364 protein-coding genes, 2 pseudogenes and 2 riboswitches are annotated in these 429984 nt (G+C 72.8%); of the genes and pseudogenes, 201 read left to right on the top strand and 165 right to left on the bottom strand.

The annotated features are described in order from the left end of the window. The 5 genes from IE258_RS25265 to IE258_RS25285 all read right to left on the bottom strand — a co-directional run. Positions 1-1712 (bottom strand): condensation domain-containing protein (locus IE258_RS25265; protein ID WP_189747039.1); only part of this gene is annotated, 1712 nt, incomplete at its 3' end. A 64-nt stretch (positions 1713-1776) separates the two neighbouring features. Beyond that, entirely contained in the window at positions 1777-2049 is a 273-nt protein-coding gene (locus tag IE258_RS25270) for an acyl carrier protein (RefSeq protein ID WP_189747041.1), read from the bottom strand. Between the two features lie 32 nt (positions 2050-2081). Then, on the bottom strand, positions 2082-2981 hold the full coding sequence (locus IE258_RS25275; RefSeq protein WP_189747043.1) for a hypothetical protein: 900 nt from the start codon (positions 2979-2981) through the stop codon (positions 2082-2084). Then, positions 2978-4699, bottom strand: coding sequence for an acyl-CoA dehydrogenase family protein (locus IE258_RS25280; RefSeq protein WP_189747045.1), 1722 nt, complete (start codon positions 4697-4699; stop codon positions 2978-2980). The genes IE258_RS25275 and IE258_RS25280 overlap by 4 nt, the downstream gene beginning before the upstream one ends. Further along, on the bottom strand, positions 4696-6471 hold the full coding sequence (locus IE258_RS25285; RefSeq protein WP_189747047.1) for a fatty acyl-AMP ligase: 1776 nt from the start codon (positions 6469-6471) through the stop codon (positions 4696-4698). The genes IE258_RS25280 and IE258_RS25285 overlap by 4 nt, the downstream gene beginning before the upstream one ends. Positions 6472-6823: 352 nt before the next feature. Between IE258_RS25285 and IE258_RS41335 the strand changes: the two genes are divergently transcribed. The 4 genes from IE258_RS41335 (at position 6824) to IE258_RS25300 (ending at position 10347) form a co-directional block, all read left to right on the top strand. Then, a complete protein-coding gene (locus tag IE258_RS41335; RefSeq protein ID WP_308434204.1) occupies positions 6824-7252 on the top strand; it encodes a cobalamin B12-binding domain-containing protein in 429 nt (142 codons plus the stop codon). Next, positions 7249-8502: a methylaspartate mutase gene (locus IE258_RS25290; RefSeq protein ID WP_229892402.1), complete on the top strand. Its 1254-nt coding sequence runs from the start codon at positions 7249-7251 to the stop codon at positions 8500-8502. The genes IE258_RS41335 and IE258_RS25290 overlap by 4 nt, the downstream gene beginning before the upstream one ends. Continuing rightward, a complete protein-coding gene (locus IE258_RS25295) occupies positions 8499-9335 on the top strand; it encodes an ABC transporter permease (RefSeq protein ID WP_189747051.1) in 837 nt (278 codons plus the stop codon). Before IE258_RS25290 ends, IE258_RS25295 begins: the two co-directional genes overlap by 4 nt. 67 nt (positions 9336-9402) lie before the next feature. After that, the gene (locus tag IE258_RS25300; protein WP_189747053.1) at positions 9403-10347 is read left to right on the top strand and encodes a TauD/TfdA family dioxygenase; all 945 of its coding nucleotides are present in this window, start codon (positions 9403-9405) and stop codon (positions 10345-10347) included. Between the two features lie 62 nt (positions 10348-10409). Here the strand turns inward: IE258_RS25300 and IE258_RS25305 are convergent, their stop codons facing one another. From IE258_RS25305 to IE258_RS25365, 13 genes are all read right to left on the bottom strand, one after another. Next, a complete protein-coding gene (locus IE258_RS25305; protein WP_224326085.1) occupies positions 10410-11324 on the bottom strand; it encodes a GHMP family kinase ATP-binding protein in 915 nt (304 codons plus the stop codon). Positions 11325-11334: 10 nt separating this feature from the next. Further along, on the bottom strand, positions 11335-14559 hold the full coding sequence (locus IE258_RS25310; protein WP_189747055.1) for a non-ribosomal peptide synthetase: 3225 nt from the start codon (positions 14557-14559) through the stop codon (positions 11335-11337). Between the two features lie 47 nt (positions 14560-14606). Next, entirely contained in the window at positions 14607-15881 is a 1275-nt protein-coding gene (locus IE258_RS25315) for an ATP-grasp domain-containing protein (RefSeq protein ID WP_189747058.1), read from the bottom strand. After that, positions 15878-17350: an argininosuccinate lyase gene (gene argH / locus IE258_RS25320; protein WP_189747060.1), complete on the bottom strand. Its 1473-nt coding sequence runs from the start codon at positions 17348-17350 to the stop codon at positions 15878-15880. Before argH ends, IE258_RS25315 begins: the two co-directional genes overlap by 4 nt. Further along, positions 17347-18420, bottom strand: a complete 1074-nt coding sequence (locus IE258_RS25325; RefSeq protein ID WP_189747062.1) for a cysteine synthase family protein — start codon at positions 18418-18420, stop codon at positions 17347-17349. The genes argH and IE258_RS25325 overlap by 4 nt, the downstream gene beginning before the upstream one ends. A gap of 224 nt (positions 18421-18644) precedes the next feature. Next, positions 18645-19598, bottom strand: coding sequence for an ATP-binding cassette domain-containing protein (locus tag IE258_RS25330; RefSeq protein WP_189747064.1), 954 nt, complete (start codon positions 19596-19598; stop codon positions 18645-18647). A gap of 151 nt (positions 19599-19749) precedes the next feature. Further along, positions 19750-20496, bottom strand: a complete 747-nt coding sequence (locus IE258_RS25335; RefSeq protein WP_189747066.1) for a helix-turn-helix transcriptional regulator — start codon at positions 20494-20496, stop codon at positions 19750-19752. A gap of 532 nt (positions 20497-21028) precedes the next feature. Next, positions 21029-21667, bottom strand: coding sequence for an HAD family acid phosphatase (locus IE258_RS25340; RefSeq protein ID WP_189747068.1), 639 nt, complete (start codon positions 21665-21667; stop codon positions 21029-21031). 260 nt (positions 21668-21927) lie between these two features. Next, the gene (locus tag IE258_RS25345; protein WP_189747070.1) at positions 21928-24882 is read right to left on the bottom strand and encodes a CHAT domain-containing protein; all 2955 of its coding nucleotides are present in this window, start codon (positions 24880-24882) and stop codon (positions 21928-21930) included. Positions 24883-24900: 18 nt separating this feature from the next. Continuing rightward, positions 24901-26844, bottom strand: coding sequence for a caspase family protein (locus IE258_RS25350; protein ID WP_189747073.1), 1944 nt, complete (start codon positions 26842-26844; stop codon positions 24901-24903). Between the two features lie 11 nt (positions 26845-26855). Next, complete coding sequence (locus IE258_RS25355; protein ID WP_189747075.1) at positions 26856-27461, bottom strand: nucleotide exchange factor GrpE; 606 nt, start codon at positions 27459-27461, stop codon at positions 26856-26858. Between the two features lie 9 nt (positions 27462-27470). Further along, positions 27471-28625, bottom strand: coding sequence for a tetratricopeptide repeat protein (locus tag IE258_RS25360; protein WP_189747078.1), 1155 nt, complete (start codon positions 28623-28625; stop codon positions 27471-27473). 30 nt (positions 28626-28655) lie between these two features. Beyond that, the gene (locus IE258_RS25365) at positions 28656-30296 is read right to left on the bottom strand and encodes an Hsp70 family protein (RefSeq protein ID WP_189747080.1); all 1641 of its coding nucleotides are present in this window, start codon (positions 30294-30296) and stop codon (positions 28656-28658) included. Positions 30297-30500: 204 nt separating this feature from the next. Between IE258_RS25365 and IE258_RS25370 the strand changes: the two genes are divergently transcribed. Beyond that, positions 30501-31289, top strand: a complete 789-nt coding sequence (locus IE258_RS25370; protein WP_189747082.1) for a cobalt-precorrin-6A reductase — start codon at positions 30501-30503, stop codon at positions 31287-31289. A 113-nt stretch (positions 31290-31402) separates the two neighbouring features. Here IE258_RS25370 and IE258_RS25375 read toward each other — a convergent pair whose 3' ends face one another. Next, a complete protein-coding gene (locus IE258_RS25375; RefSeq protein ID WP_189747084.1) occupies positions 31403-32077 on the bottom strand; it encodes a precorrin-8X methylmutase in 675 nt (224 codons plus the stop codon). A 249-nt stretch (positions 32078-32326) separates the two neighbouring features. Between IE258_RS25375 and IE258_RS25380 the strand changes: the two genes are divergently transcribed. The 3 genes from IE258_RS25380 to IE258_RS25390 all read left to right on the top strand — a co-directional run bounded on the left by IE258_RS25380 (position 32327) and on the right by IE258_RS25390 (position 35627). Then, positions 32327-33379 carry a 2,3-butanediol dehydrogenase gene (locus IE258_RS25380; protein WP_189747086.1) on the top strand — a complete coding sequence of 351 codons (1053 nt, stop codon included), beginning with the start codon at positions 32327-32329 and terminating at the stop codon, positions 33377-33379. Positions 33380-33604: 225 nt separating this feature from the next. Next, positions 33605-34570 (top strand): alpha/beta hydrolase, encoded by a 966-nt coding sequence (locus IE258_RS25385; protein ID WP_189747088.1) that lies wholly within the window; start codon positions 33605-33607, stop codon positions 34568-34570. 52 nt (positions 34571-34622) lie between these two features. After that, positions 34623-35627 carry a hypothetical protein gene (locus IE258_RS25390; protein ID WP_189747090.1) on the top strand — a complete coding sequence of 335 codons (1005 nt, stop codon included), beginning with the start codon at positions 34623-34625 and terminating at the stop codon, positions 35625-35627. Positions 35628-35681: 54 nt separating this feature from the next. On the opposite strand, the gene IE258_RS25395 is transcribed toward IE258_RS25390, so the two are convergent. Both IE258_RS25395 and IE258_RS25400 read right to left on the bottom strand, forming a co-directional pair. Further along, positions 35682-36188: a DinB family protein gene (locus tag IE258_RS25395; protein ID WP_229892403.1), complete on the bottom strand. Its 507-nt coding sequence runs from the start codon at positions 36186-36188 to the stop codon at positions 35682-35684. Positions 36189-36430: 242 nt separating this feature from the next. Further along, complete coding sequence (locus tag IE258_RS25400; protein ID WP_189747093.1) at positions 36431-37864, bottom strand: endo-1,4-beta-xylanase; 1434 nt, start codon at positions 37862-37864, stop codon at positions 36431-36433. 455 nt (positions 37865-38319) lie between these two features. Here IE258_RS25400 and IE258_RS25405 point away from each other — a divergent pair, with 455 nt between their 5' ends. Beyond that, positions 38320-39753, top strand: coding sequence for a non-reducing end alpha-L-arabinofuranosidase family hydrolase (locus tag IE258_RS25405; RefSeq protein ID WP_189747095.1), 1434 nt, complete (start codon positions 38320-38322; stop codon positions 39751-39753). Between the two features lie 87 nt (positions 39754-39840). Here IE258_RS25405 and IE258_RS25410 read toward each other — a convergent pair whose 3' ends face one another. Further along, positions 39841-40236, bottom strand: coding sequence for a RidA family protein (locus IE258_RS25410; protein ID WP_189747097.1), 396 nt, complete (start codon positions 40234-40236; stop codon positions 39841-39843). Positions 40237-40372: 136 nt separating this feature from the next. Here IE258_RS25410 and IE258_RS25415 point away from each other — a divergent pair, with 136 nt between their 5' ends. From IE258_RS25415 to IE258_RS25490, 16 genes are all read left to right on the top strand, one after another. Then, positions 40373-41344, top strand: coding sequence for a helix-turn-helix transcriptional regulator (locus IE258_RS25415; protein WP_189747100.1), 972 nt, complete (start codon positions 40373-40375; stop codon positions 41342-41344). Between the two features lie 64 nt (positions 41345-41408). Continuing rightward, positions 41409-42053, top strand: coding sequence for an RNA polymerase sigma factor (locus tag IE258_RS25420; RefSeq protein ID WP_189747102.1), 645 nt, complete (start codon positions 41409-41411; stop codon positions 42051-42053). Positions 42054-42130: 77 nt separating this feature from the next. Beyond that, positions 42131-42931, top strand: coding sequence for a hypothetical protein (locus IE258_RS25425; protein ID WP_189747104.1), 801 nt, complete (start codon positions 42131-42133; stop codon positions 42929-42931). 119 nt (positions 42932-43050) lie between these two features. Continuing rightward, entirely contained in the window at positions 43051-43710 is a 660-nt protein-coding gene (locus IE258_RS25430) for an RraA family protein (protein ID WP_189747106.1), read from the top strand. Then, positions 43707-44855 carry a pyridoxal phosphate-dependent aminotransferase gene (locus IE258_RS25435; RefSeq protein WP_189747107.1) on the top strand — a complete coding sequence of 383 codons (1149 nt, stop codon included), beginning with the start codon at positions 43707-43709 and terminating at the stop codon, positions 44853-44855. Before IE258_RS25430 ends, IE258_RS25435 begins: the two co-directional genes overlap by 4 nt. 136 nt (positions 44856-44991) lie before the next feature. Next, on the top strand, positions 44992-45609 hold the full coding sequence (locus tag IE258_RS25440; protein WP_189747109.1) for a TetR/AcrR family transcriptional regulator: 618 nt from the start codon (positions 44992-44994) through the stop codon (positions 45607-45609). A 239-nt stretch (positions 45610-45848) separates the two neighbouring features. Further along, the gene (locus tag IE258_RS25445) at positions 45849-46634 is read left to right on the top strand and encodes an alpha/beta fold hydrolase (protein ID WP_229892404.1); all 786 of its coding nucleotides are present in this window, start codon (positions 45849-45851) and stop codon (positions 46632-46634) included. Next, the gene (locus IE258_RS25450) at positions 46627-47817 is read left to right on the top strand and encodes a DUF3500 domain-containing protein (protein WP_189747113.1); all 1191 of its coding nucleotides are present in this window, start codon (positions 46627-46629) and stop codon (positions 47815-47817) included. Before IE258_RS25445 ends, IE258_RS25450 begins: the two co-directional genes overlap by 8 nt. 5 nt (positions 47818-47822) lie before the next feature. Further along, positions 47823-49652 (top strand): gamma-glutamyltransferase family protein, encoded by a 1830-nt coding sequence (locus IE258_RS25455; RefSeq protein ID WP_189747115.1) that lies wholly within the window; start codon positions 47823-47825, stop codon positions 49650-49652. Next, the gene (locus IE258_RS25460; protein WP_189747117.1) at positions 49649-50359 is read left to right on the top strand and encodes a YoaK family protein; all 711 of its coding nucleotides are present in this window, start codon (positions 49649-49651) and stop codon (positions 50357-50359) included. The genes IE258_RS25455 and IE258_RS25460 overlap by 4 nt, the downstream gene beginning before the upstream one ends. 14 nt (positions 50360-50373) lie before the next feature. Next, positions 50374-51771, top strand: coding sequence for an MFS transporter (locus tag IE258_RS25465; RefSeq protein WP_189747119.1), 1398 nt, complete (start codon positions 50374-50376; stop codon positions 51769-51771). Beyond that, the gene (locus tag IE258_RS25470; RefSeq protein ID WP_189747121.1) at positions 51768-52961 is read left to right on the top strand and encodes an FAD-dependent monooxygenase; all 1194 of its coding nucleotides are present in this window, start codon (positions 51768-51770) and stop codon (positions 52959-52961) included. The genes IE258_RS25465 and IE258_RS25470 overlap by 4 nt, the downstream gene beginning before the upstream one ends. A 313-nt stretch (positions 52962-53274) precedes the next feature. Then, positions 53275-55518: an MMPL family transporter gene (locus IE258_RS25475; RefSeq protein ID WP_189747123.1), complete on the top strand. Its 2244-nt coding sequence runs from the start codon at positions 53275-53277 to the stop codon at positions 55516-55518. 35 nt (positions 55519-55553) lie between these two features. Then, positions 55554-57068: a streptophobe family protein gene (locus tag IE258_RS25480; protein WP_189747125.1), complete on the top strand. Its 1515-nt coding sequence runs from the start codon at positions 55554-55556 to the stop codon at positions 57066-57068. Positions 57069-57128: 60 nt separating this feature from the next. Beyond that, entirely contained in the window at positions 57129-57878 is a 750-nt protein-coding gene (locus IE258_RS25485) for a response regulator transcription factor (protein WP_189747127.1), read from the top strand. Positions 57879-57919: 41 nt separating this feature from the next. Continuing rightward, positions 57920-59440, top strand: a complete 1521-nt coding sequence (locus IE258_RS25490) for a sensor histidine kinase (protein WP_189747614.1) — start codon at positions 57920-57922, stop codon at positions 59438-59440. 14 nt (positions 59441-59454) lie between these two features. Here the strand turns inward: IE258_RS25490 and IE258_RS25495 are convergent, their stop codons facing one another. After that, positions 59455-60906, bottom strand: a complete 1452-nt coding sequence (locus IE258_RS25495; RefSeq protein WP_189747129.1) for an MFS transporter — start codon at positions 60904-60906, stop codon at positions 59455-59457. A gap of 143 nt (positions 60907-61049) precedes the next feature. Here IE258_RS25495 and IE258_RS25500 point away from each other — a divergent pair, with 143 nt between their 5' ends. The 4 genes and pseudogenes from IE258_RS25500 (at position 61050) to IE258_RS25515 (ending at position 64871) form a co-directional block, all read left to right on the top strand. Next, complete coding sequence (locus IE258_RS25500; protein WP_189747131.1) at positions 61050-61661, top strand: TetR-like C-terminal domain-containing protein; 612 nt, start codon at positions 61050-61052, stop codon at positions 61659-61661. 249 nt (positions 61662-61910) lie between these two features. Next, positions 61911-62336 (top strand): annotated as a pseudogene (locus IE258_RS25505) (glycosyl hydrolase family 18 protein); the annotation flags it as partial. Between the two features lie 148 nt (positions 62337-62484). Next, a complete protein-coding gene (locus IE258_RS25510; protein ID WP_189747616.1) occupies positions 62485-63132 on the top strand; it encodes a TetR/AcrR family transcriptional regulator in 648 nt (215 codons plus the stop codon). A 134-nt stretch (positions 63133-63266) separates the two neighbouring features. Continuing rightward, positions 63267-64871 (top strand): MFS transporter, encoded by a 1605-nt coding sequence (locus IE258_RS25515; RefSeq protein WP_189747132.1) that lies wholly within the window; start codon positions 63267-63269, stop codon positions 64869-64871. A 16-nt stretch (positions 64872-64887) separates the two neighbouring features. Here the strand turns inward: IE258_RS25515 and IE258_RS25520 are convergent, their stop codons facing one another. The 6 genes from IE258_RS25520 to IE258_RS25545 all read right to left on the bottom strand — a co-directional run bounded on the left by IE258_RS25520 (position 64888) and on the right by IE258_RS25545 (position 69915). Continuing rightward, the gene (locus IE258_RS25520; protein ID WP_189747134.1) at positions 64888-65742 is read right to left on the bottom strand and encodes an ATP-binding cassette domain-containing protein; all 855 of its coding nucleotides are present in this window, start codon (positions 65740-65742) and stop codon (positions 64888-64890) included. Beyond that, positions 65739-66488: a cobalt ECF transporter T component CbiQ gene (gene cbiQ / locus IE258_RS25525; protein ID WP_189747136.1), complete on the bottom strand. Its 750-nt coding sequence runs from the start codon at positions 66486-66488 to the stop codon at positions 65739-65741. The genes IE258_RS25520 and cbiQ overlap by 4 nt, the downstream gene beginning before the upstream one ends. Beyond that, entirely contained in the window at positions 66489-66845 is a 357-nt protein-coding gene (locus tag IE258_RS25530) for an energy-coupling factor ABC transporter substrate-binding protein (RefSeq protein ID WP_189747138.1), read from the bottom strand. Continuing rightward, positions 66842-67540, bottom strand: coding sequence for an energy-coupling factor ABC transporter permease (locus IE258_RS25535; RefSeq protein ID WP_127896784.1), 699 nt, complete (start codon positions 67538-67540; stop codon positions 66842-66844). The genes IE258_RS25530 and IE258_RS25535 overlap by 4 nt, the downstream gene beginning before the upstream one ends. 30 nt (positions 67541-67570) lie before the next feature. Next, positions 67571-67743, bottom strand: a riboswitch (cobalamin riboswitch). 81 nt (positions 67744-67824) lie between these two features. Continuing rightward, a riboswitch (cobalamin riboswitch) is annotated at positions 67825-67931 on the bottom strand. Between the two features lie 65 nt (positions 67932-67996). Then, on the bottom strand, positions 67997-68560 hold the full coding sequence (locus tag IE258_RS25540; protein WP_229892405.1) for a potassium channel family protein: 564 nt from the start codon (positions 68558-68560) through the stop codon (positions 67997-67999). Beyond that, entirely contained in the window at positions 68557-69915 is a 1359-nt protein-coding gene (locus IE258_RS25545; RefSeq protein ID WP_189747140.1) for a chloride channel protein, read from the bottom strand. The genes IE258_RS25540 and IE258_RS25545 overlap by 4 nt, the downstream gene beginning before the upstream one ends. 288 nt (positions 69916-70203) lie before the next feature. Here IE258_RS25545 and IE258_RS25550 point away from each other — a divergent pair, with 288 nt between their 5' ends. Beyond that, on the top strand, positions 70204-70671 hold the full coding sequence (locus IE258_RS25550; protein WP_189747142.1) for a DUF7144 family membrane protein: 468 nt from the start codon (positions 70204-70206) through the stop codon (positions 70669-70671). 95 nt (positions 70672-70766) lie between these two features. Here IE258_RS25550 and IE258_RS25555 read toward each other — a convergent pair whose 3' ends face one another. Beyond that, positions 70767-73910 (bottom strand): FAD-binding and (Fe-S)-binding domain-containing protein, encoded by a 3144-nt coding sequence (locus IE258_RS25555; protein ID WP_189747144.1) that lies wholly within the window; start codon positions 73908-73910, stop codon positions 70767-70769. 220 nt (positions 73911-74130) lie between these two features. Between IE258_RS25555 and IE258_RS25560 the strand changes: the two genes are divergently transcribed. The 7 genes from IE258_RS25560 to IE258_RS25590 all read left to right on the top strand — a co-directional run bounded on the left by IE258_RS25560 (position 74131) and on the right by IE258_RS25590 (position 82115). After that, the gene (locus IE258_RS25560; RefSeq protein ID WP_030864086.1) at positions 74131-74523 is read left to right on the top strand and encodes a cell division protein SepF; all 393 of its coding nucleotides are present in this window, start codon (positions 74131-74133) and stop codon (positions 74521-74523) included. Between the two features lie 95 nt (positions 74524-74618). Beyond that, positions 74619-75809: an AAA family ATPase gene (locus IE258_RS25565; RefSeq protein ID WP_189747146.1), complete on the top strand. Its 1191-nt coding sequence runs from the start codon at positions 74619-74621 to the stop codon at positions 75807-75809. Then, positions 75806-76156, top strand: a complete 351-nt coding sequence (locus IE258_RS25570; RefSeq protein WP_189747148.1) for a nucleotide pyrophosphohydrolase — start codon at positions 75806-75808, stop codon at positions 76154-76156. The genes IE258_RS25565 and IE258_RS25570 overlap by 4 nt, the downstream gene beginning before the upstream one ends. Before the next feature lie 184 nt (positions 76157-76340). Further along, a complete protein-coding gene (locus IE258_RS25575) occupies positions 76341-76811 on the top strand; it encodes a DUF6099 family protein (protein WP_189747150.1) in 471 nt (156 codons plus the stop codon). 81 nt (positions 76812-76892) lie between these two features. Beyond that, positions 76893-77816, top strand: a complete 924-nt coding sequence (locus IE258_RS25580) for an LLM class F420-dependent oxidoreductase (protein WP_159329048.1) — start codon at positions 76893-76895, stop codon at positions 77814-77816. 166 nt (positions 77817-77982) lie between these two features. After that, the gene (locus tag IE258_RS25585; protein WP_189747152.1) at positions 77983-79494 is read left to right on the top strand and encodes a 3' terminal RNA ribose 2'-O-methyltransferase Hen1; all 1512 of its coding nucleotides are present in this window, start codon (positions 77983-77985) and stop codon (positions 79492-79494) included. Next, entirely contained in the window at positions 79491-82115 is a 2625-nt protein-coding gene (locus tag IE258_RS25590) for a polynucleotide kinase-phosphatase (RefSeq protein WP_229892410.1), read from the top strand. The genes IE258_RS25585 and IE258_RS25590 overlap by 4 nt, the downstream gene beginning before the upstream one ends. Before the next feature lie 52 nt (positions 82116-82167). Here IE258_RS25590 and IE258_RS25595 read toward each other — a convergent pair whose 3' ends face one another. After that, complete coding sequence (locus IE258_RS25595; RefSeq protein ID WP_189747154.1) at positions 82168-83463, bottom strand: cation:proton antiporter; 1296 nt, start codon at positions 83461-83463, stop codon at positions 82168-82170. Positions 83464-83688: 225 nt separating this feature from the next. Between IE258_RS25595 and IE258_RS25600 the strand changes: the two genes are divergently transcribed. The 3 genes from IE258_RS25600 to IE258_RS25610 all read left to right on the top strand — a co-directional run bounded on the left by IE258_RS25600 (position 83689) and on the right by IE258_RS25610 (position 87551). Beyond that, on the top strand, positions 83689-84912 hold the full coding sequence (locus IE258_RS25600; RefSeq protein WP_189747156.1) for an arginine deiminase: 1224 nt from the start codon (positions 83689-83691) through the stop codon (positions 84910-84912). A gap of 67 nt (positions 84913-84979) precedes the next feature. Next, positions 84980-85987 carry an ornithine carbamoyltransferase gene (argF, locus tag IE258_RS25605; protein ID WP_189747158.1) on the top strand — a complete coding sequence of 336 codons (1008 nt, stop codon included), beginning with the start codon at positions 84980-84982 and terminating at the stop codon, positions 85985-85987. Between the two features lie 124 nt (positions 85988-86111). Continuing rightward, positions 86112-87551 (top strand): amino acid permease, encoded by a 1440-nt coding sequence (locus tag IE258_RS25610; protein WP_189747160.1) that lies wholly within the window; start codon positions 86112-86114, stop codon positions 87549-87551. On the opposite strand, the gene IE258_RS25615 is transcribed toward IE258_RS25610, so the two are convergent. Next, positions 87511-87948: an ATP-binding protein gene (locus IE258_RS25615; protein ID WP_161378637.1), complete on the bottom strand. Its 438-nt coding sequence runs from the start codon at positions 87946-87948 to the stop codon at positions 87511-87513. The two genes, IE258_RS25610 and IE258_RS25615, sit on opposite strands and share 41 nt — an antisense overlap. A 184-nt stretch (positions 87949-88132) precedes the next feature. Between IE258_RS25615 and IE258_RS25620 the strand changes: the two genes are divergently transcribed. Beyond that, complete coding sequence (locus tag IE258_RS25620; protein ID WP_189747162.1) at positions 88133-88960, top strand: enoyl-CoA hydratase family protein; 828 nt, start codon at positions 88133-88135, stop codon at positions 88958-88960. A gap of 25 nt (positions 88961-88985) precedes the next feature. Continuing rightward, the gene (locus IE258_RS25625; RefSeq protein WP_444545804.1) at positions 88986-91346 is read left to right on the top strand and encodes a bifunctional salicylyl-CoA 5-hydroxylase/oxidoreductase; all 2361 of its coding nucleotides are present in this window, start codon (positions 88986-88988) and stop codon (positions 91344-91346) included. On the opposite strand, the gene IE258_RS25630 is transcribed toward IE258_RS25625, so the two are convergent. The 3 genes from IE258_RS25630 to IE258_RS25640 form a co-directional block, all read right to left on the bottom strand. Continuing rightward, entirely contained in the window at positions 91334-92269 is a 936-nt protein-coding gene (locus tag IE258_RS25630; RefSeq protein WP_189747166.1) for a sulfotransferase family protein, read from the bottom strand. The genes IE258_RS25625 and IE258_RS25630 overlap by 13 nt on opposite strands. An 83-nt stretch (positions 92270-92352) precedes the next feature. Continuing rightward, positions 92353-93207: a PaaX family transcriptional regulator gene (locus IE258_RS25635; RefSeq protein ID WP_189747168.1), complete on the bottom strand. Its 855-nt coding sequence runs from the start codon at positions 93205-93207 to the stop codon at positions 92353-92355. After that, the gene (locus IE258_RS25640) at positions 93204-94901 is read right to left on the bottom strand and encodes an AMP-binding protein (protein ID WP_189747621.1); all 1698 of its coding nucleotides are present in this window, start codon (positions 94899-94901) and stop codon (positions 93204-93206) included. The genes IE258_RS25635 and IE258_RS25640 overlap by 4 nt, the downstream gene beginning before the upstream one ends. 76 nt (positions 94902-94977) lie before the next feature. On the opposite strand from IE258_RS25640, the gene IE258_RS41340 reads away from it, so the two are divergent. The 3 genes from IE258_RS41340 to IE258_RS25660 are packed head-to-tail and all read left to right on the top strand — an operon-like array spanning position 94978 to position 97841. After that, positions 94978-96579, top strand: coding sequence for an acyl-CoA dehydrogenase family protein (locus IE258_RS41340; protein WP_229892413.1), 1602 nt, complete (start codon positions 94978-94980; stop codon positions 96577-96579). Continuing rightward, complete coding sequence (locus tag IE258_RS25655) at positions 96576-96974, top strand: RidA family protein (protein ID WP_189747170.1); 399 nt, start codon at positions 96576-96578, stop codon at positions 96972-96974. The genes IE258_RS41340 and IE258_RS25655 overlap by 4 nt, the downstream gene beginning before the upstream one ends. A 27-nt stretch (positions 96975-97001) precedes the next feature. After that, on the top strand, positions 97002-97841 hold the full coding sequence (locus tag IE258_RS25660; RefSeq protein ID WP_189747172.1) for an alpha/beta fold hydrolase: 840 nt from the start codon (positions 97002-97004) through the stop codon (positions 97839-97841). A gap of 16 nt (positions 97842-97857) precedes the next feature. Here IE258_RS25660 and IE258_RS25665 read toward each other — a convergent pair whose 3' ends face one another. Continuing rightward, positions 97858-98082 carry a DUF5999 family protein gene (locus tag IE258_RS25665; protein WP_189747174.1) on the bottom strand — a complete coding sequence of 75 codons (225 nt, stop codon included), beginning with the start codon at positions 98080-98082 and terminating at the stop codon, positions 97858-97860. 239 nt (positions 98083-98321) lie between these two features. Here IE258_RS25665 and IE258_RS25670 point away from each other — a divergent pair, with 239 nt between their 5' ends. Next, complete coding sequence (locus tag IE258_RS25670) at positions 98322-98765, top strand: DUF6299 family protein (RefSeq protein ID WP_189747176.1); 444 nt, start codon at positions 98322-98324, stop codon at positions 98763-98765. Positions 98766-98878: 113 nt separating this feature from the next. Here the strand turns inward: IE258_RS25670 and IE258_RS25675 are convergent, their stop codons facing one another. Further along, positions 98879-99724, bottom strand: coding sequence for a hypothetical protein (locus tag IE258_RS25675; protein ID WP_189747178.1), 846 nt, complete (start codon positions 99722-99724; stop codon positions 98879-98881). A gap of 554 nt (positions 99725-100278) precedes the next feature. On the opposite strand from IE258_RS25675, the gene IE258_RS25685 reads away from it, so the two are divergent. The 5 genes from IE258_RS25685 (at position 100279) to IE258_RS25705 (ending at position 106291) form a co-directional block, all read left to right on the top strand. Next, on the top strand, positions 100279-100668 hold the full coding sequence (locus IE258_RS25685; RefSeq protein ID WP_189747180.1) for a hypothetical protein: 390 nt from the start codon (positions 100279-100281) through the stop codon (positions 100666-100668). A 50-nt stretch (positions 100669-100718) separates the two neighbouring features. Beyond that, positions 100719-101231: a hypothetical protein gene (locus IE258_RS25690; RefSeq protein WP_189747182.1), complete on the top strand. Its 513-nt coding sequence runs from the start codon at positions 100719-100721 to the stop codon at positions 101229-101231. A gap of 82 nt (positions 101232-101313) precedes the next feature. After that, complete coding sequence (locus IE258_RS25695; RefSeq protein ID WP_189747184.1) at positions 101314-102096, top strand: DsbA family protein; 783 nt, start codon at positions 101314-101316, stop codon at positions 102094-102096. Continuing rightward, positions 102093-102959, top strand: a complete 867-nt coding sequence (locus IE258_RS25700; protein ID WP_189747186.1) for a cytochrome c biogenesis CcdA family protein — start codon at positions 102093-102095, stop codon at positions 102957-102959. Before IE258_RS25695 ends, IE258_RS25700 begins: the two co-directional genes overlap by 4 nt. A gap of 161 nt (positions 102960-103120) precedes the next feature. Continuing rightward, positions 103121-106291, top strand: coding sequence for an amidohydrolase family protein (locus tag IE258_RS25705; RefSeq protein WP_229892415.1), 3171 nt, complete (start codon positions 103121-103123; stop codon positions 106289-106291). Here the strand turns inward: IE258_RS25705 and IE258_RS25710 are convergent. Continuing rightward, entirely contained in the window at positions 106252-106857 is a 606-nt protein-coding gene (locus tag IE258_RS25710) for an N-acetylmuramoyl-L-alanine amidase (protein ID WP_373309928.1), read from the bottom strand. The two genes, IE258_RS25705 and IE258_RS25710, sit on opposite strands and share 40 nt — an antisense overlap. On the opposite strand from IE258_RS25710, the gene IE258_RS25715 reads away from it, so the two are divergent. From IE258_RS25715 to IE258_RS41350, 4 genes are all read left to right on the top strand, one after another. Beyond that, a complete protein-coding gene (locus IE258_RS25715) occupies positions 106856-107368 on the top strand; it encodes an SMI1/KNR4 family protein (protein WP_189747191.1) in 513 nt (170 codons plus the stop codon). The two genes, IE258_RS25710 and IE258_RS25715, sit on opposite strands and share 2 nt — an antisense overlap. Before the next feature lie 243 nt (positions 107369-107611). Further along, on the top strand, positions 107612-108196 hold the full coding sequence (locus tag IE258_RS42085; protein ID WP_373309929.1) for a S26 family signal peptidase: 585 nt from the start codon (positions 107612-107614) through the stop codon (positions 108194-108196). 351 nt (positions 108197-108547) lie between these two features. Further along, positions 108548-109066, top strand: coding sequence for a transglycosylase SLT domain-containing protein (locus IE258_RS25720; RefSeq protein WP_189747193.1), 519 nt, complete (start codon positions 108548-108550; stop codon positions 109064-109066). Between the two features lie 222 nt (positions 109067-109288). Next, on the top strand, positions 109289-111931 hold the full coding sequence (locus IE258_RS41350) for a serine/threonine-protein kinase (RefSeq protein ID WP_268256341.1): 2643 nt from the start codon (positions 109289-109291) through the stop codon (positions 111929-111931). Positions 111932-112108: 177 nt separating this feature from the next. On the opposite strand, the gene IE258_RS25730 is transcribed toward IE258_RS41350, so the two are convergent. Continuing rightward, the gene (locus tag IE258_RS25730; RefSeq protein ID WP_189747195.1) at positions 112109-113638 is read right to left on the bottom strand and encodes a helix-turn-helix domain-containing protein; all 1530 of its coding nucleotides are present in this window, start codon (positions 113636-113638) and stop codon (positions 112109-112111) included. Between the two features lie 86 nt (positions 113639-113724). After that, complete coding sequence (locus tag IE258_RS25735) at positions 113725-113922, bottom strand: DUF4236 domain-containing protein (protein WP_087806664.1); 198 nt, start codon at positions 113920-113922, stop codon at positions 113725-113727. 305 nt (positions 113923-114227) lie between these two features. Here IE258_RS25735 and acnA point away from each other — a divergent pair, with 305 nt between their 5' ends. After that, positions 114228-116945 carry an aconitate hydratase AcnA gene (gene acnA, locus IE258_RS25740; protein WP_308434205.1) on the top strand — a complete coding sequence of 906 codons (2718 nt, stop codon included), beginning with the start codon at positions 114228-114230 and terminating at the stop codon, positions 116943-116945. Between the two features lie 91 nt (positions 116946-117036). Here the strand turns inward: acnA and IE258_RS25745 are convergent, their stop codons facing one another. Then, a complete protein-coding gene (locus IE258_RS25745) occupies positions 117037-117969 on the bottom strand; it encodes an FG-GAP repeat domain-containing protein (protein ID WP_229892416.1) in 933 nt (310 codons plus the stop codon). A gap of 231 nt (positions 117970-118200) precedes the next feature. Beyond that, positions 118201-122007: a GH92 family glycosyl hydrolase gene (locus IE258_RS25750; RefSeq protein WP_189747203.1), complete on the bottom strand. Its 3807-nt coding sequence runs from the start codon at positions 122005-122007 to the stop codon at positions 118201-118203. Between the two features lie 569 nt (positions 122008-122576). On the opposite strand from IE258_RS25750, the gene ngcE reads away from it, so the two are divergent. From ngcE to IE258_RS25785, 7 genes are all read left to right on the top strand, one after another. Then, complete coding sequence (ngcE, locus tag IE258_RS25755) at positions 122577-123989, top strand: N-acetylglucosamine/diacetylchitobiose ABC transporter substrate-binding protein (protein ID WP_159329008.1); 1413 nt, start codon at positions 122577-122579, stop codon at positions 123987-123989. Positions 123990-123996: 7 nt separating this feature from the next. Then, complete coding sequence (locus IE258_RS25760) at positions 123997-125058, top strand: carbohydrate ABC transporter permease (RefSeq protein WP_164274071.1); 1062 nt, start codon at positions 123997-123999, stop codon at positions 125056-125058. Continuing rightward, complete coding sequence (locus tag IE258_RS25765; protein WP_189747205.1) at positions 125055-125963, top strand: carbohydrate ABC transporter permease; 909 nt, start codon at positions 125055-125057, stop codon at positions 125961-125963. Before IE258_RS25760 ends, IE258_RS25765 begins: the two co-directional genes overlap by 4 nt. A 233-nt stretch (positions 125964-126196) precedes the next feature. After that, positions 126197-127408, top strand: coding sequence for an ROK family transcriptional regulator (locus IE258_RS25770; RefSeq protein ID WP_159329005.1), 1212 nt, complete (start codon positions 126197-126199; stop codon positions 127406-127408). Between the two features lie 133 nt (positions 127409-127541). Beyond that, a complete protein-coding gene (locus IE258_RS25775) occupies positions 127542-128645 on the top strand; it encodes an ABC transporter substrate-binding protein (RefSeq protein ID WP_161379994.1) in 1104 nt (367 codons plus the stop codon). A gap of 159 nt (positions 128646-128804) precedes the next feature. Continuing rightward, entirely contained in the window at positions 128805-129596 is a 792-nt protein-coding gene (locus tag IE258_RS25780) for an ATP-binding cassette domain-containing protein (RefSeq protein WP_059298203.1), read from the top strand. After that, positions 129593-130885, top strand: a complete 1293-nt coding sequence (locus tag IE258_RS25785; protein WP_109029762.1) for a sugar ABC transporter permease — start codon at positions 129593-129595, stop codon at positions 130883-130885. The genes IE258_RS25780 and IE258_RS25785 overlap by 4 nt, the downstream gene beginning before the upstream one ends. Positions 130886-130986: 101 nt before the next feature. Here the strand turns inward: IE258_RS25785 and IE258_RS25790 are convergent, their stop codons facing one another. Beyond that, complete coding sequence (locus IE258_RS25790) at positions 130987-132510, bottom strand: chitinase (RefSeq protein ID WP_189747207.1); 1524 nt, start codon at positions 132508-132510, stop codon at positions 130987-130989. A 383-nt stretch (positions 132511-132893) separates the two neighbouring features. On the opposite strand from IE258_RS25790, the gene dxs reads away from it, so the two are divergent. Then, the gene (gene dxs / locus IE258_RS25795; RefSeq protein ID WP_189747209.1) at positions 132894-134822 is read left to right on the top strand and encodes a 1-deoxy-D-xylulose-5-phosphate synthase; all 1929 of its coding nucleotides are present in this window, start codon (positions 132894-132896) and stop codon (positions 134820-134822) included. A 166-nt stretch (positions 134823-134988) separates the two neighbouring features. Further along, positions 134989-136500 carry an amino acid permease gene (locus IE258_RS25800; protein ID WP_189747211.1) on the top strand — a complete coding sequence of 504 codons (1512 nt, stop codon included), beginning with the start codon at positions 134989-134991 and terminating at the stop codon, positions 136498-136500. A gap of 73 nt (positions 136501-136573) precedes the next feature. Here IE258_RS25800 and IE258_RS25805 read toward each other — a convergent pair whose 3' ends face one another. Then, the gene (locus tag IE258_RS25805; RefSeq protein ID WP_189747213.1) at positions 136574-136951 is read right to left on the bottom strand and encodes a PIN domain-containing protein; all 378 of its coding nucleotides are present in this window, start codon (positions 136949-136951) and stop codon (positions 136574-136576) included. Positions 136952-137049: 98 nt separating this feature from the next. Here IE258_RS25805 and IE258_RS25810 point away from each other — a divergent pair, with 98 nt between their 5' ends. Next, complete coding sequence (locus IE258_RS25810; protein WP_189747215.1) at positions 137050-138078, top strand: PLL family lectin; 1029 nt, start codon at positions 137050-137052, stop codon at positions 138076-138078. A gap of 58 nt (positions 138079-138136) precedes the next feature. On the opposite strand, the gene IE258_RS25815 is transcribed toward IE258_RS25810, so the two are convergent. After that, on the bottom strand, positions 138137-139246 hold the full coding sequence (locus IE258_RS25815; RefSeq protein WP_229892417.1) for an LCP family protein: 1110 nt from the start codon (positions 139244-139246) through the stop codon (positions 138137-138139). Between the two features lie 326 nt (positions 139247-139572). On the opposite strand from IE258_RS25815, the gene IE258_RS25820 reads away from it, so the two are divergent. The 5 genes from IE258_RS25820 to IE258_RS25840 all read left to right on the top strand — a co-directional run bounded on the left by IE258_RS25820 (position 139573) and on the right by IE258_RS25840 (position 149751). Continuing rightward, entirely contained in the window at positions 139573-140625 is a 1053-nt protein-coding gene (locus IE258_RS25820; protein WP_229892418.1) for a PLL family lectin, read from the top strand. A 389-nt stretch (positions 140626-141014) separates the two neighbouring features. After that, positions 141015-142712 (top strand): stealth family protein, encoded by a 1698-nt coding sequence (locus IE258_RS25825; protein WP_506417436.1) that lies wholly within the window; start codon positions 141015-141017, stop codon positions 142710-142712. Then, complete coding sequence (locus IE258_RS25830; RefSeq protein ID WP_189747224.1) at positions 142709-145462, top strand: bifunctional glycosyltransferase/CDP-glycerol:glycerophosphate glycerophosphotransferase; 2754 nt, start codon at positions 142709-142711, stop codon at positions 145460-145462. Before IE258_RS25825 ends, IE258_RS25830 begins: the two co-directional genes overlap by 4 nt. Before the next feature lie 21 nt (positions 145463-145483). Then, entirely contained in the window at positions 145484-146959 is a 1476-nt protein-coding gene (locus IE258_RS25835) for a glycosyltransferase family 2 protein (protein WP_189747226.1), read from the top strand. A 50-nt stretch (positions 146960-147009) separates the two neighbouring features. Then, the gene (locus IE258_RS25840; protein WP_189747228.1) at positions 147010-149751 is read left to right on the top strand and encodes a bifunctional glycosyltransferase/CDP-glycerol:glycerophosphate glycerophosphotransferase; all 2742 of its coding nucleotides are present in this window, start codon (positions 147010-147012) and stop codon (positions 149749-149751) included. Positions 149752-149834: 83 nt separating this feature from the next. Here the strand turns inward: IE258_RS25840 and IE258_RS25845 are convergent, their stop codons facing one another. From IE258_RS25845 to IE258_RS25865, 5 genes are all read right to left on the bottom strand, one after another. Continuing rightward, positions 149835-151964: a 3-hydroxyacyl-CoA dehydrogenase NAD-binding domain-containing protein gene (locus IE258_RS25845; RefSeq protein WP_189747230.1), complete on the bottom strand. Its 2130-nt coding sequence runs from the start codon at positions 151962-151964 to the stop codon at positions 149835-149837. Next, on the bottom strand, positions 151961-153178 hold the full coding sequence (locus IE258_RS25850; protein ID WP_159328994.1) for a thiolase family protein: 1218 nt from the start codon (positions 153176-153178) through the stop codon (positions 151961-151963). The genes IE258_RS25845 and IE258_RS25850 overlap by 4 nt, the downstream gene beginning before the upstream one ends. 249 nt (positions 153179-153427) lie before the next feature. Next, positions 153428-154714, bottom strand: coding sequence for a ribonuclease D (locus IE258_RS25855; RefSeq protein WP_189747233.1), 1287 nt, complete (start codon positions 154712-154714; stop codon positions 153428-153430). A 201-nt stretch (positions 154715-154915) separates the two neighbouring features. Further along, positions 154916-155578: a response regulator transcription factor gene (locus tag IE258_RS25860; RefSeq protein WP_003972894.1), complete on the bottom strand. Its 663-nt coding sequence runs from the start codon at positions 155576-155578 to the stop codon at positions 154916-154918. A 292-nt stretch (positions 155579-155870) separates the two neighbouring features. Next, positions 155871-156587: a DUF3000 domain-containing protein gene (locus IE258_RS25865; RefSeq protein ID WP_159328992.1), complete on the bottom strand. Its 717-nt coding sequence runs from the start codon at positions 156585-156587 to the stop codon at positions 155871-155873. A gap of 151 nt (positions 156588-156738) precedes the next feature. Between IE258_RS25865 and hemE the strand changes: the two genes are divergently transcribed. After that, positions 156739-157806 (top strand): uroporphyrinogen decarboxylase, encoded by a 1068-nt coding sequence (gene hemE / locus IE258_RS25870; RefSeq protein WP_189747235.1) that lies wholly within the window; start codon positions 156739-156741, stop codon positions 157804-157806. Positions 157807-157831: 25 nt separating this feature from the next. Here hemE and IE258_RS25875 read toward each other — a convergent pair whose 3' ends face one another. After that, the gene (locus IE258_RS25875; protein ID WP_189747237.1) at positions 157832-159352 is read right to left on the bottom strand and encodes a glycoside hydrolase family 3 protein; all 1521 of its coding nucleotides are present in this window, start codon (positions 159350-159352) and stop codon (positions 157832-157834) included. Positions 159353-159768: 416 nt separating this feature from the next. Between IE258_RS25875 and IE258_RS25880 the strand changes: the two genes are divergently transcribed. From IE258_RS25880 to IE258_RS25900, 5 genes are read left to right on the top strand one after another with little or no spacing between them, the layout of a single operon-like run. Continuing rightward, positions 159769-160845: a phytanoyl-CoA dioxygenase family protein gene (locus IE258_RS25880; protein ID WP_189747239.1), complete on the top strand. Its 1077-nt coding sequence runs from the start codon at positions 159769-159771 to the stop codon at positions 160843-160845. Beyond that, complete coding sequence (locus IE258_RS25885; RefSeq protein ID WP_189747241.1) at positions 160827-162146, top strand: DUF6271 family protein; 1320 nt, start codon at positions 160827-160829, stop codon at positions 162144-162146. The genes IE258_RS25880 and IE258_RS25885 overlap by 19 nt, the downstream gene beginning before the upstream one ends. Beyond that, complete coding sequence (locus IE258_RS25890) at positions 162143-163351, top strand: type III PLP-dependent enzyme domain-containing protein (protein WP_189747243.1); 1209 nt, start codon at positions 162143-162145, stop codon at positions 163349-163351. The genes IE258_RS25885 and IE258_RS25890 overlap by 4 nt, the downstream gene beginning before the upstream one ends. After that, positions 163344-163922 carry a GNAT family N-acetyltransferase gene (locus tag IE258_RS25895; protein ID WP_189747245.1) on the top strand — a complete coding sequence of 193 codons (579 nt, stop codon included), beginning with the start codon at positions 163344-163346 and terminating at the stop codon, positions 163920-163922. Before IE258_RS25890 ends, IE258_RS25895 begins: the two co-directional genes overlap by 8 nt. A gap of 6 nt (positions 163923-163928) precedes the next feature. After that, on the top strand, positions 163929-165179 hold the full coding sequence (locus IE258_RS25900; protein WP_189747247.1) for an MFS transporter: 1251 nt from the start codon (positions 163929-163931) through the stop codon (positions 165177-165179). Between the two features lie 18 nt (positions 165180-165197). Here the strand turns inward: IE258_RS25900 and IE258_RS25905 are convergent, their stop codons facing one another. Beyond that, a complete protein-coding gene (locus IE258_RS25905) occupies positions 165198-166016 on the bottom strand; it encodes a rhomboid family intramembrane serine protease (RefSeq protein ID WP_161378169.1) in 819 nt (272 codons plus the stop codon). A 135-nt stretch (positions 166017-166151) separates the two neighbouring features. Here IE258_RS25905 and IE258_RS25910 point away from each other — a divergent pair, with 135 nt between their 5' ends. Next, positions 166152-166496: a hypothetical protein gene (locus tag IE258_RS25910; RefSeq protein WP_161378170.1), complete on the top strand. Its 345-nt coding sequence runs from the start codon at positions 166152-166154 to the stop codon at positions 166494-166496. 14 nt (positions 166497-166510) lie between these two features. Here the strand turns inward: IE258_RS25910 and IE258_RS25915 are convergent, their stop codons facing one another. Both IE258_RS25915 and IE258_RS25920 read right to left on the bottom strand, forming a co-directional pair. After that, positions 166511-167914 carry an FAD-dependent oxidoreductase gene (locus tag IE258_RS25915; RefSeq protein ID WP_189747249.1) on the bottom strand — a complete coding sequence of 468 codons (1404 nt, stop codon included), beginning with the start codon at positions 167912-167914 and terminating at the stop codon, positions 166511-166513. A gap of 27 nt (positions 167915-167941) precedes the next feature. Continuing rightward, on the bottom strand, positions 167942-168952 hold the full coding sequence (locus IE258_RS25920) for a DUF4349 domain-containing protein (protein ID WP_189747251.1): 1011 nt from the start codon (positions 168950-168952) through the stop codon (positions 167942-167944). Between the two features lie 229 nt (positions 168953-169181). Between IE258_RS25920 and hemG the strand changes: the two genes are divergently transcribed. Continuing rightward, on the top strand, positions 169182-170666 hold the full coding sequence (hemG, locus tag IE258_RS25925) for a protoporphyrinogen oxidase (RefSeq protein WP_189747253.1): 1485 nt from the start codon (positions 169182-169184) through the stop codon (positions 170664-170666). Positions 170667-170670: 4 nt separating this feature from the next. Continuing rightward, positions 170671-171402, top strand: coding sequence for a hydrogen peroxide-dependent heme synthase (hemQ, locus tag IE258_RS25930; protein WP_030404097.1), 732 nt, complete (start codon positions 170671-170673; stop codon positions 171400-171402). Here hemQ and IE258_RS25935 read toward each other — a convergent pair whose 3' ends face one another. From IE258_RS25935 to IE258_RS25950, 4 genes are all read right to left on the bottom strand, one after another. Next, a complete protein-coding gene (locus IE258_RS25935) occupies positions 171403-173004 on the bottom strand; it encodes an alpha/beta hydrolase (protein WP_189747255.1) in 1602 nt (533 codons plus the stop codon). A 120-nt stretch (positions 173005-173124) separates the two neighbouring features. Continuing rightward, a complete protein-coding gene (locus tag IE258_RS25940; protein ID WP_189747257.1) occupies positions 173125-173922 on the bottom strand; it encodes a TIGR04222 domain-containing membrane protein in 798 nt (265 codons plus the stop codon). Positions 173923-174037: 115 nt separating this feature from the next. Further along, positions 174038-175366: an MbnB/TglH/ChrH family RiPP precursor modification enzyme gene (locus IE258_RS25945; protein ID WP_189747259.1), complete on the bottom strand. Its 1329-nt coding sequence runs from the start codon at positions 175364-175366 to the stop codon at positions 174038-174040. A gap of 136 nt (positions 175367-175502) precedes the next feature. Beyond that, positions 175503-176252, bottom strand: a complete 750-nt coding sequence (locus tag IE258_RS25950; RefSeq protein WP_189747262.1) for a peptidyl-tRNA hydrolase — start codon at positions 176250-176252, stop codon at positions 175503-175505. A gap of 44 nt (positions 176253-176296) precedes the next feature. Here IE258_RS25950 and IE258_RS25955 point away from each other — a divergent pair, with 44 nt between their 5' ends. Beyond that, positions 176297-177157 (top strand): ATP-binding cassette domain-containing protein, encoded by an 861-nt coding sequence (locus IE258_RS25955; protein WP_189747263.1) that lies wholly within the window; start codon positions 176297-176299, stop codon positions 177155-177157. Then, positions 177154-177828 carry an ABC transporter gene (locus tag IE258_RS25960; protein WP_189747265.1) on the top strand — a complete coding sequence of 225 codons (675 nt, stop codon included), beginning with the start codon at positions 177154-177156 and terminating at the stop codon, positions 177826-177828. Before IE258_RS25955 ends, IE258_RS25960 begins: the two co-directional genes overlap by 4 nt. Here IE258_RS25960 and IE258_RS25965 read toward each other — a convergent pair. The 9 genes from IE258_RS25965 to zapE all read right to left on the bottom strand — a co-directional run bounded on the left by IE258_RS25965 (position 177820) and on the right by zapE (position 186911). After that, positions 177820-178047 carry a hypothetical protein gene (locus IE258_RS25965; RefSeq protein WP_189747657.1) on the bottom strand — a complete coding sequence of 76 codons (228 nt, stop codon included), beginning with the start codon at positions 178045-178047 and terminating at the stop codon, positions 177820-177822. The two genes, IE258_RS25960 and IE258_RS25965, sit on opposite strands and share 9 nt — an antisense overlap. A 17-nt stretch (positions 178048-178064) precedes the next feature. Beyond that, the gene (locus IE258_RS25970; protein ID WP_189747267.1) at positions 178065-178943 is read right to left on the bottom strand and encodes a polysaccharide deacetylase family protein; all 879 of its coding nucleotides are present in this window, start codon (positions 178941-178943) and stop codon (positions 178065-178067) included. Positions 178944-179029: 86 nt separating this feature from the next. Beyond that, positions 179030-180553: an FAD-dependent oxidoreductase gene (locus IE258_RS25975; protein ID WP_189747269.1), complete on the bottom strand. Its 1524-nt coding sequence runs from the start codon at positions 180551-180553 to the stop codon at positions 179030-179032. A gap of 67 nt (positions 180554-180620) precedes the next feature. Continuing rightward, positions 180621-182003, bottom strand: coding sequence for a PhoX family protein (locus IE258_RS25980; RefSeq protein WP_189747271.1), 1383 nt, complete (start codon positions 182001-182003; stop codon positions 180621-180623). Between the two features lie 89 nt (positions 182004-182092). Then, the gene (locus IE258_RS25985; protein ID WP_087806620.1) at positions 182093-182878 is read right to left on the bottom strand and encodes a slipin family protein; all 786 of its coding nucleotides are present in this window, start codon (positions 182876-182878) and stop codon (positions 182093-182095) included. A gap of 160 nt (positions 182879-183038) precedes the next feature. Beyond that, positions 183039-184529, bottom strand: coding sequence for a SulP family inorganic anion transporter (locus tag IE258_RS25990; protein ID WP_189747273.1), 1491 nt, complete (start codon positions 184527-184529; stop codon positions 183039-183041). A gap of 8 nt (positions 184530-184537) precedes the next feature. Beyond that, on the bottom strand, positions 184538-185119 hold the full coding sequence (locus IE258_RS25995) for a carbonic anhydrase (RefSeq protein WP_159328216.1): 582 nt from the start codon (positions 185117-185119) through the stop codon (positions 184538-184540). An 88-nt stretch (positions 185120-185207) separates the two neighbouring features. Next, positions 185208-185609, bottom strand: a complete 402-nt coding sequence (locus IE258_RS26000) for a hypothetical protein (protein ID WP_189747275.1) — start codon at positions 185607-185609, stop codon at positions 185208-185210. A gap of 189 nt (positions 185610-185798) precedes the next feature. Continuing rightward, positions 185799-186911: a cell division protein ZapE gene (gene zapE, locus IE258_RS26005; protein WP_189747277.1), complete on the bottom strand. Its 1113-nt coding sequence runs from the start codon at positions 186909-186911 to the stop codon at positions 185799-185801. A 176-nt stretch (positions 186912-187087) separates the two neighbouring features. Here zapE and IE258_RS26010 point away from each other — a divergent pair, with 176 nt between their 5' ends. The 8 genes from IE258_RS26010 to IE258_RS26045 all read left to right on the top strand — a co-directional run bounded on the left by IE258_RS26010 (position 187088) and on the right by IE258_RS26045 (position 194248). Further along, positions 187088-187891 carry a pyrimidine reductase family protein gene (locus IE258_RS26010; RefSeq protein WP_189747280.1) on the top strand — a complete coding sequence of 268 codons (804 nt, stop codon included), beginning with the start codon at positions 187088-187090 and terminating at the stop codon, positions 187889-187891. A gap of 216 nt (positions 187892-188107) precedes the next feature. After that, on the top strand, positions 188108-188581 hold the full coding sequence (locus IE258_RS26015; protein WP_189747282.1) for an indole-3-glycerol phosphate synthase: 474 nt from the start codon (positions 188108-188110) through the stop codon (positions 188579-188581). Positions 188582-188644: 63 nt separating this feature from the next. Continuing rightward, entirely contained in the window at positions 188645-190033 is a 1389-nt protein-coding gene (murC, locus tag IE258_RS26020; protein ID WP_189747284.1) for a UDP-N-acetylmuramate--L-alanine ligase, read from the top strand. A gap of 24 nt (positions 190034-190057) precedes the next feature. After that, positions 190058-190465 carry a peptide-methionine (R)-S-oxide reductase MsrB gene (gene msrB, locus IE258_RS26025; protein ID WP_052837422.1) on the top strand — a complete coding sequence of 136 codons (408 nt, stop codon included), beginning with the start codon at positions 190058-190060 and terminating at the stop codon, positions 190463-190465. Between the two features lie 231 nt (positions 190466-190696). Next, complete coding sequence (locus tag IE258_RS26030) at positions 190697-191851, top strand: ABC transporter ATP-binding protein (protein ID WP_189747286.1); 1155 nt, start codon at positions 190697-190699, stop codon at positions 191849-191851. Next, positions 191848-192549 carry an ABC transporter permease gene (locus tag IE258_RS26035; protein ID WP_087806612.1) on the top strand — a complete coding sequence of 234 codons (702 nt, stop codon included), beginning with the start codon at positions 191848-191850 and terminating at the stop codon, positions 192547-192549. The genes IE258_RS26030 and IE258_RS26035 overlap by 4 nt, the downstream gene beginning before the upstream one ends. Then, the gene (locus tag IE258_RS26040) at positions 192546-193211 is read left to right on the top strand and encodes an ABC transporter permease (protein WP_087806611.1); all 666 of its coding nucleotides are present in this window, start codon (positions 192546-192548) and stop codon (positions 193209-193211) included. Before IE258_RS26035 ends, IE258_RS26040 begins: the two co-directional genes overlap by 4 nt. 74 nt (positions 193212-193285) lie before the next feature. Continuing rightward, positions 193286-194248 (top strand): ABC transporter substrate-binding protein, encoded by a 963-nt coding sequence (locus IE258_RS26045; protein WP_189747288.1) that lies wholly within the window; start codon positions 193286-193288, stop codon positions 194246-194248. 39 nt (positions 194249-194287) lie between these two features. Here IE258_RS26045 and IE258_RS26050 read toward each other — a convergent pair whose 3' ends face one another. The 5 genes from IE258_RS26050 to IE258_RS26070 all read right to left on the bottom strand — a co-directional run bounded on the left by IE258_RS26050 (position 194288) and on the right by IE258_RS26070 (position 199453). Continuing rightward, positions 194288-194899 (bottom strand): GTP-binding protein, encoded by a 612-nt coding sequence (locus IE258_RS26050; protein ID WP_164883795.1) that lies wholly within the window; start codon positions 194897-194899, stop codon positions 194288-194290. Further along, positions 194886-195245: a DUF742 domain-containing protein gene (locus IE258_RS26055; RefSeq protein ID WP_189747290.1), complete on the bottom strand. Its 360-nt coding sequence runs from the start codon at positions 195243-195245 to the stop codon at positions 194886-194888. Before IE258_RS26055 ends, IE258_RS26050 begins: the two co-directional genes overlap by 14 nt. A 1-nt stretch (position 195246) precedes the next feature. After that, positions 195247-195666: a roadblock/LC7 domain-containing protein gene (locus tag IE258_RS26060; protein ID WP_003972853.1), complete on the bottom strand. Its 420-nt coding sequence runs from the start codon at positions 195664-195666 to the stop codon at positions 195247-195249. Further along, positions 195663-198368, bottom strand: coding sequence for a sensor histidine kinase (locus tag IE258_RS26065; protein WP_189747293.1), 2706 nt, complete (start codon positions 198366-198368; stop codon positions 195663-195665). Before IE258_RS26065 ends, IE258_RS26060 begins: the two co-directional genes overlap by 4 nt. A 71-nt stretch (positions 198369-198439) precedes the next feature. Next, a complete protein-coding gene (locus IE258_RS26070; RefSeq protein ID WP_189747295.1) occupies positions 198440-199453 on the bottom strand; it encodes a substrate-binding domain-containing protein in 1014 nt (337 codons plus the stop codon). 355 nt (positions 199454-199808) lie between these two features. Here IE258_RS26070 and IE258_RS26075 point away from each other — a divergent pair, with 355 nt between their 5' ends. The 4 genes from IE258_RS26075 (at position 199809) to IE258_RS26090 (ending at position 204795) form a co-directional block, all read left to right on the top strand. Then, positions 199809-200456 (top strand): ScbR family autoregulator-binding transcription factor, encoded by a 648-nt coding sequence (locus IE258_RS26075; RefSeq protein WP_189747297.1) that lies wholly within the window; start codon positions 199809-199811, stop codon positions 200454-200456. 17 nt (positions 200457-200473) lie between these two features. Further along, on the top strand, positions 200474-201691 hold the full coding sequence (locus tag IE258_RS26080) for a damage-control phosphatase ARMT1 family protein (protein WP_189747299.1): 1218 nt from the start codon (positions 200474-200476) through the stop codon (positions 201689-201691). A 191-nt stretch (positions 201692-201882) separates the two neighbouring features. Continuing rightward, a complete protein-coding gene (gene cyc2 / locus IE258_RS26085; protein WP_189747301.1) occupies positions 201883-204093 on the top strand; it encodes a germacradienol/geosmin synthase Cyc2 in 2211 nt (736 codons plus the stop codon). A 75-nt stretch (positions 204094-204168) separates the two neighbouring features. After that, positions 204169-204795: a PDZ domain-containing protein gene (locus IE258_RS26090; RefSeq protein WP_189747303.1), complete on the top strand. Its 627-nt coding sequence runs from the start codon at positions 204169-204171 to the stop codon at positions 204793-204795. A 56-nt stretch (positions 204796-204851) separates the two neighbouring features. Here the strand turns inward: IE258_RS26090 and IE258_RS26095 are convergent, their stop codons facing one another. Then, the gene (locus tag IE258_RS26095) at positions 204852-205607 is read right to left on the bottom strand and encodes a phosphodiesterase (RefSeq protein WP_189747305.1); all 756 of its coding nucleotides are present in this window, start codon (positions 205605-205607) and stop codon (positions 204852-204854) included. 173 nt (positions 205608-205780) lie between these two features. Between IE258_RS26095 and IE258_RS26100 the strand changes: the two genes are divergently transcribed. Further along, positions 205781-206911 carry an aminopeptidase P family protein gene (locus IE258_RS26100; protein WP_189747307.1) on the top strand — a complete coding sequence of 377 codons (1131 nt, stop codon included), beginning with the start codon at positions 205781-205783 and terminating at the stop codon, positions 206909-206911. Between the two features lie 56 nt (positions 206912-206967). Beyond that, complete coding sequence (locus tag IE258_RS26105; RefSeq protein WP_189747309.1) at positions 206968-207912, top strand: aminoglycoside phosphotransferase family protein; 945 nt, start codon at positions 206968-206970, stop codon at positions 207910-207912. An 18-nt stretch (positions 207913-207930) separates the two neighbouring features. Here IE258_RS26105 and treZ read toward each other — a convergent pair whose 3' ends face one another. Next, a complete protein-coding gene (gene treZ / locus IE258_RS26110) occupies positions 207931-209676 on the bottom strand; it encodes a malto-oligosyltrehalose trehalohydrolase (protein WP_189747311.1) in 1746 nt (581 codons plus the stop codon). A 176-nt stretch (positions 209677-209852) separates the two neighbouring features. Here treZ and IE258_RS26115 point away from each other — a divergent pair, with 176 nt between their 5' ends. Both IE258_RS26115 and IE258_RS26120 read left to right on the top strand, forming a co-directional pair. Next, entirely contained in the window at positions 209853-210404 is a 552-nt protein-coding gene (locus IE258_RS26115; protein ID WP_159328198.1) for an FHA domain-containing protein, read from the top strand. Between the two features lie 206 nt (positions 210405-210610). After that, entirely contained in the window at positions 210611-211936 is a 1326-nt protein-coding gene (locus tag IE258_RS26120) for a M14 family zinc carboxypeptidase (protein WP_189747313.1), read from the top strand. 77 nt (positions 211937-212013) lie between these two features. Here the strand turns inward: IE258_RS26120 and treY are convergent, their stop codons facing one another. Both treY and glgX read right to left on the bottom strand, forming a co-directional pair. After that, on the bottom strand, positions 212014-214455 hold the full coding sequence (gene treY, locus IE258_RS26125; RefSeq protein WP_189747315.1) for a malto-oligosyltrehalose synthase: 2442 nt from the start codon (positions 214453-214455) through the stop codon (positions 212014-212016). An 82-nt stretch (positions 214456-214537) separates the two neighbouring features. Further along, positions 214538-216646: a glycogen debranching protein GlgX gene (gene glgX, locus IE258_RS26130; protein ID WP_189747317.1), complete on the bottom strand. Its 2109-nt coding sequence runs from the start codon at positions 216644-216646 to the stop codon at positions 214538-214540. Between the two features lie 365 nt (positions 216647-217011). On the opposite strand from glgX, the gene IE258_RS26135 reads away from it, so the two are divergent. Together IE258_RS26135 and IE258_RS26140 are read left to right on the top strand one after the other, a co-directional pair. Beyond that, positions 217012-218259 carry a DUF5919 domain-containing protein gene (locus IE258_RS26135; RefSeq protein ID WP_127896641.1) on the top strand — a complete coding sequence of 416 codons (1248 nt, stop codon included), beginning with the start codon at positions 217012-217014 and terminating at the stop codon, positions 218257-218259. 115 nt (positions 218260-218374) lie between these two features. Continuing rightward, positions 218375-219106 carry a 3'-5' exonuclease gene (locus IE258_RS26140; RefSeq protein ID WP_164460524.1) on the top strand — a complete coding sequence of 244 codons (732 nt, stop codon included), beginning with the start codon at positions 218375-218377 and terminating at the stop codon, positions 219104-219106. A 48-nt stretch (positions 219107-219154) separates the two neighbouring features. Here the strand turns inward: IE258_RS26140 and IE258_RS26145 are convergent, their stop codons facing one another. Continuing rightward, positions 219155-220021 carry a phosphotransferase enzyme family protein gene (locus tag IE258_RS26145; protein WP_159328192.1) on the bottom strand — a complete coding sequence of 289 codons (867 nt, stop codon included), beginning with the start codon at positions 220019-220021 and terminating at the stop codon, positions 219155-219157. Between the two features lie 151 nt (positions 220022-220172). Between IE258_RS26145 and IE258_RS26150 the strand changes: the two genes are divergently transcribed. The 5 genes from IE258_RS26150 (at position 220173) to IE258_RS26170 (ending at position 225628) form a co-directional block, all read left to right on the top strand. Then, positions 220173-221120, top strand: a complete 948-nt coding sequence (locus IE258_RS26150; RefSeq protein WP_189747319.1) for a carbohydrate ABC transporter permease — start codon at positions 220173-220175, stop codon at positions 221118-221120. Then, a complete protein-coding gene (locus IE258_RS26155) occupies positions 221117-221950 on the top strand; it encodes a carbohydrate ABC transporter permease (RefSeq protein ID WP_189747321.1) in 834 nt (277 codons plus the stop codon). The genes IE258_RS26150 and IE258_RS26155 overlap by 4 nt, the downstream gene beginning before the upstream one ends. Next, complete coding sequence (locus tag IE258_RS26160; RefSeq protein WP_189747322.1) at positions 221950-223242, top strand: ABC transporter substrate-binding protein; 1293 nt, start codon at positions 221950-221952, stop codon at positions 223240-223242. Before IE258_RS26155 ends, IE258_RS26160 begins: the two co-directional genes overlap by 1 nt. A 350-nt stretch (positions 223243-223592) precedes the next feature. Continuing rightward, a complete protein-coding gene (erm(O), locus tag IE258_RS26165; protein ID WP_189747324.1) occupies positions 223593-224375 on the top strand; it encodes a 23S rRNA (adenine(2058)-N(6))-methyltransferase Erm(O) in 783 nt (260 codons plus the stop codon). Next, on the top strand, positions 224372-225628 hold the full coding sequence (locus tag IE258_RS26170) for a glycosyltransferase (RefSeq protein WP_189747326.1): 1257 nt from the start codon (positions 224372-224374) through the stop codon (positions 225626-225628). Before erm(O) ends, IE258_RS26170 begins: the two co-directional genes overlap by 4 nt. Positions 225629-225734: 106 nt before the next feature. On the opposite strand, the gene IE258_RS26175 is transcribed toward IE258_RS26170, so the two are convergent. Further along, on the bottom strand, positions 225735-227999 hold the full coding sequence (locus IE258_RS26175) for an MMPL family transporter (RefSeq protein ID WP_189747328.1): 2265 nt from the start codon (positions 227997-227999) through the stop codon (positions 225735-225737). Positions 228000-228374: 375 nt separating this feature from the next. Here IE258_RS26175 and IE258_RS26180 point away from each other — a divergent pair, with 375 nt between their 5' ends. Next, complete coding sequence (locus tag IE258_RS26180; protein ID WP_159328185.1) at positions 228375-228923, top strand: DUF1697 domain-containing protein; 549 nt, start codon at positions 228375-228377, stop codon at positions 228921-228923. Between the two features lie 24 nt (positions 228924-228947). Here IE258_RS26180 and IE258_RS26185 read toward each other — a convergent pair whose 3' ends face one another. From IE258_RS26185 to IE258_RS26255, 15 genes are all read right to left on the bottom strand, one after another. Next, the gene (locus IE258_RS26185) at positions 228948-229694 is read right to left on the bottom strand and encodes a sirohydrochlorin chelatase (RefSeq protein ID WP_159328184.1); all 747 of its coding nucleotides are present in this window, start codon (positions 229692-229694) and stop codon (positions 228948-228950) included. A gap of 8 nt (positions 229695-229702) precedes the next feature. Further along, positions 229703-230614 (bottom strand): ABC transporter permease, encoded by a 912-nt coding sequence (locus IE258_RS26190; RefSeq protein ID WP_189747330.1) that lies wholly within the window; start codon positions 230612-230614, stop codon positions 229703-229705. Continuing rightward, the gene (locus IE258_RS26195; protein ID WP_159328182.1) at positions 230601-231395 is read right to left on the bottom strand and encodes an ABC transporter ATP-binding protein; all 795 of its coding nucleotides are present in this window, start codon (positions 231393-231395) and stop codon (positions 230601-230603) included. Before IE258_RS26195 ends, IE258_RS26190 begins: the two co-directional genes overlap by 14 nt. 33 nt (positions 231396-231428) lie before the next feature. Then, positions 231429-232532, bottom strand: a complete 1104-nt coding sequence (locus IE258_RS26200; protein ID WP_189747332.1) for an aliphatic sulfonate ABC transporter substrate-binding protein — start codon at positions 232530-232532, stop codon at positions 231429-231431. Between the two features lie 233 nt (positions 232533-232765). Further along, positions 232766-234121 carry a sulfate adenylyltransferase subunit 1 gene (locus tag IE258_RS26210; protein WP_189747334.1) on the bottom strand — a complete coding sequence of 452 codons (1356 nt, stop codon included), beginning with the start codon at positions 234119-234121 and terminating at the stop codon, positions 232766-232768. 2 nt (positions 234122-234123) lie between these two features. Further along, positions 234124-235062 (bottom strand): sulfate adenylyltransferase subunit CysD, encoded by a 939-nt coding sequence (gene cysD / locus IE258_RS26215; RefSeq protein ID WP_189747336.1) that lies wholly within the window; start codon positions 235060-235062, stop codon positions 234124-234126. After that, complete coding sequence (gene cysC, locus IE258_RS26220) at positions 235059-235652, bottom strand: adenylyl-sulfate kinase (protein ID WP_189747338.1); 594 nt, start codon at positions 235650-235652, stop codon at positions 235059-235061. Before cysC ends, cysD begins: the two co-directional genes overlap by 4 nt. Before the next feature lies 1 nt (position 235653). Next, positions 235654-236364 carry a phosphoadenylyl-sulfate reductase gene (locus IE258_RS26225; RefSeq protein ID WP_189747340.1) on the bottom strand — a complete coding sequence of 237 codons (711 nt, stop codon included), beginning with the start codon at positions 236362-236364 and terminating at the stop codon, positions 235654-235656. Continuing rightward, positions 236361-236540, bottom strand: a complete 180-nt coding sequence (locus IE258_RS26230; protein ID WP_159328176.1) for a hypothetical protein — start codon at positions 236538-236540, stop codon at positions 236361-236363. The genes IE258_RS26225 and IE258_RS26230 overlap by 4 nt, the downstream gene beginning before the upstream one ends. After that, entirely contained in the window at positions 236537-238234 is a 1698-nt protein-coding gene (gene sirA / locus IE258_RS26235; protein ID WP_189747342.1) for a sulfite reductase SirA, read from the bottom strand. The genes IE258_RS26230 and sirA overlap by 4 nt, the downstream gene beginning before the upstream one ends. A 150-nt stretch (positions 238235-238384) precedes the next feature. Continuing rightward, positions 238385-238549, bottom strand: a complete 165-nt coding sequence (locus tag IE258_RS42090) for a putative leader peptide (protein ID WP_373309931.1) — start codon at positions 238547-238549, stop codon at positions 238385-238387. Positions 238550-238616: 67 nt separating this feature from the next. Next, positions 238617-239189 (bottom strand): GNAT family N-acetyltransferase, encoded by a 573-nt coding sequence (locus IE258_RS26240; RefSeq protein ID WP_189747344.1) that lies wholly within the window; start codon positions 239187-239189, stop codon positions 238617-238619. Between the two features lie 88 nt (positions 239190-239277). After that, on the bottom strand, positions 239278-240591 hold the full coding sequence (locus tag IE258_RS26245) for a hypothetical protein (protein ID WP_189747623.1): 1314 nt from the start codon (positions 240589-240591) through the stop codon (positions 239278-239280). A gap of 240 nt (positions 240592-240831) precedes the next feature. After that, positions 240832-242121, bottom strand: a complete 1290-nt coding sequence (locus IE258_RS26250; protein ID WP_189747347.1) for a GAF domain-containing protein — start codon at positions 242119-242121, stop codon at positions 240832-240834. 242 nt (positions 242122-242363) lie between these two features. Beyond that, entirely contained in the window at positions 242364-244007 is a 1644-nt protein-coding gene (locus IE258_RS26255; protein WP_189747349.1) for an acyl-CoA dehydrogenase family protein, read from the bottom strand. 100 nt (positions 244008-244107) lie between these two features. On the opposite strand from IE258_RS26255, the gene IE258_RS26260 reads away from it, so the two are divergent. Next, positions 244108-245286, top strand: coding sequence for a YihY/virulence factor BrkB family protein (locus tag IE258_RS26260; protein ID WP_189747351.1), 1179 nt, complete (start codon positions 244108-244110; stop codon positions 245284-245286). A gap of 21 nt (positions 245287-245307) precedes the next feature. On the opposite strand, the gene IE258_RS26265 is transcribed toward IE258_RS26260, so the two are convergent. The 5 genes from IE258_RS26265 to IE258_RS26285 form a co-directional block, all read right to left on the bottom strand. Next, entirely contained in the window at positions 245308-246234 is a 927-nt protein-coding gene (locus IE258_RS26265) for an ROK family protein (protein ID WP_189747353.1), read from the bottom strand. Further along, complete coding sequence (locus IE258_RS26270; RefSeq protein ID WP_189747355.1) at positions 246231-247973, bottom strand: dipeptide ABC transporter ATP-binding protein; 1743 nt, start codon at positions 247971-247973, stop codon at positions 246231-246233. Before IE258_RS26270 ends, IE258_RS26265 begins: the two co-directional genes overlap by 4 nt. Then, complete coding sequence (locus IE258_RS26275; RefSeq protein WP_189747357.1) at positions 247970-248866, bottom strand: ABC transporter permease; 897 nt, start codon at positions 248864-248866, stop codon at positions 247970-247972. Before IE258_RS26275 ends, IE258_RS26270 begins: the two co-directional genes overlap by 4 nt. Then, complete coding sequence (locus IE258_RS26280) at positions 248863-249822, bottom strand: ABC transporter permease (RefSeq protein ID WP_189747358.1); 960 nt, start codon at positions 249820-249822, stop codon at positions 248863-248865. The genes IE258_RS26275 and IE258_RS26280 overlap by 4 nt, the downstream gene beginning before the upstream one ends. 61 nt (positions 249823-249883) lie before the next feature. Then, positions 249884-251692, bottom strand: a complete 1809-nt coding sequence (locus tag IE258_RS26285) for a peptide ABC transporter substrate-binding protein (protein WP_189747359.1) — start codon at positions 251690-251692, stop codon at positions 249884-249886. Positions 251693-251903: 211 nt separating this feature from the next. Between IE258_RS26285 and IE258_RS26290 the strand changes: the two genes are divergently transcribed. From IE258_RS26290 to IE258_RS26315, 6 genes are all read left to right on the top strand, one after another. Next, positions 251904-253124, top strand: coding sequence for an ROK family protein (locus IE258_RS26290; RefSeq protein ID WP_189747361.1), 1221 nt, complete (start codon positions 251904-251906; stop codon positions 253122-253124). 47 nt (positions 253125-253171) lie between these two features. Beyond that, positions 253172-254719, top strand: coding sequence for a M81 family metallopeptidase (locus tag IE258_RS26295; protein WP_189747363.1), 1548 nt, complete (start codon positions 253172-253174; stop codon positions 254717-254719). Continuing rightward, positions 254716-255486, top strand: a complete 771-nt coding sequence (locus IE258_RS26300) for a copper homeostasis protein CutC (RefSeq protein ID WP_189747365.1) — start codon at positions 254716-254718, stop codon at positions 255484-255486. Before IE258_RS26295 ends, IE258_RS26300 begins: the two co-directional genes overlap by 4 nt. Before the next feature lie 132 nt (positions 255487-255618). Beyond that, a complete protein-coding gene (locus IE258_RS26305) occupies positions 255619-257172 on the top strand; it encodes an alpha/beta hydrolase (protein ID WP_189747368.1) in 1554 nt (517 codons plus the stop codon). 69 nt (positions 257173-257241) lie between these two features. Next, positions 257242-258168 carry an AraC family transcriptional regulator gene (locus IE258_RS26310; RefSeq protein ID WP_189747370.1) on the top strand — a complete coding sequence of 309 codons (927 nt, stop codon included), beginning with the start codon at positions 257242-257244 and terminating at the stop codon, positions 258166-258168. Between the two features lie 150 nt (positions 258169-258318). Beyond that, positions 258319-259002, top strand: a complete 684-nt coding sequence (locus tag IE258_RS26315; RefSeq protein WP_189747372.1) for a helix-turn-helix transcriptional regulator — start codon at positions 258319-258321, stop codon at positions 259000-259002. A gap of 24 nt (positions 259003-259026) precedes the next feature. Here the strand turns inward: IE258_RS26315 and IE258_RS26320 are convergent, their stop codons facing one another. Both IE258_RS26320 and IE258_RS26325 read right to left on the bottom strand, forming a co-directional pair. Further along, on the bottom strand, positions 259027-260046 hold the full coding sequence (locus IE258_RS26320) for an alpha/beta fold hydrolase (RefSeq protein ID WP_229892419.1): 1020 nt from the start codon (positions 260044-260046) through the stop codon (positions 259027-259029). 87 nt (positions 260047-260133) lie between these two features. Then, a complete protein-coding gene (locus IE258_RS26325) occupies positions 260134-260538 on the bottom strand; it encodes a VOC family protein (protein WP_189747374.1) in 405 nt (134 codons plus the stop codon). A 123-nt stretch (positions 260539-260661) separates the two neighbouring features. Between IE258_RS26325 and IE258_RS26330 the strand changes: the two genes are divergently transcribed. Beyond that, positions 260662-260991 (top strand): hypothetical protein, encoded by a 330-nt coding sequence (locus IE258_RS26330; RefSeq protein ID WP_189747376.1) that lies wholly within the window; start codon positions 260662-260664, stop codon positions 260989-260991. A gap of 129 nt (positions 260992-261120) precedes the next feature. Here the strand turns inward: IE258_RS26330 and IE258_RS26335 are convergent, their stop codons facing one another. Together IE258_RS26335 and IE258_RS26340 are read right to left on the bottom strand one after the other, a co-directional pair. Then, entirely contained in the window at positions 261121-261450 is a 330-nt protein-coding gene (locus IE258_RS26335; protein ID WP_153177327.1) for a hypothetical protein, read from the bottom strand. Positions 261451-261463: 13 nt separating this feature from the next. Next, complete coding sequence (locus IE258_RS26340) at positions 261464-264145, bottom strand: DNRLRE domain-containing protein (RefSeq protein ID WP_229892420.1); 2682 nt, start codon at positions 264143-264145, stop codon at positions 261464-261466. Between the two features lie 617 nt (positions 264146-264762). Between IE258_RS26340 and IE258_RS26345 the strand changes: the two genes are divergently transcribed. Continuing rightward, a complete protein-coding gene (locus IE258_RS26345) occupies positions 264763-265434 on the top strand; it encodes a hypothetical protein (RefSeq protein ID WP_189747378.1) in 672 nt (223 codons plus the stop codon). 16 nt (positions 265435-265450) lie between these two features. Here the strand turns inward: IE258_RS26345 and IE258_RS26350 are convergent, their stop codons facing one another. Beyond that, entirely contained in the window at positions 265451-266077 is a 627-nt protein-coding gene (locus IE258_RS26350; RefSeq protein ID WP_189747380.1) for a TetR/AcrR family transcriptional regulator, read from the bottom strand. Positions 266078-266142: 65 nt separating this feature from the next. Here IE258_RS26350 and IE258_RS26355 point away from each other — a divergent pair, with 65 nt between their 5' ends. Next, on the top strand, positions 266143-267021 hold the full coding sequence (locus tag IE258_RS26355; protein WP_189747382.1) for an SDR family NAD(P)-dependent oxidoreductase: 879 nt from the start codon (positions 266143-266145) through the stop codon (positions 267019-267021). A 14-nt stretch (positions 267022-267035) separates the two neighbouring features. Here IE258_RS26355 and IE258_RS26360 read toward each other — a convergent pair whose 3' ends face one another. Then, on the bottom strand, positions 267036-267350 hold the full coding sequence (locus IE258_RS26360) for an STAS domain-containing protein (RefSeq protein WP_189747384.1): 315 nt from the start codon (positions 267348-267350) through the stop codon (positions 267036-267038). Between the two features lie 150 nt (positions 267351-267500). Between IE258_RS26360 and IE258_RS26365 the strand changes: the two genes are divergently transcribed. After that, positions 267501-269018, top strand: a complete 1518-nt coding sequence (locus IE258_RS26365) for a carboxylesterase/lipase family protein (protein ID WP_189747386.1) — start codon at positions 267501-267503, stop codon at positions 269016-269018. Here IE258_RS26365 and IE258_RS26370 read toward each other — a convergent pair. Both IE258_RS26370 and IE258_RS26375 read right to left on the bottom strand, forming a co-directional pair. Continuing rightward, on the bottom strand, positions 268963-269145 hold the full coding sequence (locus IE258_RS26370; RefSeq protein ID WP_189747388.1) for a DUF397 domain-containing protein: 183 nt from the start codon (positions 269143-269145) through the stop codon (positions 268963-268965). The two genes, IE258_RS26365 and IE258_RS26370, sit on opposite strands and share 56 nt — an antisense overlap. Further along, positions 269142-269960 carry a helix-turn-helix domain-containing protein gene (locus IE258_RS26375; RefSeq protein ID WP_229892421.1) on the bottom strand — a complete coding sequence of 273 codons (819 nt, stop codon included), beginning with the start codon at positions 269958-269960 and terminating at the stop codon, positions 269142-269144. Before IE258_RS26375 ends, IE258_RS26370 begins: the two co-directional genes overlap by 4 nt. A gap of 112 nt (positions 269961-270072) precedes the next feature. On the opposite strand from IE258_RS26375, the gene IE258_RS26380 reads away from it, so the two are divergent. Then, entirely contained in the window at positions 270073-270489 is a 417-nt protein-coding gene (locus IE258_RS26380) for an ATP-binding protein (protein WP_373309933.1), read from the top strand. Between the two features lie 65 nt (positions 270490-270554). Here the strand turns inward: IE258_RS26380 and dacB are convergent, their stop codons facing one another. The 7 genes from dacB to mmuM form a co-directional block, all read right to left on the bottom strand. Continuing rightward, entirely contained in the window at positions 270555-271910 is a 1356-nt protein-coding gene (dacB, locus tag IE258_RS26385; protein WP_189747393.1) for a D-alanyl-D-alanine carboxypeptidase/D-alanyl-D-alanine endopeptidase, read from the bottom strand. Between the two features lie 192 nt (positions 271911-272102). Then, on the bottom strand, positions 272103-272699 hold the full coding sequence (locus IE258_RS26390) for a hypothetical protein (protein ID WP_189747395.1): 597 nt from the start codon (positions 272697-272699) through the stop codon (positions 272103-272105). Next, positions 272696-274036 (bottom strand): DUF58 domain-containing protein, encoded by a 1341-nt coding sequence (locus IE258_RS26395; protein ID WP_189747397.1) that lies wholly within the window; start codon positions 274034-274036, stop codon positions 272696-272698. Before IE258_RS26395 ends, IE258_RS26390 begins: the two co-directional genes overlap by 4 nt. 68 nt (positions 274037-274104) lie before the next feature. Next, on the bottom strand, positions 274105-275103 hold the full coding sequence (locus IE258_RS26400) for an AAA family ATPase (RefSeq protein ID WP_189747400.1): 999 nt from the start codon (positions 275101-275103) through the stop codon (positions 274105-274107). Next, entirely contained in the window at positions 275100-275885 is a 786-nt protein-coding gene (locus tag IE258_RS26405; protein WP_229892422.1) for a hypothetical protein, read from the bottom strand. Before IE258_RS26405 ends, IE258_RS26400 begins: the two co-directional genes overlap by 4 nt. Then, on the bottom strand, positions 275882-276889 hold the full coding sequence (locus IE258_RS26410) for a DUF4129 domain-containing protein (RefSeq protein WP_229892424.1): 1008 nt from the start codon (positions 276887-276889) through the stop codon (positions 275882-275884). Before IE258_RS26410 ends, IE258_RS26405 begins: the two co-directional genes overlap by 4 nt. A gap of 69 nt (positions 276890-276958) precedes the next feature. Continuing rightward, positions 276959-277873 (bottom strand): homocysteine S-methyltransferase, encoded by a 915-nt coding sequence (gene mmuM / locus IE258_RS26415; protein WP_189747404.1) that lies wholly within the window; start codon positions 277871-277873, stop codon positions 276959-276961. Between the two features lie 163 nt (positions 277874-278036). On the opposite strand from mmuM, the gene IE258_RS26420 reads away from it, so the two are divergent. From IE258_RS26420 to IE258_RS26440, 5 genes are all read left to right on the top strand, one after another. Then, complete coding sequence (locus tag IE258_RS26420; protein WP_189747406.1) at positions 278037-278879, top strand: CPBP family intramembrane glutamic endopeptidase; 843 nt, start codon at positions 278037-278039, stop codon at positions 278877-278879. Continuing rightward, a complete protein-coding gene (locus IE258_RS26425; RefSeq protein WP_189747408.1) occupies positions 278876-280060 on the top strand; it encodes a sensor histidine kinase in 1185 nt (394 codons plus the stop codon). Before IE258_RS26420 ends, IE258_RS26425 begins: the two co-directional genes overlap by 4 nt. Then, a complete protein-coding gene (locus IE258_RS26430) occupies positions 280057-280716 on the top strand; it encodes a response regulator (protein ID WP_189747410.1) in 660 nt (219 codons plus the stop codon). Before IE258_RS26425 ends, IE258_RS26430 begins: the two co-directional genes overlap by 4 nt. 71 nt (positions 280717-280787) lie before the next feature. Beyond that, a complete protein-coding gene (locus tag IE258_RS26435; RefSeq protein WP_189747412.1) occupies positions 280788-281273 on the top strand; it encodes a hypothetical protein in 486 nt (161 codons plus the stop codon). A gap of 2 nt (positions 281274-281275) precedes the next feature. Next, positions 281276-282031 carry an isocitrate lyase/PEP mutase family protein gene (locus IE258_RS26440; RefSeq protein WP_189747632.1) on the top strand — a complete coding sequence of 252 codons (756 nt, stop codon included), beginning with the start codon at positions 281276-281278 and terminating at the stop codon, positions 282029-282031. Positions 282032-282057: 26 nt separating this feature from the next. Here IE258_RS26440 and IE258_RS26445 read toward each other — a convergent pair whose 3' ends face one another. Beyond that, complete coding sequence (locus IE258_RS26445) at positions 282058-282627, bottom strand: TetR/AcrR family transcriptional regulator (protein WP_189747414.1); 570 nt, start codon at positions 282625-282627, stop codon at positions 282058-282060. 151 nt (positions 282628-282778) lie between these two features. Between IE258_RS26445 and IE258_RS26450 the strand changes: the two genes are divergently transcribed. Beyond that, complete coding sequence (locus tag IE258_RS26450; protein WP_189747416.1) at positions 282779-284500, top strand: PHP domain-containing protein; 1722 nt, start codon at positions 282779-282781, stop codon at positions 284498-284500. Next, positions 284497-285021 (top strand): hypothetical protein, encoded by a 525-nt coding sequence (locus tag IE258_RS26455; RefSeq protein WP_189747418.1) that lies wholly within the window; start codon positions 284497-284499, stop codon positions 285019-285021. The genes IE258_RS26450 and IE258_RS26455 overlap by 4 nt, the downstream gene beginning before the upstream one ends. A gap of 34 nt (positions 285022-285055) precedes the next feature. Here IE258_RS26455 and aldO read toward each other — a convergent pair whose 3' ends face one another. Beyond that, positions 285056-286312, bottom strand: a complete 1257-nt coding sequence (aldO, locus tag IE258_RS26460) for an alditol oxidase (RefSeq protein ID WP_189747420.1) — start codon at positions 286310-286312, stop codon at positions 285056-285058. Positions 286313-286418: 106 nt separating this feature from the next. On the opposite strand from aldO, the gene IE258_RS26465 reads away from it, so the two are divergent. The 4 genes from IE258_RS26465 to IE258_RS26480 all read left to right on the top strand — a co-directional run bounded on the left by IE258_RS26465 (position 286419) and on the right by IE258_RS26480 (position 291176). Next, positions 286419-287738 (top strand): radical SAM protein, encoded by a 1320-nt coding sequence (locus IE258_RS26465; RefSeq protein WP_189747422.1) that lies wholly within the window; start codon positions 286419-286421, stop codon positions 287736-287738. Between the two features lie 244 nt (positions 287739-287982). Beyond that, entirely contained in the window at positions 287983-289083 is a 1101-nt protein-coding gene (gene rsgA, locus IE258_RS26470) for a ribosome small subunit-dependent GTPase A (protein WP_189747424.1), read from the top strand. 21 nt (positions 289084-289104) lie between these two features. Further along, complete coding sequence (locus IE258_RS26475) at positions 289105-290607, top strand: DNA-3-methyladenine glycosylase 2 family protein (protein WP_229892426.1); 1503 nt, start codon at positions 289105-289107, stop codon at positions 290605-290607. Next, the gene (locus tag IE258_RS26480) at positions 290604-291176 is read left to right on the top strand and encodes a methylated-DNA--[protein]-cysteine S-methyltransferase (protein WP_189747427.1); all 573 of its coding nucleotides are present in this window, start codon (positions 290604-290606) and stop codon (positions 291174-291176) included. Before IE258_RS26475 ends, IE258_RS26480 begins: the two co-directional genes overlap by 4 nt. On the opposite strand, the gene IE258_RS26485 is transcribed toward IE258_RS26480, so the two are convergent. After that, entirely contained in the window at positions 291139-291621 is a 483-nt protein-coding gene (locus IE258_RS26485; protein ID WP_159328132.1) for a DUF456 domain-containing protein, read from the bottom strand. The two genes, IE258_RS26480 and IE258_RS26485, sit on opposite strands and share 38 nt — an antisense overlap. A 62-nt stretch (positions 291622-291683) precedes the next feature. Further along, positions 291684-292667, bottom strand: coding sequence for a helix-turn-helix transcriptional regulator (locus tag IE258_RS26490; RefSeq protein WP_159328237.1), 984 nt, complete (start codon positions 292665-292667; stop codon positions 291684-291686). Between the two features lie 290 nt (positions 292668-292957). Here IE258_RS26490 and IE258_RS26495 point away from each other — a divergent pair, with 290 nt between their 5' ends. The 3 genes from IE258_RS26495 (at position 292958) to IE258_RS26505 (ending at position 297226) form a co-directional block, all read left to right on the top strand. Then, complete coding sequence (locus tag IE258_RS26495; protein ID WP_189747429.1) at positions 292958-294913, top strand: protein phosphatase 2C domain-containing protein; 1956 nt, start codon at positions 292958-292960, stop codon at positions 294911-294913. 28 nt (positions 294914-294941) lie between these two features. Then, complete coding sequence (locus IE258_RS26500) at positions 294942-296684, top strand: pyruvate dehydrogenase (RefSeq protein ID WP_159328130.1); 1743 nt, start codon at positions 294942-294944, stop codon at positions 296682-296684. Positions 296685-296812: 128 nt separating this feature from the next. Continuing rightward, positions 296813-297226, top strand: a complete 414-nt coding sequence (locus tag IE258_RS26505) for an ATP-binding protein (RefSeq protein ID WP_189747431.1) — start codon at positions 296813-296815, stop codon at positions 297224-297226. Between the two features lie 56 nt (positions 297227-297282). Here the strand turns inward: IE258_RS26505 and IE258_RS26510 are convergent, their stop codons facing one another. Together IE258_RS26510 and IE258_RS26515 are read right to left on the bottom strand one after the other, a co-directional pair. Next, positions 297283-298347, bottom strand: coding sequence for a DUF2637 domain-containing protein (locus IE258_RS26510; protein WP_189747433.1), 1065 nt, complete (start codon positions 298345-298347; stop codon positions 297283-297285). Positions 298348-298603: 256 nt separating this feature from the next. Further along, on the bottom strand, positions 298604-299449 hold the full coding sequence (locus IE258_RS26515) for a (2Fe-2S)-binding protein (protein WP_189747435.1): 846 nt from the start codon (positions 299447-299449) through the stop codon (positions 298604-298606). 168 nt (positions 299450-299617) lie between these two features. Between IE258_RS26515 and IE258_RS26520 the strand changes: the two genes are divergently transcribed. After that, positions 299618-300439 carry a GntR family transcriptional regulator gene (locus IE258_RS26520; protein ID WP_189747437.1) on the top strand — a complete coding sequence of 274 codons (822 nt, stop codon included), beginning with the start codon at positions 299618-299620 and terminating at the stop codon, positions 300437-300439. A 99-nt stretch (positions 300440-300538) separates the two neighbouring features. On the opposite strand, the gene secD is transcribed toward IE258_RS26520, so the two are convergent. The 4 genes from secD to IE258_RS26540 form a co-directional block, all read right to left on the bottom strand. Further along, the gene (gene secD / locus IE258_RS26525) at positions 300539-302956 is read right to left on the bottom strand and encodes a protein translocase subunit SecD (protein ID WP_189747439.1); all 2418 of its coding nucleotides are present in this window, start codon (positions 302954-302956) and stop codon (positions 300539-300541) included. Positions 302957-303035: 79 nt separating this feature from the next. Next, a complete protein-coding gene (locus IE258_RS26530; RefSeq protein WP_189747441.1) occupies positions 303036-303425 on the bottom strand; it encodes a hypothetical protein in 390 nt (129 codons plus the stop codon). A gap of 104 nt (positions 303426-303529) precedes the next feature. Further along, positions 303530-304270: a response regulator gene (locus tag IE258_RS26535; protein WP_229892434.1), complete on the bottom strand. Its 741-nt coding sequence runs from the start codon at positions 304268-304270 to the stop codon at positions 303530-303532. A gap of 8 nt (positions 304271-304278) precedes the next feature. Next, on the bottom strand, positions 304279-305226 hold the full coding sequence (locus IE258_RS26540; RefSeq protein WP_164460474.1) for a HAMP domain-containing sensor histidine kinase: 948 nt from the start codon (positions 305224-305226) through the stop codon (positions 304279-304281). A 343-nt stretch (positions 305227-305569) separates the two neighbouring features. Here IE258_RS26540 and IE258_RS26545 point away from each other — a divergent pair, with 343 nt between their 5' ends. The 4 genes from IE258_RS26545 (at position 305570) to IE258_RS26560 (ending at position 308487) form a co-directional block, all read left to right on the top strand. Continuing rightward, the gene (locus IE258_RS26545) at positions 305570-305896 is read left to right on the top strand and encodes a TraR/DksA family transcriptional regulator (RefSeq protein ID WP_159328123.1); all 327 of its coding nucleotides are present in this window, start codon (positions 305570-305572) and stop codon (positions 305894-305896) included. 58 nt (positions 305897-305954) lie between these two features. Then, entirely contained in the window at positions 305955-306332 is a 378-nt protein-coding gene (locus IE258_RS26550) for a TraR/DksA family transcriptional regulator (protein ID WP_159328122.1), read from the top strand. Continuing rightward, positions 306329-307153, top strand: coding sequence for a rod shape-determining protein (locus IE258_RS26555; RefSeq protein ID WP_189747442.1), 825 nt, complete (start codon positions 306329-306331; stop codon positions 307151-307153). Before IE258_RS26550 ends, IE258_RS26555 begins: the two co-directional genes overlap by 4 nt. Before the next feature lie 689 nt (positions 307154-307842). Continuing rightward, positions 307843-308487 carry an Rv1733c family protein gene (locus tag IE258_RS26560; protein ID WP_189747444.1) on the top strand — a complete coding sequence of 215 codons (645 nt, stop codon included), beginning with the start codon at positions 307843-307845 and terminating at the stop codon, positions 308485-308487. Positions 308488-308509: 22 nt separating this feature from the next. Here the strand turns inward: IE258_RS26560 and IE258_RS26565 are convergent, their stop codons facing one another. Further along, positions 308510-309298, bottom strand: a complete 789-nt coding sequence (locus IE258_RS26565) for a hypothetical protein (protein WP_189747446.1) — start codon at positions 309296-309298, stop codon at positions 308510-308512. A gap of 144 nt (positions 309299-309442) precedes the next feature. Then, positions 309443-311152 carry a PucR family transcriptional regulator gene (locus IE258_RS26570; protein ID WP_189747448.1) on the bottom strand — a complete coding sequence of 570 codons (1710 nt, stop codon included), beginning with the start codon at positions 311150-311152 and terminating at the stop codon, positions 309443-309445. Positions 311153-311440: 288 nt separating this feature from the next. Here IE258_RS26570 and IE258_RS26575 point away from each other — a divergent pair, with 288 nt between their 5' ends. From IE258_RS26575 to IE258_RS26595, 5 genes are all read left to right on the top strand, one after another. Next, the gene (locus tag IE258_RS26575; RefSeq protein ID WP_189747450.1) at positions 311441-312331 is read left to right on the top strand and encodes an FAD binding domain-containing protein; all 891 of its coding nucleotides are present in this window, start codon (positions 311441-311443) and stop codon (positions 312329-312331) included. Beyond that, entirely contained in the window at positions 312331-312924 is a 594-nt protein-coding gene (locus IE258_RS26580; protein WP_189747452.1) for a (2Fe-2S)-binding protein, read from the top strand. Before IE258_RS26575 ends, IE258_RS26580 begins: the two co-directional genes overlap by 1 nt. Continuing rightward, complete coding sequence (locus tag IE258_RS26585) at positions 312921-315305, top strand: xanthine dehydrogenase family protein molybdopterin-binding subunit (RefSeq protein WP_189747454.1); 2385 nt, start codon at positions 312921-312923, stop codon at positions 315303-315305. The genes IE258_RS26580 and IE258_RS26585 overlap by 4 nt, the downstream gene beginning before the upstream one ends. A 241-nt stretch (positions 315306-315546) precedes the next feature. Beyond that, entirely contained in the window at positions 315547-317004 is a 1458-nt protein-coding gene (locus tag IE258_RS26590) for an NCS2 family permease (RefSeq protein ID WP_189747456.1), read from the top strand. A 60-nt stretch (positions 317005-317064) separates the two neighbouring features. Further along, positions 317065-318234: an XdhC family protein gene (locus IE258_RS26595; RefSeq protein WP_189747458.1), complete on the top strand. Its 1170-nt coding sequence runs from the start codon at positions 317065-317067 to the stop codon at positions 318232-318234. Positions 318235-318308: 74 nt separating this feature from the next. On the opposite strand, the gene IE258_RS26600 is transcribed toward IE258_RS26595, so the two are convergent. Beyond that, positions 318309-318779 (bottom strand): hypothetical protein, encoded by a 471-nt coding sequence (locus tag IE258_RS26600; RefSeq protein WP_229892436.1) that lies wholly within the window; start codon positions 318777-318779, stop codon positions 318309-318311. Positions 318780-319075: 296 nt separating this feature from the next. On the opposite strand from IE258_RS26600, the gene IE258_RS26605 reads away from it, so the two are divergent. The 3 genes from IE258_RS26605 to IE258_RS26615 all read left to right on the top strand — a co-directional run bounded on the left by IE258_RS26605 (position 319076) and on the right by IE258_RS26615 (position 321163). Beyond that, entirely contained in the window at positions 319076-319900 is an 825-nt protein-coding gene (locus IE258_RS26605) for an AraC family transcriptional regulator (protein WP_189747462.1), read from the top strand. Positions 319901-319982: 82 nt separating this feature from the next. Next, complete coding sequence (locus IE258_RS26610; RefSeq protein WP_189747464.1) at positions 319983-320447, top strand: cupin domain-containing protein; 465 nt, start codon at positions 319983-319985, stop codon at positions 320445-320447. Further along, positions 320444-321163, top strand: coding sequence for an SGNH/GDSL hydrolase family protein (locus IE258_RS26615; protein ID WP_189747466.1), 720 nt, complete (start codon positions 320444-320446; stop codon positions 321161-321163). The genes IE258_RS26610 and IE258_RS26615 overlap by 4 nt, the downstream gene beginning before the upstream one ends. Before the next feature lie 144 nt (positions 321164-321307). On the opposite strand, the gene IE258_RS26620 is transcribed toward IE258_RS26615, so the two are convergent. The 3 genes from IE258_RS26620 to IE258_RS26630 form a co-directional block, all read right to left on the bottom strand. Then, complete coding sequence (locus tag IE258_RS26620; RefSeq protein WP_189747468.1) at positions 321308-322189, bottom strand: endonuclease/exonuclease/phosphatase family protein; 882 nt, start codon at positions 322187-322189, stop codon at positions 321308-321310. 85 nt (positions 322190-322274) lie between these two features. Continuing rightward, positions 322275-322715, bottom strand: a complete 441-nt coding sequence (locus IE258_RS26625) for an SRPBCC family protein (protein WP_189747470.1) — start codon at positions 322713-322715, stop codon at positions 322275-322277. Between the two features lie 21 nt (positions 322716-322736). Continuing rightward, entirely contained in the window at positions 322737-323567 is an 831-nt protein-coding gene (locus IE258_RS26630; protein ID WP_189747472.1) for a polysaccharide deacetylase family protein, read from the bottom strand. A 130-nt stretch (positions 323568-323697) separates the two neighbouring features. On the opposite strand from IE258_RS26630, the gene IE258_RS26635 reads away from it, so the two are divergent. From IE258_RS26635 to IE258_RS26690, 12 genes are all read left to right on the top strand, one after another. After that, the gene (locus IE258_RS26635) at positions 323698-324690 is read left to right on the top strand and encodes an NAD-dependent epimerase/dehydratase family protein (RefSeq protein ID WP_189747474.1); all 993 of its coding nucleotides are present in this window, start codon (positions 323698-323700) and stop codon (positions 324688-324690) included. Positions 324691-324811: 121 nt separating this feature from the next. Beyond that, positions 324812-326452 (top strand): carbamoyltransferase family protein, encoded by a 1641-nt coding sequence (locus IE258_RS26640; protein ID WP_229892438.1) that lies wholly within the window; start codon positions 324812-324814, stop codon positions 326450-326452. Beyond that, complete coding sequence (locus IE258_RS26645) at positions 326449-327483, top strand: glycosyltransferase family 2 protein (RefSeq protein ID WP_189747476.1); 1035 nt, start codon at positions 326449-326451, stop codon at positions 327481-327483. Before IE258_RS26640 ends, IE258_RS26645 begins: the two co-directional genes overlap by 4 nt. Further along, positions 327480-328475, top strand: a complete 996-nt coding sequence (locus IE258_RS42095) for a D-glycero-alpha-D-manno-heptose-1,7-bisphosphate 7-phosphatase (protein WP_373309934.1) — start codon at positions 327480-327482, stop codon at positions 328473-328475. Before IE258_RS26645 ends, IE258_RS42095 begins: the two co-directional genes overlap by 4 nt. Next, positions 328472-329461: a glycosyltransferase family 9 protein gene (locus IE258_RS26655; protein WP_189747478.1), complete on the top strand. Its 990-nt coding sequence runs from the start codon at positions 328472-328474 to the stop codon at positions 329459-329461. Before IE258_RS42095 ends, IE258_RS26655 begins: the two co-directional genes overlap by 4 nt. Next, the gene (locus tag IE258_RS26660) at positions 329458-330408 is read left to right on the top strand and encodes a glycosyltransferase (protein ID WP_189747480.1); all 951 of its coding nucleotides are present in this window, start codon (positions 329458-329460) and stop codon (positions 330406-330408) included. The genes IE258_RS26655 and IE258_RS26660 overlap by 4 nt, the downstream gene beginning before the upstream one ends. Then, positions 330405-331625: a glycosyltransferase family 4 protein gene (locus tag IE258_RS26665; protein ID WP_189747482.1), complete on the top strand. Its 1221-nt coding sequence runs from the start codon at positions 330405-330407 to the stop codon at positions 331623-331625. Before IE258_RS26660 ends, IE258_RS26665 begins: the two co-directional genes overlap by 4 nt. Next, positions 331622-332275: a D-sedoheptulose-7-phosphate isomerase gene (locus tag IE258_RS26670; RefSeq protein ID WP_189747484.1), complete on the top strand. Its 654-nt coding sequence runs from the start codon at positions 331622-331624 to the stop codon at positions 332273-332275. The genes IE258_RS26665 and IE258_RS26670 overlap by 4 nt, the downstream gene beginning before the upstream one ends. Positions 332276-332283: 8 nt before the next feature. After that, entirely contained in the window at positions 332284-333666 is a 1383-nt protein-coding gene (gene rfaE2, locus IE258_RS26675) for a D-glycero-beta-D-manno-heptose 1-phosphate adenylyltransferase (protein WP_189747486.1), read from the top strand. A gap of 740 nt (positions 333667-334406) precedes the next feature. Continuing rightward, positions 334407-335420, top strand: a complete 1014-nt coding sequence (locus IE258_RS26680; protein WP_229892455.1) for a glycosyltransferase family 9 protein — start codon at positions 334407-334409, stop codon at positions 335418-335420. Further along, positions 335417-336370: a glycosyltransferase family 2 protein gene (locus tag IE258_RS26685; RefSeq protein ID WP_189747488.1), complete on the top strand. Its 954-nt coding sequence runs from the start codon at positions 335417-335419 to the stop codon at positions 336368-336370. Before IE258_RS26680 ends, IE258_RS26685 begins: the two co-directional genes overlap by 4 nt. After that, a complete protein-coding gene (locus IE258_RS26690) occupies positions 336367-337263 on the top strand; it encodes a glycosyltransferase family 2 protein (RefSeq protein ID WP_189747490.1) in 897 nt (298 codons plus the stop codon). The genes IE258_RS26685 and IE258_RS26690 overlap by 4 nt, the downstream gene beginning before the upstream one ends. A gap of 118 nt (positions 337264-337381) precedes the next feature. Here IE258_RS26690 and IE258_RS26695 read toward each other — a convergent pair whose 3' ends face one another. The 4 genes from IE258_RS26695 to IE258_RS26710 form a co-directional block, all read right to left on the bottom strand. Further along, a complete protein-coding gene (locus tag IE258_RS26695) occupies positions 337382-337690 on the bottom strand; it encodes a DUF3040 domain-containing protein (protein ID WP_189747492.1) in 309 nt (102 codons plus the stop codon). A 57-nt stretch (positions 337691-337747) separates the two neighbouring features. Then, positions 337748-338707: a polysaccharide pyruvyl transferase family protein gene (locus IE258_RS41760; RefSeq protein WP_268256343.1), complete on the bottom strand. Its 960-nt coding sequence runs from the start codon at positions 338705-338707 to the stop codon at positions 337748-337750. A gap of 63 nt (positions 338708-338770) precedes the next feature. Further along, positions 338771-340264 (bottom strand): hypothetical protein, encoded by a 1494-nt coding sequence (locus IE258_RS26705; RefSeq protein ID WP_189747494.1) that lies wholly within the window; start codon positions 340262-340264, stop codon positions 338771-338773. Further along, positions 340261-340647 (bottom strand): hypothetical protein, encoded by a 387-nt coding sequence (locus IE258_RS26710; RefSeq protein ID WP_189747496.1) that lies wholly within the window; start codon positions 340645-340647, stop codon positions 340261-340263. The genes IE258_RS26705 and IE258_RS26710 overlap by 4 nt, the downstream gene beginning before the upstream one ends. A gap of 385 nt (positions 340648-341032) precedes the next feature. On the opposite strand from IE258_RS26710, the gene IE258_RS26715 reads away from it, so the two are divergent. Next, positions 341033-344878 carry an nSTAND1 domain-containing NTPase gene (locus IE258_RS26715; protein WP_229892439.1) on the top strand — a complete coding sequence of 1282 codons (3846 nt, stop codon included), beginning with the start codon at positions 341033-341035 and terminating at the stop codon, positions 344876-344878. Between the two features lie 260 nt (positions 344879-345138). On the opposite strand, the gene IE258_RS26720 is transcribed toward IE258_RS26715, so the two are convergent. From IE258_RS26720 to IE258_RS26730, 3 genes are read right to left on the bottom strand one after another with little or no spacing between them, the layout of a single operon-like run. After that, entirely contained in the window at positions 345139-345477 is a 339-nt protein-coding gene (locus IE258_RS26720) for an Asp23/Gls24 family envelope stress response protein (RefSeq protein ID WP_189747500.1), read from the bottom strand. Continuing rightward, positions 345474-346181 (bottom strand): Asp23/Gls24 family envelope stress response protein, encoded by a 708-nt coding sequence (locus IE258_RS26725; protein ID WP_189747502.1) that lies wholly within the window; start codon positions 346179-346181, stop codon positions 345474-345476. Before IE258_RS26725 ends, IE258_RS26720 begins: the two co-directional genes overlap by 4 nt. Beyond that, entirely contained in the window at positions 346172-346714 is a 543-nt protein-coding gene (locus tag IE258_RS26730; protein WP_189747503.1) for an RNA polymerase sigma factor, read from the bottom strand. The genes IE258_RS26725 and IE258_RS26730 overlap by 10 nt, the downstream gene beginning before the upstream one ends. 165 nt (positions 346715-346879) lie before the next feature. Between IE258_RS26730 and IE258_RS26735 the strand changes: the two genes are divergently transcribed. The 5 genes from IE258_RS26735 (at position 346880) to IE258_RS26755 (ending at position 350558) form a co-directional block, all read left to right on the top strand. Then, complete coding sequence (locus tag IE258_RS26735) at positions 346880-347386, top strand: Asp23/Gls24 family envelope stress response protein (RefSeq protein ID WP_127896899.1); 507 nt, start codon at positions 346880-346882, stop codon at positions 347384-347386. Positions 347387-347488: 102 nt separating this feature from the next. Continuing rightward, positions 347489-347674 (top strand): hypothetical protein, encoded by a 186-nt coding sequence (locus IE258_RS26740; protein WP_159329287.1) that lies wholly within the window; start codon positions 347489-347491, stop codon positions 347672-347674. After that, positions 347671-348729 carry a DUF6286 domain-containing Asp23/Gls24 family envelope stress response protein gene (locus IE258_RS26745; RefSeq protein WP_189747505.1) on the top strand — a complete coding sequence of 353 codons (1059 nt, stop codon included), beginning with the start codon at positions 347671-347673 and terminating at the stop codon, positions 348727-348729. The genes IE258_RS26740 and IE258_RS26745 overlap by 4 nt, the downstream gene beginning before the upstream one ends. Beyond that, a complete protein-coding gene (locus tag IE258_RS26750) occupies positions 348726-349307 on the top strand; it encodes a hypothetical protein (RefSeq protein ID WP_189747508.1) in 582 nt (193 codons plus the stop codon). Before IE258_RS26745 ends, IE258_RS26750 begins: the two co-directional genes overlap by 4 nt. A gap of 144 nt (positions 349308-349451) precedes the next feature. Beyond that, a complete protein-coding gene (locus IE258_RS26755; protein WP_189747510.1) occupies positions 349452-350558 on the top strand; it encodes a winged helix DNA-binding domain-containing protein in 1107 nt (368 codons plus the stop codon). Between the two features lie 367 nt (positions 350559-350925). On the opposite strand, the gene IE258_RS26760 is transcribed toward IE258_RS26755, so the two are convergent. Next, entirely contained in the window at positions 350926-353757 is a 2832-nt protein-coding gene (locus IE258_RS26760; protein WP_189747511.1) for an ATP-binding protein, read from the bottom strand. Positions 353758-353975: 218 nt separating this feature from the next. Next, positions 353976-354806 carry a helix-turn-helix transcriptional regulator gene (locus tag IE258_RS26765; protein ID WP_189747513.1) on the bottom strand — a complete coding sequence of 277 codons (831 nt, stop codon included), beginning with the start codon at positions 354804-354806 and terminating at the stop codon, positions 353976-353978. A gap of 124 nt (positions 354807-354930) precedes the next feature. On the opposite strand from IE258_RS26765, the gene ibuL reads away from it, so the two are divergent. Both ibuL and lbuL read left to right on the top strand, forming a co-directional pair. Next, a complete protein-coding gene (gene ibuL, locus IE258_RS26770; RefSeq protein ID WP_189747516.1) occupies positions 354931-356607 on the top strand; it encodes an isobutyrate:CoA ligase IbuL in 1677 nt (558 codons plus the stop codon). Then, complete coding sequence (lbuL, locus tag IE258_RS26775; protein WP_189747517.1) at positions 356604-358241, top strand: linear/branched/unsaturated fatty acid:CoA ligase LbuL; 1638 nt, start codon at positions 356604-356606, stop codon at positions 358239-358241. The genes ibuL and lbuL overlap by 4 nt, the downstream gene beginning before the upstream one ends. 6 nt (positions 358242-358247) lie before the next feature. On the opposite strand, the gene IE258_RS26780 is transcribed toward lbuL, so the two are convergent. The 3 genes from IE258_RS26780 to IE258_RS26790 form a co-directional block, all read right to left on the bottom strand. Continuing rightward, the gene (locus IE258_RS26780) at positions 358248-359285 is read right to left on the bottom strand and encodes a hypothetical protein (protein WP_189747520.1); all 1038 of its coding nucleotides are present in this window, start codon (positions 359283-359285) and stop codon (positions 358248-358250) included. Positions 359286-359316: 31 nt separating this feature from the next. Beyond that, positions 359317-361263, bottom strand: coding sequence for a DNA/RNA non-specific endonuclease (locus tag IE258_RS26785; protein ID WP_229892440.1), 1947 nt, complete (start codon positions 361261-361263; stop codon positions 359317-359319). A gap of 121 nt (positions 361264-361384) precedes the next feature. Beyond that, positions 361385-364744: an ALF repeat-containing protein gene (locus tag IE258_RS26790; protein WP_189747522.1), complete on the bottom strand. Its 3360-nt coding sequence runs from the start codon at positions 364742-364744 to the stop codon at positions 361385-361387. 403 nt (positions 364745-365147) lie between these two features. On the opposite strand from IE258_RS26790, the gene IE258_RS26795 reads away from it, so the two are divergent. Then, positions 365148-365690 (top strand): hypothetical protein, encoded by a 543-nt coding sequence (locus IE258_RS26795; protein ID WP_229892441.1) that lies wholly within the window; start codon positions 365148-365150, stop codon positions 365688-365690. A 47-nt stretch (positions 365691-365737) separates the two neighbouring features. Continuing rightward, the gene (locus tag IE258_RS26800; protein ID WP_189747525.1) at positions 365738-367951 is read left to right on the top strand and encodes a trypsin-like serine protease; all 2214 of its coding nucleotides are present in this window, start codon (positions 365738-365740) and stop codon (positions 367949-367951) included. A gap of 15 nt (positions 367952-367966) precedes the next feature. Here the strand turns inward: IE258_RS26800 and IE258_RS26805 are convergent, their stop codons facing one another. Continuing rightward, entirely contained in the window at positions 367967-368653 is a 687-nt protein-coding gene (locus IE258_RS26805) for a hypothetical protein (protein WP_189747527.1), read from the bottom strand. Positions 368654-368800: 147 nt separating this feature from the next. On the opposite strand from IE258_RS26805, the gene gcl reads away from it, so the two are divergent. Next, a complete protein-coding gene (gene gcl, locus IE258_RS26810; protein WP_189747529.1) occupies positions 368801-370585 on the top strand; it encodes a glyoxylate carboligase in 1785 nt (594 codons plus the stop codon). Positions 370586-370662: 77 nt separating this feature from the next. Here gcl and IE258_RS26815 read toward each other — a convergent pair whose 3' ends face one another. The 5 genes from IE258_RS26815 to IE258_RS26835 form a co-directional block, all read right to left on the bottom strand. Beyond that, positions 370663-371325: a TIGR04222 domain-containing membrane protein gene (locus tag IE258_RS26815; protein ID WP_189747531.1), complete on the bottom strand. Its 663-nt coding sequence runs from the start codon at positions 371323-371325 to the stop codon at positions 370663-370665. A gap of 67 nt (positions 371326-371392) precedes the next feature. After that, positions 371393-371653: a hypothetical protein gene (locus IE258_RS26820; RefSeq protein WP_189747533.1), complete on the bottom strand. Its 261-nt coding sequence runs from the start codon at positions 371651-371653 to the stop codon at positions 371393-371395. A 473-nt stretch (positions 371654-372126) separates the two neighbouring features. Further along, complete coding sequence (locus IE258_RS26825) at positions 372127-373590, bottom strand: catalase (protein ID WP_189747535.1); 1464 nt, start codon at positions 373588-373590, stop codon at positions 372127-372129. A gap of 199 nt (positions 373591-373789) precedes the next feature. Then, on the bottom strand, positions 373790-374680 hold the full coding sequence (locus IE258_RS26830; RefSeq protein ID WP_159329271.1) for a 2-hydroxy-3-oxopropionate reductase: 891 nt from the start codon (positions 374678-374680) through the stop codon (positions 373790-373792). Positions 374681-374727: 47 nt separating this feature from the next. Then, on the bottom strand, positions 374728-375585 hold the full coding sequence (locus IE258_RS26835; RefSeq protein WP_189747537.1) for a TIM barrel protein: 858 nt from the start codon (positions 375583-375585) through the stop codon (positions 374728-374730). Between the two features lie 142 nt (positions 375586-375727). Here IE258_RS26835 and IE258_RS26840 point away from each other — a divergent pair, with 142 nt between their 5' ends. From IE258_RS26840 to IE258_RS26875, 8 genes are all read left to right on the top strand, one after another. After that, positions 375728-375994, top strand: a complete 267-nt coding sequence (locus IE258_RS26840) for a YkoF family thiamine-binding protein (RefSeq protein WP_189747539.1) — start codon at positions 375728-375730, stop codon at positions 375992-375994. Continuing rightward, positions 375991-376359 (top strand): helix-turn-helix domain-containing protein, encoded by a 369-nt coding sequence (locus IE258_RS26845; protein WP_003972719.1) that lies wholly within the window; start codon positions 375991-375993, stop codon positions 376357-376359. Before IE258_RS26840 ends, IE258_RS26845 begins: the two co-directional genes overlap by 4 nt. A gap of 149 nt (positions 376360-376508) precedes the next feature. Next, positions 376509-377024, top strand: a complete 516-nt coding sequence (gene uraD, locus IE258_RS26850; protein ID WP_164270569.1) for a 2-oxo-4-hydroxy-4-carboxy-5-ureidoimidazoline decarboxylase — start codon at positions 376509-376511, stop codon at positions 377022-377024. Beyond that, on the top strand, positions 377021-377422 hold the full coding sequence (uraH, locus tag IE258_RS26855; protein WP_125628173.1) for a hydroxyisourate hydrolase: 402 nt from the start codon (positions 377021-377023) through the stop codon (positions 377420-377422). The genes uraD and uraH overlap by 4 nt, the downstream gene beginning before the upstream one ends. A 7-nt stretch (positions 377423-377429) precedes the next feature. Then, positions 377430-378365: a factor-independent urate hydroxylase gene (gene pucL, locus IE258_RS26860; protein ID WP_159329268.1), complete on the top strand. Its 936-nt coding sequence runs from the start codon at positions 377430-377432 to the stop codon at positions 378363-378365. A 64-nt stretch (positions 378366-378429) separates the two neighbouring features. Continuing rightward, a complete protein-coding gene (locus IE258_RS26865; RefSeq protein ID WP_189747541.1) occupies positions 378430-379845 on the top strand; it encodes a nucleobase:cation symporter-2 family protein in 1416 nt (471 codons plus the stop codon). 72 nt (positions 379846-379917) lie between these two features. Then, positions 379918-381306 (top strand): 8-oxoguanine deaminase, encoded by a 1389-nt coding sequence (locus IE258_RS26870; RefSeq protein ID WP_189747543.1) that lies wholly within the window; start codon positions 379918-379920, stop codon positions 381304-381306. Positions 381307-381612: 306 nt separating this feature from the next. Further along, positions 381613-383001: a nucleobase:cation symporter-2 family protein gene (locus IE258_RS26875; RefSeq protein ID WP_189747545.1), complete on the top strand. Its 1389-nt coding sequence runs from the start codon at positions 381613-381615 to the stop codon at positions 382999-383001. Positions 383002-383146: 145 nt separating this feature from the next. Here IE258_RS26875 and IE258_RS26880 read toward each other — a convergent pair whose 3' ends face one another. Further along, complete coding sequence (locus IE258_RS26880) at positions 383147-384583, bottom strand: MFS transporter (protein WP_229892442.1); 1437 nt, start codon at positions 384581-384583, stop codon at positions 383147-383149. Positions 384584-384683: 100 nt separating this feature from the next. Between IE258_RS26880 and IE258_RS26885 the strand changes: the two genes are divergently transcribed. Further along, a complete protein-coding gene (locus IE258_RS26885; protein WP_189747547.1) occupies positions 384684-385085 on the top strand; it encodes a winged helix-turn-helix transcriptional regulator in 402 nt (133 codons plus the stop codon). A 44-nt stretch (positions 385086-385129) separates the two neighbouring features. Here the strand turns inward: IE258_RS26885 and IE258_RS26890 are convergent, their stop codons facing one another. From IE258_RS26890 to IE258_RS26905, 4 genes are read right to left on the bottom strand one after another with little or no spacing between them, the layout of a single operon-like run. Next, positions 385130-385552 carry an acyl-CoA thioesterase gene (locus tag IE258_RS26890; RefSeq protein ID WP_161380299.1) on the bottom strand — a complete coding sequence of 141 codons (423 nt, stop codon included), beginning with the start codon at positions 385550-385552 and terminating at the stop codon, positions 385130-385132. A gap of 55 nt (positions 385553-385607) precedes the next feature. Further along, positions 385608-386258, bottom strand: a complete 651-nt coding sequence (locus IE258_RS26895; protein WP_189747549.1) for a hypothetical protein — start codon at positions 386256-386258, stop codon at positions 385608-385610. Positions 386259-386305: 47 nt separating this feature from the next. Further along, a complete protein-coding gene (locus IE258_RS26900) occupies positions 386306-386905 on the bottom strand; it encodes a histidine phosphatase family protein (RefSeq protein ID WP_127895538.1) in 600 nt (199 codons plus the stop codon). Positions 386906-386931: 26 nt separating this feature from the next. Continuing rightward, positions 386932-388140, bottom strand: coding sequence for a pyridoxal phosphate-dependent aminotransferase (locus IE258_RS26905; RefSeq protein WP_189747551.1), 1209 nt, complete (start codon positions 388138-388140; stop codon positions 386932-386934). 87 nt (positions 388141-388227) lie between these two features. Between IE258_RS26905 and IE258_RS26910 the strand changes: the two genes are divergently transcribed. Next, positions 388228-388878 (top strand): winged helix-turn-helix transcriptional regulator, encoded by a 651-nt coding sequence (locus IE258_RS26910; RefSeq protein WP_189747553.1) that lies wholly within the window; start codon positions 388228-388230, stop codon positions 388876-388878. Between the two features lie 42 nt (positions 388879-388920). Here IE258_RS26910 and IE258_RS26915 read toward each other — a convergent pair whose 3' ends face one another. From IE258_RS26915 to IE258_RS26925, 3 genes are all read right to left on the bottom strand, one after another. Then, a complete protein-coding gene (locus tag IE258_RS26915) occupies positions 388921-389727 on the bottom strand; it encodes a hypothetical protein (protein ID WP_189747555.1) in 807 nt (268 codons plus the stop codon). Continuing rightward, positions 389727-390992: a VWA domain-containing protein gene (locus IE258_RS26920; RefSeq protein WP_189747556.1), complete on the bottom strand. Its 1266-nt coding sequence runs from the start codon at positions 390990-390992 to the stop codon at positions 389727-389729. The genes IE258_RS26915 and IE258_RS26920 overlap by 1 nt, the downstream gene beginning before the upstream one ends. Positions 390993-391054: 62 nt before the next feature. Beyond that, entirely contained in the window at positions 391055-392581 is a 1527-nt protein-coding gene (locus IE258_RS26925; protein WP_189747558.1) for an IucA/IucC family protein, read from the bottom strand. 138 nt (positions 392582-392719) lie between these two features. Between IE258_RS26925 and IE258_RS26930 the strand changes: the two genes are divergently transcribed. Continuing rightward, a complete protein-coding gene (locus IE258_RS26930; RefSeq protein WP_189747560.1) occupies positions 392720-394249 on the top strand; it encodes an IucA/IucC family protein in 1530 nt (509 codons plus the stop codon). Between the two features lie 67 nt (positions 394250-394316). After that, positions 394317-394931 (top strand): TOPRIM nucleotidyl transferase/hydrolase domain-containing protein, encoded by a 615-nt coding sequence (locus IE258_RS26935; protein WP_189747562.1) that lies wholly within the window; start codon positions 394317-394319, stop codon positions 394929-394931. Positions 394932-394956: 25 nt separating this feature from the next. Here IE258_RS26935 and IE258_RS26940 read toward each other — a convergent pair whose 3' ends face one another. Next, positions 394957-395553 carry a TetR/AcrR family transcriptional regulator gene (locus IE258_RS26940; RefSeq protein WP_229892443.1) on the bottom strand — a complete coding sequence of 199 codons (597 nt, stop codon included), beginning with the start codon at positions 395551-395553 and terminating at the stop codon, positions 394957-394959. A 205-nt stretch (positions 395554-395758) separates the two neighbouring features. Here IE258_RS26940 and IE258_RS26945 point away from each other — a divergent pair, with 205 nt between their 5' ends. From IE258_RS26945 to IE258_RS41360, 3 genes and pseudogenes are all read left to right on the top strand, one after another. Further along, positions 395759-396727: an alpha/beta hydrolase family protein gene (locus IE258_RS26945; protein WP_189747564.1), complete on the top strand. Its 969-nt coding sequence runs from the start codon at positions 395759-395761 to the stop codon at positions 396725-396727. A 64-nt stretch (positions 396728-396791) separates the two neighbouring features. After that, positions 396792-397790 (top strand): SDR family NAD(P)-dependent oxidoreductase, encoded by a 999-nt coding sequence (locus IE258_RS26950; protein WP_189747566.1) that lies wholly within the window; start codon positions 396792-396794, stop codon positions 397788-397790. 90 nt (positions 397791-397880) lie between these two features. Then, positions 397881-398170 (top strand): annotated as a pseudogene (locus tag IE258_RS41360) (maleylpyruvate isomerase mycothiol-dependent enzyme family protein); the annotation flags it as partial. Positions 398171-398186: 16 nt separating this feature from the next. Here IE258_RS41360 and IE258_RS26955 read toward each other — a convergent pair. Continuing rightward, complete coding sequence (locus tag IE258_RS26955; RefSeq protein ID WP_189747568.1) at positions 398187-398588, bottom strand: hypothetical protein; 402 nt, start codon at positions 398586-398588, stop codon at positions 398187-398189. A 303-nt stretch (positions 398589-398891) separates the two neighbouring features. Here IE258_RS26955 and IE258_RS26960 point away from each other — a divergent pair, with 303 nt between their 5' ends. The 9 genes from IE258_RS26960 (at position 398892) to IE258_RS27000 (ending at position 408802) form a co-directional block, all read left to right on the top strand. Further along, positions 398892-399740, top strand: a complete 849-nt coding sequence (locus IE258_RS26960; protein ID WP_189747649.1) for a polyphosphate polymerase domain-containing protein — start codon at positions 398892-398894, stop codon at positions 399738-399740. Continuing rightward, complete coding sequence (locus tag IE258_RS26965) at positions 399737-400414, top strand: DUF4956 domain-containing protein (protein WP_189747571.1); 678 nt, start codon at positions 399737-399739, stop codon at positions 400412-400414. The genes IE258_RS26960 and IE258_RS26965 overlap by 4 nt, the downstream gene beginning before the upstream one ends. Then, entirely contained in the window at positions 400414-402135 is a 1722-nt protein-coding gene (locus tag IE258_RS26970) for a CotH kinase family protein (protein WP_189747573.1), read from the top strand. The genes IE258_RS26965 and IE258_RS26970 overlap by 1 nt, the downstream gene beginning before the upstream one ends. A gap of 104 nt (positions 402136-402239) precedes the next feature. After that, positions 402240-402986, top strand: coding sequence for a response regulator transcription factor (locus tag IE258_RS26975; RefSeq protein ID WP_189747575.1), 747 nt, complete (start codon positions 402240-402242; stop codon positions 402984-402986). An 11-nt stretch (positions 402987-402997) separates the two neighbouring features. Then, positions 402998-404596 carry a sensor histidine kinase gene (locus IE258_RS26980; protein WP_229892444.1) on the top strand — a complete coding sequence of 533 codons (1599 nt, stop codon included), beginning with the start codon at positions 402998-403000 and terminating at the stop codon, positions 404594-404596. Next, positions 404593-405426 carry a fumarylacetoacetate hydrolase family protein gene (locus tag IE258_RS26985; protein WP_189747579.1) on the top strand — a complete coding sequence of 278 codons (834 nt, stop codon included), beginning with the start codon at positions 404593-404595 and terminating at the stop codon, positions 405424-405426. Before IE258_RS26980 ends, IE258_RS26985 begins: the two co-directional genes overlap by 4 nt. A 131-nt stretch (positions 405427-405557) precedes the next feature. Next, positions 405558-406298, top strand: a complete 741-nt coding sequence (locus IE258_RS26990) for a response regulator transcription factor (RefSeq protein WP_189747580.1) — start codon at positions 405558-405560, stop codon at positions 406296-406298. Beyond that, complete coding sequence (locus IE258_RS26995) at positions 406295-407848, top strand: sensor histidine kinase (RefSeq protein ID WP_229892446.1); 1554 nt, start codon at positions 406295-406297, stop codon at positions 407846-407848. The genes IE258_RS26990 and IE258_RS26995 overlap by 4 nt, the downstream gene beginning before the upstream one ends. A 39-nt stretch (positions 407849-407887) precedes the next feature. Further along, positions 407888-408802, top strand: coding sequence for a HipA family kinase (locus IE258_RS27000; RefSeq protein WP_189747582.1), 915 nt, complete (start codon positions 407888-407890; stop codon positions 408800-408802). 67 nt (positions 408803-408869) lie between these two features. Here IE258_RS27000 and aceB read toward each other — a convergent pair whose 3' ends face one another. Both aceB and IE258_RS27010 read right to left on the bottom strand, forming a co-directional pair. Beyond that, positions 408870-410492, bottom strand: a complete 1623-nt coding sequence (gene aceB, locus IE258_RS27005; protein WP_189747584.1) for a malate synthase A — start codon at positions 410490-410492, stop codon at positions 408870-408872. Between the two features lie 184 nt (positions 410493-410676). Beyond that, positions 410677-411324: a nucleotidyltransferase family protein gene (locus IE258_RS27010; protein WP_189747586.1), complete on the bottom strand. Its 648-nt coding sequence runs from the start codon at positions 411322-411324 to the stop codon at positions 410677-410679. A gap of 174 nt (positions 411325-411498) precedes the next feature. On the opposite strand from IE258_RS27010, the gene IE258_RS27015 reads away from it, so the two are divergent. Beyond that, the gene (locus IE258_RS27015; RefSeq protein ID WP_189747588.1) at positions 411499-411813 is read left to right on the top strand and encodes a DUF5955 family protein; all 315 of its coding nucleotides are present in this window, start codon (positions 411499-411501) and stop codon (positions 411811-411813) included. Between the two features lie 25 nt (positions 411814-411838). Here IE258_RS27015 and allR read toward each other — a convergent pair whose 3' ends face one another. Continuing rightward, positions 411839-412660, bottom strand: a complete 822-nt coding sequence (gene allR / locus IE258_RS27020) for an allantoin degradation transcriptional regulator AllR (protein WP_189747590.1) — start codon at positions 412658-412660, stop codon at positions 411839-411841. A 250-nt stretch (positions 412661-412910) separates the two neighbouring features. Between allR and allB the strand changes: the two genes are divergently transcribed. Continuing rightward, the gene (gene allB / locus IE258_RS27025; RefSeq protein ID WP_189747592.1) at positions 412911-414248 is read left to right on the top strand and encodes an allantoinase AllB; all 1338 of its coding nucleotides are present in this window, start codon (positions 412911-412913) and stop codon (positions 414246-414248) included. 64 nt (positions 414249-414312) lie between these two features. After that, positions 414313-415443, top strand: a complete 1131-nt coding sequence (gene alc / locus IE258_RS27030) for an allantoicase (RefSeq protein ID WP_189747594.1) — start codon at positions 414313-414315, stop codon at positions 415441-415443. Positions 415444-415601: 158 nt separating this feature from the next. Here alc and IE258_RS27035 read toward each other — a convergent pair whose 3' ends face one another. Continuing rightward, complete coding sequence (locus tag IE258_RS27035) at positions 415602-416378, bottom strand: SDR family oxidoreductase (protein WP_189747596.1); 777 nt, start codon at positions 416376-416378, stop codon at positions 415602-415604. A 258-nt stretch (positions 416379-416636) separates the two neighbouring features. On the opposite strand from IE258_RS27035, the gene IE258_RS27040 reads away from it, so the two are divergent. Further along, a complete protein-coding gene (locus IE258_RS27040) occupies positions 416637-417446 on the top strand; it encodes a hypothetical protein (RefSeq protein WP_189747598.1) in 810 nt (269 codons plus the stop codon). Positions 417447-417475: 29 nt separating this feature from the next. Next, positions 417476-419350, top strand: a complete 1875-nt coding sequence (locus IE258_RS27045) for a non-ribosomal peptide synthetase (protein ID WP_189747601.1) — start codon at positions 417476-417478, stop codon at positions 419348-419350. A 646-nt stretch (positions 419351-419996) separates the two neighbouring features. On the opposite strand, the gene IE258_RS27050 is transcribed toward IE258_RS27045, so the two are convergent. Both IE258_RS27050 and IE258_RS27055 read right to left on the bottom strand, forming a co-directional pair. Further along, on the bottom strand, positions 419997-421421 hold the full coding sequence (locus tag IE258_RS27050) for an amidase (protein ID WP_189747603.1): 1425 nt from the start codon (positions 421419-421421) through the stop codon (positions 419997-419999). A 16-nt stretch (positions 421422-421437) separates the two neighbouring features. Then, the gene (locus IE258_RS27055) at positions 421438-421713 is read right to left on the bottom strand and encodes a hypothetical protein (RefSeq protein WP_159329222.1); all 276 of its coding nucleotides are present in this window, start codon (positions 421711-421713) and stop codon (positions 421438-421440) included. A 263-nt stretch (positions 421714-421976) separates the two neighbouring features. Here IE258_RS27055 and IE258_RS27060 point away from each other — a divergent pair, with 263 nt between their 5' ends. The 4 genes from IE258_RS27060 to IE258_RS27075 all read left to right on the top strand — a co-directional run bounded on the left by IE258_RS27060 (position 421977) and on the right by IE258_RS27075 (position 425992). Beyond that, on the top strand, positions 421977-423362 hold the full coding sequence (locus IE258_RS27060; protein ID WP_189747653.1) for an NDP-hexose 2,3-dehydratase family protein: 1386 nt from the start codon (positions 421977-421979) through the stop codon (positions 423360-423362). After that, positions 423359-424426 carry an NAD-dependent epimerase/dehydratase family protein gene (locus tag IE258_RS27065; protein ID WP_229892458.1) on the top strand — a complete coding sequence of 356 codons (1068 nt, stop codon included), beginning with the start codon at positions 423359-423361 and terminating at the stop codon, positions 424424-424426. Before IE258_RS27060 ends, IE258_RS27065 begins: the two co-directional genes overlap by 4 nt. A 43-nt stretch (positions 424427-424469) precedes the next feature. Then, positions 424470-425453 (top strand): aldo/keto reductase, encoded by a 984-nt coding sequence (locus tag IE258_RS27070; RefSeq protein WP_189747605.1) that lies wholly within the window; start codon positions 424470-424472, stop codon positions 425451-425453. A 302-nt stretch (positions 425454-425755) separates the two neighbouring features. Beyond that, complete coding sequence (locus IE258_RS27075) at positions 425756-425992, top strand: hypothetical protein (RefSeq protein WP_189747607.1); 237 nt, start codon at positions 425756-425758, stop codon at positions 425990-425992. A gap of 649 nt (positions 425993-426641) precedes the next feature. On the opposite strand, the gene IE258_RS27080 is transcribed toward IE258_RS27075, so the two are convergent. Both IE258_RS27080 and IE258_RS27085 read right to left on the bottom strand, forming a co-directional pair. Then, positions 426642-427394 (bottom strand): thioesterase II family protein, encoded by a 753-nt coding sequence (locus IE258_RS27080; RefSeq protein ID WP_189747609.1) that lies wholly within the window; start codon positions 427392-427394, stop codon positions 426642-426644. 39 nt (positions 427395-427433) lie between these two features. Then, the coding region (locus IE258_RS27085) for an acyltransferase domain-containing protein (protein ID WP_189747611.1) at positions 427434-429984 on the bottom strand (2551 nt) is incomplete at its 5' end.

Consider the following 429984-nt stretch of genomic DNA (forward strand, 5'->3'; position numbering starts at 1 on the left):
TCGATGACGAGGGCGGGCGAGGCGTCGGAGAGGATGTGCGCGACCCGCTCCTGCGGATACTCCGGGTCCACCGGCACATAGGCGGCCCCGGCCTTGGCAACGGCGAGGAGCGCCACGACGAGTTCCACCGAACGCGGCAGCTTCACCGCGACGAACGAACCCCGACCCACCCCCTGACCTTGAAGCCATCCGGCGACCCGCCCCGACCAGGCGTCCAACTCGCCGTAGGTCAGGACCCGGTCACCGCATTCCACCGCCACCGCGTCCGGGGTGCGCTGCGCCTGCTCGGTGAACAGCTCCGGCAACGACGCCCCGCGCAGGCTGCGTGTTGCTCCCTGCCAGCCGGACAGGATCTGCTCCCGCTCGGCGTCCTCCAGCACCTCCACCTCGGACACCCGGGAGTCCTCGTCGCTGTCGGCCACCCACTCCAGGACCCGGACCAACCGGTCGCAGTGAGAGACGAGTTCGTCCTCTCCGTACAGCTCGTGATGGCCGTCCAGTTCGACACGGATGCCGGAGCGCGAGTCGGCTGTGCCGTAAAAGTTGATCTTCAGGTCGTTCACGGGGCCGGTCGAGAGCGGATGGGTCACGGCGGGTGTGGTGCCGAACAGAGGCTCGCCGGCGAAAGCCATGATGTTGACGGTCGGGCCGAGGCGGGCCTGGCCGGCGCCGGAGAGGCCCAGCTCGTGGATGAGCTCCTCGCCGCGGAAGCGCTGGTGACGGACGACGTCGGCCAGGGACCGGGACACCTGTGCGGCCAGTTCGGTGAAGCGGATGTCCGAGGTGAGCCGCACGCGCAGGGGCAGCACGTTGACCATGGCGCTGGGTGTGGTCAGCGACGTACGCCCCGAGCGTCCTGCCAGCGGGATCGAGAACGTGAAGTCGGTGCCGCCCGTCATCCGGTGGAAGAAGGCGGCGGTGGCGGCCAGGGCCAGGGCGGGCCACTGCACTCCGAGGCGGGCGGCCGCCCGGGTGAGGCGTTCGGCCAGCGGGGTGGGCAGGGTGCGGACGTGGCGGCGCAGGCTGTGTGTGCTGCCGGACGCGCGGCCGGCGAGGGAGACCGGCTCGGGCAGGTCGGTGAAGACCTCACGCCAGTGGGCGCGGTCCTTGGTGTGCCGTCGCGAGCCGGCGTAGGCCGCCTCGTCGGCGACGACCCGGTCCAGGGTCGCGAAGCCGGTGGGCGAGGGCTGCTCCCCGGCGAGGAGGGCGGTGTAGAGCGCCGCGACGCGGGTGGCGTACACGGACTGGCCGAAACCGTCGAGGACGGCGTGGTGGTAGCCGTGGAAGTACCAGTGCAGGTCGTCGGCGAGGCTGAGGAGGGCCTGTTCGCTGACGGGGCCGCGCGTCAGGTCGAAGGGCCTGGCCATGCGCGCGTTCATCCACCGGTGGGCGGCTGCCTCCGGGTCGGAGGCAGCGCGCAGGTCGACGAACCGCAGGGGGTGCGGCTCGGCCGGCTCGACGAGCTGGTGGAGGGTCACTTCCGGGCCGCTGTCCGTGTCCCGTTCCTCCTGGGCGAAGCGCGAGCGCAGCGCCTCGGTCTCCTGGACGCCCCGCCGTACCGCTTCGGCGAGAATCTCCGTGTCCACCGGCCCGGCGATCTCGTAGTAGCCACCGCAGTTGTAGAGGGGGCTGTCCGCGTGCAGGTGCTGGGCGACCCAGATGCCGGACTGCGCGGCGGAGACGGGTCGACGGAGCAGACGGGCTTCGGACATGGCGGAGCGGTCCTCTCGATTCTGCGGAAGTGCTGGACTGCGGGGGGAGGAAGGGCCGTGACCGTCAGCCGTTGACGGCGAGTTCGTCGGCCAGGGCCTTGCTCAGCGCGTCGACGGTGGGGTTGTCCCACATGAGAGCCGGGTCCACGGAGATGTCGAAGTGGTCTTCCAGCTCGGCGATGACCGACAGGGCGTACAGCGAGTCGAGCCCGTAGTCGGAGAGCGGCACACTGGGATCGATCGTGTCGACCGGGCGTTCCAGGTGGCTGGCCACGCAGTCGGTGAGCCAGCGGGCGAGGCTGCCGGCGGTGGGGGTCTCGAGGTCGGACTCGGGCATGAAGCTGTCCCTTTCTTGGAAGCGGGGGCGGATCAGGGGCGGTCGGGAATCCGGCGTTCGACCAGGTCGAAGGTGCGGGCACCCTCGTAGCGGCGGATCAGGTCCGCGTACAGGCGCTGCTGGACGTCGCCCGAGGGCTGGGGCGAGCGCCGCGCCGGCGTGGTGAGCACCCGGCCGGGGGCTGCCCGCGCGAGCTCGGGGTCGAGGAGGGCGGCGGCGCAGGGCGCGGTGACCAGCTCGGTCAACGGCAGGGGACCGGGGGCGGGGCGAGGACCGTGTGCCGGGGCGAACAGCTCCCGCTGGGCCCCGTTCAGCAGCAACTGGAAGATGCCGGTTTCCCCCTCTCGGACGTAGAAGCGCGACCCCATCAGGACGGACAGCCGGTCCAGGGCGCCCTGGAGGACGCGCGGGACCAGCCCGAGGACAGCCTGCTCGTGGGCGCCCTCCCGAGCGGGCAGCGCGTCCTCGCCGCGGACCGCGAGCGTGGTCAGGACGTCGCACAGCAGCAGGTCGGCGTGGACTCCCGCGAGCACCTCGCGCAGCTGGGGGATGTCGATGGCGGGCGCCCCGTAGAGCAGGCGGCCCCGCAGATGGCGGACCGTGACGCGGAGTGCCGAGTCGAGGGCTCCGACGCACGCGCCGACGGCCAGGGCCGCGGCCCGCGGCCCGTTGTCGGGCAGGCCCGTGCGGACGGTGCTGCCGAGGCCGGGCGAGCGGCGGTACAGGGCACGCAGCGCGTGCAGCCACGCCTCGGGGGCGGGGTGCGCACTCGCCGTGAGGGCGTCGGGGAGCAGGTCCCCGGTCCGTGGCCGGCCCGTCTCGTGCACGGCCAGGACCGCCGCGAAGCCGCGGGGGTTGGCGGTGTCGTACGGGTCGCCGAGATGCTGTTCGACGGTGTCGGCGAGATCGGTGGAGACGGTGACCGCGGTCATCGGGCCGCACCCTCCAGGGAGTCGAGGAGCGAGGGGACCGTGCCGGGCGCGGACAGCAGCACGTCCGTGAGGGCGTCGAAGACGTCGCGGTCGGCCGCCTCGACGGGTTCGCCGAGGTCGGTCAGGGCCTTCACCAGGCAGGCCCGCAGCCAGGTCTCGTCGACGCGGTCGGGCCGGCTCAGCCACAGGTGGACCGCGGCCGCCGCGGCGAAGCACAGTTCGTACTGCTCGGCGAGCCCGAAGGCGTGGCCGGGCACGGCACGCGGGGAGTAGCGGATGGTCGCCATCCGCTCGTGCAGCCCGTCCGTGGCCCGCCGGATCCCCTCCGCCAGGGTGGCGAGCCCGCCGCTCGCGCCTCCGGACGCCGCCAGGTCGTGGACGCGGTCCACGGCCGACGGCAGGGCGGCGACGACGGAAGCGCCGGTCCCGGAGAGCAGGCTGAGGGCCTCGGGGCGGAAGGGACGCAGCGGGGCGCGGACGTCGGTCGCCTCGGCCAGACCGGTCTCGTCCCGGCGGCCCTTGCGGTAGGCGCGGGCGAGCCGGGGGAACTGGTCGATCAGGGCGTTGCGGTTGACCAGGCTGCTGCCGTCGAAGATGCCGATGATGCGGTGGTCGCGCTCCAGTTTGGCGAAGCGTCCGTGCGGGTCGGCGTCCGTGAGCCCGTAGGGGCCGAGGGTGTGGAGGAGGCGGGCGACGAGGTCGTCGACCTGGGCGGGTACGAACGCCTTGGCGACGGCGGACACGACGCTCATCTCGCCGGTGAGCGCGTGGACGGACCGTGCGGCGACCACCCCGGCGGCCTCCGCGAGCAGCAGACCGGCCACGGCCTCGCCCAACTCCCGGCGTACGTGGGGGACCTGCGCGAGCGGTGTGCCGCGGTCGGCGGTCTCGGCGGCGAACCGGGCGGCCAGTTCCAGGGCGTGGTCTCCCGCGCCCAGGGACATGCCCATGCAGCCCGTGCGGGTCACGTGCAGGGCCTTGAGGATGATCTCGAGCCCCTGGCCGGGCGCCCCGATGAGAGCGTCGTCCGGCAGCATCGCGTCGTGGAAGGCGAGACCGCTGATGTCCGCCCCGCGGATTCCGTACGTGGGAACCTTCGGCAGCGGGGACAAAGCATCGGGAGCGAGCCGCTCCTTGTCGACGAGGAACAGGCTGAAGCCGCGCGGGCCGCCCTCGGGGCTGGTGCGGGCCAGCACCGTGACCAGATCGGCGCGGGTGATGTTGTTGATCAGCCACTTCTCACCGGTGAGCCGCCAGCCGCCGTCCCCGTCCACCCGCTCCGCGGTGACCTCACCGGCCAGCAGGTCGCTGCCGTGGTGCCGTTCGGTCAGCGCGCAGGAGACGACCGCGCCCTCGCGGATCCGACGGCCGAGGCGCGCCGCCCGCCGCGGATCGCCGGCGATCCAGGTGGCGACGGCCCCGAGGTACGTCTTGCCGTGGGCCGCCGCCACGGTCAGGTCCACGCGGGAGACCGCCCGCAGCAGCCGGGTCACCACGCCGAAGTCGTCGAGGGCGCCGCCGTGTTCGGCCGGCACGTAGTAGCGCGGCAGGCCGAAGTCGTCGAGCGCGCGGCAGGCGTCGGCGGGGAACGCCTCCCGTTCGTCCAGGGCGGCGAGCCGCTCGCCGGAGAAGGGCCCGCCGGGTGCGGCCAGTTCGCCGAGGAGGCGGGTCAGTTCCGTGACGGGGGCGGCCACCGCCGCGGCCGGCGTGACCGTCATGCCGGGGCCTGCTCGCGGCTCGCCGCCGTCGGCTGCAGCGTGGGCTGGTAGTCCGCGTACGTCGGCTCCAGTGCGCCGGACCGGAACAGCTCGCGCATCGCCGAACGCTGGATCTTGCCGCTGGTGGTGCGGCGCACACCGCCGGGCCGCAGCAGCAGCACGGCGCCGACCGTGGCACCGAACTCGCGGGCGACGGTGAGCCGCATGTCCGCCGCGAGCTCCCTCAGCCGCTCCTCGTCCTTGATGCCGCGGACCTCGTGCGTGACCACCAGGACGTCGTCCTCACCGGCGCCGGCGGTCCGGGGCACGGCGAAACAGGCCCCGACCAGGTTGCCCAGCTCCGGCCGCTGGACCCGCAGTTCGTGCTCGATGTCCTGCGGGTAGAGGTTGCGGCCGCGCAGGTTGAGGACGTCCTTGATGCGGCCCGTGATGTAGAGGTCGCCCTCGTACAGGGCTCCGAGGTCTCCGGTGCGCAGGTAGCCGCTGTCGCCCTCGGCGGTGGTGGCCCGGAACTCGGCCTCGTTGGTGGCCTCGCGCCCCCAGTACCCGTGTCCCACGACGGGGCCGCGCAGCCACAGCTCCCCGACGGATCCCTCGGGCAGGGTGCGCAGCGTGTCCGGGTCGACGACCAGGACCTCGGCGCCGAGCGGCGGCCCGCAGCTGACCACGTCCCGGCCGGACTCCCCGGCGGCGGGACGGAACTCGTCGCGTTCGAGGGAACCGGCGTCCACGCGCACGCTGCTCGGCGCGATGCCGATCGCACCGGAGACGAAGAGGGTCGCCTCGGCCATGCCGTAGCTGGGGGCGAGCGTCTCGGGGCGCAGCCCGTACTCGGCGAACCGCCGGTGGAAGCGGTCGAGGACGGCGGACCTGACGGGTTCCGAGCCGTCGACGGCGTGCCGCCACCGCGAGAGGTCGAGTCCCTCGGCCTGTGCGTCGGTGACGCGCCGGCTGCACACGTCGTACGCGAAGTCCGGCGCGGCCGAGAAGGTGATGTCGAGCCGGTCGATCATGTGCAGCCACAGGTGGGGGCGCTTGAGGAAGGTGCTGGGGCTCATCAGCACGGTGGCGGAGCCGGTCATCAGCGGCGTCGTCATCAGGCCCATCAGGCCCATGTCGTGGAAGTGGGGGATCCAGCCGCCGCCGCGAGTGGTGTCGTCCAGTCCCAGGGCGTCCGCGATGTTCTCGGCGTTGTGCAGCAGATTGCCGTGGCTGATCATCACGCCCTTGGGATCTCCGGTGGAGCCCGAGGTGTACTGGAGCACGGCGAGGGTGGAATGGCCCGTGGCCGGCATCGTCCAGTCGCCGGGGTTCGGCCCGGCCTCGTCGGTGGCCAGCAGGGGGAGACCGCCGAGACCTTCCTCGGCGCACCAGGTCTCGACGTCGGCGCGGGTCCCGGTGTCGGTCAGGATCGCCGCCGCGCCCGAGTCGTCCGCGATGCGCCGGACCCGGTGCCGCTCGTGCCGGTAGCGGCCGGGCAGCGAGGAGGGGACCGCGACGACACCGGCGTAGAGGCAGCCGAAGAAGGCGACCAGGAAGTCGAGTCCGGCGGGGTACAGCAGCAGGGCACGCTCACCGGGCCCGATCGAGGACCGGTGCAGATGCACGGCCAGACTCCGGGCCCGCCCGTCCAGTTCGGCATAGGTCAGCCACTGCGTCCCGTCCTCCCGGAGGGGATCCGTCACAAAAGCCGCCGCCTCCTTTTCCGGCCGGTTTTCCGCATGCTTCCTCAGCATCGCGGTAACGCTGGGGGCGGTGACGATTCCCGCCATATCCGTGGCCTGCCCTTCGTGGTTGCGAACGGGGTTTTCCGCGCGCCGAATCGGCACTGCCGTGACTTTCTACCGGCTGCCCCAGGGGCGGGGAAGGCGACTGACAGCAAACTGCACCCGCAGCCGGTGGTCCCTTCAGCAACAGGGACAAAACCCCCGTAAGGGCTGGCAGTTCGAGGGTGACGAGGCCAGTACCGGCCAGCCGATCCTCGGCTTCGACCCCGCCCGCCCCAGTAGAGTCGAGGCCGACAGCAATTCCAAAGAACCTTTCAGCCGCTGAGTGCGCCGCGTTTCAGGGTGTTCCTGCCCGGGGCTTACGGCACTCCCCGACTCCGGGATTCCAATGAATTCCATGCCTGGCACTCCTATGCCTACCGTGCTGGTCACCGGCACCTCTTCCGACGCCCACACCTGGAATCTCGTCTACCTCCAGCTCCTGTTGGAGGAATGGGGCCACGAGGTCACCAACCTCGGCCCCTGCGCACCCGACGACCTGGTCATGGGATCGGCCGTCGAGCTCCGCCCGGACCTGATCGTCGTCAGCAGCGTCAACGGCCACGGCCACCAGGACGGCCTCCGGCTGGTCCAGGTCCTGCGCGCCCGCCCGGAACTCGTCGGCACCACCATCGTGATCGGCGGCAAACTCGGGACCGACGGACTGCGCAACGTCGGCCAGGTGCGCCGGCTGCTCGCGGCGGGCTACGACCGGGTCTTCGACGACGGAGACGTGAACGCGTTCCGCGACATGCTGGCCCGGCCCCCTGTCCGAGCGGTGTCGTGACGCAGGCCCCCTTCGGCGAGTTCGTGGCCGGAGCCCGGGCCCGCGGCACGCTCGTCGTCCAGCCCCGCATGGGCTTCAGCGACCCCGGACGGATGCGCCAGGGGCTGGCCCGCACCAGGGCGGCCGACGCCGTCACGGTGGGGACGCTGACCCTGGACAGCTACACCCGGGTACGTGACCTCGATGCCGCCCGCCGGGCCCTGGCCGAGGGGGTCACGCTCAACGGCTACCCGATCTGCACCCACCCGCCCGAAACCACCCGGGGCGTGCTCGACGGCATCCACGACGCCTCCTTCCCCGTCCAGGTCAGGCACGGTTCCCCGCGGCCCGAGCACATCGTCGCGGCGCTGCTCGGTCTCGGCCTGGACGCCACGGAGGGCGGGCCGGTCTCGTACTGCCTGCCCTACAGCCGCACCCCGCTGGCCGAGGCGGTCGTCTGCTGGCGCACGGCCTGCGAGATGCTCGCCGAGCACACCGGAGACGGCAGGGTGCCGCACCTGGAGAGCTTCGGCGGCTGCATGCTCGGGCAGCTGTGCCCGCCGGCCGTTCTGGTCGCGGTGAGCGTCCTGGAGGGCCTCTTCTTCGCCCGCCACGGGCTGCGCAGCGTGTCCCTGAGCTACGCCCAGCAGACCAGTCCGCAACAGGACCTGGAAGCGGTCGCCGCCCTGCAACGGCTCGCCGGGGAACTGCTGGGGCCCATCGACTGGCATGTGGTGCTCTACGCCTACATGGGCGTGTACCCCCTCTCGCGCGGCGGCGGGCTGAACCTCCTGGAGGCGGCCGCGCGGCTCGCGGTGACGTCCGGGGCGTCCCGGCTGATCGTGAAGACGGCCGCCGAGGCGCACCGCATCCCGACCGTCGCCGACAACGTGGAGGCACTGGAGGCCGCCGCGCGCGCCGCGGCCACCGCCACCGCACCGCCCCCCGGCCCGCCCGCCGCGGACTCCGAGGTGTACGCCGAGGCCCGCACCCTGGTCCATGCCGTACTGGACCTGCACGACGACGTGGGCACCGCCCTGCTGACCGCGTTCCGGCGAGGTCTGCTCGACATCCCCTACTGCCTGCACCCCGACAACGCCGGGCGGGCCAGGAGCTTCATCGACCACGACGGACGGCTCCGTTGGGGGGACACCGGCGCGCTGCCCCTCGGCGGGGCGGCCGTGTCCGCCGCGCGCAAGGTCACGTCCGCCGATCTGCTCGCGGCACTGTCCCGTGTGCGACGGGCCTACGACTCCGGAGGAACCGCATGACCAGCACCTCGCCGCCCCCCGCACGGCTCACGGCCGCCCCGGTGCCGACCTGGCAGGGCAGCAGCCTGACGGCGCAGTTGCTGATCCTCACCGGGCGCTCGGTCAGGGCCAACTTCACCCACGTCAAGGTCGTCGTCCTCAGCATGCTCCAGCCGGTGTTCATGCTGCTGCTGCTCAGCCAGGTGTTCGGCGCCATCGTCGACCGGGGGCACCTGCCCGACGGTGTGGCCTACCTGGACTTCCTGCTGCCGGCCCTGCTGGTGACCACCGGCATCGGTCCCGCCGTCGCCTCGGGCATCGGCCTGGTGCGCGACATGGACAACGGAGCGGTGGCCCGCCTGCGCACCCTGCCGATCCACGCCCCGCTGCTGCTGTTCGCCCGCAGCTTCGCCGATCTGCTGCGCACCACCGCCCAGTTGGTCATCCTCGTGGTGGTGGCGGTGGTCTTCCTGGACGCCGACCCGGCCGGCGGACCGTTCGGGCTGCTGGCCGCGGTCCTCTTGACCTGCGTGGTCGTCTGGGCGATGACCTGGATCTTCCTCGCGCTCGGGGCGTGGCTGCGCAACCCCGAGGCCATGCAGAGCGCCGGCTACCTCGTCACCTTCCCGCTGATGTTCGCCTCCAGCGCCTTCGTCCCCAAGGAGCGGCTGCCGGACTGGCTCCAGGTACTGGCGACGGTCAACCCGCTGTCGTACGCCATGGAGGCCAACCGCGCACTCGCCCTCGACCAGCCGCTCGGCGGCCAGGTGTGGTCCGCGCTGGGCGCCGGTGTCCTGGTCGCGACCGTCGGATCGATCACCGCGGTACGGGCGTTCCTGCGCCCGCCCGCCTGAACCGTATCGCCGCGCCCGCAGACCGGCACGGCGCACCCCCTCCGAGAGACGAAAGAGGCATCGCCCCATGCCCGGAACCGGAACAGGTCCGCTCGTCCGCCTCGACGCGACCGAGGCGCCGACCGGCGCCGCCGTCGAGTGGCTCACCGCCCACCGCCCGGAGATCAGAGCGGCGGTCGCCCGCAACGGCGCCGTACTGGTACGCGGACTGCGCCTGGACAGCCGGGCGGCCGCCGCCGCGGCCGTCGGCCGCGTCATCGGCGACCCGCTGATCGAACGCGAGGGGTTCGCACCCCGCGACACCTACGGACAGGGCGTCTACTCCTCCTCGCACTGGCCCGCCGACCAGCCCATGTGCATGCATCACGAGCTCAGTTACGCGTCCTCGGCCCCCCGGCTGGTGGCGTTCGCCTGCCTCACCCCGCCGGCCGACGGCGGCATCACCGCGACCGCCGACAGCCGCGCCGTACTGCGCGACCTGCCGGAGGACCTCGTCGCCCGCTTCGAGCGGCACGGCTGGCGGCTCACCCGCCACTACAACCCCTTCGTGGGGATCGGCTGGCAGGAGGCATTCGGCACCGACGACCCCTCGGAGGTGGACCGCTACTGCGCCGAGCACGGCATCGAGGCGCGCTGGGACGCCGACGGCGCGCTGCACACCGTACAGACCCGCCCGGCCGTGGTGAGACACCCGGAAACGGGTGAGCGGTGCTGGTTCAACCAGATCGCCTTCCTCAACGAGTGGACGATGGCGCCGGAGGTCCGCGAGTTCCTCACGGCGGAGTTCGGCCCCGAAGGGCTGCCCTTCAACACGTTCTGCGGCGACGGCACTCCGCTGGACCGGGCGAGCGTCGACCTGATCAACGACGTGTACGAGAGGCACACCGTCCGCGAGCCGTGGCGCCGGGGCGACCTCCTCGTGGTCGACAACGTCCGCACGGCGCACAGCCGCGAACCCCACCGGGGCGAACGGGAGATCGTGGTCGGCCTCGGCGAACCGTTCCAGCCGTAGCCGAACGACCCGGAAGGGGCCGCACCCGGCGTCACGGGTGCGGCCCCTTCCGGGTGTCCGGGTCAGTGGAAGCTCAGGGTGCGGTACACCGTCACGTTGCCGGCCAGCTCCTGGCAGGCCTGGGCGGCGGCCGTGAGCCGGCCGTGGGAGTGCGGTGCGGAGGTGTCCAGCAGGATTCCCAGCGTGGTGCCGCTGTGCCCGACGACCACGCCCAGACCGCCCACCTCGCGGCAGATCGCGATCATCGGCTCCAGCGACCACTTGTGCCGCAGCACCTGGTTCATCCGGGCACTGGCGGTCGCCACCGCGCCGACCTCGGCCAGGTCCTGCCGGGCGACGGCACCGGTGATCCGGTCCAGGAGCCGGACGTACTCCCGCTCGTCCGCCGCCGTGAACGGCTTGGGGATGCTGTTGAAGTCGACGGTGTCCACCGCGCCGCCCTCGTCGACGCTGACCACCGCCATGGACGGCAGGGAGCCGAGCCGGGCGCGCAGCCGCACACTGCGGTGGTGGAAGGCGACCACCGACGGGTAGAGCACCCCGTCGGTCGGCTCGATCCTGGCGAGGTAGGACTCGATGCGGCGCGGCGGCATGGGCTCGTCCAGGGCGTTGGCGACCGCGCGGGCGGTCGCCACCAGGTCCGCCGAGGAACTGGCCAGACCCTTGCCCTCGGGCAGCGTGCTGTCGATGGTCAGCACACCGCCCGCGGGCCGCCCCGAGTCCTCCATGATCATCGAAGCGAGCCGCAGGGCCTTCTTCTTGTGCGGCGGCCACACCTCCAGCACGTCCGTGTGCGGGGCCACCTCGAAGCGGGCCACCGCCCACCGGGCGACGGGCAGGGTGACCAGGAAGTCACCGTCCGCCTCCGGCAGAACGCCCTGCAGGAGCTCACCGAACGTGCCGAAGGCCGAACTCACCCCGGTGGCGGCCACCCGGCGGTAGTCGGCGGGCAGCGTCCTCGTGTCGATCGTCGTCACCCTGGTCCTCCTAGTCCCGGTGCGTCGGCTTCGGGCAGCAGGCCCGCACCAGTGCGGCGGTGTCCGCCGCTCGTGTGCCGATGAAGTAGTGGCCGCCCTGGCCCAGTTCGTGCAGGGTCACCCGGTCGGAGACGGCCTTCCAGTCGCCGTGGTCCGCCGCGAACCGCGCCGTCGAGGGGTCGTCGTGGGCGACGACGACGTCGACCGGGGCGTCGATGCGGTGACTTGCGGCGTCCTCACGGATCCGGATCAGGTGGCTGTTGGCCGTCAGGACGTCGTGCCGGTAGGCCCGGCCCACGACGTCGGCGCGTTCCGGCTTGAGCTCGTCCAGCTCGACGTACGCGTTGTCCGCGCGCAGCCGGGACAGCAGTGTCTTGTTGTCCGCCTCCGACGCCTCCGCCATCTCCGCGCGCAGCGCCCCGACGTCCTCCAGCAGCAGCGCGCCCACGAAGACGCGCTCGGCCGGACGGCCCGCCTCCTGGAGCAGCCGCGCCGTCTCCAGCGCCGGGGCCGCGCCCGCGCAGTGACCCCACAGCAGTACGGGCGTGGTGACCCGTGCGGCGATCTCGTCCCGGACCCGGCGGGCGATCTCCGGGACGTCGGCCATCGGGTCGTCGCCGCCCGCGAAGTCGTGGCCCGGCAGCTCGACCCCGAGCACGGCGATGCCGTCCCGCTCCAGCTCGGCCGCCAGGGAACGGAAGTTGACGGCGTTGCCCCCGGCGTACGGGAAGCAGACCAGGGTGTGATGGGGGTCCGTGGCGTTGGCCAGCGGCTGCAGCAGGTTCTCCGTCGCGGCCCGTTCCCCGCCCCGTACTCGCTCGTCGAGCGCCCGCCCGAGGTCGGCCAGGACGGGGTGGGCGACCAGGTCCTTCAGGGACAGCGCCCGGTCCAGCTGCACCAGGAGACGTACGGCGGCCAGCGAGGTCCCGCCCAGTTCGAAGAAGTTGTCGTCCCGCCCGATGCGCTCCAACGGCACGCCCAGCACCTGCGCCCACAGCATGGCCAGCCGCTGTTCGGCGGGCGTGCTGGGGGCGGCGTAGGCCGCGCCGCCGTGGCCCAGGGTGCCGGCCAGCCGGATCAGGGCCTTCTTGTCGATCTTGCCGTTCTCGGTGAGCGGCAGCCGGTCCAGCCGGTGGAAGTACGTCGGGACCATGTACTCGGGCACCAGTCCCGCGAGGAAGTCCCGGGCGCGTTCGGTGGTGGGCTCGGCGTCCGGGCCGGCACCGCCGTCCCCGCCGCTGAAGAAGGCCACCAGGTTCCGCTGCCCGTCTCCCGTGCCGTCGATGACGACCGCGGCCTCCCGGACCCCCGCCAGGGCCAGCAGCTTGTTCTCGATCTCGCCGATCTCGATCCGGAAGCCGCGGATCTTCACCTGCTCGTCCCGCCTGCCCAGGTACTCGATCCGCCCCTCGGGCAGCCAGCGCCCGAAGTCGCCCGTGCGGTACATCCGGGTGCCGTCGCGGAACGGGTCGGGCACGAACGCCTCGCGGGTGCGCTCCTCGTCGTTGATGTAACCGCGTCCGACACAGACCCCGGAGAACGCGATCTCCCCGGGCGAGCCGAGCGGCACCAGCGCCAGGTTCTGGTCGAGCACATAGGTGTTGACGTTGCGCAGCGAGCGGCCGACGGTCACGAAGTCGCGGTCCGGCAACCGGTCGAGCACCTCGTGCATGGTGTCGTCGGACACCTCGGTGGCACCGTAGGCGTTGACCAACTTGATTTCCGGGTACAGGGCGAACCACCGCTGGACCAGCTCGTACTTGAGGGCCTCCCCGGTGACGGACACCGTGCGCAGCGCCCCGAGCGGCCGGGGGTGCTGCTCCAGGTGGGTGAGGAGCACCTCCAGGTAGGAGGGGACGATCTGGACGACGGTGACCCCGCCCGTGACGATCTCGTCGAGGAAGCCGGCGACGTCGAGCAGGGCGTCGGTGTCGACGACGCGTACGCTGCCGCCCACCATCAGCGGAGCCGCGAACTGCCACAGGGAGATGTCGAAGCACTGCGAGGCGGTCTGGGTGACGACCTCGGCGGTCCCGTTCGTCATCCCCATGTCGTCGAGCTTCATGTGGAGGTGGTTGAGCATGCCCGCGTGCTCGCACATGGCGCCCTTGGGAGCGCCGGTGGAGCCGGAGGTGAAGTAGATGTAGGCGGCCTGGCCGGGAGCGATCGGCACCCGGGGCGCCGCGTCGGAGACACCGGATGCCTGGATCTCCGGTACGGACAGCACGGCCGGCGCGCGGCCGGTGAGTTCACCCGCCCTCTGAGCCAGACTGGCGCTGCCGGGCTCGGTGAGCACGAACGCGCACTCGCTGCGGCTGAACTGGGCCGCCACACGGTCGGCGGGGAAGTCGGGGCGCACCGGGAGGTAGACGCCGCCGGCCTTGAACACGCCGAGCGCCGCGGCGATCCAGTCGAGGGTGCGGTCCATGACCACGGCGACGACGTCCTCGGTGCGCACCCCGGCGTCCAGCAGCGCGTGGGCGACCCGGTTGGCCCGCCCGTCGAGCTCGCGGTACGTCCAGCGCACCGGGCCGTGCACGGCGGCCACCGCGTCCGGAACCTCGCGCACCCGATCCTCGAAGTGGTCCAGGAAGGTCCGGTCGGTCAGGTCGACGCGTGGGCCCGCGAGGCCGTACAGGTGGGTTTCGACCTCCTCGTCCGACAACAGGCTCCGACCGTGATGGGGCGCGGAGGCGTCCGCCGCGAGGAGTTCCAGCGCCCGCAGGTGGTAGCCCGCCAGCCGGCGGGCGTAACTCTCGTCGAGATGTGCCCGGTCGTACACCAGGCGCAGCGACAGCCCGCCGGAGCCGGCGACGACGGCCGCCCTCAGCACGACACCCTCGCCGAGGCCGACGGCCGTGTCGCCCGTGTCCGCGCGGTCGGCGGGCGCGGTGGCCGTCGGTGAGAGGCCCGACAGGTCGAACACCACCTCGGGACGGCCCTCCGCGCGGGTTGCCGCGGCCGGCGCCGTGCTCGCGAGCGTGACGAGGTCGGCCCAGGAGGAGTCCGTGACGGTCAGGCTCAGCGGCGACTCGGCCCGGCCGGCCGCCGCAACCAGGCCGATGAGCAGATTGGGTTCGGCCACCACCGTCGCCAGGACCCGGGCGTGCGCGGCGAGCAGCACCGCCGGCAGTCCCGCACCGGTGTCGGCGGCGCGCTCCTGAAGCGCCCGGGTGAGTGGGGCGGGCAGCGCCTCCCGGTACTCCGCCGCCCCCTGCTCATCGCTCCCCGGCATGGTCCATCTGGGGATTCTGGTGTACGTCTGCTGAGTGCGGTGCCCGCTCATCGGCCCCCGTTCCCTTTCTCCGGCGTCGCCGGTTCCTCCAGTTCGATCCCGATCAGTCCTGCGGCCTGCTCCGCGCGGGTCGCCGCCTGCGCGGTGCCGGAGCCGGTGGCGACCACACAGCCCAGGCGGTCCTGGAACGAGTGCGTGATGCGCACCTGCCGGCCGACGACCGCGGTGGGCACGGCCACCACCACACCCGGTGCCGCGCCCGCCTCCCGGATCCCGGTCACGGCCTTGACCCGTCCCTCGCCGGCCGCGATCACGAACCGCACGGCGGCGTGGCCGGCCCCGGCTTCCGGGACCGCCGCGCCGGGCGGCGTGTCCAGGCCCGCGGCGCGGGCGATCACGGCGTCCACCAGGTCCGTGCCGGTCGCGGCCCGCACGGCGACGGGAATCATGCCGCCGGCCAGCCTGGGGTTGACCTCGATGACGACGGGGCCGTCGGCGGACCGGCGGATCTCGGTGTGGGCGGCGCCCCAGCCGAGCCCGAGGGCCTTGAGGGCCGCCAGCGCCGTGTCGCCGAGTTCGGCGCTCGCCCCGGCGTCCAGGGGGGCCGGGATGTCGTGGCCCGTCTCCACGAAATGCGGTGCGGGGGCGATGTGCTTGGCGACGACGGTGACGACGTCGCCGTCGAAGGTCTCCACGGAGAACTCCGGCCCGTCGACGGCCGCCTCCACCAGGACGCGGGCCGGCACCGCGTTGCCCCGTTCGTCCGTCGCCCGCTCGAACAGCACGCGGGCCCATTCCTCCGTCTCGGCCCGGTCGCGGCACAGCCGTACGCCGCTGGACCCCGAGCCGCTCACCGGCTTGAGCACCACCGGATGCCCGACGGCGTCGGCCGCCCGCACCGCGGCGGCCACGTCGGAGACCGCCGTCCAGGCGGGCACCGGGACCCCGTGGGCGGCGAGCGCCGCCCGCTGGAGGTCCTTGGACCGGCAGCGGGCGATCGCGTCGCCGTCCGCCGCCGGCAGTCCGAGGCGGGCCGCCGCGCGGGCGGCGTCCGCCACGAAGTACTCGGAGCTGGAGGTGATCCCGGCCAGTCCGGTGCCCTCAGCGAGGCCCCGGCAGGCCGACACCACGGCGTCCAGGTCCGAGGTGTCCAGCTCCAGGGTGTCGACGGCGTCCTCGGTGACGTACGGGTACCGGGCGGGGTCCCGTGTCAGCAGCACGGGCCGCAGGCCCCGAGCGCGTGCGCGCGCGCAGAACTCCCGCCCCGTACCGGTGGTGTTGCTCTCCAGGAAGGCGAACCATCGGACCGCCGTACCGTTCATCGCTCTGCTCCCTCGTCCCTTGCGCCGGTCACGGCCGCGACCGCCGAGTCGAGGGCGCGTTCCGCCCGCGACAGCCGCGCACGGTACCGGGTGAGGACCGCGGTGTGCTCCGCGCAGCGCTCCCGGAGTTCGTGGACGACGTTCTCGCACGCACCCGGGCCGCCGCCTCGGTCGTGCTCGGCGACGAGCTCGGGAAGTGCCGGGATGTCCGCGCTCACGTCGGCCCGCAGGCCCTCCGGCAGCGTGATCTTCGTCAGTTCCGGCTCACCGGCGTCGACCGCCTCCCGCACCGCGGCTCCCACCACGTGGTGCGCGGTGCGGAAGGGAACGCCCTGGCGCACGAGGCGGTTGGCGATCACCGTGGCGGTCACGAAGCCCTCCCGGGCCCGCTGCTCCATCCGCCGTCCGTCCGGCCGGGCGCCGCTCACGAGCACCTGGGCCAGGAGCACGCTGTCGCGCACGGTGGCCAGCGCCGACCAGGCCCCGCCGACCGCCTCGGTGCCCACCTCGATGGAGTTGGTGAACGGTGTGGACTTCATGGCGGCGGCCGAGGCGGTCCACGCTCCGACGGCGGCCGCCGCCTTGGCCTTCACGTGCTCGAGCAGGAAGGCGTTGCGCTTCTGGGGCATGGCGGAACTGCCGCCCACGAGCCGCTCGGGGAACTCCACGAAGCCGAACTCCTGGGTGCTCCACAGCTGGAGGTCGGTGGCGAGGCGGCTCAGGGTGAGTCCCGCCCCGGCGGCCGCCGCGAGGGCGCGCAGCAGCGTGTCCCGGGAGGCCACCGCGTCCATGGCGTGCAGCGGCGGCCCGTCGAATCCGAGCAGTTCCGCCGTGCGGGCCGGGTCGATGGGCAGGTCCGTGCCGGACACGGCACCGGCGCCGAGCGGGCAGTTGCTCCGCTCCGCGACCACGTGCCGCAGCGCGGCGATGTCCCGGTCCAGCGCGGTGGCGATTCCCGCGAGGTAGTAGCCGTACGTGACGGGCATCGCCGGCTGGAAGTGCGTGTAGACCGGCATGACGACGTCGCGGTGGGCGCGGGCGCGGGCCAGCAGCACGGCCTGCAGGCGCAGCAGTTCGCCGAGCAGGTCCGCCAGGTCGTCGCGCAGCCGCATCGCGGTGATGGTGGCCTTGATGTCGTTGCGGGAACGACCCGTGTGCAGCTTGCCCCCGACGTCCGCGCCGAGCCGCTCGATGAGGTGGCTCTCGTACATCAGGTACAGGCCGCGCGGCGCCGGGCGGTCGTACAACTCCCGGAAGCCGTCGGCGCGCAGCGCGGTCACGGCTCTCAGCAGGGCGGCGGCCGCGTCCCGGGGCAGCAGCCCGCACTCGGTGAGCATCACCACGTGCGCGAGGTCGATGACCGAGGTGTGGCCGAGTTCCCGGCGGATGTCGTCCGGGCCCGGTTCGCCGTAGACGACGCGGGCGGTGCGGGCTCCGAGCGTGCGGGTGAGCCGGCCCGTGCCGCTCATGAAAGCACCGGGTCGGGCAGGGACCCGCCGGAGCGCGGCACGGTGCCGTTCACGTCCTCGTACGTGCGACGGCCCCACAGCATCCTGGTCCAGCCGTCGCCGGCGTCGGCCGGCGAGTCGACCAGGGCCGGCTCCTCGGCAGGGTGGGGCAGCAGGTGGCCGTTCTCGGCGAGCCAGGCGTCGTTGTACACCGTCGCCTGGTAGCGGTAGCCCTCGTCGGGGAGCATCACGACGCACAGTCCGTCGGGGTTGCGGTCGGCCCACCACTTGGCGGCCAGGTAGGCGGCACCGCTGGTCGGCCCCTGGAACAGCGCGTGGGTGGCGTGCAGTCGCCTGGTGAAGGCGTACGCCTCCGGCGCCGAGCACCAGTGCACCTCGTCGAAGGTGGAGTGGTCGAGGTTGGCGGGCCACAGGCTGTTGCCGAGGCCGCGCAGGGACCGGGGTCCGTCGGGCTGGCCGAAGAGCACGCTGCGGTGGCTGTCCACGCCGATGGCCTGCGTGTGCGGGGACAGTTCGCGCAGCCCGCCGGCGGTGCCGCACATCGATCCTCCCGAACCGACCGGCCCGACCAGGCAGTCGACGGTGCCGAGGGAACGCGCGATCTGCTCGGCGACCACCCCGTAGGAGCGAGGGTTGTCGGGATTGCTGTACTGCTCGGGGCAGAAGGTGGAGGGGAGTTCCGCGCGGATCTCGGCGAGTCTGCGCAGCCGTGCCTCCTGGTAGCCGCCGACCGGCGCGGGTTCCTGGCAGATCTCGATGGTGGCGCCGAGATCGGTCAGTCTCCGGTACAGGTTGGCGTCGATCGCCGGGTCGCTGACGAGTATCAACTCCCGCTCCATGAGGGCGGACTGCATCGCCAGCGCGAGGCCGAACGTCCCCGAGGTGGTCTCCACGATCACCGTGCCGGCGTCCAGGTCGCCCCGGGAATGCGCGCGCTTGAGGATGTAGCGCGCGGGAAGCAGCTTCATGAGGGAGAAGACCGCGCCGTACAGGTTGGGGCCGAGCCGGACGAGACGCGGCATCATCGTCGCCTCGGTGATCGAGTGGTACGTCGGCGTGGTCGCCGTCATGAAGGGCTCCTGGGGGGTCGAGGCCGTCGATGATCGTGGGGAGTGAAGTGGCCGCCGGCGCCGCGCCGTCCGCGGAACCACCCCCGCACCCGCGAGCTCCACGGCGCGGCGGCCCGCGGGGCTCCGGGCGGGGTGGCGGGGTGCGGACGGACGTCGGTCAGCCTGCTGAGGGTCCACAGATTCACGGGTGCGGCTCGGATTCGAGGTGGGGGAGGCGCGGGGCCTCAGGAAGGGACCGGAACGCCGGCGCGCTCTTCGGCGAGGGCCAGATAGACCTCGTCCAGCGTCGGTTCGGACAGCGAGATTTGGGTGATCTCCACTCCCGCGGTGTCGAAGGCCCGGACTGCGGCGGCCAGCCCGATGGATCCCTCCACGGGGGCGGTGACCGTGCCCGCGGGCTCGCCCGGACCGGGGTCCAGGCCCGCCGCCCGCAGGGCGCTCAACGCGGTCGGCACGCGGCCGGGATCGGCGAGGGTGGCCCGGACGGTGCTGCCGCCCAGACGCTCCTTGAGCTGGGCGACCGAGCCGTCCGCGACGCACCGGCCACGAGCGAGCACCATGACGCGGTCCGCCAGCTGTTCGGCCTCCTCCAGGTACTGGGTGGTCAGCAGCACGGTGGTGCCGGTGCCCACCACCTCGCGGACCAGGTCCCACAGGGCGTTGCGGCTGACGGGGTCGAGCCCGGTGGTCGGCTCGTCCAGGAAGAGCACCTGGGGGTGGCCGACGAAGCTGCTGGCCAGGTCGAGGCGCCGGCGCATGCCTCCCGAGTACGTGCCCGCGGCCCGGTCGGCCGCCTCGGTCAGCGCGAACATGTCCAGCAACTGCTCGGCCCGTGCCGCGGCCTCCCGCTTGCCGGCTCCGAGGAGCCGGGCCACCAGCAGCAGGTTGGCGCGTCCGGTGAGGCTCTCGTCCACCGCCGCGAACTGGCCGGTCAGGCCGATGCGGCGGCGCACCTCCCGGGCCTCTCGCACCACGTCGAATCCGGACACCCGGGCTGTGCCTTTCGTGGGCGGCAGCAGAGTGGCGAGAATACTCACCAGCGTGCTTTTCCCCGCTCCGTTATGACCGAGCAGACAGAGCACCCGCCCTTTTTCCATCTGAAAGCTGATGCCGTCGAGCGCCGGGGTGGCACCGAACGTCCTGCCCAGCTCCATTGCTTCGATCATCACGTCACTCATCGATGCCGTTCCTCGCAGATAGCGGCCGAGACGCCTTTTGGGGAGGCAGGGAGATCCTGCAATCCCGACCGTCCGCGCCACAAGGAGAGCTACAACAAGCTGCCAGCGACCTGAGGTTTTCCGCATTGTCAAAGCTCAGCCTGACAAGTTCTTACCCCGCCAACTGGCCGGTAGCCGCGGGCAGGAGCTCGCCCGAGGGTGAAAGGAGGCCGAGCTCCACCGCGCGTGCACCCGCCTGAAATCTTGAGGTCGCCCCCAGTTCACGGGTGATTTCCGCGACGTTGCGCCGGTAGGTGCGCACCGAAATGCCCAGTTCGCGGGCGGCGGCCTCGTCGGTCCGTCCCGAGCTGAGTGCCTGGAGGATGCGCCGGCCGAGCGCGCTGCGTGAGCGGTCGCTCAGGCGCCGGTGGTCCGCGAGGGCGGCGCTGCCGGACCAGGAGACGGCGAACAGGGTGCGCAGATTGCGCAGGACGGCTGGGGCCCGGACGACCACCGCCTCACGGACGGCGACTCCGTTGCGGATCCACACGGCGCCGACAACGCTGTCGGCGAGCACCACTTCCTGCAACGGAGCCTTGGCCAGGCGCGTTTCGACCCCGGGCGCGTACTTGTCGAGGTGCTCGAGGAAGCGGCGGTCGCGCAGCAGGCCGACCCGGCCGAGCAGCTTGACGCCGACGCCGCGTGCGCTCGCCCGGCCCAGCTGGTCGATCAGTTGGTAGGTCTCGTCCTGGCCCTCTCCGGTGAGGACGACGGCCAGGTGGTGACGGGCGGTGGCGATCATCTGCTCGGTGGCGGCCCCGACGGAATTGTCGTTCGGCTCCAGCGAGGCGACCAGCCGCTCGACGTTGCGGTGGCGGTCGACGGCGATTTCGACGAGTTTCCGCGCTTGTAGCAGCACGCCCTCTATTTCGTCACTCGACGGCCGTGATTCCGTGAATTCTGCAGCGAATTCGAAATCGTTGGCTATCTCGAAATTGACTGAGTTACTTGGCACAGCTCCCCCTGAAGCTTGACCAATAGGAGTTCCCGCCTGCCCAGTTCCGCCGCCTTCGTGGGGCGCGCGGTCCGGGCGCGGGGTCATACCCGTGCAAACAGCCAGAGAGATAACCTAGCGAGACGCCGTACTCGGCCCATGAAGGGGCTTACGACCTGCAGATGCAACACGGCAGACATCCCGCATTTTGAGCTCCATTCCCCCGCTAGGCAGACACAGGCGGCAAACTGGACATCCATCTGAAGGATGGTCAACAGTGGCCTGTGTCGCTCCCGTTACTTCGACGGTACCCAGGACAGCTTCGTAACGTCAAATGCTCCTGTCTGAAACAATTACGGAAAACCGCATTGTGCGGCGGGGGCTGCCTTTGCGCGCCGACGTCACTTCGCGCTAACGCCTCCGGCCCCCCGGGTACGGCGGGGCCGGAGGCGCCCGGTCAGTCCAGGGCCCCGTCGTAGTCGGGCAGCTTGAAGGTCCGCTCCGCGTGGCCGCCCACCAGGTCCGACGTGTTGTTCCCGATGTTGGCGACGATCGTGTACCCGTCGGCCTCGATCTGCGCCCGCTTCGACGTCTTGAACTCGGCCGTGTCACGGAAGAGGTCGCCGATGTTCCGCTGGTACAGACCGGTGATCGGGTACCCGACCGCCTCCAGGTTCGCCTCCGTGACCCACGAGATCAGGTCGGGCCGAGCGGTGACGAAGAATATGGCCGCGCCCCTGCTGTGCGCGTACTGGGCGAGTTCGAGCGTCGGCTTGACGGCCGGCGTCGGCGGCAGCACCTGGAAGTGCGTTTCCAGCGAGGTGTTGTCGATGTCGAGGACGATCGCCGGCTTCTCGCCCGCGCTGTCGTCCAGCCGCTGCTCGACGTAGGGGCGGGCCTCGTCGATCACCTTGCGCACATCGCTCTGCCAGGTGTCGTAGTCCACCTCCGCCGCCGCGGCCCGGGCCTGTACGGTCGTCACCGACCGGCTCTCGTCCGCCGGAGCGGCCACCGCCTGGGCCGCCCCCGTGGCTCCCAGAACGAGCGCGGCCGCGACGGTCGCCGCCGCGCGTCCTCGGAACGCGATGCTGGCCATTCGTCCTCCCTGGTGTTCGCTGCGCGGTGGCCGTCCGGCCCCCGCAAAGCTGAACCTAAAGGCCGATTCAACCGGTTTGACGTGGGCGTGACCGCAACCGGAAGAGGAGTTCCGCACGACCGCCGCCCTGCTCACCAGCACCTGCGACATCGCGCCAAGCAGGCCGAATCGGTGGCAGGTTGCTGCCACCGGGAAACTCCGGTCCGACGGGAGCGCAGGTCGTGGCGCCGCGGGAGCGGTGCGCGGGTGGTGGCCACCGGTCACCAGCCCTGGTGGGTGAAGCCCGCCCAGCCGACCAGGTTGGCGGGGCGGATGTACCGGGCCCGGACAGCGAGGCGGGCCGGCATCTCGGGCGGGACTCGGCGCTGTGGGTCGAGCATCCACAACTGGGCCCGGCGTAGCGCCTGCCCCGGCGGCAGCGACTCGCGTCGCAGGTAGTGGTGGGTCATGTACATCAGCAGCGAGGTCTCCTCGTCCGGCACCGGCCACAGCGTGCCGAGCACCGTGTGCGCGCCTGCCGTCAGAAAGGCCGTGGCCAGGCTGTACGCCTCGTCGTAACCGCGGCTCGAGACGTTGCTCCAGCAGGCCGCGAGGCACACCAGACCGGGAGCGATGCGCCGGACCGCGCCCTCGATCAGCTCCTCCGCGGCCAGACTGCTGCCCCCGGCCAGGTCCAGGTACGCGCTGCGCCGCTCGCCGGGATCGACCCGTGCGTGGCAGGCCAGGTGCAGCACGCCACCGCGCAGGCCCGCCAGCCGTGCGGACACCTCAGCGGCATCAGCGGTGTCCGCGTCGAGATACGTACCGTTCGGGTAGAAGACCCGGTGGATCGCCTCCGCTTCCTCGCCCGCGTACCCGAGATCCCCGGTGGGGTCTCCGATCACCAATGCCGGGCCGCCGGATGCCCCGGCCTCGGGGGGCGTTCGCCCGGCGACCTCGCACAGGGTCCGGGCAGAGGGTGCGTACGAGACCCGCAGGTCCTCCAGCGCGTACCGCCGGCCCGGACCTCCGGCCCGCCAGGCGGCGTGCCACGGTACGGCACCGAGCGCGCCGAGGGGGACGAGGACGACGGACGGAACACGGGGCCGGCCCGGCCGGTCGCCGTGGAAGTCGCCGCTGCCGCGGAACTCCGCCGCCAGCAGAGCCATGACGGACTCCCAGGCCCAGCCGCACAACCGGTCCAGGGCCTCGGCCCCGGGCGGTGGCGGCCCGCCCTGGGGTGTGGCCACCGGGCCCGCGTCCCTGCCCGGACTCCCACCCCCGCGCACGCGCGGGTCGCCGCCCGCTCCGCCGACGGCCTGGTACGCCGTGAGCTCCTGGGCATCGAGGCGCAGGTCCGGCAGCGCGACCGAGCGCAGCGACCCGTCGGCACCGACGATCAGCGCGGCGCCGGGAACCGTCCGGCTCCGCCCCGCCGGCAGCGCCAGTTCCCCCGTCGGCACCAGGTAGACCAGCGCGTCGGCGCCGAGGGTCCGCAGCGCCCGGGTGATCTCGGCAACGGCGGGAGTCCTGAGCAGCCTGTCGCGGTACGGCGATGCGGCCAGCACCTTCAGCACCCGGCGGCGCAGCCGCACATCGGGCCCGTTCGGCCGGGGCACGGACATGGGCTCGAGCCCGCCGAACGGTCCGGGCTCCGGCTCGAGCGGCACCGGCCCGGCCGTGCGCCACTCCTCGGCCAGCCCGTCCTGGCCGAGCTGCCTCAGCATGTCCGGCACGGTGGCGCCGACCTGCGCCGCGTGCAGCATCAAGGCGCGGCCGCTGTCCAGCGCCACAACCGCGTCCTCGAGCTCGCCGTCCAGGACGCACCAGCGGGCGACGTCGAGGCAGGTTTCCTCCATCGCCCTGCTGCCCGCCTCCATGGCGTGACGGGTGCCGGATTGGAGAAGGACGTTCCAGGCGAGGCCGGACAGCGCGGCGAGGCCGATCTCTCGTGCCTCCTTCCCGAGCCGGGCGGCTGCCGCCGTCCGGAACTGGGGCATCATCATCGACCGCGAGCGCAGCGCGTTCGCCAGCAGGGAGCCGACACCGGTCCACATCGGGTGGGCCGGCCCCTCGGCCAGGCGCCGGACCCGACGCAGCAGCGAGATGGCCCGGTCGGTGTGGGCGATGATCTCCCGGCCCGCGGGCGACAGATGGCTGAGCGGCTTGGGCTCCCAGCGGACGAGGCCGGAATGCATGAGATGAGCGATGGCCAGCTGGGCCGCGCACCGCATCCAGTGCTCGCCGCCCTCCTCGCACTGCTCCAGTGCCTCACGGAGCAGACCGATCGCCTCGGCCATCGCTTCCCGGTCCCCGTCGTCCCCGGCCCCGGCGATCATTTCGACTGCAGTCTGCACCAGTGCGTAGGGGTTCGTCGGGTCCGGCCCTTTGCGGGCGTCGAGCCGCGGACGCGGTCCGGGCCAGGACTGGCCAGGCCGCTGGAAGATCAGGTTCCGGAGCATGGTCCGGTTCGCGGCGAGCCACGACTCGGCGCTGCCCCGCCCCGGGTGGTGGCGCGGCAACCGGGCCAGCGCGATCTCCTGCTCGCGGATGTACCGGTCCACTGCCTCCTCGTCCCTGCCGAGGTAGGCCCGGCCGGCGCGGAGGCAGGCGATGTAGCAGGTGAGGTACGCCTGGTCGTCCGGCCGGACGTTCAGGTCCCGCCGGGCCGCCGTCAATTCCTCGATGGAAACGTCGAGTTCGCCCTCGCCACCCCGTAGCCGCGCGTGCTCCGCACGCGCCACCGCGCGGCCGATGCGGAAGGCGGTGGCGGTGGCGGCGGTAGCCCCGTCCGTGGCGGGGAGCAGACTGGTAGCCGCGCCGAGATCCTCGACCGCCTTCTCGAGCAGCTCCGGATCGGCGTTCGTGGCGGCGGTGTCGTGCACCACGACGAGCGCCAGGACCCCCGTGATGTGCGCCTGCCATTGCGGGTCCCGCACGGTCCGCGCCGCCGCAGCCAGCTCCTGCGCCTGCTCAAGGGTGCAACAGGGCCCGCTCTGCCTCATCAGCGGTACGAGCTGAAGCAGATAGCCGGCGAAGCCCGGCCGGCGCGGGTCGGTGCCGGGCATGCTCCGCCAGTGGGCGTAGTAGAGCTCGAAGGCCGCCGCGGCATCGGCCGTGGCCGCGTGCTCCGCGACCAGCGTGCCGAGTTGCCCGATCGCCGTGCTCCACGGCCGGTCGCCGATCACCGCCTTCACGGACCTCATCAGGGACTCGAGGTCGAAGCGATCAGCCATCCGTGACCGCCGCCCTCCTCAGCACCGCGGCACCTCGGTACGCACCTGGACCGTCTGCGTGGCCCACTGCCCCGGCCCGCCCGCTTCCTCCGGATGAGCGTCCCTGCTGCTCCGCGCGGGTGCGTCGAACCGGAGCAGCCCGTCCGCGTGCCGGAGTGCGGTGCCCCGGCTGCCGACGGAGGCGAGTGGGTCCCAGCGGTCGAGATGGAAGGGCACGGTGTTCAACTCGCCCTCGCAGACGATCAGTTTCAGCCAGTCCCGGACGAAGGCGCCGGGCCGCGGCGTCCGGTGCGCCGGCAGGGACAGCTGCACGGGCCGGTTGTCGAGGGCGTACCCGGTGTGGCCCGGCCCGACGAACCGGCCGTCGTCGAAGAGCCCGGTGTGGGAGGCGTAGCTGTCGGTGAGGTCGAGCAGGACGCACCACAGCCGGCGTCCCGTGGTGGCCGGGTGGCGGATCCGTATCGAGACCAGGGGCGGCACGGGGCCGGCGGGCCCGAGGCCGTACCGGCAGGCGATCTCTCCGTCGCCGTCGGGCACCAACGGAGTGTCGCTGCCCCAGGGCGTGATCTCCAGGCGGATCCGTCCCGTCAGCGGGGAGTGAGGTGCCTCGAGGTCGCGGAGCCGGTGCCAGCGTGTCAGATGAACGAGACAGGCCGCGACCCGGTCCGCGTCCTCGGGTCCGTCCAGCGGCAACGGGGCGACGAACGGAGAGCCGTCGCGCCGCAGCACGTGCGCCTGCCCTCCGCGGGCCTCGATCCGGAACAGCAGGGCACTGGCGTCCTGAGGCCGTCCGACGCGTCGCAGCAGCGGGGAGGGCCCGCCACCGGGCCCGGCTTCGGCGATCGCCCGTGTCAGCGCCCGAGCCGCGGCCGGGTCGTCGGGTGCGGTCAGGGTGACCGAGGCGGGCGGCACGGCCAGTGCGGAGAGAGCCACCGGGTAGACCTCCGCCGGCTTCGGTGACCAGCCCACCGGCTCGACGAGGGTGCGCTCCGGGCCCACCGTCGCGGCCCTGACCGTGCGGCCCACGGCGGCCGTCCCCTCAGCAGTCCGCCGGGGCGGGTCCGGCCGGGTCACCCGGAACTCGCTGCCCGGCCCCGGCGGCAGGCCGTGGCCACTCCCGCAGTCGACCTGCCAGCCGTCCCGCCGGTCCTCCCACAACAGGTACGGGCTGGGAACGCGGGCGCCGGCGCCGCCGAGGAAGGGCTGGTCGGCGATTCCGCCCGGTTCCGCGGGCGCCAGCGTCGGCCGCTGGTACGTGCAGGAGACCAGCAGCCGGGACCGTGCGGCGGCGTGCACCTCGCGGTACGTCGCCGTCGGGCCCGCCGCCCTCAGCGCGCCCAACAGGGCGTGGCTGAACAGCCCATGCGCCCTGCCCTTGAACCGCCCCTCGTAGGAGGGCTGGTCGAGCCGGGTGGCGGCGAGCAGCACGTGCCTCGCGGGCCGCTCGGGAATGCGGGCGTCCCGTGCGGCAGCCGCGAACCAGGCGGCGTCGGGGGACGCGCAGCGCGCAGTGAGGTGCCGGCCGCGGGTGGCGCCGCCGGCGTAGCAGCAGTCCAGCACCGCGACCGTGTGGACGCCGCGCGCGGCAACCTCGTCGAGGAGGACGCCGAGGCGCTTGTCGACGAGCAGGCCGTCCACGCATACGAGTGCCTGAAAGCGGCCGGTGGCCTCGATGTCGAGGTGCGCTCGTTCGGTGGCCGGCTGCTCGGTGCCGTGGCCGGAGAACCAGAACAGCGCCGTGTCCCCGGGTCTCGCCCGTCCGAGGCGGTGCCGGATGCCCGACGCGACGGCGCTCACGGTGGCGTCGCCGTTCAGCAGCTTCGTCAGCTCGAGCCGCCCACCGGTGCGTCGTACCAGCAGTTCCTCGGCGGCCTCCACGTCGTTGAGACATCCGGTGAGCGGCGTGCAACGGTCGGCGGGGTAGGCGTTGATACCCGTGAGGAGGGCGTGGACGGTTCCCATCCGGCCGCCGTTCACCGCTCGGTGTGCACGCGGACTTGTTGCGGTCGCACGATGCGCTCGTCCATCCGGTAGCCGTGCCGCACCACTTCGGCGACCCGGCCGTTCTGCTCGGGGGAGAGCGCGGTGATCGTTCCGACGGCTTCCTGCAGGCCGGGGTCGAACGGGCCGGCGGTGACGGGGATGCGGGTCATGCTGTACTTCTCCAGGACACCCAGCAGCTCAGCGGCGACGGAGCCGGCGAAGGCGTCGCCCTGCGCGGCCTGCCGCTCGACCCGGTCGACGACGAGGACGAGATCGTAGAGCAGCGGCTGCACGATACGGCCCTCAGCGGCCCTGCGCGCCTGGTCGAGCTCCGTCAGCAGACCGTCGAGGCTGCGGCGGGCCTCCCGATCGTTCAGCAGCCGACGGCGGAACTGGTCGCCGAGCGCGGCCAGTTCGTCACGCATGCCGTCGACCGCGTCCGCCACGACGGCGAACGGGTCGGGCCCCGGCGCGGTGGCCGGGGGAGCGGGCACGGGGCCGAGCTCGGGCCGCGGGCCGGGCGGCGGTGCCATCGGCTCGGCGAGATGCGGGACGGCCGGGTCCCCCGGCTGGGGCAGTGGCGGCGGAGTGGTCATGAAACTCTCCTAGGTCTGCGGCCGTTGGTGTGGGGGCAGCTCGTTGCAGGTGTGCTGCCAACGCGGCTTGACGCCCATCACGATCGGCAGTCCGAAGAACCCGGCGAGGGGCAGCACGACGAGCGGAGTCGGCAGCACGAGCATCAGCGCCGCGCAGACGCCCATGACCGAGCCCATGCGCTTGTACCAGCGCCAGGTCCTGCCGAGTGCCTCGCTCGCGTGCACCCGGTACGTGGTCAGCTGGTCGCGGAGTACGCCGTCCGAGGCACCGACGGCCAGTCCTTGGTCCACGCAGTGCGTGACCATCGGGGCACTGCCGGCAGCGGCGATGACGTACCGCTCCCGCGCCGGGTGCCAGACCATGGCACTCTCGGCGCGCCGCAACCAGATCCAGCCGATCTGGTTGCGCACGCCGTCGTGGCCGGGCCGCTCCGTCAGGGCTCGTTCGTAGTTGCTGAGCGCCTCGTCGTAGCGTTCGACCCGGTAGAGGCTGTCGGCGGCGGCGATCCGGAGACCGACGTCGGCAGGTGCGAGCTCAACCGCCTTCAGGTGCCAGGGGACGGCTTTGACGTGATCGCCGAGCTGCTCCCACACCTGGGCCGTCAGCGAGTGGGTGAGCGCGTCGTGGGGGAGCAGTGCGAGGGCCCGCTGGAACTCCTGGAGCGCGTCGCTCAGCTGTCCCTGCTTGGCGTGCAGGGCACCGAGCAGACGCCAGGCCTCGCCGTTGCGCTCGTCGTGGTGCACGGCCTGCCGCAGCTCGTACAGAGCGCCTTCGCTGTCACCCCCGTTCATCAGCCTGCGGGCGTGCCCCACCCAATCCCGGACGTGCAGGGTGGGCTGTGGCTGTGGCTGTGGCTGTGGCTGTGGCTGCGGCTGCGATTGGGGTTGGGACTTGGGTGCCGGCACGCGGGCGTGCCGGCGCGCCTGGTCCAGTCTGCGGTCGTAGGCGTGGCGCCGGTCGGTGTCGAGGAGTTCCTTCCGTGCCTCCGAGACCAGCGCGACCTTGTCCTCGGCCTCCCGCCTCCTCTTGGCGTCGGGGGCCCGGCTCGCCCGGCTCGACCAGGTGCGGAAGGCCCGGTCGAGCTGCCGGGAGACCTGGTCCGCACTCGCGGCACGGTCGATGCCGAACTCCGCGTAATAGTCGGGGACGTCGTCGGTCGTCATCGTTGTCGGCTCCGGCGGCAGAGTCGGGACCTAGAGGGTCGGGACGCGGGCGACACGGTCACTGAACTCGCTCAGCTCGGTCTGACTCAGATTGCCGGGGCGTTCGAGCTCGAACTCGCCGAGCCACTTGCCCGTCGTGCCGTCCTTCACCTCGACGTGGATGATGCCGTCGACGTCGTAGGAGTAAACCACCTCGAATGGCGCGCCCTTCGGGTGCTGCGGGATCTCGATGGTGCTTTCCCCGACCGTTTTCACGTACGCCAAGTCCTCGTCGTCGCCCTCGGTCACCTGTACCCGGAACCGTCGCTGCCGGTCGTAGAGGGTCACGAAGATGTCGCTCTTCTTGGCCGGCACGGGCGTGTTGTGCGGAATGATCACCGTGTTGAACTGGTGGTCGTGGTTGTCCAGGTCGGTCGTGACCATGCCGAGGGACTGCGAGGTGACGTCCTTGATGGACCTCACCCTGCCCTTGGTCAGACGGGCCAGACCGTCGCCGGGGGAGGACTCGACGCTCGCTCCGCTGCCGACGTACTTCCGCTTCTCCTGCGCCTCCTCGGCGCGGACCGAGGCGTCCAGCGCGACCAGTGCGGCGCCGAGCGCGACCACCTCGTCCTGGGCGATGCCGCGCTCCGGCTCTCTGCCGGAGAGCCGCTGGATCAGCTTCGGCACCATGGGCATCCGGGTGGAGCCGCCGACGAGCAGGATCCGGTCGATGTCGTCCCAGCCGAGCCGCGCCTCCTCCAGCACGCCCTCCGTGAGGATGCGGGTGCGGTCGAGCAGTTCCGCGGTGATCTCCTCGTACTTCTCGCGGGTCACCCGGATCTGCTCGTGGCGGCCGCCCACGGAGAACATCACGACGGCCTGCGGGGCGTTGGAAAGGGTGCGCTTGGCGATCTCCGCCTTGTCGCGCAGCTCGGCCTGCAGGACGTTGTCCTCGTTGAGGTCGGGACCGCCCGAGGCCATGAACGCGCCGTTGAGGTGGTTCATCATGGCGCCGTCCCAGTCGAAGCCGCCGAGGTTGCGGTCCCCGTCGGTGGCGATCACCGTGTAGTCGCCGTTCTCGACCCGCATGACGGTGACGTCGAAGGTGCCACCGCCCAGGTCGTACACGAGCACCGTGCCGATCCCCGCACCACCGTCCCCGTCCGCCCCGTCCGCCCGGTCCTCCCCGCCGTCGTCCGCGGAGGACTGATCGAGGCCGTAGGCGAGCGCGGCCGCGGTGGGCTCGTTGACGATGCGCAGCACTTCGAGTCCGGCGATCCGCCCGGCGTCCTGCGTCGCCTTGCGCCGGACGTCGTCGAAGTACGCGGGTACGGTGATCACCGCCTGCTCGACGGGCTCGCCCAGCATGAGTTCGGCGTCCTCCTTGAGACGCTTGAGCAGCAGAGCCGAGATCTCCTCGGGCCGGTACGGCGTGCCGGACTCCGAGTGGTAGATCGGGTTGCTCTCCCCCATGTAGCGCTTGGCGAACTGCACCACGTGGTCGGGAGCCGTGGCCGCGGACCGCTTCGCCTGGGATCCGACGACCACGGTGTCGCCCTGGAACATCACTACGGACGGTGTGATGTTCTCGCCCTCCCGGTTGCGGACGATGGACGGAGTTCCCGCCCGGTCCGCGACCGCCACGGCGCAGTACGTCGTCCCGAGGTCTATGCCCACCACACGCGCCACTGCTGAATCCCCCTTCTGCACATGACCCGGCCAACTACGTCATCATGCCCATTCCGAGGCCGCTTGACCGGCGTTCGGCGAGAGCCGGTCAAGGAGCGACGGCGCCGTGGCGCAGACCGGTGTGCTTGAGTTGGGCGCTGCGAGGCCCCTGGCCTCGCAGCTCATGCCTCACTTCCGGAAAGGGATTCCGATGATGGACCTGTCGTGCACGTGCTGATCCTCGGCGGCACCACGGAGGCCCGCCGGGTCGCCGAACGGCTGGCGGCCGAACCGCTGCCCGGGCTGCGGGTGACGAACTCCCTCGCGGGACGGGTCTCCGCACCCAGGACACCGCCCGGCGAGGTGCGCGTCGGCGGCTTCGGAGGCGCCGAGGGCCTCGCCGCCTGGCTCCGCGAGCACACGGTCGACCTGCTCATCGACGCCACTCACCCCTTCGCCGGAACGATCAGCTTCAACGCGGCGCGGGCCGCCGCCACCGCCCGTGTCCCCCTGCTCGCGCTGCGCCGCCCCGGATGGGTGCCGGTCGAGGGAGACGTCTGGCACGAGACCGGCTCCCTGGCGGAAGCCGCCGCCCTGCTGCCTTCCCTCGGACGACGCGTCCTCCTGACCACGGGGCGGCTGGGCCTGGCCGCCTTCGCCGGCCTGGACGACCTCTGGTTCCTCGTCCGGTCCGTGGACCCGCCCGAGGCGCCGTGTCCCGCCCGCACAGAGGTGCTGTTGGAGCGCGGCCCGTTCACCCCCGACGGGGAGCGCGAGCTGCTGCGCCGGCACCGGATCGACGTCCTGGTCACCAAGGACAGCGGCGGCGCGGCCACCGCACCGAAACTGACGGCCGCCCGCGAGGCCGGACTGCCCGTGGTCGTGGTGCGCAGGCCCTCGGTGCCCGAAGGGGTGCCGGTGGTGGCCGGGCCCGACCAGGCGGCGCGGTGGGTACGAGAGGCCCATGCGCGCCACCCGGCCGCGCGACGGTGCGGCCCTCACGTCTCCGGGTAGCGACGGGGCGTCCGGACGACCTCTTCGACCTCGGCCGGGTCCGGCTCCGCCGACGGGGCGTCAGCCACGGCTGACCGGCGCCGGACCCGAGCCCGACTCCGTACCGCCTGCGTTCATTCTTCCTCGCTCGCGATCGCGTTGAGTGCGGCGGCGGCGATGGCGCTGCCCCCGCGACGGCCCCGTACGACCAGGTGTTCCAGGCCGGAGGGGTGGGCGGCGAGCGCGTCCTTGGACTCGGCGGCGCCGACGAAGCCGACGGGTACGCCTATGACGGCGGCCGGGCGGGGCGCCCCTTCCTCGATCATCTCCAGGAGCCGGAACAGGGCGGTGGGCGCGTTGCCGACGGCGACCACGGCGCCCTCCAGCCGGTCCCGCCACAGCTCCAGGGCGGCGGCGCTGCGCGTGGTGCCGAGCTTGGCCGCCAGCTCGGGGACGGCGGGGTCGGACAGGGTGCACAGCACCTCGTTGTCCGCGGGCAGCCGCTTGCGGGTCACGCCGCTGGCCACCATCCGCACGTCGCAGAGGATGGGTGCGCCCGCGCGCAGGGCCTCGCGGGCGCGTCCCACCACCGCGGGGGTGTACGAGAGGTCGCGCACGAGGTCGACCATGCCGCAGGCGTGGATCATCCGGACCGCGACCTGGCTGACGTCCGCGGGCAGCCCCGCGAGGTCCGCTTCCGCGCGGATGGTCGCGAAGGACTGGCGGTAGATGGCCGCGCCGTCCTTCTCGTAGTCGTAGGGGGTCACGGTGCTGTTCTCGCTGCTCTCGGTCGTAGTGGTACGGCTCATGAGGTGATCGTCGCCCAGGCGGTGGCGAGCATACCGACCGTCACATCGGGTGTGTCCCCTGCCGCGACAGGTGAGCGCGCAGCGGTGCGCGCATGGCGGGGCGTGTCGTCGGAATCCGCCGCGTATGGCGGTGACCTGCGAAAGCAGAGCCGTCCGACACTGAGGGCGGCGCCGTCCGACACGGCGGTTCGCGTCGACAGCAGCGAGGGCGATCGGTGGTCCCGGTCGTCTCCGAGGAGGAGTGGGAGCATGAAGGCCGCACGGTTCCACGGCAAGGAAGACCTCCGTATCGAGGAGGTGCCCGAGCCCAGTCCGGGTCCGGGGCAGGTGAAGCTCCGCAACGCCTTCGCCGGCATCTGCGGTTCCGATCTCCACTTCTACTTCTACCCGGAGTCGCTGCCCTTCGACCTGGACCAGCCGCATCCGCTCACCGGTGCCGCGCTGCCGCAGATTCTCGGTCACGAGTTCTCCGGCACCGTCGTCGAGGTGGGGGAGGGCGTGACGGACGTGCAGGTCGGCGACCTCGGTGCCGTCTATCCTCTGGCGGTCTCCTGCGGCGAGTGCGGGGCCTGCCGGAAGGGGCTGCCCTTCTCCTGCCGCCTCATGGGATCACTCGGGTCGAACGTCGAGGGCGGCGGCCTGTCGGAGTTCACCGTCGTCGACGCGTCCAAGCTGCACCTGCTGCCGGACGGCGTGGACCTTCGGGCAGGGGCGCTGGTCGAACCGATGGCGGTGGGCTGGCACGCCGTGTCGCGCAGCGGCGTGCAGGCCGGCGGCAGCGCGCTCGTCGCCGGGGCCGGGCCGGTCGGGATCGGCACCTGGTTCGCGCTCAAGGCCCGCGGTGTGGAGAAGGTGCTGGTGTCCGAGCCGAGTGCGGACCGCCGTGCCGTCATGGCCGCACTGGGCGCCCGGGTCGTCGATCCGGTGCACGAGGACCTCGCGGCCGCCGTCGCCGCGCTCACCGACGGTGACGGAGTGGACATCGCGGTGGACGCCGCGGGAGCGGGCCCGGCGATCACCTCCGCGCTGGCGGCGCTGGTCCCCGGCGGCCGTCTGGTGGTCGTCGCGCTCCACGAGCACCCGATGGACTTCCGGCCCACGCAGCTCATGATGGGCGAGACGGAGATCGTCGGAGCCGTCGGATACCGGCCCGAGGAGTTCGACGCGGTCATCACGGCCATGGCCGACGGGGTGTACGACACCACCGGCTGGGTGCAGGAGCTGCCGCTGGAGGGCATCGGGGACGCCCTCCACGCGCTGCGCGGCGGCGTCGGCGGGAAGGTCCTCCTGAAGGTCCGCTGACCTTCAGGAGGACCTTCCTCGAAACGGTCCGGTACGGACGGCCGCGGGGTCGTCCGTACCGGACCGTGGCATACCGCGGGGTGTGCGCGAACGTGCGCGAACGGCGGGGCACACGGCCCAGGACCGCAGCGTTCGGCGGTTCCCGGTGCGGCTCCCCGCGCAGGACGATGGGCTCACGCCGAGTCCAGGCGGCCCAGAGCAAGCAGTACAGATCATGGAGCCTCTATGCCCGCCAGCCTTCCCCGACCGCCGTTCGACCCAGAGCTCGAGGCCGTCCTCGCGGCACTCGCCGACCAGATTCCGCCGACCCTGACCGCGGACATGATTCCGGACATGCGCATGTCGTCGCCGGCCGAGGTCACCGACGAGACGCTGGAGGCCGACGGCCTCACCCGGCACGACGTGACGATCCCCGGGTACCTGGGTGACGAGATCACAGTCTCGGTGATCGCCCGCGAGGACCACCGGGGACTCGGGCCGGGGGTCTACCACACGCACGGTGGAGGCATGGTCGCCGGCAACCGGTTCTCCGGCCTGAGCCAGGCCCTCCCGTGGGTCGTCGAACACGATGCCGTACTCGTCACGGTCGACTACCGGCTCGCACCCGAGCACCCCGATCCCTACCCGGTCGAGGACTGCTACGCCGGACTGCTGTGGACCGTCGAGCACGCCCGGGACCTGGGCATGGACCCGGACAGGCTGATCATCGCCGGGCAGAGCGCCGGGGGAGGGATCGCCGCCGGCGTCACGCTGCTGGCACGGGACCGGCGGGGACCGCGCCTCGCCGGCCAGGTCCTCATCTACCCGATGCTCGACGACAGGGACCGCACGGTCTCCGTGGCCCAGTTCGAGGGCGTGGGTGTGTGGGACCGCGGGAGCAACCGCATGGGCTGGACCGCGCTCCTCGGCGAGCGACGCGGAACCGACGACGTGTCGATCTACGCCGCCCCCGCCCGCGCCACCGACCTCACGGGGCTGCCGCCCGCGTTCATCGACTGCGGCTCGGCCGAGGTCTTCCGGGACGAGGACGTCGCCTACGCCACGGCCCTGTGGCACGCGGGCGTCCAGGCCGAACTGCACATCTGGCCTGGCGGCTTCCACGGTTTCGACCTGACCGCACCCCACACCGCCCTCGCGCACGCCATGACGGCCGCGCGCAACGCCTGGGTCGCCCGCACACTCGGATCCTGAGGCGAGGTCCCCGGTCCTCGGTAAGCTGGGGAGAAGGTGCGAAGGAGCGCAGGTGCACCAGTTGGTCGGACGACTGAACTCACTCGACCCGCAGGCGGGCGAAACGCTGCGGATCGTGTCGTACTTCGACGTCCTCATCACCCGGGGCGCCGGACTCGACGGACTCCTGCGCGGCGCCGCGGTCCTCTCCGGCACGGTCGCCGGTGCGCAGATCCGGGGGCGCGTGACCCGGCGCGACCCGGACGGACACCCGGTCACCGGCCACGCCGCTGGCCGGCGGCACGGTTCCCGCAGGTCCCACGCCGACTGGGTGGTGTGGCTGGAGCGGGACGGGGAGCCGGGACCCGACGACGAGATGATCGTGGAGCGGCTCGCCCTGGGGGTGGAGCTGCTCGACGCCCGCCGCAGTCCCGAGCGCGGCATCGACGCCGTCGTCGACCGGACCCGCACCGTCGCCGAGCGCACCGCGCTCCTCGCCGAGCGCCGGATCGACCCGGCGGCGCGGGTGCGCGTCCTGGCCACCCCGGCGGACGCCCCCGAGATCGGCGAGGCCCCCTCCGCGATCGTGCCGACCCGGTACGGACTCCTGAGGGCCACCCTCGACCTCGCGGGCACCGTCCGCCGCCCGCCGGAACCTGTCGGGTTCGGAACCCGGGTACGAGCCGACCGGGCCCCCGAGTCCTGGGAGGCGGCGGTCGTCGCGCTCCGGCTGACGGACGCCTCCACACCGGCCGTCGACGCGGCGGACCTGGGAGCGATGCTCCTGCTCGCCCAGACCTACGACCCGGAGCACCCGCACGAGGACGTGCGCGTCCTCGCCCGCCTCGACCAGCGCTCCGCCGACGTGCTCCGCACCCTGGTGGAGGCCGACAGCGTCCGCTCCGCGGCGGCCGAGCTGGGCATGCACCACTCCACCGTGCAGGCCCGCCACGAAGCACTGACCCACACCCTGGGCTACGACCCGCGCAGCACCGTCGGCAGGATGCGCTACATCGCCGCCGCCCTGCTGCTGCGCCTCACCGACCCCGCCACCGCGGCACGCCCCGGGCACGCGTAGCCGGTCCTCACCACCGTTCAGCGGGGAGAGTACCGGGGTGCCTCGTTCACACTGCTAGGTCAGGACCATCCATCGTCGGCCGTCGAGCAGTTCCCGCGCCGCGTCGAGGTGGCCGGCGCGGCAGGCGGTCTCGGTGATGACGTGCAGCACGACGTCCCGCAGGGTGTGAAGGTGCGGCTCGCCGAAGAGGTGGTGGGGCCACCAGACCAGGGGAGCGTCCGCAGCGGTGGTGCTGATGACGGTGTCCGTGTGGGCGGCCTCCGCGCGGTATCGGTCGAGGATCTCACCAGCATGGACCTCTGGCCCCACCTCCCACGCGTCACCGTCATCACCCAGGGACTTGATGACCTCTTCGTCGCCGACGGCCACCGCGCGGAACCAGAACCGCTCGACGTCGAGGGTGGGATGCTGGACGAGGGCGAGGCAGTTCCATCCGGACGGCAGCACGGGTCGGCGCAGCGCATCGCGGTCGAGGCCGTCGAGTATCCCGAGGACGTGGCGGCGCTGCCCCTGCAGGAACGACAGGAGTGCCCTGGTCTCAGTGCTCGGCGCTGTCGTCACGGGGCAATCTCCCAGATGCGGCCGGTGAAGAGGGTGATCGCGCTGATGCCCGTGGGTCATGAGGGGGTGCTGGCCGTTTCTGTTGTCACAGCTACGAAGGATCTACGAGCGGGAGAGCCGGGTACAGAGGCCGGATCGAGCGAACCCCTCGTTCATGGTTGATGGAAAGGGCAGTCCGCTGCTGAGCGCAGTCCGGGTCGCCGTAGGTGCGGTGGCGACCCGGGATCGTGGGCGCTGGCGCGTCAGGTGCGGGTCCAGCGCTGGTTGGCGCCGTTCGAGCAGGAGTAGAGCTGAACCTGGGTGCCGTTGGCGGTGCCGCTCCCGACGGCGTCGAGGCAGAGACCGGACTGGACGCCGACGATGGATCCGTCGGAGTTGAGGCGCCACTTCTGGTTGTCGCCGCCCCAGCAGCTGTAGATCTGGACCTTGGTGCCGTTGCCGCTGCCGGCGGCGTCCAGGCACTTGTCGCCGTAGACCCTCAGCTCGCCGGCGTCGGTGTACGCCCACTGCTGATTGGTGCCGCTGTGGCAGTCCCACAGCTGGAGCTGGGTGCCGTCGGAGGTACTGGCATTGGGCACGTCCAGGCAGCGGCCCGAGCCGACGCCCTTGATCTGTCCCCCGTCCGCAGGGGGCTCCGAGGAGTCGCCGCCGTTGAGTGCGTCGAGGACGGCGGTGTACGCGGCCTTCTTGCTGCCGTCGTTGTTGAACAGCAACGGCGTCTGCTCCGACCGCCAGGAGTCGCTGTCACGCACACCCCAGACCGTGATGCCGAGGCAGCGCGACACGGCCAGGCAGTCGTTGGTCACGTTGGCGTAGGTCGAGGCCGGGGCGCCCTGGATGTCGAGTTCGGTGATGGCCACGTCGACGCCGAGGGCGGCGAAGTTCTGCAGGGTGGTGCGGAAGTTGCTGTCGTAGGGGCTGCCGCTGTTGAAGTGCGACTGGAAGCCGACGCAGTCGATCGGCACGCCGCGCGACTTGAAGTCCCGCACCATGTTGTACATGGCCTGGGTCTTGGCCCAGGTCCAGTTCTCGACGTTGTAGTCGTTGTAGCAGAGCTTGGCGGACGGGTCGGCGGCGCGCGCGGTGCGGAAGGCGACCTCGATCCAGTCGTTGCCGGTGCGTTGCAGGTTGGAGTCCCGCCGGGCTCCCGAACTGCCGTCGGCGAACGCCTCGTTCACGACGTCCCACTGCACGATCTTGCCCTTGTAGTGGGCCATCACACCGTTGATGTGGTCGATCATCGCCTGGCGCAGTGCGCTGCCGCTGAGGCTCTGCATCCAGCCGGGCTGCTGGGAGTGCCAGGCCAGGGTGTGGCCGCGGACCTGCTTGCCGTTCTGCACGGCCCAGTTGTAGACGCGGTCGGCGGCGGAGAAGTTGAACTGACCCCGCTGCGGCTCGGTGGCGTCGATCTTCATCTCGTTCTCGGCCGTCACCATGTTGAACTCGCGTGCCGCGATCGACGTGTACGCCGAGTCGCCGAGCTTGCCCGAGGCGATCGCGGTGCCGAAGTAGCGCCCGCTCTGCGCCGCCGCGGCACCGAGCGTGCTCTCGGCGGCGTGGGCGGGCGGCGGCGCCACCAGTGCGGTGGCCGTGCCGAGGACGCCGACGGCCAGCGCCAGCAGCAGACCGCGCGCCTTCCGGCGGATGTCGGGTCTGGGAAGGGCGTACGAGCCCATGACTGTGCCTCCAAGGTAGGGGTCACGGAGGGACTGGAGCGCAGGGACGTGCCTGGTCCGCAACCCCTGCGGGCCGGGCGGGGGTGCCATCACCGCCGCCCTGCGGACCTGTTCGGTATACCGATCTGCGGCCGGTTTCCCAGACAGGAATGATTGAGCGTTGACGATGCTCGGTCAATACTTCTGCCGAAAAGAATTCAGTCATTGTTCGAAAGTTTCGGCGATGAATGGCCTGGATCTGGCGGGATTCTCCGTGACGTGCAGTGTTGCTCAGGGCCGCTTCTTTGAAAGTTTCGGAGTGAAGGTGATGCGCGCGAGGGGTGTTGACGGCGTTCCCCGGTTCCCTATGATGCGGAGCGCTCGACACCTCGACCGATGTTCGACATTGCGAACGTCCTGCGTCGCTCGCTCTCTTGCCCGGCAAGGAACCACCCACCCGAACTGAGGGAGTTCCCATGCACAGAGGAAGCTTCAGCCGCGGGCACACGTCCGCGGCGCTCGCCGCCGCGGTCGCGGCTCTGGCCGCGTTGGCCGCATTGGCCGCGATGCTCGTCGCCGCCCCGGCCCAGGCAGCCACCAGTGGCGCCCTGCGCGGTGCCGGTTCCGACCGGTGTCTCGATGTGCTGGGCGGCAGCCAGACCGACGGCACGCTCCTGCAGATGTACGACTGCTGGGGCGGTGCCAACCAGCAGTGGACGTCGACGGACACGCTCCAGCTCACCGTGTACGGCAACAAGTGCCTGGACGTTCCGGGGCACGCGACCGCGCCCGGTACGCGGGTGCAGATCTGGTCCTGCTCCGGCGGCGCGAACCAGCAGTGGCGGGTGAACTCCGACGGCACGGTCGTCGGCGTGGAGTCCGGGCTGTGCCTGGAGGCCGCGGGCGCCGGTACGGCCAACGGCACGGCGGTGCGGATCGGAACGTGCGACGGCGGCAGCAACCAGAAGTGGACCGGCCTGACCGGTACGCCGCCGACGGACGGCACGTGCGCGCTGCCGTCGACGTACCGGTGGTCCTCGACGGGCGTCCTGGCGCAGCCGAAGAGCGGGTGGGTCGCGCTGAAGGACTTCACCACGGTGACGCACAACGGCAAGCACCTGGTCTACGGATCGACCTCGTCGGGCTCGTCGTACGGCTCGATGGCGTTCGGCCCCTTCACCAACTGGTCGGACATGGCGTCGGCCGGCCAGAACGCGATGAACCAGGCCGCGGTGGCGCCCACGCTGTTCTACTTCGCGCCCAAGAACATCTGGGTGCTGGCGTACCAGTGGGGTGCGTGGCCCTTCATCTACCGCACGTCGAGCGACCCCACCGACCCCAACGGCTGGTCCGCTCCGCAGCCGCTGTTCACCGGGAGCATCTCCGGCTCCGACACCGGCCCGATCGACCAGACACTGATCGCCGACGGCCAGAACATGTACCTGTTCTTCGCCGGTGACAACGGCAAGATCTACCGGGCGAGCATGCCGATCGGGAACTTCCCGGGCAACTTCGGCTCCTCGTACACGACGATCATGAGCGACACGAAGGCCAACCTGTTCGAGGCCGTCCAGGTCTACAAGGTCCAGGGCCAGAACCAGTACCTCATGATCGTCGAGGCGATGGGCGCGAACGGGCGCTACTTCCGCTCGTTCACGGCCTCCAGTCTGAGCGGCTCGTGGACCCCGCAGGCCGCCAGTGAGGGCAACCCCTTCGCGGGCAAGGCCAACAGCGGTGCCACCTGGACCAACGACATCAGCCACGGCGACCTGGTCCGCGACAACCCCGACCAGACCATGACCGTCGACCCCTGCAACCTGCAGTTTCTCTACCAGGGCAAGTCCCCGAACGCGGGCGGGGACTACAACTCGCTGCCGTGGCGGCCGGGTGTCCTCACCCTGCGGCGCTGACCTTCCACGACGCACCGCGACCGTGACGCGGTGCTGCTTGCGGCACGCCGGCGTCCCCGTCGGGGGCGCCGGCGGAAGCCGTGCGTGTCAGTCGACGGCGGTGCCCTCCAGCTCGACCAGCTGACCGGGAACGGCCAGACGCGTCACGCCGAGCATGGTGGTGGCCGGTGCGACGCCGGCCGCGCCCAGCCTGCCCGCCAGTACGCCGTAGTGCTGGAAGAGCAGGTCGACGTCGGTCGTGTAGACGTTCAGCCGGACGAGGTTCGTCAGCGACATGTCCGCCTCGGCGAGCACCGCCTCGACGTTGTCGACGGCCAGCGCGAGCTGCGCGGCCATGTCGCCGTCGTGCTCGGGCCTGCCTTCCTTGCTCATCGCCGTCTGGCCGGAGAGGTACAGGGTGCGCGCGTGCCCGGAGACGACCTCGCCCTGGTTGAATCCCATCTCGACCGACCACGACACCGGGTTGACCGCATTGCGTTCCATTTGGCCGCCTGCTCCGTTCGGTTGACTGACACCGTGCACGCTCGCGCCCCGGCAACAGCGGGGCTCTCGCGTCGTGTGACGAACCCTGCCAAGAAAACGTGACATCTTCGGTCATGTATTTGGCTAGGGTTTCCCCATGCGCGCCGACCGGTTGGTTTCCCTGGTGCTGTTGCTGCGTCAGCGAGGCCGGACGACCGCGGAGACGCTCGCCCGCGAGCTCGAGGTCTCGACCCGGACGGTGCTGCGTGACATGGAGGCACTCTCCGCGGCGGGGGTCCCGGTCTACGCGGAGCGAGGGCGACACGGCGGGTTCGCGCTGCTGCCGGACTTCCGGACGGCACTCACCGGCCTGAACCACGACGAGGCGCTCGCCCTCGTGGTCGCCGGATCACGGCGCGGTGCGCAGTTGTTCGGTCTGGGATCGGCGCTCGCCTCGGCCGTGCTGAAAGTCGTCGACGCCCTGCCCGACGCGCTGCGTGACACCGCCGCCGGAGCGGCGCAGCGGCTGCTCATCGACCCCGAGACCGATCTCCTCTCGCGCCGGGTGGCCCCCGAGGAGGTCTGCGACTCCATCGCCACCGAGGTCCGGAGCGCGGTGTTCGCCGGGCACAGACTGCGCATCCACTACGAGGCCGTGGGCCGGCCCCCGCAGTGGCGCACGGTGGACCCGGTCGGGCTGGTCACCGTCAGGGACCAGGGCTACCTGCTGGCCAAACGGGGCACCGAGGACCGCACCTACCGACTGAGCCGCATCCTGTCAGCGGAGGAACTCGACGAACCCGCGCGGCGGTCGGACACGGTCGACCTCGACCGGGCCTGGCGCGAACGCAACGTGCGGTTCAGGACCGGCGGTGACAACACCGCCGTGGTGGTGCGCCTGGACCCCGCGCGGCGGGAGGACCTGGTCGCCACCGCCCTGGCGGTCCGCGAGGAGGAGACCGACGAGGACGGCCGGCTCCGGGTGCACGTCGTCTTCCAGGACGCGCGGCACGCCGAATGGGCACTGTGGCAGCACGCCGCGTACGCGGAGGTGGAGGCTCCGCAGTGGCTGCGCACCTCCCTCCACGACCGCGCGGCGCTGATCGCGGCCCGCTACGCGCCACCGTGAGTGAGCGGCCGTTCTCGACGACGTCACCGGGAACCTCCCGCCGGGTGCCGGACACGTACGAGGTATGGAACTGAACGACGCTGGTCCCGCCGTACCGGTCGGCGGGACGTCCGACCGGGAGCTGTGGGCGAGGGCCGTCGACGGCGATCGCGAGGCGTTCGGCCGGATCTTCGACCGTCACGGCAAGGCCGTCTACAACCATTTGTTCCGGCGGACGGCCGACTGGTCCGAGGCCGAGGACCTCACATCGGCGGTGTTCCTGCATGCCTGGCGGCGGCGAACGGAGACGGTGCTCGACCGCGACTCGGCGCTGCCGTGGCTGCTGGGCATCGCCAACGGTCAGTTGTCGAACACCAGGCGGCGGCTGAGACGGGCCGAGGCGTTGCTGCACCGGCTCGTGTCGCACCAGGAGTCGGTCGGCGACCACGCGGACCGGGTCGCCGGCCTGGTCGACGACGAGCGCCGCATGTCGGAGATCCACCGGGCGCTGGCCCGCCTGCCGCGGCACGAACGCGAGGTCGTCGAGCTCTGTGTCTGGTCGGGCCTGGACCAGCAGGCGGCCGCCGCCGTGCTGAAGGTGGCCGTCGGCACCGTCAAGTCCCGGCTGCACCGGGCACGGCGACGGCTGGGGGCCGATCTCGACCAAGCCGCGGCCGCGCCGCCGTTCGGTGCCCACCATCCCGTCAACGCGAAGGAGGTCGCACGATGAATGACGCCCAGGGCATTCCCGCGGCTCCTTGTGATCGTGATCTGCCGAACCACCGGCGGACCCGAGAGGAACTACTGATGAAGATCCGCCCACAGGACAACGGGGCTTCGCTGCGCGGCAGGTGGGGAGTACCGCTCGGGGTCGCCGGCGGAGTGACGGCGGTGAGCCTCGCGGCCGTGGTCGTCCTCGGCGGTACGGGGGACACCGGGCCGGAGGCCGCCGCCCCGGCGCACGGCGGCGGAAGTCCGGCCGCCTCCACCCCGGCACCGAGTCCGAGCGCATCCTCCGCGCCCGGCAGGACGTCGGCCGAGGCGGGCTTCACCATCACCGACGCGACGACGAGCCCGATCGACTCCAGGACCGTCACCAGGGTCCTCTCCTCCTGCCTGGGGCCGCAGGCGTCGCAGTACCAGCCCGTCGTCGCGGTCCGCACGCCCCTCGCCGCGGCGGACGTGGACGGCGTGGTGGTGGCCGTCAACTCCGCAGACCAGTACGTGCAGTGCCAGTCGAAGGGCGACAAGGGCACCAGTCCGGACTCCCCGCCCACCTTCATCAACGACCGCCTGTGGGGCACCGGTCGGGTCGTCGAGTACTTCGACTCCATGATGGTGCCCGCCGGCGAGGGGAGGTACCTCATGCTGGGCGCCGGGCACTACTCGTCCGACGTCGCCAGGATCACCATCAGTTACGGCGACGACCCGAAGCAGTACCCGGCCCGCATGGCGGGCGGAGCCTTCGTCTACGGCGCCGCTCTCACCCCGGACTCGCCCGTCGGCCCGCGCTACCTGGGCCCGAGCCCCTACGTCCACGCCTACGACGCCTCGGGCAAGGAGATCTACAACCAGGCCGAGGACCCGAAGTTCACCGGCGGGGAGTAGGGCGGCCCCTCCTCCAGCAGTCGGACCGGCCCCGGCCATGGGCATTGTGGCCGGGCGCTTCGGCGGCTATGGTCCTTCTTATCTGAGATAGATACCTCATTTAAGAATGGAGTCGCGCCATGTTCATTGCTGCGGCGACGGACGGCGTGTCCGTCGCTCCGAGCTGGGACCGGGCCGCCGGGGCCGAGACGCGCCGCCTGGGCGAGGTGCCGGCCGCCCACGTCGGCGACGCCCTGGCGCGGATGACCGTCATGGACGGCGGCATCCGGCTGCTCACCGAGCCCGCCGTCCTCCTGGGGAACGCCCTCACCGTGGACGTGCGGTCGGGTGACAACCTCGCCGTCCACCGGGCGCTCGACGAAGCCCGGCCGGGCGACGTCCTGGTCGTCAACGGGCACGGGGACACCACCCGCGCCCTGATCGGCGACCTGATCGGCGAGATCATGGTCAACACCGGGGTCACCGGCGCCGTGGTCGACGGCGCGGTCCGCGACGTACAGGCGCTGTCCGGGATGGGTCTGGCCGTCTACGCACGGGCGATCACCCCCGCCGGGCCGTTCAAGGACGGGCCCGGCACCGTCGGAGCCCCGGTGGCGGTCGGCGGCACGGTCGTGGCGCCGGGTGACGTGCTCGTCGGTGACGCCGACGGCGTCGTCGTGGTCCCGCGGCACCGGGTGGCGGAGGTCGCGGCCGCGGTCGACGGCATCGCCGAGAAGGAGGACGCGCTGCGCGGGCGCATCCTCGCCGCGCGTCAGGACCGCGCGGCGGTGGCCCGATGACCGCCGCGCCGCACGCCCCCCGGATCGAGGAACTGCGCCGCCGTTCGCGCCGCCCGGCCCTCGCCCCGGCTCCGCCGGGGGCCGTCTCCCTGGCCATGGGGGAGCCGGACTTCCCCACCCCGCCGACGGTGGTCCAGGCCGCGGTGTCCGCCCTGCGCGAGGGGCACACCCACTACGCCGACCAGAAGGGCCTCGGGGAACTGCGCGCCGCGCTCGCCGCGAGGCTGCCGGCGCGTCCGGGCCGGCCGTGGGGCGCGGACGACGTCCTGGTCACCCACGGTGCCACCGCCGCGCTGGCCGCGGTCGTGCTCGCGACGATCGGCCCCGGCGACCGCGTGGTCGTCCCGGAGCCCGCCTACTCGCTCTACGCCGACCTGGTCGTCCTCGCCGGCGGCACCGTGGACTTCGTGCCGCTCGCCCCGGACCTGCACTGGGACCTGGACGCGTTGGCCGCCGCGCTTCCCGGCGCCGCCATGACGATCTTCTCGAACCCCTCGAACCCGACCGGCATCGTGCACCGCGAGGAGGAGCTGGAGGCCCTCGGCAAGCTCCTCGACGGCACCGACACCCTGGTCGTCAGCGACGAGGCGTACCACCGGCTGGTCTACCCGGGCCACGAGGCGGCCTCGGCGCTGGAGATCGAGTCGCTGCGCGACCGGACGGTCTACGTGCAGACGTTCTCCAAGACGTACGCGATGACCGGCTGGCGGGTCGGGTACCTGACCGGGCCGCGCGAGGTGGTGGACGCGGCGGCGCAGGTGCACCGGACGTGGAACGGCTCGGTGAACACGGCCGCCCAGCACGCGGCCCTGGCCGCCCTCGCCCTGCCCGACGGCGTCGTCGACGCCATGGTCCACCGGTACCGCCGGCGTCGAGAGCTGGTGGTCGCGCGGCTGTCCGGCGTGCCCGGTCTGCACCTGGTGCCTCCGGAAGGGGCGTTCTACGGGTTCCTGCGCTACGACACCGGCGTGCCCTCGGAGGTGGTCGCCCGCGAACTCGCCGAGCGGGAGGTGATCGTCCGCGCCGGTGCCGAGTACGGGCCCTCGGGCGAGGGTCATCTGCGGATCTCGTTCGCGGCCTGTGAGGACGACCTGTGGATCGGCCTGGAGCGGATCGTCCGCTACTTCGGCGATGCGCGCCCCTGAGCGCCCCGTGCGGCACCTCGCACGCCACTGCCCCGCGCGGCACCTCGCAGGCCACCGCCGCGCCCGGCACCTCGGCGGGAGCCGGCACACCGAGGCGATACCCTTTGCCTGCACTTCTGTGAGGCGGAGGAGGCCCGTGACCGACCAGCAGGCCGCCCCGCGCGGGCGGCGCAAGCCGCGCAGCGACACCCGGCGCAACCACCGCCGCCTCCTCCAGGCCGTCGGCGAACTGGCCCGGGAGGCGCCCGACCAGCTCACCATGCAGGCGGTCGCGTCCCGCGCGGAGATCGGCCCGGCCACCGCGTACCGCTACTACTCCTCGGTGGACGACGTGCTGGCCGCCTACGTGCTCAGCGTCGTCGAGGAGCTCCGCGACTTCAGCCTCGCGTCCACCGCACAGGGGCGGCCGCTGTTCGACTCCCTCGTGGACAAGTGGGTGGACCTGCTCGCCGAGCACGGCCCGGCGCTGGTGCAACTGCGGTCCCGGCGGGGCTACCTGGAACGGCTGCACGACGGGAACGAGATCATCGTCGCCCTGCGGGACGCCTGGAGCGAGCCCGTGCGCGGACTGCTCGACGACATCGGCCTGCCCGACGTGATGCACGAACACGCCCTGTTCCTCAGCAACATGCTCTTCGACCCCAGGGAGATCCAGGACCTGCTGCGGGAGACGGGACTGTCCCGCCGCGAGGTCGTCGCCCGGCTGACCGAGGCGTACTGCGGCGCACTGCGCGGGTGGGTGCGGGCGGGCTGACCGCCAGGCCCCGCCGACCCCGCCTCCCCTTCACCTCCGCCTCCCCTTCTCCGCACCCCCTACCGCGGTATCACCCCCGCATTGGCTCCCGGGTATGACGCCCGGCGCGTAGCCGTCCGCCCACTGTGTTCCTCGTCGCCCGGCACCGCCGCACCCGCGTCGGAGTCGCACATTGGGCGGCCCATGAAGCGATAGTTCACTCTCAAATCGGATGACTGTCTCTGTATCGGAGGTCAGTGGTGACCAAGCATCAGCAAGAGACCGTACGAGCGGGCGAACTCGACGTCGGGGTCCTCGACGGCGGCGACGGTGTGCCGCTCGTACTCGTCCACGGTGGTGAGAGCGACCGCACCCAGTTCGCCACGCTCCGGGCGCGACTCGGCGCGGGGATCAGGGCCATCTCGTACGACCAGCGCGACTCCGGGATCACCGTGAACCCTCCGGTCCCCTACACGCCCGCCGTCCTCGCCGACGACCTCGTCGACCTGCTCGACGCGCTGGGGCTCGCGCGTGCGCATCTGCTGGGCACCTCCTTCGGCGGCGCCGTCGTCCAGCACGCGGCGCTGCGGCACCCCGAACGCGTCGCGTCCCTCGTCCTGGTCGCCACCACGCCGAGCTACGCGATGGGCAGCGCGGCCGTCGACGAGCTCCTGGGCATGTCCCACGAGGAACGGCAGGAGTCGGCCCCGGGCTACTTCTTCACGCCCGAGGGGCAGGCCGAGCAGCGCGCCCGGCCGGTGCGGACGCTGACCCGCCGCACACCCGAGCAGAGCCGCCGCCGCCACGACGCCGCCCGCCGGCACGAGATACGGGACGGCCTCGGGGAGATCACCGCGCCCACGCTCATCGTGCACGGCACGGAGGACCGGCTGGCTCCCTACGACGGCGCCCTCCTGATGGAGCGACGCATGCCGAACGCCGAACTGCGGGCGATCGAGGGCGGACGCCACGGGATCGCGGTGGAGTTCGCGGACACCGTCGCCCACCGGGTGCGCGAGTTCCTCGGGGTCAACGGCCATGGCTGACGGCGCCCGCCACGTCGCGGACCGGATGGCCGAGGCGGCCGCGGCGTGGCTGGACTCCCTGGACGCGGCCCAGCGCGGGGTCGCGGTCGGACCGTCGCCCCGCGCGGGCGGGACGGCCGGGACCGGGACCGAGGCCCACGCCGACGCCGACCGCACCCGCTGGTTCTACACGCCCACGGACCACGGCGGACTGACCTTCCACCAGCAGCGACCGGCCCAGCACCGGTTGGCGATGCGGCTGGTCGCGAGCGGGCTGTCGGAGGCCGGGTACGTCACCGTCGCCACCGTGCTCGGCCTGGAGAACGTGCTGGACCACGTCGAGGGCTTCTCGGTGAACTGGGGCAGGGAGCGGACCCGCGACCCCGGCATGTACTACCTGCGCGTCTTCGGGGAGCCGGGCGGGCCGGGGCCGTGGGGATGGCGGTTCGGCGGCCATCACGTCTCGCTCAACAACCTCGTCGTCGACGGACGCGTCGCCGCCACCACCCCCTGCTTCCTGGGCGCCGACCCCGCCGCCTCGCCCCTGCTGGGCGGCTCGACGCTGCGCCCGCTGGGCAGCGCCGAGGACACGGCCCGCGAACTCGTCCGCTCGCTGCGTCCCGAGGCCGCCGCCCGCGCCGTCCTGCTGCCCCGCGCGCCGAACGACGTCGTGGCGGGCAACAGCACCCGCGTCGGCGACCGCGTGATCAGGCGCGGTGAACTCTGGCGCCCCGGCACCCACATCCCCGACCGTGCCGAACAGCCGTCCACCGGACTCGACGGCGCCGACCGGTGGGCACTGGCCCTCACCCTGGCGCCCAAGGGCCTGCCGGGCGCCGAACTGGACGCCGGACAGCGCGAGTTGCTGCGGGCCCTGCTCGCCGCCTACCTCGGCCGCGTCCCGGCCGGGGTCTCCCCGCTGGCCCGCTACGACGACCCCGCCGCGCTGGACGCCGTACACCTCGCCTGGGCCGGCTCCACCGCGCCGGGTGAACCGCACTACTACCGCCTCCAGGGCCCGCGGCTGCTCATCGAGTGGACCAACGTCCACCGCGGCGTCAACCACGCGCACGCCGTGTGGCGGGACCCGGAGACCGACTTCGGCGGCGACGTCCTGGCCGCCCATCATGCCGCGCACCACGCGGCCCATCACGCCGCGCACCAACCCACCCACCAAGCCCTTCACCACGCGAACGGAACGTGACAGACATGTCCGGTCGACCACCGTCACCGACCGAGGTCCCCCCTCACACCACACGCCCCACCCTCCGCGGCTCCTTCGGCATGAGCGCGTCGACGCACTGGCTGGCGACCGCGACCGCCCAGTCCGTACTCGAACGGGGCGGCAACGCCTTCGACGCCGCCGTGGCTGGCGCCTTCGTCCTGCACGTCGCCGAACCCCACCTCAACGGGCCGGGCGGTGACCTCGTCGCCGTGCTCGCGACCGCCGCGGACCCGTCGCCGTACGTGCTGGCCGGACAGGGCCACGCCCCGCGCGGCGCCACCGTCGAGCACTTCCGCGCCGAGGGGCTCGACCACGTGCCCGGCGCGGGAGCGCTCGCCGCCGCCGTCCCCGGCGCCGTCGACTCCTGGCTCTGGCTGCTCGCCGAGTCCGGCACCTGGGAACTCGCCGACGTCCTCGCCTACGCCATCCACTACGCGGAGCACGGCGTGCCCGTCGTACCGCAGCTGGCGCGCGTCCTCGCCACGGTCGAGGACCTCTTCCGCAGCCACTGGCCGACGTCGTACGCGCTGTGGATGCCCGAGGGACGGGTCCCGGCACCGGGCGTGACCCTCGTCAACACCGCTTACGCCCGCACCCTGCGCCGGCTGTGCGGGGCGGGCACCGGGGCACCCGGCGGGACGAGAGCCGCCCGGATCGACGCCGCGCGGCACGCCTGGCGCACCGGGTTCGTGGCGAGGGCCGTCGCGGAGTTCGCGGCCCTGCCGCACCGGCACTCCTCGGGCGGGGACCACGCCGGGGTCATCACCGCCACCGACTTCACCGACTTCCACCCGTCCCTGGAGCCCGCGGTCACCGCCCGGTTCCGGGGCACCACGGTGGCGAAGGCCGGCCTGTGGTCCCAGGGGCCCGTACTGCTCCAGGCCCTCACCATGCTCGACCACTTCGACGACGCGCGGCTCGACCCGTCGACGGCCGAGGGCGTCCACACCCTCACCGAGGCCCTGAAGCTGGCCATGGCCGACCGGGAGGCGTACTACGGGCACCTGGACCCGGCACAGGCGGAGACCGTGCTGCGCCGCCTGCTGTCCCCCCGGTACGGCAAGGAGCGGGCGGGCCTGATCCGCCCGGTCGCCTCGACCGCGTTCCGGCCCGGCCGCATCCCGGACACCGGCATCACCCCGTACATCCCGCCGCTCGTCACCCGCGGGCAGGCCCCACAGGCCGACGGCGTGGGCGAACCCACCGTGCAGCAGACCGGGGAGACCCGGGGCGACACCTGCCACATCGACGTCGTCGACCGCTGGGGGAACATCGTCTCCGCCACCCCGTCGGGAGGGTGGCTCCAGTCCTCGCCCGCCGTGCCGGAGCTGGGCTTCGCGCTCGGCACCCGGCTCCAGATGACCTGGCTGGACCCGGCCGCCCCGTCGCGCCTGGCACCGGGCCGACGGCCCCGTACGACGCTGACGCCGACCCTGCTGCTGCGCGACGGCCGTCCCGTGGCCGCGCTGGGCACACCCGGCGGCGACCAGCAGGACCAGTGGCAGCTGATCTACCTGGTGCGCACGCTGGCGCTGGGCATGGACCCGCAGGAGGCGATCGACGCACCCGCGTTCCACACCACCGCCGTACCGAGTTCGTTCTGGCCGCGGACCTGGACGCCCGGGGGACTGGTCGTCGAGGAACGCGTGGGCGGGGCGGTCGTCGACGAACTGCGCGCACGCGGCCACGACGTGACCGTCTCCGGGCCGTGGAGCCAGGGCCGGCTGTCCGTCGTCACCCGCGATCCGGACAGCGGCGTCCTCCGGGCCGCCGCGAACCCGCGCGGCGCCCAGGGCTACGCGGCCGGACGATGAACGCGCGACGGTACGCGACACCGCCCGCTCTGATGCTGGCCCTCACCTTCGCCACCGGGGTCGTCGACGCCGTCGGCTACCTGCGCCTCGACCAGGTTTTCGCGGGCAACATGACCGGCAACGTGGTCATCCTCGGCATGGCGGCCACGGGCGGCGGTACCGGGCTCCCGGTGCTCGGCCCGGTCCTGGCGCTGGCGTCCTTCCTCGCCGGGGCGGCGACGGCCGGGCGGGTCCTGCGCACCGCGGCCCCCGGCTGGAGCCGCCGGTGCACGGGACTGCTGGGCGGCGTCGGACTGGTCCTGACCGCGACGGCCCTCGGTCTGGCCGTCGCCGGGGCCGACACCTCCGGCGCCCGCGCGGGCATGGCGTCGTCGCTGGCCCTGGCCATGGGGGCGCAGGCGGCGACCGCCCGCCACCTCGCCGTCAAGGACGTCACCACCGTGGTCGTGACCTCCACGCTGACCGGCCTCGCGGCCGACTCCCGCCTGGGCGCGTCCCGCGGCCGGGGCGCCCGGCGCCGGGTCGCCGCCGTCGCGCTCATCGTCGCGGGCGCGGCGGCCGGCGCGGCGCTGTGCCAGGCGCACGAGGGCATCGCGGTGGCGGTGGCGGCCTGCGTCGTGCTGGCCGTGACGGCGCTCGGCGGGACGGCGCCGACCACCAACCCCTCCCGTTCCACCGCTCCTTCGACGGCCCTCGTCCGGCCATGACGGAAAGGACGCCCATGACCACAACCCTGGCTCCCACGGTCCCCATCGGGAAGGCCGCTGTCGGAGCCCTCGGCATACTGGCACTGTCCACCGGTGCCCTGGAGTCGGTGGTGTCACCGACGATCCCGCTCCTGGAACGCGAGCTGGACATGAGCCAGTCCGAGGGGGCGCTGCTCAGCATCGTCCTCCTCATCACCGGCGCGCTCATCACCCCGCTGGCGGGCAAGTTCGGTGACCGCTACGGCGGCAAGAGGGTCCTCGTCCGGCTGATGGCGGTGGTCTCGGTCGGCGGCATGGTGTCCGCCCTTGCTCCGAACCTGCCCGTGCTGCTGGTCGGCCAGGTGCTGCAGGGCGCGATGATCGGCGCGCTGCCCCTGTCGTTCATCGTGGTACGCAAACACCTCCCTGCCGGGGAGTCCAAGGTGGCCATCGGCGTGGTCAGCGGACTCTTCGTCGGCGGGTCGATGGTCGGCATGCTGTCGGCCGGCCCGGTGGCGGAACAGCTCTCCCGGCACTGGATGTTCGCGCTGCCGACGATCGCGGTCATCGGGTCCACCATGCTCGTGAACAGGCTGATGCCGGCCGACCCACCGGGCCGGACGGACGGTGCCGGGATCGACTGGCCCGGTCTGCTGCTCCTGAGCGCGATGCTGGTCACCCTCATGCTCGTGCTCGCGCTGGCGCCCGAAGTCGGTTCGGCACCACTCGTGCTCGCCGCCCTGGTCGTCCTGCTGGCCGTCTTCGTCACCGCATGGGTGCGGGTCGAACGGCGGGCGGCCGCGCCGATGATCGACCTGAACATGCTGGCACGGCCCGCGATATGGAAGGCGTGCGTGCTGACCTTCGTCATCTGCCTCGGCACCACGATGGCGGTCTACCTCGTCCCGCAGCTGCTCGACGAGCGCGGCGACGGCTACGGATTCCGGGCCAGCGCCACCGAGATCGGCTTCTACCTGCTGCCCGGCGCCATCGCCGCGACGCTGGCCGGTCCGCTCGGCGGGATCGGCGACCGGCGCTTCGGCTCGCGCGCCGTGGTCAACACCGGCGTCGTCATGATGGCCGTCGGCCTGCTCGCCGTCGCGGCCGTGCACACCGAGGTCTGGCACCTCGTCGTCGGCAAGGTGCTGATCGCCCTCGCGAACGGCCTGTGCGTCACCGCGATGATGACCAGCACCGCCACCGCCGTCGACCCGGACGACACCGGCATCGCCACCAGCCTGATCCTGGTGAGCCGCGTGCTCGGCTCCGCCGTCGGCGGCCAGCTCGGCGGCGCTCTGCTCACCGCCGGAACCCCCTCCGGGTCGGAGGTCGCGGCCGAATCGGCCTACGTCACCGGCTTCGTCATCGCAGGCATCGTCGTCCTGCTGGCCCTCTTCGTCACCCGCACCATGAGCAAAGGAGTCAAAGCATGACCCGCACCGCACCGAGGCGCACCGTCCTGATCTCCGGGGCCAGCATCGCCGGTCCCGCCCTGGCCTTCTGGCTCAACCGCCACGGATACGAGGTCACCGTGGTGGAGAAGGCCGGGACCCTGCGCAGCGGCGGCTACCCCATCGACGTACGCGGCACCGCCCTCGACGTCGTGGAGCGGATGGGAATCCTGCCGCAACTGCGCGACGCGCACATCGACCTGCGCCGGATCACCTTCCTCGACGGGGACGGCGACGAGGTGACCTCGCTCCACCCGCACGCCGTCACCGGCGGGGTGACCGGACGGGACCTGGAGATACGGCGCGGCGACCTGACCGACGCCCTGTACATGGCGGTCCGGGACGACGTGGAGTTCCTCTTCAACGACTCCGTCGACACCCTCGACCAGAACGAGCACGGAGTCGACGTCACCTTCCACGGCGGCGGCAGTCGCCGGTTCGACCTGGTCTTCGGCGCGGACGGCATGCACTCGCGCACCCGCGAGACGCTGTTCGGCCCCGAGGAGCAGTTCCACCGCCATCTCGGCTACTGCTTCGCCGTGTTCACCATGCCCAACACCCTCGGCCTCTCCCACGAGACGGTGATGTGGAACACCCCGGGCAGGGCGGCGGCCGTCTACGCCGTGGGCGACGACGAGGAGGTCCACGCCTTCCTGAACTTCGCCCGGCCCGACCCGCCCTACGACGCCTTCGGCAACCCGGACGCCCAACGGGCCCTGCTCGCCGACGTCTTCGCCGACGCCGGTTGGGAGGTCCCGGGCATCCTGGGCGCCCTCCACGACGCGGACGACGTGTTCTTCGACGCGGTCGGCCAGATCCGGATGCCGCGCTGGACCAGCGGCCGGGTCGCACTGCTGGGCGACGCCGCGTACGCGCCCTCGTTCCTCACCGGCCAGGGCACCAGCCTCGCCCTCGTCGGCGCCTACATGCTCGCCGGGTCCCTCGCCGGCCGGGACCACGCCGAGGGCTTCGCCGCGTACGAGCACGCCACCCGTGACTTCGTGACCCTGAACCAGGACCTGGTCGGCGAGGGCGGCGCCACCCTCTTCCCGACCACCGCCCAGGCCCTGGACCAGCGCAACGCCCGCCTGCGCGACCTCAGCGCCATGCCCGCCCCGGAACCCCGCCCGGCCCACTCGGCCCTGACGCTGCCGCCCTTCGGCGGCCGCTGACTCCGCTCGGTTCTCCAAGCGCCGTTGCCCGAGCGGAAGGCCCCGGTCACCCCACGAGGGCGGCCGGGGCCGCCCCGACGAACCCGGCCCACGCCGCCCGGCGGGGCGGGCAGGACGGGCTGGGCGGAGTGCGAGGTTCCTGGGAATCCGGCCACACGGGTGCCGGTAATGCCCGTTTCCTCCGCGTAGTGGCCCGTGGTGCACCTGGGGGCTCTCAGGAAGCTCCCAGGATCTCTCCGGGGGCGGTGAGGGAGGGCTGTCAGCGTCGCGCTCAGAACTTCTGTGAGCCTCGACCTGACTTGGGAGCCCTTCCGTGGCGACATTCCTCTCCCGGCTCGGCCGGTTCTCCTTCCGGAGGCGCCGGCTCGTCGCGCTGCTGTGGGTGGCACTGCTCGTGGGTGCGGGGGTGCTCGCCGGGCGCGCCCCGGCCGCGCCGCCGAACGACTTCTCCATGCCCGGCACCGAGGCCCAACAGGCATACGACCTGCTGGAGGAGAGCTTCCCCGAACTGAACGCCGACGGCGCCACCGCCCGTGTGGTGTTCCGCGCCGAGGAAGGCAGGGTCACCGATCCCGAGGCGCGCACGGCGATCGGGGAGACGGTCCGGGCCCTCGGGGACGGTCCGGAAGTCGAACGGGTCACCGATCCCTTCGCCACCCGGTCCGTGAGCGAGGACGGGTCCACCGCCTACGCCCAGGTCTCCTACGGGGTGTCCGCCGCCGAGCTGGAGGAGGACTCCCGCAGCGCGTTGCAGGAGACCGTGGACAAGGCCGCCTCGCCGGACCTTTCCGTCGAGGCGGGCGGCAACGCCGTCGAGGCCAGGGCCGCCGGGCACTCCTCGGAGGCCGTCGGGCTCGCGGTGGCGGCCGTGGTGCTCGTCGTCACGTTCGGATCGCTGCTCGCGGCCGGGCTGCCCCTGCTGACCGCCGTGCTCGGGGTCGGCATCGGCGCGCTGACCATCAAGGCGCTGGCCGCGCCGCTGGGCCTCGGCGCCACCACGACCAGCCTCGCCGTGATGATCGGACTGGCCGTGGGCATCGACTACGCCCTGTTCGTGGTCTCCCGCTACCGGGCCGAACTCGCGCACGGCCGTGACCGGACGGAGGCCGCCGGGCACGCGGTGGGCACCGCGGGATCGGCGGTCGTGTTCGCCGGGCTCACCGTGGTCATCGCCCTGGCGGGGCTGTCCGTGGTGGGCATCCCGATGCTGACCCAGATGGGCCTCGCCGCGGCCGGCACGGTCGTCGTCGCCGTCCTGATCGCCGTCACCCTCGTCCCCGCGCTCCTCGGGCTCTGCGGCCGCCGGATCGGTCCCGCCGCCCGTCCCCGGCGAGGGAAGCGGGCGACCGGCCCGGGCCCGCGGCCGGGCATGGGCGTGCGCTGGGCCCGGTTCGTCGTCCGCCGTCCGGTCGCCGTGCTCCTCGGTGGAACCGCGCTGCTCGGTGTCGTCGCGCTGCCCGCCGCCTCCCTGGAGATGGGCTTGCCCGGGGACGACAGCAAGCCCGTCTCCACCACCCAGCGCCGTGCCTACGACCTGATCGCCGACGGCTTCGGACCGGGCTACAACGGCCCGCTCACCGTGGTCGTCCAGGCCGATGACGCGGGCGACGGCGCGGGCGACGACGGCAGCGTCGTTCAGGCCGCGAAGGACCTCGCCGGGCGGATCGACGGCCGCGAGGACGTCAGCGCCGTCGGACCGCCCCGGCTCAGCGCCTCCGGCGACACCGCCGTACTGAACGTCGTACCGGACGCGTCGCCCAGCAGCACCGAGACCGCCGACCTCGTCCACGAACTGCGTGACCCGGAACTCGCGCGGGCCGGCGACGCGCGGGTGCTCGTCACCGGAACGACCGCGATGAACGCGGACGTCTCGCAGAAGCTGTCCGACGCGCTCCTGCCCTACCTGGCGCTCGTGGTCGGTCTGGCGTTCCTGCTGCTCATCGCCGTCTTCCGGTCCCTGGCCGTCCCGCTCAAGGCGGCCCTCGGCTTCCTGCTGTCGGTGCTGGCCGGGCTTGGCGCGGTGGTCGCCGTCTTCCAGTGGGGGTGGCTGGGGTCCGTGCTCGGCGTCACCGAGCCGGGGCCGATCGTGTCGATCATGCCCATCTTCATGGTCGGCGTCGTCTTCGGCCTCGCCATGGACTACGAGGTGTTCCTGGTGACCCGGATGCGCGAGGCGTACGTCCACGGGCAGTCGCCGAAGGAGTCGGTGGTCAGCGGGTTCGAGCACAGCGCGCGGGTGGTCACCGCCGCCGCCGTGGTCATGGTCTCGGTGTTCGCCGCGTTCCTGGGGTCCGAGGAACAAATCCTCAAGACGATCGGATTCGGGCTCGCGGCCGCCGTTCTCCTCGACGCCTTTGTCGTGCGGATGACGCTCGTCCCCGCCGTACTCGCCCTCCTGGGCCGGAGCGCCTGGCGGCTGCCCCGGTGGCTGGACCGGCTCGTGCCCGACCTCGACGTCGAGGGCGAGCGGCTGACGCGCGCGGCGGACGGGGGCGCGGCCGAGGCGAGCGGAGACGAACCCGTCGGTGCCGCCGCGGGTCCCCTCCCCGGCAAGTGACCTCCCGCTCTCCCCTCGTGCACAGGAGCCCAGCCATGTCCGCACCCACTCCGCGTCCCTCCCTGCCCGCGTGGCGCCACGTCCTGGCAGGCGCCCTGGCCGTCGTGGCCGCCCTCGCCGTCATGGCCGCCACCGCCTGGGCCGCGCTGGCCCTCCTCGGCGCCGGCGGCGCCGCACCGGTCTCCCGGCTGGTGCCGACGCTGCTGAGCCTGGCCGTCGGCGGCGGCGTCACCCTGGAATCGGCCGCCGAGTCCGGGGCCTCCGTGGGCGGGGGAGGGGGACTCGCCGGGCTGCTCGGCGGGGGCGAGGGTGGTCTCAGCATCTCGTTGACCGGGCAGGCGGCGTTGACGCCCCTGACCCTGACCTTCCTGGGCACGGTCGTACTGGCGACGGCGTTCTTCCGGCCGTTGCGCCGCAGGGCGCGGCCCACCCCGGCGATGCTGTGGGCGCGTGGCGGCGGCGCGCTGGTGACCTCGGCGGTGGCGCTGCCGGTGTGCGCGGTCCTGGCGACGGGCACCGCCCGGCTGCCGCAGAGCGTGCAGGACCGGATGGGCGAGCGCGCCGGGTCGGGCGGCGCGGGCGGGCCAGGCGGATTCGGCGGAGGGTTCGGAGGTGGCGGAGGGCTCGGCGGTGGCGGTGGTGGCCTCGCTTCGGGGCTGTCCTCGGTGAGTTTCCGGACCGACGTCGTCGCCACGGTGTTCCTCGGCATCCTGGGAGTGGCCACCGTTCTCGCGGTCGGCTGCCTCGCCGCGCGTCGGACCACCCTGCCACGCCCCCTCGCCCTGAGCGGGCTCCGGACGAAGTGGAACGCCGTCCTGTCCACCCTCACGGGGACCGCGGTCGTGCTGTGCTGCGCTGTCACGGCCGTCGCCGTCCTCGCCGGTGCCGCCGCACTGACCGGCCGGGACCGGGCCGCCGAGGCCGCCGGTGTGCTGCTGCTCGCCGGGCCCAACCTGATCGCCGCCGTGCTCACCGCGGGAACCGGCACCTCGTGGCAGGCCGCGGTCGAGCGACTGCGGCCGGAGGGCGGCGGGATGCTCGGCATGCTCGGCGGCGGACGGCAGGACGGAGCGGCGGGCGGGGACCGGTCCGTGGACCTCGGTCACTGGGCGGGCGCGGGTGTGCCGCTGTGGGCGGCCGGACTGCTGCTCGCGCTGCTCCTGCTGCTCGCCGCCGGATACGTCGCCGCCGCCCGCACGCCGGCCCGCACCCCGCGCCAGGACGCCGACTCCCTCCTGGACCGGCACACGGACACCGCCCTGCGCATGGGCGTCGCGGTCGGCGTCGCGACGTTCGTGCTCCCCTTCCTCGCGCGCGGCTCGGTGCGGATCGGCGTCGGCCTCCTGGGCCGGGAGATGGGCGGCCTCAGCGCCGGGCTCGAGTCCGACACCCGGCTGTCCGCCCTCACGGCGTTCGTCGTGGCCGCCCTCGCCTCGTACGCCGGAAGCCGCCTGTACGGGCGGCGGGCACGGCGCCGTGAACGCCCGGCGGGAAAGGCCCCCGTCCCCGCACCCCGACGGCGCGCCGTCCCGTCCGACTCGGCCTCCTGAGAACCCTGTGATCTCCTGGTGAACCCCCGAGCAGACATCCCGAGAAGGCGAACCACGACCATGGCGGCACCGACACCCCCCTCGCGCCCGGCGGGCCGCACGGACCACCTGCTCGTCGTGGACGACGAGCCCACCGTCCGGGAACTGCTGCGCACCGCCCTGCGCTACGCCGGGTTCGACGTCGACGCGGCCGCCACCGGCGGGGAGGCCCTCGACCTCGCCGCACGGCGCACGCCGGACCTCGTCCTGCTCGACGTGATGCTCCCGGACATGGACGGCTTCGAGGTGATCCGCCGCCTGCGCGCCCAGCCCCGCTCGTCGCAGCCGGGGCGGGGCGGCGACGTCCCGGTCCTCTTCGTCACCGCGCGCGAGGACCGCCAGGACCGGCTGCACGGACTGCGCCTCGGCGGGGACGACTACGTCACCAAACCCTTCGACCTGGAGGAACTGATCGCCCGCATCCACGCCGTACTGCGCCGCACCCGGGGCGAGACGCCGCTCCGCCTCACGGTCGGCGACCTGGTCCTCGAACCCGACAGCCACCACGTCACCCGGGCGGGCCGCACCGTACGGCTCTCACCGACCGAGTTCCGCCTGCTGCACTTCCTGGTCGCCAACGCCGGGCGGACCATGACCAAGGCTCAGATCCTGGACAGCGTCTGGGAGTACGACTTCGGCGGCGACCCCAGCATCGTCGACACCTACATCAGCTATCTGCGCCGCAAGCTCGACGGCGTCGACGCCGACGGGCCCAGACTCATCCACACCGTCCGCGGCGTCGGCTACGTCGTCCGCGAGCCGCGGTCGTGAAGCGGCTCCGCCCGGTGCCGCCCGCGGCGTGGCTGGGCCGGATGTCGCTGCGCACCCGCCTGCTGTGCCTGTCCGTCGCGCTCGTCGCCGTCGGTCTGCTCGGCACCGGCCTGCTCGTCACCACCGCCCTGCACGGCTACCTCCAGGACCGGGTGGACGACCGGCTCGCCCTCACCGGACGGATCGCCTCCCGGCTGTCCCCGCCGTCCGGCACCGACACCCCGCCGGGCGTGCGCGCCCTCGGCGTGCTCGGCGACACCACGGTGACCTATGTGGACGACGCCGGGGCCGCCCGCCGGAGCTTCGACGCGAGCACCGCGCCCCCGGGCGGCGGTCCCGACCTGCCCCGCCTCGGCCGTGCGGCCGTCCTCGAGCACGGCGGCCGGCCCTTCACCGTGCCGGCCCGGGACGGCGAACACGACTGGCGGGTCGTCGCCCTGACCCAGGCCGACCAGGTCTTTCCGCCGCAACTCTCCGGGGCCGGCGGATCCGTCGTCGTGGCCACCTCCATGGAGGAGGTCGACCGCACGATCACCAAGACCCGGAACCTCTCCCTGACCGCGGGCCTCGCCCTGCTCGCGGTCCTGGGCGTCGCGGGCTGGTTCGCGGTGCGCTCCGGGCTGCGCCCCCTCACCCGGATCGAGGAGACCGCGACCGCGATCACGTCCGGCGACTACTCCCACCGCGTCCCCGAACCGGCCGCCCCGCACACCGAGGTGGGACGCCTGACCACCTGCCTCAACCAGATGCTGGACCGGATCGACACGGCCTTCCGGGCCCGTACCGAGGCCGAGGCGAGAACCCGCCGCTTCTTCGCCGACGCCAGCCACGAACTGCGCACGCCGCTCGTCGGTATCAAGGGCTACACCGACCTGCACCGCATGGGAGCCACGCCCACCCGCGAGGACGTCGACCGGACGATGACCCGCATCGCCGAGGAGGCCGAACGCCTCACCCGGCTCGTCGAGGAGATGTTCCTTCTCGCCCGCCTCGACGAGGACGCCGCGGGCGCGGACGGCGGCCCGGACACCGCCCGGGAACCCGCCTTCGCCCTCGACCTCGCGCCCATGGACCTGCGCACCCTGGCCGCCGACGCCCTGCGCGACGTACGCGCCCTGGACCGCACGCGCCCGGTGACCCTGACGGGACCCGGCGGCGGAAAGCCCGCCACCGCCCCCGCCCTCGCCGACGAGGCCCGGCTGCGCCAGGTCGTCACCAACCTGATCGGCAACGCCGTCACCCACACCCCTCCGGGCACCGCCGTCCGCATCGGCGTCGGCACCGCGGGCCGGCACGCCGTCCTGGAGGTCGCCGACGAAGGTCCCGGCCTCACCGCCGCCGAACGCGCCCGCGTCTTCGACCGCTTCTACCGCACCGACGACTCCCGCACCCGCGCCACCGGCGGTTCCGGCCTCGGCCTCGCCATCGCCCACGCCCTGGTCACCGCGCACACCGGCCGCATCACCCTCGACACCGCCCCCGGCCGGGGCTGCACCTTCCGCATCCTGCTGCCCCTGTCCGACGACCCGCCACCGGCCCCGGGCGTCGACCCGACCACCTGACCCACCGCCGGGCGTCACCCGGACGGCCGCTCGGCGCGGCCGCGCAGGAAGAGCGCGGCGACGGCGACGCCGACGAGGACCAGGGCCGTGTTGACGGCGATGGCCGCGGTGACGCCCCGGTGGACGGCGGAGGCGGTGGCCGCCCCCGCGCCGGCGGCGGTGACGACGGCGGACATGACGGGCGTGCCCAGGGTGATGCCGACCTGCTGGGACATCGAGGCCAGGCCGGTGGCCAGTCCCTGCTCGGCGTCCGGCAGCCCACTGGTGGCCGTGACCATGAAGCCCACGATGACCAGCATGTTGCCGACGCCGCCGAAGAAGGTGGCGGGCAGCAGCAGGGCGAGGGACGTCCCGGTCGTCGTACCGAGGAGGAGCAGCACCGCGGTGAAGACCGCCTGGACGAGACCGCCGGCCACGAGAACGGTCACCGTGGACGTCCTGGCGAGCAGCCCGGGGGCGAGCAGACCGCCGACGACGGTGCCCGCGCCGAGTACGCCGAAGGAGACACCGGCCGCGAGGGGGGAGAAACCGAGGGTCTTCTGGAGGTACAGGGTGAGCAGGTAGACCAGTGAGGTCTCGGTGACGAAGGCCAGCAGGCCCAGCAGGTTGCCCCAGGCCACGTTGCGGCGTCGGAGCGTCCCGAGCGGTACCAGCGGCGCGGTCACGGTGCGCTCGATCAGGACGAAGGCGGCCAGGAGGAACACACCCGCGCCCAGGCCGACCAGCGCGTGCGGGTGGGTCCAGCCGTACTCGCCGGCTTGGGTCATGCCGTAGACGAGCCCGAGCAGGCCGAGGGTGACGGTGAGCGCGCCGGGCAGGTCGAGGCCGGAGCGGGCGGCGGGCCTGGACTCCTTGATGACGGCCGGGGCGACGAGCACGACGGCGAGTGCGACGGGCACGTTGACGAAGAACGCCCAGCGCCAGGAGAGCAGGTCGGTCAGGACGCCGCCGAGAATCGCGCCGGTGGTGAAACCGGCCGACATCAGCGCGCCGTTGATGCCGAGCGCCTTCTGCCGCAGGGGCCCTTCGGCGAAGGAGGTGGTCAGCAGGGACAGACCCGCCGGGGTGGCGGCGGCGGTGGCCAGGCCCTGACCGACCCGCGCGGCGAGCAGCACCTCGGGACTGGTGGCGAGGCCGCCGATCAGCGAGGCGACGCCCAGCAGGCCGAGACTGCCGATGAAGATCCTCTTGCGGCCGATCAGGTCGCCGATGCGGCCGAAGAAGAGGGTGAACCCCGCGGCCGACAGGGCGAACGCGGTGGCCACCCACTGCAGGTCGGCGAGCGAGAAGCCGAGCCCGTCGCCGATCGCGGGCAGCGCGACGTTCAGGATCGAGAAGTCGACGGCCAGCATGAACTGGGCGACGAGCAGCACCGCGAGGACGACCTTCGACCGGCCCGTGAGCCGCTGCGGATCGGCCGCCGCCCCGGCGGTGGCCGCGGCGGTGGCGGTGGTGGTGGGTGGCATGGCGTTCCCTTTCGAAACACTAATGGGTCTGGGGTTCCATTACGACTTGGAAGGTAGCACGGTGGAGTCGGTAAAGGAACCACGGTTCCGATAAGGTGGCGTCCTGACGTCCCGACGCCGTGCGGGAAGAGGAAGGAGTCGTCATGCCGGACCCGGCAGCCCCAGGAACCCTCCGCCCCGGAGGGCGCACCGCCCGTATCCGCGAGGCCGTCCTCCGGGCGGCGGGCGACGCGCTCGCCGCCGACGGTTTCGACGCGCTCGACCTGGGGGAGATCGCCCGCCGCGCGGGCGTCGGCAAGACGACGGTCTACCGTCGCTGGGGAACGCCGGGCGGTCTCGCCGCCGACCTGCTGGCCGACATGGCGGACCAGTCGCTGCCCCGTGCCGACACGGGCGCGCTGGAGGGCGACCTCCGGGCGAACGCGCGCCTCGTCGTCAAGACGCTCAACGACCCCCGCCAAGGCCGCCTCTTCAAGGCGCTGATCGCGGCCTCCCTCTGCGACGAACAGGCGGCCGAGGCCCTGCACCGCTTCTACGCCGTACGCGTCGGCGAATGGGCCGGCTGTGTGCGGGACGCCGTGGCGCGGGGCGAGGTCCCGGACGGCACCGACCCGCACGGTGTCGTCGCGGCCGTCTCCGCTCCGCTCTACTACGCGCTGCTCAACACGGGGCGGCCCGTCACCGAGGCCGACGCCGACCGTGCGGCCCGCGCGGTGAGCACCGCCGCCCGCGCGGGTGTGTGGGTCACGGCCTGACCGGACGCGAGCCCGGGCCGGCCGGGCGGGCGGCCGATCCGTGGGTACCGGGACGGCCGACCCGTAGTCGCCGGGGCAGTCAATCCTTAGTCACGGCCGTACGGTTGACGCATTGGTCCAGACCATCTACGTTGTGGGCGCTCACCTCCCTCACGCGCGCACGGTTCACCTCACCCCTGTACCACCCCACCACCACAGGGAGAGCCATGTACCACAGGCGCAGACCACAACTGACCGGCACGAGAACGCTTCAGCATCGAGAACGCGATCCAGACGTATCTCGATGCCGGGGTCAACCCGCGCAAGCTGACCGTCGGCTTCCCCTTCTACGGGCGCGGCTGGCAGGGTGTCACCGAGGGCGGCGCGGCCGGTGAGTGGCAGGACGCGAACGGCGCGGCACCCGGCCAGTTCCCCGCCGAGGCCGGGGTCCGCGGCTACAGCAACCTGATCTCCAGCTACCCGTCCATGGCCGTCCACCACGACGAGCAGTCGGTGTCCACGTTCGGGTACACCGGTCCGGGCGGCCAGTGGTGGTCCTTCGACGACACCTGGTCGATCGGGAAGAAGACCGACTGGGTCAAGTCCAAGGGCCTGCTGGGCGGTTTCGTCTGGGAGATGTCCGGCGACACCTCGGACGGCCGGCTGATGACCGCACTGGACAACGGACTGAAGTGAGGCGCGGCGCACCCGGCTCGCCGCCACCCCGCGCGGGGGCGGTGGCGGGCCGGGTGCGGCCGGGCCCCGCGCCCTCCGTGCCAGAATGGACACCCTGCACCCCGCACCGCACATCCCGCACCCGCACGTCGTACCGCCCGAGGTTTCCGTGTCCAAACCCGTCGCCCGTGAGCCGCAGCGCCGCAACGCGCGGTCGAACCGGGCGCGCATCCTGGCCACCGCCCGCCGGGAGCTGGGGCGGAACCCGGACACCACCCTGGAGGAGCTGGCCCGCGCCGCCGGAGTCGTCCGGCGTACGCTCTTCGGCCACTTCCCGGGGCGCGCGGCGCTCCTCGAAGCCCTCGCCGAGGAGGCGTCCGAGGTGCTGCGGGGCGCGATGGCCGAGGCGGCGGGCCCCGACGAGCCGGCCGACCGGGCGCTCGCGCACTTCACGCTGCTGATGTGGCCCGTGGGGGACCGCTACCGCATGCTGCTGGCCCTGGCCCGGCACGACCTGGGCGTGGAGCGGGTGGCCGAGATCCTCGCCCCGGCCCGCGCGGTGGTCACCGCCATCCTGGAGCGCGGCCGCGAGGACGGCGTCTTCCCCGCCCACCTGCCCCCCGCCGTGCTGAGCGCCGGTCTCGAGGCGATGGTCGTCGCACTCCTGGAGCAGGTCAACACCGGCGCCCTGGAGGACGACGGCACCCGGGCCGCCGTCGCCATCCTGATCGCGGCCGGGGTGCCGGAGCGGCACGCGCGGACCGTGGTCGAGAGCGTGGGTCCGGCGATGCTCGCCCGGCCCCTCCCGGCCGAGTAGGCCACCCCCCTTTCAACAGGCGCCCCCGGCCGGTGGGCGCCTTATTTGCACGCCCGTGTGCAACAAACTATTCTGCTCTTGTCTGCTCATCTATGGGCAATTAACTTGTCCTCGTTTGTCATCCGGGAGCCCTCATGCCCCTGCTCGCCACCACCCCCGTCGAGAAGATGCCCGGGCCCTACGCCCGGCGCTGGTGGGCTCTCCTGGTGCTCTGCCTGAGCCTGCTGATCGTCGTCATGGCCAACACGTCCCTGATCGTGGCCGCCCCGGACATGACCACCGACCTGGGCCTGAGCAGCAGCGACCTGCAGTGGGTCATCGACGGCTACACCGTCCCGTACGCCGCGCTGATGCTGGTGCTCGGTGCGATCGGCGACAAGTACAGCCGTCGCGGCGCCCTGGTCACCGGTCTGGTGATCTTCGCGGGCGGTTCGGTGATGGGCAGCCTGGTGCACGAGACGGGGCTGGTCATCGCGGCCCGGGCGGTCATGGGCGTCGGTGCCGCCGTCGTCATGCCGGCCACGCTGTCCCTGCTGGTCGCGGTCTTCCCGAAGGGGGAGCGGGCCCGCGCCATCACGGCCTGGACCGCCACCTCGGGACTGGCCATAGCGGTCGGGCCGCTGGTCGCCGGGTGGCTCCTGGAGGACCACGCCTGGGGCTCGACCTTCCTGGTCAACGTCCCCGTCGCGGTCCTCGCCGTCGTCGGCGCGCTGGTCCTCGTACCGCCGTCCAAGGCGGCCGGCACGGGCCGCATCGACTACGTCGGCGGCCTGCTCTCCATCGTCTCCGTGGGCAGCCTGGTCTACGCGACCATCGAGGGCCCGCACTTCGGCTGGGGCGCCGGTCCCGTCACCGCGGCCGTCGTCGCCGCCGTCGGCCTGATCGGCTTCGTGGCCTGGGAGCTGCGCCACCCGCACCCCATGCTGGACGTGCGGCGCTTCCTGCTGCGGCCCTTCAGCGGCTCCATGCTGGCGGTGCTGTTCTTCTTCTTCGGCACCTACGGCGCCATCTACTACGCCACGCAGTTCCTGCAGTTCGTGCTCGGCTTCGGCGCGCTGGAGACCGGCGTACGGCTGCTGCCGCTGGCCGGGGCCGTGTTCGTCGGCGCCGCGGTGACCGGGCGGCTGACCCCGAAGCTCGGCGTGCGGGCCATGGTCGGCTCCGGCATGGCGATCGGCACCGTCGGCGTCTTCCTGCTCGTCCTGATCGACCAGGGCTCCACCTACGCCGACTTCCTCGCCCCGATGCTGCTGCTCGGCCTCGCCATCGGCCTCAGCGTCTCCCCGGCCACCGACACCATCATGGGGTCCTTCCCGGAGAGCGAACTGGGCGTCGGCGGCGGCGCCAACGACACCGCGCTGGAACTCGGCGGCTCGCTGGGCATCGCCGTCCTGGGCTCCCTGCTCGGCACCGCCTACCGGGACGAACTGGCCGGCCTGGTGGGCGACCGGCTGCCGGCCACCGCGCTGGACACCGCCCAGGACTCGGTGGGCGGCGGACTGGCCGTCGCCGAGCGGCTCGCCACCAACCCGGCCGCCGGGCCCGAGCAGGCGCAGGCGCTCGCCGACGCCGTGAACAAGGCATTCGCCCACGGCGTCTCCACCACCAGCCTCGTCGGCGGCATCATCATGGCGGCCGGCACCCTGATCGTCCTCGCCGTCCTGCCCGGCCGCCGCGCTCGCGCCGCCCAGCAGGCGGAGGAAGCCCGGGAACCGGAGTACAGCGGCTCGGCGAGCTGACCCCGGACAGCGCCCGTCACTCGGCCAGCGCCGCCAGCTCCTCCGCCGTACGCGGGCCCGTCGCCGAGTCCGCCAACAGCCCCCGCGCCCGCAGCAGTCCGGTCGCCGCGACGCCCCAGGGCAGCCGCAGCCCGGCCCGCCGCAGCAGGTCGGTGCGGGCCAGCGTCGCGGCGGTCGGGCCGGTGCGCACCCCCTCCGGGGTGAGCAGCGCGGCGTCGTCGGACCAGCGCAGGGCGAGGTCGACGTCGTGGGTGGCCATCACCACGGTGGTGCCGCCCGCGCGCAGCCCGTCCAGGGTGGCCAGCAGCCGCTCCTGTCCGTCCGGGTCGAGCCCCGCGGTCGGCTCGTCGAGGATCAGGACCCGGGGCCGCATCGCGACCGCCCCGGCGATCGCGGTCCGCTTGCGCTGCCCGTACGACAGCAGGTGCGTGGGCCGCTCGGCCAGTCCCGCGATGTCCAGCGCGGCGAGCGCCTCCCCGACCCGGGAGCGCACCTCCGCGTCGGGCAGCCCCAGGTTCAGCGGACCGAAGGACACGTCCTGGCCGACCGAGGCCGCGAAGAGCTGGTCGTCCGGGTCCTGCACCACCAGCTGCACCGTGGTCCGCAATCGGGTCAGACCCCTGCGGTCGTAGGTCACCGGCTCACCGCCGAGCGCCAACGCCCCCGTACGCGGCCTCAGTCCGCCGCTGAGCAGCCGCATCAGCGTGGTCTTGCCACTGCCGTTGCGGCCGAGCAGCGCCAGCGCACGTCCCTCGCGCACCGCGAAGTCCAGGCCCGTCAGCACGTCCGGACCCTCCTCGTACGCGAACGACGCGCCCCGCAGGGCGACCAGGGCCGGGGCCGGTTCAGAGGGTTGCGCCGGTCCGCTCACGACAGGGGTCCTTCCAGTACGAGGGTGAGGGCGGCCAGTGCCGCGAGGAGCACGACGCTCGCCGCCGTGAACGGCGCCGACACGCGGGCCTCGGGCACCAGCACGCGCAGGGTGCCGTCGTAACCGCGCCCGGCGAGCCCCGACTGCAGCCGCGCCGCCCGGTCGAAGGCCCGCACGAACGCGGTGGCTCCGAGCCCGCCGAGCGAACGCCAGGTCGCCGCCCGGGTGGTGTGGCCGAGCCGCGCCGCCTGCGCCTGCCGGATCCGGCGCACCGAGTCCAGCAGCAGGAAACTCATCCGGTACGTCACCAGCGCCACGTCCACGACCGGCGCGGGCACCCCGGCCCGCACCAGGCGCGGCAACAGGTCCGACATCGGCGTGGTGAACGCGAACAGCAGGACCCCCAGCGAGGCCGCCGAGGTGCGCAGCAGCAGCCCACCCGCGTGCACCGCACCGCCGTCGGCCGCCGTCAGGAACCCGTCCGGGCCCCCGACCTGCACCAGCAGCGGCAGCGCACCCGTCACGCAGAAGCCCAGCGGCACCCGGTACGCCCGCCACAGCCGGCGCGCGGGCACGCCCGCCGGGCCGAGCAGCACCGTCAGCGCCGTCACCAGTACCAGCGCCGCGCCCGGCCAGGGCGGCAGCGAGATCGCGAGCACGGTCAGGCCGAGACCGAGCACGGCCTTGTCCACGGGATGGCGGCGGCGCCAGCGACTGCTGTGCGCCGCCGCGTCGATCGGCAGCACTCAGTCCCCTTCGGGGGTGTCCCGCGGTGCCGCCGCGGCCTCGGCGGCCGCCACCGCCCGCTGTTCACCCTGCCGCCGGCCCCGGCGCAGCCCGAAGTAGTACGCCAGCACGCCCGCGCCGAGCGCGGCCTGCAGCGCGAACAGCGCCGACTCGATCTCCCCGGAGGGGGGTTCGTACAGCGGGGAGAACCACGGTTCGTAGTCCGGTTCGATCTCGGTGATCGCCGTCTCGGCCTCCGCGTCGGCCCCGGCGAACGGCTCCTCCTTGTGGTCGCCGAGCCCCAGCACCAGCGGCAGCACCGCCAGCGCGGCCACGGCGAGCAGCAGCAGGGCGTTGATCCTCGCGTTGCGGCTCATCGGGCCACCGCCTCCTGCTTCCGCTCGCCGGACCGGGTCAGCAGCACTCCGAGCCGGGTCAGTTCGCCCTTGCTGGACTGCACGAGGAGCCGCATCACGATCACCGTGAGCAGGCCCTCGCTCACCGCGAGGGGGATCTGGGTCACGGCGAAGATGGACCCGAACTTGCCGAGCGCGCCCAGGAATCCGCTGCTCGGGTCGGGGAAGGCCAATGCCAGCTGCACGCTGGTCACGCAGTAGGTGGACAGGTCGGCGACGAACGCGCCGAAGAACACGGTGACCATCAACGGCACGTCCCAGCGGCGCAGCAGCCGGTAGACGCCGTACCCGGCCCAGGGACCGACGATCGCCATCGAGAAGACGTTGGCGCCGAGCGTGGTCAGCCCGCCGTGGGCGAGCAGCAGCGCCTGGAAGAGCAGGGTGATGGTGCCCAGGACCGCCATGATCGGCGGCCGGAACAGGATCGCGCCCAGACCGGTGCCGGTCGGGTGCGAGCAACTCCCGGTGACGGACGGCAGCTTCAGGGCCGACAGGACGAACGTGAAGGCCCCGGAGGCGCCGAGGAGCAACGTGCTCTCCGGGTGCTCCCTGACCTCACGGGTGAGTGACCGGACTCCGTGGACGACGAACGGCGCGGACGCGACACCCCAGGCGATCGCGTGCGCCGGTGGCAGAAAGCCCTCGGCTATGTGCATGACTCGGCAGACCCTCTCCAGCACCTCGTGGATGGACGACGCGCCTTGGCCGGTCTCCTGGCTTACGGGTACCACCGCCCGTGCTCCGCCTTCCCGGACCGCAAGCGATCCAGTGGCTGCCCGTTGGAGCCTGTCGTCACATTCCCGCCTGCTCGGCGACGCCATGCACGCACTCTCGCCGCACCGGGCGCCGACCACGTACAACCAGTACGCGGGTCGACGCCCGGCACGCCGAGGGCACGCACCTGACGCCGCCGAGCCCGCCCTTCGGGCGGACGACGGGAATGTGACGACAGGCCCCAGGGCCGGAGCCGGACTTCCCGATTCACAGTGGCGAGGGCCGCACCGGCATCACACCGGTTTCCCGTTCACCAAGGCGTGGCGACAGTAGTGCTCCCAACCGGCCGGGCACAAGCAGGCATGGAGCCCCGTCCGGGCGGGCGGGCGGCACCTCCGTCAGCGCGAGCGGCCCCGCTGGGGCCCCCGGACCACCCGGTCGCGCATCCGGGTGGTCAGCGCGGTGGCGGCGGCCGTGAGGAAGACGAAGCTGTACGTGATCTGCAGCACGGTCACGACCCGCGCGGCCTGGCCCCTCGGGGTGATGTCCCCGTACCCGACGGTGGCGAGCGTCACCACGGTGAAGTACAGCGCGTCGATGCGGGTGTGCAACCCGCTGAACTCGCCCGGCGACTTGGCCAGGGCGTAGTACGCCGCCGAGAAGACGTGCACGGACAGGACGATCAGCAGGGAGATGACCACGCCGGGGCGGCTGTCCGGACGGTCGAGGAGGACGTGCCGGATCTGCCGCAGCAGCAGCACCGCCACCACGGTCAGCAGCAGGGCGAACAGCACCCAGCTCAGCACCGGCCGCTGCGGCCCCAGGTGGTCGAGGGGGAGCAGGAAGTACGCCACGACCACGGCGGCCGCGATCCCCGCCCGTACGGCCCAGGGCCGGACGGCGGCCCAGCCGGTACCGGGACGCGGGCGAGGACGCGGGTGTGCGGTCCGGCGGTCCCTCACCGTGCCGCTCCCGCCGTCGGCGACCCGCCCGGCGACCCGCCCGCCTCCGGCGGGGTCCGGCGCACCAGTTGGACCACGATGAACGAGACCACCGACGCCATCACGATCAGCGGCATCTGGTCGTGGGCGTCCCGGCCCATCAGCAGCACCGCCAGGACCGCGCTGGCCAGCGGCAGCCCCGTCACCGCGGCCGCCGCGGCGGCGATGCCGAGGGCCAGCGCCGGGGTCGCGCCGAAGCCGGGCAGCCCGGAGCAGGCCAGGGCCGTCGCCGCGCCCAGCAGGACGGCCGGGAAGATCGGGCCGCCGCGCAGCGCGCCCAGCGCGATGCCCCAGGCCAGCCCCTTGCACGCGACCAACGCGACCAGGGCCCCCACGGACCAGGCGTGCGGGTGCGCGGCGAGCTGGGCCAGTGCGGCCTGGCCGGACAGCGCCGCCTCAGCCGGGGAACGGCCGGTGATCAGCGCGTACGCGGCGACACAGACGCCGACCGCGGTGGCGCAGGCGACGGTGCGGGCGGCCGTGTGGCGCCGGGTCCAGGTGACGGTGCGGCGGCCCAGCTCGCGGGCCAGCGTGACCAGTACGGCGATCAGGGCGGCGGTGGGCAGCCCCCACAGGAAGTCGCCCGCGTCCGGATTGGCCTGGGGCGGCAGGTGGGGCAGGCTCAGCGCGCCGATCTCCAGCCCCGTCCACTGCCCGAAGCCGGTGAAGACCAGGGCGCCGGCCGCGCTGGCCAGCAGACAGGGCAGCAGCAGGGCGACCAGCTGGGTGCCGGCCAGCCCAGCCCCCTCGATGAGCAGGACCGCCGCCGCGATCGGGCCGCCGAGGATGGTGGAGATCGCGGCGGTGGAACCGGCCGTGGCCAGGATCGCGCTCGCCCGCCGGTCACCGCCCGCGCCCGCCCGCCGCACCGCCAGCAGGGCCAGCCCGCTGCCGACGGCCATGAGCGGGGCCTCGGGCCCCAGCACCACGCCGAGCGGCAGCGTGGCCAGCGCGGCCAGCACCGCCCCGGGCAGCGCCCGGGGGCCCACGGGCGCGCCGCCCAGGCCGTTCACGGGCAGATGGCCGCCGCCGCCCGGCATCCGCGTCACGATCGGCGCCAGGATCAGTCCGGCGAGGACCAGCGCGGGCAGCGGCCACCACCAGGGCGGGGTGTCGTATCCGGCCGCCTCGGGCAGCGAGGTCCACACCCAGTGCTGCAACTCGTGCTGGAGTCCGACGAAGAAGAAGCAGGCCAGCGCGATGGGCACCCCGAGCAGCACGCACAGCAGCAACAGCCGCCGGTAGCCGGGACTGAGCAGGGTCTGCCGCAGCGACTGCTCGGCCCGGCCCGGGGCCGCGTTCGCCGGCGCGGTCACCGAACCCGCCCGCGCGGGCACCGCCGGGGCAGCGGCCGACTCGTCACACGCCCTCCTTCGTCCGCCCCCTCGGTCCCACGGCCCGCCGGTCTCCGGCAGCCGCGGATGCCGTTCAGTTAACGCGAGGCCCCGGCCGTCCGCATGCGCACGCCCGGGACGTGATTCACCCGTACGGCGGACCCGCGTGGCCGGGTGGCGCGGGCGCCCGCAGGCTCGAAACGACCTGTCCGCGCCGTCGGCGCCGGCGGGCAGCTGCCCCGTACGGGGGACACAGAAAGGACTCCGCTCATGAGCCAGCACGCCGAACCCTCTCCCGGCCGGCCGTCCCACGGCGGCGACGCCTCCTGGGCCCAGCGCTCGGGCGACCGCACCAGCGGCTGGGTGACCGGCGGTGTCGTCTTCGCGGGCGTACTGCTGCTGCTGAACGGCGCGCTCGCCGTCCTCCAGGGCATCGCGGCCATCGCCGAGGACGACGTGTACGCCCGTATCGGCACCTACGTCTACGAGATGAGCCTGACCGGCTGGGGGATCGTCCACGTCATCCTGGGCGCTCTCGTGTTCGTCACCGGGTTCGGTCTGCTCAAGGACATGGCCTGGGCCCGGGTGGCGGGTATCGTCCTCGCCTCGCTGAGCCTGATCGCCCAGTTCCTGTTCCTGCCGTACGCGCCCGTCTGGTCCGTGATCATGATGGCGATCGACGTGTTCGTGATCTGGGCCCTGGCGAGCCGTCAGGACCGCGCGTCGTCCCGAGCCTGAGACGCCGCGCCCGGCAATGACGGACGGTCACCACGCATCGTCGGTGGTGACCGTCCGTCGTGTCCTGGCTCGGTGTCCGGACTCAGTCTCCGGGCTCAGTGCCGGCGCAGGCTCCGGGCCAGCGCCGTCGCCGCCGCCGCGGCGCCCACCGCGGCCGCCGCCGTGCCGGCCAGGGCCAGGGCCCGGGCGCGGGGGCCGGGAGCGGCCGGACGGGCGCCCGGCGCGGTGCCGTACGCGCTGCCCGCGGCCCGGGCACCGCCCGCGGGGCCGGACGGCAGGGCCGAGGCCAGCAGCTCCGCCAGGTGCACGCCCTCGTGGCCGCCGCTCTCGAACTCGTGGATCTGGGTGCGGCAGCTGAAGCCGTCGGCGAGGACGACGGTCGACTCGTCCTCGTCCCGCAGCCGCGGCAGCAGCACCCGCTCCGCGCACGCCTCGCTGACGTCCAGGTGACCGCGCTCGAAGCCGAAGTTGCCGGCCAGCCCACAGCAGCCGGAGTCCAGTCGCTCCGCGTCCACCCCGGCCCGGCGCAGCAGCTCCTGGTCGGCCTCCCAGCCGAGCACCGCGTGCTGGTGGCAGTGCACCTGGGCCAGCGCACGCGCGGACCGGTCGGGCACCTGCGGGGGCTGGTAACCGGGGGAGTGCTCGGTGAGCAGCTCCGACAGCGTCACCGTCTGCTCGGCCAGCCGCCGCACGTCCTGGTCGCCGGCGAACAGCTCGGCCGCGTCCGCCCGGAACACGGCCGCGCAGCTCGGCTCCAGCGCCAGGACCAGGCCGCCCGCCCGCACCTGGCCGGCCAGGGCGCGCACGGTGCGGGCGAGCACCTTCTCGGCCGTGCCCAGCTGCCCGGTGGAGATCCAGGTCAGCCCGCAGCACAGCGGCTCCTCGGGCAGCTCGACCCGCCAGCCCGCGTGTTCGACGACCCGTACCGCCGCGCGTCCGATGTGCGGGTGGAAGTGGTTGGTGAAGGTGTCCGGCCACAGCAGCACCGACCCGCGGTGCCCGTCGCCCTCGGGCTCGTGTTCTGCGAACCACTGTTCGAAGGTCTGCTGCGCGAACAGCGGCACCTCCCGGTCCGCCACCCCCGCCACCAGCACCGCCGCCTTCGACAGCAGCGGCGCGTGCGTGAGCGCGTTGACGACCGGGGCCAGCCGGGTGCGGCCCACCACTTGCGCCAGCGCGGGCAGCCAGCCCATCGACCAGTCCGAGCGCGGCCTGCGCCACGGCCGCCCGGCGAAGTGGTGGGACAGGAACTCCGCCTTGTACGTGGCCATGTCCACGTCCGCCGGACAGTCCTTCTTGCAGCCCTTGCAGGCCAGGCACAGATCCAGGGCGTCCTTGACCGCCTCCGAACGCCAGCCGTCCCGGATCGCGCCGTCCCCGTGCCCGTCGAGCATCTCGAACAGCAGCCGCGCCCGGCCCCGCGTCGAATGCTCCTCCTCCCGGGTCACCTGGTACGACGGGCACATCACGGTGCCGTCGCTGGTGTGCTGCCGGCACTTGCCGACCCCCACGCAGCGGTTCGCCGCCTGGGAGAACGAACCCCCGTCGTGCGGGAAGCGGAAGTGCAGGTCGCGGGGCTCGAAGGGGGCCCAGTCACCGCCGAGGCGCAGATTCTCGTCCAGCCCGTACGGAGCGACGACCTTGCCCGGGTTCATCCGGTCCAGCGGGTCGAAGACGGCCTTGAGCCGCCCGAACGCCTCGACCAATTGGTCCCCGAACATCCGGGACAGCAACTCGCCCCGGCTCTGACCGTCCCCGTGCTCGCCGGACAGCGAGCCGCCGAACTCGACGACGAGATCGGCCGCCCGCTCCATGAACCCCCGGTACGCCGCCACCCCGTCCGCGGTGTACAGGTCGAACGGGATCCGGGTGTGCACGCAGCCCTGCCCGAAGTGGCCGTACAGGCTGGGACCGGTGTCGCTCAGGTACCCGAACTCCTCGAACAGCGCGCGCAGCCGGCGCAGGTAGTCGCCCAGTTTCTCGGGGGAGACGGCCGAGTCCTCCCAGCCCTCGAAGGTGTCGGGCTTGCCGGGGATGTGCGCGGTGGCGCCGAGCCCGGCCTCGCGGACCTGCCACAGGTCCTCCTCGTGCGACGGGTCGTCCAGGAACGCGCAGTCGGCATCGCGTTCGGAGCGGTGCACGGCCTCCAGCAGCCGGTGCGCCCGCGCGTCGGCCTCCTCCACGGTGTCCCCGCCGAACTGCACCATCAGATAGGCGTTGCCCTCCGGCATCTCGGCCAGCGCCTCGGGGTTCAGATGCTTGATCCGCTCGTCGCGCACCAGCCGGGCGTCCACGCCCTCCAGCGCGATCGGGTCGTGCGGCAGGATGTCGGGCACCGCGTCGGCGGCCTTGTCGATGGTGTCGAAGCCCAGGACCAGCAGGGAGCGTTCCTTCACCACCGGCACCAGCTCCAGCTCCGCCCGCAACACCGTGACCAGCGTCGACTCACTGCCCACCAGGAGACCGGCCACGTCGAAGCCGTGCTCCGGCAACAGGGAGTCCAGGTTGTAGCCGGAGACCCGGCGCGGGACGTCCGGGAACCGGCGGCGGATCTCGTCCCCGTAGGTGTCGCGCAGCGCCCGCAGCCGCCGGTAGACGGTCGCCCGCAGGTCGCCCTGCCGCTCGATCTCGGCGTACTCCTCGTCGTCCGTCTCCCCGCACCAGAAGCGGGTGCCGTCGTACAGCAGCACCTCCAGGCGGGCGATGTTGTCGACGACCTTGCCGTGCGCCTGCGCGGTGGCGCCGCAGGAGTTGTTGCCGATCATGCCGCCGATGGTGCAGTTGGCGTGGGTGGCGGGCTCGGGTCCGTAGCGCAGGCCGTGCGGCGCGAGCTGCCGGTTGAGGTCGTCGAGCACGATCCCGGGCTGCACGACGCAGGTGCGGGCGCCGGGGTCCACCGACTCGATCCGGGTGCAGTACTTCGACCAGTCGAGGACCACACCCGCGTTGGTGCACTGCCCGGCCAGACTCGTCCCGCCGCCCCGCGACAGCACGGGCGCGCCGAACTCCCGTGCCACGGCAACCGCCTCCGCACCCGCCTCCGGGGTGTGCGGGACGACGACGCCGAGGGGGGTCTGGCGGAAGTTCGACGCGTCGGTGGAGTAGGCGGCCCGGCTCCCGGCGTCGAAGCGGACCTCACCGTCCACCCGCTCGCGCAGGGCGTCCCGGAGGGCGGCGGTGTCGACCTTCGGCGGTGCCCCCTCGCGTGTGACGGGTTCGGGTAGGTCCAGCGCACCCATGGGCACTCCTTCGTGTGACGGCGTACGTCCGTCGGTGCGGCGGTGGCTCCCCTCGCGGGTCCCGCTCGGGCGCGACGGCTGTCGCTGAGTACCCGGCCCGGCGCCGGACAATCACCGGACACGGAGCGTCGCCAACCGTGTCGCTGTTGGGCCGAACGGGTGACTTGGCGTAAGAATTGGCTGGTGCAGGCAATGAAGGCGAGTGAAATCGGGGGAGCCGGTGAACAGCCACGACGTCACCGATGAACAGTGGGAAGGGCTCGCCCAGGTAGTTCCGCTGCGTGGGCGCGACGCCTGGCCGTCCGCGGTCGGTCACCGGGCGATGCCCGAGGCGGAGACGGAGCGGCGCCGCCGTTTCGTCGTCCTGAGGATCAACGTGTTCGCGGACGCCCGCGAGGTCGCCGAGACCCTGATGGCGGGGATCCCGGTGCTCCTGGACCTGACCAGCGCCGAGGGCGAGGTGGCCAAGCGGGTCCTGGACTTCAGTACCGGCGTCGTCTTCGGCCTGGCCAGCGGGATGCACCGGGTGGACCGCAACGTCTTCCTGCTGACCCCGGCGGGCACCGAGGTGAACGGGCTGATGGAGAGCGCGGCGGGGGTGCCGGGAGTGTGACGGCCCGCTCCGGCCCCGACCGTCAGGTCCCCCGATCGTAGGAATGCCGTCCGGGCAAAACGGTTCGCCGTCCGGCGGAGTCCTACGGTCCGCATATGGCAGCGTCATCTGCGTCCTCCGCGTCACCTGCGTCCTCCGCGTTACCGGCGTCCGTCGCGCCGGTCCCCGACCGCCCCCGCGTCACCCGGCTGCGGCTGTCCGCCTTCGCCGGGCACCGGCGTGCCGTGCTGCGGCTCGGGCCGCTCACCGTGCTGGCCGGGCCCAGCGGCAGCGGCAAGACCAGTGCGCTCAGGGCCTACGACGCCCTGGCCCGGCTCGGCGGCGGCGCGGAACTCGGCGCGGTGTTCCCGGACCCGACCGCCTGTGTGCCCGAACGGGCCCGGCCCGACGCGCAGCACCGCCGGGGCTTCCGCATCGGCTGCACCGCCGACGGCGCTCAGGGACCCGTGCACCTGGACGTCGCCGTGCAGGCCGAGCCCGAACTGCGCATCGTGGGGGAGCGGCTGACCGCGGACGGCGTCGTGCTCCTCGAGACGGCCCTGCGAGACCCCGGCCGCCGTGCCGTGCAGGCGGCCTGGCACACGGCCGGGTCGGCACCCGTGACCCGCGCCCCGCTGCCGGACGACCGGCTCGGCACCCCGCTGCTGCCGCTGCGGGTGGCCGGCAAGACGGACGGGCAGCGCAGGGTGCTCGCGGCGGCCGAGCAGATGGTGGTCGCGCTGCGCTCCGTCTTCGCCTGTGATCCGCGGCCCGGCCGGATGCGGGAGCCCGTGCCCACCGGCTCCGGACGCCTCCTCGGCGGCTGCGACAACCTCGCCGACGTGGTGTGGCGCACCCGCGCCGAGTGCGGGCGCAGGCACGCGCAGTTCGTCACGGCGGTCCGGGCCGGATGCGCGGGCCCCGTCGAGGACGTCCTGGCCGAACCGGTCCTCGGCGGTGTGGTCCGCGCGTTCCTCGACCGGGGCGACGGCGTCCGTACCGGCCTCGCCCGCCTCGGCTACGGCGAGCTGCGCTACCTCGCCCTCGCACTCGTGCTGTTCACCGGGCCCGGGGTGCTGGCGGTCGACCCGGCGGGCGAGGTGCCCGCCGCGCTGCAGACGCTCACCGTCCTGGCCGACGGCTTCGACCGCGGCCTCGACGTGCGTCAGCGCGCCGAACTGCTCCGGCTGGCGGCGCGGATGTGCGACCGGGGGCACATCCGCCTGGTCGGAGCGGTCGCCGACGCGTCATGGGTGGCGGGGGCGGACGGATCGGGCGGCGTCACGGTGGTACACCTGGAGCCGTGACCGATCATCCCCGTGACCTCGCGGCGCTCCGGCGCAGGCTGGCCGAGTTCGCCGCCGCGCGCGACTGGCAGCCGTACCACACCCCCAAGAACCTGGCCGCCGCGTTGAGCGTGGAGGCCGCCGAACTCCTCGAGATCTTCCAGTGGTTGACGCCCGAGCAGTCGGCCCGCGTCATGACCGACCCGGACACCGCGCACCGGGTGCGGGACGAGGTCGCCGACGTGCTGGCCTACCTCCTCCAGTTCTGCGAGGTGCTCGGCGTCGACCCGCTGGCCGCGCTGGAGGCGAAGATCGAGCGCAACGAGTCCCGGTTCCCCGTGGGCGAGGCGGACGGACCGGAAGGCTGAGACCGGAGGAGTCAACCACTCCGTTATCACTCTCCGCAGTCATAATCCGGCCAGAAATCAATATCGTGTCCGAAGATTTCCGCCTTCCTCTGGCTTTTCGTCCCACACGCCTTCACTCTGGGTAGTGGACAACGGAGTTCGGGCGGACGCGCCGCGAGCGCGTCGGAACAGACGGGGGCAGCGCATGGACGCTGTGCGGCTCATCGTGACGAGTGGGCGTGCCCTGGCCGCCGGTGGCGAGGTGCCGGACGTCCTGACGGAGGTGTGGCAGGTGCAGGCACTGGCCCAGGCGATCGGCAGCCGACTGGCGGTGTACGGCCCGCCCGAACTGCGCGGCGAGGCCATCGGGCTGACCGAGCTGGCGGGCCGCGGCTGCGGAGTGCTGCGGACGCCGGAGCTGGCCCCGGGCGAGCTGCGCGCCGCCCAGCTCACCGAACTGGGCGACGCCCGGCAGGCCCTGATGCGCCTGGGTACCCTGCTCGGCGAGACCGGCATCGCACTCGTGGGCGTGGCCTGCGCCGCCGACGACGAGGCGACGTACTGGGAGTGCATGGAGGCGATCGACGCGGCGGACGAGTCCCGGGACCGGGTCCTGGAGATGCTGCGCAAACTGGCGGACCGCGAAGCGCACTTACCGGAGCGGGAGGCGGGCTAGCGCTCCCAGGCGTTCCGCGTTCCGCGCGTCGCGACCGGAGCCTGTGCCCGACACCCGCGCCCAGCAGGCAGGATGGACGACATGGATCTCCGTATCTTCACCGAGCCCCAGCAGGGGGCCACCTACGACACCTTGCTCACCGTGGCCAAGGCCACCGAGGACCTCGGCTTCGACGCCTTCTTCCGCAGCGACCACTACCTCCGCATGGGCGCCGTGGACGGCCTCCCCGGCCCCACCGACGCCTGGATCACCCTGGCCGGCCTCGCCCGGGAGACCAAGCGCATCCGTCTGGGCACCCTCATGACCGCGGGCACCTTCCGGCTGCCCGGCGTCCTCGCCATCCAGGTCGCCCAGGTCGACCAGATGTCCGGCGGCCGCATCGAGCTGGGCCTGGGTGCGGGCTGGTTCGAGGAGGAGCACAAGGCGTACGGCATCCCCTTCCCGAAGGAGAAGATCGGCCGCCTGGAGGAGCAGCTGGCGATCGTCACCGGCCTGTGGGCCACCGAGACCGGCAAGACCTTCGACTTCCACGGCCAGTTCTACGACCTCACCGACTCGCCCGCGCTGCCCAAGCCCGCGCAGGCCAAGGTGCCCGTGCTCATCGGCGGCCACGGAGCCACCCGCACCCCGCGGCTGGCCGGCCAGTACGCCGACGAGTTCAACATGCCGTTCGCCTCGATCGAGGACACCGAGCGCCAGTTCGGCCGGGTGCGGGCCGCCGCCGAGGCGGCCGGCCGCGGCGCGGACGCCCTCACCTACTCCAACGCCCTCGTCGCCTGCGTCGGCAAGGACGACGCCGAGGTCGCCCGCCGCGCCGCCGTCATCGGCCGCCAGGTCGACGAGCTGAAGGCCAACGGCCTCGCGGGCTCCCCGGCCGAGGTCGTCGAGAAGATCGGCCGCTACGCCGAGGCCGGCGCCCAGCGGATCTACCTCCAGATCCTCGACCTCGACGACCTGGACCACCTGGAGCTGATCTCCTCCCAGGTCCAGTCGCAGCTTGCCTGAGGCCGCCTGTCGAACCGTCGGATAACCGAAGGCGCCGGTCACCCGCCCTGTGCGATGGTGTGACCGTCGTCCTGCCGGAGCCCCCGGGGATCACCCCCTGGGGGCTCTCGTGTGCACGGCATCCACGCAGTCGTCCGTTGCACCGCCGACCCGGCCGGAGAGGCCCATGTTCCTGACCATCACCACCACCGGTACCCCCGAGCGCCCCGCGACCGACCTCGGTTTCCTGCTGCACAAGCATCCCGACCGCGCGCAGGCGTTCTCCACCTCCTTCGGCACGGCCTACGTGCTCTACCCGGAGGCGGAGGAGCAGCGCTGCACGGCGGCACTGCTGCTGGAGGTCGACGCGGTGGCCCTGGTCAGGCGCGGCAAGGGCAAGGGCCGCGGCGGCGCCCCCGACGCGGCACTCGCGCAGTACGTCAACGACCGTCCGTACGCGGCCTCGTCCCTCCTGGCCGTCGCGCTGAGCAACGTCTTCTCCAGCGCGATGCGCGGCGTGTGCAAGGCCCGCCCCGAGCGCGCCGCCCAGCCGCTGCCGCTGCGCGTCGAGGTGCCCGCGCTGCCCGCCCGCGGCGGCCCCGACCTGGTGCGGCGCCTGTTCGAGCCGCTCGGCTGGACGGTCGCCGTCGAGGCGGTCCCGCTGGACACCGAGTTCCCCGAGTGGGGCGACTCGCGCTACGTCCGGCTCGTCCTGGAGTCCGAGACCCTCACCGTCTCGGACGCCCTGCGCCACCTGTACGTCCTCCTCCCGGTCCTCGACGACGCCAAGCACTACTGGGTCTCCCCGGACGAGGTCGACAAGCTGCTACGGGCCGGTGCGGGCTGGCTGCCCGGCCACCCCGAGCACAAGCTCATCACCAGCCGCTACCTGTCCCGCCGCTGGTCCCTGACCCGCGAGGCGATGGACCGGCTGGAGCTGATCCGGCTGGCCGAGACCGACGACAGCGAGGTCGAGGAGATCGACAACGCGGTCGAGGCGGAGGCCGAGCAGGAGGAGAAGCCGGCCCCGCTCGCCGTGCGGCGCCGCGAGGCGATCCTCACCGCGCTGCGCGAGAGTGCCGCCGCCCGCGTCCTGGACCTCGGCTGCGGCGAGGGGCACCTGGTGCGCGAGCTGCTCAAGGAGCCGCGGTTCACCGAGATCGTCGGCGTGGACGTGTCGGTGCGCGCCCTCACCATCGCCTCCCGGCGGCTCAAGCTGGACCGCATGGGCGAGCGGCAGGCCGGGCGCGTCCAGCTCCTCCAGGGTTCCCTCGCCTACACCGACAAGCGCCTCAAGGGCTACGACGCCGCCGTGCTCAGCGAGGTGATCGAGCACCTCGACCTGCCGAGGCTGCCCGCCCTGGAGTACGCCGTCTTCGGCTCGGCCCGCCCGCGCACCGTCGTCGTCACCACCCCCAACGTCGAGTACAACGTGCGCTGGGAGAGCCTGCCCGCCGGTCACGTCCGCCACCGCGACCACCGCTTCGAGTGGACCCGCGAGGAGTTCCGCACCTGGGCCGCGGCGGTCGCCGAACGGCACGGCTACGCCGTGGAGTTCCGCCCCGTCGGACCCGACGACCCCGAGGTGGGCCCGCCCACCCAGCTGGCCCTGTTCACCATCGAGACCCCGACCGGGACCCGGTCCGCGACCACCACCCCGACCACCACCGCGACCGAGAAGGAGGCGAAGGCCGCATGAGCACCGAGGACACCACCGGCACCCCCGGCATCCCCGGCACCACCGACGGCACCACTGTGCGGGCCCGCGCCCTGCCCGTCACCGACCTCTCCCTCGTCGTGCTGATCGGCGCCTCCGGCTCCGGCAAGTCCACCTTCGCCCGGCGCCACTTCAAGCCGACCGAGGTCATCTCCTCCGACTTCTGCCGGGGCCTGGTCGCCGACGACGAGAACGACCAGAGCGCCAGCCGCGACGCCTTCGACGTCCTGCACTACATCGCGGGCAAGCGGCTCGCCGCGGGCCGCCGCACCGTCGTCGACGCGACCAACGTGCAGCAGGACGCCCGGCGTCAGCTGATCGAGCTGGCCAGGAAGCACGACGTGCTGCCCATCGCCATCGTCCTCGACGTGCCCGAGCAGGTCTGCGCCGAGCGCAACGCCACCCGCACCGACCGCGCCGACATGCCCCGCCGGGTCATCCAGCGCCACACCCGCGAACTCCGCCGCTCCCTGCGCCACCTGGAGCGCGAGGGCTTCCGCAAGGTGCACGTGCTGCGCGGCGTCGCGGAGGCCGAGCACGCCACCGTCGTCACCGAGAAGCGGTTCAACGACCTCACCCACCTCACCGGCCCCTTCGACATCGTCGGCGACGTCCACGGCTGCGCCGCCGAGCTGGAGACCCTGCTCGGCAAGCTCGGCTACACCGACGGCGTCCACCCCGACGGCCGCACCGCCGTCTTCGTCGGCGACCTCGTCGACCGCGGCCCGGACAGCCCCGGCGTGCTGCGCCGCGTGATGTCCATGGTCAAGTCGGGCAACGCGCTGTGCGTGCCCGGCAACCACGAGAACAAGTACGGCCGCTTCCTCAAGGGCCGCAAGGTCCAGCACACCCACGGACTCGCCGAGACCGTCGAGCAGATGGAGGGCGAGAGCGAGGAGTTCCGCGCCGAGGTACGGGAGTTCATCGACGGCCTGGTCAGCCACTACGTCCTCGACGGCGGCCGGCTCGTGGTCTGCCACGCGGGTCTGCCCGAGAAGTACCACGGCCGCACCTCCGGCCGGGTCCGCAGCCACGCCCTGTACGGCGACACCACCGGTGAGACCGACGAGTTCGGCCTGCCCGTGCGCTACCCGTGGGCCGAGGACTACCGGGGCCGGGCGGCGGTCGTCTACGGCCACACCCCCGTCCCGGAGGCCACCTGGCTGAACAACACCATCTGCCTGGACACCGGCGCCGTCTTCGGCGGCAAGCTCACCGCGCTGCGCTGGCCGGAGCGGGAGATCGTCGACGTACCGGCCGAGCGGGTCTGGTACGAGCCGGCCAAGCCGCTGCGCACCGAGGCGCCCGGCGGACACGACGGCCGCCCGCTGGACCTGGCCGACGTCCAGGGCCGCCGGGTGGTGGAGACCCGGCACGCCGGGCGGATCACCGTACGCGAGGAGAACGGCGCGGCGGCCCTGGAGGTCATGAGCCGCTTCGCCACCGACCCCCGCCTGCTGCCGTACCTCCCGCCGACCATGGCACCGACGGCGACCTCGGGTGTGGACGGCTACCTGGAGCACCCGAAGGAGGCCTTCGCGCAGTACGCGGCGGACGGCGTCGAGCGGGTCGTGTGCGAGGAGAAGCACATGGGCTCGCGGGCGGTGGCCCTGGTCTGCCGCGACGCGGACGCGGCCCGCACCCGCTTCGGGGTCGACGGCCCCACCGGGTCCCTCTACACCCGCACCGGCCGCCCCTTCCTCGACGACGCCTCGCTCACCGAGGAGATCCTGGACCGGCTGCGCACCGCGATCGGCGAGGCCGGCCTGTGGGACGAACTGGCCACCGACTGGCTGCTCCTCGACACCGAGCTGATGCCCTGGTCGCTCAAGGCATCCGGCCTGCTGCGTTCCCAGTACGCCGCCGTGGGCGCCGCCTCCGGCGCGGTGTTCCCGGGCGCACTGGCCGCGCTGGAGGGTGCCGCGGCGCGCGGCGTCGAGGTGAAGGACCTCCTCGACCGCCAGCGCGCCCGGTCCGCCGACGCGGCCGCCTTCACCGACGCCTACCGCCGCTACTGCTGGCCCACCGACGGCCTGGACGGCGTCCGCCTGGCCCCGTTCCAGATCCTGGCCGTCCAGGGCCGCAGCCTGGCCGCCCTGCCGCACGACGAGCAGCTCGCCCTCATCGACCGGATCGTCGAGCACGACGGCAGCGGCCTGTTGCAGACCACCCGGCGCCTGTACGTCGACACCGGCGACCCCGAGTCGGTGGCGGCGGGTGTCGACTGGTGGCTGGAGATGACCGGCCGCGGCGGCGAGGGCATGGTGGTCAAGCCGATCGGCGCCCTCGTCCGGTGGGGGTCCCCCCGCTCGAGCGAAGCCGAGAGTGGGGGAGAGAAGGGCCGCCTGGTGCAGCCCGGCATCAAGTGCCGCGGCCGCGAGTACCTGCGCATCATCTACGGCCCCGAGTACACCCGCCCCGACAACCTCGCCCGCCTCAGGCAGCGGTTCCTGAACCACAAGCGGTCCCTGGCGATCCGCGAGTACGCCCTCGGCCTGGAGGCCCTGGACCGCCTCGCGGACGGCGAGCCGCTGTGGCGCGTGCACGAGGCGGTGTTCGGAGTGCTGGCTCTGGAGTCGGAGCCGGTGGACCCGCGGCTGTGACCTCCGTGATCCGGTGATCGGGCCGCGGCGGTGGGGCGTGCGCCGGCCGGAGTCACCCGGCGTACGGCTTCACCGCCGTGGACCGGGCCGACTCCGGACGGCGCTCACGCGTGGCGAAGCGCGCGTTCAGCAGCAGGAGGGGCTGGGTCAGCAGCGTCGTGGCGAGGGCCATGAAGACCAGGACCGTGTAGAGCGGGGCGCTCAGCAGGCCCGCGTCCAGGCCCGCGTTCAGGGCGATCAGCTCGGTCAGCCCCCGGGTGTTGAGCAGGATGCCGACCGTCCACGCGTCGTGCCGGTCGAGGCCGCCCAGACCGGCCGCCGCCGCCCCGCTGCCGATCTTCGTCACGACCGCGAGCAGCGTCACCACCGCCAGGGCGGCCCAGCCCGTGCCCGTCATGCTGTTCAGCGCCACGGACTGGCCCGACAGCACGAAGAAGAACGGCAGCAGCAGCGAGGCCACGGACAGCAGCGGCCGCAGCAGGTCGGGGTCGAGCGTGCCGCCCTCCTCGCGCGGGACGACCACGCCGGCGAGCAGCGCACCGAAGATCACATGCAGTCCCAGCGCGTGCGTGAACCACGCCGAGCCGAGCGCGAAGCCGATGAGCAGCGCCATCCGCAGCGCGGGCTCCAGCCGGGTCCGCCACAGCAGCAGACGCAGCAGCGGACGGGCCGCGCACGCCATCAGGGCGACGTAGCCGACCGTGAGCAGCACCCGCCACGGCCAGTCGAGCCCCCCTCCGGCGCCGTCCCCGCCCCCCGATTCCAGCAGCGCGCCCGCCAGCACCGTCCAGCAGATCGCGTCCAGCACCCCGGCGGCGGAGACGGCCACCACTCCGGGCACCGTGCGGGACAGCCCGTTCTCGCGCACGATGGCCGTCAGCACCGGTACCGCCGTCGTCGCCAGGGCGACCCCCGCGAAGACCACCATGCCGGGCGAGAGGTCCCTGGGCATGCCCAGGTCGTGCAGGGCGTCCCCGAACAGCAGGGCGCAGCCGCTGCCCACGGCCATCGGCACGGCGAACGAGGCCAGCGCCACGTTCACCGAGCTGCGCGCCCGGACACCGAGCACCTTCAGGTCCAGCTCGTAGCCCACCGCGAACAGGAACACCACCAGCGAGAACTGCGCGAGCCCGGTCAGCGCCGGACCGATCGCCGCCGGGAACAGGACCGCGTACGCGTCCGGGGCCGTGCTGCCGAGCAGCGAGGGACCGAGGGCGATCCCCGTCGCCAGCTGGCCCACGATGTACGGCTGCCCCAGTCGCCGGGCCAGCCACCCGCCGCTGTGGGCGGCCACCAGGATCAGCGCCGAGGCACCCACGAAGTGGGTGATCAAGGCATCGGAACTCAAGGCACCGGCACTCAACGTGCTGGAACTCAACGTGTCGGAACTCAGCGTGTCGAAACTCAACGGGCCTCCCCCTGACGTGCGGCCGGGCACTCCGGCCGTCGCCCCGCCTTACGCGGCGGCGCCCCGGTGCCCTGCCGTCGCACAGGGGCGTCCGGAGGGCGCACTGTGGTCACGGGCCTGCGCGAACAGGGGGTGAACCGGCGCCCGAGTGGTCAGGATGGAGGCATGGGATTCCAAGTCGACTCCGAAGCCGGGCGGCTCACCCGCGTCATCCTGCACCGGCCGGATCTCGAGCTCAAAAGGCTCACCCCCAGCAACAAGGACGCCCTTCTCTTCGACGACGTGCTGTGGGTGCGCCGGGCGCGCGCCGAGCACGACGGGTTCGCCGACGTGCTCCGCGACCGCGGCGTGGCGGTGCACCTCTTCGGCGACCTGCTCACCGAGACCCTGGACGTGCCGGCCGCGCGGCGGCTCGTCCTGGACCGGGTCTTCGACGAGAAGGAGTACGGAGTGCTGGCCACGGACCACCTCCGGGCCGCCTTCGAGAGCCTGCCCGCCCACGAGCTGGCCGAGTGGCTGGTCGGCGGCATGACCAAGCGGGAGTTCCTGGACGCGCACCCGGAGCCGACCTCCGTGCGCTTCCACGCCATGGAGCTGGACGACTTCCTGCTCGGCCCGCTGCCCAACCACCTCTTCACCCGGGACACCTCGGCCTGGATCTACGACGGCGTCTCCATCAACGCCATGCGCTGGCCCGCCCGGCAGCGCGAGACGGTCCACTTCGAGGCGATCTACCGGCACCACCCGCTGTTCCGCGACGAGACCTTCCGCCTCTGGTCCGAGGGGCAGGCCGACTACCCCTCCACCATCGAGGGTGGCGACGTCCTGGTCATCGGCAACGGCGCCGTGCTCATCGGCATGAGCGAGCGCACCACGCCCCAGGCCGTCGAGATGCTCGCCCACAAGCTGTTCGCCGCCGGGTCCGCCCGGACCATCGTGGCCCTCGACATGCCCAAGCGGCGTGCCTTCATGCACCTGGACACGGTGATGACGATGGTCGACGGCGACACCTTCACCCAGTACGCCGGGCTCGGCATGCTCCGCTCCTACACCATCGAGCCGGGCGCCGGCGAGAAGGACCTGAAGGTGACCGACCACCCGCCGGAGCACATGCACCGCGCGATGGCCGCCGCCCTCGGGCTCGGTGAGATCCGGGTCCTCACCGCGACCCAGGACGTGCACGCGGCCGAGCGCGAGCAGTGGGACGACGGCTGCAACGTCCTGGCCGTCGAACCGGGCGTCGTCGTCGCCTACGAACGCAACGCCACCACCAACACCCACCTGCGCAAACAGGGCATCGAGGTGATCGAGATCCCGGGCAGCGAGCTGGGCCGGGGCCGGGGCGGGCCGCGCTGCATGAGCTGCCCGGTCGAACGTACTGCCGTATAAGAATTCGGGATCTCGTATATAGTTCCAGCAGTTCCCCGTTCCCGTCCCGTATCTCTGGAGCGCCCTCATGGCGACAGTCCCGACCGCCCTCACCGGCCGCCACTTCCTCAAGGAGCTCGACTTCACCGAGGAGGAGTTCCGCGGTCTGCTCGAGCTGGCCGCCGAGCTGAAGGCCGCCAAGCGGGCCGGGACCGAGACGCGGTACCTGGCCGGCAAGAACATCGCGCTGATCTTCGAGAAGACCTCGACGCGCACCCGCTGCGCGTTCGAGGTCGCCGCCGCCGACCAGGGCGCCTCCACCACGTACCTCGACCCGGCCGGATCGCAGATCGGGCACAAGGAGTCCGTGAAGGACACCGCCCGCGTACTCGGGCGTATGTTCGACGGCATCGAGTACCGCGGCGACAGCCAGGCCAAGGTCGAGGAGTTGGCAGCCTTCGCCGGCGTCCCCGTCTACAACGGCCTGACCGACGACTGGCACCCCACCCAGATGCTCGCCGACGTGCTCACCATGACCGAGCACAGCGACCGCCCCCTGCGGGAGATCGGCTTCGCCTACCTCGGCGACGCCCGCTTCAACATGGGCAACTCCTACCTGGTCACCGGCGCCCTGCTCGGCATGGACGTGCGCATCGTCGCCCCGAAGGCGTACTGGCCCGCCCAGGAGGTCGTCGACCGGGCGCACCGGCTCGCCGGGGCCAGTGGGGCGCGCATCACCCTCACCGAGGACGTGGCCGAAGGGGTGCGCGGCGCCGGGTTCGTCGTCACCGACGTCTGGGTCTCCATGGGCGAGCCCAAGGAGGTCTGGGCCGAGCGGATCAAGGCGCTGGCCCCCTACGCCGTGACCATGGACGTGCTGCGCGCCACCGGCAACCCGGACGTCAAGTTCCTGCACTGCCTGCCCGCCTTCCACGACCTGGGCACCAAGGTCGGCCAGGAGATCTTCGAGGCCCACGGGCTCGACTCCCTGGAGGTCACCGACGAGGTCTTCGAGTCGGAGCACTCGGTCGTCTTCGACGAGGCCGAGAACCGGCTGCACACCATCAAGGCCGTCCTCGTCGCCACCCTCGCCTGATCCTCTTCGCGGCCCACCCCACCGGGCCCTATGCTGACCGGCGGCTCCGGAGCCACCCCTTCCGGCGCCGCCGGCCGCGACCACCGTCGCGCCCCCGCACCACCAGAAACGAGCACCACCCGCAATGCCCGCTTCCCGCGTCAAGTCCCCCCACCTCCTGGTCGCCGAATCCGGCGCCGACCGCGAAGGCCACGGCCTCAAGCGCACGATGGGGCTGTTCCAGCTCGTCTGCTTCGGCGTCGGCGCGATCGTCGGCACCGGCATCTTCGTCGGCCTGTCCGACTCGGTCGCCGAGGCCGGCCCGGCCGTCGTCGTCTCCTTCGTCCTCGCCGCGATCACCTGCGTGTTCACCGCGTTCGCCTTCGCCGAGCTGGGCGGCGCGATCCCGGTCTCCGGCTCCTCGTACTCCTTCGCCTACGCCGGGCTCGGCGAGCGGACCGCCTTCCTCGTCGGCTGGTGCCTGCTCCTGGAGTACGGCGTGTCCGTCTCGGCGGTCGCGGTCGGCTGGAGCCAGTACGTCAACGAACTGCTCGACAGCGTCCTGGGCATCCAGCTCCCGCACGCCCTCTCCGCGGGCCCCGGCGACGGCGGCGCGGTCAACCTGCCCGCGGTGATCGTCATCGCCCTGGCCTGCGTGCTCCTGGTGCGCGGGGTACGGGAGAGCGCCCGCGCCACGGCCGCGATGGCCGTCCTCAAGCTGGCCGTCCTGATCGCCTTCTGCGCCATCGGCTTCACCGCCTTCCGGGACGGCAACCTCACCCCGTTCTCCCCGGCCGGTCTCGGCGGCATCGGCGCCGGCACCACGGCCGCCTTCTTCTCGTACATCGGCTTCGACGCCATCACCACGGCCGGTGAGGAGGCCAAGAACCCGCGCCGGGACATCCCCGTCGCCATCCTGGTCTGCATCGGCCTGGTCACTCTGCTGTACTGCGCGGTCGCCGTCGCCGCGATCGGGGCCGTGGGCGGCGACCAGGTCGGGAACCGGCCCGCCGCGCTCTCCTACGTCGTCGACGAGGTCACCGGCTCCGCGATCGGCGGTGGCGTGGTCGCCTTCGGCGCGGTCGTCGCCATCGCCTCGGTGGTGCTCGCCGTGATGTACGGCCAGACCCGGATCCTCATGTCGATGTCCCGGGACGGGCTGATCCCCCGGGTCTTCGAGAAGGTCTCCCCGCGCACCGCGACCCCGGTAGCCGGCACCCTGATCGTCGGCGTGGTCTTCGCCCTCCCGGCGGCCTTCGCACCGCTCGACGCGGTGGTCAACCTGTGCACCATCGGCACCCTCGCCACCATGGCCGCCGTCAACGTCTCGGTGATCACCCTGCGGCGCCGCGAACCGGGCCTCGCCCGCACCTTCCGTGTCCCGCTGTACCCGGTGACCCCGCTGCTCGGCGTCGGCTTCTGCCTGTACCTGATGTACGAGACCGGCGGCGCCACCTGGCTCCAGTTCGCGGTGTTCCTCGCGGTGGGCCTGCTGGTGTACACGGCCTACGGCCGCAGGCACTCCCGTCTGGCCCGGGCCGCCGTCAGTGCGGACGACGCTGAGCGGGTACCGCAGGAAGCCTGAACCAGACCGCCTTGCCCGCCCCGGTGGGCCGGTGGCCGCAGGACGAGCTGAGGGCGCGGATCAGGAGCAGTCCGCGCCCGTCCTCGCGCCACGGGTCGGGCGGCTCCACGTCCGGCCGGGTGAGGTCGGCCGGCGGCGACGGGTCCGGGTCGTGCACCTCCACCTGGCAGCCGGTCGGCATCAGCTCCACCACCAGCTCGATCGGTGTCCGCCCGGAGGTGTGCTCGACGGCGTTGGCCACCAGCTCCGCCGTGAGCAGCTCCGCGGTGTCGCCGTCGGCCGTGTGCTCCAGCTCGGCCAGGGCGTTGCGCACCAGGGCACGCGCCACCGGCACGGCCGCGGCGGAGTGCGGCAGTGCGATGCGCCAGGAGGCGGGTGCGGGGGAGTGATCGTGCACGGCAGGTCCGTTTCGTGGAGCAGGGGTGTCCTGTCCTGCTTTCAACCTTATGAATGGTACGGCGCCACCCGGCAGAGCCGTTCGACGGGCACCCCCGGGACCTTCGACCCTCGACACCGACGCCTCCGGCGTCTTATCGCGCACCCGTGACGACAGTCACAGAAGGGTGATAACTTCGAGTGTCATGAGTCCCTTCACCGGCTCCGCCGCCCCCACCCCCGACTGGCGGCACCTGCGCGTCGAGATCACCGACGGCGTCGCCACCGTCACCCTCGCCCGCCCCGACAAGCTCAACGCGCTCACCTTCGAGGCATACGCCGACCTGCGCGACCTGCTCGCCGAGCTGTCCCGCCGGCGGTCCGTGCGGGCGCTGGTGCTGGCCGGCGAGGGGCGCGGCTTCTGCTCCGGCGGCGACGTGGACGAGATCATCGGCGCGACCCTGTCCATGGACACCGCCGAGCTGCTCGACTTCAACCGGATGACCGGCCAGGTGGTGCGGGCGGTACGGGAGTGCCCGTTCCCGGTGATCGCCGCGCTGCACGGGGTCGCCGCCGGAGCGGGCGCGGTCCTCGCCCTGGCCGCCGACTTCCGCGTCGCCGACCCCACCGCCCGCTTCGCCTTCCTCTTCACCCGCGTCGGCCTCTCCGGCGGCGACATGGGCGCCGCCTACCTGCTGCCCCGCGTCGTCGGCCTCGGCCACGCCACCCGCCTGCTCATGCTCGGCGACACGGTCCGCGCGCCCGAGGCGGAGCGCATCGGCCTGATCAGCGAACTGACCGAGGAGGGCCGCGCCGACGAGGCCGCCCACACCCTCGCCCGCCGCCTGGCCGACGGCCCGGCCCTGGCCCACGCCCAGACCAAGGCCCTCCTCACGGCCGAGCTGGACATGCCGCTCGCGGCCGCGGTGGAACTGGACGCGTCCACACAGGCCCTCCTGATGACCGGCGAGGACTACGCCGAGTTCCACGCGGCCTTCACGGAGAAGCGCCCCCCGAAGTGGCAAGGAAGGTAGGGCGATGGTGTCGACACGGGGGAGCATGCCAACCTCAGGGGCGCGGGGAACTGCGCGAGCAACCACAACAAACCCGCACTCGCCCGCGAAGACCAGCCACCTCCTACAAGCGGCGATCATCGGCGGCGGCCCCGGCGGCCTCTACACCGCCGCCCTCCTCAAACGCCTCGCCCCCGACCGCGAGGTCACCGTCTACGAACGCAACGCCCCCGACGACACCTTCGGCTTCGGCGTAGTCCTCTCCGACGAGACCCTGGGCGGCATCGAACACGCCGACCCAGCCGTCTACGAGGCCCTCAAGACCCACTTCGTCCGCTGGGACGACATCGACATCGTCCACCGAAACACCCGCCACACCTCCGGAGGACACCGCTTCGCCGCCCTCGGCCGCCGCCGCCTCCTCGAAATCCTGCACGACCGCTGCCGCGACCTTGGCGTCGACCTGCGCCTGCGCACCGAGGCACCGCCCCCGGACGAGCTCGCGCGCACCCACGACCTCGTCGTCGCCGCCGACGGAGTCCACAGCGCCACCCGCGAGGCGTACCGCGACGTCTTCCGGCCGCACCTCACCCCCCACCGCTGCCGCTACATCTGGCTCGCCGCCGACTTCGCCTTCGACGCGTTCCGCTTCGAGATCGCCGAGACCGAGCACGGCGTGATGCAACTGCACGGCTACCCCTATGCGCCGGACGCCTCCACCGTCATCGTCGAGATGCGCGAGGAGGTCTGGCGGGCGGCCGGCTTCGACGAACTGGACGAGACGGAATCCACCGCCCGCTGCGGCAAGATCTTCGCCGACGCGCTCGGCGGCCGCCCGCTGCGGTCCAACAAGTCCGCGTGGACCACCTTCCGCACGGTCGTCAACGAACGCTGGTCGCACGGCAACATCGTCCTGATCGGCGACGCCGCGCACACCGCCCACTTCTCCATCGGCTCCGGCACCAAGCTGGCCGTGGAGGACGCCCTCGCGCTCGCCGCCTGCCTGGCGGAGCGGCCCACCCTCCAGGAGGCACTCAGTGCCTACGAGGAGGAGCGGCGTCCCGTCGTCGCCTCCACCCAGCGGGCGGCCAAGGCCAGCCTGGAGTGGTTCGAGGACCTGGACCGTTACCTCGCCCAGCCGCCGCGCCAGTTCGCCTTCAACCTGCTCACCCGCAGCCGCCGGGTCACCCACGAGAACCTGCGGCTGCGCGACGCCGGCTTCACGGACTCCGTTGAGCGCGAGTTCGGCTGCCCGCCGCACACGCCCCCGATGTTCACCCCGTTCCGGCTGCGCGGCCTGACCCTGCGCAACCGCGTCGTCGTCTCCCCGATGGACATGTACTCGGCCACCGACGGCGTCCCCGGCGACTTCCACCTGGTCCACCTGGGGGCCAGGGCCCTCGGCGGCGCCGCACTGGTGATGACCGAGATGGTGTGCGTCAGCGCGGAGGGCCGCATCACCCCCGGCTGCGCGGGCCTCTACACCGGCCGGCAGGGCGAGGCGTGGCGGCGGATCACCGACTTCGTGCACGACAGCGCGCCCGGCACCGCGATCGGCGTGCAGCTCGGCCACAGCGGCCGCAAGGGCTCGACCCGGCTGATGTGGGAGGGCATGGACGAACCGCTGCCCGAGGGCAACTGGCCCCTGGTGGCGCCCTCCCCGCTGCCGTACCGGCCCGGCGGGCAGATCCCGGGCGAGCTGACCGGGGCGCAACTGACCGACGTGCGGGAGCAGTTCCGGGCTGCCGCCGGACGGGCCGCCGGGGCCGGTTTCGACCTGCTCGAACTGCACTGCGCCCACGGCTACCTGCTCTCCGGCTTCCTCTCCCCGCTCACCAACCGCCGCACCGACGCCTACGGCGGTTCACTGGAGGGTCGGCTGCGCTTCCCGCTGGAGGTCTTCGACGCCGTACGCGAGGTGTGGCCCGACGAGCGGCCCATGACCGTACGGATCTCCGCCACCGACTGGGCCGAGGGCGGCACGAGCGCCGAGGAGGCGGTGGAGATCGCCCGGGCCTTCGCCGCGCACGGGGCCGACGCCATCGACGTGTCCACGGGCCAGGTCGTCACCGGTGAACGGCCGGAGTTCGGGCGGTCGTACCAGACCCCGTACGCCGACCGCATCCGGCACGAGGCGGGCGTCCCGGTGATCGCCGTCGGCGCGATCTCCTCCTGGGACGACGTCAACTCGCTGGTCCTGGCCGGACGCACCGACCTGTGCGCGCTGGCCCGCCCGCACCTCTACGACCCGCACTGGACGCTGCACGCCGCCGCCGAACAGGGCTACGACGGACCGGGCGCCGCCTGGCCGGCGCCGTACCGGGCGGGCAGCCGGCCACCGCGCACCGGGCGGACCGACGCCCCCAAGCCGAGGCTCACGCTGCACGGACCGGGTCAGGACGGGTAGCCCCAGGCCGCGCACATCGGGCGCAGCCGCTCGGGGACCTCGTCCTTGCCGGGCAGCTCGCGCCCCGGCTGCACGGTGCCGGTGCGGATGTTCTCCCGCCAGTCGCCCAGGCCCCTGACCAGCTCGGCGTTGCCCTTCTTGCCGTAGTTCAGCATCTGGGGTGCGTAGTCGACGTCGAGGTACGCGCACAGCCGGCGCATCTCGCGCTCGGGGTCGTCGGTGATGTCCTCGTAGCGCACGGTGAAACCGTCGGCGTCCGCGGTACGGGCCTCCTCGACGGCCGTCATGTAGCGCAGCACGTCCGTGACGGCCGTGTCGTGCGGCCGCTTGACGGGGTCGGTCTCGTGCCACGAGCGGGCGATCGACACGGGGTGGCGCAGCAGGAAGACGAAGCGCGCGTCGGGCCAGCAGTCCTTGAGGCGCTGGTACATGTACACGTTGGCCGGTGTCTTCTCGACCACGAAGTCCTTGCCGGATCCGAGGAGTTCGCGGTGCAGGACGCGGTCCCACAGCAGGTGCTCCAGGTCGCCGCGCCCGAGGCCGAGGGCGCCCATCGCCCGCTCCGAGAACCAGTTGGTGCAGCTCACCTCCAGCTTGCCGATGTGCAGCTCGTGCGGGGCGTGCAGCCGCGGGTGGGCGCCCAGCATCATGCGCAGCAGGGTGGAGCCGGACCGGATGGACGAGATGATGAAGACGGGTCGTCGCAGCAGTCGTTCGGTCGGCAGTTCCTCGGCCGACGGACATCGGTACGCGGCCGCCTGCGGGGCGGCGGGTCGCGCGGCGGACTCCATCCCCTGCTTTCCCGGCTTCCCCTGCTTTCCCGGCCTTCCCTTCGGACTCCCCTTCGCCGCCTGGGGTGCTCTCCGTACCTGGAGGCCGGTGGTCACGGTGAGGGCCCGGTTCAAGTTGCGTGCGAGACTCATGCGTCCGCACGGTAGGTGACAAACCTGAGAAGAGGGTCTGAGAAGGCTGAGGGTTCGCTGATCCCGTCAGAATGTGACGTGACTCACTCGGGCTCGTTTGCCGGGGGTGGCGTCGGGTCCATCGCCGCGTAGTGCGCGCCCGCGTCGCGCAGCCGCTCGTGCAGCGCCCGGAAGACGGCCGCCGAGCGCATGCCCGGCCAGCCCTCGGGCAGCAGCCCGGCGGGCAGCCCGGGATCCGTGTAGGGCAGGTGGCGCCAGGAGTCCAGGGCGAGGAGGTAGTCGCGGTAGGCATCCTCGGGCGGCGTGTCCGTGCGGCGCTCCCAGTCGTGCAGCACGCGCGCGTGGCGGTCGAGGAACGCCTCGTGCTCCTTGGCGATCGCCGCCAGGTCCCACCAGCGGGCCACCGCCTCGGCGGTCGCCGTGAAACCCAGGTGCTCCCCGCGGAAGAAGTCCACGTAGGAGTCCAGGCCCAGGCGGCCCAGCGCGTGCCGGGTCTCCGCGTACAGGCGGGCCGGGGCGATCCACACGCCGGGGGCCGCGGTGCCGAAGCCGAGCCCGGCCAGGCGCGAGCGCAGGACGTGCCGCTTCTGCCGTTCCGACTCGGGCACCGAGAACACGGCGAGCACCCAGCCCTCGTCCCCGTGGGGTGCGGTCGCGTACACGCGCCGGTCTCCGTCGTCCAGCAACTGGCGGGCCTCGGCGGAGAGTTCGTAACCGGCCGCGCCCTCGGCCGTACGGGCCGGCAGCAGCAGTCCGCGCCGCTTCAGCCGGGACACCGACGAGCGCACGGAGGGGGCGTCCACCCCGACCGCCGACAGGAGCCGGATCAGCTCGGCGACGGGCACCGGGCCCGGCGCGAAGCGACCGTACGCGCCGTAGAGCGTGACGATGAGGGACCGCGGGGCGTGCTGTACGTGCTGGTCGGACACGTTGATCATCTTATGTCGTCGGCGGCCGGGCCGAGGAGGCGGTAGCGCTGGAGCTTGCCGGTCGCCGTGCGCGGCAGCGCGTCCAGGAAGACGATCTCGCGCGGACACTTGTACGGCGCCAGCTCCGACCGCAGGAAGTCGCGCAGGGCGTCCGCGTCCCGCACCGACCCCTCCCGCAGCACCGCGTGCGCCACCACGACCTGCCCCCGGCGCTGGTCGGGACGGCCCACCACCGCCGCCTCCACCACGTCCGGATGGCGCAGCAGCGCGTCCTCCACCTCGGGACCGGCGATGTTGTACCCGGAGGAGATGATCATGTCGTCGGCGCGGGCCACATACCGGAAGTACCCGTCGGGCTCGCGGACGTAGGTGTCCCCGGTGACGTTCCAGCCGTCGCGCACGTACTCCCGCTGGCGCGGATCGGCCAGGTAGCGGCAGCCCACCGGCCCGCGCACCGCCAGCAGTCCGGGCTCCCCGTCGGGGACCGGCGCGCCGTTCGCGTCCTGCACACGCGCGTGCCACCCCGGCACCGGCACACCCGTCGTGCCGGGCCTGATGGCGTCGTCCGCCGCGGACACGAAGATGTGCAGCAGCTCGGTGGCGCCGATGCCGTTGATGATCCGCAGCCCGGTGCGCTCGTGCCAGGACCGCCAGGTGGCCGCGGGCAGGTTTTCACCCGCCGAGACGCAGCGCCTGAGGCTCGTCACGTCGTACGCGTCCAGTTCGTCGAGCATCGCGCGGTACGCCGTGGGCGCGGTGAACAGCACCGACACCCGGTGCTCGGCGACGGCCGGCAACAGCTGCCTGGGGCCCGCCTGTTCCAGCAGCAGGGCGCACGCCCCGGCCCGCATCGGGAAGACCACGAGACCACCGAGCCCGAAGGTGAAACCGAGCGGCGGGCTGCCCGCGAAGAGGTCGTCCGGGCGCGGCTCGAGCACCTGCGCGGAGAAGGTGTCGGCGATCGCCAGCACGTCGCGGTGGAAGTGCATGCAGCCCTTGGGTCGACCGGTGGTGCCCGAGGTGAACGCGATCAGCGCCACGTCGTCGGCGGCGGTGTCGACGGCCTCGAACGGCGGACCGGGCGTCCCGCCGGGCGCCGTACGGACGTGCAGGTCGTCCGGCGCGTCCCCGCCGTACGTGGTGATCCCGAGGCCGGGGATCTCCGCCTTGGCCAGGTCGTCGACGGCCCGGACGTCGCACAGCGCGTGCCGCACCCGGGCGATCTCGCAGATCGCGCGCAGTTCGTGCGGGCGCTGCTGGGCCAGCACGGTGACCGCCACCGCGCCCGCCTTCAGCACCGCCAGCCAGCACGCGGCCAGCCACGGGGTGGTGGGGCCGCGCAGCAGCACCCGGTTTCCCGGGACGACACCGAGGTCCGCGGTGAGCACGTGCGCGATCCGGTCGACGCGGTCCCGCAGCTCGCCGTACGTCCAGGTGTCCCCGGACGCGGTGCGGAAGACCGGGCGGTCGTCGGGCGGGCCGGCGAGCAGCTCGGCGGCGCAGTTCAGCCGCGCCGGGTAGTGCAGCTCGGGCAGCTCGAAGAGGAGCTTCGGCCACTGCTCGGGGGGCGGCAGGTGGTCGCGCGCGAAGGTGTCGACGTGGGCCGAGCGGTGCGGGTCCGCGGGGCGCGGATCGGCCATGGCGGTTCGCCCCCTTTGTCGTGGTGGGCTCGCGCAACGAGCGTATCGTGTTGGTGACGACAGTCAACGGGGCGCGATAGCCTCGGCCGTGGCCCAGTGGCCCGTCCGACGGGCCGGGGAGCGGCGGAAGGGACCGGCGATGACCGCATTCTCGCTCGAACCGGCACAACTCACCTGGTGCGACGAGCTGCGCGCCCTCGCCGCCGAACGGCTGCGCCCACTCGCGGAGATGGGCGAACCGGGCCGGGTCAACCGCGCCCTGGTCGCCGAGCTGGGCGCCCTCGGCCTGCTGCCCCGCCTGTTCACCTCGGGCGCGCTCGACCTGTGCCTGATGCGCGAGTCGCTCGCCCACGCCTGCACGGAGGCCGAGACCGCGCTCGCCCTCCAGGGCCTCGGCGCCCACCCCGTGCACGCCCACGGCACCGAGTCCCAGCGCGCCCGCTGGCTTCCCCGCGTGAGCGACGGCACCGCGGTGGCCGCCTTCGCCCTCAGCGAGCCCGACGCGGGCTCGGACGCGGCAGCGCTGTCCCTGCGCGCCGAACCGGAGGCGGGGGACGCACCGGACGCCGGGTGGGACGCCGCCGGTCGCGGTGGAAAGACCGGCCCGCCCTCGCCGGACGCCGGGCCGCGCACCGCCGTGCGGGCCGGACCCCGCTACGGCGGGCGGCCCGCCGACGGGCCGGTCGGGGCGCGCGACGCCGGAGGTTCCGTCGCCGCGCGGTCCGGGCCGGATGCCGGGCGGTTCGGCGCCGGGCAGGCAGGAGGCCCCGAGGGCGCGGCACCTGGCGCCGCGGCGGCCGCCGTCCGTCACGGCGCGCAGGCCGCCGGGCGACGTGCCGGGGACGGGGCGTCCGCCGGCTCGGCGGGGCGCACCGGCGGCGGGCGGGCCGCGGTGGGGCGCGAGTCCGGCCCCGGGGCGGCCCCCGCCCCCCTGGCCGCCGAGACCGATGGAGCCTCCGCCTGGCGGCTCACCGGTGAGAAGTGCTGGATCTCCAACGCCCCCGAGGCCGACTTCTACACCGTGTTCGCCCGCACCACCCCCGGTGCCGGTTCCCGCGGCGTCACCGCCTTCCTGGTGCCCGCCGACCGCCCCGGCCTCACCGGCACCCCGCTGGACATGCTCTCGCCGCACCCCATCGGCGCGCTCGCCTTCGACGCCGTGCCCGTCACCACGGACGACGTGCTCGGTGAACCGGACCGCGGCTTCCGGGTCGCCATGGACACCCTCAACCTGTTCCGCCCCAGCGTCGGCGCCTTCGCCGTCGGCATGGCACAGGCCGCCCTGGACGCGACCCTCGCGCACACCGCCGCCCGCGAGGCCTTCGGCGGCAAGCTGCGCGACCTCCAGGCCGTCTCCCACCAGGTCGCCGAGATGGCCCTGCGCACCGAGGCGGCCCGGCTGATGGTGTACGCGGCGGCGACGGCGTACGACGCGGGCGCCCCGGACGTCCCGCAGCGCGCCGCGATGGCGAAACTCCTCGCCACCGAGACCGCCCAGTACGTCGTCGACAAGGCCGTCCAGCTGCACGGCGCCGGCGCCCTGCGCCGCGGACACCTCCTCGAACACCTCTACCGAGAGGTGCGCGCCCCGCGCATCTACGAGGGCGCGAGCGAGGTGCAGCGCGGCATCGTCGCCAAGGAGCTGTACCGGACGCACCCGACGCACCCGACGCACCCGACGCACCGGACCCGCCGGACCCACCGCACGCAGGACGCCACGACCGAGGAGGCCGGACAATGACCGCCGAACGGGTCAACCCACCCGAACTGTCCCCGCCCACCGGCTTCTCCCACGCCGTCGTCGCCACCGGCACCCGCGTCGTGTTCCTGGCCGGGCAGACCGCCCTCGACACCGGAGGCAAGGTCACCGGCGACACCCTCCCCGCCCAGTTCGAGCAGGCCCTCACCAACCTCCTCACCGCCCTGTGCGCCGCCGGCGGCACCCCCGCGGACCTCGCCCGCGTCACCGTCTACGCCACCGACGTCGCCGCCTACCGCACCCACGCCGCCGAACTCGGCCGCACCTGGCGCGAGCTGGCCGGCCGCGACTACCCGGCGATGGCCGTCGTGGAGGTCGTACGACTCTGGGACGAACGGGCGTTGGTGGAACTCGACGGCTTCGCCGTACTGCCGTAGCGGACCCGTGGCCCCTACCATTCCGGCATGCCGGACATCGAACTGAGCGCGGGAACCATCGAGTACGAGGACACCGGCGGGGACGGCCCGGTCGTCGTCCTCCTGCACGGCCTGGTCCACGACGCGACCGTCTGGCGCGGCGTCGTCGCCGACCTGCGCGCCGACCACCGGGTGATCGCGCCCACCCTGCCCTACGGCGCCCACCGCCGCCCGATGCGCCGGCCACCCACGCCCGACCTGGTCAACGAACTGATCGCCGAGTTCCTCGACCGCCTCGACCTGAGGGACGTCACCCTCGTCGAGAACGACTGCGGGCGTGCCCAGACGGTGGCCGCCCGGCATCCGGAGCGGCTCGCGCGGCTGGCGCTCGTCGCGTGCGAGGCATTCGACAACTACCCGCCGGGACTGCCCGGCAAAATGATCGGCGTCGCCTGCCGGGTCCCCGGCGGCGTGTCCCTGCTGGTCCGCACCCTGGGCCTGAAACCGCTGCGCCGCCTGCCCGTCGGCATCGGCGCGCTCACCAAACGGCCCGTGCCGGACGCGGTCGTCGACGACTGGCTGCGCCCGCTGCGCACCGACCCGGCGATCCGGCGCGACTTCCGCCACTACGGCACCCACGTCCGCCGCGACGAACTGCTCGAAGCCGCCCAGGGACTGCGGAGGTTCGACCGGCCCGCGCTCGTCGTCTGGGCGACCGAGGACCTGATGATGCCCCGCGCCCACGGCCGGCGCCTGGCCGAACTCCTCCCGCAGGGGCGGCTGGTGGAGGTCGAGGACACCCGGACGCTGATCCCCGAGGACCAGCCGGAGCTGCTCGCCTCCCTGCTGCGGGAGTTCGTCGCGGAGTCCGCCGCCGAGAAGGACTGAGCCGGACCGGAGTCCCTCAGGCGGCCATCGCCAGGCGCCCGGCGGGCGTCCGGCGCGGGGCGACCACACGGCCGTCGGGGAGCAGCTCGCCGGAGTCGTCGAAGACGACCGTGCCGTCGCACAGCAGGTTCCACCCCTGCTCCGGGTGGGCGGCGACGACGTGCGCGATGACGACGCGCGCCTCGGGAGACTCGGCCGCGGTGGACTCGGCTGCGGGGCAGGAAGGCCGGTGGGTACACATGGCGCACCTCCACGTCGGGAGACCGTCCCGTCGTCGGGACCGTCGCATGTACCGACCGTGCGCCGGCCGGGAACTCATCGCCAAGTCCCCGGCGGCAAGCGTGACAACACCCGGACACCTCGGCGACGGTTCCACGACGGCCGACGCGGACTCGCCACCGAAGGGGTGACGGTCACTGCCGTCGGCCCCTCCGCCCGGTACCAGTGGAACCCCTCATTCCGCACCCCCTGGAGGTTCCCATGCCCGTACGACCCGCCGCCCTCGCCACCGCCACCGGCGCCGCCCTGCTCCTGCTCGCCGCACCCGTCGCCACGGCCGCACCCCACGACGCCCGCCTCGTCGCGGAGTCGGTGACCGTCGACCCGACCGGCCGCGTCGCCGCCGACGGCAGCATCACCCTCTCCGGCACCTACCGCTGCACCGGCGGCACCGGACCGGTCTACGTCAGCTCCACCGTGAGCCAGAGCGACCCGTCCGTCCGCTACGGCGTCGGCGGCACCCGCGCGGTCTGCGACGGCCTGGAGCACCGCTGGGTCAACACCGGCACGCCCGACACGGTCGTCCTCAAGCCCGGCGCGGCCCACGTCGAGGCCACCCTGATGGAGCTGCGCCCGATGGGCATCGTGCCGCTCCCGAGCTTCCACGCCCGTCAGGCGCAGGACGTGACACTGACGGCGGCCTGACCCCGGGCACGGCCCGCAACGAATTCCGCATTCCAATTCCCATTTCCCTGCGTGTTGCGGCCGTGTTGCGGCGGGAATGGAACCCGATTCCGACCGTCTCGTTCCGCTCCGGGTCAGATCCGTTTCCCGGGGCCCGTGCCGGGCCTCGGCGAACGTACGGCATTCTGCCGCTGCTGCGGGAGCGACACCGGATCGGCGGCCGCCTTGCCCGCCGGATCGTCACCCGGAGTGACTGCGGCGCGTTGCCGGTGACGCGGCACCGTACGTTGGGGCGGACGGGTGAGCGTGATCTGCCGGACGATCTGCTGGAAGCAGACCAGCGAGGCCAGACCGGGCAGCGCGGCCGCCGCGGCGTCGCTGACGGTTCTGGGCGCCTCCGCGATGCACAGCAGCATCGCGATGGCCGAGAACAGCAGGACGACGGCCCAGGAGTGCACCGCGCGGCGCTGGTGCAGCGCGGCCCGCAGCACCGCGAGCGAGGCCACCAGCCAGGGCCCGTAGACCAGCAGCGGCCACCAGGACACGACGCTGCCGCGAGTGCGGGTCACGGCGGCCAGCCGCAACGGCTCGTACGCCACCATGCCGCCGAACAGGCTCACGGAGGCCGCGATGACCGCGGCGAGCGCGGCGACGAACAGGCTCGCGGCGCGCAGCCGGCTCACCTTTCTCCCTCTGCGGACCCTGCGGTGACTCGTCGGGGACTCCCTCAACGGGGGCAGCTCCGCCGTGATCTCCTGCAGATTGCTCAGCGGTGTGCCCGGGGCGGGTGCGAGCGCCGAGGTGTCCGTCACGGAGGGGGCGCCGGTCCGTGGCTCCATCGCGTCCTGAAGCAGGAACGCGAGCTCCTCGGCCGGGTCCCAACCGGGTTCGGGGGGAACCAGGGTCTCCTGGAAGGCCGCCTCGGGCGCACGGTGCCTGCCGGTGCCCGTGGTGCGGAACGGCCCTTCGCCGTACGGCATGTGGGGATGAGTGTGTTCTTCGTACACGAGGTGCCGGTCACTCCGCCCGGGTGTACGTCAGGGAGCCCTGTGTCCGGCCCCACCGCTCGGCGAGACCGGTCTCCAGCTCGGCCATGACATCGAGGAAGCGCTGCAGCACGGGTTCGGTCACCCGGAGCGGGACGGGATGGCCGCCTCTGGTCAGAGTTCCGTCGCTCGGTGACGGACAGTGATCTCTGCCGGGCCTGTAGGTGTACGGGCCAAGCGCCGTCAATTCCCCGTGTTCCTCGGTCATATCCGAAGTAACGTCTGCCTACTCCGTCGGATGCGCGGCAGTCGAGTGAACGATTTCTGCGATACTTACCCAATCTCGAATTCACACCGGTTCGGTCGCGGTCCTGTACGAAAAACGTCAGAGACGGCGCGAACGGGGGAAAACGCGCCGTTCGACGGCGCGTCCGGGTGATCTTTCGAAGGGTGTCCGACGCGGCGCCGATCGGATGCGCCCCTGGGCGGCCACACACGCGGACGCGTGTCCTAGGCTGGCCGGGACCACGAACAGCGCGGGAGCGGCGATGAAGCGAGCGGCACCGGGGCGGGCGCAAGCCCTCCTGCGCGGTGTGCTGGGCCTGCTCGTGGCCGTGGTGGCGCTGCTGTGCGTCTTCGGGCACGCGGAGCGCGGAGGACCGGTCACGCCGCCGTCCACCGCGGAGCGGGCATCCGTCGCAGTCGCCACCGCTGTCGCTGTCGCCGAACCGTCGGACGGTGCGGAGGCACCCTGCCGCAAGAAGGCGATCGGCGACCACAGCGTGCAGCGGGCCGAGAATCCTCCGCCGTCCGCCCCGTTGCCCCGCGCCCTGTCACCGCACACCGAACCGGCGCCTCTCGTGCCCCAGCACTCCGGCGCGGCGGCGGGCGGCCCGGATCCGCCCCCGTCCACCCTCCACTCCGTTCTGCGGATCTAGACCGGCCCGTCGGCCGCGTCCCTGAATCCTCGGAAACGGAGTTCTTCGGCATGTCCTCATCCCCGCGCTCCTGGCGGCGGGCGGGTACGGCACTGCGTGCTTGGCGGTCCGGACAGTGGACCGTGGCGGGCGCGGGTGCGCTGGCCACGGCGGTCCTGGTCGGCGCGCCCACCGACGTGGTGCCCAATCCGCTCTTCGGCCGGTCCGTCCCTGTGCAGTGGTGGAACTACCCGGCCCTGGCCGTCACGGCCGCCCTGGCCGGCATCGTCCTGAGCACCTACGTGCGCCGGACCGCCGTGCCGCGGCCCTCGTCCTGCGCTCCGGAGCCGCCCGCCGCCGACGGCGGCCGTCTCGGGGCGATCGGCGGGGTGCTGTCCTTCTTCGCCGTCGGCTGCCCGGTCTGCAACAAACTCGTCCTCGTGCTCCTCGGAGCCTCCGGCGCCCTGAGCTACTGGGCTCCGCTGCAGCCGCTGCTGGCCGTCCTGTCGGCGGGGCTGCTGGCGGAGGCCGCGCTGCGACGCCTCTCCTCCGAGACCGAGTGCCCGGTCACGCCCTCCGCCTGACCCGCGGCCCGGTTCGCCCACCCTTCCCTCCCTCTCCACCCTCCCTCTTTCTCTTTTCCTCCTCGACCGACTGAGGTACCCCATGACCGGATCCACCCCTTCCACGTCCACGTCCCCGTCCTCGAACGCCGCCCGCCGCAACCGCAGGCGGACCGTCGGCGCCGTGGCGGTGCTCGCCGCCGCCGCGGTCACCGCGGCGTTCGCCCTCACGCTCGACGACTCGGGCGACCGCAACGAGAAGGCCGGCGAACCCGCGGCCGTCACCGGCTCCGCCGACCCCGCGCCCGCCGACGAGAGCCTGCTCGCCCTCGCCCGCCGCGACACGTCCGACCCCCTGGCGGTCGGACCCGCCGACGCCCCGGTCGTCCTGATCGAGTACTCCGACTTCCAGTGCCCGTTCTGCGGCCAATTCGCCCGCTCGACAGAGCCCGAACTGCTGCGCTCGTACGTGGAGAAGGGGATCCTGCGCATCGAATGGCGCAACTTCCCCATTTTCGGCGAGGAGTCCGAGCAGGCCGCGCTCGCCGGCTGGGCTGCGGGGCAGCAGGACAAGTTCTGGGAGTTCCACGAAGTCGCCTACAGCAAGCCGCGCGAACGCAACAGCGGCGCGTTCGACGCCGAGCACCTCGTCGCCATGGCCCGTGCGGCGGGAGTCGCCGACATCGAGCGCTTCCAGGCCGACATGGCCTCCGACCAGGCCCGCGGCGCCGTGCTCAAGGACCAGGAAGAGGGCTACAACCTCGGCGTGACCAGCACCCCGGCGTTCCTGGTCAACGGCAAGCCGATCCTGGGCGCCCAGCCCGCGGACACCTTCAAGTCGGCCGTCGAGACGGCGGCGCAGGCGGCGAAGGCGGCCGGACGATGAGCGATGTCGGCCTGGCGATGGCCTTCCTCGGCGGACTGCTGGCCCTGCTCAGTCCGTGCAGCGCCCTGCTGCTGCCCGCCTTCTTCGCCTACTCCTTCACCAGCCGCACCCGACTGGTGGCCCGCACCGGCCTGTTCTACGCAGGGCTGTGCACGACGCTCGTACCGCTCGGCGTGGCCGGCTCCTTCGCCAGCCGCCTCTTCTACGGCCACCGGGACACCCTGGTGACCGCGGGCGGCTGGACGGTCACCGCCCTGGGCGTGGCCCAGATCACCGGGCTGGGCTTCGGCTCCCGCCGGATGGCGCAGGCCGCGGGCGGGCGCCGTTCCGGTTCGGCGCTGTCGGTGTTCGCCCTGGGCGCGGTGTACGGGCTGGCGGGATTCTGCGCGGGACCGATCCTCGGCTCCGTCCTGACCGTGGCCGCCGTGGACGGCGACCCCCTGCACGGCGGGGTGCTGCTCGCCGTCTACGCGCTGGGGATGGCGGTCCCGATGTTCGTACTGGCCTTGCTCTGGGACCGGTTCGACCTGGGCCGCAGGCGCTGGCTGCGGGGCCGGACGTTCCGGGTGGGCCCGGTGACGCTGCACAGCACCTCGCTCCTCGGCGGCCTGTTCTTCGTCGCGCTCGGGGTGGCGTTCCTGGCCTTCGACGGCACCTCGGCACTGCCGTCGGTGCTGAGCACCGACACCGAGTTCGCCCTGGAGGAACGGCTGTCCGACATCGGCGCGGCGGTGTCCGACCGGGTGCTCCTGCTGACCCTGGCCGGGGCGGCCGCGCTGATCGCCCTGCTGGTCCTGCTCCGCCCGGCCGCCCGACGGGACACGCAACCACCGCCAAGGGGCGAACCGGCCGGGCGGGAGTAGTGCGTGACCGCGAGTAGTGCCTGACCGCGCATCAGCGGTTCGTGCCTGCGCGAGTCCCATCGGCGGAACTTCGCTGGAACACTCCTCGACCGGGCATGGCAACTCATGAAGGATGCGGAGGCGTCCGATGGTGGGGCCCCGTACGGCTGAAGGGACGTGCTGTGAGCGAAGCGTTTTCCGAGGCATTACCGGAGGAAGCCGAGTCCGGCCCACGGGCGAGGACGTCACCGGTGTCCCGGCGCGGCTTCCTGGCCGGCGCCGGCGCCGCGGTGGCGCTGACGTCCTTGGCCGGGCCGAGCGCCGTCGCGGCCGGTCCCCGCACCGGCGGTACGGGCGACCTGCGGCTGGGCACGGGCACCACGTTCGGGGCACGGCTCTCGCCCGACGGCCGGTGGATCGCCCACGACCTGCTCGGGGTGCTGTGGGTGATGCCGGCGTCCGGCGGGCCCGCGCGGCGGCTGACCAGCGACCTGTTCGACATCGCGCAGCCCGACTGGTCGCCGGACGGCAGCCGGCTGGTCTTCCAGTCCTACCGTGACGGCGTCTTCAACCTCTGGACCGTACGGCCCGACGGGGGCGGACTGCGCCGTTTGACCGAGGGCCCCTTCGACCACCGGGAGCCCCGCTGGTCGCCGGACGGGCGCACGATCGTCTTCTCGGGCGACGCGTCGGGCAGTTACGCGATCCAGACGTACGACGTCGGCAGCGGACGGATCGACGTGCTCGCCGACGGCTCGGGCGAGGAGTACGAGCCGGCCTGGTCGCCGGACGGCGACCAGGTGGCCTTCGTCGTGGACAACACCCGTATCGACGTCGTGGACCGCACCACCGGCCGACGCGGCACCCGCCTCACCGTGCCCGCGGGCCAGGTGATCCACCAGCCGGAATGGACCCCGGACGGCGCCGCGCTGGTCCACCACCTGACCCACGACGGGCGGTGCCGGCTGATGACCGGTGACACGCCCCTGGTGGAGGACCAGGAGACCTTCCCGTTCCGGGTGTCGTGGCTGGATCGCGAACGCTTCCTCTACACCGCGGACGGCCGCATCCACGTGCGGTCGCTCCACGGCCCGGGCACCCGGACCATCGGCTTCTCCGCCGCCGTGACGACCCGCAGACCGAGGTACACCAGACGCCGGTCCGACTTCGAGAGCACCGGGCCGCGGCCCGTGCGCGGCATCGGCAGCCCGGTGCTGTCCCCCGACGGGGAACACGTCGCCTTCCGCGCGCTCAACGACATCTACGTCATGAGGATCGGCCGCGCGCCACGGCCGTTGACCCGCGACCACTGGTGGAAGTGCGACCCCGCCTGGTCGCCCGACGGCAAGCTGCTCGCCTACTCCACGGACCGCGGCGGAACACTCGACATCTGGATCAGGGACCTCGACACCGGCCGGGACCGGCAACTGACCGACCTCGGCACCAGGGCGGCGGTCTCGGCGGCATGGTCGCCCGACGGAAAGGAGCTCGCCTTCCTGGACCAGGACGGCGCGCTGTGGACCGCCGACGCGGCGAGCGGCGACGTGCGTCAGGTCTTCACCGCGACATTCGAGCCAGGAAGACCCACCTGGTCGCCCGACGGCAGGACGATCGCCCTGGCGGCGGTGAAGCCGTACTCGGCCAGGTTCCGCGAGGGGCTGAGCCAGATCCTGCTCGTCGACAGGACCACCGGGCGGGGCAGATACGTCGAGGCCGTGCCCGGCCGCTCGATCCAGACCCGAGGAGACGACGGACCGGTCTGGTCCCCCGACGGCAGGCGCATGGCGTTCGCGGTCGCCAGCGTCCTGTACACCGTGGACGTCGCCGCGGACGGAACGCCGGACGGTGAGCCCCGGCAGCTCACCGACGAGGTGACCGACGCCCCGTCCTGGAGCGGCGACTCGAAACACCTCCTCTACCTCAACAACGGCAGGCTCCGCCTCGTACCGGCACAGGGCGGGCGCCCTCGTACGGTCGCCGTGCCACTGACCTGGACCGCCGTGCGGCCACCGGCGCGCACCGTCGTCCACGCGGGCCGGATGTGGGACGGAGTGCGCCGGGAGATCCGGCGCGACGTCGACATCGTCGTCGAAGGGCACCGGATCAGGGCCGTGGAGCCGCACGCCGACGGCCGGGCGGGCAGGCGCGTCGACGCGCGCGACCGGCTGGTGATGCCCGGACTCGTCGACATGCACCACCACCGGGAGATGCAGGGCTACGCCTACGGCGACCGGCAGGGACGGCTCTGGCTCTCCCTGGGCGTCACCACCACGAGGTCCCCGGGGAGCCCCGCCTACCACATGGTCGAGGAGCGGGAGGCCACCCGGTCCGGGGCCCGGATCGCGCCCAGGTACTTCGCGACGGGCGAGGCGGTCGACGGGCCGCGCATCTACTACAACTTCATGCGCCCCACGTTCACCGACGCCCAACTGAAGCTGGAACTGGAGCGCGCCGAGGCCCTGGAGTACGACCTCATGAAGTGCTACGTCCGCCTGCCGGTGGCCTGGCACGAGCGGGTGATCGCCTTCGCGCACGGCGTCGGCATCCCCGCCACCTCGCACTACCACTACCCGGCCACGGCCCTCGGCGGCGACGGGATGGAACACACGGGCGCGACCAACCGCTTCGGCTACTCGCGCACCGTGACACCGCTCGGAACGGGCTACCCGGACGTCACCGACCTCTTCGTGGCCTCCGACATGGCCCGCACACCGACCCTCTTCGGCTCGACCACGCTGTACCGGGAGGACAAGTCCCTGGTCGAGGACCGCCGGGTACGGACGCTCAATCCGCCGTGGCGGTTGGCCGCCCTCCAGGAGAGCGCCGACGCCGCGAGCCGGACCGACCAGACCGCACGGCGGGAGAACCTCCGGGCGCAGGTCCGCCAGGCCCTCGACCTCTTCCGCCGGGGAGGCCGGGTCGTCGCCGGCACCGACGCCCCGATCGACCACGCGGCAGTCAGCCTGCACATGAACCTGCGTGCCATGGTCACCTACGGGTTCACCCCGTACGAGGCGCTGACGACCGCGACCGGCCTGGCGGGCGAGACCCTGCACGAGGACCTGGGCCGGATCGCCCCCGGCATGTACGCCGACCTCGCCGTCGTCGACGGTGACCCACTCACCGACATCAAGGACGCCGCCAACGTCGAACAGGTCCTCGTGTCCGGCATCGCCCACACCGTCGACTCCCTGATGCGGCCGTTCGCCGAACCCCCGGCCGCCGGCCTCCGCAAGCCGGACGGGAGCAGCACCGTGCTGCCCCCGGTACCCGAACACCCGGCCAACGACGCGTTCTGGTGGCACGGGCACACCTATGTGGAGGAGGCACGGCACGCCTGCTGCAGCGGGTGAGGTTCAGCCGCATCCTCCTCACGCAGGGAGGAGGATGCGGCTGGGCCACAGGGGGCGTGTCGACCTATGGGGTGGTGAAGCGTGAGGCGCCCGCAGCCGTGCGGGACGGCCCGCCTCGCGGCGGTGCCGGGGGTGCCGCCGTTCTCGTGGTCGCCGAGGAGTGCGACACCGGCCGAGTAGCCGTTGAAGCCGTAGGTGTGGGCGCCGCGGACCGGCTTGTCGGCGCCGCCCGCCCGGCCCTCGAAGACCGTGCCGCACTTGTCGACGAAGAAGTTGTAGCCGATGTCGTTCCAGCCGTTGGCCTTCACGTGGTACGTGAGGATGGCCCGGATGACGGCCGGCGAGTCGGCGCAGTCGTAGGCGTTCGTGCCCGCCGTGTGGTGGACGAAGACCGCGTCGACCTCGTCCAGGTAGGAGGGCGGGGCGCCGACGAGCGACTCGTCGGCGCCCCATTCGGCGCGGCCGTAGGACAGTTCACCGGATCGAAGCAGTAGCAGTGGGTGCAGGCGGCTGTCGATCAGTGATGGCCGGCTGCACCCCGCATTTCTGAGAGGTAGGTTTTCCATGTGGGTTCAGTGGCTGATCGACTTGACCGGATGGGAGCCGTTGGGTCTCTCCGTCGACTGGGAGACGGTTGAGGGGGAATTGCAGGTTCCGCTGCCCGCGGACTACAAGGAGCTCTTTGAGGCTTTCGGGGGTGGCACCTTCAGCGAGAGCGTCTACTTTTTCGGGCCCTCGGGCCCCCACGCCTTCGATTTTCTCGCACAGTGGCGGGCCGCCCTCGAGGCAGAGGGAGGCGATGACGTGCAGCCGATTTACTCTCCGGGAGAGAAGGGCGTCATCGTGTGGGCGGCAACCGAATGGGCCGATGAATACGCCTGGCTCGTGGACGCGCAGAATCCTGGCGTTTGTTCCGTTCTGGTGCGAGGTGACGTCGGCGAGTGGCGCACCTATGACATGTCTACTTCTGAGTTCCTCTACCGGGTGCTTGCTGATGAGGAATTCAAGCCGTTCGGTATCGCGCACCACAACCTCGACCCGGAGTTCGAGCCGGGCCGCTCCCTCCCCGGCAGTTGAGCAGCGAGAGAAGAGGAGGGACGTTCGTGCAACCGCAACGTGCGGGCTCGGAGCCGCCGCCGGGATCACGCGAACCGGCGTCCTGGACGGGGAGCGGATCACAATCGCGGGCGATGCGATGCAGCCCACTTGTCGGCCGGGTCGGCAACTGACCGTGGAACGCATCGACGAAGCGAACGGCGAGGAGATCGACGACCGTACGTACTGCGCGACAAGTTCGGTCTGGCGGGACCCCGGTACGACGTGACCGTTCCGGAGGGTCGGCTGTTCCTCCTCGGTGATCACCGGGCCAACGCGAACGACTCGCGCTACTTCCTGGGCGAACAGTCGGGGAGCGTCGCGGCCTCCGACTACGCGGCCGGGTCCAAAACGAGTCGGCCACGTCACTGTGGCCGCTGGCCCCGGGAGCCTTCGGAGCCCTGCATCGGGGGCCACCTGGCCGGGCGGCGCCCCCGGACCGCGGATGCGGTGACAACGGGCGCATACCGGATGCATGCCGGACGGCCAGGTGTGGAACCCCTTGGGCAAGGTCCGGAACTGCTTCGCGGCGGGGAGCTCCCAGGAATCGCTCCGGACGTTCTATCTGACCCTGCACGGCAGGGCTCGGCGGCCAGTGGCCTGACATCGACAGGAGGGCCGACGCCGCGGCTCGGCTCCGCGTGGCTTGTGCGGGAGTCGACGCGTGGAGCTCGGTCGGCGTGGTCGCGGCGCTCGATCCGCACCCCGCGCCTCGCCCGTCTCGGTGGTACCGGGACCCCGGCCTCCAAGGCGACCCCGCAGGGTGACTCCGCCGTCTCGCCGGGTGAGGCAGCTGCCTCCGCAGGGTGACGAGAGGCGACCGCCGGGTTACCGGCCCTGTGAGGGCGCGCACAGGGCCCACGTCACACGGGGCCGGGGTTAGTAGACGCCGAAGGCGCTCGCCCGCGTAATCGTCGGCCGTCCGGGCGAGTCGGGCGGCCGGTCTGCGAAGCGGCGTAGTAGGTCACACACTTGTCGCGGCGCCCGACCGTTCCGCAATGTGTTCGGCGTACCGGGGAGCCGAGCGCCGGGACCGGACGGGAAGAGCCCGTCTGATCCAGACACCGGCCCTGATGACGCGAAGCCGCGTCCAACGCGGACACCGCGTCGCCGACCCCCCGTCGGCCTCCCCATCACGTTCCCGAATGGAGAGGTACACCCATGCACGCCACCCTGCGCCGCCCCAGCATTCGCAAGTCCGCCGTGGCCTCCCTCGCCGCCGCGGGCGCCGCCGCCGTCACCCTCACCCTCGCCCCGAGCCCGGCGCACGCCGCCGAGCCGGCCAAGGCATCCACCGCGCAGACCCAGGCCCAGACCGACAAGATCGAGGCCATCGTCAAGGCCGGCAAGAAGAAGCACGGCAACGACCTCGACGGCTGGATCCGCACCGCCCTGGACGTCATGGACGCGAAGAACATCCCGGGCACCTACGAGGGCCTGCACCGCAACATCATGCGTGAGTCGTCCGGCAACCCGACCGCGCAGAACAACTGGGACGTGAACGCCCAGAACGGCATCCCCTCGAAGGGCCTGCTCCAGACGATCCAGCCCACCTTCGACGCCTACCACGTCAAGGGCACGAAGGACTCCATCACCGACCCGGTCGCCAACATCGTCGCCGCCTGCAACTACGCGGCCGACAAGTACGGCTCCATGGACAACGTCGACTCCGCCTACTGACCGGCGGACCCACGAACCGCCTGAGCCCCAGGGACGACCGGTCCCGCGCGGAGGCCGGCGGGGCCCAGGCAGCACGGCGGGGCCGGAGGAACGACAGGTTCCTCCGGCCCCGCCTGCGTACCGCCCGCGGTCCCGCGCGTATCGCCTGTGGAACCGGTGGTGTTGACGTGGCGTCACGGTCGGGGAGAGCGTTGCCGCGATGAGGCGTTCACAGGGGGTGGCGTGGAGAATCTGCGGGCCGGGGATCCGCGGGAGGTCGGTCCGTACCGGCTGTTGAAGCGGCTCGGCGGCGGTGGCATGGGGCAGGTGTACCTCGGGCACTCGCGCGGCGGGCGGCTGGTGGCGGTGAAGGTGGTCCGGGCGGAGTACGCGGCGGATCCGGAGTTCTGCCGGCGGTTCGCGCGCGAGGTGGAGGCCGCCCGGCGGGTCGGGGGGTTCTACACGGCGCACGTGGTGGACGCCGACACGGGTGCCGATCCGCCCTGGCTGGCCTCGGCGTACGTCCCCGGGCCGTCCCTGGAGGCGGCGGTGCGTCGGCACGGGCCGCTGCCAGAGCGTGCGCTCGGGCGGTTGGTGTCCGGCCTCGCGGAGGGGCTCGTGGCGGTGCACGAGCGGGAGATGGTGCACCGCGACCTCAAGCCGGGCAACGTGCTGCTCGCGGCGGACGGCCCCCGGCTGATCGACTTCGGCATCGCTCAGGCGGCACAGGAGACGCGGCTGACCGGGACGGGACTGGCGATCGGAACGCCGGGATTCATGGCGCCGGAGTACGTGGTGGGCGGCGAGGCGGGGCCGGCGGCGGACGTCTTCGCGCTGGGCGCGGTCCTCGCGTATGCGGCCACGGGCCGCCCACCGTTCGGCACGGGTGCGCCGCACGCGGGGAACTACCGGGCGGTGCACGAGGAGCCGGACCTCACCGGGGTACCGGCCGGGATGGCCGGGCTGGCCGCGCGGTGCCTGGCCAAGGACCCGGCCGCGCGGCCGACGCCGGCCCGGATCCTCGACGAGATGCCCGCGGCGAACGGCATGGCGCAGTCGTGGCTGCCACCCGACGTGGCGACGATGCTCGACGAGCGGAATCATGACGCGCGGGACGTCGGCGGCGGGAGCGGGCCGGAGTCGGGGCCGACTCCGACCGCCGCGCAGGGCGGACACAAGCCGGAGCCCACCGCGCGGGAGCGGGATCGGGAACACCGGGAGCGGGATCGGGAACACCGGGAGCGGAAACGGCAACGGGCAGGGCACAGGCACCGCCGGCTGCTGGCTTGCGCGGAACTGGTGACCGCCAGGATCACCGAGGCCCAGCACCGCGCCCGGGCACTGGCCCAGGTGGCTGCCGCGGTACTCCCCGGCGACACCCATCACGGGGCGTCCCTCGTCGTGGAGGCGCATCGTGCTGCTGCGGGCGCGCCGGATGTGGTGGCGCGGACACAGTCGCTCGCCGATGTGGCCGCCGCACTGGCACCGGTGGACGCGAAGCGCTCGAAGGCGGCCGCGCAGCGGGCGCTGGACCTGGCACAGGCGGTGAGGGGTTTTCGCACGAAGCCGACGCGCGTGGCGGCACTGCGGGCTGCGGCCCAGGCACTGGCACCCACCGACCCGGCGCGGGCGGAGGCCATCGCCAGAGGACTCGGCGGCGCCTCGGCGCAGGTCGAAGCGCTGGCGAACGTCGCCGAGCGGATGGCGATGACGGACCCGCACCGTGCCGAACGGATCGCCCGGGAACTGCCCGCGGAAACCCACGAATGGGAGTCCGAGAGCATCCTCGATCAGGTCGTGAAGGGAATGGCGGCCCGGGACCCCCAGCGCGCCGAGCGCGTGGCCCGCGGCCTCCCCGGCCCGGACCAGCGGAAGTGGGCGCTGCTGGAACTGGTGACCACGCTGGCACCGCTGGATCCGCAGGCGGCCGAGCGCGTAGCCCGGAGCCTCTCCGACGAGAACCAGCGGACTTCGGCACTGTCCCGGGTCTTCCAGCGCGTACTGGAGACGGACCTGAACGCCGCCGAACGGCTCGCCCGCACCATGGTCGACGAGGAGGAGCGGGCGGACGCCCTGTACGCCGTGGCCGTCGAGTTGCGCGACACGGACCCGGAACGGGCCCTGGCCGTCGCACGGCGCATCCCCGAGGACTGGCGGACCCTGGCCCTCGCGGACCTCGCCCAGAGCCTGTACCCCGAGCACCCCGGGCGGGCGGAGCACCTGTACCGGGAAGCCGAACTGCTGGCGGCCGAAGTCCAGGACGAGGAACACGGCCTCGCGGCCAGGCTGTGGATCGCCGCGGCCAGGGGCTCGGCGGACCCGGAGCGCAGACGGCAAGGGCTCCTGGAGTTTCCGAAGGCCGAGTACGTTTCGGGACTGCTCCTGTTGTCCTCCGGGCTGGTGCGCGCAAGGCCCGCGCAGGCGCTGGAACTGCTGGAGGAGTGCGTACAGATCGCCCGCGACCTGCCCGAGGACGACCGGATGTCGGCGCTGGAGCACCTCGTCCTGGTCGGCGCGGAGCTCGATCCGGACTGGGCGGCCCGGGTGGCCCAGGAAGCCTCGGCCCTGAAGGCCGAGTACCGTCACTACGCTCTGCAGCGGATGGCCGGCACGCTGGTCGACATCGCCCCCGAGACCGCCGCGGCCATCGCCGCCGAGGCGGTCCACGCCATCCGCAAGGAGTACGGCGGCAGTACCGAAATCGTCGGCGACGCGTTGGTCACCCTGGCCGAGGCCGACACCGAGAGCGCGGTACAGCTCGCGATGGCGGGCCGTAGCGCCGAGGACGCGGACAGGCTGCTGGCGCAGCTCGTCGAAGGCCTGGTGGCGGAGGCCGCCGAACAGGCCGGGCGCGCAGGGGGACCAGGGATGAGTGCACCTACGTAACTGGAGGCCGAGGCTCCGGCGTGATCGCGAGACCGGGTACTGGACGCGGCGTAAGCCGCCTCGGATGCGCCGGATGAGATGCCCGGGGGTGCCGAAGGCGACGTCGGCGATCCGCCCGCCGCCTCCAGCACCGACCCGCTGTGCCCCTTGCTTCCAAGGGGCACAACGCCCCGCCCCTCAGATGTCCCGGAAGATCTCGATCTGCGCCCCGATCGAGTTCAGCCGCTCCGCGAGGTCCTCGTAACCGCGGTTGATGACGTACACGTTGCGCAGTACCGACGTGCCCTCGGCGGCCATCATCGCGAGGAGGACGACCACGGCGGGGCGCAGGGCGGGCGGGCACATCATCTCGGCGGCGCGCCAGCGGGTGGGGCCCTCGACCAGGACGCGGTGCGGGTCCAGGAGTTGGAGGCGGCCGCCGAGGCGGTTGAGGTCGGTGAGGTAGATGGCGCGGTTGTCGTAGACCCAGTCGTGGATGAGGGTCTGGCCCTGGGCCGAGGCTGCGATGGCCGCGAAGAAGGGGACGTTGTCGATGTTCAGGCCGGGGAAGGGCATCGGGTGGATCTTGTCGATGGGCGCCTCCAGCTTGGAGGGGCGCACCGTCAGGTCCACCAGGCGGGTGCGGCCGTTGTCGGCGAAGTACTCCGGGGTGCGGTCGTGGTCGAGGCCCATCTCCTCCAGGACCGCCAGCTCGATCTCCAGGAACTCGATCGGGACCCGGCGCACCGTCAGCTCCGACTCCGTGACCACCGCGGCGGCCAGCAGGCTCATCGCCTCGACCGGGTCCTCGGAGGGGGAGTAGTCCACGTCGGCGTCGATGACCGGCATGCCGTGGACGGTGAGGGTGGTGGTGCCGATGCCTTCGACGCGGACGCCCAGGGCCTCGAGGAAGAAGCAGAGGTCCTGGACCATGTAGTTGGACGAGGCGTTGCGGATGACGGTGACGCCGTCGTGGCGGGCGGCGGCCAGGAGGGCGTTCTCCGTCACCGTGTCGCCGCGCTCGGTCAGGACGATCGGGCGGCCCGGGCGCACCGTGCGGTCGACCACCGCGTGGTAGTGGCCCTCGGTCGCGGCGACGTCCAGGCCGAAGCGGCGCAGCGCGATCATGTGCGGCTCGATGGTGCGGGTGCCGAGGTCGCAGCCGCCGGCGTAGGGGAGGCGGAAGCGCTCCATGCGGTGCAGCAGGGGGCCGAGGAACATGATGATGGAGCGGGTGCGGACGGCGGCCTCGGCGTCGATGGCCTCCATGTCCAGCTCGGCCGGCGGCACGATCTCCAGGTCGGTGCCGTCGTTGATCCAGCGGGTGCGCACACCGATGGAGTTGAGCACCTCCAGGAGGCGGTAGACCTCCTCGATGCGGGCGACCCGGCGCAGCACCGTGCGCCCCTTGTTGAGCAGCGAGGCGCACAGCAGGGCCACGCAGGCGTTCTTGCTGGTCTTGACGTCGATGGCGCCGGACAGGCGACGGCCGCCGACGACCCGCAGATGCATCGGACCCGCGTAGCCCAGGGAGACGATCTCGCTGTCCAGCGCTTCGCCGATCCGGGCGATCATCTCAAGGCTGATGTTCTGGTTGCCGCGCTCGATGCGGTTGACGGCGCTCTGACTGGTGTTGAGCGCCTCCGCGAGCTGTGACTGCGTCCAGCCGCGGTGCTGCCGGGCGTCACGGATGAGTCGGCCGATGCGTACGAGGTAGTCGTCTGCCATGAGGTTGAGGCTATCTCAGATATGAGATCGCACCTCTCGGGGGGTCCGTTCGAGTGACGTAACGTCAAGTAACCCCCGGTCACGCCTCAGCGGCGCCTGCTCGTCGTCGTGCGGCGCCACCCGAAAGGTCCCGGCAAATCCATCGATGTCGTACGACGTCCGGTGCTGCTGCGGGTGTGGCGCGGGCCGCTGCGGCCTCCGGTCGTGATGGACCACGAGCGTTTGTTGATGTTCAGCCGCACTCCGGGGAGGATCCGGAAACTCTTGCGGAACGTGAGCGGCATCGTGCCCCCTTCCGTGTCGCGCCGGGTCGGTCCGGCAGCCATCGGATACCCCCGTTCGGCGTAGTGATGGCCGCACGGGTCACCCGGAGTGGGGTGCACGCCACACTGCGCCCGGACATGACCGGGCCGCCCCCATGTACTAGAGTTATCTCGACATCGAGATATCTGCCGAGGCGTGCCGCAGCCGCGCGCCGCTGTCGGTCTGGCGGTAAGGGTTACCTAACTTAGCCTTACCTTAGCGGATCGGCCAACAGGGCGTGGCGGCAGGATGCGGTGGTACGCGCACATGAATGAAGGAGACTGTCGTGTCGGCGAACAGCTTCGACGCCCGCAGCACACTGCAGGTGGGCGACGAGTCGTACGAGATCTTCCGGCTGGACAAGGTCGAGGGCTCCGCGCGCCTTCCCTACAGCTTGAAGGTGCTGCTGGAGAACCTGCTCCGCACCGAGGACGGCGCGAACATCACCGCCGACCACATCCGCGCCCTCGGCGGCTGGGACTCGCAGGCCCAGCCGTCGCAGGAGATCCAGTTCACGCCGGCCCGCGTGATCATGCAGGACTTCACCGGCGTGCCCTGTGTCGTCGACCTCGCCACCATGCGTGAGGCCGTCAAGGAGCTGGGCGGCGACCCGAACAAGATCAACCCGCTCTCCCCGGCCGAGATGGTCATCGACCACTCCGTCATCGCGGACAAGTTCGGCACCAACGACGCCTTCCAGCAGAACGTCGACCTGGAGTACGGCCGCAACAAGGAGCGCTACCAGTTCCTGCGCTGGGGCCAGACCGCCTTCGACGACTTCAAGGTCGTCCCCCCGGGCACCGGCATCGTCCACCAGGTGAACATCGAGCACCTGGCCCGCGTGGTCATGACCCGTGACGGCAAGGCATACCCCGACACCCTGGTCGGCACCGACTCGCACACCACCATGGTCAACGGCCTCGGCGTCCTCGGCTGGGGCGTCGGCGGCATCGAGGCCGAGGCCGCGATGCTCGGCCAGCCGGTCTCCATGCTCATCCCGCGCGTCGTCGGCTTCAAGCTCACCGGCGAGCTGACCCCCGGCACCACCGCCACCGACCTGGTGCTCACGATCACCGAGATGCTGCGCAAGCACGGCGTCGTCGGCAAGTTCGTCGAGTTCTACGGCGAGGGCGTCGCCGCCACGTCGCTGGCCAACCGCGCCACCATCGGCAACATGTCGCCGGAGTTCGGCTCCACCGCCGCCATCTTCCCGGTCGACGACGAGACGCTGAACTACATGCGCCTGACCGGCCGCTCCGAGCAGCAGGTCGCCCTCGTCGAGGCGTACGCCAAGGAGCAGGGCCTCTGGCTGGACCCGCAGGCCGAGCCGGACTTCTCCGAGAAGCTGGAGCTGGACCTCTCCACGGTCGTCCCCTCCATCGCCGGCCCGAAGCGCCCGCAGGACCGCATCGTCCTCGCCAACGCCGCCCAGCAGTTCAAGACGGACGTCCTCAACTACGTCGACGTCGTGGACGAGGCGGGCAAGGAGTCCTTCCCGGCCTCCGACTCCCCGGCCGTCACCCCGAACGGCGCCCCGTCCAACCCGGTCCGTGTGACCGCCCCTGACGGCACCTCGTACGAGCTGGACCACGGTGCGGTGACGGTCGCGGCCATCACGTCCTGCACCAACACCTCCAACCCGTACGTCATGGTCGCCGCCGCCCTGGTGGCCAAGAAGGCGGTCGAGAAGGGCCTGACCCGCAAGCCGTGGGTCAAGACCACCCTCGCCCCGGGCTCCAAGGTCGTCACCGACTACTTCGAGAAGGCGGGCCTGACCCCCTACCTCGACAAGGTCGGCTTCAACCTCGTCGGCTACGGCTGCACAACCTGCATCGGCAACTCCGGCCCGCTGCCGGACGAGGTCTCCAAGGCCGTCAACGACCACGACCTCGCCGTCACCTCGGTGCTCTCCGGCAACCGCAACTTCGAGGGCCGGATCAACCCCGACGTCAAGATGAACTACCTGGCGTCCCCGCCGCTGGTCGTCGCCTACGCGCTCGCGGGCTCCATGAAGGTGGACATCACCAAGGACGCCCTGGGCGCCGACCAGGACGGCAACCCGGTCTTCCTCAAGGACATCTGGCCCTCCGAGGCCGAGGTCAACGACGTCGTCGCCAACGCCATCGGCGAGGACATGTTCTCCAAGTCCTACAGCGACGTCTTCGCGGGCGACGCCCAGTGGCAGGCGCTGTCCATCCCGACCGGTGACACCTTCGAGTGGGACGGCGAGTCCACCTACGTGCGCAAGCCCCCGTACTTCGAGGGCATGGGCATGGAGCCGGCCCCGGTCGAGGACATCTCCGGCGCCCGGGTGCTCGCCAAGCTCGGCGACTCGGTGACCACGGACCACATCTCGCCCGCCGGTGCCATCAAGGCCGACACCCCGGCCGGCAAGTACCTGACGGAGCACGGCGTCGAGCGCCGCGACTTCAACAGCTACGGCTCGCGCCGCGGCAACCACGAGATCATGATCCGCGGCACCTTCGCCAACATCCGCCTGCGCAACCAGATCGCGCCGGGCACCGAGGGCGGCTACACCCGCGACTTCACCCAGGACGGCGGTCCGGTGTCGTTCATCTACGACGCCTCCCGCAACTACATCGAGCAGGGCACCCCGCTCGTCGTCCTGGCCGGCAAGGAGTACGGCTCCGGCTCGTCCCGCGACTGGGCCGCCAAGGGCACCGCGCTGCTCGGCGTCAAGGCCGTCATCGCCGAGTCGTACGAGCGCATCCACCGCTCGAACCTCATCGGCATGGGCGTTCTGCCGCTGCAGTTCCCGGAGGGCCAGACCGCCGAGTCCCTCGGCCTGACCGGCGAGGAGTCCTTCTCCGTCTCCGGCGTGACCGAGCTGAACGACGGCACCACCCCGCGCACGGTGAAGGTCACCACCGACACCGGCGTCGAGTTCGACGCGGTCGTCCGCATCGACACCCCGGGTGAGGCGGACTACTACCGCAACGGCGGCATCCTGCAGTACGTGCTGCGCAGCCTGATCCGCAAGTAGGCGGCGACGCACAACGGTTGAGGGCCGCATCCCCGGTGACGGGGGTGCGGCCCTCGCGCTCGTCCGCCTCGAAGAGGCGTCGCGTACGCCCTTAGAACATCAGGCGGTACGTGTTCCAGCCACCGCTGCCGATCTTCACGCGGGACTTGAACGGGGAAGCGGCGTTGCCGGTGCCCTTGTACAGGTACAGCGCACCGTTCTTGTCGCGCGCGACCACGTCGGTGATGCCGTCGATGTCGATGTCGCCGACGGAGAGGATGTTGTTGTACGTGTTCCAGCCACCGCCGACGCGGGTGCGGGACGTGAACGGCGCCTTGTAGTTGCCGGTGCCCTTGTAGAGCCACAGCACGCCGGACTTGTCCTTGGCGACGATGTCGGCCTTGCCGTCACCGGTCAGGTCGCCCTTGCCGGTGATGTGGGTGTAGGCGTTCCACCCGCCGCCGACCTTGTAGCGCTGGGTCAGCTTGCCGTTGCCGTAGCCCAGGTACAGGTACAGGTAGCCGGAGCTGTCGCGGGCGAGCAGGTCGTCGGCGCCGGCACCGCCCAGGTTGGCGCCGGAGAACAGCTGGTTGTAGATCTTCCAGCCGTTGCCGACGAGGGTGTGCTCCTCGGTGTTCCAGGGGGCCCAGTAGAGCTGGCCCCCTGACGTGACGTGCCAGAGGCCGTCCGAGAATCCGTCGGAGTCCTGGTCGACCTGCGTCATGGCGCGGGCGGTCTGCCAGCCGTAGCCGGCGTCCCAGCGAGCGTCCAGCCCGCCCTCGAAGTCGGGGTCGTAGCTCCACAGGTCACCCGCGCCGTCCACACCGAACACCGGGTTGATCGGAGCGTCTCCGGGCATGGCGGAGGTGCCGTACTTCTCGCCACCCGACGGCTTCACGTCGAGGTGCGACCGGGAAGCGCTGGCTCCCGGCTCGTCCGCGGCGACGGCGCTTCTCGCACCGGTCGCCACCAGTGCGGCGGTGAGCGCCGCAGCCGTGGCACGCGCCAGCGCGCGACGCGTGTTCAGGCCAGAGCTTTTGGCCACGTGGGTCCTCCGATTGGTCATGCGGAAGGGACCGCGGACGGGTAAGTCCGCAAGATCCCGGGATACTTCGTGATCCTTACACATGACGTTCACAGGTCAATCAGATTTACGGCCGGGGACGAGAGCGGTACAGAAAAGGTACGCAAGCGCAACGTGGGGCGTACAACCTTTTGCGGGGTACGCCGGTCACCCGGCGTACCCCGCAACGTCATGCCCTGCTCACCTCCGGGTTCAGGCCAGCAGTTCCACCTCCGCCAGCGTGTGCGCGCCGTCCAGCACCAGGCGGTACTTGGCGTAAGAGCCCGGCGACTTCACCGAGAACGCCCGCGTCTGCCGGTCCCAGGCGAAGGACTCGCCGGAGCGCTCGTCCAGCGTCTTCCAGGTGGTGCCGTCGGACGAGCCCTGGAGCTTCCAGCCGGTCGGGGCCTTGGCGCGGTCCGCCGACGAGGTGAGCGTGTACTGGACCGCCTTGGCGCCCTTGTCGGACACGGGCAGGTCCACCGAGGTCACGCTCGCGTCCGTCGCCGAGGTGTTGTCGAACAGCGCGCCCTGACCCGTGATCGCGTCGGTGCGGGGGGTCGGCACCTCGTCGTCCTTGGTGATCGACGGCGGCGCCGCGTTGCCGCCCGTGCCCCACGAGGAGGGCTTCGCGCCCATGTCGAACTCCAGGACGCCGCCCTTCGCGATCAGCGAGTGGGGGAGCGAAGTGGAGTTCCAGCGCTTGCCGTTGACCTTCAGGCCCTGCACGTAGACGTTCTCCGTGCTGTTCTTCGGCGCCTTGACGACCAGCTCGCGGCCGTTCTCCAGGTGCACCGTCGCCTTCTTGAACAGCGGGGAGCCGATGGCGTACTCGCCGCTGCCCATCACCAGGGGATAGAAGCCGAGCGAGGAGAAGAGGAACCAGGCCGACTGCTCGCCGTTGTCCTCGTCGCCGTGGTAGCCCTGCCCGATGTCGCTGCCGGTGTACAGCCGCTGGAGCACCTCGCGGATGTTCTTCTGCGTCTTGTACGGCTGCCCGGCCGCGTCGTACATGTACAGGGCGTGGTGGGCGACCTGGTTGGAGTGCCCGTACATGCCCATGCGGACGTCGCGCGCCTCGACCATCTCGTGGATGACCCCGCCGTAGGAGCCCTTCAGGTCCGGGGAGGCCGTCTCCGGGGTGGAGAGGTACTCGTCGAGCTTGTCGCCGAGGCCGTCCCGGCCGCCGTACAGGTTGGCCAGGCCGCGGCTGTCCTGCGGGGCGGTGAAGGCGTAGCCCCAGCCGTTGGTCTCCGTGTAGTCGTAGCCCCACACGCGCGGGTCGTACTTCTCGGAGTCCACGCGCCAGTTGCCCTTGACGTCCTTGCCCTGGAAGAAGCCGGCCTTCGCGTCGAAGAGGTTGACGTAGTCCTGGGCGCGGTTGAGGAAGTACGCGGACTCGTCCTTGTACCGCTTCTCGCCGGTCTCCTTGTAGAGCTTCTCGCCCATCTTGGCGATGCCGTAGTCGTTGAGGTAGCCCTCCAGGGACCACGACAGGCCCTCGTGCGTCTCGGTACCGGCGTAGCCGAGGAACGGCGAGGTCTCCATGCCCTTGCGGCCCACGCCGGAGGACGGCGGCACCACGGTGGCGTTCTTGACCGCCGCGTCATACGCCGCCTTCGCGTCGAAGTCGACGCCCTTGACGTAGGCGTCGGCGAACGCCACGTCGGAGGAGGTGCCGGTCATCAGGTCCGCGTAGCCGGGGGAGGACCAGCGCGAGGTCCAGCCGCCGTCCTTGTACTGCTGCACGAAGCCGTCGACCAGCTCACCGGCCTGGGACGGGGTGAGGAAGGAGTACGCGGGCCAGGCGGTCCGGTACGTGTCCCAGAAGCCGTTGTTGACGTAGACCTTGCCGTCCACGATCTTGGCGCCGGTCTCGGTCGGCGTGTTCTCCTTGACCGCCTTGGAGAACGGGGAGGCGTACTTGTACTTTCCGTCGACCTTCTCGTGGCCCGCGTTCGGGTACAGGTACAGCCGGTAGAGGCCGGAGTACAGCGTGGTCAGCTGGTCCTGCGTGGCGCCCTCGACCTCGACCTTGCCGAGGATCCTGTCCCACTGCTTCTGGGCGTCCCGCTTGACCTTGTCGAAGGAGGCGCGCTTCGGGATCTCCTGGCGCAGGTTGTCCTTCGCCTGGTCCACGCTGATCAGCGAGGTGGCGATGCGCATCGTCACGGAGTGGTCCCGGCCGGCGTCGAAGCGCAGATGGCCCTTGACGCCGCTGGAGTCGCCGCCGGTGACCTTGCTGTCGAACTCGCCGTAGACGAAGAGGCGGGTGGCACCGGCGGAGCCGCCGGACTTGACGTCCGAGTAGCCGGTGAAGGTGCCGTTCTCCTTGTCCAGGGTCAGGCCGGCCTGGTCGTTGACGTTGTCGAAGATCACGCTCGCGTCGTCACCGGGGTAGGTGAAGCGCATCATCGCCGCGTGGTCGGTCGGCGTCATCTCGGCCTTGACGCCGTTCTCGAACCGCACGCCGTAGTAGTACGGCCGGGCGGTCTCGTTCTCGTGCCGGAAGGCCAGCTCGCGGGCGTCCCGGCCGGTGTCCGGGGTACCGGAGGCGGCCGAGGGCATCACCTGGAAGGTCTGCCGGTCACCCATCCACGGGCTCGGCTCGTGGCTCGCGGAGAACGCCTGCACGGTGGGCAGGTTGTCGTCGTTGTTGCCGCTGGCGTACTCGTAGATCCAGCTGAGCGACTCGGCGTTGGTCACCGGCGTCCAGAAGTTGAAGCCGTGCGGCACGGCGGTCGCGGGGAAGTTGTTGCCGCGCGAGAAGCTGCCGCTGGAGTTGGTGCCGCGGGTGGTGAGCGCGTAGTCGGACAGGTGGGCCTTGGGACGCTCGGGCGCGGCCCGCTCGATCTCCACGTCGTCCAGCCAGCCGCGGAACTTCGCCGGGCCCTTGGGGGAGTCGTACGCGATCAGGATCCGGTCGACGGTCTTGCCGGCCGCGACCGAACCGATCCCGGACTTCACGCTGTTCCACTGGTTCACGTAGAGGATCTTGGCGTCGCCCTGACCGCGCGGCGTCAGCGGGAACCCGTGCTGGTCGGTGGCCTTGAGGTCGCTCAGGTAGGTGCCGTCGGTGAAGGCGAGGTCGACCGAGACGTTCGTGGCGTCGTAGTCGAGGTCGCCGTCCGCCATCGACGGGAAGATCTTGTACGACAGCTCCGAGCGCCGGTCGACCTTGACGTTCACGTCGAAGACCTTGTTGTACGAGTAGCCCCGGCCGTCCGCGGTGTGCCGGCCCGCGTAGCGCAGCGCGTGCTTGCCGGTGAACCCGGCGTTCGCCTTCGCCGTCGGCGAGCCCACTGGGCCCTCGTCGACGAAGGAGAGCATGTCCTCGGGCGTGGGGACCTCGGTGTCGCCGGTGGCCAGCTGCACGTCGGCGAGCTGGAGCGCGTCACCGGCCCCGTTGTTCTTGGTGATCTCCAGCCGGAAGTGCTGGAACTCGGCGGTCTCGGCGAGTTCGTAGGTCTTGGTCTGGAACCGCCCGTCGAAGTGCTCCCCGGCGCGGGTGTCCAGCGTCTGCCAGGTCTCGCCGTCCGCCGAGCCCTTCAGCGTCCAGTCCAGCGGGTCACGTTCGTCGTGGTCGTTGGCCGAGGTGAGCGCGTACTTGGCGATCTTCGTCGGTGCGTCGAGGTCGAACTCGACCCAGCCGGTGGGCGCGAAGGTGAGCCACTTGGTGGCCGGCTCGTTGTCGACGAGGTTCTCCTTCACCTCCCGGCCGCCCGTGTTCTCGGCGCTCGCGCGCACGCCGGTGACGTGCTCCGTGACGTTGCCGGGTATGCCGGTGCTGTACCCGCCGTCCACACCCAAGGCCCGCTTGCGGCCGTCCTTGCCGGTGTCCACGGTGTCGGTCCAGTCCGGAGCCGGGTCGTCGGCCTCGAAGGAGGACGCGAACTCCCGGTCGGCCTTCGCGGGCGCGTCCGGCAGTGCGACCGCCGCCCCCTGTGAACCCACCGCCAAGGCGAAGGCGGTCGTCATGACGACCGCCGGACCCCATCTGTGCCGAACTCTGTACTGCATGTCCTGGCCACCCTCCCTGCGCGCGGGACAACGTTGTCAAATCAACTGCGCAAGGACCAGTAGGGGTCAAGTGGCATGTGATGTCAAGGGTGTTGGATGTGGCGTTCGGGGCTTATGGCGGGTATTCCTACGGCATGCCGTGCACAGGCCGCTCATATTTCCGGGAGGTCTCAACTCGGAAAAGACGTACCGCGAACCTTGCATTCGATCTTGCTCCGCCAAGCGAAAGTGGACTATACCTGTCGGCACTCCGGGGCATCTTCACCGCACCCGACCTTGTACGGCCGCATTTCCTGCACGACCCAGCTTGACCCGAACGCGGTGCCGGGGAGGATCCGGTTCACCGCCTGAGTCCTGGAGAAGGCGAGGACTTGAGCATGGGATCCACCACCGGCGTGGGCCATCACGATCTGATCAGGCGGAGCGCGACCGCCGCTCCGGCCCCGGCGACTGTTGTGCCGGCATCGCTCAGCTGATCATCGGCGCCGTACCGCGGCTCCGAGACGACGGCGACAACGCCGCACACGCAGCACACCGGACAGAACCAATCGATCAGTGAGGATGCAAAGATGACCATTCGTGCCGGCTCTCTTGACAGGCGGACGCTCCTGCGCGGGGCCATCGCCACCGCGGCGGTGGGCTCGTTCGCAGTCGCCTGCAGCTCTCCCTCCAGCGAGGACGGCGACGGCGACGGCGGCCCCAAGGGCGAGAAGAGCGCCACCAACCCGTTCGGCGCCGCGGCGAACTCCTCGGTCGAGGCGGCCATCTTCGACGGCGGCTACGGCACCGACTACGTCGACTACACCAACCAGGTGCTCGGCAGCCAGGTCAAGGGCCTCAAGGTCCAGGTCAAGCCGGTCGTCGACATCGCCCCCCAGCTCCAGCCCCGCTTCGTCGGCGGCAACCCGCCGGACCTCATCGACAACTCCGGTGAGGACCAGATCGGCTTCCTCGGCATCCTCGACCAGCTGGAGACGCTCGACGACCTCTTCGAGGCCAACACCTACGAAGGCAAGAAGATCGCCGACATCGTCTACCCCGGCGTCAAGGATCCCGGAACGTACAACGGCAAGTTCGTCGCGCTCCGGTACGTGATGACGGTGTACGGCGTCTGGTACTCGAAGACGCTCTTCGAGGAGAACGGCTGGACCCCGCCGAAGACCTGGGACGAGGCGCTCGACCTCGGCCAGAACGCGAAGAAGAAGGGCAAGTACCTCTTCGTCCACGGCAAGGAAGCCGCGACCTACTACCAGACGATGCTGTTCGCCTCAGCGATCAAGGAGGGCGGTGACGAGGTCCGGCTCGCTCTCGGCAATCTCGAGAAGAACGCCTGGTCGCATCCGGCCATCCAGGGCGTCCTCAAGGTCATGGAGACCATGGTCAAGGAGAAGATGTTCGTCCCCGGCGGCTCCGGCACCCAGTTCCAGAAGGCGCAGGCGATCTGGAGCAACGACCAGAAGGCGCTGCTCTACCCGTCCGGTGGCTGGATCGAGAACGAGATGAAGCAGGCCACCAAGAAGGACTTCCAGATGACCGGCTTCCCGGAGATGACGCTCACGGACAAGCCGAAGCTGCCCTACGAGTCGCTCCACGCCGCGGCGGGCGAGCCGTTCATCGTGCCCAAGCAGGGCAAGAACCCGGCCGGCGGCAAGGAAGTGCTGCGGGCGATGCTGTCCGAGAAGGCGGCCGCCAACTTCTCCAAGACGAAGCTGGCCCCGACGGTGGTCAAGGGCACCGTGCCCGCCGACGGCTTCGGATCGGCCGCCCTCGTCTCCCAGACGAAGATGCTCGAGGCCGCGGGCGACAACATCTCCGACATGAGGAGGTTCGTCGAGGCATACGGCATGAACACCGACCAGTTGGTGCCGTGGAACTCGTTCCTCTCCGGCGACCTCGACCGCAAGGGCCTCACCGCGGCCCTGCAGAAGATCTCCGACAAGGTCCGGGACGACGACTCCATCGACAAGATCGAGATCAGCTAGTACAGCGATGAAAGACGACATCACCACCTCCGACGCCGCGAGCCGCCGGCCCCAGCCGGCCGCTCGCGGCGGGCGGCCACGGCGCCGCAGGCTCACGTTCGACCGGGTGACGTTCTTCCTCGCGTTCCTCGGTGTCCCGCTGACCATCTTCGTTCTCTTCGTCCTGATCCCGTTCGGCCAGGCGATCTTCTGGGGGATGACCGACTGGCGCGGCTTCAGCCCGGACTACAACTTCGTCGGCTTCGACAACTTCACGAAGATGTTCCAGGACGACATCTTCCTGAAGGCGTTGCGCAACGTCGCACTCCTCGCGGCCTTCGTGCCGCTGGTCACGCTGACGCTGGCCCTCGGGGTCGCCGTGGCCATCACCCTGGGCGGGCCCAGCAAGGGCCCCGTCCGAGGGATCCGGGGAGCGTCGTTCTACCGGATCATCTCCTTCTTCCCCTACGTCGTGCCGGCGATCATCGTCGGCCTGATCTGGGCGCAGATGTACGACCCGAACGCCGGCCTGCTCAACGGCGTCCTCTCCGGCCTCGGCCTCGACCGGTTCGAGTCGTTCGCGTGGCTGGGCGAGAAGGCGACCGCGATGCCGTCCGTGATGTTCGTCATCATCTGGGGGCTCGTCGGGTTCTACGCGGTGCTCTTCATCGCCGCGATCAAGGGCGTCCCCGGCGAGCTGTACGAGGCGGCGAAGATCGACGGGGCCGGCCGGTTCCGCACCACGATCTCGATCACCCTGCCGGCGATCCGGGACAGCGTGCAGACGGCGTACATCTACCTGGGCATCGCCGCCCTCGACGCGTTCGTCTACGTCCAGGCGATGGTGCCGAACGGCGGCCCGGACAACTCGACCCTGACCATCAGCCAGCGTCTGTTCAACGTCGCTTTCGCCAAGCAGCAGTTCGGCTACGCCACCGCGATGGGCGTCGTCCTCGCCATCGTCACCCTGGTGTTCGCCGCGCTGGTGTTCCTCGTCAACCGCCTCACGGGCGGCGGCGAGGGCGAGAGCAAGAGGAAAGCACCTGGGTCCAGGGCTCGGCGTGCCGCAGCCAAGGGAGGTGCCCGGTGAGCGTCATCGCCGCCGACCGCAAGCCGGCCAGTGACCGGAAACCGGCGAGCGACCGCAGGCTGACGAGGGCCGCCGCGAGCAGCGACCGCAGATTCGCGGTGATCTCGCACACCCTGCTGATCCTGTGGTCGGTGATCGTGATCGTGCCCATGCTGTGGGTGCTGATGTCGTCGTTCAAATCGACCGGCGAGATCCTTTCGTCGCCGTTCTCGCTGCCGGACCACTGGCGCTTCGAGAACTACGCGAACGCGTGGACCGACGCGAACATCGGGAAGTACTTCCTGAATTCCGTGATCGTCGTGGTCTCGGCACTCGTCCTGGTGATGCTGCTCGGCGCGATGTGCGCCTACGTTCTCGCCCGGTTCGAGTTCCCCGGACGCCGGCTGATCTACTACGTGATGCTCGCGGGCCTGACTTTCCCGGTTTTCCTGGCGATCGTTCCGCTCTTCTTCCAGTTGCAGAACTTCGGGCTGCTGAACACACGTCCCGGACTGATCCTCACCTATGTCGCGTTCGCGCTGCCGTTCACGATGTTCTTCCTCTATTCGTTCTTCCGGTCGCTGCCGCACGACGTGTACGAGGCCGCGCTGATCGACGGTGCCGGGGACTGGCGGGCGTTCTTCCAGGTGATGCTGCCGATGGCCCGTCCGGGCATGGCGGCGGTGGCGATCTTCAACTTCCTGGGCCTGTGGAACCAGTTCCTGCTGCCGGTGGCGCTCAACACCGACCAGGACAAGTGGGTCCTCACTCAGGGCATGGCCGCCTACGCGTCCTCGCAGGTCTACGACATCGACTACGGTGCGCTGTTCGCGGCGATCGTGGTCACGGTGGTGCCCGTACTCCTCGTGTACTGCGTCTTCCAGCGGCGGATCGCCGGATCGGTGTCGCAGGGCACCTTCCGCTGACGCCCAGCGCCGCTTCACCCGTCGTACGCAGGGGTCCGTCCCCGGAGAGACAGCTCTCCGGGGACGGACCCCTGCGGGCGTACCGTCGGTAGCCGGACGTGACACGGCCTGGAACCGATTTCTTTCAAGGGCTTGACGCCACTGGGCGAATCAGCGGAGTTTGGGGTTCATAACTTGTACAAGGTCCGCATCGCACAGGGTGGCGCGGACCCAGGGGATGAGGGTGAGAGTCAATGGAGACTCCCGGGTCGCAGTCGTCGCTGCACCGCGCCAACCTGGAACGCGTCGTACGTGCGGTACGGCTCGCCGGTTCGCTCACGCAGGCGGAGATCGCGAGGACGACGGGCCTGTCGGCGGCCACGGTCTCGAACATCGTCCGGGAACTGAAGGACGGCGGAACCGTCGAGGTCACGCCCACCTCCGCGGGCGGCCGCCGGGCCCGCAGCGTCTCGCTGAGCGGGGACGCCGGCATCGTCATCGGGGTGGACTTCGGCCACACCCACCTGCGCGTCGCGGTCGGCAACCTCGCCCACCAGGTGCTCGCCGAGGAGTCCGAGCCGCTGGACGTCGACGCCTCCTCGGACCAGGGCTTCGACCGGGCGGAACAGCTGGTCAGCCGCCTGATCGCGGCCACCGGCGTGGACCGTGCCAAGATCGCCGGGGTGGGTCTCGGCGTGCCCGGACCGATCGACGTGGAGTCCGGCACGCTGGGCTCGACCGCCATCCTGCCCGGCTGGGGCGGCATCCGGCCCGCCGAGGAGCTGCGGGGGCGGCTCGGCGTGCCGGTGCACGTGGACAACGACGCCAACCTCGGCGCCCTGGGCGAGCTGGTCTGGGGCAGCGGCCGGGGGGTGCGGGACCTGGCGTACATCAAGGTCGCCAGCGGCGTCGGCGCCGGTCTGGTGATCAACGGGAAGATCTACCGCGGCCCCGGGGGCACAGCGGGAGAAATCGGTCACATCACCCTCGATGAGGCCGGCCCTGTCTGCCGGTGCGGAAACCGGGGTTGCCTGGAGACCTTCGCGGCAGCACGCTATGTGCTTCCGCTCCTCCAGCCCAGCCACGGCACCGATCTGACGATGGAGGGCGTCGTGCGGCTGGCTCGGGACGGTGACCCCGGTTGCCGTCGGGTGATCGCCGACGTCGGCCGCCACATCGGCAGTGGAGTCGCCAACCTCTGCAATCTGCTCAACCCGAGCCGCGTCGTCCTCGGCGGCGATCTCGCCGAGGCCGGCGAGCTGGTGCTCGGGCCGATAAGAGAGTCCGTCGGGCGTTACGCCATCCCCAGTGCGGCGCGGCAACTCTCGGTGCTTCCCGGGGCCCTTGGGGGCCGTGCGGAGGTGCTCGGGGCACTCGCCCTCGCCCTCAGCGAGATGGGCGATTCGACGCTCTTGGACGGGTCTGCGACCGGCGCTCTGCCGGCGGCCACGCCTGCCTTCACTTAGAGCACGGATGGCACCGTTGTCATCTCGTTAAGGATTTACTTCTTGACGTCGCACGTGTGGCCGAGTTGACTTCCAGCCACCTCGGCCGCAACGACGCGGCCTCGTCAGGGAGGTTTGTGAAGTGAACACGCGTATGCGTCGTGCCGCCGTTGCCATCGCCGCCGGTGCCATGGCCGTCTCGCTCGCCGCCTGTGGCAGTGCCAAGGAGTCCGGCGACAGCAACGACTCGTCCGACTCGGCCGCGAAGAAGGGCGACGACATCAAGGTCGGTCTGCTCCTTCCGGAGAACCAGACCGCGCGGTACGAGAAGTTCGACAAGCCCATGATCGAGAAGAAGGTCAAGGAGCTCACGAACAACAAGGGCGAGGTCGTCTACGCCAACGCCAAGCAGGACGCCAGCCTGCAGAACCAGCAGGTCGACACGATGGTCACCAACAAGGTGGACGTGCTGATCGTGGACGCGGTGGACTACAAGGCGATCGCGGGCTCGGTCAAGAAGGCCAAGGACGCCGGCATCAAGGTCGTCGCCTTCGACCGCCTGGCGGAGGGCCCCATCGACGCCTACACCTCGTTCGACAACGTCACCGTCGGCAAGACGCAGGGCGAGGCGCTCCTCCAGGCGCTGGGCGACAAGGCCAAGGACGCCCAGATCGTCATGATGAACGGCTCCTCCACCGACCCGAACGCCGCCCAGTTCAAGGAGGGCGCGCACGCCGCCCTCGACGGCAAGGTGAAGGTCGGCCGCGAGTACGACACCAAGGAGTGGAAGCCGGAGAACGCCAACGCCAACATGGAGGGCGCCATCTCCGCCCTCGGCAAGGACAAGATCCAGGGCGTCTACTCCGCCAACGACGGCATGGCGGGCGGCATCATCACCGCCCTGAAGGCCGCCGGCATCTCCAACGTCCCGGTCACCGGCCAGGACGCCGAGCTCGCGGGCGTGCAGCGCATCGTCACCGGTGAGCAGTACATGAGCGTCTTCAAGTCGTACCCGAAGGAGGCCGAGACCGCGGCCGAGATGGCCGTCGCGCTCGCCAAGGGCGAGTCGCTCGACTCCATCGCCAACGACAAGGTCGACTCCGCCACCGCCAAGGGCATCCCCGCGGTCATCGTCCCGGTCGTCTCGCTGACCAAGGACAACATCAAGGAGACCGTCATCAAGGACGGCTTCTACACGATCGACGAGATCTGCACGGACAAGTACAAGGCCGCCTGCGACAAGATCGGCCTCAAGTAAGCGGACCCGCGTCCCGAGCCGACTGAGCCGCCCGGGACCGTCCGCCCCAGCTCCTCCGGCGCCCCGCACTCATCAGCCCCGCAAGCTACGCGGGGCGCCGGACGGAACACCCCCCAAATACTTCTGCACAACCTCCCGCCGGGTCAGGCGGCGAAGGAGATGGTTCACGTGTCCGCTACGCCCGTGCTGGCGTTGCGCGGGGTCTCCAAGCGATTCGGTGCCGTCCAGGCGCTCACCGAGGTAGAGCTTGAGGTCCACGCCGGTGAGGTGGTCGCCCTGGTGGGCGACAACGGCGCCGGAAAGTCCACGCTGGTCAAGACGATCGCCGGCGTGCACCCCATCGATGAGGGCGCCATCGAGTGGGACGGCAAGGCCGTCTCGATCAACAGGCCGCACGACGCCCAGAACCTCGGCATCGCGACGGTCTACCAGGACCTCGCGCTGTGCGACAACATCGACGTCGTCGGCAACCTCTACCTGGGCCGGGAGATCCGCCGTCGCGGCGTCCTGGACGAGGTGGAGATGGAGCGCCGCTCCCGCGAGCTCCTGGACACGCTGTCCATCCGCATCCCCAGCGTCCGCATCCCGATCGCCTCCCTCTCCGGCGGTCAGCGCCAGGTCGTGGCGATCGCCCGGTCCATGCTCGGCGAGCCCAAGCTGGTCATCCTGGACGAGCCCACCGCCGCCCTCGGCGTCGAGCAGACCGCGCAGGTCCTCGACCTCGTGGAGCGGCTGCGCGAGCGCGGTCACGCGGTCATCCTCATCAGCCACAACATGGCTGACGTCAAGGCGGTCGCCGACAAGGTCGCCGTCCTGCGCCTCGGGCGCAACAACGGTGTCTTCGAGGTCAAGTCGACCTCGCAGGAAGAGATCATCTCCGCCATCACGGGCGCCACGGAGAACGCCGTGACCCGTCGTGCGGCACGCGCAAATGGGGAGATCAAGAAGTGAGCATCGACAAGACCTCCACTCCCGCCGCGGACAGCGCGGTGGAGAACACCGACGCGGCGGCCGCCGCCGTCACGGCCGTCGACCCCCGGCTGCTGGTACGCGAGCAGGGCTTCGCCGGCTACCTCGGCGAGTTCAAGCGGAAGATGAAGGCCGGTGACCTCGGCTCCATACCGGTCGTCGTCGGTCTGCTGATCATCTGGGCCATCTTCACCAGCCTGAACTCCAACTTCCTCACCGCCGGCAACTTCTCCGACATGTCGGTCGCCATGGTCGGCACCGGCATGATCGCCGTCGGCATCGTCTTCGTCCTGCTGCTCGGCGAGATCGACCTGTCGGTCGGCTCGGTCAGCGGTGTCGCGGGCGCCACCTTCGCGGTGCTGAGCGTCACGCACGGGATGAACGAGTGGCTCGCCCTGCTGCTGGCGATCCTCACCGGTACCGTCGCTGGTGCCATCCACGGCTTCGTCTTCGCCCGCATCGGTGTCCCGGCCTTCGCCGTGACGCTCGCCGGACTGCTGTTCTGGCAGGGCTTCATGCTCCAGATCCTGGGCGACAACGGCACGATCAACCTCGACTCCGACGGCGTCGTGGTGAAGCTGACGAGCTACTACTTCAGCGACGTGGCCGCCGCCTACGGTCTGGCTGTCGTGGTGACCGCGGGCTACTTCCTCTCCGCGTTCTTCGACAACCGCCGCCGCGAGGCCGCCGGGGTGCCGTCCCGGCCGCTGAACGAGATCATCGTGCGCACGGTGCTGCTCGCGATCCTGGCCTTCGCCGTGGCGATCGTCTTCAACCAGTACAAGGGCCTCCCGCTGGCCGTGGTGATCTTCCTGGCGTTCCTGCTGCTCACGGACTTCGTGCTGCGCCGCACCGCCTACGGTCGCAAGATCTTCGCGCTCGGCGGCAGTGTCGAGGCATCCCGCCGTGCCGGTATCAACGTGGAGCTGGTCCGGATCTCGGTCTTCGCGATCGCCGGCGGTTTCGCGGCGATCGGCGGCCTCTTCGTGGCGTCGAAGATCGCCTCCGCCAACCAGGGCGCGGGCACCGGCGAGTTCCTGATGAACGTCATCGCCGCGGCCGTGATCGGCGGTACGTCCCTGTTCGGCGGCCGCGGCCGCACCTGGGACGCGCTGCTCGGTGTGATGGTCATCGTCTCGATCCAGTACGGCCTCGCCCTGGAGGGCATCGCCTCGCCGGTCCAGTACATGATCACCGGTGGCGTGCTGCTGGCGACGGTCGTCATCGACGCGATCACCCGCAAGACGCAGAAGACGGCCGGCCGCGCGTAGCACGCCGCCGCACGGCCGACGACGGTCCGCCCGCCCGCCCAGCTGAGCCCTGGGCCGGCGGGCGGACCGCTTTCCGCGCCGTGGAGTGAGCCGTACCGTTCTCAGCAGGCGCCGAGGTCCTGCCAGACGCCCCACTGGCCGGTGGTCCCGGGCTCCTCGCCGGTCGTCCACCACTTGGCCTTCCAGGTGTGGCCCTCGTGGGAGACCTGCTGCCCGCCGGTGTAGATCGCGCCCGAGTTCCACGGGGCGGCCGTGCACTGGTTGCCGTTGCCGCCGGTGACGGTCAGCGCGTACGTGGTGCTGTGGCTGCCGGACGGGCCGGTGCCGGTGACCGTGACGGAGTACGTGCCCGAGACCGCCTGGTCGGTGGTGGCGAGGGTGAGCGTCGACTGCCCGCCCGCGGTGACCGAGGCGGGGCTGAAGGACGCGGTGACGCCCGCCGGGACCCCGCTCGCCCTGAGCTGCACCGTCTGAGCCGTACCCGACTTCACCGCGGTCTTCACCGTGGTGGTGGCCGAGGCGCCCGCGGTCACCGTGCCCGAGGCCGGGGTGGCGGAGAGGGAGAAGTCGTTCTCCGGGGCGGTGCTGCCGCTGGTGAAGGGCGCGAAGATGTGCGAGAAGTCCCAGGTGTTCTGCTGGATGCCGGAGCAGTTGTCGGCCGCGCCGCCGCCCGCGCAGCTTCCGTTGTCCCGCTGGAGCGCCCAGAAGGAGAGCGTGTTGATGCCCTGGTCCAGGGCCCAGTCGTAGACCGTGCGGGCGTTGTCCAGGGTGAAGGTCTCCGCCGGTCCGAAGTCGTCGACGCCGATCATCTCGATGACGCCGATCATGTGCCACAGCTCGGCCGAGGACTTGCCCGGATAGAGCCGGGCCAGCACGTCGTGCAGACCCTGGGTCGCCGTCTGGGTGTCCCGGGCCATGTCGTGGGGCTGGTTGTCGTAGTAGTCGAACGTCATGAGGTTCACGACGTCGACCTTCGTGCCGTTCGCCACGGCGTTCTCCAGCAGGGCGACGCCGTTGCTCGCCAGGCCGCGGGTGGTCGTGGGCAGCGTGTAGGAGATCTCGAGGTCGCGGCCGTTGTCGGCGGCCCAGTCCTGGACCAGCTTGATCGCCTTGTTGCGGCGGTCGATGCCCGCGGTGTTGTCCAGCGCGTCGATCTCGATGTCCATGTCGAGCCGGGAGACGTCGTAGGTCGTGACGACCTTCTCGTAGGCCGCGGCGATCTGCTGGACGTCGGTGCAGCTGTCGGCGATCTCGGTGCCGGTGGTGTCGGCCGTGTAGCCGCCGAACGAGGGGATGACGTCGCCCCCGCTCGCCTGGATGGTGTCGAAGTCGGCGCCGAAGGTGGACTGGGCGATCGGCATCGACGTGTCGCCGTTCCAGTACGGCGTGCAGGAGCCCGGGGTCGCGGTCTGGAGGAAGGCCATGGTGAGGTGCTTGGCACCCGACTGGGCGGCCAGCGCGGCCGGGCTCTCGCCGGTCCAGGCCTCGAAGTACGGCGCGAAGACCCGGTCCGGCAGCGGGGTCGCCGCCTCGGCCGCGCCGGTGCCGGACAGGGCGAGGCCCACCGCGGCCACGGTGGTGGCGGCGGCGGTGAGGGCCGCCCGGATGGAACGCATGCGTCTCATGTCAGTCCCGGTGTGTGTGGGGTGGAACGTCGATTCCCGTGCTGTGCTGGGGTGTTGCCGGGTACGGGGATATCGCCGCGGTGACGGGGGACGCAATGGTCTGGACCAGAATGGGACTAGACCAATGTGCCGGGCCGGGCGCCTCCTGGCCTGGACACCGCGCGCCCCGCGGACTGGACCAGCCGGGTAAAGGTGTCACCAAGCCGCGCGGCGGCGTGCCCCCGCGCGCAAACGGGGAAGGCGCGGACCGGGAAGACGTAGAACGGTCCGCCCGTGGGTAAGGCCGAACGCGTGACGTACGACGCACCGCCCGGACACGTTCCGCCGGAACGGAACATTAGACTCGACGAGCCCGGCAACAGCTCTACTGCAAGGAGGCACGGGTGCCGCTGCTGACCCGCATCACGGGACCGCGCGATCTGGACCGGCTCAGCCTGGAAGAGCTGACTCAGCTGGCCGAGGAGATCCGTACCTTCCTCGTCGACGCCGTCTCCAAGACCGGCGGCCACCTCGGCCCCAACCTCGGCGTGGTGGAACTCACCCTCGCCCTGCACCGGGTCTTCGAGTCGCCGAAGGACAAGGTGCTCTGGGACACCGGCCACCAGTCCTACGTGCACAAGCTGCTCACCGGCCGCCAGGACTTCTCCAGGCTCAAGATGAAGGGCGGCCTGTCCGGCTACCCCTCGCAGGGGGAGTCCGAGCACGACGTCATCGAGAACAGCCACGCCTCCACGGTCCTCGGCTGGGCCGACGGCATCGCCAAGGCCAATCAGGTCCTGGAGCGTGACGACCACGTCGTCGCCGTCATCGGCGACGGAGCCCTCACCGGCGGCATGGCCTGGGAGGCGCTGAACAACATCGCCGCCGCCAAGGACCGCCCCCTCGTCATCGTCGTCAACGACAACGAGCGCTCCTACGCCCCCACCATCGGCGGCCTCGCCAATCATTTGGCGACCCTGCGCACCACCGACGGCTACGAGCGCTTCCTGGCCCGCACCAAGGAGGTCCTGGAGCGCACCCCGGTCGTCGGGCGCCCCCTCTACGACACCCTGCACGGCGCCAAGAAGGGCCTGAAGGACTTCATCGCCCCGCAGGGCATGTTCGAGGACCTCGGCCTCAAGTACGTCGGCCCCATCGACGGCCACGACCTGGAGGCCCTGGAGTCCGCCCTCACCCGCGCCAAGCGCTTCGGCGGCCCGGTCATCGTGCACTGCCTCACCGAGAAGGGCCGCGGCTACCAGCCCGCCCTCCAGGACGAGGCCGACCGCTTCCACGCCGTCGGCAAGATCCACCCCGACACCGGCCTGCCCATCGCCACCTCCGGCGCCGACTGGACCAGCGTCTTCGGCGACGAGATGCTCAAGCTCGGCAAGGAGCGCGAGGACGTCGTCGCCATCACGGCGGCCATGCTCCAGCCGGTCGGCCTCGACAAGTTCGCCAAGGCATTCCCGGACCGCGTCTACGACGTCGGTATCGCCGAGCAGCACGGCGCGGTCTCCGCGGCCGGCCTCGCGCACGGCGGCGTCCACCCGGTCTTCGCCGTGTACGCCACCTTCCTCAACCGCGCCTTCGACCAGGTCCTGATGGACGTCGCCCTGCACAAGTGCGGCGTGACCTTCGTGCTGGACCGGGCCGGCGTCACCGGCACCGACGGCGCCTCCCACAACGGTATGTGGGACATGTCGATCCTCCAGGTCGTCCCCGGCCTCAGGCTCGCCGCCCCGCGCGACGCCGACCAGGTCCGCGCCCAGCTGCGCGAGGCCGTCGCGGTGGACGACGCCCCGACCGTGGTCCGCTTCTCCAAGGGCGCCGTCGGCCCCGCGGTCCCGGCCGTCGGCCGCGTCGGCGGCATGGACGTGCTGCGCGCCCCCGGCACCGACACCCCCGACGTCCTCCTGGTCTCGGTCGGCGCCCTCGCGCCGATGTGCCTGGAGGTCGCCGAGCTGCTGAACAAGCAGGGCATCTCCACCACCGTGGTCGACCCGCGCTGGGTCAAGCCCGTCGACGAGGCCATGGCCCCGCTCGCCGAGCGGCACCGCGTGGTCGTCACCGTGGAGGACAACTCCCGCGTCGGCGGTGTCGGCTCCGCCGTCGCCCAGGCCCTGCGCGACGCCGGCGTCGACGTACCGCTGCGCGACTTCGGCATCCCGCCGCGCTTCCTCGACCACGCCTCCCGCGCGGAGGTGCTGGCCGAGATCGGACTCACCGCACCCGACATCGCGCGCCAGGTCACCGGCCTGGTCGCCAAGCTCGACGGCAGGTACGACCGCGCGGGCGCCGAGGTGGACCAGGTGGAGGCCGCGCGCGACTGACACCGCGCACCGCGGGACCCGCAACCCGGCACTGCGCCGGATGGGCCGGTTCGACCACTCGTTGCAGTGGTGGAACCGGCCCATCCGCGTGAAATCGCCCACGCCGGGGCATACGCAGTACGCCCCCTCTCGATCATGTCGAGGACGACAAGCGTGGGAGGTCCCCGTGAGCAACACCCTGTTCAGGACGAAGAAGATCGAGCAGTCCATCCGTGACACGGAGGAACCGGAGCACGCGCTCAAGAAATCCCTGTCGGCGCTGGACCTGACCGTCTTCGGTATCGGCGTCGTCATCGGCACCGGCATCTTCGTACTGACCGGCACCGTCGCCAAGAACAACGCCGGACCCTCCGTGGCCCTGGCGTTCGTGGTCGCCGGCGTCGTCTGCGCGCTCGCCGCGCTGTGCTACGCCGAGTTCGCCTCCACCGTCCCGGTGGCCGGCTCCGCCTACACCTTCTCCTACGCCTCGCTGGGCGAACTGCCCGCCTGGATCATCGGCTGGGACCTGGTCCTGGAGTTCGCGCTCGGCACGGCGGTGGTGGCCGTCGGCTGGTCGGGCTACATCCGCTCACTGTTGGACAACGCGGGCTGGCACATGCCGGCGGAGCTGGGCGGACGCGACGGCGCGGACGGCTTCGGCTTCGACATCCTCGCCGCCGCCCTGGTGCTGGTGCTCACCGCCATCCTCGTCCTCGGCATGAAGCTGTCGGCGCGGATCACCTCACTCGTCGTCGCCATCAAGGTGGCGGTCGTCCTCATCGTGATCATCGCCGGGGCCTTCTTCATCAAGGGCGCCAACTACGACCCCTTCATTCCGAAGTCGCAGCCCGTCGAGGCGGGCGGGGGACTGCACTCACCCCTCATCCAGCTGATGTTCGGCTGGGCGCCGGCCAACTTCGGCGTGATGGGCATCTTCACGGCCGCCTCGGTCGTCTTCTTCGCCTTCATCGGCTTCGACATCGTCGCCACCGCCGCCGAGGAGACCAGGAACCCGCAGCGCGACATGCCCCGCGGCATCCTCGGCTCCCTGATCATCTGCACCCTGCTGTACGTCGGCGTCTCCATCGTCGTCACCGGCATGCAGCACTACACCAAGCTCTCGGTGGACGCCCCGCTCGCCGACGCCTTCAAAGCCACCGGGCATCCCTTCTTCTCCGGGGTGATCAGCTTCGGCGCGGCCGTCGGCCTGACCACGGTCTGCATGATCCTGCTGCTCGGCCAGAGCCGGGTGTTCTTCGCGATGAGCCGCGACGGACTGCTGCCGCGCTTCTTCTCCCACGTCCACCCGAAGTTCCGCACCCCTTACCGGCCGACCATCCTGCTCGGCGTGGTCATCGCGATCGTCGCCGGCTTCACCAGCCTCAGCGAGCTGGCCGAGCTGGTGAACATCGGCACGCTCTTCGCCTTCGTCATCGTCGCGATCAGCGTGATCATCCTGCGCAGGACCCGGCCGGACCTGCCGCGCGCCTTCCGCACCCCGCTGGTCCCGGTGCTGCCCATCGTCTCCGTGGCCGCCTCGCTGTGGCTGATGCTGAACCTGCCCGCCGAGACCTGGGTCCGCTTCGCCATCTGGATGGCGATCGGCTTCGTCGTCTACTTCCTCTACGGCCGCACCCACAGCCGCCTGGCCCGCGGCGAGGAGACCCCGGCCGCCCCGGGCAAGCCGTCCGGCCCGTAGCCCCACCGATTCCTCCACACCGGACCCCGCACGCGCACCGCGTGCGGGGTCCGCCCTTGTACGCGGCCGGGTCTCACCCGGGCCGCACCGTCCTCGGCCCCGCCACCTCCGCCCCCAACTCCGTCACCCGGCGGCGCAGCTCGCGGTCGGCCGTCACCACCAGCACGGGGCGGTCACCGGCCGCCCGCGCGACCAGCTCGACGATGTGGTCGTCCCCGCTGCCGGGCGCGGACTCCACCCGCACGCCGGTCACGGACTCCACCCCGCGGGCCGCACCCTCGACCACGAGTACGACCTCCGCCGGCCCCGCCCGCACCGGCACCCCGTCCGCCGCCAGCCGGTCCCGCAGCCGCTCCGCGGCCCCACGCCGGTCCCGCCACCAGCCGTCGGGCACCGAGCCGACGACGTTCGCGGCGTCGACGACCACGAGCAGGGACGCGTTGTCTTCCATCCCGCCAGGGTCGCACGGCTCCGTCACCGTCCCCTCTCGGCACGGTGACGGCCGCACCCGACCGACACGGAGCCGACGGTCCCGCTTAGAGTGATGCGGTGAATGGCGACTGGCTTCTCCTCGGCCGCGACGGCCGCCTCAGTGTGTACCTCCCGTCGAACGACGCCGCCCTGTGGCGTGCCGAACGCGCGCCCGCGGGCCACTGGGAGGCCCCGCGCCGCATCGGCGGCGACCAGGAACTGCGCCCGGACGGCGGCCTCGCGGTCGGCCGGGGACCGGACGGCTACACGCATCTGGTCGCCTGGCGCCCCACCGGCGCCGGCCGCTGCACCCTCGTCCACACCACGCACTTCCGCCCGCTGCTCGCGCCCCTCGACTGGCAGCCGGTCGGCCACCCCAACAAGCAGGGCGACCGCACCGGAACCCCCGCCGTCGCGGTCGACGCGCAGGGCCGCGCCCACGTCTTCGTCCGCAACGGGGGCGGCGGCCTGAGCATGGTGGCCCAGCAGGAGAAGGGCGGCTGGGAGCCGTGGCGCGACCTGAAGGGCCGTGGCGTCCAGGAGTCGCCCGCGGCCGTGACGGCCGACTCCGGCCTGGTCGAGGTGTACGCACCCGTCGAGGGCGGCATCCTGCACTGGCGCCAGGACAAGCCGGGCGCGCGACCGGTGCTGGGGGAGCGTCTCGACGCGGCCGTCCGCCCGGGCACCCTGCGCGCCCTGGCGACCTCCGCGGAGCACACCACGGTCTTCTTCACCGACGCCGGCACGGGTGAGCTGTGCGCCTGGCGTCCCGGCGGAAAGCCCGTACCCCTGGTGACCGCCGTCGGCCCCGGCCCCGTGGCTGCCGTCCGCACCGTCATAGACGGCCACGACTGCACGCTGCTCGCCCAGCGTTCGGCCGCCGGCGGCCGCGTCGCCTTCGCCGCGTACCCCACGGAACTGGAGGAGATGGGCGCGGCCTGGACCGAGTCGGGCCCCGCCCTGCCGTCCGACGCGACCGTCTCCCTGACCCTGGACGCCGACGCCCGCCTGGTGGCGGCGACCCTGTCCCCGTCGGGCGGACAGCTACTGCTGTCCCGACGCAAGGACGAGGCGGGGCTGGCGCTGGGGGCGTGGGAGGCGGTCTGAGCGACCGTCGTCCGTCAGGGGAGCGGGGTTCTTCCCTGACGGACCGACCGGCCGAGGGTCAGGAAGTCTTGCCGCCCGCAGGGGACTTCTTCGCCGACTCCGGGATGTCCTCGTCGCTGCGGATCGCCTTCCAGAGCGTGGACGCCTGCGGCTCCGCGGCCACCACCCGGTTCGGGTCGATCTTGTCGTACGCCACCGGCAGCATGATGGTCTCCATCGTGGACGGGTCCACCCCGTTCAGACTGCGTCCGAAGTCCGCGAGCGCGGTGAGCGACGCGAGTTCGGAGTCGGTGGTGAGAGCCGCGGTGAGCGTGTCCGCGATCTTGTAGGTCTTGGTCGGGCTGCCCAGGAGGTCCTGCTTCTTGATCTCGCTCAGCAGGGCGATCATGAACTCCTGCTGGAGCCCGATCCGCCCGAGGTCGCTGCCGTCACCGACGCCGTGCCGGGTGCGGACGAAGGCCAGTGAGTCCGTGCCGTTCAGCTTGTGCGTGCCGGCCGTCAGGTCGAGCCCGCTGGACTTGTCGTGGATGTCCTGGTCGACGGTGACGGTGACGCCGCCTATCGCGTCCACCAGATCCTTGAAGCCCGCGAAGTCGATCTCGACGTAGTGGTCCATGCGGACCCCGGACATCTTCTCCACCGTCTTGACCACGCAGGCCGGACCGACCTGCGAGTAGACGGAGTTGAACATCACACGCTCGGCCGAGGCCACCTCGGAGCCGTCCGGCTTGGTGCACTCGGGCCGGGTCACCAGGGTGTCCCGCGGAATGCTGACGGCGACGGCCTCCTTGCGCCCCTCGGGGATGTGCATCACCAGCGCCGTGTCCGAACGGGCCCCCGCGACCTTGCCGGTGTTCAGTTCGGCGTTGTCGCCCGCGCGCGAGTCGGAGCCGAGGATCAGGACGTTCTGCCCGGAGGTGGGGAGCTTCTCCGGCCGGTCCTTGCCGATGGCGTCATTGATGTCGACGCCGTTGATGTTGCCGTTGAGGTCGCTGTAGAGCCAGTAGCCGGTACCGGCCGCGGCGACGACGAGTACGGCCAGGCCGAGCAGGATGTTACGGCCGGTCCGGCGCTTCTTCTTCCGGTTCTTCCCGGCTCTTCGGCTCCCGCGCCCCTCGCTCGGCGATTGAGGGGCAGGCGGCACGGGGGTGCTCAGGTCGTGGCTCACGGCGGGTCCTCGCAACTCGTGCCCAGAGGGCAGGAGCAGCTGGCCGCTCCCGTGAGGGGCCGGGTCGGTGCTGCTCGGCTGACGCTTGGTTGGCATTGAACTATAGACACCCGATCGAGCACGCGTACGACCGATGTGCCCGGTGTGCGCCCCGACAGGACACTGGGACACCTGTTCGGTCGTGCGTATGATGTGGCGAATTCTGGAGTCATCTGTGGACACCAGGACCGGCGTGGGAGGGGACGGTACACATGCGCGGCAGAGGTGCGCAGGCGGTGGACCGGGGGGCCCGAACCGGTGTCGCGGCCGAGGTGCGGCCTCAGCGCGTGTCCGTGACGTCCGTGGCCACGGGGTCGTGGCTGCTGCGTGGGCACGACGACCGCCTCAGTGCGTATGCGCTGGTCGAAGGCGGTGTGCACCGCTGGACCGAGACCGCGGTGGGCAGTGCCCGTTTCAGCGGGCCGGACTTCTTCCCCGTCCAAGGGCTGACGTGCCTCGCCGTGGCCCAGGGAGCCAACCGCTACGCGCACTTCATCGGGCGGAGGGAACGGTCCGGCGGTGACGGACCGAAAGCCGATCTGGTCTACGCCGTGCAGTACCAGACGGGGCGGACGCTCGGCGACTGGCGTTCCCTCGGCAACCCCTTCCGCGATCCGAGGGAGGCGGCGAGCCTCGGTGCGCCGGCTGCCGCCGTGGACGGGCAGGGCACGGTCCACGTCTTCGTCTCCGGCGGCCCCGGTGGGGTCATGCTGCGCCGCGAGGCCAGGAGCGGGGCCTGGGAGACATGGAAGGACCTGCGCGGCGGCGCGGTCGCGGGCGGACTGAGCGCCGCGGCGAACACGGTCGGACTGGTCGAACTGCTCGCGCCGGGACACCGCTCGGTCATGCACTGGGTGCAGACGGAACCGGGGGCGGATCTTCGCCGGGCGCAGGATCTCACCCCGGCCCCCGTACCCGGCTCGGCCGCGCTCCTCGAGACCGCGCCCGGGGTGTTCACCGCCTACTGGTCCGAGCAGAGCGGCACGGGTGTCTACGCGCAGCGACCCGGTGAGTGGGCCTTTCCAGCCGGCGGGGCGCCGGGAGAGGGGACCCACGCCACCCTCCGTGCCACCGTCGACGGCTACGACTGCACGGTCCTCGCCCACCAGGGACGTACGGGAACGGCCGTGTTGGGCGTGTGCGGCACCGGTGCCGAGTCCGGTGGGCTGTGGTGGACCGACACCGGGCTGGCCTGCGTCGGTACTCCGGCGCTGGCACTGGACGGGCACGGCCGGATCGTCATGGCGATGGTCGCCGCGGACGGCGCCGTCCTGGTGAACAGGCAGCGGCCGGAGCCGGGACTGACCCTCTCCGACTGGAGCCGCCTGCCCAGTAGTTGAGCGCGCACCCCTACAGCATGTTGCGCTGAAAGTCCAGAGCGGCAAATGGTTGTATCCGTTGCATGTGGCGATCGTCACGCGCCACAACCTGTCTGCCGGCTGTCTTGATCTGGACTTTTAGGAAACCATTATGTGAAAGTTTGATGGATTGCCGGTGTGTGGCGATCGTAGTCGAATCGGGGGTGATGGGCCCCCGTGTCTGGGAATGCGTGCTTCTTCTGATCCAAGGCGCCACACAGCGAGGTGTGGATGCCCTTGGGAGGGCAGCGCTGCTGGGTACGGATGGTGGATGCCTCGTGGGTGGCTCGGACAACCCTGAAGCCGGAGCGCTGGTCTCGGCGTACCGGTCTGCGGTCCCGACCGGCGCGAGGCGGCGCATCGTCCGCGGGGTGCCGACCCCCGTCCGCAAGGCGGTGAAGTCCTCGCTCACCGCCGCCGACTCCGTACGCTCGGCCGCGGTGGTCTGGGCGATGGGGGGCAAGCGCAATGCCCCCCGGCACAGCCCCGCCCACTCCCGGCGAGTCGTCCGGGTGGGCCGTCGCCACATGCGTGCGCTGCTGGTCGAGGGGGCGACGGACTGGGCCGCCCGGGCCCGCAACCTCAACATCGTGGTCTCCGTCCTGGAGTCGGCGGGCATCGACTACTTCTGCGTGCGCGGCACGAACAGCGGACTGCCCGCCGTCGCCGTCCCCGCCGCATCCCGCTCGCTGGTGGAGGAGATGCTCCGGCTGGCCTTCGCCCAGGCCCCGGGCTACGTGGGACCGGCCGCCGGCAGTGAGGCCCGGATGGAGCCCGGCGACGAGGAGCGGTCCTGGCGGCAGCTGCGCAACCACAAGGTGCTGAGGGTCGCCTGGTACGTGTGCGACCCGACCCAGCAGCTGGTCTTCGGTGCGGCCAGCGGATGCGACATCGAGATGTGGACGGAGCGGGACGGGGAGCTGCATGCTCCGCGGCCGAACCGGGTCATCGACGCGGTACCGGTGAGCGCCGCGCGCAAGTCCGCGCCGCAGAGCCTCTTCAGCCCCATACCCCCGGCGTACCGCACCGGGAAGGCCCGGACGCTGGCCGAGTTCGCCGTGCCGCTCCCCGAGGACCACCAGTTCCCCATCGACGTCGTCTACACCTGGGTGGACGACTCGGACCCGGTCTGGCGGGCGTCGCGCGACCGGGTGCGCCGGGGGTTCTCCGTGGACGGTCTGCACGAGCAGGCGGCGAACGACTCGCGGTTCACCAGCCGCGACGAACTGCGCTACTCACTGCGGTCGCTCCACCAGAACGCACCCTGGGTACGCAACATCTACCTCGTGACGGCGGGCCAGGTGCCGTCCTGGCTCCAGACGCAGCACGCCAACCTCCGGGTGGTGGACCACCGGGAGGTCTTCTCCGAGGCTGCCGCCCTGCCGACGTTCAACTCGCACGCCATCGAGAGTCAGCTGCATCACATCCCGGGACTCTCGGAGTGCTTCCTCTACCTGAACGACGACGTGTTCTTCGGTCGGCCGGTCACGCCCGCGCACTTCTTCCACCCGAACGGCATCACCAAGTTCTTCACCTCGCCCGCGTTGATACCGGGAGGAGCCGCCTCCCCGGAGGACCTTCCGGTCAATGCCGCGGGAAAGAACAGCCGTTGGCTCATCGCCCAGAAATTCGGTACCGCCATTTCCCAGAAGATGAAGCACACCCCGCACGCGCTGCGCAGGAGTGTGCTGCAGGAGATCGAGGAGACCTTCGTCCAGGAGCATGCCGCCACCCAGTATTCACGTTTCCGCTCGCCCGACGACGTGCCGATCGCCTCCTCGCTGCACCACTATTTCGCGTACCACTCGGCGCGGGCCACGGTGGGGGAGATCCAGTACCGGTACATCGACCTCTCGGCGGATCTCGCCGAGCGGCGCCTCAACACGCTCCTCGCCAACCGGAACATGGACACCTTCTGCCTGAACGACACGGTGGAAGCGGCTGACCCGGAGGCGCAACGGATCATGCTGGATCGTTTCCTCAGGGCCTACTTCCCGGTGCCCAGCCCCTATGAAGTGGCGGACCGCAAGAACGCCATCGAGCCTGCGAGTGAGCTCCACCGCGCATGAACGCCTATGACGTCACGCTGGTCGTGCCGGTGTACAACGTGGAGCAGTACCTCCAGGAATGTCTGGATTCCATCGCCGCGCAGACGGTGTTCGAACGCTGTGAGGTCCTGCTCGTCGACAACGGCAGCACGGACGGCTCCTACCGGCTCTGTGCCGAGTTCGCCCGTCGGCACCCCAACATCACGGTGCTGGTGCGCCGCGGCGGGGGCGCCGGGGCGGCGCGCAACCTCGGGATGGACCGCGCGACCGGCGCCCACATCACCTTCTGCGACTCCGACGACATCCTGCCGCCCACCGCGCTGGAAAGCATGCTGGAGGCTGCCACCACGACCGGCGCCCAGGTCGTGGTGGGGATGATGGAGACCTTCCCCAAGCCGACCAACTGGGCCTGGAAGGGATACTTCGGCAAGGGCGACCGCACGTTCGGCAGCGTGGCGGAGATGCCCGAGCTGGTGCACAGCGCGAGCGCCTGCAACAAGCTCTTCGACCTCGCCTACCTGCGCTCCCACGGCATCCGCTTCGCGGAAGGCGTCCACTTCGAGGACGCCTACGTCGGCGTGGCCGCGCTCGTACTCGCCACCCGCCTCGCCCTCGTCGACCAGTGCGTCTACCAGTACCGCAAGCGTGCCGCGGGCAACTCGACCATGGACGCCATCTGGACGCGGCGGCAGAACTACTGGGACCACCTGCAGTTGGTGGAGTACCTGCACCGCATGCGCGGGGGCCTGCCCGATCTCTCGCGGGCCGTGCTCGACCTCTTCCTGGTCCGGAGCTACCAGGGCTTCGCGCTCCGGGCTCCCGACCTCTTCCAGGGGGCCGAACTGGAGGACATCTACTCGCGGTGCCGTGCGGTCTACCAGGACGTCGAACCGGATCTGGTCCTCAGGGCCACCGCCGACGCCCGTCACCGCGTGGCCTACCTCGCCTTCGCCACCGGGGACTTCGCTCTCTTCGCGGACCGTGCGTCCCGACTGGGCAAGCTCTCCGTGCGCGACGGCAGCGCCCACCTCTTCGGCGACCTTCCGGACCGGCTGGCCCCGTTGGCACGGGCCACGCCCTTCACCGCCCACCTCGAGCACGTCCGACAGGTGCCGGGAACCGGAGTGCTGAGGCTCTCCGGGCGGTTCGACGTGGGCGGCATGCCCTTGGTCCGGCCGCTGGACGGGCACCTGAGCCTGCGCGTACGCGGGAGCCGTCTCAGCGTTCCCGCCACCCAGGTCCGCCGCCGGGACATGAGGAACACGCGACCGGACACCGAATGGGGCGGCTTCACCGCGGACCTGCCCCTCGGCTCCCTGCGCCAGGGCGTGCACGACCTGGAGTTCGCCGTCGACGCCGAGGGCGGCCAGGCGGTCACCCCGTGTCTGGTCGCCGCGGGCTACCTGCGCGGGGCACGCGTCGTCGAACACGGTGGGGCACGTGTGGTGCCGCACTGGAAGGGGAAGAACCGGGCGATCCTGATGGTCCTGCGGACGGCCGGCCGACTCGGCGGACGCAGCGTGCTGGGGGGCCTCCTCGCCAAGGACGCCAAACACGTTCTGCGCCGCCGGCCCTTCTGGAAGCAGCGCCTGATCCGGTTGCTCACGAAGCCGCTGAAGCCGCTGTTCCTGGGGCGGGACATCTGGCTGTTCGGTGAGCGGGGCGACACCGCGCAGGACAACGGCTGGCATCTGTTCCGCCATGTGCGCACCGCCGGAAAGCGGCGCGGGGCGTACTACGTGATCCGGGCCGGCAGCCCGGACCGGGCCCACCTGGCCGGGCTCGGACACGTCGTCGCGCACAGTTCCTGGAAGCACAAGCTTCTGATGCTGCACGCCGCGGCCCTGGTCAACGCCTACGACATCGACACGTACATGCTGCCCGACGGCTGGGACCGGACCCGCTACCTCAAGCACCTGAGCTGGCGCGTGGGCGCCCGCCGGGTCTTCCTGCAGCACGGAGTGACGGACAAGGACGTCAGCAAGGGCCTGCACCGCAACCGCACGGGTGTCGATCTCATTCTCGCGGTGAGCCGGGACGAGGGGCGGTTCCTGTCCCGGGAACTCGGCTACGAGGAGCAGGTGTCGGTCAGCGGTTTCCCCCGCTTCGACGCGCTGACCCCCGGTCGTGGCAGTCGCACGATCCTGTTCATGCCGACGTGGCGCGCCTATCTGACCGTCGCCTCGTACAGCCGTGACGGCGGTGGCCGCGAGGCGCGACAGGCCGCGCGCGACCGGTTCCTGGCCTCCGGCTACCGGGACTTCATGGTCCGCCTCCTGAGCAACCCGGACTTGCTGTCCGCGCTCGACCGGTACGACTACACCCTGGAATTCCTGCCGCACTACGAAATGCGCGCGATGGTCGGCGACATGGTGCCGGACCGGAAGCGGGTCCGGATTCTCGACCAGAACGAGATCAGCGTGCAGGATGCCATGCGACGTTGCGATCTCTTCATCACGGACTGGTCGTCCACCGCGTTCGACGTCGCATACCTGGGCACGCCTTTGGTCTACGCGCAGTTCGATGCCCACGAATACTGGGACGGGCATTACCAGAAAGGATACTTCGACGCCCGCCGGGACGGATTCGGGCCGGTGTGTGAAACCGTCGAAGAGACCGTTGCCGAAGTGGTGCGCTACATGTGGGCAGATTGTGTGCGGGAGCCCGAGTACCTGCGACGGGCGGAGAAATTCTTCGAGTACCGGGACCGGCAGAACAATGTGAGGGCCTCGGAAGCGATCGACAGCCTCGTTCGGGGGTCGAAGCATTGATGTGGTGTTCCAGGAGGAAGTATGTCCCAAGCCAACCGTGACGTGACAGTCGTCGTGCCGTTCCGTGACGTCCAGAACCACTTCGGCGCGTTTCTGGAGTCGGTGGCCGCGCAGACGGCGTTGACGCGTGCCCATGTGATCCTCGTCGACAACGGCAGCACCGACCAGTCGGTGGTGATCGCGAGCGAGTTCGCCGACCGGCACGCCAACGTCGACCTGGTCGCCCAACCCGAGGGCAGGGCCGGGGACGCGCGCAATTTGGGCATGGACATGGCTACCACGCCGTACATCGCCTTCTGGGATGCCGACGACGTCGTGCCCGAGCGTTCCCTGGAAGTGCTCCGGAACACCATCGTCAGGAGCAGGGCCACGGTTGTCGTGGGACGGGAGAAGCACGTTCCGAAGCCGGTCAAGGCACCCTGGCACAAGTACTTCGGCAAGAACGTCAAGACGGTGAGCAGCGTCGTCGACATTCCCGACCTGATCCACTCGGCGTCCTGCTGGAACAAGATCTTCGACCTCGATCTGCTGCGTTCCCAGGGCATACGGTTCGGTACCGGAACCGCCTTCGAGGACGCCTACGTCTCGCTACCCGCGCTGCTGCTGTCGGAGCGCATCGCGCTGGTCGATGCTCCCGTGTACGAGTACCGCAGGCGCGGTGACGGCACCTCCGTCATGGACACCATCTGGGACCTTCCGCAGAACTACGCCGACCAGTTGGTGATGTTGGAGTACCTCGCGGCCATGCGCCAGACACTCACGCCGTACCAGCAGGAAACGCTGGAACGGTTCCTGGTCCGCAGCATGCAGGGCTTCCTGCTGAGGGCGCCCCGCGTCTTCGGAGAAGCCGACTGTCGACAGCTCTTCGAGCGCTGCCGCACGCTCTACTGGGGGATCACGTCCGAGCAGTTCGCGCGCAGCACGCACGACACCAGGCACCGGCTCCCGTATCTCGCACTGCACTTCGGGGACTTCGACCTCTTCTACCGTCCGGCGTCGGTCCTTGGACCGGTCTTCGGCCGTGAGGGGGACCTCTACGTCGACTACCCGGGGACGTCCTGGGGGCTGCCGCTGACGAAGGTCACGTCGGTCCCGGCCCGGATCGAGGGCGTCGCCGCGGGAGACGGCGGGACGGCGGTGATCCACGGCCGCTTCTCCGTCAACGGGATCCCCGACGAACTGCTGGCCAAGCTGGAACTGCAGGTCTGGTTCGAACGCAGTGGCAAGACCCTCCCGGCGGTGAACCACGGGCACTCCCACGACCGGCCGGACCAAGCGGGAGCGGTCTTCAGCGTCGCCGTCGACCCTCGGCAGTTCCCGGCCGGCTCCTTCCCCGTGCGCCTGGTCGTGTGCACCCGGGGCAGGGACGTCTCGCGCCCCTGTGCCGTCTCCCCGGCCCTTACCCAGCATCCGCCCGTCAACGGATTCCACGGCCTCGCGCGGATCACTGCCGAGGGCGGGAACGCACACCTGGTCGTCGAGTCCAGCCAGCACTGACCAACGCCCGCTCCAGAAATGGGGTATTCGTCAGAAATCAGGAGTCATTCGTGTTCGATCCCCTCTATGCCGTCGCCGTCGTCGTCCCCATCTTCAACGTGGAGAGATACCTCCCGGAGTGCCTGGACTCGCTGGCCCGCCAGACGATCTTCGACCGCTGCCAGGTGGTCCTGGTCGACAACGGCAGCAGCGACAGCTCGCCCGCCATCGCGGCGGAGTTCGCGGCACGGCACCCCAACGTGTGGGCTTTCGTGCACGCGGAGGGAAAGGCCGGTGGGGCCAGGAACGCGGGCATGGACCTGGTCAGCGCCCGGTACATCACCTTCTGCGACTCCGACGACGTCCTGCCTGAAGACGCCCTGGAAACCATGTGGCGGACTGCGGTCAAGGAGCAGGTGCCGCTCACCATCGGACGGATGGAGACCTTTCCGGAGGAGACCAACTGGCCCTGGCTGCGCTATTTCGGCAAGCAGGTGCAGGTGCACCCCGGAATCGAGAACATTCCGGAGATGATCCACGGTGGAAGCGCCTGCCACAAGCTCTTCGACATCGAGTTCATCCGCGCCAACAACATCCGGTTCCGCGAAGGCGTGCACTTCGAGGACGCGTTCTTCTCGGTGCCCGCCATGCTGCTCGCGGATCGCATCGCGATGGTGCCGAGCACGGTGTACAAGTACCGCAAGCGCGCGGCCGAGGACTCCACGATGGACAAGCTGTGGGAGCGTACGGCGAACTACTGGGACCACCTCCTCCTGGAGGAGTACCTGATGACCCTCCGCTCCCGCCTCTCCGGCCACCGGCAGGAGGTCCTCAACCGGTTCCTGGTGCGCAGCTACCAGGGGTTCGCCCTGCGCGCGCCGCAGGTGCTGCCCGAGGAGGAGCTGTACCAGCTCTTCCAGCGCGCCCGTGCCGTCTACACACTGGTGACACCCGACGCGGTCCTGGCCTCCACCCACGACGCCCGCCACCGGGTGCCGTTCCTCGCGATGTACATGAACTGGTACGAGCTCTTCGCCCGCCCGGACCAGGCCGTCGGCGGTGTGTACGGACGCGGCGGAGACCTCTACCTCGACGTGGCGGTGCCGAGTGCACTGCTTCCGCTCACGAAGGTCTCCTCCACCAGCGTGCACGTCGAACGGATCCAGGCGGATCCGGAGTCCGGTGGAGTCCTCGTCGCCGGGCGGTTCGTCCTCAACGGACTCCCGATGGGCCGCCCCATGCGCAACCGACTGCAGCTGTGGGTGGAGAAGAGCGGGCAGATGGTGCCCGCGCGGCAGGTCTGGCGCAGTGACCTGCTCGCCACCCGCGACGACCTCGCCTGGGGCGGGTTCGAGGCGGTCGTCCCGGCAGGCGCACTCAAGGACGGCGAGTTCCCGCTGAAGCTGGTCTTCTGCACCTCCGGCCGTGATGTCTCGCGCCCGTGCATGACCACCACGGCGATGTTGCGCAGCGCCCGGCCGATGAAGGTCGCGGACCGCTGGGTCCTTCCGCTGTCGAAGGGCAAGGACAACGCCGTACTGGTGGTGCGGGAGGCGCGGGGCCGGGACGGGGACAAGGACTGGGAGGACTTCCTGGAGGGACTCGACCAGGACCAGAAGAAGCGCAAGGCACCCTTCTGGCGCGCCCGCGCCATCCGGCGGGCCACGCTCCGGTTCTACCGCCGCAAGGAGATCTGGCTGATCGGCGAGCGCCGGGACACCGCACAGGACAACAGCCTGCACCTGTTCACCTACCTGCGTAAGCACGAGCGCCGCCGCAAGGCCTACTACGTCATCGAGAAGGGCAGCGCCGACCGGGCCAAGCTGAAGCGCCTGGGGAACGTGGTGGCGCACAGCTCCTGGAAGCACAAGCTCCTCATGCTGCACGCCTCCCTGCTCATCAACGCCTACGACATCGACTCGTACATGCTCCCCGACGGCTGGGACCGCACGAAGTACCTCAAGCACCTCAACTGGCGCATCGGAGCCAGGCGGGTCTTCCTCCAGCACGGGGTCACGGACGAGGACGGCAGCAAGGCGTTGCACCGGAACCGGACCGGCGTGGACCTGGTCTTCGCGACCAGTGACCGGGAAGCACAGTACTTCTCCGAGCACATGCACTACGGCGACCAGGCCAAGGCACTCGGCTTCCCGCGCTTCGACGCCCTCCAGCCGGACCGCGGCCGCAGGCGCGTCCTGCTGATGCCCACCTGGCGCAAGTACCTGACGATCCCGTCCTACCTCCAACAGGACGGCGCCGACCAGAACGCGGTCGACGAGATCTTCCGGGAGTCGACCTACCGCGAATTCATGGTGCAGCTGCTCCGCCACCCGAAACTGATGGAGGCGCTGGAACACTACGACTACGTGCTCGACTTCCTTCCGCACTACGAGATGCGGAACATGATCGACGGCGTGGTGCCGGACCATCCCCGCGTGCAGCGCCTGGACCAGACCAAGGTCAGCGTGCAGACGGCGCTGCGCCAGTGCGACCTGTTCATCACCGACTGGTCCTCGGTCCACTTCGACATGGCCTACCTCGGCACACCGCTGGTCTACGCCCGGTTCGACCCGGACGAGTACTGGGCGAAGCACGCCAGGAAGGGGTACTTCGAAGCCGCGTACGACGGGTTCGGCCCGGTCTGCGGCAACGTCGAGGAAGTGGTGACCGAAGTGATCCGGTATCTCAGCAACGGGTGCGTCCGCGAGCCGGAGTACGACTACCGGGCACGCTCCTTCTTCGCCTACGCGGACCGCAACAACTGCGCCCGCGCGACGGCTGCCATCGCCGAACTCGCCGCCTCAGACGGGTAGAACGGACGAAGGGGCGCGGGACGCCCGCACGACCGGCCACGGCCGGTCCGCGGGCGCCCCGCGCCCCTTCGACGACGGACCCGCTACGCGGGCACGCTCGCCACCCCCGCCTCCAGGAACCGCCCCCCGTTCACCCGCTCCGAGACCCCCTCGCGGTCCAGGTACGGCGTGATGCCGCCCAGGTGGAAGGGCCAGCCCGCGCCGGTGATCAGGCAGAGGTCGATGTCCTGGGCCTCGGCGACGACGCCCTCGTCGAGCATGAGGCCGATCTCCTGGGCCACCGCGTCCAGGACGCGGTCGCGGACCTGGTCCTCCGTCAGGACGGTGTCGCCCTGCTTGAGGAGCGCGGCGACCTCCGGGTCCAGCTCGGGCTTGCCGCTGTCGTAGACGTAGAAGCCGCGCTTGCCGGCCTCGACGACCGCCTTCAGGTTCGGGGAGACCGTGAAGCGCTCGGGGAAGGCCCGGTTGAGGGTCTCCGAGACGTGCAGGCCGATGGCCGGGCCGACCAGCTCCAAGAGGACCAGTGGGGACATCGGCAGGCCGAGGGGCTCCACCGCCTTCTCCGCCACCGGCACCGGCGTGCCCTCGTCGATGACGTTCTGGATCTCGCCCATGAAGCGGGTCAGGATGCGGTTGACCACGAACGCCGGGGCGTCCTTGACCAGGACCGCGGTCTTCTTCAGCTTCTTGGCGACGCCGAACGCCGTGGCCAGCGAGGCCTCGTCGGTCTGCTCGCCGCGGACGATCTCCAGCAGGGGGAGGATCGCGACCGGGTTGAAGAAGTGGAAGCCGACGACCCGCTCGGGGTGCTTCAGCTTCGAGGCCATCTCCGAGACGGAGAGGGAGGAGGTGTTCGTGGCCAGGATCGCGTGCGCGGGGGCCACCGCCTCGACCTCGGCGAAGACCTTCTGCTTGACGCCCATCTCCTCGAACACGGCCTCGATGACGAAGTCCGCGTCCGCGAAGCCCTCGGCCTTGTCCAGGACACCGGTGACCAGCGCCTTGAGGCGGTTCGCCTTGTCCTGGTTGATGCGGCCCTTGCCCAGCAGCTTGTCGATCTCGGCGTGGACGTAGCCCACGCCCTTGTCGACGCGCTCCTGGTCGATGTCCGTGAGGACGACCGGGACCTCCAGGCGGCGGAGGAAGAGCAGGGCCAGCTGGCTGGCCATCAGGCCGGCGCCGACGACGCCCACCTTCGTCACCGGGCGGGCCAGCGACTTGTCCGGGGCACCGGCGGGGCGCTTGCCGCGCTTCTGGACCAGGTTGAAGGCGTAGATGCCGGAGCGCAGTTCGCCGCCCATGATCAGGTCGGCGAGGGCCTGGTCCTCGGCGTCGTAGCCCTGCTGGAGGTCGCCGTTCTTGGCGGTGGCGATGATGTCCAGGGCGCGGTAGGCGGCCGGGGCGGCGCCGTGCACCTTGCCGTCGGCGATGAACCGGCCGCGCGCGACCGCCTGGTCCCAGGACTCGCCGCGGTCGATCAGCGGACGCTCGACGGTGATCTCGCCCTTGAGGACGGACGCCGTCCACAGCAGCGACTGCTCCAGGAAGTCCGCGCCCTCGAAGATCGCGTCGGCGATGCCGAGTTCGAAGACCTGCTTGCCCTTGAGCTGCTTGTTCTGGTTGAGGCTGTTCTCGATGATCACGGAGACGGCCTTGTCGGCGCCGATCAGGTTCGGCAGCAGCGTGCAGCCGCCCCAGCCGGGGACCAGGCCGAGGAAGACCTCGGGGAGGGAGAAGGCCGGGAGGGCCGCCGACACCGTGCGGTAGGTGCAGTGCAGGCCGATCTCGACGCCGCCGCCCATGGCCGCGCCGTTGTAGTACCCGAAGGACGGCACCGCGAGGTTCGCCAGGCGCTTGAGGACGTCGTGACCGCCCTTGCCGATGGCCAGCGCGTCCTCGTGCCGCTTCAGCAGCTCGACGCCCTTGAGGTCGGCGCCGACCGCGAAGATGAACGGCTTGCCGGTGACGCCGACGCCGACGATGTCGCCGTCCGCGGCCTCCTTCTCGACCTGGTCGAGGGCGGCGTCGATGTTGGCCAGCGACTGCGGGCCGAGCGTGGTCGGCTTGGTGTGGTCGTGGCCGTTGTCCAGGGTGATCAGCGCGAAGCGGCCCGCGCCCAGGGGGAGGTCGAAGTGGCGCACGTGGGCGCTGGTGACGACCTCGCCGGGGAACAGCTCGGCCGCACCCTTCAGCAGCTCTGCGGTGGTGCTCACTTGTCCCCCTCGAAGTGCGGGTTCTCCCAGATGACCGTGGCGCCCATGCCGAAGCCGACGCACATGGTCGTCAGGCCGTAGCGGACGTTCGGCTGTTCCTCGAACTGGCGGGCCAGCTGCGTCATCAGGCGGACGCCCGAGGATGCCAGCGGGTGGCCGAAGGCGATGGCGCCGCCGTACTGGTTGACGCGCGCGTCGTCGTCGGCGATGCCGTAGTGCTCCAGGAACGCGAGGACCTGGACGGCGAATGCCTCGTTGATCTCGAACAGACCGATGTCGGAGATCGACAGGCCCGCCTGCGCCAGCGCCTTCTCGGTGGCCGGGATCGGGCCGTAGCCCATGACCTCCGGCTCGACGCCCGCGAAGGAGTACGCGACCAGGCGCATCTTCACGGGGAGGTTGTTCTCGCGGGCGAAGTCCTCGCTCGCGATGAGGGAGGCGGTCGCGCCGTCGTTCAGACCGGCCGCGTTGCCCGCGGTGACCCGGCCGTGCACGCGGAACGGCGTCTTCAGGCCCGCCAGGTTCTCCAGCGTGGTGCCAGGACGCATCGGCTCGTCGGCGGTGACCAGGCCCCAGCCCGTCTCACCGGCCTCTTCGTTGGTGCGGCGCACCGAGATCGGCACCAGGTCGGCCTGGATCTGGCCGTTGGCGTACGCCTTGGCGGCCTTCTCCTGCGAACGCACCGCGTACTCGTCGGCGCGCTGCTTGGTGATCGACGGGTAGCGGTCGTGCAGGTTCTCCGCGGTCATGCCCATGAACAGGGCGGACTCGTCGACCAGCTTCTCGCTGACGAACCGCGGGTTCGGGTCGACGCCCTCGCCCATCGGGTGGCGGCCCATGTGCTCGACACCGCCCGCGATCGCGACGTCGTACGCCCCGAAGGCGACGGACCCGGCCACCGTGGTGACGGCGGTCAGGGCGCCCGCGCACATGCGGTCGATGGAGTAGCCCGGGACCGAGGTGGGCAGGCCCGCCAGGATGCCGGCGGTGCGGCCGATGGTCAGGCCCTGGTCACCGATCTGCGTGGTCGCGGCGACGGCGACCTCGTCGATCTTCTTGGGGTCGAGACCGGGGTTGCGGCGCAGCAGCTCCCGGATCGCCTTCACGACCAGGTCGTCGGCGCGGGTCTCGTGGTAGATGCCCTTCGGGCCCGCCTTGCCGAACGGGGTGCGGACGCCGTCGACGAAGACGACGTCCCTGACGGTACGAGGCACGATGGCTCTCCTCCAGGGTGCGGGATGGCACTGCTGCGGCACGCATGCACTGAGCGCGCGCTCAGCCCCATGCTACTTATGAGTAACGTAGCTGCCCAGTCCCCCCGGCGGGAGCGGCGAAGGTCACACCGCCCGTCACACCACCGGAGGACCCGGTCACCCGGGCGCCCGCTGAGGTGGCCGCCCCAGGGAACGCCCCCGGGCGCCCCGGAACCGCACCGCGACCTTGGCCGGAGTCCGCCGTTCCTGCTACGCCGCCTCCCGGCCCAGCGCCGCCACCAGCACCGGTGTCACCTGCTCCACCTGCCAGGGCCGGGCCCCGTGTCCGGCCAGCGCCGCGCCCACGGACTCGGCGTCGACCACCGCGGGCGGCTCCCAGCAGACGCGGCGCACCGTGTCCGGCGTGATCAGGTTCTCCTGGGGCATACCGAGCCGCTCGGCCAGCGCCGTCACCGCCGCGCGCGCCGCGGTCAGCCGGGCCGCGGCGGCCGGGTCCTTGTCGGCCCAGGCCCGAGGCGGCGGGGGGCCGGTCACCGGCTGGCCGGGCTGCGGCAGCTGCGACTCGGACAGCGCCCTGGCCCGGTCGACCGACAGCTGCCACTGCTCAAGCTGCCGACGGTTCACCCGCCCGAACCCGTTCAGGGCGGCCAGTGCGTGCGCGTTGGCCGGCAGTGCGAGCGCGGCCTCGACGATGGCCGCGTCCCCGAGCACCTTGCCGGGGGAGACGTCCCGGCGCTGCGCGATCCGGTCCCGGGCCTGCCACAGCTCCCGGACCACGGCGAGCTGGCGGCGCCTGCGCACCTTGTGCATGCCGGACGTACGACGCCAGGGGTCCTTGCGCGGCTCGGGCGGCGGAGCCGACGCGATCGCGTGGAACTCCTGCCGGGCCCACTCCAGCTTGCCCTGGCGGTCCAGCTCCTTCTCCAGGGCGTCCCGCAGGTCGACCAGCAGCTCGACGTCGAGCGCGGCGTAGCGCAGCCAGGGCTCGGGCAGCGGGCGCGTCGACCAGTCGACGGCCGAGTGGCCCTTCTCCAGGACGAAGCCCAGGACGTTCTCCACCATCGCGCCGAGGCCGACGCGCGGGAAGCCGGCGAGCCGCCCGGCCAGCTCGGTGTCGAAGAGGAGGGTGGGCACCATCCCTATTTCCCGCAGGCACGGCAGGTCCTGGGTGGCGGCGTGCAGCACCCATTCCGCGTCGGCGATCGCCGCGCCGAGGCCGGAGAGGTCGGGGCAGGCCACCGGGTCGATCAGGGCCGTGCCCGCGCCCGCACGGCGCAGCTGCACCAGGTACGCGCGCTGGCCGTAGCGGTACCCGGAGGCGCGCTCGGCGTCGACGGCGACGGGGCCGCTCCCGGCGGCGAAGGCGGCGGTCACCTCGGCGAGGGCGTCCGCGTCGGCGATCACCGGCGGAATGCCCTCGCGCGGTTCGAGCAAGGGGATCGGCGCCTGACTCGCAGAAGATCCGGCGTCGTCCGGAGGGGCGCCTCCGGTGGTTCGCAGTGGACGGTCTGCTGCGGTTTCGTGGGCGTCGGTCACCTGTCAAGGGTATCGGTGGATCGACCGAGCCCGCCGACGGAACGTTCCGTCGGCGGGCTCCGGGGGGTCGTAAACCAGTCAGGTCAGTGAAAGATCCGCTTCACTGCGTCGGTGGGGAAGGGGAGAAGGAGGGGGGAGGGGAGGGGGCGGAAGAGGCGGGGAGGGGGAGTCGGGGAAGCGCGGGGAGCGGGGGAAGTGGGGTCAGTGGATGATGCCCGTGCGCAGGGCCACCGCGACCATGCCGGCCCGGTCCCCCGTGCCGAGCTTGCGGGCGATGCGGGCCAGGTGGCTCTTGACGGTCAGGGCGGACAGGCCCATCGAGACGCCGATCGCCTTGTTCGACTGGCCCTCCGCGACCAGTCGCAGCACCTCCACCTCGCGGCCGGAGAGCTCGCGGTAGCCGCCCGGGTGGCTCGGGGCGCCCGGGGGGCGGCGGTGCAGGCGGGCGGCGGCGGCGCCGATGGGGGCGGCGCCCGGCCGGGTGGGGAGCCCGACGTTGGTGCGGGTGCCGGTGACGACGTAGCCCTTGACGCCGCCGGCGAGGGCGTTGCGGACGGCGCCGATGTCGTCGGCGGCGGACAGGGCGAGCCCGTTGGGCCAGCCCGCGGCGCGGGTCTCCGACAGCAGGGTCAGACCGGAGCCGTCGGGGAGGTGAACGTCGGCGACGCAGATGTCGCGGGGGTTGCCGATGCGGGGACGAGCCTCCGCGACGGACGAGGCCTCGATGACGTCGCGCACACCGAGTGCCCACAGGTGGCGGGTGACGGTGGAACGGACGCGCGGGTCGGCCACGACCACCATGGCGGTCGGCTTGTTCGGGCGGTAGGCGACCAGGCTTGCAGGCTGCTCGAGGAGAACGGACACCAGGCCTCCTGGGGTGCGGGGACGGGGCCGGCTCATGGGGTTGAAGCCGGGACGAACCGTGCTTTCAAGGTCACAGTCGTCTTCGGCACCGAAGGCGTCCGCCTTTAGAGAATGATCACGATCTGGTGAGTAACAATCCGAGCAATTCGGACACGCTGTCGATCATTCGAAGATCGAACGGTTTCACACTTTGTCGATACGAGGCCGAAAGTGGCCGTGTCGACAAAGTGACGGAACCTGCTCCAGGCGTGCGGACCCCCTTGTCCGGAACGATGAACGACGGTCGGTGCGGTCAGCGCGACTGCGGGCCGCGCCGCTGCGGCAGCGTCACGACCGAGGCGTCACCGGGGGCAGCCGGCGGCAGGCCCGCGACCTGGGCCAGCAGATCGCACCAGGAGGCGAGGTGCGCCGCGGTGTCCGGGACGCCGCCGAGACCCTCGCGCGGCGTCCAGGACGCCCGGATCTCGATCTGCGAGGCGGACGGGCGCGCCGAGAGCCCTCCGAAGTAGTGGGAACTCGCACGCGTGACCGTGCCGCTGGGCTCGCCGTACGTCAGCCCGCGCGCCTGGAGCGCGCCGGTCAGCCAGGACCAGCACACGTCCGGCAGCAGCGGATCGGCCGCCATCTCCGGTTCCAGCTCGGCCCGCACCAGCGTCACCAGGCGGAAGGTCCCGTGCCAGGCGTCGTGCCCGGCCGGGTCGTGCAGCAGTACCAGCCGCCCGTCCGCCAGGTCCTCGTCGCCGTCGACGACCGCGGCCTCCAGCGCGTACGCGTGCGGGGCGAGCCGCTGCGGTGCGCGGGTCGCCTCCACCTCGATCTGCGGCCGCAGCCGCGCGGCCCGCAGCGCCTCCACGGCGGCCGCGAAGGCCGGCGGTGCCGTACTTCCGCCGCTCCCGCCGTTCCCTCCACTTCCGTGGTGACTCCCCTTGTGCCGGGCCTCTTCCTCGGTCCCCTTCGCGTCGTCCATTCCGCCAGCGCCGTCCGACAGTCGTCCCTGAGCCGCAGCCATGCGGGGAACATTAAGCGGAACGGCGGCCCGGCGCAGGGAGGGACACCCGCGTGCGGACGCGATGTCCGGATCACGCGGTCTTGCGGGGGCGCGCGGGAGCCGCCCCACCCGTGGTCCGGTGCTGTTCCGGGGCCGTGCGAGACTTGCCGGTGTGAGTGCCAACCAGAGCCCCGCGGGCCAGCCGCCGACCGCCACGTACGACTCCGCGTTCCTCAAGGCGTGCAGGCGTGAGCCGGTGCCGCACACCCCGGTGTGGTTCATGCGGCAGGCCGGGCGCTCGCTGCCGGAGTATCTGAAGGTGCGCGAGGGCGTCCCGATGCTCGAGTCCTGCATGCGGCCGGAACTCGTGGCCGAGATCACCCTCCAGCCGGTGCGCCGGCACGGGGTGGACGCGGCGATCTACTTCAGCGACATCGTGGTCCCGCTCAAGGCCATCGGCATCGACCTCGACATCAAGCCAGGTGTCGGCCCGGTCATCGCGAACCCGATCCGCAGCCGTGCGGACCTCGCGCGGCTGCGCGACCTCACCCCCGAGGACGTCGCCTACGTCACCGAGGCATTCGGCCTGCTCACCCGCGAGCTGGGCGCCACCCCGCTGATCGGCTTCGCGGGCGCGCCGTTCACCCTCGCCAGCTACCTCGTGGAGGGCGGCCCGTCCCGCAACCACGAGCACACCAAGGCCCTCATGTACGGCGACCCGCAGCTGTGGGCCGACCTCCTGGACCGCCTCGCCGGCATCACGGCAGCCTTCCTCAAGGTGCAGATCGACGCGGGCGCGAGCGCCGTCCAGCTCTTCGACTCCTGGGTCGGCGCGCTGTCCCCCGCGGACTACCGCCGCTCGGTGCTGCCCGCCTCCCGCAAGGTCTTCGAGGCCGTGTCCGGGTACGGCGTGCCGCGCATCCACTTCGGCGTCGGCACCGGCGAGCTGCTCGGCCTGCTCGGTGAGGCCGGCGCGGACGTCGTCGGCGTCGACTGGCGCGTCCCGCTGGACGAGGCGGCCCGCCGCGTCGGCCCCGGCAAGGCGCTCCAGGGCAACCTGGACCCGGCGGTCCTCTTCGCCGGGCAGGAGGCGGTCGAGTCCAAGAGCCGCGAGATCCTGGACGCGGCGGCGGGCCTGGAGGGCCACGTCTTCAACCTCGGCCACGGCGTCCTGCCGACCACCGACCCGGACGCGCTGACCCGCCTCGTGGAGTACGTCCACACGCAGACCGCGCGCTGACGCACTCCGCCGCCAAGCCCCCGGCTCAGCGCGCCGACGTGTCCGTCAGGACCTCCGCCGCGGCCACCCCCGAGGCGGCGCTCGCGCCGTGGGTGAAGATCTGGGCCGCCGCGGCGGGGCCGGCGCCCGGCAGGCCCATCTCCACCACGATCGCGTCCGGGCGGGCGGCGGTCAGACCGGTCACGGCACGGCTCATCCAGGTGTGCCGGGCGGCGTCGCGGGCCACGATCACCAGCGGGCGCCCCACGGCCGGTTCGAGGGCGCAGCTCTCCAGCGCCACCGTCCCCTCCTCCAGTTCCTGACCGCGTACCCGTACGGAGGTCGTGCCGGGCAGCCGCTCCGCGAGCGGTCCCGCCACGCCCCACGGGGTCTCCTTGCCGATGGCCATGTTGGTCACCGGGGCCAGCTCCACCACGTGCGGCGCGGCGGTCAGCGGCAGGGCGGCCCGTGCGGCGCCGGTGAGCCGCACCGCCCGGCGGGCGGCGACATGCCCGATGCCGTCCCCGGTCGCGTCCTGCGCGGCTCCGGCCGCCCGCAGTCCGGCCGACCAGCGGGCGAACTCCCGTACCCGGTCGGCCGCCCCGGCCAGCCGCTCCTCGGTCAGCTCCCCGCCCGTCACCGCGGCGGTCAGCGCCTTGACCAGGAGCGCGACGGTGGCCTCCTCGGCGCTCTCGCCGCCCACGCAGACGGCGTCCACCCCGGCGGCGACCGCCTTCACGGTGGCGCCGTCGATGCCGTACCGGCGGGTGACGGCGCCCATCTCGATGGCGTCGCTGACGACCAGGCCGTCGAAGCCCAACTCGTCGCGCAGCAGGCCGTGCAGGATCCGCCGGCTCAGAGTGGCCGGCAGGTCGGGATCGTAGGCGGGCACCAGCAGGTGGCCGCTCATGACCGCGCGCACGCCGGCCGCGACGGCGGCCCGGAACGGCGGCAGCGCCTGGGCGGCGATCTCGTCGCGCCCGGCCGGGTAGGCGGGCAGGTCGTGGTGGGAGTCGACGGCGACGTCACCGTGGCCGGGGAAGTGCTTGGCGCAGGCGGCGACGCCGGACGACTGCAGGCCGCGGATCCACGCGGTGGTGTGCCGGGAGACCAGCTCGGGGTCCGAGCCGAAGGAGCGCACGCCGATGATCGGGTTGTCCGGGTTGGAGTTGACGTCCGCGCTCGGCGCGTAGTCGAGGCTCACCCCGGCGGCGCGCAGCTGCCGGCCGAGGTCGGCGGCGACCGCCTCGGTCAGCGCCGGGTCGTCGACGGTGCCGAGGGCGAAGTTGCCCGGCCGGGACGACCCGGTGGCGGACTCGATGCGGGTGACGTCGCCCGCCTCCTCGTCGATCGCGACGATCAGGTCCGGGTTCTCGGCGCGCAGTTGCGCGGTCAGCCGGGCGACCTGCTCGGTGGAGACGATGTTGCGGGAGAAGAGCACGACGGAGGCCAGTCCGTCGCCGATGTCGCGCAGGATCCAGTCGGGGGCCTCGGTGCCCACGAAACCCGGCTGCAGAACGGAGAGCGCGAGCCGCCGCAACTCGCTGCTGTGCTTGCTGGAGGACATCGGCCGCGCCTTTCGAGTGGTTTCTTGGTATAGACCAAGAGGGTGCGCGTTCAGGTTAACCAGACGTGTCAAGGGTGCCCCTCGCCGAACTCGGAAGTAACAACTCGCCTAGTCGGGAGGGGTGTTGACACCTCGCCTTGGTCTAGTCCATTGTGAGGCGCAAGTTCGGCGAGGGACGGATGTGACACCAGTTTCCGCGCCGGGCAGCTGCCGCGACCGGACCGTGAAGTCCGCTGCCGCGGCGACGACTTCCGTACGACGACATCCGTGACGACCACCCCGGACCTCGCCCCGCCGCCGCCCCGCGCCGCGAGCGGGCCCGCTGCCACCACCCGACCTCATGTGCGACGGCCCGACCACCGTCGTACGCACCGCCGTTGCCCGCACGGGGCGACGGCGAGGATCTGGAGCACCACATGGCGACGCCCGATTCCTACCTCCACCGAGCCCCGTCGGACCTGCCCTACTTCAGCGCGGACGCCGACACCTACCTGGCCCGCACCCAGCTGCGCGACCTCGACAAGACACGTCCGCTGAGGGTGCTGTCCGAGGAGGACTTCGCCCACTGGCAGACGTACGGCTACGTCGTGGTGAAGGAGGCGATACCCGCCGACTCCGCACGCCGACTGCTCGACTTCGCCTGGGAGTTCCAGGGCCTCGACCCCGAACGCCCCGACACCTGGTACCAGGACCGCGAGTACCGCTCCGACCTGGACCGGGAGCTGCACATCTACGGCTTCGTCGAGGCGTACCACCACCAGCTCATCTGGGACAGCCGCCAGACGCAGCGCGTCTACGACGCCTTCGTCGACGTGTGGGACTGCGAGGAGCTGTGGGTCACCCTGGACCGGCTCAACCTCAACCCGCCCAACACGGGAAACCGCGACCGCGCCCTGATCAACAAGCCCGAGCGCGGCTTCGACATCGACCTGCACTGGGACGTGGACACCACGCTCGGCGTCCTGCCCCAGCGCGTCCAGGGCATCATCGCGCTCAACGACACCAAGCCCGACCACGGCGGCTTCCAGTGCTGCCCCGAGCTGTTCCGCCGCTTCGACCGCTGGAAGGCGCTCCAGCCCGACGACCGCGACCCCATCCGGCCCGCGATCGACCGCGAGGACATGCCCGTCGTACGGCCCGACCTGGAGGCCGGCGACCTGCTGATCTGGAACGGCCTGCTGGCCCACGGCGTCGCCCCGAACGTCTCCGGCGAGGGCGTGCGCGCCGTGCAGTACCTGTCGATGATGCCCGCGCTGGAGACCCACCGCACGCTGCGCGACTCCCGGATCGACTCCTGGCGCACCCTCGCCACCCCCGACTGGAACGTCACCCTCCTCGGCGACGCCCACCGGCACGAGTCCGAGCGCTACGGCCCCGCCGAGCTGACCGAACTCGGCGCCAGGCTGCTGGGCCTGAAGTCCTGGCGCCCCGGCACCGACGGAAGCGACGAGCACGAGGCCACCGGGGACGGCGCATGCGCAGCATCTGCCTGACCCTCCCCACCAACCGGCACTGCCCGGACACCGTCACGGCCCTCGGCGAGGAAGCCGCCTACGCGGCAGACCACTTCGACATCGATGTCCACCTGCTGGTCCTCGACTCCTGCCCTCCCGCGGACCGCGCCGCCCACGCCGCCGCGTTACGGCACCTGCCGGTCCACCCGCGGATCACGGCCCACCACCTCGACGAGGCCGCCCAGCGCGACTTCCTGACCCGGGTCACGGCACGCTCCGGCAGCGCCAAGCCCGAACTGCTCCTCGACCTGATGCTCCCCGACGGACTGTCCTACGGCGCCTGCACCAACCGCGCGTTCCTGATCGCGGCCGCGCTCGGCTGCGAGTCCGTCCACCGCCGGGACTCCGACAGCCGCTACCAGCGCGTGGACGGCCGTACGGTCTTCCCCGTCCACCACGAGCTGCTGTCGCTGGGCGAACGCGCCGCCGACGCGGCGGCAGGCGTCACCGAGCCGGTCGCCCTCGACGACGACCTCCGTGAGCGGCGGGTCGCCATGGTCGGCAGTTCCTTCGTGGGTGAACTCTCCGTCGACATCGCGCAGATACGGGACGCCGACCCCGCCGTCTACCACGACGTCGTCTCCCTGTGGGCGCCCGAGGGCTGGTCCGCCGAGCAGAAACGCGCACTGGTCGAGGAGTCCTTCACCGGCGCGGGCACCGAACCCTTCACGGCGGACCACTCGCTGCTGACGGTGGTCGACCCGATGCGCGTGGACATGTGCAACATCGCCTTCCACGGCCCGACGGTCAGCGAACGCGTGCCACTGCCGCCCGCACGGGACACCATCGGCAGCGACTACTTCCTCATCCACCTCGTGCACGACGCCCGGCTGCCGGGCGTGCTGCACAACCGGAACATCGTCAACTACTACACCGGCGAACGCCGGACGGGCCCCGGCTTCCTCGCCTACCAGACGCGCTTCGCCAAGTTCCTGCTGTCGATGCTCTACTTCCACCACGTCTACGACCGCATGGCCGAGACGGGCGACGCACTGCTGGACGAGCACGGCCGGGTCCGCCCCGGCACCGTCGCCGCCCTCGCCCGCGAGAGCACCGGCCTGGACACCGCGGAGAACGTCCGACGGCTCGACGCCCTCGACACCGCCTACCGCCGACTCGGCGGCCGGTACACCGAGTTCGCCGACCTCCTGGCCGCCCGCCGCGCCCGCCTCCTCGACGAGGCACGCGGCGACATGGCGGACTTCGCGCTGCTCACGGAGGCGTGGGAGTCGATGGTGGCCGCGGCCCGGGCCACCCCGGTCGCGGGACAGCAGCGGTGAGCGCGGTGACGGCCGCGGACCTCAGCGCACCCCTGGCCGCCGCCCTCGCCGCCGCCACCGAGGACCGGCTGGTCTACGACCTGGCCGGCATCGAGCGGCGCCACGACACGCTGCGGGACGAACTGCCCGGTGCGCAGGTGCGGTTCGCGATGAAGGCGTGCCCCATCGACGAGGTGATCGCGGCCCTCGCCCGCCGGGGCGCCGGCGCCGACGCGGCGAGCCCCGGCGAGGTCGAGCAGGCGCTGCGGGCCGGGGTGCCGGCCGGGCGCGTGCACTACGGCAACACCGTCAAGTCCGACCGGAACATCGCCGAGGCGTACCGGCTGGGCGTGCGCACCTTCGCCACCGACAGCCTCCAGGACGTGGCCGCGCTCGCCGCCCACGCCCCCGGCGCCCGCGTGTTCTGCCGGGTGGCGACCGGTGGGGCGGGCGCGGTGTGGGGACTGAGCAACAAGTTCGGCTGCCCGCCCGGCGACGCCGTCCGGGTGCTGGCGGCGGCCCGGGACGCCGGGCTGGTGCCGGCGGGCCTGTCCGTGCACGTCGGCTCCCAGCAGATGACCGGGGAGGCGTGGCACGGCGCCGTCGAGGACCTGGGCGAGGTCCTCGGCGCCCTCGACCGGCGCGGCATTCGCGTCGACCACGTCAACCTCGGCGGCGGACTGCCCGCGCTCGGCTACCGCGACCGGCGCGGCACCCCACTCGACCCACCGCTGGACAAGATCTTCGCGGTGATCAGGGAGGGCATGGACGAGCTGCGCCGGATCCACGGCGGCCCCCTGGAGTTCGTCGTCGAACCCGGGCGGCACCTCGTCGCCGACCACGGCGCGATCCGCGCCCACGTCGCCCGCCTCACCGAGCGCCGCACGGCGGACGGCGAACGGCGGCACTGGCTCTACCTGAGCTGCGGCAAGTTCAACGGCCTGTACGAGATGGACGCCCTGCAGTACCGGCTGGTCTTCCCGGGCCACACCGACGGCCCGTACGTCCCGGCCGTCGTCGCGGGTCCCACCTGCGACAGCGACGACGCCTACTCCCACGAGGAGGGGCTCGTCCCGGTGCCCGAGGCGCTGGCCTCGGGCGACCCGGTGTGGGTGCTGTCCAGCGGGGCCTACGCGACCAGCTACACCACCCAGGGCTTCAACGGCTTCGCCCCGCTCCCGTACGCCTTCGCGGGCCGCCCGGAGGGGAGCGGCGCCGATGACTGAGACCGTGCGCGTCCGCCGCCTCGCCGCCGGGGACTGGGACGCGGTCGTGGCGCTGGAGCGGGACGCCTACACGGGCCTGGGTCTGTCGGAGGGCCGGGCCGCGCTGGAATCCAGGGCGGCGGCGTCGCCGGACACCTGCTTCGTCGTGGACGTCGGCGCTCGCACGGCAGGCTACGTGCTCGCGCTGCCCTATCCGCCGCACCGCTACCCGGACCTGACGCGGACGGAGGGCCCACCGGGCGAGCCGCCCGCGTCCGGGCCCGGGAACCTCCACCTCCACGACATCGTCGTCGCACCCGGTCTGCGCCGCAGGGGGCTCGCGCGGCACCTCCTGCACCACCTCACCGCCACCGCACGGACGCGCGGGGACGAGCGGATGTCCCTGGTCGCCGTCGGCGGCACCGAGCGGTTCTGGTCGGCGCGTGGCTTCGTGGCCGAGCCGGGGGTGGTGCCCGCCGGCGCGTACGGCGGCGGCGCCGTCTACATGTCCAAGCAGGTGGCGGCCGCCCGACAGACCCGGGCCCGCCCGTCCCTCTCCCCGCCCGTTCCCACCCTGCGCGAAGTGAGCTGATTGCGCGTGTCCCGTCTCCACGACCCCTTCCGGCGCGGCCAGCTGGCCATCGCCGCGCTGTTCCTGTCGCTCGGCTTCCAGTACGCCACCTGGGCGGCCCGGATCCCCGCCGTCAAGGCCGACCTCGACCTGAGCGCGGCCGAGGTGGGGGTGCTCCTGATGGCCGCGGGGGTCGGGGCGGCGGTGTCCTTCCCGGCGGTGGCCTGGCTGATGCGCCGGATGGGCTCGCGGCGGCTGGCCCTGCTGTCCCAACTGGGCCTCTCGCTGCTGCTGCTCGCGCTGGCGGCGGCACCGAACTACCCGGTGGCCCTGCTGGTGATGTGCGCCGACGGCGTCCTCGTGGGCTGTCTGAACGTGGCCATGAACGCACAGGGCGCGGCCCTGGAGGCACGGCACGAACGCAACACGATGGCGCGGCTGCACGCCGTCTTCAGCGCCGGCTCCCTGCTCGCGGCCCTGCTCGCCTCCGGCATGACCGCCGCCACCGGATCGGTCATGGCGCACTTCGGCGTCGCCGTCGTCCTCCTCGCCGCACTGGGCGTCACGGCACGCACCGGACTGCTCGACGAGGACGCCCCGGCCGACCGGCCGGACACCGCCGACGCGGAAGCCACCGCGGACGCCAAGACCCCGGCCGGCGCACCGGCCCCCGCCGAGCCCGAGCCGGCCCGCCGCCGCTGGACCGTCCCCTCGCGCCTGACCCTGTGGATGTGCTGCGCCATGGTGTTCGGCACGGTCGCCGAGGGCGCCATGAACGACTGGTCCGCCCTCTACCTCAAGGACGTCGCCGAGGCGTCGGCGGAACTCGCCCCGCTCGGCATCGCCGTGGTGTCCGGGATGATGGTCGTCGCCCGCCTCTTCGCCGACGGCTGGCGCAGCCGCTGGGGCGACGGACGGGTCGTCCTGCTGGGCAGCGCCGTGGCCGGTACCGGTCTCGCCGTCGCCCTGGTCAGCGGCGGCGTCGCACCGGCGCTCGCCGGCTTCGCCTGCATGGGCCTGGGCATCGCGGCCGTGACCCCCTGCGTCTACGCCGCCGCCGCCCGGCAGGGCTCGGACGCGCTGACGCTGGTCGCCGCCATGGGCACCACGGGGCTGCTGGCCGGGCCGCCGCTCATCGGCTTCATCGCCGGTGCGAGCAACCTGGCGTGGGGCATGGGCGCCGTGGCCGCCTCGGCGGGCGCCGTCGCGCTGTGCAGCACCCGCATCCGCTGGACCGCCCCGGCCCCCGTCGCGCAGAGCGAGGCGACGCCCGCCTGAGCCCACCCCGCCCGCCGCTCACCACCCGGGCCGCGCCCGCCGCCCGAACAGCAGCCCGCGCGGCTCGGGCGGGGGCGGGGTGCCCCGCCTCAGCGGCCAGGCGATCAGCATGCCGACGACGAAACCGACGACGTGGGCCACGTACGCCACGGTGCCCGCGTCGGACACGGCGCCGCCGGAGGAGTAGACCGCCTGGAGCCCGAACCAGAAGCCCAGCACCAGCCAGGCCGGCAGCCGCAGCGGCAGGAAGATCAGGAAGGGCACCAGCACCCAGACGCGGGCCCTCGGATACAGCACCAGATAGGCGCCCAGCACCCCGGCGATCGCGCCGGACGCGCCGATCAGCGGGGCGCCCGAGTCGGCGTTGAGGAGCGCGAAGCCGTAGGTCGCCGCGTAGCCGCAGACGCCGTAGAAGAGCAGGAAGGGGACGTGACCCATCCGGTCCTCGACGTTGTTGCCGAAGATCCACAGGAACAGCATGTTGCCCAGCAGGTGCAGCCAGCCGCCGTGCAGGAACATCGCCGTCAGGACGCTCAGCTCCGGCGACTTGTCGTAGCCCGGCGGCGCGACCACGCAGCCGGGCCCCTGCGGACCGACCCCGACGGCACCCGTGGGCACCAGGCGGGGCATCCGGTGCTGGAGCAGCTCCTGCGGCACCGCCGCCCAGTGGTCCAGGAACGCCTGGAGGTCGCACATCTGCGCCAGGCTGCCGTCGCCCGTCGCCGACCCGGTCATGCCGGGCGTGAACAGGAACACCAGGACGTTGGCGAGGATCAGGGCGTACGTCACCCACGGGGTGCGGCGCGCCGGGTTCACGTCATGGACGGGGATGACCACGAGACAGTACTGCCCTCCCGGCGGACGGCGAACCGGTCCGCCCCGTTGAACACCCCCGTCCGTGTGTACGTATGCCCTCTCAACCGCCCGCGGCCCGGGGAAGGCGGGACGCGGGGACGACGTGAGGAAGTGGCGATGAACGAACGGGTCACACCGGCTCCGGCGATGCACGCCCTGCCCGACGGGGAGGCCGAGGTCGCCCTCGTCCTGCGCCTGCCCTGGGAGGACGTCGCCCGGCTCGGTCAGGAGGCGGGACGGCTGGCCGCCCAGACGCAGCGCCCGGTGACGCTGGACGAGGCGGTGAGCCACCGGCTGCGCTCCGCGCGGGCCGCGTCGCACGCCAGGCCGGCCGGTGAGCAGCCGCCCGCGGTGACCGCCCCGGTGCCGGCGACCGGTCCGGCCTCGGTGTCCTCCCTGCCGGCGCGGCCCCCGGCCGAGCAGGCCCGGCAGGCCATCGACCGCATCAACGGGACGGCCTGACCGGCGGCGGCCCCTCAGCGGCGCCGCTCGACCTCCCGCGCCGCCTTGCGCGCGGCCACCAGCACCGGGTCCCACACCGGTGAGAAGGGAGGTGCGTAGCCGAGGTCCAGGGCGGTCATCTGCTCGACCGTCATCCCGGCCGTGAGGGCCACCGCGGCGACGTCGACCCGCTTGCCCGCGCCCTCACGGCCGACGATCTGCACCCCGAGCAGCCGCCCGGTGCGCCGCTCGGCCAGCATCTTCACGGTCATGGGGGAGGCGTCCGGGTAGTAGCCCGCGCGGCTGGTGGACTCGATGGTCGCCGTCACGAACCGCAGCCCCGCCCGCCGCGCGTCCTTCTCCCTGAGACCGGTCCGCGCGATCTCCAGGTCGCAGACCTTGCTGACCGCCGTGCCGACCACACCGGGGAAGGTGGCGTAGCCCCCGCCCACGTTGGTGCCGACGACCTGCCCGTGCTTGTTGGCGTGGGTGCCCAGCGGAATGTGCCGCTCCTGCCCGGAGACCAGGTCGAGCACCTCCACGCAGTCGCCGCCCGCCCAGATGTTCTCGTGGCCGCGCACTCGCATCGCCAGGTCGGTCAGCAGCCCGCCGTGCGCACCGATCGGCAGCCCGGCCGCCTCGGCGAGCCGCGTCTCGGGCCGCACGCCGATGCCGAGCACCACCGCGTCCGCCGGGAACTCGGCGTCCCGTGTCGCCACCGCCCTCACCCGGCCGTCGTCCCCGGTCAGCACCTCGGTGACCTCGGCGTCGTCGACCATGGTGATGCCGAGGCCCTCCATCGCCTCGTGCACCATGCGGCCCATGTCCGGGTCCAGCGTCGACATCGGCTCCCGGCCGCGGTTGACGACCGTCACCTCGTAGCCCCGGTTGATCAGCGCCTCGGCCATCTCCACGCCGATGTACCCGGCGCCGACGACCACCGCGCGCCGGCCACGCGTGCGTGCCAGCGTGTCCAGCAGCGCCTGCCCGTCGTCCAGCGTCTGCACCCCGTGCACGCCGGGCGCGTCGATGCCCGGCAGCTCCGGCCGGATCGGCCGCGCCCCGGTCCCGATCACGAGCTTGTCGTACGACGTCCAGGACTCGGCCCCGGAATCGACGTCACGCGCGCGGACCCGCCCGCCGGCCACGTCGATCTCCGTGACCTCGGTGCGCATCCTCAGGTCGATGTCCCGGGCGCGGTGCTCCTCGGGCGTACGGGCGATCAGCGCGTCCCGTTCCGTCACGTCGCCGCCGACCCAGTACGGGATGCCGCACGCCGAGAACGAGCTGAAGTGTCCGCGTTCGAAGGCCATGATCTCCAACTCGTCCGGGCCCCTCAGCCGCCGCGCCTGCGACGCCGCGGACATCCCCGCGGCGTCGCCGCCGACGACGACCAGCCGTTCCCTCGTACCGCGCGCGGCGCCCCTGCTCATGCTCATGCGAACACGCTACGTGGGCGGGGTACTTCAGTCCCGGCCGGCGCCCTCCTCGCCGCGTGCCGCCTCGCCCACCGGCACCGCGGGCGCCGGTACCGGTGCCGGCGCCGGGCTCGGGCGGCGCGGCAGCCGGGGGCGCACGACCCGCAACCACAGCAGCCCGAGCAGCGCCGCCACCGCGGCGAACGGCAGCACGGCGCCCAGCACCACCGCCACCCAGCGCAGCATCGTCACGAAGGCGTCCCAGCCGCCGGCCAGCGCGTCCAGGAACCCGGGGTCCTCGTCGTCCTTCTTCTCGACGTGCTTGATCGGGGTCTCCGACAGGGAGAGGGTGATGGTGGCCAGGCTCGTGCGGTCCTTCAGGGCCGCCTGCCGGGCGAGCAGCGCCTCCAGCTCCGCCTGACGCGTGCTCAGCTCGCCCTCCAGCGTCACCACGTCGCTCAGCTTCGTCGCCCGGTCCATCAGCTCGCGGACCCGGGCCACACTGGCGCGCTGCGACTTCACCCGGCTGTCCACGTCCACCACCTGGTCGGTGACGTCCTCGGCCTTCGCGTTGCGGCTGAGCAGCTTCCCGGCGCCCTCCAGGTCGTCGAGCACGTCCTCGTACCGCTCCACGGGCACCCGCAGCGTCACCTCGGTCCGCTCGTGGCCCTCCGCGTCCCGGGTGGTGGACTCGTCGCCGACGTAACCGCCGGCGTTCTCGGTCGCGGTGCGGGCCGCGTCGAGCGCCTTGGGGGTGTCCTCGACCTGAACGCTCAGGGAGACGGTCCGGATGATGTGGGTCGGGGCGAGCTTCGGCGGGGCGCTCGCACCGGTGCCGTCGGCCCCGGCCTCACCGGCCGCCCCTGCCGTGCCGTCGGCCTGCGAGCCGTCGGCCCGCGAGTCCTCCCGCGGCGCGGCCGCCTTGGCACCGGCGCCCGAGTCGGAGCCGGCGTCCGAGGCGCTGCAGCCGGTGAGGGCGAGCGCCGTGACCAGCAGCAGACCGGCCAGGGCGCGGGCCGGTGGCACGGCCCTTCTGGTGGTTGCTCGTCGTGCCTGCATCGTGGGTACCCCCCGGGTCGTAGCGACTGATGTCTCTACGACGCGCGCGGGGGCTCGTACGACGGCGCGGAACGGTCCCGAAGAGATCACGGTCCGGACTCGCGAGCCGGACGGGCGCCGGACGGACGAGGGCGCCGGCCGGGCGCACGGGTCGCGCGGGACCTGTGGGCCCGGGGGCGGGGCCACCCGGCCCCGGGGCGGTGCCGCCGGCGTCTGAGACGCTGGGGTCATGTGCGCAAGCGAGACCCCAGCGGGTGAGTTCCCCCCGGCAGCGGGACCTGGACACGTAGTCGTCGTCGGCGCCGGCATCGCCGGACTGGCCGCCGCCCACCGCCTCCTGGAGGGCGGCGCCAGGGTGACCGTCCTGGAGGCGTCCGACCGCGTCGGCGGCAAGCTGCTGCCCGGCGAGATCGCCGGTGTACGCGTCGACCTCGGCGCCGAGTCGATGCTGGCCCGCCGCCCCGAGGCCGTCGGCCTGGCCCGCGCCGCCGGACTCGCCGACCGCCTCCAGCCGCCGTCCACCGCGACGGCCTCCCTGTGGACCCGCGGCGCCCTGCGCCCCATGCCCAAGGGTCACGTCATGGGCGTCCCCGGCACCGCGGCCGCCCTGTCCGGCGTGCTCTCCGAGGACGGGCTCGCGCGCATCGAGCGCGACGCCGAACTGCCCCGCACCGAGGTCGGCGGCGACGTCGCGGTGGGCGAGTACGTCGCCGCACGCCTCGGCCGCGAGGTCGTCGACCGCCTCGTGGAGCCGCTCCTGGGCGGCGTCTACGCGGGCGACGCCTACCGCATCTCGCTCCGCTCGGCCGTGCCGCAGCTCTTCGAGACGGCCCGCACCCACACCTCCCTCACCGAGGCGGTCCGCGCCCTCCAGGGCCGCACGGCCACCTCACCGCCGAGCGGCCCGGTCTTCATGGGCATCGAGGGCGGCATCGGCACCCTCCCGCCCGCCGTGGCCGAGTCGGTCCGCGCCCGCGGCGGCGAGATCCTCACCCACGCACCCGTCACGGAGCTGCGCCGCACCGCGTCCCACGGCTGGCGGATCGTCGCAGCCGACCGGGAGCTGCACGCCGACGCGGTCGTCGTCGCCGTCCCCGCCGGCCCCGCCGCCGAGCTGCTGCGCGCCGAGGCGCCCGCCGCCGCGGCCGAGCTGTCCGCGGTCGAGTACGCCTCGATGGCCCTGATCAGCCTCGCCTACCGCCGCGCCGACGCCGCCGTGCTCCCCGAGGGCAGCGGCTTCCTCGTGCCGCCGGTCGACGGGCACACCATCAAGGCGTCCACCTTCGCCTCCCGCAAGTGGGGCTGGATCGCCGACGAGGACCCGGACCTGGTCGTCCTGCGCGCCTCGGTGGGCCGGTACGGCGACACGGAGGTCCTGGGCCGCGACGACGAGGGCCTCGTCGCCGTCTCCCGGCACGACCTCGCGGAGGCCACCGGCCTGACCGCCGAGCCCGTCGCCACCCGCGTCACCCGCTGGCAGGACGGCCTGCCGCAGTACCCCGTCGGCCACCACGCGCGCGTGGCCCGCGTCCGCCAGCACGTCGCGAAGCTCCCCGGCCTCGCGGTGTGCGGCGCGGCCTACGACGGCGTCGGCATCCCGGCGAGCATCGCGAGCGCGTACGCCGCCGTCGACCAGATCCGGGGCGACCTCGGCGGTGTGGAGGAGCTCACGGCCCACCCGGTGCAGAGTCTGCACGGCGGAGCGGGAGAATAGGGCCATGAGTGACGACGCCTCCACCCCCGCCGCCGAGCGGATCCCGAACAAGGGCAAGCTGGCCAAGGACCTCAACGAGGTCATCCGCTACACCCTCTGGTCCGTCTTCAAGCTCAAGGACACCCTCCCCGAGGACCGCGCCGGGTACGCCGACGAGGTCCAGGAGCTGTTCGACCAGCTCGCCGCGAAGGACGTGACGATCCGCGGCACCTACGACCTGTCCGGGCTGCGCGCGGACGCCGACCTGATGATCTGGTGGCACGCCGAGACCGCCGACCAGCTCCAGGAGGCGTACAACCTCTTCCGCCGCACCAAGCTCGGCCGTGCGCTGGAGCCGGTCTGGTCGAACATGGCGCTGCACCGCCCCGCCGAGTTCAACCGTTCGCACATCCCGGCCTTCCTGGCCGACGAGACGCCGCGCAACTACATCAGCGTCTACCCGTTCGTGCGCTCCTACGACTGGTACCTGCTGCCCGACGAGGACCGCCGCCGCATGCTCGCCGACCACGGCAAGATGGCCCGCGGCTACCCGGACGTGCGCGCCAACACGGTCGCCTCCTTCTCGCTGGGCGACTACGAGTGGATCCTCGCCTTCGAGGCCGACGAACTGCACCGCATCGTCGACCTCATGCGCCACCTGCGCGGCTCCGAGGCCCGCCGCCACGTCCGCGAGGAGATCCCGTTCTTCACGGGGCGGCGCAAGGACATCGGCGAGCTGGTCGCAGGGCTGGCCTAGTCATCCCTTCGGTGCCGCGGCCTGCCTCGGCTTCGGTTCCGGGCGCGGGGCGCACGACGTGTCCCGCGCCGGGAGGCGGTCCTCCAGCAGGTACGCCTCCAGGTGGCCGTTGACGCAGTCGTTCGGGCCGCCCGCGATGCCGTGCGTCCCGGCGTCCCGCTCGGTCACCAGCACCGAGCCGGCCAGCCGCCGCCGCAGCTCCAGCGCCCCCTCGTACGGCGTCGCCGCGTCCCGCTCGGCGGCCAGGACCAGCGTCGGCGGCAGCTCCCCCGGCGCGGTGCGCACGTCCAGGGGCTGCTGCCGCGGCGCCCGCCAGTAGGCGCACGGCAGGTTCGTCCACACGTTGTCCCAGGTCTCGAACGGCGCCCGGCGGGCCAGCCGGGTGTTGTCCCGGTCCCAGACCTCGAAGTCGGTCGGCCAGGGCGCGTCGTTGCACTCGACGGCCGTGTACACGGCGTTGGAGTTCTCCGCCCCGGCCGCGCCCTCAGCGGTGCGCGTGCCCGCCTGGTCGATCAGCGGCTGCGGGTCGTCCTTCAGATAGGCCGACAGCGCCTCTGCGCGGTGCGGCCAGTAGTCGTCGTAGTACCCGGCCTTCAGGAACGCCCCCTGCAACTGCGCGGGCCCCACCGTCCCGCCCGCCGGCCGGGCGGCCAGCCGCGCGCTCGCCTCCTCGTAGGCGTCCTGGACCTCCCTCGCCGTGTCCCCGAGCCCGTACACGGCATCGTGCCCCGCGACCCACTCCTTGAAGTCGTCCCAGCGGTCCTCGAACGCCTCCGACTGGTCCAGGTTGTTGCGGTACCAGACCTGCTCCGGGGCCGGATTCACCACCGCGTCGAACACCATCCGCCGTACGTGCGAGGGGAACAGCTCGGCGTACAGCGCGCCGAGGTAGGTGCCGTACGACGCGCCCATGAACGTGAGCCGCCGCTCGCCCAGCGCGGCGCGGACGACCTCCAGGTCACGGGCGTTGTTGAGGGAGTGGTAGTGCCTCAGCGCGTCCCCGCCCCGTGCCGCGCAGTCGCGGGCGTACGCCTCGGCCTCGGCGGCGCGCTCCTTCTTGTACGCCTCCGAGGGCTGCGTCGGCGCCGGCCGCGGCCCCTTGAAGAAGTCCCCGGGGTCCTGGCAGGACAGGGGCGCGGAGGGCGCGACCCCGCGCGGGGCGTAGCCGACGAGGTCGTAGGCGGCGGCGATGCGCTTCCACTCGGGCACCATGCCCACCAGCGGGAAGTACAGCCCGGAGGCGCCGGGGCCGCCCGGGTTGTAGAGGAGGGCGCCCCGGCCGGGGACCTCGCGCCCGGCGTCCTCCGGGTCCTCGTGGGTGGCCCGCATCCGGCTGACGGTCAGCTCGATTCGCTTCCCGTCGGGGTGGGCGTAGTCCAGCGGCACGGACACGGTGCCGCAGCGCATGCCGCCCGGCAGGTCCTCCGCCTTCGGGCACCTGCCGAACTCGATCCCGGCCGCCGCCGCGCGCCGGGCGGCCACGGCGGTGCCGTGCGCCTCGGCGGACCCAGGTCCGGCCGGGGGCACCGACTGAGCCGGGGCGGCGGCGAGGGTGGTCAGCAGCAAGGACCCGGCGGCCGAGTAGAGGGCGGCAGCTCGCATCGCGTATCCCTTCGGTGGCACGGGGAGTGACACAAGGGATGTTTGGGGCACCGGCCGGGCGGGGCAAGCACCGCCCGCGGGTGTCGCCGCCGAGTGCCTCCGTGCGCCCCCGGGGCCGCGTCAGGCCCGGCGCTCCCAGTGGTCCCCGGCGTACTTCTCGCGGTGGGCGAAGGCCGCACGCAGGTCCGGTTCCCCGATCGCGTGCACGCCGCGCACGGCGACCGAGGTGAGGAAGGTCCGGTCGTCCGCCGTCCCGTCGGCCTGCCGCACGAGCGCGCCGACCAGCCGCTGCCCGGCGGGGGAGGCCCAGCGCGCGTACGGGTGGATCTCCATGCGCGTGATGGCGAGGCACCCGAGCGTCAGGGCGAGCGGCAGCGCGAACCAGAGGGCGATGAGCAGACGCGGCTCGGTGGCGGGCAGCGGCAGTGCGAGCGCCACCAGGCCGAGCGCACACACGGTCACCGCGGCGACCCGCACCCGCCGCACCCCGGCCGCGACCCCGCCGGCGCCGCCGTCGGGCACGGCGAGACCCGCCCCGACCAGCCGGTCGGCCAGGCTCCGTACCGCGTCGGCGGCGGCCGCGGCGGCCCGTACCGGCGCTATCCGCGACTGCCCGCCGGGCCCTATCGCCCCTATGACCGACCGCTCCATGTCGTCCCGGCCGCAGGGGTCGACGACGGTCGCCCAGCCGGTGTGCGCGAGCAGCAGCCGACGCTGGCGCGCCATCGAGACCAGCGTCAGGTCGGCCACCCGCCGCGGACCGCCGGACAGGAACGCCGCCTCGTACAACGTCAGCGTGTGCTCACCGACGGCGGCGTGCGGTTCGACGGCCGCCGCGCGCACGGCGGCCAGGCACAACCGCAGACACGCGAGACCGGCGACGGCCCAGGCCGACAGGAGGAAAAGGACCCAGAACATGCCGTACTTCTATGCCAAGGGCTTTCGCCGGCGCCATGGCCTGTTCACATTTCGGGACGCAGTGTTGTGGGTATGTGACGTTCCGTTTGGTGATGTCCCCCGGGGTCGCCCCGGTTCAGCGGCGCAGCAGAACACGCCTGGTCGCACGGGCCAGACGGGCCCCGGGACGCGTCGACCGCGGCACCGGTCCCGACCGCTCCAGCCACCACTCCCGCAACTCCCGCCGCACACCCGGGTCCTCGCCCTCCTCCGGCGCCGTCCGCAGCACGTGTGCGACGAAGTCGAGGGCGTCCCGCCGGTAGCCGCCGGTCATCGGACGGTCCTGCGCGTAGGCGAGGAAGGCGGGCCGATACCGCGCACCCAGGATCACCGGCAGCTCGGGCGCGACCTTCCCGACCACGTCGGCCCGCTTCCCGGCCAGCGCCCGCGCCTGCACCCCCAGCCGCACCCGGTCGAACCCCTCGGGCACAGGCGTCCCCGCGACCAGCGCGGACAGCAGCGCGGCCTGAGCCAGCCCGAGCCGCTGCCGCACGGCGTCGTCGGCGCCGACAGGGGCAGGGGCAGGGGTACGCGAGACGCGCGGGGCCGTCCCTAGCCCGCCGGTCGCCTTACGCGCGGCCCGCCCCTTGTCGAGGGCCACGCGGATCGCCTCCACCTCGCCGTGCAACTCGTCGCCTTCGGGGAAGTTCTCGTCCCGTTCCAGCAGCACGCCCGGCGGCGCGACGCGAGAGGCGAGGTCGGTCAGGATGTGGAGCACCGGCCGCGGAACGGGGTGGGCGTGGCTGTCGTGCCACACGCCGTCCCGCTCGAAGCCGCCCGCGACGTGGACGTAGGCGATGGCCTCCAGGGGCAGTTCGCCGAGCGCCCGGGCCGGGTCCTCACCCAGGTTCACGTGGTTGGTGTGCAGGTTCGCCACGTCGATCAGCAGCCGCACCCCGGTCCGGTCGGCCAGCTCGTACAGGAACTGCCCCTCCGTCAGCTCCTCGTCCGGCCAGGAGACCAGCGCGGCGATGTTCTCCACGGCGAGCGGCACGGGCAGCGCGTCCTGGGCGATGCGCACGTTCTCGCACAGCACGTCGAGGGCGTCCCGGGTGCGGGGGACGGGCAGCAGGTGACCCGCCTCCATGAGGGGCGAGGCGGTGAGCGCCCCGCCCGCCCGCACGAACGCGATGTGCTCGGTGACCAGCGGCGACCCCAGGACCTCCGCCCGCTCGGCCAGCGCCGCCAGCCGCCCGGCGTCCGGCCGGTCCGCCCCGCCGAGCCCGAGCGAGACCCCGTGCGGCACGACGGTCACGCCGCGCTCGCGCAGCCGCAGCAGCGAGTCCGGCAGGTGCCCGGGACACAGGTTCTCGGACACGGCCTCGACCCAGTCGATGCCGGGCATCTCCTCGACGGCGTCCGCGATCTCCGGCCGCCATCCGATGCCGGTGCCCAGTCGTCGCATGGCCGATCCCTCCCTCCGCGTCGTCATGACCGGGGTATCGCCCGCGCGACCGGGCCCGAACCCCGCTCAGGGCGCCTTCAGAGGAACATTTGAGGTTCGCGGGCCACTCCGGGCCCCTGCTGGTTCGCCCCCGCGACTACGGGCGCGCCCGCCGCAGCGCCGGGTGGTCCGCCACCACCGTGCACGAGCCCGGCGCGATCTCCGTGAACCCGGCGTCGCGCACCACCGGCAGGCCGCCCGTGGTGAGGCCGGTCCAGCGGGCCGGGTCCGCGGTGCGCACCGACAGCGGGAAGCCCGCGTCGCGCCACGCCGCCCGCTCCCCGTCGGACAGCTCCCACCAGGCGAGCTGCGCACCGTGGCCCGCCTGGGCCATCGCCTTGCCCGCCGACATGTCCAGGTCCGGGTTCAGCCAGAGCACCGGCGCGGCGGGGTCGGCGTCGGCCGGCGGCTCGGGGTCGTCGAGGTCGGTGCCGGACACCTGGAGGCGGGCCAGGTCCTTGGGCCAGCCGTCCAGGGGGACGGGCGGGAAGACCCGCACCTCGGCGGTCTTGCCGGTGACGGTGATGCCGGGCAGGGCCTCGGCCCGCCGCCACTCCGCGCCGCGGGCCCGCCGCACGACCTTGCGGATGCGGGCGTCCTGCCAGTCCCGCATGGCCCGCGCCCACGCGCCGTCGCCGGTCGACCGCTCGTCGCCGAGCATCACCAGCACCGCCCGGGCCGCGGTCTCCAGCGCGTCGGTACGGGGCGGCGGCGCCGCCCGCTCGATGCGCACCACCAGGGGCAGCACGAACTGCGGCGCGAGGTCGCGGTCCCCGGGCTCGGGGCGGAAGGGGCTGTCGGAGACGGGAACGGGCGCGGGGACGGGTGTCGTCGGGTCGTTGCTCACGTCCTCCAGTCTGCCAACCCGCGCGCCTGGGAGAGTATGGCCCCATGCGACGCGAGCTACGGCTGGACGGCGTGGGACGCCGCTACGCCCTGCGCGGCCCCTGGGTGCTGCGCGGGGTCGATCTGGCGGTGGAGCCCGGCACCCTCGTCCGCGTCGAGGGTGCCAACGGCACCGGCAAGTCGACGCTGCTGCGCCTGCTCGCCGGGATCGACGCGCCCACCGAGGGCCGCGTCACCGGCCGTCCGCGCACGGCCTACGTCCCCGAACGCTTCCCGCCCGCCCTGCCCTTCACCGCCGCGCGGTACCTCACCCACCTCGGCACCGTCCACGGGCTCTCCCGCCGGACGGCGGCCCGTGCCGCGGGGCAGTGGCTGGAGCGGCTGGGCGCCGCGGGGTACGCGGACACCCCGCTGACCAGGCTGTCCAAGGGCAGCAGCCAGAAGGTGGCGGTGGCGCAGGCGCTGCTCGCCGAGCCGGAGCTGCTGGTGCTCGACGAGGCATGGACGGGGCTCGACGCCGAGGCGCGGGCGGAGCTGGAACGGGCGGTGGCCGAACGGACGGCGGACGGCGGGACCGTGGTCTTCGTCGACCACGATCCGGGCCGCCTGGCCGGGGCGAGCGACGCTGTGTACGTCGTGCGCGACGGCACCCTGCACCGCCGTACCGGACTGGAACCGGAACCGATGCCGTCCGGGCCCCGGGTGGTCGTACGGGTCCAGGGTCCGCCCGGTGCCGCACTGCCCGGCGACGTGCGCCGAACGGCCGCGTCGGCGGAGGAGTCCGGCCCCGGCTGCCACACGCTCACCGTCCCCGCCTCGCACTCCGACGTCCTGCTGCGCACCCTGCTGACCGCCCGGCCGCCCTGGCACGTGGTGGGCGTGCACGCCCCGGAGGACCGCCGATGACCGCTCTGCTGCGCTACCAGACCGCGCTCCTGCTGCGTTCCCAGCGCTGGCTGCCGCCCGTCGTCCTGTACGCCGCCGCGCTCGGCATCGGGGTGCAGGGCGGGCAGCCGGTGCTCGACTCGCTGGGCTGGGCGGCGGCCGTGCTGCTGCCGGTCGCGGCCTGGCTGGTGCGGATCTGCGTCACGTCCGAGCCGCCCGCCGCGCGGGGATGCGTGTCGGCGGCGCGCGGTCCGGCGCGGGCCCACCTGGCCCCCGTGCTCGTGGCGCTGGCCGCCGCGGTGGTCCTGGGCGCGGCGGCGACCGTCGTCGTGACGCTGGTCAGCGACCCCGTCAGCACCGGTCGCGCCACGCGCGTGCCCCCGCTCCCGGCGGCCGGTGCCGGGCTGCTCGCCGCCCTGGTGTGCGCCCTGCTCGGCACCGCCGTCGGCGCGCTCACCGCCTGGCCGGTGCTGCGCTCGCCCGGACGTGCGGTCCCCGCCCTGCTGCTGGCGGCCCTGCTGGCGCTGGTGGCGTCGGGGTCCCCGGCGCGGGCGGCGGTCGGCGACCTGGTCGCCGGGTCGAAGTCGGGCGCGGTCCCGCTGCCCCTGCTGCCGCTGGCCGGGGCGGTGGTCGTCGCCGTGGTCGCGGTCGCCGCGGCCTGTGTGCTCAGCTCGCGCAGACCTTCAGCCTGAGCAGGCGGTGCGCTGCGCCTCCTGCCACTCGCAGACCGGGCAGAGCGTGATGCCCCTGTACGACTCCGGGTACTCCGTGGGCTCCCGGCACTGCACGCACTCGGCGTACGGCGGGCCGTCGGCCTTCGGCGGCCGGGGCGCGTCGATCAGGCAGTAGCCGCCGGGCTCGCAGCCGGTGCCGTCCGCGCCGTTCGGGTCCTGGCCGTGGTCGCTGTCCATGTCTCCAGCGTAGGACGTCAGGCGTGCCCGTTCGCGGCGCCGATCAGTTCCGAGACCTTCGCGAAGCGGTACCCCTGGCGGCGCAGCTCCGGCACCACCGCCCGCACCACCTTCTCGGTCACCGGGGCGGCGCTGCGCGTGCAGTGCATGACGACGACCGAACCCGGCCGTACCCCGTCGAGCACCTGCCGGGTCACCGCGTCGGCGTCCGTGGCGAAGGCGTCCCCGCTCACCACGTCCCACTGCACGGCGGTGACCCCGGTGGCCGACAGCTCCTCGAGGGCCGCCTTGTCGTAACAGCCGCCGGGGAAGCGGAAGTACGGCATCGGATGCGCCACCCCGGCCTTCTCGAAGGCGGTGTACGCCCGCTCCAGGTCCGAGCGCATGCGGTCCGCGGAGACGGTGGGCAGGCCGTAGCAGTCGTCGGTGTAGGCGTAGTGGCTGTAGGAGTGGTTGGCGATCTCGAACCGCGGGTCCCGGCCGATGGAGCGGGCCTCGTCCGGGTACTCCTCGGCCCAGCGGCCGGTCATGAACACCGTGGCCGGCACCTTCAGCTCCCGCAGCGCCGCGATCAGCCCCGGGTTGTCGAACCGCTCGCCCGACGCCGCCCGTGGCCCCTGGTCGGCGGTCATGTCGGCGTCGAAGGTGAGGGCGACCAGCTTGCCGTCCTTCGCGCCGCCCTTCGTGCCGCCCGTGCGCGGGCCGTGCTCGAAGACGGGGGTCAGGCCCGCGGGGCCGGGGGCGAGGGTGGGCGTGGGCGTCCGGGAGGCGGACGGGGACGGGGCGGGAGCCGAGGGTGCCGGGCGGGGGGCCACCTCGGTCCCGGTGGTTCCGCAGGCGGTGAGGGCGGCGCCCAGGACACAGAGCGCGGCGGCGTGTCGTACGAGAGGGATCACCGTACGAACGTAGGAGTGGGATGTTCGGTTTGTATGACTACGTCCGTCGACGTGCCGCCACTCTCACCCGCCCGGTCCAGCCGGTGTCAGATGTCCCGCTGCTCCAGCGGCTTGGTCGCCGGGCCCTCCAGCACCGTGCCGTCCGTGGCGAAACGGGAGCCGTGGCAGGGGCACTCCCAGGCGCGCTCGGCCGCGTTGAAGTCGACCAGGCAGCCCAGGTGGGTGCAGCGCGGCGAGACGGCGTGCAGCGCGCCCTCCTCGTCCCGGTAGACCGCGAGCCGGTCGCCGCCCGCCCGGACCACCGCGCCCTCGCCCGGCGGCAGCGCGTCCACCGGCGGCGCGGGCCGCAGCCGGTCGCCGACGAAGTGCCGGGCCACCTCGGCCTGCGTCTTGAGCAGCGCGGGCGCCTCACGCACCGCCGTGCGCAGCCGGCGCGGGTCGTACAGCCCGCTCCAGGCGCACTCCTCGCCGGCGATCTGCGCGGTGAGCAGCCGGCCCGCCATCATGCCGCCGCTCAGTCCCCAGCCGCCGAAGCCGGTGGCGACGTAGGTGTGGTGCGCGCCCGGGTGCAGCGGGCCCGCCATCGGCACGGTGTCGGTCGGGTCGATGTCCTGCGTGGCCCAGGCGTGGGTGCGCTCGACGCCGGGGAAGTGCTCGTCCGCCCAGGCGGCCAGCCGCTCGAAGCGCTCTCGGGTGTCGCCCGTGCCCGGCGTGAAGTGCTCCCCGGTGACGAGGAGCAGCCGACGGCCCGGCTCGTCCAGGGGCGCCGTACGCACCGAGCGGGTGTTCTCCTCCGGCGTGATGTACATGCCGTCGACGTCGCGGTCCGCCTCGATCGCCCCGGCGACGACCAGCTCGCGGCGCGGGGAGAGACGGGCGAAGAGCAGCGCCCGGTCGAAGATCGGGTAGTGCGTGGCGACCACGACGTCCCGGGCGGTGACCGTCGCCCCCGCTTCGGTCCGCACCCGGCACGGCTCGCCCTCGTCCAGGCCCTGGACGGTGGTGCCCTCGAAGATCCGCCCACCGTGCGCCTCCAGGTCCGCGGCGAGGGCCAGCAGGTACTTCAGGGGGTGGAACTGGGCCTGCCCGGTCACCTTCACGGCGCCTGCCACCGGGAACGGCAGCCCGGTCTCCGTCACGAACGACGCCGGCAGCCCGGCCTCCTTCGCGGCCGTCGCCTCCGCCCGCACCTCGTCCACGCGGCCGGGGTCGCGGACGTACGTGTACGCGTCGCGCGTCTCCCAGTCGCAGTCGATGCCCAGCTCCGCGACGATCCCGGCGGCGCGCTCGATCGCCTCGGACTGCGAGCGGGCGTACAGGCGGGCGCCCTCGGGGCCGCGGGTGCGGCGCAGCCTGTCGTAGACCAGGGTGTGCTGGACGGTCAGCTTGGCGCTGGTGTACCCGGTGACACCGGCGGCGACCCGCCCGGCCTCCAGCACCGCCACGCTCCGCCCGGTCCGGGTCAGCTCCCAGGCCGTACTGAGCCCGGCGACACCCGCGCCGATCACGGCGACATCGACGTCGAGATCCTCGGCGAGCGCGGGACGGGGCGCACCGCCCGGTGCCGTCTGAAGCCAGTACGAGCCGTTGACCTGCACGTTCTGAGTCATGCGGCCCGGGTACCCCGTGGCCGCGGCTTCAGTGACCGGACGCTGCGCCCCGCCTGCAACCCGGCCGCTACCCGCGCCAGGGACCCGTCACGGCGAAGGTGGTGCCGGGCGTGTAGCAGTTGACGAACATGGTGTCGCCGTCCGGGGAGAAGGTGACGCCGGCGAACTCACCCCACTCGGGCTCCTCCTCGGTGCCGATGTTCTGCGCGCCCCGGGCCATGGCGTACACCTCGCCGCGCCGGGTCACGCCGAAGACGTGCTGCGCGCCGTTGCCGTCCTCGCAGACCATGAGGCCGCCGCTGGGCGCCAGGCAGATGTTGTCCGGGGACTCGCCGGGCAGCTGCACGTCGGTGTCCGGGCCGAAGACGATCACCAGGGTGAGCCGGCGCCGCTCGGGGTCGTAGCGCCAGATCTGGCCGTAGTGGTCGGCGGCGGAGCCCTCGTCGCTGTGGGCGAAGGACGACACGAAGTACACGCTCCGCCCGCCCCAGTAGCAGCCCTCCAGCTTCTGGGCGTGGGTGATGCCGCCCCGGCCGAAGTCCTGGAAGCGGATCGGTGTCCCGTCGGCCAGCGGGTCGGGGACGTCCACCCACTCGATGCGGTCGAAGGTGGCGCCCGTCTCCTGGATCGAGGACAGGTCGGGCACGCCTGGCACGCGCATCGCCTGGAGCCTGCCGCCCGCCCGCAGGGAGCCCCGGCCGCCCAGCGGCTTCTCGGGCAGGAACCGGTAGAAGAGGCCGAACGGCCGGTCGAAGGCGTCCTCCGTCTCGTAGACGACCCCGCGCCGCGGGTCCACGGCGATCGCCTCGTGCTGGAAGCGGCCCATCGCGGTCAGCGGCACCGCGCCGGTGCGGTGCGGGTCGACCGGGTCGACCTCGAAGATGAAGCCGTGGTCCTTGGTGTAGCCGTTGGTCCCCGCCCGGTCCTCGGTCTCCTCGCAGGTCAGCCAGGTGTGCCAGGGCGTCGGCCCGCCCGCGCAGTTGACCGCCGTACCGGCGATGGCGACCCGCTCGGACAGGACGTGGTTGCGGGAGTCCAGCTCCAGCGCCGTACAGCCGCCCTTGCCCTCCGGGTCGTACGTCAGACCCTCGACGGTGGGGACGGGGACGCGGCCGTCGGCGCGGTTCTCGTGGTTGCGGACCAGGTGGGTGGTGCGGCCGTGTCTGCCGGAGGAACGCCCGGGGAAGGCGGACATGCCGTCGTGGTTGGACGGCACCGGGCCCTCCCCGGAGCGCAGCCGGTCGCCCTCGCGGGACAGCACCCGGTAGCGGAAGCCCCGGGGCAGGTCCAGCAGGCCGTCGGGGTCGGGGACCAGGGGGCCGTAGCCCGTGCGGCCCAGGGACTGGGCGGCCGCGGTGCCGGCGAAGAGTTCGGAGAGGGCGCCGGTGAAGGCGATGCCTGCGCCCAGGGCTCCGGTACGGGCGAGCACCTGGCGGCGGGTTGCGGACATGACGGTGACCTTCCTGCTGGCGGACAGGACTGTGACCCGCCGTGTCTATCACCTGCCAGGAGTCCCGGGAACCACGCGCGTAGCTCGTGTCACCGCCCGACCGGCTGCTCCGGGTGCTCCTGCGCCTTCTCCAGGAACCGCAGCAGCTCCACCGGGAAGGGCAGCACCAGGGTGGAGTTCTTCTCGGCGGCGACCGCCACGACCGTCTGGAGCAGCCGCAGTTGCAGGGCCGCCGGCGTCTCGGACATCTGCCGGGCCGCCTCCGCGAGCACCTTCGACGCCTGCAGTTCGGCGTCCGCGTTGATCACCCGGGCGCGCCGCTCCCGGTCGGCCTCGGCCTGCCGGGCCATCGAGCGCTTCATGGTGTCCGGCAGCGAGACGTCCTTGATCTCGACCCGGTCGATCTGCACGCCCCAGCCGACCGCGGGGCTGTCGATCATCAGCTCGAGACCCTGGTTCAGCTTCTCCCGGTCGGACAGCAGGTCGTCCAGGTCGCTCTTGCCGATGATGGAGCGCAGCGAGGTCTGCGCCATCTGCGAGACGGCGAACCGGTAGTCCTCGACCCGGACCAGCGCGTTGGCCGCGTCGACGACCTTGAAGTACACCACCGCGTCCACCCGCACCGTGACGTTGTCGCGGGTGATGCCCTCCTGCGCGGGCACGGGCAGCGTGACGATCTGCAGGTTCACCTTGTGCAGCCGGTCCACGAACGGCACGATCATCGTGAACCCGGGACCGCGCACCTCGCCCGCGAGTCGTCCGAGCCGGAAGACCACCCCGCGTTCGTACTGCCGGACGACCCGCGCCGCCGCGGCGACGTAGAGGACGCCCGCGCTGCCGACGGCCGCGGCCGCGGTCAGAAGCTCCTGGACCATGGCGACCTCCTCACTCGGAGGACGGTTTTTCACCCTTTCTGTCACGATAGGCCCGCCGCCGGGTCCAGGGCCATGCCCGGGACCCGGCGGCGGGCCTCCCGCTGTGCGCCGGTATGCCGCACCCGGCCTGCTACACGCCGGCGTGCTACACCCCGGCCTGCTACACGCCGGCCTTCTGCGGTTCCGTGACCTTCACCGGGTCCGTGCCGGTGGCGCTGTGCCGTTCGGCCCAGTTCTCCAGGGCCGTGCGGCAGGCGTGGTCCAGGTGGTGCAGCCCGGACAGGTCCAGCTCGACCGGGCGGTCCTGCGGCAGCGCCTCCAGTCCCTCCAGGATCTTCGGGAGCCGCAGGAAGGTCGCGTTGCCGGTCAGATGCGCCTGGACGGGGCCCGCGCCCTTGTCGACGATCTCCAGCTTGAGGTGCGAAGCCTCCCAGGCGGTCTTGACCACGGACAGGGCCAGACCGATCAGTACGCCCTCGAACATGTTGACCGCGACGATCGAGACGGCCGTGACCACCAGGATCAGCGCCTCGCCCCGGTGGTCGCGCCACAGCGGCAGGATGCTGCGGAACGGGATCAGCTTCCAGCCCGCGTGCACCAGGATGCCCGCCAGCGCGGGCAGCGGGATCAGGCCCAGCACGGACGGCAGCAGCGCCGCGAACAGCAGCAGCCACACGCCGTGCAGCACACGGGACGCCTTGGTGCGGGCCCCCGCGGCGACGTTCGCGGAGCTGCGCACGATGACCGCGGTCATCGGCAGCGCGCCGAGCACACCGCACACGGTGTTGCCCGCGCCCTGCGCCATCAGCTCCTTGTCGTACTCGGTGCGCGGCCCGTCGTGCAGCCGGTCCACCGCCGCGGCGCTGAACAGGCTCTCCGCCGAGGCGATCAGCGTGAAGGCGACGATCGTGCCGAGCAGGCCCACGCTCGCCAGCTCGCCGAAGGCGTCGGCGCCGGGCGGCTGGATCACGTCCAGCAGGCCGCTCACCTGGACGGTCGCGACCGACAGTCCGAACGCCGCCGTGACGGCCGTGGCCAGACCGACCGCGGCCAGCGCCCCCGGCACGGTCCGCGCCCGCTGCGGCAGCCGCTTCCACAGGACCATCACCGCGACGGTGCCCGCGCCCAGGGCGAGCGAGGTCAGCGCCCCGGAGCTGCCCAGCGCGTCGGCGGCGGCCCCGGGCAGCCCGGTGAGCTTGTCGATGCCGGAGGCGGGGGCCTGGAGACCGGCGGCCGAGTAGAGCTGGCCCGCGATGAGCACCAGGCCGATGCCGGCCAGCATGCCCTCGACGACCGACAGGGAGATCGCCCGGAACCAGCGCCCCAGCTTCAGGGCGCCCATCACGAGCTGGACGATCCCGGTGGCGAGCACGATCACGCCGAGCGCGGGCAGTCCGTACTGGTCGACCGCGCCGAAGACCAGCACGGTCAGCCCGGCGGCCGGCCCGGAGACCTGCAGGCTGCTGCCCGGCAGGAATCCGGTGACCAGGCCGCCCACGATGCCGGTGACCAGGCCGAGTTCGGCCGGGACCCCGGAGGCGACGGCCACGCCCACGCACAGCGGGAGCGCGACCAGGAACACGACGAGGGATGCGGTGAGGTCCTGCCGCCAGTGCGGGAACCTCCGGTTCCGGCCGGCTATGAGGGACATGCCGGCCATCACAGGGTCTCGAACGCGTCGGTGTCCGCGCGGTGCGCGCGCACGCGGCCGGTGTGGACCTCGTAGTACCAGCCGTGCAGCCGCAGCCGGCCGTCCGCCAGCCGCTTCTCGACACAGGGGTAGGAGCGCAGGCGCAGCAGCTGCGCCAGCACGTGGTGCTGCACGGCCCCGGCGACCGTCGGATCGGCGGGATCGCAGGGCTCCGGTTCGTCCGCCGCGTGCGCCAGCCAGTCGCGCACGGCGGGTACGGCGGTCAGGTCGTCGCCGCGCACCAGCGCGCCGACGGCGCCGCAGTGCGAGTGGCCGCAGACCACGATGTCGCCGACGCCGAGGACCTCGACGGCGTACTCGACGGTGGCCGTCTCGCCGGAGGGACGCTCGGAGGCGTAGGGCGGGACGATGTTGCCGGCGGTGCGCAGCTCGAAGAGCTGGCCGGGGCGGGCGCCGGTGATCAGGGCCGGTACGACCCGGGAGTCGGAGCAGGTGATGAACAGGACTTCGGGCGACTGGCCTTCGGCGTGCCCGGCGAACTCCTCAGGGCGCTGTCCGAACGTACGGGCGTTGTCGATGAGGGGCTGCATGATGCGGTTTTCCTCCTGGCGCGCGGTGGGGTGCGCGTCGGACGGGTGGGGCAGATGTGGGGGTTGTGCCGGTGGTCCGTCAGGTCCGTCAGCAGCGGAAGACCTGGAGTGCCGCGGGGGCGTGGTCCGTCGTGGATCTCGGCCGGTGCTCGGTGGTACGGCCGGCCCTGACTGTGTCGGGCGCCGCCGGGGCGGCCTGCCGCGCCAGCGGGTGGCGAGGGCTGCCGGACTGCGGTGCGGCGGTGGTGCGGTGGCGGTCGCGGACGCGCGGTTCGGTGGTCGGCCCGCCCGGGCGGCCGCCCTCGCGGCAGGTGACGCTCTCGTCGTGCGACGCCGTGCCGGAGGGGATGGTTCCGGGGCGGGCGTGGGCCACGGCATCACCGCTTGTATGCGCGGATGCGAAGGATGCGGTGGGAGCGAAGAACTGGAGCGCGAACAGTACGGGGGTGAGGATCGCGACCACGGCCCGGGCCGCCGTACGTCGGTACACGCGGCCCCCCTCCAGGTAGTTCCTGCCGCTGGTGCATGCCGGGGAACAGGTCAATGCCCGGCAAAAGCATGGTCAATGCGCGGTCAAGAAACACGTTAACCCTGCAAAGGGCTTTGCAGGGTTAACGAGGCGTTACGTGCCGGAGAGAGCCTCAAAATGGCGGGTGGGTTGGCGGGAACCGACTGCCTCTCAGGGCGTGTCGACCAGGCGCCCGGCGTCCCGGGCCAGCGCGGTGAGCCGGGAGATCGCCCGGAAGTACTTCTTGCGGTAGCCGCCCTTCAGCATCTCCTCGCTGAACAGCCGGTCGAAGGGCAGTCCGGAGGCCAGGACGGGCACCTCGCGGTCGTAGAGCCGGTCCGCGAGCACCACGAGCCGCAGCGCCGTCGACTGGTCCGGCACCGGACGCACGCCGGTGAGGCACACGGCCGTCAGGCCGTCGGTCAGCGCACCGTAGCGGCTGGGGTGGACGCGGGCGAGGTGGTCGAGGAGGGCGGGGAAGTCGTCCAGGGAGGCACCCTCGGTGGCCCGCGCCGCACGGGTCACCTGCTCGTCGGAGTACGGCGCGGGGGCCTCGGGCAGACCGCGGTGGCGGTAGTCCTCGCCGTCGATGCGCAGGGCGCGGAAGTGGGCGGACAGGCCCTGGATCTCGCGCAGGAAGTCGGCCGCCGCGAACCGGCCCTCGCCGAGCTTGCCGGGCAGCGTGTTGGAGGTGGCGGCGAGTGCCACGCCGGCCTCCACGAGCCGGGCGAGCAGGCTGGAGACCAGGACGGTGTCGCCCGGGTCGTCCAGCTCGAACTCGTCGATGCACAGCAGGCGGTGACCGGAGAGGGTCTGCACGGTCTGCTGGAAGCCGAGGGCGCCGACCAGGTTGGTCAGCTCCACGAAGGTGCCGAAGGCCTTGCGGGACGGCTCCGCCGGGGTGGCGTGCCACAGGGAGGCCAGCAGATGGGTCTTGCCGACGCCGTAGCCGCCGTCGAGATAGACGCCGCGGGGGCCGGCGGGGGCCTTCGGAGCCTTGCCGCGGCCGAGCCCGAAGAAGCCGCGCCTGCCGGTCGCCGCCCCGGGCGCCTCGCCCAGCCCGCCCGCGAAGTCCTCCAGGACCCGGACGGCCTCGCTCTGGCTGGGCTGGTTCGGGTCCGGGATGTACGTGCCGAAGCGGACGGAGTCGAAACGGGGCGGAGGCACCATCTCGGCGACCAGGCGGTCCGCGGGGACACGGGGCTCACGGGCGCACAGGGAAACCGTGGCCGGAGCCGTCCCGGTTATCGGGGCGGGGACGGAGGCGGGGGAGGAGGACGACACGGTACTCAATGGTAGGGCCTGCCCCGGGGAGCCCTGCCGTCACCGGTCCGCGGCCCTGGGTGCAGCGCCCGGGCCCGGGCGGTCGCGGGACGGACTCCCCGGGGCGTTCGCGGGCCCGGTCGGCGGGGTCCCGGCCTGTGCGGTTGGGTCGTCGGAGCCGTGGAACACTGCACCCCATGCGACGCCTGCTCCCCGTGCCCCCCGTACCCCCCGCGACCGATCCGGCCGTCGGCCCGGGCGGCTCCGAGGCCGACCGGGAGTGGAGCCCGGCCGAGCTGGCCGCCGCCTACGCGTACCCCGAGCCGGACGGGCGCCGGCGGACGTGGCTGCGGGCCAACATGGTCTCCACCCTCGACGGTGCCGCCCAGCACGACGGCCGCTCCCAGCCCATCTCCAGCGCGGCCGACATGCGCGTCTTCGGCACCCTGCGCGCCCTGGCGGACGTGGTGGTCGCCGGTGCCGAGACCGTACGGCAGGAGGGGTACCGCCCGGCACGCGCGCGGGCGGACTTCGCCGAGGCGCGGCGGTCGGCCGGCCAGGCCCCCGTGCCGGCGATCGCGGTGGTCAGCGCGAGCCTGGAGCTGGACTTCTCCCTGCCGCTGTTCACCTCCCCGCTCGTGCCCACCCTGATCCTGACCGGAGCCGCCGCGGCCCCGGACCGGATCGCGGCCGCCGAGAAGGCCGGGGCCCGGGTGGTGATCGCCGGCGACGGCGTCGGGGTGGACCCGGCCCGTGCCGTCGGGGCGCTCGCGGAGCTGGGCCACACCCGGCTGCTGACCGAGGGCGGTCCCCGGCTGCTGGGTCAGTTCGTCACGGCCGGCGTGCTCGACGAGCTGTGCCTGACCGTCTCCCCGATGCTGACCGCGGGGGACGCGCAGCGGATCGCGGGCGGACCGGCGGTCGAGGTCCCGCAGCGGTTCGCACTGGTGTCCCTCCTGGAGGAGGAAGGTTTCCTCTTCAGCCGGTACCGGCGCGACTAGGCACATCCCGGCCCGGGCGGGCGGCGGCGACCGGACAGGGGTTCGGTCGTTACCGCACTTCCGGTAATCAGCGGAATCTCCCGTTCCGTTTAGCTCGCGCCGGGCACACTGATTCCGGCAGTACCCGTGCGATCACGGGGCAGGATGGTTTCCGCAGGGTCTGGTACGGCCTACGGAGGGTGGGCCCACGGGCCCTCGAAGGAGAAGGGGCGCCTGGTGTTCACAAGCGTTTTGATGATCGAGAAGGCCCTGACGTCCGCCGACGTGGAGTTCGTCACCACCTTGCACGGGGACGAGCAGGTCGGCTTCCACGTGCTGCTCCAGCCGCGCGGCGATCAGGCGGACCGCCTGCTGCGGGCCATCGACGACGTCGCCCTCGGCGAGCTCGACGACGCCGTACGCGAGGGGGAGACCCCGGAGGGCCGGGAGGCGCAGAGCGTGGGGGAGCGGGCCCTGGAGGTGTCCCTCACCGCCCTGCGCGCGTCCGGCGCCCAGGCCGAGGGGCGGCTCATCGAGGACCACCCGCTGGACGAGCTGAAGGCCCTGGTCATGGAGATCGCGGCCGACGAGGTGATCGTCCTGACCGACCCGCACTACGTGGAGGAGTTCTTCCACCGTGACTGGGCCTCCCGGGCCCGGCACAGGGTCGGCGTGCCGGTCCTGAAGCTCTTCTCGCACAGCAAGGCATAGGCTGGTGCCGCGCCCCCGCCCAGGGGGCGCGCCCACCGACGGATCACCCTGGGAGAACAGCGCATGGCACCCGGCCTTCCCACCGCCATGGACCGACCGCACTTCATCGGCATCGGCGGCGCCGGAATGTCGGGCATCGCCAAGATCCTCGCCCAGCGCGGCGCCGAGGTGGCGGGCAGCGACGCCAAGGAGTCCGCGACCGCCGACGCCCTGCGCGCCCTGGGCGCCACGGTGCACATCGGGCACGCGGCGGAGCACCTCGCCGACGACGCGAGCTGCGTGGTGGTGTCCTCGGCGATCCGCGAGGACAACCCGGAGCTGGTCCGCGCCGCCGAGCTGGCCATCCCGGTCGTGCACCGCTCGGACGCCCTCGCCGCCCTGATGAACGGCCTGCGCCCGATCGCCGTGGCCGGCACCCACGGCAAGACCACCACCACCTCGATGCTGGCGGTCTCCCTGTCCGAGCTGGGCCTCGACCCCTCGTACGCGATCGGCGGCGACCTGGACGCGCCCGGCTCCAACGCCCTGCACGGCGCCGGGGAGATCTTCGTCGCCGAGGCGGACGAAAGCGACCGCAGCTTCCACAAGTACGCCCCCGAGGTCGCCATCGTCCTCAACGTCGAGCTGGACCACCACGCCAACTACGCGTCGATGGACGAGATCTACGAGTCCTTCGAGACCTTCGCCGCGAAGATCGTCCCCGGCGGCACCCTGGTGATCGCGGCCGACCACGAGGGCGCCCGGGAGCTGACGCGCAGGCTGGCCGGTTCGGTGCGGACGGTGACGTACGGGGAGTCCGAGGACGCCGACGTGCGCATCCTGTCCGTCGTCCCGCAGGGCCTCAAGAGCGAGGTCACCGTCGTCGTCGACGGCGCCGAGCTGACCTTCGCCGTCTCCGTCCCCGGCCGCCACTACGCCCACAACGCCGTCGCCGCCCTCGCGGCCGGTGCCGCCCTCGGCATCCCCGCCGCCGAGCTGGCCCCCGCGCTGGCCGCCTACACGGGCGTCAAGCGGCGCCTCCAGCTCAAGGGCGAGGCGGCCGGCGTCCAGGTCGTCGACTCCTACGCGCACCACCCCACCGAGATGACCGCCGACCTGGAGGCCATGCGTGCCGCGGTGGGTGACGCCCGCATCCTGGTGCTCTTCCAGCCGCACCTCTTCTCCCGCACCCAGGAGCTGGGCAAGGAGATGGGCCAGGCGCTGAACCTCGCCGACGCCTCGGTCGTCCTCGACATCTACCCGGCCCGCGAGGACCCGATCCCCGGCGTCACCAGCGAGCTGATCATCGAGGCGGCCCGCGCGGCGGGCGGGGACGTCACACCGGTCCACGACAAGGGCGCCGCGCCCGCGCTGGTCGCGGGAATGGCGAAGGCCGGTGATCTCGTTCTCACCATGGGCGCGGGCGACGTCACGGACCTCGGACCGCGCATCCTGGACGAGCTGTCGAAGTAAGTCGAAGTAAGGGGCTGAGGACTCATGTCGTACGACGTCGAGAAGCCGGACGAGCAGTGGCGGGCGGAGCTGGCCCCGGCCGAGTACGCCGTGCTGCGCGAGGCCGCCACGGAGCCGGCCTTCACCGGTGAGTACACCGACACCAAGACCGAGGGCGTCTACTCCTGCCGCGCCTGCGGTGCGGAGCTGTTCACCTCCACGACCAAGTTCGAGTCGCACTGCGGCTGGCCGTCCTTCTACGACCCGAAGGACACCGACGCGGTCGAGCTGATCGAGGACCGCTCCCACGGGATGGTGCGCACCGAGGTGCGCTGCGCCCGGTGCGGTTCGCACCTCGGACACGTCTTCCAGGGTGAGGGCTACCCGACCCCGACCGACCAGCGGTACTGCATCAACAGCATCTCGCTGCGGCTGGAGCCGAAGGCGGGCTGAGCCGGCCGGTGAACCGAACGGCGGCCGGGAGCGGCACGGTGGACACCGTCGCTCCCGGCCGCCGTCGTTCGGCCGGGCAGATTTCCGGTGTGAACGCCCGAGCAGCGGGAAGGAGTCGCCCCGGAGCAACGGGGGCCCCGCGCAGCAGCCGTCTACACTCGACCGGCGACGGCCCCACCGACCGCGGCCGGAGCGGGCAGCTTCTGCCAGACCCGAAGGGTATTCGGCGTTTTGATACGGATGGACTCAGTCACCAAGCGGTACCCGGACGGCACCGTGGCGGTCGACCGGCTGACGCTGGACATACCCGACCGCTCGATCACGGTCCTGGTCGGCCCCTCGGGCTGCGGCAAGACGACCACCCTGCGGATGATCAACAGAATGGTCGAGCCCACCGAGGGAACGATCCTGCTCGACGGCGAGGACCTCCAGCGGCAGGCCGTCACCACACTGCGCCGGTCCATGGGGTACGTGATCCAGAACGCCGGGCTCTTCCAGCACCGGACGATCCTCGACAACATCGCCACCGTGCCCCGCATGATCGGCTGGGGCAAGCAGAAGTCCCGCGAGCGGGCCGCCGAGTTGATGGCGCGGGTGGGGCTCGACGCCTCCCTGGCCAAGCGGTACCCCTACCAGCTCTCCGGCGGCCAGCAGCAGCGCGTCGGCGTGGCCCGGGCGCTCGCCGCCGACCCGCCGGTGCTGCTCATGGACGAGCCGTTCTCCGCCGTCGACCCCGTCGTCCGCAAGGGACTGCAGGACGAACTCCTGCGCATCCAGGACGAACTGGGCAAGACCATCGTCTTCGTCACCCACGACATCGACGAGGCCATCAAGCTCGGCACCATGGTCGCGGTGATGCGCACCGGCGGCCGGCTCGCCCAGTTCGCACCGCCCGCCGAGCTGCTGTCCGACCCCGCGGACGACTTCGTCGAGGACTTCCTCGGCGCCGACCGCGGCATCCGGCGGCTCTCCTTCTTCCCCTCCGCCGCCCTGGAGCTGAGCACCGGCCCCGTCGTGCGCGCCGACGCCACCGCCGAACAGCTCGCCGCCGCCGACGGCGCCGCCCACCTGCTGGTCACCGACGCGGACGACCGGCCGCTGGGCTGGGCCGAGCCGGGCGAGCTGGCCGCGGGGGACCTCGCGGCCGGGCGGCTGCTGTCCTACGGGCGGCCGTTCGTGCCCGGCACCGACTCGCTGCGGGCCGCCCTCGACTGCGCCGTGCTCTCGCCCACCGGCTGGGCCGTCGCCGTGGACGTCGACGGCCGGGTGACCGGCGTCGTCTCACAGCAGACCATCGGCGAGGCCATCCGCTCCGCCCACGGCGCGGCGGACTCCGGCGACGCGCGGACCGAGGAGCCCGCCGACGTCACGAAGGTCGCCCCGTGAACGGCTTCTTCGACATACCGAGCGACCTCGACAACACCTACTTCGGTCTGATCGGCCTGCATCTGCGCGAGGCGCTGCTGCCGGTCCTGGCCGGACTGCTCGCCGCGCTGCCGCTCGCCCAGCTGTGCGTGCGCTTCCGCTGGCTGTACCCGCCGGTGCTCGGCGTCACCACCGTCTTCTACGCCATCCCGTCGCTGGCCGTCTTCGTGGTCCTCATCGACTACACCGGCCAGACCGAACTCACCGTGATGATCCCGCTGGCCGTGTACAGCCTGGTGGTGCTCGTCCCGGCGATCGTCGACGGCGTCCGCTCCGTGCCCGAGGAGACCCTGGCCGCGTCCACCGCCATGGGCTTCGGGCCACTGCGCCGCTACCTCCAGGTGCAGTTGCCGATCGCGGTGCCCGCCATCCTCGCCGGGCTGCGGGTGGCGGTGTCGGCGAGCATCTCCCTGGTCAGCGTGGGCGCCCTCATCGGCAACCAGGGCGCCCTCGGCAACCTGCTCGCGGACGCCCAGAAGTACGGCCGGCCGGAGTTGGCGGTGAACTCCGTCCTCACCACCGCCGTACTGGCGATCCTGTGCGACGCGCTCCTCGTCCTGGCCCGGAACCTGCTGACCCCGTGGATGCCCCGGGGCAAGCGGCAACGCCCGAAGGAAGCCGCCGCGCGGCCCGAGCCCAAGGAGGCGGCGGCCCGGTGAACGTGCTCCACTTCGTCAACGCCTTCTTCAGCGACAGCGCCCACTGGCACGGCTACGACGGCATCCCCGGACGCCTGCTGGAACACGTCCAGTACACGCTGATGGCCCTCGGTCTCGCCGCCGCCATCGGATTGCCGGTCGGGCTGCTGACCGGGCACACCGGGCGCGGCGGCAACGCCGTCGCCTTCGTCGCCACCGCGGCCCGCGCCCTGCCCAGCTTCGGACTGCTGGTGCTGATCGCGGTCGCCGTCGGCATCGGTCTGCTGCCCGTGATGATCCCGCTGGTCGTGCTCGCGATCCCGCCGATCCTGGTGACCACCTACGAGGCCGTCCGCTCCGTCGACCCCTCCCCGGTGGACGCCGCGCGGGGCATGGGCATGCACGAGACCGGCATCCTCTTCCGGGTCGAACTGCCCGTCGCCCTCCCGCTGGTCCTCAGCGGGCTGCGCTCGGCCGCCATCCAGGTCGTGTCGACGGCCACCATCGCCGCGTACGTCAGTCTCGGCGGGCTCGGCCGCTACATCATCGACGGGCTCTACCAGCGCGACTACGAGAAGGTGGTCGGCGGCGCCACGCTGGTCGCCCTCATGGCGCTCGTCACCCTCGCGGTGTTCTGGGCGGCCGGGCGGCTGGCCGTGTCGCCGGGGGTGCGCAGACGTTGACCGCGCAGGGCGGTGGAGAAACCGTAACCAGGCCGTTCTTGACTGACCGGCGACCGGATCGTTTGGATCGACGGATGACTTCCACCGCCAAGAGCAGCAGGTCCAGGACTAGGCACACCGGTGCGGCCGCCGTCGCGCTCGCCGCCGCCGCGGCGCTGCTCGCGGGCTGTTCCTCCGACTCCGACGAAACCTCCGACAACCCCCTCGCGGGTGACAAGGCGGAGGCCGGCACGGTCGTCGTCGGCTCGAACAACTTCGCCGAGAGCACACTGCTCGCCGACATCTACGGAGAGGCGCTCAAGGCCAAGGGCCTCAAGGTCGCCTACAAGCACAACATCGGCAGCCGCGAGACGACGTACGGCATGATGAAGAACGGCTCCGTCACCGTGCTGCCCGAGTACAACGGTTCGCTGCTCGCCTACCTCGACCCGAAGGCCGAGCAGAAGTCCGTCGAGGAGGTGAACGAGGCGGCGAAGGCCAAGCTCGACAAGAAGCTGACGCTGCTGGAGTCGTCACCGGCCGAGAACAAGGACTCGGTGAGCGTCAACGCCGAGACCGCGAAGAAGCACGGCCTCACCGCCGAGTCGACCCTCGCCGACCTCAAGGACGTCGCGCCCGAGCTGGTGATCGGCGGCTCGCCCGAGTTCCAGACCCGGCAGCAGGGGCTCAAGGGCCTGGAGTCGGTGTACGGGCTGAAGTTCAAGTCGTTCAAGGCGCTCGACGCGGGCGGCCCGCTGACCCAGGCGGCGCTGACCAAGAACGACGTGCAGGCGGCCGACGTCTTCACCACCGACCCGACCATCGTCAAGGAGAAGTTCGTCGTCCTGAAGGACCCGGAGAACCTCTTCGGCCACGCGAACGTGACCCCGCTGGTCACCAAGGACGGGCTGAACGAGGAGGGCGTGGCCACGCTCAACGCGGTCTCCGCCAAGCTGGACACCGAGACGCTCCTCGACCTGGACGCCGAGGTCCAGCTGGACAAGAAGGACCCGCTGGACGTCGCCAAGGCGTGGCTGAAGTCCGCGGGCCTCGTCTGACGGACGCCCAGGACGACGCGCTGCGAAGCGCTTCGACGGCTACGACGCCGCGGCCCCGGTCGCGGCGTCGATCAGCTGGTCGATCAGGGCGATGAGGACGTCCCGGCTGGAGGTCCGCTCCCGCGCGTCGCACAGCAGCACCTGCACGTGCTCCGGCAGCGCGAGGGCCTCGCGGATCTCCGCGGCCGGGTACGGGTGCCGGCCGTGGAAGCCGTTGACGGCGACGACGAACGGAATGCCCCGCCGCTCGAAGAAGTCGATCGCGGCGAAGCTCGACTCGGGCCTGCGGACGTCGACCAGGACCACCGCACCGAGCGCGCCGATCGCCAGGTCGTTCCACATGAACCAGAAGCGCTGCTGGCCGGGTGTGCCGAAGAGGTACAGCACCACGTCCCGGCCGATGGTGATCCGGCCGAAGTCCAGGGCCACGGTCGTGGCCCGCTTCTCCTCGATGCCGTTGAGGTCGTCGACGTCCAGGCCGGCCGCGGTCAGCGGTTCCTCGGTGCGCAGCGGGGCGATCTCGCTGACCGACCCGACCATGGTGGTCTTGCCGACGCCGAAACCGCCCGCGATCAGGATCTTCACCGCCTCGGGCGCGGTGGAGCGGGCGGATGCCGTGGGCGTCTCGGCGACGCGCTCAGAGCCGGCCAAGGCCGTCCCTCACTTTCTGCAACAGGTCCAGGTCCTCGGTGGCGCGGGAGACGGGGTGCGGCGGCCTCGCGGTGATACGGCCGGCCTCCAGCAGGTCCGAGAGCAGGATGACGACCACGCTCACCGGCAGGTCGAGACGGGCCGCGAGCTCCGCCACGGCCATCGGCTCGGCGCACAGCCGCAGGATCCGCAGGTGCTCGGGCTGCGGACGTGCCGCCCGGGCGGGCTGCGGGTCGCAAGCGGTCACCGTCGTGATGAGGGTGAAGTCGGCGCGGCTGGGCCGGGTCCGGCCGCCGGTCAGGGTGAACGGCCGTACGAGCCGGCCCCCCGCGTCGCCTCCGGTCACGTCACTCGCCGGGTCCCGCGGTGGCCCGCGGTGCCGCGCTCAGGTGCTCGCCGATCTTCTTCACCAGCATGTTCATCTGGTACGCCACCACGCCGACGTCGGCGTTCGGCCCGGTGAGCACGACCAGGTGCGCGCCGGGTCCCGCGGAGGTGAGTATCAGATAGCTGTTGGCCATCTCGATGAGCGCCTGGCGCACCGGGCCGCCCCGGAAGTCCATGCTGACGCCCTTGCTCAGGCTCATCAGGCCCGAAGCGGTCGCCGCCAGCCGCTCGGCGTCGTCCCGCAGGAACCCGGTGGACTTGCTGACGACCAGTCCGTCCTCGGAGAGCACCACCGCCTGGTTCACGTCGGCGACCCGCTCCACGAGTCCGGTGAGCAACTGGTCCAGCTCGGTGTGCGTGGCGGGGGAGGGTCGGGTCATCGCGTGTCCTTCGTCGGCGTTCGGCGGTCGGAGGTCGGGTTCGAGGGGGCGGCGGAGGAGAGCACCTGCCCGTCGGTGTCGGTGTCGGTGTCGGTGTCGTCCGCGCCGGCCTCGTCGGCGGCTTCCGCGGTTTCGGCGGCTTCGGTGGGTTCGTCAGCGGTATGGGCTCGCAGCGTGCCGCGCTGGAAACCGGCGAGGGACGAGGCGGCCCGCTCGGCCGTGAAGTCGCCGTAGTCGTCGGACGCGCCCGCCGAGCCGTCCTGGCGGCCACCCGGCTCCTCGTCGCGCAGCTCGGCGGCGAGGCTGGTCTGCGGCACCCGGCGGGGCAGCGGCGCCAGTCCGCCGCGCCCGCCGGAGGGCCGGTCGGGCGAGGCGTCGGCGGGGCCGCCCGGACCGCCTGCCGCGACCGCGGACCGGCTCGGCGGCGCGGGCCGGGACGACCGCACGGGCCGCGGCGGCCCCTCCGGCCCGCCGGACGGGTCCCCTTCCGGTCCCGAGGCCGCGGCGGACTGCCCGGAGGGGGCGGCCGACGTGGCGGAGGCGGCCGGGTCGGACCGGCCGAACGGGGCGGCGGCGGTGGCCGGGTCGGTCGGGGTGCCCGAGGGGGCGGGACCGGCAGGGGCGACGGGCGCGGCCCGGTCGGCCGAGGTGCGTGCCGAGGCCCCGTTGGCCCCGGATGCCCCGGCCACCCGGCGGGCCGGCGCGCCGGCGCCGGTGCCGTCCTCCGTCCCGCCGACCGGCTCGCGCACCACGATCTCGTGCGGGATCAGCACGATCGCCGTCGTCCCGCCGTACGGCGAGGGGCGCAGCGTGACGGTGATGCCGTGCCGGTGGGCGAGACGGGCGACGACGAACATGCCGAGCCGCAGGTCGTCGGCGAGTGCCACCACGTCGAACTGCGGAGCCACCGCCAAGTGGGCGTTGAACGACGCGTAGTCCTCCTCCGACAGGCCGAGCCCGCGGTCCTCGATCTCGACGGCCAGGCCCTTGGCCACCAGCGCCGCCCGCACCCCGACCGGGTTCGGCGCGGGGGAGTACGCCGTCGCGTTGTCGATCAGCTCGGCCAGCAGGTGGATCACGTCGGCCACCGCGGGCGGGGCGAGGGCCACCTCCTCGTCGGCGTGCAGCTCCACCCGCTGGTACTCGGCGACCTCGCCGACGGCGCTGCGCAGGATGTCGACCACCGACACGGGCTCGCGCCAGGTGCGCCGGGGCTGCTCGCCGCTGATGATGACGAGGTTCTCCTCGTAGCGCCGCAACTGGCTGGCCGTGGAGTCCAGTTCGTACAGGCCCTTGAGGATCTCGGGGTCCGTGTGTTCGCGCTCCAGGGCGTCCAGCTTGCTCAGCTGCATGTTGACCAGGTTCTGGCTCTGCCGCGCGATGCCCAGGATGACCTTCTGGAAGCCGCGCCGGGTGTCGGCGAGTTCGACGGCGGTGTGCACGGCGGTGCGCTGCGCCGTGTTGAACGCCTGCGCGACCTGGCCGAGTTCGTCCCGTCCGTAGTCCAGCGGCGGGGTGGCCGACTCCACGTCCACCGTCTCGCCCCGCTCCAGCCGGGCCACCACGTCGGGCAGCCGGTCCTCGGCCAGGCTCAGGGTGGCCAGCCGCAGTCCGCGCAGCCGCCGGGAGAGCGAGCGGGTGATACGCCAGGACATCACGATGCAGAGCAGCAGGGCGATCAGGCCGCCCGCGCTGAGGGAGGCGGCCGTGATCAGCAGCCCGCGCGCCTCCTCCGCGCTGCGGTCGAGCAGCCCGTCCGTCTGCTGCTGGATGAGCTGCCCGTACTGGGTGCGGATCTTGTCGAAGGCGGTGATCCAGCGCTGTCGTGCGTCCGGCAGGTCGATCCGGTCGTCCCCGTCCCCCGAACGGGCCTCCAGCACCTGGTCCTCGACGTCCTGCATGGACTTCCACTCGGAGCTGGCGAGGATGCGCTCGGTCTGGGTCTTCGCGCTGCCGGTCAGCGAGGGGAGGATCTGGTCCTGCACCAGCCAGCGGCGGGTGTGCACCAGCTGGGCGAACCGGGACCACTGCTCCTCGTCCATCCGGCCGGACGGCCAGGCCAGGGTGAGCTGGGCGTCCTCCTGGGAGCCCAGCTCGGCGGCGTGTTCGAGGGCGACCAGCGGACCGGCCTGCGACGTGAGGTCGCCGTCGTCGACCTGGGACAGCTCCTGGAAGGCGTGGATCTGGTCGTCGACGATCGCGGTGTACTGGTCGAGTGCCTGCTCGGCGGTGATGTCGCTGGGGTCGTCCACCTGGTTGCGGTAGTACTCCAGGCTGCCCACCGAGCCGAGTACCGAGTACAGCCGGTCCGAGACGCGTGCGGGAGCACTCTCGATCGCGTCGGACTGGCCGACCAGCTGCGCGACCGCCTCGTCCGTCTTCTTGCGCTGTGCGTCCAGTGCCTCCCGGTCGCCGTCCGGTGCGGCCAGCCAGGCGGCCGACAGACTGCGCTCCCGCTGCAGGGCCAGGGCGGCCTCGGTGCCCATGGCGCCGGTGTCGCGGCTCAACTCCGTCTGCGCGCGCAGCCGCAGGCCTTCCGAGAACATCTGGATCGTGGTCACGCCCCACACGGCCGCGAGGGTGACGCCGGGCACCAGGGCCAGGAGGATCAGGGACAGGCGTATGGAGCCGAGGCGGCGCCGGGCGCCCGTCCTGCGGGCCGGCTGTGTCCTGCCCGTCTTGCGTGTCTTGCGTGCAGACATCGTCGTCCTAGGCGATCAGCGGGAGAGGGCGGCAGGAGTGCGGAGATGCCGACGGCCGCCGGGCCGTCCGGTCACCGGGTGCCGCCCGCGGCGAACTTCGCGACCGAGTCGGCGTTGGTCCGGGTCACGAACGCGGGGCCGGTCAGCACGGGGGCCACCCCGCCGCCGCTGACGTTGCCGTTGGTGCGGTAGAGCCAGAGCGCGTCCACGGCGAGGTAGCCCTGCAGGTAGGGCTGCTGGTCCACGGCGAACTGGACGTCACCGCGTTTGACGGCGGCCACCAGGTCGTTGTCGAGGTCGAAGGTGGCGACGTGGGCGTCGCTGCCCGCCTCGTCGACCGACTCGACCGCGGTGAGGGCGAACGCGGCGCCGTTCATGACGACTTCGTCGATGCCGGGGTTCTGCCGCAACCGCGCCGTGACGGCCGCGCCGACCGCCTTCATGTCGGTGCCCTCGACGTAGAGCATCTCGGTCTCCCCCCCGAAGGTCTTCTTCACCCCGGCGCAGCGGGCCTCCAGCGCGACGTTGCCACGCTCGTGGATGACGCACAGGGCGTGCTTGGCCTTGAGGTCGTTCAGCTTGTCGCCGACGGCCCGGCCCGCGACGCTCTCGTCCTGCCCGAAGTACTCCAGGAGCCCGGTGGAACGCCAGGCACTGATACCGGAGTTGAGACCGACCACGGGGATCCCGGCCGCCTTGGCCTCGGCGACCGGCGCCTTCATCGCCTGCGGTTTGGCCAGGGTCACGGCGATGCCGTCGGCCTTGTCGCGGATGGCGTCGCGCACCAGGGCGGCCTGGTCGGCGGTGTCGGCGTCGCCGGCGTACGTCAGGTCGACGCCGTCCTTGGCGGCCGCCGCCTCGGCGCCCTTGCGCACCCGGTCCCAGAAGGCGTCGCCCTCACCGCCGTGGGTGACCATGACGATCTTCATCCGGTCGCCGCCGGACCCGCCCGCGGCGTCCGCCGCCGAGCCGTCCTCGTCCCCGCCCAGGGCGGAGCAGCCGGCCACCAGCAGGCAGACGGCCGCGGCCAGGGCCACGGTGCGGGGGGTTCCGGGGGAGTGGGTGGGCGGGGGAGCTGTACTCATGGGGGCGGGGGCACCTCGCTGTGCGGCCGAGCAGGAGGATCGGAGCGAGCGGGTCCGGAGTCGCGGGTCAGTGCGCCAACCGGGTGAAACTCGCCTGGCCGGAGCAAACCGTGTGTGACCGCTGGTAGTCAAGTGACCAGCGAACTGCTGTGAGTTGTCGGTGCCGCATCGTGATGAACGGGGTGGCGAAAGCGGGCCGAAGCGGAATGCCGAGCGGTATGCCCGGCGGCGCGGGCCGTTCCCCGGGGTGATCCGCCGAGCGGTTCTGATGGGCAGTTAGGTCGTGAGCTATCGTGTACGGGGGTAAAAACAGGCGGCACGGTCTGTTGAGTTCCAGCCCAGGAGAGTTCAGCCGATGGCGAGGCAGCTACGCGCCGAGCAGACCCGCGCGACGATCGTCGGTGCGGCGGCCGACCTGTTCGACCAGCACGGTTACGAGTCGACCAGCCTGAGCGAGATCGTCGCCCACGCCGGAGTCACCAAGGGTGCCCTGTACTTCCACTTCGCGGCGAAGGAAGACCTCGCCCACGCCATCATGGAGATACAGTCCCACACCCTGCACCGGCTGGCGAAGGACCTGGAGGGGCGGGGGTACTCCTCGCTGGAGGCGCTGATGCGCCTCGCCTTCGGCATGGCCCGGCTCTGCGAGGAGGGGCCGGTGCTGCGGGCGGGGATGCGGCTCGCCACCGCGGGAGTACCGGTGCGGCCGCCGTTGCCGCACCCCTTCACCGAGTGGCGGGAGATAGCCACGTCCCTGCTGCTGAACGCCGTACGGCAGGCCGACGTGCACCCGGACATCGACGTGAACTCCGTCGCCCACACCCTCGTCAGCTCCGTGGTCGGCACCCGTGTCGTGAGCGGCACCCTCGAACCGGCCGGGCGCCAGCCCCGTCGCCTCGCCGAGCTCTGGTACATCCTGATCCGCGGCATGGTCCCGGTGACCCGGCGCGCCCGCTACCTCACTCTTGCGAACCGCCTGGAACGGGAGACGGGCACGCCCTGACCGGTACGGTGACGTGCATGCCCGACACCCCGTTCGCGCCCGCCCCCGTCATCCTCGGCGACGAGCCCGGCTCCTTCCCGCACGGCGTGCTGGCCGAGCGGCACCCCGCCATCGTGCGGCAGGTGCGGGACGCCTTCCCCCTCGATCCCGGGCGACGCCGGGCGCTCGACGCGCTGCTCGCGAGCTGCGCCGACGGCGTGGTCGAGCCGCTGCCCGCCGACGCCGACCCCACCGGCCGCGACCGGGACCGCTGGGCGAGGTGGGGCATGGACGCGTACGCCGGCCGCTCCTGGTACGACGTGCCCTGGCTGTGGGCCGAGAGCCACTTCTACCGCCGGCTCCTGGACGCCGTCGGCTACTTCGGCCCCGGAGCATGGCAGGGCGTGGACCCTTTCCGGCCCGCCAAGCTCGCCGAACTCGACGCGCCGGAGACGGACGAGGAACTCGCCGCGCTCGACGGTCTCGACCGCCTCCCCGCCGACGAGCGGATCCGGGCCCTGCTGCACGGCTCGCTGTGGGGCAACCGCGCCGACCTCGGCTTCCGCCTCTCCGGCCGGGGCGCCGACACCGGGGGCGAGGCGGAGGCCCTCGTCGCCGACGACAGCGACACCCTCTGGTCGCTGCTCCCGGCCCACGGGACGGGCGCGCCGGGCGGGGGGCCGGCCACCCTGTGCCTCGTCGCCGACAACGCCGGCCGCGAACTCGTCCCCGACCTGCTCCTCGTCTCACAGCTCCTCGCCGAGGGCCGCGTCGGCCGGGCCGTCCTGCACGTCAAGCCGTACCCGTACTACGTCTCCGACGCCACGCCCACCGACGTGCTCGACGCCCTGCGTCGGCTGATGGCCGCGGGCGGCGCGGCGGCGGCCCACGGCGAGCGGCTCTGGACGGCGCTGACCGACGGCCGCGTCACCGTCCGCGCCCACCCCTTCTCCTGCGCCCCGCTGCCGTACGCCGACATGCCCGACGACCTGCGCGAGGACTTCGCCGCGGCCACCGTCACCGTACTCAAGGGCGACCTCAACTACCGGCGTCTGGTGGGCGACCGGTGGTGGCCGCCGACCACCTCCTTCGCGGACGTCACCGCGTACTTCCCGGGCCCCGTCGCGGCGCTGCGCACCCTCAAGTCCGACGTCGTCACCGGACTCGACGCGAAGACCGAGGCCGCGCTGGAGGCGAGCGGGGAGCGGCGCTGGCGGACGAGCGGGACGCATGCCTTGATCCAGGTCAGGTGCTGAGTCGGGGGCGGGTGTTGGGCTGGGGGCGGGTGTCGAGCCGGGCCAGGTGCTGAGTCGGGGCGGTGCTGAGCCGGGTCGGGTGTTGAGACAGTGCCGGGGGAAAGTTCCCGCATTTCGGGGTGATTCACGCGATGGTGTGATCATGTGTCGCCCGGTGGATGTGTCCGCAGGGCCGTGGGTAGTGCCCGGCCATGACGCAACAGCCCTTCCAACTCCCGCACTTCTACCTGCCGCATCCCGCGCGGCTCAACCCGCATCTCGACGAGGCCCGCGCCCATTCGACGACGTGGGCGCGCGAGATGGGCATGCTGGAGGGCTCCGGGGTCTGGGAGCAGTCCGACCTCGACGCCCACGACTACGGCCTGCTCTGCGCCTACACCCACCCCGACTGCGACGGGCCGGCGCTCTCCCTCATCACCGACTGGTACGTGTGGGTCTTCTTCTTCGACGACCACTTCCTGGAGAAGTTCAAACGCAGCCAGGACCGCCTCGCCGGCAAGGCCCACCTGGACCGGCTCCCCCTGTTCATGCCGCTCGACGACGCTACGGAGATGCCCGAGCCGGAGAACCCGGTCGAGGCCGGCCTCGCCGACCTGTGGACCCGCACCGTGCCCGCGATGTCGGCCGACTGGCGCCGCCGCTTCGCCGTCGCCACCGAGCACCTGCTCAACGAGTCCATGTGGGAGCTGTCCAACATCAACGAGGGGCGTGTCGCCAACCCCGTCGAGTACATCGAGATGCGCCGCAAGGTCGGCGGGGCCCCCTGGTCCGCCGGACTCGTGGAGTACGCGACCGCCGAGGTGCCCGCCGCCGTCGCCGGGACCAGGCCGCTCAGGGTGCTCATGGAGACGTTCTCCGACGCCGTGCACCTGCGCAACGACCTGTTCTCCTACCAGCGGGAGGTCGAGGACGAGGGCGAGCTGAGCAACGGGGTGCTGGTCCTGGAGACCTTCTTCGGCTGCACCACCCAGGAGGCCGCCGAGCTGGTCAACGACGTGCTCACCTCCCGGCTGCACCAGTTCGAGCACACCGCGTTCACCGAGGTGCCCGCCGTCGCCCTGGAGAACGGCCTGACCCCGCCCGAGGCCGCCGCCGTCGCCGCCTACACGAAGGGCCTCCAGGACTGGCAGTCCGGCGGCCACGAATGGCACATGCGCTCCAGCCGCTACATGAACAAGGGCGAGCGCCCCCTGGCCGGCTGGCAGGCGCTGACCGGGCCGGGCACCTCCGCAGCGGACGTCGGCGCGCTGCTCGCCGCGGCGGCGTCCCAGCGGGCCCGCCCCTACTCGTACGTGCCCTTCCAGAAGGTCGGCCCCTCCGTCATCCCCGACATCCGCATGCCCTACCCGCTGGAGCTGAGCCCGGCCCTCGAAGGAGCCCGGCGGCACCTGTCCGAGTGGTGCACGAGGATGGGCATCCTGAGCGAGGGCGTCTGGGACGAGGACAAGCTCGCGAGCTGCGACCTGCCCCTGTGCGCCGCCGGCCTCGACCCGGACGCCACCCAGGACCAGCTCGACCTCGCCTCCGGCTGGCTGGCCTTCGGCACGTACGGCGACGACTACTACCCGCTCGTCTACGGCCACCGCCGGGACCTTGCCGCCGCCCGGCTGACCACCGCCCGGCTGTCGGCCTGCATGCCGCTCGACGGCGAGCCCGTCCCCCCGTCCGTCAACGCGATGGAACGCTCCCTGATCGACCTGTGGGTGCGCACGACGGCCGGTATGACGCCCGAGGAGCGGCGCCCCCTGAGGAAGGCCGTCGACGACATGACCGCGGCCTGGGTGTGGGAGCTGTCCAACCAGATCCAGAACCGGGTCCCGGACCCGGTGGACTACCTGGAGATGCGGCGGGCCACCTTCGGCTCCGACCTCACGCTCGGCCTGTGCCGGGCCGGGCACGGCCCGGCGGTGCCGCCCGAGGTCTACCGCAGCGGCCCCGTCCGCTCCCTGGAGAACGCGGCGATCGACTACGCCTGCCTGCTCAACGACGTCTTCTCGTACCAGAAGGAGATCGAGTACGAGGGGGAGATCCACAACGCCGTCCTCGTCGTGCAGAACTTCTTCGGCGTCGACTACCCGGCCGCCCTCAACGTGGTGCAGGACCTGATGAACCAGCGCATGCGCCAGTTCGAGCACGTCGTCGCGCACGAACTGCCCGTGGTCTACGACGACTTCCAGCTGTCCGAAGAGGCGCGGACCATCATGCAGGGCTACGTCACCGACCTGCAGAACTGGATGGCCGGCATCCTCAACTGGCACCGGAACGTCCCACGCTACAAGGCCGAGTACCTGGCGGGCCGCACCCACGGCTTCCTCCCGGACCGGATCCCGGCCGCGCCGGTGCCCACGACGATCGCCCCGCCCGTCGCCGCGCCGAGGAGCAGTCCCGCCCTGACGCCCTGACCGATATTCAGTCTCACTCTTTCGTGGCTCGTCACGCGCCGGTGCGCCGGGTAGAGCACTTGCCGGAGGCGATCCATGGAACAGACAGCGTTGCGTCCCAAGCCGATGCCCGGCCGGGATCCGGGGCCCGGCACCGAGCCCGACAGTGCCCCGCGCCCGCACACCGGGCGCCGGCGCCGTCGGCGGCTCACCACCCTGCTGCTCGGCGTGCTCGCCGTGACCGTCCTGCTCCTCGCGGGCGTCGGGCTCGGCACGGTGGGCGCCACGGTGATCGGCATGAGCAAGCTGGCCGAGATGCAGCAGCAGGCCGGGGCGATGGGACCCGGGGGAGCGGGAGGAGCGGGTGGGGGCGCAGGAGCGGGGACGGGCACCCGGGGCGCCCCGGCGCACCCGTCGGCCGGTCCCTCGGTGGGGCCCTCGCCCTCCCCGGCGCCGGTCGGCGCGACCCTCGGTGTGGAGGCCGTGGACGACGAGAAGCCCGGGGCCCGGGTCGTCGGCGTCCACGTGCCGGGACCCGGGTACACGGCGGGCCTGGTGCGGGGCGACGTGCTGCTGGCCTTCGGCAGGACCCGCGTCGACTCGGCCGCCGACCTCGCACACGCGGTGGCCCGCGCCCGCCCCGGCAAGCAGGTCACGCTCACGGTGCGCCACCGGAGCGGCGGCTACCAGCAGCTCACGGCCGTACCGGGCGTCGTCACCTGACCCGGCTGTCGGACAAGCCGGCCGTCACGCGACCCTGCCGTCACGTGAACCTGCCGTCACGCGACCGTGCGGAAGTGGCTGGTGAGTCGTCCGGCGTCGTCCAGCACGTGGAAGGCGAGCCCGGCCGGCGCGTCCCGGTCGGCGACCTCCTCACCCTCCCAGGGCAGCCGCAGCGTCCACGTCACCCCGGGGCCGACCACCAGCGGCCGCCCGGCGAACACCGTGGCGGCGGGTGTGTGGGCGTGACCCGTGATCAGCCCGGCGATCCCGGGCCTGCGTTCCAGCAGCGCGGCGAGGCGCTCGGGGCGGCGCAGCCGGTAGGAGTCGGGCAGGGGGTGGTGCACGGCCGTGGGCGGGTGGTGGAAGGCGAGCAGGGCCGGAACGCCGTCGTCGAGTCCGTCGAGCGACTCCTCGATCCAGCCGTACGTCTCCTCGTCCAACTCGCCCTCGTCGCTGCCCGGGATGCTGGAGTCGCACATCAAAACCGCGCCGCCGTCGAAGACGTGCACGCCGTTGACCGGGCCGTCGGCGGCGGGGCGGCCGAGCAGGGCCTTGCGGTAGGGCGCGCGGCTGTCGTGGTTGCCCGGGCAGGTGAGCACGGGGAAGGGCGCGGAGCCGTCGCGCAGTCCCAGGATCCGGGTGGCCTCCTCGTACTCCGCCTCCGTGCCGTGGTCCGCGATGTCCCCGGTCACCAGGAGCGCGTCCACCCGCCCGGGCAGCCGCCACAACCGGTCGCGCACCCGCTCGGCGCGCTCCGTCGCCCGCGGGCTTCCGTCCAGGTGCAGATCGCTGATGTGCGCGAGTACGAGCACGGTGTCGGCCTCCTCCCGGCGCCCGGACCGCGGACGCCACCGATGCTAATGCTTGGAAGGCATCAAAGCATTAGTCGCCGGGATCGGTCCACGCCAATCGGCTCGCGTCGTCCCCGTCCCGGGGGCAGGATGCTGCCCGTGGTCCCTTCACCCTCGCGCCCTGGGAGGCCCGGATGACCGGCAGCAGGCCCGCTGCTTCCTTCACCGCCGACGACTACCGGACCCGGATGGAGCGCGCCGTGGACGCGGCCGCCGACGCCGGGCTGGCCGGGCTGCTGGTGGCGCCGGGCCCCGACCTGGTCTGGCTCACCGGCTACGCGCCCACCGCGGACACCGAACGGCTCACGCTGCTCGTCCTCGCCCCGGGACGTGACCCCGTGCTCGTCGTCCCGGCCCTGGAGGCTCCCGACGCCGCGAAGGCGGCCGGCGCGCCCGTCCTGACCCTGCGGGACTGGACCGACGGCAAGGACCCCTACGCGGCCACCGCGGCCCTCCTCGACGGATCCGGACGCCTCGGCATCAGCGACAACGCCTGGGCCATGCACCTGCTGGCGCTCCAGCGCACCCTGCCCGACACCTCGTACGCCTCCCTCACCGAGGCGCTGCCGATGCTCCGCGCAGTCAAGGACGCGGCGGAGCTGGAGCTGCTGACGGCGGCGGGCGCGGCCGCGGACGCCGCCTTCGAGGAGATCCGGCAGGTCCGCTTCGGCGGGCGCCGGGAGTCCGAGGTCGCCGCCGACCTCGCCGACCTGCTGCGCCGGTTCGGGCACTCGCAGGTCGACTTCACCATCGTCGCCTCGGGCCCCAACGGCGCCAACCCGCACCACGAGGTCGGCGACCGTGTCATCGAGCACGGCGACATGGTCGTCCTCGACTTCGGCGGCCTCAAGGACGGCTACGGCTCGGACACCTCCCGCACCGTCCACGTGGGCGAACCCACCGACGAGGAACGCCGGGTGCACGACCTGGTCCGGGAGGCGCAGGAGGCCGGCTTCCGGGCGGTGCGGCCCGGCGCCGCCTGCCAGGACGTCGACCGGGCCGCCCGCGCGGTCATCGCCGACGCCGGGTACGGCGAGTACTTCATCCACCGCACCGGGCACGGCATCGGCGTCACCACGCACGAACCGCCGTACATGATCGAGGGCGAGGAGCAGCCCCTGGTGCCCGGCATGTGCTTCTCGGTCGAGCCCGGCGTCTATCTGCCCGGCCGGTTCGGGGTACGCATCGAGGACATCGTCACCGTCACCCCGGACGGCGGCCGACGGCTCAACGACACCACCCGGGAGATGGTCGTCGTCGAGTGACCGGTGACGGACCGACCCCGAACGCCCCGGCAGACCCTTCAGGACGACGGCGCGACATGACCCAGGCACCGACCCCCACCGCGGACACCGTCCGCCGACTCGTCGGCTCCCTGCTGGGCGGGAGCACCGACCCCGACGTCCGGCCGGTCGCCGAGGGCGCCGAACCCGGCACGTGGTGGGTCGGCACCCGGCACGTCCTGCGGCTGGCCCCCGACCGGGAGACCGCGGTGCGCGGACGCCGCGAACTGCGCCTGCGCGAACTGGTGCGGCCGCACGTCCCGGTCGCGCTGCCGACGAGCGTGGCGCACGGCGAGTGGGCGCCGGGCCTCACCTACACGCTGGACGCCAAGCTGGCCGGCGGGTCGGGCGAGGACCACGACGTGTCCGCGCTGGGCGAGGCGGACCTCGCGGCGCTGCTCACCGGCCTGCGCGAGGTGCCGGTCCGCCAGGCCGAGACGCTCGGTGTGCCGCGGGCGGCCCCGCGCTCCCTGGAGTCCCTGCGGCAGTCCGCCGAGCGTGCCGCCCGCACCCTCGCCGCGGCCGACGAGTTCGACGCCGCACGGCCGGAGCGGCTCACCCGTCAGGCGGCGGCCCAGCTCGGGGTCCAGCCGGGCGCGGCGGTCCTCGTCCACCAGGGGCTGACCGGCGGGCACCTCGTGGTCAGCGCCGACGGGCGGGTGCGCGGCGTCCTCGGCTGGAGCGACGCGGTCCTCGGCGACCCGGCCGAGGACATCGCCGGGCTCGCCCTCTCCGTCGGCTCACCGGCCGCGGTCCGCGCCGCCACCCTCGCCGGATACGGTGCCCGGCCGTGCCTGCGCGGCCTGTGGCTGGCCCGCTGCGACGCGGTCGTGCACCTCGCGGAGGCACTCGCCGGCCACTCCGGCGGGCCGGTGCCGCCGACCGTGCCCCTGCTCAGGACCCGACTGCGACGCGCCTGGGAGCCGATCCTCCTGGAACGCGTGACGGAACTGCGCGACGACGGCCGGGACGACACCGCCTGACGGCCCCGAACCCCCTGCTCACTCCTGCACCAGCACCACGCTGGACTCGCCCGGCACCCGCAGTATTCCGTTCGGGCCCGGCCCCTCGACCGGTTCCCACGCCGCGAGCACGCGCGCGGGGCGGTTGCCCAGCGGGATCGCCGCCGGTTCCGAGCCCAGGTTGACGGCCACCCGGATGTCGCCCCGCCGGAAGGCCAGCCAGCGCGCCGCGCCGTCGTACGCCACCCTGGTGTCGGCCAGGTCCGGGTCGGTGAGGTCCGGCTGCTCCGCGCGCAGGGCGATCAGCCGCCGGTACCAGTCCAGTACGCGCGCGTGCGGCTCGCGTTCCGGCTCCGACCAGTCGAGGCAGGAGCGCTCGCGCGTCGCCGGGTCCTGCGGGTCCGGCACGTCCTCCTCCCGCCAGCCGTGCGCGGCGAACTCCCGCCGCCTGCCGCGCCGTACCGCCTCCCCGAGCTCCGGGTCGGTGTGGTCGGTGAAGAACTGCCACGGGGTGCCCGCCGCCCACTCCTCGCCCATGAAGAGCATCGGCGTGAACGGCGCGGTCAGCGTCAGAGTGGCCGCGCAGGCGGCGAGACCGGGGGAGACCAGGGACGCCAGGCGGTCTCCCTGGGCCCGGTTGCCGACCTGGTCGTGGGTCTGGCTGTAGCCGGTCAGCCGGTGCGCGGCGACCCGGCCGCGGTCGAGCGCACGGCCGTGCGAGCGGCCCCGGAAACCGGAGTAGCTGCCGTCGTGGAAGTACCCCCGGGTCAGCGTCTTGGCGAGCGCCGCCAGCGGATCGCGCGCGAAGTCCGCGTAGTAGCCCTGCGACTCCCCGGTCAGCGCGGCGTGCAGCGCGTGGTGGAAGTCGTCGTTCCACTGGGCGTGCACGCCCAGGCCGCCCTCCGCGCGCGGGGTGATGATCCGCGGGTCGTTCAGGTCGGACTCGGCGATCAGGAAGAGCGGCCGGTCCAGAGCGGCCGCGAGGTCGTCCACGGCGGTCGACAGCTGCTCCAGGAAGTGGCACGCGCGCGTGTCTGCCAGGGCGTGCACCGCGTCCAGGCGCAGCCCGTCGATCCGGTAGTCCCGCAGCCACGCCAGCGCGCTGTCCACCAGATACGCCCGTACCTCGTCCGAGCCGGGCGCGTCCAGGTTCACCGCGACGCCCCAGGGCGTGTGGTGCGTGTCGGTGAAGTACGGGCCGAAGGCGGGCAGGTAGTTGCCGGACGGGCCCAGGTGGTTGTGCACCACGTCCAGGACCACGCCGAGGCCCAGCGCGTGCGCCCGGTCGACGAACCGTTTCAGCGCCTCGGGCCCGCCGTACGGCTCGTGCACCGCCCACAGCGAGACCCCCTCGTACCCCCAGCCGTGCCGTCCGGGGAAGGGGCACAGCGGCATCAACTCGACGTGGGTGACGCCCAGTCGCACGAGGTGTTCGAGGCGGTCGGCGGCGGCGTCGAGCGTGCCCTCGGGCGTGTACGTCCCCACGTGCAGCTCGTAGAGGACTCCGCCGGGCAGCGGACGCCCGGCCCACGGGGTCCGCCACGCGTACCGCCCGTGGTCGACGACCGCGCTCAGCCCGTCGGGACCGTCCGGCTGACGGCGCGAGCGCGGGTCCGGCAGCACCGGCCCGTCGTCCACCGCGAAGCCGTACCGCGAACCGTCCCCCGCCCGAGCCTCACCGCACCACCACCCCCGGCGCTCGGGATCGCGCTCCAGTGCGCGCCTGGCGCCCTCGCACTCCAACGTCACTCGGCCGGCCTGCGGTGCCCACACCTCGAACTGCACGGACGGTTCCCCTTCGTCTGCTCACCGTGATGTAGCAGGTCCATGTTCCAGCACGCGGGGATCATTCCGCCGGGGTTTGCCCCCGCCCGTGGCGGGTGTCGTGGCGCTTGCGCCCGGGCGGGCGCCGTTTTCCCGTTTTCTGGACACTCCGCCGCCGCTGACCGACAATCAGCTGCGTGACGTCGTCCTTCGAGTTCCACACGTACCCCGCGCGGTTGTCCGACGCGGAGCGCGACAAGGCGCTGAGCGTGCTCCGGGACGGCGTTGCCATGGGGCGGCTGTCGCACGACACGTTCATCCGCCGGATGGAGCTGGCGCTCGCCGCCCGCCGCCTGGAGGAGCTGGCCGCGCTCACCGCCGACCTGCCCACCGAGAGCCGGCTGTCGAGGTTGGTTTTCGGCACCGTCGAGGCGGTGTCCGGGTTCGGCGTACGGCTCGGCCGGGCGTGGCGGGCCGAGCGGCTGCCCAAGCTGCTGCTGCCCCACCCGGGCGCCGGTCATCCCCTGCGCATAGGGCGCGACCCGGCGAGCGGGCTGCGGCTGAGCCACGAGACGGTCTCCCGGGTGCACGCGGAACTCAGCCTTCAGGGCGGCATGTGGGTGCTGCGCGACCTGGGCTCCACCAACGGCACCACGGTCAACGGGCGGCGGGTGATCGGCGCGGCCGTCGTCCGCGAGGGTGACCAGATCGGCTTCGGCCAAATGGCCTTCCGCCTGGCGGGGAACTGACCGGCGGCGGCAGCCCTCCGAGCAGATCCCTGGCCTGCGCCTCACTTGGAGTCGTGGTCGTTTCGGTGGCGCAAACCCCTTTGCTTTTCGTGGTGTTGACGTACCCCGCAAGTCGTGACTGACTGTGCGTACACCGCGCACACCAGGTGAATCGACGGCTCGCTTCGTGGAGGTGTGCCCTGCCGCCCCTCCTGCGCTACCCGACCGTGGACGAGCTGGGGGCCCGGGCCGCCGCCTTCGCCGCCCGGCATCCCCGACACGCCCGGCTGCGCCGCGTGGGCACCTCCCGCGCGGGCACCCCGCTGCTGCTGCTCTCCGTCGGCCACGGCAGCCGCCAGGTCCTCGTCGTCGCCGGACCGCACGCGAACGAGCCCGTGGGCGGCGCCACCGCCCTGCGGCTGGCCGAGCGGGCCGTCGCCGACCCCCGGCTCACCGAGGGCGCCGACGCCACCTGGAACCTGCTGCTGTGCGTCGACCCCGACGGCCTGCGCCGCAACGAGGGCTGGCTCACCGGCCCCTACACCCTGGGCCGCTACGCCCGGAACTTCTTCCGGCCCGGCTTCCGGGAACAACCCGAGTGGCTGCCGGACGGCCCGGACCGCGCCACCCTGCCCGAGACCCGCACCCTGCTCGCCCTCCAGGACGAACTGCGGCCCTTCCTGCAGTGCTCCCTGCACGGCGTGGACGTCGGCGGCGGCTTCGTCGAGCTGACCCACGACCTGCCGGGACTCGCCCAGCGCATCGCCCACACCGCGGCCCGGCTCGGCATCCCCCGGGAACTCGGCGCCTACGACACCCTGTACTGGCCCGACCTCGGACCCGCCGTCTACCGCATCCCGCCGCCCCGCCGCGGCGACCTCACCGCCGCGATCACCGAGGCGGCCGTCGACTCGACGTGGTGCCACCCGCGGCGCCACGGCACCGTCACCGCGGTCGTCGAGGCGCCCATGTGGGCCGTGGCGGCCGTGGCCGACGCCTCGCCGCCGGCCGACCGCGACGGCGTGCTGCGCGCCGTGAGCCGCACCCTGCGCCACGACACCCGGCGCCTGCACCGCGTCCTCGCCCGGCTCAGGCCGCACCTCGCCGAGGTGCCGGAGGCCGCTCACCTGCTCGCACCGGTCGACGACTACCTGCTGGTGTGCCCCCGGCTCGCCGACGCGTGGGACCCGGACACCGACGACGGGACGGGCCGCTCACTGCCGCCGATGAACACCTCCCACCTGGTCGCGCTGCGGCTGGCCGGACGGCGCCTGTCGCTGCGGACCGCGGGGCTGCTGCACCAGTTGGTCACCAGGACCGGGGGCGATCCGGCGGGCGTGCTGTCCGAGCTGGACCGGCTCGTCGACGAGGGCTGCGCCGACTACCGCGACGGCTGCGCGGCGCACTGGATACCGGTCGGGCGGCAGGTGGAGTACCAGACGCGGGTGGTGCTCGCCGCGTTCGAACTGGCCGGGCGGCGCGTCGGCGCGGGCGCGCGCTCGGGTGAGGTCGGCCGGGATTCCGAAGCAGCGGTACCGATGCACCGCGACTGACGCGCCGGGCCCCGTCTTCCCCGTGTTCCCCGTCTTCCGCGCGTTCCCGCTGCCGCTGCCGCTGCCGCTGCGCTGCCTTACGTCGTCTCCGCCGTCTCCGGAGTCTCGGTCGTCTCCATCCGCTCCAGCAGTGCCACCGGTGTGTCCGCGAAAAGGTCCTCCACGCGCGCGTGGCCCGTGAACTCCCGTCCGGGCGCCAGCGTGTCGGCCCACCTGCCGGGCGGCAGCGGCAGCGTCGTGCCGCGCCAGCCGCCCGCCTCCGCCAGCCGCAGCGACAGCCGGGTCACCGCGGTCACGACCCGGCCGGAGCGGACGAACGCCGCGCAGTGTGCCGCCGCCGGGCCCTCGGCGGGCAGCGGCTCGTACGTCGCCGCCCCGCCGAAGGCGTCGGGCCGCCGGGCCCGCAGCGCCAGCGCCTCCCGCGTCACCGCCGCCTTCTCCCCGGCGCCCCCGGCCCAGCCCTCGTCCCCGGCGGCGGGGAAGTCCACCGTGCGGCGGTTGTCCGGGTCCACCAGCGCCCGGTACTCGCGCTCGGTGCCCTGGTAGAGGTCCGGTACGCCCGGCATCGTCAGGTGGACCAGGGCGGTGCCGAGGACGTTGGCCCGGATGTGCGGCGCGAGCGCCTCGCGCAGGACGGCCACCCGCCCGCCGGGCGCGCCGCACGGCCCCGCCGCCACGAACCGCGCCACCGCCTCCTCGTACGAGGGCTCCTGCTCCGTCCAGCTGGTGTGCGTACCCGCCTCGCGCACATGCTTCAGCAGCGCTTCCCGCACCCGCTCCCCGTCCGCCGGGCCCAGACCGAACACCGTCTGCCAGGCCGCCCACGCCAGCTGCCGGTCGGGCGGTCCCTCGCCCGTGCCGGCGGTCGCCGTGACGTCCGTGATCTCAGTGACCTCTGTCAGGACGTCCGACCACCGCTCGGGGCACTGGGTGAGCACCGCCAGCGCGGCGCGTACGTCGGCGCTGCGCTTGGTGTCGTGGGTGGAGACGACGGTTCCGGTGGCGGGCCAGTCGCGCTGCACGCGCGCGCAGTAGGCGTGGAACTCCTGCGGCGACACGGCCGGACGGCCCGGGTCGCCGCCCACCTCGGTCGCCGACAGCAGCGGCACCCAGCGGTAGAAGGCCGTGTCCTCGACGGACTTCGCGCGCAGCGCCGACGCGGTCTGCGCGAACCGCGTCCGGAACTCCACGTGCTCGGGACCGTCCCCGTACCGCCCCAGCACCAGGCCCCGTACGACGTCCACCGCGCCGGCCTCCTCGGGCACCGTGAAGGCGAGCCGGGCCTCGGCCGCCGCCTCCTCGGTGACGACCGTCGCCGCGTCCACCGAGGTGTACGGCCGGTACACCTCCAGCCGCACCAGCAGCTCCCGCAACGCCGTGCGCAGCGCCCAGGGCGCCCGGTCGCGCAGCGCCGGATCCGGCGCGGTGGCGCACAGGCGGTGCGCCACCCGGGTCAGCCGGTCCAGCTCGGTGGCCAGCTCGTGCGTGAGCACCTCGTACGCCGCGCGCCGCACCGTCGCCGCCCAGTCCCCGCCCAGGTCCACCCGCGGAGCGGCGAACCGGCGGTACCCGTCGAGCAGTTGCCCGTACCCGGCGGGGTTCGTGAAGAGTCCGTCGACGTGCCGCAGGGCGTCGTAGCCGGTTGTGCCCGCGACGGGCCAGGCGGCGGGCAGTTGCTCCCCGTCCGCGAGGATCTTCTCCACCACCGTCCACCGGCCGCCGCTCGCGCGGTGCAGCCGCTCCAGGTAGGCGTCGGGGTCGGCGAGGCCGTCGGGATGGTCGACGCGCAGCCCGTCGATCACCCCCTCGTGCAGCAGCCGCAGGACGGTGCCGTGCGTGGCCTCGAACACCTCCGGGTCCTCCACGCGCACGCCGATCAGCTCGGAGATGCTGAAGAATCGCCGGTAGTTCAGTTCGGTGCGGGCCAGCCGCCACCACACCGGGCGGTACCACTGAGCGTCGAGCAGCCGGGGCAGCGGCAGGTCCGCGGTGCCCTCGCGCAGCGGGAAGGCGTGCTCGTGGTAGCGCAGGACGTCTCCGTCGACCCGGAGGTCGCCCAGCACCTCGCCGACCGGGGCGCCGAGCACCGGCACCAGGAGCTGTCCGCCGCCCGCCTCCCAGTCGACGTCGAACCAGCGGGCGTACGGCGACCCGGGCCCCTCGCGCAGCACCTCCCAGAGGGCGTGGTTGTGGCGCGGCGACATCGCCATGTGGTTGGGCACGATGTCCACCACCAGGCCCAGACCGTGCTCCCGCGCGGTGCGCGACAGCGCCCGCAGCCCCTCCTCGCCGCCCAGTTCGGCCCGCACGCGCGCGTGGTCGACGACGTCGTAGCCGTGCTGCGAGCCCGGCACCGCATCCAGGACGGGGGACAGGTGCAGGTGCGACACGCCGAGCGAGGCCAGGTACGGCACGGCCGCCGCCGCGGCCTTGAAGGGGAAGGACGGCTGCAGCTGGAGCCGGTAGGTGGCCGAGGGGACGGCGGAGGGTGAGGCGGGGCCGGGTCGCTCAGGTGTCATGGAAACCTACGTACCCGCCCCGCCGCCTTTCCTGTCACCGTCCCCCTGACGGGTGCACGGGGACGCGCCCGCACGGGCCGCCCTACACCGGCCGCTGCAGCACGGTCAGGCTCCGGTCCACCAGGGTCAGCCGGTCCCCGGCCTGCACCTTCGGGCCGGTGCCCGCGGGCACCCCCGCCGCCAGGGCGGTGTCGACGACCACCTCCCACTGCCGGCCGTGGTCGACCGGCACCACGAAGTCCAGCGGCTTCGGCGCGGCGTTGAACATCAGCAGGAACGAGTCGTCGGCGATCCGCTCCCCGCGCGTGCCGGGCTCGGAGATCGCGTTGCCGTTCAGGAACACCGTGAGCGCGGAGGCCCGCGCCGAGTTCCAGTCCCGCTGGGTCATCTCCGCGCCCTCCGGGGTGAACCAGGCGATGTCCGACAGCTCGTCGTGGGTGCCCTGCACCGGGCGCCCGTGGAAGAAGCGGCGCCTGCGGAAGACCGGGTGGTCCTTGCGCAGCCACACCATCGCACGGGTGAACCGCAGCAGGTCGGGGTCGTCCTCGGGCCACGCCACCCACGCCAGCTCGTTGTCCTGGCAGTAGGCGTTGTTGTTGCCCCGCTGGGTGCGGGCGAACTCGTCGCCGTGGCTGATCATCGGGACGCCCTGGGAGAGCAGCAGGGTGGCGGTGAAGTTGCGCATCTGCCGCGCCCGCAGCTCCAGCACCGCCGGGTCGTCCGTGTCGCCCTCGACGCCGCAGTTCCAGGAGCGGTTGTGGCTCTCGCCGTCCCGGTTGTCCTCGCCGTTGGCGTGGTTGTGCTTGTCGTTGTAGGCCACCATGTCGTGCAGGGTGAAGCCGTCGTGGCAGGTCACGAAGTTGATCGAGGCCAGCGGACGGCGCCCGTCGTCCTGGTAGAGGTCGGAGGAGCCCGTCAGCCGGGACGCGAACTCCGCCAGCGTGCGCGGCTCGCCGCGCCACAGGTCCCGCACCGTGTCCCGGTACTTTCCGTTCCACTCGGTCCACAGCGGCGGGAAGTTGCCCACCTGGTAGCCGCCCTCGCCCACGTCCCACGGCTCGGCGATCAGCTTCACCTGCGAGACCACCGGGTCCTGCTGCACCAGATCGAAGAACGACGACAGCCGGTCCACCTCGTGGAACTGCCGGGCCAGGGTGGCCGCGAGGTCGAAGCGGAAGCCGTCGACGTGCATCTCGGTGACCCAGTACCGCAGCGAGTCCATGATCATCTGGAGGACGTGCGGGGACCGCATGAGCAGGGAGTTGCCGGTCCCCGTGGTGTCCGTGTAGTAGCGGGGGTCGTCGGCCAGCCGGTAGTACGACGGGTTGTCCAGGCCCTTGAAGGACAGCGTCGGGCCCAGGTGGTTGCCCTCGGCGGTGTGGTTGTAGACGACGTCCAGGATCACCTCGATCCCCGCCTCGTGCAGCGCCTTGACCGCCGACTTGAACTCCAGCACCTGCTGGCCGCGGTCGCCCCAGGAGGCGTACGCGTTGTGCGGGGCGAAGAAGCCGACCGTGTTGTAGCCCCAGTAGTTGTTCAGGCCCATGTCCACCAGCCGGTGGTCGTTGACGAACTGATGGACCGGCATCAGCTCCAGCGCGGTCACCCCGAGCCCCGTGAGGTGCTCGATGAACGCCGGGTGCGCGAGGGCCGCGTAGGTGCCGCGCAGCTCCTCGGGCAGGCCCGGGTGGCGCATGGTCAGGCCCTTCACATGGGCCTCGTAGATCACCGTGTGGTGGTACTCCGTCCGGGGGCGCCGGTCGTCGCCCCAGTCGAAGTACGGGTTGACCACGACCGACGTCATCGTGTGCGGGGCCGAGTCGAGGTCGTTGCGCCGTTCGGGTTCGCCGAAGTGGTAGCCGTACACCTCCTCGCCCCACTGGACCGCCCCGCTGATCGCACGCGCGTACGGATCGAGGAGGAGCTTGGCGCTGTTGCAGCGCAGCCCGCGCTCCGGGGCGTACGGGCCGTGCACGCGGTACCCGTACCGCTGCCCCGGCATCACGCCCGGCACGTACGCGTGCCGTACAAAGGCATCGCTCTCCCGCAGCTCGATGGCGGTCTCCGAGCCGTCGTCGTGCAGCAGACACAGCTCTACTCGGTCGGCGGCCTCCGTGAAGACCGCGAAGTTGGTGCCGGCGCCGTCGTACGTGGCACCCAGTGGATACGCCTCTCCAGGCCAGACCTGCATGAACACGACTCTTTCAGGTGTGGGGCGCCGGTGCGGACGCCTTGGCTCCGAGTCCCCCGGAAGTCTCCCCGAAAGTGAGGCGACCACCTAGCACGTACGTCCTCTTACCCACCCTCCGGCGTTCTGCTCCGGTCGGTCCCCGGGCAGGCGCACGGCCCCCTCCGTCGTACCCCTCCCACGTCACCGCTATGAATCCGCTCACTCCTCGGTGTGAGCACGGCCGGAACGCCTTTGTGGATCAAGCAAGTTGGCAAAACCGGCCCGTCCATCGGGCTGCACCGCGGACCGTCGGCGGAGTACCCTTCCTTGATCGTTGGGACGGGGTGTCCCCGGCAGTGTCCGGGGGAGCGGAAGGCGGTACTCGGGTGGGCTCGGGAGGGCTGGAGCTGCCTCCTGGTGACGACGGTCACCAGGGGAACTCCGCGGACGTCCCGCCCGGTGCGGTGTCCCTGGCGCGGCCCATGAACGCGGGCGCGATCGGTCCGGAGCTGGACTGGGACGCCGGGGCCTGGCACGAGGTGCGCACGCGTGCGCAGCGGGCGGGCCGGGCCTACATCTGGCTGAACCTCGTCGAGCAGCGGCTGCGCGCGGTCGTGGCCGCCGTCCTGCGCCCGGTCTACGAACCGGTCCACGGCGACGACTGGGTGGTCGCGGCCGCCGGACCCGCCGGACAGGAGTGGGTGCAGCGCGCCGTCGCGGTGCGGGAGGTCAGCCGCCGCAAGGGCTATCTGCTCGACCCGGCCGACGACAACGTCCTCAGCTTCCTCACCCTGCCCCAGCTGCGCGAGCTGATGGTGCAGCACTGGCCCTGCTTCGAGCCCTACGTGGACGAGCGCCGCGACGTCGAACTGGCCCTGGACGAACTGGAAGTCACCCGCAACGTCGTCTCCCGCAACCGGGCCCTGTCCGAGGCGGTCCTGAACCAGGCCGAGCGGGCCTCGGCGCGACTCCTCGAGGTGCTCGGCGCGGGCAGCGACGTGCCGTCCGCGCGAAGGCTGCCCGTCGACGCGGTGGAGGACCTGGTCGGGGACCGCTACGCCGACGTGGTCGCCGTGCACTCGGACCGGGTGCGGCTGCTGCGCCAGTTCCCCGCCGAGGACCTGTTCGGCAGCGCCCGCCGGGTGGACGCCCTCGGTATCGGCCTCAACCTGCTCGTGCAGAACTTCTCCGGCCGGCGCCTGCTGCGGATGGCCGAGGCCGGCGGGCGGGTGCGGCTGCTCTTCCTGAACCCGGCCTCCAGCGCGATCAAGCGCCGCGAGCGCGAACTGGGCATCAAGCGGGGTGAGCTGAGCCGCGCGGTGGAGATGAACATCCTGCACATGCGGCGCGTGCGGGCCCGGCTGCGGGACCCGGGCGCCTTCGAGATCCAGGTCTTCGACGAGACGCCCCGCTTCACGGCCTACCTCGTCGACGGGGACGGCGCCGACGGCATCGCGGTCGTGCAGTCCTACCTGCGCCGCACGCGCGGCATGGAGGCACCGGTCCTCGTCCTGCGCAACGGGCGCAACGGAGGAAAGGTCGTCAAGTCGGACCGGGTCGACGAAGGCGGACTTTTCCCCACCTACCGTGAGGAGTTCGAGCTGATGTGGGCGGATTCGCGCCCGGTGTCGTGAACGCCGCCCCCTGGAGCGACTCGGACGTAAGCGGAATGCGATCCTCTGATTGTCAGTGGCCCGTGGGAAGGTGGAGACCACTGGGGGAAAGCACCACCGAGAAGGGGGACCGCCCATGGGCTGGCACCGGGAGCTGCTGATCGGCTTCGACCTGGAGACGACGGGCACCGATCCGCGCGAGGCGCGCATCGTCACGGGAGCCGTGATCGAGGTCAGGGGCTCACAGACGCTCGGCCGGCGGGAGTGGCTGGCCGACCCCGGAGTGGAGATCCCGGCGGACGCGGTCGCGGTGCACGGCATCAGCAACGAACGCGCGGCCCGCGAGGGCCTGCCCGCCGACCGGGTCGCGGACGCCATCGCCGAAGTCCTCGTGGACCACTGGAAGGCGGGCGTCCCGGTCGTCGCCTACAACGCGGCCTTCGACCTCACCCTGCTCTCCGCCGAGCTGCGGCGCCACGCGCTGCCGTCCCTGCGCGAGCGCCTGGGCACGGACCCCGCCCCGGTCATCGACCCGTACACCATCGACCGGTCCGTCGACCGCTACCGCCGGGGCAAGCGCAATCTCGAAGCGGTCTGCCGGGAGTACGGCGTGCCGCTCGACGCCGCCCACGACGCCGCGGCCGACGCCCTCGCCGCGGCCCGCCTGGCCGGGGCGATAGCCGGCCGCCACCCCAAGGTCGCGGCCCTCGGCCCGGCGGACCTGCACCGCCGCCAGATCGAGTGGTACGCCGAGTGGGCGGCGGACTTCCAGAGCTTCCTGCGCCGCAAGGGCGATGCCACGGCCGTCGTCGACGGTGCCTGGCCGCTGCGGGAGTTGGCCGGGGAACCGGCCGACGAGCGGGTCTGACCCGGCCCGGTCGGCCGACCCGAGGGCCGGAGGGGCGGACCGCGAGGGTCAGAAGGGGTACCAGCGCACCTCGGGGTCCCCGTCCCGCAGCGACGCCACCCTGCGTTCGAACTCGGCCAGTGCCTTGGGGTTGCTCGGCGCGTGCTGGGCCACCCAGGCACAGCTCGCGGTCTCCCGCGCGCCGCGCAGCACCGCGCAGCCGTCCCACTCGCGCACGTCCCAGCCGTAGGCCGCGGTGAAGGCGTCGTGCGCCTCGGCGGGCAGCCCGTAGCGGTCCCGGCTGAGCGCCATCACCACGAGGTCGTGCTCACGCAGGTCGGCGGAGAAGGTCTCCAGGTCGATCAGGACCGGCCCGTCGGGGCCGACGTGCACATTGCGGGGCAGCGCGTCCCCGTGGATCGGACCCGGCGTCAGGTGCGGGGTGAGCGCGGCGGCCGCCGACGCGAAGCCGTCCCGGCGCTCGCGCAGGTACGCGGCGTCCGCGGGGTCGATCACGTCGCCCGCGAGACGCAGCCACCGTTCCACACCGCCCAGCAGCTCGCGGGGCGGCAGCTCGAAGGAGGAGGGCAGGGGCAGCGCGTGGACGAGACGGAGCAGCACCGCGACGTCCCGGGGCTCGGTGGGCCGCACCGGTTCGGGCAGCCGCCGCCACACGGTCACCGGATGCCCGTCGACGAACAGGGCCGTCGGCTCGGCCGCCCGCACCGCAGGGACGCCCGCCTCCTCCAGCCAGAGCGCGACGGCCAGTTCCCGGCGCGCCCGCTCCAGGAGCTCGGCGTCGCGGCCCACCTTGACCGCCAGGTCGCCGGCGCCGAACACCGCGTTCTCACCGAGGGCCAGCAGCCGCGCCTCCGACGCCGGGCCGGGCAGTACCCCCGCCGCGGCCAGCACCTCCCGCGCCCGTGCCTCGTCCATCGTCCCGTGCCTCCGTGTCCGTGCGGTTCCCGCCATCCGTCGGCCATTGTCCCATTCGCACAGGTGGGGGCATGTCCCGGGCCCTTGACGGGACGCGGTCACTTCACGACCATGACCAGGCCCGTCCGAGCCGCGCATAGGGGTTGATTACGTGACATTGGTGACCGAGCCGAGACGACCGGCGCGCCGTGCGCCCGGCCCGGACGCCCCGCGGGGCGCGCCGGACCACGGCGCCTGGTTCCTGGTCCTGCCCGCGCTGATCCCGATCCTGGTCCTCAGCGTCGGGCCGCTGCTCTACGGCATCCTGCTGGCGTTCACCGACGCCCAGTCGGGCCGTACGGAGCCCACCCGGTGGATCGGCACTCTGAACTTCCAGGACCTGCTGCACGACACGCTGTTCTGGGAGTCGTTCCGGATCGGCCTGGTGTGGGCCGTCGGAGTGACCGTGCCGCAGTTCCTGCTCGCCCTCGGTCTCGCCCTGCTGCTCAACCAGAACCTCCGGATGCGCTGGCTGGCCCGGGCCCTGGCGATCATCCCCTGGGCGATGCCCGAGGTCGTCGTCGGCATCATGTGGCGGCTGGTCTACAACACGGACGCGGGCATCCTCAACGAGACCCTGCGCGACCTCGGCCTCGGCGGCGGCCACGACTGGCTCAGCGGCCTCGGCACCGCCCTGCCCGCCGTCATCGTCGTCGGCGTCTGGGCCGGCATGCCGCAGACGACGGTCGCGCTGCTCGCCGGACTGCAGAACACCCCGCGCGAGCTGCACGAGGCGGCCGCGGTGGACGGCGCGGGAGCCTGGCGCCGCTTCCGCACGGTCACCTGGCCCGCCCTCAGGCCCGTCGCACTCGCCATCACCGCGCTCAACCTCATCTGGAACTTCAACTCCTTCGCCCTGGTCTACGTGCTGACGAACGGCGGCCCCGGCGGCCGCACCCGGCTGCCCATGCTCTTCGCCTACGAAGAGGCGTTCCGCTACGGCCAGTTCGGCTACGCGGCGGCCATGGGCTGCGTGATGGTCGCCCTGATCTCGATCCTGCTGGCGGTCTTCCTCGTCGGCCGTCTCCGGGGCGAGGCCAAGGGAGGTGACAAGGCGTGAGGACCTCGACCGCGGCCCGCACGGGTCAGTACGCGGCACTGCTCGCCTACCTGGTCTTCCTGGCCTTCCCGTTCGTGTGGCTGATCTCCATCGCCTTCAAGCCGCCGCGCGAGCTGGCCAGTCTGCACCCCACCTGGATCCCCGAGAACCCCACCCTCGACAACTTCCGGCAGGCCTTCGACGAGCAGCCGCTGCTCCAGGCCGGGCTCAACTCCCTGCTCGCCGCGCTCGGCGCCGCCGTGATCGCCGTGCTGATCGCGACCCCGATGGCGTACGTCATGGCCCGCCGCCGCGGCCGGCTCGCCAAGGCGGCCACCGGGTGGGTCGTGGTCAGCCAGGCGTTCCCCTTCGTCCTGCTGATCATCCCGTTGTTCCTGGTCCTGAAGAATCTCGGCCTGATCAACTCCGTTCCCGGGCTCGTGATGGTGTACGTCGTGTGGTCGCTGCCGTTCGCGCTGTGGATGCTCGCCGGATACGTCCGCGCCGTGCCGCGCGAGCTGGAGGAGGCGGCCGCGGTCGACGGTGCCGGACGGCTGCGGACCCTGGTCTCGGTGACCGCGCCGCTGCTCGCGCCCGGGATCGTGGCCACGGCCCTGTTCGCCTTCATCACCGCGTGGAACGAGTTCTTCTTCGCCCTGGTTCTGCTGAAGACCCCGGAGAAACAGACCCTGCCCGTGATCCTCACCCACTTCATCGGCGCCGGGGGCGTCGCCGACCTCGGACCGCTCGCCGCAGCCGCCTTCCTCGCCACCCTGCCCTCGCTGGTGGTCTTCGCCCTCATCCAGCGGCGGATCACGGGCGGCATGCTCGCCGGGGCGGTGAAGAGCTGATGACGCGGACGTCCACGAGGATCGTCACCCTGCTCGCCTGCGCCGTCCTGCTGCTCGCCGGCTGCTCGGACGGCGGCGGCGGGGCGGACGACGGCCGGATCACCCTGCGCTTCCAGTCCCTGGCCTGGCAGGACGAGTCCGTGAAGGCCAACAAGGAACTGGTACGGGAGTGGAACGCCACCCACCCGGACGTGCGCGTCGAGTACGTCCAGGGCAGCTGGGACAGCGTCCACGACCAGCTGCTCACCTCCTTCGAGGGCGGCGAGGCGCCCGACATCATCCACGACGCCTCCGACGACCTCGCCGACTTCGCCTACGGCGGCTACCTCGCCGACCTCACCGAACTGCTGCCCGCGCGGCTGAAGTCGGACATACCGCACCACAGCTGGGAGACGGTCACCTTCGGCGACGGTGTCTACGGAGTGCCGTTCCTCCAGGAACCGCGGGTGCTGATCGCCAACGCCACCCTGCTCGAGAAGTCCGGCGTCCGCATCCCGACGCCGGAACACCCCTGGAGCTGGGCGGAGTTCCGGCAGGTGGCGAAGGAGCTGAGCGGCGACGGCACGTACGGGGTGGCCTGGCCGCTCAAGGAGCCCGTCTCCGCCACGCTCAACCTCTCCCTGTCCACCGGCGGCAAGCTGTTCCACCGGGGCACCGACGGCAAGGTGACCGTCCGCTTCGAGGAGGGTGACCAGGTGGTGCCCCGCACCGTCCACGACCAGGTCGACACCGACCGCAGCGCCTCGCCGACCACCCTGGGCAGCGGCGGCTCCGACACCCTGCCCGGCTTCTTCGCGGGCAAGTACGCGATGGTGCCGCTCGGCTTCTCCTACCGCCAGCAGATCGAGCAGCAGGCACCCGAGGGCTTCGACTGGCAGGTGCTGCCCGCCCCGGCCGGCGCCGACGGGCTCGCCCAGGGGGTCAGCCCGCAGACCCTGTCCGTCGCCGAGGACAGCCCGCACAAGGAGGAGGCCGCCGCGTTCGTCGACTTCCTCCTCCAGCCGGACAACATGGTGCGCCTCGCGCTCGGCGACTGGATGCTGCCCACCGGGAAGCAGGCCCTGAAGGACCCCGCGCTGCACACGACCGAGCACGGCTGGGCCACCGGCACCGCGCTCGCCGCCCACCTGCGCTCGGCGCCCGCGCAGTCCGTGCGGGGCTACGCCGAGTGGAAGGACAAGGTGGCGACCCCGGCGCTCCAGGAGTACTACAGCGGTGCGATCGGCATGGACGAACTGCGTCACAGACTGGAGGAGGACGGAAACCTGGTGCTCGCCCGCTACCAGCGCTGAGGCCGCCGCGCGCCGGCGACCACCGCGCGCCGGTGACCGGTACGCGCCGGCGACCGCCGCGAGAAAACGGTTTGCCCGGCGGGCACCCGTCCGCCTAGCGTCGCCTCCGTGGCAGCTTTCAACGCGATCATCAACTCCGGTCTCGGCCGGGGCTGCACGTACTCCATCAGGATGCGTCGTGGCCCCGGAGCCCTGACCGGCCCGGGGTCCCCCCGCCGCTGACGCGCCCGACGCGTTCGAGGCGCCCGCGGCGGGGCTGAGCCTCCGCATTCCCTTTTGCCTTCGTCTTCCGGTCAGGGCCTTCGGCTGCCCTTTTTCCCTCCTGTCACGGAAGACAAGGACCGCAGGCCATGGCCCGCCCCACCCAGCGTGCCCGCACGCTCTCGCAGAACTTCCTCGCCGACCGCGCCACCGCCGACCACGTCGCGCGCCTCGCCGCCCCCGACCGACGGAACCCGCCCCTGCTGCTCGAAGTGGGCGCGGGCAACGGCGCCCTCACCGAGCCGCTCGCCCGCCGCAGCCGCGAGCTGCACGCCTACGAGATCGACCCCCGCCTCGTCCCCGGGCTCCGGGCCCGTTTCGCGCGCACCCCGCACGTCCATGTCGTCGCCGGTGACTTCCTCGCCGCCCGGCCCCCGCGCACGCCGTTCTCGGTCGCCGGGAACGTTCCCTTCTCGCGCACCGCCGACATCGTCGACTGGTGCCTGTCCGCACCCGACCTCACCGACGCCACCCTCCTCACCCAGCTCGAGTACGCCCGCAAACGCACCGGCGACTACGGCCGCTGGAGCCTGCTCACGGTGCTGACCTGGCCGCGACACGAGTGGCGGCTGCTGGGCCGGGTGGGCCGCCACCGCTTCCGCCCGGCGCCGCGCGTCGACGCCGGCATCCTGCGCATCCAGCGCCGCCCCGCCCCGTTGCTCACCGGCACCGGCCCCCGCCGCACCTGGTCCGACCTGGTCGAGCTGGGCTTCTCGGGCGTCGGCGGCTCGCTGCACGCGTCCCTGCGCCGTGCCCACCCGCGGCGCCGGGTGGACGCGGCGTTCCGGTCCGCGCGGCTCGATCCCGGTGCCCTCGTCGGCGAGGTCGCCCCCGACCGGTGGCTGCGGCTGCACGAGGAGCTGACGGCATGAAGCGAAAGAATTTGCACGAGACGTCTCGTCTCGCATACGGTCGTCGCATGACCACTCGCCCCGCGCACATCGCCATGTTCTCCATCGCCTTGCACGGCCACGTGAACCCCAGCCTGGAGGTCATCCGCGAGCTCGTCGCGCGGGGGCACCGGGTGACCTACGCGATCCCGCCCCTGCTCGCGGACAAGGTCGCCGAGACGGGCGCCGAACCCAAGCTCTGGAACAGCACGCTGCCCGGTCCCGACGCCGACCCGGAGGCGTGGGGGAGCACCCTGCTGGACAACGTGGAGCCCTTCCTGGACGACGCGATCCAGGCGCTCCCGCAACTCGCCCAGGCGTACGAGGGGGACGAGCCGGACCTGATCCTGCACGACATCGCCTCCTACACCGCCCGCGTCCTCGGCCGCCGCTGGGACGTGCCCGTGATCTCCCTGTCGCCCTGCATGGTCGCCTGGGAGGGGTACGAGCAGGAGGTCGGTGAGCCGATGTGGGAGGAGCCGCTGAAGACCGAGCGCGGACAGGCGTACTACGCCCGCTTCCACGCCTGGCTGGAGGAGAACGGGATCACCGACCACCCCGACCCCTTCGTCGGCCGCCCCGACCGCTCCCTGGTGCTGATCCCCAAGGCGCTCCAGCCCAACGCCGACCGGGTGGACGAGAAGGCGTACACCTTCGTCGGCGCCTGCCAGGGGGACCGCACCGCCGAGGGCGACTGGACGCGGCCCGAGGGCGCGGAGAAGGTCGTCCTCGTCTCCCTCGGTTCGGCCTTCACCAAGCAGCCCGCGTTCTACCGGGAGTGCGTCCGCGCCTTCGGTGAGCTGCCCGGCTGGCACACCGTGCTCCAGGTCGGCCGGCACGTCGACCCCGCCGAGCTTGGCGACGTACCGGACAACGTGGAAGTCCGTACGTGGGTACCGCAGTTGGCGATCCTCCAGCAGGCCGACCTGTTCGTCACCCACGCGGGCGCGGGCGGCAGCCAGGAGGGCCTGGCCACCGCCACGCCGATGATCGCCGTACCGCAGGCCGCGGACCAGTTCGGCAACGCCGACGTGCTCCAGGGCCTCGGCGTCGCCCGTACCCTCGCGACCGAGGAGGCCACCGCCGAGGCGCTGCGCACCGCCGCCCTCGCCCTGGTCGACGACCCGGAGGCGGCGGGGCGGCTGAAGGAGATCCAGGCGCAGATGGCCCAGGAGGGCGGCACCCGGCGGGCCGCCGACCTCATCGAGGCCGAACTGGCCGCCGCGCGCGGCTGACCCGGGCAACCCGCGGCCGCACCGGCGCACGCCCCGGCACAGCACGGCGAAGGGCCCGCCGGTTCCCCCGGAACCGGCGGGCCCTTCGGCCCGGGTGGCGTGCCGGTCAGACGCCGACCGGCTCTCCCCGCTCCCCGCGCTCGCCGTCCCGCTCCGGCGACGCGATCGCCTCGGACGACTCGTCGTGGGTCAGGTCCGGCAGCCGGTGCAGCCACTTCGGCAGGTACCAGTTGCGCTCGCCGAGCAGCGACATCACGGCCGGCAGCAGGACACCCCGGATGATCGTCGCGTCGATCAGCACCGCCGCCGCCAGGCCCACGCCCATCTGCTTCATCGACTGCATGGACAGCGTGCCGAAGATGGCGAACACCGCGACCATGATGACGGCGGCGCTGGTGACGACCCCCGCCGTGGTGACCACGCCGTGCTGGATCGCGTCCCGGGTGGAACGCCCGCGCAGCCGGGCCTCGCGGATCCGGGAGACCACGAACACGTGGTAGTCCATCGACAGGCCGAACAGGATCACGAAGAGGAACAGCGGCAGCCACGTGATGATGGCGCCCACGCCCTCGGCGCCCACCAGCGAGGCGCCCCAGCCGTGCTGGAAGACGGCGACCAGGATGCCGTACGCCGCGCCCACCGACAGCAGGTTGAGCACGATCGAGGTGAGCGCGATCGTCAGCGAGCGGAAGGACAGCAGCATCAGCAGGAAGGCGAAGACCACGACGAAGGCGAAGACCGGCAGGACCGATCCGACGAGCTGGTCGTTGAAGTCCTTGTTGCCGGCCACCTGACCGGTGATCGGGGCCTCGACGCCGTCGACCTTGCCCAGCGTCGCGGGCCGTACCTCGTCGCGCAGCTTGTCCAGGCTCTCGCCCGCCTTGTCCTGGTCGGAGCCGCCGACCAGCGGGACGTACACCAGCGCGACGTTCTGCTCGTCGTGCGTCGTGACGTCCACGGGACCGCGCGAGGCCCCCGAACTGATCGCCCGCTCCCGGAAGTCGGCGAGCGCGGCCCGCACCTCGGGCGCGTTGATGTCGTCGGCCTTGACCACCACCTCGGCCGGGTCCGAACCGCCGGGGAACGCCTCGTTGACCCGGTTGTACGTCTGCACGATGGGCAGCGAGTCGCCGAACTCCTGGTCCAGCGTGAGGTTCTGCGTCTTCATGCCCAGGGCCGGCGCGGCGACGGCCAGCAGCGCGCCGACGGCGACCACGGCGGCGAGCAGCGGCTTGGCCAGTACGCGCTTGAGCACGGCCGTCCAGAAGCGGCTGCCCTCACTCGCGGAGCCGCTCGGCCGGCGGCGGCGCAGGAACGGCACGCGGCCCTTCTCCACCCGCTCGCCCAGCAGGGACAGCAGCGCCGGCAGGACCGTCACCGAGCCGACCATGGCGACCGCGACCACCATCAGCGAGGCCAGGCCCATCGCCTCGAACTCGGCGATGCCGGTGAACAGCATGCCCGCCATCGCCACGCACACCGTGACACCGGAGACGACGATCGCCCGGCCACTGGTGGCGGCGGCGATCCTGAGCGCGGTCTGCGCGTCCCGTCCGGCGGCGCGCTCCTCGCGCTCCCGGCGCAGGTAGAACAGGCAGTAGTCGACACCGACGGCCAGACCGACCAGCAGCATCACGGAGTTGGCGGTCTCGCTCATCGGCTGGAAGTGGCTGACCAGACCCATCAGGCCCATCGTCGCGATGATCGCGGTGATCGCCAGCGCCACCGGGACCAGCGCCGCCACCAGCGCGCCGAACGCGACGAGCAGGATGCCGAGGGCCACCGGCACCGCCGAGTACTCGGCCTTCTTGAAGTCGTCGCCGAACGCGTCGTCGAACGTCTTCATCATGCTGGCGCCGCCGATCTCCTCGATCCGCAGCGACCCGTGCTCCTTCTGGACCCCCTCGACCGCCTTCAGCACCGGCTCGACCCGCTCGCCGGCGGTGTCCGCCTCGCCGCGCATGTCGAACTGCACCAGCGCGCTCCGGCCGTCCTTCGAGATCGTCTTCGCGTCGTACGGGGAGGTGATGCCCGTGACCTTCCCGGTCTCCTCCACCGCCGTGACGACCGCGCCGACCGCGGCCCGGAACTCGGCGTCCGTGGCCTTCAGATCACCCGACTTCGCCTGGACCAGCACCGACTCACTGGCCGGCTCGTCGATCCCCGCCTCCTCGACGATCCGGGCGGCGGTGTGCGTCTCGCCGCCCATCTGGTCGCTGTCCTTGACGTCGACCCGGCCGGCGGCCGAACCGAGCCCCATCGCCAGGACCACGAACAACACCCAGATCCCGACGGCGGCCCAGCGGTGCCGGGCACTCCAGCCGCCCGCCCGGGCGGCTATGCCCCGCACCCGTGTCTCTCGGTTCCGCATGACCGGCCTGCCCCCTCATGAGCGGTGCCGGCCCCCTGCCGCCACCTTGCGATTCGAAGGTATGGGCCGCGTAAGGCCGTGGCGTCGTGCTCTCCGGTGACGTGCGACGGCGCCGCTCTCATCCCTCCGTACCGCCGCACTCACCGCTGAGGAGGATCCCGGCCCCTTACATCTACCGGGGGCTTCCAGGGGCGGTGATCAGGGTTCGGCGGCGCGCCGGAGCCTTTTGGAAGAGTTGTTTGTTAAGTCACAGGCGTGTGTAGTGGTTGAATCGCGCACACCGCATCGGCGAGAGTGGCGCGCACGTCCGCCCGGCGCGGACCCGGCCGTCGTGCCCACCCCCACGGGGCACGACGGCCGTTCTATGGTGTGCGGATGACGACGATGTACGCGACGCTGCTGCGCGGGATCAACGTGGGCGGCAGCCGTAAGGTCCCGATGGCCGACCTGCGCGCGCTGCTGACCTCACTCGGCCACGACGCGGTGCGCACCCATCTGCAGAGCGGGCAGGCCGTCTTCGCCTCCGACCACGGCGACGAGGAGTCCCTGGCCGCGGAGTTGGCCAAGGCGGTCGAGGGGCGATTCGGCTTCCCGGTGGACGTGATCGTGCGCGACCACGCCTACCTGAAGGGGATCGTCGAGGCGTGCCCCTTCCCCGCCGCCGAACTGGAGGCCAGGCAGCTGCACGTCACCTACTTCTCCGCGCCCGTCGACGCGGACCGCTTCGCGCAGATCGACGCACCGGCCTTCCGTCCCGAGGAGTTCCGTCTCGGCGACCGCGCCCTGTACCTCTACGCACCGGACGGCCTCGGCCGCTCCAAGCTCGCCGAAGCCCTCGCCAAACCCCGCGTCAACAAGGGGCTGATCGCCACCAGCCGCAACTGGAACACCGTCACCAAACTCGTGGAGCTTACGGGCGCCTGAGGGGCCCGTGCCGGGCTCGATCCCTCAGGCCCCGACCGCCAGCGCCACCGGCACCCGCGCCGCGTCGTACCGCTCCAGCAGGACCCGCGCCACCTCCGGTGCGGGGCCCAGCACGTCCGCCAGCACGTCCGCCCCGGCCGCTCCCCGCGCGATACGGTCCGGCAGGAAACCGGGCGCCAGTACGTACGGGGCGACGGCGACGCGCGCACAGCCCAGCGCGCGCAACTGCCGTACCGCGTCCTCGGTGCGCGGAAGGGATGCGGAGGCGAACGCAGGCCGCACGGCGCACCAACCGGTGTGCCGCCACTCCCGCGCGATTTCAGCGATCACTGCGATCGCCTCCGGGTCGGAGGACCCCGCCGAGGCCAGCACGACCCCGGTCGAGGGCTTGTCGGCGGGCGTGAGACCCGCCTCGTACAGGCGCCGCTCCAGCGCCGACAGCAGCAGCGGCGAGGGGCCGAGCACCTCGGCCTGCCGGATCCTGAGGCGCGGCGGTGCCGCCGCCAGGACCGCGGGGATGTCCGCCTTGGCGTGGAAGGCGCGGGTCAGCAGCAGCGGGAGCGCCACGACGTCCCGCACGCCCTCCGTCTCCAGGGATTCCAGGACGCCCTGCACCGAGGGGACGTTGAAGTCCAGGAAGCCCGTCTCCACCCGCACGTCCGGGCGCAGCGCCCGCACCCGGCGGACCAGGGCGTGCACGGTCGCGGCGTGCCGCGGGTCGCGGCTGCCGTGGGCGACGACCAGGAGGACGGGGCGGACCGGTGCGGACATGGTGTGCCTCAGCCCTTCACCAGCAGACCGCGGCTGCGCAGCACCCAGCGCTCCAGCGGGCTGAAGATCAGCAGGTCGATGGCGATGCCGACGACCAGGATCAGCAGGATGGCCTCGAAGACCATGGCCATGTCGCTGGCGTTGCGGCCGTTCTCCAGCAACTGCCCGAGGCCGACGCCCAGGTCGGGGAAGGAGGCGATGATCTCGGCGGCCATCAGCGAACGCCAGGAGAACGCCCAGCCCTGCTTGAGACCGGCGACGTAGCCGGGGAGCGCGGCCGGCAGCACGATGTGCCAGGTGCCCTTCAGCCCCGTCGCGCCCAGCGTGCGCCCCGCCCGCAGGAAGATCGGGGAGACCTGGTCGACGCCGGACACCAGGCCGTTGGCGATGGAGGGCACCGCGCCGAGCAGGATGACGGCGTACATCATCGAGTTGTTCAGGCCCAGCCAGATCACGGCCGGGGGCACCCAGGCCACCGACGGCAGGGACTGGAGGCCGGACAGGATCGGGCCGATCGCCGCCCGCACGAACTTCACCCGCGCCACCAGCAGCCCCAGCGGGGTGCCGATGACCAGTGCGAAGCAGAAGCCGAGCAGACCGCGCGAGACGCTGGTCCAGATGTAGCCGAGCAGTTCGCCCTGGAGCCATGCCTGGTGCAGCACGTCCCACACGTCGGAGGGAGCGGGCAGCTTGGTGGGGTCGTCGACGATCTCGAACGAGACCAGCGCCTGCCACACGGCGAGGACCAGCAGGACCGCGACGGTGGGCGGCAGGATCTTCTCGACGAAGGTCTGCCGCCACGGCGTGCGCCCCTGCTGCACCGACTCCAGTGCGTCCAGGCCCGCCTCCAGACCGGCGAGGTCGCCGCCGTCCTTCGCGTCTCGGTCCCCGGCGGGACGCGTCGTGTCAGTGCTGGCCATGTCGGCGGATCTCCCCACGCAGTTCTTCGGTGATCTCGACGGACAGCTCCGCCACGGCGGTGTCCTCGATACGGCGCGGCTGCGGGATGCCGACCGTCCACTCGCGCGCGATGCGCCCGGGACGGGAGGACAGCAGCACCACCCGCTCGGCCAGCCGCACGGCCTCGCGGACGTTGTGCGTCACGAACAGCACGGACACCTGCGTCTCGCGCCAGATGCGGGTCAGCTCGTCGTGCAGCACGTCCCGCGTGATGGCGTCAAGCGCCGCGAACGGCTCGTCCATCAGCAGCAGCTTGCTCTCCTGGGCCAGCGCCCGGGCCATCGCGACCCGCTGGCGCATACCGCCCGACAGCTCGTGCACCCGCTTGCCGTACGCGCCCTTCAGGCGGACGAGTTCGAGCAGCTCCTCCGCCTTGTCGCGGCGCTCGGACTTGGGCACGCCCCGCAGCCTGAGGGCGAGTTCGATGTTCTTGCCCGCGGTCAGCCACGGGAACAGGGCGTGCTCCTGGAACATCAGGGCCGGCCGCCCGTCCGTGCTGATGCCGCCCGCGCTGGGCCGGTCCAGGCCCGCCACCAGGTTCAACAGCGTGGACTTGCCGCAGCCGGAGGCTCCCAGGAGGGTGACGAACTCGCCGGGCGCGACATCGAGGGTGATGTCGTCCAGGACGAGCTGCTGCCCGGCGGGGCCCGCGAAGGACTTCGAGACGTGCTCGATGCGGGCCGCGTACTCGGCCGACTCGGTGCCGTCGGCGGCCTTGGCGAGGGTCGTGGTCGTGGCCATGGTCGTCACCTCCTGGGTGGTCGGATCCGGGCTTTACTCGACGCCGAGCCCGGCGTCGTCGACCGCGGGCTTGCCCTTGGCCTTGAGGACCTTGTTCAGCAGCGTCAGGTCGTAGATGCCGTTCAGGTCGGGCTTGTCCAGCAGACCGGCCTTCACGGCGTGCTCCGCCTGGGCGTCGAGGGTGGAGGCCAGCGGGTCGTCGGTGAGCTTGATCGACTCCCAGGCCGGGTCCAGCACGTCCGTCGGGAGCGCCTTGCCGGAGTCCTTCTCCAGCTGGGCGTTGGCCGCGGTCTTCGCCTCGTCCGGGTTGGCCGTGATCCACTCGTTGGTGTCGACCGACGCCTCGAGCACCGCCTGCACGGCCTTCGGGTGCTCCTTGAGGAACTTCTGCGACACGATGATGTTCGTGATCACGAACTTCTCGTCCGGCCACAGCGTCGACTCGTCCAGGAGCACCTTGCCGCCCTCGGCCACCAGCTTGGACGCGGTGGGCTCGGGCACCCAGGCGCCGTCCAGGGAGCCGGACTTGTAGGCGTCCGGGGTGACCTTGTTGTCGCTGCGGACGACCGTCACGTCGCCCTTGCCGCTCTGCGCGTCGACCTTCCAGCCCTGCTCGGCGATCCAGTTGAGGAACGCCACGTCCTGTGTGTTGCCCAGCTGCGGGGTGGCGATGCGCTTGCCCTTGACGTCCTTCAGGGACTTGATCTTGTCCGGGTTCACCACGAGCTTCACGCCGCCCGAGGCCGAACCGCCGATGATGCGCAGGTTCTTGCCGGCGGACTTGGTGTAGCCGTTGATCGACGGCGAGGGGCCGATCCAGCCGATGTCGATGGAGCCCGAGTTCAGCGCCTCGATCTCGGACGGACCCGCGTTGAAGACCGCGTACTTGGCCTCGGTGGCGCCCAGCGCCTTCTGGAAGAAGCCCTTCTGGTTGGCGACCAGCGGGGTGGCGTGGGTGATGTTGCCGAAGTAGCCGATCCGGACGGAGTCGAGACCGTCGATCTTCTCGGCGCCCTCGGCGACCTTGGCGGTGTCGTCGTCCTTCGCCTGGGAGCCGTAGCCGCAGGCGGCCAGCGTCAGGAGGGGAAGGGCGGCTATGACCGCCAGCGTGCGGCGCAGGGCGGTGGTGGCAGGCACGGGAGGTGTTCCTCTCGTTGGTCCGGCACGCACGCCTGTCGGTTGGTCCGAGGTGTCAGGTCGTGGCCGGGAGGTCGGCAGGTCTTCGGCTGTGGGGGGTGAGGGCGCGCGAGCGGTGCGCGTACGTCACCGCGCACATCGCGCCACTCCGCCCTGCCCGCTGCCGAGGAAGCCGCTGCCGACGCGGCCGCCCTCCTTGGCGAACGTGGAGTAGAAGTCGGGGGAGGACATGCTCAGAAGTCCCACCCGCCGTCGTCGGCCGCGTCCTTGACCGGGTCCGGCGCGGCGAAGGACTCGCCGACCATGCCGGCGGTGAGCGTGGTGCCGTCGCTGGGGTCGATCAGGATGAACGAGCCGGTGCGCCGGGAGTCGGCGTAGGTGTCGGCGGGCAGCGGCTCGGCGGTGCGGATCTTCACGCGGCCGATGTCGTTGGCGACGAGCTGCCCGGGGTGCGGGTGCAGGGACAGGTCGTCCAGCGTGAGCCGGGCCGGGATGTCCTTGACGATCGCCTTGACCGTGCGGGTGCCGTGCTTGATCAGCACCCGGTGGCCCACGGTGAGCGGCGCGTCGGCGACGTGGCAGACGGTGGCCTCGACGTCCTGGCTGGTGGCCGGGGCGTCCTCGCTGGGCACGATCAGGTCGCCGCGCGAGACGTCGATGTCGTCCTCCAGGAGCAGCGTCACCGACTGCGGCGTCCAGGCGGCGTCGACCGGCTCGCCGAGCACGTCGATGGCGGACACCTTCGAGGTGCGGCCCGAGGGCAGCACGGTGACCTCGTCGCCCACCCGGAAGGTGCCGGCGGCGATCTGCCCCGCGTAGCCGCGGTAGTCGGGGTGCTCGGCGGTCTGCGGCCGGATCACGTACTGCACCGGCAGCCGGGCGTGGCAGTGCGCCAGGTCGTGGCTGACCGGGACGGTCTCCAGGTGCTCGAGCACCGTCGGGCCGCCGTACCAGTCCATGACCGCCGACGCCTCCACCACGTTGTCGCCCTCCAGCGCCGAGATGGGGATCGCGGTGACCTCCGGGACGCCCAGCTCGGTGGCGTACGCCGTGAACTCCTCGGCGATCGCCGCGAACACGGACTCCTGGTAGTCGACCAGGTCCATCTTGTTGACGGCCAGGACGACGTGCGGGACGCGCAGCAGGGCGGCGATCGCGGCGTGCCGGCGGGTCTGCTCGACGACGCCGTTGCGGGCGTCGACCAGGATGACCGTCAGCTCGGCCGTGGAGGCGCCGGTGACCATGTTCCGCGTGTACTGCACGTGCCCGGGGGTGTCGGCCAGGATGAACCGGCGGCGCGGGGTGGCGAAGTAGCGGTAGGCCACGTCGATGGTGATGCCCTGCTCGCGCTCGGCCCTGAGGCCGTCGGTGAGCAGCGCGAGGTCCGGGGCGTCCTGGCCGCGGCTCGCGGAGGCGCGCTCGACGGCCTCCAGCTGGTCGGTGAGGACCGACTTGGAGTCGTGCAGGAGACGGCCGACCAGCGTGGACTTGCCGTCGTCGACCGAGCCGGCGGTGGCGAACCGCAGCAGGGTCGTCTCCGACAACTGCCAGACCGACAGCGGCTCGACGGGTTCAGTGGTGCTGGTCATGTCTAGAAGTACCCCTCGCGCTTGCGGTCTTCCATCGCGGCCTCGGACATCTTGTCGTCGGCGCGGGTGGCGCCGCGTTCGGTGAGCCGGGTGACGGCGATCTCGGCGATGACCTTCTCGATGGTGTCGGCGTCGGAGTCGACGGCGCCGGTGCAGGACATGTCGCCGACGGTGCGGTAGCGGACCCGCCGCTTCTCGGTCGTCTCGCCGTCCTTCGGGCCGCCCCACTCACCGGCCGTCAGCCACATGCCGGAGCGGGCGAAGACCTCGCGCTCGTGGGCGTAGTAGATCTGCGGCAGCTCGATGCCCTCGCGGGCGATGTACTGCCACACGTCCAGCTCGGTCCAGTTGGAGAGCGGGAAGACGCGGACGTGCTCGCCCGGGGCGTGCCGGCCGTTGTACAGGTTCCACAGCTCGGGGCGCTGGCGGCGCGGGTCCCACTGGGAGAACTCGTCGCGCAGCGAGAACACCCGCTCCTTGGCGCGGGCCTTCTCCTCGTCGCGGCGCCCGCCGCCGAAGACCGCGTCGAACTTCTCCGCCTGGATCTTCTCGGTCAGCGGCAGCGTCTGGAGGGGGTTGCGGGTGCCGTCCGGGCGCTCCTTGAGCACCCCGCGGTCGATGTAGTCCTGCACGGAGGCGACGTGCAGCCGCAGCCCGTGCCTCTCCACCGTGCGGTCGCGGTACTCCAGGACCTCGGGGAAGTTGTGCCCGGTGTCCACGTGCAGCAGGGAGAACGGCACGGCCGCCGGGGCGAACGCCTTCAGCGCCAGGTGCAGCATCAGGATCGAGTCCTTGCCGCCGGAGAAGAGGATCACCGGCCGCTCGAACTCGCCCGCGACCTCGCGGAAGATGTGCACGGCCTCCGACTCGAGGGCGTCGAGGTGGGAGAGGGCGTACGGGCCCGCCGTACCCTCCCGCGCCGCTTCGGCGGTCGTCGTCATGCCAGTCCCCTTTCGGTGAGCAGGGCGTGGACCGCCGCGGCGGACTCCTGAACGGTCTGGTCCTGCGACTCGATGCGCAGATCGGGCTTGACGGGCTCCTCGTACGGGTCGTCCACCCCGGTGAGCCCCGTCAGCTCGCCCGCGGCCTGCTTGGCGTACAGGCCCTTCACGTCGCGCACCGAGCACACCTCGACGGGCGTGGCCACGTGCACCTCGACGTACGCGGTGCCGTTCGCGCCGTGCCGCTCGCGCACCGCGTCTCGACTGTCCGCGTACGGCGCGATCACCGGGACCAGCGCCGTGACGCCGTTGCGGGCGAGCAGTTCGGCGACGAAGCCGATGCGCTGCACGTTGGTGTGCCGGTCCGCGCGGTCGAAGCCGAGGCCCGCGGAGAGGAACTCGCGGATCTCGTCGCCGTCGAGCAGCTCGACGCGGCGGCCCTCCTCACGCAGGCGGTCGGCCAGCTCGCGGGCGATGGTGGTCTTGCCGGCGCTGGGCAGCCCCGTGAGCCAGACGGTGGCTCCGGTCGTCACGTGGTTCTCCCTGGGTGTCGATGGTCCGGTGCTCGCCGGTCCGGTGGTCGTCGTCATGTCAGCCGTGCAGTCCGCACTCGGTCTTGGAGCGGCCCGCCCAGCGTCCGGCGCGGGCGTCCTCGCCCTCCAGCACACGGCGGGTGCAGGGCGCGCAGCCCACGGAGGCATAGCCGTCCATCAGCAGCGGGTTCGTGAGGACGCCGTGCTCGGTGACGTACGTTTGCACATCTTCCTGTGACCACTTGGCGATGGGCGAGATCTTCACCTTGCCCCGCTTCTCGTCCCAGCCGACGACCGGCGTGTTCGCCCGGGTCTCCGACTCGTCGCGGCGCAGCCCGGTCGCCCAGGCCAGGTAGCCCTTCAGGCCCTCCTCCAGCGGCTTCACCTTGCGCAGCGCGCAGCACAGGTCGGGGTCGCGGTCGTGCAGCCTCGGCCCGTACTCGGCGTCCTGCTCGGCGACGCTCTGGCGCGGGGTGAGCGTGATGACGTTCACGTCCATCACGGCCTCGACCGCGTCGCGGGTGCCGATGGTCTCCGGGAAGTGGTAGCCGGTGTCGAGGAACACCACGTCCACGCCCGGCAGGGCGCGGGAGGCGAGGTGGGCGACGACGGCGTCCTCCATCGAGGAGGTCACGCAGAAGCGGCTGCCGAACGTCTTCGCCGCCCACTGGAGGATCTCCAGCGCGGTGGCGTCCTCCAGCTCGCGGCCCGCCCGCTCGGCGAGCGCCCTGAGGTCGTCGGTCGTGCGTTCTTCCTGAACCGCCGTCATGTCGGTTCCCCTCCCGTGGAGTCGGACTGAAGACCCCGGGCGAGCAGCCCGAGGAACTTCAGCTGGAATGCGCGGTTGCACGCCCCGCATTCCCAGGCGCCGTGGCCCTGCTCACCCGGCCGCAGGTCCTCGTCGCCGCAGTAGGGGCAGTAGAAGGGCGCGGCGCGCTCGCTCACGACAGGGCCTCCTCGGAGGCGCGGGCCGCCCAGGTGGCGAAGCGCTCGCCGTCCGCGCGCTCGGCCTGGTAGCGCTTGAGGAGGCGCTCCACGTAGTCGGGCAGTTCCTGCGCGGTGACCTTGAGGCCGCGCACCTTGCGGCCGAAGGCCGGCTCCAGGCCGAGGGCGCCGCCCAGGTGCACCTGGTAGCCCTCGACCTGCTCGCCGTGCTCGTCGAGCATCAGCTGGCCCTTGAGACCGATGTCCGCGGTCTGGATGCGGGCGCAGGCGTTCGGGCAGCCGTTGAGGTTGATGGTGAGGGGCTCGTCGAAGTCCGGGAGGCGGCGCTCCAGTTCGTCGATGAGTGAGGCGCCGCGCGCCTTGGTCTCGACGATGGCGAGCTTGCAGAACTCGATGCCGGTGCAGGCCATGGTGCCCCGCCGGAAGGTGGAGGGCCTGGCGGTGAGGTCCAGCGCCTCCAGGGACTCGACCAGCGAGTCGACCCGCGCCTCCTCGACGTCCAGGACGATCATCTTCTGCTCGACCGTGGTGCGCACCCGGCCCGAGCCGTGCGCCTCGGCCAGGTCGGCGACCTTGGTCAGGATCGTGCCGTCGACGCGGCCCACGCGCGGGGCGAAGCCGACGTAGTAGCGGCCGTCCTTCTGCCGGTGCACGCCGATGTGGTCGCGCCAGCGGCTCGTCGGGTCGGCGGGCGCCGGTCCGTCGGTCAGCTTCCGCCGCAGGTACTCGTCCTCCAGTACCTGGCGGAACTTCTCCGCGCCCCAGTCGGCGACCAGGAACTTCAGGCGGGCGCGGTTGCGCAGCCGCCGGTAGCCGTAGTCGCGGAAGATGGAGATGACGCCCTCGTAGACGTCGGGCACGTCCTCGATCGGCACCCAGGCGTTCAGCCGCACGCCCAGCTTGGGGTTGGTGGACAGGCCGCCGCCGACCCACAGGTCGAAGCCCGGTCCGTGCTCGGGGTGTTCGACGCCGACGAAGGCCACGTCGTTGATCTCGTGCACCACGTCGAGGACCGGCGACCCGGAGATCGCGGTCTTGAACTTGCGGGGGAGGTTCGAGTACGCCGGGTTGTTCAGGACCCGGCGCTTCATCTCCTCCAGGGCCGGCGTGCCGTCGATGATCTCGTCCTCGGCGATGCCCGCCACCGGGGAGCCGATCATCACGCGGGGCGTGTCGCCGCAGGCGGTCACCGTGGACAGGCCGACGCCCTCCAGGCGGTTCCAGATCTCCGGCACGTCCTCGATGCGGATCCAGTGGTACTGGACGTTCTGCCGGTCGGTGATGTCGGCCGTGCCGCGCGCGAACTCCTGCGAGATCTCACCGATGACGCGCAGCTGAGCGGTGGTGAGCGCGCCGCCGTCGATGCGGACGCGGAGCATGAAGTAGCGGTCGTCCAGCTCCTCCGGCTCGAGGATCGCCGTCTTGCCGCCGTCGATGCCCTGGCGGCGCTGGGTGTACAGGCCCCACCAGCGCATACGGCCGCGCAGATCGCCGGGGTCGATCGAGTCGAAGCCGCGCTTGGAGTAGATCGTCTCAATACGTGGCCGAACGTTGAGACCGTCGTCGTCCTTCTTGGTCTGTTCGTTCCCGTTGAGCGGGGTGAAGTGCCCGGCCGCCCACTGGCCCTCGCCGCGGTGACGGCTCACCTTGCGGCGCGGGGTCGCGGCAGCGGGCTTCGGCGGGGTGGCGGCCATGGTTGACACGTCCTTTGGAGACAGGCGAAATGCGGCTCTGACCTGCGCGCATGGCGCATGGCACTACGTGGGCGTACGTGAGACACGCGTGCGCGTCATTGCGCGGGAGCGAGGTGAATGCAGGGAATCCGGAGGTGCTGAAGGGTGCTCTCAGCGGCCCGGACAGATGGCGCTGGACATGCGGCCGAGGTCGACGTGCCGCCGACTCACCAAGGCAATTCCAGTTCCAGGCATGACGGAAGCGTGGCACGGCGATCTGTGACTGGTCCAGCTTAATCCAAAATGTGGACACCCTTGTCTCGTGGAGCGAGACATGGGTGTCCTTGGTCACATGGGGCGACCCGGCCGGCCAGTCGGCCGAAAACGGATGTGTCGGCGAAGGTCAGGCGGGGAAAGCCCCGGGCCACGGCCCCGGAGTGGCCACGTCCGCCTCCTCCTCCACCTTGGTGTCGAAGAGGCGGAAGCCGCGGCGCTGGTAGTTGTCCATGGCGTACTCGCCGTCCTTGCTGCAGGTGTGCAGCCACACCCGCTTGGTGGTGGCGAGGCCCGGCCAGCGCTCCGCCAGGTCCCAGGCGCGGGCGGTGCCACAGGAGAGGAGGTGGCCGCCGATGCGGCGGCCGCGGAAGGCCGGGATCAGGCCGAAGTACTCGATCTCCACAACCCCGTCGTCGCCCGGCGTCAGCTCCACGTACCCGGCGGGCGTGCCGCGGTCGTGGGCGACCCAGGTCTCCACGCCCGGCCGCTCCAGGTGCTCCCGCCACCGCGCGTGGCTCCAGCCGAGCCGGTCCGTCCAGCGGATGTCGCCGCCCACCGAGGCGTACAGGAAACGGCTGAACTCGGGGGAGGGCACCTCGGCGCGGACGATCCGGACGTCCCCCTCCGGGGCGGCGGCCGGCAGCAGATCGGTGGGCGCCGTCTGCTCCAGGGACCACGTGGTCACGGCGATGTTGGTCATGCCGGTCAGGGAATCATCCGCCCCGCGGATCTGTCGATCCCCGCCCGGTGCGGTCCGCCGAGGCCCGGGACGACGCCCCGGCGGCGCGTCAGTCGAGCGCGTCCTCGATCGACGCCAGCGGCACCGCGAACAGCATGCGGTCCGACTGGGACCAGACCTCGCCGGTCCGCTCCCAGTACGACATCGAGCCCGCCGGCCCGCTCCAGCACCGCTGCGACCCGTCCGCCCCGCACTCCGCGGCCCGGGCGCCCTCCGCGTCCTGGCGCCACAGGGTCCCGCGGCCGTCCTGTCCGCCGGCCGCGCGTCCCAGGTACCAGTCGGAGCGGGTCGCGCCGGGCGGCCGGTGCGACAGCACGCCCCCGACCTCGGCCGCGCCGGTCTCGTACGCCTCGACCGCGTTCACATGGCCGGTGGAGTCCGTGACGGGCAGTCCGGTGCGGGCGGGGTCCGTGGCCGTGCGCAGCGCGTAGCGCCACAGCCGGGTGGGCCGGTCGCCGTCCGCGGCCACGTGTTCGGTGGCCACCAGACTGTCCGGGGCCGTGCCCCGGTCCAGGGAGATCGCGCCGGGGCGGGCCGCGTCGCCGGTGTCGGGGAGCCGGTAGGAGGCGATCGCGGGCAGCACGTACCGGTGGCCGCCCGCCGCCCAGCCGCCGGGCACTCGCCCGACGGCGTCCGCCGCGGTGGTGGCGCGCTGGACCCGCTCCACGTCGTACACGTACAGCGCGTCGCGGTCCCCGGCGGCGGTGGTGACCAGCAGCTTGTCCTGGTACCAGACCATGCCGGTGACGGGGGAGGCGAGCCCCCGGTAGTCGTGGCCGCCGTCGACCGGGACGGCGAGCAGCGCCGAGGTGTAGCCGAGCCGGCCGGGGTCGTCGGCGTCGACGAAGGAGACCCGGGCGAGGCCCCCCTGGGGTGTGCCGTCGTCGCGGGACCAGGCGGAGAGGATGACGCGGTGGGAGCCCCAGCGGCCGTCCTCGTCGGCGTCCCCGGAGGTGGTGACCGCGCCGGGGCGCCAGCCGTCGGTGTCGGCGGAGTCCCAGCAGTAGGCGCGGGTGGCGGCGGGAGAGACCGGCAGTGCCTCGCGCTCCCCGGCCGTGCAGTCGGCGGCGTCGCGCAGGGTGTGGTCGGCGGAGTCGAGGACGGTGTCGACGCCCACCGGGTCGCCCATCGCGGCGGAGAGCCGGTCGAGCCAGGTGGCCGGCACGCGGTGCTCGGTCAGCCGCAGCGCGTCGGTCTCGGCGGCGGAGCTGAGGGGCTTGAGGGCGCCGGGGTCGTCGGCGACCGTGGCCTGCGAGGCGCTGATCAGGGTGGCGGCACCGGTCAGCGCGAGGGCCGCGCCGGTCAGGGCCGCGCGCAGCGCCCTGCCCCGTCTGCGCCGGCGGTGTCTGCCGCGCTGCTTCATCGAACCTCCACGGACGCCGGACCAACTGCGCTCGACGGTGGTCGCGTTGCCCGAGGAGCGGATGGGACGGTCCATCAAGGATGCTACGGCAGACGGGCGGCCCGGCGGACGCAGACGATGCAAATATGCGGAATCAAGCCGCCTTTACGGCCATCCGGGGCGCCCCGGACGCCTCGGCACGGCACCGCCGGCGTCACGGACCCCGACGCCACGGCACCCCGACGCCACGGCACCCCGGCGTCACGGCACCCCCGGCGACACCCGCCGCCGCGCCACCGCCGGAGCCGTGGAGTGGGGGAGCAGGTCCCGGAGGTCGGCGGGGAGCAGGATCTCCACCTCCGCGTCCTCGCAGAAACGATACGGCCGGTGTTCCAGGTAGGCCCCGAGGTACCTCCGCACCCGCGACATCTCCGCCCGTACCGTCACCGTGCGGGCCCGGTCGCCGAACATGTCCTCGGCCAGCCCGGCGGCGCTGCGCCCGCCCCGGTGCACCGCCAGCAGGTACAGCAACTCCGCGTGCCGCGGACTCAGTTCCCGCGTCCAGTCCTCCGCGCCGCCCAGTACCCGGACCGACCAGCGGCGCGGCTGCCCGAGGTCAAGCACGATCCGGGTGGCGCCCTGCGGCACCGGCCCGGCCGCGGCCCGCACCAGCCAGCCCTCGGCCAGCGGCTCCACCGTGCACGGCCCGAACGCCGGCAGCCACCGGGCCCCCGCCTCCGGCGACTTGGGCAGCACCACCCGGTCCAGGTACGGCATCCCCGTCACCGCCGCCGTCCAGCCGTCCCGGTCCGCCACCAGCGCCCGCCCGCCGAGCCGGGCCAGCACCGGCGCCGCCACCGCCCGCAACCGCTCCAGCGACTGCGTGTGCAGCTCCCGCAGCCGGGCCTCGGCCAGCTTGGCCACCGAGTCCACCCACGCGAGCGTCGCCGGGTGCATCGTCTCCAGCGGCCCGCTCACGTCGACCACCCCGAGCAACCGCCCGCTGCGCGGGTCGGTGATCGGTGCCCCGGAGCAGGTCCAGGTCGCCTGGGACCGCACGAAGTGCTCGGAGGCGAAGACCTGTACGGGCCGCCGGGTCACCGCCGGGGTCCCCACGCCGTTGGTGCCGACCACCTCCTCCCGCCAGTCCGCCCCGAGTTCGAAGCCGAGCCCGTCGGCCCGGCGCAGCACCCGCGCGCTGCCCTCCCGCCACAGCACCCGGCCGTCCTCGTCCGCGACCACCATGATGTGGTGGGCCACGTCCGCGACCGACAGCAACGCCTCCCGCAGCACCGGCAGCACATGCCGCAGCTCGGAGGTCTCGCGCCGCCGCCGGATCTCCGCCGGGCCCAGCAGCCCGGAACGGAAGTCGTGCTCCGGGTCCACCCCGCTGCGCAGCATCCGCTCCCAGGACTGCTCGATCACCGGACGCGGCGCCACCGGAGCCCGCCCGCCCGAGAGTCTCGCGGTGCGGACCTCGTTGAGCATCCGGGCCGCACGCGCCGTGTCGACGGCGGCGAACTGCGTCACGTCCATGGGCGAGAGCGCCACGGGACCTCGTCCTTCCGGAAGTCGAATGTTCGTCTCATACTGACCGGTTGCCCACGCCGGACGGGCACAGTCCGCACACAGCCGACCGCAAGTTGCAACCCCCTGCAACCCTGGTGGACGACTTTGCGGGTGGCCAAACTTGAATCACGCCGTCCCGAGCGGCGTACGCGGCCTGAACAGGCCCGTGTGGCGGGGGTGGTGCCGTGTCGGCGCAGCACCACCCCCGCGCCACGCGGCCGGAATCAGACCGCGGGCCGCGCCCGCTCCACCACCGCCGCCAGGTCCAGGGTCGGCGGCAGCGTGCCGAACGCCGCACCCCCGTCGCCGCCCAGCCGCGCGGCGCAGAACGCGTCGGCGACCTCCGGCGGCGCGTACCGCACCAGCAGTGCCCCCTGCAGCACCAGCGCCAGCCGCTCCGCCAGCAGCCGGGCCCGCCCCTCGGCGGCGGCGAGGTCGGCCAGGTCCGTGAGCAGGTCCCGGATCGCCGCGTCCAGCCGGTGATCGGCCCCGCGCGCTGCCCCCACCTCGGTCAGATACGCGTCCAGCGCCGCCGGTTCGCGCCCCAGCGCCCGCAGCACGTCCAGCGCCTGCACGTTCCCCGCGCCCTCCCAGATCGAGTTCAGCGGCGACTCGCGCACCAGCCGGGGCAGCCCGGACTCCTCGACGTACCCGTTGCCGCCCAGGCACTCGGCCGCCTCCACCGCGACCGGCGCACACCGCTTGGTCACCCAGTACTTGGCCGCGGGCACCGCCAGTCGCAGCAGCGCCCGCTCCCCTTCGTCACCTTCCGCGGCCCCGTCGCAGGCCGCCGCCAGCCGCAGCCCGAGCGTCGTGGCCGCCTCCGACTCGATCGCCAGGTCCGCGAGGACGTTGCGCATCAGCGGCTTGTCGACCAGCTTCCCGCCGAACGCCTCGCGGTACGCGCAGTGGTGCACCGCCTGCGCCACCGCCTGCCGCATCAGCCCCGCCGAGCCCAGCACGCAGTCGAGGCGGGTCGCCGCCACCATGTCGATGATCGTGGGCACCCCGCGCCCCTCCGCGCCGACCCGGCGCGCCCAGGTCCCGGCGAACTCGACCTCGGCGGAGGCGTTGGACCGGTTGCCCAGCTTGTCCTTGAGCCGCTGGATCAGGAACACGTTGCGGGTGCCGTCCGCCAGCACGCGCGGCACCAGGAAGCAGGTCAGCCCCTCCGGAGCGCGCGCCAGCACGAGGAAGCCGTCCGACATCGGCGCCGAGCAGAACCACTTGTGCCCGGTCAGCTCGTACGCGCCCGCCTCGGCCAGTGGCCGCGCCGACGTGGTGTTCGCCCTTACGTCGCTGCCGCCCTGCTTCTCCGTCATGCCCATCCCGAACAGCACCCCGGCCTTCAGGCGGGCGGGCCGCAGCTCCCGGTCGTAGACCCGGGAGGTCAGCCGGGGCTCCCACTCGGCGGCCAGCTCCGGGTCGGCGCGCAGGGCCGGCACCGCCGCGTGGGTCATCGACAGCGGACAGCAGGTGCCCGCCTCCACCTGGGTCCACATCAGGAAGGCCGCCGCGCGCCGCACCTGCCCGCCCGGCCGCGACCAGGCGTCCGTCAGCCCCGCCGAGACGCCCTTGCCGAGCAGCCGGTGCCACGCCGGGTGGAAGTCGACCTCGTCGACGCGGTGGCCGTAGCGGTCGTGGGTGCGCAGCACCGGCGGGTGCTCGTTGGCCTGGGCACCCCACTCCTGGGTCTGGAACGACCCGCAGCCCCGGCCAAGACCCGACAGCTCGGCGAGCGCCTCCTCGCGCGGCCGGTCCGCCAGGTGCCGCCCGACCGCCTCCGTCAGGACCCGGTCGGAGGTGAAGACGTCGTAGCCGGTCAGCGGCGGCGCCTGATTCGTCACGGTGTGGGTACTGCCTGCCATGGACGTGAACCTATCGTGCCGCGGGGTCCCGGCGGGCCGGGACGGGGACGGCGGGCGTCCGCGGATGAGTGGCACCCCCGGCGCCGGATACCTTTAGGGCGTGCAGCCAGCAAGTGAATCCCCCGAACGGCCCTCGGGCCGGCTCCACCGTGCCCGGGTCCTGTACCGGAACGTCTCCAAACGCAGGACCGCCTGGCTGCTGCTCAAGGACACGGTCAACTCGTGCATGGAGTACCGCATCCTCGGCCTGGCCGCCGAGGCCGCGTTCTTCACCCTGCTCTCGGTGCCGCCCCTGCTGTTGAGCCTGCTCGGACTGCTCGGCTACGTCGACTCCTGGATCGGCGCCGACACCACCGAGAGCCTGCGGAACAACATCCTGGACGCCTCCCGCGCGGTGCTCTCCGAGAAGGGCGTCAAGCAGATCACCGAGCCGATCCTGGACGACGTGATGAAGGGCGGCCGGCCCGACATCATCTCCATCGGCTTCCTGTTCGCCCTGTGGTCGGGCTCCCGCGCGGTGAACGTCTTCATCGACACCATCACCGTGATGTACGGCCTCGACGGCGTCCGGGGCATCGTCAGGACCCGCCTGATGGCCTTCCTGCTGTTCATCGTGGCCCTGGTGATCGGGTCGATCGCGCTGCCGCTGATGGTGGCGGGACCGGACGCCGTGGTACGGGTCGTGCCCTGGTCGACGACGGTCGTCCAGGTGCTGTACTGGCCGGTCGTGATCATCCTGTCAGTGGCGTTCCTGACCACGCTGTACCACGTGTCCGTGCCGGTGCGCTCACCGTGGATCGAGGACGTCCCCGGCGCACTGGTCGCCCTCGCCATGTGGGTCCTGGGCAGCTTCCTGCTGCGCATCTACCTCACCAGCACCGTCGAGGGCCCCACCATCTACGGTTCCCTCGCCGCGCCCGTCGCCGTGCTGCTGTGGATCGGTGTGTCCGCGTTCGCGGTGCTCGTCGGCGCCGCGGTCAACGCGGCCATCGACCGGGTGTGGCCGGCCGCCGCGACCGCGGCCGCCCGCGAGGCCAACGAGCGGCTGCGCCAGGCCCAGGTCGCCGAGTACGTCGCCCGCACCTCCGCGAACGGCGGGGGCGACCCCGACATGCCCTCCGAGTTCCCCGAGCGCTGGTCCCGTTTCCTGCCCCCCGAGGACGTCACGGCCCGCCTGCGCACCCACCCGAAGACCCCGCCCCCGGTGAACCACACCCACCACCACGACCACCGCGACGACAGCCACGGCCACGGTCACGGCAAGCCGGGGGCCTCCTAGAACACCCTCCCGGGTGCCAGGTCAGCGGGCGGTCAGCTCGTGGCGTGCCCGGGCCGCCGCGCCCAGCGGCACCGCGTCCGCCCCCAGGGCCGCCCGCAGCAGCTTGACGGGATGGCCGCTGATCGGCGGCTCGGCGGCGAGCGGCTCCTGGATCAGCGGTTCCAGCAGCGGCCAGGCGCCGCTGACACCACCCCCGATCACGACCGTGGCGATGTCGACGAGGCCGGCGGTCATCACGATCGCGCGGGCTACACCGGCGCCCGCCGCCGCGTACACGGCATGCGCGTCGGCGTCCCCGCTGCGGGCCGCCTCGGCCACCTCGCGGGCGGTCAGCTCCCGCCCGGTGCGCTCGCCGTAGCGGGCCCGCAGCGATCGGGCCGAGGCCAGCGTCTCCAGGTGGCCGCGGCCGCCGCAGGTGCACGGCAGGTCGCCGAAACCGGGGATGTGGCCGATCTCGCCGGCCGCACCGTGCGCCCCGGTGCGCAGCTCGCCCCCCGTCCACAGCGCACCGCCCACTCCGGTGCCCAGGGTCATGCCCAGGACGTCCTCCTCGCCCGCCGCCGCTCCGCACGCGATCTCGCCGCGCAGGAAGGCGTTGACGTCGTTGTCGAGGAAGGCGGGGACGCCCAGTGCGGTGCGCAGAGCGGCCGTCACGGGGAAACCGGCCCAGTCGGTGAACGAGTCGCTCGCCACCAGGACGTGACCGGAGGCCGCGTCGACCACTCCGGCCGCGCCCACCCCCACGGCGGCCAGCCGGCCGGGGGTGCGCGCCCGCACGACGGCGAGCGCGTCGAGGGTCGCGGCGATCATCGCCCGGCCGCCGGAACGGGCCGGAGTGGCCACCTCCGCGCGGTCGAGCACCTTCAGTTCCGCGTCGCAGAGCACCACCTGCGTGGTGGTGCCCCCGATGTCGACCCCGGCGAAGACCGCGGTGTCGGGACCGCTCACCCCTGCTCCTCCGTCCGCCCGGCGGCCAGAGTCGCCAGCCGCTCCGCCCGCCGCCCGCGCTGGACGACCGGGTCGGGCACGGGCACCGCCGCCAGCAGGCGCCGGGTGTAGTCGGTCTCCGGGTGCAGCAGGGTGGCCGACGTGAGCCCCTGCTCCTCGGCCCGCCCCGCCCGCATCACGACCACCCGGCGGGCGAACTGCTGCACGACGGCCAGGTCGTGGGAGACGAAGAGGCAGGCGAAGCCCAGCTCCTCCTGCAGTTCGCGGATCACTTCGAGGACCGCCTCCTGCACACTCACGTCCAGGGCACTGGTGGGTTCGTCCGCCACCAGCAGCCGCGGTTCGAGGACCAGGGCGCGGGCCAGGCTCACCCGCTGGCGCTGGCCGCCGGACAGCTCGCGCGGCGTGCGCCGGGCGACCTCCCGCGGCAGCCTGACCCGGTCGAGCACCGCGGCCACCAGCGACTCCCGTTCCCTGCCGGACAGCCTCCCGCGGTGGATCCGCAGCGGTTCCGCGACGCACTCGCCGACCGTCATACGGGCGTCGAGCGAGGCGACCGGGTCCTGGAGGACGACGCCGATCCCGGCCCGCAGCGCCCGCCTCGCCCGGGCCCGGGTACGGGCCAGGTCGGCTCCGAACAGCGTGACCGAACCGGCGGTGGGCGCGATCAGGCCGAGCGCCACCCGGGAGGCGGTGGACTTGCCGGAGCCCGACTCGCCCACCAGGCCGAGGGTCTCCCCGGGGTGGACGGCGAAGGAGACGCCCTTGAGGGCGTGCACCGCCTGCTTCCCGCGGCCGAAGACCACCGAGACGTCCGTCAGCTCCACCGCCGGCTGCCCGGCGGGCGCGGCCCCGGGCGCGTCGGCCCCCGGCCCGTCCGCCCGCTCGTCCGCCCGCGCGGTCCCGCCGGCCTCGGCGACCGAGAGCCGCGGTACGGCGGACAGCAGCCGCTTGGTGTAGTCGTGCGAGGGGCGCAGCAGCACGTCCTCGACGGGGCCGGTCTCCACGATGGCGCCCTGGTACATCACCGCGACCCGGTCGGCGAAGTCCGCGACGACCCCCATGTTGTGGGTGACCAGCAGGACACCCGTGCCGGTCTCCTCCGCGAGCCGCCGCAGCAGGTCGAGGATCTCGGCCTGCACGGTCACGTCGAGCGCGGTGGTGGGCTCGTCGGCGATCAGCAGCGCCGGTTCGTTGGCGATGGCCATGGCGATGACGACGCGCTGGCGCTGGCCGCCGGAGAGCTGGAAGGGGTAGGCGCGGGCCCGCTGCTCGGGCTCGGGGATGCCGACGCGGCGGAGCAGTTCGACGGCGCGCTCGGCGGCGTCCGCCGCGGACACCCGCCGGTGGTTGCGGATCACCTCGGCGATCTGCTTGCCGACCCGGGTGAGCGGGTCGAGCGCGGTGGCCGGTTCCTGGAACACCATGGAGACGGTCGAACCGCGCAGCCCGGACAGCCGCTCCTCGTCGGCGCCGACGATGTCGGTGCCGTCCACGACGGCCCTTCCGGTGGCGCGGGCGTTGCCGGACAGCAGCCCCATGGCCGCCAGCGCGACGGTGGACTTGCCCGAGCCCGACTCGCCGACCAGGGCGAGCGTCTCGCCGGGCGCCACGTGCAGGGACACGCCGCGCACGGCCTGCACCGGGCCGGTCTCCGTGGTGAAGACGACGCCCAGGTCGTCGAGGTCGAGGATGTGACCGCCGAGGGTGTCGGCGGCCGGTCGTCGAACGGCGCTCACGCACGCCCCCTCACGTCGAATGCGTCCCGGAGTCCGTCTCCGATCGCGTTGAACGCCCACACCACCAGGATGATGGCGAGGCCGGGCGGCACGATCAGCCACCAGTAGCCCGAGTAGGCGGCGGTCATTCCCGTGGAGAGCATGCCGCCCCAGTCGGTGGACGGGGGCTGCACGCCCAGGCCGAGGTAGGAGACGTAGGCCACCAGCAGGATCGCGTCGGCGACCTGGAAGGTGGCCGCCACGATGATGGTCGACACCGAGTTCGGCAGGATGTGCCGGATGATGGCGCGCGCGTGGGTGCCGCCGATCGCGCGCAGGGTGAGGACGAAGTCCCGGTTCTTCAGTGTCAGCGTCTCCGCCCGCACCAGGCGCGAGGGCACGAGCCAGGAGATGAGACCGAGGATGAGGACCAGGCCGGTCAGGTCGGGGGTGGTGATCGCGGAGACCACCAGCAGGATGAACAGGGCGGGGATGGCGATGCCGGCGTCCACCACGCGCATCATGACCGCGTCGACCCAGCCGCCCGCGTAGCCGGCCGCGGCGCCCCACAGGGTGCCGATGACGGTGGCGAGGACACCGGCCGACAGACCGACGATCAGAGACACCTTGCCGCCGTACATCAGCCGGCCCAGCTCGTCGTGGCCGACCGCGTCGGTACCGAGCCAGTGGGCGCCGCTGGGCGACTGGTTGACCTGCTGGAGCAGCGTGTGGGTCTGGTCGGTGGAGTAGATCAGTGGACCGACGAAGCAGAAGAGGACGAAGAAGACCACCACGCCGAGCCCGACCACGGCGAGGCGGTTGCGCAGGAAGCGGCGGACCGCGAGCCGGGTGCCGGAGGCGGCCTGCGCGGGCTTCGCGGCGAGCCCGTCCACGGAGGCGAGGGAACTGCTCATGACCGACCTGCCTTCACTCGGGGGTCGATGACGCGCTGCAGGACGTCGGCCAGGAGGGTGCCGGTCACCGTGGCGATCGAGATGACCAGGACGCAGCCCAGCAGCACGGGATAGTCGGAGGACTGGGCGGCGGTCCAGAACAGCAGGCCCATGCCGGGGTAGTTGAAGAGCTGCTCCACCACCAGGGCACCGCCGAAGAGGACCGGCACGTAGTAGCCGAGCATGGCCACCACGGGGGTCAGCGAGTTGCGGAAGACGTGCCGCGTCAGGATGGCCCGGGGGCGGGAGCCGCCGGCCCGCGCCGTCCGCACGTAGTCCTCGGTCAGGTTCTCCAGCGTGGCGGAGCGCATGTAGCGGCTGAAGACGGCGACCATGGTGGCCGCGCCGGCCACCACCGGCAGCACCAGGCCCTGCGGCTGGGAGAGCACGGCCAGGACGCTGTTGCCCTGCGGCGCCTGGGCCGGGAACCAGGGCAGGACCTGGCTGAAGACCAGGACCAGGATCAGGCCGAGGAAGTACACGGGGGTGGAGTAGGCGATGAAGCTGAGCGTGGTGATGACGTAGTCGACCGGCTTGTTGCGGCGCACGGCCTGCCACACGCCGAGCGGCACCGCGACCAGCAGGCCGACGACCGCCGAGAGGACGGTCAGCAGCAGCGTCTTCGGCAGCCGTTCGGTGATCAGTTGGGAGACGGGCTCGTTGAGGGTGTACGACATGCCGAGGTCGCCGTGGATCAGCTGGTTCAGGTAGTACACGTACTGAACCGGCAGCGGCTTGTCGAGCCCCTGCTCGTGGTTGAAGGCGGTGATCTGCGAGGCGGTGGCCTGGGGGCCGAGGATGCCGCGGGCGGGGCCCCCGGGCAGGGCGTGCAGCAGGCAGAACACCACGACGGTCACGAGGAGGACCACCGCCAGGGCCTGCAGGACCCGCCTGATCAGGAAGGAGTATGTGCTCATGGGTTTCCGGGTGACTGGGTGCGGACGGGGCAGCTGCGGATGAGTGGGACCGGGCGCGGCCTCACTTCGTCCACGCCCACATGGCGGGGTGGAAGTTGGCGAGGGAGTCCTGGGCGAACCCGCCGAGTCCGTCCCTGATCACGGAGACCTGGTAGTCGGGCTCGGGGAGCCAGATCACGGGCAGGTCCGCGGCGAGGGCCCTGCTGTAGTCGAGCATGGCGTCGGGGGACGAGGAGGTGGTGGTCCGGTCGATCAGCTCGTCCACCTCGGGGTTGGAGTAGCTGCCGAAGTTGGAGCCGCCGCCGCTGGCGAACAGCGCGTCACCGCTCGGGTAGGCCGGGAAGTACCAACTGCCCGCGCTGCCGAAGAAGGAGAGCTGCCACTTGCAGGCGGGGTCGTCCTTCTCGCACTGACCGGTCTGCGAGAGGACCGAGTTGACCGGTGCGGTCTTGATGTCGAAGTCGATGCCGGTCTCCTCGAAGGAGGACTGCAGGGCGCTCATCATGTTGTCCGTCTCCGTGGAGCCGGACTGGGAGAGCACCCGCATCCTGAACTCGGTGCCCTTCTCGACGCCTTCGCCGCAGTGCCCCGCGCCGGCGCCCGGCGAGGTGCACACCATGGTGCCGTCCTGCTCGGTCCAGCCGTGGTCCGTCAGCAGCGCGCGCGCCTTGGAGTTGGAGAAGGGGTACGGCTCCTCCTTCTGCTCGTCGGAGAGGAAGGCGGACGCCTGCCCCTGCGGGACGGGGCCGTAGGTGGGCACGGCGGTGCCGTTGTACAGCACCTTGGCCAGGGTCTTCTGGTCGACGGACATCTGGATGGCCTGCCGGGCGTACGACTGCCGGAAGACCGCGCCCATCTCGGGGTTGTTGAAGTTGTACGGCATGTAGGTGACCGCCCAGCCCGACCACCGCTCGACGTGGTAGCCGAGGTCCGTGAAGGACTTCTTGATCCCCAGGTCGGATGCCTTGATGTAGCCGTAGTCGACCGTGCCGGCCCGCAGCGCGTTCTCCTCGGCGGCCACGGTGGTGAAGGAGAGCAGGTTGATCTGCCGGACGTGGGCCGCGCCCCCGCCGTCGTACTTCTCGTTCTCGATCAGCTCGACCCGGCCGGAGGTGGAGAAGGACTTGAGCGTGTACGGGCCGCTGACCGTCTTCCACAGCGGGTCGCTCGCGTAGTGGGAGATCTTCTTGCCGGCGTCGATCAGGTACGTCCAGACCTTCTTGGCGCCGGCCGGGGTGCGGTCGAGGTCGGAGACGGCCGCCGAGTCGCCGGTCTTGTCCCACACGTGCTGCGGCATCGGGCGGATCATGCTCAGCTCGTTGGCGAGCATCCACTGCCGGTTGTAGGCGCGGTCGAAGTCGAGCGTGAAGTGCCGGTCGTCGACGGTCTTGAAGGACGACCAGACGTCCGGGGCCTTGCCCGGGCTGTAGCTGGCCCACGACTTCTTGTTCTCCCGGACCAGGTTGAACCAGAACTCGACGTCCCGGGAGGTGACCGGCTCGCCGTCGCTCCAGTGCCGGTCGCCGAGGGTGATGGTGACGCTCTTGTTGTCCGCGGCGAACTTCGCGTCCGTCGCCAGCGAGTTGTCCTTGTTCCAGCCGATCTCGCCGGCGGAGCCGTCGTAGGCGATCAGGGGCTCCCACAGCACCTGGGATATGGAGGCGTTGTTCGTGTTGAGGTGCCCCGGCGTGCCGATCGGCACGATCCAGTTGGGGGTGAAGTTCGCCGGCAGCGCGTAGTTGATCTCGTTCTTCGAGCCGGAGGGGGCGGAGACGCCGCCCGTGCAGCCGCTGAGCAGCACGCCCACGGCCGCGCATGCGCCGACGACGAGCGCCCGGCGTCGGCGTGTCGCTGTGCGAGCAGGGGACATGTATCTCCTCCAGGTGAGTGGCCTGGAGGTCAGCTAACGCCTGACCCGGTGCGGGTTACAAACAAAGTTTCGTAACAACTAAGTATCTCCGGTTCTGAAAAAAGTCCGGGCACTGCCAAAGCCGTGAATTACTGCGCTGATCGCCATTCACGGGACGCCGTTCGAGGCGTACTGTCTGCATCGGACCGACCATGGGGAAGTAAGCACGTACATGAATGAAATAAGTTCGCGGGGGCGGAAGGCGGCAGGCACCTCGGCGCTGGCGGCGCGGGCCCTCGAACTGATCGCGTCCGGACGGGCGACCTCCCGGGCCCAGCTCGCCGAGCTGCTCGGCGCCGCGGCCTCCAGCGTCTCGGTGGCCGTGGGACAGCTCGTGGAGCACGGCCTCGTTGCCGAGGAGGGGACCCAGTCCTCCACCGGCGGACGCCCGCGGAAGGTGCTCAGGCTCGGCGGCCAGGACGAGTTCGCCGTCGCCGCCGACCTGGGCGGCAGGCACGCCCGTGTCGGCGTGGTCCTGCCGGGCGGCGAGCTGCGCGACGTCTCCACGGTGCCGCTGGTGATCGCCGAGGGCCCCGAGGCCGCCCTCTCCCTGCTCGCCGCCACCCTGGAGGAGCTGGTCGAACGGCACGGAAGGGCACGGCTGCGCGGCGTCGGCCTCTCCCTGCCCGGCCCGGTCGACACCGCGACGGGAAGCGTCGTGCAGCCCTCCCGCATGCCGGGCTGGAACCGCTTCCCCGTCGAGTCCTGGCTCCGGGAGCGCTTCGCGGTCCCCGCCGTCGCCGACAACGACGCCAACTGCATGGCCGTCGGCGAGCACACCGCCCGCCGGGGACGCCACCAGCAGGTGATCATGGTGAAGATGGGCACCGCGATCGGCGCCGCCGCCCTCGTGGACGGCCGGCTCTACCGCGGCGGCACGGGCGCGGCGGGGGAGATCACCCACATCCGCATCGCCCGCGGCGCCCACATGCCCTGCTCCTGCGGCAACACCGACTGCCTGGAGACGGTCGCCTCCGGCGCCGCACTCGTCCGGGTGCTGCGCGACGAGGGCGTCGACGTCAGCACCGCCGAGGACGTGGTGCGGCTGGCCACCGACGCGCACCCGGAGGCCAACCGGGCGGTGCGCAGGGCCGGGGACTACCTCGGGCAGGTACTCGCCGCGAACGTCAACTTCTTCAATCCGGACGCCGTCTACCTGGGCGGCATCCTCTCCACCGTCGAACCGTTCGTCGCCGCCGTCCGCAGCCAGCTCTACGAGAGCTGCCACCCGCTGGTCACCGAGCACCTCGCCATCGAACGCGCCGTCCTCGGCGCCGACGCCGGACTTCTGGGCGCCGGACAGTTCGCCCTCCAGCGGGCGCTCGCCCAAGCCCTGCGCCAGGTCGGCGGCACGGGTCTCGACCCGGACCGGTTCCAGACCCCGAGCCCCTGAACCAACGCCACCCGCACCGCCCCGCACCACCGCACGAACGAGGAGCCATGTCGCACCCCAGCACCGCCACCAACACCCCCACCAACACCCCCTCCCGCCGCCCCGTCGTCGCCATCGCCGGTCTCGGCATCGAGTCGTCCACCTTCTCGCCCGCCCGCACCCAGGCGCCCGCCTTCCACCCCTCCCGCGGCCAGGAGGTACTGGACCGCTACCCCTTCCTCGCCGCCGGTGAGGAACTGCGCGAGGCGGCCGACTGGCACGGCGCCCTGGTCGGCAAGTCGCTGCCCGGCGGCACCGTCACCGCCGCCGCCTGGGAGGAACTCACCGGGGAACTCCTCACCCGGCTCGCCGCACTGCCCGCGCTGGACGGCCTCTGGTTCGACATCCACGGCGCCATGACCGTCGAGGGCATCGACGACGCCGAGGCCCTGCTCCTGGAGAAGGTGCGCGCCGTCGTCGGTGACGACGTGATCGTCTCCACCTCCATGGACCTGCACGGCAACGTCTCCCGCGCCCTCGTCCACCGCAGCGACCTGATCACCTGCTACCGGATGGCCCCGCACGAGGACCACATGGAGACCAAGGAACGCGCCGTACGGAACCTGCTGACGCACCTCGCCTCCGGCGCCCCCCGCCCGCTGAAGGCATGGGTGCCGGTGCCCGTCCTGCTGGCCGGCGAGCAGACCTCCACCCGGATCGAACCCGCGAAGAGCGTGTACAGGGCCGTGCCCGCGGTCGAGGCGGCGGAAGGCGTGATCGACGCCGCGATCTGGGTCGGCTACGCCTGGGCGGACGAGCCCCGCAACCGGGCCGCGGTCGTCGTCACCGGGCACGACGAGCGGGCGGTGTCGGCGGGCGCCGAACGGCTGGCCCGCGGCTTCTGGGAAGCCCGCCACGACTTCGACTTCGTCGCCCCCACCGGCACCTTCGACGCCATCCTGGACGAGGCCCTGGCCGGCGAACGACGCCCGTACTACGTCAGCGACACCGGCGACAACCCCACCGCGGGCGGCGCCGGCGACGTGACCTGGGGCCTGACGCGGCTGCTGGCCCGCCCCGAGTTCCAGAAGGAGGACGGGCCGACCGTCCTGTACGCCTCGGTGCCGGGCCCCGAAGCCGTCCGGCAGGCCGCCGCCGCGGGCGTCGGGGCCACGGTCACGGTGACGGCGGGCGCCGAGGTCGACGACCGGCACGCAGGTCCCGTCACCCTCACCGGCGTCGTGCACGCCGTCCGGCTCGGGGACCGCGACGCGCGGACCGAGGCCGTGATACGGGTCGGCAGCGCGTACGTGATCCTCACCGAGCTGCGCAAGCCGTACCACCACGAGCACGACTTCACCGACCTGGACCTCGACCCGCGCGGCGCCGACATCGTCGTCGTGAAGATCGGCTACCTGGAACCCGAGCTGTTCGCGATGGCCGCCGACTGGAAGATGGCCCTCACCCCGGGCGGCGTGGACCAGGACCTGGTCCGCCTCGGCCACCACCGCATCCGCCGGCCCATGTTCCCCTTCGACCCCGCCATGGCCGACCCCGACCTGTCCGCCCGCCTGATCCCCGCCGCCGACCAGCCCCTGACCGGAGCCGACGAATGAGCACCGACCGCCCCTCGGGCACCTCCTCCCTGGAGATCGCCGTCGTGTCCCCGGCCGGTGCCCGCACCGCCCGCGAGAACGGCGCGGACCGCGTCGAACTGTGCACCGGACTCGAACTGGGCGGCCTGACCCCCTCGACCGCGACCGTCGAGGCGGCCGTCGAGTCCGGGCCGCCCGTGCACGTCCTGGTCCGCTGCCGCCCCGGCGACTTCGTGTACGACGGCGAGGAGATCGCCCTGATGGCCGCGGAGGTGCGCGCCGCCCTGCGCGCGGGCGCCGGCGGTGTCGTCGTCGGGGCGCTGACCCCGGACGGCGCCCTCGACACGCACGCCCTCGCCGAGCTCGTCGGCGCCGCCCGGGACACCGACCCCGCCGCGCAGGTCACGCTCCACCGGGCGGTGGACCAGGCGAGCGACCCGGTGGCCGCCGTGGCGGCGCTGCCGGGACTCGGCATCACCCGCGTCCTGACCTCCGGCGGCGCGCCCACCGCGATCGAGGGCGCCGCAGTGCTCACCGCGATGGCCGCCGCGGCCCCCGGCGTCGACGTGGCCGCCGGGGGAGGGGTACGACCCGGCGACATCGCCGGCCTGCTGGCGGCGGGCGCCGACTCGGTGCACCTGTCCGCCAAGTCGCGGGCGACGCCCCGGCGCGCGGCGGGCTGGGTCCCCCTCGGCGCGGGCGGCACCTCCGCCGAGGACGACGCCCACTTCGTCACCGACGGCACGGTCGTCGCGGCGGCGAGGAGGGCGCTGGACACGACGGCCTGAGGGCGGGAGGGGCCGTAACCGGCGCCCGGCGTACCCCGCACTGAGGCGTACTCTGCACTCATTCGACGATCGGACGATCACCGGATGCGGGCACGGGGCGGGCGTCCGCGGGCGGGGAGCGCGGGGGTGTCCATGAGTGACGTGCATTCACTGGGAAGCGGCAGACCAGGTCTCTCGCTCGGTGTGCGGATCATCAGCCTGGTCGTCCTCGTCGTGATCGGCGCCGTCGGCGCCTGGCTCAAGCACGACGCCTCCGGGCGGAGTGCGCAGCCGCGTACGGAGTTCACCACGGACAACCCGCCCCCCGGTCTGCCCGCCGCGCTCACCACCGGCCAGCACCTCCACTGGTCCCGCTGCACCTCGCCGCCGGCCGCGCGCACGGCCTACGAATGCGCCGTCATGAAGACCCCCCTCGACTACCGGAAACCGGACGGCAGGACGATCGACGTCGCCCTGATCCGCCGCAAGGCCACCGGCCCGAACGCCCGGCGCATCGGCTCGCTCGTCCTCAACTTCGGCGGTCCCGGCGTGTCCGGCGTGCGCGGACTGCCCGAACGCCTCAACCAGTACAAGCCTCTCCTCGACCGCTACGACCTGGTCTCCTTCGACCCGCGCGGCGTCGGCGCGACCATCCCCGTGCACTGCGGGAAGACCGCGGACGACACCGGCTTCGACGGGGCCGACGCCTGCGCCGAGCGCTCCAGGGCGCTCTTCCCGTACATCGGCACCTCGCACACCGCGCGCGACCTCGACCTGATGCGCTACCTCCTCGGCGACGAGCGGCTGCACTACTTCGGCGTCTCGTACGGAACGGCGCTCGGCGCGGCCTACGCCCACCTCTACCCGTCGCACGTCGGACGGCTCGTCCTCGAGGCGCCCGTCGATCCGACCGAGGACCTCAGCGAGGAGCAGTTGTCGCAGGTCAAGGCGGTCCAGGCGGCGTTCGACCGGTTCGCCGCGCACTGCGCGGCCCGTATCCGCCACTGCCCGACCGGCGACGGGCCCGAGGAGGCCGCGCGACGCATGGCGCGCCTGTCCGACCGCTTGGCGAAGAAGCCCGCCCCGGCAGGCGGCGGGAAGAGCCTCGACGCCGACGACCTCGCGTACACCGTCAGCGACTTCCTCGGCCTCGGCACGGACGGCTGGCCGCCGCTCGCCAAGGCCCTCACCGCGCTGATCGACCACAACGACGCCGGTCCGCTGAGCGAGGGCGCGGACGGCTCCGGCTCCGCCGACCGCGCGTCGAGTCCGCACGACAGCAGTCGCGCCGCCCTGATCGCGATCACCTGCGCGGACTCCAGCCTGCGCCCCGGCTTCGAACGCCTCGACCGGGACGCGGCCCGCATCGAAGCGGCCTCACCCGTCTTCGGCGAGGCATGGTCCACCGGCGTCTACCTCTGCTACGACTGGCCGTTCGACGGCGAGCGCGTCACGCCCCGGGTGAGCGCCGACGGCGCGGCTCCCGTCCTCGTGGTCGGCGGCACCGGCGACCCGACCACCCCGTTTCCCGGCGCCCGCCACATGGCCCGCGCGCTGGGCGACGGTGTCGGCGTGCTCCTGACGGCCGAGGAGGAGGGTCACGGCACGTACCCGCAGAACCGCTGCGTCACGGAGGCGGTGGACACGTACCTCCGCACGGGCCGCACCCCGGCCGTGGGGACGGTGTGTCGGGGCACCATGTCCTGAGGCCCGGCCCGTACGTACGGATCCGCCGGGCCGTCAGCCGGGACACTGGGACGCTGGGACACTGACAGCGTGGACGCACTCGCCGGACTGCTGGAGGGCCCCAGGGCCCGTGGCGCCTTCATGATCCGCGCCTGTTTCGACCCGCCGTGGGCGGTGCGCGTCGAGGATCAGGCGCCGCTGACCGTGATGCTGATGGTCCGCGGCGACGCCTGGATCGTGCCGGACACGGGGGAGCGGCTGCGGCTGCGTGCCGGGGACCTGGCCGTGGCCCGCGGCCCCGACCCGTACGTCTGCGCCGACGACCCCGGCACCGCCCCGCAGGCGGTGATCCTGCCGGGCGGCGCGTGCAGTTATCCCGACGGACGCCCCCTCAACGGCTCGATGGACCTCGGCGTACGCACCTGGGGCGACCGCTCCGACGGCGAGGCGGTCCTCCTCATCGGCACCTACCTCGTCCGCGGGGAGATCGGCGGCAGGCTCCTCGACGCGCTGCCCCCGCTGCTGTCCCTCACCTCCGAGGACTGGGACAACCCCCTCACACCCCTGCTGATGACGGAGGTGACACGGGACGAGCCGGGCCAGGAGGTGGTCCTGGACCGGCTCCTGGACCTGCTGGTCATCGCCGCGCTGCGGGCCTGGTTCGCCGGTCCGTCGGCCGAGGCCCCCGCCTGGTACCGGGCCCTGGGTGACCCGGTCGTCGGCCGGGCACTGCGGCTGCTCCAGGACGACCCGGCGCACCCGTGGACGGTCGCGTCGCTCGCCGCCAAGACCGGCGTCTCGCGCGCCGCGCTCGCCCGCCGCTTCACCGACCTGGTCGGCGAACCGCCCATGGCGTACCTCACCGGCTGGCGCCTCGCCCTGGCCGCCGATCGGCTGCGGGACGGGGAGGACACCCTTGGCGCGATCGCCCGTCAGGTCGGCTACGGGAGCGCGTTCGCGCTGTCCGCGGCGTTCAAGCGGGAGTACGGGGTCAGCCCGCAGGAGTACCGGACCTAGCTGCGGGCAGTCGTGCCGCTTGGGCGGCACGGGTGGGCGCAGCGGCACCCCGCAACGCCGGGCAGCGCACACCCCGGCAGGCACCGCCCCCGCACCGGGGTCATGCCGGAGCGGGGCGACTGCCCGCAGCTACGGCGTAGCCTGGCACGCGTGTACGTGGAGCGGGTGTCCCGGTTGGCCGGGGCCGTGGTGTGGACCAACACCCCGACCGGATCCGGCCCCGGGCGCATCCTGCCCGACGGCTGCATGGACCTGCTCTGGCACGACGGACGGCTGCTGGTCGCGGGCCCCGACACCCACGCCTACGTCACCGAGGGCGCCCCAGGCCCCTGGGCCGGCGTCCGCTTCTACCCCGGCACCGCCCCCGCCCTCCTCGGCGTCCCCGCCGACGCACTGCGCGACCGGCGCGTCCCCCTCACCGACCTCTGGCCCGGCTCCCGCGCACGGCACCTCACCGCCCGGGTGAACGCGGCCCCCGACCCGGCGACCGGCCTGGAGGACGCCGCGCTGTTCCGCGCCGCCGAGACCGGGCCGCCCGACCCGCTGCTGGTCCGGATCGTGGCCGCCCTCGACGCGGGCCGCCCGGTCGCCGCCACCGCGGACGCCCTCGGCGTCGGAGCCCGCACGCTGCACCGCCGCTCGCTGGCCGCCTTCGGCTACGGCCCCAAGACGCTGGCCCGCGTACGGCGACTGCAACGCGCCCTCACCCTGGCCAGGGACGGCACGCCCCTCGCCGAGACGGCCGCCCTGACCGGCTACGCGGACCAGGCCCATCTGGCGCGCGACGTGCGCGAGTTGGCGGGTGTGACACCCGGTGAGCTGCTGCGTGACTAGGGCGGCCGTGCAGCAGGGACGGAACTAGCCCCTCCGCCCTGCGAGCGTGTCCAGGGTGTCCGCGACCGGGGTGGGGTCCAGAGGGCCGACGTGTGACGCGTCGGGGAAGTCGTGCACGCGGAAACGGTTGCCGGGCGTGGCCGCGTCGGCTTCGGCGATCATGCGATCCTGGAGCGCGGTGGCGATCGTACGGTCCTTGCCGAAACGCAGATACGTGCGGGGAACGCGTCCCCAGGTGCCGGCCCGGCCGACCGCCCGGCCGGCATAGGCGGCGACGGGCTCGTCGGTCTGCATGCCGGCCAGGATCCGGCGGAAGTCGGCGTCGGGGTAGTCCGCGCAGATCATCTCCTTCAGCAGGGCCAGCTCACCGCTGACACCCGTGCGGAAGTTCAGCCGCAGCACCCCGAGCCGGTCCGGGTCACCCACCGTCAGCTCCACCGGGCTGACGGCGTTCGCGTTCTCGGGGGCCGCCGTGCAGGCGTCCGCCGTGGGCAGGACGCGGCTGGGACAGAAGGCCGCCATGTAGCAGATGTGGTGCAGCAGGTGCGGGACGGCGTCGGCGACACGGCTGACCGACACGCCACCCAGGCTGTGCCCGACCAGCACCACCGGGCCGTTGCGTGCGGCCCGCCGCACGATGCCCGTGACGCGCGCCTCGTAGTCGTCCAGCCCGAGGCCCTTCAGCGGGGAGGGCTCGACCGCCATCGCCGCGAGGTCCTGCCGCTGGTAGGACTCGGCCACGAAAGCCTCCGCGCCGTGCCGCGGCTGGTCCACCATGACGACGCGGTGGCCCCGCAGCGCCAGTTCCCGCGCGATCGGTACCCAGAACGCGCCGGCGCTGTGGGTACCGTGCACCAGCACGTAGGTCGCGACCCCGCGACGCTGGGCCGCCGAGGCCGCCGAGGCCGCCGAGGCCGCCGAGGCCGCCGAGGCTCCAGGGCCGGTGGCCAGAGCCATGCCTCCCACCGCGAGTCCCAGTCCGCGCAGCGCCGTCCGCCGGGTGGCGCTTTTTCCTTCTTCGTTCGTGTCGTTACTCATGAACACAACGCTATGAACGGCCCGTTCGGCCCACCAGCGGTCCAGCACCCCCACCGCGGTGGACCCAGAACCACCCCGCACGTTCCGTTCAGGTCAAGCCGGGCCCTCCGGCAGCGGTGCGAACAGGTCGACGCCGTGGCCGTCCGGGTCGTTGACGACGGCGTACCGCTGTCCCCAGGGGGCGTCCCAGGGCTCGCGCTCGCCCTTGCACCCGGCGCCCGTCAGCTCCGCGTAGAAGGCGTCCACCTCCTCTGGCGTGTCGCACAGCAGGGCGAGGGAGTGCCGCCCGCCACCGGCCGGCGGCTGCCAGCCGGGGGTGAAGGAACGGACGGAGTCCTCGGTGTCCAGGAGCAGCCGGATGCCGCCCGGCAGTCCGGCCTCGGAGTGCGGCTGTCCCTCGGAGCCCTCGGGGAAAGCGAAGCCGAGCCGGCGGTAGAAGGTCACGGAGGCGGCCATGTCGGAGACGACGAGGCCGATGGCGTCGAATCGTGCGGTCATGGGCTCACCGTAGGCGGGGCGTGCGAGCCAGGTCTTGAAGAAAACGGACACCCGGCCGCCGCGCGCCTCAGATGCTCCTCAAGTCCGTTGAACGGCACGGGGTGTCCCGTCGATCATGGCTGCATGTTCGGACGACTCGCCCCACCGGAACTCAACGTTCTCGTCCTGCGCGACACGGACGTCGTCGCCCACCGCATCCGTCAGGCGCTCGCCGAGGCGACGCCGGAGGAACGGCCCGGACTGGAGCGCGCCGCCGCCCTGGTCGAGCAGGCCGCCGCGGAGCCCGACGCCGCACTGCTCGCCCGCTGGGTGCACGAACGCCTCGCCGCGGCCGGCCACGAGGGCCCCGTCGACTCCGTCCGGGCCGTCAAGACCCTGCGCGAGGCGGCCCCGGGACTCAGCCTGCGCCAGGCCGTGAAGCTGACGAAGGACGCCGCCGCCCACCAGCCCTAGTACCGCTTCGTTGACACCCCCGCGACCCCAAGCCCTTGCCGGCGGCGGCCGGTCACGGAGCACTCCGTGGCCGGCCGCCGCCGTGCGGGCCTGTCCGGCCGTACAGCCGTATGGCCGGGAGTTGGGGTGTCAGGTGAAGGGCAGAGGGTCCGGCAGGAGCCAGGTGGCCGCCGCCGCTCCACTCACCAGGGCCGTCGCCCAGCCCACCCAGGGGCGCCCGGACAGGGCCCGGGCCGCGTGCGCGGCCTCTGAGGTGACGACCACGCCGCAGACCAGCGCCAGGAACAGGTCGTCCCAGGCCGCCTCCGGCCGGCCGACGACGAGCCAGCCCGCCGCGCATCCCGCGAGGCCCACGGCCATGTACGGCCACGGCGCGTACTTCGCCGGGTCCGGCACGGCGCGTACGCGGTGCGTCAGGATCAGGACGATGTCCGCGACGATCGCCGCTATCGCAATCACTGGTCCTCCATGATCAGAACTTGCATGCCTTCTTCAGAGCCGGGATGCCCAGCAGGGCCGCGACCGCCTTGCGATGCGCCGACGTCAGCTTGCGGCGCTTGGCGTAGGTCTGGATCAGCTTCGCGGTCTTCTTGACCCCGATCTTCTTCACCAGCTTCACCGCGGTCAGGACCCGCTTGGAGCTGCCCGCCGGCGTGAAGGTGAAGATGAACCCCGACACCGCCAGTGCGCACTTGGCGATCTTCTTCGTGGTGGACCACCAGGAGGGGTCGATCACGATCGGGAAGGCGCTGTTCGCGTCGAAGTCGACGTGCTGGACCAGCTTGTCGCCCCCGACCTTGTAAGCGGTCGGCACGTCGTTGCCGGCGGCGTCCTTGGCCCAGGGGGCGTCGAAGAATCCGGCGGCGTCCGAGGAGGGCGCCTTCCCGGCGTTCTCGTCGCCCGCGGCGTAGAGCGAGACCGAGCCGTCGTCGTGCGTCACGGCCTTCATCCCGGCGGGGATGGTGAAGCCGGTCTCGTAGTCGTGCGGCGCGCTGCCGTCCTTGAGGATGTTCAGCGTGCGCGAGCCCCCGTCGACGGTGGGCTGCACGACGGTGTCGACCGGCCCGGACGAGGTGTAGACGACGTTGCCGCCGACCTGGGTGCCCTTGGTGCCCGCTGCGGGGATGGTCAGCCTGTTGGGCATCAGGTCGTTGCGGATGTCGATGGCGTTGTTCCTGCCGTCCCAGGGAACGGAGACCACGTTGTCCTCGGTGACCGCGATGGCGGCGTAGGAGGAGTCCGACGAGGTGGCGGCGGTGACGTCCGCGGCGTCAGAGTAGGTGTTCGCCAGGCCGAGGGCGTGCTCGGCCGCCGTCGGCTTCCACGCCGTGTCGACGGTGAAGCGCACCGGGTCGGACCAGCCGTTGGCGTAGTGCGTGCCGTCGTAGGCGGTGGTGCGGAAACTGTAGGTGTGGCCGGACACGAGCTTGCCCGCCGGGACCTTCACCTGCGAGGTGCTGTTGGCCGGCACCGGGGCGGCGTTGACGGTCGTGACGACCTTGCCGGTCGCGGTGTCGGTGATCTCGTACGTCCCGGTGATCTCGTCCTCGCCGTTGGTGTCCACGGTGGAGAACCGCAGGACGGGCGTGGTGGTGTTCACCCGGAAGATGCCACCGGACGAGATGAAGGGCGCGCCCGCCTGGAGGTTCACCCCGTTGTACGGACGGTAGTTGTACGTCACCTCCAGAGTCGGAATCTGGTTCTCGTCGACGGCGTTGGCGGACCGGAACCGCTTCCAGCCGTACGTGTCGGACTCGTCGGTGGCCTTCAGCGCCAGGGAGCCGGTCTCCGCCCGGGCGGAGGACCAGGTCTGCGCAAGTTCGGTGATGTCGGCCGTGACCCAGCCCGTGTTGTTGCAGCCCGCCGACCTGGTCTCGGTCGAGGTGGCGATCTTCTCCGTCATCGCGGGCTGCTTCGTCCACCGGGTGCTGGTGTCGGCGGCTCCCGCCGACCACACCTCCCAGGGGCGCTTCTCGCACGACCAGGAGTGGTAGTTCCACAGCTTCAGCGACGCCTTGGACACCAGCGCGTCGGCGAAGTTCGCGGTGCGGAAGGTCAGGAACGACCGCGCGACGCGCTTGGTCGTGCCCTCCTTGTCACCGGGCCAGCCCACCTTGAGGTCGGTGCTCGCGGACTGGTCGGTGGTGTCGCCGCCCTGCACGAAGGTGTCGAAGAGCGTGTCGAGGGCGTCCGTCGCCGGGTCGATGGTGACGGGGTACTGCGTACCGCGGGCGGCGAGCCAGTCGGTGTCCGGGTGCAGGGCGAGCTGCACGGTGGTGCCGGACTGGGTGACGTCCATGGCGACGCGCCTGCGGTTGACGTGCTCCCCGGAGCGCGGGTCCACCTGGCTGTCCCACATCGTGGGGGCCGTCGCGACGGTCTCGCCGGAGTCGTCCACGAAGTCGACGCCGCCGCCGGTGGCCACCTTGGCGGTCATGCCCTCGGGCAGCACGATGGGCAGCACCAGGGGTGCGCCGCCGCGCGGCGCCCGCCGCAGCTCGAGGAACTGCTCGAAGCCGGTACGGGTGGCCTCGACTATCAGGTCGCCGCCGGGGACGGCGTTCTCGTAGGTGGCGGTGTGGCCGGACAGCCGCGGTGCGGGCAGGCCACCCTTCCACTGGACGGCGATCCGCTCGTCGCCGCTGCCGAGGGTGACCAGGTCGCGGGCCTGCGTCCGCGGTGCGGCGGCGGCGCTGCGCAGCGAGGGCGCCGTGGTGCCGCCCTTCCCGGCCAGGGCGAGCCCCTGTGGGTGCGCCTTCGCGACGACGTCACCGTCGGCCTTGCGGCGGAGGTCGACGTCGACGTCCGTCCAGCGCCCGTCCTTGAGCATCCGGACGGGCGCCACGGAGGTCTCACGGGTGAGGGTGCCGTCGGGGTTGGCGAAGACGGTGTCCGTCTCGGTGCGCATCTGCAGGACCTCGACCCGGTGGTCCTGCATCCGCGCGGCGGTCTGTGCCGCGTCGACGCTCTCGGCTTCGGTGATCGGGTGTGTCCTGAGGTGGTCGACCGCCTCCAGCAGCCCGGAGACGGCGCGTTCCGCCTCGGTGTCCCCGGGACTGGTCCCAACGGCCGCGACGGCGACGTTGGGCGTGGCCAGGAGCACGGCGGTGGCGGCCAGCATGGCTATGCCCGAGGCATGCCAGGTGGTTCTCATGTGTGTACTTTCCATGGTCTCGGCACACGACCCGCCGATGTCGTTCCCCCCGGCGGGTCAGGCCGCAAATGATCTTTGAGCGGCGCAATAGAAACACATGTCCTACAAAAATAGCCACTTCGCCCTCTGAACCGGACATCCGCGGCGTACTTCACCGAAGGGTTACGCCTTCAACGGGCTGTACCACGACTGGACTTGCGGCTTGCCCCGCCTGCGACCCGGCCTACGGTCGAGTGCCGTCGATGCGCTCGAGCAGCGTTCGGGCTTCGACGGTGCGGTGGTGGTCCGGGCCGAAGGAGGCCAGGCAGGCATCGTGAGCGGCTGCGGCCCGACGGCGGGCATCGGGAACGCGCCGCAACCCGAACAGGGCAGTGGCGAAGGCCGGTTCGACGGCGCCCCTTTGTGGAAGGCGTTGGTGGTCGGGAAGCGAGCGGCGGCACATTCCGGCCTGCCGGCCCAGCGAGGGTCAGCTGCTGAGCCTCATGCCCCGGGAGCATACGGATGCCGCGCGGGCTGCTCGGCGCGCGGCCAGGTGTGGAGAGACGGCGTGAGCGGGCTGGACCGGGCCCCACCGATGTCGCCCCCCGGGGGGAACACCTGTACGGCAGGATGGCCGCATGATTCGTCATGCGCGTGTCCTGCCGGTGCTGGTGCTGGCCCCGCTGCTGCTCACCGCCTGCGGCTCCGAGAAGGCGGGCGACCCCGGCCCGTCCGCCCCCGCCTCCGCGCCCGCCTCCGCCGCCGGTCCGGCCGCGGACCCCGGCACCGGCGAACTCGCCTCCCGCGCCCAGGCGATGGGCGTGGCCCCCGAGCTGGTCTACGTCACCGAGGCGCCGAGCTTCACGCTCGCCCAGCAGTCCGTCGGCGTCCTCGGCGACGACGGCTTCTCCGCCACCTGGGTCGACGGAGAGACCAACGCGCTGCTGCGGCTCGCCGTCGACCGGGGCACCATCACCGCCGGCACCTGCCCCGAGCAGCCCGTCGGCGACATGTCCGGCGAGCCCACCACCTGCGAGCGCGACGGCGGCGCCTGGTACCGCACCGGCGCCGGACGCCACGAGTACGCGCTGCCCGAGGAGGGGCACGTCGTGCGCGTGTCCGCCGAGACGGACGCCGTACCGCGCGACGTCCTGCGCGCGGCCGCCCTCGCCGCCCACCGCCCCGACGCCGCCGAGACCGACGCACTCCTGCCCTCGGTCGAACCCGCGCCCGCCACACCGGTCGAGCGAGGCGACCTGCCCTCGTACGGCGACGGGGCCCCTGACAACCACGTGGACGTGGGCGGCTGACCTCGGCCGACCCGGTTCAGCGCCCGCTCGGCTCCGACGGCGGGCGGGCGCCCCGCAGGAACTGCGCGACGGCGGTGTCGACGAGCCCGTCGAGCCGCTCCGCGTCGATCATCCGGCTGTTGACCATGGTGGTGATGCCCTGGACGGTGGCGTAGAGGATGATGCCGACCTCCTCCGGATCGCCCTCCTGCAGCGCGCCGTGTGCCTGGCCCTCCCTGATCAGGTCGGTCACCTGGCCGAACGCGGCGGCCGCCGCCCGCGCGACGTCGTCCGCTCCCGGTCGGTGCTTGCCGGAGTTCATCAGTTCGCAGAGCGCGGGATTCTCCGTCGCGAAGTGCGCGAACGCCACTACCGCGTCCCGCACCCGCGAAGGGAACGGGCGCTCGCCGCCGCCCTCGGCCAGCGCCGCACGCAGTACGGCGCCCAGGCGAACGAAGCCGGCCTCGGCGAGGGCGTCGAGCAGCGCCTGGCGATCCGCGAAATGCCGGCGCGGTGCGGCATGACTGACACCGATCTCCCTCGCGAGGTCCCGGAGGGAGAGCTGACCGGCGCCGCGTTCCCGCAGGCCGCGCTCCGCCGCGTCGAGGAGGGCGGAACGGAGATTGCCGTGGTGGTAGGGCCGCTGCGGGGAGGGGTCGGGCATGCGGCCCAGCATACCGAGCCAATGTTGTCATTGACTACTGTGTTTCCAGTGTCTACATTGACGTCATGTCCGCTTCCAGTCCGCCCAAGAAGGAACTCGTCGTCGTCTCCGGGGCCTCGACGGGCATCGGAGCCGCGACGGCCCGCGCGCTCGCCTCGACGGGCCACCACGTCCTCGCCGGTGTCCGCACCGACGCCGAGGCCGACGCGATCCGTGCCGCGGGCGTCGAACCGGTCGTCCTGGACATCACCGTTCCCCGGCACATCGACGCGCTCGCGCGGCGCATCGCCGACGACCCCGAGGGACGCGCACTCCGCGCCCTGATCAACAACGCGGGCATCGAGGTCAACGCACCCGTCGAGGTGCTACCGCTGGAGAAGTGGCGCGAACAGTTCGAGGTCAACCTCTTCGGACACATCGCCGTCATCCAGAAACTGCTGCCGTTCCTGCGGCGGAGCCGGGGCCGGATCGTCAACATCAGCTCGGTCGGCGGAGTGGCCGCGCTCCCGATCTTCGGTGCGTACGCCGGGACGAAGTTCGCCCTCGAAGCCGCGAGCGACGCCCTGCGCCGGGAGGTCAAGGACCAGGGCGTCCAGGTGGTGGTGGTCCAGCCGGGCGGGGTGCGCACCGACATGGCCGCCCACAGCGGGGACATCTCCCTGGGACTCGCCGACGCGATGAGCCCGGAACACCAGCGCCTCTACGGAGACCTGGTCAGATCGACGGTCGCCTCGAACACCGCCTTCCTGAAACGCGCCCTGCCCGCGGCGAAGGCCGGTGCGAGGATCGCCGTGGTGGCCACCACCGCCCGGCCGCGAACGAGATACACCCTCGGTCGGGACGCCGCGCTCACCGTCCCCCTCGCCCGCCTGCTCCCCGACCGCCTGATGGACCGGGTGCTCGCGGCCAGTCACCGGTCCCGGCGCCCGGCAAGGACCCCCTGATCGCGACCGGTGCGCTACGCCGTGAAGGCCGCCACCGTGTCAAGCCCCGCCTGCCGCAGCGTCCGGTGGACCGACGGGCGGGCTCCCCGCACGGTGAGGGCGACCGGCTCCGGCGTCCGGGTCACCGTCCGCAGCAGCGCGTAGGCGCAGGCCAGGTCGATGTGGTCCAGTCCGGTCATGTCCAGGGTCCAGGCCCCCGGCTCCCGCAGCCGCGGGTCGAGCAGCAGCTCCTCCAGCACGCCCAGGGCGTGGGCGTCCAGGTCCCCTGCGAAGGCCAGCACCGCGTGCCGCTCGTCGACCTCGGCGATCCTCACGGGTGCGTCCGTCACGACAGCCTCCTCGATGGGTCAGTGCGTGCGTGGCGTGCGTCGTCTCCATTGTCCCCCAGTCGACGCGGCAGCGGCGGCCCGGAATAGATCCCGGCGGCATGGCGCTGTGTCTTGAGCGGTACGAGAGTGCGGCGAAGGGCTGGTGGGCGCATGCGGTCAGGCCAGACGAACCCCGTGGTCAGGACGGTCCACGGCGCGGTACGCGGCAGGTACGAGCACGGCGTCGCCGTCTTTCGCGGCATCCCGTACGCAGCGCCGCCCTTCGGTCCGGGCCGCTTCCGCCCGCCCGTACCCCCCGAGCCCTGGGACGGCGTCCGCGACGCGGGCTCCTTCGGCCCCACGGCCCCGAAACCGCCGTACTCCGAGGCATTCGCCCAGTACCTCTCCGACCCGGCGATCCCCGGCGACGACTGCCTGAACCTCAACGTCTGGACCCCCGAGCCCGGCCCCGGCGCCCGCCTGCCGGTCCTGGTCTGGCTGCACGGCGGCGCCCTGACCAGGGGATCCTCCGCCGTACCGGTCTACGACGGCCACACCTTCGCCCGCGACGGCGTGGTCTGCGTGTCGATCAACTACCGACTGGGTGTGGAGGGCTACGGCCTGTTCCCGGACGCCCCCGCCAACGCCGGACTGCGCGACCAGATCGCCGCCCTCCAGTGGGTGCGGGACTCCATCGCGGCCTTCGGCGGCGACCCGGACCGGGTCACCGTCGCCGGCCAGTCCGCGGGCGCCATCAGCACCGGCGCGCTCCTCGCCGCGCCCGCGGCCCAGGGGCTCTTCCGGCGGGCCGTGCTCCAGAGCGGCGCACCCGAGGCATCCGACCGCGACAAGGTGCGGCGCATGGTCCGCCGGATGGCCTCCCGCCTGAAGATCCCCGCCACCGCCGAGGCGTTCGCCGCCGCCGACCGCGGCCAGCTGCTACGGGCCCAGGCCGAGGTGGGCCGCTTCAGCAGCCCCGTACTGGGCGGTCCCGGCTTCGGCCTCGTCGTCGACGGCGACGTGCTGCCCCGTGATCCGCTGGAGGCGCTCGTCGACGGCGGCGCGGCACCTGGCGTCGACCTCATGATGGGCTGGACCCGCGACGAGTACCGGCTCTGGCTGGTCCCCGGCGGCCTGCTCGAACGCGTCGACCGGCTCGGCGCGGTGGCCCTCGCGGGCGCCCGCGCCCGCTGCCACTGCGGTAACGAGGTGGTCCGCGGCTACCGCGCGGCGCGCCCCGACGCGGGAGCCGCCGAAATCGTGGGCCAGCTCGTCACCGACCACCTGCTGCGCATCCCGATGCACCGCCTGGCCGACGCGCGGCCCGCCTCCTCGCACGTCTACGAGTTCGCCTGGCCGTCCAACCTGCCCGACCTCGGCGCCTGCCACGCCCTGGAACTGGGCTTCGTCTTCGACTCCGGCGACGGCCCCGACGCGCGCAGACTCGCGGGCGAGGGCGCTCCGCAGGACTTGGCCGACGCGATGCACGGGGCGTGGGTGCGGTTCGTGGAGTCCGGCGACCCCGGGTGGCAGGCGTGGGACGCCGCGCATCCCGTACGGGTCTTCGGCGACGGCGCCCCGTACACGGCCCACGGCCCGCTGGACGCCGAGTACGACCTGTGGAAGGCCGACGTCACCGTGCCCCGAACGCCCCGAGGAACGCGGCCCAGGCGCCTGGTCCGACGGTGACGTGTCCCTGCGGGGCTTTGGAGTCGCGGATGTGGATGGCGGTGGGTTCTTGGGCGACCTCGATGCAGTTGCCGCCGTCGCTTCCGCTGTAGCTCGACTTGAACCATCGAAGTGCGCTGCCGCTCATTGGTCTCCTAGTAGACGGTCCAGAAAGTCCCTCGAGTCCTCAGGGGTGAGGGCCTGTGACCGCAGCATCGCACACCTCTGCGTAAGGATGGCCACCTCGTCGGGAGCAGCGATCAGTTGGCTGCCCCGCTGCGTTTCCGTGTAGGCGAGCCGTTGGTGATCAGGTGTCTCCAGGAGCACGAACGGCCCGTCCAGTGCCGCATGGGCAGTGCGTGCCAGCGGCAGAATCTGAATCGCGAGGTTCGGGAGTTCGCAGTATTCCCGCAGATGGCGAACCTGTTGCAGGAACACCGCCTTGCCGCCCAAGTGGTCTCGCAGCACTGCCTCCCAGATGACGAAGCAAGTGATGGGCGGGTCCTTCCGGTGGAAGAGAGCCTGGCGCTCGACACGAGCCATCACGTGACGTTCGACCTCGTCGTCCTCAAGGGCGGGGATGCGGCTGCGGAACACCGCTCGGGCGTAGCCCTCGGTCTGAAGCAGCCCTGGCAACACCTGGTTCTCGTAGGAGGAGATGACGATTGCCTCCCGCTCCCTGTCCAGGAACTCCTCCGCCCACAGCGGGACCAGGTCCACCTCCGGCATCTTGCTCAGCGCGATCGACAACGCCCCCTTGGTCCCCAGGAGTTCGTCGAGCTGCTCGGCGAGGTCCGGTTTCAGTGGCCGTCGGCCCTGTTCGATCGAGGCGATCTGCTGCTCGCCGATGACGAAGCGCTCGCCCAGGGAGCGTTGGGTGTGCCCCGCCGCCTGTCGGTAGAGGGCGAGCAGCGCGCCCACCATCTTCATCGCGGAGGCGTTCCTCCGTGTCGTCGTGCCCATGAGGTCGAACTCCCCACCCGCGCGCGTACGTTCACCAACGCGCACCCGTACAGACCGGCTGTACGGCCATGCGCACTGTCCCATGATGACCACGGAGCGTGACCCTCGTCACGTGAACAACGAAACTCCACCCCCGCCCCCACGCGAGCGCTTCTACCGCCGTGAGCGCCGGTCCGTCCCCGCCGCGCGGGCGTTCGCGAGGGAGACGCTCGCCGACTGGGGCGTGCGCGGGCGCGCGGACGACGTGGTGCTGTGCGTCAGCGAACTGGCGACCAACGCCCTGCTGCACGGTGTACCGCCCGGCCGGGGCTTCCTGCTGAGGCTCGGGCTGCTGCCCTGCGGGGACGGCGTACGCGTCGAGGTCCACGACAGCGGGGACGGCGTACCGGCGGTGCCCCTGGACCCGGACGGGTCGGACGAGGGCGGGCGCGGACTGCTGCTGGTGTCGGAGCTGGCGGACAAGTGGGGTGTGACGGAGCGGGAGCCCGGCAAGGTCGTGTGGTTCGAGTGCGGTGTCCCGGCGGACTGACGGGGCACACCCGTCTGCCCTCGGGGGCCTTCACCGGATCTCCACGCTCCGTCAGGTGCGACGCGTCAGGCCCAGCAGCCGTTCACGGTCGCGGCGAGGCCGTCCATGGCGTCCTTGATGTCGCTCGGGTCGGCCGTCGAGTTGTTCTCGATGAAGGAGAAGATCCGCCAGTCGCCGTCGTCGGTCCGGGTGACACCGCTCAGGGCGATGGCACCGGTGAGCGTGCCGGTCTTGGCGTGCACCTTGCCGACGGCGCACTCGGAGTTGGGGTCGTCGAAGCGCCCCCACTCCGGGCCGAGGCTGGCCCCGGCCTCGCCGGCGACCGGCAGCCCCTCCAGGATCGAGCCCAGGGCGGGGGACTCCGTGATCGCGTCGAGGAGCTGCGCGAGCGTCGCGGCCGGGATGCGGTCGGCACGGGAGAGGCCGCTGCCGTCGTGCATCTCGAAGTTGTCGAGGGAGATGCCGTACGAGCTGAGCACCTGGCGGACCAGTTCGACGCCGCCCTCGAAGGTGGCGGGCTTGCCCAGCTCCACGGCGGTCATCCGCAGCAGGGTCTCGGCGATGTTGTTGTCGCTGGTCTTGAGCATCGTCTTGACGATGTCCGACAGGGGCGCCGACTTGTGCTGCGCCACCGGCACGTCGGACTGCTTCGCCGTCGTACGGCCCACCTCGCCGGTGACGGTGACGCCCTGTTCGGCGAGCTTCTTCGCGAAGACCTTGCCCGCGTCGATCGACGTGTCCTGGACGGCGGCACCGTCGACGACGAGGGAACGGACCGGCGCGATCTCGGTGGGGTAGTAGCCCTCGTTCCAGCCCTCGGCGAGGCTCGGGTCGGCGAACAGGCTGTCGTCCACCCGGACCTGGACGTCGGTCCGGCCCGCCGCCTTGAGCCCGTCGGCGGCGGTCCTGGCCAGCTCGGCCACGTCCTCGCTCGTGAGGGTGCGGTCACCGCCGCCGACGAGGGTGAGGGTGCCCTCGCCGTACACGACCTTGGTGGTGAACTCGTGGTTCGCGCCCAGCAGCGTCAGGGCGGTGGTGGCCGTGGCGAGCTTGGCGTTGGAGGCCGGCATGAGGGCGGTGGAGCCGTTGTGGTCCCACAGGGCGGTGTCCGAGTCGGCGTCGAGCACGACGCCGCTGACGTCGGTGCCCAGACGCTCGTCCGCGAGGCGCTCGTTGAGGTTCTTGACCAGCTGCGCGTCGTCGGCGGCGAGGTCGTCGACCGAGATGCCCTGCGGCTGTGCGGCGGTGTCGTCGGCGGCGAAGGCCGAGGTCCCGGCCAGGGTGGCGGAGGCCACGGGCACGGCCATGGCGAGCACGAGGGCCCGGCGTGCGCCGACGCGGCTCACTCTCGCCTTGCGGTGCCTGCGCCGTCCGCCCGGGGTGAAGGTGTGAGTGGGGGTTTCGTCTGGCGTACCAGTCATGAAGTGAAGTCCAAAGATCGGTTACTTCGTTCTGTGGGGGTGAAGCGTTGGGCACGCTACCAGCCGTCATATGAAGGGCTGGGACGAAAATTGACGGGGTGTGAACGTCTTGCGACCGAATGACGGAACGGCTGTCCGAGCGAGGTCGTGACGGGGGTTCCGCCGCTGCCGAACGGGCAGTCCCCTTGCCCCTCAGTTCCCCGGGGTGCGGGTCCTCGGGGCATCACCCCGCCAGCGGGCGCGCAGCACCGTGCCCCCGGCCACCGCCAGACCCACCACCACCGCGGCGGCGATGACCCGGCCCAGCCCCGAGCCGGTCCCGGTCACCGGTACGGCCGCCGCTGCCGCCACCACACCCGCACCCGCGCAGGCCGCGGCCGCCTCGCCCCACACCCGGGCGGTGCCGCGCCCCGACCGCCACGGCCAGGTCTCACTGGTCACCAGGTAGGCGACCAGCAGCACGACCACACCGGCGCCCTCCCACCAGGCGGGCTCCTCGAAGGCCGCGATCACCACGACGCCCCCGGCCAGCAGCGTCGTGCGGTGGCGCAGCAGCCGGTAGGACCACCAGACGGCCTCCACCGAAGGGCGCCGGTCCAGCGAGGGCGCCGCCCACACCGCGAAGGCGACCGCGCAGACGAACGGCACCGCGTCCCCTGCCGTCCCCACCGTCGCCCACGGCCGCCACGCCATCACGACGGCCGCCACCGCGAGCGCCCGCACCGGCACGGTGCCGATCCAGTAACCGAGGTACTCCCGCAGGCCGACCCGCGTGTCCGGCGCCGTCATCGGGCCCGCCCCCTTCCGCCGACCCGCCCCGACAGCAGCGGCGCCAGCGCCAGATCCAACGACTCGCCCTCGGTGTGCCGCAGTACCGGCACCCCGCTGTCCCGCAGGGCGAACCGCATCGCGTCGCGCTCCGCCCGCCACAGCCGCAGCCCCAACTCGCCCGCCTCGTCGCCCGGCTCCACCACCGGGTCCCCGCTCGGTATCTCCACGACGACCGGTCGGCGCCCCCGCGCCTGGAGGTCCCGCAGCACCTGAAGGATCCGTGCGTCGCTGAGCGGGGTGAACACGTACACCAGGGCGCCCTCCGGCAGCGCGGGCGGCGGGACCCGCTCCAGACCGTCGCCGCCGAAGGAGCGGTCCTTGCGGACGTCGAGGACGCTCTCCACGATGCGGTAGAACGCGGCATCCCCGGTGCCCGGCGCCAGCCACCGGGTGGTGCCGCCGGTCGAGACGACCCCCACCCGGTTGTGGGTGCGCAGATACGCCCGGGCGAGCCCGGCGGCCGCCCGTACCGTCTCGTCCAGGGACGACAGCCCGGTCACCGGGTCGGCGACGTCCCCGAACGCGTCGATCAGCATCACCGTGTCGGCGGCCCGCTCGGCCGCGAACCGGTGCAGCTGCACCGACCCGCGCCGGGTCGTCGACGGCCAGTGGATGCGCCGCTGCCGCTCCCCGGGGACCCAGGGCCCCACGCCGATGACCTCGACGCCCTCCCCGGACTGCGGCGAGGCGTGCTCGCCGAGCCGCTGCGGCAGCCGTACCGGGATCGGCGTGAACCGGGCCTGCGTGGCGCGCGGAAAGACGGACACCTCGGCCGCCACGACCCGCACGGTGCGGCGCACGGTGCCGCCGGGGTCGTACACGTCGACGTCCACCGGACCGAGCGACCAGCGGCCCCAGCGCAGCGCCGTGTGGCGCAGTGTCACCGTGGACGGGCCGACGACGACCTCGTCGAGGCGCAGGCCGGGGCCGAGCGTGACGCCGGGGTCCAGGCGCACGGCGTCGCCGTCGTGGGCCACCGCTATGCGGACCGTGACCGTGTCGCCCTCGAAGCAGCGACCCGGCTCCACGGTCGCCGACGTCTCGATGCGGCGGGCGTGGGCACGGGGCAGCGCGAGCGCGAGCAGCACCAGCGGTGCCGCCGCGAGCGCCAGCAGCCAGGCCCGGCCGGTGAGCAGCGCGGCGGCGAGCGCCACGGCGGCCACGGTCAGCAGCCGCAGCGTGCGCTCACTGGGACGCAGGCCGCCGGGCGGCGGGGGCGGCGGCTGCGTCGGGGAGGTACGGCCCTCCAGGGCGCGGACCACCGCCGCGTCCGGCCGGCGTGCGGGATCCGGCACGGCACCCGGTGCCGGTGCCGGTGCCGCTTCCGGTCGCGGTGCGGCTGCCGGTCGGGGTGCGGGCGCGGTCACGACGACACGGCGGCCGTACGCCGCGTCGTGGGCGTACCGACGCCGTCGACGATCTCGCGCAGCACGTCGTCCGTGGACATCTCGCGCACCCACAACTCGGGGCGCAGCGACACCCGGTGGGCCAGCGCGGGCACCGCGAGGTCCTTGACGTCCTCCGGCACGACGTAGTCGCGGCCGTCCAGCACGGCGCGGGCGCGGGCGAGCTGGACCAGCGCGAGTCCGCCGCGCGGCGAGGCGCCGATGCTGATCTGGGGGTGCTCGCGGGTCGCGCCGACGAGCGCGACGGCGTACTCCAGCAGGTCGTCGTCGATCTCCACCCGCTCCACCACGGCCCGCCACGCCACCACGTCGTCCGGCCCGGCGAGCCGTTCGAGCACGGCCTCGGGCGCGGCCCGGTCGATCCGGGCCCGCAGCATCGCCAGCTCCTCCCCGGCGGTCAGATAGCCCATCCGCACCCGCAGCTGGAACCGGTCGAGCTGGGCCTCGGGCAGGGAGTAGGTGCCCTCGTACTCCACCGGGTTGGCCGTCGCGATCACCAGGAACGGGTCGGCGAGCGGCCGGGTCTCGCCGTCCACGGTCACCTGGGACTCGGCCATCGCCTCCAGCAGCGCGGCCTGGGTCTTCGGCGGCGTGCGGTTGATCTCGTCGGCGAGCAGCAGGTGCGTGAAGACTGGGCCCGGGTGGAACACCATCTCGCCGGTGCGCTGGTCGTACAGCGGCGTCCCGGTGACGTCGGACGGCAGCAGGTCGGGCGTGAACTGGATCCGGCGGAAGTCCAGGCCCAGCGTGGTGGCGAAGGACCGCGCGAGGAGCGTCTTGCCGAGCCCCGGCAGGTCCTCGACGAGGACGTGGCCGCCGGCCAGCACGCCCAGCATCACGAGTTCGAGGGCGTCCGACTTGCCGACGACGGCACGGCCGATCTCGCGCAGTACGGCACCGGCCTGCTCGCCGACCTGCTCGGCGGTGCGGAGCCGGTTCGTGGAGGGAGTCGTCACGTCGATTGGTCCTTACCGGTACGGGGGCTGCGGGGGCTAGGGGGTGTCGTTTGGATCTTGCCGGGGTCGCGGGGCCTGGCACGCGCATCTGCGGCGTTGTCGTCGGTTGCCAGGGCTCCGCCCTGTCGCCCTCCTCCGCCTTGCAGCTGCACGCACCAGGCCCCGCTCGGGTCGGCCACACGGTGCCGTCGCTCGGAGCCGTCCTGATCCAAACGACACCCCCTAGGGGCATGAGGGCCGCGGGTGCGGGGCGCGCCGAGTGCTTCGAGCCGGTCGACGAGGCGGCGCAGCACCTCGACGGGCACCTCGCCGTCGGGTCCGGTGCCCGGTGGCACGGTGCCGAGCCACGGCCACAGTTCGGGGCCGACCAACTCGGCCGCCCGCTCGGGCTGGTGCTCCAGGGACACGTGGTGGTGCTCGGCGAGCGCGGCGGCGTACAGGTGGCGCAGCTCGGCGCGGAGCACGGCCCGGTAGTAGAGGGCGCCGTCGGGTCCGGTGGAGGTGGTCACGTTCCGTCGCCACTCGCCCATGCCGGGCACCCGGGTCCGCAACAGCCGCACCTCGTCCCGGTACGCGGAGTCCAGGGCCCCGGCCCCGGCGACGTACCGGGCGGCGAGCAGGGCCACGGCGACGAGCAGCGCCACCAGGGCACCGGCCGCCTCGGCGCCGTCGAGGAGCAGGACGAGCAGGACGCCCGAACCGGCGAGCGCGCCGCCGAGCAGCCCGAGCCGGCGCAGCGTCAGCATGTCCTCTCCCGAGCCTCCCGCCGTGGGACGGTTCATCGCCGGGCCTCCGCGTTCCGGTCGTGCTGGCCGTGCGGGTCGTCCGGGCTTCCGTCCCGGTCGCCTTCGTGTGCGCCTTCGCGGGCGCCGAGCAGGGACGCGATCTCCTCGAGGGCGTCGGCCGCGGCCGCCCGGTGCGAGGCGTCCATCGGGTGCGAGGAGTAGCGCGCCTCGCGGAACAGCGCGGTGAGGCGCGGCGCCGCCGTGCCCGGTGCGAAACCGGCGCCGGCGGCGCGGGAGAGCAGGTCGGCGGGGCTGTCGGAGGCGTGGCGCGGCACACCGGACGCGGCCAGGGCGTCCTCCATCGCGGCGTAGCAGGCGATGACGGCCGCGCGGGCGTCGTCACCGGTCCCGGCCAGGGCGCGGCGGCCCGAGTGCACGGCGGACAGCAGCAGCCGCGCGTCGTCGTCCTGTGCGGCGGTGCCCGCGTGGCCGGGGCGCTGCGGCACCCGCAGCCCGAACCGGCGCAGTCTGCGCACGACGGCCACCACGACGAGCACGACGGCGACGGCGGCCAGCAGCGCGAGCACGAGGTACAGCGGCAGGGAGGAATGGTCCGTCGAACCGTGCCGCTGTTCGGGCGGGCGGGTGGCGAGGGTCGGCGTGGGCACCGGGTCCTGCGCGAGCGGCGGGGGAGGGCCCGAGGTGCTGTCGCCGGTGGAGAAGTGGTGCAGGACCAGGGCCAGGACGCCGATGACGCCCACCGTGGCGAGGAGCAGGGGCGCGGCCGCTTCCCGCAGCCGCTCCTCCCGCGGTGGCAGCGATAGCCGGTCGGCGCCGAAGCGGTGGCGGAGGTTCTGGACGAGTGTCCAGGCGCCGAAGGTCCAGACGACGGACACCGCGATCGCCACGAAGCCCCAGTGGCCGAGCGGCCCCCTGCCGGAGTGCAGCAGCCCTTGCTCGGGCCGCAGCGCGAGCGCGGCGACGGCCAGCGCACCGACCACCACGGCGGCGAGCACCACCCCCGGCGCCGCCCGGTGTCTCGTCCGCTCCCCGTGTTCCACACAGCCCCCAGCCGAACCCGTCGCCCCCCCGAACGCCTGTTCACGGCAATTTTGGCACATGCCGCCCGGTCAGCCGCCGGACAGGGTCCGCGCGATCGACCCGATCGTCCGCGGACCCACCCGGCAGCAGCCGCCCACCAGCCGGGCCCCGCGGTCCCGCCAGTCCCGCACCCGCTCGGCCGCGAACGACGAACGCCCGCGCCAGCCCCGGGCTCCCGCGTCCCACGTCTCGCCGCTGTTGGGATAGGCGACGACCGGTTTGCCGGTGACGCGGGCGGCGGTCTCCACCGCGCCGGACACGTCCTCGGGTGCACAGCAGTTGACGCCCACCGCGACCACCTCCGCCGCGTCGGCGGCCAGCGCGAACGCCTCCTCCAGCGGCTGACCGGCGCGCGTGCGGTCGCCCGCGACGGTGTACGACAGCCAGGCGGGCACGCCGAGTCCGCGCACCGCCCGCAGCAGGGCCGCCGCCTCGTCGGTGTCCGGGACCGTCTCCAGCGCGAGGACGTCGGGCCGGGCGGCCGCCAGAGCCTCCAGACGGGGCCGGTGGAACCGCTCCAGCTCGCCCGCGCCGAGGCCGTACCGCCCCCGGTACTCCGAGCCGTCCGCGAGCATCGCCCCGTACGGACCGGCCGACGCCGCCACCCACAGACGGCGGCCCGGGCGGCCCGCCCGCGCCCGGCGGGCGGCCTCCCGCGCCGACTCGACACCCAGGGCGAGCAGCTCGGCGGCCCGCTCCCGTCCGACGCCGCGCCGGGCGAAGCCCTCGAAGGTGGCCTGGTAGGTGGCGGTGATCGCCACCTCCGCGCCCGCCTCGAAGTAGGCGAGGTGGGCCCGCGTGAGCGCCTCGGGATCCTCGGCGAGCAGCCGGGCCGACCAGAGCGCGTCGCCCAGGTCGTGCCCGGCCGCCTCCAGCTCGTTGGACAGCCCGCCGTCGAGCACGAGCGGACCGGAGGCGAGGGCGTCGGCGAAGTCGCTGGTCATGCCTTCGAGGCTACGACCCCGCCGCCCGCGCTCCGGGGCCTTGTCCCCCGAGCGAGCTACGGGCAGGTGTCCACCGTGAGGTGACGATCTCCGGCCGCCGGATCCGTAGCGTCCTGTGCAGCAGCCGGGGCGCCGAAGTCCCGGGCCGGATCGAGGAGTTCCCGTGAGATTTGTCTGGCAGTTCCTGGCCGTGCTGGCGGCCTACGCCATCGGCGGTGCGGCCATCCAGGCGGTGAAGGACAACGACTGGCTCACCCTGGTCGTCGGACTCGCGGCGGCCGCGCTGGTGATCTACGTGTACGCCTGGGTGGTACGGAAGACGGAGCGCCGCCAGGCCCTGGACGTGGCCCTGGAGGGCGCCGGAGCCAAGTTCGGCTGGGGCACGCTGATCGGCGCCGGGATGTTCTCGGCCGTCATCGTGAACCTCTTCACCTCCGGGCACTACGAGGTCGACGGCCTGGGCTCGGTGCAGGGTGCGATCGGGCTGGTCGGCTTCATGGCCGGGGCCGCCGCGACGGAGGAGATCGTCTACCGCGGGGTGCTGTTCCGGATCATCGAGGAGCACATCGGCACCTACCTCGCGCTGGGACTGACCGGCCTGGTGTTCGGGCTCTCGCACCTGCTCAACGAGGACGCCACCCTGTGGGGCGCCGTCGCCATCGCCATCGAGGCCGGCTTCATGCTCGCCGCCGCGTACGCCGCCACCCGCAACCTGTGGCTGACGATCGGCGTGCACTTCGGCTGGAACTTCGCCGCGGGCGGCGTCTTCAGCACCGTCGTCTCCGGCAACGGCGACAGCGAGGGCCTGCTGGACGCCACGATGTCGGGTCCGAAGCTGCTCACCGGCGGCGACTTCGGCCCGGAGGGCAGCGTGTACTCGGTGGGCTTCGGGGTGCTGCTGACGCTGGTGTTCCTGTGGCTGGCGCACCGGCGCGGGAACGTCGTGCCGTTCGGAGCCCGGCGGCGTGCCGCGGGCGCCAACTCCGCCGCTACACTTCCCCGGTGATCGATCGCCGACGGGTCCTGGAGTTGTGGCGTCGACTCGACGTCACGGTCCGGGACCTTCCGCTCGGGGTGCTGCTGCTCGTCGCGTCGCTGGTGCCCGCGCTCCAGGGCCAGGGCACGGAGATCGGCGGCCTGCCGACCCGTTCCGCCGACGCACTGGCCGGGGTGGCGGCCGTCCTGCAGTCCATCCCGCTGGCCGTGCGCCGGCGGTGGACCCTCCTCTGCCTCGCCCTGGTCTCGCTCGGCTTCGCCCTCGACCAACTGCGCGGCTACCACCTCTTCGCGGGCGCCGCGCTCCCCATCGTGCTGATCAACGCGGGCTCCCACCAGGACAAGTACCGGCGCGCCACACAGGTCGCCGCCACCCTGGCGTACGTGGCCATGGCCGTCGGGCTGAACGCGCGCGGGGGCGACGAATCGCTGGTCGAGTACGTCACCTTCTACCTGATCCTTGCCCTGGCGTGGGGCATCGGCACCTGGATGCGCTCGGCGCGTGCCGCGGAGGCCGAACGCCGCGCCCGGGTCGCCGAGGACGCCCGCAACGCCGAACGCACCCGGATCGCCCGCGAGTTGCACGACGTCGTGACCCACCACGTGACGGCGATGGTCGTGCAGTCGGAGGCGGCCCGCTACCTGACCGCCGCGCCCGAGCGGCTGGACGAGACGCTGGCCGCCGTCAGCGACACCGGCCGCCGCGCCATCACCGACCTGCGGCACCTGCTCGACCTCCTCAACCCCGACCACGGCACCGCCGAGCCCAGGACACCCCCCGTCGGCCGGGTGCTCACGCTGGTCGAGCAGACCCGCCGGGCCGGGCAGCCGGTGGAGTTCACCGAGGAAGGCACCCCGGCGGCGGCGACCGGCAGCTCCGACCTCGTGGCGTACCGCGTCGTGCAGGAGGCCCTGACCAACGCCCTCAAGTACGACCACGGCGGCAGGACGTCGGTCCTGGTGCGCCACGGAGAACGGGAGATCACGGTGGAAGTGGGCACGGACGGCTCCGGCACGGGGGCCGCGTCCCCCGGGGGCAGCGGGCGGGGGCTGGCCGGTCTGCGGGAGCGGGTCGACGTGCTGGGCGGCGAGTTCAGCGCGGACCGTGCGCGCGACGGCGGCTTCGTCGTCCGGGCCCGGATACCCGGGGGCGGCGGGAGCGGCAAGGTCAGCGGGGGGAGCACGTCATGAGCGCGCCGGTCCGGGTCGTGATCTGCGACGACCAGGCACTGATCCGCACCGGTCTGACGACCATCGTCGACGCCCAGCCCGACCTGGAGGTGGTCGGCGAGTGCGGGGACGGGCAGGCCGGGGTCGACCTGGCCCGCGAACTGCGCCCGGACGTCGTGGTGATGGACATCCGCATGCCGGTGCTCGACGGCCTGGAGGCCACCCGCCTGCTCGCCGGCGCCGGGGTGGAGCACCCCGTCAAGGTGCTCGTGGTGACGACGTTCAACCTCGACGAGTACGTCTACGAGGCGCTGCGCGCGGGCGCCAGCGGCTTCCTGCTCAAGGACGCGCCGCCGGACCGGCTGCTGCACGGCATCCGCACCGTGGCCATGGGCGCGGCACTGCTCGACCCCGACGTGACGCGCCGCCTCGTCGGCCGGTACGCGGCCCGGATCCGCCCCGCCGAGGGCACCGCTCAGGACATCCCGCTGACCCCCCGGGAGATGGAGGTCCTGCGCCTGATCGCGGACGGACTGTCCAACAGCGAGATCGCCTCGGCCCTCGTGATCAGCCCCGAGACCGTCAAGACCTTCGTGTCCCGCATCCTCACCAAACTCGACCTCCGCGACCGCGTCCAGGCAGTCGTCTTCGCCTACCGCCACGGGCTGGTGACCTAGGGGGACCCGCCCGGGCGCCGCACGGGACACTTCGGCCGCCACCGAAGGAACCGGGACCTAGCGTTCGGGGCATGAGCGACACGCACACTGTCACCGCACCCGCACCCGCACCCGCACCCGCACCCGCCGACGCCGTCACCGGCATGGTCGGCCACGTCCTGGACCTGGCCGCCACCTGGACCCGCTGGGACGGGACGCCCGCCCACGTCGACGGCCGCGTCTACACCCCGCACAAGGCGGTCCGGCGGGTCGCCGACCACATGGTGGACCACCTCGCGGAGCTGGAGGCCCGGCTGGCGGGCGAGGAGACCCAGCCCGACCACTGGCACGCCTCCCTGGTCACCACGGACGCGGACCGCGCCGCCTTCACCGCCGAGGACCTGGACGAGGCCCGCAGCCGCCTCACCCGGCTCGCCCGCATCTGGGCCAACCGCCTCGAAGCGCTCACCGACGAACAGCTCGACCACTCGCCCGGCGAGGGCTGGAGCTTCCGCGAACTCGCCGCGCACCTCGCGGAGTCCGTGTACTACGCCGACGCGGTGGGCGACCTCTCGTGAGCGTGACCGTGACCGCCTTCGCCGCCCTGCACCGCGCCGGTGAGCCCCTGCTGCTGCCCTGCGCCTGGGACCACGCCTCTGCGCTCGCCCTCGCGGGGCAGGGCTTCCACGCCGTCGGCACGACCAGCCTCGGCGTCGCGGCGGCGGCAGGACTGCCCGACGGGGCCTCGGCGACCCGCGACGAGACCCTGCGGCTGGCCCTCACCCTCGGTTCGGCCCCCTTGCTGCTCTCCGTCGACGCGGAGGACGGCTTCAGCGACGACCCGGACGAGGTCGGGGAGTTCGCCCGGGAGCTGGTGGCGGCCGGCGCCGTCGGGATCAACCTCGAGGACGGTCTGGGGCCGGTGGACCGGCACGCCGCGAAGATCGCCGCGGTCCGCTCCGCCGCCCCCGGCCTCTTCGTCAACGCCCGTACGGACACGTACTGGTCGGGCGACGGCGACCCGGCGGAGACGGTGCGGCGCCTGGAGGCATACCGCGAGGCCGGCGCCGACGGCGTCTTCGTCCCCGGACTCACCGACCCCGCCCGCATCGCCTCCCTCGCCGCCCACTTCGACGTGCCCCTCAACGTCCTGTACTCGCCCGCCGGCCCCACCCTCGCCCACCTGGCCGACCTCGGCGTAGGCCGCGTCAGCCTCGGCTCGCTGCTCTACCGGCGCGCGCTGGGCGCCGCCCTGGAGACGGCCACCGGCATCCGCTCGGGCCGGACCCCGGACGGCCCGACACCCACGTACGACGAGGTGCGCACGCCGGGCTGACCCGCCTGCCTGTCTGCCGCGTCGACCTACGCGCGCGGCCAGTTCTCCAGCGCCACGTGCAGGGCCTCGACCACCTTGTCCCAGGACGCCTGTACGTCGCGCGGGGCGCCGAAGCCGCCGGAGGCCTCCAGGGCGCAGTACCCGTGGAAGGTGGAGCGCAGCAGGCGCACCGCGTCCGTGAGGTCGGGCTCGGTCAGGCCGTAGGCGCGCAGCATGCCGTGGGTGATCTCGGCGGTGCGGCGCAGGGCGGGGGAGTCGGTGACCAGGGACTGGTCGACGCGGATCTGGGTGGCGGCGTAGCGGCCGGGGTGGCGCAGGGCGTACGCCCGGTAGGCGCCCGCGAAGGCGGCCAGCGCCTCCTTCCCGGCCCGGCCCGCCACCGCCCCGGCGATCTCCTCGATCAACTCGCCGCCGGCCAGCAGCGCGACCCGCACGCGCAGGTCCTGGAGACCGCGCACGTGCGTGTACAGGCTGGCGTCCTTCACCCCGAAGTGCCGGGCGAGCGCCGAGACGGTGACCGCCTCGAAGCCGGACGCGTCGGCGAGATCGGCGGCCGCGGCGACGACACGGTCCGTGGTAAGACCCACTCGGGGCATGGGCCACCTTCCTGCAACCTAGGATTCCTAGGTTTCATGCTAGGTCAGGGCGGGCGGCAGTCGCGGATCACCCGCGAGTCGTTCAATGTTCACCTTCCGCGCCGATTCTCCTCGGAGCCGCGCACGGCGGCGGTCTTCGGGAGGAACAGGCATGGGGCACGGACACGGACACACCCACGGTCATCACCACCACGGGCACCCGCACGACCACGAGCACGACACCGCGCCGGCCCTGCCCGCCGCCTTCGACACCAGCGTCCCCGACGAGGCCCTCAGTCCCGAACAGCAGTCGCGCCGCGGTCTGCTGCGCCGGGCGGGACTGCTCGGCGCCGGTCTGGCCGCCGGTACCGTCCTCGCCCAGACCGCCACCGCCGCCCCCGCGCAGGCCGCGAGCAACGGCCGCCGCAAGAAGGGCTTCCTCTGGCTGGCCGGCGACCACCACATCCACACCCAGTACAGCAGCGACGGCAAGTACCGCGTCGTCGACCAGGTCCGCCAGGGCGCCCGGCACGGCATGGACTGGCTGGTCATCACCGACCACGGCAGCAGCACCCACGCCAAGATCGGTGTGGAGAAGGTCAACCCGGACATCCGCGAGGCCCGCGACGCCCACGAGGACACCCTCGTCTTCCAGGGCCTGGAGTGGAACATCCCGGCCGCCGAGCACGGCACCGTCTTCGTCCACCCCGGCAAGCACGAGGTCTCCGTCCTCAAGCAGTTCGAGACCGACTACGACGGCAGCGTCAAGGGCGCCGGCGACTCCACCCCCGCCAACGAGGCCCTCGCCATCGCCGGACTCTCCTTCCTCGCCGACCAGGTCAAGCGGCGCAAGGTCAAGGACGCCCTGATGCTCGCCAACCACCCGGCGCGCAAGGGCATCGACTCCCCGCACGAGATCCGCGCCTGGCGCGACGCCACCTCCCGCGGCCACCAGATCGCCGTCGGCTTCGAGGGCGCCCCGGGCCACCAGGCGGGCGGCCTGCCGAAGCCGCTGGGCCCGGGCGGCGCCCGCGGCATCTACGACGGCAGCCCCAGCGCCAACTCCTTCGCCGGCTACCCCCTGGAGAGCTACCGCACCTGGGGCGGCTTCGACTGGATGACCGCCACCGTCGGCGGCCTGTGGGACAGCCTCATCGCCGAGGGCCGCCCCTGGTGGATCACCGCCAACTCCGACTCGCACCAGGTCTACGCCGACACCGGCGCCCGCGGCGGCGGCGACTTCAACGCCAACGGCCGCTACGACGACCCGGTCTACGCCGGGCAGATCGACATCACCCAGAACGACTTCTGGCCCGGCCAGTACAGCCGCACCCACGTCGGCTCCGACGGCTTCTCCTACGCCGCCGTCATGGACGGCATCCGCGCCGGCCGCGTCTGGGTCGACCACGGGCAGCTCGTCAGCGGCCTCGACGTCCGCGTCTCGGGCGGCGGCCGCTGGGCCACGCTCGGCGGCGCCCTGCACGTCCGCAAGGGCACCCGGGTCACCCTGTCCATCGACGTCGCGCTGGCCGGCGGCCCCAACTGGGCGGGCTTCGTCCCCAAGCTGGCCCGCGTGGACGTCATCCAGGGCGACGTGACGGGACCGGCCGCCGACAAGGACACCTTCACCGCGCCGTCCGCCCGGGTCGTCAAGTCGTACGAGGTGACCGAGGCGAACACGGACAGCGGCACCGTCCGCCTCACCTACGACCTCGGCCGCGTCGACCACCCCGTCTACGTCCGCACCCGCGGCACCGACGGCAACCGCTCCGCAGCCGGCGCACTCGGTGCCAAGGTCGACCCGGCCGGCCCCGCCATCGACGTCGTCGGCGACGCCGACCCGTGGCGCGACCTGTGGTTCTACTCCAACCCCGTGTGGGTCCTGCCGTCGTGACACCGCCCACCGCGCCATACGTCCTCGGCGTCGACACCGACGCGACGACCCTGCGGGAGGCCGACCACCTGCTCCGGGCGCTGGCGGCCGAACTCGCCCTCCCCGAGGGTGTCTTCGGCTGCACGCACCTGGTGCGGGACGGCCGCCCGCGGGTCGCCCTGTCCCTCGCCGTCGAGGCGGAGCCGGTCCTGCGCACCGCCCGGGACCGGCTCACCGCCCGGGGGTACGAGGTCCGCGACGGCGCCTGGGACGAGACCGGCCGCGCCGTCCTCTACCCGGGCGCGGCCGTTCTCACCGGCACCCTCACGGTCGCCGAGCTGCTCGCCCGCTCCGCGATCGACCGGGTGACCGTCCTGGGCACACCGCACGAGCCCGCCCCGGACACCCGGCTGGTCACCCGGGACCACGTCCGCCCGCACTGGCAGGGCGGCCGACTGGTCCTGGCCGCCATGCCCGCGGTGGGCGGCACCCTGGTGCCCTTCGAGGACCCCGACCCGACACCCTGCTGCGCCGACCACTGACCCGGGCCCGCCCGACCCGAGGGGCGCGGGGTGCTCAGCCCGCGAGCACCCCGCGCACGAACGCGTTGGTGAACTTCCCCGCCGGATCCAGCGCCGTCACCAGGGCCCCGAAGTCGCCCAGGCGCGGATACAGCGCGCGCAGTCCGTCCGCCGGGGTCGTGAACACCTTCCCCCAGTGCGGGCGGGCCGAGAACGGGGCGAGCGCCTCCTCCAGCCGCCGCACCACCGGCAGCACCGCGGCCGTGTCCTCGACCCAGGTGAAGTGCGCCGCCACCGTGTCCCTGCCGTAGGAAGGGCTCAGCCACTGCGCGTCGGCGGCGACCGTGCGGATCTCGCAGGTCTGCAGCACCGGCGCCAGGGTCTCCCGTATCGCGTCCATCGCGTGCAGGGCGGCCAGGGCGTGCTCCCGGGGCATCAGGTACTCCGACTGCAGCTCGGCGCCGCTGCTGGGCGTGAACTCGGCCCGGAAGTGCGGCAGCCGCTCGTGCCAGGGACCGGGCACCCCGAACTGCTCCGTGCAGTTGACCGCGGGCATGCCCGGCACCGGGTGCATCTTCTCGACGGCCGGTGCCGCGTACGGGAAGCCGTCCAGCGGCCGGTCGGTGCGCCGCTTCAGCCACACCTGCCGGAAACCGGGCGCCCGCCAGTCGGTGAACAGACTCACGCTGTACGCCGCCGCCATCACGGTCTCGAACGTCGCGGTGTCCAGCCCGGCCAGCGGCAGCTCGGTGAAGACGTGCTGCTCCACCTCGTAGGCGGGCTCCAGATCGAGTGTGAGCGAGGTCACCACCCCCAGCGCGCCGAGCGAGGTCACCGCCCCGCCGAACCGCTCGTCGCCCCGCGCGATCACCACGGTCGAACCGTCCGCGGCGACCAGCTCCACCTCGCGCACCACCGACGCCAGCGAACCGTTGCCCACCCCGGAGCCGTGCGTTCCGGTCGCCACCGACCCGGCGACCGAGATGTGCGGCAGCGAGGCCATGTTCGGCAGCGCGAGACCCCGCGCGTGCACCAGCCGGGCCAGCTCCGCGTACCGCACACCGCCGCCGACCCGCACCGTACGGGCCGCCGTGTCCACGTCCACCTCGGCCGGCAGGTCCGCCAGCGACAGCAGGACGCCCTCGGCACCCGGCTCGGCGATCTCGTTGAAGGAGTGCCCGCTGCCCAGCACCCGCACCCTGGCGCTGTCCGCCACCAGGGCCCGCAGGGCGTCCACGGAGCGCGGTCGCAGCAGCTCCTTGGCCGTGTACGTGATGTTGCCGGCCCAGTTGGTCACCGTGATGTCGCTCATAGCGCGGAAACCTACCCGGCGCGTCTGGAGGGGCCCCGGGCGGGAAGCCTCTCCCGCGGGGGCATACCGTGAGAAGTCGAACGCCGGACCCGGGAGGAGACACGGGATGGACAGCCGTACCGCGCTGGTCGAGGATCTGATGGAGCGGTTCCCGCACGTACCGCGCGAGGCCGTCTTCAAGGAGGACCTGCTGCGCGGCGGTGTCGCCTTCGACCCCTCCGCCCTCAGTGACAACGAGGACGGCGAGGTCAAGCCGAAGTCGTACTTCATCTTCTCCTTCGACCACGGCACCCTGCCCGAGCTGGGCGAGGCCGCCCTGCGCCGCCCGCCCGAGGAGATCATCCTCACCGGCGGCCCCTACGACCTGCGCCGCACCGTCGTCTCGGTGCGGGTGAACCCGTCCTCCCCCTACCGCGTGGCGGCCGACGAGCACAACCAGCTCGGCCTCTACCTCGACGGCAAGCGCATCGCCGACGTCGGCGTGCCGCCCATGCCCGAGTACTACCGGCACAAGCTCTCCAACGGGAAGTCGGTCATGGAGGTGGCCCCGACCATCCAGTGGGGCTACCTGATCTACCTGACCGCGTTCCGCGTCTGCCAGTACTTCGGCGCCAAGGAGGAGTGCCAGTACTGCGACATCAACCACAACTGGCGCCAGCACAAGGCCGCAGGGCGGCCGTACACGGGCGTGAAGGACGTCGACGAGGTCCTCGAGGCGCTGGAGATCATCGACAAGTACGACACCGCCAAGATCTCCACCGCGTACACCCTCACCGGCGGCGCGATCACGTCGAAGGTCCAGGGTCTGGACGAGGCCGACTTCTACGGCCGGTACGCCAAGGCCATCGAGGAGCACTTCCCCGGCCGCTGGATCGGCAAGGTCGTCGCCCAGGCCCTGCCCAAGCCGGACGTCCAGCGCTTCAAGGACTACGGCGTGCAGATCTACCACCCCAACTTCGAGGTGTGGGACGAGTACCTGTTCAAGATGTACTGCCCCGGCAAGGAGCGCTACGTCGGCCGCGACGAGTGGCACAAGCGCATCCTGGACTCCACCGAGGTCTTCGGCGCCCGCAACGTCATCCCCAACTTCGTCGCGGGCGTGGAGATGGCCGAGCCCTTCGGCTTCAAGACCGTCGACGAGGCCATCGCGTCCACCACCGAGGGCCTGCGCTTCTTCATGTCGCACGGCATCACGCCCCGCTTCACCACCTGGTGCCCCGAGCCCACCACCCCGCTCGGCAAGACCAACCCCGACGGCGCCCCGCTGGAGTACCACATCCGCCTGCTCCAGGCATACCGCCAGACCATGGAGGACTACGGCCTCTCCTCGCCCCCCGGCTACGGCCCGCCCGGCGCCGGCAACGCGGTCTTCTCGGTCAGCTCCTTCATGGACAGCCTGCCGGCGGACGCGCCCGTGGAGGTCTGAGCGGACGGTTGGTGGTTATTCGGTGGCGCGGCCCTCGGGCACGCGGCTAAGGTGACCGATGTTCGAGCGGCGGCCCCACCGGCCGCCGACAGGGGTCTTGCTGAGGAGGTGTCGACCAATGGCTGTCACTGTGATGGGCGCTGCCCGCATCCAGGAGTCCATCGAGTCCACCTCCGTGGCCACCGGCTGATCTCAGCCGCTCCCTGAGTTCTCGCGCCGGGGCCGCACCCTGAAGGGTCACCCCTTGACTTCCACGTCTTCCAACTCCAGCCACTCCGCCCTGTCCTCGTACGGCTGGGACGAGAACTGGGCCGACGCGTTCGCCCCCCACGCCGCCGAAGGGCTGCTGCCCGGCCGGGTCGTGCGGGTCGACCGCGGGCAGTGCGACGTCGTCACCGCGGACGGCGTCCTGCGCGCCGACACCGCGTTCGTCACGCCCCACGACCCGCTGCGCGTCGTCTGCACCGGCGACTGGGTCGCCGTCGAACCGGCCGGCAACCCGCGCTACGTACGGACGTACCTGCCCCGCCGTACCGCCTTCGTGCGCTCCACCTCGTCCAAGCGGTCCGAGGGGCAGATCCTCGCGGCCAACGTCGACCACGCGATCGTCGCCGTGTCGCTCGCGGTCGAGCTGGACCTCGCCCGGATCGAACGGTTCCTCGCCCTCGCCTGGGAATCCGGGGCGCAGCCCGTGGTGGTCCTCACCAAGGCCGACCTCGTGCCCGACCCGGTGACCCTGGCGTACCTCGTCCAGGACGTGGAGACCGCCGCACCCGGCGTGCCGGTGCTGTCCGTCAGCGCCGAGCAGGGCGAGGGGCTCGACGTGCTCGCCGCCGTCGTCTCGGGCGGCACGGCCGTGCTGCTCGGCCAGTCCGGCGCCGGCAAGTCCACCCTCGCCAACGCGCTGCTCGGCGAGGACGCCATGGACGTCCAGGCCACCCGCGACGTCGACGGCAAGGGCCGGCACACCACCACCACCCGCAACCTCCTCGCCATGCCCGGCGGGGGCGTGCTGATCGACACCCCCGGACTGCGGGGCGTCGGGCTCTGGGACGCGGGCAACGGGGTGGACCAGGTGTTCGCCGAGATCGCGGAGCTGGCCGAGGAGTGCCGGTTCCACGACTGCGCCCACGAGAGCGAGCCGGGCTGCGCCGTCCTGGCCGCCATCGACAGCGGTGCGCTTCCTGAGCGGCGGCTGGAGAGCTACCGCAAGCTGATGCGGGAGAACCAGCGCATCGTCGCCAAGACCGACGCCCGGGTGCGGGCCGAGATCCGGAAGGAGTACAAGCGCCGGGGCGCCATCGGCAAGGCGGCGATGGAGGCCAAGCGGGGCGGCCTGCGGTAGCCAGGCGGCCGCACCGACGCCATGTCCGATTTCCGCCAGCCCGGTTCTCCGGTCTGGCGGAGACTGGACGGCGTGACACCACAGACAGCGCAGACAGTGCGGACAACGGAGTACGCGGACGAGCACGAGGACGTCCGGTACGAGGCCGTGCGGAGCCGGGACGCCCGGTTCGACGGCGCGTTCTTCTTCGCCGTCGAGACCACCGGCATCTACTGCCGGCCCAGCTGCCCCGCCGTCACACCGAAGCGGCGCAACGTGCGGTTCTTCGCGACGGCCGCCGCCGCGCAGGGCTCGGGCTTCCGGGCCTGCCGGCGGTGCCGTCCCGACGCCGTGCCGGGCTCCGCGGACTGGAACGTCCGCGCCGACGTCGTCGGCCGGGCCATGCGGCTGATCGGCGACGGCGTCGTCGACCGCGAGGGCGTCGCCGGACTCGCCGTCCGGCTCGGCTACAGCGCCCGCCAGGTGCAGCGCCAGCTCACCGCCGAGGTGGGCGCGGGACCCGTGGCCCTCGCCCGCGCCCAGCGGTCGCACACCGCACGCGTCCTGTTGCAGACCACCGGCCTGCCGGTCACCGAGATCGCCTTCGCGTCCGGTTTCGCCAGCGTGCGGCAGTTCAACGACACGATCCGGGCCGTGTACGCGGCCACCCCGAGCGAGCTGCGCGCCGCCGCCCCCGCCCGCGACCGGGCCGCCCGGCGCACGGCCACCCCCTCCGCCGGTGTGCCGCTGCGGCTCGCGCACCGGGGCCCCTACCAGTCCGGCCCCGTCTTCGACCTGCTCCAGCGTGAGGCCGTGGCCGGCGTCGAGGAGGTGAGCGGCGCCACCGGCCGCCGCGTCTACCGGCGCACCCTGCGCCTGCCGTACGGCACCGGGATCGTCGCCGTCCAGGAACGGCCGGGCGGGCCGGATCGCCGGGGCGCCGGCAGCGGGGGCTGGCTGGAGGCCCGCCTCCACCTCACCGACCTGCGCGACCTGACCACCGCCGTGCAGCGGCTGCGGCGGCTGTTCGACCTCGACGCCGATCCGTACGCCGTCGACGAGCGGCTCGGCGCCGACCCCCGGCTCGCCCCGCTGGTCGCGGCCCGCCCCGGACTGCGCTCACCGGGCACCGCCGACCCCGACGAACTGGCCGTACGGGCCCTGGTGGGGCGCGCGGCGGCCGAGCGACTCGTCCAGCGGTACGGAAAGGCGCTCGACGCGCCCTGCGGCACCCTCACCCACCTCTTCCCCGAACCGGCGGTCCTCGCCGGGGCCGCGCCGGACGGCACCGCGGGCGCGCTCGCCGCCGCCCTCGCCGACGGCGCCGTACGCCTGGACCCGGGCGCCGACCGGGACGACGCCGAGCGCGCCCTGCTCGCCGTGCCCGGCCTGGACGCCCGTACCGTCGCCGTCGTGCGCACCCGCGCCCTCGGCGACCCGGACGTCGCCCCGCCCGGCGCCGCCGTCCCCGACACCTGGCGCCCCTGGCGCTCGTACGCACTGAACCACCTGCGCGCAGCAGGAGAGTGGGAGAACGACCGATGACCACGACCACGCCGACGACCACGACCACGACCACGACCACGAGCATCCACGCCGAGACGTACTGGTACGAGATGGACAGCCCCGTCGGGCGGCTGCTCCTCACCGCCGCCGCCGACGGCGCGCTCACCTCCCTGTCCGTGCCCGGGCAGAAGGGCGGCCGGAGCGTCCGGGACGGGTGGCGGCACGACGCCGGGCCCTTCCGGGCGGCCGAGGAGCAGCTCGGCGCCTACTTCGCCGGGGAGCTGACCGAGTTCCGGCTGCCGCTGCGCGCCGAGGGCACCGCCTTCCGGGAGCGGGTGTGGGCCGCCCTGGACGACGTGCCCTACGGGGCGACGACGACGTACGGCGAGATCGCCGCGCGCATCGGGGCCTCGCGACCCGCGGTGCGCGCCGTCGGGGGCGCGATCGGCGCGAATCCGCTGCTGATCCTGCGCCCCTGCCACCGGGTGATCGGCGCCGACGGCTCCCTGACCGGGTACGCGGGCGGGCTGGAACGCAAGACGCGGCTGCTGTCGCTGGAGGGCGCCCCGGTCAGCCGGCCAGTACCGCACCCAGCCACGCCCCGGTGATCAGCAGGCAGGCGAACAGCTCGGTCAGCAGGTCGGCACCGCCCTGGCGCATCGCGGTCCGCAGCGACGCCATCGCCTCCCCGTGCCGCCCGAGGCGCAGCCGCTCGGCGAGGTAGATGCCGCCCATGAACCCGGGGATCGCGCCGAGCACCGGGACGAGGACGAAGCCGAGGACGGCGCCGGCGCCCGCATAGGCCGTCAGCCGCCGCATCGCCTCGTCGCGGCGTCTCCTGCGGGTCGGCAGCGCCCAGCGCACCGCCCGGGACAGCAGCAGCACGACGGTGGAGCCGACCAGGACCGCCCAGGAGAGAGGCTGCGGATCCTTCAGCGCCCACCACAGGACCCCGGCCCACACCAGCCACGACCCGGGCACGCCGGGCAGCAGGACGCCGCACAGCCCGAGCAGGATGACCAGGCCGGCCAGCAGGAGGTCCCACGCTCCCATCTGTCCAGGGTGCAGGAGTCCGGCCCGGTCCGCAGAACTCCGGCCCGGCGGGGGAGGACTCCTCAGTGCTTTCTGGCCACCCAGTCCCTTTCATACGCGTGCCAGCCCAGTTGGAGCCGGGTGGTGACCCCGGTCAGCTCCATCAGGCGCTTCACCCGCCGCTGCACGGTCCTGAGGCCCAGGTCGAGCTGCTTGGCCACGCTCGCGTCGGTCAGGCCGGCGAGCAGCAGGGAGAGGATCTCAAGGTCGGTGCCGTCGGGGGCGTCCGGGCCGTGCTCGGTCACGCCGGACCCGCCCAGCCGCAGCGGGAGGGCGTCCCGCCACACGGCCTCGAACAGCCCCGACAGCAGTTCGAGCAGGCCGCTGGCGTGCACCACCAGGGCGGCGGGCTCCGAGGAGTGCGCGGTGAGCGGCACCAGGGCGAGGGAGCGGTCGGCGACGACCAGCTTGGTCGGCACCCGGTCCACGACCCTGACCTGCTCGTCGCGGCCCAGCGCGGCGGTCAGCTCGGTGATGCCGGTCGGCAGGTCCAGGACCGACCGCTCGACCACCACGCGGTAGCGGACCCCGCGCCCGGTGGCCTGCTCCTCCGCGTCGTTCTCCATGCCGGTCACGGCGACCGGCTTGTCGGTGACCAGGGCGCACACCTCCTCGCTCGCGCCGAGCTGGAGCTGGAGGAAGCGCTGGGCGACGGCCGCGGCGCCGGTCACCACCTCCACCAGGTCGTGCACCGCGGGCTCGGCCGCCGCCGCCCGGTACTCCTCCGCCAGCAGCGCCGCGGCCAGCTCCGCCCGCTCCAGCTCGTGCCTCTGCTGGGTGAGCAGGGCGCCCAGCGCGACGCCCGGCGGGGCCGCGACCCAGCGTCCGGGGCGGGCCGAGGACTGGGCGGCGAGCCCGTTCTGCTCCAGGCGGCGCAGCGCGCGCTCGGTCTCCCGCTCGCCGAGCGCCAGCCGCCGCGCCAGATCGGGGACGTCGGCCGCGCCCACCGACACCAGCGCCCGGTACGCCGCCTCGTGCGTGTCCTCCAGCCCCAGCACTCCCAGCATCAGGCGTCGCCCCTCCCCGAGAACGATGATCGTCACCAGCCGCGCGGGGCGTCCGTGGCGGAAAACGGCCACGGCGCAAACCCGCCTCGGGACATCATCGCCGTACCGCCGGTCACTCTGCCAAGGTGGCGTCGCCGAGCGGTCCTCCCGTGGGGGGTGGGGCCGCTCGGCCACCCCACCTCGGAGGACTGTTCGACGCGTCCCCCGACACGCCGCCCGGCGCACGCCGGTGCGCCCGAATTTTCCGATGCCCCGTTTTCATCCGGCTCCGTCGGTGGACAATCAGGAGCATGAGTCAGCAGGGGGGAAGGCCCACCGGTCCCACCGGTCCCACCGGTCCTGAGGACGACTGGTGGGGGCAGCTGTACGACGACTCCACCGACGACACCGGCCCCACGGCCGCACCCGATTCCCTGGACGACCGCTTCGCCTCGGCGTCGGGAACGGTGGCGCGTGAAGCGGACCCCGGTCCCGGTCCCGGTTCCGGCCCCGGTCCCGGTCCCGGTTCCGGCCCCGGTCCCGGTTCCAGTTCCGGCCCCGGTCCCGGGACGAACCCACCCCGGTCGGACCCCACCGCGCCCGAACCGGGCCGGCCCTGGTGGTCCCGGCCGCAGCCCTCCACCATCCCCGGCCCCCGCACCGCACCACCCGACGACAACCCCCAGCCGCCGCCCACGCGCTCACCCGACGCCGGCAACCCCGCCCCACCGCCACCGAGGGCGCCGTGGGAGCCGCCGCCCGCGGCACCGACCGGGCCGGTGAGCTTTCCGTCCGGGCGGGAGCCGGGTGCCTCCGGGGGCGCGTTGTCCGAGGGCGGGCGGTCCGGTGCCGTGACGGCCGGGCAGGCCCCCGGCACGGAGGAGCCCGTGTCGCCTCAGCGGTCCGACGGGCGTCCGGGCGACATCCTGCCCGGCGCTCCCTCCCGCCCCGCGAACCCGCCAGGGCCGAGGGCGCCGTGGGAGCCGCCGCCCGGGACACCGACCGGGCCGGTGAGCTTTCCGTCCGGGCCGGGGGCCGGGCGGTCCGGTGGGGCGGCGTCCGGGGGCGGTGACGGTGAGTCCCGGGCGGCGTCGGGGTTCGGCGGGCGGGGGCAGGGTGGTGGCCCGCGTGGGCTGACCACCTCGGGGATGGGGGCCGCCGATCTCAGGGAGCCGCCCGAGGCGGGGCCGCCGCCCAGGACCCTGTCCGACCTGCCGCCGCTGCCGCCGCCGTTCCTGCCCTCGGCCGACGCACCGGACGGCGACGACCGCGACTACGTCGGCAGCGGGCCGCCGACCTACGACGCTGAGCCCACCGCGCTGCCGCCCGCCGATCCCGACGGCCTCGACGGACTGGTCCCGGACACCGTGCTGGAGGGCGCCAGGTACGGGACGTGCACGCTGCGGGCCGCCTCCGTGCGCGGGGACTCCGCGCGCTACCGGGGCGAGCCGCGGCGCGACGCGCTGCTCGTCGCGCGGTTCGGCGCCGGGGAGCAGGCGCTGGTCCTGGTGGCCATGGCGACCGGCGCCCGCGCCACCGCCGGGGCGCACCGGGCGGCGGCCGAGGTGTGCCGGTGGATCGGCCGGGCCGTGGGGCGCAGCCACGTGCGGCTCGCCGAGGACCTGCGGGCCGCCCGGCGCGGCGACCTGAAGTCCGGCCTGCACCGCCTCACCGACCGCAGCCTCGGCCGGCTCCGGGCCGGCGCCGCCGAACAGGGCCTCGCCCCGGACGAGTACACGGCCACCCTGCGCTGCCTGCTGCTGCCCGCCGACCCAGAGTGCCGCACCCGGGTGTTCTTCGGCGTCGGCGCGGGCGGACTGCTCCGGCTGCGCGACGGCGCCTGGCAGGACATGGAGCCGGACGTCGGCGACGTCGCCGGAGAGCCCGTACTCGGCTTCGGGGCGGCGCCCCGAGGCACGTTCGGCGGCCCGCCCGGCGACGCGCCGAGCGAGACGCCCGACGGCGACCGGCTCACCATGGACCTCGGCATCACCACGCCCCCGGGCCCGTACGACGGCCCGCCCGCCGAGCCGCCGCGGGAGCCCTTCCGCTTCCGGGCCTCCGTAGCCCGCCCGGGTGATGTGCTCCTGATGTGCACCGCGGGCCTCGCCGAGCCCCTGCTGAGCGAGCCCGAGCTGGGCGAACTCCTCGCGCGGCGATGGGCGGGCCGCCCGGCGCCGGGACCGGGGGAGTTCCTCGCCGACAGCGGCGTGCGGGTCAAGGGATACGCGGACGACCGTACCGCCGCCGCCGTTTGGGAGGCGTGAGACCGCGCGCTGTGGCATAGCTGGACCCATGGCCAAACAGAACGTCGCGGAACAGTTCGTCGACATCCTCACCCGCGCCGGGGTGGAGCGCCTCTACGGAGTCGTCGGGGACAGCCTCAACCCGATCGTGGACGCCGTGCGCCGCCACTCCGGCATCGAATGGGTGCACGTCCGGCACGAGGAGACCGCCGCCTTCGCCGCCGGCGCGGAGGCGCAGATCACCGGCAAGCTGGCCGCGTGCGCCGGCTCCTGCGGACCCGGCAACCTCCACCTCATCAACGGGCTCTACGACGCCCACCGCTCCATGGCCCCCGTCCTCGCCCTCGCCTCCCAGATCCCGTCCAGCGAGATCGGGCTCGGCTTCTTCCAGGAGACCCACCCCGACCAGCTGTTCCGCGAGTGCAGCCACTACAGCGAGCTGATCTCCAGCCCGAAGCAGATGCCCCGGCTGCTGCAGACCGCCATCCAGCACGCCGTCGGCCAGGGCGGCGTCAGCGTCGTCTCGCTACCCGGCGACATCGCGGACGAGCCCGCCCCGCAGGGGGCCGCCGAGACGGCCCTCGTCACCTCCCGGCCCACCGTCCGCCCCGGTGACGAGGAGATCGACCGGCTGGTCCGGATGATCGACGACGCCGACAGGGTCACCCTGTTCTGCGGCAGCGGCACCGCGGGCGCGCACGCCGAGGTCATGGAGTTCGCGGGCAAGCTCAAGGCACCCGTGGGCCACGCCCTGCGGGGCAAGGAGTTCATCCAGTACGACAACCCGTACGACGTCGGCATGAGCGGCCTGCTCGGCTACGGCGCCGCCTACGAGGCCACCCACGAGTGCGACCTGCTGCTCCTGATCGGCACCGACTTCCCGTACAACGCCTTCCTCCCGAACGACGTGAAGATCGCCCAGATCGACGTGCGGCCCGAGCACCTGGGCCGGCGCTCCAAGCTGGACCTCGCGGTGTGGGGCGACGCGCGGGAGACCCTGCGCTGCCTGATCCCGCGGGTGAAGGAGAAGAAGAGCCGCCGCTTCCTGGACCGGATGCTGAAGAAGCACGCCGACGCGTTGGAGGGCGTCGTCAAGGCGTACACCCGCAAGGTCGACAAGCACGTCCCGATCCACCCCGAGTACGTGGCCGCGCTGCTGGACGAAATGGCCGACGACGACGCGGTGTTCACCGTCGACACCGGGATGTGCAACGTCTGGGCGGCCCGCTACATCTCGCCCAACGGCCGCCGCCGCATCATCGGCTCCTTCTCCCACGGCTCGATGGCGAACGCGCTGCCGATGGCGATCGGCGCCCAGTTCACCGACCGGCGCCGGCAGGTCGTGTCGATGTCCGGCGACGGCGGCTTCACCATGCTGATGGGCGACTTCCTCACCCTCGTCCAGCACGACCTCCCGGTGAAGGTCGTCCTCTTCAACAACTCCTCGCTCGGCATGGTCGAGTTGGAGATGCTCGTCGCGGGCCTGCCCTCGCACGGCGTGGCCAACAAGAACCCGGACTTCGCCGCCGTCGCCGAGGCATGCGGTGCCTTCGGCGTACGGGTGGAGAAGCCCAAGGACCTGGCCGGGGCGCTGAAGGCGGCGTTCAAGCACAAGGGTCCCGCCCTCGTCGACGTGGTCACCGACCCCAACGCCCTGTCCATCCCGCCGAAGATCAGCGCCGACATGGTCACCGGTTTCGCCCTGTCCGCCTCGAAGATCGTCCTGGACGGCGGCGTCGGACGCATGCTCCAGATGGCCCGGTCGAACCTGCGCAACGTCCCCCGCCCGTGACCGTACGGACAGCCGGTCCGAAACCGGATGACTGGCGAGGGCCCGAACGGGCAAGGCTTTCCCCGTGAAGATGTTCGACCGGAGCGGGACAGACGGGGGGAGCCGACATCAGCGTGCCGACGGGGGACATGAAGGAGCAGACGGTGCCACAGCTCAGGCGGCGGCTCGGCCGGGCGGACCCGCGGGCGGTGCCCGAGGCCCGGCGGGCGCTGCGTGAGCTGCTGCGGCACTGGGGCGAGCCAGGGCAGTCGGAGGTCGCCGAACTGCTCACCAGCGAGCTGGTCACCAACGCGCTCGTGCACACCGAGGAGGGCGCGGTCCTGACCGCGACGGTCGGACCGCGCGCCCTGCGGGTCGAGGTGCGGGACTTCGTGGGTCACGGGCCACGGCCCCGGCCGCGCACACCGCGGGAGGAGAGCACCAACGGCAGAGGGCTGGTCCTGGTCGAGTCACTCGCCGACGACTGGGGCGTGCGGCCCTGCGAGGTGGGCAAGTCGGTCTGGTTCGAACTGGGCGCGGAGGCGGACGCGGAAGCGGCCTGAGGCGCCGGGAAGACCGGCGCCTCAGGCCATCGGCACGGATACGGGGCGCGCTCGGCTCAGCCGAACTGCTGCTCCAGGTCCTTGAGCTTGCGCTCCAGGGAGTCCAGGCGCGGCAGGGCCTGGGTGTCGTCCTCGGCGGTGAGGTCCACGGTCTCCACGGTCATCTGCTCAGACCCGCTCCGCACGGGCTGCAGCGAGGGCCGCCGGCTTCCCGCGGGCAGTTGCTCGGGGGTCGATATGGCAGGCTCCGCGGCAGCACGTTCCGAGCCCCGCTCGACCTGCTGCACCTCGACCTCGACCTGACGACCGCCGCGGCCCGGGAAGCCGCGGTGGCCGTGGCCCCGGCTGATCGCCTTGAGCTGCGCCCGCTCAAGGCGCTCCTGCTCACGGCGGCGCAGCTTCTTCTCCTCCTTCTGGCGCCGGTCGTCGCGCACCTCCTCGACCGCCTCGTCCAGGCTGCGCACGCCCTCCAGGAGCATCAGCGACCAGGCGCGGTACGTCTCCCGGGGCGCGCGCAGCCAGCGGACCATGCGGATCTGCGGCAGCGGACGCGGCACCAGGCCCTGTTCGCGCAGGGCGGCCCGGCGGGTCTGCTTCAGGGCCCGGTCGAACAGCACCGCCGCCGACAGGGACATGCCCGCGAAGAAGTGCGGGGCACCCGCGTGACCCAGACCGCGGGGCGCGTGCACCCAGTTGAACCAGGCCGCGGCGAAGGCGAAGGCCCACACGAGTATCCGCGAGCCGAGCGCAGCGTCACCGTGGCTGGCCTCGCGCACCGCGAGCACGGAGCAGAACATCGCCGCGCCGTCGAGCCCGAACGGGACCAGGTACTGCCAGCCGCCGCTCAGGCCGAGGTTCTGCTCGCCGAAGCCGACCAGACCGTGGAAGGAGAGCGCCGCGGCGACCGCGGCACAGCAGAAGAGCAGAACGTAGGAGAAGGTGCCGTAGAGGGCCTCCTTGCGCCGGCGGCGCTCCTCCATGCGCTCCCACGAGTCGTCCGCGCCCGCGTCCTTCCCCGAGGAACGCTTGCCGCGCGCGAGCACCGCCACCGCCGCCAGCATGCCCAGGAGCAGCACGGCGCCCGGAAGCAGCCAGTTCAGCGATATGTCGGTCAATCTCATCAGGGGTCCCTTGCAGTGGGATAGGGCGTAACGCCCGCCATGGTGGCCCAAACCCGGCGGCCCTCAGGGGGTTTCGGGGCAAGAGGCCGCCAAGGAAGCGCAGAGGGGGTACCCAGGACGGCATTCTGCTCGAACTGCCGCATGAGGGGCGGGAGTTGAGTTCGATTAAGACTACCCGTACGAGTGGTTCGGCGGAAACTCACTGTGACGCGTGGGGGAGTTGTGAAACAACGCCGTGATCTTAGCCGACGGTCGGTCAGCCGGCCGCGGCGAGCAGCTTGTCGACGCGGTCCGCGTCGCAGGTCCGCGGGCAGGTGGCGCAGGTGTCCTCGGGGCGCAGGGTGTAGAACATGCAGCAGCTCGCCCGGTCCCGGGTGTGCAGCGGGGTGCCGTCCGGGCCCTTGAGCTCCCGGAAGGCCGCGTCGCCGACGTACGGCTTGGTCGCGCCCGGCAGCAGCAGCTCCAGCTCGTGCCGCGCCCGCTCCTGCTCGTCGAGCAGGTGGGCGACGTACCACAGGCCCTCCACGATCTCGTCGGTCGCCATGCCCCACAGGGCGCGTCCGCGGCGGCGCATCCGTGGGCCGAATCCGGCCAGGACCGGCTCCAGGTGCTCGGCGACCGCGGCCCGCACCTCGGCGCGCAGCTCCTCCTCGTCGGCGACCACCCGGGCGCCGGGCAGACCGGCGGCGGGGTCGTCCGGGAGGCAGGCGAACGAGGTGGCGCGCACGGCCATCCGGCCCAGTGGAAGCCCGGTGGCCGCACGGTCGTAGGCCACGTGGGCGGCGGGGTGGCGGGGCACCCGGCGGTGCAGGAACCACGGCACGGTGATCAGCAGGCAGGCGGGCCACGCGTACCGGTGCAGGCCGAAGCTCGCGATCACGTCCGGCCGGGCCCGCTGCCCGTAGTCCCGCAGCACCTGTGCCTCGTCCCAGGCGAGGAACGCCGCCAGCTCGGCCCCGCCCGCGGCGAGCGAGGCGGCCGTGACCCATCCTTCGCCGCTCGGGACCTCGTCGGCCGCGGTCAGCTCGGTGACGCCCAGCCCCGGGAGGACCTCGGACAGGCGCGCGTAGGCGTCCGTGAAGGCCGTAAGGGCGACAGGCATGCGGGACCACCGATCCACGTCGGGACAACGGGCTGCTTAAAGGTAAGCCTTACCTTACCCAAGATGTTTGGGATTTGAACTGACGGTCGGTGCGCTTATGGTGCTTGACGTACAGGTGACAACCCGCCGTAATGACCCCAAGTACCGACACGTCCCGCAGGAGGACCCGTGAAGCACAGCGCGCAGGGCGCCGCAGGAACGGGTGCGGGCAGGGGTGCGGGTACGGCGGCCGAAGCGGTGCGGATCCCGGTGCAGCCGGGAGCGGCGGACAGGGCACGGGACCGGGCCCCCGGCGCCGGGGAGCCGGACGGCTCGGCGCGCGGCGAGCACACCCACGGCGAACCGCCCATACCCCGCCCGCGGGCCCTGGTCCGGCGTTCCTCGGTGCGCGGGCAGATCCTCGACGCCCTGCGCTCCGCGCTGGCCACCGGCGAACTGCGGCCCGGCGGGGTCTACTCGGCGCCCGTGCTCGGCGAGCGGTTCGGCGTCTCGGCCACTCCGGTACGGGAGGCCATGCAGCAGCTCGCCCTGGAGGGCGCCGTCGAGGTCGTCCCCAACCGCGGCTTCCGCGTCGTCGAGCGCGGCGACCGCGAGCTGGCCGAGCTGGCCGAGGTCCGGGCCCTGATCGAGGCCCCGGTGTGGCTCCGGCTGGCCCGTACGGTGCCCGCCGAGCGCTGGGCGGAGCTGCGCCCCCTCGCCGAGGCCACCGTCCGGGCCGCGTCGTCCGGCTGCCCGGCCACCTACGCCGAGGCCGACCGCGCCTTCCACCGCGCGGTACTGGCGCTGGCCGGCAACGAACAGCTCGTCCGGATCGCCGCCGACGTGCACCGCCGCGCCCAGTGGCCCCCGGCCGGCTCGCCCGCCGTACGCGGGCGGGCCGACCTGGTCGCCGACGCCCACGAGCACACCGCACTCCTGGACGCCCTGATCGCCGGCGACCCGGACGCGGTGCGGGCCCTGGTCGGGGACCACTTCACGCGCACCGCCTGAGACGGGAACGCCCCCTGCGCCGGGCGGGAACGGCCCTCTGCGCCGGGCGGGAACGGCCCCCTGCGCGGGGGCGCCCGGGTCCCGCGGGGCTTCCCGTCGCTACGGGACCTCCTGTCGTTCGGTGCGGCTCGCGGGTGTCTGCCGGTCGGGTTTGCCGGGCCGTGCCGTGCCGCGGCCCTTGCCGCCGCCGCGGCGTGCGGGGCGGGTGCCGGCGTCGCGGCCGTGCAGTTCGACGGCCAGCGGGGAGGCGGTGAAGACCGAGGAGTACGTGCCGACCACCACGCCGATCAGCAGCGCGAGCGCGAAGTCGGTCAGCGAGTCGTCGGCGAGGACCGCCAGCGAGGCGAGGATGAGTACCGCGCCCATGCCGGTGTTGACCGTGCGCGGCAGGGTCTGCAGGATCGCGTCGTTGGTGAGCCGGTCGAACGGCGTCTTCCGCTCCTTGCCCAGCAGCTCCCGGACGCGGTCGAACAGGACCACCGAGTCGTTGACCGAGTAGCCGATCACGGTCAGCAGCGCCGCCAGGAACACCCCGTCGATCGGCTTGCCCAGCCAGGCGAAGACACCGACCAGGATGACCACGTCATGGGCGAGCGCGCCGACCGCGGCGGTGCCGAACAGCAGGCGGAAGCGGGCCGCCAGGTACGCCAGCTGGGCGGCCAGGGCGAGCCCGAGGGCGATCAGGGCGTCCCGGCGCAACTCCTCGCCGAGGCTCGGGCCGATCAGCTCGTCGCGGACCTTCTCCGTCTCGCCGCCCAGTTCGGCGACGGCCTTCGTGACGGTCGCCGCCTCGGCGTCGGTCAGCTCCTCGGTGCGCACCGTGAGGTCGCCGTCGCCGGAGGACTGGACGACGGCGCGCGGGAAGCCCGCGTCCGCGAGGGCGTCGCGGGCCCGCTCGGGATCGACCTGGGTGGCGGTGGAGTACTCGATGAGCCGCCCGCCGGTGAACTCGATGCCGAAGTTCAGGCCGCGCACCAGGATTCCGGAGCCCGCCACCACGAGGACGACCAGCGAGGCCGCCAGCCAGCGGCGCGGCCGGCGCATCAGGAAGGGGTTGCGGCGCAGCAGGGCGTCCCGGACCGGGCCGGTCGAGGAGATGCCGGTGATGCGCGGGCGGCGGAAGACCGCCGGCCGGCTCGCCGCGAACTCCGCCAGCACCCGGGTGATCACGAGGGCGCTGACCATCGACGCCAGCACACCGATGCCGAGGGTGACGCCGAAGCCCTTCACCGGACCGGAGGCCAGGAAGAACAGCAGCGCGGCCGCGATCAGCGTGGTGATGTTGGAGTCGGCGATCGCGCTGAACGCACTGCGGAAACCGGCGGTCAGCGCGGACCGCGTGCTCGGACGGGTCCGGGCCGCCTGTTCCTCGCGGGCCCGTTCGAAGACGAGGACGTTGGCGTCCACCGCCATCCCGATCGCCAGCACGAAGCCCGCGAGGCCCGGCAGGGTCAGGGTCGCGCCGACCGCGGCCAGGGCGGCGTAGGAGATCAGGCCGTAGCAGAGCAGGGCCACGGTCGCCAGGGCGCCCATCAGCCGGTAGACGACGATGATGAACAGCGCGGTCAGCGCGGTGCCGATGACGGCGGCCCAGGCACCGGCGTTGATGGCCTCGTCGCCCAGGGTGGCGCCGATGGTGCGCTGCTCGATGGTCTCGACCGGCACGGGCAGGGCGCCGCCCTTGACGAGCAGGGCCAGCTCGCGGGCCTCGGCGTCGTCGAACGACCCGGTGATCTGCGTGGAGCCGCCGGTGATGCCCGCCCCGCAGGCCACGGACGGGTCGACCTGCGGCGAGGAGATGATCTTGTTGTCGAGCACGATGGCGACCCGGCGCTGCGGGTCGCCCGCCGGGTGGCAGGCCGCCTCGCCGGTCACCTGCGCCCAGCGGTCGCTGCCGGAGTCCTTGAAGTCGACGGTCACGTGCCAGCCCGCGCCGCCCTGCTGGTCGAAGCGGGCGTCGGCGCCCTTGACGTCCTGCCCGGTCAGCGTGGCGTCCTTCAGCCGCAGGGACTGCCCGGACTCGTCCGGCAGCACCCGCTCGCCGTCCTTGGCGGCCTCGGTCTTTCCCTCGGCCGCGTCGGCGGGGTTCTCCGCCGGGCCGAGCACCGAGTGGACGGTGAGCTGCGCGGTGCGGCCCAGCACGTCGGCGGCCTGCTTCGGGTCCTGTACGCCCGGCAGCTCGACGACGACGCGGTTCTCGCCGGAGCGGACGATGGTCGGCTCGGCGACCCCGAGGGCGTCGATGCGGCCGCGCAGCACCTCCACGGTGCGGTCGGTGGCCTCCCGGTCGGCCTTGGTGGTGTCGGTGGACTTGGTCTCCAGCACGATCTGGGTGCCGCCGCGCAGGTCGAGCCCGAGACGGACCGGCATGGTCAGGGCGATGGCGACCGACGCGGCCATCACCGCGAGCGCGACGAGCGCGCGGACGTTCAGGGAGCGGGAACGCGAGCGCGAACGGGGCCGCGAACCGGTACGGGCAGGGGGACGGGTGCGGGAAGGGGGACGGGAGCGTTTCAACACGGGCCTCCGGCGGGCACGCCGCGGCGGCGGCCGAGCGCGGCCGCGGCGGAAGAAGGTGAAAGGAAGGAGTGGTGTCTCAGGTGCCGGAGGAGACGGGTGGCGCCCGGCCGCTGTCGTGGCTCGCGCGGCCGGGGGAGACCGGCACCGGGCCGGGCGCGGACGACGTCCGTGCGTGGCCCCCGGGGGCGGCGCCGCCCCCGAGGTGCGCGGTGGTCGCCGGGTGCTGGTCCGGTGCCGTGGGACGACCGGCCGGCTGGTCGTGCCGGGCCCGGGGCTGGGCGGCGCAGACCGGCGTACAGCCGTCGTCGGCGTGGAGGTCGAGGGCCGGGTGGGGAACGGCGGTGGCGGCGGCTGCCGCGAGGGGACCGCTCGGACCGACGTGCGCACCGGCCGCGGGCCAGGCCGGGACCAGGGGCAGCAGGACGGTCAGCAGGACGGTGAGCACGCTCGCGAGCCGTCGTCGCATGCACCGTCCCCTTTCGTGGTGGATGAGCGGGTCTGGCGGGTGGCGGAGCCCATGGCTCCGGCCGGGGAGTGGGCGGCCAGAGCCACGGGCGGTTCGGGGGAGCGTCAGGGCTCGATGAGCCCGGCACGGATGGCGTACCGGGTCAGCTCCAGGCGGTCGCGCAGGCCGAGCTTCTGCAGCAGGTTCGCCCGGTGCCGCTGGACGGTCTTGATGCTGATGAAGAGGATCTCGGCGATCTCCTTCGAGGAGTGGCCCTCGGCGACGAGCTTGAGGACCTCCTCCTCGCGCGGGGTGAGGATGTGGTCGGAGGTCTCCTCGCCGTGCCGCACGCGGTCGAGGTAGTTGCGGATGAGCGCCGTCACCGCACCCGGGTACAGGAAGGGCTCGTCGCGCATCGCGGCCCGGCAGGCGGCGACGAGGTCCCGGTCGGCGACCGACTTGAGCACGTATCCGCAGGCACCCGACTTCAGCGCCTGGAACAGGTACTGCTCGTTGTCGTGCATCGTCAGCATCAGGATCCGCAGCCCCGGCTTCAGCGCGGCCAGTTCGCGGGCCGCCTGGAGGCCCGTGAGGCGGGGCATCGCGATGTCCAGGACCGCGAGGTCGGCCTCGTGGGCCCGCGCCATGTCGATGGCCTCCGCGCCGTCCCCGGCCTCGGCCACCACCTCGAGGTCCGGTTCCCGGTCGAGGATGAGGCGTACACCGCGGCGCACCAGCGCGTGGTCGTCGGCGAGCAGGATGCGGATCTTCGACACGGCGGACGCCGGGGACGGCTCGCGCGGCTCGGACGAGGAGGACGGCTCGGGCGAGGAGGACGGCTCGGACGAGGAGGACGGGTCGGACATGGTCAGGGCTACTTCCTGGGAAGGGGTGCGGTGAGCCGGATGCGGGTGCCGGCGCCGGGCGCCGAGGTGATGTCGAGGGCGGCCCCGACGAGCAGGGCCCGTTCCCGCATGCCGCGGATGCCGGCGCCCTCGTGTGCCGCCTCGATGCCGCGGCCGTCGTCGGTGATGGTGAGCGTCACCGCGCCGTCGGCGCGGGCCAGACCCACCTCCAGGCGCTCGGCGTCCGCGTGGCGGGCGGCGTTGGTCAGGCTCTCCTGCGCCACCCGGTAGAGGACCAGTTCGGTCTCGTGGTCCAGGGCCGGCAGGTCGGCGTCGAAACGGCGCACCACCCGCAGACCGGTGTGGGTGGCGAAGTCGTGCGTCAGCGAGGACAGCGCGCTGATCAGGCCGAGGTCGTCCAGGACGCCGGGCCGCAGCCGGCGCACCAGGCGGCGGACCTCGTCCAGGCTCTCCCGGGTGATCTCCTGCGCCTGGTGCAGCTCGTCGCGCAGCGGCTCGTCCGCGTCGTCCGCGGCCCGCCCCAGGACCAGCAGGATCGCCGTCATGCTCTGCCCGACCTCGTCGTGCAGCTCCTGGGCGATGCGGCGCCGCTCCGCCTCCTGGGCGAGCAGGACGCGGGCACTGCTGGTGGCCCGCTCGTTCTCCAGGCGGTCCAGCATGGCGTTGAACGTGCGGATCAGCTCCGGGACCTCGCCGCCGCCGGCCACCGGCAGCCGCTGGCCGGGGCGCAGCAGGTCGACCGTGGTCATCAGCCGGGTGAGCCGCTCCAGCGGGGCCAGGCCCCAGCGCAGCAGGGCGCCGTTGGCCACCAGCATGACGCCCATGCCGACCACGAGGACGACGGCCTCGGTCAGCAGGATCGGCACGGAGACGGTCACCGGAGCCCACAGCAGCAGCGCCGTGGCAAAGCCCAGCACCACCGCGTTGAGCCCGAAGATCCGCCAGAACAGGGACACCGGGGGTACGCCTCCTTAGGCGACGTGTCGAGTTGGTACGCCTCTACTGTCGGTCATCGCGCACCCTCGGTGGGAGCTGCGGCCCAGGTAGCGACCGAGCAAGCGACCAGCGTGCTCCTCCCGGACCCGTCGGGTCGATGGGGCCCGACCCCCATTTCCGGCTCGCGGCATACCCATATGGACGCCCCGGCGCACCGCGCAGTGGATCCCGCGCCCCCGGGCAAATGGGTCCTGCGCCCGATGGGTTTCCCCGGGCGGCCCGGCCATGGTTGAGGGCGACCGGGCCCGAACGGCCCGGCGCTCGGCATACCCGCAGCACCTTCCGAGAAAAGGACCCCTCACCGTGTCGCTCGACGCCTCCCGCATCGAACCCCGCCCCGAGCGGCTGACCGCTCACGAGGCGCGCCAGCGCCTCGAACACGCCCGCAACACCCGCATCACCCAGCTGCAGGCCCTCGACGAGAGCGGCCAGGCGGACGACCAGCTGATGTCCGCGCAGAAGGCCGCGATCGAGCGGGTGCTCAAGGAGATCGACGGAGCCTTCGCCCGGGTCGAGGACGGCACCTACGGCGCCTGCCTGGGCTGCGGCAAGCCCGTCCCGGGGGAGCGCCTGGAGATCCTCCCGTACACCCGCTACTGCGTCGCCTGCCAGCGCCGCGCCGCCACCTGAGCGCCGTCGGCTGCGAACCCGTCCCAAACCGTCCCTCCCGCCCTGCCCAAGGGGTGAAGTGGTGAACAACCAGATCATCGGCGACCGCGAGACACGTCCGTCGCCCCTGTCGACCGAGGACCTCGCCGTGCTCCGGGACAACCTCCGGGAGCAGCGGCTGTTCCGCGAGGACCAGCTGCGGCAGATCGCGGCGGCCCCGGCCCGCACCGACGAGCCGGTCCGGCGGACCGCCGCGCAGACCGAGGTCCGGGTCAAGCTGGCGGCGTCGGCGCGCATGGTCCTCGCCGACGTGGAAGCGGCGCTCGACCGCATCGCCGAGGGCCGCTACGGCCGTTGCCAGCTGTGCCGGCGCGGCATCGACCGCGACCGCCTGATGATCGTGCCGCAGGCCCGCTACTGCGCCCGCTGCCAGCAGGTGCGGGAGGCCGGACGATGACCCTGCTCCGGCGGCCCCGCGCCGCCCTGTCCCGGCACCGGCCGTGGCCGCTGTGCCGGCAGTGCAGCGGCGTCGCCCTCGACATGGGCAGCGCCCGCACCCGCGCCTGGGTCGCCGGGCGCGGGATGATCCTCGACGTGCCGACGGTGACCTTCCCCGGCGCGGGCGCGGTGTACCCGATCCAGCGCGGGGCGATCGTCGACACCCAGGGCACGGCCCGGATGCTCGACCGGCTCCTTGGCCACCGGCTGCCCCGCTTCGCCCGTCCGGTGGTCGTGGTGACCGCGCCGGTGCTGGACGGGCCGGCCTACCGGACCGAGGCCCGTGCGGCCGTGGAGGTGCTGCGCCCGCGCAGTGTGCTGACTGTTCCCAGCGCGCGGGCGGTGGCCCTGGCGGCGGGCGCCGACCTGTCCCGGCCGCTGCTCGTGATGGACAGCGGTGCGCATCTCACGGAGGTGGTGCTGCTGGTGGACGGCGCCGTCTTCGACGCCCGCCGCACCGCGCTGGGCACGGCGGACATCGACGAGACGACCCCGTCCGCGCGGATCGGCGAGGCGCTGGCCGACATGACGACCTCGATGCTGCGGCAGGACGGCACGTCCCTCACGCTCGACGCGCTCACGCGGGGGCCGCTGCTGGCGGGCGGGGGCGCGCTGCGCCCCGAGATCACCTGCCGGCTCGCCGACCGCCTGCACGGGCCGCTGCGCGCGGTGCCCGCACCGCACACGGCGGCGGTACGGGGCGCCGCGAAGCTTTTGGAGGCCGCGCACACCCACCCGTCGGCCACCGGCACGGACCCACCGGAGGGACACCCGCACTGAGCCGGCCCGGCACCGGTACGGGGCATCGACCCAGCGGGGCACCGCTCGCCCCGGCCGCCGATGCCGCGCCGCGAACGGTGCCGACCCGGACCCCCCTCGGCTGCGGTCGGCCGGGCGCCCGTCATCCGCCCGGCCGCCCCGGCCGTGACTCGCACGCCGGGCCCCTTCGCCGCGCCCGGGAAACCGCGCCCCTCGGTTCCCCGGGCGCGCACCCCGGCCCCGCGCCCCGTTCCCTCGTTCCCGGCCCCGTACCCCGGCCCTCTTCGTCCCCGGTCCCGCAGCCCGTCTCCCTCGTTTCCGGCCCCGACCCCGTCCCTTCGTCCTCGTCCCTGGCCTCGCACCCCGGCCCTCTTGTCCCTGGCCCTCGCAGCCCGTCTCCGCCGTTCCCGGCCCGTCACCTCATCCCCGTCCCCGCACCCCGTCCCCCTCGCCCCCGCCCCGCACCCCGCGCCGCTCGTCCCCCGCCCCGCACCCCGTTCTCCCCGTCCCCGCACCCCGTCCCCCTCGTTTCGTCCCCCGCTCGTACGACCGGGGCCCGCACCAGCGCCGGCGCCGCACCCCGCGTCCGCCCCGCGTCCCCGTCCCATCCCCGTCCCGTCCGAAGCCGCCCTCGATGCTGTTCGCGGCGTCTACGGCGGCCGATCCGGCTGTCCCGAGCCGGGAAGCCCGAGCCAGGAAGGAGGCACATCGTGGCCGGCGAGATTCCGCAGGCTCAGCCACCGCCCGCCGATCCCGGTGCCGAGCCCGCACGACACCCCTACCTCCTGCTGTGGAGGTGGCGCCGCAACCCGCTGCGGCGGCCGAGTGACCGGCTCGGGGCGTGGATCTCGCTGGGGCTCGTGCTCGCCGTGCTGGTGGCGGCCCCGGTGGCGATGTTCGGGGTCGGCGACAGCGCCTACCGGCACTACCGGAGCACCGCCGAGCACGAGGCGCGCAGCCGGGACCACCGTCCCGCGGTCCTGACCCACGACGCCCCGCGCCATCCCGAGCCGGGGTCGGACGAGGCGAAGAAGACCCGCTACCCGGTCCCGGTCCGCTTCACCGGCCCCGACGGGGTGAGCAGGACCGGGACGGCCGAGGTCGAACCGGGGCTGCCGGCCGACAGCACCGTCCTGGTCTGGGTCGACGCCGAGGGCCGGATCACCGAGCCGCCGCTGTCCGCGGAGCAGATCCGCAGCCGCACGATGGGCTGGGCGATCCTCGCCTTCCTGGGCGTCGTCCTCACCGGCCTCGCGGCGCACGCCGCCACGGGCCTCGTACTGCACCGGCGCAACCTCGCCCAGTGGGACGCGGCCTGGGCCAACACGGCCCCGCGCTGGAGCAGGTTCCCGTGACGCCCGTCTGGGCGCGACTCCCTCACGCCGTCGCCGCGCCCGCCGCCGGCGGCGTCAACTGCCGTGCCAGCCAGGTCGGTACGCCGCCCAGCAGCCGGAACAGCCGCCGTGCCTCCTCCCGCAGCCGGGACGCCTCCGGCTCCGACTCGGCGTCCGCGAGCGAGGCCAGCGCCGGCGCCGTACCGACGAGGTACCCCAGCTCCTCGCGGATGCGCAGCGACTCGGTGAAACCGTGCCGCGCCTCGGCCAGTTCGCCCTCCCGCAGGGCGAGCCCGGCCAGATGCCGCCAGGTGAAGGACTGGAGCAGCGGGTCGGCGTGCGCGGTGGCACCGGCGTGGGCCCGCCGGTACGCCGCGCGGGCGGCCTGCGGCGAGCGGGTCAGGTTCTCCGCGAGCAGCCCGCGCCGGAAGTCCAGCAGCGCCCGCCCCCCGGCACCCGGCGCGATCAGCGCCGCCGCCCGCCCCAGCGCGGCCCGCGCCTCGTCGGCCCGGTCGCGCACCCCGTGCACCGTGGCGGCGTACGCGAGCTGCCCCCGTTCACACGCGGCGGCCCCGCGTTCGTCGTCGGTGTGGGCCAGCGCCTCCGCGGTGCGCAGCGCGTCCTCGGCATCGGCCCAGCCCTGCTCCGTGTACAGGCACCGCTCCACCAGCAGCGCGGTCCGCTGCAAGGCGGTGTCCGCGGTGACCGGCTCCAGCAGGGCCGCCGCGTCGGCCCAGCAGCCGCGCGAGCGCAACCGCCATACCGCGGTCTGGAGCGGATCGTCACCTTCGGTCGTTCCCCAGCCAGAACCAGCCATGGCGGAATGCGCCACGTCGCCCTCCCCTTAGCACGCCATCGAGCTCTCGAGTGGTGGCCGCATCTCAGCACGGATCCAGCGGCCCGGCCAAGGGTATGGGTGAAAGATTTCACAAAGTCGTGGACTTCGTACCGTCGAGGTTTGAAGCCGCCGCGCGCCTCAGCTCATCCGCAGGGCCAGGAAGAAGTCGAGCTTGTCCTCCAGGCGCGACAGGTCACGCCCCGTCAACTGCTCGATCCGCCCGACGCGGTAGCGCAGCGTGTTGACGTGCAGGTGCAGCCGGTTCGCACAGCGCGTCCAGGAGCCGTCGCTGTCCAGGAACGCCTCCAGTGTCGGGATCAGCTCGGCGCGGTGACGGCGGTCGTAGTCCCGCAGCGGATCGAGCAGCCGGGCGGTGAAGGCCCGCCGCACGTCGTCGGGGACGAAGGGGAGCAGCAGCACGTGCGAGGCCAGCTCCTGGTGCCCGGCCGCGCAGACCCGCCCGGGGCGCGCCGCGGCGACCCGGCGCGCGTGCCGGGCCTCCTCCAGCGCCCCGCGCAGCCCTTCCGCCGAGTGCACGGCCGCGCTGACGCCAAGCGTGACCCGCCCGTCGCCGTCCAGACCGGCCGACAACGGCTCCCGCACGGACCCGAGGAGCGTTTCCGCGAGGACCCCGGCCTCGGAACCGTCGTGCTCGCTGGAGACCGCCGGCAGCGGTACCAGGGCGACCGCCTCCTCGCCGGTGTGCGCCACGGCGATGCGGTCCGACTGCTCCGGCCCGGTGGCGTGCGGGTCGACCAGCATCTCCTCCAGCAGGGTCTGCGCGACCCGGCCGGTCTGCTCGTCGCCGTCCTCCCACTCCACCCGGGCCACCACGACCTGCCAGTGCGGTGCCGCGCCGAGGCCCGGCAGCAGCACCGGCGCCGCCACCCGGAGCCGGGCCGCGATCTCGGCCGGTGCGGCGCCCGTCTGCACCAGCTCCAGGACCTCCTGGGCCAGCCGCCGCCGCACCGTGCGCGCGGCGTCCCGCCGGTCCCGCTCGACCGCGATCAGCTGCGTGACGCCGTACAGCAGGTCGAGGCGCTCCTCGGCCCAGTCCCCGGCGTCCGCCTCCACCACCAGCAGCCAGTCGGACAGCACCGTCTCGCGCACGTCCCGGCCGGCGCCCGCGCCCTGGAGGGCCCGCCCACCCGGGGGCGTCACCGGCGGCTGCCCCCGCCCGCGCACCGGGAAGAGGCTGTACGTCGTGGAGCCCACGGTCACCCGGTGCGGCGCGCGCCGGCCGGTGCGGGTGGCCGCGAGGTGCTCGGCGGCCAGCTCGGCGCGGACCTCGGCGGTGAGCGCGGGCTCCGCGTCCTTCGGCCCGGCGACCTGCCGTCCGGTGGGGGAGAGCACCCAGGCCCGCAGGTCGAGGTCGGAGCCGAGCAGGTCCAGGACCACGTCCGGGCCGCCGCCCGCCGGTCCCGAGGTCATCATCCGGCGGTGCCGGTCCACCACGGCCGCGAGGTCTCCCGCCCGCTCGCCGGAGACCTGGCGCACGACGTGCTCGGTGATCGTCGCGAAGGCCACCGACTCGTGCACCGCGAACAGCGGCAGCCGGTGCCGCGCGCAGGCCACCACCAGGTCCTCGGGCACACTCCCCAGCTCCGCCTCACCGGCGGCCAGCGCGGCCACCTGGGCCTGCACCAGGAGGCGGACGAACGGTTCGGAGTCGGCGGCGTCCCGGCGCCAGGCCAGACCGGTGAGCACCAGCTCGCCGCCCGAGAGATAGCGGCTCGGGTCCCGCAGGTCGGTGGTCATCACGCCGCGGACCGTGCGGTCCAGCTCGTCCTCGCCGCCGAGCAGCTTGAGGCCCAGCGCGTCGGTGTCCAGCAGTGCGCGCAGCCGCATTCTCGTCGCCGCCGTTCTTTGTCTCGAAGTGTTCCAGGTCACGCGGCTGTGTCGCCCGATTCCAGAGGAGAACAGGGAGGCAATTGAGCACCTCCGTTCATACGAATCTACAAGATGCCCGCCCTGGCCAGCCAACTCCTTCATGGTTTCTGCGACTGACCCTGGTGGAGCACACGACGGTGTACTGAGGCCAATCCACGTGAACAGCACATGAACGAGCCGGGCCGCGGCCCACCGGATTGGCTCGATCTCCACGCCACCGCACGCAGACGAGGAAGAGAGCCGGGCATGGACTTCCTTCGCCCCGCCAGCTGGGAGGAGGCGCTCGCCGCCAAGGCCGAGCACCCCACCGCCGTGCCGATCGCGGGCGGTACGGACGTGATGGTCGAGATCAACTTCGACCACCGCAGGCCCGACGTCCTCATGGACCTGGGCCGCATCGGCGACCTGACCGAGTGGGAGGTCGGCGAGGACTCCGTACGGCTCGGTGCCTCCGTGCCCTACACCCGGATCATGGAGAACCTGCGCACCGAGCTGCCGGGCCTCGCCCTCGCCTCGCACACGGTCGCCTCCCCGCAGATCCGCAACCGCGGCGGCGTCGGCGGGAACCTCGGCACCGCGTCCCCGGCCGGCGACGCCCACCCGGCGCTGCTCGCCGCCGGGGCGGAGGTCGAGGCCGAGTCGGTGCGCGGCACGCGCCGCATCCCGATCGACGCGTTCTACACCGGCGTGAAGCGCAACTCGCTGGAGCCCGACGAGCTGATCCGCGCCGTGCACATCAGGAAGGCCGAAGGACCGCAGCAGTTCTCCAAGGTCGGCACCCGCAACGCCATGGTCATCGCCGTGTGCGCCTTCGGCCTCGCCCTGCACCCCGGGAGCCGTACGGTCCGCACCGGCATCGGCTCGGCCGCGCCCACCCCGATCCGGGCCACGGCCGCCGAGGAGTTCCTGAACGCGGCGCTGGAGGACGGCGGCTTCTGGGAGAACGGGAAGATCGTCACCCCGTCGGCCGTCAAACGGTTCGCCGACCTGTGCTCCGCCGCCTGCAACCCGATCGACGACGTCCGGGGCACCGCGGACTACCGCCGCCACGCGGTCGGCGTCATGGCCCGCCGGACCCTCACCTGGACCTGGGAGTCGTACCGCGGCGCCCGCCGCACCACGGAAGGAGCCGCGTGATGCGCGTCAACCTCACCGTCAACGGACGTCCGCAACAGGCCGACGACGTATGGGAGGGCGAGTCCCTGCTGTACGTGCTGCGCGAGCGGATGGGCCTGCCCGGCTCCAAGAACGCCTGCGAGCAGGGCGAGTGTGGCTCCTGCACGGTCCGCCTGGACGGCGTGCCGGTGTGCTCCTGCCTGGTCGCCGCCGGCCAGGCCGAGGGCCGCGAGGTCGTCACGGTCGAGGGCCTGGCGGAGTTCGCCCGGCGACGCGCCGGCGACACCGCCTCCGGTGTCCGCGGCGGGGCGGACGCGTCGCTGGACGCGGCCCGGCGGTGGCAGGCCGGCGGGACCGACTCGCAGACCGGCGAGAACATCGAACTCGCCCCCGTGCAACAGGCGTTCATCGACGCCGGCGCCGTCCAGTGCGGCTTCTGCACCCCCGGACTGCTGGTCGCCGCCGACGAGATGCTGGAGCACAACCCGGACCCGACCGACGAGGACATCCGCGAGGCGCTGTCGGGCAACCTGTGCCGCTGCACCGGCTACGAGAAGATCATGGACGCGGTCCGCCTGGCCGCGGCCCGCCGCTCGGAGGGGGCCACGACATGACGGCCATCGGCGCACCCACCGGCCTCACCCAGGGTTCCCGGACCAAGGGCGGCATCGGCGAGTCCACGCTCCGCCCGGACGGCGTCCTCAAGGTCACCGGCGAGTTCGCGTACGCGTCGGACATGTGGCACGAGGACATGCTCTGGGGCCAGATCCTGCGCTCCACCGTCGCGCACGCCGAGATCGTCTCCATCGACACCGGCGAGGCGCTCGCCACCCCCGGCGTGTACGCCGTCATGACGTACGACGACCTGCCCACCGACGTGCGCCACTACGGGCTGGAGATCCGGGACACCCCGGTCCTCGCCCACGGCAGGGTCCGCCACCACGGGGAGCCGGTCGCGATCGTCGCCGCCGACCACCCGGAGACCGCGCGCCGCGCCGCCGCCAGGATCAAGGTGGAGTACCGGGAACTGCCCCTCGTGACCGACGAGGCCACCGCGACCGCCCCCGACGCGGTCCTCGTCCACGAGAACCGAAGCGACCACCACTCGGGCCACGTCCCGCACCCCAACATCGTGCACCGCCAGCCGATCGTGCGCGGCGACGCCGACGCGGCGGCCGGGCGAGCCGACGTGATCGTCGAGGGCGACTACTACTTCGGCATGCAGGACCAGGCGTTCCTCGGCCCCGAGTCGGGCCTCGCGGTGCCCGGCGAGGACGGCGGCGTCGACCTCTACATCGCCACCCAGTGGCTCCACTCCGACCTGCGCCAGATCGCCCCCGTGCTCGGCCTGCCCGAGGACAAGGTGCGGATGACGCTGTCCGGCGTCGGCGGCGCCTTCGGCGGACGCGAGGACCTGTCGATGCAGATCCACGCCTGCCTGCTGGCGCTGCGCACCGGCAAACCCGTCAAGATCGTCTACAACCGCTTCGAGTCCTTCTTCGGCCACGTCCACCGCCACCCGGCCAGGCTCCACTACGAGCACGGCGCCACCCGGGACGGCCGGCTCACCCACGTGAGGTGCCGCATCGTCCTGGACGGCGGCGCCTACGCCTCCGCCTCCCCGGCGGTCGTCGGCAACGCCGCCTCGCTGTCCGTCGGGCCTTACGTGTGCGAGGACGTGGACATCGAGGCCCTCGCCCTCTACTCCAACAACCCGCCCTGCGGCGCCATGCGCGGCTTCGGCGCGGTCCAGGCGTGCTTCGCCTACGAGGCGCAGATGGACAAGGTGGCGGCCGAACTCGGCCTGGACCCGGTGGAGTTCCGCCGGATCAACGCCATGGAGCAGGGCACGCTCATGCCCACGGGACAGCCCGTCGACTCCCCGGCACCGGTCGCCGAACTCCTGCGCCGCGTCAAGGCGATGCCGATGCCGCCGGAGCGCCAGTGGGAGTCCAGCGAGGGCGCCGACGTACGGCAGCTGCCCGGCGGCCTGTCCAACACCACGCACGGCGAGGGTGTCGTACGCGGCGTCGGCTACGCGGTCGGCATCAAGAACGTCGGCTTCTCCGAGGGCTTCGACGACTACTCCACCGCCCGGGTCCGCCTGGAGGCCGTGGGCGGCCGGCCCGTCGTCACCGTGCACACCGCGATGGCGGAGGTCGGCCAGGGCGGCGTCACCGTCCACGCACAGATCGCCCGCACCGAACTGGGCGTCGCCGAGGTCACCATCCGGCCCGCCGACACCCGGGTGGGCTCGGCAGGCTCCACCTCGGCCTCCCGGCAGACCTACGTCACCGGCGGCGCCATCAAGAACGCCTGCGAGCTGGTGCGCGAGCGGGTCCTGGAGACCGGCCGCCGCAAGCTCGGCTCCCACCACCCCGCCTGGGCCACCGCCGAACTGCTCCTGGAGGGCGGCAAGGTCGTCACCGACGGCGGCGAGGTCCTCGCCGACCTCGTGGACGTCCTGGAGGACGAGGTGGTCGAGGTCGAGGAGGAGTGGCGGCACCGGCCGACCGAGCCCTTCGACCCGCGCACCGGACAGGGCGACGGCCACGTCCAGTACTCCTTCGCCGCGCACCGCGCCGTCGTCGAGGTCGACACCGAACTGGGCCTGGTCAAGGTGATCGAACTGGCCTGCGCCCAGGACGTCGGCAAGGCGCTGAACCCGCTGTCCGTGATCGGCCAGATCCAGGGCGGCACCGTCCAGGGCCTGGGCATCGCGGTGATGGAGGAGATCGTCGTCGACCCCGTGACCGCCAAGGTCAGGAACCCGTCCTTCACGGACTACCTGCTCCCCACGATCCTCGACACGCCGGCCCTACCGGTCGACGTGCTCGAACTCGCCGACGACCACGCGCCCTACGGGCTGCGCGGAGTCGGCGAGGCACCCACCCTGTCGTCCACCCCGGCGGTCCTCGCGGCCATCCGGGACGCGACCGGGTTGGCGCTCGACCGCACGCCGGTACGCCCGGAACACCTCACCGGCACGGCGTGACACCGCAGTGGCGGGCAATCGTGCCTCCCCCAGGGCCTTCAGGGCCTGGGGGGACCCCCAGCGGCACGGGTGGGCGCCACGGCACCCCGACGCCGGGCAGCGGCCGCACTCACGGCCACGGAATGCCGGCGTCGGTTCACCCCAAGGTGCAGTACCGGGCCGTCCCCCGAGCTGACACCTCCCAAATCCCGCGCTTTCGCCGAAGGCACGGGTGCACCTATGAACCTTGGGAGACGGCCCCATGACCCAGCAGTCAGTGGAGCCCGAGATCACCGCCGAAGACGCGGGCGCGGGCTCCCGCATCCCCGGCGGACGGTCTTGGCTCGACCGGTACTTTCACATATCCCACCGGGGATCCACGGTCGCGCGTGAGGTGCGCGGCGGCATCACCACCTTCATGGCGATGGCCTACATCGTCCTCCTCAACCCCGTGATCCTGTCCGGCAAGGACGCGGCGGGGGACACCCTGGGCCAGAAGGCCCTGATCACCGCGACGGCCTTCGCCGCGGCGCTCACCACGCTCCTGATGGGCTTCGTCGGCAAGGTGCCGCTCGCCCTGGCCGCCGGGCTCTCGGTGTCCGGGGTGATCGCCGGACAGGTCGTCCCGCAGATGACCTGGCCGCAGGCCATGGGCATGTGTGTGATGTACGGCGTGGTGATCATGCTGCTCGTGGTCACCGGGCTCCGCGAGATGATCATGAACGCGATCCCGCTCGCCCTCAAGCACGGCATCACCATGGGCATCGGCCTGTTCATCGCCATCATCGGCCTGGTCAAGGGCGGCTTCGTGCACGCGGGCGAGGCGACCCCGCTCACCCTCGGTCCGGCCGGGGAACTGGCCGGATGGCCGGTCCTGCTCTTCGCGGGCACCCTGCTGCTGATCTTCATGCTCCAGGCCAGAAACATGCCCGGCGCCATCCTGATCGGCATCGTCACCGGCACGATCGTCGCGGCGATCCTGAACGCCACCGGGGTGATCGACCCCAAGCAGTGGGCCAACGGCGCACCCGAACTGCACGGCAGCGCGGTCTCCATGCCGGACTTCTCGCTCTTCGGAGACCTGGAGTTCGGCGGCTGGGGCGAGGTCGGCGCGATGACGGTCGGCATGATCGTCTTCACGCTGGTGCTCGCCGGGTTCTTCGACGCGATGGCCACCATCATCGGCGTCGGCACCGAGGCCAAGCTCGCCGACGACAAGGGCCGCATGCCGGGCCTGTCCAAGGCGCTGTTCATCGACGGTGCGGGCGGTGCCATCGGCGGCGTGGCGGGCGGCTCCGGCCAGACCGTCTTCGTCGAGTCCGCGACCGGCGTCGGCGAGGGGGCCCGCACCGGGCTCGCCTCGGTCGTCACCGGCCTGTTCTTCGCCGCGTGCCTCTTCTTCACGCCGATCACCGCGATCGTCCCGCAGGAGGTCGCCTCGGCGGCCCTGGTGGTGATCGGCGCGATGATGATGATGAACGCCCGGCACGTGGACTGGGCCGACCGGGCCACCGCGATCCCGGTCTTCCTGACCGTCGTCCTGATGCCCTTCACGTACTCCATCACGGCCGGTGTCGCCGCCGGAGTCATCTCCTACGTCGCCATCAAGGTGGCGCAGGGCAAGGCGCGGGAGATCGGCGCGTTCATGTGGGCCCTGACGGTGATCTTCTTCGTCTACTTCGCCCTCAACCCGATCGAGAGCTGGTTGGGCGTGCACTAGCCGCCACGACGGGAACCCTTCACGTACCGATCGGCCGGACAAGTCTTAGGAGACCGGAAGATGCTGGACATCGCCGAGGAGCTGCATCGGTGGGTCGGGCAGGGGCGTGATTTCGCCGTGGCCACCGTGGTGGCCGTGGGCGGCAGCGCGCCCCGGCCGACCGGTGCCGCCCTCGCGGTGGACGCCGGCGGCACGGTGGTCGGCTCGGTGTCCGGCGGGTGCGTGGAGGGAGCCTTGTACGAACTGTGCCGGCAGGCTCTCCAGGACGGCGAAACCGTCCTGGAGAGCTTCGGGTACAGCGACGAGGACGCCTTCGCCGTGGGTCTGACCTGCGGCGGGGTCATCGACGTCCTGGTCACCCCGGTACGGGCGGCCGACCCGGTCCGCCCGGCCCTGGCGACGGTGCTCGCGGCCGCCGCGCAGGGGGAGACGGCGGCCGTGGCACGCGTCGTGAGCGGTCCGGCCGAGCTGCTGGGCCGGGCGCTGGTGGTGCGGGCGGACGGCTCCCGCACCGGCGGCTTCGGCGGCCACCCGGAGCTGGACCGCACGGTGGCCGCCGAGACGCGTGCCTTCCTGGACGCGGGGCGCACCGGCACGCTGGAGATCGGTGAGCGGGGCTCGCGCTGCGGCGCACCGCTGACCCTGCTGATCGAGTCCTCCATCCCGCCTGCCCGCATGATCGTCTTCGGTGCGATCGACTTCGCGTCGGCACTGGCGCGGGTCGGCAAGTTCCTCGGCTACCACGTGACGGTGTGCGACGCCCGCCCCGTCTTCGCCACCCGGGCCCGGTTCCCGGACGCGGACGAGATCGTCACCGAGTGGCCCCACGAGTACCTGGCGCGCACCGGCGTGGACGCCCGCACGGTGCTGTGCGTCCTGACCCACGAGGCCAGGTTCGACATCCCGCTGCTCCGGCTGGCGCTGCGCCTGCCGGTGGCGTACGTCGGCGCGATGGGCTCCCGCCGCACCCACCTGGACCGGGAGGCCCGGCTGCGCGAGGCCGGGGTGAGCGACCTGGAGCTGGCCCGCCTCAGGTCGCCGATCGGCCTCGACCTCGGCGCCCGCACCCCCGAGGAGACGGCCCTGTCCATCGCCGCCGAGATCGTCGCCACCCGCCACGCCGGCACGGGCACCTCCCTGACCGGCGCCCACACCCCCATCCACCACGACGGCCCGACGGCACCGAAGGGGCCGACCGGGCCGACGGGACGCATCGGCTCGGTGGCTTAGCGGCCCGGGTGCCGGGACCCGTGGTGTGCTCTCCGTCCGCGGTACCTACGCCCTGCCCGGCTGACCAGCGAGCTTCACGCCTCGACGACGATGGTGCCTATGGCCGATTCGGGGCCGGGTCCGTCCGGACGGTCGACCTTCCACCAGCCCAGCGCTTCCTGGTACTCCGGCTGCGGTACCGCGCGTCCTTCCGCGGTCATCAGGCGTCCTTGATACGTCTGGGCGTAGCGTGCCCGAACCGAGTAGACGCCGGGTTCGTCGGGGACGACGACGTCGCACGACACGTTCACCCACTCCGCCGGACCCGGGTTGTCCTCCGCCAGCGCCTCGACGTGCGAGCCGGGATTGACCACCTTCACGCCGCCCCCGCTGCGCTGCTTGCCGTTCCACACCGATGCCTGGGCCCGGTCCTGGCCCGCCAGGCCGACGATCACCTGGTTGACGGCGTTGCCGCATTCCGAGCAGTCGTGCAGCAGGTCGAAACTGACCTCGTGCGAACCCCCTGCGCGGACGTGCACGACGTTGTCGCCGCCATCGATCCTCACGTTCCGGATCTTGAACCGAAATCCCGTCCCGCCTCCGTACGCCTCGACCATCTCGGCGCCGGGAGTGGGAGCCGTGCTCCGGTGGGCATCGCTGTGACTCATCTTGTCGGCCATGCGCCAAGTAAACAGGTGGTGGGGCCGTGGAAGCCTGGGCCGCGACGGCCGCCTCGCTGGAATCGCAAGCGCCGGCAGGGGAGTTGGTGTCAGGCTGCCTGGTGTTGCATGGGTGCCAACTCGAACGCGCTGGAAAGGGGCAGGGAAGTCGCGCTCGTACTCGGAGTGGGGAGGAAGGTCGCATGGTGACCGGGATCGGTGCACGTCCGGCGCCCGCTTTGCGGCGGTACGTCCACTCGTATGTCGGTTTCGACCTCCGCGGATTCGCGGCGGGGGTGCACTGCGGGCCGCCGAGTGGCATGCTCACCGCGGTGATCAGCCTGTCAGACCCTCTGGAGGTGGCGGCGGGCGTCGGCGACGGATCACCGGTCACCCGATTCGGCAGTGTGGCCGGCGGTCTGATGGGCCGGTCCGTCGCGATCCACCACGACGGACGTCAGCAAGGTGTGAAGGTGGCGCTGACACCGCTCGGGGCGCGGGCCCTCTACGGCATGCCCGCCGCCGTGCTCGCCCACCGACTGGTCCCACTGGACGAGCTTCTCGGTGCGCTTGGCGTCGAACTGGCCGACCGCCTCCGAGCGGCATCGACTTGGGCGGCGCGGTTCACCGTACTGGACGAGTTGCTCCTGCGAGTTGTTGGTCGTGGCGCGGGCAGCGACCATGTGCGCCGGATGCGCCCCGAGGTGGCCGAGGCATGGCGCCTCCTCGTCGCCGCGCGTGGCTGCGTCCAGGTCGGTGCAGTCGCCGCGGAACTGGGCTGGAGCCGCCGGCATCTGGCCGAACGGTTCCGTGGCGAGATGGGCCTGTCGCCGAAAACCTTCGCCCGCGTTCTCCGCTTCGAGCACGCGCACGGCCTGGCGACGGCGCGGGACCGGCTCCCGTGGCCCGACGTGGCGACCCTCTCCGGCTACGCCGACCAGGCCCACCTCGTGCGGGACTGGCACGAGTTCACGGGCCGAACGCCGACGGCCTGGCGCCACGGCGAGGTCCTTCTCGGGGGCGGGTAGTCGCCGACGGCCGCCCGTCGCGTCGGCTTGTGTTCCCATTCCTTCAAGACCACCCGACCGCTGCGGCGTGAAGATCGTCGGCATGAGACTCGTCAACGAACACAACACCGTCGACCTGCGGACCACCCCCGTGCACCTCGGACTGGGCTCGACAGCGAGACCCGTCGAGGGCTTCGCCTGGAACCCGGAGGCACTCCAGGCATACAGCGCCGCGGTTGCGGCAGACGGCGCCGAGGGCCGGATGGTGACGATCCTCGACGGCGACGGCCCCGGGGACCATTGGGAAAGGCACCCCGCCGGGGACGAACTGGTCGTCTGCCTCAGCGGGTCGGTAACCGTCGTCCGCGACCTGGACGGAGTGCCCGACCGCGTTCTGCTCGGGCCCGGCGAGGCCACCGTCAACCCGGCCGGGGTGTGGCACGCGGTCGACACGACCGGACCGACGTCCATCCTGACCATCACCGCCGGCCTCGGCACCGATCACCGTCCTCGCACCGACACCCACCCGGCCGAACGCGTCGGCGTGCCGGGACCCAAAACGTCATGACGACGCGCATCGCCTGCCTCGGCGACAGCCTCACCCGCGCGCTGATCAGCGCCGACTACCTGGACGTCCTCGAACGACGCCACCCTCCCGGCGATCTGCGGCTTGCCCGCTTCGGCGCCAACGGTGACTTCGCCTACAACCTCTTGCGAAGCCTCGACGCCGTCATCGCGAACCCGCCCGACGCCATCACGATATTGATCGGGACCAACGACGCCCGAGCAAGCCTTGCCGGCTACCGCGTCGACAAGGCCATGAAACGCAAACAGCTGCCCGAACGCCCGTCAGCCGGCTGGTTCCAGCAGTGCCTGGGAGCCGTCGTGGAACGACTGCGAGCGGAGACCGACGCGACGATCGGTCTGCTGTCGCTCCCGGTTCTCGGCCAACGACTCGACGGACCAGCGGCGCAGGCGTCGCAGCGGTACAGTCGGATGATCGCCGAAGTCGCCACAGCCAACGAGGTGACTTACCTTCCGCTCCACGAACGCCAGATCGAGGAACTTCGCCAAGCGGACCCGCCTCCGATTCCCTACCGGGAGGTGACCCCCGCAGTGGGCCTCGGCGTCTTTGTCCAGCACGCCGTGCTTCGCCGCGGCCTCGACACGATCTCGCGGCGCCGGAACCTCGTGCTCACGACTGACCACATCCATCAGAACAGCCGCGGCGCCGCCCTGATCGCCGAGGTCATCGACGCCGGTCTCCTGACCCGGAACGCGTAGCCGGTTCCCCATGCGCAGTCAGGTGGAGGCCGGACACCGGGTGGAGAGGGCGGGCGATCCGGATGCCGGTGCCGGTGCCGGTGCCGGTGGCGGGCGGGCCGGCACCGGCGGTCGAGCCCCTGCCGGGGCTCCGAGGGGCCGCCCTCACCCCCGGCCCGGGCCCCTTCTCGCCAGCGACACGTCCGCGACGACCGGGCGGTGATCGGAGGCCGTGGGCTGCTCCGGAACCGCGACGGTGCGCACCCGTACGCCCTCGCCCACGGTCACGTAGTCGATCCGCTTCACCGGGGCCTCGGCCGGGTACGTGTCCGGGGTTCCGGCTCCCGCGTCGCGCAGTTCCTTCCACAGCGGCGTCAGCTCGGGTGCCGAGGGCTCGGCGTTGAAGTCGCCCAGCAGGAACTGGCGGGCGCCCGGCAGCTCCGCCCGCTCCCGGGCCATGATCCGCCGGGTGTCGGCGACCTGGGCCTCGCGCACCGCCGGGTCGGCCCGGTAGTCGAGGTGGGTCACGAAGACCTGCACCGGCACCCCGCGCACCTTGAGCGTCACCTCGCCGAATCCGGGCGCGGGGGCCGGCACCGGGTTCTCGTCCTGCGTGGACAGGCGCGTGATCTCGTGGTTCGTCGCGGAACGGACCGGGAAGCGGGACAGCACCGCCACGCCGTACTCGCGCCGGGGCTCACCCGCCGTCACGGGGTCGAGGCTGTAGATCGGTGCGAAGGACACTCGCATGCCGAGCCGCCGGGCCAGCTCCCCGGCGACGTCGAGCCCCTGGCTGCGGGCTCCCCAGTGCACGTCGACCTCCTGGAGGCCGATCACGTCCGCGTCGAGGGCGCGCAGCGCGGCGGCCTGCCGGTCGAGGTCGAAGACGCCGTCCGAGCCCGCCCCGGCGTGGATGTTGTAGGTGGCGATGCGCAGCGGGACCGGATGACCCCGGTCGGCGGCGGAGGCGGGCGGTGCCGTCACGGCCAGGGTCAACAAGGCACCCGCGAGGGACAGTTGGGCGAAGGTGTGCGCTCTGGGAGACATGTCGGCACGGTACGCGGGAAACGGTGTCCGCGCGGCGCGCCGCGCGATCTCGTCCGCGAGCCGTCCCCTGCCCGCAACCCCCGGTTCACGGCTGCCGGAGCAGGTGGTCGACCGTGCGGCCGAAGACGTGGCTCCCCGCGCGGCGGAGGGGGCCGTCGAAGAGGGGCGGCAGGAATCTGACGTCCAGTTCCTCGCGCCACACGACACGCGCCCGTCCCCCGGGTCCCGTCCCGACCTCGATCTCCGCCCAGCCCCGGACCACCCGGCCGCGCTTGTCCAGCCGGCACCGGCCGGGCGCGTCCCGGCACGGGGGCTGCCAGACCGTCACCTCCATCGGGTCGGCGAAGGCGAGCGGTCCTGCCCCGGTGCGGGCCACGACCACCGTGCCCCGGCGGGTGGGGCCGGGCGGAGCGGCGGTGACCCGGGTCAGCGGCACGGTGTCGCCGTGCCGCTCCCACCGGGTGAGGCGGTGCCATGCCTCGTCCGGGGTGAGCGGAACGGTGCGTTCGAGCGAGAAGACGGCCACCGGACGATCGTGGCACGTCCGTCAGCGGTAGACCTTGCCCGGCTCGGCCTTCCCCGGCGCCATCAGCTGGGGCACCGTCACGAAGACGTAGCCCCGCTTCTTGAGCGCGTCGATGATCCCGGGCACGGCGGGCACGGTGCCGTCGTAGATGTCGTGCAGCAGGATGATGCCGTCCCGGGACGACTGGTCCAGGACCCGCTCGGTGATCAGGTCGGAGTCGTTCGTCTTGTAGTCCTTGGCGGTCACGCTCCACAGCACCTCGGCCAGCCCCAGCTCACGGCAGATGTCGTGCACCGTGTCGTCCGTGCGACCCTGCGGCGGGCGCATCAGCGTGGGGCGCTTGCCCGTGAGGCGCTCTATCTCCTTGTTCGGGCGCTCCAGCTCGTCCCGTATTCCGTCCGGATCGGCGTCCGTGAGGATCTTGTGGGTCCAGGTGTGGCTGGCCACCTCGTGGCCCTCGTCGGACATGCGCCTGACAAGCTCGGGATAGGTGTCGATGTGTCCCTTGCCGAGCAGGAAGAAGGTCGCCGGGACCTGCTTCTCCTTGAGTATGTCGAGCAGCCGGGCGGAGTTCTCGCTCGGTCCGGCGTCGAAGGTCAGTGCGATGCACTTGGTGTGCGCGCAGTCCACGGTGCCGAGTCCGCCCGCCCTGGCCTGGGCGCCGTTCGCGCCCGCCCCCGTGCCGGCCTCGGTCGCCGAAGTGTCGGCGGCGTTGCGGACGGAGCTGGGGGAGTGCGTCTCCAGCTTCGTGCAGCCGCTCAGCGCGAGGGTCAGCGAGGCCGCGGCCGCGAAGGTCGCGAGCACACGCAACCTGGTCCCCGTTTTCGTCATCTTCCTGGTCAGCGAAGGCATGCGAGGACTATACGCTGCGAGTATATACGCGGTTTATAGTGCCCCCTGGAACGCCAGTTCGAGGTAGGTGGGTGGCGGCCGGGCTACTCACACCGACACGACACGTGACGGTGAGAGTGAGGAGAAGCCCGTGAGCGAGAGCCCCGGGGTCACCGGCCCCCGAAGCGGACGCGCCTGGCGGCGGGCCCTGGTGACCGGCGGAGCCGGATTCGTCGGGTCCCACCTGTGCGGTCGCTTGCTGGACGCCGGTACCGACGTCGTCTGCCTCGACAACCTGGCCACCGGCTCCCGGACCAACGTGGCCGACCTGGAACGACGGCGCGGATTCCGGTTCGTCCGGGGCGACGCCACCGACCCCGCGGCCCTGCGCGGCCTGCCCGGCCGGTTCGACCTGGTCCTGCACTTCGCCTGCCCCGCCTCACCCGCCGACTACCTCCGGCTTCCCCTCGAGACCCTCGACGTCGGGAGCACCGGCACCCGCAACGCCCTGGAGCGGGCCCACGCCGACGGCGCCCGCTTCCTGCTCGCCTCCACCTCCGAGGTCTACGGCGACCCGCTGGAGCACCCGCAGCGCGAGACGTACTGGGGCAACGTCAACCCGATCGGCCCGCGCAGCGTCTACGACGAGTCCAAGCGCTTCGCAGAGGCCCTGGTCACCGCCCACCGCCAGGTGCACGGCACCGACACCGCCATCGTCCGGATCTTCAACACGTACGGCCCCCGCATGCGCACCGGCGACGGCCGCGCCGTGCCCACCTTCATCGCGCAGGCGCTGGACGGCATGCCGCTCACCGTCGCCGGCGACGGCGGCCAGACCCGCTCCCTGTGCTACGTCGACGACACCGTGGCGGGCGTCCTGGCCCTCGCCGCGTCCGGGGAGACCGGGCCGATGAACATCGGCGGCGACGACGAGATCACCGTGCTGGAACTGGCCCGCCGGATCGTCGACCTCACCGGCTCCGGCTCCCGTATCCGCTTCGTCGAACGCCCCGTCGACGACCCCTGCCGACGCAAGCCGGACACCACCCTGGCCCGGGAACGGCTGGGCTGGCGGCCGAGTGTGAGCTGGAACGAGGGGCTGGAGCGGACCATCGGCTGGTTCGCGCACGCCGTCGCCGCCTGAGCACTGGCCCGGCATGGTCACATACGGTGATACATCCGCTCTTCTCCGGAAGTGACCTGTCTCCAAGTGTTTGAGGCAACCGCCCCGCGGCACCCGCGTCGCCGAGAGAGGAGCCCGCCCCATGCGCATCCTTGGTATCAACGCCCTGTTCCACGACCCGGCCGCCGCGCTCGTCGTCGACGGCCGGACCGTTGCGGCCGCCGAGGAAGAGCGGTTCAGCCGGCGCAAGCACGGCAAGCGCCCGCTGCCGTTCTCCGCGTGGGAGGTCCCGGAGCTGTCCGCGCGGTGGTGCCTGGAGCACGCCGGGGTACGGCCCGGCGAACTGGACGCCGTGGCCTACTCCTTCGATCCCAAACTCGCCCGGCCCGCCCGCGACCTGGGCCTGGACGACCCCTGGGACCCGCTGCGGCTCGAGTACGCCCGCAGGGCCCCCGAGTTCCTCGCCGAGGCGCTCCCCGGGCTCCACCCGGACCAGGTCGTCTTCGTCCCGCACCACGTGGCGCACGCCGCCTCCGCCGGACCGGCCTCGCCGCACCCCGACAACGACGTCCTCGTCCTCGACGGCCGCGGCGAGTCCGCCTCCCACCTGGCCGGCCGCTACCGCGACGGCAAGCTCGACGTCCTCGCCACCCAGGCGCTGCCGCACTCCCTCGGCCTGGTCTACGAGGAACTCACCGAGCACCTCGGCTTCCTGCGCAGCAGCGACGAGTACAAGGTGATGGCCCTCGCCTCCTACGGCACCCCCCGCCACCTCGACCGGCTCCGCGAGCACATCCACGCCACCGGCGACGGCGGCTTCCGCGCCCACGGCGTCGACTGGGCGGCCCTCGCCCCGCCGCGCGCCAAGGGCGAGGACTGGACGAAGGACCACGCCGACCTGGCCGCGAGCACCCAGGCCGTCCTCGAGGAACTCCTCCTCGAACTGGTCCACTGGCTGCACGGCGAGGCCGGCGGCGAGGCCCTGACCATGGCGGGCGGCGTCGCGCTGAACTGCGTCGCCAACTCGAAGATCGCCGCCCGCGGACCGTACCGGCACGTGTGGGTGCAGCCGGCCGCGGGTGACGCCGGCACCGCCCTCGGCGGCGCCCTGCACGTGGCCGCCGCCCAGGAGGGCGCCGCACCCGAACCGATGCCCGGCGCCGACCTCGGGCGCGGCTGGAGCGACGACGAGATCCGCGCCCGGCTGGAGACGGCCGCGATCCCCTACGAGGAGCCGGACGACATCGCCGAGACCGTCGCCGAGGAACTGGCCCGGGACGGCGTCGTCGCCTGGTTCCAGGGCCGCAGCGAGTTCGGGCCGCGCGCCCTCGGACACCGCTCCCTGATGGCCCACCCCGGCCGCGCGGACAACCTCGAACGCCTCAACCACGTCAAGGGCCGCGAGGAGTTCCGCCCCGTCGCGCCGATGGTGCTCGCCGACCGCGCCGCCGACATCTTCACCGGGCCGGTCCCGAGCCCGTACATGCTCTTCGTGCACGACGTCGACCCCGAGTGGCGCGACCGCATCCCCGCCGTCGTGCACGTCGACGGCACCGCCCGCATCCAGACAGTCGAGGAACGCCGCGAGCCGCTCGTCGCGCGGATGCTGGCCGCCTTCGAACGGCGCACCGGGCTGCCCGTCGTCGTCAACACCAGCCTCAACACCGCCGGGCGGCCCATGGTCGACGACCCGCGCGACGCGCTGGAGTGCTTCGGCTCGGCACCCGTCGACCTGCTGGCCATCGGCCCCTTCGCGGTGCGCCGGGGACGGGCGTTCGCATGAGCACCGCCCCCGGAACCGGCGGCCCGCGCACCGGCTACGCCGTCGTCGTCCCCACCCTCGTGCGCGACACGCTGGCCGACTGCCTGGCCGCGCTGGTCGCCGCGCACGGACCCGACCCCGACGAGATCGTCCTGGTCGACGACCGGCCCGACCCCGATGCCGGGCCGGACGCGCTGGAGCACGCGCTGACCGTCCTGGGCGACCTGCGCGAGCGCACGGTGGTGCTGCGCAGCGGGGGCCGCGGTCCGGCGGCCGCCCGCAACACCGGTGCCCGCGCGGTCACTTCGCCCTGGACCGCCTTCCTCGACGACGACGTCCAGGTCGGCCCGCACTGGTGCGACCAGCTGATCCAGGACCTCGCCGAGGCGGCACCCGACACCGGCGCCGTGCAGGGCGTGATCGCCGTACCGCTGCCCGGCGAGCGCCGCCCCACCGACTGGGAGCGCGGCACCGCCGGCCTCGCCCAGGCCCGGTGGATCACCGCCGACATGGCCTACCGCACCGACGTGCTCAAACAGGTCGGCGGCTTCGACGAACGCTTCACCCGCGCCTTCCGCGAGGACGCCGACCTCGCGCTGCGCGTCCTCGACGCGGGCTGGCGCATCCGGCGGGGCCGCCGCACCACCCGGCACCCGGTACGCCCCGCCGCGCGCTGGGTCTCCCTGAAGCAGCAGCGCGGCAACGCCGACGACGCCCTGATGCGGCGGCTGCACGGCCCCGACTGGTGGGCCAAGGCGGTCGCGCCCCGGGGCCGGATCCGGCGCCATGCGGCGATCACCGCCGCCGGTACCGCCGCCCTCGTCCTCGCGGCGGCCGGACGCCCCCGGGCCGCCGCCGTCGCCGGGGCCGGCTGGGCCGCGGGCACCGCCGAGTTCGCCTGGGCCCGCATCGCGCCCGGACCGCGCACCCGGCACGAGGTCACCACCATGCTGGTCACCAGCGCGCTCATCCCGCCCGCCGCGACCTGGCACCGGCTCAGCGGACTCTGGCGGCACCGCGCCGCGCCCGCCTGGCGGGAGGTGACCGCATGAGCCCCGCCGACAGCCCGGTGAAGGCCGTCCTCTTCGACCGCGACGGCACCCTCGTCCACGACGTCCCCTACAACGGCGACCCGGACCTGGTCCGCCCCGTCGACGGCGCCCGCGAGGCGGTGGCACTGCTGCGCGCCCACGGCATCCGCGTCGGCGTCGTCACCAACCAGTCCGGCGTGGCCCGCGGTCTGATCAGCGACGGCGACGTCCGGCGCGTCAACCGCCGCGTCGACGACCTGATCGGCCCCTTCGACGTCTGGGCCGTCTGCCCGCACGGCCCCGACGACGGCTGCCACTGCCGCAAGCCGCAGCCCGGCCTGGTCCTGTGGGCGGCGGGCCGCGTCTGCGCCGCGCCGGCCGACTGCGTCGTCATCGGCGACATCGGTGCCGACACGGAGGCCGCCGAACGCGCGGGCGCCCGGAGCATCCTCGTCCCCAACGACCGCACCCGCCCGCAGGAGACTGCCGCCGCGGCCCACGTTGCCCCCGATCTCCTGACCGCCGTACGGGCATTGCTCACCGGCCCGCCCACCGGCCGGATCCTGGCGAACGAGCGGCTCATCGAGACGGCGTACGGGCCCGGTCCGGGGCGCACCGGCCCACGGACCGCCGCCGACCGCGACGACGACGGCCGGCCCGGTCCCGCACAGACCCCGTCCGCCACGGCGCCCGGGCGAGGCGTCTTCCGCCCGGCCGACACCACCCACCGGCAGCCCCCCGAACACCGACCGGGCGCTGCCGAAACGGCGGCCGCGAACGGGTCGCCCCCACGTCGCGACGGCTTCACCGCCGAGCCCACCGGCACCGCCACCACGAACGAGACCCACGCCCCCGACCCCGCCGACCCGGCGCGTGCCCGTGCGGTGCCGGATGCGGAAGCGTCGCGTGCCCGTGCCGTGCCGGGCGCCGAGGCGGCGCGTGCCCGTGGGGTGTCGGACGGCGGGGCGGTGCGCGGGTCCGTCGTCGGGGGCAGGCACGGGAGGTCGTCATGAAGGTGCTCGTCACCCGGCTCGACAGCTTCGGCGACGTGCTGCTCGCCGGGCCCGCCGTGCGTGCCGTAGCCGCGCGGGCCGACCACGTGACCATGCTGTGCGGGTCGCGCGGCGCGCCCGCCGCCCGGCTGCTGCCCGGCGTCGACGAGGTGCTGGTGTGGGAGGCGCCGTGGGGCGGGTTCGAGCCGCCCGACGTCCGCCGCGAGGACATCGACGCCCTCGTGGACCGGATCGACGCCGACACCGCGCTGGTCCTCACCTCCTTCCACCAGTCCCCGCTGCCCACCGCCCTGGTGCTGCGCCTCGCCGGCGTCCGGTACATCGCCGCCGACAGCGAGGACTACCCGGGCTCCCTCCTCGACCTGCGCCACCACCGCGCCCCGCACGCCCACGAGGCCGAGGCCGCGCTGCACCTCGCCGAGGCGGCCGGGTTCCCGGCGACCGACGACGGACGGCTGCGCGTGCACACGCCGCCGCCCGCCGACGCCCTCACCGGGCCCGGCCCCTACGTCGTCCTGCACCCCGGCGCCAGCGTCCCCGCCCGCGCCTGGAGCCCCGAGCGCGCCGCCGAGGCCGTACGCGAACTCGCCGCCGCCGGACACCGCGTGCTGGTCACCGGCGGCCCCGACGAGCGCGAGCTCACCGCACACGTCGCCGGACGGCACGGCACCGACCTCGGCGGCCGCACCGACGCCCCCGAACTGGCCGGCGTCCTCGCGGGCGCCGCCGTCGTCGTCACCGGCAACACCGCGCCCGCCCACCTCGCCGCCGCCGTCGGCACCTCCGTCGTCTCCCTGTTCGCCCCCGTCGTACCCGCCGAGCGCTGGCGCCCCTACGGCGTCCCCTACGTCCTGCTGGGCGACCAGGACGCGCCCTGCGCCGACAGCAGGGCCCGGGACTGCCCCGTCCCCGGGCACCTCTGCCTGAACACCGTCACGGCCACCGACGTGGCCGCCGCCGTCGAGAAACTGCTGGGGGAGACATGAGGATCCTCATCTGGCACGTGCACGGGTCGTGGACCACGGCCTTCGTGCAGGGCCCGCACACCTACCTCCTCCCCGTCACCCCCGACCGCGGCCCCGACGGCCTCGGCCGCGCCCGCACCTGGGACTGGCCCGACTCCGTAGTCGAGGTGCCGCCGGAGCGGCTGCGGGACGAGGACGTCGACCTCGTGGTCCTCCAGCGCCCGCACGAACTCGACCTGGTCGACCGCTGGCTGGGCCGTCGCCCGCCGCTGGTCTACCTGGAGCACAACGCCCCCGACGGCGACGTGCCCCACACCCGCCACCCGGCCGCGGACCTCCCCGGCGTCACCCTCGTCCACGTCACCCACTTCAACCGGCTGATGTGGGACGCGGGCGCCACCCCGACCACCGTCGTCGAGCACGGCATCGTCGACCCCGGCCACCGCTGGACCGGCGAGCTGGACCGCGCCGCCGTCGTCGTCAACGAGCCGATCCGGCGCGGGCGTACGACGGGGACCGACCTGCTCCCCGTCTTCTCCCGCGCCGCTCCGCTCGATGTGTTCGGCATGCGCACCGAGGGACTCGCCGAGCACCTCGGCGTCGACCCCGGCCGCTGCCGCACCCAGGACGTCCCGCAGAGCGAGCTGCACACCGAGCTGGCCCGCCGCCGCGTCTACGTCCACCCCGTCCGCTGGACCTCCCTCGGCCTGTCCCTGCTGGAGGCCATGCACCTGGGCATGCCCATCGTCGCCCTCGCCACCACCGAGGTCACCGAGGCCGTGCCGCCCGGCGCCGGGGTCGTGTCCAACCGCATCGACGTACTGACCGACGCCGTACGCGACTTCCTCGCCGACCCGCCGCACGCGCGGGCGGTCGGCGAGGCGGCCCGTGCGGCGGCCCTGGCCCACTACGGGCTGTCCCGCTTCCTGGACGACTGGGAGCGGCTGCTCAAGGAGGTGACCCGATGAGGATCGCCATGGTGTCCGAGCACGCGAGCCCGATCGCCGCGCTCGGTGGCGTCGACGCCGGTGGACAGAACGTCTACGTGGCCCGTCTCGCCGAGGAGTTGGCGGGCCGCGGGCACGACGTCACGGTCTACACCCGCCGGGACGCCACCGACCTGCCCGACCGGGTGCCCCTGCCCGGCGGCGCGGTCGTCGAACACGTGCCGGCCGGGCCACCCGTGTCCGTCCCCAAGGACGAACTCTTCCCCCACATGCCCGCCTTCGGCGCCCACCTGGCCCGCGCCTGGGCCCGGGAACGACCCGACGTGGTGCACGCCCACTTCTGGATGTCCGGCATGGCCTCGCAGCTCGGCGCGGCCCCGCACGGCATCCCCCTCGTCCAGACCTTCCACGCCCTCGGCACCGTCAAGCGCCGCCACCAGGGCATGCGGGACACCAGCCCCTACGAGCGCATCGGCATCGAACGGCAACTCGGCCGGACCTGCGAACGGATCCTGGCCACCTGCACCGACGAGGTCGCGGAACTCGGCGACATGGGCGTCCCGCCCCGGCAGGTCTCCGTGGTGCCCTGCGGAGTGGACGCCGAGCACTTCCACCCCGCCGCCGACACCGGCCGCACCCCCGAACGACGCCTGCGGCACCGGCTGCTGGCCTGCGGACGACTCGTCCCCCGCAAGGGATACGACCAGGCCATCCGCGCCCTGGCCCACGTCCCCGACGCCGAACTCCTCGTCGCCGGCGGCCCGCCGGCCGGCGCCGTGGAGGCCGAACCCGAGGCACAGCGCCTGACCGGCATCGCCCGCCGGGCCGGCGTCGCCGACCGGGTCCGGCTGCTCGGCGCGGTCGACCCGGACGACATGCCCGCCCTGCTCCGCAGCTCCGACCTGGTGCTGTGCACCCCGGTGTACGAGCCGTTCGGCATCGTGCCGCTGGAGGCCATGGCGTGCGGGGTGCCCGTCCTCGCCACCGACGTCGGCGGCCACCGCGACTCCGTCGCCGACGGCGTCACCGGCCGGCTGGTCGCCCCGCAGGACCCCGAGGCCGTGGCCGAGGCGGCCCGTGAACTCCTCGCCGACGAGCGGCTGCGCCGCCAGTACGGCAGGAACGGCCGCGAGCGCGTCCTGCGGCACTACACGTGGGCGCGCGTCGCCGACGGCGCGGAACAGGTGTACCGCCTGACCCGCTCCGAACACGCCGTGTCCACGGAGGTGGCGTCATGACCGTGCACCCGCCCGTCGTCGGGCACTGCGACGAACTCCTGGAAGCACTGGGCGCGTTCCGTGCCTCCGCGCACGTCACCCAGCGCTGGGGCGACCGCCTCGCGGCCGTGCTGAGCGGCGGCGGCCGGCTGCTCGCCGCGGGCAACGGCGGCAGCGCCGCCCAGGCACAGCACCTGACCGCCGAACTCGTCGGCCGCTACCGCGACGACCGCCCGCCGTTCTCCGCGATCGCCCTGCACGCCGACACCTCCTCCACCACGGCCATCGCCAACGACTACGGCGTCGACGAGGTGTTCGCCCGCCAGGTCCGCGCCCACGGCCGCGAGGGCGACGTGCTGATGCTGCTGTCCACGTCCGGTGCCAGCGCCAACCTGCTCTCCGCGGCCGACGCGGCCCGCGCGGCCGGGGTACGGGTCTGGGCGCTCACCGGCTGCGCCCCCAACCCGCTCATGGCGGGCAGCGACGAGTCCCTGTGCGTAGAGGCGCCCTCGACGGCCACCGTCCAGGAGATCCACCTGGTCGCCGTCCACATGATCTGCGCGGCCTTCGACGCGGCCCTGGAGCGCGGCGCGCGCGGTGCCCGGGTCGCCGGACGCGGCGCGGGCAGTGCGCGGGGCGCCGGACGCGCGGCACAGCGGAAGCGGAGGTGACGGGAGACATGGCCGCCAAGGCTGACAGGAGGACCCCGCTGGTCGTGGTCGGCGACGCGCTGCTCGACCGCGACCTCACCGGATCCGCCGACCGGCTGGCACCGGACGCGCCGGTCCCGGTCGTCTCGGAGTGCGCCGAGCGGATCCGGCCGGGCGGCGCCGCCCTCGCCGCGTACCTCGCCGCCCGCGACGGCCGCGAGGTCACGCTCATCGCGGGGGTGGGCGACGACCCGGCCGGTCTCGCCCTGCGCGAACTGCTCGCCCCCTGGCTGACCCTGATCCCGCTTCCGCTGACCGGCACGGTCCCGGAGAAGACCCGTGTCCTCGCCCAGGACCGTCCCGTCGTCCGGCTCGACCGGGGCGGCGGCCGGGTCCGCGGGGCCACCGACGAGGCCCGCGACGCGCTGCGTTCGGCCCGCGCCGTCCTCGTCTCCGACTACGGCCGGGGCGCGGCCGACGCCCTGCGCGACGTGCTCGCCGCGCGCCCGCCGCTGGTCTGGGACCCGCACCCGCGCGGCGGGCCGCCGGTCCCCGGCACCCGCCTGGTGACGCCCGCCGAGAAGGAGGCCCACGCCTTCGCACCCGACCGGGACCACCGGGGCGGCGGACTGCGCGCCGCCTCGCTGGACGCCGCCGTCCTCGTACGGGACTGGCGGGCGGCCGCGGTGGCGGTGACCCTCGGCCCGCGCGGCGCCCTCCTGTCCTACGGCGAGCACCCCCTCCTCGTCCCCGCGCCCGCCGCCCACCACGGCGACTCCTGCGGCGCGGGGGACCGGTTCGCGGCCACCGCGGCCGGGCTGCTCGCCGACGGGGCGCTGGTGGGGGAGGCGGTCGAGGGCGCGGTGAGCGCCGCCACGGCCTTCGTCGCCGCGGGCGGCGCGGCCGCCGTGCCGCCGGCCGGCTCCGAACGAGCCCTCGCCGCACTCCCCGACACCGACGACCCCGGCGCCCTGGCCACCCGGATCCGCGCCGAACACGGCACGGTCGTCGCCGCGGGCGGCTGCTTCGACCTGCTGCACGCCGGACACGTCGGCCTCCTCCAGGCCGCCCGGCGACTTGGCGACTGCCTGGTCGTCTGCGTCAACTCCGACGCCTCCGTCCGGCGCCGCAAGGGCGGCGGACGCCCCGTCAACCCCCTCGCCGACCGCGTCCGCGTCCTGCGCGCCCTCGCCTGTGTCGACGCGGTCGCCGTCTTCGACGAGGACACCCCCGAACGCCTCCTGGGCGAACTGCGCCCCGACGTCTGGGTCAAGGGCGGCGACTACGCCGGCGCCGACCTCCCCGAGGCCGCCCTCCTCCAGGAGTGGGGCGGCCAGGCGGTCCTCCTGCCCTACCTCGACGGCCGCTCCTCCACCGCCCTGCTGGCCCGCGCGGCGGAGGCCCCCCGATGAGCTCCGGAGCCCCGTGCCACCCCCGCACCCAGCCCCTCGTCGGCGCCGGGCCGGGCACTCCACCGCCCGCGCCGCCCGTGAGCCGCTTGCCCGTGGTCGCCGTGGGCCACTCGTTCGAGCCGCCCGCGAGTCACTCGGCCGTGGTCGCCGTGGGTTACTTGCCCGCGCCGCCCGTGAGTCACTCGGCCGTGGTCGCCGTGGGCCACTCGTTCGCGCCGCCCGTGAGTCACTCGGCCGTGGTCGCCGTGGGCCACTCGTTCGCGCCGCCCGTGAGTCACTCCCCCGTGGTCGCCGTGGGCCACTTGCCCGCGCGGCCCGCGAGCCGCTCGCCCGCCCCGCCCACGTCGGCGTACGCACGCAGTGCGCAGGGACCGCGGCCCACCCGCCGTGGAGCACGGCCCGCGCCGACCACCGCGCACGGCCGTTCAACGGCCGGCCCGGCCGTTGGGAAACCGGTCGCGGCGGCGGCCGGCGGGAGCGCCGGCGTCGGGCGGCGCGGCGGGGACCGGGCCGCGGCCGGCCGGGGGCGCGAGGCCCGCGCCGTCCGCGGCGAGAGCCCGGCCCGGCCGGTGGACGGTCGTGACGTGTCCGCGGGCGGCCGGGAGGCCGGTACGGGTGCGGCGGTGCCGCCGACCCCGCCCGGGAAGGGCGGGTCCGGGATCCCCGGGTCGGCCGGTGGGCCGGTGACCGGGGATCCCGTCCACCCGCCGGTCGCCGGGGCGGTGCGGCGCGGACCTGACCTGGTCGGCGGCGAGGGCGGTGGCGTCCCCCGGGTACTCGTGCTGCGGGCCCTGGGGCTCGGGGACCTGCTGGCCGGGGTGCCCGCCCTGCGGGCGCTGCGGCGGGCGTACCCCGGGCACGAGCTGGTGCTGGCCACCCCCGCCGAACTGACCCCCGTGGCCGCCGCCACCGGTGCCGTGGACCGGGTGCTGCCCGCCGCCGAACCCGGCCGTGCCGTCCCGCGCAGCCTCGACTGGACCGGCCCGCCCCCGGACGTCGCCGTCGACCTGCACGGCAACGGGCCGCCCAGTCACCGCCTGCTGAGCCGGCTCGGCCCGCGGCGGCTGCTGGCGTTCGCGCACCCCGAGACCCCCGAGGTGGACGGCCCGCCCTGGTACGCCGAGGAGCACGAGCGCGAGCGGTGGTGCCGGCTGCTGCGTGCGTACGGCATCGAAGCCGATCCGACCGACCTGCGGCTGCCGCGTCCGCCGGGGCCGTCCCCCGCCCCCGGCGCCGTCGTGCTGCACCCCGGCGCCGGTGCGCCCTCCCGCTGCTGGCCCGTGGAACGGTACGCGGTCGTCGCCGAGGCGCTGCGCCCACGCGGACGCCGGGTCGTCGTCACCGGGGGAGCGCACGAGGCGGACCTGGTGGCCCGGCTGGCCAAGCTCGCCGACCTGCCGGACACGGACGTCTTCGGCGGTGGCCTGCCCTACGACCGCCTCTCCGCCCTCGTCGCGGGCGCCCGCGCCGTCGTCAGCGGCGACACCGGCATCGCCCACCTCGCCGTCGCCCACGCCACGCCCTCCGTGACCCTCTTCGGCCCGGTCCCGCCCAGCCGTTGGGGGCCGCCGCCCCACCCCCGCCACCGGGCCCTGTGGCATCCGGGCCCGGACGGCGACCCGCACGGCCACCGCACCGACCCCGCGCTGCTGCGGATCACCCCCGACGCCGTACTCGAAGCGCTCGATGCGCTGGATGGGCTCGACACACCGGACACCCAGGACACCCAGGAAGCCCCGGAAGAGGGACCATGAGCCACCCCGCGCACCACGGCCCGACGGCCACCCGCGAACGGGCCCGCACCGAACCCGCGAAACCCGGCCCCGTCGGCATCGTCATCGCCACCCGGAACCGCCGCGCGAGCCTCGCCGTCACAGTGCGGAACCTGCTCGCCCTGCCCGAGCGGCCCGAGGTCCTCGTCGTCGACAACGCCTCCACCGACGACACCCGCGCCATGCTGGCCCGCGACTTCCCCCAGGTCCGCACCCTCGCCCTGCCGGTCAACCACGGTGCCCTCGCCCGTACCCACGGGGTGCGCGCCCTGGAGACGCCGTACGTCGCGTTCAGCGACGACGACTCCTGGTGGGCACCCGGCTCCCTGCGCGCCGCCGCCCGGCACTTCGACGAGCACCCCCGGCTCGGCCTGCTCTCCGCCCGCACCCTCGTCGGCCCCGCCGACATCGCGGACCCCCTCAACGACCTGCTCGCCCGCTCCCCGCTCGGCACGGCCACCGACCTGCCCGGCACCCAGGTGCTCGGCTTCCTCGGCTGTGCCGCCGTCGCCCGCCGCACCGCGTACCTCGACGCGGGCGGCTACCACCCGCTGCTGTTCTTCGGCGCCGAGGAGACCCTCCTCGCATACGACCTCGCGGCCCGCGGCTGGGGCGTCACGCACTGCCCCGACGTGGTCGCCCACCACCACCCGGACCCGCGCCCCCGCACCGGCCGCCCGGCCGTCGTACGCCGCAACGAGCTCCTCACCGCCTGGCTGCGCCGCCCCTTCCCGCACGCCCTGGCCCGCACCCGCCGCCTCGCCGCCGACGCCCGCCGCGACCCGCACGCCCGGCACGCCCTGCGCGAGACACTCACCCGGCTGCCCGCCGCGCTGCGCGCCCGCAGGCCCCTGCCACCGCACGTGGAACGGGCCGCCCGCCTCCTCGACGGAGCCGACGGAGCAGACGGACCCGGCGGAGCGGTCTCATGACGGACGCCCGGACCACCGTCGTCGTCATCACCCACAACCGGCGCCCCGAACTCCTGCGCACCCTGGACCGGCTCGCCGAACTCTCCGAGCAGCCCCCGGTGATCGTCACCGACAACGGCTCCACCGACGGCACGGCCACCGCCGTCGCCCGCCACCACCCCGGCGTACGGCTCCTGCGCCCGGGCCGCAACCTGGGCGCCGTCGGCCGCAACCTGGCGGTCCGCCGGGTGACCACCCCCTACGTCGCCTTCTGCGACGACGACTCCTGGTGGGCGCCCGGCTCCCTGGCCGGTGCCGCCGACCTGCTCGACCGGTACCCGGCGGTCGGCTCGGTCACCGCCCGCATCCTGGTCGAACCGGACGGCACCGAGGACCCCATCGTCGAGGAGCTGCGCGACTCGCCCGTGCCCCGCCCCGACTGGCTCCCGGGCCCGGCGCTGGGCTCCTTCCTGGCCGCCGCGACCGTCCTGCGCACCGACGCCTTCCGGGCCGCGGGTGGCTTCCACCCCCGGCTGTGGCTCGGCGGCGAGGAGGAGCTGCTCGCCGCCGACCTCGCCGCCAACGGCTGGTGGCTGACGTACGCCGACCACCTGACGATCCATCACCAGCCGTCCGGGGTACGGGACTCGACCGTGCGCAGGGCGCAGGGCATCCGCAACACCCTGTGGTTCACCTGGCTGCGCCGCCCGGTCGGCCCCGCCCTGCGCCGCACCCTCCACCTGGCCCGCACCGTCCCCCGCGACACCGCGTCCCTGCGCGCCTTCGCCCAGGCGACGGCCGCCCTGCCGTGGGTGCTGCGCGAACGCCGGGTGCTGCCGCCGGAGATCGAGGCGCGACTGCGCTCACTGGAACCCGCCCAACGCGACTCCACGGCCCGCAGCTACACCGGCTGACCCGGCCCGCAGCTGCAAGGCGGAGGAGGGCGGCAACGCGGAGCGTTGACAACCGACGACAACGCCGCAGATGGGCGTGCCAGACCCCGCGTCTGCGGCATGATCCGCCGGACAGGCCCTAGCCCTCCGTCCACCGGCACAGCAGCCGGAACACCGCGAACAGGGCCACCGGCCACACTCCGGCGAACGTCCAGATCACGCCGGGCGCGGAGGTGACGATGCCGACGACCATCAGTGTCACCGACACGGCGAGCAGCAGGAGCACGGTCACGGTGCGTGGCCGGTACGCCGCCAGCCGGGTGGGATCGGGGCGGCGGCGGAGCCGCAGTGTGCGCAGGCGGCGGTCGAGGCGGCGGTCGCGTCTGAGCGCCCGTTCGACCTCGTCGAGTATGCGTTGCTCGTGATCGGGGAGCCGGCCGATGGACACGTTGGTCTCCTCCCGGGGGCGGACCGGTGCCCGCCGAGTGCCCGTGCCGCGCCGCGGCTAACCGCGCGGCGGCACCGGCACCGCCCCGTCGCCGCCGTCCGACGCGGCCCGCAACGCGGCCACCAGGCCGTCCGCCGGGTCCGGGACCGGGTCGGCCGCCCGGAACCCCGCACCGATCCGCGCCGCCCGCGCCCGTCCGTCGGTCAGGCACCAGTGCCACCAGTGCTGCAGCACCCCCTCCGCGGACTCCCCGGCGAGCTGTTCGGCGGCCACCAGCGCCGGCCAGCCGCAGGCGCGGGCCTGCGCCGTCACCTTCGCGCCGCCCTCGACCGGATCCACCGCCAGTACGGGGACACCGGCCCGCAGCGCGAGCACCAGCCCGTGCAGCCGGTCGGTGACGACCAGGTCGAGGCGGGCCAGTACGGCCTCCAGCTGGGCCGGTGTGCCGCACAGCCGCCAGTCGTGCGCGTCGAGCCGGGTCTCCAGCTCCAGCCGGGCACAGTCCCGGCCCGCCAGCCAGCGGGTCAGCCCGGCGGCGACCTCCTCGTGCCGTCGCAGGCCCCCGTACTCGTGCTGGCCGTGAGTGAGCACCACCCCGACGACGGGCACCGCGGGGAGCGCCGGAGCGCGGGCCGCGAGGTCCACGCCCGGTCCGGTCCCGGCGGCGTCCCGGGCCAGCACCCGGTGGAAGCCGGTGACGGCCGGTGAGTCCGGATCGACCACGGAGACCCCCACCGCGATCCGCACGCAGTGCGCGAACCGCCGGTGCACCTCCTCCACCTGCGGCCCGTGCACCGGCCCGCACACGAACACCAGCCGGGAGTACGCCGCCGGGTCCACGTCGTCGAAGTGCGTGCCGTCGGCGCGGAACCCGGGGCTCCACACGACGTCGTACGCCAGCCCCGCCTCCCGCAGCACCTGCTCCACCCGCGCCAGCGCCAGCACGTCCCCGGCCGTCGCCTCCCCGTGCAGGAAGCTGAACCAGCCGGTCACCAGGATCGCGTCCCGTCCGTGCACAGTGCCCCCGGGTGCCCCGCCGGCGGCCCGGCAACCCCCGTGACGGCGAGCGCGACACGCCGGTCAGCGCCCGACCACCGGCCCGAAGGCGTCGCGCACGTCCCCGTTCGAGGGCGTGACGGCCATCCGTGACGGCAGCGCGTCGAAGTACCGGAGGATGCCGGGGCAGCTCTCGCCGCCCAGCTGCACCGTGCGGTCGACGACGAGCTTCCCGGTCCGCAGCGCGTAGCCCTTCACCCGGACCGCCAGCTTGTTGAACCTGACACTGCCGATGTTGCCGTTGTGGTCCTCGTACTGGCACGTCTCGACCACGTCCCCGGCCTTCGCCTCGCCGGTGCACACCACCAGGGAGGCGTGGGCCGTGTCGGTCCTCCACTCCTCGGGCAGCTTGTCCGTGTACTCGGTGTCGCCGACGAACACGGCGCTGGTCCGGCCCTTGCGGTAGGCGGGGGCCTGGGAGTACTTCGCCGGCTTTTGGCAGTAGCCCGATCCCATCGAGTCCGCCGCCGCGACCAGCTCGGTGATCCGGTCCAGCTCGATCGCCAGCCCCGCCTTCCCGACCCCCTTGCGGGCGGCGTCCGTGCGGACGTCGTCCGGGTACTCGTCGAGCAGCCGCTGGTAGCGCTCGCGCGCGCCCGGCCAGTCCTCCGTGGACATGAAGTCGTCGGCGCAGTCCATCAGCGCCTGCGGCGCCATCCGGGCCGCGGTGGCGGCGGCGGGTCCGGTCAGGTCCCGGGGCCCGGGCGCGCGCTCGCGCAGCCAGTCCGCGACGGTCACGGTCAGACACCCGTCGTCGGTGGGCAGCCGGCCGAGGAAGCGGTCCAGCGTTGCCCGGACGGTCCGCTCGTTGCCGGACTCGCCGAGCACCGCGCCGAGCCGCCGAAAGCCGGTCTCCAGCGAGTCCAGGTCACCGGTCAGCCCGCCGACGAGGTAGCTCCCGGCGGTGTCCAGCCGCTCGCACGCCTCGACCACCGCGTCACCCCGGGCCGCCAGCGGCGCGGCGACCAGCCGGTGCCGGAACGCCACCCCGTCCTGAGCGGCCACCGCGGCCCCGCAGTCCCCGTCCGCGCGAGCCTCGGCGACGTCGTCCTCGACCCGGTGCGCGTCGAACCGCACCCACCCGGCGGCCGCGAGGACCGGCACCGTGAGGGCGAGCGCGAGGAGTCGCTGCCCGCGCCGCGGCCCCGCCGCCGGGTGCCGTCGGGCCAGCCACCAGCCGTGTCCGACGACCGTGGCCCACCACAGCACCACGAGCAGCTCGCACCACGTCTCGGCGGTCGCGTACGTCAGCCACAGCAGTGACACGGTGACCACCGCGGCGGCCCAGAACAGCCCCCGGCGCCTCAGGATCAGGTAACCCGCCCCGAGCAGCGAGGCGTTGCCGACAGCCACGGCGAGCGGATCGGGTGGACGCGGCTCCCGGGGTGCCACCCGCCCGTAGTCCGGCCCGGGGTCCCAGGGCCCGGCCGGGTCGGTGTCCCAGGGCCGGGCCGGGTCGGGCTCCGGGGGGAGAAGAGGCTGCCGGTCGGGTTCCCCGTGCGGCGGCGGCCCGGTCATCCCGCGAACTCCTCGCCGCTGTCCCCGCTGCGGGCCCGCACGTACGCCTCCGCGGCCGGCAGGTACAGCAGGACCACGCCCGCGACGGCGAGCAGCGCGCCCAGCAGCAGCGTGGTGCCGCCGTACAGCGGATCGTCCAGGGCGAACGGCGCGGCGACGACGAGGATCGCCGCGGTCAGACCGGTCACCGCGGTCCGGGCGCCCCGCCGGCCGCGGCCCGCCCGGACCGCGAACCAGAAGCAGACCGCCACCAGCAGGAGCACCAGGGTCGCCGCGCCCTGCGGGCCGGCCGCCGTCGTCGCCGCGACCAGCGTCCCCAGCATCACCAGCACCACCGCCAGCGTCACGGTCCACGGCCGACGGGTCGCCGTCTCGGCGGTCATCGGATCACTTCCTTCATGTGCCTCGTTCGGGCCCGCGGGTGCCTTCCACGGAGGGGGGAACGGGTGCGGGGTGGCGCGCCCGTGACGGACCCGGCACCGTGACGGACCCGGCGGCCGTGCCGCCCCGCACTCCCCCGAGCACCGATTCCACCGCGGAACACCGTTGTTCAGCAGCCCGCACGCGCCCCTGAACAATGCGGCGGGCCCCGCGCGGCGGGCCGGACCCGTGCGGACCTCGCGTGAAGACACGGTGAACTCCCCGTGCGCCACCCCCCGATGAGCTGCCCGGCGCTTGCCGCCCGCTCCCGCGCCTCCCTACCGTGGGCGCCCGGACGGGGACCGAGAGCGACGACGGCGGGGCGGGGCACACGTGGGCGGAAACGGAGTGGGACGCCGGGAGCGACGGCTGGACCCCGCGGCCGGACCGGTGGAGCGGTTCGCCGCCGAACTGCGCGCCCTGCGCGACTCGGTGGGCCGGCCGACCTACCGGACGATGGCCGACAAGGTCCCGTTCTCGGTGACCGCCCTGTCGCAGGCGGCCGCCGGACGTCAACTGCCCACCCTCGCGGTGACCCTCGCCTACGTCGACGTCTGCGGCGGCGAGGCGGCGGAGTGGGAGCGGCGCTGGCGGGCGGCGAGCGCGGAGGCCGCCGCACTCGCCGGCGCCGACGAGGAGGCCCGCCCGCCCTACCGGGGCCTGACCCGCTACGAACCGGGCGACGCCGCCCTGTTCTTCGGCCGCGACCGACTGGTGGACCGGCTGGACGGACTGACCCGCGAGCACCGCTTCACCGCCGTCTTCGGACCCTCGGGCAGCGGCAAGTCCTCCCTGCTGCGGGCCGGCCTGATCCCCCGCCTCCGCACGCCCCGAACGGGCGCCGACGCGCCGGCCGCTCCCGCGGCCGTACGCATCCTCACCCCCGGCGCGGCGCCGGTGACCACCCACGCGGACCGGCTCGACCCGGTACCGGACACGGACGCCGACACCTGGCTGATCGTCGACCAGTTCGAGGAGCTGTACACCCTCTGCGCCGACCCGGCCGAGCGGAACGCCTTCGTCGACCGGCTCCTGACCGCCACCGACCCCGGCAGCCGACTGCGGGTGGTGGTCGCCGTGCGCGCCGACTTCCTCGGCCGCTGCGCCGAACACCCCGGCCTCACCGCCGCGTTGCAGGACGCGACCCTGCTGGCCGGACCGATGAGCCGGGAGGAGCTGCGGGAGGCCGTCGTCCGGCCGGCCGCCGCGTCCTCCCTGGTCGTCGAACGCGCGCTGACCACCCGGCTGCTCGACGAGGTCGAGGACGCGCCGGGCGGACTGCCGCTGATGTCGCACGCGCTGCTGGAGACCTGGCGGCACCGCACCGGCCGCACCCTGACCGTGACCGGGTACGAGGCGGCCGGAGGACTGCGCGGCGCCGTCGTCCGCACCGCCGAGGAGGTGTACGGCGAACTCACCGCGCCCCATGCCGACCTCGCGCGCCGCATCCTGCTGCGGCTCGTCGCCCCGGGCGACGGCACCCCCGACACCCGGCGCCCCGCCGAGCACGCGGAACTCGACCTGGGCGACCCCGACGGCACCCGCGCCGTGCTGGACCGGCTGGTCGCGGCCCGGCTGCTCACCTTCGACGACGGCACCGTGGAACTCGCCCACGAGGCCCTCATCACCGCGTGGCCGCGGCTGCGCGGCTGGATCGACGCCGAACGCGACCGGCTCCGCGTGCACCGCGCCCTCTCCGAGGCCGCCCGCACCTGGCTCACCCTCGGCCGGGAGAACGCGGCGCTGTACGCGGGATCACGGCTGGCCGCCGCCCGCGAGGCATTCGCCCGGGACCACCGGGACGGGGAACCGGCGCCGGGTGAACTGACGCCGGTGGAGCGCGAGTTCCTGACCGCCTCGCTCCACCGGCGGCGGCGCGCGGTCTGGCTCAGACGGGGCCTGTCGGCCGTCCTCGCCCTGCTGGTGCTGGTCGCCTCGGGCACCGCCGTCGTCGCGCTCAGGGCACGCGCCACCGCCCAGGCCGAGCGGGACGACGCCGTCTTCGGCCGGATCACCGCCGAGGCCGACCGGCTGCGCGAGACCAACGCCGCCCTCTCCGCCCGGCTGGACGTCGCCGCGCTCGGCATGCGCACCACCCCCGAACTGCGCACCGCGCTCACCACGGATGCGGGCCGGGTGCTGTCCGCCCGGCTGCCCGGACACGACGACATCGGCAGCGCCGTGGCCTTCGCCCCGGACGGCCGCACCCTCGCCAGCGGCGGCCACGACGGCGCCGTACGGCTGTGGGACACGGCCGGGTCCGGCGGACAGCTCGGGGAGCCGCTGCGGATCGTCGGCGAGCCGGTGGGCGCGGTGGCGTACGCCCCGGACGGCGCCGTGCTGGTCGCGGCCGGGCACGGCGGCGGCATCCGGTTCTGGGACACCCGGGACCGCGCCCGGCCCCGGCCCCTGGGCCGGCCCCTGGTCAGCCACGCGGGCAAGTCCGTCACCTCCGTCGCCTTCGCCCCCGACGGCCGCGGCCTCGCCACCGTCGGCGACGACGGCACCCTGCGCCTGTGGGACCTGAGCGACCCGGCCCGGCCCACACCGATCGGCGCACCGGCCCACGCCGACGCGCGCAGCGTCCGGGACGTCGCCTTCGCACCGGACGGCCGCACCCTGGCCACCGCCGGTCACACCGGGACCGTACGGCTGTGGCGCGCGGACGGCGCCGACGGACCGGCCCCGCTCGGCGAGCCCACGCACGCGCACGACGCGGCGGTCTGGTCGGTGGCGTTCTCCCCGGACGGCGACACCCTCGCCACCGCCGGTTACGACGACACGGTGCGCCTGTGGGAGGTGCCGGACACCGACGGCACCGGTACCGACGGCACCGGCTCGGAAGGCACCGGCTCGGGCGGGTCCGCCGCGGGCGGCGTCCTGCGCCCGCTGGGCGAACCGCTCACCGCGCACACCGCCGCCGTGTGGTCGGTGGAGTTCAGCCCGGACGGACACACCCTGGCCAGTGCCGCGCAGGACGACACCGTCATCCTGTGGAACGTGGCCAACCCCGCCTACCCGCACCGGATCGGCGAGCCGCTGACCGGGCACACCGAAGGTCTGTGGGACCTGGCCTACGGCCCGGACGGCCGCACCCTCGCCACCACCGGCGCCGACCACAGCGTCCGCGTGTGGCACCTGCCGGACAGCGTCCTGACCGACTTCACCAACCCACTCACCGCCGTGGCCTACGACCCCACGGGCACGCTGTTCGCCGCCGCCAGCACCGACGACGCGCTGGTCCGGCTCTGGGACGTCGGCCGACAGGGGCCCCCGCGCCCGCTGCCGCGCCCCCTCGCCGGCCACGAGGCCCCCGTGCTGACCGCGGCCTTCGCGCCGGACGGCCGCACCGTCGCGTCCGGCGCCGAGGACGGCACCCTGAGGCTGTGGGACGTCTCCGACCCGGCCAGGCCCCGCTCCGCCGCCACCGTCCCGGACGCCCACGCCGGCGGCGTCCTCACCGTGGCCTTCGCGCCCGACGGCCGCACCCTCGCCACCGGCGGCGTCGACGAACGGGTCCGCCTGTGGGACGTGCGCGACCCCGACGACGTACGCCCCGTGGGCACGCCCCTGACCGGCCACACCGACTGGGTCGGCTCCGTGGCGTTCGCCCCGGACGGGCACACCCTCGCCACCGGCAGCCAGGACAAGACGGCCCGGCTGTGGGACGTGCGCGACCGCGACCGGCCCCGGCCCGTCGGCGAACCCCTGACCGCCCACGGCGACTGGGTCAACGCGGTCGCCTTCGCCCCGAAGGGGCACGTCCTCGCCACCGGCGGCCGGGACCGCACGGTACGGCTCTGGGACGTCACCGACCCCGGCCGGGCCCGCCCCCTGGGCGCCGAGCTGACCGGTCACCGCGGCGGCGTCACCTCGGTCTCCTTCGCCCCGGACGGCCGCACCCTCGCCAGCGGCGGCGAGGACCACGCGGTCCGCCTGTGGGACGTGTCCGACCCCGCCCACGCCGATGCCTTCGGCGACCCGCTCACCGGCCACCTGGACACCGTCACGTCGGTCGCCTTCGCACCCGGCGGCGACACCCTGGCCTCGGCGGGCAACGACCTGACGGCCAGGATCTGGACACTGGACACGGACCGGGCACTGAGCCGGGTCTGCGACCGCACCGGCGGCGACCTCACCCCCACCAGCTGGACGGAACTCCTGCCCGGCCTGCCCTACCGCCCCACCTGCTGACCGGGCGAGGCCGTCACCGCCACCGGTCGGCCCGACACCGGCACCGGGGCCCGGTGTGCGCCGCCGACGTCCCCGCACACGCCCGCGGGTCGATCCCGGCACCGGCACCCGGGCGCGGGGTGCCGTCGGCGGCGACGGCACGGCGGTTACCGTGCCGCCCGCCGGGCGGACGGCGGCCCGGCAGGCCCCGGGCACGCGGTGCCCGGACCGAGCCGGGCCTCCGGGCGTGTGACCGGCGCGCGGTGCGGACCGGGCCGGCCTCACACCGCGTTGGTCACGGTCACCGTCACCTGGGCGCCGGGCGCCGCCCCGGACAGCGCGGCGGTCACCGCGTCGCGCACCGCGCGGGCGACGGACAGGGCCCGTTGGTCGCGGCGGACGACGATCTGGACGTCCACCTCCCACGGCACCGCCCCCGAGGCCCGGCTCACCCGCACGCCCGCGGGCGCGCGCCCGGCGTCCCGCGGCGGTCCGGTCCGGGCGGCGGGGCGGAACAGGTCCACTAGGCCCGGCCGCAGGAAGGCGACGCCGGGCACGTCGGCGGCGACCCGCGCGACGGTGCCGGCGAGTGCGTCCCGCTCGGTGGCGGCAGCGGTCACGGCTGGTTCCCTTCGTCCGCACCGACCGTGCCCGGGTCCGTCCCCGCCGGATCCGTCCACGCCGGGTCCGCCCCGGCCGGTTCCGCCACGTCGGTGATGTGCACGTCCACATGGTCCACCGGCAGCCCCAGGGCGTCGTCCGCCGCCCCGCGCACCCGCCGCCGTACCTCCTCCGCGAGGTCGCGCAGCCCCGGCGTGAGGGGGACGACGACCTCCAGCCGCACCCGGACGGGCCCCCGCGAGGGCGAGCCGCCCGACTCGGCGGGCCGGATCCGGCACGAGCCGGCCCGCACCCCGGGCACGGTCTCGGCGGCGGCCCGCAACGCCTTGGCGGCCATCGCCTCCCGCACCCACAGATCCTCCTCCCGCTCCCCGAGCGGCAGCGGCCGGCCGGGCCGCAGCTCCAGCCGTACGACGTCCATGACCCGTTCGGTCAGCGCCCCCGCGTCCAACTGCGGCTCCCGGCCGCCGCCGTCGGCCGCCCCGCGCACCGCCGCGCCGAGCAGGTCCAGCTGCCGCACGGCCGCCGAGCAGTGCGGGCAGGCCCGCAGATGCGGATCGTCCGCGCCGCCCTCCCCGGCCTCCCACACCTCGGACAGCAGCCGCCCGCAGGCCAGCCGTTCGTCCTCGGCGTGCTCGTCCGCGCCGCCGGATCCGGGCCCGGTACCGGCCCCGGGCAGCTCCGCGCCGCTGTTCATCGCCATGCGGTCATCGCCTCCGTCAGGCAGCGTCGTGCGCGGAACACCCGGCCGCGGGCAGCCTCGGGGCTGATCCCGACCGTCTCCGCGATCGTCTCGTACGACTGGCCCTCCAGCTCTCTGAGCACCCAGCAGACCCGCTGCTCCGGGGAGAGCTCGGACAGCGACCGGCCCAGCGCCACCGCGGCGGCGTGCGACTCGGCGGCCCGGGCGGGGGAGACGGCGTGGTCCGGCGCCGCCGGTTCGGGCACGCTGTCGAGATCGGCCACCGGGCGCCGGGAACGCAGCATGTTCAGGCACCGGTTGACGACGATGCGGTGCATCCAGGTGGCGAAGGCCGACTGCCCCCGGAACTCGGGGAGCCTGCGCCACGCGCTGACGAACGCGTCCTGCACCGCGTCCTCCGCCTCCCCGGGGCTGCCCAGCATGCTCGCCGCGAGCCGCAGCAGCCCGGGCGCGTGCCGCCGCACGAGCGCCTCGAAGGCGTCCTCGTCGCCCTCGGCGGCCCGCACCGCGAGCAGTCCGTCGTCCCCCGGCACACGCGCTCCTTCCCACTCCACCGTTCCCGTCCTTGGACACACCGACTGCCCCCGGCGTTACGCGGGAACACCGAAAAAGAAATTCCCGACAACCGCGTAACGCCGGACGGCCGCCCGTGTCCAACGCCCAGAAGCACCGAACGACCACGGTTGACGGAGGACACCATGACGACGGCAGCACAGACGGGTACGACCGAGAGCAAGTCCGAGAAGAACGGGCGGACCGCGCAGGGCGGTGCGACGACCGTGAGCGGCGGCTCCACCGGTCCCGCCGAACCGGCCGCGACCCGGGGCCGCACCTCCATCGCCGACGTCGTGGTCGTCAAGATCGCGGGCATGGCGGCGCGCGAGATCCCCGGCGTGTACGACATGGGCGGCGGCCTGTCCCGCACCATCGGCGCGGTCCGCGACCGGGTGCCCGGCGGCCGGCCGAACGTCGGCCGCGGGGTCAAGGTCGAGGTCGGCGAGCGGCAGACCGCGATCGATTTGGACCTCGTCGTCGAGTACGGCGTGCCCATCGCCGACCTCGCCAGGGACGTACGGGAGAACGTCGTCGACGCGGTCGAGCGGATCTCCGGCCTGGAGGTCGTCGAGGTCAACATCACGGTCAACGACGTGCACCTGCCGGACGACGAGGACCCGGAGCGCCCGGCGGAGGCGCGCGTCGAATGACGGCGCGTCGAATGACGGGGCGTGGCGAGACGGCGCGTGGCGAGACGGCGCGTGGGGAGTGACGGACGGGTCCCGGAGCAGGTTCCGAGGCGGAGGTGAATGATGAGCAGAGCGGTGATCGGCATGCTGGTGGGCATGGCGCTGGCCTTCGCCGGGTGGTTCGGCGGCTTCGGCGCGTTCCTGCTGGTGGCCGCGCTGGGCGCGGTCGGCGCGGTGCTGGGGCGCCTGGTGGACAACGGCACCGACTGGCGTGAGTTCCTGGCCCCCGGCGACCGGAGGAACCGATGACGGGCACGCCGGCCGTCGGGGGGCCCGCCCGTACGGCACCGGCCGAGCGGGGCCGGACCGTCGTCGCCGAACGTGCCGTGCGCCGGATCGCGGAACGGGCCGCCGCCGAGACCGACCTCGCCGGGCGGCGCGCCCGGGTGACCCACGGCACGGCCACGGTGCACGGGCGCCGCACCGACGTCTCGGTCGACGTCCGGCTGCCGTACCCGGCGGTGCTCACAGAGGCCGGGCAGCGGGTCCGGAGCCGGTTGTCGGACCGGGTGGCCGAGCTGAGCGGTCTCACGGTGCGGGCGGCGACCGTCCGCGTGCAGTCCCTGTCCCCGGACCGGGCGGCGCCGCAGCAGCCCCCGGCCCACGAGGACACCCCGTCCGGCGGCCGGGCGGCCCGGCGCCCCTGGTCGCCACGCCGGATCCCGGCCGCCCTTGTGGCCCTGGTCGCGGTGGCGGCCTGCGCGGCCCTCCTGTACGACGTCCTGTCGGTGCACCTCGCCGACCGGCGTCCGGCGGGCGCGCGCACCGGGGCGGTCGACTGGCTGGCGACGCACGGCCCCGGTGACCCGGCCGTCGTCGCGGGCGGCGCCGTCGCCGCCGCCCTGGGCGCCTGGCTCCTCTGCCTCGCGCTCACCCCGGGCCTGCGCGGCGTGCTCCCCTTGTCACCGGTGCCGGGGCGGCCCGATCAACGGGCCGTACTGGACCGCGCCGCCGCGGCGGAACTGGTGCGGGACGCCGCGTCGGCCGTGCCCGGCGTGACCCACGTCCGGGTGCGCTGCGGCCGGCGCCGGGTACGCCTGCGGGCCCGCCTGTCCTTCGGCGACCGCCCCGCGACCCGGGTCGCGCTGCGCACCACGGCCGGGGCCACCCTCACCACCCTGGGCCTGGCCCGGCACCTCAAGCCACGCGTCACCCTCCGCCCGACCCCGCACTGGCGCCCACCCGGTACCGCGCCCACGACCGGACGACCACCCGTCCCCACGCCTCCGCCGTCCGGGGCGGACGGACAGGACGCCGGTGTCCGCCCCGCCGAGGGGCCCGTGGCAGAGGAGAGCGACTCGTGAACCCGTTGCGCAACGCGGTCAACCGCACTGTGCTCGCGCTGACCGGGGCGGCCCTGCTGGCCGGTGGCGGGTGGCTGGCGCTCACCTCGGACGCGCTCGCCGGGCGACTGCCCGGGTGGTGGCCCGCCCCGGACGCGGGGACGGTGCTGCTGGACCGCGGCAGCCTCGCCGACCTGCGCACGCACGGCTGGTGGACGCCGGTCGTCGTCGCGGGCACGGCCTGCGCTCTGCTGCTGTGCCTCGCCTGGCTGCTCGCCCGGTTCCGCGGCGGCGGACGCCGGCTGCCGCTGGCCGGGCCGTCCCTCACCCTGCGTTCTGGGGCGCTGGCCGACGCCGTCGCCCGGCGCGCGGAGGCGACCGAGGGCGTCGACCGGGCCCAGGTGCACCTGCCCGCCGGGAAGAGGCGCTCCCGGGCCCGGGTACGGGTGCTGCTGGAACCCGGCGCCGCGCCCGGACCGGTCCTGGAAAGGCTCACCCGCGGCCCGCTCGACGAGGCCCGCGCCTCCCTCGCGCCGCACCCGCTGAGCACCCGCGTCCGCATGGGCGTACGGTCCACGCGGGAGCGGCGGGCCCGATGACCGGCGCACCCCGGGGCACGACGGCTCCTACCGCCCGCCGCCCTCCCAGGGGATCGGGGACCCAGGGGCGGGGGGCCGGGGCCGGCGATCGGAGATCGGGAAGGAGGACAGGATCCGTCCTCCTTCCCCGCTAGCGTGCACGGCATGACGACCAAGGCAGGAACGACCGCCCCCGTCCTCGGCATCCGGGCCCTCAACCGCGCCACCCTCGCCCGCCAGTTGCTGCTGCGTCGCGCGGCGATGCCCGCCGAGGCCGCCGTCGCACATCTCGTCGGGCTCCAGGCCCAGAATGTGAAGCCCCCGTACTACGCGCTCGCCGCCCGCCTCGACGGCTTCACGCCCGAGGACCTGTCCGCACCGATGGCCGACCGCCGCGTCGCCCGGCTCGTCACCCTGCGCTCGACCATCCACACCCACACCGCCGACGACTGCCTCACCCTGCGGCCACTGGTCCAGGCCGCCCGGGAACGGGAGTTGAGGACCTTCCGCAAGGGCCTGGTGGGCGTCGACCTGGACCGGCTGACCCGCCTGACCCGGGAACTGGTCGAGGACGAGCCGCGGACCCTGCGGCAGTTGCGCGAGACCCTCGTCGCCGAGTGGCCCGACGCCGACCCGCTGGCCCTGTCCGTCGCCGCCCGCTGCCGGCTGCCGCTCGTCCAGGTGACGCCGCGCGGCCTGTGGGGCCGCAGCGGTCAGGTCACGCTCACCACCGCCGAGCGCTGGCTGGGCCGCCCCGCGCGGCCGGCGCCCGCACCGGACGACACCGTGCTGCGCTACCTGGCCGCGTTCGGGCCCGCGTCGGTGCGGGACATGCAGACCTGGGCCGGCCTGACCCGGCTCCGGGACGCCTTCGAGCGGCTGCGCCCCCGTCTCGTCATCTTCCGGGACCCCGGCGGCACCGAACTCTTCGACCTCCCCGACGCACCGCGCCCCGACCCGGACACCCCGGCCCCGCCGCGTTTCCTGCCCGAGTTCGACAACCTGCTCCTCTCCCACGCCGATCGCACCCGCGTCGTGCCGCCCGAGCACAAGGGCCGCACCTGGAAGAAGAACCAGTCCTACCGCGTTCTGCTCGTCGACGGCTTCGTGGCCGGACTGTGGAAGCTGGAGGACGACGCCCTGGTCGTCGAGGCATTCGACCGCCCCTCGAGGACGCGGCGGGAGGAGATCGTGGCCGAGGGCGAGCGGATGCTCGCGACGCTGCACGCCGGCACCGCGTACGACGTCCGCTTCGGGACCGTACGGGACTGACATGGAGAGGGCCCTGCGGGCCGCTCGGACACATGGAGAGGGGGCGCTGCGGGCCGCTCGTGGAGGCCCGCAACGCCCCCCGGTCTTGAACCTGAGGGATGCTCAGGGTGTCAAACGGTGGCGGTCGGTCTGGAGCGGTTGAGCCCGGACATGAGTCTCCTCAACGGGTAGCCGGTGGGGGGTCGCACGGGCGTGGGGGGTTGGACGGGGGTCTCGGGACAGACCCCCGTTCGCCCGGGCGAGCGGCACGTGCTCACGCTAGAACCGGCGGTCCGGACCGCCCAATGAGGGAACCCCCTAAGGGCGTCGGGCAGGGAAAACCCTCGGTTTACCGCCGGTAAACCGACGGTCGCCAGGAAGGCTCGTCTCAGTCGGGGCGCCGGCCGGCCGCCAGCCGGACGATGTCGACCCGGGAGCGGATCCCCAGTTTGCGGTAGACCCGGGTCAGGGTCGCCTCGACGGTCTTGACGCTGACGAACAGCCGGGCGGCGATCTCCCGGTTGGTCGCGCCCTCCATCACGAGCGCGGCCACCTGACGCTCCATCGCGGCGAGCCCGGCCAGACGGTCCGGCTCGGCGGCCGGCTCCGGCGGCGGTCCGGCCGCCCGCGCCGCGACGGCCGCCTCCACCCGCCGCAGCCAGGGCAGCGCCCGGCACCGCCGGAACAGCCGCGCCGCCTCGTCGTACGACGCCGACTCCGGGGCCCGGCCCGGCCGTTCGGCGTACAGCTCGGCCAGCGCGAAGACCGCCCGGGCCTCCTCCAGGCCGAACCCCAGCCCGGCAAGACGCTCCCGCGCCGACGTCAACCGTGCGACGGCCGTCCGGTGTTCGCCCCGCGCCGCCCGCACCAGGGCCTCGGACCGGTCGAGGACGGCGAGCACGCTCTGGCGCCCGAGCCGCAGCGCGTGTGCCCGGGCGACCTCGATGACGTCCACGGCCTCGGCCGGCTCCCCGGTGCGCACCAGGGCCTCCGCGAGGTCGCCCTGCCACCGGCCGCGCGCCGGGTCGGTGATGCCCGCACCGGCCTCCAGCTCCCGCACCCGGCGCAGCACCCGTACGGCCGCCGCGGCGTCGCCCGCCGCCAGGTGCGCGTGCCCGAGCGCCGCCAGCGCCCGCGACAGGTACACGGCGTCGCCGTCCCCCTCCGCCCGCCGTACCGCCTCCCGCGCCAGCTCCAGGGCCCGGTCGGGCTCGCCGCCCGCGGCCTCGGCGAGCGCGGCCTGCATGGCGCCCGCGCCCTCCCCGATGCCCGCGTCGCGTGCCAGGGTCAGGCTCTCCCGGGAGAGCTCCAGGGCCCGGCCGCAGTGCCCGGAGTGCAGCTCGGTCTCCGCGAGGAAACGCAGGTAGTGAACCTCGCTCTCGGCCATGCCGCGCCGGCGCACCTCGCGCAGCAGCGCGGTGACCGTCGTCCGTGCCTCGGCCAGCCGGTCGCTCATCACCAGCCACCTGAACCGGGACGAGCCCGCCCCGTTGTGGTGGCAGGCCACGCGCGCGTCCTGCGGCTCCTGGAGCGCCCGCTGGATGGTCGCCGGGGCGTCCGGGTGGCCCATCAGCGTCTCCGACTGCGCCTGGAAGGCGAGCGCGAGCAACTCGGTGCGCCGGTCCCCGGCGCGCGCCGCCAGCCGGGCCGCGTGCGCGGCCTCCTCGCGGCCCTGGGCGAAGTCGCCCTGCACCACCAGGGACCGCCAGGCCAGCTGGTAGTGGACCAGGGCGAGCAGCCGCGGGTCGTCGCCCGCGTCGGCCAGCGCCTGCGGGAAGACGGCGTCGACCTCGCCGATGGCCTGCCCGGCCGCCTCGATCACCGCCATCCAGGCCCGTACCCGCTCGCCGGGCGCGGTGGCCCGGGTCAGCACCTCGCGGGCCACGTCCCGGGCGAGGTCCTGCTCGCCCGCGGTGATCGCGTCCTCGGCGGCCGCGAGCCGGCGCTCGTCCGGGCCAGGGGTGCTGTCCGCCGGGGTGTGCCGGGCGGCGAGCAGCCCCAGCGAGGCGGCCACCGACGGCGCGCCGCGGTCCCGGGCCAGCGCCGCCGCCTCCGCCAGCCGGGCCGCCACCCGCGGGTCGGTGCCGGTGGTGGCCAGCGCCAGGTGCCGGGCGCGCTCGATGGGGTCGGAGGCGGCCGTGGACAGCGCCGCGTGCGCGGCCCGCCGCTCCGGCGCGGGTGCCTCGGCGTACAGCGCGGCCGAGATCAGCGGGTGCGCGAACCGTACGGTCGGGCCCTCCGGGTCGGGCGCCAGCAGCCCGAGCGCCGCCGCCTGCGCGGTCTCCGCCTCGGCGTTGCCCCGGCCGGCCGCGTGCAGCAGCGCCGGGGTGGGGCGGGCACCGGCGCTGGCCACCAGGAGCGTGCGGCGTGCCTCGTCCGACAGCATCTCCAGGCGGGACAGGACCAGGGCGCGCAGCGAGGTCGGCACCGGCAGCGGCTCGCCCGGGCGCGGTGCCGCGGGGCTCTCGGCCAGCGCCCGGCCCAGCTCCAGGGCGAACAGCGGATTGCCGCCGCTGGTGCGGTGGATGTCCCGGACGGTGGAACGGTGCAGGCCCGAGTAGCCGCGTTCGTCGAGCAGTGTCGACACCTGGGCGCGGGTCAGCGGCCCCAGCCGCACCGCGCGGGTGTCCGGCGGCGAGGCGCGCAGATGGCGGTCGTACTCCGCGTCCTCGGTCTCGGGCCCCTCGGTGCGCACCGCGCACAGCAGCCGTACCGGGGTGTCGCCCAGGCGGCGGGCGGCGAAGCCGAGGAGTTCCGCGCTGGCCGGATCGAGCCACTGGAGGTCGTCGGCGACGACGAGGACGGGCCCCGCGACGGCGAGGGCCCGCAGCGCGGACAGCACGGCCAGGCGCAGCGCGAGGCCGTCGCGCTGGAGGGTGGACTCGCCGCGGCCGGTCAGCGCGGACTCCAGTGCGGTGCGCTGGGCGGCGGGCAGCGTCGGGGAGACCTCGTCGAGGACCTGCCCCAGGAGGTCGGCGAGGGCGAGGAAGGGGAGGTGGGATTCGGACTCGGTGGCCGAGCAGCGCAGCACGGTGTGCGCCGTGGGGGCGCAATCCGCGGCCAGGGTGCGCAGGACCGTCGATTTTCCAATTCCGGCGGGCCCGTGGAGCAACACACTGCCGCCCCGGGTGAGCTGCTCCCGCGCCGCGCCGAACGCCTCCTCCCGCCCGATGACCAGGTCGGAGCGGTGTCCGGCAGCGTCCGCGAAGTCCCGTGGCACGGTGACCGCTCCCCTTCGTGTGTCGTGTCCGGGCCAATATTAGGCAACGGCGCATTGCATTACGGAGAGACGGCGAGGTGACCCCAATAACAACGCCGGACCACCAACAACGCCGGACCACCAACAACGCCGGACCACCAACAACGCCGGACACCGAAATCAAACACCACCCGGAAATCCCCGCGCCGGCCCGGCCCGTGCCGGGTTCGCGCCGTGGGCTACGGCAGCCACCCCGTCCGGCGGGCGGACGCGACGGCCTCGGTGCGGGTACGGGCGCCCAGTTTGCGCATGGCCGAGCGCAGGTAGCTCTTGACCGTCTCCGGGCCCACCCCCAGCCGCTCGGCCGCCTCCCCGTTCTTCGCGCCCCCAGCCACGCAGGCCAGCACGTCCACCTCGCGCGGCGCCAGCCGGGGCCCCGGGACGGGGCCGTCCCCCGCCACCAGCAGGCCGCACGCGCGCAGCAGCTCGTCCCGCAGCGCCGGGTCGGTGATCCTCGGCGCCAGCGCCCGCAGCGCCGCGTGCGCCTCCCGCACCTGCTCCCAGGCCGTGCCGTCCGCCGGACCGGGCGCGGACGCGGCCGCCGTCAGCAGCTCGTCCGCCTCGTCCCGCAGCACCAGCGCCTGCTCCGCGTCCCGTGCCGCCGCCACGGCCGCACTCAGCGTGCGGTCGCCCAGCGGCTGGGCCGAACGCAGGGCGCCGTACAGCACACCGCGCACCCGGCGCCGTACGACCACCGGCACGGCCAGCACCGAGCGCAGGCCCTCGGCGGCGACGGGCAGGTCGTACTCGTGGCTGATCTGCCGGGAGACGGTGTAGTCCGTCACGGCGCACGGCCGCGACAGCGCCACCGCCCGGCCGCCGAGCCCGTTGCCGGCCGTCACCGCCAGCGCGCTGAGGGCCGTCGTGGCCGTGCCGCTCAGCTCACTGATGCGCACCTGGCGCCGTCCGGACTCCACCAGGCCGCCGAAGGCGACGGGCAGCCCGGTGGTGCGCCGCAGCCGCACCAGCGCGCTGCGGATCTGCGCCGCGTCCGCCGCGTCCACCGCCACTCGTTCCGCCTTCCCTCCTGAGCGTTCCGGGACGCACACCCCCGTTCGGGGGTAGTGAGACCCACATCACGGATTAGACGATGGCACGGAGCCGCCCGGCAAGGTCCGGCACCGAGGAGGACAGATGACGACGGCCACGGAGCAGTTCCGCAGCGCACGGGACTTCCTGCTGGAACACCGCGAGGACTACACCGCCGCCTACGAGGGGTTCACGTGGCCCCGCCCCGACGCCTTCAACTGGGCGCTGGACTGGTTCGACGTCATCGCCGACGGGAACGGTCGCACGGCGCTGCACATCGTGGAGGAGGACGGCCGTGAGGTCCGGGTCTCCTTCGCCGAGATGTCCGCCCGTTCCAACCGGGTCGCCAACCGCCTGCGGGAGTGGGGTGTGGGACCCGAGGACCGCATCCTCGTGATGCTCGGCAACCAGGTCGAGCTGTGGGAGACCGCGCTGGCCGCGATGAAGCTGCGCGCGGTCGTCATCCCGGCGACCACCCTGCTCGGCCCTGCCGACCTGCGCGACCGGGTCGACCGCGGCCGGGTGAAGCACGTCATCGCGCGCGCCGAGGACACCGGCAAGTTCGACGACGTGCCGGGCGACTACACGCGCGTCGCGGTCGGCGGCGGCGCACCGACGGCCGGGTGGCGGGCGTACGAGGAGGTGTACACGGCCTCCGACGTCTTCACGCCGGACGGTCCGACCGCCGCCGACGATCCGATCATGCTGTACTTCACCTCCGGCACCACCGCCCGTCCGAAGCTGGTCGAGCACACCCACGTGTCCTACCCGGTGGGGCACCTGGCGACCATGTACTGGATCGGGCTGAAGCCCGGGGACGTGCACCTGAACATCTCCTCGCCGGGCTGGGCCAAGCACGCCTGGTCGAACCTGTTCGCGCCGTGGAACGCCGAGGCGACGGTCTTCCTGTACAACTACACGCGGTTCGACGCGTCCCGGCTGATGGCCGAGATGGACCGGGCCCGGGTGACCACGTTCTGCGCTCCGCCGACCGTGTGGCGAATGCTCATCCAGGCCGACCTGTCCCGGCTCGCCAACCCGCCGCGCGAGGTCGTCGCCGCGGGAGAGCCGCTCAACCCCGAGGTGATCGAGCGGGTCCGCCGCCTGTGGGGGCGGACGATCCGGGACGGCTTCGGCCAGACCGAGACCGCCGTGCAGGTCTCCAACAGCCCCGGCCAGGTGCTGAAGACCGGTTCGATGGGCCGCCCCAGCCCCGGCTACCGCGTCGAGCTGCTGGACCCGGTGACCGGCGCGCCCGGCGCCGCCGAGGGCGAGATCGCCCTGGACCTGTCCGACCGCCCCGTGGGCCTGATGACCGGCTACCACGGGGATGCGGACCGCACGGCCGAGGCGATGGCCGGCGGCTACTACCGCACCGGCGACATCGGTGCGCGCGACGCGGACGGTTACCTGACCTATGTGGGCCGGGCCGACGACGTGTTCAAGGCGTCCGACTACAAGATCAGCCCGTTCGAGCTGGAGAGCGCGCTGCTGGAGCACGAGGCGGTCGCCGAGGCCGCGGTCGTGCCGGCCCCGGACGAGCTGCGGCTGGCGGTGCCGAAGGCGTACATCGTGCTGGCGGCCGGGTGGGAGCCGGGCCCCGACACCGCGAAGGTGCTCTTCGAGCACTCCCGCCAGACCCTCGCCCCGTACAAGCGGGTGCGCCGCCTGGAGTTCGGCGAGCTGCCCAAGACCGTCTCCGGCAAGATCCGCCGCATCGAACTGCGCGAGGCCACCGCGGCCGGTTCCACCGACGAGTACCGCGAGGAGGACTTCCGGTGACCGAACAGCAGCACCTCTCCTACGCCCACGGCACCAGCACCACCCCGCTGCTCGGCGACACCATCGGCGACAACCTCCACCGCGCCGTCGCCGCACACCCGGACCGCGAGGCCCTCGTCGACGTGCCGTCCGGGCGGCGCTGGACCTACGCCGAGTTCGGCGCCGCCGTGGACGAGGTGGCGCGGGGACTGCTCGCCAAGGGCGTCACCAGGGGCGACCGGGTCGGCATCTGGGCGGTCAACTGCCCCGAGTGGGTCCTCGTCCAGTACGCCACCGCCCGCATCGGCGTCATCATGGTGAACGTCAATCCGGCTTACCGGGCACACGAGTTGGAGTACGTGCTCCGGCAGTCCGGCATCTCCCTGCTGGTCGCCTCCCTCGCCCACAAGAGCAGCGACTACCGGGCGATCGTGGACCAGGTCCGCGGCCGGTGCCCCGCGCTGCGCGAGACCGTCTACATCGGCGACCCGTCCTGGGACGCGCTCACCGCGGGCGCCGCCTCGGTGCCGCAGGAGCGGGTCGAGGCGCTCGCCGCCGAGCTGAGCTGCGACGACCCGGTCAACATCCAGTACACCTCCGGCACCACCGGCTTCCCCAAGGGAGCCACCCTCTCCCACCACAACATCCTCAACAACGGTTACTGGGTGGGCCGCACGGTCGGCTACACGGAGCAGGACCGGGTCTGTCTGCCCGTGCCCTTTTATCACTGTTTCGGCATGGTAATGGGGAATCTCGGCGCCACCTCCCACGGCGCCTGCATCGTCATCCCCGCCCCGTCCTTCGAACCGGCGGCCACGCTGGAGGCGGTGCAGCGGGAGCGGTGCACGTCCCTGTACGGCGTCCCGACCATGTTCATCGCCGAGCTGAACCTGCCCGACTTCGCCTCCTGGGACCTCACCTCCCTGCGCACCGGCATCATGGCGGGCTCGCCCTGCCCGGTGGAGGTGATGAAGCGGGTGGTCGCCGAGATGCACATGGAGCAGGTCTCCATCTGCTACGGCATGACCGAGACCTCCCCGGTCTCCCTGCAGACCCGCATGGACGACGACCTCGAACACCGCACCGGCACCGTCGGCCGCGTCCTGCCCCACATCGAGGTGAAGGTCGTCGACCCGGTCACCGGCGTGACCCTGCCGCGCGGCGGCTCGGGCGAACTGCGCACCCGCGGCTACAGCGTGATGCTCGGCTACTGGGAGGAGCCCGAGAAGACCGCCGAGGCCATCGACCCGGGCCGCTGGATGCACACCGGGGACCTCGCCGTGATGCGCGAGGACGGATACGTGGAGATCGTCGGCCGCATCAAGGACATGATCATCCGGGGTGGCGAGAACATCTACCCGCGCGAGGTCGAGGAGTTCCTGTACGCCCACCCGAAGATCGCGGACGTCCAGGTCGTCGGCGTACCGCACGAGCGCTACGGCGAGGAGGTGCTGGCCTGCGTCGTGCCGCGCGAGGCCGCCGACCCGCTCACCCTGGAGGAACTGCGCGCGTACTGCGAGGGGCAGCTCGCCCACTACAAGGTGCCCAGCCGCCTCCAGCTCCTCGACTCCTTCCCGATGACCGTCTCGGGGAAGGTGCGCAAGGTGGAGCTGCGGGAGCGGTACGGTGCCCCGCCGGCGCCGGACGCCCGCTGAGGGCTCTCACTGGATCAGTTCGAGGTGCGGGTGGTCCGCGGACACCGGGCAGACGTGGAGCTGCAGGTCGTAGCCGCGGGCCAGGTCGATCCGGGTGTAGTTCCCCGGGGGGACGCCCGGGGGGAGCGGGGCGCGGGCCCCTTCGCCCGCCGGGACCCAACTCCTGGTGCCGCTGTTCCACTCGGTGGAGGCGACGGTCAGCAGCGGGTCCATCGCGGTGCCGCACACCGCGCAGGCCCGGGGCACGGGATCGGTGAGGCCCCAGCGGGACCAGCCACCGGCCTTCCAGCCGGGGGAGACGGACAGCGTGGAGACGTAGAGGTCCTGCGGGGCGTCGGCGTAGGACGGGTCCGGCGCGGCGGCCTGCCACCTGCTCCAGTCCGCCAGCTCCTGCCGCAGTTCCTCGTCCAGTTCCATGAAGTGGGGGTACTCGACGACCTCGTCGGGCGCGAGCAGGCACGGCTGGGGAAGGTAGCCGGGGTACTCGACCGCCGGTGGCTCGGGGGGTGCGTCCAGGACGTCGGCGACCTCGGCGGCGGACCGCCAGAACAGCGCTGTCCTGGGGTGGGCGGTGGCCGGGTGGTCGAAGGGACACCACAGCACCTGGAGCAGATCGGCCCCCGCCCGGCCGGGCGGCCGCAGCAGGGGAAGCAGGGGAACGTCGCGCGCGTGGAGCTGCGCCACGGGCAGCATGGCGATCGGGCCGCCGGGCCCGGGGAGCCCGGCGTCGGCCAGGTCCTCGGGCGCCCGTTCCCCGGCCTCGTGGGCCTCGGGGTCCTGGTGCGGCGCACCGGCCGGGATGCCCCGGTCCGCACGTTCCTCCGCCAGGTCGAAGGCCGCGTCCACCTGTTCCCACGGGTGCGGATCGGGGCAGTGCGGCCACGGTTCGCCGGCGGGCCACAGGAGCGGCCCGCCGACGGAACTCTCGTGCGGGGACGGCGACCCGGGGCGGGGATGCAGCCGGGTCGCCGTGCGCGCCAGCGGGGCCAGTCGAGGGAAGAGCGCCGTGACGTCGAACGGTCGCGGCGGGGTGGTACGACTCATTCCGGCTCCCGGAGGCGCGCGTCGGAGGGGATCAGTTGCCGAGGTTGAGCAACCCCGTGTTGCGCTGGGTGTTGGTGATGTGGACCTCGGGGAACAGCGGCTGCGAGGTGCCGTCCGCCCGCTCGACTGTAGCGCTCATCGTCACCCCCTGAGGAATGGTGCTGGTGCTGTCCACGTAGTCGGGTACGACCTCGTAGTAGATGGCGTCGTTGGGGCCGAACGCCGCGTTCGCCACCGCCGTCTGCGCCGCGAACTCGTAGGTCCGCATGCTGGGCGTCCCGGTGTTCATGCCCACCTGCCAGCAGGGGACCAGGTTGTCCTGACCGCCGTCCCGCAGGCCGCCCTTGCCGCCGAGGATGTTGGCGATCAGGTGGCACCGGGCGAGCTGGGTCCCGGGCGAGTGCGTGCGGGCGAACTCCTGGGCGTCCTGCCAGCCGGTGATGTCACCCTCGGCGGGCGAGCCCTCGACGACGTTCTTGCTGATGCACGCCTGGGCGGTGGACGCCCGGGTGCCGGCCGGATCGGGCGGGCTGGTCGTCTTGTTCCGGTGCGGGACCGCTTGCGTGGTGTTCCTGATCCAGCCGTCGCTGGAGGGCAGTGCACCGGTCGGCGCGCTCCGCAGGCAGGCGGCCTGCGGCTCGGCGGTCGAGCCGGTGATCTCCACCTTGAACTCGTCGGCCTCCACCACGCGCTGGCCCGCGAAGCCCTCGAAGAGCTGCGACTCGGCCGCCTGGACGGAGGCGGCCGACGCGTGCACGCGGGCACAGGGCCGGCCGCCGTCGTCGCCGTTCATCGGGTAGACGTCCCAGCCGCCGCTGCTCCAGTTGGGGACGACCTCGGCGCACCGGGCGCCGTCGGTTCCCCCCTCATGGGTGGCCGCGAAGGGGAACTCGCCGCAACTGTCGTCGGCGACGAGGTCCGTCCTGGCCTGGAACGGCTGCGAACCCCCGCTGCCGCAGGTGCGGCTCGTGCGGTCGGCGATGCCGTCCTTCGCCCGGGTCAGCGGCTTGGACCGCCCCCAGCCGTCGGCCAGGTTCTCCTGGGCCCAGAGGTAACCGGCCGCCGCGGAGCCCGAGCTGGACGCGGCGCTCAGCTTGACGACGGGCATGACGGAGGGCACGACGCAGCCGCGGGCGGGCGTGGTCCCGGACGCGTCCCGCACGTCGTCGTCGCAGCGGATCTCCTCCGGATTGCTCCAGGAGGCGTTCGGGTCGGTGATCTGGGCGCCGGGAGAGGTGACGAAGAGCTGGTACGACGTGGTGAAGCGCAGCTTGGCGCCGGCGGCCGGGGAGGAGGTGTAGGTCACGAAGCCGTTGACGGACTCGCCCTTGACCAGCTCACCCCCGTACCACGGAGCGGTCTTGCTCGCCTTGCAGCCGGCCGAGCACGCGGACCTGAGCTTCGCGGTCAGGGACGTGACGGCCCCGGTCGCGCCGGTCATGGTCACCGTGACGTACTCGTTCCACTTCGGGTTCGCGATGTCGGCGGGCAGCAGGGCGCTGGTCGCGACGTTCAGGGTGCCGGTGCCTATCTCCTTGCCGTTGCCGTCCTTGAGCACGTACAGCACGGTGATGCCGCTCACGCAGTAGCCGAAGCGGCTGTAGGTCCACTGCCCGGGGACCGTGACGGCACAGCTTGCCGAGTTGTCGTCGTCGGCGGCGGTCTGCGCGACCGACCGCGTCGCGGTGCGGGACTGCCGGTCCGGCTGCTTCGCCGGCGCGGCGCTCATGGTGACGCAGGCCTCCACGGCCCCCGCCCTGCGCTCGCGGGACCCGGCGCGGGTGGGCGCGCACTCCTGCGCGGAGGACAGCGGGGCGGGCCGGGTCCGGGTGGGCGCGGGAGCGTCGGTCAGGTCGGCCACGTCGATCCGGTCGGCCTGACGCCCGAGGTGTTCCCGCGCCGTCGGTGTGTCCTGTGCGGGGGCCATGGCCGTGGTGGTGGCGCCCAGGGCCAGGACGGCCAGCAGGGAGACGAGCACGCGCCGGGAGCGCGGTATTCGAGATATTCGTGATGTGCGAGACGACGGTCTCATCGTAGGACTGTCCTTTCGGGTGTGACGAGCTGTCCGGTGGCGGCCGGTGCGCCCGGCCCGCCGCCGGTCAGAAGAAGTTGGACAGTCCGCTGGTGATCGAGGACACCAGCTCCTTGCCCTCCTCGGCGACCTTGTGCACGACCGGTGCGACCTTCTTACCGGCCGAGACGACGAGCTTGCCCCGGCCGAAGGTGGCCAGGTTCAAGGCGGTGCCGCCGATGGACTTGACGAACTCACCGCTGGTGAAGCCGTGTTCGAGGCCGGTGAACAGCGAGCCCAGCGCGCCGGCGCCGAGGGACACGTAGCCGAAGAACGCGGCACCCGCGGCCAGCGGCGGGAAGACCAGACTGGCCAGGCCCAGCCCGGCCGCGATGAACCCGGTGGCGATGCTGACCGTGTTCGCGGCGTCCGCCCACCAGCTCGCGTCCGACCACCAGTCCTCCTTCCCGGAACCGGTGCCGTTCGGGTGAACCTCGTCGTTGGTCTCGTTGTCCGCCGGGTCGCGGCCCTCCTGGCGCTGCTGCTGCGCCCTCTCCTTGGCCCGGCGGGCCTCCTCGCGCTGCTCGGCGGCCCGCTTCTGGGCGACGATGGCGCGCGCCTGGCTGGACGCGGCGGCGGCGGCCTTGGCGTCGCGGCCGGCCTCCAGCTCCGACTGGCGGGCGCTGGCGGCCGACGCCTGCGCGCTGTAGGAGGACTGGAGTGCCGAACGGGCGGAGTCGACGGCCTTGTTGGCCGAGTAGTTGGCCGAGCGGGACGCGCTGCGCGCGGTGGCGGCGGCCGCCTTGGCCGCGCTCGCCGAGGTCTTCGCGTCGGCGGCGGACTTGTCGGCGGCGTCGGCGTTGTCCCTGGCCTGGTCGGCGTAGCTGTCCGCCTGCTTCGCCGAGGCGATGGCCTTGTCGGCCCACTCCTTCGCCTTGTCGGCGGCGTTGCGGGCCTCCGCGGCCGCCTTCGACGCCAGCGCGGCGTCCTCCTGGGCCTGGTGGGCGATCTTGGCGGCGGCGGCGATGGCCCCGCGGATCGCGGCGACGTGGGTGGCGGAGTCGTGGTCGAGCTGCGCCGCCGTGTGCTGCACGACCTGGACGAAGTTGCGGCGCATCCAGGTGGGGCCCTCCAGCGCCACCTGGGCGTACGACTTGACGTACTCGCCCCCGTTGGCGAGGGCCGTGGAGGTCGCCACCGCGTCGTCCTCGCGCACCGCCTCCGGATAGGTGCGGTCGAAGAAGTCCGAGATCGCCTCGGGCGTCCCGGCGTCCAGGGCGTCGTTGGCCGCCTTGATGACCGCCTTGCCGGGGTTGTCGTTGAGGATGCGGGAGATCTGCACCAGGCTGTCGTCCTTCGACGCCCGGATCACCCCCGAGGTCAGGAAGTCGCCCACCGCGGTGGCGCTCTCGCTCTCCAGGGCCGCCTGCGCGGCCTCCGCGACGGCGGGGCTGGAGATCTCGGCGAGGTACAGGACGGTCTCCCGGTCGTCCTGGCCCTGGGCGAGGGCACGGTCCAGGTCGATCCACGAGTACAGGTCGTCGTCGGTGCCGGCCAGCGCGTACTGGGCGGCCTGCCGCGTCCACGCGCCCTTCGCCTCCAGCAGGCCGGTCGCGGCCCGGCGGCCCAGGGTGGCGGCGAGCGCCAGGTCCCCGGTCTCGAACAGGGCCTTCTCCGCGGCGGCGATCGTCTCCTTGAGTGCCGCCGCGGTCTGCTCGTCCTGGGTGCGCTTGTCGTCGTACTCGGCCTGCTCCTGCGCCTCGATCTCGGCCAGCAGCCGGGCCTCGTCCATGCCCTGGAGCATGTCCTGCTCCAGCCGGGCCAACTCGGCCTCGCGCGCCGCCTGCTCGGTCGCCATGGCCTCCTCCACGGCCGTGGTGGCGTTGTTGGCGGCCTTGACGGCCTCCTCCGCGTGCGCGGTGGACTTGTTGGCGTAGTCGATCGCCTGGCCGGCGTACTTGACGGCCTCGTCGGCCGCGTCGGCGGCCTTCAGGGCGTGCTCGGCGGCCGAGTTGGCGGCGTCACGGGCCTTGCGCGCCGCGGAGGCGGCGGTGTTCGCGAGCGCCTGCGCAGTGGAGGCGGCGTTGGTGGCGCGGTTGGCGGCGGTGGTGGCGATGGCCGCCTGCCGCTTGGCCTCGTTGGCCTCGGCCTGGGAGGCGCCGGCGGCCGCGGCGGCCTGCGCGGCGGCGGTGGCGGCGGCCGCCGAGTTGCGGGCGGCGGAGGCGGCCGAGTTGCCGGCGTTGTAGGCCGCCGCGGACGCGGAGGCCGCGTAGTCGGCCGCCCTGGCCGCGGTCTGGGCCTTGGCGGCGGCGTCGCGTGCGGCGAAGGCGGCGTCCTTGGCCTGCTGGGTCTTGTTGGCGTCCTTGGACGCGGCGATGGCGGCGCTGTACGCGCGGGAGGCGGCGTTGCCGGCCGTCGCGGCGGCCTGGGAGGCGGCCGCGGCCGCCCACGAGGCGCGACGGGAGGCGACCACGGCCGCGTTGGAGGCGCTGATGGCGTCACGGGCGGCGTTCGCGGCGCCCTTGGCGGCACTCGCCGCCTTCCGGGCGGCCGCCGCCGACCTGCGCACGTCGTCCTTGGCGGCGGCGGCCTCCGCCGCGGCCTTCTCCGCGGCCTCCTTGGCCTTCTGGGCGGCGGTCTGGGCCCGCTCCGAAGCCTCGACCGCCAGGTCGGTCTCGGCCTGGGCCTGCTTGCCCTCCCGCTCGACCACGGCCACCAGTTCGGCGATGGTCGCCGACTCCTGGTCCCGGGCCCTGGCTATGTGCTGGCCGGTGTCGAGGAACCACTGGACGTCCGACGCGGTGCCGCTCAGCGCGCGGTCCGCGTACTTCTTCACCTCCGGCCCCGCGCCGACCATCATGGCGGCCACCTGCACCTGGGCGTCCTCCAGGGCCCCCGTGTACTGCCCTTCGACGAGGAAGTCCTCGAGGGCCTGCTGGGTGTTGGTGTCTAGGGCGGCGGATGCCTCGCGTCTGACCCCCTTGCCGCCGGTGCTCGACACGATCGAGGTGGCCACGGCCAGGTCCTCCAGCAGGGCGGGCTTGTACCCCTCGCCCAGGAAGGCCGCGACGGCGGCGTCGCCGTTGTCCAGGGCGGCGGACGCCTCGCGCCGGGTGCCCTTGCCGGCCCGGAAGATGAGCCGCGAGACGGCGACGCGGTTGTCCTCCGCGACGACCGTCGGGAGCGTTTCGGTGAGGAACGTCCGGACGTCGGCGTCGGTGCCGTAGAGCGCGTAGGCGGCGGCGGCCTTGGTGGCGCGGCCGCCCGTGGACCAGGCCTTGACCACCTTCGCCCGGTCGGTGTCCGGCAGCACGAGCGAGCCGTCCGCGGGATCCTCCCCGTCGGCCGCGCGGGCGGGCCGGGCCAGGGAGAAGGGGGTGGCCGCCACTGCGGTGGCGGCCGCGACCGCGCCGAGCAGGCGTCTGCGGCTCCAGAACATCGTCTGCATGGGTGAGTTGTCCTCGTCTTCGTGGGTGGGCGGCAACGAATGCACGCGATGGGCCGTGCCTATTTGAGCGCTCTTCGTTGGGGAAATCAATTGCGAATAAGGGGATGTGAGGAAGCGTCAGGAATGCCCGTTCGGTGACTCCATTGATCTGCACAGGTTCTTCACGTCGAGTCGCACAACCTTTGCAAAACGTGAGAGACGTCACCCGACCTCCTCAAGTGACGTCCCGTTTGAGGTAGTTAACTCGGTGGACAGTGGTCACCGCGTGACGTGACATGGTCACTGCGACGGCACCGGGGGTTCAGGAATGGTTATTCCGGCAGTCACGTACCGCGCGATTTCCGTCCCGCAATTTCGGCCGGGTGCGGACGCCCGGCTGTACCTGAATTGATTAAGGATCGGCATGAGAGAAAACGTCGTTGTCGCGGCGAATTCACGAAAAAGGAAGCGGCTCATCGCGCGCACCCTGATCGCGGCCGCCGCCGCGGGGGCGCTGGCGTGGGGCGTGCTCGCCTCCGTGCCCCAGCAGCCGGCCGGCGGCCCGTCGGTGTCCGTCGCCGACGAGGCGCCGGGGTACGCGGTGGAGGACTTCGACTACCCGCAGGCGGACAAGATCGAGGCGGAACAGAACATCCTGCTCAAGCGGGGCGACGGTCACATCACGCTGGTGGACTGCGCCAGCGGGACGGGGTTCATCGAGGTGCGGGCGCGGCGGACCGCGGACAAGGTCTGCTTCAAGTCGGTGGGCGACTCGGGCTGGCTGACCCTGGAGATCCCCGCGGTGTACTCGATGCGGGGCAACGAGTACGAGACGCAGGTGGACATGACCGTGGGGGACGAGGAGAAGTCCTTCGACCTGGAGAAGAACACCTGGACACCGGTGGGCGAGAGCGCCGACGAGCAGAACCGTGAGCACCTGCTCGTGGAGATCAGGACCTCCAAGTAGCGCCCAGACGACCGCCTCAGCCGGACCTCCCAGCAAGGAACCCAAGCATGCGACACACCAGACCCGTGCGCCTCGCCGCACTGGCCGCAGCCCTGACCGCGGGAACGCTCGTCCTGACCGCCGTGCCCGCCTCCGCCGTCACGGGGCCCGCCTCCGACGCCTCCGACACCACGCACGCCTACACGGCGCAGATCGTCGTCGGCGACCACGACCGCGGCTGCTCCGGCGTCCTGGTCGACACCGAATGGCTGCTCACCGCGGCCAGTTGCTTCGCCGACAACCCCGCCGAGAGCCTCGCGGTGCCCGCGGGCAAGCCGGCCCGCACGACCACCGCGACCATCGGCCGCGCCGACCTCACCGGCACCGGCGGCGCCGTCCGTACGGTCGTCGAGCTGGTGCCCCGCACCGACCGCGACCTGGTCCTGGCCCGGCTGAACCGCCCGGTCGCGAACGTCACGCCCCTCGCCCTGGCCGGTGCCGCGCCCACCACGGGCGAGCAGCTGACGCTGGCCGGCTACGGCCGCAGCAAGACCGAGTGGGCGCCGCTGAACCTGCACACCGGGGTCTTCTCGGTGGACGCCTCCGACGCCACCACCGCGACGGTGACGGGCCAGGACGGCGCGGCGGCGTGCATGGGCGACACCGGCGGTCCGCTGGTGCGCACCGTGAACGGCACCAAGCAGCTGGCCGCCCTGAGCAGCCGCTCCCACCAGGGCGGTTGCTTCGGCATCGACGCCGCCGAGACCCGTACCGGCGGCGTGGTCACCCGCGTCGACGACCTGGGCTCCTGGGTGGCGTCCAAGGTCGGCGCCAACCGCATCACCGACTTCAACTGCGACGGCGTCGAGGACATCGCCGTGGCCGACCCCGAGGCGACCGTCGGCGGCGACGCCAAGGCGGGCCTGGTCCGCGTCGTCTACGGCGGCGGCAAGGGCACGGCGCAGATCGACCAGGACCTCGACTGGGTCCCGGGCGGTGCCGAGGCCAACGACCTCTTCGGCCAGGCCGTCGACACCGTCGACTACGACGAGGACGGCTGCACCGACCTGGCGGTCGGCACCCCGGGCGAGAACCTGGGCGACGCCGTGGACGCGGGCATGGCCGACGTCCTGCTCGGCGCCCCCGGCGGCATCGGTACCGGTGCCACCAAGGACGTCCACTTCCAGCAGGCCACGGGCAACGGCTCCATCAGCGCCTCCACACCGGAGAGCGGAGACCTGATGGGGCAGGCGATGGTCGCGGGCACCACCGCCGCCGGCGAACCCTTCGTCGTCATCGGCGTGCCCGGTGAGGGCCTGAGCGGCGCGGCCGGGGCCGGCGAGGCGTTCTACGTGAGCGGCGGCACCAACGTCTCCGTGCACCAGGACAAGCTGGACGTCCCCGGCGCGGTGGAGGCGAACGACGGCTTCGGCGCCGTGCTGGCCGCCGACGCCAACCACCTCGCCATCGGCGCGCCCAACGAGGCCATCGGCACCGACGCGGCCGCCGGCAACCTGGTGGTCTTCTCGCACACGCTGAACAGCGAGAAGCGGCCCACCCCGCTGTTCGGTCTCGATCAGGACCTGGACACCGTCTCCGGCGGTGCCGAGGCCGGCGACCGCTTCGGCGCCGCCCTGGCTCTCGCCCCGTACCGCGCGTCGGGCGCGGCGCGTGCCGACGGGTCGATCCTCGCGGTCGGTGCACCGGGCGAGGCCCTGAACGTGAACGGCGTCAGCAAGGCCGAGACGGGCAGCGTGATCACCTTCCGGGTCACCGCCTCGGGCGCCTACACCCAGCTCGACGGATACTCCTCCGGCACCGGTGACGACGACGTCTCCGGCACCTCCGAGGCCGGTGACCACTTCGGCTCCACCCTGACGGCGATCAACACCGCGCCGCGTGCGGTGAGCACCGAGGCGACCCTGAAGATGGCCGTCGGCATCCCGGACGAGGCGATCGGCTCGGCGGCCTCCTCCGGCGCCGTGCACGTCTTCTCGATGCTTGGTGCGCCCGGGGCCAACGACAAGTGGATCGAGTCCGGCGACGGCGACGGCGTCCCCGGCGCGCCGGGCGCGAACCAGCGCCTCGGCTCCAGCATCCACTTCACCGGCACCCACCTCTACGTGGGCATGCCCTACGGCCCGACGGCCACGGGCGCGCTCTACGCCCTGCCGATGTCCAACGTGACCCTCGGCGAGCCCAACGCCGCGGTCACCGCCTACCAGCCGGGACAGGGCGGCCTGCCCGCCGCCGGCACCACCTTCGGACACGCGGCGCGGTAGACACCGCGTCAGTCCTCAGCCGGCCGTGGCGTCCAGCGCCACGGCCGGCGCGTTCGCGGGGTGCGGCACGCCCGACGGATCGAGTACGAACAGCGCGACGTCCAGCAGGTCGCCGCGGACCCGGGCGTCCTCGGCGTACCCGGCGAGCGAGAAGTACACGCCCCGCGCCGACTCCGCCATGGCCGTCAGCCACAGGCACTCCACGTCCCGCACCGAGGCCGGGCCCACCGTCGGATCCACCTGGACGACGATGCCGGGCGCGGCCAGACCGATGCCGGACAGCGGACGCTGGTCGGCGCGGCGCACGTCCCGGTGGCCCAGGCCGCGCAGATAGAGGACGGCCGCGGTGACCGCGTCCCGCGCGGTGCGGATCGGAACGGCCCGGTGCGCCGGAACCCGTGATCCCGGGGTGCGCCCGGACCGGCCGGTCGCGGCGGGGTGAACCGGCACGCACAGCACCGTCCCGCAGGGGCAGCCCAGCTCGGGCCGCGGCCACCGGCTCTCGGCCCCGCACGCCGCACAGCGCAGCCCGATCCACTCCTCGTCCCACGCCCGGTGGGTGACCTCGGTCGCGGCTCCGCGCGGGTCCAGCTCCGGGGCGACGGGCGCCCCGCAGGCGCAGGGGTACGACGGTGCCGTGTAGCGGTGCCGGCGCCCGCAGGCGGAGCAGCACACCGAGATGGTCTCGGACATGACCCCCATCGTCCTCTCTTGACGGCCCCCGGCCGCCCACTTACATTACTTCCAGATCGTAGAAAACAAATTTCGCTATACGGAAGTTGCTACGGAAGAAGCTCACCGCGGGGCGCGACGGGAGTGCGAATCCGACAGCCGGATCAGGAGTACTCGATGGCTCGTATGACCGCTGCCCGAGCGGCAGTTGAGATCCTCAAGCGCGAGGGCGTCACCGACGCGTTCGGTGTGCCCGGTGCGGCGATCAACCCCTTCTACGCGGCGCTCAAGGCGTCCGGCGGCGTCCAGCACACCCTCGCCCGTCACGTCGAGGGTGCCTCGCACATGGCCGAGGGCTACACCCGCACCCACCCCGGCAACATCGGCGTCTGCATCGGCACCTCGGGACCGGCCGGCACCGACATGATCACGGGCCTCTACTCGGCGATCGGCGACTCGATCCCGATCCTGTGCATCACCGGCCAGGCGCCGACCGCGGTGATCCACAAGGAGGACTTCCAGGCCGTCGACATCGCCTCCATCGCCAAGCCGGTGACGAAGATGGCGGTCACCGTCCTGGAGGCCGCGCAGGTCCCCGGTGTCTTCCAGCAGGCGTTCCACCTGATGCGCTCCGGCCGCCCAGGACCGGTCCTGATCGACCTGCCGATCGACGTCCAGACGACCGAGATCGAGTTCGACCCGGAGACCTACGAGCCGCTCCCGGTCTACCGGCCCACCGCCACCCGCGCCCAGATCGAGAAGGCGATCGGCCTGCTCAACGCGTCCGAGCGCCCGCTGATCGTGGCCGGCGGCGGTGTCATCAACGCCGACGCGGCCGACCTGCTCGTGGAGTTCGCCGAGCTGACCGGCACCCCGGTCGTGCCGACCCTGATGGGCTGGGGCCTGCTGCCCGACGACCACGAGCTGAACGCCGGCATGGTCGGCCTGCAGACCTCGCACCGCTACGGCAACGCGACCTTCCTCGAGTCGGACTTCGTCCTCGGCATCGGAAACCGCTGGGCCAACCGCCACACCGGCAAGCTGGACGTCTACACCGCGGGGCGCAAGTTCGTCCACGTCGACGTCGAGCCCACCCAGATCGGCAAGATCTTCGCCCCGGACTACGGCATCGCCTCCGACGCCAAGGCCGCACTGGAGCTGTTCGTCGAGGTCGCGCGCGAACTGAAGGCGGCCGGCCAGCTGCCCGACCGCTCCGCGTGGGCCGCCTCCGCGCAGGAGCGCAAGGCCACCCTCCAGCGCCGTACGCACTTCGACGACATCCCGATCAAGCCGCAGCGCGTCTACGAGGAGATGAACAAGGCCTTCGGGCCGGAGACCCGGTACGTCTCCACCATCGGCCTCTCGCAGATCGCCGGCGCCCAGATGCTGCACGTCTACCGCCCGCGGCACTGGATCAACTGCGGCCAGGCCGGCCCGCTCGGCTGGACCGTCCCGGCCGCCCTCGGCGTCGCCAAGGCCGACCCGGACGCCCAGGTCGTGGCGCTCTCCGGCGACTACGACTTCCAGTTCATGCTGGAGGAACTGGCCGTCGGCGCGCAGCACCAGATCCCGTACGTGCACGTCCTGGTCAACAACTCCTACCTGGGCCTGATCCGCCAGGCGCAGCGGGCGTTCGACATCGACTTCCAGGTCAACCTGGAGTTCGAGAACATCAACTCGCCCGAGCTGGGCGTCTACGGCGTCGACCACGTCAAGGTCGCCGAGGGCCTGGGCTGCAAGGCGATCCGGGTGACCGACCCGAACGAGCTGGGCGCGGCCCTGGAGCAGGCCAAGAAGCTGGCCGCCGAGCACCGGGTGCCGGTCGTCGTCGAGGCGATCCTGGAGCGCGTCACCAACATCTCCATGTCCGGCACGAACGACATCTCCAACGTGGTGGAGTTCGAGGAGGTGGCCACGGAGCCGGGGCACGCCCCGACCGCGGTCAGGACGCTGAAGGTCTGACGGACCCGGCGCCGAGAGCCGAGAACGGCCCGTCCCTCTCCTCGGGGGACGGGCCGTTCTCACGTGTGTGCGGCCCCTCAGTCCGAGCCGCCACCGCCGCCACCGCCCCCGGAGCCGCAGCCGCCCGTATGGTCCCCGTGGTGGCCCGTGCCGCCGCCCCAGTCGCCCGAGACCGAGTCCTCGTACTCGTCGCGCCACCTCAGGAACCTGCCCCGGCCCAGGGAGAAGCGCACGCCGTCGGCCGGGGTGCCCGGGGCCGTCAGCCCGGTCCGCAGCGCGAAGCGCGGCAGCAGCAGGCGCAGGGCGGCATCGCCGTGCAGGGCGACCGCGAGCAGCGTGTCGTCGTCCGTCAGGCCGTGCCTGACCGCCGGCAGCGGGTGCCGCTCCCGCCAGAACTCCACGCGCCGACGGGCACCGCGGGTCGGCCTGAGCCAGGGGTGGCCGAGCAACCCGTCCTCGGCGAGCGGGATGCGCGTCAGGGCCACGGCGAGGCGCACGTCCGGGTGGCGGACCAGCTCACGAGCGGTGAGCGGCTCGTGCAGACAGTCCAGGACCGTCCCCTCGAACGGCCCCAGGCCCTCCGGCTCGGGACCCGCCGCGCACAGCGTCCTGCGCGGTCCGGTCTCGACGGCCCCCAGCAGGTGCAGGGCGACCAACGCCACCGTGACGGCCGCCGGCGGCCCGCCGCCCAGCAGCGCGATCTGGTGCGGCTCCCACCCGATCTCCGTGACACCGTCCACGACCCCACCCCCGTGCGCCCCGTGTTGTGCCGGGGTTGTGCCCGCTGCGGGGGACTCCTACGCCCGCTCAGCCACCGTGGTGCTCCTGGTGCTCGTGGTGTTCGTGCAGCCCAGGCCAGTCCTCCGGGCCGCCGCCCTGCCACTCGACCAGGTCGCTGTCCTCCACGTCGGTCACGTAGAGGTCGGCCAGCCGCAGCAGTTCGGCGACGTCGTCGATGTGCGAGGCGACGCCCAGGGTCTCCTCGCCGGAGGTGACCCGGCGCGAGCCGTCCAGGGCGGGGGAGTGGACGACGATGTGCGGGTGCTCGGGTGGGTGTGCCGTTGCCATGTCTCCAGGCTGCTGCGCGGGCGGGCGATCCGCACGCCGGAGCACGTAGGAGCACCCGGTGAACGCCGAGAGGCGCCGGATGCGGGACCGTCCGCATCCGGCGCCACTCAGCCGGTGAAGGTTCTTGGTGAGGGTTGTCGCCGAAGGTTTCTTCACGTGGTGTCCGTCCGGCGGCGCGAGGCTGGGCGCGACAGGTCGTTCGCGCCGCCGGACGGGGCTTGCGGGGCCTCTCGGGAAGAGAGGTGTGTGGCTGGGACCGCGGCGGTGCGACGGGCCGGAACGGCTCCTCCCCTCAGGTCGTAGGAGAAGCGTCCGTGCCCTTCACCACCGCACTGGCTCGCTGGCCGCCGCGGTCCTCGCCCTGCCCGCGCCGGCACCTGGCGGTCACCCCTCATCCGGGCCGCTTCGGTGCCTGCGCGGGCCGCGCACACGGCCCCGGCCTCCCCGCCGGGTTCCGTGCGCGAGCCGGTGGATCAGTCCTCGCGCAGGGCGCGGACCGCCTCCTCCACGCGCTTGCCGTACTCGGGGTCGGCCGCGTGGAAGTGCGCGAGGTTCTTCTCCACGACGTCGTTGCGCGAGACCTGGGACAGACCGCCGGCGAGGTTCGCGACCAGGCGCTGCTTCTCGTCCTCGCTCATCAGCCGGTACAGCGCACCGGCCTGCACGAAAGGGTCGTCCTTGGTGTGCAGCGGCGCCTCGTGGGTGCCGGTGTGGCCGGACACGGGGAGCGGCGCGGCCAGCGGGCGGCCGGTCTCGGCCGGGCCGTCGTAGGAGTTCGGCTCGTAGTTCTTGGCGTACCGGTCCTGCGCGTTGGACGCCATCAGGCCGTCGCGGCCGTAGTTGGCGGCGCCGCCGGGCACGGCCTTCGGGGCGTTCACCGCGAGCTGGGTGTGGTTGACGCCCAGGCGGTAGCGGTGCGCGTCCGCGTAGGCGAACAGCCGGCCCTGGAGCATCTTGTCGGGGGAGGGGCCGATGCCGGGCACGAAGTTGTTCGGGGAGAACGCGGCCTGCTCGACCTCCGCGAAGACGTTGTCCGGGTTGCGGTCGAGGACCAGCCGGCCGACACGCTTGAGCGGGTAGTCGGCGTGCGGCCACACCTTGGTCACGTCGAACGGGTTGAAGCGGTAGTTCGCCGCCTCGGCCACCGGCATCAGCTGCACGTGCAGCGTCCAGGACGGGTACACGCCCCGCTCGATCGCCTGCACCAGGTCCGTCTGGTGCGAGGTCGGGTCCTCGCCCGCGAGCTTCGCGGCCTCGTCGGCGGTCAGGCAGCGGATGCCCTGGTCCGTCTTGAAGTGGTACTTGACGAAGAAGGACTCGCCCTTGGCGTTCGTCCACTGGTAGGTGTGCGAGCCGAAGCCGTCCATGTGGCGGTACGACGCCGGGATGCCGCGGTCGCCCATCAGCCAGGTCACCTGGTGCGTGGCCTCGGGGGAGTGCGCCCAGAAGTCGAAGACGTTGTCCGGCTCCTGACGGCCCGTGAACGGGTCGCGCTTCTGCGAGTGGATGAAGTCGGGGAACTTGATCGGGTCCTTGATGAAGAACACCGGGGTGTTGTTGCCGACGAGGTCGTAGTTGCCCTCCTCGGTGTAGAACTTCACCGCGAAGCCGCGCGGGTCGCGGACCGCGTCCGCGCCGCCGAGGGAGTCGGCCACGGTGGAGAAGCGCAGGAAGACCTCGGTGCGCCGGCCGACCGTGCTCAGGAAGTCGGCGTGCGTGAAGCCGCTGACGTCGTCGGTCACCTCGAAGTGGCCGTAGGCGCCGGAGCCGCGGGCGTGCACCACGCGCTCCGGGATGCGCTCGCGGTTGAAGCGGGCGAGCTTCTCGATGAGGTGCTGGTCCTGGATCAGGAGGGGACCGCCGATGCCGGCGGAAGCGGAGTTCTGGTTGTCGGCGACCGGGGCGCCGGACTCGGTGGTGAGCACGCGCTGCGACATCGTGGACCTTCCGTGGCCTTGCAGACGAGGGTTCAGCGGAAGCAGCTGGATGGAAACTGTTTTCCGCTTTGTGGAGCCTAGATTTGGGAGAGTGGCACGTCAACAGTTTGTTGAAGTGGGTTCCGGGCGGCGCCGCCGCTCGGGCGCGACAGGACAGGTGTCAGCGGCGGCGCCACCCGGAGGTCTCGGGGAGGGTGCGTCAGACCTGGGCGCCGGAGAGGCGCTCCACGGCCCGCAGCAGGGCGGAGTGGTCCAGGCCGCCGTCGCCCTGGGCGCGCAGCGACGCGACCAGCTGGGCCACCACGGCGCCCACCGGCAGGGCGGCACCGACGTTGCGGGCGGCGTCGGTGACGATGCCCATGTCCTTGTGGTGCAGGTCGATGCGGAAGCCCGGCTTGAAGTCGCGGCCCAGGAAGTTGTCCTTCTTCCGCGTCAGCACGGTCGAGCCGGCCAGACCGCCGTTGAGGACGTCCAGGGCGGCCTTCAGGTCCACGCCGGACTTCTCCAGGAAGACCACGGCCTCGGCGCACGCCTGGATGTTCACGGCGACGATCAGCTGGTTGGCGGCCTTCACGGTCTGACCCGAGCCGTGCGGGCCGCACAGCACGATGGTCTTGCCGAGCGCCTCCAGGAGCGGCTTGGCCTCGTCGAAGTCGGCCTGCTCACCGCCGACCATGATGGACAGCACGGCCTCGATCGCGCCGGCCTCGCCGCCCGAGACGGGGGCGTCCAGGACGCGGACGCCCTTGTCCTTGGCGGCCTTCGCGAGGTCGACGGAGGTCTGCGGGGTGATCGAGGACATGTCGACCAGGAGCGCGCCGGACTTCGCGTTCTCCAGGATGCCGTCGGGGCCGTAGGCGATGGCCTCGACCTGCGGCGACGCGGGCACCATGGTGACGATCACGTCGGCGTCGCGCACGGCCTCGGCGATCGAGCCGGCCGCGGTGCCGCCCGCGGCGGACAGGCGGTCCAGCTTCTCCTGCTCCAGCGTGAAGCCGGTGACCTGGTAACCCGCCTTGATCAGGTTCTCGGACATGGGAGAGCCCATGATGCCGAGACCGACCCAGGCGACCTTGGGGAGCGTGCTCATGATGGGTACCTCTCTGGAAAATCTCTGAAGAATTGTGCGGGTGGCGCTCAGCGGGCCGCGCGGGCCTCGGCCGGCAGCCAGGAGAAGGACTGGGCGCTGGGCGCGTCGCCGGGCTTGTACTCCAGGCCGACCCAGCCGTCGTACCCGGCCTTCCCGAGGCGGTCGAGCAGGTCCTCCAGCGGGAGGGAGCCCGTACCGGGGGCGCCGCGGCCGGGGTTGTCGGCGATCTGGACGTGGCCGGTCTTCGCGGCGTAGGCGTCGATCACCTGCGGCAGGTCCTCGCCGTTCATGGACAGGTGGTAGAGGTCCATGAGGAACTTGGCGTTGCCGAGACCGGTGGCCTCGTTGACCTTGTCCACGACCCCGATCGCGGCCGGTGCCGACACCAGCGGGTAGAGCGGCGACTCGGGCTTGTTGAGTGCCTCGATCAGCAGGATCGCGCCGATCCGGTCGGCCGCGCGGGCGGCGAGGACCAGGTTCTCCAGCGCGAGCCGGTCCTGCTCGGCCGGGTCCACGCCCTCGACGCGGTTGCCGTACAGCGCGTTGAGCGCCGTGCAGCCCAGTGACCGGGCGAAGTCGGCGGCCACGTCGATGTTGGCGCGGAAGCGGTCCGACTCCTCACCGAGGATCGACAGCGCGCCCCGGTCGGGTCCGGGCAGCTGCCCGGCGTAGAAGTTCAGGCCGGTGAGCTGGACGCCGGCGTCCTCGATGGCCGCCTTGAGGGCGTCGAGCTCGGACTGCTCGGGGGTGGGCGAGTCGATCCAGGGCCACCACAGCTCGACCGCGGTGAAGCCGGCCGCGGCGGCGGCCGCGGGGCGCTCCAGGAGCGGGAGTTCCGTGAAGAGGATCGACAGGTTGACGTTGAAGCGCTGGTCTGCGGCGGTGCTCCACTCAAAACCTGGCATAGGGTGCCGCGCTCCCTTCCGCTTGAGGGTGTGTTTCCGTATTACGGAAGTTCGTTTCTGCTTGATGGAAGGTTGCCCGGGGAGCGCGACTGTTGTCAAGAGGGGGCGGCGCAAAGCGGTCACCCCGCGTTAGGTTGACCGCGTGCGATTGAGAGTGGAGTTCACGACCGAACCCTTCGACCTCGACGAGGCGCCCGCCCACGCGGTGGTGGCCCGGGAGGTCGTCGAGGCCGCCGAGCTGGACGCGGTCGACGTCGGCCCCTTCGGCAACACCGCCGAAGGCGGCGCCGACCAGGTGCTCACCGCCGTGGACGCGCTGCTGCGCCGCTCCCTGGAAGCGGGCGCCACCCGGATCTCGCTCCAGGTCAACGTGGTCGACGAGTCCGCCGCCGGGGAGGGCGAGCGGTGACCGGCCCCGCCGAGGAGCCGTTCATCGCGGCCGTCAAGCCTCTGGTCGACGCCATGGGCGGCGAGATGCTGCCGCCGGACGAGGCCGGCCTGGAGGACGTCGTGCTCTCCTGGGAGGGTGCCGACGTCGTCGCCGTACGCCTGCCCCAGCTAGCCGACTCCCTCGACCACATCCTGGCCGCCATGGAGCGCCGGCAGGGCAGGCCCCTGGCCGACCTGGACCGCAGGACCAAGCAGGAGGTCGTACGGGCCCTGGAGGCCCGCGGCGCCTTCGCCGTACGGCACGGAGTGGAGACCGTCGCGAGCGCCCTCGGCGTCAGCCGTTTCACCGTGTACAACTACCTCAACCGCGAGAAGGGCACCTGACCTGCACGGTTCCTCCGCACCACCGGCCGCCGTCCGGTCACCGGGCGGCGGCTTTTCTGACGCCGAATTTTCAACAAAGTGTTGACGGCTTGTTTCCGAGGGCGTTAGCTATCGGCACGCCCGCTCAGCACAAGGCCACGGAGGCTCCCGTGACGTCCACTTCCGCGTCGGGCCTGGCCCGTTTCAACACCCTCGAGGAGACCGCGGCACTCGCGGAACTCCACGAGGCGTGCGCCGCCACGGCGTGGGCCCGGCACCTGCTCGCCGCCCGCCCCTTCGCCACCGCCGAGGACCTGTACGCCGCCAGCGACGCCGCCATGGCCGAGCTGACCGCCGAGGACCTCGCCGAGGCGATGGCCGGGCACCCGCCGATCGGCCGCCCCAAGCCGGGCGATCCGACCTCGTCCCGCGAACAGGCGGGCATGGCCGGCGCCGCCGAGGAACTCAAGGCGGAGATGCTCGAACTGAACCTGGCCTACCAGGAGAAGTTCGGCCACGTCTTCCTCATCTGCGCCACCGGCCGGACCGGCGAGCAGATGCGGGACGCGGTCAAGGAGCGGATCGGGAACTCGCCCGAGCAGGAACGGGAGATCGTCCGCACCGAACTGGGGAAGATCAACCGCATCCGCCTGACCCGACTCGTCGAACAGGACGCCCGACCATGAGCACCAGCACCACCGCCTCCGTGTCCACGCACATCCTGGACACCAGCGTCGGCCGCCCCGCCGAGGGTGTCGCCGTCCAACTCGCCGCCCGCTCGGGCAGCGGCGCGGACTGGCAGGCACTCGGCGGCTCCGCGACCGACGCCGACGGCCGGTGCAAGGACCTCCCGGCCCTGCCGGAGGGCACCACCCACGTACGGCTCGACTTCGACACCGAGACGTACTTCGCCAAGAAACAAGCCGCGGCCCAGCAGGACGCCCCCGCGCTCCGGGACAGCGAGAACGGCCGGCCCGTGTTCTTCCCCGAGGTCACCATCACCTTCGCGGTGGTGCCCGGCGAGCACTACCACGTTCCGCTGCTGCTCAACCCGTTCGGCTACTCCGTTTACCGAGGGAGCTGACCGAATCATGACCCGTTTCGTCCTGGGACAGAACCAGTACGGCAAGGCAGAGAACCGCGTCGTCAAGATCACGCGTGACGGCGACACGCACCACATCAAGGACCTGAACGTCTCCGTCGCCCTGTCCGGCGACATGGAGGAGGTCCACCGCAGCGGTTCCAACGCCAACGTCCTGCCGACCGACACCACCAAGAACACGGTGTTCGCCTTCGCCAAGGAGCACGGCATCGAGAGCGCCGAGGACCTCGGCGTCAAGCTCGCCCGCCACTTCGTCGACAACAACGAGCCGATCCACCGGGCCCGCATCCGCATCGAGGAGTACGGCTGGGAGCGGATCGAGACGTCGAAGGGCGGCGCCCGCTTCGTCGGCGCGGAGGAGATCGCCCACTCCTTCGTCCGCACCGGCCAGGAGACCCGCGTCGCGCAGATCACCTACGACGGCCACGGCATCCAGGTCCTCTCCGGCTTCAAGGACCTCACCGTCCTGAACTCGACCAACTCCGAGTTCTTCGGCTACCTGAAGGACAAGTACACGACCCTCAAGGAGGACTACGACCGGATCCTCGCCACCACCGTCTCCACCTGGTGGCGGCACAACTGGGACGGCGTCGACTCGCACGCCCCCGACTGGGACCGCTCGTACAACGGGGTGCGCAAGCACGCGCTCCAGGCTTTCGCCGAGACCTACTCGTACTCGCTCCAGCAGACCCTCTTCGAGATGGGTGTGCGGGTGCTCAACTCGCGCGACGAGGTCGACGAGATCCGCTTCTCCATGCCCAACAAGCACCACTTCCGCTCGGACCTGTCGCCCTTCGGGATCGACAACGAGGCCAAGGACGGCGCCGTGTACTACGCCGCCGACCGCCCCTACGGCCTGATCGAGGCCACCATCCTGCGCGACGGCGCCGAGCAACTCATCCCGGTCGACATGACCAACCTCTGACGCGGGACGCGCGCCACCGGCCCGGCCGCTCGGGCCGGCGGCGCGTCACACCGGAGGGAACACCATGGCACAGCCTGCAACGGAGCCGGCGAAAGGCTCAAGTTCCACCCCGTCACCGAAGCACACCGAGGACGCCGTCACGTCCGTGCACCCGGTCGACGAGAAGCTCCACCCCTCGCGGCTCGTCCCCGCCGCACTCCAGCACATCGCCGCCATGTACGCGGGCGTTGTCACTCCTCCGCTCATCATCGGCCAGGCCTGCGGACTCGACATCGAGGGCCGCACCCGGCTGATCGCGGCCTCGCTGCTCATCGCGGGCGTCGCCACCCTGCTCCAGACCCTCGGCGTCAAGGGCTTCGTCGGCAACCGCCTGCCCTTCGTCAACGCCGCCTCCTCGGCCGGTATCGCACCCATCCTCGCCATCGTCGAGACCAACGCGAAGGGCAGCCAACTCCCCGCCGTCTACGGGGCGGTGATGGTCGCCGGGGTCTTCTGCCTCGCCGTGGGCCCGTTCTTCGGCCGCCTGCTGCGCTTCTTCCCGCCGCTGGTCACGGGCGTCGTCATCACCCTCATCGGCGTCACGCTGATGCCGGTCCCGGTCGGCTGGGCCCAGGGCGGCGACAAGACCGCCGCCGACTTCGGCTCGACGCGCAACCTCGCGCTCGCCGCCTTCACCCTCGCGGTCATCCTCGTCGTCCAGCGCTTCGGCAAGGGCTTCGTCAAGCAGGTCGCCCTGCTCCTCGGCCTGTTGGTCGGCACCCTGGTCGCCATCCCCTTCGGCATGGCCGACTTCAGCGCCCTCGACTCCGCGCCGGTCGCCGCGCTGCCCACGCCCTTCGCCTTCGGCGCCCCCGAGTTCCAGCCCGCGGCCATCCTCTCGCTGTGCATCGTCATGCTGGTCCTGATGACGGAGTCGTCCGCCGGCATGCTCGCCCTCGGCGAGATCTGCGACCGCCGCGCCGACGCCAAGGTCATCACCCGCGGCCTGCGCACCGACGGCCTCGCCACCCTGGTCGGTCCCGTCTTCGGCGGCTTCCCCACCTCCGCGTTCGCCCAGAACGTCGGCGTCGTCTCCCTCACCCGGGTGCGCAGCCGCTACGTCGTCGCCGTCGCCGGCGCCACCCTGCTCGTCCTCGGTGCCTTCCCGGTCCTCGGCGCGGTCGTCTCGCTGGTGCCGATGCCGGTGCTCGGCGGCGCGGGCATCGTCCTCTTCGGCTCCATCGCGGTCAGCGGCATCCGTACGCTGTCCGAGGCCGGACTCGACGACAGCTCCAACATCATCCTGGTCGCCGTGGCGCTCGGCGCGGGCATCATCCCGCTCGCCGCGCCGACCTTCTACGCCGAGTTCCCCGCCTGGGCACAGACCGTGCTGGGCTCCGGCATCAGCGCCGGAGCGATCGTCGCGGTCGCCCTCAACCTGTTCTTCCACCACCTCGGCACCCGGAGCCGCCACCCGGTTCCGGCACTCAAATCCTCCTAGGGTCCTGCCGTGCCCTCCCCGTGGGTACTCGACTCCCCGCCCACGGGCCCCACCGAAAGGCAAGGAAGCAGCATGGCAGCATCATCGGCACCCGAACGCACCGTCATCGAGAACTGTGCGATCGCCACCGTGGACGCGGGCGACACCGAGTACGCCTCCGGTCACGTCGTGCTCGCCGGCACCCGCATCGAGTCCGTCGGCGCGGGCGGGGCACCCGAGGGCCTGGAGAACGTCGTACGCCGGATCGACGGGACCGGACACCTGGCGACCCCCGGACTGGTCAACACCCACCACCACTTCTACCAGTGGCTCACCCGGGGCCTGGCCACGGACCACAAGCTCTTCGACTGGCTGGTCGCCCTGTACCCGACCTGGGCGCGCCTCGACGAGCCGATGGCCCACGCGGCCGCCCAGGGCTCGCTGGCGATGATGGCCCGCGGCGGGGTCACGACCGCCGCCGACCACCACTACATCCACCCGCGCGGCGCCGGCGACCTGTCCGGCGCGATCATCCGCGCCGCCCGCGACATGGGCGTCCGGTTCACCCTCGCCCGCGGCTCCATGGACCGCGGCGAGTCCGACGGCGGGCTGCCGCCCGACTTCGCGGTGGAGAGCCTGGACGACGCGCTCGCCGCCACCGAGGCCACCGTCCGGGAGCACCACGACCCCTCCTTCGACGCGATGACCCAGGTCGCCGTCGCCCCCTGCTCGCCCTTCTCCGTCTCCACCGACCTGATGCGGCACAGCGCCGAGCTGGCCCGCCGGCTCGGCGTGCGGCTGCACACCCACGGCTCGGAGACCGTGGAGGAGGAGAAGTTCTGCCACGAGCTGTTCGGCATGGGCCCGACCGACTACTTCGAATCCACCGGCTGGCTCGGTGACGACGTGTGGATGGCGCACTGCGTCCACATGAACGACTCCGACATCGCCGCCTTCGCCCGCACCGGCACCGGCGTCGCCCACTGCCCGTCCTCCAACGCCCGTCTGGCCGCGGGCATCGCCCGGGTCCCCGACCTGCTCGCCGCCGGCGTCCCGGTCGGCCTCGGCGTCGACGGCACCGCCTCCAACGAGTCCGGCGAACTCCGCACCGAGCTGCGCAACGCCCTGCTGATCAACCGCCTCGGCGCCCACCGCGAGGCCGCGCTGAACGCCCGCAAGGCCCTGCGCCTGGGCACGTACGGCGGCGCACGGGTTCTCGGCCGGGCCGCCGAGACCGGCTCCCTGGAGCCGGGCAAGCTCGCCGACCTGGTGCTGTGGCGGATGGACACCCTCGCCCACTCCTCGATCGCCGACCCGGTGACCGCCCTGGTCCTCGGCGCCCCCGCCCCGGTCACGGCGTCGTTCGTGAACGGACGGCAGATCGTCGAGGACGGCAGGCTGCTCACGGTCGACGAGGACGCCGTCGCCCGTTCCACCCGGGACGAGGCGCGGCGCCTGGCGCGGATCGCCGCGGCGGACTGAGCGTTGAGACGCGCTGAGCGCTGAGCGCTGAGCGCTGAGCGCTGAGACGCGCTGAGCGCCGCGCGACACCCGTACAACTGAATACCACTTGATCTCCGGCCGGGAGGGACGGCTCCCGGCCGGTAACCGTGGACCCGAGCGGGGTCCACGGTGGCCTACTCCGGGGTGTGCGCCCCTGCGCGCACGCCCCGGAGCGGTCGCCCGTTCCCCCGAACGGTCCGTCCCGGTCCCGCACGACCACCACTAGCTCCACCTCCCTGACACCCACGTCAGAGCCGACGTGTAAACGACCGGAGGAACGCCGCCGTGGCCGACCACCCTGTTGACGAGAAACTCCCGCCACTGAAGATGGCGACGACCGGCCTGCAACACGTGGCCGCCATGTACGCCGGGGTCGTCGCCCCGCCCCTGATCGTCGGCGCGGCCATCGGCCTGAGCGCCACCGAGCTGACCTTCCTCACCGGCGCCTGCCTGTTCACCGCGGGCCTGGCGACGTTCCTGCAGACGCTGGGCATCTGGAAGATCGGTGCCCGGCTGCCCTTCGTGAACGGCGTCACCTTCGCCGGTGTCGCCCCCATGACCGCGGTGGTCGCCTCCACCGACGACAAGTCCGACGCGCTGCCGATCATCTTCGGCGCGGTCATCGTCGCCGGACTCCTGGGCTTCGTCGCCGCGCCCTTCTTCAGCAAGGCGATCCGCTTCTTCCCGCCGGTCGTCACCGGCACCGTCATCACCCTGATAGGCATATCCCTGCTGCCGGTCGCCTTCGGCTGGGCACAGGGCCCGAGCCCCACGGCCGACGACTACGGCTCGTCGACCAACCTGGGCCTGGCCGCCATCACCCTCGTCATCGTCCTGCTCCTGCGCCGCTTCACCCGCGGCTTCGTCAAGCAGATCGCCGTGCTGCTCGGCCTGATCGCGGGCACGCTCGTCGCCATCCCGTTCGGCGTCACGGACTTCGGCCCGGTCGCGGACGCCGACGTCGTGGGCTTCCCGACGCCCTTCCACTTCGGCGCCCCGCAGTTCCAGATCGCCGCGATCATCTCCATGTGCGTGGTGATGGTGGTCTCGATGACCGAATCCACGGCCGACATGCTCGCCCTCGGCGAGATCGTGGACCGCCCGGCCGACGAGAAGACCATCGCGGCCGGACTGCGCGCCGACACCCTCGGCTCCGCCCTCAGCCCGGTCTTCAACGGCTTCATGTGCAGCGCCTTCGCCCAGAACATCGGCCTGGTCGCCATGACGAAGATCCGCAGCCGCTACGTCGTCGCGGTCGGCGGCGGCTTCCTGGTCCTGATGGGCCTGTGCCCGATGGCGGCCTCGCTCATCGCCGTCGTCCCGCGCCCGGTCCTGGGCGGCGCCGGCGTGGTCCTCTTCGGCTCGGTCGCGGCCAGCGGCATCCAGACCCTGGTCCGGGCGAGCCTGGACAAGGACAACAACGTCCTGATCGTGGCCGTCTCCCTGGCCGTCGGCATCATCCCGATCGCGGCGCCGGAGTTCTACCACTCGTTCCCGGAGAACGCGCGGATCATCCTCGACTCGGGCATCTCGACCGGCTGCGTGGCCGCGGTCCTGCTCAACCTGATCTTCAACCACATCGGCGGACGGGAACGGGACGCGGAGGACGTCACCCACCCGATGGAGGCGGGCGACGAGATCACCGAGGCGTCCCGGGAGGCGGCGATGAAGTGACGCCGGCGTCCCGTGCGCTCTGACCGTCGGACGCGTCCCGGGCGGCATGCCACACACCGCGTGCCGCCCGGGACGAAGCGTGTGCGCATGCCGCCGGGGACGAAGCGTACGGGCGTGCCGCCCGGGACGAGCTGTCCCGCCCTGGTCAACCGCGCGTCCCCGCGCGACGCCGCAGTACGATCGCCGCCAGGACCAGGGCGCCCGTCGCGACCACGGCCGCCACCCGGAACGCCAGTTGGTAGCCCTCGGCCGTGGCCGTCACGGCCGCCGAGCCCCGGCCGAGCAGCCCGTCGGTGCGGGCCGCCGCCAGCGCCGACAACGCCGCCAGCCCCAGCGAACCGCCCACCACCTGCGTGGTGTTGAACAAGCCGGACGCCAGCCCCGCGTCCTCCTCCCGCGCCCCCGACATCGCCAGCCCCGTCAGCGCGGGCATCGCGGCGGCGAAGCCCGCGGCCAGGAGCAGCATCGGCGGCAGTACGTCCGTGAGGTAGCCGCCGTCCGCCGGCGCGCGGCTCAGCAGCGCCATCCCGGCGACGATCAGCACCAGCCCGGCCAGCAGCACCCGGTACGCCCCGAACCGGCCGATCGTGCGGGCCGAGAGCCCCAGCATCAGCACACCGATCAGGACCGGCGCCGGCAGGAACGCCGTCCCCGTCGCCAACTCCCCGTACCCCAGCACGCGCTGGAGGTACAGCGCGCCGATGAACTGGAAGCCGTACATCGTCGCCACCATCAGCACCTGCACGGCGTTCGCCCCCGTCAGCAGCCGCGAGCGGAACAGCCGCAGCCGCAACAGCGGGCGGACGGCACGCGCCTGCCGCACCGCGAACGCGACGAACAGGGCGAGCGCGGCCAAGGAGAGAGACACCGTCGTGACCGCGCCCGGCCCACCGGCACTGGTGATCGTGTACACCGTCAGCATCAGCGCACCCGTGACCAGGGCCGCCCCGGGGTAGTCCACCCCGCGGCCGTGGCCCGCGCCCTCGTCGGGAGCGAGGACCCGGACCGCCGCCGCCCAGGCGGTCACCCCGATCGGCAGGTTGATCAGGAAGATCCAGTGCCAGCTCAGCGCCTCGGTCAACGCCCCGCCGAGGAAGGTGCCGAGCGCCCCGCCCGCCGCGCTGACGGCGCTGAACACCGCGATGGCGCGCGCCCGCTCGCGCGGCTCGGGGAAGAGCGCGACCACCATGCCGAGCACCACGGCCATGGTCATCGCGCCGCCCACCCCCTGGACGGCGCGGGCCGCGACCAGCACCTCCCGCCCGGTCGCCACCCCGCACAGCACGGAGGCCGCCGTGAACAGCGCGAGACCGGCGGTGAACATCCGCTTGCGGCCCACCAGGTCGCCGAGCCGGCCCGCCAGCAGCAGCAACCCGCCGAACGGGATCAGGTACGCGTTGACGACCCACGCGAGGCCCGGCCCCGTGAAGCCGAGGTCGCGCTGGACGGCGGGCATGGCGACCGTGACGATGTTGCCGTCCAGGATCGTCATCAGCGCCCCCGTGCACAGGACGACGAGCGCCGTCCAGCGGGAGTACGTCCGCCCGCGCGCCGCCGCAGGGGACTCGGTCGTGATCGTCATGGTGACGTGGCCTCCGTTTCTCCGCGTGCCCCCTTGGGGCACGACTTGTAACGGAGGCCATCGTGGATAACGATGAGGACCGGCATAAGGAGGCAGTTCGATGTCCCAGAGGAACACCGGTGTTACCTCCCAGGTGGTGAACGCGCACGCGTGCCCGGTCCGGGAAGTTCTTGACAGGGTGGCGGGGAAGTGGAGCGTGCAGATCCTGGTCGCGGCGGCGCACGGCCCCATCCGCTTCACCGATCTGGAGCGCGGCATCGAGGGCATCAGCCGCCGCATGCTGACCCTGACCCTGCGCAACCTGGAGCGCGACGGCCTGGTGACCCGCACCGTCCACCCGACGGTGCCGCCGAAGGTGGAGTACGCCCTGACGCCCGTGGCCCGGGAACTGCACACGTCGCTGCAGCAGCTGACGGACTGGGCCGAGCGCAACCGGCTGTACGTCGCCGAGGCCCGCGCGGCCTACGACATCGAGCACGACCCGGAGCTGACGGGCGCCTGACGCGCCCCCGGCCCTGCCTACAGTCCGAACAGGTCCGGCCCTGCCTAAAGTCCGAACAGGCCCGGCTCCGCCGCCAGTTCCTTGAAACGCTGCCGCGGGTCCGGCACCAGTCTGCGCTCGCGCAGGTCCATCAGCCCGCCGACGCCCTCGACCTCGGCGGCGACCGTGCCGTCCGTCTTGGTGATGAGCTGCCGGATCCGGAAGGTCTTGCCCTCACCCCACTCGAAGGCGCAGGTCACCGTGACCTCGTCCCCCGCGAGCAGCTCCCGCCGGAACCGGATGGTCGTCTCCAGGGCCACCGGACCGACCCCGCGGGCGACCAGGTCCGCCTGCCGGATCCCGGCCGCCTGGAGCAGCGACCAGCGGGCGTGCTCGGCGTAGTTGAGGTACACGGACTGGTTCAGGTGGCCCTGGGTGTCGGTCTCGTACCCGCGGACGGTCACGGGGACGGAAAACGGCTCGCTCACCGCTGCTGCCTCTCGTCGCACTTCTACGGACGGGCCCGATCCTGACATGCGGACGTCACACCTTCCGCGGGGAGGCCAGCAGATAGCGGGTCCGGGTGCGCGGCTCGGTGTGCTCCCCGACCTGCCAGCCGGCCCGCTCCAGCGTGGCCGCACAGCCCCGCAGCGCGCCGCCGTCCGGCTCGTACACGGCGACGGCCTCCGGCTGCGGTGTCGCCCGCACCCGGTATCCGTCGTCGCCGCCCGGTCCGGCCGGTCGGTGCCCGGCCGCCTCCAGGGCCAGCGCGGCGGCCCGCACGAGATGCGACCGCTCCCACGCGCACGGCCGGTCGGTGCTCCCGTCGGGATGCGTCATCCGGCGCAGCTCCAGGAGGCCCTGCCAGGCGCCGCGCACCTCCCGCAGCCGAGCGGGCCCTGTGTCGCCCGGGGCGGCCTCCTCCCCGCCGACCCGCGCGGCGAACACACCCCCGGTGTCCGGTGCGGCGGGCGCCTCGGCCGGCCCCGCCACCGCTTCAGGGGTGTCCGCCGCCTCCCGTATCCGGTGCCCGGCCGGGGTCAGGAAGTGGTCGTGCGGCGGGCGGGGGTGCCGGAAGGCGAGCCCCCGCTTCACCAGCGCCGCGAGCTGCGCCGGCGTCCCCCGCAACCGCCCGGTGGCGGGATCGGCGGCGTCGATGATCCGCCGCTGCGCGGCGGTGGGAGACAGTGCCACGGCGCGCCCCCCTCCTCTCGTCCGCTCACCGGTGACGCCTTCGAAGACTACGACGGGGGTCTGACATTCCAGGCCGCGATCACCGGCCGCCCGTGCTCCGTGCCCAGCCGGCACAACGTGCCCGTGCCCAGCTGGAACAGCGCCCCGTGCGATGCCGGGAGGCCCAGGTGCCGGGCGGTCAGCACTCGCAGGAAGTGCCCGTGCGCCACCAGCACCACGCACCCCTCGGTGTTGGCGAACGCGGCCTCCACCGTGGCCAGCACCCGGTCGGCCCGCTCACCCACCTGCTCGGGCGTCTCCCCGGGGTGGTCCGGAGGTCCGGGCGCGACCCCGTCCGTGAACAGGAACCAGTCCGGACGGGTCCGGTGGATCTCGACGGTCGTGATCCCCTCGTAGCCGCCGTAGTCCCACTCGTGCAGGTCCGGCTCGATGCGCACCTCGTGCAGCCCGATCAGCTCGGCCGTCTCCCGGGCCCGCTGGAAGGGGCTGACGAAGGCCGCCCCGATGCGGTGCGACCGGATCAGCGGCACCAGGCTCCGCGCCTGCTCCCGCCCCTTCTCGGTCAGCGGGACATCCGTCAGACCGGTGTGCCGCCCCGAGCGCGACCACTCGGTCTCACCGTGCCGAACCAGAAAAAGATCACCCATGCCCCCAGGCTACGGCGGGCACGCCGCTACTGCCGGTAGCCGCTCAGGAAGCGCCCGATGCGCCCGATCGCGGCCTCCAGGTCCTCCGCGTGCGGCAGCGTCAGGATGCGGAAGTGGTCGGGGGAGGGCCAGTTGAATCCGGTCCCCTGCACCACCTGGATCTTCTCCCTGAGCAGCAGGTCGAGGACGAAGCGCTCGTCGTCGTGGATCTTGTGCACGGCCGGGTCGATGCGCGGGAAGGCGTACAGCGCGCCCTTGGGCTTGACGCAGGTGACGCCGGGGATCTCGTTGAGCTTCTCCCAGGCCACGTCCCGCTGTTCGTGCAGCCGTCCGCCGGGCGCCGTCAGCTCGCGGATGGACTGGCGGCCGCCGAGCGCGGCCTGGATGGCGTACTGGGCGGGCGCGTTGGCGCACAGCCGCATGGAGGCCAGCATGGTCAGGCCCTCCAGGTAGTCCTTCGCGTGCTGCTTCGGCCCCGTCACCACCAGCCAGCCGGAGCGGAAGCCCGCCACCCGGTAGGTCTTGGACAGCCCGCAGAAGGTCAGCACCACCAGGTCGGGGGCGAGGGACGCGGCCGAGTGGTGCACGGCGTCGTCGTACAGGATCTGGTCGTAGATCTCGTCGGCGAGGACCATCAGGCCGTGCCGGCGGGCGAGGTCGAGGATGCCCTCGACGATCTCCTTGGGGTAGACGGCGCCGGTGGGGTTGTTGGGGTTGATGATGACGACCGCCTTGGTGCGGTCGGTGATCTTCGCCTCCATGTCGGCCAGGTCCGGGTACCAGTCGGCCTGCTCGTCGCAGAGGTAGTGCACCGCCCTGCCGCCCGCGAGGGTGGTCACCGCCGTCCAGAGGGGGAAGTCGGGGGCGGGGATCAGGACCTCGTCGCCGTCCTCCAGCAGGGCCTGTACGGCCATGGAGATCAGCTCGGACACGCCGTTGCCCAGGAAGACGTCGTCCACGTCCACCTCCAGGCCGAGCGCCTGGTAGCGCTGGGCGACGGCCCGGCGGGCGGAGAGGATGCCGCGCGAGTCCGTGTAGCCGTGCGCCTGCGGCAGCATGCGGATCATGTCCTGGACGATCTCCTCGGGCGCCTCGAACCCGAAGAGGGCGGGGTTGCCGGTGTTCAGGCGCAGCACGCTGTGCCCCGCCTCCTCCAGCGCGTTGGCGTGCTCGATGACCGGGCCGCGGATCTCGTAACAGACCTCGCTGAGCTTGTTCGACTGCCGGAACTCCATGCGCGGCTTCCCCTCCGGAATCTGGTGTTGCTTGGTTTTACCAAGTAGCCGCTTGGAAAGTCCAACAACTTGTCTACACTGCGTCGCATGTCACCTCGCCGTAGCTACGACCAGTACTGTTCCGCCGCCCGCGCGCTCGACGCCGTCGGCGACCGCTGGACCCTGCTGATCGTCCGGGAGCTGCTCGCCGGTCCGCGGCGCTACACCGACCTGCACGCCGACCTGCCCGGCGTCAGCACGGACGTACTCGCCTCGCGGCTCAAGGACATGGAGCGCGAGGGACTGACGACCAGGCGCCGACTGCCCCCGCCGGGTGCGGCGTACGTCTACGAACTCACCGCGCGGGGACGCGGCCTGCTGCCCGTCCTGGAGGCGCTCGGGGCGTGGGGCGCCGGCGAGCTGGGGGAGCGTCGGCCCACGGACGCCGTGCGGGCGCACTGGTTCGCCCTGCCCCTGCTGCGGGCCCTGCGGGAGGCCGGGGCGGCGGAGGGAATCGTCGAAGTCCGGCTGGAGGAAGGGGCCTTCCACCTGTACGCCGACTCGGTGGCCGACTCGGTGGAGGGTCCCCTGTACGGCGACGGGCCCGCGTCCGGGGAGCCCGACGCCCGGCTGGTGCTGGACGCAGTGACGTGCGCGGCCCTCGGCCGCGGCGAGACGGGTCTGCGGGAGGCGGTGCGGGACGGCCGGGTCCAGGTGACCGGCGACGGCACGGCGGCCAAGGCGCTGCGGGAGGGGTGAAACGGCAGGAGGCCCGCCGGGGGCGGGCCTCCTGACAACCGGTCAAGCCCCGGGCGGCACCCGGGACGGACGCCCCGAACCACGGGTCAGCGCGTAACCGCCGATGCCCGCGAGCGCGGCCAGTACGGCCCCGATCCCGCTCCACACCCAGCGGTCCGACCACCAGCCCGACGACCAGCCGTCCTCCGGCTCGATGGCGGACAGTACGGCGCTCTTCTCGTCCTCGTCGCCCTTGTCGGCACCGGACGTCACCGCGATGCCCGGCACCAGCGGCTCGGCCAGCGAACCGTCCACCGCCGCGGCCCCGCCGATGTCCTTGGAGTCGACCCGGACCTCGGTGGAGACCGGCACACCGAGGTCGGAGGTCGGCACGTTCACCGCCGTGAGCCGGACGTAGTAGGTGCCCGGCAGCGGGTCGTTGGCCCACGGCTCGGTCCAGGCGCGCACGGTGCGCAGTACGCAGGCCAGCTCGACGGAGGAGGTGCCCGCGTCCGCGGTGCGGGCCTGGGCGCCCCACTGGCAGGCCTGGCGGCGGCGCAGCCCGTCGTACACGTCGACCCGCCAGGTCTGGGCGGCGTGCGTCTCGGGCAGCTTCACCGTGGCCTTGACGGTGGGACGCTGCCCGGCGTCGGCCGGGAACGACCAGTACAGGTAGTCGCCCGCGGCCCCGTTCGCCGTGGCCACCTGCCCCTGCTCGAACTCGGTCGCCGTACGGAAGGACGTGCCCGCCGTGGTCGGCGCGTCACCGTCCCCCGAAGGGCTCGCGGAGGGCGAGGAGTCGGCCGCCGCGGGAGCCGCGGCGAGACCGAGCAGCACGACGGCCGCGCTCAACGCTCGGGTGAATCGCATCAGTTGGTCCTCCAGATCGCGAACCGCCAGCGCGAGAGCCAGCCCCACAGCAGACCGGCGACGAAGCCGACCAGCACCAGCAGGCCGAGCAGCCACCAGCCGCGCCCGAGGCCGAAGGCGGCCACGTCGTCGGAGTCGCCCGGACCGTCCACGACGTCGACGGTCAGCTCCAGCGGCAGACCGGGCGTGGTCTTCACGCCGGAGGCGACGGAGAAGGAGTTGGTCACCTGGAGGCACACGGCCTCGGCCGCCGCGTCGTCCTCGTCGCTCTCCGCCTTCGGGTAGCGCAGCCCCGTCGAGAGCACGTCGGTACGGCCGTCGCCCGCCGCCTCACCGCGCACGATCTCCCGGCCGTGCACCGTCACCGCGCGCAGCAGCACCCCGTAGGAGGGGTTCACGGCACGGTCGGCGCCCACGCTCACGGAGGCGCGCAGCTCCTGGCCGGGCTCCACGTCCACCCGGTACCAGCGCTGCTGCCCGAACTCCTCGCGGTCGGTGTACAGCCCCGACTTCAGCGTCGGTGCCTTCGCGCACGCGTCCGCGCCCTCGGTGGCGACGGGCGTCACCACCGGGTCGGCCGCCCGGTCCACCAACTGGTTCACCTTGTCGGTCAGTTCGTCGGTGTGCTCGACCGAGGTGTACGTGCCGCCGGTCGCCTCGGCGATGCAGCTGAGCTGCTGGCGCATCTTGGTGTTCGGGACCAGTCCGAGCGTGTCGATGGTCAGCCCGATGCCCTTGGCGGCGATCTCGCGGGCCACCTCGCACGGGTCCAGCGGGGCGCAGGTGTCCTCGCCGTCGCTGATCAGCACGATCCGCTTGGAGCCGTCGCCGCCGTCGAGGTCGTCGGCCGCCTTCAGCAGCGCGGGCCCGATCGGCGTCCAGCCGGTCGGCGCGAGGGTCGCCACCGCCGTCTTCGCCTCGGTCCGGTCCAGCGGCCCGACCGGGTAGAGCTGCGCGGTGTCCTTGCAGCCGGTCTTGCGGTCGTCGCCCGGGTAGTCCGCGCCGAGCGTCCGGATGCCCAGCTGCACCTCTTCCGGCGTCGCGTCGAGCACCTCGTTGAACGCCTGCTTCGCCGCCGCCATGCGCGTACCGCCGTCGATGTCCCGCGTCCGCATGGAACCGCTGACGTCGAGCACGAGGTCGACCTTCGGCGCGTCCTCACCCGTGGGTTCACCGGCGCTCGCCCCGGCCGGGAACGCCATCCCGGCCGCCAGCGCGGCGAGCAGGGCACAGGCACCCGCCGCCAGCCGTGTTCTTGTGATCATCGGCGGATCCTATTGATCAGTGGTGCCGGGCTCCAAAACGAGACCGCGCCGATGCCTCGACTTCACTTCCACCGCAGTGGATTGGGCAGCTCCGTCCACAGATCGCCCGTGCTTCCCGGCGAAGTCCGCATCACCGTCAGGGCCTTCACCGGCAGCGGCTCCTCCCGCAGGGCCACAGTGTCCTCCGTGCGCGGCAGTTCGGGGACCGCCGCCTCCAGGGCCTGCCGCAGCGCCGGGCCCGAACCGGCCGTCGCGGCCAGGGCGCCGCCCACCAGTGAACCGAACAACTTCCGGCGCAGTGCGACCGGTTCGTCGGTGAGGATCCGGGCAGGCAGGCCGGGCGCGGCGATCCCGTGCCGGGCCAGGCGGGCCGGGGAGACGCGGATGTCGGCCAGGTCGCGGTAGACCAGGCGCAACGGGGCGCCCGTCGCGGACAGGACGACCAGCAGGTTCTGACCGTGCGCCTCCAGGGCCACGCCCAGCTCCAGCGCGCGCAGCCCGACGGTGAGCGCGAGACGGGCGAAGGCGGCGAGCCACGCCGGGGAACGCGGCAGCCCGGTGGTCGCCAGCGCGGCCACCGGGACGACGTGCTCGCCGGCCGAGACGTAGACCCGGGGCGACTCGCGCAGTACGGCGGCCAGGTCGGGGGAGTGGGCCGTGGCCGCGCCCGGCGTGCGGGTCACGTGGAGCAGGCCGTCCAGGCGCGCCGCCAGCCGCTCCCCGAACGCGGACAGGTCCGCCGACGCGGCGACCGAGGCGACCGAGATGTCCCGCACCGAGGACGTCAGCCGGGCGCTCAGCGCGGTCTTGACGTGCATCGAGCCGGGCACCGCGAGGGTCCGCAGGGACATCAGCGGATGCGCGGCGGGCCCGGCCCCGCACGACTGCTTGAGTACGTGCGCGGCCTGCCAGGGATGCACCGGGACCAGCACCCGCGCCCCGTCCCGCAACTCCCGCGGCCACGCCCCCGCCACCAGGCACCGCGCCGCCGGGACCGGCACGAGCCCCAGCTCCACCACCGGCCCGTGCTCGGGCCCGTACGCCAGCTGCTCCGCCACCGAGAACCCCGGCCGCGCACGGCAGCCCGGGTGGTACGGGTGCCCGTCGACCACCCGCTGCTCCCACCCCCAGTCGCTGTCCGGCCACTCGTCCGGGTGATTCCCCGCCGCCCCCTCCCGCGCCGCCCGGGGCTGCGCCGCGCGCGACAGCGCCAACGACGCCGCACTGTGCCCGAGTTCCGCGGCGAAGGAGGCCGAGTGCGGTACGGCGAGGTCGGTCATCAGCCGCTCCGGGTCGTCGTACGCGACCTCGTCCAGCCGTACCACCGGGACGTACGGGTCCGTGCGGTACGGGTCGGCGGCCGGGCCGGTCAGCCGGCGGCCGTCCCGCAGCCGCAGGACGAGACCGTCCCCGGACCGCTCCCGGCCCCCGACCCACGGCAGCGGTTCGAAGGCGAGCGCACGCCACAGCCGGGACAGCACGGCCGCGCGGGCCCCGGGCCGCTCGGCCGTGAACCGGGCGGCCAGAGCGGGGCGGACGGCCGCCACCTCGTCGGCGACCTCGGCCGCTGCGCTGGGGGGACGATGCACTGGCTGGCTCCTCGGGTATGGGGACGGGACACGTACGAGCACGGGTGGGGCGGCAGGGCGGAGGGCCGACGGGGGTCACCACGAGAGACATACTGATCGTCTCCGTCCTCTCCGCCATGGACCGACCGTAGGGAACGAGTGGAACGCGTGGATCTCCTGCCCCCGCCCACCGGCGCCGACTCCCGGGACGACGTGGCGCGCCGCGCCGACGCCCACGCGGCTGTACCGCTGCTGAACTGCCTGCTGCGCGAGGTGGCCGAACCGCTGCCGGGCCCCGGCGCCCGCCCCGTGTACCGGCTGCCCGGCGGCAGACTGCTGCGGGTGCGCCCAGGGCGGCGGCCCGCCGAACCGGAGGTCCGCACGGCGGACGGGTGGCACCGCGTCGACCACGCCGAACTGGTGAAACTCGTCGCCGAGGCGCTGCGTCGGCACACCGGTGTGCCCAACCACGAACTGCCCACCGAGATGACCGACAGCCGCGACACGGTGGCCGCACTGCTGACGGCACGCACGCGTGCCACCCCGCCCGCGGACCCGTACCTCCGCTCCGAGCAGTCCCTGCTCACCGGCCACACCCACCACCCCGCCCCCAAGGCACGCGGCGGCGGCCCGCACGCCGGGTGGCTGCCGTACGCGCCGGAGGCTTACGCCCGCTTCCCGCTGACGCTGCTCGCCGTGCGCGAGGACACCGTCGTCGACGAGGGCGACACCGCCGCCCTGGACACCCTCGGCAAGGCCCCGCCCGGCTACCGCCTGCTGCCGGCCCACCCCTGGCAGCTCGAACTGACGGCACCCGCCCTCGCCCCCGCCTTCGCCGACGGCCGGCTCGTCCGGGTCGGCACGACCGGCTTCTTCGCCTGGCCCACGGCCGCGATCCGCACGGTGTACGCGCCCGAGTACCTGCCTGGACAGGACCTGTTCCTGAAGTTCAGCCTCGACGTGCGGGTCACCAACGACATCCGCCGCCTGTGGCGCCACGACCTGATGAGACTGCGCCGCACCGACACCGCGGTCACCGAGGCGTTCGCCTCCGTCGGCCCCCCTGCCGCCTGGCTCGGCGACCGCGGGCACCGCACCGCGGACTTCGCCTTCGAGGAACTGGCCGTCGTCGTCCGCGACGGACTGCGGGACCACCTCCTGCCCGGCGCGACCCCGCTCCTGGCCGCCGCGCTCGTGGAGGGCTTCCCCGGCAGCCCGCTGACCGCCACCGCGGACCCGGCGGCCTGGTGGGAGGCGTACCTCGCCGCCGTCGTGCCGCCCGTCCTGACCGCCTTCGCCGACGACGGCGTCGTCCTGGAGGCGCACCTGCAGAACACCCTGGTCGCCGTCGACGCGACCGGCATGCCGGTGCAAGCCCTGTTCCGGGACGCGGAGGGCGTCAAACTGCTGCCGGACACCCCCCGGGCGGCCGGCTGGGAGCGCCTGGTCTACTGCCTGTTCGTCAACCACCTGTACGAGATCGCCGCCGCCCTCACCGAACACCACCTCGGCCTCGACCCCTGGCCCGCAGTCCGCCGAGAGCTGGCCCGCCACGATCTCCCCGAGGTCCCGGCCCTGCTCACCGCCCCCACCCTCCCCGCCAAGACCAACCTGCTGCTGCGCTGGACCGGCGCGGACGGCGCCGACGCCCGCTACCGTCCCCTGGCCAACCCGCTGCGCGGGGCATGAGCGCGGCGGGCTCCACGCACCCGGAAATCCCGTGCCGTCCCGCGCCCCGGTGGTGCACACTCACCGCATGGCGGACATGGACGCGTTCCGGGACGAGATCGCCCGCTGGGCGGCTGGCGGCGCCCCGGACACGGCGGCGGAGCTGGCGGCCGACCTCGGCCTGCGGACGGCGGTGCTGCTGGAGGGCCCCAGCGACCTCGCCGCCGTCGAGGCGCTTGCGGCCCGGGAGCACCGCGACCTGACCGCCGAAGGCGTGGCCGTGGTGTCCATGGGCGGCGCGATGAGCGTCGGCCGCTTCGCCGGCCTGCTCGGCCCGCCCGGCCTCGGCCTGCGCCTGACCGGCCTCTGCGACGCCCGCGAGGAGCCCTTCTACGACCGCGGCTGGCAACGGGCGGGCGCCGTACGCGACTTCCACGTCTGCGTGGCCGACCTGGAGGACGAGATGATCCGGGCGCTGGGCCCGGAGCGGGTCGAGGAGGTCATACGCGCCGAGGACGAACTCCGCCCCTGGCAGACCTTCCTGGCCCAGCCCGCCCAGCACGGCCGCCCCCGTCACCAGCAGTTGCGCCGCTTCCTCAGCACCAAGAAGGGCCGCAAGATCCGCTATGGCAGCCTCCTGGTGCGGGCCCTCGACGGCGCACGGCCACCGGCCCCGCTCGCGGATCTCCTCGCGGGACTGTGACCGCCGTGGCGGCGCGCGGCCCGCGTCAGGACGTTGCCGGCGCCTCGAGCCCCCGCAGCAGCAGGTCGATCATTCGACGCGGGTCGTAGCGGGGATCGTCGTCACCGGCGATGCAGAGGTTGCCGATGCCGCGCATCAACTCGTACGGCTCGATGCCGGGCCTGACCTCGCCCGCGTCGACCGCGGCACCCAGCAGTTGCTCGGCGGCGGGCAGCAGCCGGTCGAGGAAATACGCGTGGAGGGCGACGAAGCTGCTGCTGTCCGGCTGCAGCGTGTTCGCCAGTCCGTGCTTGGTGACCAGGAAGTCGACGAACAGATCGATCCACCGGCGCAGGGCGAGCAGCGGTGAGTCGGCGGCGGCGAGCAGTTGTGGACCGGCTTGCGCGCACTCTTCGACCTGGTGCCGGAAGACGGCCACGACGAGCTCCACCCGCGTCGGGAAGTGGCGGTAGAGCGTCCCCACCCCGACGCCCGCCTTGGCTGCCACCTCGCGGACCGGCGCGTCCAGCCCCGAGGTGACGAAGACCTCGGCCGCGGCCTCCAGCAGCCTTCGCTGGTTGCGCACCACGTCGGCTCGCCTGCTGCCGGCCGGCTCCTTCCCGGAGCGCTCCGCGCTGGGCACAGGTCCACCCTCCTCATGACCGATTTCGCAGCGGGCCCCGTCTCGGCTTGCGAAACGGAACCGTGCTCCGTATTGTGAAGTGGAACGACGTTCCGCTTTGGGTTCCCACTTTACCCGAACCGGGCGTTCCCCTCCTCCTGCCTCCTCTCCCGTGCCGCCTGTCCCTGAGGGCCGCGGCGGAGGCCATCGACACGAAAGGCACACCATGCCCGAGTGGACTTCCACAGCCGACCGCTACCTCCACCCGTCCGCCCCGCCCGTCATGTCGGTCAGCCCGCTGACCCTGTCCGTACCCGGACGGCCGCTGGACCTCGAAGTGCGCGTCTCCGCGCCCCTGACCGGCACCGACCTGCCGGTCATCCTCTTCTCACACGGCCACGGAGGGGCGTACGGCCTCTCCTCGCTCGACGGCTATCTGCCGCTCGCCAAGGTCTGGGCGGCCCGCGGGTTCGTCGTCATCCAGCCCAACCACCTCAGCGCTCCCAGGCTGAGCCACCTGGTCGGTGACAGGCCCGAAGCGCCGCTGTTCTGGCGCTCCCGCGCCAAGGACATGACGACCGTCCTCGACCGGCTCGACGAGATCGAGCAGGCCGTCCCGCAGCTCGCCGGGCGCATGAACCGCGGCAGGGTCGCGGTGGCCGGCCACTCCCTCGGCGCCTTCACCGCCGAACTCCTCCTCGGTGCCAGGATCACCGACCTCGACACCGACGAAGAGGTGAACCTCCTCGAGCCGCGGATCAGGCAGGGCGTGCTGATCGGCGCGACCGGCAGGGGCGGTGACACCTTCGACGGGTTCATGTCCGACCAGGTGCCGGTCTTCCGCACCGTCGACCTCACCACGATGACCACCCCGGCGCTGGTGGTCGCCGGCGACAAGGACGACTCCCAGCACTGGACGACCATGGGCCCGGACTGGCACGCCGACCCGTACCACCTCGCCCCGGGGCCCAAGACCCTCCTCACCGTCTTCAACGGCGAGCACCTCTTCGGCGGGATCCAGGGCCACGACAGCGTCGAGACCTCGGACGAGAGCCCCGACCGGGTCGCCGCGGTCGCGGAGCTCACCGCGGCCTACCTCCGCACGGCCTTCGACTCCGGCGACGACGCCTGGCAGACGGCGCGGGACGCGCTGACCACCGGGTCCGACGCCTTCGGCCGCGTCGAGTCGAAGTAGCCCGGCCTTCTCAGGCTGAGAAGACCCCCCGAGAAGTCACACCACGAGTAGGACGAGAAAGAAGATGAGCCGAGTGGCACACCGGCAGCACCCCATCGGATCAGGATTCACCGCCGCCTCGACGGCCGACGAAGTCATCGCGGGCCTCGATCTGACCGGCACGTACGCCGTCGTCACCGGCGGTCATGCCGGAATCGGCCTGGAGGTCACCCGCGCACTGGCCGGGGCGGGCGCATCGGTGACGGTGGCCGCGCGCGCTCCGGAGCGGGCCACGGCCGCCCTGGCGGAGGCCGGGCTCGGCGGCGTCGAGGTCGGCCGGCTCGACCTGCTCGACCCGGCATCGATCGGCACGTTCGCCGACCAGTGGCTGGAAAGCCGCCGTCCACTCCACATCCTGGTCAACTGCGCCGGCGTAGCGCCTCCGAACCGGCTCGAACGTGATGCGCGCGGCTACGAGGTGCAGTTCGCGACGAACCACCTGGGCCACTTCCAGCTGACCCTCGCCCTGCGCCCCGCCCTCCGCGCCGCCGCCGGGTCGCGCGTCGTCAACGTGTCCTCCGGCGCCCAGCGGTTCGGCGAGATCCGCTGGGACGACCCGAACTTCCGGCGTGGCGACTACCACCAGGGTGTGGCCTACGCCCAGTCCAAGCTCGCGAACGTGCTCTTCGCGGTGGGACTGGACCGCCGCTGGGCCGAGGACGGCATTCGCGGCTACGCCGTGCACCCCGGCGTGATCGTCGGCACGGCGCTGAACAGCTCGGCGGGCAGGGAAGCCCTGCTCGCCCAGGGGCTGATCGACGAGTCCGGCCGACCGGTCATCGACCCCGACCGGGGCAAGAAGACGCCCCAACAGGGCGCGGCCACCATCGTGTTCGCGGCAACCAGCCCCCTGCTGGCCGAGATCGGCGGGGTCTACCTCAAGGACAACGACGTCTCCCCGCTCGACGACGAGGTCAGGCCGGTGACCGCGGACGACCTCCCCTCCGACGCCGCGTCCCACTCCATCGACCCGCAGTCGGCCCAGCGGCTCTGGGAGCTGAGCGAGGATCTGCTCAACTCCTGAACGGCCAGGTCCGCCACGTGGGTTCAGTCCGGGAGCCGCCGGAGTAGTGGTGGGCGCGACGCGCGCTGATCTTCGCGATCGTCTTCGGGCTACGGTGAGGACATACGGCGTCCGCTGGGCATCCGCCACGACTACCCGGTCGACGTCGTCACGCGCGTGGCCGAGTACTACCGGGGCTCGGAGCTCGTGGTCGTCGCCAAGAAGCGATCGGAGGGCTGAGGCTGGCCGCGGACGACGGGCCCTTCACGACCGGCTCCGGGCCTGTCGTGTCCGGTCCCACCACGGCCCTGGTGATGGCCATGACCGGACGCGAGGCGTACTGCGACGATCTCGAAGGGGACGGTGTGGAACTCCTCCGCGGTCACTGCCGGACGGCGTGAACGCGTCCCCGGTCGGCTAGGACGCCGTCGTCCTGGTCAGCACGAGGCTCGGCGGTGCGTCCGGGTCGGTGCGGAAGTACACCTCACCCTCCTCTTCCGCGTAGAGCTGGACGCCGCCCACCATGCCGAGTCCGCCGTCCTCGACCGACAGGTAGACGAAGTCGCTGGAATGCTCGTTCTCGACGTATTCCCAGGTGCCGCTGAAGTCGGCCGGGTCGTCGGGGGTGCCGTCCATCGTTATGTGCGTGGCGGAGAACGTCCCGTCGGAATCGAGCGCGATCCTGCCGTCGGTCTCCTCGTTGCGGTACACGCCGGGCAGCTTCTCGGGGTCGACCGGGGGAGCGCACCCCGAGGCGAGTACGGCTGAAACCGTCAGGGCCCCGAGGAGCCACCGTCTGCCTGTTCTCGTGAGCGTCACCCGGCCAGCGTATGTGCAGCGGCGGGCCAATGATTCGTCGCACCGTCTGACGGCCGCCGCCTCCGGTTCACCCGACGTACACCTCAAGTTCCCGTGTAATTACCCCGCAATTCTCAGCTCCTTCTCACACAGCACCAGTTTCGTGTCTTTCGCGGTCGACGGACCACGAGAGGAAGGAGACGGACTGTGGCACTGCCGGGGACCAGGTGGCGGAAAGCACAGAGCCAGCAGGCAGAGGCCCAGGAGGCGAGAGGGCTGGAGGCGGAAGGGCCGGTGGCGGCAGGCCATGCGGCAGAAGAGTCGTTGCACGTGGCCAGCAGGCTGCACGCGTTCAACCGGTTCGAGCTCAAGTACCTCGTGCCGGTCGAGCAGGCCGCCGAGATCCGGGACGAGCTGGCCGAGCGCATGGACCGGGACCTGAACAGCCCGGTCGGCGGCTACGGGGTGTGGAGCCTGTACTACGACACTCCGCAGCTGCGCTTCTACTGGGAGAAGATCGAAGGTCTGAAGTTCCGGCGCAAGCTGCGCATCCGGCACTACGGGGACCTCGACGGGGTGAATGACGAGTCACCCGTGTGCGTCGAGATCAAGCAGCGGGTCAACCGGGTCACGCAGAAGCGCCGGATCACCCTCCCGTACGGGGTTGCCCGGCAGCTGTGCGACGGGCGGCAGCTGATCGAGCACTCTGCCAAGGAGAGCGCCTTCGTCCAAGAGGTCCTCGAACTCGTCGTGCGGCTGAACCTGCAGCCCACTGCGATCACCGGCTACCAGCGCGAGGCCCTGGTCGGGCGGGACGCGGACACCGGTCTGCGGGTCACCTTCGACCGGCGCATCCGCGGCCGGGACCGCGACTTCCACTTCGCCACGGCGACCCCCGAGAACCGGTTCACCATCCCGCCGCACATGTCGGTGATGGAGATCAAGGTCAACGAGCGCACCCCGCACTGGATCACCGACCTCGCCGCCCGCCGGAACCTGAACCTGGTCCGGATCTCCAAGTACGTGCAGTCCGTCGAGGCGTTCGGGCTGGCCCCCCGGTCCGTCTTCCATGTCCACGAGGCGGACTGTCCGCCTCCTACCCCCACCCCCACGACGCTGCTGTCCGAGCAGCCGTCGGCGCACGACGCGCCTTTGAAAGCAGGAGCACAGTGAACTTCGACCTCCAGGAACTCAGCGGCACGTTCAGCGTCGCCGACGTCGTCGCCGCCATGGCGCTGTCGTTCGTCCTGAGTACGCTGATCGGCCACGTCTACCGGTACACGCACCGGAACGTCTCCTACAGCCAGTCCTACGTCCAGACCCTGGTCATCGTGGGCATGATCGTCGCCCTGATCATGCTGGTCGTCGGGTCCAACCTGGCCCGGGCGTTCTCACTGGTCGGAGCCTTGTCGGTGGTCCGCTTCCGCAACGCGGTCAAGGAGACACGGGACGTCGGCTTCATCTTCCTCGCGATGGCCATCGGCATGGCCTGCGGTGCCCGCTTCTACACGCTGGCCGCGATCGGCGCGGTGGTCATCTGCGTGGTCATCCTCGTGATGTTCAAGTTCAACTGGTTCGCCCTGAACGTCCAGCGGCAGGTCGTCAAGGTCCAGGTCCCCGCCGGCGAGGACTACACGCCGGGCATCCGCGACGTGCTGATCAAGTACACCAGCGAGTTCGAGCTGGTGAGCACCGAGACGATCCGCGGCGGTGCGCTGAGCGAGGTGTTCTACACGGTGCGGCTGAAGAAGGGCGCCGAGCCGGGAGACCTCGTCTCCGCCCTCCAGGAGCGCACCTCGGGGCAGCGGGTCACCGTCCTGACCGGTTACGACACCACCGACCTGTGATGACGGACAACGGAACGCCGGCGCGTGCGCGACGGCGGCTGAAGGACCGGGTGCCGGTGCGGCTGCGGCACCACTGGAAGCCGGCCGGTGCCCTGTGCGCGGGACTGGCCGTCCTCGTCTACGCCTTCGGGGACACCCGCGTCTCGCCGTACGTCACCTCCTCCTCCCGCACGGAGGCCGACGTCATCACGGAGAACGTGGAGGGCGCGGTCGACCTCTACGATGCCTCGGCCACCCACTCCATCGAACTCGCCTATGAGCAGACCGACTTCGAGAAGATGATGAAGGAGTTCCGGGAGGACGGCACCAAGGACTACATCGAGGCCGACCTCACCATCGACGGCGTGTACCTGAACGACGTCGGGATTCGCCTGAAGGGCAACTCCACCCTGATGTCCCTGCGCGGCAACGGCCGAGGCATGCCCGGTGGCGGCCGGGACATGCCCGAAGGCGCCGGTGCCGGGCAGGGCGGGCCGGCCCCGCAGCAGGACGGCGGGACCGGTGGCCGGGGTCGCGGCCAGGACGGCGGCGACCCCGGCACGACCGGCGGCAATGGCGACAAGGGCGGTGCCGGCGGTCAGGGTGGCGCCGGTCAGGGCGGTGCCGCCGGTCCGGGCGGCATGGGCGGCATGGGCGGCATGGGCGGCATGGTCCAGTACAACCTCTCGGACAAGAAGCCCGAGGAACTGCCCTGGCTGATCAAGATCGACGAGTTCGTCGAGGGCCGCGCCTACCAGGGCGAACGGGAGATCTCTCTCCGTCCGGGCAGCGGCGATCAGGTGCCGCTCAACGAGGCGCTGGCGCTGAATCTGATGGACGGCACCGGCCAGAAGAGCGAGCGGTACTCCTTCACCTCGGTCAAGGTCAACAACCGTCCGGTCAGCACCCGGCTGATGGTCGAGAGCCCCGACACCGACTACGCGGAGTCCATCGAGGACGGCGACGGTGTGCTGTACAAGGCGCGCGCCAGTGGCAGCTTCGAGTACAAGGGCAACGACCCCACCGACTACGAGAAGTCCTTCAACCAGCTCAACAAGGTCGGCAGCCGGGACCTGGAACCGGTCATGGAGCTCGTCAAGTGGGTGAACAAGGCGTCCGACGAGGAGTTCGAGCGGGATCTCGGCAAGTATGTCGACATCGACTCCCTCGCCACGTACGTCGCCGCGCAGAACCTGATGACGAACTTCGACGACATGGCCGGCCCGGGCAAGAACTACCTGCTCTGGTACGACCTGGATACCAAGAAGTTCTCCGTGCTCGGCTGGGACTACAACCTCACCTTCTCCGGTGACGCCACGGCCGGCCCGGACGACAGCATGTCCATGATGCCCGGCGGGGGAGAGGGGATGCCCGAGGGGATGCCGGAAGGCATGCCTGAGGGGATGCCCACGGACCTGCCCGAGGGCATGCCGGCGCCCGAGGGCGGCGCGCCCGGCAAGGACGGGGGCGGCGCAGGGCCTGGCGGTATGAGCGGGCACCCGCTGAAGGAGCGCTTCCTGGAGTCCGACGCCTTCGACGGCGTCTACAAGAAGGCGTACCGCGAGCTGTACCAGAAGTTCTACGGCTCCGGCGCCGCGCTGAAGGCCCTCGACCGCGTCGCCGACCAGGCCCGCGCGGCCGGCGCGGACGGCGCGGGCCTGGACACCGCCGCCGACAAGCTGCGCGGCACGGTCAACGACCGTACCGCGGCGCTGGCGAAGAACAAGGAAGTCACCGGCTGATCCCCGGACCTCGGACGGTCGTCCCGCGCGGACGGCCGTCCGGAGTGCGGACAGGAGCGCTCCCGGAGGAGTGCTCCCGCGGCCGTCCACCGAAGGAAACACCCATGCCCGCAGCGTTGCCCAGCCCCCCGGCGGCCCGTCACACAGTCCTCGTCGTCGAGGACGACCCCAGCATCCGCACCCTGCTCACCTCCGCGCTGCAGGCCGCCGGGCACACGGTCGCCGTCGCCGCCACCGGCCGGGCCGCCATGTTCGAGGCGGGGCGCGCCCAACCGGACCTGATCGTGCTGGACGTGGGCCTGCCGGACACCGACGGGTTCGAGGTGACCCGGCACCTGCGCGCGGAGGGCGTCTACACACCCGTGCTGTTCCTGACCGCGCGCACCGACATCGAGGACCGGATCATCGGCCTCAGCTCCGGCGGCGACGACTACGTCACCAAGCCCTTCCACGTCCAGGAGGTGCTGCTGCGCATCCGCGCCATCCTGCGGCGCAGCACCGCTCAGCAGGCCGCCGCGGACCGCCGCTTCCCGCTGCGCTACGCCGACCTGATGCTGGACGAGCAGACCCACGAGGTACGCCGCGCCGGGGTGCCCGTACAACTGTCGCCCACCGAGTTCCGTCTGCTGTCGGTCCTGATGTCGCAGCCGGAACGGGTGCTGGACAAGAAGGAGATCCTCTCCCGGGTCTGGCACTACGACTTCGCGGGCGACGCCCGCATCGTCGACACCTACGTACGCAACCTCCGCCGCAAGATCGACCGGTTCCCGCCGCAGCTCGTCCAAACCGTCCGAGGTGTCGGCTACTGCCTGCGGGCCGACCGGCAGGACCCCACGACGGCCGCGCCGTGAAGAGCCGGGCGGTGCGGCCGAGGCCGCGCTCGCTGCGGGCCCGGCTGGTCCTGGGGACGACGCTGCTGGCGACCTCGGCGGTCCTGCTGTGCCAGGCGGCGGGCCTGACCGTCCTGCACGGCTGGCTTACCGACCAGGTTGACGGCCGGCTGACCCGCTTCCGTCTCATGCCCGATGCCGAACGCGAAGCCGCCCAGGGCGTCGCGGTCCGGGCGGCGCGGGAGCAGGACCTCCTGCCCTCCGACTACCGGGTGTACTTCTACGACCGCGACGGGCGCCGGATGGCAGCCTCGCTGGGCGGGGAAGGGGATGGGGAAGCGGGACCGGCGCTGCCCGCCACCGAGAGCTCGCTGGAGCTGTGCGACGGCCGGCCGCGGACGGTGGAAGCGGCCGACGGCGACGGCCGGTGGCGCGTCATCGCCCGGGACGGGCACGACGGCCGGGTCGTCGTCGCACTGCCGCTCAGGGAGGTCGACGGGGCGACCATGAAGATGCTGGGGTTCAGCCTGGTCGTCGGAGTGGCGGTCGCCGTGTGCGTGGTCGCGTCCGGACGCTTCTTCGTCACGCTCGGGCTGCGCCCGTTGACCCGGGTCGAACGCACCGCACGCCGCATCGCCGACGGCGAGTCGCAGCTGCGCATAGCCGACGGGCACGCCTTCACCGAAGTCGCCCACCTCAGCCACGCGCTGAACAGCATGCTCGACCGGCTGCGGGCCGCGCTCCAGCGCAGTGAAGCGTCCGAGCAGCGGCTGCGCCGGTTCCTCGCGGACGCCGGTCACGAACTGCGCACCCCGCTCACGTCGTTGCAAGGGTTCGCTGAACTCCTGGTGGACGCACCGGGGATGGAGGCGGACCGACGCGACGAGGCGCACCGGTTGATCGTGCAGAACGCCGGACGCATGAGCCGGCTCGTCGACGACCTGATCCAGCTGGCCCAACTGAGCGAGGCGCCCGTCGCCCACCGTGAGCAGGTCGACCTGCTGTCCCTGGCGGCCGACACGATCGCCGCCCTGGCCGTCCAGCATCCCGGCCGAAGGATCGGTCTGGGCGCGCTCGACGACGCGGACGACGCACCCGGCTCGGGTGAGCTGGATGTCGTGCAGACCGTCGGCGACCCCCACCAGCTGGCGCAGATCCTCACCAATCTGCTGGCCAACGCGTGCACGCACACCCCGTCGGGTACGGCCGTCCGGGTCCGTGTGGGCGGACTGCGGGTCCGTGCCCGCGGACCCGGCAGGGACCTGACCCACCGTACGAGCGCGAACCCGCCCCTGGACGTCGGCAGCAGGGTAGGCGTCGTCGAGGTCGCGGACGACGGACCGGGACTCGCCGCACCCGACGCGGCGCGGATCTTCGAACGCTTCTACCGGACCCGGACCACCCCACCGGACGACACCCGCACGGGCTTCGGCCTGGGGCTGGCCATCGCCTCCGGCATCGCCGCCGCGCACGGGGGGCGTCTGGAACTCGACACCCGCCCCGGCCGAGGGTGCACGTTCCGGCTGCTGCTCCCGCACGAGCCGGCCCAGGATCCCACTCCGCGGCCGAGGGAACTCCCGCCCGCCACCCCGGCCACCGCGGACCCCTCTCGCAGAAGGAGCACACCGTGAAACTGAGCACCGTCCGCCTGGGCTACGGCCGTACGGCCGCCGCGCGACTGCAGAAGAAACACTGCGTGCTGCTGCCGTACCCGGACGTCGGCGCCCTGATCGCGTCCGGCGACGGCTGGCGGGAAAGGGCCGGAGCCGAGACCGGCGAGCGCACCCGTCTGGAGGAGGTCTCCTTCGCGCCCCTGCTGCGCAGCCCGCGGCACGTCGTACGCACCCGTGTCGACTCTCTGCCGGGCACGGGCGGAGGGGACCGGCCGACAGCCCCGTCCTTCCGCGTCGAGGGCGGCAAGCACCTGATCGGCGCACAGGACGACATACGGCTGCCCGAGGGGGCGGGCGAACTGCACTGGGGTGCGCAACTGGGCGTGGTCATCGGGCGCCCGACGCGCACCGTGACCGCCGAGGCCGCGCTCGGGCACGTCGCGGGGTACACGGTCGTCAACGACGTCGCGCCCGCCGACAGGGACGGCGGACCGGCCGGCGACGGATCCGGCCGACGCGTCGCCGTACCCATCCCGGTGGGACCCGCGCTGGTCACCACCGACGACACCCCGATGGGCGGCCGCGGCCTGACGATCACATGCGTCGTCGACAACCGGGTTGTGCAGAAGTTCAACACTTCCGACCTGCCCTTCGATGTGGCCACCGTCGTCGCCCGGGTGAGTACCCTCGTCACCCTGCTGCCGGGCGACCTGATCACCACCGGTACCCGCGGCGGCCGGGGTAGGGACCCGCACCAGGCACTCTCGGTGCGGCAGGGACAGCTGATGGTCACCACGATCAAAGGGGTGGGCGAGCTGACCGGCACCGTCCTACCACCGTGCCGCTGACGGCGGCATCCCGCCGCCGGGCGGACCTGCGCGGCCGAGGGCGGTGGCGCGGGAAGCGCCAGCAACGGCTACCGTGATGGACGACTGCGCCGCGGGGCAACGGCTGAGTCGACCGAAGGGACAGCCGTACGATGACCGATCAGCCCGCGGACAGGCCCAGGCGGCCCAGGCTCCTCGTCGTCGAGGACGAACCCAGCATCTGCGCCCTACTGGAGTCCACCCTGCGACTGACCGGCTACGAGGTGGGCAGCGCCGGGACCGGCCGGGCCGCCCTGGCGGAGATCGAACGGAGCAACCCCCAACTGATACTGCTCGACGTGATGCTTCCCGACCTGGACGGCTTCGAGGTCACCCGGCGGCTGCGGGCGGCCGGCAACGACGTTCCCGTACTGTTCCTGACCGCACGCACCGGACTCGACGACCGCATCCGGGGGCTCGGCGCCGGCGGCGACGACTATGTGAGCAAGCCTTTCAGCCCGGAGGAGGTACTGCTGCGCATCGAGGCCATCCTGCGCCGGACCGGTGCCCGCGCCACGGTCCCCGAGCCGAAGCACACCGTCCGAAGCTACGCCGACCTCGAACTCGACGCGGACGCCCACGAGGTGCACCGCGCCGGGCAGTACGTCCGGCTGTCACCGACCGAGTTCAAGCTGCTGGCCTACCTGATGGCCAACGCGGGCCGGGTACTGACCAAGGCCCAGATCCTCGACCACGTGTGGAACTACGACTTCGCGGGCGACAGCCGCATCATCGACACCTACATCCGCTACTTGCGCAAGAAGATCGACAGCTTTCACCCACCACTGATCCACACTGTCCGCGGCGTCGGCTACTGCCTGCGGCTGCCCCGGAAGGCGGGCGGCGGCCAGTGAGAGTGCCCCGCCGGCCGTCAGACCCACGGCCGCGTCCGCCGCGCTCCCTGCGCAGGAGACTGATCCTCGGGGCCACCGCGCTGGCCACGGCCGCCGTCCTCGTCTCCCAGTTCATCGGCTTCGCCGTGCTGCGGTCCTGGCTCCTCGACCGCGTCGACCAGCAGCTCACCGGCTTCCACCCGCCCGAACGGGCGTACGCCGACGCACTGCGCGGCACCCTTCCCGACCAGAGACCCGACATCCTCCCCTCGGACTTCCGGGTCTACTTCTACGACGCCTCCGGCCACCGCGTCGACACCTCGCTCGGGACCGACACCGAGCCCGGCCCCCGCCTCGCCGACCCGGTCTCCGCACTCGGCCTCCGGGCCGGCCGGCCCGAGACGGTCGACGCCACCACCGGGGACAGCAGGTGGCGCGTGCTGCTGACCCCGGGACCCGACGGCATGAACTCCGTGGTGGCCCTGCCGCTCGACACCGTGGACGGCGCGTCCGACAAGATCCTCTGGATCAACGCCGTCCTGCTCCTGCTCACCGTCCTCGCCCTGTTCACCCTGGGGCGATGGGTCGTCGGGCTCGGACTGCTCCCACTGACCCGTATGGAACACACCGCCGAACGCATCGGCGCGGGACGGCTCGACCTCCGTCTGCCCGACACCGACCGGCACACCGAGATCGGGCGGCTGGGCCGGGTCCTGAACAGCATGCTGGAGCGGCTGCAAGAAGCACTGCGCGAGCGGGAGACGTCCGAGCGGCGCATGCGCCGGTTCGTCGCGGACGCCGGACACGAACTGCGCACCCCGCTCACCGCCATCCAGGGCTACGCCCAACTCGCGCTTCAGAGTGAGCACCTCACCGCCGAGCAGCGCGACGAGGGCAACCGCGTCATCGCCGGCAACGCGGAACGCATGAGCCTGCTCGTCGACGACCTCCAGCTCCTGGCCCGCCTCGACCGGGAACCGTCATATCGCAGCGAACCGGTGGACCTGCTCGCCCTGGCCGCCGACGCCGTGCGCGCCGCCGCTCCCTACCGTGAGAGCCACCCGGTCGACCTGGCACCCCTGGCCCTACCCGGCAGCGGCGACGCCTTGGAGGTGGTCGAGGCGGCCGGCGACGCCCACCGGCTGGGCCAGATCCTGGAAAACCTCCTGTCCAACGCCCGCATCCACACCCCGGCCGGCACTCCGGTCCACGTATGCGTGGGGGAGACGACCGTGAGCGACACCGGCTGCGGCACCGACCGTCCCGGGCGCACCAGCGTGTCCCCGGCGCTGCCGGCCGGCACACCGGTCGGTGTGATCGAGGTGGCGGACGAAGGACCCGGGCTGACGGCCCGGGACGCCGAGCACGTCTTCGAGCGCTTTTACCGGGCCGACCCCTCCCGCTCGCGCGCGCACGGCGGCAGCGGCCTCGGCCTCTCGATCGCCGCCGCGATCGCCGAGGGGCACGGGGGGCGCTTGGAACTCGACACGACACCCGGCGGGGGCTGCACGTTCCGTCTCGTCCTGCCCGTCCGTCCGGCCCCGCCCGCCGCGGGACGAGTGGCCGACTGACGCGAACCCGCGTTCACGCTGGGTCACTATGCTCGCCGCATGCTCACCGAAGTCACCGCCACCCGCTACGTCGAGCCCCTGCACTCCGGTGGCTCCGTGCCCGCCGTCGTCGAGGCCGACGATCTCGGCACCTACGTCCTGAAGTTCACCGGCTCCGCGCAGGGCCGCAAGGCGCTGGTCGCCGAGGTGGTCGTCGGGGAGCTGGCGCGGGAGCTGGGGCTGCGGGTGCCGGAGCTGGTGCTCGCGCACTTCGACCCGGCGATCGCGGAGGCCGAACCGCACCAGGAGGTGCGGGACCTGCTGCACGCCAGCGCGGGACTCAACCTCGGCATGGACTACCTGTCGGGCGGTGCCGACTTCACGCCCGAGCTGGCCGAGGTGTTCCCGGTGGACGCGCGGGAGGCCGGGCGGGTCGTCTGGCTGGACGCCCTGACCGTGAACGTCGACCGGACGGTGCACAGTTCCAACCTCATGGTGTGGCCCACCCTCGGCACCGCACCCCCGCGCCTGTGGCTGATCGACCACGGCGCGGCCCTCGTCTTCCACCACCGCTGGGGGGCCTCCCCGCCCGAGAAGGCGTACGACTTCCGCCACCACGCCCTCGGCCACTACGCGCCCGACCTCCCGGCCGCCGACGCCGAGCTGGCGCCGAAGGTGACGCGGGAGCTGCTGAGCGAGGTGGTGGGCCGGGTGCCCGAGTCCTGGCTGACCTGCGAGGGTGACCTCGACACGCCGGAGAAGGTGCGTGCCGCGTACGTGGACTACCTGCACGCGCGCGTGCGGGCCTCCCGGCAGTGGCTGCCCACCGGCTTCCCGAGCCGGGAGGAACTCGCCGCCGAGAACGCCGCCCGCGCGGCGCGCACCCGGCGGGGCCGGCCGGACTGGCTGAAGCGGGTCCCCGACCTGCACGGCAAGCCGCCCGCCGAGCAGGACTGGTCCGTACACCTCGGCTGACACACGTCCGCGCCCCCGGTGCCGTGCTTCGGCACCGGGGGCGCGGACCGTCGAGCGTGCCCGGGCGTCAGCCCTTGAGCTGCTCGTACGCCGGCAGCGTCAGGAAGTCGGCGTAGTCCTCGTCGAGCGACACCGTGAGCAGCAGGTCGTGGGCCTGCTGCCAGTTGCCGGCCGCGAAGGCCTCGTCGCCGATCTCGGCGCGGATGTTCGCCAGCTCCTCGGCGGCGACCTTGCGGGCCAGGCCGGCGGTGACCTGCTCGCCGTTGTCGAGGACGACCTCCGCGTTGATCCACTGCCAGATCTGCGAGCGGGAGATCTCGGCGGTGGCCGCGTCCTCCATCAGGTTGAAGATGGCGACCGCGCCGAGGCCGCGCAGCCACGCCTCGATGTAGCGGATGCCGACCTGGACGGCGTTGACGAGACCGGCGTAGGTCGGCTTGGCGTCCAGGGAGTCGACGGCGATGAGGTCGGCGGCCTTGACGTCGACGTCCTCGCGCAGCCGGTCCTTCTGGTTCGGCTTGTCGCCGAGGACCTTGTCGAAGGACTCCATGGCGATCGGGACCAGGTCGGGGTGGGCGACCCAGGAGCCGTCGAAGCCGTCGCCGGCCTCGCGGTCCTTGTCGGCGCGGACCTTCTCGAAGGCGACCTTGTTGACCTCGGCGTCGCGGCGCGAGGGGATGAAGGCCGCCATGCCGCCGATCGCGTGCGCGCCCCGCTTGTGGCAGGTGCGGACGAGGAGTTCGGTGTACGCCCGCATGAACGGGGCGGTCATCGTCACGGCGTTGCGGTCCGGCAGGACGAACTTGGCGCCGCCGTCACGGAAGTTCTTGACGATGGAGAACAGGTAGTCCCAGCGCCCCGCGTTCAGGCCGGAGGCGTGGTCGCGCAGTTCGTAGAGGATCTCCTCCATCTCGTACGCGGCCGTGATCGTCTCGATCAGGACGGTGGCACGCACCGTGCCCTGCGGGATGCCGACGTAGTCCTGCGCGAAGACGAACACCTCGTTCCACAGGCGCGCCTCCAGGTGGGACTCGGTCTTCGGGAGGTAGAAGTACGGGCCCTTGCCGAGGTCCAGCAGACGCTGTGCGTTGTGGAAGAAGTACAGGCCGAAGTCGACCAGGGCGCCGGGGACCGGACGGCCGTCCACCTGGAGGTGGCGCTCGTCGAGGTGCCAGCCGCGGGGACGCATGACGACCGTCGCCAGTTCGGCGTCCGGGCGCAGGGCGTACGACTTGCCGGTGCGCTCGTCGGTGAAGTCGATGGTGCGGGTGTAGGCCGAGGCCAGGTTGAGCTGGCCGAGGACCACGTTCTCCCAGGTCGGCGCGGAGGCGTCCTCGAAGTCCGCGAGCCACACCTTCGCGCCCGAGTTGAGCGCGTTGATGGTCATCTTGCGGTCGGTGGGGCCGGTGATCTCGACGCGGCGGTCCTGCAGTGCGGCCGGAGCGGGGGCCACCTTCCAGGAGTCGTCCGCGCGGATCGCGGCGGTCTCCGGGAGGAAGTCGAGCGTGGAGGTGCGGGCGATCTCGGCGCGGCGCTCCGCACGGCGGGCGAGGAGCTCGTCACGCCGGGGCGTGAACCGCCGGTGCAGCTCGGCCACGAAGGCGAGCGCCGCATCGGTGAGGACCTCCTCCTGCCGGGGCAGGGGCTCGGCGTCGACGATGGCCAGCGTGGACGGCGCTGGTGCGGACATGAGCTGTCACTTCCTTCAGCGGTGGCACCGGGTGCCAGAGGGTGCGTATGGGGCATTACGCACTCGCCGTGCAGCGGAGTGCTTCTGGTCAGTGGATAGTAGTTTCCTCATCGTGGAACTTCAATGATTTGTTGATGTCGAGATTCTCCGGGTCGAGGGAAGGTGGCGCTCGGTGCCACCTTCCTCACTCAAGGTGGACCAGGTCCGCCTCGGTGTCGATGTCGTAGGGCCGGGCCACGTCCCCGCACTCGACGAGGGCGATCTCCGCCTCGTGTTCCCTCAGATAGGCGCGGGCACCCCGGTCACCGGTGGCGGTCGCCGCGATCCCCGCCCAGTGCGCTGCGCCGAGCAGCACGGGGTGTCCGCGCACGCCCGCGTACGCCGCCGAGACCAGCGACGTCTCGTCCCGGTACGCGCCGCGCACCCGGGCCATCGCCTCCGCGCCGATGCCGGGCTGGTCCACCAGGCAGACCAGTGCCGCCCGCGCCCCGGTCCCGGTCCCGGTTCGGGTTCCGGTCCCGGTCAGTGAGTGGAGCCCGGCCCGCAGGGACGAGCCCATGCCCTGTTCCCAGTCGGGGTTGTCCACGAGGACGCAGTCGTCGAGCGCCGCCCGCGCGCGCACGTCCTCGGCGCGCGCCCCCAGGACGACGTGCACGCGCGCGCAGCCGGCCGCCCGCAGCGCGCCGACCGCGTGTTCGACGAGCAGGTGTCCACGGTGTTCGAGCAGTGCCTTGGGACGGCCGCCGAGCCGTCGGCCGCCCCCGGCGGCCAGCAGCAGTCCCGCCACCCGGTCGCCCACCTGGTCTTCCGTCAGGGCCTCGTTGTCGGTCATGCGTCCTGCATACCTGACGGCGCGCCAAACACCCCGGCGCGCGCGGGGTGCACGGAGGTGTTCCGGAGGCTGAATTTCGGTCCGCGCGCTGGCGCGTCCGGTGCGGGGTGGCGTTTACTGGCCCGCGCACAACGGGGTGCGAGGGGGAGGGCGGGGAGGGCTGTGTTGCGGAGCTTGGGGCAGAGCTTGGGGCAGAGGCACGTGACCGTCGGCGACGAGGACGTGAGGGTGGTGGCACTGCGTACCGCGGTGTCCCGGCTGCGCCGCCAACTCGCCCTGCTGCCCGCCGACTTCCCGGACCGCGGCATCGCGGAGGACGAGCTGGCCGACCTCGCCGCCATGGCCGGCCACGGTGTCCCCGAGGCGCCACGGCTGCGCCGCTCCCTGCTGCTGATAGCCGGTGCCATCGGCTCCGTCAGCGCCCTGAAGCCGGGGCTGACGGAGGTCCGTCACGCGGTGGAGCTCTTCGGGGACCCGCCGCGCCGCTGAGCCGCGGGCGCGGGAGGGCGCTGGCTCAGGCGGCCGGGCTGCCGTTCGAGCCGTTCGCGCCGTTCGAGGTCAGCAGGGCATGGGACAGCTCCGCCGCCACCTGCTGGAGCAGGGGCACGATCCGGTCGGTCGCGGCCTCGGTGACACGGCCCGCGGGACCGGAGATCGAGATGGCCGCCGCGGTGGGGGAGTCCGGCACCGAGACGGCCAGGCAGCGCACCCCGATCTCCTGCTCGTTGTCGTCGATCGCGTAGCCCTGGCGCCGCACGTCCTCGAGCGCCGCGATGAAGCCGTCCGGCGTGGTGATCGTCTTGTCGGTCGCGGCCGGCATGCCGGTACGGCCCAGCAGGGCCCGCACCTCGTCCGCCGGGAAGTCCGCGAGCAGTGCCTTGCCGACGCCCGTGGAGTGCGGCAGGACGCGCCGGCCGACCTCGGTGAACATCCGCATCGAGTGCTTGGACGGCACCTGGGCGACGTACACGATCTCGTCCCCGTCGAGCAGCGCCATGTTCGCCGTCTCGCCGGTCTCCTCGACCAGGCGGGCCAGGTGCGGGCGCGCCCAGGTGCCCAGCAGCCGGGAGGCGGACTCGCCGAGGCGGATCAGGCGCGGGCCGAGCGCGTACCGGCGGTTGGGCTGCTGGCGTACGTAGCCGCAGGCCACGAGCGTGCGCATCAGGCGGTGGATGGTCGGCAGCGGTAGTCCGCTGCTCGCCGAGAGCTCGCTCAGGCCGACCTCGCCCCCCGCGTCCGCCATCCGTTCGAGCAGGTCGAAGGCGCGCTCCAGGGACTGGACGCCGCCGGTGGCGGACCTGGCGGAGTCGGTGGTGCTGGCGCTGGACGTCGGCACGGCACGTTCCTTTCGGGGCTGGCGGGAGGAAAGAAGCGTACCCGGCGGCCGGTTGACTACCGGCTTGTACGTAGCTACGTTCTGCTTGCTGGAATTCTAATTCCGCTTTGTGGAAACGTCCAGGGCTGAGCCGTGGGCATGCCTGCACAAAGGGTGCCTCTTGACGGCACGGGAGCGGGAATGAAGACTCCTTCGACAGGAGACTTCAACAGAACGTTGAAAAACTCGGCGGCAGAAAGAGGGGTTTCGGGTGTCCGGAGCTGAACTGGTGCTGCGCTCGACGCGCGTCATCACCCCCGAGGGGACACGCGCCGCGTCGATAGCGGTGACCGGCGGGAAGATCACGGCGGTCCTGCCGTACGACGCGCCCGTCCCGGACGGCGCCCGGCTGGAGGACGTCGGCGACCACGTCGTGCTGCCCGGCCTGGTCGACACCCACGTGCACGTGAACGACCCCGGCCGCACCGAGTGGGAGGGCTTCTGGACCGCCACCCGCGCCGCGGCCGCCGGCGGCATCACCACCCTCGTCGACATGCCGCTCAACTCCATCCCGCCCACCACCACGGTCGACAACCTGCGCACCAAGCGCGCGGTCGCCGCCGACAAGGCGCACATCGACGTGGGCTTCTGGGGCGGCGCCCTGCCGGACAACGTCAAGGACCTGCGCCCGCTGCACGAGGCCGGGGTCTTCGGCTTCAAGGCGTTCCTGTCGCCGTCCGGCGTGGACGAGTTCCCGCACCTCGACCAGGAACAGCTCGCCCGGTCCCTGGCGGAGATCGCAGCCTTCGACGGCCTGCTGATCGTGCACGCCGAGGACCCGCACCACCTGGCCGCGGCCCCGCAGCAGGGCGGCCCCAAGTACACCCACTTCCTCGCCAGCCGGCCGCGCGACGCCGAGGACACCGCGATCGCGACCCTGCTCGCGCAGGCCAAGCGGTTCAACGCGCGCGTGCACGTCCTCCACCTCTCCTCCAGCGACGCCCTGCCGCTGATCGCCGAGGCCCGCGCCGACGGCGTACAGGTGACCGTCGAGACCTGCCCGCACTACCTCACCCTCACCGCCGAGGAAGTGCCGGACGGCGCCAGCGAGTTCAAGTGCTGCCCGCCGATCCGCGAGGCCGCCAACCAGGACCTGCTCTGGCAGGCGCTGGCGGACGGCACGATCGACTGCGTCGTCACCGACCACTCCCCGTCCACGGCCGACCTCAAGACCGACGACTTCGCCACCGCCTGGGGCGGCATCGCCGGTCTCCAGCTCAGCCTGCCGGCCATGTGGACCGCGGCCCGCGGGCGGGGCCTGGGCCTGGAGGACATCGTGCGCTGGATGTCGGAGCGCACGGCCGCCCTGGTGGGGCTGGACGCACGCAAGGGCGCCATCGCGCCGGGCCACGACGCGGACTTCGCCGTGCTGGCCCCCGACGAGACCTTCACCGTCGACCCGGCCGCCCTCCAGCACCGCAACCGCGTCACCGCGTACGCGGGCAAGACCCTCTACGGCGTCGTGAAGTCCACCTGGCTGCGCGGCGAGCGCATCGTGGCGGACGGCGCGTTCACCGACCCGAAGGGACAGCTCCTCGACCGGGCCTGACGCGCCCGGACACTCCCTGAACCCAGTACCCCCCGAACAGCCCCGAAAGGAACACCTGATCACCGTGACGGCCCAGCAGAACACCTCGTTGGCCAGCTTCACCGGCGACGCCCAGCCCTACGGAGGCGGCGACCCGTACGCGGACTACCGCACCGCCGACCTCCCCTTCACCCAGTACGCCAACCTTGCCGACCGGCAGCTCGGCGCGGGTGTCGTCGCCGCCAACGACGAGTTCTTCGCCCAGCGCGAGAACCTGCTGGTGCCCGAGCCCGCCGAGTTCGACCCCGAGCACTTCGGGCACAAGGGCAAGGTCATGGACGGCTGGGAGACCCGCCGGCGCCGCGGCGTCTCGGCCGAGCAGCCCTGGCCCACCGAGGAGGACCACGACTGGGCGCTGATCCGCCTCGGCGCCCCCGGTGTGATCCGCGGCATCGTCGTCGACACCGCCCACTTCCGCGGCAACTACCCGCAGGCCGTCTCCGTCGAGGGCGCCTCGGTCGCGGGCTCCCCCTCCCCGCAGGAGCTGCTCGCGGACGACGTGAAGTGGACGTCCCTCGTCCCGCGCACCCCGGTGGGCGGCCACGCGGCCAACGGCTTCGCCGTCTCCGCCGAGCAGCGCTTCACCCACCTGCGGCTCAAGCAGCACCCCGACGGCGGCATCGCCCGCCTGCGGGTGTACGGCGAGGTCGTCCCGGACCCCGCCTGGCTCACCGCGCTGGGCACCTTCGACGTGGTCGCCCTGGAGAACGGCGGCCAGGTCGAGGACGCCTCCAACCTCTTCTACTCCCCGGCCACCAACACCATCCAGCCGGGCCGCTCCCGCAAGATGGACGACGGCTGGGAGACCCGCCGCCGCCGCGACCGGGGCAACGACTGGATCCAGTACCGCCTGGTGGACCGCTCGCAGATCCGCGCGATCGAGATCGACACGGCGTACCTGAAGGGCAACAGCGCGGGCTGGGCCTCCGTCTCCGTCAAGGACGGCGAGGCGGGCGAGTGGCGCGAGGTGCTCCCGCGCACCCGGATGCAGCCCGACACCAACCACCGCTTCGTCCTCCCGGAGGCGGCCGTCGGCACCCACGCGCGCGTGGACATCTTCCCCGACGGCGGCATCTCCCGGCTGCGTCTGTTCGGCTCCCTGACCGAGGACGGTGCCGCCCACCTCGCCGCCCGCCACCAGGAACTGGGCGGCTGACCCGCCACCACGGACCGCGGCGGCCCGCCCGCCGCCGCTCACCGAGCCGCGGCAGCCCACCCGCCGCCGCTCACCGACCCGCGGGGCGCACCGGCCGGACAGCACCGGTGCGCCCCGCGCGCATGTCCCGGGCGCCTCGTGCGCGTCCCGGGAGCGGGCTACGCCGCGTGGCCGCCGTCCACCGCGAACTCCGCGCCGGTGACGTACGTGGCGGTCGCCAGGTAGGCCACCGTCGACGCCACCTCGTCCGCCGTGCCGAAGCGGCCCAGCGCCGTCATGGCCGCCTGCCCCTCCGCGTAGGGCCCGTCCGCCGGGTTCATGTCGGTGTCGATCGGCCCCGGGTGCACGATGTTCGCCGTGATCCCGCGCGGACCCAGCTCCCTGGCCAGCGCCTTGGTCAGCCCGATCAGCGCCGACTTGCTCGTCGCGTAGAGCGTCCCGCCGGGCCCCGGCACCCGCTGGGTCATGCAGGTGCCGACGGTGATGATCCGTCCGCCCTCGGTCATCCGGGCGGCGGCCGCCTGCGAGGCCAGGAAGACGCCGCGGACGTTCACCGCAAGGAGCCGGTCGACATCGGCGGGGGAGAGGCTCTCCAGCGGGCCGAGCAGGCCGAGCCCCACGTTGTTGACCAGCACGTCGAGGGCGCCGCCGAGCGCCGTGGCGGCCCGCTCCACCGCCCCCGCCGCCTCGGCCGCGTCCGCGGAGTCGGCCCGCAGGGCCACCGCCCGGCGCCCCAGCGCCTCGGCGGCCCGTACGACGTCCTCGGCCGCGTCCTTGCCGTTCACGTAGGTGAGGGCCACGTCCGCGCCCTCCCGGGCCAGCCGCAGCACGGTCGCCGCGCCGATGCCCCGGCTGCCGCCGGTCACCAGGGCCGTACGGCCGGACAGGGGAGCGGTGGCGGGGGCCAGTGGGTTCGTGTGCGTGTTCGTGTTCATGGGTCCATCCCAGCCGGGCCGCCGGGCCCGTGCTGGCGGTGAACGGACGTCGACCTGAGCGGTGCGCCGTCCGTGTCCTACTGGACGGCCCTGGCACCGAGCCGGTGCCAGGGGCGGCGCGATCGGCCCGTCCACCCGCCGCCGCAGGGGCAACTAGGGGGCCGATTGGGGTTTGTCCGCCGGCCCGGCGCGCCTAAAGTCTGCGTTCGAACGCGGTTGACGAGCGTTTCAGCGCTCCTTGGGGGAGGCAGGCACATCATGAGCGGGAGCGGGTCCTGGGCAGTCCGGACCGACGGGACGGCGGACGGCATCGTTCTCGCCGTCGACTTTCCCGGTACGGGACGGCGGGAAGCCGGTTTCACGGATCTTGCCGAACGGCTCGACATTGCGTACGCCCTGTGGGAGACGCTGCCCCCGCCGTTGGCCTCAGGGACCACGCTGTCCGGCGCCGAGTGGATCGACCGCTGGATGGCCGGGGTCGAGGCGAGCGGGCGTCCGGTGCGCGCAGTGATGGGCTTCTGCGCCGCCAGTCCGTACGCGGCCGTCCTGGCACACCGTATCGGGGCGCTGCAGGGCGAGATGCCGGACGTGGTCTTCTTCGACCCGGACATCCCGCAGGAGTTCTTCCTCTACTGGCAGTACCAGCAGATCATGGAACGCTTCCTGCCAGAGCTGAGCCCCGAGGAAACCGCTGCGGCGCGGCAGCGCGGCGAACAGGCGCGCGAGCAGGCCGATGACCTCACCGCCCTGGGCGCCGAGCTGAGCCGGTGGTTTCGCGAGTACGGCGAGCCCGCGTGCCGTCGCGCCGGGCTGGACGACGAGCGTACGGCGGAGTTCCTCGGCGGCTTCACCACTTACGTGTCCTTCGTGTGCGGCTCCAGCCAGATCGCGGAGCAGGAGCCCGAGGCGTTGGTCGGCGCGTGGTCCACCGCGACCGCCGTGACCTCCGCGGGCAGCGGTGAGGCAGGCCGACTGGTGGCCAAGGAGATCCCCTTCCCCGACATCGCGCACGTCGACCTGTTGGCGACCGCAGAGGTGGCCGCGACCGTCTCCGCCCTCCTGAAGTGACGCCCGCCCCGGACCGCGAGGACGACACCATGGCAAGCGAGGACGCCCGCCCGGCGGGTACGGCCGACATCGCGGCGCACGCGTTGACCGGGCCCGTGCGGCCCGTCCCCGGCACTCCTCTGCCCGACCTGCTCAGCGCTGTGGCCAAGGGACGTGCCGACGCCACGGCCCTGGTCGCGCCCGACGCGACGTACACCTACGGCGCACTGCACGCCCGGGTGCAGCGGCTGGCCCGCCGGCTGCTCGCGGAGGGCGTCGGCGCCGAGGACCTGGTCACCGTACTGCTGCCGCGCACCGCCGACTCGGTCGTCGCGCTGCTCGCCGTCCTCACCGCCGGAGCCACCTACGTGCCCGTGGACAGCGGCTACCCGCACCAGCGCATCACCGGCATGCTCGCCGACGCGCGCCCCCGCCTGCTGCTCACCACCCGAGACTTCGCCGCGCGGCTCGCGCCGGGCGTGCCCGCGCTGTGCCTGGACGATCCGGGCAGCGCCGCGGCGACGGACGCCCTGTCCTGCGACCCCGTCGAGGACGCCGAGCGCACCCGGCCGCTCAGGCCGCACGACGCCGCGTACGTGCTGTTCACGTCGGGCTCGACCGGACGCCCCAAGGGCGTGGTGGTCGAGCACCGCTCCCTGATGAACCTGATCGTCTCGCACCGCGAACTGTTCTTCGGGCCCGCGACCCGGCACCTCGGACGGGAGCGGCTGCGCGTCGCGCACACCGCCGCGCTGTCGTTCGACGCGGCCTGGGACCCGGTGCTGTGGCTGTTCGAGGGGCACGAACTGCACCTCGTCGACGACAACGTCCGCCGGGATCCGGCCCTGCTGGTCACGCACATCACCGAGCACCGCGTCGATGTCGTGGAGACCACCCCCACCTTCGCCGAACAGCTCGATCGCGGCGGCCTGTTCGACACCGGCCTGCCCCACCGGCTCGGGGTGCTCGCGCTCGGCGGCGAGGCCATCGGGCCCGTCCAGTGGGACCGGCTGCGCGCCCTGCCGCATCTGCTCGCGCTCAATCTGTACGGACCCAGTGAGTGCACCGTCGACGCGTTCGTCGCCCCGCTCGCGGAACACCCCTCGCCGACCATCGGCCGACGGCCCGTCCCCAACACGCGCGCCTACGTTCTCGACGAGCAGGGCGAGCCGTGCGCACCCGGCGAGACCGGTGAACTGCACCTGGCGGGAGCGGGAGTCGCCCGTGGCTATCTCGGCCGGCCCGACCTCACCGCCGAACTCTTCGTCCCCGACCCCTGGCAGCCGGACGGCGCACGCATGTACCGCACCGGCGACCTCGTACGGCAGTCCCCCGACGGCACCCTCGTCTTCGTGGGCCGCGCCGACCACCAGGTGAAACTGCACGGCCAGCGACTGGAGTTGAGCGAGGTCGAGCAGGTACTGCTGGGCCACGTCTGTGTCGCGCAGTGCGCCGTGCTGCTCCGTGAGGACAGCCCGGGCGCCCGGCGCCTCGTCGCCTACGCGGTCGGCGAGGGCTGCGTACCGGAGGAACTGCGGGCGTACGCCGCCGAGTCGCTGGCCGCCTACATGGTGCCGTCCGCCGTCGTCGTCCTCGACGCCCTTCCGCTTTCCCCCAACGGCAAGCTCGACCGCTCCGCCCTGCCGGCCCCCGACTTCGGCGCACCGGCGGGCTGTGGGCGCGAGCCCTCCACGCCGGGCGAGAAGCTGCTGTGCCGACTGTTCGCGGACGTCCTCGGTCTCGGGGACGCCGACATCGACGGGATCGGGCCCGAGGACGACTTCTTCCTGCGCGGAGGGGACAGCATGGGCGCCATCCGCCTCGTCGCCGCCGCCCGCGAGGAGGGCCTGACCCTGCGCCTCCAGGACGTCTTCGAACACCGCACGGCGGAGACCCTGGCCGCGTTCGCCGCCGACCAGTTCTGAGACCGCGGGGGGACAGTGGCCGGCGCCCCCGGAAGAAGCGGGCGTACCGTGCGGCGTGCGGTTCTTCAGGATCTCGTGAGTTCTCAAGGATCCCGCGCAGCCACGGCTCCGGACAACCGACAGCCGCGCCAGGGTCTCCTGGAGTACCCACCCGGTCGGCCCGGAAGAGGCGGTGCGCTCGCGGCGCGGGCGGATCGTCGCGCAGGACGCCGACGGCGGGCCGCCGGACACGGGAACGGACAGACGCGGCGCGGCGAAGGCTGGGCAGAGCCTTGCGCCGAAGGGCAGAGGGACGGGGCCGGCGATGCCCGTGGGCCTGGCGGGCCGGGCGTCCCCGTCGGTCCTGGTGAGCCCGTCAGGTCCGCCGAGCCGCGGAACTCCGTCGGCGTCCACACCCCGCCCGGCCACGACCACGCGCCGTGGGATCCCCGGGCAGCAGGAAGTCCGGGGACGCTGGAACACCTCTCCCTGCACGCCCTCCTGGACGGTCACGGGCCGGCCCCGCGAGGCCACCGACGTCGGCACGGCAAACCTACGTCGTACGGCATCCACGGCGAGCCGGACCGCCGCCGCACACGAAGGCGAACAACAACCGACTCGGGCGGACGGGCCGGCGCCCCGCGATCCCGTTCGCCCGGGAGGCTGTTCAGCCTCCGGTCGGCACCCCGGCCACCGGCCAGGGGCCGCCGCTCAGGGACTCGTAGAGGCGGCCGAGCCGCAGGAGGGTCTGTTCGCCGTGGGGGCGGCCCATGAACTGCAGGCCGACCGGGAGGCCGTCCGTGGGGGAGCCGCAGGGCACGGAGAGGGCGGGCAGGCCCGTCAGGCTCGCCGGGTGGGCGAAGCGGGTGCTGGCGACGGGCACGACGTCCATGCCGCCGTCGGGCTGCGGCAGGAAGAACTCGCCGTGCGCGACCGGGGGGATGGCGACCGTCGGCAGGACGAACGCGTCGACGCCCTCGAACGCTTCCTGCCATTTGGCGTGCAGGAGCTGCCGGGTGCGCAGCGCGTCGATGTAGTCGCGGGCCGGGACCAGCGCGCCCTCCTCCAACCGGTCGCGGGTCGTCGGATGCAGCGCGGTGCCGTCCCGCAGGGCACGGCGGTGGTGGGCGCTGGCCTCCGCGGCCATGATCAGCGCGACAGCGGGTGACACAAGGTCGGCCATCGGAAGGCTCACCCGCACGATGCGTGCGCCCGCGGCGGCGAGCAGGTCCACCCCGGCGGCGACACGCTCCGCCACGTCGGGGGAGCAGCGCGAGAACAGCGCGTCGTCCGGGACGGCGAGCGTCAGCCCCTCCGCCGAGGCGGGCTCCGGCACCGACCACGGCTCCACGTGCGCATCGGTGCCCGATCCGGTCAGTACCGCGAAGGCCAGGGCCGCGTCGGCCACGCTGCGCGACAGCACGCCGGGTGTGTCCAGCGACCAGGACAGCGGGACCACGCCCTCACCCGGCAGCACCCCGTACGTGGGCTTCAACCCGACCACCCCGCACATGGCGGCCGGGATGCGCACCGAGCCGCCGGTGTCGGTGCCGAGGGCCAGGGGGCCCATGCCGGCCGCGACGGCCGCGGCGGCGCCGCCGCTGGAGCCGCCGGCGGAGCGTTCGGGGCAGCGCGGGTTGCGCGTGCCCGGGGTGACCGTGCCGAACGCGAACTCGTCCATCCGCGTCTTGCCGAGGAGGAGCGCCCCCGCGGACCGCAGCCGCGCGACCACCGGGGCGTCGGCGGCGGCCGGGGGCCCGCCGGCCTCGCGCAGCGCGGCCGAACCGGCCCAGGTGGGCGTGCCCGCCACGTCGAACAGGTCCTTGACCGACACGGGCACCCCGTCCAGCGGGCCGCGCGGGCCCTCCCGGGCTATGCGTGCGGAGGCCCGCTCGGCCTCCTCGAGGACCGACTCCTCCAGGACGACGGTGTACGCGCCCACCCGGGGGTCGTCCTCGCGGATGCGGGCGAGGACCTGCTGGGCCAGGTCGACGGGGCTCAGCCCGCCGTCGGCGATGCGGGCCGCCGCCTCCACCACGCTCATCTCGTGTCCCGCAGCGGCCGTTCCGGTGACGGTCTCGATCTCGGTCATCGGGTTCACGTCCCTGTCACTTCCATTCGAGACGGAACGCGGGGTGCAGCCGCTGCCCGTCCAGGTCGAGTACCTCCAGCGCCCGGCCGGCGCCGAGGAGCCGACCGCGCCGCGCCTCGAGATCCGCCCACCGCTCCTCCGCCACCGTGAGCCGGGCCGCGTCGGCGAGCACAGCGACGGCGACGGCGGCGTCGTCCGCCGCGCCGCCGGGCGTCCCCGCGGCCGCGCTCTGCGAGACCCGCGGACCTTGCCCGCCATGCGTTCCCTGCGCACTCTGCGTTTCGTTCGACAATTCGTTTTCCCGCCGTCTCAGCCGGATGCGGCCTGGTCGATTCGATTCCGTCCGGCAAACTAGCAAGCCCGCGGCCCTCACAGAAGATTGCCGAACGCCGGGCTCGGGACAACTCCCGAACAATTCCGGTCCACCGCTTTCTGACAGGGGAGATTAGGGGGCCAATAGGGGGGCCCGACGTCCGTACGGTGTCGGAAGTGACGACACGTGCAGCGACGACGGACTCCACCGCGCAGAACCGGGCGGTGGCACTCGCGGGCGACCTGCGGACCGGCTCGCGGACCGGTCCGCGCTGGGACCGGCGGACCACGGATCTTCTGGCCCGGTCGGCCCGGGTGACCGAGCGGGGCGCCGGGCCGGCCACCGCGGAGTTCGCCGGCTGGCTCGCCGACCGCGGACGCGAACACGCCTTCCGGGTGCGGCGGATCGATTTCGCCGAACTGAAAGGTTGGAATTTCCGTCAACCGACCGGAAACCTGGTCCACCAGTCCGGCAGATTCTTCACCGTGGAAGGACTGCGGGTCCGCACCTCGGCCGGGTCCTTCCCTGAATGGCATCAACCGATCATCCGGCAACCCGAGGTCGGCATTCTCGGAATCCTGGCGAAGGAAATCGACGGTGTTCTGCATTTTCTGATGCAGGCGAAGATGGAACCCGGCAATCCGAACCTGCTGCAGCTGTCGCCGACCGTGCAGGCGACCCGCAGCAACTACACGCGCGTGCACCGCGGCGCGCCCGTCAGATACGTGGAGTACTTCGCCGGGCCGCGCCAGGGCCGGATCCTGGCGGACGTGCTGCAGTCCGAGCACGGCTCCTGGTTCTACCGCAAGCACAACCGCAACATGATCGTCGAGACCCGCGACGAGGTGCCCCCGCACCCCGACTTCTGCTGGCTCACCCTCGGTCAGCTCTACGAACTGCTCCGCCGGGACAACACGGTCAACATGGACTCCCGCACCGTGCTGTCCACCTTGCCCCCTCTCGCGGAGCTGCCGGACAGCCGACTGGCGCTCACCCCGGACGCGGAAGTCCTGAGCTGGCTCACCGAGCACCGCTCCACGCAGGACTGGACGATCGAGCTGGTCCCGCTGACCGGGCTGCCCGGCTGGGCGCGCACCGAGCGCGAGATCAGCCGCGAGGACGGGCGCTTCTTCGATGTCGTCGCGGTCGCCGTGGAGGCCGGCAACCGTGAGGTGCCGAGGTGGACGCAGCCGCTGATCGAACCGCACGGCGAGGGGGTGGCCGCGTTTCTGCTGCACGAATTCGACGGCGTACCCCACGTCCTGGCGCACGCCCGCATGGAGGGCGGCCTGCCCCTGGTGGTCGAGGTGGCGCCCACCGTCCAGTGCGTCCCCGCCAACTACCCCGAGGACAGGCGTCCCCGCTACCTCGACGAGGTGTTGGCCGCGCCGCCCGCCCGGATCCGCTACAACGCCGTGCACGCCGAGGAGGGCGGCCGGTTCCGCAACGCCGTCAGCCGTTACCTCCTCGTCGAGTCCGACGGCGCCCTCGCCGCCGAGCCGCTGCCGCCCGGGTACGCCTGGCTGAGCGTGTGTCAGCTGGAACGGCTCACCAGCGCCGGGCTGAGCGTCAACGTCCAGGCGCGGACCCTGCTCGCGTGCCTGCGTTCCGTGGCGCGGCCGTCATGACCGCCGGCACGCGGGGGGCCGACCGGCGGAGCCGGGGAGCCGACGGAGCCGGCCGCCGTTCCCGAGTGTCTGAGAAACACTGGGCAGGGAAGAGGGTCGTCGTCACCGGCGGCCTCGGATTCATCGGCTCGCATTTCGTCGAACAACTTCTGGAACGCGGCGCCCGTGTAACGTGTGTCCACCGCGGCGAGAAGCCGGAAATACTGGAGGTTCCGCCATCGGCGAACCGCGCCCGGCTCCTTTCGCTCGACCTTCTGGACGACACTGCGCTGTCTGCCGCGCTCCGCTCCGCCACGCCGCGAATCGACCTGATCGTGCACTGCGCCGCCCTGTACGGGAATGCGGATTTCAAGAAACGCAACCCGGCGCTGATACTCGACGCGAACATGCGGATGGCATCAAACGTTCTCAGGGCCGCCCGGGCCTGCGGCGTCGGCGACGTCGTCATGATGGGGTCGGCGGAGATCTACTCGGAACTCGCGCCGAGTCCGGCCCGCGAGGACGACGACTACCGCCGATATCCGGTCCCCACGGAGAACGGCTATGCGTTGGCGAAGATCTACACCGAGATGCTGGCAGAGTTCTTCCGCACGCAGTACGGCATGCGGATCTTCGTGCCCAGACCGACGAACGTCTACGGCCCGCGGGACGACTTCGACGCGTCCGTCAGCCGGGTCGTCCCGAGGCTGATGAACCGCATCGCCCGCGGCGAGGACATCGAGATCTGGGGCGACGGCAGCCAGACGCGCACCTTCGTGCACGTCCGGGACGTCGTGCGTGCCACCCTGCGCATGGTGGAGTCGAACCGGCACCACACCCTCAACATCGGGACCCGCGAGGAGATCTCGATCCTCGGCCTGGCCAAGCTGCTGTCGTCGGTGTTCGGCGGCCCCGAGTTCATCCGGCTCGTCCCGGCCAAGCCCACCGGCCCCGGCACGCGAACCCTGGACGTCAGCCGGATGGACGAGCTGATCGACTTCGACCCGACCGCCCTGCGGGACGGGCTGGAGGAGACCGTGCGGTGGTACCGCAGGACGAGGAACCAAGCGGCCAAGGCCAGTTGACCGGCCTCCGGACACAGCGAGCAAGGAATCAGGAGAGAGACGTATGCACTACACACGTCTGGGCCGCACCGCACTGAAGATCAGCAGATTGTGCGTGGGAACGGTCAACTTCGGGGGACGGGTGGACGAGAAGGATGGACACCGCATCCTGGACCGCGCACTCGACCTGGGCCTCAACTTCGTCGACACCGCCAACATGTACGGCTGGCGCGTGCACAAGGGCTATACGGAGGAGACGATCGGCCGCTGGTTCGCCAAGGACCCGTCCTGCCGGGACCGGACCGTGCTGGCCACCAAGGTCGGCAACGAGATGTCCGGCGCGCCCAACCAGAGCGGTCTGTCGGCCCGACACATCGTCGCGTCCTGCGAGGCGTCCCTGCGCCGACTGCAGACCGACCGCATCGACCTCTTCCAACTGCACCACGTGGACCGCACGGCGCCCTGGGACGAGATCTGGCAGGCACTGGACCTGCTGGTGAGCCAGGGAAAGGTGCTGTACGTGGGCTCGTCCAACTTCGCGGGCTGGCACGTGGCCATGGCCCAGGAGGCGGCCGGCCGGCGGCACTTCCTCGGCCTGGTCTCCGAGCAGTGCGCGTACAACCTGGTCACCCGCCTGCCCGAGCTGGAACTCATCCCCGCCGCGCGCGCCTATGGCATGGCCGTGCTCCCCTGGTCGCCACTGCACGGCGGACTGCTCGGCGGGGTCCTCGCCAAGCTGCGCGAGGGGAGCGCGGTCAAGTCGGCGCAGGGGCGGGCGGTGCCGGCTCTGGATGAGCACCGCGGCCGTATCGAAACGTACGAAGAGCTGTGCCGTGAGCTGGGCGAGCACCCCGCTCAGGTCGGCCTCGCCTGGGTGCTGTCGCGTCCGGGGGTGACCGCTCCCGTCATCGGCCCGCGCAGTGTGGAGCAGTTGGACAGCGCGGTCGCCGCGTTGGACCTCACCCTGCCGCACGACGCTCTCACCCGGCTCGACGAATTGTTCCCGGGGCCGCGCGCGGAGGCACCGGAGGCGTGGATCACGACATAAGCGGTAGGACGCGAACGCGGGCGCCGCCGACCGGGGGAAGGGAAACTCCCGGTCACCGTCCGCATGATGACGGCCGCTGCGATTTCCGGATTGCGGAAACGGTCAAGGTTGTGGCTCCTTCGACAAGCGAGCGGTCCCGTCCGACGGCGGGACCGCTCGGTGGCGTTCGATTCGCGAACGTCACACTGCGCTCGGCAGTGCTGCGCCAGACTGGCGACGGCCCGCGCCGGGGGGTATCCCCCGTTCCGATCTTGGGGTGCGCCGGATCGCGCCCCGGTGAGGGGCGAAACTAGCGTCCAACCATGACTTCGACTCTGAGAAAGCACCTGGTCATGGCACTCGGTGTCGCTACGCTGCTCACCGCCGAGGTGGTCCCCGCCATCGCTCAGCCGGCCGCTCCCTCCCCGGCGGATCAGTTACGTCGGGACACCAAGGCGATCCACGCCCTCGGCGTGAGCGGTGTGCAGGCCCGCGTGATCGCGCCTGACGGTCGGCAGTCGGTCGCCACCAGCGGTACCGCCGACCGGCGTCACCGATGACGGGCGTCGAAGCGCTGTGGTCTCCATGTCCGAGGCCCGCGGCGACACCAAGGAGCACATACTGGAGCAGGAGAACGCGGCCAGCGCCCTGATCGACCACGCACTGTGCGCCGGCCCCAACACCCGGTGAGCGGAGGTGTCGTCGCTGTGGGCGGTTAGGGTCTGTCCGGCGGATCAGGCCGTCTTCACCCTCCACACTGCCCCTGTCAGCCCTGACGACGCGCCCGTCTAAGTGAGGCGGCGGTGTGTCGTCGGTGAAGACCGGCATGCCGAGGTCGGCCAACTGTGGCCGGCCATCGGTCGGGGCCCGCTTGAGGCTGTTGAGCTTGGCCATCGCGGCGTTGAAACCGACCTGGAGCCCTTCGACCTCGCCGAGCCAGCCGTTCCCGCGGGCTTCGGTGATGCGCTCGCGGAGGTTCTGGATGATCTCGATGAGGCGGGGCCGCGGCTTCGGACCGGCGCACCTTGTCCTGGGCGCGGCGCAGCGTGACGGCGCCGAGGACGGTCCGCCGGGACGCGGTGCACGCTCGGCGACCGGGGAGGGCGCACCACGGTCGGCGGGCCCGCGTACCTCGAAAGGCCACTGGGCCGCTACACGGCGTCGCACCGCCCGGCCGCCCTCACCCGACCCACCGGCCGCGTCGGCGTGTCACAGCCCCAAGTGGGCCCGGACGACGGTGAGGACGTCGGCCGCGCGGTCGTTGAGATAGAAGTGCCCCCCGGGGAAGACATGCAGGTCGGTGGGACCCTCGGTGTGGACGGACCAGGCGCGGGCCTCCTCCACCGTCGCCATGGGGTCGTCGTCGCCCGTCAGCACGGTCACCGGGCAGCGCACCCGGTCGCCGGGACGCGGCTCGTACGTCTCCACGGCGCGGTAGTCGGCGCGGATCGCGGGCAGCACCATCCGGACCAGCTCCTCGTCCTCGAACACCTGGGCGTCGGTGCCGCTGAGCCGGCGCACCCCGTCCAGCAGGGCGCTGTCGGTGCGCTTGTGCATGTCCTCGCTGGGCCGGACCGCGCTCGGCGCGCGCCGCCCCGACACGAACAGCCGCACCGGGCCGCGCCCGGCCTCCTCCAGCCGGAGCGCCACCTCGTAGCCGAGGAGAGCACCCATGCTGTGCCCGAACACCGCGAGGGGCCGCTCGTCGTCGCCTTCACCCACCGCGTCGGCGACCCGGTCCGCCAACTCCCGCAGATCTCCGAGCGGTTCCTCGGAGCGGCGGTCCTGGCGCCCAGGGTACTGCACGGCGAGCACGTCGGCGGCGGCAGCGAGCGCGGTGGCCACGGGCACGTAGTAGCTGGCCGCGCCGCCGGCGTGCGGCAGGCACAGCAAGCGGACTCCCGCGTCGGGGGCGGGCCGGTAACGGCGTATCCAGACGCCGGTGTCCACTGCGGAGGTCATGGGGTCCTGCTTTCTGTCGGATCAGAGGGGTCGGCGCCGTCAGGCGGCGGTGAGTTCGCGGGCGAGTTCGTCCGCGAGGTACGCGGCGAGTTCGACCGGGTTGAGGTGGTCGTAGATCAGGGTGGTGGGCAGTTTCAGCCCGGTGATCGCGGAGAGGCGGTGCCCGAACTCGACCGCGGTGAGCGAGGCGAACCCCAGGTCCATGAAGTCGCCGTCGGCGGACACGGCGTCGGCCGACGCGTGCCCGAGAACGACGGCGACCTGACCGCGCACCAGCTCCACCAGTGTCTCCAGCTTGTGGTCGGCGTCCCGGGCGGCGAGGACACGGTGCAGCGACTCGGGTCCGTCGACCCCGGCCAGCAGGCCGGACTTCCCCGCGTCCCCGGCCAGGGCCGCCGAGGCCAGCGCCGCCCGCGCCTCGGGGACGCCCTCCAGGAGGCGCCTGCCGCGGGTGTCCGCGTGCGTGCCGGCGTACTGCGCCCAGTCCCGCCCCGTGACGACCAGCAGCCCGTCCGCCCGTTCCATGGCCCGGTCCAGCACGGCGAGGTCGAGTGCGTCGGGGTCGGCGGCGATCAGACGTACCGGCGCCCGGTCGGCGGCCCGTTCCCGGGCCGCGGCCTCCCACCAGCCGGTCAGCGCCGCCACGGCACCGGTGCCCGGGGCGCCGACCAGGTCGTCCACGTCCACGGCGAGGAACAGGGCGATCGGGCCCGCGGTGCTGGAAACGCCGGCCAGAGCGGGGAGTCCGGCGCCCAGGACTTCGTCGAGCGTCTTGTCCAGCGGGCCGTCGGACGCGGTGGCGCGCGGCGCGTGCACCACGCCCGTCAGAGGACACCCGTCGGGTCCGGCGGGCAGCGATGCGGCGAGGTGGGCCAGCGCGGGGCCGTCGGAGACGTCGCAGACGACTCGGCTGACCCCGGCCACGGCGGGTCCCGGCGTGCCCGCAGGCTCCGGCTCGTCCGGCGCGGTGGCCACCAGGACGTGCGCCGCACCGGAGGCGAGCAGACGTCGGGCCACACGGTCCCGCCAGGTGTCGCTGCCGCCGCTCACCAGGAGCGTGCCGCGCGGCGCGAGTGCGGTGGCCCGGGCCGGACCGTCGGCCGCACCGGTCGCCCTGAGGAGCCGCCGGGCGAACACACCCGCGTCACGCACGGCCACCTCGGTCTCCTCGGCCGGGGTCGCCAGCACCTCGGCCAGCCGCCTCAGCACACGGTCACCGCATGGAGCGGGTACGTCGACGACACCGGCCCAGCGCACTTCGGGGTCCTCCGCGAGCAGTCGGCCGAGACCCCACAGCACGGCCTGGGCGGGAGCGCTCACCCGCTCCGAGCCGCCCGTCGATACGGCCCCCGAGGTCAGGGACCACACGGGCACGGACGCAGCGGCCCCGGACAGGGCACGCAGCAGCGCCAGCGTGCCGACGGCCGCCTCCCGGGCATCCCCGGGACCGTCCGCCGAAACGAGGCCGAGCAACGACAGGACACCCTCAAGCTCACCGCCGTCCGCCGTCAGGGACGACACTTCGGCGGCGAGGTCGTCGTACGAGTCCGCCCCCGGGTCACCGACGGTGACGACCCGCACGTCGGCTCCCGCGCCCCCCAGCGCAGAGGCGAGGCGCGTCACCAGGGCATCGTCGGCGCCGATCCGCGCCGGTATGGTCAGCAGCCAGATGCCCCGCAGCCGTGCCGTGGCGCTGTCCGGACGCCGGGCCACGGCGGTCCAGCCGACACGGTAGTGCGACACGCGAGCGGCGGCCCGCCGACGCCCCAGCCACGACGCGAGGACCGGCAACGCCGCCTCGACCGCCGCGCGTTCCTGCGCGCCGCCCGTCTCGTCGTCGATCCCCAGCAGAGCCGCCAGCGAGCCCAGGTCCTCGTCGGCCACCGCCCCCCAGAAGCGGGTGTCGGGGTCCGGTACCTCGGCGCCGGAGGGGGCAACCGTGTCGTCGGCCGCCGCCAGTTCCTCCGGGTCCAGCCAGTACCGTTCGTGCTGGAAGGCGTACGTCGGCAGATCCACTCGCCGTCCACCGGCCAGCACTGCCGGCCAGTCGACCGAACCACCGCGCGTGAAGAAGCCGCCGGCCGCCTCGACTGCCGCTCGTACCTCGGTCCGGTCCCGGCGCAGGGCGGGCACGGCTTGTGTGTCGAGGGTCTGCTCGACGAGTCCGGTCAGTATCGCGTCGGGGCCGATCTCGATGAACTTCCGTACGCCGAGCTCGTGCAGGGCTCGCAGCCCGTCGGCGAAGCGGACGGTCTGGCGCACGTGCCGCACCCAGTACGCAGGCTCGGTGATTTCCGCTCCTGCCACGGTTCCCGTGACGGTGGACACGAAGGGCAGGGACGGCTGGCGGAAGGAAAGCCCTTCTACGACGGCCTGGAAGTCCTTGAGTATCGGGTCCATCAGGGGGGAGTGGAAGGCGTGGCTCACTGTCAGCCGCTTCACCCGCCTGCCCTGGGCTGTGAGAACCTCGGCGACCTGTTCGACTTCGGTCTTGGCGCCGGAGACGACGACGGCTTCGGGTGCGTTGACCGCGGCGATGTCCGCCCGGTCGGTGATTCCTTCCAGTAGGGGCAGGACTTCGTCCTCGGTT

Origin of the sequence: Streptomyces tendae (assembly GCF_014650435.1) — a bacterium.
In the GTDB taxonomy this organism is placed as follows: Bacteria; Actinomycetota; Actinomycetes; order Streptomycetales; family Streptomycetaceae; genus Streptomyces; species Streptomyces tendae.

Excerpts from the sequence above, each read along its gene's own strand:
- IE258_RS26290 (WP_189747361.1), top strand. The coding sequence starts at position 251,904 with ATGAATGAAATAAGTTCGCGGGGGCGGAAGGCGGCAGGCACCTCGGCG.
- IE258_RS27050 (WP_189747603.1), bottom strand. The coding sequence starts at position 421,421 with ATGACCGAGATCGAGACCGTCACCGGAACGGCCGCTGCGGGACACGAG.
- aceB (WP_189747584.1), bottom strand. The coding sequence starts at position 410,492 with ATGTCCGCACCAGCGCCGTCCACGCTGGCCATCGTCGACGCCGAGCCC.
- IE258_RS25315 (WP_189747058.1), bottom strand. The coding sequence starts at position 15,881 with ATGAACGGTACGGCGGTCCGATGGTTCGCCTTCCTGGAGAGCAACACC.
- IE258_RS25910 (WP_161378170.1), top strand. The coding sequence starts at position 166,152 with ATGAACGAACGGGTCACACCGGCTCCGGCGATGCACGCCCTGCCCGAC.
- IE258_RS25780 (WP_059298203.1), top strand. The coding sequence starts at position 128,805 with ATGGTTCACGTGTCCGCTACGCCCGTGCTGGCGTTGCGCGGGGTCTCC.
- IE258_RS25580 (WP_159329048.1), top strand. The coding sequence starts at position 76,893 with ATGGATCTCCGTATCTTCACCGAGCCCCAGCAGGGGGCCACCTACGAC.
- IE258_RS26090 (WP_189747303.1), top strand. The coding sequence starts at position 204,169 with ATGGAACAGACAGCGTTGCGTCCCAAGCCGATGCCCGGCCGGGATCCG.
- IE258_RS26735 (WP_127896899.1), top strand. The coding sequence starts at position 346,880 with ATGACGACGGCAGCACAGACGGGTACGACCGAGAGCAAGTCCGAGAAG.
- hemQ (WP_030404097.1), top strand. The coding sequence starts at position 170,671 with ATGAGTGACGACGCCTCCACCCCCGCCGCCGAGCGGATCCCGAACAAG.
- IE258_RS25585 (WP_189747152.1), top strand. The coding sequence starts at position 77,983 with ATGTTCCTGACCATCACCACCACCGGTACCCCCGAGCGCCCCGCGACC.
- IE258_RS25275 (WP_189747043.1), bottom strand. The coding sequence starts at position 2,981 with ATGACCGCGGTCACCGTCTCCACCGATCTCGCCGACACCGTCGAACAG.
- IE258_RS25470 (WP_189747121.1), top strand. The coding sequence starts at position 51,768 with ATGACCCGCACCGCACCGAGGCGCACCGTCCTGATCTCCGGGGCCAGC.
- IE258_RS25730 (WP_189747195.1), bottom strand. The coding sequence starts at position 113,638 with ATGGCAGACGACTACCTCGTACGCATCGGCCGACTCATCCGTGACGCC.
- IE258_RS26480 (WP_189747427.1), top strand. The coding sequence starts at position 290,604 with ATGACCACGACCACGCCGACGACCACGACCACGACCACGACCACGAGC.
- IE258_RS26670 (WP_189747484.1), top strand. The coding sequence starts at position 331,622 with ATGACCGTGCACCCGCCCGTCGTCGGGCACTGCGACGAACTCCTGGAA.
- IE258_RS26080 (WP_189747299.1), top strand. The coding sequence starts at position 200,474 with ATGCCCGACACCCCGTTCGCGCCCGCCCCCGTCATCCTCGGCGACGAG.
- IE258_RS25625 (WP_444545804.1), top strand. The coding sequence starts at position 88,986 with ATGCCAACCTCAGGGGCGCGGGGAACTGCGCGAGCAACCACAACAAAC.
- ngcE (WP_159329008.1), top strand. The coding sequence starts at position 122,577 with ATGACCATTCGTGCCGGCTCTCTTGACAGGCGGACGCTCCTGCGCGGG.
- IE258_RS25805 (WP_189747213.1), bottom strand. The coding sequence starts at position 136,951 with ATGGAAGACAACGCGTCCCTGCTCGTGGTCGTCGACGCCGCGAACGTC.
- IE258_RS27080 (WP_189747609.1), bottom strand. The coding sequence starts at position 427,394 with ATGACCTCCGCAGTGGACACCGGCGTCTGGATACGCCGTTACCGGCCC.
- IE258_RS26660 (WP_189747480.1), top strand. The coding sequence starts at position 329,458 with ATGAGGATCCTCATCTGGCACGTGCACGGGTCGTGGACCACGGCCTTC.
- IE258_RS25380 (WP_189747086.1), top strand. The coding sequence starts at position 32,327 with ATGAAGGCCGCACGGTTCCACGGCAAGGAAGACCTCCGTATCGAGGAG.
- IE258_RS26060 (WP_003972853.1), bottom strand. The coding sequence starts at position 195,666 with ATGACCCGACCCTCCCCCGCCACGCACACCGAGCTGGACCAGTTGCTC.
- IE258_RS25935 (WP_189747255.1), bottom strand. The coding sequence starts at position 173,004 with ATGCGAGCTGCCGCCCTCTACTCGGCCGCCGGGTCCTTGCTGCTGACC.
- IE258_RS25945 (WP_189747259.1), bottom strand. The coding sequence starts at position 175,366 with ATGCGACGACTGGGCACCGGCATCGGATGGCGGCCGGAGATCGCGGAC.
- IE258_RS26045 (WP_189747288.1), top strand. The coding sequence starts at position 193,286 with ATGACTTCCACCGCCAAGAGCAGCAGGTCCAGGACTAGGCACACCGGT.
- IE258_RS26870 (WP_189747543.1), top strand. The coding sequence starts at position 379,918 with ATGGCAGCATCATCGGCACCCGAACGCACCGTCATCGAGAACTGTGCG.
- IE258_RS25415 (WP_189747100.1), top strand. The coding sequence starts at position 40,373 with ATGCGCGCCGACCGGTTGGTTTCCCTGGTGCTGTTGCTGCGTCAGCGA.
- IE258_RS26180 (WP_159328185.1), top strand. The coding sequence starts at position 228,375 with ATGACGACGATGTACGCGACGCTGCTGCGCGGGATCAACGTGGGCGGC.
- IE258_RS26970 (WP_189747573.1), top strand. The coding sequence starts at position 400,414 with ATGACGGACAACGGAACGCCGGCGCGTGCGCGACGGCGGCTGAAGGAC.
- IE258_RS26100 (WP_189747307.1), top strand. The coding sequence starts at position 205,781 with ATGACCGGCAGCAGGCCCGCTGCTTCCTTCACCGCCGACGACTACCGG.
- treY (WP_189747315.1), bottom strand. The coding sequence starts at position 214,455 with ATGACACCTGAGCGACCCGGCCCCGCCTCACCCTCCGCCGTCCCCTCG.
- IE258_RS25955 (WP_189747263.1), top strand. The coding sequence starts at position 176,297 with ATGCGACGCGAGCTACGGCTGGACGGCGTGGGACGCCGCTACGCCCTG.
- cysC (WP_189747338.1), bottom strand. The coding sequence starts at position 235,652 with ATGACGACGACCACCGGACCGGCGAGCACCGGACCATCGACACCCAGG.
- IE258_RS25770 (WP_159329005.1), top strand. The coding sequence starts at position 126,197 with ATGGAGACTCCCGGGTCGCAGTCGTCGCTGCACCGCGCCAACCTGGAA.
- IE258_RS26190 (WP_189747330.1), bottom strand. The coding sequence starts at position 230,614 with ATGGCCAGCACTGACACGACGCGTCCCGCCGGGGACCGAGACGCGAAG.
- IE258_RS25655 (WP_189747170.1), top strand. The coding sequence starts at position 96,576 with ATGACCGCCGAACGGGTCAACCCACCCGAACTGTCCCCGCCCACCGGC.
- IE258_RS25360 (WP_189747078.1), bottom strand. The coding sequence starts at position 28,625 with ATGACGACCGACGACGTCCCCGACTATTACGCGGAGTTCGGCATCGAC.
- IE258_RS26275 (WP_189747357.1), bottom strand. The coding sequence starts at position 248,866 with ATGAGCAGTTCCCTCGCCTCCGTGGACGGGCTCGCCGCGAAGCCCGCG.
- IE258_RS26255 (WP_189747349.1), bottom strand. The coding sequence starts at position 244,007 with ATGGCAGGCAGTACCCACACCGTGACGAATCAGGCGCCGCCGCTGACC.
- IE258_RS26145 (WP_159328192.1), bottom strand. The coding sequence starts at position 220,021 with ATGGACGAGGCACGGGCGCGGGAGGTGCTGGCCGCGGCGGGGGTACTG.
- IE258_RS26820 (WP_189747533.1), bottom strand. The coding sequence starts at position 371,653 with ATGGCAACGGCACACCCACCCGAGCACCCGCACATCGTCGTCCACTCC.
- IE258_RS25375 (WP_189747084.1), bottom strand. The coding sequence starts at position 32,077 with ATGAGCCGTACCACTACGACCGAGAGCAGCGAGAACAGCACCGTGACC.
- IE258_RS26585 (WP_189747454.1), top strand. The coding sequence starts at position 312,921 with ATGACGGCCATCGGCGCACCCACCGGCCTCACCCAGGGTTCCCGGACC.
- IE258_RS26755 (WP_189747510.1), top strand. The coding sequence starts at position 349,452 with ATGACGACCAAGGCAGGAACGACCGCCCCCGTCCTCGGCATCCGGGCC.
- IE258_RS26285 (WP_189747359.1), bottom strand. The coding sequence starts at position 251,692 with ATGTCCCCTGCTCGCACAGCGACACGCCGACGCCGGGCGCTCGTCGTC.
- IE258_RS26435 (WP_189747412.1), top strand. The coding sequence starts at position 280,788 with ATGAGCGACACGCACACTGTCACCGCACCCGCACCCGCACCCGCACCC.
- IE258_RS25590 (WP_229892410.1), top strand. The coding sequence starts at position 79,491 with ATGAGCACCGAGGACACCACCGGCACCCCCGGCATCCCCGGCACCACC.
- IE258_RS26305 (WP_189747368.1), top strand. The coding sequence starts at position 255,619 with ATGAGTGACGTGCATTCACTGGGAAGCGGCAGACCAGGTCTCTCGCTC.
- IE258_RS25430 (WP_189747106.1), top strand. The coding sequence starts at position 43,051 with ATGTTCATTGCTGCGGCGACGGACGGCGTGTCCGTCGCTCCGAGCTGG.
- IE258_RS25550 (WP_189747142.1), top strand. The coding sequence starts at position 70,204 with ATGAGCCAGCACGCCGAACCCTCTCCCGGCCGGCCGTCCCACGGCGGC.
- IE258_RS26555 (WP_189747442.1), top strand. The coding sequence starts at position 306,329 with ATGACCCTGCTCCGGCGGCCCCGCGCCGCCCTGTCCCGGCACCGGCCG.
- IE258_RS25690 (WP_189747182.1), top strand. The coding sequence starts at position 100,719 with ATGTCCTCATCCCCGCGCTCCTGGCGGCGGGCGGGTACGGCACTGCGT.
- ibuL (WP_189747516.1), top strand. The coding sequence starts at position 354,931 with ATGACGACGGCCACGGAGCAGTTCCGCAGCGCACGGGACTTCCTGCTG.
- IE258_RS26705 (WP_189747494.1), bottom strand. The coding sequence starts at position 340,264 with ATGACCGGGCCGCCGCCGCACGGGGAACCCGACCGGCAGCCTCTTCTC.
- IE258_RS25610 (WP_189747160.1), top strand. The coding sequence starts at position 86,112 with ATGCCCGCTTCCCGCGTCAAGTCCCCCCACCTCCTGGTCGCCGAATCC.
- IE258_RS25465 (WP_189747119.1), top strand. The coding sequence starts at position 50,374 with ATGACCACAACCCTGGCTCCCACGGTCCCCATCGGGAAGGCCGCTGTC.
- aldO (WP_189747420.1), bottom strand. The coding sequence starts at position 286,312 with ATGAGCGACATCACGGTGACCAACTGGGCCGGCAACATCACGTACACG.
- IE258_RS26645 (WP_189747476.1), top strand. The coding sequence starts at position 326,449 with ATGAGCACCGCCCCCGGAACCGGCGGCCCGCGCACCGGCTACGCCGTC.
- IE258_RS25875 (WP_189747237.1), bottom strand. The coding sequence starts at position 159,352 with ATGTCCTCCAGCAAGCACAGCAGCGAGTTGCGGCGGCTCGCGCTCTCC.
- glgX (WP_189747317.1), bottom strand. The coding sequence starts at position 216,646 with ATGCAGGTCTGGCCTGGAGAGGCGTATCCACTGGGTGCCACGTACGAC.
- IE258_RS26665 (WP_189747482.1), top strand. The coding sequence starts at position 330,405 with ATGAGGATCGCCATGGTGTCCGAGCACGCGAGCCCGATCGCCGCGCTC.
- IE258_RS26900 (WP_127895538.1), bottom strand. The coding sequence starts at position 386,905 with ATGGGTGATCTTTTTCTGGTTCGGCACGGTGAGACCGAGTGGTCGCGC.
- cyc2 (WP_189747301.1), top strand. The coding sequence starts at position 201,883 with ATGACGCAACAGCCCTTCCAACTCCCGCACTTCTACCTGCCGCATCCC.
- IE258_RS26800 (WP_189747525.1), top strand. The coding sequence starts at position 365,738 with ATGCGACACACCAGACCCGTGCGCCTCGCCGCACTGGCCGCAGCCCTG.
- IE258_RS26880 (WP_229892442.1), bottom strand. The coding sequence starts at position 384,583 with ATGACGATCACGACCGAGTCCCCTGCGGCGGCGCGCGGGCGGACGTAC.
- IE258_RS26430 (WP_189747410.1), top strand. The coding sequence starts at position 280,057 with ATGAGCGCGCCGGTCCGGGTCGTGATCTGCGACGACCAGGCACTGATC.
- IE258_RS26210 (WP_189747334.1), bottom strand. The coding sequence starts at position 234,121 with ATGACCAGCACCACTGAACCCGTCGAGCCGCTGTCGGTCTGGCAGTTG.
- IE258_RS26615 (WP_189747466.1), top strand. The coding sequence starts at position 320,444 with ATGACGACGCGCATCGCCTGCCTCGGCGACAGCCTCACCCGCGCGCTG.
- IE258_RS26160 (WP_189747322.1), top strand. The coding sequence starts at position 221,950 with ATGACGCGGACGTCCACGAGGATCGTCACCCTGCTCGCCTGCGCCGTC.
- IE258_RS26990 (WP_189747580.1), top strand. The coding sequence starts at position 405,558 with ATGACCGATCAGCCCGCGGACAGGCCCAGGCGGCCCAGGCTCCTCGTC.
- IE258_RS25720 (WP_189747193.1), top strand. The coding sequence starts at position 108,548 with ATGCACGCCACCCTGCGCCGCCCCAGCATTCGCAAGTCCGCCGTGGCC.
- IE258_RS26835 (WP_189747537.1), bottom strand. The coding sequence starts at position 375,585 with ATGCCAGGTTTTGAGTGGAGCACCGCCGCAGACCAGCGCTTCAACGTC.
- IE258_RS26630 (WP_189747472.1), bottom strand. The coding sequence starts at position 323,567 with ATGCCTTCGCTGACCAGGAAGATGACGAAAACGGGGACCAGGTTGCGT.
- IE258_RS26300 (WP_189747365.1), top strand. The coding sequence starts at position 254,716 with ATGAGCACCGACCGCCCCTCGGGCACCTCCTCCCTGGAGATCGCCGTC.
- IE258_RS26515 (WP_189747435.1), bottom strand. The coding sequence starts at position 299,449 with ATGCCTGTCGCCCTTACGGCCTTCACGGACGCCTACGCGCGCCTGTCC.
- IE258_RS25695 (WP_189747184.1), top strand. The coding sequence starts at position 101,314 with ATGACCGGATCCACCCCTTCCACGTCCACGTCCCCGTCCTCGAACGCC.
- IE258_RS27040 (WP_189747598.1), top strand. The coding sequence starts at position 416,637 with ATGAGCGGGAGCGGGTCCTGGGCAGTCCGGACCGACGGGACGGCGGAC.
- IE258_RS26590 (WP_189747456.1), top strand. The coding sequence starts at position 315,547 with ATGACCCAGCAGTCAGTGGAGCCCGAGATCACCGCCGAAGACGCGGGC.
- IE258_RS25665 (WP_189747174.1), bottom strand. The coding sequence starts at position 98,082 with ATGTGTACCCACCGGCCTTCCTGCCCCGCAGCCGAGTCCACCGCGGCC.
- IE258_RS25410 (WP_189747097.1), bottom strand. The coding sequence starts at position 40,236 with ATGGAACGCAATGCGGTCAACCCGGTGTCGTGGTCGGTCGAGATGGGA.
- IE258_RS26745 (WP_189747505.1), top strand. The coding sequence starts at position 347,671 with ATGACGGGCACGCCGGCCGTCGGGGGGCCCGCCCGTACGGCACCGGCC.
- IE258_RS26570 (WP_189747448.1), bottom strand. The coding sequence starts at position 311,152 with ATGCGGCTGCGCGCACTGCTGGACACCGACGCGCTGGGCCTCAAGCTG.
- IE258_RS25310 (WP_189747055.1), bottom strand. The coding sequence starts at position 14,559 with ATGCCGGGGAGCGATGAGCAGGGGGCGGCGGAGTACCGGGAGGCGCTG.
- IE258_RS26805 (WP_189747527.1), bottom strand. The coding sequence starts at position 368,653 with ATGGGGGTCATGTCCGAGACCATCTCGGTGTGCTGCTCCGCCTGCGGG.
- rfaE2 (WP_189747486.1), top strand. The coding sequence starts at position 332,284 with ATGGCCGCCAAGGCTGACAGGAGGACCCCGCTGGTCGTGGTCGGCGAC.
- gcl (WP_189747529.1), top strand. The coding sequence starts at position 368,801 with ATGGCTCGTATGACCGCTGCCCGAGCGGCAGTTGAGATCCTCAAGCGC.
- IE258_RS26475 (WP_229892426.1), top strand. The coding sequence starts at position 289,105 with ATGTCCGATTTCCGCCAGCCCGGTTCTCCGGTCTGGCGGAGACTGGAC.
- sirA (WP_189747342.1), bottom strand. The coding sequence starts at position 238,234 with ATGGCCGCCACCCCGCCGAAGCCCGCTGCCGCGACCCCGCGCCGCAAG.
- mmuM (WP_189747404.1), bottom strand. The coding sequence starts at position 277,873 with ATGACCAGCGACTTCGCCGACGCCCTCGCCTCCGGTCCGCTCGTGCTC.
- IE258_RS26365 (WP_189747386.1), top strand. The coding sequence starts at position 267,501 with ATGCGGTCAGGCCAGACGAACCCCGTGGTCAGGACGGTCCACGGCGCG.
- IE258_RS25300 (WP_189747053.1), top strand. The coding sequence starts at position 9,403 with ATGCCCGGAACCGGAACAGGTCCGCTCGTCCGCCTCGACGCGACCGAG.
- IE258_RS25835 (WP_189747226.1), top strand. The coding sequence starts at position 145,484 with ATGTCCCAAGCCAACCGTGACGTGACAGTCGTCGTGCCGTTCCGTGAC.
- IE258_RS26580 (WP_189747452.1), top strand. The coding sequence starts at position 312,331 with ATGCGCGTCAACCTCACCGTCAACGGACGTCCGCAACAGGCCGACGAC.
- IE258_RS26950 (WP_189747566.1), top strand. The coding sequence starts at position 396,792 with ATGAGCCGAGTGGCACACCGGCAGCACCCCATCGGATCAGGATTCACC.
- IE258_RS25675 (WP_189747178.1), bottom strand. The coding sequence starts at position 99,724 with ATGCCGTACGGCGAAGGGCCGTTCCGCACCACGGGCACCGGCAGGCAC.
- IE258_RS25670 (WP_189747176.1), top strand. The coding sequence starts at position 98,322 with ATGCCCGTACGACCCGCCGCCCTCGCCACCGCCACCGGCGCCGCCCTG.
- IE258_RS27045 (WP_189747601.1), top strand. The coding sequence starts at position 417,476 with ATGGCAAGCGAGGACGCCCGCCCGGCGGGTACGGCCGACATCGCGGCG.
- IE258_RS26495 (WP_189747429.1), top strand. The coding sequence starts at position 292,958 with ATGAGTCAGCAGGGGGGAAGGCCCACCGGTCCCACCGGTCCCACCGGT.
- IE258_RS25515 (WP_189747132.1), top strand. The coding sequence starts at position 63,267 with ATGCCCCTGCTCGCCACCACCCCCGTCGAGAAGATGCCCGGGCCCTAC.
- msrB (WP_052837422.1), top strand. The coding sequence starts at position 190,058 with ATGTCGTACGACGTCGAGAAGCCGGACGAGCAGTGGCGGGCGGAGCTG.
- IE258_RS25830 (WP_189747224.1), top strand. The coding sequence starts at position 142,709 with ATGAACGCCTATGACGTCACGCTGGTCGTGCCGGTGTACAACGTGGAG.
- IE258_RS25685 (WP_189747180.1), top strand. The coding sequence starts at position 100,279 with ATGAAGCGAGCGGCACCGGGGCGGGCGCAAGCCCTCCTGCGCGGTGTG.
- IE258_RS26240 (WP_189747344.1), bottom strand. The coding sequence starts at position 239,189 with ATGACCAACATCGCCGTGACCACGTGGTCCCTGGAGCAGACGGCGCCC.
- IE258_RS26175 (WP_189747328.1), bottom strand. The coding sequence starts at position 227,999 with ATGCGGAACCGAGAGACACGGGTGCGGGGCATAGCCGCCCGGGCGGGC.
- IE258_RS25460 (WP_189747117.1), top strand. The coding sequence starts at position 49,649 with ATGAACGCGCGACGGTACGCGACACCGCCCGCTCTGATGCTGGCCCTC.
- IE258_RS25885 (WP_189747241.1), top strand. The coding sequence starts at position 160,827 with ATGCGCAGCATCTGCCTGACCCTCCCCACCAACCGGCACTGCCCGGAC.
- IE258_RS26915 (WP_189747555.1), bottom strand. The coding sequence starts at position 389,727 with ATGCGATTCACCCGAGCGTTGAGCGCGGCCGTCGTGCTGCTCGGTCTC.
- IE258_RS25980 (WP_189747271.1), bottom strand. The coding sequence starts at position 182,003 with ATGTCCGCAACCCGCCGCCAGGTGCTCGCCCGTACCGGAGCCCTGGGC.
- IE258_RS27010 (WP_189747586.1), bottom strand. The coding sequence starts at position 411,324 with ATGACCGACAACGAGGCCCTGACGGAAGACCAGGTGGGCGACCGGGTG.
- IE258_RS25455 (WP_189747115.1), top strand. The coding sequence starts at position 47,823 with ATGTCCGGTCGACCACCGTCACCGACCGAGGTCCCCCCTCACACCACA.
- IE258_RS26105 (WP_189747309.1), top strand. The coding sequence starts at position 206,968 with ATGACCCAGGCACCGACCCCCACCGCGGACACCGTCCGCCGACTCGTC.
- IE258_RS25880 (WP_189747239.1), top strand. The coding sequence starts at position 159,769 with ATGGCGACGCCCGATTCCTACCTCCACCGAGCCCCGTCGGACCTGCCC.
- IE258_RS26280 (WP_189747358.1), bottom strand. The coding sequence starts at position 249,822 with ATGAGCACATACTCCTTCCTGATCAGGCGGGTCCTGCAGGCCCTGGCG.
- IE258_RS41335 (WP_308434204.1), top strand. The coding sequence starts at position 6,824 with ATGCCTGGCACTCCTATGCCTACCGTGCTGGTCACCGGCACCTCTTCC.
- IE258_RS26170 (WP_189747326.1), top strand. The coding sequence starts at position 224,372 with ATGAAGCGAAAGAATTTGCACGAGACGTCTCGTCTCGCATACGGTCGT.
- IE258_RS26345 (WP_189747378.1), top strand. The coding sequence starts at position 264,763 with ATGATTCGTCATGCGCGTGTCCTGCCGGTGCTGGTGCTGGCCCCGCTG.
- IE258_RS25385 (WP_189747088.1), top strand. The coding sequence starts at position 33,605 with ATGCCCGCCAGCCTTCCCCGACCGCCGTTCGACCCAGAGCTCGAGGCC.
- IE258_RS25325 (WP_189747062.1), bottom strand. The coding sequence starts at position 18,420 with ATGACGGCGACCACGCCGACGTACCACTCGATCACCGAGGCGACGATG.
- IE258_RS25495 (WP_189747129.1), bottom strand. The coding sequence starts at position 60,906 with ATGCCACCCACCACCACCGCCACCGCCGCGGCCACCGCCGGGGCGGCG.
- IE258_RS27035 (WP_189747596.1), bottom strand. The coding sequence starts at position 416,378 with ATGAACACGAACACGCACACGAACCCACTGGCCCCCGCCACCGCTCCC.
- IE258_RS41340 (WP_229892413.1), top strand. The coding sequence starts at position 94,978 with ATGACCGCATTCTCGCTCGAACCGGCACAACTCACCTGGTGCGACGAG.
- dacB (WP_189747393.1), bottom strand. The coding sequence starts at position 271,910 with ATGACTGGTACGCCAGACGAAACCCCCACTCACACCTTCACCCCGGGC.
- IE258_RS25915 (WP_189747249.1), bottom strand. The coding sequence starts at position 167,914 with ATGAGCATGAGCAGGGGCGCCGCGCGCGGTACGAGGGAACGGCTGGTC.
- IE258_RS26685 (WP_189747488.1), top strand. The coding sequence starts at position 335,417 with ATGAGCCACCCCGCGCACCACGGCCCGACGGCCACCCGCGAACGGGCC.
- IE258_RS26920 (WP_189747556.1), bottom strand. The coding sequence starts at position 390,992 with ATGATCACAAGAACACGGCTGGCGGCGGGTGCCTGTGCCCTGCTCGCC.
- IE258_RS27000 (WP_189747582.1), top strand. The coding sequence starts at position 407,888 with ATGCTCACCGAAGTCACCGCCACCCGCTACGTCGAGCCCCTGCACTCC.
- IE258_RS26140 (WP_164460524.1), top strand. The coding sequence starts at position 218,375 with ATGGGCTGGCACCGGGAGCTGCTGATCGGCTTCGACCTGGAGACGACG.
- IE258_RS26690 (WP_189747490.1), top strand. The coding sequence starts at position 336,367 with ATGACGGACGCCCGGACCACCGTCGTCGTCATCACCCACAACCGGCGC.
- IE258_RS25285 (WP_189747047.1), bottom strand. The coding sequence starts at position 6,471 with ATGGCGGGAATCGTCACCGCCCCCAGCGTTACCGCGATGCTGAGGAAG.
- IE258_RS25750 (WP_189747203.1), bottom strand. The coding sequence starts at position 122,007 with ATGCAGTACAGAGTTCGGCACAGATGGGGTCCGGCGGTCGTCATGACG.
- IE258_RS26340 (WP_229892420.1), bottom strand. The coding sequence starts at position 264,145 with ATGAGAACCACCTGGCATGCCTCGGGCATAGCCATGCTGGCCGCCACC.
- IE258_RS25535 (WP_127896784.1), bottom strand. The coding sequence starts at position 67,540 with ATGCACATAGCCGAGGGCTTTCTGCCACCGGCGCACGCGATCGCCTGG.
- IE258_RS25425 (WP_189747104.1), top strand. The coding sequence starts at position 42,131 with ATGAAGATCCGCCCACAGGACAACGGGGCTTCGCTGCGCGGCAGGTGG.
- IE258_RS25355 (WP_189747075.1), bottom strand. The coding sequence starts at position 27,461 with ATGACCACTCCGCCGCCACTGCCCCAGCCGGGGGACCCGGCCGTCCCG.
- IE258_RS25760 (WP_164274071.1), top strand. The coding sequence starts at position 123,997 with ATGAAAGACGACATCACCACCTCCGACGCCGCGAGCCGCCGGCCCCAG.
- IE258_RS25485 (WP_189747127.1), top strand. The coding sequence starts at position 57,129 with ATGGCGGCACCGACACCCCCCTCGCGCCCGGCGGGCCGCACGGACCAC.
- IE258_RS26295 (WP_189747363.1), top strand. The coding sequence starts at position 253,172 with ATGTCGCACCCCAGCACCGCCACCAACACCCCCACCAACACCCCCTCC.
- IE258_RS25480 (WP_189747125.1), top strand. The coding sequence starts at position 55,554 with ATGTCCGCACCCACTCCGCGTCCCTCCCTGCCCGCGTGGCGCCACGTC.
- IE258_RS25620 (WP_189747162.1), top strand. The coding sequence starts at position 88,133 with ATGAGTCCCTTCACCGGCTCCGCCGCCCCCACCCCCGACTGGCGGCAC.
- IE258_RS25700 (WP_189747186.1), top strand. The coding sequence starts at position 102,093 with ATGAGCGATGTCGGCCTGGCGATGGCCTTCCTCGGCGGACTGCTGGCC.
- IE258_RS26485 (WP_159328132.1), bottom strand. The coding sequence starts at position 291,621 with ATGGGAGCGTGGGACCTCCTGCTGGCCGGCCTGGTCATCCTGCTCGGG.
- IE258_RS26725 (WP_189747502.1), bottom strand. The coding sequence starts at position 346,181 with ATGGCGATGAACAGCGGCGCGGAGCTGCCCGGGGCCGGTACCGGGCCC.
- IE258_RS26325 (WP_189747374.1), bottom strand. The coding sequence starts at position 260,538 with ATGACCGCACGATTCGACGCCATCGGCCTCGTCGTCTCCGACATGGCC.
- IE258_RS26910 (WP_189747553.1), top strand. The coding sequence starts at position 388,228 with ATGTCACCTCGCCGTAGCTACGACCAGTACTGTTCCGCCGCCCGCGCG.
- IE258_RS25530 (WP_189747138.1), bottom strand. The coding sequence starts at position 66,845 with ATGAGCCGCAACGCGAGGATCAACGCCCTGCTGCTGCTCGCCGTGGCC.
- IE258_RS27075 (WP_189747607.1), top strand. The coding sequence starts at position 425,756 with ATGACTTCGACTCTGAGAAAGCACCTGGTCATGGCACTCGGTGTCGCT.
- IE258_RS25450 (WP_189747113.1), top strand. The coding sequence starts at position 46,627 with ATGGCTGACGGCGCCCGCCACGTCGCGGACCGGATGGCCGAGGCGGCC.
- IE258_RS26500 (WP_159328130.1), top strand. The coding sequence starts at position 294,942 with ATGGCCAAACAGAACGTCGCGGAACAGTTCGTCGACATCCTCACCCGC.
- IE258_RS26370 (WP_189747388.1), bottom strand. The coding sequence starts at position 269,145 with ATGAGCGGCAGCGCACTTCGATGGTTCAAGTCGAGCTACAGCGGAAGC.
- IE258_RS25960 (WP_189747265.1), top strand. The coding sequence starts at position 177,154 with ATGACCGCTCTGCTGCGCTACCAGACCGCGCTCCTGCTGCGTTCCCAG.
- IE258_RS25330 (WP_189747064.1), bottom strand. The coding sequence starts at position 19,598 with ATGAGTGACGTGATGATCGAAGCAATGGAGCTGGGCAGGACGTTCGGT.
- IE258_RS26595 (WP_189747458.1), top strand. The coding sequence starts at position 317,065 with ATGCTGGACATCGCCGAGGAGCTGCATCGGTGGGTCGGGCAGGGGCGT.
- IE258_RS25965 (WP_189747657.1), bottom strand. The coding sequence starts at position 178,047 with ATGGACAGCGACCACGGCCAGGACCCGAACGGCGCGGACGGCACCGGC.
- IE258_RS25500 (WP_189747131.1), top strand. The coding sequence starts at position 61,050 with ATGCCGGACCCGGCAGCCCCAGGAACCCTCCGCCCCGGAGGGCGCACC.
- cysD (WP_189747336.1), bottom strand. The coding sequence starts at position 235,062 with ATGACGACGACCGCCGAAGCGGCGCGGGAGGGTACGGCGGGCCCGTAC.
- IE258_RS26655 (WP_189747478.1), top strand. The coding sequence starts at position 328,472 with ATGAAGGTGCTCGTCACCCGGCTCGACAGCTTCGGCGACGTGCTGCTC.
- IE258_RS26640 (WP_229892438.1), top strand. The coding sequence starts at position 324,812 with ATGCGCATCCTTGGTATCAACGCCCTGTTCCACGACCCGGCCGCCGCG.
- IE258_RS26350 (WP_189747380.1), bottom strand. The coding sequence starts at position 266,077 with ATGCCCGACCCCTCCCCGCAGCGGCCCTACCACCACGGCAATCTCCGT.
- IE258_RS25555 (WP_189747144.1), bottom strand. The coding sequence starts at position 73,910 with ATGGGTGCGCTGGACCTACCCGAACCCGTCACACGCGAGGGGGCACCG.
- IE258_RS26865 (WP_189747541.1), top strand. The coding sequence starts at position 378,430 with ATGGCACAGCCTGCAACGGAGCCGGCGAAAGGCTCAAGTTCCACCCCG.
- IE258_RS26505 (WP_189747431.1), top strand. The coding sequence starts at position 296,813 with ATGAAGGAGCAGACGGTGCCACAGCTCAGGCGGCGGCTCGGCCGGGCG.
- IE258_RS25790 (WP_189747207.1), bottom strand. The coding sequence starts at position 132,510 with ATGAGACGCATGCGTTCCATCCGGGCGGCCCTCACCGCCGCCGCCACC.
- IE258_RS27065 (WP_229892458.1), top strand. The coding sequence starts at position 423,359 with ATGACCGCCGGCACGCGGGGGGCCGACCGGCGGAGCCGGGGAGCCGAC.
- IE258_RS26710 (WP_189747496.1), bottom strand. The coding sequence starts at position 340,647 with ATGACCGCCGAGACGGCGACCCGTCGGCCGTGGACCGTGACGCTGGCG.
- IE258_RS26330 (WP_189747376.1), top strand. The coding sequence starts at position 260,662 with ATGTTCGGACGACTCGCCCCACCGGAACTCAACGTTCTCGTCCTGCGC.
- IE258_RS26450 (WP_189747416.1), top strand. The coding sequence starts at position 282,779 with ATGGGGCACGGACACGGACACACCCACGGTCATCACCACCACGGGCAC.
- IE258_RS25660 (WP_189747172.1), top strand. The coding sequence starts at position 97,002 with ATGCCGGACATCGAACTGAGCGCGGGAACCATCGAGTACGAGGACACC.
- IE258_RS26885 (WP_189747547.1), top strand. The coding sequence starts at position 384,684 with ATGTCCCAGAGGAACACCGGTGTTACCTCCCAGGTGGTGAACGCGCAC.
- IE258_RS25995 (WP_159328216.1), bottom strand. The coding sequence starts at position 185,119 with ATGCAGCCCCTCATCGACAACGCCCGTACGTTCGGACAGCGCCCTGAG.
- IE258_RS26610 (WP_189747464.1), top strand. The coding sequence starts at position 319,983 with ATGAGACTCGTCAACGAACACAACACCGTCGACCTGCGGACCACCCCC.
- IE258_RS25715 (WP_189747191.1), top strand. The coding sequence starts at position 106,856 with ATGTGGGTTCAGTGGCTGATCGACTTGACCGGATGGGAGCCGTTGGGT.
- IE258_RS26075 (WP_189747297.1), top strand. The coding sequence starts at position 199,809 with ATGGCGAGGCAGCTACGCGCCGAGCAGACCCGCGCGACGATCGTCGGT.
- IE258_RS25270 (WP_189747041.1), bottom strand. The coding sequence starts at position 2,049 with ATGCCCGAGTCCGACCTCGAGACCCCCACCGCCGGCAGCCTCGCCCGC.
- IE258_RS25575 (WP_189747150.1), top strand. The coding sequence starts at position 76,341 with ATGGACGCTGTGCGGCTCATCGTGACGAGTGGGCGTGCCCTGGCCGCC.
- IE258_RS25630 (WP_189747166.1), bottom strand. The coding sequence starts at position 92,269 with ATGAGTCTCGCACGCAACTTGAACCGGGCCCTCACCGTGACCACCGGC.
- IE258_RS26195 (WP_159328182.1), bottom strand. The coding sequence starts at position 231,395 with ATGGCCACGACCACGACCCTCGCCAAGGCCGCCGACGGCACCGAGTCG.
- IE258_RS25435 (WP_189747107.1), top strand. The coding sequence starts at position 43,707 with ATGACCGCCGCGCCGCACGCCCCCCGGATCGAGGAACTGCGCCGCCGT.
- IE258_RS26740 (WP_159329287.1), top strand. The coding sequence starts at position 347,489 with ATGAGCAGAGCGGTGATCGGCATGCTGGTGGGCATGGCGCTGGCCTTC.
- IE258_RS25340 (WP_189747068.1), bottom strand. The coding sequence starts at position 21,667 with ATGGCCAGCATCGCGTTCCGAGGACGCGCGGCGGCGACCGTCGCGGCC.
- IE258_RS26490 (WP_159328237.1), bottom strand. The coding sequence starts at position 292,667 with ATGCTGGGAGTGCTGGGGCTGGAGGACACGCACGAGGCGGCGTACCGG.
- IE258_RS26375 (WP_229892421.1), bottom strand. The coding sequence starts at position 269,960 with ATGGGCACGACGACACGGAGGAACGCCTCCGCGATGAAGATGGTGGGC.
- IE258_RS25635 (WP_189747168.1), bottom strand. The coding sequence starts at position 93,207 with ATGATCAACGTGTCCGACCAGCACGTACAGCACGCCCCGCGGTCCCTC.
- IE258_RS25600 (WP_189747156.1), top strand. The coding sequence starts at position 83,689 with ATGGGATTCCAAGTCGACTCCGAAGCCGGGCGGCTCACCCGCGTCATC.
- IE258_RS26355 (WP_189747382.1), top strand. The coding sequence starts at position 266,143 with ATGTCCGCTTCCAGTCCGCCCAAGAAGGAACTCGTCGTCGTCTCCGGG.
- IE258_RS25345 (WP_189747070.1), bottom strand. The coding sequence starts at position 24,882 with ATGGCTGATCGCTTCGACCTCGAGTCCCTGATGAGGTCCGTGAAGGCG.
- IE258_RS26945 (WP_189747564.1), top strand. The coding sequence starts at position 395,759 with ATGCCCGAGTGGACTTCCACAGCCGACCGCTACCTCCACCCGTCCGCC.
- argF (WP_189747158.1), top strand. The coding sequence starts at position 84,980 with ATGGCGACAGTCCCGACCGCCCTCACCGGCCGCCACTTCCTCAAGGAG.
- IE258_RS25405 (WP_189747095.1), top strand. The coding sequence starts at position 38,320 with ATGCACAGAGGAAGCTTCAGCCGCGGGCACACGTCCGCGGCGCTCGCC.
- murC (WP_189747284.1), top strand. The coding sequence starts at position 188,645 with ATGGCACCCGGCCTTCCCACCGCCATGGACCGACCGCACTTCATCGGC.
- pucL (WP_159329268.1), top strand. The coding sequence starts at position 377,430 with ATGACCCGTTTCGTCCTGGGACAGAACCAGTACGGCAAGGCAGAGAAC.
- IE258_RS25710 (WP_373309928.1), bottom strand. The coding sequence starts at position 106,857 with ATGGAAAACCTACCTCTCAGAAATGCGGGGTGCAGCCGGCCATCACTG.
- IE258_RS26465 (WP_189747422.1), top strand. The coding sequence starts at position 286,419 with ATGGACAGCCGTACCGCGCTGGTCGAGGATCTGATGGAGCGGTTCCCG.
- IE258_RS26445 (WP_189747414.1), bottom strand. The coding sequence starts at position 282,627 with ATGCCCCGAGTGGGTCTTACCACGGACCGTGTCGTCGCCGCGGCCGCC.
- IE258_RS25565 (WP_189747146.1), top strand. The coding sequence starts at position 74,619 with ATGGCAGCGTCATCTGCGTCCTCCGCGTCACCTGCGTCCTCCGCGTTA.
- IE258_RS26905 (WP_189747551.1), bottom strand. The coding sequence starts at position 388,140 with ATGGAGTTCCGGCAGTCGAACAAGCTCAGCGAGGTCTGTTACGAGATC.
- IE258_RS26830 (WP_159329271.1), bottom strand. The coding sequence starts at position 374,680 with ATGAGCACGCTCCCCAAGGTCGCCTGGGTCGGTCTCGGCATCATGGGC.
- IE258_RS26535 (WP_229892434.1), bottom strand. The coding sequence starts at position 304,270 with ATGTCCGACCCGTCCTCCTCGTCCGAGCCGTCCTCCTCGCCCGAGCCG.
- IE258_RS25420 (WP_189747102.1), top strand. The coding sequence starts at position 41,409 with ATGGAACTGAACGACGCTGGTCCCGCCGTACCGGTCGGCGGGACGTCC.
- IE258_RS25295 (WP_189747051.1), top strand. The coding sequence starts at position 8,499 with ATGACCAGCACCTCGCCGCCCCCCGCACGGCTCACGGCCGCCCCGGTG.
- IE258_RS25350 (WP_189747073.1), bottom strand. The coding sequence starts at position 26,844 with ATGGGAACCGTCCACGCCCTCCTCACGGGTATCAACGCCTACCCCGCC.
- IE258_RS42095 (WP_373309934.1), top strand. The coding sequence starts at position 327,480 with ATGAGCCCCGCCGACAGCCCGGTGAAGGCCGTCCTCTTCGACCGCGAC.
- IE258_RS26065 (WP_189747293.1), bottom strand. The coding sequence starts at position 198,368 with ATGTCTGCACGCAAGACACGCAAGACGGGCAGGACACAGCCGGCCCGC.
- IE258_RS25735 (WP_087806664.1), bottom strand. The coding sequence starts at position 113,922 with ATGCCGCTCACGTTCCGCAAGAGTTTCCGGATCCTCCCCGGAGTGCGG.
- IE258_RS26605 (WP_189747462.1), top strand. The coding sequence starts at position 319,076 with ATGGTGACCGGGATCGGTGCACGTCCGGCGCCCGCTTTGCGGCGGTAC.
- IE258_RS42090 (WP_373309931.1), bottom strand. The coding sequence starts at position 238,549 with ATGTCTCGCTCCACGAGACAAGGGTGTCCACATTTTGGATTAAGCTGG.
- IE258_RS26510 (WP_189747433.1), bottom strand. The coding sequence starts at position 298,347 with ATGAGATTGACCGACATATCGCTGAACTGGCTGCTTCCGGGCGCCGTG.
- IE258_RS25920 (WP_189747251.1), bottom strand. The coding sequence starts at position 168,952 with ATGCAGGCACGACGAGCAACCACCAGAAGGGCCGTGCCACCGGCCCGC.
- IE258_RS26530 (WP_189747441.1), bottom strand. The coding sequence starts at position 303,425 with ATGCGACGACGGCTCGCGAGCGTGCTCACCGTCCTGCTGACCGTCCTG.
- IE258_RS25990 (WP_189747273.1), bottom strand. The coding sequence starts at position 184,529 with ATGTCCCTCATAGCCGGCCGGAACCGGAGGTTCCCGCACTGGCGGCAG.
- IE258_RS26405 (WP_229892422.1), bottom strand. The coding sequence starts at position 275,885 with ATGAACCGTCCCACGGCGGGAGGCTCGGGAGAGGACATGCTGACGCTG.
- IE258_RS26010 (WP_189747280.1), top strand. The coding sequence starts at position 187,088 with ATGCGACGCCTGCTCCCCGTGCCCCCCGTACCCCCCGCGACCGATCCG.
- IE258_RS26935 (WP_189747562.1), top strand. The coding sequence starts at position 394,317 with ATGGCGGACATGGACGCGTTCCGGGACGAGATCGCCCGCTGGGCGGCT.
- IE258_RS25940 (WP_189747257.1), bottom strand. The coding sequence starts at position 173,922 with ATGTTCTGGGTCCTTTTCCTCCTGTCGGCCTGGGCCGTCGCCGGTCTC.
- IE258_RS26790 (WP_189747522.1), bottom strand. The coding sequence starts at position 364,744 with ATGCAGACGATGTTCTGGAGCCGCAGACGCCTGCTCGGCGCGGTCGCG.
- IE258_RS25775 (WP_161379994.1), top strand. The coding sequence starts at position 127,542 with ATGCGTCGTGCCGCCGTTGCCATCGCCGCCGGTGCCATGGCCGTCTCG.
- hemG (WP_189747253.1), top strand. The coding sequence starts at position 169,182 with ATGTGCGCAAGCGAGACCCCAGCGGGTGAGTTCCCCCCGGCAGCGGGA.
- IE258_RS25985 (WP_087806620.1), bottom strand. The coding sequence starts at position 182,878 with ATGGTCCAGGAGCTTCTGACCGCGGCCGCGGCCGTCGGCAGCGCGGGC.
- uraH (WP_125628173.1), top strand. The coding sequence starts at position 377,021 with ATGAGCACCAGCACCACCGCCTCCGTGTCCACGCACATCCTGGACACC.
- IE258_RS25975 (WP_189747269.1), bottom strand. The coding sequence starts at position 180,553 with ATGACTCAGAACGTGCAGGTCAACGGCTCGTACTGGCTTCAGACGGCA.
- IE258_RS26620 (WP_189747468.1), bottom strand. The coding sequence starts at position 322,189 with ATGTCTCCCAGAGCGCACACCTTCGCCCAACTGTCCCTCGCGGGTGCC.
- IE258_RS26975 (WP_189747575.1), top strand. The coding sequence starts at position 402,240 with ATGCCCGCAGCGTTGCCCAGCCCCCCGGCGGCCCGTCACACAGTCCTC.
- IE258_RS26575 (WP_189747450.1), top strand. The coding sequence starts at position 311,441 with ATGGACTTCCTTCGCCCCGCCAGCTGGGAGGAGGCGCTCGCCGCCAAG.
- IE258_RS25865 (WP_159328992.1), bottom strand. The coding sequence starts at position 156,587 with ATGGCTGCGGCTCAGGGACGACTGTCGGACGGCGCTGGCGGAATGGAC.
- IE258_RS25490 (WP_189747614.1), top strand. The coding sequence starts at position 57,920 with ATGTCGCTGCGCACCCGCCTGCTGTGCCTGTCCGTCGCGCTCGTCGCC.
- IE258_RS25280 (WP_189747045.1), bottom strand. The coding sequence starts at position 4,699 with ATGACGGTCACGCCGGCCGCGGCGGTGGCCGCCCCCGTCACGGAACTG.
- IE258_RS26390 (WP_189747395.1), bottom strand. The coding sequence starts at position 272,699 with ATGACGGCGCCGGACACGCGGGTCGGCCTGCGGGAGTACCTCGGTTAC.
- IE258_RS26185 (WP_159328184.1), bottom strand. The coding sequence starts at position 229,694 with ATGTCCGCACCGGTCCGCCCCGTCCTCCTGGTCGTCGCCCACGGCAGC.
- IE258_RS26070 (WP_189747295.1), bottom strand. The coding sequence starts at position 199,453 with ATGAGTACAGCTCCCCCGCCCACCCACTCCCCCGGAACCCCCCGCACC.
- IE258_RS26795 (WP_229892441.1), top strand. The coding sequence starts at position 365,148 with ATGAGAGAAAACGTCGTTGTCGCGGCGAATTCACGAAAAAGGAAGCGG.
- IE258_RS25895 (WP_189747245.1), top strand. The coding sequence starts at position 163,344 with ATGACTGAGACCGTGCGCGTCCGCCGCCTCGCCGCCGGGGACTGGGAC.
- IE258_RS26245 (WP_189747623.1), bottom strand. The coding sequence starts at position 240,591 with ATGAAGCAGCGCGGCAGACACCGCCGGCGCAGACGGGGCAGGGCGCTG.
- IE258_RS26825 (WP_189747535.1), bottom strand. The coding sequence starts at position 373,590 with ATGTCGCAGCGCGTGCTCACCACCGAGTCCGGCGCCCCGGTCGCCGAC.
- IE258_RS26780 (WP_189747520.1), bottom strand. The coding sequence starts at position 359,285 with ATGAGTCGTACCACCCCGCCGCGACCGTTCGACGTCACGGCGCTCTTC.
- IE258_RS26225 (WP_189747340.1), bottom strand. The coding sequence starts at position 236,364 with ATGACGGCGGTTCAGGAAGAACGCACGACCGACGACCTCAGGGCGCTC.
- IE258_RS27070 (WP_189747605.1), top strand. The coding sequence starts at position 424,470 with ATGCACTACACACGTCTGGGCCGCACCGCACTGAAGATCAGCAGATTG.
- argH (WP_189747060.1), bottom strand. The coding sequence starts at position 17,350 with ATGAGCGGCACGGGCCGGCTCACCCGCACGCTCGGAGCCCGCACCGCC.
- IE258_RS25400 (WP_189747093.1), bottom strand. The coding sequence starts at position 37,864 with ATGGGCTCGTACGCCCTTCCCAGACCCGACATCCGCCGGAAGGCGCGC.